Origin of the sequence: Pseudomonas sp. ATCC 13867, from assembly GCF_000349845.1 — a bacterium.
GTDB lineage: Bacteria > Pseudomonadota > Gammaproteobacteria > Pseudomonadales > Pseudomonadaceae > Pseudomonas.
This window is the reverse complement of sequence record NC_020829.1, coordinates 4,282,506-4,739,197: the sequence shown is the minus strand read 5'-3', so window position 1 is coordinate 4,739,197 and position 456,692 is coordinate 4,282,506. Positions and strand designations below refer to the sequence as shown.

Here is a 456,692-nt window from a genome sequence, read left to right as displayed (position 1 = left end):
GCGTAGGCGGCCAGTTCGTCGCCCAGGCGCTCCACGGCTTCGTCGTCGGCGTTCAGCGCTTCCAGTTCGTCCAGCAGGCGTTGCTGCAGATCCTGCAGTTCGTGGGGCTGCACGCGGTGCTTGCGCGCAAGGCTGTAGATGGCATCCATGCGTTCTTCCAACTGCTGCAGACGTATGGGGTCGGCGTCGAAGTGATCGACGAAGCGGTTCAGTTCGCCGATGGCTTCCTCTACCTGGATTTGCGCGCTGGAGAGCAGATTCACGGCTTCGGAGAGCGCTGCCGGCTGGCTCTGGAAGGCCGTCAGGCGGTTCAGGCTGGAGGTCAGCGCCGAGAGCACGTTGCCGGCATCGCTTTCGCTGCACAGCTCGACGACCTGGCGGCAGGCGGCGATCAGGCTGCCGGCGTTGCTCAGGGTTCTGTGTTCGGCCTCCAGCGACTCCAGTTCGTTATCACTCAGGCCGAGGTTTTCCAACTCCTCCAACTGATAGCTGAGCAACTGGTGGCGGGCGCGCTGCTCGTCGCCGTTGCGCGATAGGCGGTCCAGCTCCTGGCGGGTCTGCTTCCAGCGCTGCGCGGCGAGGTGTACCTGACGCGCCAGCTCCTGGCTGCCGGCGAATTCGTCGAGCAGGCGGCGATGGGTGTCGGCCTTGAGCAGCGATTGGTGTTCGTGCTGGCTGTGGATATCGATGAGCAGCTCGCCCAGGTGCTTGAGGTCGCCCAGCGGGCAGGGAGTGCCGTTGATGTAGGCGCGGGAGCGGCCTTCGGCGGTGATCACCCGGCGCAGGATGCACGGACCGTCCTGTTCCAGGTCGCGCTCGGCCAGCCAGTCGCGGGCTTCGGCAATCGCGCTGACATCGAAGCTGGCGAGAATGTCGGCCTTGTCCGAGCCGGGGCGCACCACGCCACTGTCGGCACGGTCGCCCAGGGCCAGGCCGAGGGCGTCGAGCATGATCGATTTGCCGGCGCCGGTTTCGCCGGTGATCACGGTCATGCCGGCGGCGAGCTCGAGATCGAGGTGCTCGACGATGGCGTAGTTGTGCACGGACAGGTGAACCAGCATGGGCGGCGGCTCCATAAATAGGTCTGGTTATTTATACAGTATTTTGAGCTGCTGGCAATTCTCCTCTCGGCCCTTGAAGTGGCCGAATCCCACCCCATATAGACGGCAGAGCCGCGGACCAATGGGTTCGCTTTGTTTTCAAAGGCTTATTTTCTTTTTTAGGAGAGTGGCATGTCTGACGAACAACAGACTCAGGATTCCCAGTTCAACGAGCAGCCGGACACCGGTGCTGCCGAGGACCTGAACGCCCGCGTGCTGGAACTGGAAGAGCAGGTCGCCGCGGCCAAGGATCAGAGCCTGCGCGCCGTCGCCGAACTGCAGAACGTCCGCCGCCGTGCCGAGCAGGACGTGGAGAAGGCGCACAAGTTCGCCCTGGAGAAGTTCTCCGGCGACCTGCTGCCGATCGTCGATACCCTCGAGCGCGCGCTGGAGATGTCCAGTTCGACCGATGAGGCGATCAGGCCGATGCGCGAAGGCATCGAGCTGACCCTGAAGATGTTCCACGACACCCTCAAGCGCTACAACCTGGAGCCGGTCGATCCGCACGGCGAGCCGTTCAATCCCGAACATCACCAGGCGATGGCGATGGAGGAGAGCGTGCACCTGGAGCCGGGCAGCGTGGTCAAGGTGTTCCAGAAGGGTTACCTGCTCAACGGTCGCCTGCTGCGTCCGGCGATGGTCGTGGTCAGCAAGGCGCCCGAACAAACCCCGCCTTCGATCGACGAGAAGGCTTGAAATCCACCACCCGGTCCCCATCTGGGTAATCAACCGAGCCAAATACCCGCAACAGGGTCAGCGCGGAATCTAATTTCTGGAGAGTGAATATGGGCAAAATCATTGGTATCGACCTGGGGACCACCAACTCCTGTGTGTCCATCCTGGAGAACGGTAACGTCAAGGTCATCGAGAACGCCGAAGGCGCTCGTACCACCCCATCGATCATCGGCTACGCCAACGATGGCGAAATCCTGGTAGGTCAGCCGGCCAAGCGCCAGGCCGTGACCAACCCGACCAACACCCTGTACGCGGTGAAGCGCCTGATCGGTCGTCGCTTCGAAGAAGACGTCGTACAGAAAGACATCAAGATGGTGCCTTACAAGATCGTCAAGGCTGACAACGGCGACGCATGGGTCGAGGCCAAGGGCCAGAAGATGGCTCCGCCGCAGGTCTCCGCCGAAGTCCTGAAGAAGATGAAGAAGACCGCCGAAGACTATCTCGGCGAACCTGTCACCGAAGCGGTCATCACCGTTCCGGCCTACTTCAACGACAGCCAGCGCCAGGCCACCAAGGACGCCGGCCGCATCGCCGGTCTGGACGTCAAGCGCATCATCAACGAACCGACCGCGGCTGCGCTGGCCTATGGCCTGGACAAGGCCAAGGGCGACCACACCATCATCGTCTATGACCTGGGCGGCGGTACCTTCGACGTTTCCGTGATCGAAATCGCCGAAGTCGATGGCGAGCACCAGTTCGAAGTACTGGCCACCAACGGCGACACCTTCCTCGGAGGTGAAGACTTCGACCTGCGCCTGATCGACTACCTCGTCGAAGAATTCAAGAAAGAATCCGGCATGGACCTCAAGGGCGACCCGCTGGCCATGCAGCGCCTGAAGGAAGCTGCCGAGAAGGCCAAGATCGAGCTGTCCTCCACCCAGCAGACCGACGTCAACCTGCCGTACGTGACTGCCGACGCCAGCGGTCCGAAGCACCTGAACGTCAAGGTTTCCCGCGCCAAGCTGGAATCCCTGGTGGAAGACCTGGTCACCCGCACCATCGAGCCGTGCCGCGTTGCGCTGAAAGACGCAGGCCTGGACGTCTCGAAGATCGACGAAGTGATCCTGGTCGGCGGTCAGACCCGCATGCCGCTGGTGCAGAAGACCGTTGCCGAGTTCTTCGGCAAGGAAGCGCGCAAGGACGTCAACCCGGACGAAGCCGTCGCGATGGGTGCCGCCATCCAGGGCGCAGTGCTGGCCGGCGACGTGAAGGACGTGCTGCTGCTCGACGTCACCCCGCTGACCCTGGGTATCGAAACCCTGGGTGGCGTGATGACCGCGCTGATCGACAAGAACACCACCATCCCGACCAAGAAGTCGCAGGTGTTCTCCACCGCCGATGACAACCAGGGCGCCGTGACCATCCACGTACTGCAGGGCGAGCGCAAGCAAGCCACGCAGAACAAGTCGCTGGGCAAGTTCGACCTGGCCGACATTCCGCCGGCTCCGCGCGGCGTGCCGCAGATCGAAGTGACCTTCGACATCGACGCCAACGGTATCCTGCACGTCGGCGCCAAGGACAAGGCCACCGGCAAGCAGCAGTCCATCGTGATCAAGGCCTCTTCCGGCCTGTCCGAGGACGAGATCGCGCAGATGGTGCGTGATGCCGAGGCGAATGCCGAGGAAGACCGCAAGTTCGAGGAACTGGCCGCTGCCCGCAACCAGGGTGACGCACTGGTCCACGCCACTCGCAAGATGGTCACCGAGGCTGGCGACAAGGCCACCGCCGAGGAGAAAGCCGCCATCGAGAAAGCGCTCGGCGAGCTGGAAGTTGCCGTGAAGGGCGACGACAAGGCCGAGATCGAAGCGAAGATGAACGCGCTGTCCCAGGCGTCCACCCCGCTGGCGCAGAAGATGTACGCCGAACAGCCGCAGCCGGGCGCTGCCGCTCAGGGCGAGGCCGCTGACGACAAGGCGGGTGACGATGTCGTCGACGCCGAATTCGAAGAGGTCAAGGAGAACAAGTAAGCCGCGTGCAAGCTTGCGCTCCAGCGCACCGGCCCGCGTGTCGGTGCGCATGAAACGTCACGCGGGGGCTTGCTCCCGCGTCGGCGTGTCTGGGGGAGAGGTTTTCGAGGTGCAGGAAAGTTATGGCCAAACGTGATTTTTACGAGGTACTGGGTGTCGAGCGTGGCGCCAGCGAGTCGGACCTGAAGAAGGCCTACCGCCGGCTGGCCATGAAATTCCACCCGGACCGCAATCCCGGCGACAAGGAGGCCGAGGACAAATTCAAGGAGGCCAACGAGGCGTACGAGGTTCTGTCCGACGCCAGCAAGCGCGCGGCCTACGACCAGTACGGCCATGCCGGCGTCGATCCGCAGATGGGCGGTGCCGGTGCGGGCTTCGGTGGTGCGAGCTTCTCGGACATCTTCGGCGATGTCTTCAGTGACTTCTTCGGTGGTGGTGGCGGACGCGGCGGTTCCCGTGGCGGCCCGGCGCGCGGCGCCGACCTGCGCTACACCCTCGACCTGGACCTGGAAGACGCGGTTCGCGGCACCACCGTGACCATTCGCGTCCCGACCCTGGTCGGTTGCAAGACCTGCAGCGGCAGCGGCGCCAAGCCCGGCACCACGCCGGTCACCTGTACCACCTGCGGTGGTATCGGCCAGGTGCGCATGCAGCAGGGCTTCTTCTCGGTGCAGCAGACCTGCCCGCGCTGCCACGGCAGCGGCAAGATGATCACCGACCCCTGTGGTTCCTGCCACGGTCAGGGTCGCGTGGAAGAACACAAGACCTTGTCGGTGAAAGTGCCGGCGGGCGTCGATACCGGTGACCGCATCCGCCTGACCGGCGAAGGCGAGGCTGGCGCCCACGGTGGCCCGGCGGGCGACCTCTACGTGGTGGTGAACGTGCGCGAGCACGACATCTTCCAGCGCGACGGCAAGCACCTGTACTGCGAAGTGCCGATCAGCTTCGCCGATGCTGCGCTGGGCGGCGAACTGGAAGTGCCGACTCTGGATGGCCGCGTGAAGCTGAAGATTCCCGAGGGCACTCAGACCGGCAAGCTGTTCCGCCTGCGCGGCAAGGGTGTCGCCCCGGTGCGCGGTGGCGGTGCCGGCGACCTGATGTGCCGCGTCGTCGTGGAGACTCCGGTGCAACTGGACAAGCGCCAGCGCGAGCTGCTCGAAGAGTTCCGCAATACCCTGCAGGGCAACTCTTCCAATTCGCCCAAGGCCAGTGGCTGGTTCGAAGGCATGAAGCGCTTCTTCGACGATCTATGACTTTCTCGAGCCGCAAGCTGCAAGCGACAAGCTCCAAGGGGCGGCGCTTGCAGCTTGCAGCTTGTTGCTTGGAGCTGATGTTATGCGACGTATTGCCGTAATGGGCGCCGCCGGGCGCATGGGCAAGACCCTGATCGAGGCGGTGCAGCAGACGGGCGGCAGCGCCGGCCTGACCGCGGCGGTCGACCGCCCGGACAGTACTCTGGTCGGTGCCGATGCCGGTGAGCTGGCCGGCCTGGGCCGCATCGGCGTGCCGCTGTCGGGCGACCTGGCCAAGGTGGTCGACGAGTTCGACGTGCTGATCGACTTCACCCACCCGACCGTGACCCTGAAGAATCTGGAAGTCTGCCGCAAGGCGGGCAAGGCGATGGTTATCGGCACCACTGGCTTCACCGTCGAGGAGAAGGCGCTGCTGAGCGATGCGGCCAGGGACATCCCGATCGTCTTCGCCGCCAACTACAGCGTGGGCGTGAACCTCTGCCTGAAGCTGCTCGATACCGCTGCCCGTGTGCTGGGCGACGAAGTGGACATCGAGATCATCGAAGCGCACCACCGCCACAAGGTCGACGCGCCGTCCGGTACCGCGCTGCGCATGGGCGAAGTGGTCGCCAATGCGTTGGGTCGCGATCTGGAGAAAGTGGCCGTGTACGGTCGCGAAGGCCAGACCGGTGCTCGTCCGCGCGAAACCATCGGTTTCGCCACCGTGCGTGCCGGCGATGTGGTGGGCGATCACACCGTGCTGTTCGCTGCCGATGGCGAGCGCGTGGAGATCACCCACAAGGCCTCAAGCCGCATGACCTTCGCCCGTGGCGCCGTGCGCGCCGCGCAGTGGTTGGAAGGGCAGGGCAGTGGCCTGTACGACATGCAGGATGTGCTCGGCCTTCGCTGAGCGGCATGGCCGTACGTCGTGCAAAAGGTGGACCATGATGTCGCTTTTCTGTAAACTACAGCTTTAGTGTGTCCACTAAAAGCAGCGCAGCATGATCACATAAAAAGCGGGATGACTTCTTCTGATGTCATCCCGCTTTTTTACAATCTGCGCACGCCCAGCCAGGCTTGAACTACGGGAGGTCTTCTTGACTAAGCCAGCCATACTTGCACTTGCCGACGGCAGCGTTTTTCGCGGTGAAGCCATCGGCGCCGACGGCCAGACCGTCGGAGAGGTGGTGTTCAACACCGCCATGACCGGCTACCAGGAAATCCTCACCGATCCTTCCTACGCCCAACAGATCGTCACCCTGACTTACCCGCACATCGGCAACACCGGCACCACGCCGGAAGACGCCGAGTCGAACAAGGTCTGGGCCGCCGGCCTGATCATTCGTGACCTGCCGCTGCTCTCCAGCAGTTGGCGCGACAAGCAGTCCCTGCCGGACTACCTGAAAGAGAACGGTACCGTTGCCATCGCCGGTATCGACACCCGCCGCCTGACCCGCATCCTGCGCGAGAAGGGTTCGCAGAACGGCTGCATCCTGGCAGGCCCCGACGCCACCGAGGAAAAAGCCCTCGAACTGGCGCGCGGCTTCCCGGGCCTGAAGGGCATGGACCTGGCCAAGGTCGTGTCCTCCACCGAGAAGTACGAGTGGCGTTCCAGCGTGTGGAGCCTGGAAACCGACAGCCACCCGGAAATCGCCGCCGCCGACCTGCCGTACCACGTGGTCGCCTACGATTTCGGCGTCAAGCTGAACATCCTGCGCATGCTGGTCGCCCGCGGCTGCCGCCTGACCGTGGTACCGGCGCAGACCCCGGCCAGCGAAGTGCTCGCCCTGAACCCGGACGGCATCTTCCTCTCCAACGGCCCTGGCGACCCCGAACCGTGCGACTACGCCATCCAGGCCATCCGCGAGTTCCTCGACACCGAGATCCCTGTGTTCGGCATCTGTCTCGGTCACCAGCTGCTGGCCCTGGCCTCCGGCGGCAAGACCATGAAGATGGGCCACGGCCACCACGGTGCCAACCACCCGGTACAGGACCTGGATTCGGGCGTGGTGATGATTACCAGCCAGAACCACGGTTTCGCCGTGGACGAGACGAGCCTGCCGGGCAATCTGCGCGCTACCCACAAGTCGCTGTTCGACGGCACCCTGCAGGGTATCGAGCGCACCGACAAGGTGGCCTTCAGCTTCCAGGGCCACCCGGAAGCCAGTCCCGGTCCGCACGACGTGGCCCCGCTGTTCGACCGCTTCATCGCGGCGATGGCCGAGCGTCGCTGATCACGAACTCGAAGAGATAGAAGAAGATGATGCCGACCCTGGGAATCACCGACCTCTGGACCTACGTCCTGGGTACGCTGTTCATCGTCCTGCTGCCGGGGCCGAACTCGCTGTTCGTCCTCGCCACCGCCGCCCAGCGCGGCGTGGCCTCGGGCTACCGGGCGGCGAGCGCGGTGTTCCTCGGTGATGCGATCCTGATGTTCCTCTCGGCGCTGGGTATCGCCTCGGTGCTCAAGGCCGAGCCGATGCTGTTCCTGGGCCTTAAGTACGTCGGCGCCGCGTACCTGTTCTATCTGGGTATCGGCATGCTCCGCGGTGGCTGGCAGAAACTGCGCCACCCGCTGGAAGCGGCCGCTGCGCCGGCCAGGGAAGTGGACGTCAACCAGCCGTTCCGCAAGGCGCTGCTGCTGAGCCTGTCCAACCCCAAGGCGATCCTCTTCTTCATTTCCTTCTTCATCCAGTTCGTCGACCCGGGTTACGCCTACCCCGGCCTGTCGTTCCTGGTGCTGGGCACGATCCTCGAGATCATCAGCGCCCTGTACCTGAGTTTCCTGATTTTCTCCGGTGTGCGTCTGGCGGCCTGGTTCCGTCGGCGGCAACGGCTGGCTGCCGGCGCCTCGAGCGGCGTCGGCGCCCTGTTCGTCGGCTTTGGCGTGAAGCTGGCCAGCGCAACCCTTTCCTGAATATTGCAACGAGAGTCCCATGCCCAAGCGTACAGACATCAAGAGCATCCTGATCCTCGGCGCCGGCCCGATCGTCATCGGCCAGGCCTGCGAGTTCGACTACTCCGGCGCACAGGCCTGCAAGGCCCTGAAGGAAGAAGGCTTCCGTGTCATCCTGGTGAACTCCAACCCGGCCACCATCATGACCGACCCGGCGATGGCCGATGCCACCTACATCGAGCCGATCAAGTGGCAGACCGTTGCCAAGATCATCGAGAAGGAGCGCCCTGACGCGCTGCTGCCGACCATGGGCGGCCAGACCGCGCTGAACTGCGCCCTGGACCTGGAGCGCCACGGCGTGCTCGAGCAGTTCGGCGTAGAAATGATCGGCGCCAACGCCGACACCATCGACAAGGCCGAAGACCGTTCGCGCTTCGACAAGGCCATGCGCGACATCGGCCTGGCCTGCCCGCGCTCGGGCATCGCCCACAGCATGGAAGAAGCCTACGGCGTGCTGGAGAAGGTCGGCTTCCCCTGCATCATCCGTCCGTCCTTCACCATGGGCGGCACCGGCGGCGGCATTGCCTACAACCGCGAAGAGTTCGAAGAGATCTGCGCCCGTGGTCTGGACCTGTCGCCGACCAACGAGCTGCTGATCGACGAATCGCTGATCGGTTGGAAGGAATACGAGATGGAGGTTGTCCGCGACAAGAAGGACAACTGCATCATTGTCTGCGCCATCGAGAACTTCGACCCGATGGGCGTGCACACCGGTGACTCCATTACCGTGGCTCCGGCGCAGACCCTGACCGACAAGGAATACCAGATCATGCGCAACGCCTCCCTGGCGGTGCTGCGTGAGATCGGCGTGGAAACCGGCGGCTCGAACGTGCAGTTCGGTATCTGCCCGAACACCGGCCGCATGGTCGTGATCGAGATGAACCCGCGCGTATCGCGTTCCTCGGCGCTGGCATCCAAGGCGACCGGCTTCCCGATCGCCAAGATCGCCGCCAAGCTGGCCGTCGGCTACACCCTCGACGAACTGCAGAACGACATCACCGGCGGTCGCACCCCGGCCTCCTTCGAGCCGGCGATCGACTACGTCGTCACCAAGATCCCGCGTTTCGCCTTCGAGAAGTTCCCGAAAGCCGACGCGCGCCTGACCACCCAGATGAAATCCGTGGGTGAAGTCATGGCCATCGGCCGCACCTTCCAGGAGTCCGTGCAGAAAGCCCTGCGCGGCCTGGAAGTCGGCGCCACCGGTTTCGATCCGAAGCTGGACCTGAACGATCCGGAAGCCGAGAGCATCCTCAAGCGCGAACTGACCGTGCCCAATGCCGACCGCATCTGGTACGTCGCCGACGCCTTCCGCGCCGGCAAGAGCATCGCCGAAGTCTTCGACCTGACCCGCATCGACGAGTGGTTCCTGGTGCAGATCGAGGACTTGGTCAAGGATGAGGAGCGCGTGAAGACCCTGGGTCTGTCCGCCATCGACCGCGACCTGATGTACAAGCTCAAGCGCAAGGGCTTCTCCGACGCCCGCCTGGCCAAGCTGCTCGGCGTGACCGAGAAGAACCTGCGCAGCCATCGCCAGAAGCTCAAGGTGCTGCCGGTGTACAAGCGCGTGGACACCTGCGCCGCCGAATTCGCCACCGACACCGCCTACATGTACTCGACCTACGAGGAAGAGTGCGAAGCCAATCCGTCGACTCGCGACAAGATCATGATCCTGGGCGGTGGTCCGAACCGCATCGGCCAGGGCATCGAGTTCGACTACTGCTGCGTACACGCGGCGCTGGCGATGCGTGAAGACGGCTACGAGACCATCATGGTCAACTGCAACCCGGAAACCGTCTCCACCGACTACGACACGTCCGACCGTCTGTACTTCGAGCCGGTGACCCTGGAAGACGTGCTGGAAATCGTCCGCGTCGAGCAGCCCAAGGGCGTCATCGTGCAGTACGGCGGCCAGACCCCGCTGAAACTCTGCCGCGCCCTGGAAGAAGCCGGCGTGCCGATCATCGGTACCAGCCCGGATGCCATCGACCGTGCCGAAGACCGCGAGCGCTTCCAGCAGATGGTCCAGCGCCTGAACCTGCGCCAGCCGGCCAACGCCACCGCGCGCAGCGAAGACCAGGCCCTGGAGCTGTCGAAGAACATCGGTTACCCGATGGTGGTGCGCCCGTCCTACGTACTGGGCGGTCGCGCGATGGAAATCGTCTACCAGGAAGAAGAGCTCAAGCGCTACATGCGCGAAGCGGTGAAGGTCTCCAACGACAGCCCCGTGCTGCTGGACCGCTTCCTCAACTGCGCCATCGAGGTCGACATCGACGCGGTGTGCGACGGCGAGACCGTGGTGATCGGCGCGATCATGCAGCACATCGAACAGGCCGGCGTACACTCCGGTGACTCCGCCTGCTCGCTGCCGCCGTACTCGCTGCCGCAGCACATCCAGGACGAGATCCGCGAGCAGGTCAAGAAAATGGCCCTGGAGCTCGGCGTGGTCGGCCTGATGAACGTGCAGATGGCCGTGCAGGGCGAAGATATCTACGTGATCGAGGTGAACCCGCGCGCGTCCCGTACCGTGCCGTTCGTCTCCAAGTGCATCGGCGAATCGCTGGCCAAGGTTGCGGCCCGCGTCATGGCCGGCAAGTCCCTGGCCGAAGTCGGCTTCACCCAGGAGGTGATCCCGCCGTACTATAGCGTCAAGGAAGCGGTGTTCCCGTTCGCCAAGTTCCCGGGCGTCGACCCGATCCTCGGCCCGGAGATGAAGTCCACGGGCGAGGTGATGGGTGTCGGCGACAGCTTCGGTGAGGCATTCGCCAAGGCCCAGCTGGGCGCCAGCGAAATCCTGCCGAACGCCGGTTGCGCCTTCATCAGCGTCCGCGAGGATGACAAGCCGCAAGCCGTTCAGGTTGCTCGCGATCTGGTCGCGCTGGGCTTCGAAGTCGTTGCCACCGCCGGTACCGCCCGCGTCATCGAGGCCGCCGGTCTGCCGGTGCGTCGCGTGAACAAGGTGACCGAGGGCCGTCCGCACGTGGTCGACATGATCAAGAATGACGAAGTCACCCTGATCATCAACACCACCGAGGGCCGTCAGTCCATCGCTGACTCTTACTCCATCCGTCGCAACGCCCTGCAGCACAAGATCTACTGCACCACCACCATCGCGGCGGGTCAGGCGATCTGTGAGGCGCTCAAGTTCGGTCCCGAGAAGACCGTTCGCCGACTGCAGGATCTCCATGCAGGAATCAACGCATGAGCAAATTTCCAATGACCGTCCAGGGCGCTCGCGCCCTGGAAGAAGAACTGAAACACCTGAAGACCGTTCTGCGTCCGCAGATCACCCAGGCCATCGCCGAAGCGCGTGAACTGGGCGACCTCAAGGAAAACGCCGAGTACCACGCGGCCCGTGAACAGCAGGGCATGTCCGAGGCTCGCATCCGCGACATCGAGGCCAAGCTGTCCAACGCGCAGATCATCGACGTGACCACCATTCCGCACAGCGGCAAGGTGATCTTCGGTACCACCGTCGATATCGCCAACGTCGAGACCGACGAGACGGTGACCTACCAGATCGTCGGCGACGACGAGGCGGACATCAAGAACAGCAAGATCTCGGTCAACTCGCCGATCGCCCGTGCGCTGATCGGCAAGACCGAAGGCGACGCCGTTCTGGTCAAGACTCCGGGCGGCGACGTCGAGTACGAGATCGTTGAAGTTCGCCACGCCTGATCGACCGTCCCTTAGCGCAGGCACCATCAGTTGGCTGCTGGCCCAGACATTCTGGGTCGGCGGCCTCTGGCTGCTGCAGTTCGTGGTGTTGCCGGCGCTGGACAAGATCGGCCTGGCGCCACTGCTGGTGGAAGCTGTCGCCGACGCGCTGAAGCCATTGCTGCTGGGCTTCGCCGGTTTCTGCGTGCTGCTCCAGGCCCTGGTGCTCTGGCAGGCGCGCGGGTTCGCTGCCTTCACCCGTGAAACTCGGGGGCAGTTGCTGCTGACCGTACTGGTGATGGCGGCGGTTTATTTCGTGGTGCGCCAGGTAGCGCCGGATGCTCAGCGCTGGCTGCTGTTCAACTACCTGGTGGTGGCGCTGTGCGGCTTGCTGCTGGTGCTGCAGCCGGCGCCCGGGCGGGACGAGCGGAACTGACGCGGCGGAGCCTTGCCGGCTCCGCGTTGCCGGGCTTGACTGTCAGAGGCCGCTGAAGCGGCTGATGTTCGACAGGTTCTTGTTCGGCTTGGGATTGCGACGATAGATCAGCGCCATCTTGCCGATGGACTGAACCAGTTCGCAGCTGCCGTTCTGGCAGAGTTCGTCGATCAGCGCACGACGATCGTCGCGTTCGGTGATGCGGAACTGCACCTTGATCAGTTCATGATCGTTGAGCGCACGCTCAAGCTCGGCCATCACACCTTCCGAGAGACCGTTTTCAGCAACGGTCAATACGGGTTTCAGGTGATGCCCGATAGATTTGAACTGCTTTTTCTGCTCCTGAGAGAGCGCCATAATCTGACCCCTGGGAAAAAAGGCGGATATTCTACCCGAGTTTCGGTTATGCCGGGATGCCGCTCAGACGAGGTAATACGTGGCCCGTTCCAAGACTAGCCATCGCTGGCTGAAAGAACATTTCGACGATCCTTACGTGAAGATGGCACAGCGCGACGGCTATCGCTCGCGTGCCAGCTACAAACTGCTGGAAATCCAGGAGAAGGATCGCATCCTGCGCCCCGGCATGACCGTGGTCGACCTCGGCGCGGCGCCGGGCGGCTGGTCGCAGGTCACCAGCCGGGTGATCGGTGACAAGGGCACTCTGATCGCGTCGGACATCCTGCCGATGGACAGTATCCCGGACGTCACCTTCATCCAGGGCGACTTCACCGAGGACGAGGTCTTCGCCCAGTTGCTCGCGGCCATCGGAGAAAATCCGGTAGACCTTGTGATTTCCGATATGGCCCCCAATATGAGTGGATTGCCCGCCGTGGACATGCCTCGTGCGATGTTCCTCTGTGAGCTGGCCCTGGACCTGTGCACCCGTGTGCTGCGTCCGGGCGGCGATTTCCTGATCAAGATTTTCCAGGGCGAGGGTTTCGACGCTTATCACAAGCTGGTACGCGAGAACTTCGAAAAGGTGCAGATGCGCAAACCGCTGTCGTCCCGCGACCGTTCGCGGGAGCAGTATCTGCTCGCACGGGGCTTTCGCGGCGCCTAGACTGGAATGATTGGGCCGGCTATTGGTCTATGTCTTGCGGGTTTTGCTTGTACCGGTGAAAGCCGGGGTTCATAAAGGGTTACAGACGACGCCTGCCGCGCTGCAGGGGTTGTGTAGTAATTTTGGCCGGAAGGAGTCTGGCCGTCGTGAGAAGCGGTTTCCAGGGCGGAGCCGGCTTCAGAGGGTAGTCAATTGAACGACATGGCAAAGAACCTGATTCTGTGGCTGATCATCGCGGCGGTACTCGTCACCGTGATGAACAACTTCTCCAGCCCGAGCGAGCCGCAGACGCTCAACTATTCCGACTTCATCCAACAGGTGAAGGACGGCAAGGTCGAGCGCGTAACCGTCGACGGCTATGTCATCACCGGCAAGCGCCAGGATGGTGACACCTTCAAGACCATCCGCCCGGCGATCCAGGACAATGGCCTGATCGGCGACCTGGTCAACAACAACGTGGTTGTCGAAGGCAAGCAGCCCGAGCAGCAGAGCATCTGGACCCAGTTGCTGGTCGCCAGCTTCCCAATCCTGGTGATCATCGCGGTCTTCATGTTCTTCATGCGCCAGATGCAGGGCGGTGGCGGTGGCCGCGGCGGCCCGATGAGCTTCGGCAAGAGCAAGGCGCGCCTGTTGTCTGAAGACCAGGTGAAGACCACCTTCGCCGACGTCGCCGGTTGCGACGAGGCCAAGGAAGAAGTCAGCGAACTGGTGGAGTTCCTCCGCGATCCGGGCAAGTTCCAGCGCCTGGGCGGCCGTATCCCGCGCGGCGTGCTGATGGTCGGCCCGCCCGGTACCGGTAAGACCCTGCTCGCCAAGGCGATCGCCGGCGAAGCCAAGGTGCCGTTCTTCACCATTTCCGGTTCGGACTTCGTGGAAATGTTCGTCGGCGTGGGCGCCTCGCGCGTTCGCGACATGTTCGACCAGGCCAAGAAGCACGCACCCTGCATCATCTTCATCGACGAGATCGACGCCGTCGGCCGCCATCGTGGCGCCGGTCTGGGCGGCGGTCACGACGAGCGCGAACAGACCCTCAACCAGTTGCTGGTGGAGATGGATGGCTTCGAGATGAATGACGGCATCATCGTCATCGCTGCGACCAACCGTCCGGACGTGCTCGACCCCGCGCTGCTGCGTCCGGGCCGCTTCGACCGCCAGGTGGTGGTCGGCCTGCCGGACATCCGTGGCCGCGAGCAGATCCTGAAAGTGCACATGCGCAAGGTCCCGCTGGGCGACAACGTCGATCCGGCCGTGATCGCGCGCGGTACCCCGGGCTTCTCCGGTGCCGACCTGGCCAACCTGGTCAACGAGGCCTCGCTGTTCGCCGCCCGTTCCAACAAGCGCATCGTCGACATGCGTGAGTTCGAGCTGGCCAAGGACAAGATCATGATGGGCGCCGAGCGCAAGACCATGGTCATGTCCGAGAAGGAGAAGAAGAACACCGCGTTCCACGAAGCCGGCCACGCCATCGTCGGCCGACTGGTTCCGGAGCACGACCCGGTCTACAAGGTTTCCATCATTCCGCGCGGTCGTGCCCTGGGCGTGACCATGTTCCTGCCGGAAGAGGATCGCTACAGCCTGTCCAAGCGCGCCCTGGAAAGCCAGATCTGCTCGCTGTTCGGTGGCCGTATCGCCGAAGAGATGACCCTGGGCTTCGAAGGTGTGACCACTGGCGCCTCCAACGACATCATGCGCGCCACCCAACTGGCGCGGAACATGGTGACCAAGTGGGGCCTGTCGGAGAAACTCGGCCCGCTGATGTACGCGGAAGAAGAAGGCGAAGTCTTCCTCGGCCGCAGTGCCGGCGGCCAGCACTCGAATATCTCGGGCGAGACTGCCAAGCTGATCGACCAGGAGGTGCGCCGCATCATCGACGACTGCTACGGCACCGCCAAGCGCCTGCTGGAAGAGAATCGCGACAAGCTCGACATGATGGCCGACGCGCTGATGAAGTACGAAACCATCGACGCCGACCAGATCGACGACATCATGGCCGGTCGTACGCCGCGCGAACCGCGTGACTGGCAGGGCGGCAACTCCGGTTCCTCCGGCAATGCTGCCGCGCCGCGCGATGAAGGTCGCCAGGAGAACCCGATTGGCGGGCCCGCTGGCGAACACTGAGAGCACTGAATGAGTTCGTTGTACCACCCGACCCGGTTGCCTTGCGGCAACCGGGTTCTTGATTTAAGCCGCCCGCACGTCATGGGCATCCTCAATGTCACTCCCGATTCCTTCTCCGATGGTGGGCGCTTCAATCAGCACGATGCTGCATTGCGCCATGCGGCGGAGATGGTCGCGGCCGGCGCCACGCTGATCGATATCGGCGGCGAGTCGACCCGGCCGGGCGCTCGCGTGGTTTCGCCTACCGAGGAGCTGGAGCGCGTCGCTCCGGTGGTCGAAGCCATCGCGCGCGAGCTGGATGTGGTGATCTCCGTAGATACCTCCACACCGGCGGTGATGCGCGAAACGGCGCGGCTTGGCGCCGGTTTGATCAATGACGTGCGTTCGCTGCAGCGTGATGGTGCACTGGATGCGGCGGTCGATACCGGTTTGCCTGTCTGCCTGATGCACATGCGTGGCGAGCCGGGAAACATGCAGGATGACCCACGCTATCCGGACATCCTTCAGGAAGTCCGTGGCTTCCTCGAGGCGCGTATCGCGGTGTGCGAATCCGCGGGCATTGTCCGGGAGCGGATCGTCATCGATCCTGGCTTCGGTTTTGCCAAGACCCAGAGCCACAACCTGAATCTGTTCCGGCAGATGGACGGGTTGATGGATATGGGATGTGCGCTATTGGTTGGTGTCTCGCGCAAGAGCATGATCGGTCGCGCGCTCGGCCGTGAGGTGGGTGAGCGTCTCTATGGCAGCCTGGCGCTGGCGGCGTTGGCGGTGGCCAAGGGCGCCAGTATTATTCGCGTCCATGACGTCGCTGAGACAGTGGACGTGGTTCGAATGATTCACGCAGTGGAAAGTGCAAAGGAAGAGGGGCGACTCGCATGAGCAGGAAGTATTTCGGCACCGATGGTATTCGCGGTCGTGTCGGCACGCCGCCGATCACGCCGGATTTCGTGCTCAAGTTGGGCTGGGCTGTCGGCATGGCGTTCCGTCAGCAGGGCAAGTGCCGTGTGCTGGTGGGCAAGGACACCCGGATTTCCGGCTACATGTTCGAATCCGCGCTAGAGGCGGGGTTGTCTGCGGCCGGTGCGGACGTGCTGCTGCTTGGCCCGATGCCGACCCCGGGTATTGCCTACCTGACTCGCACCTTCCACGCCGAGGCCGGCATCGTCATCAGTGCGTCGCACAATCCGCACGACGATAACGGTATCAAGTTCTTCTCTGGCCAGGGCACCAAGCTGCCTGATGAGGTCGAGCTGATCATCGAGGAGTTGCTCGATGCGCCCATGACGGTGGTCGAGTCGGCCCGCCTGGGCAAGGTGTCGCGTATCAACGATGCAGCGGGTCGCTACATCGAGTTCTGCAAGAGCAGTGTGCCCACCAATACCGACTTCGCCGGGCTGCGGATCGTGCTCGATTGCGCCCACGGTGCGACCTACAAGATCGCTCCTAGCGTGTTCCGCGAGCTGGGTGCCGAGGTGTCGGTGATCGGAGCGCAGCCCAATGGCCTGAACATCAATGACAAGTGCGGTTCGACCCATCTCGAGGCGTTGCGGGAGGTCGTGTTGGCCGAGCAGGCCGACATGGGCATCGCCTTCGATGGCGATGGCGACCGCGTGATGATGGTGGATCACACCGGGGCAGTGGTTGACGGTGATGAGATCCTCTTCCTGATCGCCCGCGACATGCTCGATCGCGGCAAGCTGCACGGTGGTGTGGTTGGCACGTTGATGAGCAACCTGGGCCTGGAACTGGCATTGCAGGACCTGAACATTCCATTCGTGCGCGCCAAGGTCGGCGACCGCTATGTGATGTCCGAGCTGCAGTCCCGCAATTGGCAGCTGGGCGGCGAAAATTCCGGCCATGTCGTATGCTGCCAGCATACGACCACCGGCGATGCCATCATCGCGGCGTTGCAGGTGCTGATGGCGTTGAAGGCGCGTGGCCAGACCCTGGCCGAGGCGCGCATGGGCATCCGCAAGTGTCCGCAGGTGCTGATCAATGTACGCTTTGCCGGCGGCGATGTGGACCCGTTGGAGCACCCGGCCGTCAAGGAGGCCTGCGCCAAGGTCACTGACGAGATGGCGGGTCGTGGGCGTGTGCTGTTGCGCAAGTCCGGTACCGAGCCGCTGGTGCGGGTGATGGTCGAGGGTGATGACGAGGGCCGGGTACGGGCTTACGCCGAACAGCTGGCGAAAGTCGTGACTGAGGTATGTGCTTGATTTCTCTTGTCAGTTCAAAGTCTGTCGAGTAATATCTGCGCCCACTTTGCTCAGCGAGGTACAGCATGCGTCGACCCCTGGTGGCCGGTAATTGGAAAATGCACGGTACCCGCTCCAGCGTAACGGAGCTGATCAAAGGCCTGCGGCAACTGGCTCTTCCTACGGGTGTCGACGTGGCGGTGTTTCCGCCTTGTCTGTACATCAACCAGGTCAAGCATGGACTGGAAGGCAAGGCGATTGCCGTCGGTGCGCAGAATTGCGCGGTTGAACCGATGCAGGGTGCCCTCACGGGCGAGATCGCGGCCAGTCAGCTGGCCGATGCGAACTGCTCCCTGGTGCTGGTAGGTCATTCCGAGCGTCGCCTGATTCTGGGTGAAAGCGATGGAATGGTCAGTCGCAAGTTTGCAGCGGCTCAATCGTGTGGCCTGGTTCCGGTGCTGTGCGTAGGGGAAACCCGCGAGCAGCGCGAGGCGGGCAAGACTTTGGAAGTCGTCGGGCGCCAGTTGGGCTCGGTGATCGAAGATTTGGGCGTTGGGGCGTTTTCCCGCGCTGTAGTGGCTTATGAGCCGGTGTGGGCGATCGGGACGGGGCTGACGGCTTCTCCCGAGCAGGCCCAGGAAGTGCACGCGGCGATTCGCGCGCAGCTCTCGGCGGAAAACGCTGAAGTGGCTCGCGGCCTTCGTCTCCTGTACGGCGGCAGCGTCAAGGCAGCCAATGCTGTCGAGCTGTTCGGCATGCCGGATATCGATGGGGGGCTCATTGGTGGGGCTTCCCTGAATGCGGATGAGTTCGGTGCGATCTGTCGCGCCGCAGGAAACTGAAGATGCTGGAAACAGTTGTAATCGTGATTCACCTGCTGATGGCGCTGGGTCTGGTTGTGCTGGTCCTGCTTCAGCATGGCAAGGGTGCCGACGCTGGTGCGTCGTTTGGTGCAGGTGCTTCGGCCACCGTTTTCGGTAGCCAGGGTTCTGCTACCTTCCTGAGTCGTTTTACTGCTATACTTGCTGCGGTTTTTTTCATTACTAGCTTGGGTTTAGCGTATTTTGCTAAAGAAAAAGCTGATATGATACGCAACGCCGGGCTTCCTGACCCGGTGGTAATGGAGCAGAAGCAGGAGCAAGCTCCGGCAGCTAGCGATGTGCCGGGCGCGCAAGGGCAACCTCAAGCCCCTGCGGGCGGTAACGGCGACGTTCCGGCGGCTCCTGAGCAGAAGTAAGCAGGCAAGAGTTTTTGCCGAGGTGGTGGAATTGGTAGACACGCTACCTTGAGGTGGTAGTGGCCATAGGCTGTAGGGGTTCGAGTCCCCTCCTCGGTACCATATGCGAAAGGCCCGCTGTGCGGGCCTTTTCGTTCCGGAGTTTCGGTTGACCTTCAAGGGGGGCGACCGTATAATTTCGCACCAGCTTTGACGCGGGATGGAGCAGTCTGGTAGCTCGTCGGGCTCATAACCCGAAGGTCGTAGGTTCAAATCCTGCTCCCGCAACCAGTTTGGCAGAGCCCCTTTTGAGGGGCTTTTTGCTAGCTGGACAGTCCGCACCGCCAGGGTAGGGCGGTCCTTAAGGGATGGGCGTTTCGCCCATTTTTTGTTTCTACAGCATACGCGAGGCGATCAGGTGTCGAGCAAGCTAGAACAGTTGCAGGCCTTGTTGGCCCCTGTAGTAGAAGCGCTCGGCTATGAGTGCTGGGGCCTGGAGTACATTTCCCAAGGTCGCCATTCCCTGCTCCGGGTTTATATCGACCGTCCGGAAGGCATCCTGATCGATGACTGTGAAATCGTCAGTCGCCAGGTCAGCGGCATCCTGGACGTGGAAGACCCGATCAGCGGCGAATACACCCTGGAGGTGTCGTCGCCCGGCATGGATCGGCCTCTCTTTACGCTTGACCAGTTCGCCCGTTACGTCGGCGAACAGGTAAAGATCAAGCTGCGCACGCCCTTCGAACGGCGGCGCAATTTCCAGGGCATTCTCCGTGGTGTGGAGGAGCAGGATGTGGTGGTCCTGGTGGACGATCATGAATACCTGCTGCCGGTCGACTCGATCGACAAGGCCAACATCATTCCCCGATTTGAGTGAGCCGCCAGAGCGCGGATTCCAATGGATTGAAAGGCGAGGCGTACGATGAGCAAAGAAGTACTGCTGGTTGTTGAGTCGGTATCCAACGAGAAGGGTGTACCGCCTGGCGTGATTTTCGAAGCGCTGGAGCTGGCCCTGGCGACCGCGACCAAAAAGCGTTTCGAGGACGAGGTTGACCTGCGCGTGGAAATCAATCGCGCCAACGGCAACTACGAAACTTTCCGTCGCTGGACCATCGTCGAGGACGAGGACTACTCCAATCCGGCATCGGAACTGACCGTCGAAGACGTGCAGGAAGAGCACCCCGGCATGAAGGCCGGTGAGGTCATCGAAGAGAAGATCGAGTCCATCGAGTTCGGTCGCATCGCTGCCCAGACCGCCAAGCAGGTCATCGTGCAGAAGGTCCGCGAGGCCGAGCGTGCCCAGGTGGTCGACGCCTACCGCGAGAAGGTCAACGAAATCATCTCCGGCACCGTCAAGAAGGTCACCCGTGACAACGTGATCGTTGACCTGGGCAACAACGCCGAAGCGTTGCTGGCCCGCGACCAGATCATCCCGCGCGAAACCTTCCGTGTCGGTACCCGCGTGCGTGCCCTGCTCAAGGAAATCCGCAGCGAGAACCGTGGCCCGCAACTGGTCCTGTCGCGCACCGCGCCGGAAATGCTGATCGAGCTGTTCCGCATCGAAGTGCCGGAAATCGCCGAGCAGTTGATCGACGTGATGGCTGCCGCCCGTGATCCGGGTTCGCGCGCCAAGATTGCCGTCCGCTCCAAGGACAAGCGTATCGACCCGCAGGGCGCCTGCATCGGTATGCGTGGTTCCCGCGTCCAGGCCGTCTCCGGCGAACTGGGCGGCGAGCGGGTGGACATCGTCCTGTGGGACGACAACCCCGCTCAGTTCGTGATCAACGCCATGGCCCCGGCCGAAGTGGCGGCGATCATCGTCGACGAAGATACCCACACCATGGATATCGCCGTCGCTGAAGACAACCTGGCCCAGGCTATCGGGCGCAGCGGTCAGAACGTACGTCTGGCCAGCCAACTCACCGGCTGGACTTTGAACGTGATGACCGAGGCCGATATCCAGGCCAAACAGCAGGCTGAGACTGGCGACATCCTGCAGCGTTTCGTCGACGAGCTGGATGTCGACGAGGAACTGGCCCAGGTACTGGTGGAAGAAGGTTTCACCACCCTGGAAGAAATCGCCTACGTACCGATGGAAGAGATGCTCAGCATCGACGGCTTCGACGAGGACATCGTCAATGAGCTGCGCTCGCGCGCCAAGGATCGCCTGCTGACCAAAGCCATCGCCACCGAAGAGAAACTTGCCGACGCACAACCGGCCGAAGACCTGCTCAGCCTCGATGGTATGACCAAAGAGCTGGCGGTGGATCTGGCGCTGCGTGGCGTAACCACCCGTGAAGATCTGGCCGAGCAATCGATTGACGATCTGCTCGACATCGACGGCATGGACGAAGAGCGTGCCGGCAAGTTGATCATGGCCGCCCGGGCCCATTGGTTCGAGTAAGCATTCGCGGCCTGAGGAGAGAAGTGCATGACGCAAGTCACGGTGAAAGAACTGGCCAAGACGGTCGATACGCCGGTAGAGCGCCTGCTGCAGCAGATGCGCGAAGCGGGTCTGCCGCATAACAACGCCGAGCAGGTGGTGACCGACAGCGAGAAGCAAGCGCTGCTGGCCCACTTGAAAGGCAGCCACGGTGAGCGCGCGGACGAACCGCGCAAGATTACCCTGCAACGCAAGACCACCTCGACCATCAGGGTCGCTGGCAGCAAGACCGTCAGCGTCGAGGTCCGCAAGAAGAAGACCTACGTCAAGCGTGATCCTGAAGAGCTCGAGGCCGAACGCCAGCGCGAGCTGGAGGAGCAGCGTGCCGCTGAGGAAGCTGCGCGTCTGAAGGCCGAGGAAGAAGCTCGCCAGCGCGCTGCCGAGGAAGAGGCCCGCCGTCAGGCGGACGCCGCTCGCCAGGCCGCAGCAACTGCGCCTGCTGTCGCGCCGGCGGCTGCCGAAGCGCCACGCGCTGCTGCGGCTCCCGCGCCAACTGCTCCGACCGCTGCCGCTCCTGCTGCGGACGACCGCAAGAAGGAAGAGCCGCGCCGCGCGCCCAAGCGGGATGACGAGGACGAGCGCCGTGATCGCAAGCATGCCCAGCATCGCCCATCGATCAAGGAAAAGGAAAAGACTACCGCACCGCGCGTCGTGCGCAGTGGTGGTGGCGACGATGACGACAGCTTCGGCCGTCGTGGCGGCGGCCGTGGCAAGGCCAAGCTGAAGAAGCGTAACCAGCACGGGTTCCAGAGCCCGACAGGACCGATTGTGCGTGAAGTGAGTATCGGCGAGACCATCACCGTGGGCGACCTGGCTGCCCAGATGTCGGTGAAGGGTGCCGAGGTCGTCAAGTTCATGTTCAAGATGGGCACCCCGGTGACCATCAACCAGGTACTCGACCAGGAGACCGCCCAGCTGATCGCCGAAGAGCTCGGCCACAAGGTCAAGCTGGTCAGCGAGAACGCCCTGGAAGAGCAACTGGCCGAATCCCTGAAGTTCGAAGGTGAGGCGGTTTCCCGCGCGCCGGTCGTGACCGTCATGGGCCACGTCGACCACGGCAAGACCTCGCTGCTCGACTACATCCGTCGTGCCAAGGTGGCAGCTGGCGAAGCCGGCGGGATCACCCAGCACATCGGCGCCTACCACGTGGAAACCGACCGTGGCATGGTCACCTTCCTCGACACCCCCGGCCACGCCGCGTTTACCGCGATGCGTGCCCGTGGCGCCCAGGCGACCGACATCGTCATCCTCGTGGTGGCAGCGGACGACGGTGTGATGCCGCAGACCCAGGAAGCCGTGCAGCACGCGAAAGCGGCTGGCGTGCCGATCGTGGTCGCGGTGAACAAGATCGACAAGCCCGATGCCAACCCGGACAACATCAAGAACGGCCTGGCCGCTCTGGACGTGATCCCGGAAGAGTGGGGCGGCGATGCTCCCTTCGTCCACGTATCCGCCAAGGTGGGTACCGGCGTCGACGAGCTGCTCGAAGCCGTGCTGCTGCAGGCTGAAGTACTCGAACTCAAAGCCACTCCGTCGGCCCCGGGCCGTGGCGTGGTGGTCGAGTCGCGTCTGGACAAGGGCCGTGGCCCGGTAGCCACCGTGCTGGTCCAGGACGGTACCCTGCGTCAGGGCGACATGGTTCTGGTCGGCGTCAACTACGGCCGCGTCCGTGCGATGCTCGACGAGAACGGCAAGCCGATCAAGGAAGCCGGTCCGTCCATTCCGGTCGAGATCCTTGGCCTGGATGGTACCCCGGATGCCGGTGACGAGATGACCGTGGTCGCCGACGAGAAGAAGGCCCGCGAAGTCGCTCTGTTCCGTCAGGGCAAGTTCCGCGAAGTGAAACTGGCTCGTGCCCATGCCGGCAAGCTGGAAAACATCTTCGAGAACATGGGCCAGGAAGAGAAGAAGACCCTCAACATCGTGCTCAAGTCCGATGTCCGTGGTTCGCTGGAAGCCCTGCAGGGCTCGCTCAGCGGCCTGGGCAACGACGAAGTGCAGGTTCGCGTGGTCGGTGGCGGCGTCGGCGGTATCACCGAGTCCGATGCCAACCTGGCGCTGGCCTCCAACGCGGTGCTGTTCGGCTTCAACGTCCGTGCCGACGCCGGTGCGCGCAAGATCGTCGAGTCCGAAGGCCTCGACATGCGTTACTACAACGTGATCTACGACATCATCGAAGACGTCAAGAAAGCCCTGACCGGCATGCTCGGTAGCGATGTTCGCGAGAACATCCTGGGTATCGCCGAAGTACGTGACGTGTTCCGTTCGCCGAAGTTCGGCGCGGTCGCCGGCTGCATGGTCACCGAGGGTCTGGTGCACCGCAACCGTCCGATCCGTGTACTGCGCGACGACGTGGTGATCTTCGAAGGCGAACTGGAATCCCTGCGTCGCTTCAAGGACGACGTCGCCGAAGTCCGTGCCGGCATGGAGTGCGGCATCGGCGTGAAGAGCTACAACGACGTTCGCGTCGGCGACAAGATCGAAGTGTTCGAGAAGGTCGAAGTCGCTCGTACTCTGTAAGGGTATTCGAGCGTGAACGCAGCGCCCGGGCCAGCTAGACAGCTGCCCCGGGCGTTTGCCGCTTATACGGATTTGCCTTCAACCGTATGACGTCGTTGGGAAGCCTTGCCGTGCTGGAGCACTGTCTTCGGCTTCCCGCTTAGTCATCCGGTCGAATTCAAACCCGTAATTGATGCCGGAGCCTCGTGGCTCGGGTAAGCAGGTTAGGAAAATGGCCAAAGAATATAGCCGTACCCAGCGTATCGGCGATCAGATGCAGCGCGAACTGGCGCTGCTGATCCAGCGCGAGATCAAGGATCCGCGCCTGGGCCTGGTAACCATCACTGGCGTCGACGTCGCGCGCGATCTGTCCCATGCCAAGGTGTACGTCACCGTGATGGGCCAGGATGACAACGCCGAAGTGGTGAAGCAGAACACCAGCATCCTCAATGATGCCGCAGGTTTCCTGCGCATGCAGTTGGGCAAGGCGATGAAGCTGCGTACCGTTCCGCAGTTGCACTTCAGCTATGACGCCAGCATTCGTCGCGGCGCGGAGCTGTCGGCGTTGATCGAGCGGGCGGTGGCGGAAGATCGCCGCCACGGCGGCGACTCCGAGGAGTAAGGCGTGGCCCAGGTGAAACGAATCCGCCGTGCGGTCAACGGCGTGTTGGTGCTCGACAAGCCGCGCGGCATGAGCTCCAACCAGGCCCTGCAGAAGGTGCGCTGGCTGCTCAACGCCGAGAAGGCCGGTCATACCGGGAGCCTCGATCCACTGGCCACCGGCGTGCTGCCGCTGTGCTTCGGCGAGGCGACCAAGTTCTCCCAGTATCTGCTGGATGCCGACAAGGCCTATGAGACTGTTGCCCAGCTGGGCGTCACCACCACCACCGGCGATGCCGAGGGTGAGGTGGTCGAGCAGCGTGAAATAACCGTCGGTCGGGAAGCCATCGAAGCCGTGCTGCCGCGCTTCCGCGGCGACATAGAGCAGGTGCCGCCGATGTATTCGGCACTGAAGAAGGATGGCCAGCCGCTGTACAAGCTGGCGCGTGCAGGAGAGGTAGTGGAGCGCGAGGCGCGTTCTGTTACTATTGCGCGCTTGGATTTGCTCGCCTTCGAGTCGCCTTGTGCGACTCTGGCCGTTTCCTGCAGCAAGGGCACCTACGTTCGCACCCTGGTCGAAGACATCGGCCGCGAGCTTGGGTGTGGCGCTCACGTCGCCGCCCTGCGCCGGACCCAGGCCGGGCCGTTCCAGCTGAACCAGTCGGTGACGCTGGAGGAACTCGAGAAAGTCCATGCCGAGGGTGGCAACGAAGCCCTCGACCGCTTCCTGCTGCCGGTGGACGCCGGCCTGGAGCACTGGCCGCTGCTGCAGCTTTCCGAGCACAGCGCCTACTACTGGCTGCACGGGCAGCCGGTGCGCGCTCCCGAGATGCCGAAGTTCGGCATGCTGCGGGTGCAGGATCACGAAGGTCGTTTCATCGGTATCGGTGAAGTGACCGAAGACGGGCGCCTGGCGCCGCGTCGACTGATTCGGTCGTAAGGCCGAAACCCGAGGGTGGCTGTCAGCAGGCACGGTCACTCCTCTTATATGAACACAGGGAGATGTCCCTGGCCTGTTACCTCAGAGGAAGCCCCATCATGGCACTGAGCGTCCAAGAAAAAGCCCAGATCGTTAACGAGTACAAGCAAGCTGAAGGCGACACCGGTTCCCCGGAAGTGCAGGTTGCACTGCTGTCCGCCAACATCAACAAGCTGCAGGAGCACTTCAAGGCCAACGGCAAGGACCACCACTCCCGTCGTGGCCTGATCCGTATGGTTAACCAGCGTCGTAAGCTGCTGGACTACCTGAAGAGCAAGGACACCTCTCGTTACAGCGCCCTGATCGGTCGCCTGGGCCTGCGTCGCTAAGACGGCAAGCCTGAAGTGGGAAGCTGGGAGTCCGGGGTCGATGGGCGGTGTATACCGCTCATCGGCTCTGGCTCCCGGCTTTCTCGCTTTTACAGGGAATGAATTCGGGTCCGACTCCCGGCATTTCCACGATTTCCCCCAAGGCAACTAAAGAGAAGGTAGAAAAACCGTGAACCCGGTAACCAAGAAATTCCAGTTCGGTCAGTCGACCGTAACCCTCGAGACTGGCCGCATCGCCCGCCAGGCCACCGGTGCCGTCCTGGTCACCATGGACGACGTCACCGTGCTCTGCACCGTCGTCGGCGCCAAGCAGGCCGACCCGAGCAAGAGCTTCTTCCCGCTCTCCGTGCACTACCAGGAGAAGACCTACGCAGCCGGCCGCATCCCCGGTGGTTTCTTCAAGCGTGAAGGCCGTCCTTCCGAGAAGGAAACCCTGACCTCGCGCCTGATCGACCGTCCGATCCGCCCGCTGTTCCCGGAAGGCTTCATGAACGAAGTGCAGGTTGTCTGCACCGTCGTTTCCACCAACAAGAAGTCCGATCCGGACATCGCTGCCATGATCGGCACCTCCGCCGCCCTGGCGATCTCCGGCATTCCGTTCGCCGGCCCGATCGGCGCTGCCCGCGTTGGCTTCCACCCGGAAATTGGCTACATCCTCAACCCGACCTACGAGCAGCAGCAGAGCTCCAGCCTCGACATGGTCGTGGCCGGTACTTCCGATGCCGTGTTGATGGTTGAATCCGAAGCCGACGAGCTGACCGAAGACCAGATGCTGGGCGCCGTTCTGTTCGCCCACGAAGAATTCCAGGCGGTCATCCGCGCCGTTGCCGAACTGGCAACCGAAGCCGGTAAGCCGAGTTGGAACTGGACCGCGCCGGTCGAGAACACCGCCCTGGTCAACACCATCAAGGCCGAGTTCGGTGCTGCCATCTCCGAGGCCTACACCGTTACCGTCAAGCAGGACCGTTACGCGGCCCTGGACGCCCTGCGCGAGCAGATCGTCGCCAAGTTCGCCGGCGAAGGCGAAGGCCAGTTCTCCGCGGGTGAAGTCAAAGACGTCTTCGGCCTGCTGGAATACCGCACCGTTCGCGAGAACATCGTCAACGGCAAACCGCGTATCGACGGCCGCGACACCCGCACCGTTCGTCCGCTGCGTATCGAAGTCGGCGTACTGGGCAAGACCCACGGTTCGGCGCTGTTCACCCGTGGCGAAACCCAGGCCCTGGTCGTTGCCACCCTCGGCACCGCCCGTGACGCCCAACTGCTCGACACCCTCGAAGGCGAGCGCAAAGACCCCTTCATGCTGCACTACAACTTCCCGCCGTTCTCGGTGGGCGAGTGTGGCCGCATGGGCAGCGCTGGCCGTCGTGAAATCGGCCACGGCCGTCTGGCCCGTCGCAGCGTCGCTGCCATGCTGCCGACCCAGGACGAGTTCCCCTACACCATCCGTGTGGTTTCCGAGATCACCGAATCCAATGGCTCCAGTTCCATGGCGTCGGTCTGTGGTGCTTCCCTGGCGCTGATGGATGCCGGTGTTCCGGTCAAGGCGCCGGTTGCCGGTATCGCCATGGGTCTGGTGAAGGAAGGTGACAAGTTCGCCATCCTGACCGACATCCTGGGTGATGAAGACCACCTGGGCGACATGGACTTCAAGGTTGCCGGTACCGACAAGGGTGTTACCGCCCTGCAGATGGACATCAAGATCAACGGCATCACCGAAGAGATCATGGAGATCGCCCTGGGCCAGGCCCTGGAAGCTCGCCTGAACATCCTCGGCCAGATGAACCAGATCATCGCCGCTCCGCGCGCCGAGCTGTCGGAAAACGCTCCGACCATGATCCAGATGAAGATCGACACCGACAAGATCCGCGACGTCATCGGCAAGGGCGGCGCCACCATTCGCAGCATCTGCGAAGAGACCAAGGCCTCGATCGACATCGAGGACGATGGCAGCGTGAAGATCTACGGCGAAACCAAGGAAGCTGCCGAGGCCGCCAAGCAGCGCGTCCTGGGTATCACCGCGGAAGCCGAGATCGGCAAGATCTACGTCGGCAAGGTCGAGCGCATCGTCGACTTCGGCGCCTTCGTCAACATCCTGCCGGGCAAGGACGGTCTGGTGCACATCTCGCAGATCAGCGACAAGCGCATCGACAAGGTCACCGACGTTCTGCAGGAAGGCCAGGAAGTCAAAGTCCTGGTCCTCGACGTGGACAACCGTGGCCGCATCAAGCTGTCCATCAAGGACGTAGCCGCTGCTGAAGCCTCCGGCGTGTAAGCGAACGGCAAAATGAAAGAGGGCCCCTTGCGGGCCCTCTTTTTTTGCCTGGAGAATGCGCCATTCGCCGATCTCGCTCCAAGGATGCCTCGAGATGGACAAGCGTTACTGCCACTACCACAGCGCCCAGCCCGCGACCTGGCACTGCCAGCCGTGCGAGCGTCATTACGGGGACTGCTGCGTGCCGCTGAACGCCGATGCGCCGGAGTATGCGCCGGTCTGTCCGCTCTGCCGGGGGGGCCTGCGGTTCCTTGGCGCCGCCAATACCGCCCAGCCATTCTGGGAGCGTCTGCCCCGCTTCTTCGCCTATGGCCTGCAGAGTGGTCCTCTGGCGTTTTCCGCGTTGCTGGCGTTGGCGTGCGTCTTCATGCCCAGCGTTCTGCTGCTCTGGCTGTTGCTGTTCGCCGTGGCGACCAAGTACCTGCACAGCGTGATCGAGGCCGCCAGTTTCGGCAGCCAGGACGCGCCGAGCCTGGCCGAGGCGTTCCGCCTGGACAGCCTGCGAGCGTTCTTCCAGCAACTGGCGGTGTTCGTCATCGTGCTGCTATTGCTCTGGCTGGCGGCGGACTTCCACAGCGAGGCGATCTACTGGGGCGTGAATGTCGCGCTCATGCTGGCCTTGCCGGCGAGCATCATTCGCCTGTCCCTGGACAAGAGCCTGGGCTCCGCGCTGAGCCCGGCGGAGATCGGCCAGGTCATCAGTGCTATGGGCTGGCGCTACCTGATCCTGTGCGTGTTCCTGTTCATTCTCTGGCAGTCGCCCAGCTATGTCGGCTGGTTCCTGTCGCAGGGTTTGCCACGGGTGGTGATGGTGCCGGTGGTGGCCTTGCTCAGCGGTTATTTCGGCGTGGTGATGTGCGCCATGATGGGGTATGCGGTGTTCCAGTATCAGGGCGAGCTGGGCTACGTGATGGCCGGTGACGAAACCCCGGCAGGTTTTGCCGCGCCGGAGTGGCGTCGGCGCAAGGCGCTGGCCGAGGCGGAGGTTCGGGTCAAGGAAGGGCAGAGCGGCGCCGCGCTGGAGATACTGCTGGAGGCGCTGCGCGAAGGCGCCCAGGACCTCAAGCTCAATGAGCGTTATCACCAGTTGTTGTTTTCGGTGAATGCTCGCAGCGAATGCCTCAAGCACCTGCCCCATTACCTGCCGTTGGCGGTTCGTCTCAACACGCCCCTGGCGGCGACAGCGTTCCTCAATGCTCGCCAGTTGCAGGAGGACTACCTGCCGGACGATCCGCTGGTCTGCGAGCGCGTCGCCGAGGTGCTGCTGGAGCGGCACAAGGCGCGGGAAGCGCTGAGCCTGCTGCGCAATCTGCACAAGCGCTTCCCGGATTATCCGGGAGTGCCCCGCGCCTATTTGCTGGCGGCCCGGGGCTTTTCCGAGGAACTTGGACAGGTCGAACCGGCCAGGCAGTTGCTGGCGTTCATTCGCCAGCGCTACCCGGCATTCGAGCAGATGAATGAGGTCGTGCAACTGGAGGCGGTGTTGGCGAACCTCGGCAAAAGCGTCTGATGACGGCCATGCAAGTTGCATGGCAACCCGGGAACGACTGTGCAATCTGCACAGCGCTTGTTTTTGTAACTAGCTGATTTTTCTGCTATTTCCATGCGGTCTTGGGCTGGCACAGGGCTTGCGAGACTCCTGATGCAACTGCTGCCAGGAGGAGGCAGCAGTCTTCACTCATCAGGAGAGACCGCCATGAAACAACGCTTCAGCAAACTGACCCTTGCCGCCGCCATCGCAACCGCCTTGAGCTTCTCGTTCGCCCACTCGGTGTTCGCCCAGCCGACGACGCTGGCCGCGAACGATACGGTCCAGAAGACCGAAGAGGCGGTTTCCGACACCTGGATCACCAGCAAAGTGAAATCCATGCTGATCGCCAGCAAGGACATCAGCGGCACCAACATCAAGGTCGAAACCAACCAGGGCGTGGTTTCCCTTTCCGGTAACGTCAAGACCGATGCCGAGCGAGAGCTGGCCATCAAGACCGCCCAGGACATCAAGGGCGTCAAGGCTGTTTCCGCCGATGGACTGAAGTCGGGCGAATAGGGGCTCGCCAGAGCGGGATACTGGCCAAACCCCTGATCGAGGCCCCGCCGGGTTCGCCCTGGCGGGGCTTTTTCGTTCAGGGTGTGCGGGGACTCAGGTGCTGCTGGTAGAGGACGATCTGCCGGGTCGGATCGACGTCCGGGAAATGCTGGCGCAGGAAGCGTGTCATCTCGGCGATGGTGCGGGCGTCCTGCTGCGGGTTCAGGCGCTTGGCCAACTGCAGGGTCAGTGACGGCAGCGGTTCGGGGCGCTGCCCGGACGCAGCCAGCCTGCGCCAGCAGGCGAGTGCGCGTACCGGTTCGTCGAGCAGCAGTAGTCTGCGCAGCAGGTGCAACTGGATGGCTGGATGGCTGAGCAGGTGCTGGTCGGCCGCGCCACTCTCGTCGGCCAATCGGCGAACCAGCCTGTCGGCTTCCGGGCCGCAGGGCAGGGCGAAGAGCTGCTTGAGCACTGTGCCCATCAGTGCGCGGTCCTGGCGCGCCTTGGCGACCCCGTAAAGGCGCTCGATCAGCAATATCCGGCCGGGGTAGAGCACGAGCAGTTCGGCTCCGCGTGCGGCTGCCTGATCGAGCGCGAAACGACCGATCTGCTGGTCCAGGCTGTTCAGGGCACGCTTGAACGGGGCGTCGGGATCTTCCTTGTCGAGGTAGGCGTGATCGACCTTCAGGCCGCCCAGTTGACGGGGCAGCCAGACGGCGATGAATCCCGACGCCAGGCCGCCGATGTGCGCGTAGTAGTTGACGTGATCCGCCGCGCGCAGCAGGCCGAAGAGCTCCTTGCCCAGCCACAGCGGCAGTATCCACAGCGCAGGGGCAGTGAAATAGCCGAGCAAGGGGCCCAGCCAGTAGAAGAAACGGATACGCCGCAGGCCGTAGACGCCGATGTACATGCCCATCAGCCCGGAGATCGCGCCGGAGGCGCCGACACCGGGTATCCAGGCCGGGTCCAACGCCCACCAGAGCAGGCCCGAACACAGCCCGGAGAACAGGTACAGGCCCAGGTACATCCAGCGGCCCAGGGCGATTTCCAGGGCGAAACCGAAGATGAACAGGAACACCATGTTGCCGGCCAGGTGCCAGAAGTCGCCGTGGAGGAACATTGAACCGAACAAGCCTTCGACGGTGAAGCGCGCCGGCACGAAGCCGAAGCGCAGACTGCTCAGGCGGTCCCGTGCGCCTTCCGCCTGGGCGCGTGAGGCTTGCCAGGCCGCGTCCTGGCGATAGGCCGGCAGGCTGCGCAGTTCGTGGCCAAATTCCAGGTCGCTGAGGATGAGCCAGGCCAGTTGTTGGCGGGGCAGGGCCTCCACCGCCTGGCGTTGGTCCGCCGCGATACGCTCGCGGCGTTCCAGGGTGGCGCTGAACAGTGGCCGCTCGCGGCTCAGCAGGTCTTGTTCGAGGTAGACCCGGATGGCCTGCTCGCGCCGGGTGCTGTCGCCACCCTGGTAGCCGAAGAAGATGAGGACGTTGAGCAGGATCAGCAGCAGCGTGATGACCGGAGGCTTCTTCCAGTCCAGCGGGTGTTCGGCGGGTACGATGACCATGAGCGACCGGTCCTTGGCGCGGGGATGGCGCAGGCTAGCACTGCTGGGGCCTGGGTGTCAGTTGCCGCGCTTGCTCTGGATGGTGGTCAGGCGGTTGCCTTCGAAACGCACGAAATACAGCATGCCGTTCCAGGGGCCGTAGATCCATTCTTCCACCGCAACTTCGTTGCGCTGCCCCCAGTCGCCGACGACTTCCTTGTAACCGAGGAACGAGCGGTCGGCGGGCTCGCCGCAGCGGTCGAGCACTTCGCTGGTGAGGTTGCCGGTGCTGATCAGCTTGCTGTTGCAGCGCAGGCTGGCGGCTTCGGACTGCCCGGTGAGCAGCAGGAGTGCCAGCAGCGCCGGGCGTAGGCTATGGCGTAGGATCAATTGCGCTTGAACTCGATGCTCTTGAGTCGGTTGGCTTCGAAGGTGAGGATGTAGCTCGTGCCGTTGCGCGGGCCATAGACCCATTCTTCCACACGGTACTCGCGGTGATCGTAACCGGTCAGGGTATAGCCGACCTCATCGCGGTGATCGGGCGTGCCGCACTTCTGTTCGACTTCCCAGGCACGGTCGCCCACGTTGATCAGCGCGCTGCCGCAACGCATGCTCTCGGCCTGCGCGGTGGCCGCGCAGAGCAGCAGCGTACAGGCGACGAGGGCTTTCATGGTGCAACTTCTCATTCACTGTCCAGGTGGAGCTGAGTGGCCACGTTGCCACCATTCTCCGCCTCGCCGAGGCTGACGTCGATCAGATAGACGCGGTCGTCGCTGAGGCCGCCCTTGGACACCAGATAATCCTTGATCTGCGTGGCGCGCTCCTGGCCGAGCTTGCGCAGCAGCAGTTGGCTGTCGCTCCAGGAGGCCAGTACCGCCTGTTCCAGTTTTGCGGTGCGTTCGTCCTTGCCCAGCTCTTTCCACTCGTCCGGCGGCTGCTTCTTCAGGCGGGTGCGGTAGATCCCTTCCAGCAAGGCCGGCTGCAGGTCTTCAGGTACTTCCAGCTTGCTGGCGTCGCTGGGGACCTTGTCGCCCCGGCGTTGCAGCATGCTGTAGTAGTTCTTGCGGAACTCCTCCTGCAGACGCTTCTTGGCCAGCAGCGGACCGTCGCTGCTGGCCGCGCTGACGCCTTCGACCTCCAGCTTCAACGCCGGGCGCTGCTTGAGCGCGTCGGCCAGCTTGTCCAGATTGGCCTGTGCGGTGGAGTTCAGCTCGCTCGAGCCGGGGGTGAATACCACGTTGCTCAGGTCGGGGCCTTCGCCGCCAGCCAGGCCGGCGATGAACTTGAAGGGTGCCTGGACCGCGCGTACCACCAGGTTGCGCAGGGTCTGCCAGACGATGGGCATGACGCTGAACTGCGGATTGTTCAGGTCGCCTTCCACCGGTAGCTGGATATCGATGTTGCCGTTGGCGTCCTTGAGCAGGGCCACCGCCAGCTTCACCGGCAGGTCCACGGCGTCGGGGCTGTCGACTTTCTCGCCCAGTTGCAGGTGCTCCACCAGCACCTTGTTCTCGGCTTTGAGTTTGCCCTGGGTAATCTGGTAATGCAGGTCCAGGTTCAGCCGGCCCTTGCGGATCCGGTAGCCGGCGAACTTGCCGGAGTAGGGCGTCAGGGTCGTCAGCTCGACGCGTTTGAAGCTGGTGGCGATGTCCAGCTTCTCCAGCGGCGAGAAGGGATTCAGGCTGCCCTTGATGGTGACCGGCGCGTACTTGTCGACCTTGCCCTTGATGTCCACCGTGGCCGGCTGCGGCTTGCGGTTGTCGAGAGTGCCGATTTCCCCGCTCAACTGCTGGATGGCGGTGGCGAAGTCCGGACGCAGCGTCAGGTCGGCGAAATTGGCCGAGCCGTTGTTCACTTTCACGCCGCCGATGCGAATGCCCATCGGTTTTCCGCCTCCCGCGCTTTCGCCGCTGGATTTGCCGGCCGAGGGCGAGGCGGGCTGCGGGATGATCAGCTCGCTGACGTTGGTGGTGCGGTCTTCGTTGATGATGAAGCGGGCGTAGGGCTCTTCGAGCGAAACGCTCTGGATTGCCAGGCTGTCACCGTGGCGGTAGGCCAGGCCGTCCAGCGTGAGCTTGGTCCATTTGACGAAGTCGCGGTCCTTGAGGGTGTCCAGGGTGTGCAACTGGGTGACCTGGGCGCTGCCGTCGATGCCGAAGGCCAGCGGTTCGGTACTCTTCAGGTCGACGTTCAGGTCGCTGGCGAGGAAGCCGCTGCGCAGTTCCAGGCGAATGAACGGATCGATGTAGGACTGGGCGACGCGCAGGTCGATGTCGCGGGTGACGACTTTCAGCTTGGCATTGACCGGGCTGAGGTTGACCTGGCCGCTGGCCTCGATCTGCCCGCGTTGGCCGAGGCCGGTCTTGAGCTTGAGCTGCAGGGGCGAGGTGAGCTGGCTGTCGAGGTTCTGCAGGTCCAGGTCCATCGGGCCGATTTCCAGCGCGACCGGTTTGGCCGGGGCGCGATCGGCCAGGTGGGCCTTGTAGCCGCGCAATTGGGTATCGCGCAGGACCACGTGCCAGGCTTTTTCCGGTTCGCCGGCAGGAGCCGGCTCAGTGGGCGTGGTGGGGGTAGCCGTCGGAGCCGGGGTGTTTGGCGTGGCTGCCGGGGAGGCCTGTCCGGGCGCCTGGGCGGTGTTTTCTTGCGGTTTCTCCGGGGTGGCGGTAACCGCCGGTTCGCTTGCGGACGATTCGGCGCTCCCGGCTGGCGGCGTTTCGGCCTGGGACGCAGGCTCCTGCGGGCGCTTGTAGGGGCGGAAGTTGGCGAACAGTTTCTGCCAGTCCAGTTGCCCGTCCTTTTCCCGCGCCGCCCAGGCTTCCAGGCCCTGGCTGCGAATCTGGCCGACCATGACTTCGCGCTTGGCCAGGTCCAGCTGGGTGTCGGTGACGTCCAGGCTGGCCAGGTTGGCCAGCGGCTTGCCGTCTGGCGACTTCAGGCTGAGTTCGCGCAGGTTCACGGCAGCCTTGTCGAGCAGCAGTTGAGTACCCTGGGAGAGGTCCAGGCGGTAGTCGGAGGACACGCCGAGGGTACCGCTTTCCAGGTTCAGCGGTGCGTTGTCCCGCACGTAGGGCCACCACGCCTTGAGGGGGACGCCCTGGAGCGAGAGGCTGCCCTTGGAGGTCAGCGGCACCAGGCTCAGGTCGCCTTGCCAGTCGAGCTTGCCACCGTTCGGGCCAGTGGCGACGAGCGTCATCCTGGCGCCGTCTTCAGGCAGCGTACTGAGGTTGTTCAGCTCGAAGCCCATCGGGTCGAACAGAAATTCCACCGGTTCGCTCGGCCGGCGGTCCAGGAAGTGCAGGCTGCCGTCGGCCAGGCGGATGTTGTCGATCCGCAGCGGGAAGGGCTGGCTGGGCTCTTCCTGCGGCGGCGCAGGCTGGCTCGGCGGCAGTTTGAACAGCTGGGTCAGGTTCAAGGTGCCGTTCTCGGCGAACAGCAACTCGGTGTGCGGCGCATCCAGCTCGACGTTGGCGAGATGCAGATGACGCTTCCACAGGCTGTCGATCTCGAGGTTGGCGTACAGGCGCTGGAAGCGAACCTGCTCTTCGCCGTCTTGGCCCAGGTGCAGTCCCCACAGGGTCAACTCGAGGCTGAACGGGTTGAGCTCGATGCGCTCCAGGCGAGCCGGAACGTTCGCGTAGAGGGCCAACTGCTGGTTGACCACGCGCAGGGCGACCCCGGGAAGGATCAGGAAGCCCAGCAGGCAGTAGAAGAGGAACAGCAGCAACAGCGCGCCGATTGCGCGTTTCAGTCCTTTGGGCATGGCGAGTGTCGTTTTCCGTCGTGACGTGCCGTTGGAGTATGGCACGGCTGAGCGTTTGCGATCATACGAATGCCCTGTCGGGCGTTGTTCTCGCGTGAATCAGTCATTGAGTCGATGGGTGCGGGAGAACTCGACCAGGTCCACGACGCTTTCCAGGTTGAGCTTTTCCAGGATGCGAGCCTTGTAGGTGCTGACGGTCTTCTGGCTGAGGAACAGCTCCTCGGCGATCTCCTTGTTGCTCATGCCGCGCACCAGGCTGCGCAACACGACCAGCTCACGCGGCGTGAGGCTGGCGACAGGGTCGGTATGGCTGGAGATGTTGAGCGATTTCTCCGGGAAGCAGCGGTACCCGGACACCAACATGCGTGCCGCGTTGAGGATGGCGCTGGTGTCGTTGTTCTTGCTGACGAAGCCGTGTGCCCCGGCGGCTTCCACCTTGCTCGAATACAGCCGCTCATCCTGGGAACTGAGCACCAGAAGACGGATCTTCTCATCGAAGATATGGATACGAGCCAGCAGGTCCAGGCCGTCCATGCCTGGCAGGTTGAGGTCCAGGATCACCAGGTCCGGGTGTTCCTTGCGTACTGCATCGAGGCCGCCATGACCGTCGGCGGCCTCACGAACGACTTCGAACTGCGAGTCCTGCCCCAGCAGTGAGCGGATCGCCAAACGCATCGCTGGGTGATCTTCGATCAGCACGACACGCGTCTTCATAGGTCACTCCCTGAGTGTGGTCATTTCAGCGAATTGAGCTTGAAAATAGCCTAGATGTTCAGGGGCATACGGAAAAATCCTAGAACCGCTACGAGAATCTTGCTCGGATTCAACTATCGATTTCTTGACGTGGGGCGCGGGAGCAGAGACTTGCCGCACCGGGGGAACTCTGCCTTGAGTAGGCGGACTTCAGCGTAGCGGAGGCAGTCCCATGCGCCGGCGGGCCCGGTGCAGCGAGCCGTTGCGCACGGCCCAGCGCAGCAGCGGCACACTGCGTTTCACACTGGAGCGGATCAGCTGGCGCTGCAGGCTGCCCAGGCCCAAACCTAGCTGGTCGGCAGCCCATTCCGGCAACAGGTCGATGCCCGCGCGCATCATCAAGGCGCCGAAGGGTTTGGCCAGGAAACTGGGGGCGGGAGCGCTGAACAGGACCCGCACGACTTCCCGGGTACGTTCATCGTAGTGCAGCTGTGGACGGACACTCTGCAGATAGTCGGCCACCTGCTGGCGCGAGCGGGGGACGTTGCGTGCACCCAGGCGCTCGGCCACCAGCGCGATTTCGTCGTAGTAGCGGTCCTGCTCCGCTGCGGACAGATCTGGATTCAGGTAGCGCAGGTGGGAGGCGAGGAAGCTGCTGACCTCCGCGACGTGGACCCAGGTGAGCAGGTCCGGGTCGTTGGCCGAATAACGGGTGCCGTCGGGCAGGATGCCGTGGACGTTGGCGTGGATACGCCGCACGCGCTCGATGAGCTTGTCTGCATCCACCCGTGAGCCGTAGGTGGTGGCGGAGATGAACTGTCCGGTGCGGCGCAGGCGGCCGAGCATGTCGGCACGGAAGTTGGAGTGGTCCCAGACGCCACCGAGCGCTGCCGGGTGGAGCATCTGCAGGAGCAGGGCGGTGATGCCGCCGATCAGCATCGAACTGAAGTCGCCGTGGACTTTCCAGCAGGTCGAGTCCGGGCCGAACAGGCCCGGATCACCCTTGGGCGACTCGAAGTCGACCCCGCCCAGGGCGAGGCCGGTCAGGCTGAGCACCTGGCTTTCGATATGACGGCGAACGGTTTCCATTGCGGCGAACAGGCCTCGGGGTAAGGACGGCAGGTCTGTGGGGTAAACCTAGCATCTTTGCGCCCGTGGCCTGAAGCGCGATCAACGGTTCAGGCGATTGTCGATGAGCCCTTGCACCACACTGGGGTCGGCCAGCGTGGAGGTGTCACCGAGGTTCTCCAGTTCGTTGCAGGCGATCTTGCGCAGGATGCGCCGCATGATCTTGCCCGAGCGGGTCTTCGGCAGGCCCGGCGCCCATTGCAGCATTTCCGGTTTGGCGAAACTGCCGATCTCCTTGCTCACCAGTGCCAGCAGGTCCTGCTTGAGCGCGTCGCTGGGCTGGACGCCATTCATCAATGTGACGAAGGCGTAGATGCCCTGGCCCTTGAGGTCATGGGGATAGCCGACTACCGCGGCCTCCGCCACCGAATCGTGCAGCACCAGTGCGCTTTCCACTTCGGCGGTGCCGATACGGTGGCCGGAGACGTTGATCACGTCGTCCACGCGGCCGGTGATCCAGTAGTAGCCGTCCTCGTCGCGGCGCGCGCCGTCGCCGGTGAAATAGTAGCCGGGGTAGGGCTTGAAGTAGGTGTCGATCATCCGCTGGTGGTCGCCATAGACGCTGCGGATCTGGCTCGGCCAACTGGCCTTGATGGCAAGCACGCCGGAGCCGGGGCCGTCGATTTCCTTGCCCTGCTCATCGAGCAGCACCGGCTGCACGCCGAAGAACGGGCGGGTCGCCGAGCCGGGCTTGAGGGCGGTGGCGCCGGGCAGCGGGGTGATCAGGATGCAGCCGGTCTCGGTCTGCCACCAGGTGTCGACGATGGGGCAGCGCGTTTCGCCGACCACGTGGTAGTACCACTCCCAGGCTTCCGGGTTGATCGGCTCGCCGACCGAACCGAGCAGGCGCAGGCTGCTGCGCGAGGTCTTGCTGACCGGATCCTCGCCTTCGCGCATCAGGGCGCGGATGGCGGTGGGGGCGGTGTAGAAGATGTTCACCTGGTGCTTGTCGATCACCTGCCAGAAGCGCGAGGCGTCCGGGTAGTTCGGCACGCCCTCGAACATCAGGGTGGTGGCGCCGTTGGCCAGCGGGCCATAGACGATGTAGCTGTGGCCGGTGACCCAGCCGACGTCCGCGGTGCACCAGTAGATGTCGCCGTCGTGGTAGTCGAACACGTACTTGTGGGTCATCGCCGCGCCCAGCAGGTAGCCGCCGGTGGTGTGCAGCACGCCCTTGGGTTTGCCAGTGGAGCCGGAGGTGTAGAGGATGAACAGCGGATCCTCCGCATCCATCGGTTCCGGCGCGCAGTCCTCGCTGGCATCGCGCAGGGCCTCGTGGTACCAGATGTCGCGGCCCTCGACCCAGGGAATCTCGCCCTGGGTGCGCTCGACCACCACCACGCTGGAGACGTTCGGGCAGTCCTTCAGGGCCTTTTCCACGTTCTGCTTGAGCGGGATGTACTTGCCGCCACGCACGCCTTCGTCGGCGGTGATCACGACGCGGCAGTCGGCGTCGAGGATGCGGTCGCGCAGGGCATCGGGGGAGAAGCCGCCGAACACCACCGAATGAATCGCGCCGATCCGCGCGCAGGCCAGCATCGCGTAGGCGGCCTCGGGGATCATCGGCATGTAGATGCACACCCGGTCGCCTTTCCCCACGCCACGGCTCTTGAGCACGTTGGCGAGGCGGCAGACATGGCTGTGCAGCTTGCGGTAGGTGATCTGCGCGGATTCGGCCGGGTTGTCACCTTCCCAGATGATCGCCACCTGTTCGCCACGGGTTTCCAGATGGCGGTCGATGCAGTTGTAGGTGACGTTGAGCTGGCCACCCTTGAACCAGCTGGCCTGGCCGTGGGCCAGGTCGCCGTGGTGGACCGAGGTCCAGGGCTTGAACCAGTCGAGGAAGGCCTTGGCCTGTTCGCCCCAGAAGGCGTCCGGGTGGTCCACCGATTGCCGGTACAGGCGCTGGTAGGCGTCGTTGTCGAGGTAGGCACGCTGGCGTACGGCCTCCGGGACGGGATGAAGGCTGATCTCGTACATGTCGAATCCTTGTTGTTGTGAGCCGAGATGCCCACAAGGGTGCATCCAAGCCCAGGCGGGTTCAAGGGTTGGCCATGAGGATTTGACGTTGCGCCAGCGCGGTTCGTTCAGCCGGACACTACTTCGACAGGCCAGCGAGAGGCGCGTGCGGAGAGTGTTTCAGGTACCGGTCGTTTGCGGTGTGGGCGGGCTTGGGGGATCAGAGGGTTCGACAGGGCTGGCGCGCGTGCGAGAGAACCCGGCGGGAGAGGGGCACCGGCGCAGCTTTGCGCCGCTACCGACGAACGGTCGCGCTCAATGCGCGGCCGTTCGTACGGGGAATCAACCGCGGTGACGGCCGCGGAAGAAGTCGATCAGGCCCTGGGTGGAGGCATCTTCTGCGCAGCTTTCCTCGCTGCCCACCAGGCGGCCATACACCGCCTTGCCCAGGTCCTTGCCAAGCTCCACACCCCACTGGTCGAAGGCGTTGATGCCCCAGAGGATGCTCTGCACGTAGACCTTGTGCTCGTACATGGCGATCAGCGCGCCCAGGCGACGGGCGCTGATGCGTTCCATGACCAGGGTGTTGCTCGGGCGGTTGCCCGGAATCACCTTGTGCGGCGCCAGGCGCTGCACTTCGGCCTCATCGACGCCCTTGGCGCGCAGCTCGGCCTCGGCCTCGGCGCGGCTCTTGCCGACCATCAGCGCCTGGCTCTGCGACAGGCAGTTGGCGTACAGCCACTGATGGTGGTCGGCCACCGGGTTGTAACTGGATACCGGAACGATGAAATCGGCCGGGATCAGGTGGGTGCCCTGGTGCAGCAACTGGTGGTACGCATGCTGGCCGTTGCAGCCCACGCCGCCCCAGATCACCGGACCGGTGCCGGCGGAAACCGAGGTGCCGTCCTGGCGCACGCTCTTGCCGTTGGACTCCATGTCCAGCTGCTGCAGGTGGTCGGTGATGTTCCGCAGGTAGTAGTCGTACGGCAGGATCGCGTGGCTGCGCGCGCCCCAGAAGTCGCCGTACCAGACGCCGAGCAGGCCCAGCAGCACCGGGATGTTCTTCTCGAACGGCGAGGTCAGGAAGTGCTGGTCCATGCTGTAGGCGCCGGACAGCAGTTCCTTGAAGTTGTTGATGCCCACCGACATGGCGATCGGCAGGCCGATGGCCGACCACAGCGAGTAGCGACCGCCGACCCAGTCCCACATGGGGAAGACATTCTCGGGGCGGATGCCGAAGGCCGCCGCGGCCTCCTTGTTGCTGGATACTGCGATGAAATGACGGTACAGCTCTGCCTCGCTGCCGCCCTGGGCCAGGTACCAGGCGCGAGCGGCCTGGGCGTTCTTCAGGGTTTCCAGGGTGCCGAAGGACTTCGAGGAGACGATGAACAGCGTGGTCTCGGCGTTGAGCTTTGCGGTCAGCTCACGGAACTCGCTGCCGTCGATGTTCGCCAGGTAGTGGCAACGCACGCCTTTCTGGGCGAAGGGCAGCAGGGCTTCGGAGACCAGTTGCGGGCCGAGGAAAGAGCCACCGATGCCGATGTTCACCACGTCGGTGATCGGTTTCTCGGTGTAACCGCGCCACAGGCCGTTGTGCACGGCGGCGACCAGCTCGGTCATCTGGTGCAGTACGCGGTGCACTTCCGGCATCACGTCCTTACCGTCCACCAGCACCTTGTCGCCGATGGGGCGGCGCAGTGCGGTGTGCAGCACCGGTCGGCGCTCGGAGGCATTGATCACGTCGCCACGGAACATCGACTGGATGGCTTCGCCCAGCTTGGCCTCTTCCGCGAGCTTCACCAGCAGGTCAAGGGTGTCCTGGCGGATCAGGTTCTTCGAGAAGTCCAGGAACAGGCCACAGGCGCTGAGGGAGAAACGCTTGAAGCGCTCCGGATCCTGGGCGAACGCCTCGCGCATCGAGAAGCTCTGCAACTCCTGGCGGTGGGCGGCCAGAGCCTGCCAGCTCTTCAGTTGCGTGGCATCCAGCGGGGTGAGGTGGTGTTCCATGACGTACCTTCGGGTGTGGCGTGCATTTTTTGAACAACGGAAAGCCCGGTGGTTCCGGGCTTTCTCGTGGGCTCAGGCGAGCTGAACCGGAATGGCGTTGCTGGTGTGGCTGAGCTGATTGCCGGGCGCCATGTACAGCATGCGCGGCTTGAATCCTTCCAGCTCGGCGTCGCTGAACTGAGCGTACGCGCAGATGATGACCCGGTCACCCACCTTGGCCCTGTGGGCGGCGGCGCCGTTGACGGAAATCATCCGTGAGCCTTCCTCGCCACGGATGGCGTAGGTGGTGAAGCGCTCGCCGTTATCGACGTTGTAGATCTGGATCTGTTCGTACTCGCGGATGCCAGCGAGATCGAGCCATTCGCCATCGATGGCGCAGGAGCCTTCATAGTCGAGCACGGCGTGGGTGACTTCGGCGCGGTGCAGTTTGGCTTTGAGCATGATGCTCTGCATGGGCGTGGCTCCTCTTTTTCTGGTCTGGGGAGGGAGTGCGGTGCGAGTATGCCCGAGCACCGAAAACCGCTCAAGGTCGCGGCTGGCGCGGCCTTGAGGTGGATATCGGCAGTCGTGCGGGGGTTAGTCGATCTGGAAGGCGAGGTTGTCGATCAGGCGGGTGCTGCCCAGGAATGCCGCCACCAGGATCACCAACTGGTTGTCCTCCGCCGCGGCGGGACGCAGCCCGGCGGATTCGCGGATTTCCAGGTAATCGATGCGCAGGCCGGCCTGCTCGATCTGCTGGCGCCCATCGGCGAGCAGCGCCGCATAATCACGCGCACCACCGCGAACCTGTTCGGCAAGCTGCTTCAGGGTGCGGTAGAGCACCGGCGCGCTGGCGCGTTGCTCGTCGTTCAGGTAGCCGTTGCGCGAGGACAGCGCCAGACCGTCGTCGGCGCGCACGGTGGGCTCGCCAAAGACCTGGATCGGCAGGTTGAGATCGCGCACCAGCTTGCGGATCACCGCCAGTTGCTGGAAGTCCTTCTCGCCGAACAGGGCCATGTCCGGCTGGACCATGTTGAACAGCTTGCACACCACCGTGGCGACGCCATCGAAGTGGCCGGGACGGCTGCCGCCACACAGGCCTTCCGAAACGCCGCTGACGTTCAGGCGGGTCTGGCCTTCCATGCCGTCGGGGTACATCTCCTCGACGGTCGGTGCGAACAGCAGGTGGCAGCCGGCCTCCAGCAGCTTGCCCTGGTCCGCGACTAGGGTGCGCGGGTATTTGTCCAGGTCCTCGGTAGGGCCGAACTGCAGCGGATTGACGAAGATGCTGGCAACCACGAAGTCGGCGCGCTGGCCGGCCTTGGTCACCAGGGCTGCGTGGCCGGAGTGCAGGTTGCCCATCGTCGGGACCAGTGCGATGCGTTTGCCCTCAGCGCGCGCGCGGGCCACCGCGGCGCGCAGCTCGCGGACTGTTTTTACCGTGTTCATGAAGAGAATCCGTGTTCCGGGCCGGGGAAGGAGCCATCTTTCACGGCCTTGACGAAAGCGGTCATGGCCGAGGCGATATCCGGCTGGCCTTCCATGAAGTTCTTCACGAACTTCGGCGAACGACCGGTCAGCGACAGCCCGAGCATGTCGTGCATCACCAGAACCTGGCCATCGGTGCCGGCACCGGCGCCAATGCCGATTACCGGAATCTTCACCGCTTCGCTGATCTCCTGGGCCAGGGCCGAGGGGACGCATTCCAGCAGCAGCATGGCGGCACCGGCCTGCTCCAGGGCGATGGCGTCGGCGCGCAGCTGGCGGGCCTGGCTTTCCTGGCGACCCTGCACCTTGAAGCCGCCGAACAGGTTGACCGACTGCGGGGTCAGACCGAGGTGGGCGCACACCGGAATGCCGAGCTGAGCCAGGCGCACGATCGGCTCGGCGAGCCAGGCGCCACCTTCCAGCTTGACCATTTGGGCGCCGGCCTGCATGACTGTTACCGAGTCGCGCAGCAGGCGGTCCAGGGACGTACCCGATTCGAACGGCAGGTCGGTGAGGATCAGCGCACCCTTGTTGCCGCGCTTCACGGCGGCGGTGTGGTAGGCCATGTCCTGGATGGTGACCGGGAGCGTGCTGTCGTGTCCTTGCAGCACCATGCCCAGGGAGTCACCGATCAGCAGCACTTCGGCGCCGGCCTGGCTGGCAACGTGCGCGAACATGGCATCGTAGGCGGTCAGCATCGCGATCTTTTCGCCGCTTTGCTTGAGACCTTGCAGGGTGGTCAGGGTGACATCAGGCATGAAAGTGTCCTCAGTTCTGCGCCGGGCAGGGGCAAACGGGCACCTATAGTCCAGATGGGGCGGACCGAAGTCAATTGCAGGTGTTACCGGACTGTTACGGCGTTACTGCCAGCGCGCCCCACACGCCTGGGGCGCGGGATGTTTCAGGGCAGTCGCTCGAGGCCGGAGAACGGACAGGCGGCCAACAGATCCGCCAGCATCTGGCCGTTGGGCAGTTGCAGTTGCGGGGCGAGATCGGCCAGCGGATAGAGCACGAAGGCGCGGGCGTGCATGTGGTAGTGCGGCACGCGCAGGCGCGGTTCGTCGATCAGGCGCTCGCCGAACAGCAGGATGTCGAGGTCCAGTGTGCGCGGTCCCCAGCGTTCGTCCTTGCGTACGCGGCCTTGCTCCAGCTCGATGGTCTGCAGGGCGTCCAGCAGGGCGAGCGGTTCCAGGTCGGTATCCAGTGCAGCCACGGCGTTGACGTAGCGCGGCTGGTCCGGCGGGCCCAGCGGGTCGCTGACGTAGAGTGGGGAGACCACCGCCACCTTGGTGGCGGGAATCTGCGACAGCGCCTTCAGTGCGGCTTCCAGTTGCTGGCGCGGTTCGGCGAGGTTGCTGCCGAGCCCGATGTAGACGCGTTCGCTCATTCGTTACCGGTGCCTTCGCCACTGTTACGCGGACCGCGCCGGCGACGGTTGGCACCGCCACGACGGCGTTTGCGCGGTACGCCACCGCTGCTTTCTTCCTGGCTGGAGAGGTTGCGGATCATGCCGCGGCGTTCGCCATCGCTGGCTTCCTGGTAGTCGGTCCACCAATCGCCCAGGCCACCGGTTTCCTCGCCGGCGCTTTCGCGCAGCAGGAGGAAGTCGTAGCCGGCACGGAAGCGCGGGTTTTCCAGCAGCAGGTCGGCCTTCTTGCCCTGGCGGCGCGGCAGGCGTTCCTGCATGTCCCAGATCTCGCGGATCGGGATGGTGAAGCGCTTGGGCACCGCAGTGCGCTTGCACTGTTCGATGATCAGTTCGTGGGCGGCGTCCTGCATGGCCGGGATCGGCGGCACGCCGCGCTCCTGCAGTTTCAGTACGCGCGCGGGCAGGGCGGGCCAGAGCAGCGCGGCGAACAGGAAGGCCGGAGTGACCGGCTTGCCCTGGCGAATGCGCTCGTCGGTGTTGGCCAGCGCCTGGCGCATCAGCTTGCCGGCGTATTCGGGATTCTCTTTCAGCGCCTTGGCGCTGGCCGGGAACAACGGCGCGAACAGGTCGTATTCGTTGAGCAGCTCGAAGGTGCGCTCGGCCTTGCCGCTCAGTAGCAGCTTGAGCACTTCGTCGAACAGGCGCGCCGAGGGGATTTCGTTGAGCAGGTGCGCCAGGCGGCGGATCGGCGCGGCGCTGTGTTTCTCGATCTCGAAGCCCAGCTTGGCGGCGAAGCGTACGGCGCGCAGCATGCGCACCGGGTCTTCGAGGTAGCGCTGCTCAGGGTCGCCGATCAGGCGCACCAGGCGGTTGCGGATGTCATGCACGCCGTGGGCGTAGTCGAGGATGCGCTCGCCGGTGACATCGAAATACAGGGCGTTGATGGTGAAGTCGCGGCGCTGCGCGTCGTCTTCCAGCGTGCCATAGACGTTGTCGCGCAGGATGCGGCCGGCCTCGTTGCGAGAGGCATGGGCGCTGTCGGTGTCGTCGTCGGTCTGCGGATGGTTGGCGCGGAAGGTGGCGACTTCGATGATCTCGCGGCCGAAGTGGACATGGACCAGCTTGAAGCGACGGCCGATCACCCGCGCGTTGCGGAACTCGGCGCGAACCTGCTCGGGGGTGGCGCTGGTGGCCACGTCGAAGTCCTTGGGGGTAATACCCAGCAGCGGATCACGTACGCCGCCACCGACGATGTACGCCTGGTAGCCGGCCTTGGTCAGGCGCTCCACGACGTTCACCGCGTTCCTGCTGAACTGTTCCCGCCGCAGCGAGTGCTGATGATTGCCAACGACTTCCGGAGTAGTGCGGACAGCGCGCGGACGGCGCAGTGGGGATCGGATGGACTGGATCAGCTTTTTCAGCATGTGTGCACTATCGGGAATGGGTGTATGGATGGCATACGCAGGTCTCGGCAAGCCGCTTGATTTCGGCGTTTCCTGGAGGATAGCGGGTGTCTGCCGCTGCCTTGAAACAAATGGCAGCAAATCGAATGCCGTCTGCGCCGCGGCGATTCTAGCATCGTGGGGTGGGATGATGAAGGAAAGTAGGAAAAAGGACTTGCGGGGAGAAGGGGAGAGGGTGTAGCGAAAGCTACTGGGGGAGCCGAGGCTCCCCCCCAAATAGGTGCGTGCTTTGTTTTTATTATGATTACCGGGCTTGTTGTTTTTGTTTGTAGACCCGACCCTCGAAGCTACCTGCTTCGGGGAACCTTCCACACTTGGAAGGTGTTCAATAGCAAACGGATTGCTTTGGTCGCTGAGTAAGCGATGATCTTGCGATCCAACCAGTCCTCGTGCTGCCTTCAAGCAGTTTTATTCTTCTCTGACTGGTTGCGGGACTGCTCCCGACGGCTACTCTTCTCCAAAAGAATCAGTTAGCTGCGCCTCCGCGATTTTGTTTTTGTTGTGCTGGAGTCGTTTCGTCTTGTTCTTATTTTGAGTTGTCGTGCTTGTTATTGTTGTTGTGCCAATAACAAAGCAGATGCCGTGCCAACTTTTGCAAATCCTTATTTTTCAATGGCTTGCGTGGATTCGCCTTTGGGTGGCAGGCATAAAAAAGCCGGGTTCCCGTTACCGATGAACCCGGCTTTTGTTACGGAGCATGTCTCCGGTAACAGTGTGGGGCGTCCTACGAGTCAGCCGAAGCACCGGATTTGCGGCGCGGGATGCCCAGGCGCTGACGGCGCTCCCACAGACATTTACGGCTGATGCCCAGCTTGCGGGCCAGTTCGGTTTCGGTCATGTGGTCCTGGTGTTCGAGGACGAAGTGCTGGAAGTAGTCCTCCAGCGACAGATCCTCGGTAGGCTCGTGATTGCTGGTGTTGCCGTTGCTCGGACGGGGTTCGGCCTCGTCCATGAAGTCGTCTTCCAGATCATCCAGCTCGATGTCGATGCCCAGCAGGTCGGCGGGAATCTCCAGCCCTTCGCTGAGGATCACCGCGCGCTCGATGGCGTTCTCCAGTTCGCGCACGTTACCCGGCCACGGATAGTGACGGATGGCCTGTTCGGCCTCGTGGGAGAAGCTCAGCGCCGGGCGCCCCATCTGCGAGCACTGCCGCGTCAGGAAGGCGCGCGCGATCTCCATCACGTCGGGGCCGCGCTCGCGCAGGGGCGGCAGTTTCAGCGAGATGACGTGCAGGCGGTAGTAGAGGTCTTCGCGGAACTGGCCGGTCTTGGCCAGCATCTTCAGGTCGCGGTGGGTCGCCGCGATCAGGCGTACGTCCACTTTCTGCGACTGTACCGAGCCGACCCGGCGGATCTCGCCTTCCTGCAGTACGCGCAGCAGGCGCGCCTGGGCTTCGAGCGGCAGTTCGCCGATCTCGTCGAGGAACAGGGTGCCGCCGTCGGCGGCTTCCACCAGGCCCGCGCGGCCCGCGCTGGCGCCGGTGAACGCGCCTTTCTCGTGGCCGAACAGTTCGGATTCGATCAGGGTTTCCGGGATCGCCGCGCAGTTCACCGAGATCAGCGGCGCCTTGGTGCGCTTGGACAGGTTGTGCAGCGCGCGGGCCACCAGTTCCTTGCCGGTACCGGACTCGCCCTGGATCAGTACATTGGAGTCGGTCGGCGCGACCTTGCGGATCTTGGTGTACAGCTCCTGCATGGGGGGGCAGGAGCCGATGATGCCGATCTCGCCGTCCGCCGGAGCGGTGTTACCCACGCTGCTACGTTCCGCCGCCTTGGCGTTACCACGGGCTTCGGTCGGGGCGTTCCGGGCTTCCTGGCGATCCTTGAGGATGCGCGCCACGGCCTGGAGCATCTCGTCGTGGTCGAACGGCTTGGCGATGTAGTCCACCGCGCCCATCTTCATCGAGTCCACCGCCGAGCGCAGGCTGGCGTAGCTGGTCATGATCAGCACCGGGGTGCCCTGGGCCAGCTTGATCAGTTCGGTACCCGGTGCGCCCGGCAGGCGCAGGTCGCTGACGATCATGTCGAACGACGGGATGCTGTAGCGCTCCTGGGCCTCCTGCACCGAGCCAGCCTCGCTGACCTGGTATTGGTTCCGCTCGAGCAACCGTCGCAGGGCGGAGCGGATGATGGTTTCGTCTTCGACGATGAGGATATGTGCCATGTATTCAGCTCTCTCGACGTGCTCGTTTACTGCTCGGCCGTCGGGCCAGGATGCCGCGGCAAAGTGACGCTGATGCGGGTGCCGCATTCGCGTTCGGGGTCAGCCGGGCTGTCTATGGTGATTTGCCCATAATGCTCTTCCACGATCGAATAGACCAGTGCGAGGCCTAGACCGGTCCCCTTGCCGGGGTCCTTGGTCGTGAAGAAGGGTTCGAACAGGCGGTCGATGATCGACTTGGGTATTCCGCTGCCTTCGTCTTCGACGATCAGGTCGACGGTCTGCTCCGAGGCCTCGGTCCGCACGCGGATTGCGCCATTGGCTGGCGAGGCGTCGCGGGCGTTGGAGAGCAGGTTGATCAGTACCTGGGCCAGGCGCTGCGAGTCGCCCTCGACCCAATGCGCCGGGTCGCACAGGTTGAAGAACTGCACGTCGACGCTGCGTCTGTTCAGCGACAGCAGGCCGATGGCTTCCTGGGCGGCGTCGGCCAGGCACACCGGCTCGGCGGCCACCTGCTTGCCGCCGGCATGGGCGAAGCTCATCAGCGACTGCACGATGCGCGAGACGCGCTTGGTCTGTTCGAGGATCTGCCCGCTGATCTCGGTCAGCTCGCCATCGCCCTCGCGCTCTTCGCGCAGGTTCTGCGCAAGGCAGGCGATGCCGGTGATAGGGTTGCCGATCTCGTGGGCCACGCCGGCGGCGAGGCGGCCGATCGAGGCCAGGCGCTCGGAATGGATCAGCTTGTCTTCCAGGGACTGGGTTTCGGTGAGGTCTTCGACCAGCAGCACCAGGCCGCTGTTACCGGGCGCGAGGGGTTCCTCGATCGCCGCCTTGTGCAGGTTCAGCCAGCGGGTCTGGCCGTCGATGGACAGGCGCTGCTTGTGCAGGTGCTCGTCCGGCGCGTCGATGAAGCCTTCCAGCAGGCCGCGCCACGGCTCGGGCAGGGCGGCCAGGCGCGAGCCGACCACGCGTTGCGCGCTGACCCCGGTGAGTTCCTCGATGGCACGGTTCCACATGAGGATTTCCTGGTCCTTGGCCAGCGAGCACACGCCCATTGGCAGGTCCTGCAGGGTCTGGCGGTGGTAGCGGCGCAGGGTATCGAGTTCGGCGGCCAGGCCGGTGAGCCGGGAGTGGTAGTCCTCCAGGCGGCTCTCGATGAAGTGGATGTCCTCGGTGACGTAGCTTTCACTGCTGGCCTTGTAGGGCAGGAAGGTTTCCACCATGTCCTGCGCCACGCTGGGGCCCATCAGGCCGGAGAGGTTCGCCTCGATGCGGTCGCGCAGGCGGCGCAGGGCGTAGGGGCGGCGTTCGTCGAAGGGCAGGTGCAGGTCGCGCAGAGCCTGCTCCACCTCGCGCTGCGCGGTCTTCGCGCCCAGCGGCTTGGACAGCTGGCTGGCGAACTCCTGCGGGGAAACGGCGATCAGCTCGCGGCGCTGCGGGCGGCGCACGTTGTCCACGGCGCAGGCTTCGGCGGCACCTTTTTCTTCGTCGCTGGCTTCGGTGAACAGCGAGACCAGGGTGAACACCAGCACGTTGGCCGCCAGCGAAGCGAGCGCGGCGAGGTGCCAGGTGGTGTCGTCGAGCACATAGAGCGAGTTGAACAGCGGCAGGTAGACGCTCTGCATGTTCGCCACCAGCGGGGTGAGCATGGTCGCGCCCCAGACCAGCATGCCCGCCACGAGACCTGCGATGAAGCCGCGGCGGTTGGCGGTCGGCCAGTAGAGCACGGCCAGCGCGCCGGGGAGGAACTGCAGGGTGGCGACGAAGGAGACTATCCCCAGGTTGGACAGGTCCTGCTCGGCGCCCAGCACCAGGTAGAAGGCATAGCCGGCCATGATGATCGCGGCGATCAGTGCGCGGCGGGTCCACTTCAGCCAGCGGTAGATGTTGCCTTCGGCCGGCGGCTGGTAGAGCGGCAGCACCAGGTGGTTGAGCACCATGCCCGAGAGCGCCAGGGTCATCACGATGATCAGGCCGCTGGCGGCGGAGATGCCGCCGACGAAGGCGGTCAGCGCCAGGGCCGGGCTGTCCACCGAGATGCCCAGGCCGAGGGTGAAGTACTCCGGGTTGGTCGAGGCGCCCAGGTGCAGGCCGGCCCAGAGGATCGGCGGCACCGCCAGGCTCATCGGCAGCAGGAACAGCGGCAGGCCCCAGCTGGCGCTGAGCAGCGAGCGCGGGTTGAGGTTCTCGGTGAAGGTCATGTGGAACATGTGTGGCATCACGATGGCCGCGGCGAAGAACACCAGCAGCAGCGTGCGCCACGGCCCTTCGGCCAGCGGCGTGTGCAGCGTGCTCAGGGCTTCCTGGTTCTGCAGCAGCCAGACTTCCAGACCGTCCGGCCCGCCGAACACGCCGTAGAGGGCGAACAGGCCGATGGAACAGAGCGCCACCAGCTTCACCAGCGACTCGAAGGCGATCGCCATCACCAGCCCCTCGTGGCGCTCGCGGGTGGCGATGTGGCGCGCGCCGAAGAGAATGGCGAACAGCGTGATCAGCGCGCAGAACGCCAGCGCCGCGCGGTTGGGCTCCGATTCGCGGGTGAGGATGCTGATCGAGTCGGTCACCGCCTGGATCTGCAGCGCCAGCATCGGTAGTACGCCGATCAGCATGAACAGCGTGGTCAGCGCGCCGGCCCAGGTGCTGCGGAAGCGGAAGGCAAACAGGTCGGCCAGCGATGACAACTGGTAGGCCCGCGTGATGCGCAGGATCGGGTAGAGCAGCACCGGCGCCAGCAGGAAGGCGCCGGAGACGCCCAGGTAGATCGCCAGGAAGCCGTAGCCGTACTGGTAGGCCAGCCCGACCGTGCCATAGAAGGCCCAGGCGCTGGCGTACACGCCCAGCGACAGGGTATAGATCAGCGGATGGCGCACCAGCCGGCGCGGAACGAAGCCGCGCTCGGTGATCCAGGCGACACCGAAGAGGACCATCAGGTAGGAGGCGCTGATCAGGATCAGCTGGGTGAGGCTAAAGCTCGTCAGCATCGCGCTGGCTCTGCAGGATGAAGGTGACGACGATCAGGATCAGCCACAGCAGATACGGGCGGTACCAGGCGCCGTGGGGATCGATCCACCAGTCCATGATGGCCGGTGAGAACAGGTAGATGCCCACGACCAGGAGCAACACCAGTCGGTAGATGTACATGTCGTCTCTCTCTTGGTTCGGCGGGCAGGCTACCTGTGCGCACAGTCGCCGGCAAGCTGCCCGCCTGCCCCGCCTTGCGCCGAACGCTCGGCAGGACTTGTAGGGCGAGCTTGCTCGCGAACAAACCCCGCAACGGGATTCAGGTTCGCGAGCACGCTCGCTCCTACAAAAACACGTCAGCGCGGCGCGTGGGCCTTGATTCGTTATACCAGTCTAGAGCTGCGCGTCTTCCAGCGTCAGGCGATGGGGGAGGGCGTTGGCCTCCCAGTGCGCGATGCCCCAGGCGAGCACCTCGCGCGGTGCGGCCTGCAGCAGCTCGGTGGGCGGATTCTGGCCCAGTGCCTTGAGTGCGCGTACCAGCAGTGGGGCGGCCTGGTCGGCTTCCAGCGGCGGCGAGCGATAGGACTTGCCGAGCTTGTGGCCGTCGGGCTGGATGATCAGCGGCACGTGCAGGTAACGCGGTGCGGCGATGCCCAGCAGTTCCTGCAGGTAGAGCTGGCGTGGGGTGTTGTCGAGCAGGTCGGCGCCGCGAACGATGTCGGTAACACCCTGCCAGGCGTCGTCCAGCACCACTGCCAACTGATAGGCGAACAGCCCGTCGCGACGGCGAATGATGAAGTCGCCCACTTCGCGCCCCAGGTGCTGGTGGAATGCACCCTGCAGGCGATCGACGAAGCGATAGTCCAGCTCCGGCACGCGGATGCGGATGGCGACGTCACCGTGCCAGTCATGCTGGGCGTCGCGGCAGGTGCCGGGATAGATGCCGTGGCTGCCTTCGAGCTGCTTGCGCGAGCAGGTGCAGGCGTAGGCCAGGCCGCTGCGCAGCCATTGTTCGACCTGGGCCGCGTAGGCGTCGCCGCGCTCGCTCTGGCGCTCCACCGGGCCGTCCCATTCGAAGCCGTAACGCTCCAGGGTCTCCAGGATCGCCGCCTGGGCACCGGGCATCTCGCGCGGCGGGTCGAGGTCTTCCATGCGCACCAGCCACTTTCCACCCACGGCGCGCGCATCCAGATAGGAAGCAACGGCCGCCACCAGCGAACCGAAATGCAGGTAGCCGCTGGGCGTGGGGGCGAAGCGTCCGACGTAGCGGGAAGCGGGCATGGCGTCTCTTTGACTTTTTATTAAGGGCGGGGCGCAGAAACGAAACGGGGCGCCGCAGCGCCCCGTTCGGGTTCAACCAGGCTCAGGAGCCCAGCTGCTTTTCCTTGATTTCCGCCAGGGTCTTGCAGTCGATGCACAGGGTGGCGGTGGGGCGGGCTTCCAGACGGCGGATGCCGATCTCGACGCCACAGGAATCGCACCAGCCGTAATCGTTGTCTTCGATCAGTTGCAGGGTCTCGTCGATCTTCTTGATCAGCTTGCGCTCGCGGTCGCGGGCGCGCAGCTCGAGGCTGAACTCTTCTTCCTGGCTGGCACGGTCGGCCGGGTCCGGGAAGTTCGCCGCTTCGTCCTGCATGTGGTGCACGGTGCGGTCCACTTCTTCCATCAGCTCAACTTTCCACTTGTTGAGGATGGAGGTGAAGTGCGCGCGCATGCGATCGCTCATGTACTCCTCGCCCTTGGTTTCCTGGTAGGGCTCGAAGCCACGAATCAGTTGGCTGCTCTGTTGTTTTGCTTTGGTGGGCATGGATGACCGCCTCTCACTCTCGCTAATCCTCTCGCGGATGGTCCCTCTCCGGCACTGCCGGCCCCGCGCTCGCAAGCGGGCGAACTTACCAGAACGATAACCGTGATGCTACTCCCGGTTGTCGAGCCTGTTGTCGCACGCACATGACCCGGCGACCCGGTCGCCGACCCGATAGAGGCCGCTATCGAGTTTCTTGCAAACCACTGCACGATCATCGGCTTTTCGCGAACGAAACGTACATTTTCGAGGTAGAACCACCGGTCTTCGGTGGTCCTCCTGTGTCGCTCGGTGGCCTGTTAGAATCGCCACCTTGTCGTAAAGTTCGGAAAAACTCATGGCTACTTCCTTCAGCGCACGCAGTCGCGCCATCGAACCTTTCCACGTCATGGCGCTGCTGGCGCGCGCCAATGAATTGCAGGCCGCGGGCCACGACGTCATTCACCTGGAAATCGGCGAGCCGGACTTCACCACCGCCGCGCCGATCATCGCCGCCGGCCAGGCTGCACTGGCCAACGGACATACCCGCTACACCGCCGCCCGTGGCGTGCCGGCGCTGCGCGAGGCCATCGCCGGCTTCTACGCCGAGCGCTATGGCCTGTCGATCGACCCGCAGCGCATCCTCATCACGCCCGGCGGCTCCGGTGCGTTGCTGCTGGCCAGCAGCCTGCTGGTGGACCCGGGCAAGCACTGGCTGCTGGCCGACCCGGGCTACCCGTGCAATCGCCACTTCCTGCGCCTGGTCGAAGGCGCCGCGCAGTTGGTGCCGGTGGGGCCGGAGAGCCGCTACCAGCTCACGCCCGACCTCATCGAGCGGCACTGGGATCATGACAGTGTAGGCGCTCTGGTCGCATCGCCGGCGAATCCTACGGGTACCTTGTTGCACCGGGATGAACTGGCCGCCCTGTCCGCCGCGCTGAAAGCACGCGGAGGCCGCCTGGTGGTCGACGAGATCTACCACGGCCTCACCTATGGTACCGACGCCACCAGCGTGCTGGAGGTGGATGACGACGCCTTCGTCCTCAACAGTTTCTCCAAATATTTCGGCATGACCGGCTGGCGCCTGGGCTGGCTGGTGGCGCCGCTCGATGCGGTCGGTGAACTGGAGAAGCTGGCGCAGAACCTCTACATCAGTGCGCCGAGCATGGCCCAGCATGCCGCGTTGGCCTGCTTCGAGCCGGAAACCCTGGCGATCTTCGAAGAGCGGCGCGCCGAGTTCGCCCGGCGTCGCGATTACCTGTTGCCGGCACTGCGGGAGCTGGGCTTCGGCATCGCGGTGGAACCGGAGGGCGCCTTCTATCTGTATGCGGACATCAGCGCTTTTGGCGGCGATGCCTACGCGTTCTGCCAGCACTTCATCGAAACCGAACACGTCGCCTTCACCCCCGGCGTGGACTTCGGCCGTTACCAGGCCTCGCACCATGTGCGCTTTGCCTATACCCAGAGTGTCGAGCGCCTGCAGCAGGCGGTGGAGCGCATCGCTCGCGGCCTGAAGAGCTGGCGTCCCTGATGCGCTTCGAGCCGGCGCTGGAAGAAGCGCGCCTGGTCAAGCGTTACAAGCGCTTCCTGGCGGACATCGAGACCGCCAGTGGCGAACGGCTGACCATCCACTGTCCGAATACCGGCTCGATGCTCAACTGCATGAGCGAGGGTTGCAGGCTGTGGTTCAGCCGTTCCAGCGACCCCAGGCGCAAGCTGCCGGGCACCTGGGAACTGGTGGAAACGCCCCAGGGGCGCCTGGCCTGCGTGAACACCGGGCGCGCCAACCGGCTGGTGGAGGAGGCGTTGCTGGCCGGCGCCGTGACTGAACTTGCGGACTTCGATGAGCTGCGCCGCGAAGTGGTCTACGGGCAGGAAAACAGCCGTGCCGATTTCCGCCTGATGGTTGCCGGCAAGCCGGTGTACGTCGAGGTGAAAAGCGTGACCCTGGGCTTCGACGAGACCCCGGTCGCCGCCTTCCCGGACGCCGTTACCCAGCGTGGCGCCAAGCATCTGCGCGAGCTGGCGGCGCTGGCTCGGGAGGGCGTGCGCGCGGTGCTGCTGTATGCGGTGAACCTGTCGGCGATCGACGCGGTGCGTCCGGCGGAAGAAATCGACCCGGCCTATGCCGCGGCTCTAGTCGAAGCGCATCGCGCCGGCGTGGAAGTACTGGCCTATGGGGCGCGGATCGATACGCAGGAGATTTGCCTGGACCGGCCGTTGAAGGTGCTGCTGTAACGACTGCCAGCCTAGGCGTGGTCCATCGCATCCAGCCAGATCCCTTGCTCATCCTCCCTGCACGGCAGCGATTCCAGCACATCCCCCAGGCATGGCCCCTGGATGCATTCGCCGGTCTCGATCAGGAACAGCGCGCCGTGGTGTCCGCATTGCAGCAGCCGGCCGCTGGCGTCGAGATACTGCTCCGCGTCGTAACCCAGCGGAATTTCCCGGTGCGGACAGCGGTTGCGGTAGGCATAGAGACGGCCCTGGCGGCGCACTACGAAAAGATTCAGGCCGGCGGCCTTGAAGCCCCGGCTCTGGCCTTCAGCCAGTTCATGCGGGGAGCAGAGCAGGATCATCCGGGTTCTCCATTCAGGGCGGGCATTATCCGCGCCCACAGGACGGGACCGGAAGAGGGTGCACATCCGTGTGCTGAAGAAAGGCGGACATCGGCTTGGCCGCGGCAGACGTGCGATCCTGGCGGAGGACTGTTCTCGGTGATGAAGGTCGTCGCTGATCTTCGCCCAGTCGCTCGGCACCAGCGGGCCTTGGCGACCGGGCGTGTACGGGGTGGGCGTCTCGGTTTCGTCGATGTCGTGCGGGCGCCAGGGTGGGGCATCATACCGCAGCCGAACACACTCCTGAGGTGGATTGAGGTCCCCGGGTGCGTTTTTCAGGCGTTGGCAGGGAAATGGTCGCGTGATGCCCGTCGGATGGATATTCGGCGCAGACCATAGCGCCAGGTAAATCTAAATGCAAATTATTATCATGATTCGGGTTCGTTACGGCACGCTGCGTCCTCGTCGCGCGATGCAGCGGCTCTCCGACGAATGAGGATTTCCGCGATGACGATCCCGAGCCCGATGCCCCGGTCGTCCCCTGAACTGTACCGCGCCTGGCAGGCGCTGCGCGCCGCACTGCTCCGGCAGAACCCCGGCCTGGCGGCGACTCGCGCGGTACGCGGCGGCCGCGTGGCGAGCCTCGATGCGACGCTTCTGGTCGATGCTCCGGGGCCGCGTATTCCAGAGGGGTTGGCCAGTCTTTCCCGCGCCTCTTATCCTTCCGCCCAGGCCCTGAACTCGGAAAGTCGTCCTTGACTCGGATCGTTGCTGCTCGACCGCTGTTCCCGCTCCTTGGTTTTCTTCTGCTGCTGGTTGTCTGGCTATCACTGGCCCTCGGGCCGGTGAGCCTGCCCCTGGGCGACACGCTGCGGGCGCTGGCGCGCCTGTTCGGCCTGCCGGTGTCCGCCGATGGACTGGGACAGGCCGAGTTGATCGTTGGCCAGATCCGCCTGCCGCGCACCTTGCTGGGCGTCGCCACCGGCGGGGTGCTGGCGCTGGCCGGCGTGGCCATGCAGGGGCTGTTCCGCAACCCGCTGGCCGATCCCGGCCTGATCGGCGTTTCCAGTGGCGCGGCCCTGGGGGCGGCGGTGGCCATCGTCTTCGGCGCGTCCATCGGCGGGCTGCCGGAAGCCTTCGCGCCCTACCTGCTCTCCGCCTGTGCATTCGCCGGCGGCCTGCTGGTCACGGCGCTGGTCTATCGCCTGGGGCGGCACAACGGGCAGACCAGCGTGGCCACCATGCTGCTGGCGGGTATCGCGCTCACCGCGTTGGCGGGGGCGCTGATCGGCCTGTTCACTTACCTGGCCGACGACGCCACGCTGCGCACCCTGACCTTCTGGAACCTCGGCAGCCTGAACGGCGCCAGTTATCCCCGGTTGTGGCCCTTGCTGCTGGTCACCCTGCTGGTGGCCTGCTGGCTGCCGCACCGGGTGGATGCGCTGAATGCGCTGCTGCTGGGCGAGTCGGAGGCGCGCCATCTGGGTTTCGATGTCGAACGCCTCAAGGTCGAACTGATTCTCTGCACGGCGCTGGGCGTCGGGGCGGCGGTGGCGGCGGCCGGCATGATCGGCTTCATCGGCCTGGTGGTGCCGCACCTGTTGCGCCTGATCGTCGGCCCGGATCACCGGGTGCTGCTGCCGGCGTCCATGTTCGGCGGCGCCATTCTGCTGTTGCTTGCCGATCTCGTGGCGCGGCTGGCGCTGGCGCCTGCGGAGTTGCCGATCGGCATCGTCACGGCGCTGATCGGCGCGCCATTCTTCCTTTACCTGCTGCTGCGGGGGCGCTCCTGATGCTGACGGCGGAAAACCTGCGGGTGAAGCGCGGCGCGCAGACGGTCTTGCAGGATGTCACGCTGGCCCTGCAGCCGGGCCAGGTGCTCGGTGTACTGGGACCGAACGGAGCGGGCAAGAGCACCCTGCTGGGGGCGCTCAATGGCGAGCTGCCGCTGTCCGGTGGCGCCGTGAGGCTGGATGATCGGCCGCTGTCGGACTGGCAGGGCGCTGACCGGGCGCGCCGCCTGGCGGTACTGCCGCAGTCATCGACGCTGAACTTCGCGTTCACCGTCGAGGCGGTGGTGGGGTTCGGACGCCTGCCGCACGACAGCGGTCGTCAGCGTGACGGCGAGATCATCGCGGCGGCCCTGGAGGCGGCGGATGCGCTGCACCTGATGGGGCGCAGCTACCTGGCGCTCTCCGGTGGCGAGCGCCAGCGTGTGCACCTGGCGCGGGTGCTGGCGCAGCTCTGGCCGGGCGGCGCGGAGCAGGTGCTGCTGCTGGACGAGCCAACCTCGGCGCTCGATCCGTTGCACCAGCACACCACGCTGCAGGCTGTGCGCGAATTTGCCAATCGCGGCGCAGCGGTACTGGTGATCCTGCATGACCTGAACCTGGCGGCGCGCTACTGTGATCGCCTGTTGTTGCTGCACCAGGGGCGGCCGCATCTGTTGGGCACGCCGGAAGACGTACTGCGTGCCGAGCCGCTGCGTACGGTGTTCGGACTGGAGGTGTTGGTCCAGCAGCACCCCGAGCGCGGCCACCCGCTGATCATCGCCCGCTGAAAGGAGTTCACGTGAGGTATCTTCTGCTTCCCCTGCTGGCGCTGTTGGCCGCCTGCCAGAGCCAGACCTCTGCGCCGCCGCTGCCGGCCTGGCAGAGTCCCGAGGGGCGTGACAGTGCCGACCTGGGTGTCATCCGCGACCTGCACAGCGGCGAGCGGCTGACGCCGCAGCAACTGCTCGACCGGCTGGCCAAGGCGCCGCGGGTGCTGGTGGGTGAGCAGCATGACAACCCGGACCATCACGCCCTGGAACTCTGGCTGGCGCGCGCGCTGGCGGAGCGCCGCCCGAGCGGCAGCGTGTCGATGGAGATGATCAACCCGAACCAGCAGGCGCGTGTTGCCGCCACGCAGGCCGCGGCGGACAAGGGTGAGCTTCCACAGGATCTGATCGGCGCCCTGGCCTGGCAGCCGGGTTGGGACTGGTCGCTCTACGGTCCGCTGGTGACCTGGCTGGTGAAGCAGCCCACGCCGCTGCTGTCGGCGAACCTGGATCGCAGCGAGATCATGCGCATCTATGCCGAGCCGCCAGTTCTGGAGGGCGCCCACTCTACGGCGAGCGGCGTGCGTGAGCGTCTGCTCGACGATATCCGCGAATCCCACTGCGGTCTGCTGCCGGAAAGTCAGTTGCCGGCGATGCTGGCGGTGCAGCAGCAACGCGACCGGCGCATCGCGGAGCGCCTGAAGGACGCGCCCGAGCCGGCGCTGCTGATTGCCGGCGGCTTCCATGCGCGGCGTGATCTGGGGGTGCCCCTGCATCTGGAGGATCTGGGGGCGGGGCAGGGCATGCGGGTGCTGATGCTGGCCGAAGTGGGCAGGGCCGTCGCGCCGGAGCAGGCGGACTACGTCTGGTACACACCGGCGCTGCCGCCGACGGATCATTGCGCGGCACTGCGGCAGTAGGATGGCGATCGGTGACGAACGGAGCCTGCGGGCCCGTTTTCTTGGTGCTGCTTTTCCGCGGACAAAAAAAAGACCCGGCAAAGTGCCGGGTCGAAACCGTGATTAGCCTGATGAGGAGATAATCTGAAGAGTCCGACTGCATGGTCCCTTGAGCTTATCCAACTGGCCTCGCGGCCAGTGAGTTAATAATAACCATTATCATTCGAGAGTCAATGCTTTTTCTGCGATGGCGATCGTTGGGAGTGGATTCGCGGCGATCACCGCCCTCGATGCAGAAATCCAGGCAAAAAAAGACCCGGCAAGGTGCCGGGTCTAAAACCGTGATTAGCCTGATGAGGAGATAATCTGAAGAGTCCGACTGCGTGGTCTCTTGAGCTTATCGTCTGGCCTCGCGACCAGATGAATCAATAATAATCATTATCATTTGAGAGTCAACCTCCTTTCGAAAAGTTTTTCGCGCCCGCGAAAAATCTTCCCCGTGGAAAACGAAAAGCCCGGCGCTGGGCCGGGCTTCTGGCGGAAGCTGGGCCTCAGCCCGCCTGGCGCTGCACGCGCAGTTGGGTGACTTCCTTGTTCAGCAAGTCGATGCGCCGGGCCATGCCCTCGATCAGGCTGTGGGCGATGCGCGGGTTGCTTTGCATCAGGCCGAGGAACTGGTCCTTGGGGATGACCATCACCGTGCAGGGTTCGCTGGCGATCACCGAGGCGCTGCGCTTCTCGCGGGTGAACACGGCCATCGCGCCGAAAATCTCGTCCTTCTGTACATCGCCGACCTTCTGCCCGTCGACGAAGGCCTCGGCGTGCCCCTCGATGATGATGAACACGTGCTCGGCGTCGTCCCCCTGCTGGATCAGCTGGGCGCCGGCGGCGAAATGCTGGAAGCCGGTGGCCGGCCGGATCTCCGGCTGCTTCAGGTGCGCCAGGGCGTCGGAGAGCAGGGCGGTGTGGCCGATCAGGTAGTGCAGGAACTGCTCCTGGCGGTGCTCGTCGTCATGGATATGGCGGAGCACGTCGCTGCGCGAAAAAGGGATCAGGCACAACGGCTCTTCGCTGACGTAACGGCAGGGCGGCAGGTCGATGCCCTGCCGCAGGCCGATCAGGTCGCCTTCCTGCTGGTAGAACAGCGGGCGTTCATCCACCAGGGCGTGGATCAGGCCATTCTCGACAAGGAACAGATGCTTGCCGGGCAACTCGGCCTCGAGGTCGTCGGAGCGCTCGAGACGGATCGGTTCGCCGCAGGGCGCCAGGCCGTCGAGCAGTTGCGCCGGAATCCCCTGCAGGCGGTTGATCAGTTGATCGGCATAGGCAGGTTGTTCACCGAGTAAGTACATGGCCGTAATTCCTTGAATGGCGGCAGTCGAGGGCGCACGAAGGGCCCTGAAACCATAAGTGGACAGGTACTTTAGCGTAAAGATTTTCCCACAGAGCTTGTGAGCTAGCTCTTGTTCCTTATGGGGAATGTCTCAAGTTCGCCTAGGAGGGCGGCTTTGTGTGCCGGTGGGAGGTCGTTCCAGTGCACGTCGAGCAAGGCGCCCTCGATGGCGTACAGGAGCACCTTCGAGGCTCGGAAACCACGGGCCCGGACCGCCCGGTAAGCGCCTACGGCACCCAGGCGGCGGAGGTCGGACGCACTGTGGATGCCGACGGCGTGCAGCCACTGGGCGGAGGTCTTGCCAAGGTTCTTCAGGTGCAGCAGTTCGTCGTTCATCGTCGGTCCTTGCGATGCGGCACGATGGCATGGGTCTAAAGGGCCGTGAACTGCTCATGACGGCCAGGTATGCCAGGGGAAGTGTAGCGTGGCTTTCTGATATCGCCCTGCGCGAACGGCAGGGCGACGGGGCGCGAGGGCCTGCGCCGCCTTCCTGGCAGCGCAGGCGGGGGAGGGGATCAGAGCCCCGGCAGGCGCTGGCGGATGCTGGCGACCAGGGCGTCCAGGCTGGCGGCGTCCGGGGTATCGACGCGCTTGCTGTGCTGTTGTTCTTCGTTGCTGAGCGACTCGCGTCCGGCCTGCTGGGCCTGGATGGTCTGCAGGGTGGCGTCCGATGGGTCGTTGCCTTCGTTCTGGCGCTGGGTGAGCCAGCCGGCGATGACGCTTTCCGGCGCGTGACAGTCGAGGATGAGGAAGGGCACGCCGGTTTCCTCGGCCATCTTCCAGGCGGCCGCGCGCTGTTCGCGCTTGAGGAACGTGGCGTCGAGCACCACCGGATAGCCGGCGCGCAGGATGTCCGCCGCCAGGGCGTTGAGGCGCTGGTAGGTGCCCATCGTGGCGTCGGCATTGTAGATGCCGGCCTGGTGTTGGCCGCGCTGTTCGGCGCTCTGCTCGCCGAACAGGCGCTTGCGCTCGACATCGGAGCGCAGGCGGATGGCGCCCAGGGCTTCCACCAGGCGCAGCGCCACCTGGCTCTTGCCGACGGCGGATACGCCGACCGTCACGGCGAGGAAGCGCGAGGGAATGGCACTGTAGCTTTCCGCCAGGTTGGCGTAGTTGCGGTACTGGCGCAGGGTCGCGGCTTTCTGCACGGCGTCGGTCTGGTGCGCCAGGCTGAACAGGGCGATCTTGGCGCGCACCAGGGCGCGGTAGGCCTTGTAGAAGTTCAGCAGTTCCAGCGACTGGTAGTCGCCGGTGTATTCCAGGTACTGGCTGACGAAGCGCCGCGACAGGCATTTCAGGCCGCGGTCTTCCAGATCCATCGCGAGGAAGGCGTAGTCGGCGGTGACGTCGGTGAAGCGGAACGGTTCGTTGAACTCGATGCAGTCGAACAGCACCACCTTGCCGTCGATGATGGCGGCGTTGCCCAGGTGGATGTCGCCGTGGCACTCACGGATGAAGCCGTTGGCCTTGCGCGACTCGAACACACTGTGCAGGCGATCGAAGCTGGATTCGGCCCAGGCTTCCAGGGCGTCGAGCTGCAGCAGGTCGGCCTTGTCGGAGAGCATCGGACGGATCTGTTCGAAGTTCTGTCGCACCGGCGCCATGCAGGCGTCCGGGGTGCCCAGCGGGTGTTCGGCCGGAACCTGCGGGGTGCGCTGGTGGAACTCGGCGATCTGCCGCGCCAGGCCATCGATGTGCAGGGCGCCGAGTTCGCCACGGGCCTGCACTTCGCTGAGCAGTTGGGTCTGCGGGAACTCGCGGCACTGGATCATGTATTCGATGGCCGGACCTTCGCCGCCCAGGCGCGGAGCGCTCTCGCTGCCGGTGATCGGCAGGACGTCGAGGTACAGGCCTTCGGTGAGGCGCTGGTTGAGGCGCAGTTCCTCCTCGCAGAAGTGCTTGCGCGCGGCGAGGTCGGTGAAGTCGAGGAAGCCGAAGTTGACGGGCTTCTTGATCTTGTAGACGTAGGAGCCGGTGAGCAGGACCCAGGAAATATGGGTTTCGATGACCCGGACGCTTTCGACCGGATGAGGGTAGAGCGCCGGGTTCTGCAGCGCTGCGATCAGAGTCTGGCTCACGTTATGTCCTTGTCTGTCTATTTTCGAGAGGCAGGCATTATGGCCGCTGGGTCCGATGGTGCAAACACCGCCCGGCAACCAATCCGTCGCGCCGAGGTCGAAGCACGGCAGTCGCGGCGCTACCCAGCCTCGGCGCCTGACAAGAACCCGGATACCGTCTGGAACGGTGTCTGTCCCCTGTGGATAAAGTACGTATAATGCGCCGCCATGACGCGTCCCCGATCTTCCAAATCCCGTAAAAAAAGCGGCAAATCGTCGCCCGCCATGCGCAAGTGGCTGGGCTGGGCTCTCAAGCTCGGCCTGGTTGGGCTGGTGGTGCTGGCCGGTTTTGCCGTGTACCTCGATGCGGTTGTCCAGGAGAAATTCTCCGGCAAGCGCTGGACCATTCCCGCCAAGGTGTATGCGCGCCCGCTGGAGCTGTTCGTCGGCCTGAAACTGGGCAAGGACGACTTCCTGCGCGAGCTGGACGCCCTGGGTTATCGTCGCGAGAGCGCGGTGAACGGGCCCGGCGCCGCCTCGGTGTCCGGTAATTCGGTCGAGCTCAACACCCGCGGCTTCCAGTTCTATGAAGGTGCCGAGCCCGCCCAACGGATTCGCGTGCGCTTCTCCGGCAACTCGGTCACCGGACTGACCCGTGCCAATGGCTCCGAGCTCGCGGTGGCGCGCATGGAGCCGTTGCTGATCGGCGGCCTGTACCCTGCGCACAACGAAGACCGCATCCTGATCAAGCTGGACCAGGTGCCGCCGTACCTGATCGATACCCTGGTGGCAGTGGAAGACCGCGATTTCTGGAGCCACCACGGCGTCTCGATCAAGTCCATCGCCCGTGCCGTCTGGGTCAATGCCAGCGCCGGGCAACTGCGCCAGGGCGGCAGTACCCTGACCCAGCAGTTGGTGAAGAACTTCTTCCTGACCAACGAACGCAGCCTGTCGCGCAAGCTCACCGAAGCCATGATGGCGGTGCTGCTGGAACTGCATTACGACAAGCGCGAAATCCTCGAGAGCTACCTGAACGAGGTGTTCCTCGGCCAGGACGGCCAGCGTTCGGTGAATGGCTTCGGCCTCGCCAGCCAGTACTTCTTCAGCCAGCCGCTGGCGGAGCTGAAGCTGCCGCAGGTCGCGCTGCTGGTCGGCATGGTGAAAGGGCCGTCCTATTACAACCCGCGCCGCAATCCGGAGCGTGCGATGGAGCGTCGCAACGTGGTGCTCGACGTGCTCGCCGAACAGGGCGTGATTACCCCCGAGGAGGCCGCCGTCGCCAAGAAGGCGCCGCTGGGCGTGACCCGTCAGGGCAGCATGGCCAACAGTTCCTACCCGGCCTTCCTCGATCTGGTGAAGCGCCAGTTGCGCGAAGACTATCGGGATGAAGACCTGACCGAGGAAGGCCTGCGCATCTTCACCAGCTTCGATCCGATCCTGCAGATGAAGGCCGAGTCCGCCGTCAGCGAGACCTTCAAGCGCCTCGAGGGCCGCAAGGGTGTGGCCGAAACCGAGACGGCGATGGTGGTGACCAACCCGGAAACCGGCGAGGTCCAGGCGCTGATCGGTAGCCGCGACCCGCGCTTCGCCGGTTTCAACCGTGCCATCGATGCCGTGCGCCCGATCGGTTCGCTGGTCAAGCCGGCGGTCTACCTGACTGCGCTGGAGCGGCCGAGCCAGTACACCCTGACCAGCTACATCCAGGACGAGCCGTTCCAGGTGAAGGGCAAGGACGGACAAGTGTGGAAGCCGCAGAACTACGATCACCAGTCGCGCGGCACCATCTTCCTCTACCAGGGGCTGGCCAATTCGCTGAACCTCTCCACGGCCAAGCTCGGCCTGGACCTGGGCGTGCCGAATGTGCTGAAAACCCTGGAGCGCCTGGGCGTTTCGCCGAACTGGCCGGCCTATCCGTCGATGCTACTGGGCGCCGGCGCGCTGAGCCCGATGCAGGTGGCGACCATGTACCAGACCATCGCCAGCGGCGGCTTCAACACGCCGTTGCGCAGCATTCGCAGCGTACTGGCGTCCGATGGGCAGCCGCTCAAGCGTTATCCGTTCCAGGTCCAGCAGCGCTTCGATCCGGGTGCCATCTACCTGGTACAGAACGCCATGCAGCGTGTGATGCGCGAAGGCACGGCGCGCTCGGTCTACAACCGCTTGCCGTTGTCGCTGACCCTGGCCGGCAAGACCGGTACCACCAACGACTCCCGCGACAGCTGGTTCTCCGGTTTCGGCCAGGACCTGTTGGCGGTGGTCTGGATCGGCCGTGACGACAACGGCAAGACACCGCTCACCGGCGCCACTGGCGCCCTGCAGATCTGGACCAGCTTCATGCGCAAGGCCGATCCGCTGCCGCTGGACATGCCGATGCCGGATAATGTGGTGCAGGCCTGGGTCGATCCGCACACCGGGCAGGGCACCGATGCCAACTGCCCCGGTGCGGTGCAGATGCCTTATATTCGAGGAAGCGAACCGGCCGCTGGCGCCGGTTGCGGAAACCAGACGCCGGCCAATGAGGTCATGGACTGGGTGCGTGGCTGGTTGAACTGATGCGAGAGGATTGGAAGTGAGAAAAGCATGCTTTGCGGCGTCGGCGACTCTGGCGCTTCTGTCCGGTTGTGCATCCCCGCAGCACGGTGCGATCCCGGTGCAGGATTCCGGCACCGCCGTTTCCAACTCGGAACGCGTGGGCCGCAGCGGCGGCAACTATCAGGCGCCGGCTTCCGCCAATGCCGGGCAGAGTATTCCCCAGGGCGATTCCGGCGTCACCGTGATGGTGCCGAAGGATGCCGGTGCCGCACCGATCCAGACCTTCCCGGCGCAGACCGGTGCGGCGCCGATCAGCACCTCGCCGATGACGACCGCGCCGGGCGGTGCCGGCTCGACCTATTCGCAGCAGCCGATTTCCACCAGCGGTGGCATTACCTCGAGCGGTGGTTTCCAGTCGCAGACCTACCAGCAGCCGGTGTACCAGACCCAGCCTTCGGCGCCGTCCACCCAGGGCAGCACCTACAACCAGGGTGGCTACAAGGCGCCGTCGGGCATTCCGTCGAGCAACACCGGCCTGGCCGCTGACGAGCAGCTCGATGGTCCGGTGCTGGCTCTGCTGACCACCGCCTCGCAACAGCAGGGCGGTGGCGATCTCAACGGTGCCGCGGCCAGCCTGGAGCGCGCCCAGCGCATCGCTCCACGCGAGCCGCAGGTGCTCTACAAACTGGCCCAGGTGCGTCTGGCCCAGGGCGATGCCGCTCAGGCCGAGCAGGTGGCGCGCCGCGGGCTGTCGTTGGCCGGTGGTCGCCCGACCCTGCAGGCCAGCCTGTGGGATCTGATTGCCAAGTGCCGTGAGCAGCAAGGCGATGCCGCCGGCGCTGCCGAGGCCCGGCAGAAAGCCAAGGTGACCCTGTGATGGACGATCGACTGCCGGCGATTGCGGATCAGTTGCTGCTGATCGAGCGTGAGATGCGTGCCATCGGGCTGTGGGGGGAGGAGCGTCCGTCGCAGGAGGCGCTTTCCAGCCAGGAGCCGTTCTGTGTGGATACGCTGGCGCTGGAGGAGTGGCTTCAGTGGATATTCCTGCCGCGCATGAAGCTGATCATCGAAACGGGCGCCGACCTGCCTTCCGCGTCAGGCATCCGCGAGATCGCCGACGAAGCCTATGCCAATGAAGGCGCGCGCACACGGGCGCTACTGGAGGCGCTCAGCGCATTCGACCGGTTGATCACCGGGAAGCACTGAGCGCGTTTGCTGCGTCAGTTGCAGCTTTCCCGGATGGCTTTTTCGCTGTCGCTGATGCGTTGCTGCCGCTCTTCCTCGGTGATGCGGCGGTACTCACCGTTTTCCTGCACGCGAACGCGCGGATTGTTCTTGAGCTGAGCCAGGTTTTCCCGCGCCTGCGAGCAACGCTGCGCCTGTGCGGCGTCCTGGTTGGCAACTTCCTGGCGTACCTTGTCATCCAGCGCCTTCTGCTTGTCGTCCGTGCCGGATGCCGGCGGGGCCGGTTTGGGCGGGGGAGGCGGCGGGAAGTTCGATTTGGGCTGGGTGGTGTTGGTGTTGACGGTGGCGGCGCTGGTGCCTTCCGGCGGCTGCGCGCCGAAGTGTGTGACACCCTGAGCGTCCACCCACTTGTAGACCTGCGCGGCCATCACGGTCGGGGCCAGTGCGAGCAGCAGGCTGCCCATGAAAATCGTCCGTCGCATGCGTTGTCGATCCTTGGGGTGCGGAGTCTGTCGATAACTATAACCAAATCGCCAGCTTATTCACTCGGAGAAAGTTCACATCCCCGCTTCATCCAAAAGCTATATATGGCTTGACTTGCTCCTCCTGAATCAGAAGAATCCAAGATTCGCTGCAGTGGGCCGGCCGCAAGCTGGTTTTACTCGGCAGACAAGAGGTGCTACCCGCGCCGCAAAGTTTCACCCTGTTTCGCGTTACCTCGCGCTGGGTGGAGGCTCTCCGTAACACACACAGGATTGTCTCCAGGTTCTGCTCAATCGGCAGTCGACGTAGCCGGCGATCACATTCGCCCATGTCTGCCGGGCAGCCATCCAAGTCGGTCCCCCACGTCGGGGGTTTCCGTATATAGCGTTCTAGAGGTGACAACGTGGAGCTTTTATCCGGCGCTGAAATGGTCGTCCGCTCGTTGCGTGACGAAGGCGTTAAGTACATCTACGGGTACCCGGGCGGTGCCCTCCTGCATATCTACGACGCTCTCTTCAAAGAGAACGAAGTAACCCATATCCTGGTTCGCCACGAGCAGGCCGCCACTCACATGGCCGACGGCTATGCGCGCGCCACCGGCAAGCCCGGCGTCGTGCTGGTGACCTCCGGCCCAGGTGCGACCAATGCCGTGACCGGCATCGCCACCGCCTACATGGACTCCATCCCGATGGTGGTGATCTCCGGCCAGGTGGCGAGCAACATGGTCGGTACCGACGCGTTCCAGGAAACCGACATGGTCGGTATCTCCCGCCCGATCGTGAAGCACAGCTTCATCATCAAGCATCCGTCGGAAATCCCCGAGGTCATCAAGAAGGCCTTCTATATCGCCCAGTCCGGCCGTCCCGGCCCGGTGGTGATCGATATTCCGAAGGACATGGGCGATCCGACCCAGAAGTTCGAATACAGCTACCCGAAGAAGGTCAAGCTGCGCTCCTACAGCCCGGCGGTCCGTGGCCATTCCGGCCAGATCCGCAAGGCCGCCGAGATGCTGCTGTCCGCCAAGCGCCCGATCATCTACGCCGGTGGCGGCGTGATCATGGGCAATGCCGCCGAGCCGTTGACCGAAGTGGCGCGCATGCTCAACGTGCCGGTCACCAACACCCTGATGGGGCTGGGTGGCTATCCGGGCACCGATCGCCAGTTCGTCGGCATGCTCGGCATGCACGGCAGCTACACCGCGAACCTCGCGATGCACCACGCTGACGTGATCTTCGCTGTCGGCGCGCGTTTCGACGATCGCGTGATCAACGGCGAGACCGCGGCCAAGTTCTGTCCGAACGCCAAGATCATCCATGTCGACATCGACCCGGCCTCGATCTCCAAGACCGTCAAGGCCGACATCCCGATCGTCGGTCCGGTGGACAGCGTCCTGACCGAAATGGTCGCGATCCTCAAGGAAATCGGCGAGACCCCGAACAAGGAAGCCCAGGCTGCCTGGTGGAAGCAGATCGAGGAATGGCGCGGCAACCGCGGCCTGTTCCCGTACAGCATGGGTGACGGCAGCATCATCAAGCCGCAGACCGTGATCGAGACCCTCTGCGAAGTCACCCACGGCGATGCCTACGTGGCCTCCGACGTGGGCCAGCACCAGATGTTCGCGGCGCAGTACTACCGCTTCAACAAGCCCAATCGCTGGATCAACTCCGGCGGCCTGGGCACTATGGGCTTCGGCTTCCCGGCGGCGATGGGCGTGAAGCTGAACTTCCCCGACGCCGACGTCGCCTGCGTGACCGGTGAAGGCAGCATCCAGATGAACATTCAGGAGCTGTCCACCTGCCTGCAGTACGACCTGCCGGTGAAGATCATCAACCTGAACAACGGTGCGCTGGGCATGGTCCGCCAATGGCAGGACATGCAGTACAACAGCCGCTACTCGCACTCCTACATGGAATCGCTGCCGGACTTCGTCAAGCTGGCTGAAGCCTATGGCCACGTTGGCATGCGCATCACCGACCTGAAAGACCTGAAGCCGAAGATGGAAGAAGCCTTCGCGATGAAGAACCGCCTGGTCTTCCTCGACATCCAGGTCGATACCAGCGAGCACGTCTACCCGATGCAGATCCGCGGCGGTGCGATGCGCGACATGTGGCTGAGCAAGACGGAGCGTACCTGATCATGCGACACATCATTTCCCTGCTGCTGGAAAACGAACCCGGTGCGCTCTCCCGCATTGTCGGCCTGTTCTCTCAGCGCAACTACAACATCGAAAGCCTGACGGTCGCCCCGACCGAGGATCCGACGCTGTCGCGCCTGACCCTGACCACCGCTGGTCAGGATGAGGTCATCGAGCAGATCACCAAGAACCTCAACAAGCTCATCGAGGTGGTAAAACTGGTGAATCTCTCGGAAAGCGCACACATCGAGCGCGAGCTGATGCTGGTGAAAGTGAAGGCCACCGGCGCCCAGCGCGCCGAGGTCAAGCGCACCACCGACATCTTCCGCGGGCAGATCGTCGACGTCACCAGCAGCGTCTATACCGTGCAGCTGGCCGGTACCAGCGACAAGCTGGACAGCTTCATCCAGGCCATCGGCACCGCGTCGATCCTCGAGGTTGTCCGCAGTGGCGTCACCGGTATCGCCCGTGGCGACAAGACTCTCAGCATCTGATTTGAAATACGGCCCACGAGGCCAACTGACAGGGGATTACCCAAATGCGCGTTTTCTACGATAAAGACTGTGACCTCTCCATCGTTCAGGGCAAGAAAGTTGCCATCATCGGTTACGGTTCCCAGGGCCACGCCCACGCCTGCAACCTGAAAGACTCCGGCGTCGACGTCACCGTCGGCCTGCGTGCGGGTTCTTCCTCCGTTGCCAAGGCCCAGAACCACGGCCTGAAAGTGGCCGAAGTAGCCGAAGCCGTTGCTTCCGCCGACCTGGTGATGATTCTGACCCCGGACGAGTTCCAGGGCCGCCTGTACAAGGACGAGGTCGAGCCGAACCTGAAGAAGGGCGCTACCCTGGCCTTCGCTCACGGCTTCTCCATCCACTACAACCAGGTCGTTCCGCGTGCCGACCTCGACGTGATCATGATCGCGCCGAAGGCCCCGGGCCACACCGTACGTTCCGAGTTCGTCAAGGGCGGCGGCATCCCTGACCTGATCGCCATCTACCAGGACGCTTCGGGCAATGCCAAGAACGTCGCCCTGTCCTACGCCTGTGGCGTTGGCGGCGGCCGTACCGGCATCATCGAAACCACCTTCAAGGACGAGACCGAAACCGACCTGTTCGGCGAGCAGGCCGTCCTCTGTGGCGGTTGCGTCGAGCTGGTGAAAGCCGGTTTCGAGACCCTGGTCGAAGCCGGTTACGCGCCGGAAATGGCCTACTTCGAGTGCCTGCACGAGCTGAAGCTGATCGTTGACCTCATGTTCGAGGGCGGCATCGCCAACATGAACTACTCGATCTCCAACAACGCCGAATACGGCGAGTACGTGACCGGTCCGGAAGTGATCAACGCCGAATCCCGTGCTGCCATGCGCAACGCTCTGAAGCGCATCCAGAACGGCGAATACGCCAAGATGTTCATCTCCGAAGGCGCCACCAACTACCCGTCGATGACCGCTTACCGCCGCAACAACGCTGCCCATGGCATCGAAGTGGTTGGTGAGAAGCTGCGCGCGATGATGCCGTGGATCGCTGCCAACAAGATCGTCGACAAGTCCAAGAACTAAGGTCTTTTCGACAAACGAAGAAACGCGGCGCTGGCCGCGTTTTTTCGTTCTAGGGCGGTGATCTGGTATAAAGCGGGGGCGCCAGGGCCGTCAGCGCAGTAGCGTGCCCCGGCGAATCTCAGCCTCAACGAGTTCTCAAGGAATCGTCCATGAGTGAAGGTCACGAGGAGCCGAACAAGGCTTCCGACACCGAAGAAAGTCTGCTGCCCATCGATGAGCACATCGAAGAGGGCCACGACGCCGAAGGCCGCAAGGTCCGCCATCGCGGCATCTACCTGCTGCCCAACCTGTTTACCACGGCGGCGCTGTTCACCGGCTTGTACGCCATCATCAATGCCATGAGCGGCGACTTCTCCAATGCCGCCATTGCCATCTTCGTCGCGATGGTGCTCGATGGCCTCGACGGCCGCGTCGCTCGCCTGACCAACACCCAGAGTGCATTCGGCGCCGAGTACGACTCGTTGTCCGACATGGTCGCCTTCGGTGTTGCGCCGGCGCTGGTTGCCTTCGAGTGGGCGCTGAGCAGCCTGGGCAAGGTCGGCTGGATGGTTGCCTTCATCTATGTCGCCGGCGCCGCGCTGCGTCTGGCGCGCTTCAACACCCAGGTGGGCAAGGCCGACAAGCGCTACTTCATCGGCCTGGCCAGTCCGGCCGCCGCAGCGCTGGTAGCCGGTACCGTATGGGCGTTTGCCGACTTCGACGTCCAGGGCGCCAAGGTGTCCCTGCTGGTCGCGCTGATGGTTGCCGCCGCTGGCATGCTGATGGTCAGCAACATCAAGTACTACAGCTTCAAGGACCTGGACCTGCGCGGCCGCGTGCCGTTCGTGGCGATCCTGGTGGTAGTGCTGGCGTTCGCCGTGGTCTTCACCGACCCGCCGCGCATCCTGCTGCTGCTGTTCCTTGCATACGCCGCCTCCGGCCCGGTGCAATACTTGCTGCAGTTGCGCCGTCGCAAGCAGCCGCCTGCCGTGTAATTTCCAGCGGGCTCCGCAGTCTACTGGCGCATACAGCCAGTCGTTGCGGAGCCCGTCATGCTGATCAAGTCGTCCCGCCTTTCCGATTGCCACGAATCGGAAGTCACACCCGAATCCCTCTATTTCTCCCGTCGCCAGTTCATGTCTGGTGCGATAGCGGCTGCCGCGCTGTCCGGACTGCCTCGCTTGAGCTTTGCCGAGGGTGGACGCTACGCCGATGTCGAGGCGGCGCAGCCTCCTGCCTGGTTGGGCGAGAAGCTTGCGGCTACCCGCTGGGATGCCGTCACAGTGAAGGATGAGGCGATTACGCCTTTCAAGGATGCGACGAACTACAACAACTTCTATGAATTCGGCCCGGATAAAGGTGATCCCGCCGCCAATGCCGGAGCGCTGAAAACCGAACCCTGGTCGGTGGTAGTCGATGGCGAGGTGAACAAGCCCGGCAAATACGCGCTGGAAGATTTCATCAAGCCGTATCAGTTGGAGGAGCGCATCTATAGGCTGCGCTGTGTCGAGGCCTGGTCGATGGTCATTCCCTGGATCGGTTTTCCGCTCTCGGAACTGATCAAGCGGGCCGAGCCGACCAGCAACGCCAGGTTCGTGCGCTTCGAGACTCTGGTGGATCGTCAGGACATGCCGGGTGTGCAGTCCAACTTCGCCCTGATCGACTGGCCCTATGTCGAGGGGCTGCGCATGGATGAGGCCATGCACCCTCTGGCCATTCTCGCGGTCGGTATGTACGGCCGGGTACTGGCCAACCAGAACGGTGCGCCACTGCGGTTGATCGTGCCGTGGAAATACGGTTTCAAGGGCGCCAAGTCCATCGTACGCATCAGCTTCGTCGCGGCGCAGCCGAAGACCACCTGGCAAAGCCTGGCCCCGGACGAGTACGGCTTCTATGCCAACGTGAATCCGACGGTCGATCACCCGCGCTGGACTCAGGCGCGGGAGCGCCGTCTGCCCAGTGGACTATTCAGCCCCAATGTTCGTCCCACCCTCATGTTCAACGGCTATGCCGATGAGGTGGCTTCGCTCTATGCGGGCATGGACTTGAGGAAGGATTACTGATGCGCAATCCATTGTGGCGCGGCGCTGTGTTCGTTTCCGCCTTGTTGCCGCCACTCTATTGGTTGTACCAGGCGTGGATCTTCGCCCTCGGGCCTGACCCGGGGAAGGCGCTGGTCGACCGATTGGGGCAGGGTGGGTTGATCCTGCTGCTGATTACCCTGTCGATGACGCCGCTGCAGAAGCTTACCCGCTGGAATGGCTGGATACAGGTGCGCCGGCAACTGGGCCTGTGGTGCTTCACCTATATCGCGCTGCACCTGAGTGCCTATGCCATCTTCATTCTAGGGCTGGACTGGGCGCAACTGGGTGTCGAACTGCGCAAGCGTCCTTATATCTTCGTGGGTGTCACCGCGTTCCTCGGGCTACTGGCGATGGCAGTCACCTCCAACCGCTACAGCATGCGCAAGCTGGGTAGCGGATGGAAGAAACTGCATCGCCTGATATATGTCATCCTCGCCCTGGGCCTATTGCATATGCTGTGGGTAGTCCGCTCCGATCTGGAGCGCTGGGCCATCTATGCGGCAATCGGGTGCTTCCTGATGCTCCTGCGGCTACCGCCAGTGGCGCGCCAACTGCCCTTGCTCCGTAGCCGATTCATAACCGACTGAAATTTCTTGCAGAAATGTGTTGACGGGTCGTTTCAAGTCCCTATAATGCGCACCACTCCCAGCGACGAAGCGCTGAAATAGCTTGAAAATCAAGCACTTACAGTGGTTCTAATTGAGGGTGGTGGTCAGGCGGGTGAGTCACTTGCCGCTTTCAGCTTGCCGCTCCGGCAGCGGTTGAAAGAAGATCATCGAGGTGCTTGACAGCGAGTTTGATCGCTGTAGAATGCGCCTCCCGCTGATGCGAAGGTTTCCTTCGCTGAAGCACAAGCGATTGAGTAGAAAAGAAATTTTCGAAAAATAAAGCTTGACGGAAAGAGAGGTTAGCGTAGAATGCGCGCCTCGGTTGAGACGAAAGCCTTAACCAACTGCTCTTTAACAAGTCGAATCAAGCAATTCGTGTGGGTGCTTGTGATGTAAGACTGATGATCGACTGATTATCAGCAACGCAAGTAACACTCGTGAATTCGAGAGTTTTAGCTCATTAAATTGAGCATGCGATTGCTGAGCCAAGTTTAGGGTTTTCTCAAAACCCAAGCAGTATTGAACTGAAGAGTTTGATCATGGCTCAGATTGAACGCTGGCGGCAGGCCTAACACATGCAAGTCGAGCGGATGAAGGGAGCTTGCTCCCGGATTCAGCGGCGGACGGGTGAGTAATGCCTAGGAATCTGCCTGGTAGTGGGGGACAACGTTTCGAAAGGAACGCTAATACCGCATACGTCCTACGGGAGAAAGCAGGGGACCTTCGGGCCTTGCGCTATCAGATGAGCCTAGGTCGGATTAGCTAGTTGGTGGGGTAAAGGCCTACCAAGGCGACGATCCGTAACTGGTCTGAGAGGATGATCAGTCACACTGGAACTGAGACACGGTCCAGACTCCTACGGGAGGCAGCAGTGGGGAATATTGGACAATGGGCGAAAGCCTGATCCAGCCATGCCGCGTGTGTGAAGAAGGTCTTCGGATTGTAAAGCACTTTAAGTTGGGAGGAAGGGCAGTAAGTTAATACCTTGCTGTTTTGACGTTACCAACAGAATAAGCACCGGCTAACTTCGTGCCAGCAGCCGCGGTAATACGAAGGGTGCAAGCGTTAATCGGAATTACTGGGCGTAAAGCGCGCGTAGGTGGTTTGGTAAGATGGATGTGAAATCCCCGGGCTCAACCTGGGAACTGCATCCATAACTGCCTGACTAGAGTACGGTAGAGGGTGGTGGAATTTCCTGTGTAGCGGTGAAATGCGTAGATATAGGAAGGAACACCAGTGGCGAAGGCGACCACCTGGACTGATACTGACACTGAGGTGCGAAAGCGTGGGGAGCAAACAGGATTAGATACCCTGGTAGTCCACGCCGTAAACGATGTCGACTAGCCGTTGGGATCCTTGAGATCTTAGTGGCGCAGCTAACGCGATAAGTCGACCGCCTGGGGAGTACGGCCGCAAGGTTAAAACTCAAATGAATTGACGGGGGCCCGCACAAGCGGTGGAGCATGTGGTTTAATTCGAAGCAACGCGAAGAACCTTACCTGGCCTTGACATGTCCGGAATCCTGCAGAGATGCGGGAGTGCCTTCGGGAATCGGAACACAGGTGCTGCATGGCTGTCGTCAGCTCGTGTCGTGAGATGTTGGGTTAAGTCCCGTAACGAGCGCAACCCTTGTCCTTAGTTACCAGCACGTTATGGTGGGCACTCTAAGGAGACTGCCGGTGACAAACCGGAGGAAGGTGGGGATGACGTCAAGTCATCATGGCCCTTACGGCCAGGGCTACACACGTGCTACAATGGTCGGTACAGAGGGTTGCCAAGCCGCGAGGTGGAGCTAATCCCATAAAACCGATCGTAGTCCGGATCGCAGTCTGCAACTCGACTGCGTGAAGTCGGAATCGCTAGTAATCGTGAATCAGAATGTCACGGTGAATACGTTCCCGGGCCTTGTACACACCGCCCGTCACACCATGGGAGTGGGTTGCTCCAGAAGTAGCTAGTCTAACCGCAAGGGGGACGGTTACCACGGAGTGATTCATGACTGGGGTGAAGTCGTAACAAGGTAGCCGTAGGGGAACCTGCGGCTGGATCACCTCCTTAATCGAAGATCTCAGCTTCTTCATAAGCTCCCACACGAATTGCTTGATTCACTGGTTAGACGATAGGTTTGCTGCTCGGTTGGTTTGAGCGCGCCCCCCGGCTCTTGGATAGAGAGCGGGTGAGGTCGACAAGCTGCCAAAGCCCGAACGATTGGGTCTGTAGCTCAGTTGGTTAGAGCGCACCCCTGATAAGGGTGAGGTCGGCAGTTCGAATCTGCCCAGACCCACCAATTGTTGTGGTGTGCTGCTGATCCGATGGGGCCATAGCTCAGCTGGGAGAGCGCCTGCTTTGCACGCAGGAGGTCAGGAGTTCGATCCTCCTTGGCTCCACCATTAATCGTCGAAAGCTCAGACAGGAATGTTCGGTGAACGAACCTTGCTGTCTGGTCTTTGTGCCAGAACCGTTCTTTAAAATTTGGGTATGTGATAGAAGTAGACTGAATAATCTCTTTCACTGGTGATTATTCAAGTCAAGGTAAAATTTGCGAGTTCAAGCGCGAATTTTCGGCGAATGTCGTCTTCACGTTCGAGACAATAACCAGATTGCTTGGGGTTATATGGTCAAGTGAAGAAGCGCATACGGTGGATGCCTTGGCAGTCAGAGGCGATGAAAGACGTGGTAGCCTGCGATAAGCTTCGGGGAGTCGGCAAACAGACTTTGATCCGGAGATCTCTGAATGGGGAAACCCACCTAGGATAACCTAGGTATCTTGTACTGAATCCATAGGTGCAAGAGGCGAACCAGGGGAACTGAAACATCTAAGTACCCTGAGGAAAAGAAATCAACCGAGATTCCCTTAGTAGTGGCGAGCGAACGGGGACTAGCCCTTAAGCTTCTTTGAATCTAACAGAACGCTCTGGAAAGTGCGGCCATAGTGGGTGATAGCCCCGTATGTGAAAGGTTCTTTGAAGTGAAATCGAGTAGGACGGAGCACGAGAAACTTTGTCTGAATATGGGGGGACCATCCTCCAAGGCTAAATACTACTGACTGACCGATAGTGAACCAGTACCGTGAGGGAAAGGCGAAAAGAACCCCGGAGAGGGGAGTGAAATAGAACCTGAAACCGTATGCGTACAAGCAGTGGGAGCCTACTTGTTAGGTGACTGCGTACCTTTTGTATAATGGGTCAGCGACTTATATTCAGTGGCGAGCTTAACCGAATAGGGAAGGCGTAGCGAAAGCGAGTCTTAATAGGGCGAATTAGTCGCTGGGTATAGACCCGAAACCGGGCGATCTATCCATGAGCAGGTTGAAGGTTAGGTAACACTGACTGGAGGACCGAACCCACTTCCGTTGAAAAGGCAGGGGATGACTTGTGGATCGGAGTGAAAGGCTAATCAAGCTCGGAGATAGCTGGTTCTCCTCGAAAGCTATTTAGGTAGCGCCTCACGTATCACTCCAGGGGGTAGAGCACTGTTTCGGCTAGGGGGTCATCCCGACTTACCAAACCGATGCAAACTCCGAATACCTGGAAGTGTCAGCGTGGGAGACACACGGCGGGTGCTAACGTCCGTCGTGAAAAGGGAAACAACCCAGACCGTCAGCTAAGGTCCCAAAGTTATGGTTAAGTGGTAAACGATGTGGGAAGGCTTAGACAGCTAGGAGGTTGGCTTAGAAGCAGCCACCCTTTAAAGAAAGCGTAATAGCTCACTAGTCGAGTCGGCCTGCGCGGAAGATGTAACGGGGCTCAAACCATACACCGAAGCTACGGGTGCATCGCAAGATGCGCGGTAGAGGAGCGTTCTGTAAGCCTGTGAAGGTGAGTTGAGAAGCTTGCTGGAGGTATCAGAAGTGCGAATGCTGACATGAGTAACGACAATGGGAGTGAAAAACTCCCACGCCGAAAGACCAAGGGTTCCTGCGCAACGTTAATCGACGCAGGGTTAGTCGGTCCCTAAGGCGAGGCTGAAGAGCGTAGTCGATGGGAAACAGGTTAATATTCCTGTACTTCTAGTTACTGCGATGGAGGGACGGAGAAGGCTAGGCCAGCTTGGCGTTGGTTGTCCAAGTTTAAGGTGGTAGGCCGAACACTTAGGCAAATCCGGGTGTTCAAGGCCGAGAGCTGATGACGAGCTTTCTTTTAGAGAGCGAAGTGGTTGATGCCATGCTTCCAGGAAAAGCTTCTAAGCTTCAGGTAACTAGGAACCGTACCCCAAACCGACACAGGTGGTTGGGTAGAGAATACCAAGGCGCTTGAGAGAACTCGGGTGAAGGAACTAGGCAAAATGGCACCGTAACTTCGGGAGAAGGTGCGCCGATGAGGGTGAAGCATTTACTGCGTAAGCCCATGTCGGTCGAAGATACCAGGCCGCTGCGACTGTTTATTAAAAACACAGCACTCTGCAAACACGAAAGTGGACGTATAGGGTGTGACGCCTGCCCGGTGCCGGAAGGTTAATTGATGGGGTTAGCGAAAGCGAAGCTCTTGATCGAAGCCCCGGTAAACGGCGGCCGTAACTATAACGGTCCTAAGGTAGCGAAATTCCTTGTCGGGTAAGTTCCGACCTGCACGAATGGCGTAACGATGGCGGCGCTGTCTCCACCCGAGACTCAGTGAAATTGAAATCGCTGTGAAGATGCAGTGTATCCGCGGCTAGACGGAAAGACCCCGTGAACCTTTACTGTAGCTTTGCACTGGACTTTGAGCCTGCTTGTGTAGGATAGGTGGGAGGCTTTGAAGCGTGGACGCCAGTTCGCGTGGAGCCATCCTTGAAATACCACCCTGGCATGCTTGAGGTTCTAACTCTGGTCCGTCATCCGGATCGAGGACAGTGTATGGTGGGCAGTTTGACTGGGGCGGTCTCCTCCTAAAGAGTAACGGAGGAGTACGAAGGTGCGCTCAGACCGGTCGGAAATCGGTCGCAGAGTATAAAGGCAAAAGCGCGCTTGACTGCGAGACAGACACGTCGAGCAGGTACGAAAGTAGGTCTTAGTGATCCGGTGGTTCTGTATGGAAGGGCCATCGCTCAACGGATAAAAGGTACTCCGGGGATAACAGGCTGATACCGCCCAAGAGTTCATATCGACGGCGGTGTTTGGCACCTCGATGTCGGCTCATCACATCCTGGGGCTGAAGCCGGTCCCAAGGGTATGGCTGTTCGCCATTTAAAGTGGTACGCGAGCTGGGTTTAGAACGTCGTGAGACAGTTCGGTCCCTATCTGCCGTGGACGTTTGAGATTTGAGAGGGGCTGCTCCTAGTACGAGAGGACCGGAGTGGACGAACCTCTGGTGTTCCGGTTGTCACGCCAGTGGCATTGCCGGGTAGCTATGTTCGGAATAGATAACCGCTGAAAGCATCTAAGCGGGAAACTAGCCTCAAGATGAGATCTCACTGGGACCTTGAGTCCCCTGAAGGGCCGTCGAAGACTACGACGTTGATAGGTCGGGTGTGTAAGCGCTGTGAGGCGTTGAGCTAACCGATACTAATTGCCCGTGAGGCTTGACCATATAACACCCAAACAATTTGCGTGTTGTACGGTGAAGACGTAACGAACCGAAAGTTCGTGTGAACCGCAAGTTACCTGTCACATACCCGAATCGGGATGAGCGTGTGCGCAAGCCACGAGCGTCCGAAAGAATTGCTTGACGACCATAGAGCGTTGGAACCACCTGATCCCATCCCGAACTCAGTAGTGAAACGATGCATCGCCGATGGTAGTGTGGGGTTTCCCCATGTGAGAGTAGGTCATCGTCAAGCTCCTATCCCAAAGCCCCTGATCAGCTCTGCTGGTCGGGGGCTTTGCTTTTGCGCGCGGGAAAGTTGGGTTGCGCTGCCGGCCTGTCAAAGCCCACTTGGAGTGGCGGGGCGGACTGAACAATGGCGATCGCGGACGGAGTCCGTTCCGACGGGGTGCAAGGCCCGGGTTGGGGGCGCGAATAACCGCGTTCGGGTATGCGCTTCGCGGGTGTCATTTCATCGAATATGACGGTGTGCTCTCGCCGGGTTCGCGAGCAAGCTCGCTCCTACGGAGGAGCCGGTGTGTTACTGGGCTCGGAATGTTCGAAGTGACTCGATGCCTATGCATCGCAGCTTTGAGCGTGCAGCCTCGTCTACAATAGCGTCAAATTTTCCCTGAGTTTTTTCATGTCCGAAATCCAAGGTGATGCGCTACAGCACCTGCCGCTGGATCAGTTGACCGCGTGCCATGAGTGCGATCTTTTGATGCGACGCGAGCTCGTGCCGCTGGGGCAGAAGTCTGTCTGTCCACGGTGCGGCTATGAGCTGGAGATCCACCGTCCTTACATGGTGCGACGCGCGCTGGCGTTGGTGCTGACGGCGTTGCTGCTCTATATACCCGCCAACTTTCTGCCGATCATGCATATCACCATCCTTGGGCAGGTCAGTACCGATACGGTCTGGAGTGGGGTATTGGGCCTTTATGATTCGAGCATGAAAGGCGTTGCCGTCCTGGTGTTCCTGTGCAGCATGATCATTCCGCTGGCCAAACTGCTCTGCCAGTTCTTCGTGCTGCTGACTTTGCGTTTCCGGGTGCTACGGGACCAGGGGATGCTGATGTTCCGTGGGTATCAGCACCTGCGCGAATGGGGGATGCTCGAGGTCTACCTGATGGGCATCCTGGTGTCGATCGTGAAGCTGATCGGTATGGCCGAGCTGCACGTCGGGCTGGGGCTGGCCTGCTTCGTGGCCCTGTTGTTTACCCAGGTCTGGTTGGAGGTGACCATGTCACACCATCAGGTCTGGGGTGAATTGTCCGGGGAGTTCGACGATGCGGGCCATTGATGCAGGGATTCTGATCTGTGGCGAGTGCCACCAGCTCAACCGTCGCGCCGAGGATGACGAGACCACCTGCAGCCGCTGCGGTGCGGTTGTGCATGATCGCCGGCCGAACAGCCTGGCACGGACCTGGGCGCTGCTGGTCACGGCCGCCATTCTCTATATACCCGCCAACCTGCTGCCGATCATGACGGTCAACTTCCTGGGTAACGGGATGCCGGCGACCATCATGGAAGGGGTCGTCGAGCTGATCAATGCGGATATGGTGCCGATCGCCGCGGTGGTCTTCGTCGCCAGTATCCTGGTCCCCACCTTCAAGCTGGTGGGTATCACTCTGCTGCTGTATTCGGTACAGCGCTGCCAGCCACTGTCGGCTCGGCAGAGGATCGTGATGTACCGGTTCATCGAGTGGATCGGACGCTGGTCGATGCTTGATATCTTCGTCATCGCGATCCTGGTAGCCCTGGTGAATTTCGGCAATCTGGCCACTATCGAGGCAAACCTCGGTGCGGCAGCCTTCGCCAGCGTGGTGGTACTGACCATGCTGGCAGCAGTGACTTTCGATCCCCGGTTGATCTGGGATAACACGGACGCGGAAAACGACAATGAGTGATCTTCCCACCCCGAAGATGCGCAAGACCTCCAACTGGTCGGCAATCTGGATCCTGCCGCTGATCGCCTTGGCCATCGGTGCCTGGTTGGCCTGGCGGGCCTACGATCAGGCGGGGATCATGATCAATATCCGCTTCGAAAGCGGTGACGGTATCCAGATCAACAAGACCGAGGTGATGTTCAAGGGAATCGCCGTCGGCAAAGTGACCGACCTGCATGTGAACAAGCCTGACCTGGGGGTTACGGCGGTCGTCGAGATGCGCAAGGAGGCGGCCGAATACCTGAGCGAGAACACCCGCTTCTGGCTGGTGAAGCCGCGCGTATCGCTGGCTGGGGTGACCGGCCTGGAGACCCTGGTATCGGGCAACTACATTGCCATCGACCCGGTGAAGGGGGAGCAGCAGAGGGAGTTCACCGCGCTGAAGGAGCCGCCGCCGCTGTCCGACAGCCTGCCCGGCCTGCACCTGACGCTGAAGGCCGATCGACTGGGCTCGCTGGAGCAGGGGAGCCCGATCTATTACCGGCAGATTCAGGTCGGTCAGGTGAAGAGCTACCACCTGGCCGAGGACCAGAAGACCATCGAGGTGAAGATTCACATCGAGCCGGCCTACGCCAATCTGGTGCGTAAACACACGCGCTTCTGGAATGCCAGCGGCATCACCCTGTCCGGCGACCTGAGCGGTCTCAAGTTGCGTACCGAGTCACTGGCATCCATTGCGGCGGGCGGTATCGCCTTCGCGACGCCGGAGAACTATCCGGATAGCCCGCCAACGGATTCGACCAAGCCGTTCCGCCTCTATGAGGACTACGATGCCGCCCAGGCCGGTCTGAGCGTCAGGCTCAAGGTCACCGATGTCAGCGGGCTCAACGCCGGCAGCACGCCGGTGATGTACAACGGCGTGCAGGTCGGCACCGTGAAGAGCATCGATATGGACCAGGATTTCAACGGCGCCACCGCGTCGCTGTCGATGGATCCGCGTACCGAAGACTTCCTCAATGGCGATACCGAGTTCTGGCTGGTCAAGCCGAGCATTTCCCTGGCGGGGATCACCGGCCTGGAAGCGCTGGTGAAGGGCAACTACATCAGTGTGCGTTTCGCCAAGACCGGCCAGCCGACCCGCGACTTCGTCATCCGCCCCAAGGCGCCGCCGCTGAACCTGGACTCTCCTGGACTGCACCTGGTGCTGACGACCGACAAGCTGGGCTCGCTGGAAGTGGGGACGCCGCTCCTCTACCGGCAAATGAAGGTGGGTAGCGTACAGAGCTACCAGTTGTCTCGCCGTGATCCGTCGCGGCTGATCATTGGTGTGCACGTCGAGCCGGAGTACGCCAATCTGGTGAACACCTCGACGCGCTTCTGGAACGTCAGCGGGGTGACCGTCAGCGGTGGGCTCGATGGCATCAAGCTCAAGAGCGAATCACTGCAAACCCTGATCGCCGGCGGGATCGCCTTCGATACGCCGAACCCCAAGGCGCCTCCAGTGACCAAGGTGCGTCGCTTCGCGCTGTTCGACAGCGAGGACGCGGCCCATGCCAAGGGCCAGGTGATCGAGCTGCGCGCCAGCACCGCCGACGGCCTGAAGGAAGGCACCGTGCTGCGTTACAAGGGCCTGGAAGTAGGGCGTGTCGAGCAGGTCGACCTGAGCAAGGACATGAGCGGCGTACAGATGAAGGCGCGCCTGACCCGTGCGGAGGATCGCATCGCACGCCAGGGTACGCGCTTCTGGGTGGTTGGGCCGGAGGTCGGGCTTTCCGGTGTGTCCAACCTGGGTACCCTCGTCAGTGGGCAGTACATCGAGGTGCTGCCTGCCGAGAAGCCGGGGCAGGCACAGGGCTCCTTCAACCTGCTGGCCAGTCAGCCGAACCGCCTGCTGGACGCCGAAGGCCTGCGCCTGACCCTCAGTGCATCCCGGCGCGGCTCGCTCAAGGCGGGCGTGCCGGTGACCTACCGCGAGGTGCAGGTCGGCAAGGTGACCTCCTTCGAGCTGGGTGAGACGGGCGACCGGGTGCTGATCCACATTCTGATCGAACCGCGGTACGCGCCGCTGGTGCGCACTGGCAGCCGGTTCTGGAACACCAGTGGTGTCGGGGTGGATGCCGGTCTGTTCAAGGGCGTGAAGGTGCGTACCGAGTCGTTCGAAACCATCCTCTCCGGTGGCGTTGCCTTCGCTACGCCGAACAATGCCGAGATGGGTGCGCCGGCCAAGCCGGGGCAGACCTTCGCGCTGTTCGACGAGTCCAGCGAGGAGTGGCTGGACTGGGCGCCGAAGATTCCGCTGGGCAAGGCGAATTGAGTTAACGTCGAACAGAAAAAGGGAACGGCCCTTTTTTATTCTGATGTCCCGTTGCGGGCTGAGGAGCTTTTCGTAGGAGCGAGCTTGCTCGCGAATGGAGTCTTGCTGGGCTTCGGTGTTTTATGTGGTTCGCGAGCAAGCTCGCTCCTACAAGAGCAGGTCCGCGGGACGTCGGAAAAGCAAAAGCCCCGCATTGCGGGGCTTTTGCTTCAACGCCGGGAAGGTCACGCCGGCTCGGCGCTGGCCTCCACGTCGTGGTGCGCGGACTTTTCGCCCTCATTATCGAGAGCGCGGCGGCGGATGAACTTCCAGTCCGCTTCGTCGATGTAGATGCCGCTGGGGCCGCTGCCGCCTTCCAGGTCGATGGCCACCTGGGCCGAGACCTGCGGCTTCACGCTCGCCAGGATCGGCACGAAGCCCAGCTGCAGGCTGGTCTCCAGCAGCGCCGACTGGTTGCGTTCGTCGATGTCCGCTGCCTCGTCGAGGTAGTAGGGCAGGCGTACACGGCCAGCCTGTTCGCGGTCCATCAGGTGCAGCAACAGGTACATGTTGGTCAGCGCCTTGATGGTCATGGTGGTGCCGTTGGAGGCCGCGCCGTCGATATCGGTGTGCATGATCGGCTGGCCGCCCATCTTGGTGATCTCGAACGCCAATTCGAACAGGTCCTTCAGGCCCAACTGGTTGTTGTTCGCCGCCACCAGGCGCGACAGGTAGTCCTTGGCTTCCTCGTTCTTCGCATCCTGCTCGGCGCTCTGGGTCAAGTCGAAGACCGAGAGATTCTCGCCTTCTTCGTACTGGCCGGCGCTGTGGATGATCTGGTCGATGTGCTTGAGCGCGTCCTTGTTCGGCGCCAGCACGATGCGGAAGCTCTGCAGGTTGGACACCTGGCGCTTGTTGATCTCGCGGTTGAACAGCGCCAGCTGGTGTTCCAGGTTGTCGTAGTCGCTGCGGATGTTGCGCAGGGTCCGGGCGATGTCGGTGACTGCGGCGCGGCGCGCCTTGGCCAGGGTCAGCGCTTCGTCGGTACGGTGCGCGTAGGCGTTGATCAGCAATTGCAGGCGACGCTCCGGATCATCCTCGCTGTCGAACTTGGCGACGCCCTTCAGGCGCACCTGGGCGTACAGCGCCTCGATCTGGCCGTCCACGCGCTGCAGTGCCTGCCAGGTGTCCTGGTAGTCGTTGAGCAGCGGCAGCAGGTTCTCCAGCGAGTCGTCCACCGGGTCCATGAACGGCGTGCCGAACGGCAGGTCGGCGGGCAGCAGTTGGCGGCGGCGCAGGGCGTCGTCGAGGGTGCGCTGCTTGGCTTCCAGGTCGGCGAGCTGGCGGCCCACCAGTTGCAGCTTGGCGGACAGTTGCTGGACGCGCTCGGTGAAGGCGTCGGCGGAGCGCTTGAACTCGTCCTGGGTCGCTTCCAGTTGTGCCAGCTGTTCCAGCTTGGCCGGCTCCTCGGCGCTCAGGGTCTGGGCCCGGCGGAAGTCTTCCAGCGCCTTCTGCGCGTCGAGCACGTCCTGGTACAGCTTGTCCGCCTGCGCCTTGCTGGCATTGCGGTCGGCGGCCACGGCCTGCTGGGTCTTGAGCTGCTTGAGCTCCTTCTCCAGGCGCTCCTTCTGGTCGCGCAGGGCGGCGCGGTCGGCCAGGGCTTGCAGGGCCGGTGGCTCGATGTGCGACAGGTCGATGGTCAGGCCGGGCACTTCGAAGCGCTCGCCCTTGAAGGCATCGAGGATCTTCTCGACGCTGCCTACCCATTGGCCGGCCTCGTCCAGGTCCACGCCTTTCTCGCCCAGTGGCAGGCTGAACAGCGCGCCGTTGAACAGGCGCATCAGGCGCTCCACGTCCTGCTGGGAGAACTCCTCGCGCAGGCGGGCATAGCTGTTGTTGTCGGCGTGTTCGAGCTGCTGGCGGACGCCCTTCAGGCGTTTCTCCAGATCACGCATGCGCTCTTCCAGGTCTTCGCTGGAGAACTGCCGGGAATGCGCCAGGGCGCCGGCCAGTTCGTCGTGGGCGTCCTTGGCGGCGAGCAGTTGCTGCTCCAGCACCTTGACGTCATCGACCAGCGCGAAGCGGTTCTTCAGCACGGCCAGTTCGCCCATCCAGCGCTGGATCTCGCTGATCTCGCGCTCCAGGCGCATCAGTTCGGCAGTGCTGCCGCGCTGTTCGTTCTGCAGGCCGTCCTGCTCGCGGCGGTAGTGCTCGGCCTGGATGACCAGTTCTTCCTTGCGCGCCCCGGAATAGTCTTCCCAGGTCCCCAGCAGGTTATCCAGCAGCGGCGAGAGGCGGTGCATCTTGCCGCGTAGCAGTTCGCGTTGCTGCACGCCGTTGGCCAGTGCCTCGACCAGGGGGCCGGCGGCGACCAGGGCCTGGTAGTCGCCTTCCATGCGGCGCACGTCGCGGAAGGCTTCTTCGCAGGCGGCGATGTAGTCGACGCTGCCCGAGCGCAGGCTGTGCTCGAAGGCATCGAGGAACAGTTGCTTGAGCTTGGCGGCGGTGATCTCGCGCATGTGCAGCAGGTTGATGAACAGCGAGCGGAAGGTCTTCAGGCTCTGTTCGCTGGTGGAGCGTAGCGGGATCAGGGTCAGGTCCAGCGGGATCGAGGTGTGGCCGCCAACCAGCAGGCGACGCAGCTCGTCGGGCTTGAGCTCGTAGGACTTGATGCCCTCGCGCTCGAGGTTTGCGTACAGCTCGCGCAGGCGCAGGCAGGTGCCGTTCTTCTGGTAGTGCTCAAGATTCAGCTCGCCCTGGTAGGCGAAGAACTGGTGGCCGAAGCCGCCGCCCGGACCACGCCCGCCGACGCCGATCACATGGCGACCGTGGGGCAGGTCCAGTTCGATGAGAATGTAGCTGGTGTCGGTGGCGAAGTAGAACTTGCGCGAGGCTTCCAGGCTGTACTTGCCGAAGCTCATGTCGGACATGCGCGCGAGGATTGGGAACTGCAGTGCGTTGATCGACGCCGACTTGCCGAGGTTGTTCGCGCCGTACACCGACAGCGGCTGTTCCAGCGGGAAGATGCCGAGGCTGTAGCCGGCGGTGTTGAGCAGGGCGAAGCGGCGGATGCCGTAGCGTTCCTGGGTCATGCCTGGGCCTCCTGTTCTTCGGCGATGGCGCGGGCGAGGGCGTCTTCTTCGCTCTCTTCTTCGGCAACTGCAGCAGTGGCAACTTCAGCGGGCGCCGCCGGTTCGTCGATCACCACGATGGCGTCTTCGTTTCCGGCAGTCTGCACGTCCACATAGGACTCGAGGATCACCACCGGCTCGTCGTCTTCGTCCATCAGCACCGGTGCGCTGAACTGCATTTCGCTGGCGTGCAGGTTGCTGGCCAGGTCGCGGTCCTGCTGGACCGACAGGCAGACGTCGAGGAAGCGGTGGATCGGTGGCAGGAAGCGATATACGCCGTTGTCCTCGGCGGCGAAGCCGAGCTGGGTGAGGCGGCGCATGACCTTCTCTTCCAGTTCTTCCTGGGTGGTCACCTCGGCCTGCAGGAACAGGTCGCGGTACTTCTCCAGCAGCGGCGGCAGCTCGTCGCGGCCGATGCTGCCGCCATCGAGGACGGCCAGCGGGTCGCGGCCCTGGTCGGCCAGGTGCTCGACGAGGATGAAGGTGAACAGCGCCAGGCGCTGGGCGGTCTTGTTCACCTGGGCGCCGATCTGCTCGGGCACGAAGTAGTAGAAGCCGCGGGTATCGCAGACCAGCTCGTAGCCCAGGCTGCGGAACAGCGCGCGGTAGGCGTCCTGCTGGTTGGACAGCTGGCTGTACAGCTCCGGGTCGCGGCGGCTGATGTGGAAGCCCTTGAACAGCTCGCGGAAGATCGGCGCGAGCTGGGTCATTTCGGTGAGATTAATCTGCATGCGATTCGCTCTTGCTGTCCTTGCCAGCGCTCGGGCCGGCGATCAGGGCGAAGGAGCACAGGCTGACGCTGTGCTGGAGAGTGTCGTATTGGCGGCGATCGAGGCGGTCGCGCTGGAAGCGGGCATCGCGCGACAGACGCGAGAACCAGTAGAGCAGTTCGTCGGTCGCGCCTTCGGGCTCCTGCTCCAGCAGCCACTGCATGAGGTCCGGCAGTGGCAGCGCGGCCTGGCAGCGGTCGAGCATTTCCCGGGCGGTGCGCGGCGAGCGCTGCGGGCCGTCGCTCTTGCGATTGCCGCTGGCCTTGGGGAAATGCGCCGGCTTGGGCTGGAAGTTGGCGAGGGCGAAGACGTAGCTCTCGACCTGCGAGGCGGTGCCCAGGAAGTTGCTCTGCGGCCGGGTGAACATCGGCAGGGCGGCCTGCGGCACGGCATCGATGCCCTTGCGGCGGATGACCGACAGCGCCAGGGCGGCGCCGCGGGTGATCGCGTTGTGCCGGCGCGCTTCCTCGCGCAGCGGCAGCAGTAGTTCGCGGGCGCGGCGCAGGGTGAGCTGGGCGGTGGTCTGCATTTCCAGGATGCGCGCGTGGGTACGCAGCAACTGGTCGTCGTCCACCAGTTGGCCGAGGCGCGCCTGTTCGCCGAGCAGGCGCAGCAGCACCTGTTCCACGCGGTGCACGCCCTGTTCGAAGGCGCCATCGGCGGAGACCAGCTGGATCATCGGCTCGACGTATTCGTCCCAGGTCGCCAGGACTTCCGCATAGCGCTGGCGCAGCGGAATCTGCCGGTCCTGGGTTTTCGCCCGCTCGGCTACGGCGACCAGTGCCTGCTCGTCGTTGGCGAGCTTCTTCAGCACGTCGCGCACGCGCATGTCGAGCAGGCGCAGTTGGCGGGACAGGTCGTTGCCGTCGCGCACTTCGAAGGCGTCGCGAATGTAGCCGGCGAGGCGTTCCAGGTGGCGCAGGTAGGCCTCGATCTCCAGGCACAGGCCCAGGCGGTGTTCCTGACGCAGGTAGGCGAGGAAGTCGTGGATCTGCGCGTTCAGCTCGAAGCGGTTGGGGCTCTTGGCCACCGGGACGAGGATGTCCAGGCGCACCCACTGGTCGAGCAGGGCGGTGATGTCCACCGGGGTGCTGTCGGGCAGTTGGCTGGTGAGCTGGTTGCGCAGTTCCACCAGGCTCAGGGTGCCGGCGTCGAAACGCTCGCACAGCGGTTCGAGCAGCACCCAGTGTTCGGCGAGGGCGCGGAGTACGCGTCGTGGGTCGATCATCGGCTTGGTTGGGCCCGGAATGAACAAAGGGAGCGATTGTACTGCAAAGGGTCTGCGCTGGCCGACAGAGTGACGAAACGCGTCAGATAGCGACGGTACGAGCGATCCCGGCGTGAAATGGATCACGGAAACTCGTCGCTAAATGGCTGAATTTTCTGGCATGTTTTCTGCCAGAGTCAGTCGGACGACAACTGATTTACCACCATGACCTACGACGCCGCACTTGCCAAAGCCCGGTGGGCCGAACTGGAGCGCCAGAGCGACCTCGACTGGGACCTGGACGCCATCACCGACCGCAACGAAGCCATCGCCTTCCTGCAGCGTTTCGAAAACCGTTTGTGCATCTATTCGTCGTATGTCGAGAAGCTCTACAGCAACTACAGCTTCGTGATCCCGGAAACCCAGGAAGGCGGGATCACCATTCTCCCGGACGAGCAGGCCTGGTTCGACACTTTCCATGACATCCCCGCCGACGCGGTGGAGCCCACCGGCATCCACATCCTGCCGGGCGAGACGATGGGCTACAGCGGCCTGTACCTGAAAGTCCCTGGCGAGCACCGTCTGGTGGCGTCCCGCGAGCTGCCGTTCCAGGACGGGCTGAAGCTGCTGATCAATCGCTACCGGATGCGTGAGGACACCTTCCTGCCGGTGCTGGTCAAGGGCGATCTGCGCGAGTACGAGGCGCGCATGCCCTCGCTGCATCTGCATCGCCTGAACATCGCCAAGCTGCAGGCACACTCGCGACTGAACCTGAACTCCATCAAGGGCGCCATCGCCGAGCACCTGATCGGACTGTTCCGCCAGCGCTGAACCGATATCTGTAACGCGGGTGTGACGATGGGTAACAATCGAGCCCGCGATTTCCTCCAGCACAGGGCCGTACCTGGATGGCCGGTGCGATTTACTCGACTATGGGTCGGCCCCTCCCGACCCGCTAATTCCTATAGTGGCATCACGGCGCCGAGTCTCGACCCAGGTCGCGATCCGCTCGACCGGACGAATAACAACAGGCCCCCAGGAACAGGGAGCCGGGAAAGGAGAGTGCCATGCGTCAGTCTTCCGGCCCGCTCGTGCGTGCCGCTGCCCTGCTCTGCGGCCTGCTGCTGGCTTGCGGTGCCCAGGCCCGCATGGAATCGCTGGATGACAGCGAGCTGTCCAACATCACCGGACAGGCGATGCTCACCGTGGACGCCCTGACCTACGGGGCTTACCAGTACACCCGGCTGAACTTCGGCGCCGATATTGGCATTCTCACCAATATCGATGAACTGCGGCTGGGCGACTACGCCCGCAGCGGCGCGGCCTCCGGTCAGCCAGCGGACATCCAGATCAACAACTTCGCCCTGGGGCGGGTGACCAACGCAAACTCCCCGGACGCAGCGGTGGATCCGTTCCAGATGCGCGATCCCTTCGTCGAGTTCGCCTTCAAGACCAACGCCAGCGGCATCCGCGAACTGGCGGGTGTGCGCGTCGGCTTCGGCAAGGCCCTGGGCTATCTCTCCGGTGACATCCAGTCCCTCTCCGGCAACCTGCAAGGCAAGATCTACGGTCCCGCGTCCATCGCCTACGACTACTACACCCGCAATGGTTGCCCCAACCTGGTGAACTGCCTGCTGCTGGCAGTGGCCGGCGATACCGAGATCGAGGCCGAGGTCGGCCTGGTCAAGTCCGGCACGGGGGAGGCGACTACCATCCGCGCGGAGCAGATCGGTATCCCCAAGGGCACCTCGATGAACACCACCGACCCGAACAGCCTGCTGGCCGGCCTGATTCCACTCCTGACCACCGCCAACGGTTGCAAGACCCTCGGTCTGGATGCCTGCTTCAACCTGACCAACTACAAGAGCATCTACATTGGTCAACCCGGCGCTACCGATATCAACGCCGGCGCCCAAGGCATCTTCTTCTCCCTGCAGAACCAGAATGTGCCCTGGCAGGACATGGCCAACGTCGGCAAATTCGTGGATACCCAGTCCGGTGCCTACGCCAACTTCCCCAAGGTGGGTAGCGGCGCCAATGCGGTTTACCCGATCCTGATCAACCTCTATGACGCCCTGCGCGGTCTGCCCCGCCAGCCGACCTGCATGGGCGCCCAGGCGTCGGGGTGCTGATCATGGGAGTGCGCCGCACCTTCATCGCCGGCCTGCTCGGTTGGCTCCTCTGCCTGCCCGTCCAGGCCATGCAGGCCCTGGACGACGATCAACTGGGCGAGGTCAGCGGCGCGGGCCTGGGCTTCTTCATCGATGGCTTCAGCTACGACCAGGCCAGCGCCACGGCGAAGATCTCCGGGGTGAAGAACAGCGCCAACCAGGACGTACAGGTCGACATCACCAGTGCCTACATCAAGGGCGCCGGCAGCCAGCGCGGAACCCTGGACACCAAGGCTTACCTGGGCACGCCGATGCATCCCTTCACCTTCGGCCCGGTGGCGTACAAGAGCGGCGACAACATCCCCGTCGGCCAGCAGGCGCTGCAACTGCGGACGCCGACCTGGACCGACCCGATCAACGATACCCACAAGTTCGGCCTGTGGTCCTACTACCAGGGCTGTCTCTATGGCGACGCCGGCTGCACCGACCCGGCACAGGCGACGACAAAGATCAGTGCCGAACTGAGCGCCCTGAAGAGCCAGCGCGACACGCTGCTGACCACCTATTCGAACAACATGGTGAGCCTCAAGAGCGGCATCGACGCCGACATGGTGGTAGTCAACCAGCGAGAAGCCCAGGTTGAAGCGGCTCAGGCCGTGCAAACGGCCAATTACGGCACCATGAGCACCCGCTACAACGCGGCTCCGGCGCAGGTGTGCGGGCTGATCTTCTGTGCGGACCGGCCCACCACCATCGGCGCAAAGTACGATTGCGGAGCGATCCTCGCGTGCAGCACCAATAACGCGGTAAAGGACTACAACGCCTCGGTTGACACCTATAACAGCAGCACCGAAAGCCTCACCGCCGCTCAACAGAACCTCAGCGCCGCCTGGAGCGTCAGCCGCAACGGCGTCACCCTCAGCCAGCGCGCCAGCGATTACGACAAGTTCATCCAGCTCTGTGGCGCGCAAGGCGGTAGCGCCACCACCTGTGTCAGCGGCACCGTCACCCGCACCGAGAAGAACGTCTCCACGGTGCAACTGGTGGCCGGAGCCATGCAGAACTCCGCCGGCACCCGTATCCAGGGGCTGGATATCGGCATCAAGACCCGCTTCACCCTGCCCAGCGTTGCCTACGGCAGTGGCGGCGCCGGCGCCACGACTACCCGCCAGGACTACTTCGGCATCGCCCTGGAGAACTTCACCCTCAATGGCTCCTACCTCAACCTGTGGGGTGACAAGGCCGGCATGAAACTGTCCATGAGCCTGCAGATGTACGCCGACAAGCTGATCCTCAGCGGCTGCGAAACCTGCTCCGACAGTAACCGCGCCGTGGCCAAGAATGTCTACTTCGACCTCAACCTGGGCGATGCCAACTACCAGCCGGCGACCCTTACCGTCGCCAGCAACGGCGACCTCATACTCAACGCCCCGGGCGTCACCTGGGCCAACCACGAGGCCTTCTACCAGAACGTACAGAAGAGCAATATCAGCATCGGCAACCTGAACATCAGCGGTACCGACATCGGTTCCCAGGCCATCCGGGGCATGCGGATCGACTACCTGAACGTGCGTACCGTCAACCTGCCGCGCTAATGAGGAGCATCGCCGTGAACAGCCTGTCTCGCCGGTTCCTGAGTGTCCTGCTGCTGCTCGCCGCCGCGGGCGCCCAGGCCGAAATGCGCGGCCTGGACGACAGCGAGATGTCCGATGTCAGCGGCCAGGCCGGCGTCAGCCTGAGCGTCAACTTCAACCTCGCCCCGGTGGCCGGCGACAACCGCTGCCCCGGCGGCTGCGGCGCGCGCGTGGCGATCCAGCCGCTGAACAGCACCGGCTTCGTCGTGCTGGACAACATCAAAGGCACCTTCAGCTTCGACGGCATGAGCCTGGACATGGTGACCATCGCCAGCGGCTTCAACGGCGACGGCGCCCTGTTCAACCGCCAGGCCATGAAGATCGGCCTGACCAACGCCAGCGCCACCAACCTGCAGTTCACCCTGGGCGGCGCCAACCAGGGCAAGGTCGCCGCCAGCGGCCTGCAGCAGACCAACCTGCTCACCTACCAGGCCACCGGCGCTGTCAAGCTCACCGGCAACGTCTACATCTTCGGTACCCCGTAACCGCCGACCGGCCTTTCCCCCCGACGCGTTTCACGCGACAATCCCGCCTCGATGTGCCGGCCTGCCCGTGCAGGCTCCACTTACAGGTAACCGTCCCTTGATCGAAGAAGCCCGCCGCCGCGCCTACCTCGGCGCCATGCAGGTCGCCACCTGGCTGCCGCGCGTGGCGTTGCCGTTCGCCGCCCCGTCGCGCCCCGAACTGCTGGAAACGCCCGAGCCCATCGTCGTTGAGAAAGCGCCGCTGGCGCCCGTCGCCGACGTCGGGCGCGACGCCGCTCCGGTTGCGGCTCCGGCTGTCGTGCCGATGGGCGAACCCGGATCGATCGCCGCCCGCCTGTTGCCCAAGGCGGGCGCGCCGGCCAAGCCAGCGGTCCCTGTGAAGTCCGAAGAACAGGCCGAGCCGGAAGCCGAGCCCGTGGCCCGCGTCCCGGTCGCGCCACCGCCGCGTTTCGCCCTGCAACTGCTGCGTGCCGGCGAGTGCGTCCTGCTGGTGGAGTTGCCCACCGGCGAGCCCCTGGCCAGTCGTGACCCGGCCTATCTGCTGCTCAAGGATCTGCTGCGTGCCGCCGGCCTACCGGAAAGCCCGCAACTGCTGGGCGAACCGGTGCGCTGGCCGCTGCTCGCCGGCGGCAACATGGACCAGGGCCCGCAGGCCGCCCGTGAGTTCGTCCAGGGCTTCGTCGCCGCCCGCCTGGAAGACGGCGCACCCTGTCGCTGCCTGTGGCTGGTCGGCATGCCCGCCGTGCGCTACGCCGGCGAGGCGGACGAGGAGTCCCTGCTGCGCGAGCTGCAAGTCGAAGGCCTGGGCGTCGCCTGGGCCTTGCCGGGCCTTGAGCGCCTGGCCGAAGAACCCTCTTTGAAAGCCGACCTCTGGCGCGCCATGCGCCGTGTTCGGCAACGCTGGATGAGTCAGATCACCGCATGAGCGATGCCGTTTCCTTCCGCCCGATGACCGAGGCGGACCTCGATGCCGTTCTCAAGATCGAATACGCCGCCTTCAGCCACCCCTGGACGCGCGGCATCTTCGCCGATGGCCTGAAGAGCTACGAATGCTGGGTAATGTTCGAAGGCACCCAGCAGGTCGGTCACGGCGTGATCCAGCTGATCCTCGACGAGGCGCACCTGCTCAACATCACCGTCAAGCCGGAAAGCCAGGGGCGCGGTCTGGGCCTGCGCCTGCTGGAGCATCTGATGAAGCGGGCCCATGAGCTCAATGCGGTGGAATGCTTCCTCGAAGTGCGCGAGTCCAACCAGCCGGCCTACCGACTCTACGAACGCTACGGCTTCAACGAGATCGGCCGCCGCCGTGGTTACTACCCGGCGGTCGGCGGTCGCGAAGATGCACTGGTGATGGCCTGCACCCTGGTCGATTGATTCGGCCGAGGGGTTCGGTGGCAGGCTCCCGCTTCCGCAGGATCGGGCCTTGTCCGCGAAATCCTGAATCTGCGTACCGATGTTCGGAAAACATCTCGGATAAGATCCGCTCCTGCGAGAGCCCCTCATCCGGAGGGAGAGGGGGTGAGAGGCTGCCTTGGCACGCCACCCAGAAACGCCGTGAAGGCGCGGACTCCGTCCGCGAATCTCCCCGCGCCCTGAACCACGGATGAGCCTCCCGCAAGCACCATCCCACCCGCCGCCACGACTCCCCCACAAAAACCAGGAAATTTCCCGCTGACCGGGTTTTTCTGAAACCAACTCCTGGCTTACCCTTAAGCCCAATAACAACAAGAACATAAGGTCGCAAACATGAATCGCAGCGATGTGATCGTGGTGGGCGCCGGGATTTCGGGGCTGACCGCCGCCTGGCGTCTGGCATCGGCCGGACGGCGGGTAAAGGTGCTGGAGGCCAACAAGCGCGTCGGAGGACGAACCCTCAACCATCGCTTCGCCAGCGGCGAAGTGGTCGAGGTGGGCGGCCAATGGGTCGGTCCCACCCAGGAGCGCATCCTTTCCCTGCTCGCCGAGCTGAACCTGTCGACCTTTCCGCAATGGAACCAGGGCGACAATCTCACCCTGTTCGGTGGCCGGCTGAAGCCCTATCACGGCACCATTCCCCGCTTCGCTCCCCATGCACTGCTGGACGTGCTGCAGGCCCACGTACGCCTGGACCGCATGGCGCGGGAAATCTCCCTGAACGACCCCAGCCTGCACCCCAAGGCTGAGCATTGGGACCGCCTGACCTTCGCCGAATGGCTGCGGCGCAACGTGCGCACCTCCACCGGGCGCAAGGTGTTCGAACTGATGAGCGGCGCGGTGTTCGCCGCCAGCCCCCATGACCTGTCGTTCCTCCACGTCCTCTTCTACATCCGCAGTGGCACCAACCTCGACACCCTGCTCGGCGTCGAAGGCGGCGCGCAGCAGGATCGCATCCAGGGTGGCTCCCAGCGCATCTGCCAGACCTTGGCCGAGCGCCTGGGCGACGCGGTGCACACCGGCGAGCCGATCCGCGCCGTGCGACAGAGCGACAGCGGCGTCGAACTGGTCAGCGACCGTGGCGTGCACCATGCCTCGCGGGTGATCTTCGCCATCCCACCGACCCAATTGCTGCGCATCACCCAGGAACCACTGCTGCCCAGCTGGCGCGACCAGCTCCTGCAGCGCCTGCCGCAAGGCGCGGTAATCAAGTGCATGGCGCTGTACGACATGCCGTTCTGGCGCGACCGGGGTTTCTCCGGCCAGGCCACCAGCGAAGTCGGCCCGGTACGGCTGACCTTCGACAACAGCATCCCCGACTCCCCGCGCGGCGTACTGCTCGGCTTCATCGAAGGTGACGAAGCACGGCAGTGGAACGCGCGGCCGGCGGGCGACCGGCGTGGCCAGGTGCTCGACTGCTTCGCCCGCTACTTCGGCGAGGAGGCGCTCAAGCCAATCGATTACGTGGACAAGTCCTGGGCCGAGGAACCCTTCGCCCGCGGCTGCTATGCCGCGCTGTTCCCGCCGGGGCTCTGGACCAGCGGCGCCGCGCGGCTGCGCGAGCCCTATGGCCGTCTGCATTTCGCCGGCACCGAAACGGCTACGCGCTGGATGGGTTACTTCGACGGGGCCGTCGAGGCCGGGGAACGGGCGGCGAGCGAAGTGCTTGGCGCCGCAGACGAGGGAGAGGCGTATGTGCGACACCTTGGTATTGCGTAGCGGCGGGGCCACCTGGTTCGCCAAGAACAGCGACCGCGAGCCCGCCGAACCGCAATGCCTGATTCGCCTGCCGGCCGTGCACGGCGACCGGGCGGCGACGGTGCGCACCACCTACCTGGAAATCCCTCAGACCGCCCAGCGCCATGCCGTCATCCTCAGCCAGCCGACCTGGCTGTGGGGCGCCGAGATGGGCGTCAACGAGTGCGGCGTGGCCATCGGCAACGAAGCCGTGTTCACCCGCCTGACCCGGCGCGATGGCGAGGCGCTGCTGGGCATGGACCTGTTGCGCCTGGCTCTCGAGCGCGCGGCGACGGCGCGCGAGGCGCTGGCCGTCATCACTGAACTGCTGGAGCGCCACGGCCAGGGCGGTCCGGCCGGCTACCGCAACAAGCGTATGCGCTACGACAACAGCTACCTCATCGCCGACCGCGACGAAGCCTGGGTACTGGAGACCGCCGGCCGGCTGTGGGCGGCGAAGCAGGTCGAGCGTTGGGCGATCTCCAATGCCCTGACTCTCGGCCACGACTACGACCTCGCCAGCCCCAACCTGGAAGACCACGCGCGCCGGCTGGGCTGCTGGAATGGCCGTGGCGACTTCCACTTCGGCCGCGCCTTCGATGGCCGCGTGCTGCCCTGGGTTGCCGGGGCGCGGCAACGGCGGCAGCTCAACCAGGAATTTCTCGCCCATTGCCCGGCGAAGATCGATTGGCTGGCGCTGGTGGTCGCTCTGCGCAGCCACGGCCACCGGGGACATCGTTTCTCCCGTCACGACAATCGCCAGGTCTGCCTGCACGCTGGCAGTTTCTGGCGTCCCTCGCAGACCACTGCCAGCCTGATCGCCCGGCTCGACGGCGGTTCGCCGCGGATGGCCGCCACCGGCACTTCGGCGCCGTGCCTGTCGATGTTCCAACCCCTGGGCTTCGAGGCGGACGCCGGCGAAGGCCTGCTCAGCCGCGAGGGCGCGGCCGTGGAAGAATCCCTCTGGTGGCGCTTCGAGGCCGTGCACCAGCGCGCCCTGGCCGACCCCGGCTTCGCCGATGCCTTGCGCGCCAGCCACGGCTGGCTGGAAACCGAGTTGCTGGCCGCACTGGACAGGCGCACGCTGGACTGGCCACGCCTGGCCGCCGAGGCCCAAGCCTGGCACGACGCCTGGCACCAACTGGCGCGGCAGGAAACTCTCCGCCCGCCGCGCTGGTGGCGTCTGAATGCGGCGCGCTGAAAGCAGCTTGTCAGGCGCGCGTGCGCTGCGTAAGGTGCGGCAGCCAACGATGAGGAAGCGAACATGAATGATCTGCAGGAGCTGTTCGACAACAACGAACGCTGGGCGGAAGCGATCACGCGGGAAGACCCGGAGTTCTTCGCCAAACTGGCGCGGCAACAGGCCCCGGAATACCTGTGGATCGGTTGCTCCGATGCCCGCGTCCCCGCCAACGAGATCGTCGGCATGTTGCCAGGCGACCTGTTCGTCCACCGCAACGTCGCCAACGTCGTGCTGCACACCGACCTCAACTGCCTGTCGGTCATCCAGTACGCCGTCGACGTACTCAAGGTGAAGCACATCCTGGTCACCGGTCACTACGGCTGCGGCGGTGTACGCGCGGCCCTGCAGCACGGCCAGCTTGGCCTGATCGATGGCTGGCTGCGGACCATCCGCGACCTCGCCTACGAATACCGCGACCACCTCGCCCAGTTCGAAAAGGAAGAGGAAAAGGTCGACCGCCTCTGCGAGCTCAACGTCATTCAGCAGGTCGCCAACGTCAGCCACACCAGCATCGTGCAGAACGCCTGGCATCGTGGCCAGCCGCTCTCCGTGCACGGCTGCATCTACGGCATCAAGGACGGCCGCTGGAAGGACCTCAACGTCACCGTCAGCGGCCTTGGCCAACTGCCACCGCAATACCGCCTGCGCCCGCTCGGACAAGTGTGAGCCGACTGTCCGCCGGCGTCCTTCCGTGAGGGGCGTGGGCGGATCATGGAGGGGACCGGCGGCGAGCGGAGGTCAGCGATGCATCGGTTGTGCGTGATTCCCGGCGACGGCATCGGCCGTGAAGTGGTGCCGGTAGCGGTCCAGGTACTGGAACGGCTGATACCCGATCTGCGGGTGGAAGAGGCCGAAGCCGGCTGGGAATGCTTCGAACGGCGCGGCGTCTCGGTGCCCGACATCACCCTGGCTCGCCTGCGCGCCTGTGGTGCCGGCCTGTTCGGTGCGGTTTCCTCGCCCAGCCATCGTGTCGAAGGCTACCGCAGCGCCATCCTCGCCCTGCGCCAGGAGCTGGCGCTCAGCCTCAATCTGCGTCCGGTGCGCTCTCGCCCGCACGTATCTCCCCATCCCGGCGTTGACCTGCTGATCCTGCGGGAGAACAGCGAAGGTCTCTACAGCGGCCGCGAACACTGGGAATCCGAGGGCGTGGCCATCGCCGAACGAGTCATTACCCGCGCCGCCTGCGACCGCCTGGCCGCCGACACCTCGCGCATCGCCCGCCTGCGCGGCGCCCGTCGCATCACCCTGGTACACAAGGCCAATGTCCTTCCGCTCAGCTGCGGCCTGTTCCGCGATACCTGCCGCGACCGGCTGGTAGAAGACGGCTGGAGCGACGTACTCGACGAGCGCCTGGTCGACGTCGCCGCCCTGCAACTGGTGGAGCGTCCTGAAGCCTTTGACCTCATCGTCACCAGCAACCTCTTCGGCGACATCCTCTCCGACCTCGCCAGCCACTGGGGCGGCGGCCTGGGCATGGCCCCGTCACTCAACCTCGGTCACGGTATCGCCCTCGCCGAGCCCGTCCACGGCAGCGCCCCTGACATCGCTGGAACCGGCCGCGCCAATCCGCTGGCCGCTATCCTCAGCGTTGGCATGCTCCTGCGCCACCACTGGCAGCGCCCCGAGCTGGCCGACCGACTCGATGCGGCGGTGGATGGCTTCCTTCGGGAGGAGGGGAGTGTGGACTTCGGTGGGGAGACGACGCGGGTGATCGGACAAGGTGTGTTGCAGCTGTTGGGCTGAACGCCTGGAGTGTTCCGGCGTTTATCTCATCGGAATGACAATGCTCGATTGCTTCTCTTTCCCTGGGGCAAGGGCGGAGAACAGCTCAAATATAGGGCGGCGAAGGCATTCGTTCAGATCGCGAGCCATCAGTATCTGGTGAGAAGATTGTTTAAGGGTGCTGTATCTCTTGCGCTTGGACATGAACACTCCTTCAGCTCAGCGTGAGCTTACTCGAAAATGTCCGTGGTAACGGGGTAGAACCCTCGCCACTGTTGGCTACCAGTGGTGGGCAGGGAGCCATTCGGCCTACGTTTCATTTATGGAGGACAAGACCAAGTGGTTCCTCTACACATTTGAGATGTTCAATAAAGCGCCATGTGCTCTAGAGCAGGGGCAAGGGGTTGCGTTTCTAGATGGCGATCGCGTGCTCCTTGCTACCAGGAAGAGAGAGGAGATCACGTTTACCTTGGGGGAGTGCAAGGGCAGATAGCGAGGCTAAGGCGATGTTGTGTATCGCCCAGCCATCGGAGCCTGTCATGTATCTCTGACCGCTCACACGACCCGGAAATCTCCCGTATGATGTCAGTGATTTCATTGATTGCACTGGAGAATGTCATGGCCAGCATCACGATTAGAAACCTAGACGAAGACCTCAAGGCCAAGCTCCGAGTGGTCGCTGCGAACCATGGCCGCTCGATGGAAGAGGAGGTCCGTGTGATCCTTGCTCAGGCGCTCTCTCGGGACGAGAAAAGGAGGGGCTTGGGAAGTCGGATTCATGCTCGCTTCGCATCTGTCGGTGGAGCTGATATCGAGCTGCCGGCTCGCAAGACTAAGGCTCGGGCTGCGGACTTCGACGAATGATCCTGCTCGACACTAATGTCCTGTCGGAGCTGATGCGGGCCAAGCCAGATCCGGCTGTGGTTGCTTGGATTGATGCTCAACCCGCTCAGGATTTACTTATCAGCTCGATCACCGTGGCTGAGATCCTTTATGGCATTGCCAGGATGCCGAAGGGGAAACGCAGGCAAGCTCTGCAGGATCTGGCCATTGCCATGTTCGAAGAGGACTTCGCCGGCAGGATCCTGCCCTTCGATGCGGATGCAGCGGTGCATTACGCTGAGCTGGCAGCAGAGAGTGAGGCCAAGGGAAGGATTGCCGATATGGCGGATGGGCAGATTGCTGCAATCGCCAAACTGCATGGGGCGCAGGTTGCTACGCGAAACGTCCGACACTTCGAGAGTTACGGAGTGGTGCTAATTGATCCTTGGAGTAGCTGAGCGTCTTTGAACGAAGGGCGGCTACCAGAGAACTTGGCGAAGAAGTAATAGCCCTGGAGCTATTACGACAAGGGAAATGAGATGCATTCGGGATGGTTTATCCAGCCAGAAGAAGGCGAGCCGCCCAGGACGATCGCTGGGACCAATACCCAAGACGTCACAAATGCAATCGGCACCATGCAGAGAAGAAAAGCGGGGGCAGAACCACTGTAAGCGGCTGGAGGCGAGGGCGGAGAGAAATAGCATTCCAACCCGCCAGCAAGCATGAACAGCCATGCTATGCCCGCAATCAGGAGGCTTGGCCAGAAGAGAAATTTGGCTAGTTTTCGCATGGCTTCCTGCCATTGCTTGAAGGTTTTGGCTTGGTAGGCAAGCCGTAGTCACTTCGTAGTCACTACCCAGAAAGCACAAAGGGTTAGCTTTCGCTAACCCTTTGTTTTGTATGGTGGCTACACCGGGACTTGAACCTGGGACATCAGCATTATGAATCGCATGAGAGCTACCCCGCGCTACCCCGAAGCCTTGTAAACCGGGCCTTTCAAAGGCGACAAAACCTCACTTCAACAGGCTGTTTCTGACAATTGGCCTTATGTAGTCACCCTAGAGTCTTTACTGGTACTAGCGTCTCGCGCTAGCTTCCCTGTATGGCCTCTGGCCATGAATGGATGCGTATTTGGGAGACAGGGATGGCTCGTCGCCGCAGAACCTCGCTCATCGAGGACCTCATAGAGATTGCCAGCCGCTTGCCCTGGTGGGTAAGCCTGCTCATTGCCCTGGGCAGTTGGCTCGTTCTTCACCCTATCGCCAACAGCCAACCCGAAGTTCCCAAGGATCTGCATCAGATGGGGCAGTCTGTTGTTGGTCAGCTTATCCGCACCTTTGCCTTTTTCGGCCAGTTTGTGCTGCCTGCGGTATTCGTAATCGGCGCCATCGGCGCTGTGCTTGCCAGGGCTGAACGTAAGCGGTTGCGCGCAAACGTGGCGAATGCGAGAGAGTCTGGGCAAACCATTGATGGCATCAGCTGGCGCGAGTTTGAGCAGCTGGTGGGCGAGACCTTCCGCCGCAAGGGCTTCACCGTTATCGAAAAGGGCGGCAACGGGCCGGATGGCGGCGTTGACCTCGTATTGCACCTGGGAACAGACAAGTATCTGGTTCAGTGCAAACAGTGGAAAGCCATTAATGTTGGCGTCACGGTGATCCGCGAGTTTTTTGGTGTTATGGCTGCGGAAGGGGCTGCGGGAGGTTTTGTTGTCAGTTCGGGCAGATACACCGCAGAAGCTAAGGCGTTTGCGGAAGGGCGCAATATCCAGTTGGTTGATGGGGCGCTGCTTAAACGTTGGATTTCTAACCGATCGACAGCCACACCTGCTGCTCCAGAGAGCAGGAATACCGACAAAGCAACTGATCTGTCCTCAGCACCCCGTTGCCCTGTGTGTAATGAGCACATGGTTATTAGGAAAGCTAAACGCGGCTCAAATATAGGTTCTGAGTTTTGGGGGTGTACTAATTTTCCTGTTTGTCGGGGTGTTAGAAATATAGCGTGATTGGGGATGGTGTCGTTTTTTGTCAGCGCACGATAGGAGAATATTTAATATGCCTGTTCTATCCTTGACAGATTTGGTTGATTTGGTTTCTAAGGCGGGAACACCCAAAGCGACTAAGGTGCGGGAGATTAAAAATAGAGACGCCTATCAGCCGGCTACAGACTATTATAAAAGATTTAGGGATGGGATCGTCGAGATTCATTCGGAGGGGGAAGGTAAGGATTCACTTCAGGATATATTGGCTGCATTGCCTCCTCATAAAGTTGAAAACTATTCCGAGGTGGTCGAGGGCTATAGGAAATGGTGGGGAAGAAAAGAGTTAGAGTGGTTTGATCCGCCGCGCAATTTTTATAATTATAACGATTTTTCTGTCTCTGTTAACCCTGAGCTGGGGCTTCTTATTAACGGTGAACCTCATGTGATAAAACTATATCTTAAGGCGGATCCGCTAAGTAAGTTGAGGGTTGATATTGTTGGATCCTTGATGGGGATTACGCTGGCCGAATATCCTGATATAAAATTTGGGGTCTTGGATGTCAGGAACTCTAAGCTTTTTGTGTCAGCGGCATCAATTGGTGCGCCTTTGATCGATGCGGAGTTGGCGTATGTTGAGTCGCTTTGGCCTCACGTTTGAAGATATTGGTTTCTTTAACTTTTTTTATGGGGATGTTCTATGCCTAGAGTTCGCACCTCCGCTATTCATATCAGTGCATTAAATGTTGTTCTCCAGCCACATACTCCGTTGAAGTATGTTGAGATGCTGCGACTTATGGCTAATGGGAAATTTGATGCAAAGATTCGAGGAGATGAGGCTCTGCTTTTGGGTTCTTGTCGATATCTCAATAAAGATAACCCGATGGATGGTGTTCGAGGGGAGTTGTATAAATTTTTGAAATTAGATGCGGCAGAGGCTTGGTTTAATCTTAGGGATATGGATGAGGCTACTAATGAAGATGTGGCTGAGTTAGTGATACCCGAGCACTTGAAGCCGCACTTCAAACGATTTCAGTATATTTTTTATCCGAAAGGGCATCGTTTCTATTTCATTAGTGGAAAGCCGAAGCACAGTCTTTCGCCCAATCTGGTAAAGAACTTCTTCTTGAAGATCTTTTCACGGCCTGAGTTTGCTGAGTTTGGTCAGCTGAGCATAACTGTACAGCCTGACCCCAATAGCCTTGAAGTAATGCTTTCTTTGAAAAGAATTTCAAAGCTTAAGCTTGAGATTGATCGGCCAAATCCAGATGATCATGAGGACCTCGAGGAAGATATCCTGGAGCGGCTAAATAAGATGAATGCGAAAACTCAACGAATGGAGTTTTTGGAGGCAAACAACGTTGGTTTGATAATCGATGAAGATGTTAGGGCCCTGGCGGGGGTGGCAGAAGAGAATGGGTATGTTATGGTTGAGGGCAAGGATGAGGATAATGTTAAACAGTTTCTTTCAACCAAGGACACTCCGTTGCATGTGACTGCGAAATACAACCCAAACTTAATGTCTGAGTTTGATGCGTTTTATGAGAAGGTTGATGAGGTGAATAGAGAGATATTGAGGTAAATATGATTTTCTTTTCGGTAAGAAAAGACTACGAAGGCGTTAGAAAGGTCTGGGGTAAGTACTGGGAAGGATATGGCGGATTCCGCGCGCTATTTTCTTCCTTCTACTTTTGGCTAGCTTTTGCCTTGACGGTATTGAACTACGGGGCTTGGTCCGGCTTGGGGTGGTGGGATACTGTTATATCTTCAATTCCTACCATCTTGGGATTTACTTTGGCCGGGTTTGCAGTGTTTCTAGGGATGGACTCTGGGTTTAGTCGATTTATAGCTAAGAAAAGCTCGGCAAAAGTTTCTCCATTTATGTCGCTGGTTTCGGCCTTCGTGCATTTTATAGTTATGCAAGCACTTGCCTTGCTTGTGGCTCTGACCTTCAAGTCATTGCAATTTACTATTCCAGGTCTTCCAAGTTTGTACTATCAGATAGTGCATTGCGGGAACAGGGTTTTTTGGTTTTTTGGGTACCTGATTTTTATGTACTCTATTGTTCTTGTGTTTAGCGCAACGTTCGCGATATTTCGTGCAAGTAGGTGGTATGAGGCATTTGTCCAGTCTTCCGAAGATGAATAAGCCTGCGCTGCCATGTTTTCTCGCGTAAACCTTCAGTGCATTCTTTAACATCATCATCGATGACATTCCCTGGTTTGATACATTCCTTCATAGACCTGCGCACACCTCGGTTAGCTTCCTTCTTCCGTTGAGCCTGCATTTCTAGGTTTTTCCTGGAGCCTTCTGCCATCGGGCCTTTCCCGTTGGCAAGGCTTTGCATGATGCTTTTCTGAACGTAGTTCGCGGGGACTTCGATAATGGGTTTCATCGCCTCGGCGGCTTCGGTGAGGGCGGTTTTCTCTTCGGCGGATGCGAGGGTGGCACAGCTCAGGATGGCAGGCTGGTCAGTATGGTTTTCATCTGATTCATGTCCTTGTAGCGGAGAGTTGATTGAGTCCGGCAAATAGGGGCTTAGCCAGACCATATGCTCGCGGCATCCAGCGTCAATCGGAAAAAACTGAAATGCGGAGAGCGGTACCTATTCCCTGGTCATGCGCTTCACCGACTTACTAGCTGTAGCAGGCTTGCCTGTGCTTTTGCTTCATTCCTTCCTGGCGGATTTCTCTCGGGCGAACCAGCGCCTAGCTACCGTCTGAGTAATCTCTATCCCGCGTCGTGTCCGGCCAAGTTTCGATCAGCTTCGTCATATTCAGGGCTGCGATGGCCATGCTCTGGCTCAGTCCGTCCCGAGATTAGCCAAAGCGCGTAATGAGGATATGCGTCGGCCAAGATGCCGACCTCCTCAGTACTAATCCGGATCTTCCCACTGCTGATATTTCTCCAGCGGTCGTAGTTCTTTCCGCCGAGCTCACTGAGATGCTTAGGACCAAGCGTTCGGATCAGTTGGAGCGCTCTATTTCGTACCGAGTCCATCTCATGGTATGTCCTATCGGCTAAACCAGCGCAGTGCTGCCTTCCTTGTCAGCTCTATCCCGCGCTGGGTTCGTGCAAGCTTGCATTGGCTAAATCGTAGGCTGGGCTGGTTTGGTGCATATCCAGGCGTACCTCGCCGGTCATCAACCACCAACGATAATGTGGATAGACCCTGCCCAATATCTCAATTTCGTCGGCACCTAACCTGGACCTTCCGCGCTTTATATTCTGCCAACGAACATAGTCCGTCTCTCCGGCGTCAGCTAATGCCTTAATACTGGCCATTTCCAGTAACTGAAGGCCCCTCTCTGTAATTCCCTCACTCATACAGATCTACCGGAAATTTCCCTAGTGCACTGATTGGTTTTCAGATGTACCCATTGCACATGTAACCGGTACATTTAAATCGTCGTTTACTCAAGCGCGATTATAGGAGCATTTCATGGAAGAGTCTGGAATTGTGGGGTTCACGGTCACGGGAGCTGTCGAAAAGGTTACGGATTTCCGCTCCGCGCCGTTTTGCTCACAGGCGGTATTCGCTCAGATGCTGGGCCTGGAAGAGATCACCGAAGACGTGGTGCGCGGTTGGGTCGAAACCAAGACCGTGCCGACCGCCAAGATCGGCCGCCGCCGCGTCATCAACCTTCACAAAATCCGCCGCGACCTCGACCGGGGGAAGTCGATCTTCTGCCAGGGGGATTACGACGATGAATGACGCCCGGTCCTTCTCTCAGTTCAAGCTGCGCATGCCTCCGGCTCTGCGCTCTCAGGTTGAGCAAGCTGCCGAAGCTTCTCTTCGCTCCCTGAACGCCGAACTGGTCTTCCGCCTTCAACAGAGCTTCGAAGGGGAGGTGCCCGCCGATGCTGCCGAGCAAGTACCTGCACCGACCGCATCCGTTGGACTGCGACTGCTCTGTCTGCTGGTCCCGTCGCGAACTGGCGAAATCCAGTCCCTGCCGATCCACACGATGCACCGAATGCCGCCCTACGCGCGTCTTCACCGTAGTTATCGTGATGGCGAAGGTCGCTGGAGTGTGGCGCTCGATCCACTCGACCTACCGGGTGGAACGGGGTTTTACCTGCGACAAACACATGCCCGCGCGCCGTCCGCCGAAGTACTGGCACGTTGTCTACGACAGCGGCAGACCCACGCCCTTCGTACCTATCCACGAATCGTTCGAGTGGGAGGGCTGAGCCATGATCACTAACCCGATCCCGCACCTGATCTTCTGGTCCGTTCTCATCGTCTTCGCCCTGCTGGTGGGCCGCTATCACGCTCGCCACACCATCCCCACCTGGGCCAATCAGGTCCAGGGCCGCCGCACCGGCTTGTCCGAACACGCTCTATCGTTCGGACAAACGGAGCGCCGGGCGAAGCGCACCCTTGACCGTCCCCCGCCCTGAATAGCCTCCGCTCGGGAGTGAGGGGCAGCTCCACCGCCCCGCGCTCCTGAGCCCTCGGCGGCGAGAGCGGGATGACAAGGGCAGAGCCCTTGGTGTGATTAACAACTCCTATCAGTCAGGGGGCACTTAAACCTTGAAAAACCTTGCTGTTTCAGAGCGATAGGTTCCATTTTGATAAATATCTATCGACGGTTTTTGTGCTTGTTTTTGTGTTGAAGTAGATCCCGTCAGTTACTTGAAACCCTCTATTTAGAGCGGTTCTGACTGGCAGCAAATGACCACTTATCCATCCCCGCTGAATTAACGGCAAACAAGCCGAATTGCAGCAGCGGGCCAACTCATGCCCGAAAAAGGCAAAAGGAGCTTCAGATGAACATGTTTGCAACCACTGGCGGCGTAGTCGAACTCTGGGTCACCAAGACCGATACCTACACCTCCACGAAGTCCGGCGAGATCTTCGCCAGCGTCCAGGCCATCTCCCCGATCCCGGAAACCGCTCGCGGCAACGCCAAGGGCTTCGAGATCAGCGAATACAACGTCGAACCGACCCTGTTGGATTCCATCGTCTTCGAAGGCGCTCCGGTGCTCTGCAAGTTCGCCAGCGTTGTTCGCCCCACCCAGGATCGCTTTGGTCGCACCACCAATACCCAAGTGCTGACCGAACTACTGGCCGTGGGCAAAGAAGCTAGCGCACCGACTCCGACCGCTCGTCCCGCCGCTCAGCCGCAGGCCCAGCGCCCGACTCAACAGCCGACCACCGATAAACCCACCGCCGCCGACAAACCCGGCGACTCGGCCAAGAGCTAATCCGGGAGCACAGCCATGACTAAGTACCTCTCCCTCTTCGTCGTGGGCCTCGCCACCGGCTACCTGTGGGGCTGGGTCGATGGCGTGGCGCGCTTCCTATGAATTTTCTCGCCTGCGACGGCAACTGGGCGCTCGGTGCCGATGGTTCCGCCATTTGCACCGGCACCCTGACGGTCTTCACCCGCGAGGAAATGCAGAGCGAGTTCGGCTCTGCACTCACCTGGGATCAGGTGGCGGAACTGCGCGGCGATGTACTCGCGCTGTTCTGCATCGCCTTCGGCTTCCTGGTCCTGAAACGACTGCTCAAGTAAGCGAGGTAACACCCATGAAGCAACTCAAAACCCAGCTGCAAAACCGCGCCGCAGGCTACGGCCGTCGCGCTCGCCAAACGGTGGTGGGTATCGCCGCTGTCGGCTCCACCCTGGCCGCCACCGCCTACGGCGCTGTCCCGACCGAAGCGACCGCCGCGCTGACCACCGCCGGTGAAGACACCAACACCATCGGCTGGGCCGTGTTCGCCGTGCTGGTCGCCGCTGCGGCGTTCAAGTACATGCGCCGCGCCCTGTAACCCCACCCGGCCTGAAAGCCGAAGCACCGAACCCCGCTCCGGCGGGGTTCTTCTTCTGGAGAGCCCGCCATGTCCGTGCAGTGGTTTGTCCTCATCGTCACCACCCTGGCATTCGCCGTGGTGTTCTTCGGGCGGGTCTGAGCATGCGTGCCCTGGTCCTGTTTCTGCTGGCACTGACGATGAGCACCGCTCAGGCCGAGGACTATTACTGGCAGTACTACGGCTACAACATCACCAAGTCCCCGTCTCCCGCCGGGGCGTGTCAGCTGATGCTGGACTACTGGAACCGCTCCGACAGTTTGTACGTAGATACGATGCTGTCGGTTTCAGTGTCTGGCTCTTCGGGTACTTGCTACTACCAGACCCTTACCAAGTCCACCGGCAAGACTGCTGATCATTCAGGACAATTGGTTCGCTACGGTAACGGCTGTACCGCGCCCCAGCTGTATGACGCGACCGCAGGCGAATGCAAAGCTCCCGAGCCGGACAAGTGCGAACCCACCATCGGCCAGATGGTGGAGCATCAACACAAGATCGGCACCCTGAGCGAAGGCGGCGTTGTTCTGCAGAACACCCGCACCGAACCGCCGGGAAGTCTTTGCCAAGGCTCCTGCCAATATGCCTCGACCGGCGAAGCCCCCAGCCGCTGTTATCGCTTCATGGAAGGTGACGATCAGAACTCCGGCTTCTGCGTGTTTCGCTACAGGGGCAACGGCGTCGCGTGTCCGAATACCGACCCCACGCCCAACGTTCCACCCGCCACGCTACCCACCCGCGAAAAGTCCAACGAGTGCACCAACAAGGTCACTGACGCCGAAGGTCGTACCCACTACAGCTGCCTTGCCACTGATGCCTTCAAGGAGCCGGGCAACATGCAGTGCGGCGAGGTCAACGGTCAGTTCGGCTGCACAGAGGGCAAGCCCAGCCCGTCCAAGAAGGAAACCGAAACCAAGACCGAGGTCAGCGAACAGACGGCCAGCGACGGTTCCTCCACCACCAGCACGACGACCACCACCACAACGACGAATTGCAGCGGCGTCAACGCCTGCTCCTCGACCACCAGCGTCACCAACGGCACCAGCAAGACCAATGCCGATGGCACCTCCGGCGGCGAGTCCTCTACCTGTACCGGCACCGGTTGCAAGGCCAGCGACAAGCCCGGCGAGGAAGACAAGGAAGAAGAGGAAGAGCCCGAGCGAAAAGCCTCCGGCACCGACGACTGCGACGCGCCGCTCCAGTGCGCAGGCGACGCCATCGACTGCGCGATGGTCCAGCAGCAGAAGAAGCTGCGTTGCGAGGTGGAGAAACAAGGCGACTTCGAGAAGCACAAGGGCGAAATCGAGGCCGCCGTCCAGGGTGACAAGTTCCAGCTAGCCGAAGACCTCGAAGTCGAGGCCCCGTCCTTCCTCAACAGCGGCACGCGCTTCCTGCCCGCCAGTTGCCCGCCCAACAAGACCTTCTCTCTGCGAACCAACGGCGGTCGGACCTTCGCGTTCACCTATGAGCCGTTGTGTGCCGCTGCGTCCGATCTCGGTGTGCTGATCCTCATCGGCACCAGTGTCTTCTGCGCGCTCTACGTGGGCCGCGCCTTTGGAGGTGAATGATGCAATTCCTGTTCTTGGTACAGCTGCTGATCATGATCGTCGGCCCGCTGGTGAAGATGGTTCTGCGAGCGCTCGGAGTCGGCTTTGTCACTTATGTCGGCTCCAACCTGCTGCTGGATATGGTGCGCAGTTACGTCCAGTCGAAGATGGGCTCCGTGGGCCTTGCCATTCAGCAGATACTCGGTCTCGCTAACTTCGATGTGTGCATCAACATGTTCCTCGCCGCTGTGGTCACCCGCATGGTGCTCTCCGGCATGGATAAGGCCTCCGGCAGACAACGCAAGCGGGTCTGGAATCCTCCGGGCCGCGACTACATCGACGCCTAAGGGGGATGCGCCATGCTCTACATTCGCACCGGCAAACCCGGCCACGGCAAGACCCTCAACACCATCCGCGAAGTCGATCAGAAGGCCCACAGGGAAGGCCGGGTCGTCTACTACCACAACGTGGCCGACCTCAAGACCGACCAGTTGCAGGCGGCGTGGTTCGGGTTCGACGACCCGTACAAATGGTACGAACTACCACCCGATGCGATCATCGTCGTGGATGAGGCCCAGGGCTGGTTCGGCGTCCGCGACCCCCGGCAGAAACCGCCGGAGCATATCAGCCGCTTCGAGATCATGCGCCATCAGGGCCACGAAGTGCATCTGGTCACCCAGGACCCGCGCTACATCGACGTGCATCTGCGCCGCCTGTGCAACGGTCATATCCACTACTGGCGGGTGTTCAAGAGTCAGCAACTGCTGCGCTTCGAATCCGAAGCCGTGATCGAAGCGGTGGAGAAGAAGACCAGCTTCAAGGACGCCGACAAGACCACGCTCAAGCTCGATAAGAAGTACTTCGGCGTTTACACCAGCACCAAGGCCAATCACCACTTCGCCTTCAAGCCGCCGAAGAAAATGATCCTGGCGCTGGCCGTGATCATCGGCGCGGCCTTCATGGTGTACCGCGCCTATGAGCGCTACGCGGAAGGCAGCAAGTCGGCCACCCCGGCCAGCGCGGCGACCGGCGCCACGACACCGAACGGCGCAGACAAGGGCGTGGTCGATCAGGTGTCCTCGGCGGTCGGCGCGCTGATCAAACCCACGGGCGATGGCGAGACCAAGGTTGTCACCCCCGCGCAGTACCTGGAACGCCGCAAGCCTCGCGTCCCGGACTTGCCGTCCTCGGCGCCGGTGTACGACGAACTGACCAAGCCCGTTGCCCACCCGCGGCTGTACTGCCTGTCCACCGGCGACCCGCGCCTCGTTGCCCGGCGACCACAACACACCGTGAAGGACGGTAAATCCTGTCAGTGCTACACGCAGCAGGGCACCAAGGTGGCGACGGCCTTCGACTTCTGCCTGACCGTCGCCAGGGACGGCTACTTCGATCCTACGCTGCCCGACCGTAACGGCCTCGATCCGCGCTCGGGGCAGCAATCAGCCGTTGCCGCATCGCCGCTGCCACCCCCCACCAGCGAACGACTACAGGCCGATGCGCAGCCCGCAGCGACGCAACTGACCATCGTCCCCGACAGCGAGTACCCAGCGCGCCCCTGGCGCAGCAACTAGCGCGGCGGCGGCGCCGTTTTGCGGATTGAGCCGAGGTACGAGGCCAACCGCAAACGGCGCTCGGCGCGGCGCGGCCGACGACCCTGTAACACGTCGGATAACTAGCGATCACCCACCTCAATAAACCTCATTGAAGGGTAATAAACATGAAAAAGCCGATTCACCCCCTCCGCCTGATCCTCAAGGAGAACGGGGACTTTTATGAGTCGTCCGAAGGACGGATTTTCATGGACCCGAGCAACGGCAGATTTGTCGACCTGTCGGGTGTGCGCCTGCTGCGCTGTGGCGTCGATACCGTGCGGCAGTTGTACAACGGCATGATCCGCCCGGAAGTGATGGCGCTGTTCGATGAGCCCGAAGATATCGTCAACTTCGCCGGCTACAAATGGGCCAAAGGCCGTATTGGCCGGGATTCGGGCTACCAGTACCGCCTGCAGAACGCCGACATGGGTCTGATCCTGCTGATCAAGAACCATAACGTGAAGCTGGAGAACATCGGCCCGCACCTCAAGATCGAAGTCTCCCCGCACGCCCTGGACGGTGCCGATCCGAAGATCCTGCAGGGCGTACTCGATGACCTGGCCGCTGGCGTTCTCTCGGCCTGTGAAGTGAACCAATGCGCCGTCCATATCGCCCTCGACGTGCAGGGCTGGACCCCGCCTGCAGACTTCGTGGATCGCATGCACTGCCGGTCCCGGCGTGTACGCCAGATCAGCGGTATCGACCGCATCGAGTTCGACGGCAACGCCTCGGTGTATGGGCGTGGTGAGACCTTCATGTTCGGCTCGGCCAACGGCCTGCAGATGTGCCTGTACAACAAGACGCTGCAGGCGAGAGCGACCGACAAACTCGACTATTGGGAATCCGTCTGGGCCTCCCTCAACGGTGATCCCTTCGGTGATGGCGAACCCGCCTTCAACCCACTGGAAACCGTGTGGCGTATCGAGTTCCGCTTCCACCACTCCATCGTCCAGCAGTTCTCCGAAGGCTCCACGATGACCTCTGGCGAGGTGATCGGCTGCCGCACCTATGAGGGCCTTTGCCCGCACCTTCAGGGCCTCTGGCAGTACGCCTGCGACAACTACAAGCTGATTTCCCGGGAAGGGATCTTCGACGCCTTCTGGTCGCTGATCAGCCTCGATACCAAAGTGCAGGTGGAGGCTGACCCGCTCATCGAGCGCACCGAGTACCGCCGCTACTACAAGACCGCCCAGGGCTTCTCCGGCAAGAACTGCGAAATGTTCCTGGGCCAATTCGCCAGCCTGATCGCACGGGAGCGCATCCCGCCAAAAAAAGCGCTTGAGGTCGGGAGAACGCTTCCCTTCTGGCACGTGATCGAAGACCACTATACGGCCAAGGGCTACAGCACTCGCGACCTCGAAAAGCACGTCATTGGATTGATCAATGATCGCTACATCAGGCGGGGCTACGCGATATGACGGCGCGCAAAGAGGGAAAGACCTGGACGGCTGACTTCTACGAGAATGGTCGCTCCGGTCGTCGAGTCAGGAAGTACGGATTTCCTACCAAGTCCGCCGCGATTCGTTACGAGCAGGATTTCTTTGCCGTAAAAGGCGAGACAGGCCGCCCGCTGGATGATCGTCTCACCGATCTGGTAAAGGTCTGGTATGACCTCCACGGCTGCACCCTGAAAGACGGCAAGCAGCGCTTGGCTCGTTGCGAAGCATTGGCCCAACGCCTCGGAGATCCGCTGGCCTTCGAGTTCGATTCGCTCGCGTGGGCGCGCTACCGGCAACGTCGTCTGACCGAAGTGAAGCCGGAAACGGTCAACCACGAACAGCGTTACCTGTCGGCCATCTTCTCCGAGCTGATCCGCCTCGGCTCATGGCACAAGGCGAACCCACTGGCCAACGTTCGGCAGATCAAGACTGATCAGGTCGAACTGACCTTCCTCACCCTGGATCAGGTCGCCCAGTTGCTTGAGGAGTGCAAGGCCAGCACGAACAACCACACCTACCCGGTTGCACTGCTGTGCCTCGCTACAGGTGCTCGCTGGGATGAGGCCGAGAGTATCGCCCGTGGCGCAGTGCATGGAGGAAAGGTCCACTACCACCGGACCAAGAACCGTCAGAGCCGATCTGTGCCGATCCCGGCAGAGCTGGAGCAACTGATGTTCAAGGTGGGTATGCCTGGAACGGGCCGCCTGTTTATGTCCTGCAGGGCCGCCTTTCGCTGTGCTTATGAGCGCTGTGGATTCCAAACACCGGGCCAGCTAACCCACATCCTCCGTCACACCTTCGCCAGTCACTACATGATGGGAGGAGGGGACATACTGACTTTGCAGCGAATTCTGGGGCACTCGTCGATCACAATGACCATGCGCTATGCGCACCTGTCGCCAGAGCACCTGGAGTCCGCAATGCGTTTTTCTCCGCTCACTCAGTCGGGCTACCAGTTGACCCCGGCTCGTCCTCTGGTATCCTCAGATCACGTTAACGCTTAACGTTAAGGATTAAAATTGATCCTGAGCTTTAGATGCGAAGAGACCCGCTCGTTGTTCGAGACGGGAACCTCCAAGCGGTGGAGTGCGATTCTCAACGTCGCAACCCGCAAATTGCTGATGCTGCATGCTGCCACTGAGCTTCGAGACATGCGCTCTCCACCGGGCAATCGCCTGGAGCCATTACAGGGCAATCGAGCTGGCCAGCACAGCATCAGGATCAACGACCAGTGGCGCATCTGCTTCGTCTGGACGGATGCAGGCCCCACGCAGGTCGAGATAGTGGATTACCACTGAGGGAGGTGGACCATGACAACCAACGGTATGCGCCCCATCCATCCAGGGGAAATTCTGCGCGAAGAGTTCCTGCAGGAGCTGGACATCACTCCGGCTGCGCTGGCTCGTGCCCTCAATGTCTCGGCACCGACCGTCAACGATATCGTCCGTGAGCGTCGCGGGATCACGGCAGACATGGCTATCCGCCTGGGACGCTACTTCGATACGTCCGCCCAGTTCTGGATGAACCTGCAAAGTGAATACGCCCTGGCAACTGCCTACGCTGCCAGCGGGGAACAGATTGAGCACGACATCAAGCCGCTGGTAGTTCTCGCGACGATCGAGGCCCAGGACGATGCTTTTCTCGTTCAGCGTGTGAAGGAGCGAGCCAACGAGCCATCCCGTGAGATTCCATTGGGTGACCTTTGAGGCTGGATTGAGGAACAGGGGAGGCAGGAAAGAGACACGGCCGACCGCTCTGAGAACCCCCCTGCGGAATGACATTCATGGGGTTTGTTTGCGGCGCGTAGACAGGATGTAGTCGGTTTGTAGTCTGCCGGCCAAAACAAAAAAGGGCTAGCTTTCGCTAACCCTTTGTTTTGTATGGTGGCTACACCGGGACTTGAACCTGGGACATCAGCATTATGAATGCTGCGCTCTAACCGACTGAGCTATGTAGCCGAGTGGCGCGCATTTTCCGCAGATCGAAGGGGGGTGTCAACCCCTTTTCTTGAATATTGTTCTGATCTATCAATCGTTTAGCCGGTCGCAAGGGATTTGCACGATGAGCGGCGGGGCAGGGCGGCCATAAGAAAAAGCCCCGGCGAGTGGCCGGGGCTTTGTCGGGTCTGGCGGGGGCTTAGACGTTAAAGCGGAAGTGCATTACGTCACCGTCCTTGACGATGTAGTCCTTGCCTTCCAGGCGCCATTTGCCGGCTTCTTTCGCGCCCTGTTCGCCCTTGAACTGGATGAAGTCGTCGTAGGCGACGACTTCAGCGCGGATGAAACCTTTTTCGAAGTCGGTGTGGATCACGGCGGCGGCCTGCGGGGCGGTGGCGCCGACGCGGACGGTCCAGGCGCGGACTTCCTTCACCCCGGCGGTGAAGTAGGTCTGCAGGTGCAGCAGTTCGTAGCCGGCGCGAATCACGCGGTTCAGGCCGGGCTCTTCGAGGCCGAGGGCTTCGAGGAACATGTCCTTCTCTTCGCCGTCGTCCAGTTCGGCGATCTCGGCTTCGATCTTGTTGCAGACCGGTACGACCATGGCGCCTTCTTCTTCGGCGATGGCGCGCACGACGTCCAGGTGCGGGTTGTTTTCGAAGCCGTCTTCGGCGACGTTGGCGATGTACATGACCGGCTTGCTGGTCAGCAGGTGGAAGCCACGCACGGCGCGCTTCTCGTCATCGCTCATGTGCTTCATCAGCGAGCGGGCGGGCTTGCCTTCGCTGAAGTGGGGGATGAGCTTTTCCAGCAGGGTTTTCTGTGCGAGAGCGTCCTTGTCGCCGCCTTTGGCGTTGCGCGCGACTTTCTGCAGTTGCTTCTCGCAGCTGTCGAGGTCGGCGAAGATCAGTTCGAGGTCGATGATCTCGATATCGCGCTTGGGGTCGACGCTGTTGGAAACGTGGATGACGTTCTCGTCTTCGAAGCAGCGCACGACGTGGGCAATAGCGTCGGTTTCGCGGATGTTGGCGAGGAACTTGTTGCCCAGGCCTTCACCCTTGGAGGCGCCCGCTACCAGGCCGGCGATATCGACGAATTCCATCGTGGTCGGCAGCACGCGCTCCGGCTTGACGATCTCGGCCAGCGCATCGAGGCGGGCGTCGGGCATCGGCACGATGCCGCTGTTCGGCTCGATGGTGCAGAAGGGGAAGTTTTCCGCCGCGATGCCGGATTTGGTCAGGGCGTTGAACAGGGTGGACTTGCCGACGTTGGGCAGGCCGACGATGCCGCAGTTGAATCCCATGCTAGGTCCCTCGCGCCAGGTGGCGGAAAAGAGGTGTGATCAGGCCTTCTGGCTGTGCAGCTTCTGCATCGCGCGGGTCCAGTCCCCGTCGAGCATTTCCGGCAGCACGCCGAGGGCGGAGTCGATGCTGGTGTCGAGCAGTTCCTGCTCGGAGCGCGGGGCGCGGCCGAGGACGAAGCCGGAGACCAGGCTGCTGTGCCCCGGATGGCCGATGCCAAGCCGCAGGCGATGGAAACCGTTCTGGTTGCCGAGCTGGGCGATGATGTCGCGCAGTCCGTTGTGCCCGCCGTGTCCGCCGCCCTTCTTGAGCTTGGCGACGCCGGGGGGCATGTCGAGTTCGTCGTGGGCCACCAGGATGGCTTCGACCGGAATGCGGAAGAATCCGGCGAGCGCCGCCACGGCCTGGCCGCTGCGGTTCATGTAGGTGGTGGGGATGAGCAGACGAACGTCGCGGCCCTTGTGGCTGAATTTACCGACCAGGCCGAAGTACTTCTTGTCGAGAGACAGGTTCGCGCGTTGCACGTCCGCCAGTCGCTCAACGAAAAGGGCCCCTGCGTTATGCCGGGTCTGGTCGTATTCCGGGCCTGGATTTCCCAGGCCAACGATCAGTTGTACGGCAGTCACGACGGGGCCCCTTCCTTAAAGGCAATGGTGCGCGCGATTACTCGGCAGCAGCTTCGCCTTCACCTTCTTCTTTCACTACGCGGGAAGCGTGGATGTTGGCGACGGCCAGGTCGTTACCGTGGGCCAGTTGCACCAGCTCTACGCCTTTCGGCAGTTTCAGGTCGGACAGGTGAACGATCTGGCCCAGTTCTACCTTGGCCAGGTCGACTTCGATGAATTCCGGCAGGTCTTTCGGCAGGCAGGAAACTTCGACTTCGGCGATCACGTGGGAGATCTCGCCGCCACCGGTCTTGACGCCAACAGCGGTCGCTTCGTTCAGGAAGTGCAGCGGAACGTGAGCGGTCAGCTTGTGGTCGGCAACGACGCGCTGGAAGTCAGCGTGCATGACGAAGCCTTTGGACGGGTGACGCTGCAGGGCCTTGATCAGTACGGTTTCCTTGGCGGAACCGACGTTCAGGGTGATCACGTGGCTGAAGGCAGCCTCGTTTTCCAGCAGCTTGGACACTTCGCGCAGTTCCAGGGTCAGGGATTGCGGGGCTTTCTCGCCACCGTAAACCACAGCCGGGATCAGGCCTTCGTTACGACGCAGGCGGCGGCTCGCACCTTTCCCCAGGTCGGAACGCTCTTGTGCATTCAGTACAAAATCAACCATTTCACACTCTCCAAAATGACAAGATCGCCCGGACGCTTGCGACCAGCGTTCGGGCGATTTTGCTAATGCCCCATCGGCGTGACGGGGCGCTTTACGTCAGCGCTGTCCCGCCTTAGCGGAACATGGCGCTGATCGATTCTTCATTGCTGATGCGGCGCATGGCTTCAGCGACAACCGGAGCGATGTCCAGCTGGCGGATGCGGCCACAGGCTTGCGCAGCAGCGGACAGCGGGATGGTGTTGGTCACCACCAGCTCGTCCAGTACGGAATTCTCGATGTTCTCGATGGCACGGCCGGACAGCACCGGGTGGGTGCAGTAGGCGATGACCTTGGCGGCGCCGTGCTCTTTCAGAGCCTTGGCGGCGTGGCCGAGGGTGCCGGCGGTATCGACCATGTCGTCGACCAGTACGCAGGTACGGCCTTCGACATCACCGATGATGTGCATGACTTCGGACTGGTTGGCCTTCGGACGACGTTTGTCGATGATGGCGAGGTCCACACCCAGGGACTTGGCGACGGCGCGAGCACGCACCACGCCACCGATGTCCGGGGAGACGATCATCAGGTTCTCGAAGCGCTGGTCTTCGATGTCGTCGACCAGTACGGGCGAGCCGTAGATGTTGTCGACGGGGATGTCGAAGAAGCCCTGGATCTGGTCGGCGTGCAGGTCAACGGTGAGAACGCGGTTGACGCCTACGACGGTCAGCATGTCGGCAACGACCTTGGCGCTGATGGCCACGCGGGCGGAGCGCGGACGGCGATCCTGGCGGGCATAACCGAAGTAGGGGATGACTGCCGTGATACGAGTCGCCGAGGAGCGGCGGAAGGCATCGGCCATTACCACCAGTTCCATCAGGTTGTCGTTGGTCGGTGCGCAGGTCGGCTGGATCAGGAAAACGTCCTTACCACGAACATTTTCATTGATTTCGACACTGATTTCGCCGTCGGAGAATTTACCGACAGAAACGTCACCGAGGGGAATATGCAGCTGCCGTACGACACGGCGTGCCAGATCGGGGTTGGCGTTCCCCGTGAAAACCATCATTTTGGACACGCTGCGGTACCTGTGTCGGCTTGAGGGTAGGCCCGGTTGAGCCAGAAGAAAATGGCAGGGGCGGCTGGATTCGAACCAACGCATGGCAGGATCAAAACCTGCTGCCTTACCGCTTGGCGACGCCCCTGTAGCTTACAACTTGCGGAGCAATGTGTTCGTTGACGCTGTACGTTGAACCCTGTGGGTTAATGGCAGGGGCGGCTGGATTCGAACCAACGCATGGCAGGATCAAAACCTGCTGCCTTACCGCTTGGCGACGCCCCTGTATCGTACAACCGATTACATTGCTTCTTCTCAGACCAGGCTTTGCAGCTTGCGGTGCAACATCGAGATGTTACGCCCCTGGGCGACAAAACTCGGCAGAGTGGCCGGAAGTTGGCGGCGAACTTTATCAGCATCGCCTTGATTTGGGAAGCTCCCAAATACACAAGCTCCGGTGCCGGTCAATCTCGCTTCGGTAAATTTACCTAGCTGGATCAGTGCGTTACGTACATCCGGGTAACGCTTCTCGACGACCGGCTGGCAGTCGTTATGACCGTCCACCCCGAGAAGGCTGCGAACTTTAATGGGCGGAGTATCCCGTGTCAACTCGGGATCGGAGAAAACTTCTGCTGTGGAGACAAAGACTTGCGGTACGGCGACGAGGAACCAGGGCTCCTCCAGCGTGACCGGCGTGAGCTTCTCGCCGACCCCTTCGGCGAACGCGGCGCGGCCTCGCACGAACACCGGCACGTCGGCGCCGAGCGTCAGGCCCAGGGCAGCGAGGCGCTCTTCGTCCCAGTCGAGATTCCACAGGTGCTTCAGGCCGAGCAGGGTGGTGGCGGCGTCGGAGCTGCCGCCGCCGATGCCGCCGCCCATTGGCAGGCGCTTGTCCAGCCAGATATCGGCGCCCAGTCGGCACCCCGATTGCTCCTGCAGCCGGCGGGCGGCCTTGACGATCAGGTTGCTGTCGTGGGGAACGCCTTCGATCTCGGTGTTCAGGCGGATTTCGCCATCCTCGCGCAGGGCGAAGTGCAGTTCGTCACCGTGGTCGAGGAACTGGAAGAGGGTCTGCAGCTCGTGGTAGCCGTCGGGGCGGCGGCCGTTGATGTGCAGGAACAGGTTGAGCTTGGCCGGCGCCGGCAGGGTCAGGCGGTCCCGCATGTCACTGCTGGCCCGCCTGGCTGGCGCCCAGTTGGCGCGGCTGCCAGGTCTTGACCACCAGGGTGACGTCCAGATCCTGGCCATGCAGCTTCAGGCGTTCGGGCAGCCAGTAGCCGTTCTGCTCGCTGTAGCGGGTGTATTCCACGTCCCAGCCGTCCTGTTCGAGCCTGGCCAGGTGGCTGTCGCTGTCCAGGGTCAGGCGGCTCTTGCTGTCCGGCGCGGGCAGGCCGCGAATCCACCAGAGCAGATGGGAAACCGGCAGGCGCCAGCCCATCTGTTGCTCCAGTAGCTCTTCGGGGGAGGCGGCCTCATAGCGGCCCTGGCCGGCGACTTCCAGGGTCACCGCGCCCTCGCGCCCGGTCAGGCGCGCCGCGCCACGGCCCAGCGGACCGGACAGGCGGATGTCGTAGTAGTCCTGGCGCTGCAGCCAGAACAGGGTGCCGCTGCCGGAGTCCTTGGGCGCGCGAATGCCCACCTTGCCGTCGATCTGCCAGCCGTCGAGGGTGGCGATGCGCGCCTTGTGGGCGCTCCAGGCGGTGGCATTGCCCTGGCCTTCCAGGGACTCGTGGGTGCCGAGGCCGGAGCAGCCGGCGAGCAGGGCGAGGGTGGCGGCCCCGAGCAGATGACGTAAACGCATGGATCAGAGGGTTCCAGAGCCGGTCAGGCGCTTCATGGTGTCGCGCAGGACGGTGCTGTCGGGCTGGGCTTGCAGGGCGGCGGCCCACACCTTGCGGGCTTCGCTCTGCTTGCCCTGGGCCCAGAGCACTTCGCCCAGGTGGGCGGCGACTTCGTGGTCGGGGAAGCGTTCCAGCGCCTTGCGCAGGTAGGTTTCCGCTTCGCTGAGGTTGCCCAGGCGGTAGTTGACCCAGCCCAGGCTGTCGAGAATGGCCGGGTCATCCGGGTTCAGCGAGTGGGCCTTCTGGATCAGGTCGTGGGCCTCGCTGTAGCGGGTGGTGCGGTCGGCCAGGGTGTAGCCCAGCGCGTTGAGCGCCATTGCGTTGTCCGGCTCGCGCTGGATGATCAGGCGCAGGTCCTGCTCCATCTGTGACAGGTCATTGCGCTTCTCGGCGAGCATGGAGCGGGTGTAGAGCAGATTGAGGTCGTCCGGGAACTGCTTGAGGCCTTGCTGGATGGCGTTCCAGGCACGGTCGACCTGGTCGCGGTTGGACAGGCCCTCGGCCTCGATCAGGTACAGCTGGATGGCGTAGTCCGGCTGGCGATCGCGGGCTTCGGCGAGGCGGCGGGAGGCTTCGTCGATGCGCTTCTGGTCGAGCAGGATTTCGCTCTGGCGCAGTTGCGCCGGAAGGAAGTCGTTGCCGGGGCCGACCTGGGCGTATTCCTTGAGGGCGGTTTCCGGGTTCTTCTGCTCCTCGGCCAGGCGGCCCAGGTTGAAGTGGGCGGCGTCGACATGGCTGTCGCGCTCGACCAGTTCCTGCAGGTAGACCTTGGCCTCGTCCCAGGCCTGGGCTTCCAGGCAGACCAGCGCCAGGGAGAAGCGCAGGTCGTCGTCATCGGGGAACTGCTCGACCAGCGCGGAGAACTCGGCCTTGGCTTCGTCCAGGCGGTTCTGTTCCACCAGCAGGCGGGCGTAGGCGAGGTGTACGCGCTTGTCGTCCGGGTGTTCCTTGATGCCGTTCTTGAGCAGCGGTAGCGCTTCGTCGCTGCGCTTCATGCTTTGCAGCAGGCGCGCGCGCAGCAGCAGCGGGGCGACGTCGTGCTTGCTGGCGGCGTTGTCTTCCAGCAGGTGCAGGGCCTCCTGCGGACGGCCGTCCTGTTGCAGCAGCAGGGCCTTGCCGAACAGCAACTGGCCGTTGTCCGGGTACTTTTTCAACAGGCGATCGAAGCTCTGCAGCAGACCCGCGCGGGTGTCCGGGTCGGTCTCGGCGGCGGACAGCGCGAGGAAGTCGAAATGGGTGTCGCCCTGGCCGTTGAGGACTTTCTCCATGTACACCATCGATTCGTCGTACTGCCCGGTGCGCGCCAGCTGGATGGCGGCGGCGCGCTGGGCGTCGAGGTTGTCCGGTGCGGCCTTGGCCCAGATCAGCGAGGTATCCAGGGCTTCCTGGTCGGCGCCCAGGTATTCGGCGATGCGGAAGGCGCGCTCGGCGACCCCTGGGTCCTGGGTGGCGCGGGCCTGCTCGACGTAGTTGGAGAGGGCGATGTCAAAGCGGTTGCGCTGGCCGGCGAGCTCCGCCACCAGCAGCGAGTACAGGGTCTCTTCGCTGAAGGAGCCGTACTTCCGGTCCTTCTGGGCGGCGACGGCCTTGTCCTTCTCGGCGGAAGAACCATCCGGCGTTTTATGGGAAAGGGACTGGCAGCCGCCGAGCAGCAGCAGAGCAGTCAGCAGCGCAAGAGACTTGTTCATAGAGGAAGGACGGTGACCTAACCTGCGAAATGGGACCCATCATGACATAAGGAATGTGGCAATCCCAATGGGCAAGCGTGGCTTCGGGCCTTGTATACGATTTGCAGTGTGCGTTACGTCGCGGGTGGTTGTCCTTCACTGGGCGACGTAGGACAATTGCGGGCTTTCCGATCAGCTCAGCGACTCTGCATGGCCTTCATTGCCCTCGGTATCAACCACAAGACCGCGTCCGTGGCCGTGCGCGAGCGCGTGGCTTTTACTCCCGAGCAGATGGTCGAGGCCTTGCAACTGCTCTGCCGTCTGACGTCCAGCCGCGAAGCCGCCATCCTCTCCACCTGCAACCGCAGCGAGCTCTACCTGGAGATCGAGCATCCGGATGCCGGCGACGTGCTGGCCTGGCTGGCCGATTACCACAACCTGAGCATCGACGACCTGCGCGCTTGCGCCTACGTCCACCAGGACGACGAAGCGGTGCGCCACATGATGCGCGTCGCCGCCGGCCTGGACTCGATGGTGCTCGGCGAGCCGCAGATCCTCGGCCAGATGAAATCCGCCTACGCCGTGGCCCGTGAAGCCGGCACCATCGGCCCGATGCTCGGCCGCCTGTTCCAGGCCACCTTCAGCACCGCCAAGACCGTGCGTACCGACACTGCCATTGGCGAGAACCCGGTGTCCGTGGCCTTCGCCGCGGTGAGCCTGGCCCGGCAGATCTTCAGCGACCTGAGCCGCAGCCAGGCACTGCTGATCGGCGCCGGCGAGACCATCACCCTGGTCGCGCGCCACCTGCATGAGCAGGGCGTGAAGCGCATCGTGGTCGCCAACCGTACCCTGGAGCGCGCCAGCCAGCTGGCCGAGCAGTTCGGCGCTCGCGCCATCCTGCTGGCGGACATGCCCGACGAACTGGTCAACAGCGACATCGTCATCAGCTCCACCGCCAGCCAGTTGCCGATCCTCGGCAAGGGTGCGGTGGAGCGCGCGCTGAAGCAGCGCCGGCACAAGCCGATGTTCATGGTCGACATCGCCGTACCGCGCGACATCGAGCCGGAAGTCGGCGAGCTGGAAGACGTCTACCTCTATAGCGTCGACGATCTCCACGAGGTGGTCGCCGAGAACCTCAAGAGCCGCCAGGGCGCCGCCCAGGCCGCTGAGGAGTTGGTGGGCGATGGCGTCGTCGATTTCATGGCGCGCCTGCGCGAACTGGCCGCCGTCGACGTGCTGCGCGCCTACCGCCAGCAGGCCGAGCGCCTGCGCGACGAGGAAACCCAGAAGGCCCAGCGCCTGCTGGCCAACGGCGCCGACCCGATGGAAGTGATCGCCCAGCTCAGCCGTGGCCTGACCAACAAGTTGCTGCATGCGCCCAGCGTGCAGATGAAGAAACTCTCCGCCGAGGGCCGCATCGATGCGCTGGCCGTCGCGCAGGAACTGTTCGCCCTCGAGGAGGGCACTGACAAGCGATGAAAGCGTCCCTCCTGAAAAAGCTGGACATCCTCAGCGACCGCTACGAAGAGCTCACCGCGCTTCTGGGGGACGCCGAGGTGATCAGCGACCAGACCAAGTTCCGCGCCTACTCCCGCGAATACGCGGAAGTGGAGCCGGTCTTCCTTGCCTTCCGCGAGTTCCGCAAGGTGCAGTCGGACCTGGAGGGCGCCCAGGCGCTGCTCAAGGACAGCGACCCGGACCTGCGCGAGATGGCCGAGGAGGAAGTCGCGGAAGCGAAGACCGCACTGGTCGACCTGGAGGACCGCCTGCAGCGCATGCTGCTGCCCAAGGACCCCAACGACGGCCGTAACGTCTTCCTGGAAATCCGCGCCGGCACCGGCGGCGACGAGGCGGCGATCTTCTCCGGCGACCTGTTCCGCATGTACTCGCGTTATGCCGAGAGGCAGGGCTGGCGCGTGGAAATCATGTCCGAGAACGAGGGTGAGCACGGCGGTTATAAAGAGGTGATCGCCCGGGTCGAGGGCGACAATGTCTACGCCAAGCTCAAGTTCGAGTCCGGTGCCCACCGCGTGCAGCGCGTGCCGGAAACCGAATCCCAGGGGCGCATCCACACCTCGGCCTGCACCGTGGCGGTGCTGCCCGAGCCGGACGAGCAGGCGGCCATCGAGATCAACCCGGCCGACCTGCGCGTGGATACCTATCGCTCCTCCGGCGCTGGCGGTCAGCACGTGAACAAGACCGACTCGGCGGTGCGCATCACGCACATTCCCTCGGGCATCGTGGTCGAATGCCAGGAAGAGCGCTCGCAGCACAAGAACCGCGCGAAGGCGATGGCCTGGCTTGCGGCCAAGCTCAACGACCAGCAGCAGGCCGCCGCCCAGCAGGCCATCGCCAGCACGCGCAAGCTGCTGGTCGGTTCGGGCGACCGCTCCGAGCGCATTCGCACCTACAATTTCCCCCAGGGCCGGGTGACCGACCACCGCATCAACCTCACCCTCTACTCCCTGGGGGAAGTGATGGAAGGCGCGGTGGATCAGGTGATCGAGCCCCTGCTGCAAGAGTTCCAGGCCGACCAGTTGGCCGCGCTTGGTGATTGAGAGAGCGGGCGACTGAGAGAGCGACGATGGCAACCATCATGACCCTGCTCAACGAGGCGCAACTGCCGGACTCGCCCAGCGCGCGTCTGGACGCCGAGCTACTGCTCGCCGCCGCGCTGGGCAAGTCGCGCAGTTTCCTGCGTACCTGGCCTGAGCGTGTGGTCAGCCGCGAGGCTCGCGACCTGTTCGACAGCTTCCTCGCCCGTCGTCAGGCCGGCGAGCCGGTGGCCTACATCCTCGGCCGCCAGGGTTTCTGGAGCCTGGACCTGGAAGTTGCGCCGCACACCCTGATCCCGCGCCCGGACACTGAACTGCTGGTGGAAACCGCCCTCGACCTGCTGCCGGCCACGCCGGCCCGCGTGCTCGACCTGGGCACCGGTACCGGCGCCATCGCCCTGGCCCTGGCCTGCGAACGTCCGGGCTGGCAAGTGCTGGGGGTGGACCGCGTGGCCGAGGCCGTGGCCCTGGCCGAGCGCAACCGCGAGCGCCTGGATCTGGCAAACGCCGCCTTCCGCGCCAGTCAGTGGTTTTCCGAGCTGGCCGGCGAGCGCTTCTCGCTGATCGTCAGCAACCCGCCCTACATTCCCAGCGCCGACCCGCACCTCGCGCAGGGCGACGTGCGTTTCGAACCGTCGAGCGCGCTGGTCTCCGGGGCTGACGGCCTGGACGACATCCGCCTGATCGTCGAGCAGGCGCCCGCGCACCTGGAGAACGGCGGCTGGCTGATGCTCGAACATGGCTTCGACCAGGCCGACGCCGTGCGCGACCTGCTGCTGACTCGTGGCTTTGCACACGTGGAAAGCCGCCGCGATCTCGGCGGCCACCAACGTATCAGTCTCGGGAGCTGGACATGCTGAGCGATAACGAACTGCTGCGTTACAGCCGGCAGATCCTGCTGTCGCAGATTGACGTCGACGGCCAACTGCGCCTGAAGGACAGCCGCGTGCTGATCGTCGGTCTCGGCGGCCTGGGCGCCCCGGTGGCGCTGTATCTGGCCGCCGCCGGCGTCGGCGAGTTGCACCTGGCGGACTTCGACAGCGTCGACCTGACCAATCTGCAGCGGCAGATCATCCACGACACCGACAGCGTCGGCGTGAGTAAGGTGGATTCAGCCATTGCTCGCCTGACCGCGTTGAACCCGGACGTGAAACTGCTCGCCCATCGCCAGGCGCTGGACGCCGATTCCCTTGACGCCGCCGTGGCGGCGGTGGACCTGGTGCTGGACTGCTGCGACAACTTCGGCACTCGCGAGGCGGTGAACGCCGCCTGTGTCGCCGCGAAGAAGCCGCTGGTGAGCGGCGCGGCGATCCGCCTGGAAGGGCAGCTCTCGGTGTTCGATCCGCGCCGCGAGGAAAGCCCCTGCTACCATTGCCTCTACGGCCACGGTAGCGAAGCCGAACTGACCTGCAGCGAGGCCGGCGTGGTCGGCCCGCTGGTGGGCCTGGTGGGCAGCCTGCAGGCGCTTGAAGCGCTGAAGCTGCTGGCCGGCTTTGGCGAGCCGCTGGTGGGACGCTTGCTGCTGATCGACGCCTTGGGTACGCGCTTCCGCGAACTGCGCGTCAAGCGTGATCCGCAGTGCGCCGTGTGCGGAGTGGCGCATGGTTGACGTCGCGCCCATCGGTGTCTTCGACTCCGGCGTCGGCGGGCTCAGCGTCCTTCACGAAATCCGTGCCCGGCTGCCCAACGAGTCGCTGATCTACCTCGCCGACTGCGGACACGTCCCCTACGGCGAGAAGACCCCCGACTACATCCGCGAACGTTGCCGCGCCATTGCCGAGTTCCTACTGGCCCGTGGCGCCAAGGCGCTGGTGCTGGCCTGCAACACCGCCACCGCCGCCGCTGCCGCCGACCTGCGCGAGCTGTACCCGCAGGTGCCGATCGTGGCGATGGAGCCGGCGGTGAAGCCGGCCGCCGAGGCGACCCGCAGCGGCGTGGTCGGCGTCCTGGCGACCACCGGCACGCTCAAGAGCGCACGTTTCGCCGCGTTGCTCGATCGCTTCGCGGGCGATGTGCGGGTGATCACCCAGCCCTGTCCGGGGCTGGTGGAGCGGATCGAGGCTGGCGACTTGAGCGGGCCGCAGACGCGCGAGCTGCTGAGGCACTACGTCGAGCCGTTGCTTGCCGAAGGCTGCGACACGCTGATCCTGGGTTGCACCCATTACCCGTTCCTTCGTCCGTTACTGCGTGAGCTGGTTGCGGACGACATCTCGCTGATCGATACCGGCGCCGCCGTGGCGCGTCAGTTGGAGCGCCTGTTGCGGGTGCGCGAGCTGTTGGCGGAGGGGCCGGCGATGCGCTCCGAGTTCTGGACGAGCGGTCCAGTGGAGTCCCTGGAGCAGGTCATGCCGGTATTGTGGGGAAGCGACGAGCCGGTCAGCGCATTCACCGGCTGAAGGAAAATTTACCTGGAATCGACTTTGGTCTGTCGGCCAAGTTCGAGAAGTGGCCTTATAATAACTGGTTATTCGCGGGGATTTTTCATTCAGCTTTCTCATTAAGGATGTTTCGATGAAGAAACTACTCTCGCTGGCCGCTTTGGCCGCTCTCTCCCTGGGGCAAATCGTGAGTGCGCAGGCTGCCAGCCTGACCGGCGCCGTCGGTGCGACCGGCCAGGGCGACATGACCTATCGGCTGGGCCTGGGCTTCGACTGGGACAAGAGCTGGTGGGAGAGTTCCACAGGGCATCTGAGCGGTTATTGGGATGCCGGCTACACCTACTGGTCGGCTGGCGAGCGTGCCGGTGGCCGCCATTCGCTGTCGTTCTCCCCGGTATTCGTGTACGAGTTCTCCGGTGAGTCGGTCAAACCTTTCCTTGAGGCCGGCATCGGCATCGCCGCCTTCACCGGCTCGGAAGTGGGCGACCAGGACCTGGGTGGCGCGCTGACCTTCGAGGATCGCCTCGGCGCGGGCCTGAAGTTCAACGGCGGCCAGGCCGTTGGCGTACGCGCGATGCACTACTCCAACGCAGGTCTTGGCCAGCCCAACGACGGTATCGAGTCCTACAGCCTGTATTTCACGCAGCCTCTGTAACGGACCGTTGATGAAGAAGCCGGACCCTGGGTCCGGCTTTTTTGTGTCCGCTGTCTGTAGGCGCGGCCCTTATTCGCGAAGAGCGAGGTGCCTGGCTTCGGGCTGCTGGTGAGTCCGCTCCTGCAGGGGGACGGCGGTAAATCAGAACGGCTTGGTCGGCAGGTATTTGCCATCCAGGGTGATCACCGCGTAATTGCACTGACTTGACCACCCGATTGCACTCCTCCTGACCAAGAATTTGCATTCGTGCTGACCACCGCTTGCATGCGGCTTTACCAGTCACACCGTAGTCACGACCGACTGCAATCGACCGATTCTGTTGAAAAAGGCAGTTCTGCGGCAGCCACTCAGCCAAGTGCACCTGCTTTCGAAGTGGCTGCAAGCCACTTCAAGTTGTCTTTCGGCGTTTTACTGAGCGTCCCGGCTCAGGTTTGAAGGTTAATTCGAGGGTTTCTGCTCGCAGCAGGCGGACCTATCCCGTGAGCGGTGGCCCGTGAGGCATGAGCTTGGCCATGCGTCGCAGGTTCTGCACGGTCGCCGCCAAGGTGAATTCATCAGTGGCACCGGTCAGGCCACGCAGTCGTAGACGGTCGAGTCTCATGATCCGTTTGAGGTGAGCGAAGAGCATCTCCACCTTCTTTCGTTCGCAGCGAGAGACGAGATATTCCGGTGTCTTGGCGATGCGTCGCGCCACGTCGCGAGCCGCTTCATGGATGCTGCGGACGATCTTGCGGATCGGCGTATTGGGACAGCACTTCGCTTTCAGTGGGCAGGTGGTGCAGTCGGCTTGGCTGGAGCGGTAGATGATGGTGTTGGCCTTGGTCACCCGCGATCTTTGCTGAGTGAAGGCCCGCCATTCACTGCGTAGCGGTTTGCCGGCTGGGCAGCGGTATTCATTGGCCTCCTGATGCCAGTGAAAGTCATTGCTGGAAAGGCTGTCGTCCTTGCGCTCGGTCTTGTCCCACACCGGCACGTGCGGCTCGATGTTCTTCTCTTCGACCATCCAGGCCAGCATCGGAGCCGTGCCATACGCGGTATCGCCGATGAGGCGCTCCGGCGTGAGGTCGAACTGCGCTTCGACACGATCCACCATCGTCCTGGTCGACTCGACTTCGGCAGGCCGATGCGCCGGGGTGGCTTCCACATCCAGGATCACGCCGTGCGCGGTGTCGATCAGGTAGTTGGTGGAGTAGGCAAAGAAGGCCGGGCCACCGGGCGCTGCGGTCCAACGGGCCTGCGGATCGGTGAGCGAAATCTTCTTGGGAAGGGCTTCTGCCAGCGCCTCCTCATTGAGGGCTTCGAGGTATTCGCGCACGGCGCGAGTGCTGAGCGCCGGATCGCGCCAGTCGACCTCATCTCCCGCCACCCCACGTTGCCGGCTGGCATCCGCCTTGATGATGCTGGCGTCGACGGCGAACCCTTCACCCTTGACCAGGCCGGCCGCCATGCAGCGCCGCAGCACCTCATTGAACAACCAGCGGAACAGATCGCTGTCACGGAAACGGCCGTGGCGATTCTTCGAGAAGGTCGAGTGATTGGGAACCTCATCCTCCAGGCCCAGCCGGCAGAACCAGCGATAGCCCAGGTTTAGGTGCACCTCTTCGCACAATCGCCGCTCGGAACGGATGCCATAGCAGTAGCCGACGACCAGCATGCGCACCATCAATTCGGGATCGATCGAGGGGCGCCCGATGGGGCTGTAGAAATCCGCCAGGTGGGCGCGCAGGTCACTGAGATCCAGGCACTGGTCGATGCTGCGCAGGAGGTGTTGGGGCGGGACGTGCTCTTCCAGATTGAACGAATAGAACAGGCGCGCCTGCCCTCCCGGTAACTGTCCCATCATGCTGCCTGCCCCCACGCTAGCTGAGTGTGCGATTCTGCCGGCGGCATCGGGTGGCAGCTACTTTTTCAACAGAATCGGCCGATCTCAGCCGGTGGCGCTGTAGTGCACACGGCCATTTGAGTTGAGGCCATCCAGCCTAGAAATGGGTGTAAATGGGTGTGAAATCGGGTGATGGCTGCTTCTGGCCGTTCTCTGCCGGTCGCCTCTTCGGCGTGTACAGGTCAGGTCGGATGCAAACGGTGGTCAGTACGAATGCAATTGACTGGTCAGCGGCAATGCAATTGGGTGGTCAAGTGCGATGCAATTACGCAGATCACCGCGCGGGAGCCGCCTTCCGGATCCTCGACCTTCTTGACGTCCAGCTTGAAGTTGATGGCGCTGATGATGCAGTCGTCGAATTTCTCGTGGACCATCGTCAAGGGGTACCCGGAGCTTACCGCCATCGAGCTGGACCCGATGCGGCTGCGGCGCGCGGCGGTGCGGTGCCGATGCAACGCAAGGGGGCCTACCAGACCTTCGCCGCGCGCGCCTTCATCGAGGTGGCGGTGGCGGCCCGACAGGAAAAGGCCTGAGCGCGCCGGCTTCCCTGGAGCGTCAGCGCTGCGCGCAGAGGCTTTTGAAGGCGTCCAGCGCTCGCGCCCGCGTGGCGGAAAGATCGACCATCGGCTGTGGATAACCTGCCGCGCCGAACAGCCCCAGCCGTGACGGATCGTGCACCGCGCGGCCTTCCACCCCGGCCAGTTCCGGCAGCCAGCGGCGGATGAAGCGACCGTCCGGGTCGAAGCGCTCGGATTGAGCGATTGGATTGAAAATGCGGAAGTAGGGCACCGCGTCGGTGCCGGTGGACGCGCTCCACTGCCAGCCGCCGTTGTTCGCCGCCAGGTCGCCGTCGATCAGGTGGCGCATGAACCAGCGTTCGCCTTCGCGCCAGTCGATCAGCAGGTTCTTGGTGAGGAACATCGCCACCACCATGCGCAGGCGGTTGTGCATCCAGCCGGTGGCGAGCAGTTGGCGCATCGCCGCATCGATCAGCGGGAAGCCGGTGCGGCCCTGCTGCCAGGCTTCCAGGTCGTTGCGGTCGTGGCGCCAGTTCAGCCTTTCGGTGTCCTCGCGGAAAGGGCAGTGACGGCTTACACGCGGGAAACCGACCAGGATGTGCTTGTAGAACTCGCGCCAGAGCAGTTCGTTGATCCAGCTGAGCGCGCCGCTGCTGCTCTTGCCGTGGTTGCTGGCCAGTGCCGCGTGCAGGCACTGGCGCGGGGAGAGCACTCCGGCGGCGAGGTAGGGCGAGAGTTGGCTGGTGCCTGCGCTGGCGGGGAAGTCGCGGCGTTGGTGATAGACCCCCAGGTGTGCGTCGGCGAAGGCGTCCAGGCGGTCGTGGGCCTCGGTTTCGCCCGCCGGCCAGTGCTCGCGCAACTGGGGTGGCGGTGTTTCGAAGCCCTCGAGGCATTTGGGCAGCGGATCGCTGGCCAGACCAAGCGGCGCTTGCGCGCCCGGCACCGCCTGCAAGGCAGGGATACCCAGCTTGAGCCGCTGGTAGCAGAGCGTGCGGAACTGGCTGTAGACCCGGAAGTAGCTGCCACCCTTGGTGAGCAGGGTGCCGGGGGCGAACAGCAGTTGGTCGAGGTAGCTGCGCAGGTCGACGCCCTGGCTGGCCAGCTCGCGCTTCACGGCGGCGTCCCGGCGGGCTTCGTGCAGGCCGTATTCCTCGTTGACGTGCACCGTCTCGATGCCATGCCTGCGGCAGAGTTCGGCCAGCACGCGGGGGACATCGCTCCAGCGATCCGCCGTGCGCACCAGCAGCGGGATATTGAGTTCGGCAAGCCCGGCGCGTAGCTCACGCAGGTTGCGCAGCCAGAAGTCCACCTTGCAGGCGGCATCGTCGTGCATGCGCCATTGCCCGGGGCTGAGCAGGAATACAGCGATGACCGGCCCGCGTTCGGCTGCGGTGGCGAGTGCGCTGTTGTCGCGCAGGCGCAGGTCGGTGCGCAGCCAGACGAGCTGTCGCCTCATGCCAGCTCCCCGTTGAGCAGGCCGAGTTCGCGCAGGCATTGCAGGGCGCCGACCGGGTCCTGCGCCAGGTGCAGCGGCGCCGCGACCTCGGCCAGTTGTTCCTGGTGGATGCGCGCGGCGGCTCCGGCCAGCAACCGGGGGCACTCGACACCGGCCAGCAGGCGCGGCAACTGGGCGAGATTGAGCGTCTGGCTGGAGTACAGCAGTACCGCGCGTGGCTTCAGGCGTTCCACCGCCAGGGCCAGTTCACCGGGTGGCAGCGGCCAGTCGAAGACTTCCAGCGGGCAGCCGGCGCTGCTGGCCAGCCAGGCGCTGAGCCAGAGCCCCGGTTCCAGCGGGAGTTCGGAGTGGTTCATCAACAGTAGCGGCGCGCCGCGCTGCTGGCGGTTGTGATGGTAGAGGCGGGTACCGAACTTGCTGCGCAGCCAACCGTGGAAGAATACCCGCTCCAGTTGCGCGCCGAACTGGCCCTGCCAGCGTCGTTCCAGTTGCTCCAGCAAGGGCAGCATCAGGTGTTCGCAGAGGGTATGCGCGGGGTAGATCGCCAGTGCGCCGTTGAACAGTTCGTCGAGCTGGCGCTCGCTGATCCGGCCGATGGCGTCGATGCAGTGTTGCAGCAGATCGTCCCAGGGGGAGGCGTCCGGCGCGACGGAGGCCGGGGCGGGGTTGTCCAGCAGGGCGCGGACCTTGCTCACCGCCACGCCCCGGCCCAGCCAGGTGAGGATGGCCTGGATACGCGTGATCTGCGCCTCCGAGTAGAGGCGATGCCCCTTGGGCGTACGCTGCGGCGCCACCAGCCCGTAGCGCCGTTCCCAGGCGCGCAGGGTGACGGGGTTGACCCCGGTGCGCCGCGCCACCTCTCGGATGGGCAGCCAGCCGTCGGCCAGGGCCTGGCGGTAATCGTCGTCCGTTTCGCGGTGCGGGTGATCGGGATGCATGGGCTCGGATGTCGTGTCAGGGAGTGGCGCGTGGGCCCGGGCCTTCCGGCTGCCGTTGCAGGTAGGCCTGGTCCTGGAGGTAGGGATGGGGATATCGACGAAAGTGCTGTTTCAGCAGGCTGAGCGGTGCCGCCAACGGGACTACGCCACAGCGGTACTGGTCGATCAGGTGCTGCAGCTCCGACTTCTCCAGGGCGGGCAGGTCGCGCTTGAGGTAGCCGGCCAGGTGCTGCAGCACGTTGCTGTGGCTACCACGGCTGGCGCAGCTCGCCAGCGCCTGCATGAAGTCCCGGATGTAGCGGGCGGCAAAGCTGTCCAGCGGCTGGCTGCCGAGGGTCGCCAGGCGCTGGCCGAGCAGACGGTACTGGCGCGGGTTGTGCGCCATCAACTGGTACTTGTAGCGCGAGTGGAAGGCGATCAGGCCGGCACGAGTGAGGCCTTGCGCACACAGGGCCTGCCAGGCGGCGCAGGCGAAGACGCGGGTGAGGAAGTTCTCGCGCAATACCGGGTCGTCGAGCCGGCTTTCCTCTTCCACCGGCCGCTCCGGGTGCGTCGCGTGCAAGGCTTCGTTGTGCGGCGCGCCTGACGGCTGGCGCGTGACGATATAGCCGCAGACGTTCTGCAACGGTGCGGCCTGTGGCGGATCGCCGGCGTCTACGATTTCCGGGGGCAGCGGAACGAAGTCGAAATGTCGGCCAAGCACTTCCAGGCACAGGCGCGGGGCCTGGTGTTCGCTGAGTGCGTTCAGCAGGTCGAGGCTGATGGCGAGCTGGGGTCTGGGCGTGGGAACAGGCATCTGGGCTGACCGATTTCTTGTACAAGACAAATTGTGTTGTACAACTCTTGATAAGCATAGGTGCGTGTCAGCTCCCACGCAAAGGCAGGGCGAGCGGGCGATGGGGCAGGCGCTGTTCTGCCCCCTCTCCCAAGGGGAGAGGGGGCGAGGATCAGAGGTGTTCCAGCAGGCGGCGAGCGGCTTCCAGGCCGCTCAGCCAGGCGCCTTCGACACGGCCGGACAGGCACCAGTCGCCGCAGGCGTAGATGCCCAGGTCCGCATCGGCCAGGGCGCCGAACTGGTGGGCTTCCATTGGCCGCGCATAGAGCCAGCGGTGGGCGAGGGCGAAGTCGGGGGCGTGCACGGCGCAGCCGATCAGCTCGGCGAAGGCGCCGCGCAGGTGCTCGATCACGCTTTCCTTGGGCAGGTCGATGTGCTGCTTGCTCCAGCCGCTGGCGGCGTGCAGCACCCAGGTATCCAGCTGTTCGTCACGGCCCGGCTTGGAATGGTTGCTGGCCAGCCAGGACAGCGGGCCTTCATGGACGAAGCAGCCTTGCACCGGCGTGTCCAGCGGTTCGCGGAAGGCCAGGGCGACCGCCCAGGTCGGCTCCATTGGAATGCTCGCGGCGGCGGCGGCCAGCTTCGGCGCACTGGCCAGCAGCGCGGCGGCCTGGGGCGCCGGGGTGGCGACCAGTACACGGCTGTAGGGACCGTGGGTCTGGCCTTCGGAGTCCTGCAGGTGCCAGTGCTCTTCGCCGCGGTAGACCTCGGTGATGCGACAGGTGAAGGTCACCACCTGGTCCTGCAGCAGCGCGCGGGTGATCGCGCTCATTCGCGGCGTGCCGACCCAGCGCGGCTGTTCGTCCGGCGAGGGGCTCAGTTCGCCGTCGCGGTATTGGTACAGGGCCGGGTCCCATTCGGCGACCCAGCCGTGTTCGCGCCATTTCTGGATGGCGTCGAGGAAGCGTCGATCGCGGGCGGTGAAGTATTGCGCGCCGAGATCGAGGGCGCCGGCTTCGCTGCGCTTGCTGGCCATGCGGCCGCCGCTGCCGTGACCCTTGTCGAACAGCTGGACGTCCTGTCCGGCGTCCCGCAGGGCGTGGGCGGCCGAGAGTCCGGCGATACCGGTGCCAATGATGGCAATGGGGGCGCTCATGACGTGCCTCGTTGGTTGTGTTTTTCAGAGTAACGAGCGCGCATGGCTTGTACAAATGATTTGATCTGTACAATCGTCTGACTGCCATTGCACCCGTGATCGGCAGGGGGCCGATCATCGGAACCTTCTCCGCCTCATCGGTTCCTTCATGAATGGGCGCGGCCGGTCCCGGCAAATACAGCGTAGACGCTCAGCGTTGTCCGGGCAGGTGCGAGCGCCGCTGTTTCGTCCAGACTGATGGTAGGTGGAACACGCTGACGAGGAGTTCGCCATGCATATTCTGTTGACCGGTGGTACCGGGCTGATAGGTCGCCGCCTGTGCCGCCAGTGGAGTGCCGCCGGGCACCGCCTGACCGTGCTCAGTCGCCAGCCGCAGCGGGTCGCGGCGTTATGCGGTGAGACGGTGCGCGGGATCGCCGATTTCCAGGACTACGGCGATGGGCCGTTGGACGCGGTGGTCAACCTGGCCGGCGAGCCGATCGCCGACAAACCCTGGAGCGCGAAGCGCAAGGCGCTGCTGTGGGGCAGCCGGGTCGGGCTGACCGAGCGTCTGGTGGCCTGGCTGGAAACCCGGAGCCAGCGTCCCAGCGTGCTGATCAATGGCTCGGCGGTGGGCTGGTACGGCGATGCCGGTGAACGTCCGCTGGAGGAAAACAGCGCGGCGGCCGGCGAGGATTTCGCCAGCGAACTGTGCCTGGCCTGGGAGCAGATCGCCCGGGAAGCCGAGGCGCTAGGCGTTCGCGTGGTGCTGGTGCGCACCGGGCTGGTGCTGGCGCCCGAGGGCGGCTTTCTCAAGCGCCTGCTGCCACCGTTCCGCATGGGGCTGGGCGGCCAGTTGGGGGACGGCCGGCAGTGGATGTCCTGGATCCATATCGAAGACCAGATCGCCCTCATCGATTTTCTTTTGCAGCGGGCCGATACCGAGGGTCCTTATAATGCCTGCGCGCCGCAGCCGGTCCGTAACCGGGACTTTACCCGCGAGCTGGGGCGCGCGTTGCACCGGCCGGCCGTACTGGGCGTGCCCGGTTTCGCCCTGCGCCTGATGCTCGGCGAGCTGTCGGTATTGCTCCTGGGCGGGCAGCGCGTGGTGCCGCGCCGTTTGCTCGACGCGGGCTTCACGTTCCGCTTCACCGAGTTGCCGGACGCCCTGGCGGACGTGTTGCGCGAGCGTTGAGCCGCCGCCCTGCGGCAACGGCGACAGGCCGTGCGGCAAACCGCTGCGTGTAAACTGCGCAGCCCCACCGGGCCCGCCCGGCGAGATCGTGAACCGATTCCAAGGACATTGCATGACCCAAAACGCCCTCCTGCTGGTCAACCTGGGCTCTCCGGCTTCCACCCAGGTCGAGGACGTGCGCCGCTACCTCGATCAGTTCCTCATGGACCCCTATGTGATCGACCTGCCGTGGCCGATCCGCCGCCTGCTGGTGTCGCTGGTCCTGCGCAAGCGTCCCGAGGAGTCGGCCCATGCCTACGCATCGATCTGGTGGGACGAGGGTTCGCCGCTGATCGTGCTCAGCCGTCGCCTGCAGGAGGCGATCCGTCCCCACTGGCCGCACGGTCCGGTGGAGCTGGGGATGCGTTATGGCGAGCCGTCCATCGAGTCGGCCCTGCTGCGCCTGAGCCAGCAGGGCGTCACCCAGGTGACCTTCGCGCCGCTCTACCCGCAGTTCGCCGACAGCACCACCACCACCGCCATCGAGGAAGCGCGCCGGGTCATGCGCGAGCGCGGCCTGAAATTCGAATTGAAGGTGCTGCCGCCGTTCTACGCCGAGGCGGAGTACCGCCGGGCGCTGGTGGACAGCGTGAAGCCCTACCTTGCGCAACCCTACGACCACCTGCTGCTGAGCTTCCACGGCCTGCCCGAGTCGCACATCCGCAAGCTGGTGAAGGACAAGGGCCACGACCTCACCGCCAGCTCCAGCCGCGGTGTGCACGAGGACGTTATGGCGGTCTGTTACCGCAGCCAGTGCCTGCGCACGGCGGAGGATTTCGCCGTGGGCGCGGGGCTCGAGGACGGGCGCTGGTCGGTGTCCTTCCAGTCGCGCCTGGGCCGCAACAAGTGGATCGAACCTTATACCGAGGCGCAACTGGACAGGCTCGGCAAGCAGGGAGTGAGGCGCCTGCTGGTGATGTGCCCGGCCTTCGTCGCCGACTGCATCGAGACCCTGGAGGAAATCGGCCAGCGTGGCAGCGAACAGTTCCGCGCGGCGGGTGGGGAAGAACTGGTGCTGGTGCCCTGCCTGAACGATCAGGCGCTGTGGGCCAAGGCGCTGGCGAAACTGTGCGAGCGGATGCCGACGGTGATCTGAGCGCAGGCTCAGCTCTTTGTAGGACCGAGGGGGCGCCCAGTCCTTGCTCGCGAACCCGCTTGGCACCGGAGCCGTCGGATAGTCTGTTCGCGAGCAAGCTCGCTCCTGCAAGTGTTTCCAGCAAAACCCCTCGGCCAATCCTTGACCGCCCATCCATCAGCCAACGGCCAACGCCCGCATTCAGAGACCTGATAGTGCGCGCGCCGCTCGTCCTCAGTGCCTACCCTGCGCTTCTCCCCATCGCCATCGCCGCGTTGGCGGCATTCAGGAGCCCGGCATGCACAACAACAATAACGGCTACCCCTCCAGTGCCGTGGCCTGGTCCACGGTTGCGATCCTCATGGTCGCCTATGTCCTGTCCTTCATCGACCGGCAGATCCTCAACCTGCTGGTCGGCCCCATCCGTCGCGACCTGGACATCAGCGACACGCAGATGAGCCTGCTGATGGGCCTGTCCTTCGCGCTGTTCTACACCTTGTGCGGCATCCCGCTCGGGCGCATGGCCGACAGCCGCAGCCGGCGCGGGCTGATCACCGTCGGCGTACTGGTCTGGAGCGCCATGACCGCCGCCTGTGGCCTGGCCCGGCAGTACTGGCACTTCCTGCTGTTCCGCGTCGGCGTCGGCGTGGGCGAGGCGGCGCTGTCGCCGGCGGCCTATTCGCTGATCGCCGACAGCTTCCCGGCCCAGCGCCGCGCCACCGCCATCAGCGTGTATTCGATGGGCATCTACCTCGGCTCGGGCCTGGCCTTCCTGCTCGGCGGACTGGTGATCAAGTTCGCCTCGGCCCAGGGCGACGTGCACCTGCCGATCCTCGGCGAAGTGCGGCCGTGGCAGCTGATCTTCCTGCTCCTGGGCGCCGCCGGTGTGCTCTTCACCCTGCTGATGCTGGCGGTGAAGGAGCCGACCCGGCGCGGCGCGGGGGCCGGCGTGGTGGTGCCGATGAGCGAGGTGGGCGCCTACCTGCGCGCCAACCGCAAGACGGTGATCTGCCACAACTTCGGCTTCGCCTGCATTTCCTTCGCCAGCTACGGCAGCGGCGCCTGGATACCGACCTTCTTCGTTCGCACCTACGGCTGGGATGCCGGCCATGTGGGCGTGGTGTACGGCAGCATCGTCGCGGTGTTCGGTTGCCTGGGCATCGTCAGTGGCGGTCGCCTGGCGGACTACTGGGCCAAGCGCGGACGTACCGACGCCAACATGCGCGTAGGCCTGCTGGCGGCGATCCTGGCGATCCCCTTCACCCTGGTCTACCCGCTGCTGGACAGCGGCAATGCCGCGGCGGCGCTGATGGCGCCCATCGTGTTCTGCCTCGGCATGCCGTTCGGCGTCGCACCGGCGGCGATCCAGGAAATCATGCCCAATTCCATGCGCGGCCAGGCTTCGGCCATCTACCTGTTCGTGGTCACCCTGCTGGGCCTGGGCGTCGGCCCGACCGCCATTGCCCTGGTGACCGACTATGTGTTCGCCGACGATATGGCGCTGCGCTACTCGTTGCTCATCGTGAGCCTGGTGGCGCTGCTGGCCGGTTCCTTCCTGCTGGCGCGGGGGCTCAAGCCCTATCGCGACAGCGTGGAACATCTCAAGAGCTGGAGCCTGAAAGGGGAGAGTCCCAGCGGCGCGATGCAGCGCCAGCCGGCGTGACCGGGGCATTGCTGCCCCGGATGATCCTTAGGAGCTGGGGGCGGGCCATATCCGCCTCCAGAAAGGAGCCCCGCATCAGCGGGGCTTTTTCGTTCAGTGCGCCGAGGCCGGGGCGTTGTCTCCGACGGGCTTCGGGTCCGGCTTGGCCAGCAGCGTGTACACGCACGGCAGCACGAACAGGGTGAACAGCGTGCCCACGCTCATGCCGGTGGCGATCACGATTCCGATGTCGAAGCGGCTCACCGCGCCGGCGCCGGTGGCGAGCAGCAGCGGGATTACCCCCAGCACCATCGCGGCGGTGGTCATCAGCACCGGGCGCAGGCGGATCGCCGCGGCTTCCTCCACCGCCTCGCGCACCGACAACCCGCGCTCGTGGCGCAGCTGGTTGGCGAACTCGACGATGAGGATGCCGTGCTTGCTGATCAGGCCGATCAGCGTCACCAGGCCCACCTGGGTATAGATGTTCAGGCTCGACAGGCCGAGGAACAGCGGGATCAGCGCGCCGCAGATCGACAGCGGCACGGTGACCATGATCACCAGCGGATCGCGGAAGCTCTCGAACTGCGCCGCCAGCACCAGGAAGATCACCGCCAGCGCGAGGGCGAAGGTGATCATCAGCGCGCTGCCTTCCTGCACGAATTGCCGCGAGGCGCCGGCGTAGTCGAAGGAGAAGCCGCGCGGCGATTCCTGCTCGGCGATGCCGCGCACCGTGTCGATGGCCTCGCCCATGCTGACCATCGGCACGCCGGAGATGATCGCCGAGTTGAGCTGCTGGAACTGGTTGAGCTGGCGCGGCCGCGCGCGCTCGTGGAAGGTCACCAGGGTGGACAGCGAGATCAGCTGGCCGCCCCGGCTCTTCACGTAGTAGTTGCTCAGCCAGCCCGGATTGTCGCGGTAGGCGCGCTCGACCTGGGCGATCACCTTGTAGCTGCGCCCGTCGATGGTGAAGCGGTTGATCTCGCCCTCGCCCAGCAGCGCGCCCAGGGAGACGCCCAGGTCCTGCATGGTGACGTCCATCTGCGCGGCCTTGGCACGGTCGATGTCGACCACCAGTTCCGGCTTGTCGAACGCCAGGTCGAGGTCGAGGAAGGCGAACTTGCCCGATTCCTCGGCGCGTTTCTTCACCCGCTCGACCACCTGCAGCAGCGACTGGTAGTCGCTGGCGGTGTTGATCACGAACTGGAACGGCAGGCCCTCGCCGGTGCCCGGCAGCGACGGAAGGTTGAAGCCGAAGATCTGCAGGCCGGGGATCTTGTCCAGTTCTGCCTGTACCGCCGAGAGCAGCTCCATCTGGCTGCGCTCGCGCTCGTCCCAGGGCTTGAGCAGCATGCCGCCGATACCGGTCTGCACGCCGTTGTAGCCGTTGATCTGGAACGCCGAATAGTACTCGGGGAACTTGCGGAAAATGTCCTCGAACTCGGCGGTGTACTTGGATAGGTAGTCCAGGTTCGCGGTCTGCGGCGCGTTGGCCATGATGAAGACGATGCCCTGGTCTTCCTCCGGGGCCAGTTCCTTGTGGGTGAACATCATCAGCAGCGGGATGATCGCCAGCACCAGCGCGGCGAAGACAATCACCACCGGACGGCTGTTCAGGGTGCCGTGCAGGGCGCGCTGGTAGCGCACCTTCAGGCCCTCGAAGATCAGGTCCAGGCGATGGGCCAGGCCGCTGGGGTTCTCGTCGTGGCGCAGCAGGCGCGAGCACATCATCGGCGACAGCGTCAGGGCTACGATGCCGGAGATGATCACCGCACCGGCCAGGGTGAAGGCGAACTCCTTGAACAGCGCGCCGGTGAGGCCGCTGAGGAAGCCGATGGGCGCGTACACGGCGGCCAGGGTGATGGTCATGGTCACCACCGGCACGGCGATTTCCCGCGCGCCCTCGATGGCGCCCTGGAACGGCGTCTTGCCCTCCTCGATGTGGCGGTGGATGTTCTCCACCACCACGATGGCGTCGTCCACCACCAGGCCGATGGCGAGCACCATCGCCAGCAGGGTCAGCAGGTTGATCGAGTAGCCCATCATCTGCATGAAGAACAGCACGCCGATCATCGACAGCGGGATGGTCACCACCGGGATGATCACCGAGCGCAGCGCGCCGAGGAACAGGAAGACCACCACGATGACGATCAGGATCGCCTCGCCCAGGGTCTTCACTACCTCGTCGATGGACGCCTGGATGAAGCGCGTGGCGTCGTAGGCGATGGATACCTGCAGGCCCGGCGGCAGTTGCTCTTCCAGCTCGGGCATCTTGGCGCGGACTTCCTTGATCACGTCCAGCGGGTTGGAGCTGGGCGTGCCCTTGATGCCGATGTACACCGAGGGGATTCCGTTGAACGAGCTGACCGCGTCGTAGCTCGCCGCGCCCAGTTCGATGCGCGCCACGTCGCTCATCAGCACGCGGCGGTCGCCCTCGGTCTTGAGCGGGATGGCGGCGAAGGCTTCCGGGGATTTCAGGTCGGTGGAGGCGTTCACCGAGGTGACCACCAGCTCGCCCTTCACCTCGCCGGCGGCGGAGAGGAAGTTGTACTGGCGCACCGCGTTGTCGATGTCCCCTGCGGTGATGCCATAGGCGGCCATCTTCACCGGGTTCAGCCACAGGCGCATGGCGAAGACCTGGTTGCCGAGGATCTCGGCCTCGGCGATGCCCGGCAGGGTGGCCAGCTTGGGCTGTACCACGCGCGACAGGTAGTCGGTGATCTGCGGGTTGTTCATCTGCTCGCTGAAGAAGCTGATGTACATCAGCGCCGAGGCGTCGGCGGCTTCCTTGTCCAGCACCGGGTCTTCGGCGTCGGGCGGCAACTGGGTCTTCACCTCGCCGATCTTCGACAGCAGCTCGGTCACCAGGCGGTCGGTGTTGGCGCCGATGTGCGCGTAGATCGAGATCACCGAGTAGTTCTGCCGGCTCACCGAGGTCATGTAGTCGATGCCTTCGGCGCTGGCCAGGCTCTGCTGCAGCGGCTGGGTGATGTAGCCCTGGATGGTCTCGGCGTTGGCCCCGGCGTAGAAGGTGGTGACGGTGATCAGCGCGTTTTCCATCTGCGGGTATTCGCGGATCACCAGCTTGCTGAAGGCCTGCATGCCGAGCAGGACGATCAGCAGGCTGACCACGGTCGCCAACACCGGGCGACGGATAAAGGGATCGGTGAACATGCTCTCAATCCTTCCTGGTCGGATTGGCTGCGCGTCGGCCATGCCGTGTGGCTCTGGCTCGCGAAATCCGTTGACTCTCGTTGCCCTCGCCGGAGGCGAGGGCACTGCTGTCTCTTACTGTGCGTCCGGAACGATCGCCACCGGCGTGCCGCTGTCGAGCTTGAGCTGGCCGGAGGTGACGACCCGCTCGCCGGCCTTCAGGCCCTCGACGATCACCACGCTGCCTTCGCGGCGCTCGCCGGTCTTGACGAAGCGGCGCTCCACGGCCAGGGCCGGTTCGCCCTTGTCGTTGGTCTGCACCATGCCGTCCTTGTCCTTCTGCGGGCCGACCACGTACACCGAGTTGCCGTAGAGGGTGAAGGCCACGGCGGTTTCCGGGACCACGATGCGCGGCGCGCTGTCGGGCAGCTGCACTTCCAGGTTGGCGAACATGCCCGGCAGCAGCTTGCCGTCGGGGTTGCCCATGCTGGCGCGGACCAGCAGGTTGCGGGTCTCGTTGTCCACCCGTGGGCTGATCGCCTCGATGCGCGCCTCGAAACGCTGTCCGGGGTAGGCCGCGACCCTCACGCTGACGGCCTGGCCGGTCTTGAGCAGGGGGAAGTCCTGTTCCGGCAGGAAGAAGTCGACCAGCAAGGTGGAAAGGTCCTGCAGGGTGACGATCTCGGTGCCCGGCGAGACGTAGTCGCCCACGTCCACCCGGCGGATGCCGGCGGTGCCGTCGAAGGGCGCGAGGATGCGCTTCTTCGCCAGCGCCGCGCGCAGCTGTGCCACGGTGGCGGTGGAGCGGTTCAGCTGGGCCGCGAGACGGTCGTAGTCGCTCCTGGAAATGGCCTGGCGGTCGATCAGGTTGCGGCCACGGTTGTACTCCACCTGGGCCAGGCCGAGGTCCGCCTCGGCGCTGCGCAGGGTGGCCTGCTCGACGTCGTCATCCATCTGCAGGATGGGCTGGTCCTGCTTCACCTTGTCGCCGGAGATGAACTGGATGCTGCGCACGATGCCCGAGACTTCGGCGGTGACCGTCACACCCTGGATGGCGCGCAGGGTGCCGATGGCCGGCAGGCGGCTTTGCCAGTCACGCTGCACGGCGTCGGTCGCGGTGACGCTGACCGGTGGCCGCGGAGCCGAGAACAGGGCGATCTGTTTCTGGATGGAGAGGTACTTCGAGCCGGCGAGCACCGCAATGATGACGGCAACCACGCCCAGCATGATCAGCATGCGGCGCAACATCTTCCTGTTCCTTGGTACGTGCCTGGCAGCAATCCGCCGCGATGCGCTCGTCCAGGGGCAGCCGGACGGCCTTCCGTTTCGCGGGGTGTCGATCAGGCTCTGAAGCCGATACGGGGGACGCCCCGTTGCGGGGCGCAATCCGGCACCTTATTCCTAGTTTCCCGGGGAGTCAAAGGTCCGTCATTACAAGACGCTTCCCGTCGATGTCGATTTACCGGCGAAGTACTGCGCCGAAACGGTGCGTCGCGAAGAAGGGGGCCACATCCGTGTGGCTGAAACGTCAGGCGCTGAGCGTGTGGAGAATGTCGGCGAACTCGCCGGACGGGCCTTCCTCGGCGCGGGCCGATGCGTGGCGATCGTTCGGAGCGGGCGTTCAGGTCAGGTGCAGGTGGTTGTCCCAGAATGCCGGCGGCAGTTCCAGCGGAGTGCCGGCGATGCGTTCGCTGCGGCAGTCGTAGACGCGGCAGCGGCCTTGCCCGGAGGTGACGACGAAACCGTCCTTCACTGCGCCGACCCCGGCGCAATCGGGCAGTGGCGCGTCCAGGCGCACGGCGCCCGTGTCCAGGTCCCAGATGAAGAAACGGTTGCCGCGCGGCGCGGTCAGTGCCACCAGGCGCAGGTCGCTGTGGATGGCGACGCTGGCGGTGTACTGGGTCATCGCCAGACGCTGCCCGTCGGCCAGCGGGAAGGGCTGGAAGGCTTCGCCGGGACGCTTGATGGCGAGCAGGTCGGCGTGGTCGTGGGCATCGCCCATGTACTGCTGGCCGGCGACGATGGTGCCGTCCGCGGCGATGGCCAGGTGGCGCACGCTGTTCATCTGCTGGGGCAGGGTTTCCTTGGAGATCAGGCTGCCGTCGCGACGCATCAGCACCAGGCTCGGTTCCATCGCGTCGAGGTTCATCTCCACGCGGCTTTCGGCTTCGGTGCGGATGCCGCCGTTGGCGACCACCAGGGTCTCGCCGTCGGGCATCCACGACACCTGGTGCGGGCCGAGGCCGTGGGTCGAGACTTCGCCGGCATGCGCGAGGCGTTCGCCGTCGAAACGGTACACGCCGAGCATGCCGCGCCCCGGATCGGCGGTGTCGTTCTCGGTGGCGTAGAGCCACTCGCCGTCCTTGTGCCAGACGCCGTGGCCGTAGAAGTGGCGGTCGGCCTGCGAGTCGAGGGTCTGCAGCAGGCGGCCATCGTCCAGGTCGATCAGGTAACTCTGCCGGCCCGGCCGGCGGGCGACGAACAGCGCCAGCGGCAGGCTGGGGTGCTGGACGATGTCGTGGCAGCGCAGGCCCACTTGCGTGGCGAACACGCGGCTGCCATCCAGGCGGTAGCCCACCGCGTAGTGCTTGCCATCCGCGTCGTCGCGGGCGGACAGCAGCAGGGGCTCCCTGCCCTTGCGCGACAGCGTCCAGCCGCCGAAGGTCAGGGCGCCGAGCAGCAGGCCGCCCAGGCCGATCACGTGACGTCGCAACATGGCGTTCACCTCGTTGGTTCTCGATCAGTCGCCGTCGTTGGCGTTGAAGCCCAGCTGCACACCGAGAGCTTTCGCCAGATCGCCTTCATGCAGGCGGTGGACGACGTTGAGGCTGTCGTACAACTCGTTCAGTTGCTTGAGGCCGGCGTTGTCCTTGAGCAGTTCGCTCAGCGGCCGGTCGATGGCCTTCAGCTTGCCGTGGGTATCGGCGTAGGCCGCGTCGATCTTGCCCGCCAGGTCTTTCTGCTCGGCCGGCAGCAGGACGCGCAGGCCCTTGTTGTCGGTGCCGTTCCACAGCGCCTGGGCGCCGGTCAGGCTGGCGTCGAGGCTCGCCAGGGAGGCATCGCTGCGCCAGCCCTCGGCCTGGAACGGCTGCGGGATGCCCTTGCTCTGGCGGCCCAGCGGGGTGCCGAGTTTCTTTTTCAGCATGTCCAGCGCGGTGACCTGCACACGCAGCAGTTCGGCGATGGCTTCGTGGGCGTCGGCGTAGCGCTCGTTGGGGAACTTGGAGAGCTGGGCGAGCATGCCGCCGTCCTGCTTCCACTGCGCCAGGATGTTCTCCGCCAGGGCCTGCTGGTGGTTGCCGATGGCTTCCAGCAGCGGGCAGTAGCGCGCCTTGGTCTCGGCGTTGGCCAGGTCGATCCTGGCGTCGTAGAGGATGTATTCGTAGGCGGTCAGACCCTGGACCACGACGCTGGACTTATCCAGGGTCGCCGGAGAAATCGCGTTGCCGCTGTTGAGCAGTTGCTCGACCTGGCGCGCCACGAGGTTCTTCTTGTCCGGCCAGAACTGCACCTGCCAGGCGCGGTTGCCCTCGGCCAGCGGGCCGACCAGCAGCGGCTGCAGCTCGGCCCAGGCCTTCTGCGCGGCCATGAAGTCGGCGCGGGCCTTGGCCAGGTCCTCGTTGCCCTGGCAGTAGGCCAGGGCGCTGGCGGCCAGGGCGCGGTCGGCGTCCACCCAGCGGCTGTAGGTCGGCAGGATCACCTGCTGGGCCAGCGTGGCGCTGGTGGTGGCCTGCGGGTCGGTGGGCGCGCAGGCGCCCAGGGCGATGGCGAGGCTGGTGATCAGTAGACGGGGGCGGAACATGTTCGGCTCGGCTCCTTAGAGTGAGTTCAGGAACGCCAGCAGGGCATCGCGCTGCCCGGCGTCGAAAGTCAGTACGCGCTGCTTGGCCGCTTCGGCTTCGCCGCCGTGCCAGAGCACGGCTTCGAGCAGGTTGCGGGCGCGGCCGTCGTGGAGGAACTGGGTGTGGCCGTTGACCGTTTCGGTCAGGCCGATGCCCCACAGCGGCGGCGTGCGCCAGTCGCGCCCGCTGGCAAGAAATTCCGGGCGATTGTCCGCGAGACCGTCGCCCATGTCATGCAGCAGCAAATCGCTGTAGGGACGGATGACCTGGTTGGCCAGCTCCGGCTCGGCGGCGTTGGGCCCGGTGGTGAATTTCGGGGTGTGGCAACTGCTGCAGCCGCTGTCGAAGAACAGCCCCTTGCCGGTCAGCACCTGCGGGTCGTCGACCTTGCGCCGTGCCGGCACCGCGAGGTTGCGGGCGTAGAAGGCGACCTGGTCGAAGATGCGCTGGCTGACTTCCGGCTTGCCGCCATCGAGGGCGTTGCGGCAGTCGACCTGGGCCTCGGTGCAGTCATCGGTGGGGATCAGGTCGCTGGTCAGACCCATGTCACCGGAGAAGGCGTGGGCATTCTGCTGGGCGACGTTGGGCTGCCCGGCCTTCCAGCCGAAGCGGCCGAGCGCGGTTTGATTGCGCGCATCGTCCCAGACCTGGTTGGCGTGGCCACGGATTCCGTCTCCGTTGCCGTCGTCCGGGTCGGCGTTGGCGAGGATGTCCTCCTCGCGAATGGATTCCAGCAGGCCCAGGCCGATCATCGGCGGGGCGATGCGTGCGGAGAACAGGGTGTTGGTCTGCATCGGGCCGTAGCCGAGGTTGCTGATGCGCAGGGTCGGCTTGCGCAGCTCGACCACGGTGCCGTCCTTGAAGGTCACCGGCACCGGCTGGTAGTCCACCCGCACCTTGCCTTCGGGCGCCACGCCGGGGATCGCCGAATCCTGCAACTGGCCTCCGTACACCGGCTCGGGCACCACGCCGAGGCGCTTGAGGGTGCGCGCATCTTCCGGTCCGGCCGGGATCGACAGGCGCACCAGCATGGAGACGGCGTTGACGTCATTGGGCTCCGGCGGGTGGCCGCGACCGTCCTTGATGTGGCAGTTCTGGCAGGCGTTGGTGTTGAACAGCGGGCCCAGGCCGTCACGCGCGGTGGTGGTGGACGGGGCGATCACCCAGGGGTTGCGGAAGAAGCTGTTGCCCACGCTGAAGTCCAGGCGGCGACTCGGCGTGAGGTTGGCCGAGGGCATGGAGTAGGCATTGCGATCACTCTGGCCGACCGTGGCGGCGCCGCCGGAAAGCGCTTCGCCCGGCTCGGCCACGGCATGCCGGGAGGTCTCCGGCTTGCATGCGGCAAGGGCGAGGACGGAAAGCAGCGGTACGAGCAGGGCGGCGCGACGGTGGAGCATCGACTTCAGTTCCAGAACGTGAAATGGCAGCGCGCCATCTTATCAGGGGCGTCAAATGCAAATATGAAAAATTTGTATTTGAGAATCGACCCCTTTCACCCGCGAAAACGACAAAGCCCCGCATGGCGGGGCTCTGTCGGGGCCGGACCGGCGCTGCGGCGTGGAGCCGCAGCGCCGACCTGTGCGGATCAGAACTGGTGATCGGCGGTGTCCGGCTTCAGGTCCTGCACGCCAACGGCGGCCGCGGCCTTCTCGATGGCGCCGGTCTGCTTGACCAGCGAGGCGATGGCGTCGCGGATCTTCTGCTGATCGTCCTTGGCGTCCGGGGCGATCATCTGGTCGAAGTGCACGCCGTCCTTCTCGGCACGGTCGACGATGGCCTGCATCTTGGCCTCGGTGGCTTCCAGGTCGGCCTTCACGTCGCTGTCGGCCTGGGCGTTGGCCTTGGCCACCAGGTCGGACAGGCTTGGGCCCTTCACGACGCTGCCGTCCACACGCTTGTACTCGCCGGTGTAGATGTTGCGGATGCCCTTGGCATCGAAGAACAGGGTGTGGTGGGTGTCGTCGCTGAAGCAGTCGTGCTCGTCTTCGGTGGAGTTGGCTTCCAGGGCGACTTTCATGCGCTCGCCGGCCAGTTCGCCCAGGGACAGGCTGCCCAGGCCGAAGAACATCTTGCGCAGGTTGTTGTCGGCGCTGTCGGCTTCCAGCTTGGCGCGGTAGTTGTCGGCCACGCCGGCTTTCCAGTTGCCGACCATCTCTTCCATCTGCGCGACCAGCAGGTCGGTGACGGCCTTCAGGTAGGCGGCGCGACGGTCGCAGTGACCATTGCTGCAGTCCTTGCCCTGGACGTAGTCGGTGTACTTGCGGTCGCCCGGGCCCGGCTGGGTGCCGTTCAGGTCCTGGCCCCAGAGCAGGAACTCGATGGCGTGGTAACCGGTGGCGACGTTGGCCTCGGAGCCGCCCAGCTCGTTCAGGCTCAGCAGCTTCTCGCCGGTGATTTCCTTCACGTCGATCTTGTCTTCGCCGACCTGGATCTCGGTGTTGGCGACGATGTTGGCGGTGGCGCCGGCGTTGCCTTCGGCGTGCTGGTAGTCCTTGGCGACGTAGTCGATCAGGCCTTCGTCCAGCGGCCAGGCGTTGACCGCGCCTTCCCAGTCGTCGACCACGGCGTTGCCGAAGCGGAAGCCTTCACTCTGCGAGTAGGGCTTGCGCGCGGCGAGCCAGGCTTCGCGGGCGGCCTTCAGGGTTTCTTCGCTGGGCTTGGCGATCAGCGCGTCGACGGCGGCCTGCAGGGTCTTGGCGGTGGTCAGGGCATCGCCGAAGGTGGCTTCGGCGATGTCGGCATAGTTCTTCACTACGGCCTTGACTGCGGCTTCGTCGACCTTGGCGGCCGCGGGGGCGTTGCTCTGGGCACTGGCTGCCGGGGTGGCGGCCTGGTTCGCGGGGGCTTCGGCTTTCTTGTCATCGCCACAGCCGGCGAGGGAGATGGCGATGGCCAGCAGGCTGGCAGTGGCCCAGGGCATACGTGTCATGACGGATTCCTTTGGTGTGTAGGAGGCGCGCGAAATAGGCGTGCGAAAGTAAAACCGCAACATAATGCGAAAGATTTTCATTTTTGAAAAGAGCTGGTTCGAGGGAGCTTTTCGTCATGGGGCCAGCACGTCGCCAGCAGGGCGGTGAGCGTCGCCTTGGCCGCGGGGTGTTTGCTTTTCGTAGGAGCGAGCTTGCTCGCGAACCGTGTTTCCCGGTGGTTCCGGCGTCTGGGCGGTTCGCGAGCAAGCTCGCTCCTGCAGGGCATGGCGCCGACGCTGGGGCGTCGATCGACTGGGGATAAGCGAACGGGGTGGCGTCAGTGGCGCTCGACCGAGCCGCCGGAGCCGCCGCCGGCGGCTTCGGCCAGGCGCCGGGCCTGCTTGAGGTAGAGGGTCAGCTCGCGCGCCGGCAGCGGCTTGCTGTAGAGATAGCCCTGACCCTCGTGGCAACCCTGGGCGATGATGTAGGCCTCCTGTTCGACCGTCTCCACGCCCTCGGCGATCACTTGCATGCCCAGGCTCTTGCCGAGCTGGATGATGGCGCGAACGATGGTGGCGTCGTCGTCGTCCAGCAGCAGGTCCTGGACGAAGCTCTTGTCGATCTTGATCTTGTCCAGCGGCAGGCTCTTGAGATAGCTCAGCGACGAGTAGCCGGTGCCGAAGTCGTCGATGGCGATCAGGGCGCCGGCGCGGCGCAGGCTGAGCAGGTGCTGGGCGGCGGTGGAGATGTCCTCCATCAGACCGGTCTCGGTGATTTCCAGCTCCAGCGAGCGCGGCGGCAGGCGGTGCATCTGCAACAGGTTGCTGACCACCCGTGGCAGGGCATTGTGGCGCAGCTGCACGGTGGACAGGTTGACCGCCAGGCGCAGGTCGTCGAAACCCTGGTCGTGCCAGTCGCGCAGTTGCCGGCAGGACTGGTCGAGCACCCACTCGCCGATGCTGAAGATGCTGCCGTTCTGCTCCGCCAACGGAATGAACAGGTCCGGCGCGACCCAGCCCTGGGTCGGGTGCTGCCAGCGCAGCAGTGCCTCGACGCCGATCACGCGGTGATCGCGGTAATCCACCTGCGGCTGATAGACCAGATGCAGTTCGCTGCGCGCCAGGGCTTCGCGCAGGTCCTTTTCCAGCTCGCGGCGGCGGCGCATCTCGCTGTCGACGCTGGCGATGTAGAACTGGTAGCGGTTGCGCGAGCGGCTCTTGGCCAGGGTCATGGTCTGCTCGGCTTTCTGCAGCAGCTTCTCGGTGGTTTCGCCGTCCTCGGGGAACAGCGTGATGCCGATGGTGGCGCGCAGGTGCACCAGGTGCTGGTCCAGCTCGAAGGGCGCTTCCAGGTCGTCGAGGATCTGCTGCGCCAGTTCGGCGGCTTCGTAGGGCTGCTCGATGTCGGCCTGGACCAGGGCGAACTGGTCGCCCCCCAGCCGCGCCAGGGCGCCCAGGTGCGCGCTGCGGGTGCGCAGGCGGTCGGCGAGGGCGATCAGCAACTGGTCGCCGAACTGGTAGCTGTACTGTTCGTTGATGCCCTTGAAGTCATCCAGGCCCAAGCACAGTACGGCGACGCGGCGTTGCAGGCGCGAGGCGTCTTCGAGGATCTGGTCCAGGCGCTGCTGCAGCAGCTTGCGATTGGGCAGGCCGGTGAGAAAGTCGTATTGGGAGATGCGCAGCAGGCTGTCTTCGGCCTCGCGGCGCAGGTGGCCGTTGCGCTCGATGGAGGCGAGCAACTGGTTGGCGGTGTTGACCCACAGGCCCAGCTCGTCCTTCTCGTGGCCCTGGAGCATCGGCAGCTTGTGCTGGCTGGGGCGGTCCGGGTTGATCGAGGCCAGGTGCTCGATGATCTTCGACAGCGGTTTGGTCAGCAGCCAGTGGTAGACCATGAACAGCACCAGGCTCATGGCCAGGGCGCGGAGGATGCCGGAAAGGAAGATGATCCCCGAGGTGGTGACGAAATCCTCGCCGTAGGGCGCGGTGTCCAGGGTGATCTTCAGGTCGCCGTAGTATTCGTTGGAACCGCCGCGGCTGGCCAGGCGGATGGCGTAGTTCTGCTCGGCGCCCAGGATCGGGTCGGTCAGCCAGCGGGTGGAGGAGTCCAGCAGCGGGCGGGACTTCTCCGCCAGCATGGGCTCGTCGGGATGGCCGATGGCGGCGTAGCGCACGGCTTCATGCTGGAACAGGCCTTCGAGGACCTGCATCGCCATGTCGCGGTCCAGGCTGTAGACCGCCTGGGTGGAGGGGTCGCGGACCATCGCCAGGATGCGCTGGGCGTCGTTGTGCACCGCCTGCCGGGCCTTGTACGCATCGAAGACGATCTGGGCACAGCTCAGTACCACCCCGACCACGAGGGCCGCGAGCAACACCATTCGCAGCAGCTTGAGGGAAAGGCTGTGCCGGGGGTCCAGTTTCAAGGGGCTTTCCTTGTTCATCGCCTGGGGCGAAAGACTGGTCTGAGTATTGGCAATTGGAGCTATGGCGTCAAAGGGCCATCGTTGCATTTTTGACAGCCCCGACTTTCTAGGTTAGCCGACCCCCGTGTCTTGCGCGTGCAGAACGAAGAAACCCGGCACAGGGCCGGGTTTCCAGGGTCACGCTGGGGGCGATCAGGCAGAGAAGTTCTTCGCTACGAAGTCCCAGTTCACCAGGTTCCAGAACGCTTCTACATACTTCGGACGCAGGTTGCGGTAGTCGATGTAGTAGGCGTGTTCCCACACGTCGCAGGTCAGCAGCGGGGTGTCGCCGCTGGTCAGCGGGCAGCCGGCGCCGATGGTGCTGGCCAGGGCCAGGGAGCCGTCGGCCTTCTTCACCAGCCAACCCCAGCCGGAGCCGAAGGTGCCGATGGAGGTCTTGCTGAACTCTTCCTTGAACTTGTCGAAGGAACCGAAGGCAGCGTTGATGGCATCGGCCAGGGCGCCGGTGGGCTGGCCACCGCCGTTGGGGCTCAGGCAGTTCCAGTAGAAGGTGTGGTTCCACACCTGGGCTGCGTTGTTGAAGATGCCGCCCGAAGAGGTCTTGACGATGTCTTCCAGGCTCTTGCCTTCGAACTCGGTGCCCGGGACCAGGTTGTTCAGGTTCACGACGTAGGTGTTGTGGTGCTTGTCGTGGTGGTATTCCAGGGTTTCCGCGGAAATGTGCGGCTCAAGGGCATTCTTCGCGTAAGGCAGCGGCGGCAATTCGAAAGCCATGTTCTCTCTCCTATCTCACTCAGTCTGGGCTAGCGCGGCGAACGCGCGACCGGTACACGGGGCCGGTTCGGTGTTTGTCGCGGCATACGGGCGTTGCGGCAATGCGTCCGCGAAGGAACAGGACCGCGCACCCGTTGCGTCCGGCAGGCTTGAGCCCGCCGGCGCCGCGAAGATCGGATCATAGCACCCGACCTGTGGCATATCCACGCAGCATCTGTAGGGGCAAAGGCCGTGCAACCGGTGCTGCTCTGGCGTTCGCCCCTCACTATGCACTGACCGGGATGACGGATCGTCGTTCGGAGTTTTTCCCGTTGCGCGCGCTCAGCCGGCGAATACCAGTTGCGCCGCCATGCCCAGCATCATCACCGCCACCATCAGGTCCACCAGGCGCCAGGTGGTGGGCCGCGCCAGCCAGGGGGCGAGCCAGGCGGCGCCCAGGGCCAGGGTGAAGAACCATAGCAGCGAGGCGCTGGCCGCGCCCATCGCGTAGGCGCCGGGCGCCGCCTGCTGGGCGCCGAGGGAGCCGATCAGCAGCACGGTGTCGAGGTAGACGTGCGGGTTGAGCAAGGTCACCGCCAGCGCCGCCATCAGCACGGTACGGCGCGAGCGCGGGCCCGTATCCCCGGCATCGGCCATCGCTTCCGGGGCGATCGCCCGGCGCAGCGCCTTGAGCCCGTACCAGAGCAGGAAGGTCACCCCGCCCCAGCGGGCGATGGCCAGCAGCGTGGGGTTCTCGGCGAGGATCTTGGCCAGGCCGAACACTCCGGCGCTGACCAGGATGGCGTCGCACAGCACGCACAGTGCCGCCACCGACAGGTGGTGTTCGCGGCGCAGGCTCTGGGCGAGGACGAAGGCGTTCTGCGCGCCGATGGCGATGATCAGGCCGGCGGCGACCAGCAGGCCGTTCAGGTAGCTCTGCCACATGGCTCAGACCTCTTCCTTATCGACAGCGGAGGGATTGGCGGCGCGGGCGCGCAGCACGTCCAGCGCGCGCGGGCCGTCGGCGTGGGCGACGAACAGGTGGTCGTGGTACCAGGCGGCGACCACGTTGCAACTGATCCCGGCTTTCGCCAGGGCGGTCGCCACGGCGGCGGTAAGGCCGACCGCCTGCAGCGCCGAATGTACTTCCAGGGTCAGCCAGGCGGCGACGTAGTCGAAGACCAGTCCGGCCTCTTCGGCCTCGGCGCGCGGCAGGATCAGCGTCAGCCCTTCGCGCTCGCGGAAGCTGCCCAGTGGCTGCACGCCGGCGGGCCATTGGCCGTCGGGCAGGGTGCAGAACACGTACTCGCCATCGTTGAGTACCGGGGTCATGCCGCGCAGCAACGCGGCCAGGGAGGTTTCGCCAGCCATTGGGGAGGTCCATCGAAGAGGGGATTTGCTGGCGATTGTGGGGAGTGTGGCGGTATAAGAAAAACCAATGTTGCTGATATCTCATTAGGAAAACTGATCATGTTCGACTACAAGCTGCTCGCCGCCCTGGCCGCCGTGGTGGAGCAGGGCGGTTTCGAGCGCGGCGCCCAGGTGCTGGGGCTGTCGCAGTCGGCGATTTCCCAGCGCATCAAACTGCTCGAAGCGCGCGTCGGCCAGCCGGTGCTGGTGCGCTCGGCGCGGCCGCAGCCGACCGAACTGGGCCGGCGCCTGCTCAACCATGTGCAGCAGGTGCGCCTGCTGGAGGGCGACCTGCAGCAATGGGTGCCGGCGCTGGACGACGGCGCGGCGCCCGAGCGCCTGCGCCTGGCGCTGAACGCCGACAGCCTGGCGACCTGGTGGGCGAAGGTGGTGGGGGACTTCTGCGGCGAGCGCCATGTGCTGCTGGACCTGGTGGTCGAAGACCAGGAAGTCGGCCTCAAGCGCATGCGCGCCGGCGAGGTGGCCGGTTGCGTCTGCGCCAGCCCGCGTCCGGTGGCCGGGGGGCGTTGCGAGCCGCTGGGCGCCATGCGCTATCGCGGGTTGGCCAGCCCGGAATTCATCGCGCGGCACTTTCCACGGGGTGTCACGCCGCAAGGGTTGATGCGTGCGCCGGCCATCGTCTACGGCCCGGACGATCAGTTGCAGCACCGTTACCTGAAGAGCCTCGGCCTCGACGGCCACTTCAGCTACCACCTGTGCCCGTCGTCCGAAGGCTTCGTGCGCATGACCAGCGGCGGCCTCGGCTGGGGCCTGGTCCCCGAGCAGCAGGTGGCGGCCGAACTGGAGCGCGGCGAACTGGTGGAAATGCTGCCGGGGCAGGTGATCGACGTGCCGCTCTACTGGCACCACTGGCGCAACGGCGGCGAACTGCTCACCGCCCTGACCGGGCACCTGCGCCGGCGCGCGCCGGGGCTGCTGGTGCCGATCAGCCCCGAATGACGACCTTGCCGCTGCCCGGCAGTTGCTCGATGCAGCGCGGGCCGAACAGCTTCGATGGCGTGAAGTAGCCGGCGGACTCGGGCTGGGCGAGCAGGTGGCGCACGGCGAACAGCACGCCGTGAAGGGTCACGTCGTAGCCGTTGGCGGTTTCCAGCCGCGCGGTGCGGCGCTCGCCACGGGCGTTGCGAACTTCGCCCCAGACCCAGGTACGCAGCTTGCTGCGGGCCAGTTCGTCGGGGCCGTGGACACGCCTGTCCACCTGTTCCTTGAGCCATTCCTGCACCCGCTCGCGGCCCAGCAGAGGGCGCAGCCTGTCGATCAGACGCATGCCGACGGCGGCGGCGGGCGGTACCGGCAGGTAGACCTCGATGTCGCTGATGCCGGTGGAGTAATAGGCGGTCGCCACGTCGCCCCAGGGGATGGTCACGGCATGCTTGAGGCCACGGCCGAAGTCGATGTCGCGGCGCTTGTAGCCCAGCGGCACGTCGCGCAGGCGTCCGGCCTCGCGCACCTTGCCGCCGAGCTTGAGGGCTTCCACGGTGGTCTTGGCGGTGCCCGGCGACAGCCCGCTGCCGCTGTCGAAGCCCAGGGCCAGGTGCGTCGCTTCCGGCATGGCTTCCTTCAAGCAGGCGGCGACGCAATCGGTGGGGATCACGTCGAAGCCCACGCCGGGACACAGCGCGATGCCGGCCGTGCGGGCGACCTCATCGAGGCCGTGGGCGTATTCGAAGACAGAGATCTCGCCGGTGATGTCCACGTAGTGCGTGCCGCTGGCGATGCACGCCTCGATCATCGGCGCGGCGGTGGCGGAGAAGGGGCCGGCGCAGTTGGCGACCACCGCGACATCCGCCAGCGCGGCCTGGGCGGCGGCGCTGTCGTTCAGGTCGAAGACGCGGCATTCGAGGCCCAGCGCGCTGCCCAGGGCATGCAGGCTGGCCGGATTGCGCCCGCCCAGGAGCGGCGTCAGGCCCTCGCGTTGCGCCTGTTCGGCCACCAGCCGGCCGGTGTAGCCGTTGGCGCCGTAGATCATCCAGTGGGACGTGCTCATGCTGTGCTCTCGTTGAAATCCAATCCCTAGAGCGTAGTTCCTTCGCTCACCGGCCTGTCACCGATCATACGTTGTGCAACCCTGGCGCCGCCGTGCGGTCTGCAAGGACTCGTTTCTGGCGTGCAAGGCCAGAGTGGCGCGGTGCGACGGCTGCTAGAGTCGCCGCACTGGAAGAACAGGAGTGGCGTGCATGAAGATTCTGATCACCGGAGCCAGCGGGTTCGTTGGCGGGCGCTTTGCCCGTTTCGCCCTGGAGCAGGGGCTGGCGGTGCGGGTGAACGGACGGCGCGCCGAAGCGTTGCAACCGCTGGCGGCGCGCGGCGCCGAGTTCATGGCGGGCGACCTCGCCGATCCGGCGCTGGTGCGCGCGTTGTGCAGCAATGTCGATGCCGTGGTGCATTGCGCCGGCGCGGTGGGCGTGTGGGGCAGCCACGAGTACTTTCACCAGGCCAACGTGAGCATGACCGAGTCGGTGGTCGAGGCCTGCCTCAAACAGAAGGTGCGCCGGCTGGTGCATCTGTCGTCGCCGTCGATCTATTTCGATGGCCGGCCCCATGTCGGCATCACCGAGCAGCAGGTGCCCAAGCGCTTCGCCAACCACTACGGTTCGACCAAATACCAGTCCGAGCGGGTCGCCCTCGGCGCCCAGGAGTTCGGCCTGGAGGTGCTGGCGCTGCGTCCGCGCTTCGTTACCGGCGCTGGCGACACCAGCATCTTCCCGCGGATGATCGCCGCGCACCGCAAGGGGCGCCTGCGGATCATCGGCCAGGGGCTGAACAAGGTGGACTTCACCAGCATCCAGAACCTCAACGACGCGCTGCTCGCCAGCCTGACGGCGGACGATGCGGCGCTCGGCCAGGCCTACAACATCAGCAACGGCCAGCCGCTGCCGCTGTGGGATGTGGTGAACTACGTGCTGCGCCGGCTGGACCTGCCGCCGGTGACGCAACACACGCCTTATCCCCTGGCTTACACCCTGGCGCTGCTCAACGAGGGCGTGTGCACGGTGCTGCCGGGACGCCCGGAGCCGACCCTGCACCGCCTGGGGATGGCGGTGATGGCCAAGGATTTCTCCCTGGACATCTCCCGCGCCCGCCGGTACCTCGACTACGACCCGCAGGCGAGCCTGTGGGATGCGCTGGATGAGTTCTGCGACTGGTGGCGGTTGCGCGGGGCGTAGCGCTCCTGCGCCATCTGTTATCCCGCTGCGAGAGCAGTTCTTGGCGCAGGACTTTCCGTGTAGGAGCGAGCTTGCTCGCGAACCGCACGGCACCGAAGTTCGGGTTGTTCGCGAGCAAGCTCGCTCCTACAAGAGAGGCGTCAGCGCGAGGGGCGGGCACCGCCACGCAGCGGTCCGGAGTAGTGCCGGTCGCCACTGCCCTGCATTGGCAGGAAGCTCGGCTCCTGCCCCACGCGGGGCAGCTTTACGCCGCTCAGCTCGCTCAGGCGTTCGCCCAGCTGGCGCGTTTCTTCGCACGCTGAGTCGGCGCAGGCACGCAGCATGCGCTCGATGGCGTCGCTCTGCTGGTACTGGATATCCAGTGCCTGTTCTTCACGCAGACGGCGGCGCAGTTCGCGCATGCAATCCAGGATGGCCTTGTTGAACTCGATCACCCGAGGTCCTCCCCGCGATGGGCGCCAACAGGGCGCCACGTGCCTGTGGCGGAGCAAGCGCCGTGCCACGATGTCGCAAGGCTGGCCGGCGCGGGGCGCGGGGGAACTGCACCGCTCGTGGCGGGGTCTTCTGTGCGCCGACGAGGTGCGTCGCGCTCCGTGATGGCACGCTGCTCACGCCTTCGCTTGAACGGATATACTGCGCCTTGCGCAGGCAACACGCCGCTTTATCCCCACAGGTTCACTCCATGCGTAACGACACGTTCGACGAATTTGATGATGTGCCCAGCCTTTCTACCGATGCTTCCGACCGCGACGAGTTCGGTCATCACCCGCGTCGCGTGGTCGAGCCCAGCGGCCGTCCGCTGCCCCAGCCGGTGAAGCGCGGCGGCAGCACCGGGCCGCTGTGGGCGCTGGTCGCGGCAATGGCCATCGCCCTGGGCGGCGTGGCCTGGTGGAGCCACCAGCAACTGTTGCTGATGGAGCAGCAACTGATCGCCACCCAGGAGAGCTTCGCCAAGATCAGCGAGGAAGCCGCCGGTCGCCTCGACGATATCCGTGGCAAGTTCGTCGCCAACGAATCCAGCGGTACCAGCGACCGCGAGGCGCTGAAGCTGCAGGTCAAGCAATTGCAGGGCCGCCTGGCCGAGCAGGCCAAGGCGCAGCAGACGTCCCTGTCGGAGTTCGATGGCGCGCAGGGCAAGCGCCTGGCGCAGGTCAGCGCCGACCTCAAGTCCCAGCAGGACAGCGCCGCGCTGCTGATGGCGCAACTTGACGGCAAGCTCAAGGCGATTGCCGACGAGCAGGCCAGGTTCAAGAACGTGCAGGCTGACCTCGCCGCCGCCAACCAGCAGATCCAGGGGCTGAACACCGAGATCGCCAACCTGAAGAAGCAGGGTAACCAGAGCCAGGCGATCAAGAGCATTCAGGACGACCTGCTGGTGCTGCGCTCCGAGGTGGACGGCCGCCAGGGCGACACCAAGGAGTTCGATGTCTTCCGCATCCAGGTGATGCGCAACATCAATACCCTGCAGCAGCAGGTGCAGAACCTCCAGCAGCAGCTCAGCGCCCGCTGATCCGCCGCAGGGAAAGCCCCCGCTCCGAAAGGACCGGGGGCTTTTTCTTGGCCATCCCTCTTTGGGGGTACTGACGGCAATTCTTGTCTTGAATCAGTTTCAGGGTCGGTTTCGAGGCGAATAATCGCTAACAAATGAGAGTCATTCCGATTCTCTTCTGTTTGGATCATTCGCCCGGAGGCTTCCCATGCACGATCTTCAAGCGCAACGCCGGTACCGCATCGCCGGTTACCGGCCCGGGATCGGTGCCGCCTTCCGCCAGCGGCTCTTTTCGATGGGGCTGCTGCCGGGAGCCGAATTGCAGGTGCGCCGCGTGGCGCCGCTGGGCGATCCGGTGCAGGTGGATACCCGCCAGTGCAGCCTGGTGCTGCGTCGCCGCGACCTGGCCTTCCTCCAACTGACCCCGCAGGACTGAACCGTCATGGACGAACTGCGCATCGGCCTGATCGGCAATCCCAACGCGGGCAAGACCACCCTGTTCAACCAGCTTACCGGCGCCCGCCAGCGGGTCGGTAACTGGGCTGGCGTCACCGTGGAGCGCAAGGAGGGCAGCTTCCGCACCGCGAGCCACAACGTGCGCCTGGTGGACCTGCCCGGCACCTACTCGCTGACCACGCTGTCGACCCAGGCCTCGCTGGACGAGCAGATCGCCCGGCGTTGCATCGTCGATGGCGAGGTGGACGTGCTGGTCAACGTGGTGGACGCCACCAACCTGGAACGCAACCTCTACCTCACCGTGCAGTTGCGCGAAATGGGGCTGCCCTGCGTGGTCGCGCTGAACATGCTCGACATCGCCCGCACCCAGGGTCTGAACATCGACCGCGAGGCGTTGGCGCGGGAGCTGGGTTGCCCGGTGGTGCCACTGGTCTCGACCCGTGGCGAAGGCATCGACGCGCTGAAGGAGGCCATCGATGGCCTGGGCACCCAGCAACCGCTGCAGGTGCCGTATCCCGCCTCGCTGCGCGACGCCGTCACCCAACTGCTGCCCGCCGACGCGCCGCCGGCCCAGGCCTGGATGGCGCTGCTGGCGCTGGAGGGCGACCTGCACAGCGCTCGTCAGCTCAAGCTCGACCCGCAGCGCCTGCTGGCCGCCCGCGATGCGATCCGCTGCGCCTGCGGCGAAGACCCGGAGCTGCTGCTGGTGGACGCGCGCTACCGGCTGATCGGCGAACTCTGCGAGCGTGCCAGCAACCACCGCGAGGCCACGCCGCACCGCCTGACCCAGGTGCTCGACCGCATTGCGCTGAACCGCTGGCTGGGCATCCCGGTGTTCCTCCTGGTGATGTACCTGATGTTCTTCTTCGCGATCACTCTGGGCGGCGCGTTGCAGCCGATCTTCGACCAGGGCTCCTCGGCACTCTTCATCGACGGCATCCAGTGGCTGGGCGCCCGCAGCGGTGCGCCGGACTGGCTGACCGCGCTGCTGGCCCAGGGCCTGGGCGGCGGGATCAACGCGGTGCTGCCGCTGATCCCGCAGATCGGCCTGATGTACCTGTTCCTCGCGCTGCTCGAAGACTCCGGCTACATGGCCCGCGCCGCCTTCGTCATGGACCGCCTGATGCAGGCCCTCGGCCTGCCGGGCAAGTCCTTCGTGCCGCTGATCGTCGGCTTCGGCTGCAACGTGCCGTCGATCATGGGCACCCGCACCCTGGACAACCCGCGCGAGCGCCTGATGACCTCGATGATGGCGCCGTTCATGTCCTGCGGTGCGCGGCTGGCGATCTTCGCCGTGTTCGCCGCGGCCTTCTTCGGCCAGAACGGCGCGCTGGCGATCTTCTCGCTGTACCTGCTGGGCATAGTCGTGGCGGTGCTCACCGGCCTGCTGCTGAAGCACACGCTGATGCGCGGCGAGGCCTCGCCCTTCGTCATGGAACTGCCGCTGTACCACGTGCCGCACCTGCGCAGCCTGCTGCTGCAGACCTGGATGCGCCTGCGCGCCTTCGTGGTTCGCGCGGGGACCGTGATCATCCTGGTCAGCCTGGTGATCGGCGGCCTCAACAGCGTCACGCTCGACGGTCGTCCGGTGCAGGGCGACATCGCCGACTCGGCGCTGTCCAGCCTCAGCCACAAGGTCACGCCGCTGCTGGCGCCGATGGGCGTGCACCCGGACAACTGGCAGGCCACCGTCGGCCTGGTCACCGGCGCGCTGGCCAAGGAAGTGGTGGTGGGCACCCTGAACACCCTGTACACCGCCGAGCACATCCAGGGCGAAGCCTTCGATGCCGACGGCTACGACCTCTGGGGCCAACTGAAACAGGCCGGGCAGGACACCCTCGACGGCCTGCGCGATTCCTTCAGCCTCAGCGTGCTGGCCAACCCGGTCGCCGCGAGCATGGCCGATGGCGAGATGGAGGAAGGCTCGATGGGTACCTTCGCCGCCAAGTTTGGCAGTCCGCTGGCCGCCTACAGCTACCTGGTGTTCGTGCTGCTCTACGTGCCCTGCGTGGCGACCCTCGGTGCGCTGACCCGCGAGAGCGGTCGAGGCTGGATGACCTTCGCGGTGTTCTGGGGCCTGAACGTGGCGTATTCGCTGGCGACCCTCTGCTACCAGGTCTTCAGCTTCGCCGAGCATCCGCGGTACAGCGCGGTGGCCATCGGCGTGGTGCTGGCGTTCAACCTGGTGCTGTTCCTGCTCCTGCGCTGGGTCGGTCGTCGCGGGCTGGACCTGGATGGCGAGCGCGAGCTGCGCGCGGCGCCGGCGGGGAGCTGCCACTGATGGCTACGGCAATCGCGGTGCGCAACCTGCTCGGCGAGATGGGCGAGGCGGATGTGCCGACCCTGGCACAACGCCTCGGGGCGTCGAAGGCGCTGCTCGAAGCGCTGCTGGAGCGGCTGCTGGCGATGGGCGTGGTGGAGAAGGTCGCGCCCGAACCGGCGGCCTGCGGGAGTTGCAAGGGGTGCGCGGAAGCGACGCGGTGTGCGACGCCGGGATATCGGTTGGCTGGTCGCAACGGCACCACGCCCTTGCGCTGGATCACCAGCTGAGCCCGGATCGCAGGATGGGTGGAGCCTGGGCGATACCCACGCTGTCGATGTCACGGATTGATGGGTATCGCTGCATGCGCCCTGGAGCTGCTCCGGTATCGAGCCCAGCGGCTTTTCGTAGGAGCGAGCTTGCTCGCGAACAGGCCTTGCTCCGACTCCGAGAGGTTCGCGAGCAAGCTCGCTCCTACAGATGGGACGTGTGCCTCTGGAAAACGAAAGGACGCCTTCGATTGACGGCGTCCTTTCGTTGGCGCTCGGCCCCAGCCCTTACAGGCGCGGGTAGTCCAGGTAGCCGACCGGGCCCCTGGCGTAGAAGGTCTCCGGGTGCGGCTCGTTCCAGGCGACGCCTTTTTCCAGGCGGGTCACCAGGTCCGGATTGGCGATGAAGGGAACGCCGAAGGCGACTGCATCCGCCTTGCCGCGCTCCAGCCACTGGGTGGCGGTTTCCTGGGTGAAGCTCTCGTTGGCGATGTACACGCCGCCGAAGATTTCCTTCAGTTTCGGGCCGATGCTGTCGTCGGCGGCCTTCTCGCGGGTGCAGATGAACGCCACGCCACGCTTGCCCAGTTCGCGGGCCACGTAGCCGAAGGTGGCCAGCGGGTCGGCGTCGCCCATGTCGTGGATGTCCATGCGCGGCGACAGGTGCACGCCGACGCGTCCGGCACCCCATACTTCGATGGCGGCGTCGGTGACTTCCAGCAACAGGCGCGCGCGGTTCTCGATGGAGCCGCCGTACTGGTCGGTGCGCTGGTTGGTGCTGCTCTGCAGGAACTGGTCGAGCAGGTAGCCGTTGGCGCCGTGGATTTCCACGCCGTCGAAACCGGCGGCCTTGGCGTTCTCGGCACCCTGATGATAGGCCTCGACGATGTCGGCGATCTCTTCGGTTTCCAGGGCGCGCGGGGTGACGAATTCCTTGAGCGGGCGCACCAGGCTGACATGGCCGGCCGGTTTGAGCGCACTCGGCGCCACCGGGGTTTCACCGTTCAGGTACAGCGGGTCGGAGATGCGGCCCACGTGCCACAGTTGCAGGAAGATACGACCGCCATTGGCATGTACGGCCTTGGTGATGTTGCTCCAGCCACGCACCTGGTCGTCCGACCAGATGCCGGGGGTGTCCGGATAGCCCACGCCCATCGGGGTCACCGAGGTGGCCTCGCTGATGATCAGGCCGGCGTCGGCGCGCTGGGTGTAATACTCGGCCATCAGCGCGTTGGGCACGCGGCCCTCGTCGGCACGGCAGCGGGTCAGCGGGGCCATGATGATGCGGTTGGGCAGTTCCAGGTCACCGATGACGATGGGATCGAAAAGCGTGGTCATTGCATTACTCCGGGGCGTGAGGGTGGAGGTTCAATCGAGGACGGGTTGCGTCTGGTTGGGCTTGCCGCTGAAGGCGATCATCACCGCGATCAGCGCCAGCACGGAGAGCACGGCGCCGGCCAGCGGCACGCGGGTCAGGCCCAGGCCGTGGTCGATGACGCTGCCGCCGACCCAGGCGCCGATGGCGTTGCCGACGTTGAAGGCGCCGATGTTCAGGGTGGCGACGAGGTTCGGCGCGGCGCCGCCGACGCGCACCACGTTGACCTGCAGGGCGGGCACCGCGGCGAAGGCGGCGGCGGCCCAGATGAACAGGGTGATCTCGGCCGGGATCAGCGAGGCGCTGGTCCAGCTGAGCAGGGTGGAGACGACGGCCATGACGGCGAACACGCCGGCCAGGGTGGTGCCCAGGCGCCAGTCGGCGAGGCGGCCGCCGAGGATGTTGCCCAGGGTCAGGCCGAGGCCGATCAGCACCAGGCTCCAGGTGATGCCGCGCGGCGAGACCTGGGTGACTTCGCCCAGCAGCGGTGCGACGTAGGTGAACAGGGCGAAGACCGCAGCGGAGAACAGCACGGTGGTGCCCAGCGCCAGCCACAGCGGGCCGTTGCGCAGCGCGGCGACTTCCTTGCGCATGTCCACCGCTTCTTCATCGTGCTTCTTCGGCAGCACGCTCCACAGGCCGATCAGCGCGAACACGCCGATCAAGGTCACCGCCCAGAACGGCGAACGCCAGCCGGCGATCTGCCCCAGCGCGGTGCCGGCGGGTACGCCGAGCACGTTGGCCAGGGTCAGACCGGTGAACATCAGCGCCACGGCGGACGCCTTGCGGTTGGCCGGCACCAGGCTGGCGGCGACCACCGAACCGATGCCGAAGAAGGCGCCGTGACACAGGGCGGTGATGATCCGCGCCAGCATCAGCAGGCCGTAGTTGGCGGCCACCGCACAGAGCAGGTTGCCGAGGATGAAGATGCCCATGAGCATCAGCAGCGCGGTCTTGCGCGGCAGGCGGGCGGTGAGCAGGGCCATGATCGGCGCGCCGATGGCAACGCTGAAGGCATAGCCGCTGACCAGCCAGCCAGCGGCGGGAATGCTCACGGAGAGGTCGCCCGCGACCTCGGGCAAGAGGCCCATGATCACGAATTCCGTGGTACCGATGGCAAACGCGGACAAAGCGAGGACGAGAAGCGAAGTGGGCATGCGCCTGCTCCTGGAAAAGTGGGATGTGTCTTGGCTGGCAGTAGCCGGTTACAGCGCTTCGCTCAGGTGGCGAACAAAGGCCTGGATGGTTTCTTCGTTGCGTTTGAAGAAGTTCCACTGGCCGACTTTTCGACTGGTCACCAGGCCCGCACGCTGGAGGGTGGCCAGATGCGCGGAGACGGTGGATTGCGACAGACCGGTGCGCTGGTCGAACTTGCCGGCGCAGACGCCGATCTCGAAGGATTGGTGCTCCTGCTCGACGAAGAATTTCTCCGGGTCCTTGAGCCAGTGCAGCATGTCGCGCCGCACCGGGTGGGCCAGGGCCTTGAAGATTTCGTCGAGATCGAGAGGGTTTTGTTCAGTCATGGGCACATCGGTATATCGCGTTGAGACGAACTATATATCGGTTAAAAACGATATGAGTTTATTTTAGGCGATAGTAATGATCGACAAGGGTGATATTAGCTGGGCACGTTGCTCCCGTAGGAGGACTCCGTCCGCAATGATTTCCCACCGCGCCGGGGCATGCTCTTGTAGGAGCGAGCTTGCTCGCGAACCTCTCGGCAGCGGAGCGGCGCACGTTCGCGAGCGAGGACTGGGCGTCCCCCTCGGTCCTACAGGTTGGTCATGGTTCCGCGCTAAGCTCACCGTCATGAACTATCTCGCGCATCTCCATTTGGGTGGCGACCGGCCCGCCCAGCTGCTCGGCAGCCTCTACGGCGACTTCGTCAAGGGACCGCTCGCCGGCCGGTGGCCTTCCGACATCGAGGCGGCCATCCGCGTGCATCGGCGCATCGATGCCTTCACCGATAGTCACCCTTTGATACACATTGCCAAGACACGCTTCCCGCAGGAGCGCCGACGCATGGCGGGCGTCCTTCTGGACGTGTTTTTCGACCACTGCCTGGCCCGCGATTGGACGCGCTTCTCTGACGAGCCGCTGGAGTGCTTCACCCAACGCGTATACGGTGTACTGGGCCGCACGCCCGGCTTGCCGGAGCGTCTGGCCTACATTGCACCGCGCATGGCCGCGCAGGATTGGCTCGGCAGTTATCGGCAGTTCGAGGTGCTGCAGGATGTGGTGTTCGGGATGTCCCGGCGGCTTTCGCGTCCGGCCCTGCTGGACGGCGCCTGGGAGGAACTGGAGCGGCTGTACCTGCCGCTGAACGCCGATTTCCGCGAGTTCTACCCGCAACTGCAGTCGTTTGTCCGAACGTTGCCGGAGTCGCTGGACGTCCCGAGCTGACTTGATATGTGTCAACCGTCTGGCGCACCGGAGCGTGTGCAATAGATGCATCTGAAGGACGACGAGAGGAGCAGCAAGATGAAGTCGTTAATGGTCGCAACGGATCTGTCTGGCCGTTCGGAAAAGGCCTTACACCGCGCGGCGGCGCTCGCCAAGCGCTACGCCTGCCCCTGGACCGTGCTTTACGTGGTCGACGAGGACCAGCCGACCGCGCTGGTCGAACAGGAGGCGACCCAGGTCAAGATGATGCTGGAGGCGCGCCTGGTGGAGCTCACCGAACTGGGTGGCAGCAGCCCGACACTGATGGTCGAGCGTGGCGATCCGAATCAGCGGATTCTCTCCGCGGCCAAGAGCCAGAACGCCGAACTGCTGGTGATGGGCGCCCATCGCAAGAGCGTGCTGCGTGACATCTTCGTCGGCACCACGGTCGAGCGCGTGTTGCGCGCCGGCCAGTTGCCGGTCCTGGTGGTCAACCAGCCGGCGAACGGTGAATACCGCGACCTGCTGCTGGCACTGGACATTTCCCATGCCTCGGCCAACGCGGTGAATGTCGCGGCGGCGCTGGGCCTGCTCGACGGCGCGGTGTGCCGTGGGGTCTACGCCTTCAGCCCGCTGGCCAAGGGCATGATGCAGTACTCCGGGGTCAGCGAGGAGCGGGTCGACGAGTTCGTCAGCACCGAGACGCGCCAGGCCGTGGACGAGTTGAAGAAATTCCTGCGCGACGAGCAGTTGGACAATCGTATCGATGAACAACTGGTGGCCGTCGGGCTGCCGGGCAACGTGCTGCAGCGGATGGTCGACAAGCATCGGCCCGATCTGCTGGTCATGGGCACTCGGGGTATGGGTGGGGTCAAGCGTGCCCTGATCGGCAGTGTTGCCGACTACGCTCTGCGCGAGCTGGATTGTGACATCCTGGTCGTGCCGCCGGAGGCCGGCGCCTAGAGGCTGTTTTCAGGCTTCGCCGGGCGGCTCGAGGGTGCCGCCCGGCGCAGTTCGAAAGCCGTTTCGTCAGAGGAGGAACCCGCCGGCCGTCGGTTACGGCGGGCTCCAATCCCTTCCTCGTTTTCTCTCTGCTTCTCTCAGGCCGCGATGGCCGTCTCTGCTTGAACGTCACACACCACGGCGTGGATTGCGGCGTGCGCCTGTCTGGCCAGCAGGTTGCGGTCCTGATGGGCGCTGGACAGCGCCGGCAGCAGGTGGACTTCCACCACACCCCGATCATTGTCGAACAGGCGCTTCAGGTGGCTGACCAGATCATCGTCGCCAATGAACGGCGCCAGCTCGCACGCCTGGCCGTTGCGGCGGTAGCGCAGCGCCACCGGCTGCACCGGCACGCCGGCTTCGATGGCGCTGGCCATCAGGCGACCGTGGAAGGTGCGCAGGCCCTGGCCGTCGGTGGTGGTGCCTTCGGGGAAGACCAGCAGCGAACGACCGTGCGCGAGCTGGGTGGCCAGTTGCGCATTGACCATCCGCGCGTCGCCCGAGCCACGGCGGATGAACAGCGTACCGGCTTTCTCCGCCAGCCAGCCGGCCACCGGCCACCGGCGTACTTCCGCCTTGGACAGGAAGGTCAGCGGCAGCAGCCCGCCCAGCAGTGGAATATCGACCCAGGAGACATGGTTGGAGACCCACAGCATCGGCTGCGCGGGCAACTCGCCGTGCACCTGCAACTCGAAGGGCAGGGCGCCGGACAGGCGCGCCAGGAACCAGCGCGTCAGGCGCTGGCGCAGCGGCATGCGGTCGCCGGGCAGGCGCTCCAGCAGGCTGACGAAGCCGGCCAGCGCGAGGCCCACCAGCAATAAGGACAGCAGGCGGGCGACGCGCAGCCAGGCGCGCAGGCTGCGCATCAGACCGCGGCCTTGAAGTGGCGGGCGTAGCGCGGGCAGAGTTCGTCACGCTTGAGCAGGATGAACACGTCGGCAACGCCGAAGTCCGGGTCCCAGCAGGGCTCGCCGCAGATCTTCGCGCCCAGGCGCATGTAAGCCTTGAGCAGCGGCGGCAGTTCGGCGGTGAGGTTGTCCGGCAGCTCCAGCGGCGGTAGCGGCGTCTTGGGCTCGGCGCGCAGGTTCTGCCGGCACAGGTAGCGGTCGCGCAAGCGCTGCATCACCGCGCGGGCCTGGATGCCGCCGTCGCGCATGGGGATGCTGGCGCAGCCCATCAGGTAGCGGTAGCCGCCTTCGTTGAGCACTTCGGCCAGTTCGCTCCAGAGCACGGCGATGGTGCCGCCATTGCGGTAGTCCGGGTCGACGCAGGTGCGGCCGATTTCCAGCACCGGGCCCTGCAGGTTGTCCAGGCCGTCGAGGGCGAATTCCTCTTCGCTGTAGAAGCGACCCAGGCGCTGCGCGGCGCGGTGGTCGAGCAGGCGGGTGGTGGCCACCAGCGCGCCGGTGTTGAGATCGCGCACGCCGATGTGGGCGCAGTGGCGGTCGTAGTCGTCCATGTCCAGCCCCAGGTCCGCGCCCTTGAGCCGGGCATCGAACTCGCTGCTGAACACACGGTAACGCAGGGCCTGGGCTTCGCGCAGGGCGCGGGCGCCGCGCAGACGCACGGCCTTGAGACGGCGTTCTGCCGGGGTGTCACAGGAGAGGGCGATCTGACTCATGCGAGGCCTCCGTGAGCCGGCCATGCGGGTTGCGGCCGGTCGGCTTTGTTGTGCAAGCTCAGGCTAGGAATGAGCAGTGTCACCCCCATGACGGTGCGGTGATGCTTGTATGACAACGACGAAAGCCCTGAAGAAGGAGCGCCGCGATGCCCTGGAAATGCCTGCTCGGCCCGCAGGATCGACTGCCCGCCGGAGTCCCGCTGGACGACTGGTACGCCGAGCTGCTCGAACGCGCCGGCCACGCCGGCAGCTTCGAACTGGCGGTGCTCGGCGGACGCCTGGCGGCCACGCCGGGGTTGGCCTTCCTCGCCGGCTACCAGGCCGCCCTGCGCGCGCTCTGGCCGGCGGCGCCGCTGAGCCTGGGGGCGCTGTGCGTGACCGAGAAGAAGAGCGTGCGTCCGGCCGACCTGCAGACCCGCCTGGACGGCCTGGTATTGCACGGCCGCAAGGACTTCGCCACCGCCGCGGACCGCGCGGCCTGGTGGCTGGTGGCGGCGCGCGACGAAGACGACGGCGAGCCGCCGCGCCTGGCGATGACCGTGGTGCTTGCCGGCACGCCCGGCGCCTCGCTGGAGCCACTGCCGGCCTTGCCGCTGCTGCCGGACATTCCCCACGCCCGCCTGCTGCTCGACGGCGCCCATTGCGAACGCCTGCCCGGCGATGGCTGGGAAACCTACAGCAAACCCTTCCGCACCCTGGAAGACGCCCATGTACTGGCCGCGATCTGCGCCTGGCTCTACGGCCTGGCCAATGCGTTGCGCTGGCCGGCGGAACTGACGCTACGTCTGGTCGGCGTGCTGGCCGGTTGCGCGGAAGTGAGCCGGCAACCGGCCAGCCAGGTGGAAACCCACTTGCTGCTCGCCGGCGTGTTCAGCCAGTTCGAGGGACTGTCGGCGGCGCTGGAGACCGCGTTCGCCACGGCCGACCCGGCCCTGGCGGCGGCCTGGAGGCGCGACCGTGGCGTCCTGGCGATCGCCAGCGCGGCGCGGGCCAAGCGCCTGGAGAAGGCGCGTACGGCGTTGGGACTTGATCCAGGTCAGTGAGCACGGGGGGAGGGGTGGTTAGCCTTTGCGCCTTTTCTGCGGTTGTACCTAGAAATTTCCGCGCGACTACCCACTGTTTTCCAATCTCGACAGGAAACTCCCCATGCGACGCGAACCCATCGTGCTGTTCGACGACGGCAAACACCAGTGCCTGTGTTTCGATGATCTGGTGAGCGGCGATGGGGTTCAGTCCAACCAGTTCCTGATCGTCGACCACGACAAGCGCCTGCTGCTCGATCCGGGCGGCGACCTGACCTATACGCCGCTGTCGCTGGAACTCTCCAAGCTGTTCCCGCTGCAGGACCTGGACTACATCTTCGCCTCGCACCAGGACCCGGACATCATCGCCGCGCTGGACAAGTGGCTGCTGCACACCCGCGCCAGGGTCATCTGCTCCAAGCTCTGGGCGCGCTTCCTGCCGCACCTGACGGCCAGCTACCTGGCGGTCAGCCACGGCATCTCCACCTATGACCGGGTCATCCCGCTGCCCGACCGCGGCGAGTCGGTGCAACTGGGCCGCTGCCAGCTGAAGATGATCCCCGCGCACTTCCTGCACTCGGTGGGCAACTTCCAGATCTACGACCCGATCAGCAGGATCCTCTTCTCCGGCGACATGGGCGCCTCCCTGGTGGATGACGCCAGCCCCGTGCAGGACTTCGCCGCCCACCTGCCGTATATGGAAGGCTTCCACCGCCGCTACATGGCCTCCAACAAGGTCACCCGGCTGTGGGCTTCGATGGTGCGCGGCATGGACGTCGAGATGATCGTGCCGCAGCACGGCCGGCCCCTGGTCGGCAAAGAGACCATCAGTGCCTTCCTCTACTGGATCGAGAACCTGCAATGCGGCATGGATCTGCTGGGGCCGGAGGACTATCAGGTACCGCGCTAAGACCCTGTCCACGAGCGGCTGCGCGCCGGTATAGCGATGCTGGAAGCGGGCCGGCCGCTTGCGGCCAACGCACTTCAGTGCGGCCCCGGAGACGCGAGCGAAGCGGGTAGTGCTCATTTACAGCCCATAGACTCCGCTTCCTGGCCGGTTCGATTCGCCAGCGCTCACCCTCCTGCCGTTGCTCCCGCCGGTCGTTGCGCCTTGTTCTGCCCAGGCTCGCGAGAGCCTGGACAAGGCCTGACCGATTGCGCCAATCGTCCTTGAACTCGGCACGATCGGCGCTTATTTCGTCATCTTCGCCGTGCTAGGGTGCGGACCGACCCGATAACAAGAGGCCCCTCGATGCCCATCTTCTCCTACAGGCCGATACTGCGCGCCCTGGCGCTCGCCAGTTGCCTGCTCGGCGGCCATGCCTTCGGCGCCGACACCTGGCCCGAAGCCGACTGGCCCCACGGCGCCATGCCCAGCGGCGCGGCTGTCCAGGCATTCGAAAACTACGCGTTCCCCACCCGCGACGACGCGACCCGCAAGGGCGTGCGCACCGACGCCGTGGTGGTGATCCGCGACGGCCAACTGATCTACGAACGCTACGCCGGCCCGACCCAGGCGCAGACGCCGCACCTGGCCTGGTCGATGAGCAAGAGCGTAATGGCCAGCGTGCTCGGCGTGGCCTTCGGTGAAGGCCGCTTCCAGCTCGACGATCCGGTGGCCCGTCATTACGCGCCCTTCGCCGCGCACCGCGACATCAACATGCGCCACCTGCTCAACTGGGCCTCGGGCCTGGCCTGGCAGGAAGACTACGAGTACGCCCCGGTGCGCTCCTCGGTGGTGGCGATGCTCTACACCCGTGGCCGCGAGGACATGGCCAAGTTCACCGCCGATTTCCCGCTCGATGCGATTCCGGGGCAGCGCTTCCGCTACTCCAGCGGCGACAGCAACGTGCTCTCGGCGACGCTCAGGCAGATGGTCGGTCCCCGGGATTACGCGGACTACCCCTGGACCGCGCTGTTCCAGCCGCTGGGTATCCAGTCGGCGGTGTGGGAGCGCGATGCCAGCGGCACCTTCGTCGGCTCTTCCTACGCCTACATGACCGCCCGCGACATGGCCCGCATCGGCCTGCTGATGCAGCGCGGCGGCCGCTGGAAGGAGCGTCAGCTGCTGCCGCAGGCGTGGATGCAGTTCGTCCTCGCGCCGTTCCCCAACTACAAGCCGCAGGCGGAAAAGCCCGGCGAAGCGGTGCCCGGCGGCCAGTGGTGGCTGAACCGCGCGGTGGCCGGCGCGCCGTCGCCCTGGCCGAGCGCGCCGGAAGACACCTTCGCCGCCCTCGGCCACTGGGGCCAGGCGCTCTACGTGATCCCCGGGCAGAAGCTGGTGATCGTGCGCTATGCCGACGACCGCGACGGCAGCTACCAGCACGACGCCTTCCTCAAGCTCGCCCAGGCGGCCTTCGCCCAGTCGGAGGTGCAGCCATGATCCGCCGTCATCCGATCCTCACCGCACTGGTCCTGCTGCTGCTCATGCTCGCCGCCACGGCCTGGCAGAACCGCATCCACCTGGCCGCCTTCCCCGGCATCATCGGCGCCTACACCGCCAAGGAGTACTGCTCCTGCCGTTACGTTATGGGGAACTCAGCGGACTATTGCCGGGCCTATACCCAGCAGTACGTGCCGATCAGCGCCTTGCTCGACGACGAAGCGCGCAAGCGGGTGACCGCCCGCGGCCTCGGCAGTACCCAGACAGCCGCCTGGCTCGGTGCGCGCGAGGGATGCCAACTGATGCCCCAGGCGGATGAATTGCCCTGATCGGGCAACCACTGAGAACGCGATTGCGATCTGCTATGCGTCGGCAGAACTGCGTTAAAAACCGGCTCGCAAGCCGCTTGCGGCTAACGCACTTCAGTGCGGCCCCGGAGGGGCGAGCGAAGCGAGTAATGCTCATTTACGGCTTGTAAATTGCGCTTCCTCGCCTGTTTGATTCGCTGGCGCTCACCCTTCGGGCAGCCTTCGGCTGTTACTCCCGTTGGTCGTTGCGCCTGGTTCTGCTCTGGCTAGCGAGATCGTAATCTCGTTTTGACGGGCGCGTCCCACGGAGCGGGGCGACCCGCTTCGGAGGACCAATGCATTCTTTTGTAACAGGAGCTGTGTGCGCATTGCTGGTATTGGCCAGCCCCCTGGCCCTGGCCGAATGGCAACTGGACGGCGACACCTCGCGGATCAGCTTCGTCTCGGTCAAGCGCGGCAAGATGGCGGAGGTGCAGCGTTTCGACCAACTCTCCGGGCAGATCGACGACAAGGGCGCAGTGCGCCTCGTGGTGCCGCTGGCCTCCATCGACAGCGGCCTGGCGCTGCGCGACGAGCGCATGCGCAATTCGTTCTTCGAGGTCGAGCGTTACCCGGAGGCGACCATCACCAGCCAGCTCGACCTGAGCCTGTACGACGACCTGCAGGTGGGCCAGTCGCGGCCGGAAACCATTGACTTCAACCTCGACCTGCACGGCCAGCAGCGCCGGTTGAAGTCCGAAGTACTGGTCAGCCGGCCGAGCGAGGGGCGCATCGAAGTGACGACGCTGGAGCCGCTGGTGCTCAAGCTGATCGACTTCGACCTAGAAGAGAAACTGGAGCCGCTCAAGTCCATCGCCAACGTTCCCTCGATCACTCCCGAGGTTCCGGTGTTCGCGGTGTTGGGTTTCCGGCAGGTGATCAAGCAGGCGCCGTGAGGCGGTGCTCTCGTGGGAGCGGACTTTGTCCGCGATTGGCCGCGAACCCACCCAACGCAGGTCCTGCCGGCTGATCGCGGACAAAGTTCGCTCCTCCAAAAGCCAGACGCGCCGCTACGGCTGAAATCCAACGGCAAACGCCGCGACCGTGGGCGCCTGGTGCTGTACCTGGAAGCCGAAGCCACAGCTGGCGGCGGTGAGGATGAGTGCGAACAGCAGGGCGGTCTTCATGGCGATGCTCCTGTGTTTCAGGGCCGGGCGACTTCCAGTCTACGCCCCGTGGCTCGGCGCGCGCCGAAGACCAGGAAACTGCCCGCCGCGAACAGCCAGGCGCTGATGCCGCCGTAGCCGAGTACCCAGCCGAAGCCCTGTATCAGTGCCGCGCGCGCAGCGGCGGGATCGACGCCGCCGAGCCGCCCGCTGGCGACGGTGGCGGCCTGTTGCAGGCGCTCGCCGTCTTGCCCATCCGGCAGTCCGGCGGCGATGCCCCAGAGCAAGATCAACCCCATCACCGCGATGTTGATCGCCAGGGAAATCATCCGCGCACTCATGTCGATGCCCGAGGCCATGCCGGCGCGGGTGGCGGGTACGGCGGCTGTGGAGGTGTTGGTCACCGTGGTGTTGGTCAGCCCCAGGCCGATGCCGGCCAGCACGCAGCCCGGCAGCAGGGTCAGCCAACTGGCGTGGTCCATGCTGCTGCCCCAGAGCATCAGGAAGAAGCCGGCGCCGATCACGAACATCCCGCCGGGGATCACCCAGCCGGGCTGGAAGCGATGCGCCAGGCGCTCGGCGAGCGGCGGCACCACCAGCGTCGGCAGGGTGTAGGCGAGCAGCGACCAGCCGGCCTTCACGTCGTCGTAGCCGAGCACGCCGTGGTAGTAGACCGGCAGGTAGATCATCAGCGGCCAGAAGCTCACGTTCATCCCAGCCGAGGCGAACATCGCGCCGGAGAATGAGCGGATGCGCAGCACCGAGAAGTCGAACATCGGGTGGGCGACGCGGCGCTCGATCAGGACGAAGGCCGCCAGGCTCGCAAGGCTGAGCAGCAGGATTGCCAGCGCCGCCGGGCTGGCGTAGCCCATGCCGGCGCCCTGGGTGATGTAGAACACCGTGCCGAGCACGGCCAGCGACAGCGTGAGCATGCCGCCGACATCCAGCCGCTCGGCATCCGGATCGCGCGACTCCACCGCGCCGTATTGCGCCAGCGCGAGGGTGAGCAGGGCGAGCGGCCCGTGGACCAGGAACACCCACTGCCAGCTGGCCAGGGCGACGATGGCGCTGCCGACGATCGGCCCGAAGCCCAGGCCGATGCCGAACACCACACCCCAGGCGGCGAAGGCGCGCACGCGCTCGGCCGGCTCGCTGAACTGGCTGGTCAGCACGGCCACCTGGCAGATCAGCATGACCCCGCCGGCGGCGCCCTGCAGGAAGCGCCCGGCGATCATGGTCGGCATGTTGCCCGCCAGCCCGCAGAGCAGCGAGGTCAGGCCGAACAGCGCCAGGCTGATGACGAACAGGCGCTTGCGGCCGAAGCGGTCGGCCAGGGTGCCGGCGGCCATCAGCACGCTGGTGACGGCGATGGTGTAGGCGTTCATCACCCATTGCAGGTCCTGGAAGTCGCCGTGCAGCACGCGCTCCAGGGCCGGCAGGCTGGCCGGCACGCTGGAGATTTCCAGGCCGAACATCATCGAGGATAGGCACACCGCCGCCAGGGCGATGAGGTTTCTGGGATTGCGGTGGGCAGTCATGGGAGTGGGCTCCGTAGGGCGAGCCACCATTGTCGAAAAGAACAAGGTTCCCCATTGGCTCCATTTCGTCCCATCATTGAGGCTCATAAGGATTCAAATGGGCAGGCAAATGGATGACCGACTCGATGGCATCGCCACCTTCGTCCAGGTGGTGGATGCCGGCAGCTTCGCCCTGGCGGCGGAGCGCCTGAACCTCACGCGCTCGGCAGTCGGCAAGGCCATCGCCCGGCTGGAGACGCGCCTGGGCGTACGCTTGCTGCAACGCACCACGCGCAGCCAGAACCTCACCGACGACGGCCAGGTGTTCTACGACAGCTGCGTGCGTGCGCTGGCCGAGCTGGACGCCGCGCACACCGCGCTGGAAGGCGGACGCATGGAGCCGCGTGGGCGCCTGCGGGTCAGCGTACCGATCTCCTTTGGCCACCTCTGCGTGGTGCCGCTGATGCTGGCGCTGGCGCGACAGTACCCGTCGCTGAAGATCGACCTGTCGTTCACCGACCGCCGTGTCGACCTGGTGGAGGAGGGTTTCGACCTCGCCGTACGCATCGGCCCGCTGGGCGACAGCGCCACGCTCGCCGCACGCAGGCTGGGCGTGCAGTACACCAGCATCGGCGCGGCGCCGTCGTACATCGCCGAGCACGGCATGCCGGAAGGCCTGGACGATCTCGCCGGCCACGCGGCCATCAGTTATTCCGTCGCCGGCGTCACCTCGCCCTGGGACCTGCGCGAGGATGACGGCCGGATGCAGCGCATCGACATCGACCCGCAGCTGAGCATGGACGACCTGCAGGCCATCACCGCCGCCGCCGTGGCCGGCTTCGGCCTGGCGCGCCTGCCGTCCTGGCTGCTGGCGCGGCATGTGAAGCTGGGCGAACTGGTGGTGGTGAAGGGCCGCTGCAACCTGCCGCCGCTGGAGATCCATGCGGTGTGGCCGAAGACCCGCTACATGCCGTCGAAGATCCGCTGCGCCATCGATGCGCTGGTGGCCGGGATTCCCGACCTGCTGGCCGACTGAACCATTGCCGCCGGCGCCTGCCCAACGACTCGCCAGTCGGCCGGTTTGCAAGCCGACGGCGGGCCGCTATCGTTGGCCGATGATCCATCCGTTTTCCATGTAAGGGATTTCATGCGCTCGCTGTTCGCCTTCCTCTTCGCGGCCTGCTTCGCCGCTTCCGCCCAAGCTGCCTGGTACCTCGACTACGAGTCCTCGCGGCTGACCTTCGTCACTACCAAGAACGCCGACATCGCCGAGGTGAACCGCTTCCTGGTGGTGCACGGCAAGGTGGAGGAACAGGGGCAGGTAGAGCTGCGTATCGAGATGGACTCGGTCAGCTCCGGCATTCCGCTGCGCGATGAACGCCTGCGCGACAAGCTGTTCGACACCGGGAAATTCCCCGAGGCGCGCATCACCTCGCGCATCGACCTGCGCCCGATCACCGAGCTGGCCAGCGGTGTGCAGCTGGAGACGCGCCTGCCGCTGCGCCTGGAGCTGAACGGCAGGGCCAAGGACTACCGCACCGACGTGCTGATCACCCGCCTGGACGAACATCGCTTCCAGGTCGTGACCCTCTCGCCGCTGGTGGTCAACGCCGCTGACTTCGGCCTCGCACCGGGCGTGGCGCAACTGCGCAAACTGGCCGGGCTGAAGAGCATCGGCCTGTCGGTGCCGGTGGGCGCCGTGCTGATCTTCGCGTCGCGGTGAGCGGACCGATCTTTCCCTGGCGAAGCGGCAACCGCTTCGCCCTGCTCTGCGATGGCGAGCGCTTCTTCCCGCGCATGCTCGCCGCCATCGACAGCGCCGAGCGCCAGGTCGAACTGGAGCTCTATCTGGTCGAAAGCGGCAGTTGCGCCGAGGCGTTGCTGGATCGCCTGCTGGCCGCCCTGGCGCGCGGGGTGCGGGTGCGCTGCCTGTTCGATGCCTTCGGCAGCCTGAAGCTCTCCAGCGCCTGGACGCGCCAGTTGCTGGAGGCGGGCGGCGAGCTGCGCCAGTACAACCCGTTGAGCTGGAAGGCCGGGCTGCGCAACCTGTACCGCGATCACCGCAAGCTGCTGCTGGTGGACGAGCGCATCGCCTATGTCGGCGGCACTGGCGCCACCGATGAGTTCTGGTCGGCGCGGGACAACCGCAGCGACTGGCATGAGGTGATGGTGGAAATGGCCGGCAGCATCGTCGCCGACTGGCAGCGCTTGTTCGAGCGCCAGTGGCAGGCGACCTTCGGTGTCCGCGCCTGGAAGCCCCGCGAGGAGGTACTGCTCACCCGCCTGCCGCCGCTGCCCAGCGCCGGCCAGGGCATGGCGCGAGTGGCCTACGCCGACGCCAGCCAGCACCGCGACATCCTGCAGTCGCTGGTCCGTTCGCTGCGTGGCGCGCACCAGCGTATCTGGCTGGCCACGCCGTATTTCCTGCCGACCTGGAAGGTCCGCCGCGCGCTGCGCAAGGCCGCCCTGCGTGGGGTCGACGTGCGCCTGCTGCTCACCGGCCGGCTCACCGACCACGCGCCGGTGCGCTACGCCGGCCAGCGCTACTACCCGCGCCTGTTGCGCGCGGGGGTGCGGATCTTCGAATACCAGCCACGATTCCTTCATCTGAAAATGGTACTGGTCGACGATTGGACCAGTGTCGGCTCCTGCAACTTCGATCATTGGAACCTTCGCTTCAATCTGGAGGCCAATGTAGAAGCGTTCGATCCGCAGTTCACTGCGGCGGTCGCCGAGTGCCTGGGCGCGGACTTCGAGCAAAGCCGCGAGATAGACCTCGGTTGCTGGCATGCCCGACCCTGGTGGAAGCGCCTGCGCGAACGGTTATGGGGTTCCCTGGATCGGCTGGCGGTGAATTTTCTCGACCGCCGGCGCTGAACCGCTGGAACGCCCGAACCGATGTTTCGAAGAGGAGAGCGGTGTTGAGTACGAGTCAGAAGGAACGTTTCATCGGCCTGGAGTGGCTGCGCTTCCTGCTGGGACTTTACGTAGTGGTCTACCACACCCTGCACAGCTATCCGGCGGAGCAGAAGTTCGCAGGTCTCGACGATCTGACCAGCCTGGGCTTCTTCGCCACCAGCACCTTTTTCGTGCTGTCGGGGTTCCTGCTCTGCCACGTCTACGTCAGCGACGGGCAACTGCGCGAGAGCCCGCGCAGCTTCTTCACCAAGCGGCTGTCCAACCTCTACCCGCTGCATATCTTCTCGATCCTGCTGACCATCGTCGTGCTGCTGGCGGTCAGTGGGCTGGGGATAGGCCCGGACCTGAACCAGGTCACGCCGCGCTTCGTCATCTATGACACCAACGAGGTGATCGGGCGGCTTCAGCCGCAACTCTTCCACCACTGGATGAGCGACCGCGAGCTGCTGTTCAACAGCATCCTGCAACTCACCATGATGCAGGCGTGGAACCCGTATTACCTGACCTTCAACGCGCCGCTCTGGTCGCTGTCGACGCTGTTCTTCTTCTACCTCTGCTTCCCCTATGTCGCTCCGCGCCTGGCGCGGGTGCAGAACAAGTGGCGCTGGTTGCTGGCGCTGTGGATTCTTTACCTGATCCCGCCGCTGCTGGTGGTCGCCAGTGAGCAGTACGGCATGCCCTGGACCGGATTGCTGCACCGCAACCCGCTACTGCGCCTGCCGGAATTCCTCGGCGGTATCCTCGCCTATGGGCTGTTCCGCGAATACAAGGACGCCGGCCGCCTGCCGGGGCGTGGGATGCTGGTGGCGATGGGCGGCTTCGTACTGACGAGCTTCCTCGTCGCCGATTACCTCTACACCCACGGCGCGAAGTACTGGTACTTCCTGCTGCACAACGGCCTGCTGCTGCCGGCGCAACTGATGCTGGTCGCGATGTGTGCGTTGCCGAAGGACCCACAGAGCAGCCTGATTCGCCACTGGTCGCCGCGCCTGGGGGCGGCGTCGCTGTCGTTGTTCGCCCTGCACGTGCCGCTGTTCACCCTGTTCTCGCGGACCGAGAAGCTGATCCGCGCGCCGGGAGATTGCCTGGCCGACTGGGCCTTCTGCGTCGACGAGGCGACCCGCCAGCCGCTGTCGCTGTGGCTGTACCCGCTGTTCCTGCTGTTCATGGTGATCAGCTGTGTGCTGGTGCAGGAGCGCTGCGTGGTGCCGGTGCGCAAGTGGCTGGTGCGGCACCTGTTGCCCGCACCGCCGAGCACGCGGCGGCGGGTGGTTACCGAGTCGTAATCCCCGGTCCGGGCTGTTCGCGAGCAAGGACTGGGCGTCTCCCTCGGCCCTGCAGGTTCAGGTCGCGCTGTTCGCAGGTGCGAGCGTGCTCGCGAACCGGATGGCATGCCGGGCTTCGCCAACTCTGCCAACTTGCGTTGCCCGTGCTAGGTTTTCCGCAGCGCCGCCGCTGCGGCCCTTCGCGGACGAAGATCACCATGCCCATCGAGTTCCGCCTGCTCCGTGGCGAGGCCATCCGCCCCTTCATCGATGATCTGGCGCGCCTGCGGATCATCGTGTTCCGCGAGTTCCCCTATCTCTACGACAGCAGTCCCGAGAGCGAGACCCATTACCTCGATGCCTGCGTACGCTCGGCCTGGAGCCTGTGCGTGCTGGCGCTCGACGAGGGGCGGGTGGTCGGCGCCGCCACCGGCCTGCCGTTACAGGACGAGGCCGAAGACGTTCAGCGACTCTTCCTCGAACAGGGCTGGAACCCCGAACGCATTTTCTGTTTCGGCGAGTCGGTCCTGTTACCGGCCTACCGCAGCGGCGAGCTGGACCTGCGCTTCTTCGACGAACGCGAGCGTTATGCGCGTGGGCTGCAACGCTTCGACTGGTGCGCCTTTTGCGCACTGCGGCGCTCGCTGGCGCATCCGGCGCGCCCCGCCGGCTACCGGACACCGGACGAGTTCTGGTTGCAGCGCGGTTTCACTCCCCACCCGGCCTTGCGCACCGAGTACCACTGGCGGGACATCGGCGAGGCGTTCGAAAGCGCCAAACCCATGTCCTTCTGGCTCAAGGAACTGAGCTGATGCTCCGCATTGCCGCCGGCCGGTGACATGGAGCATGGCGACTCCGAGTGCTCGACCCGGACTTTCGACGGGTGGCAAGGCGGGGCGCGGTAGTTATGCTCCGGGCATAACTCTAAGAGGGACATTCCATGCTCCGACTGGCTCTGTGCGCCTTCCTCCTGCTGCTGGCCGGCTGCAGTACGCCCGGCGCGTTCTTCGGCGCGCTCGACGGCCCGATGTTCAGCGCGCAGCCGGGCGATCCGCAGCAGGCGACGGTGTACATCTATCGACCGCAGAACCAGTGGTCCGACGAGGAGCTGGAAGCGCCGGGGCTGTTCCTCAACAACGTGCTGATCGGCAGCCTGCCGAGCAACGGCTATTTCGCCATGACCTTCGCGCCGGGCAGCTACCAGTTGCAGATGCGCCGTCCGCTCCTGGGCAGCTTCTGGACCTTCTTCGCCGGCGGCACCCTGGACTTCACCCTGATCTCCGGCTTCGGCCTGGAGGCCAAGGCGGGCGAGGTCTACTACCTGCGCTACGACGAAACCCACACGCCGCCCAAATTCCAGCACAACGCGGGGGAGGGGGCCGGCCCGCTGAACCTGGTGGGCAGCGAACTCGGCTCGCGGGAAATTCCCGCCACGCGTCAGGTACAGGAGCCGGTGAGCATCGCCGCCAGCGGCCGGGAAGTTCGCAAGCCGGGCTTCTTCGAACGCATCGGCCTATGAGCGGAAACCCTGTCCGGAGTTATGAGTTCACCTCATAACTCCTTGAGTTTTTATGGTTACCGGGCCGTTCGTGCCCGGTGCTAAAAACGTCGCAAAGCAAGCCCGGTTGCGGTGTAGTAGCGGCGTATTACCCGCTGCCCGCGCGACTGGCTAAGCTCTCCCGCATGCCCGGCCACCACGGCCGGGCCCTGCCGGGAGACGCCCACGATGGCCGCGAAGAAGATCCTGATGCTGGTCGGCGACTACGCCGAAGACTACGAAACGATGGTGCCATTCCAGGCACTGCTGATGGTCGGGCACACCGTCCACGCCGTCTGCCCGGACAAGAAGGCCGGCCAGAGCATCCGCACCGCCGTCCACGATTTCGAAGGCGACCAGACCTACAGTGAGAAGCCCGGCCACAACTTCGCCCTCAATGCCGACTTCGCCGATGTGCGCGCCGAAGACTACGACGCGCTGCTGATCCCCGGCGGCCGCGCCCCGGAATACCTGCGCCTGAACGCCAGGGTGATCGAGCTGGTGAAGGCCTTCGACGCCGCGAAGAAACCCATCGCCGCCGTCTGCCACGGCGCCCAGCTGCTGGCTGCTGCCGGCGTGCTCAAGGGCCGCGCCTGCAGCGCCTACCCGGCCTGCGGTCCGGAAGTGACGCTGGCCGGCGGCGAGTACGTGGACATTCCCGTGGATGCCGCCCATGTCGACGGCAACCTGGTCACCGCCCCGGCCTGGCCGGCGCACCCGGCGTGGTTGGCGAAGTTCCTCGACGTGCTGGGTACCAGGATCAGCCTGTAGACTGGCCGACATCGAAGCTGGAGCAGCCGTTCATGTGCGAACTCTATGTCAAGGCCGACCCGATTCTCTACGAGTCGCGCTCGCGCTCGCTGCGCATCCGTGGCGTGGTCACCACGTTGCGCCTGGAGAACCAGTTCTGGGACATCCTGCGCGAGATCGCCGAGGTGGACGGCATGACCACCAACCAGCTGATCGCCAAGCTCTACGACGAGGTGATGGACTTCCGCGGGGAGGTGGTGAACTTCGCGTCCTTCCTGCGGGTGAGCTGCACACGCTTCCTCGCTCAGCGACGGGACAACGTGGTGGAGCTGAATCGGGTACCGCGTAGCGCGTGATGCACGCGGTCTGCTTTTCGTAGGACCGAGGGGGACGCCCAGTCCTTGCTCGCGAACAGGTTTCCCGGCGGCACCAGCGCCGTGCGGTTCGCGAGCAAGCTCGCTCCTACAGGGAAACACCGTTGCTGCCGGCTGTTGTAGGAGTGGATTTATCCGCGATCGGCAGCCACAGGTCGATGCCACAAAAATTCCACGCATGAAAAAGCCCGGCACTTGGCCAGGCTTTTTCAGGGAGCGGTCATGCAGTGATCACTGCACTTCCACCGCCAGGTTCTCGGCGATCTTCTTCTGCCAGATGGCCGGGCCGGTGATGTGCACCGACTCGCCATTGGTGTCGACCGCAACGGTCACCGGCATGTCTTTGACTTCGAACTCGTAGATCGCTTCCATGCCCAGTTCGGCGAAGGCCAGGACCTTGGACTTCTTGATCGCCTGGGCGACCAGGTAGGCGGCGCCGCCCACGGCCATCAGGTAGACGGCCTTGTTGTCCTTGATCGCCTCGATGGCGATCGGGCCGCGCTCGGACTTGCCGATCATGCCCAGCAGGCCGGTCTGCTCGAGGATCTGGCGGGTGAACTTGTCCATGCGGGTCGCGGTGGTCGGGCCAGCCGGGCCAACCACTTCGTCGCCCACCGGATCGACCGGGCCGACGTAGTAGATGAAGCGGCCTTTCAGGTCCACCGGCAGCTCTTCGCCCTTGTTCAGCATGTCGACCATGCGCTTGTGCGCGGCGTCGCGGCCGGTGAGCATCTTGCCGTTGAGCAGGATGGTCTCGCCCGGCTTCCAGCTCTGCACTTCTTCCGGGGTGATGCTGTCCAGGTTGACGCGGCGCGCGGACGGGCCGGCTTCCCAGACGATTTCCGGGTAGGCGTCCAGGGACGGCGCTTCCAGTTCGGCCGGGCCCGAGCCGTCGAGCACGAAGTGCGCGTGACGGGTGGCGGCGCAGTTGGGGATCATGCACACCGGCAGCGAGGCGGCGTGGGTCGGGTAGTCCATGATCTTCACGTCGAGCACGGTGGTCAGGCCGCCCAGGCCCTGGGCACCGATGCCCAGCTGGTTGACCTTCTCGAACAGCTCGAGGCGCATTTCCTCGATGCGGTTCTGCGGGCCGCGGGCCTTCAGCTCGTGAATGTCGATCTCGTCCATCAGGACTTCCTTCGCCATCACCGCGGCCTTCTCGGCGGTACCGCCGATGCCGATGCCGAGCATGCCCGGCGGGCACCAGCCGGCGCCCATGGTCGGAACGGTCTTCAGCACCCAGTCGACGATCGAGTCGGACGGGTTGAGCATGGCCATCTTCGACTTGTTCTCGGAGCCGCCGCCCTTGGCTGCGACGTCCACTTCCACGGTGTTGCCCGGGACGATGGAGTAGTGGATCACCGCCGGGGTGTTGTCCTTGGTGTTCTTACGCGCGCCGGCCGGGTCGGCCAGGATGGAGGCGCGCAGGACGTTCTCCGGCAGGTTGTAGGCGCGACGCACGCCTTCGTTGATCATGTCGTCGACGCTCATGGTGGCGCCGGCCCAGCTCACGTCCATGCCGACGCGGACGAACACGGTGACGATACCGGTGTCCTGGCAGATCGGGCGGTGGCCGGTGGCGCACATGCGCGAGTTGATCAGGATCTGCGCCATCGAGTCCCGGGCAGCCGGCGATTCTTCGCGCAGGTAGGCCTCATGCATGGCCTGGATGAAGTCAACCGGGTGGTAGTAGGAGATGAACTGCAGGGCATCGGCGACGCTCTGGATCAGGTCGTCTTGCTTGATCACGGCCATGGAGCACGGTCCTCTTCAGGCGGGAAAGTCAGGCGCAAGGCCTGTTACTTCGGGAGTACGCCGGCACGGTTCCGGCGAAAAAAGGCGCCGTAGTATACCGCTGCGGCCGCTTGCCGCGCACGCGCCAGTGATCCGACCTTGGTCCCAGATGGCCTGTCATCGCCCACATTCCGGTCGGCTAGGCATTCAGGCGCTTTGCTAGTAAATTGTAGGCCATGTGCCATTACGGGACGGAGCCCCATGAGCACACTGCTGAAACAGCGCGCCTTACAAAAACTACTCATCAGGCGATTCGGCATGGCCGTCGGGACTTATGCGCTGGCGCTGCTATTGCTGTGGATGGCTGTGTTCGGCGAGTTCTTCCGGGGCACCGTCGCCTTCGCGCTGGGTGCCACGCTGTGGGTGGCGGGGAGCCAGCTGGTGCTTTTCTGGCTATTCCTCAGCGGACGCAACCGGCGCTTCTCCGACCCCAGCCTGACCGAACCTCAGGTGCTGGTGGCGATTTTCTGGCACACCCTGTTCCTCGCCAATGTCGATACCGCGCGGGGCACCCTGATGGTGTTCTACGTGCTGATCCTGCTGTTCGGCGTATTCCAGTTGCAGCCCAGGGTGTTCGCACGTTGCGCGGCGCTGGCGTTCATTGCCTTCGCCGGCCTGAACCTGTGGGAAGCCTTCGGGCAGCGCCTCGCACTGCCCGCCCAGGCGGTCCTGCAACTGCTGGTGCTGTTCATCGTGCTGGCCTGGCTCAGCCTGTTCGCCGGCTATGTCCAGGCGCTGCGTCAACGCATGCGCCAGCGCCGCTACGCGTTGCAGGCGCACCAGGACACCCTGCGCGGGATGATGCGCCAACTGGAAGACCTGGTGGCCACCGACGAGCTGACCGGCCTGTACAATCGCCGCCACTTCCTGCGCCTGGCCGGCCGCGCGCTGGACGGCATGCGCGCCAGCCAGCGCCACGGCCTGGCGCTGATCGACCTGGACCACTTCAAGCGCATCAACGACATCCACGGCCATGCCGCCGGTGACCGCGTGCTGCAGACCTTCGCCGCGGTGGCGCGGGCCTGCCTGCGCGAGGGCGACATCCTGGCGCGCTACGGCGGCGAGGAGTTCGTCCTGCTGCTGCCCAACGCCGATGCCGACCGCCTGACCTCCTGTTGCGAGCGGCTGCGCACGGCCTATGCCGCCGCCGAACCGGTGGGGGTGAACATCGAAGTGCTGAGCCTGTCGGTGGGGATGACCCTGCTGGAGCCCAGCGACGATCTCGACGAGGCCTTGCAACGGGCCGACCAGGCGCTCTACCGTGCGAAACGCAGCGGACGTAACCGCTGCGATGCCGCATGGGAGTGGATGCGTGCCTGAACTCCAGGCCGGAGCGCAACGCTGGACGGTGCAACCCGGTGTCAATCTGCTGGATGCCTTGCGTGAAGCGGGCGTCGCCGTGCCGTACAGCTGCCGTGCGGGGAGCTGCCATGCCTGCCTGGTGCGCTGCAGCCGGGGCGAGGTGCTCGACGCGCAGCCCGAGGCGCTGGATGCCGCGCGGCGCGATGAAGGCTGGCGGCTGTCGTGCCAGTGCCGGGTCATCGAAGACCTGGCCGTGGAGGTCTTCGATCCGCAGCGCGACGGCTTGCCCGCCAGCGTCGCCGAGCTGGACTGGCCGGCGCCGGACGTGCTGCGTCTTCGCCTCACTCCACAACGTCCGCTGCGCTACCGCGCCGGGCAACACCTGGTCCTCTGGAGCGCCGAAGGCGTGGCGCGGCCGTATTCGCTGGCCAGCCTGCCGGGCGTCGATCCCTGGCTGGAGTTTCACATCGATTGCCGCCTGCCCGGCGCATTCAGCGACTTCGCCCGCCGGCTGAAGGCGGGCGACAGCGTGCGCCTGGGCGAACTGCGCGGCGGCGCCTTGCACTATGACCCGGAATGGCACGAGCAGCCGCTGTTGCTGATGGCCTCCGGTACCGGCCTCGCGCCGCTCTGGGGTGTGCTGCGCGAGGCGCTGCGCCAGCATCATGCCGGGCCCATCCGGATCATTCACCAGGCCCATGACAGCGCCGGCCACTACCTCGCCGAACCGCTGCGCGCGCTTGCCACGGCGCGCCCGGCGCTGGAGGTCACGCTGATGACTGCGGCCGAGTCGGCCGAAGTTTTGGCGCAACTCCAGCTTGTTTCGCGGCGAACCCTCGCCTTACTCTGCGGCCATCCCGATAGCGTCGATGCCTTCGCGCGCCGCCTCTACCTTTGCGGCGTACCGCGTGGCCAGACGCTGGCCGACCTGTTCCTGCCCCACGCCTGAAGCGGGCGCGCGGCCCCAATAGAAAAAGTCCAATAACAAGGAATTGCCATGAGCGAACAGATTCTCGTCGAGCGCGAGCAAGGCTTGCTGACCTTGCGCCTGAACCGTCCGGACAAGATGAATGCGCTGACCCGCACCATGTATTCCGCCCTGGCCGAAGCCCTGGAGGCGGCGCAGGCGGACCGTTCCGTGCGCGTGGTACTGATCACCGGCGGCGCCGAGTGCTTCACCAGTGGCAACGATATCGTCGATTTCCTCCAGCAGCCGCCCAGCGGCCCGGACAGTCCGGTGTTCCGCTTCATGCGCGCGCTGATGGACTTCACCAAGCCGGTGGTCGCGGCGGTGGCCGGCCCCGCCGTGGGCATCGGCACCACCCTGCTGCTGCACTGCGACCAGGTCTTCGTCGCCCAGGGCAGCAAGTTCAAGATGCCCTTCGTCAATCTTGGCCTGTGCCCGGAGTTCGGCTCCAGCTTCCTGGTGCCGCGTCTGGTCGGCCCGGTGAAGGCCGCCAGCCTGCTGATGCGCGGCGAAGGTTTCAGCGGTGAGCAGGCGGTGGCATTCGGCATCGCCAACGAAGCGCTGGCCGACGGCGCCGCCGCCATCGAGCGTGCCCGCGAGGTTTGCCAGGCGTTGCAGCAACTGCCGCCGGCGGCGGTGGTGCTGAGCAAGCGTCTGCTCAAGGCGCCGTACATCGAGGAATTGCGCCGGGTGGTGGTGGAGGAGGGGCAACTCTTCGTCGAGCGCCTGCACTCGCCGGAAGCCCAGGAGGCGCTGAGCGCCTTCACCCAGCGCCGCCAGCCGGATTTTTCGAAGTTCCTGTAAGGGCCCCGCCCTGATGAGGCCCTTGTAGGACCGAGGGGGACCCCCAGTCCTTGCTCGCGAACTGTCCGGCGCTTGTGTCGCCGGGAAGTCCGTTCGCGAGCAAGCTCGCTCCTACGGTGCTGTGGCGCGCATAGCATCTACGTCGGACATGTTGCCCACACAATCTGTGGAATGCACTGTGGATAAGCTCTGGGGCAACCCGGCGAACCCACGTCAGCCGTGACCTGCAGGGGATTGAGCGGTATTTGAGCGACGTCCGGCAGGTTGCCCACATAAGGTGTGGAAGGCGTTGTGGATAAGCTCTGGTGCAACCGCTGCAGCCCCGACTCCACGCGGCTTGAAGCAGATTGAGCAAGAATTGAGCTGCCAGTGGGCATCTGGCGAGCGGCTCTTTGTAGGAGCGAGCTTGCTCGCGAACAGCCCAGCCATAGAATCTCCGGCGAGCCCGGTTCGCGAGCAAGCTCGCTCCTACAGTCCCGTGGATCTGCGCTATGGACATGAAAAAGCCGCCCCGAGGGGCGGCTTCTTGTATTGGCCGAGATCAGACCAGCAGGTCACCCACGTGCAACACCTTCATGGTGTTGGTGCCGCCCTGGGCGGTGTAGCTGTCGCCCTTGGTCAGGATCACCCAGTCACCCTTGGTCACCACGCCACGCTGCAGCAGCGCGTCGACGGCTTCCTGGCTGACACGTTCCGGCGGCAGGGCGGCCGGGTCGAAGGGGATGGTTTCCACGCCACGGAACAGCGCCACGCGGGCCTGGGTCTCGCGGTGCGGGGAGTAGGCGAAGATCGGTACCGAGGAGCGGATGCGCGACATGATCAGCGGGGTGTAACCGCTTTCGGTCAGGCAGATGATCGCCTTGATGCCCGGGAAGTGGTTGGCGGTGTACATGGCCGCCAGGGCGATGCTTTCGTCGCAGCGCTCGAAGGTCTGGCCGATACGGTGGCTGGACTTCTTGGTGGTCGGGTGCTTCTCGGCGCCGGCGCAGATGCGCGCCATCGCCTTGACCGCTTCCACCGGGTATTCGCCGGCGGCGGATTCGGCCGAGAGCATCACTGCGTCGGTGTAGTCGAGCACGGCGTTGGCTACGTCGGAGACTTCCGCGCGGGTCGGCATCGGGTTGTGGATCATCGACTCCATCATCTGGGTCGCGGTGATCACCGCCTTGTTGTAGCGGCGCGCGTGCAGAATGATCTTCTTCTGGATGCCCACCAGTTCGGCATCGCCGATTTCCACGCCGAGGTCGCCACGGGCCACCATCACCGCGTCGCTGGCGCGGATCAGGCCGTCCAGGGCTTCGTCGTCGGCCACGGCTTCGGCGCGCTCGATCTTGGCCACCAGCCAGGCGCTGCCGCCGGCTTCGGTGAGCAGGCGACGGGCGTATTCCATGTCCTTGGCGTCACGCGGGAAGGACACGGCGACATAATCCAGGTCCATGCTCGCGGCCAGCTTGATGTCGGCCTTGTCCTTCTCGGTCAGGGCCGGAGCGGTGAGGCCGCCGCCACGGCGGTTGATGCCCTTGTGGTCGGACAGCGGGCCGCCGATCAGTACTTCGCAGACCAGTTCGTCGGCTTTCACTTCCTTCACGACCATGACCACACGGCCGTCGTCCAGCAGCAGCTCGTCGCCGATGCCGCAATCCTTGACCAGGTCCGGGTAGTCGATGCCGACGACTTGCTGGTTGCCGTCGGTGCGCGGGTGGCTGGTGGAGAAGCGGAAGGTGTCGCCGACCGCCAGTTCGATGCGCTTGTTGGCGAACTTGGCGATGCGGATCTTCGGACCCTGCAGGTCGCCCAGCAGCGCTACGAAGCGGCCGTGCTTGGCGGCGATGTCGCGCACCAGTTGGGCGCGGGCGCGGTGTTCGTCGGGAGTACCGTGGGAGAAGTTCAGGCGGGCGACGTCGATCCCGGCGAGGATCAGCTGTTCCAGCACTTCGGGAGAGTTGCTGGCTGGGCCGAGGGTGGCGACGATCTTGGTGCGGCGAAGGGACATGCGGGACTCCTAGGGGAAAGCAAGCAGCGGTCAGGCTGCCCCTGGATCCTGAGCCGGCTCTGGGGCAGCCAGGGCGCCATCTTACTCTGTTTCAGGTGACAGGTCTGATCACCAGCAGATCGCATTCCACTTCTTCGAGCACCCGTTCGGCGGTCTGGCCGATCAGCGCGTTGTCGAACTGTCCACGGGCGACCGCGCCCATCAGCAGCAGGTCGATGCCGTTGTCGCGCACATAGGCGGGAATCACTTCCTCGGCGAAGCCCTGGCCGAGCCGAGTGCGGGTCCGGTCGATGGCCGGGTACTGTGCCAGCAGGGCATCGAAGGCTTCACGGTGGTGGGTTTCGGTGCGCCGTACATAGTTGTCATAGTCGGCCAGCAGCTCGGCGTTGAACGCCAGGGTGTGCGGCAGCGCGACGTAGGCGTGCAGGTAGTGCGCCTGGAGTTTCAGGCGTTGTTCGAACTCGCGGGCCACGCCGATCAGGCGGTGGTCCAGCGCCGCCGGCTTGTCGCTGGCGTGCAGCGGGTCGAGTGCCGCGCACAGGCGTTCGCCGCGCCATTGGCCGTGCTGCACCAGCCATAGCGGCTGCGGGCAATGGCGGATCAGTTGCCAGTCATGATTGGTCAGCACCAGGCGTCTGAGCAGGCTGTGGTGGTGGGCCGACTTGAGTACCAGGTCGGGCTGGCTCTGTTCGCAGTGCAGGACGATCTGCCGATGCAGTGGTTTGCCCCAGCGTACCTGGCATTTCACTTCGAGGCCGGCCTGGCGCAGCGGGGCGGCGAGTTTTTCCAGCCAGGCGAGGCGTTCGTCGAGCAGGCTCTGCCGGCCCCGCTCGAGATCGCTCTGCTCCAGCAGCAGGGTATTGTCCAGGGCGGGATTGAACTCGCAGGCCAGCAGCTCCAGGCGGGCGCCGCTGCGTTCGGCGATCCACTGGGCGCGGGCGAGCGCGGGCTGGTCCTCGCGGGTGGGGTCGATGATGACGAGCAGGTGCTTCAGGTTCATGGCGGCGTCCTCGCGCGGTCTGCGCTCATTGCAGTGCAAGCGTAGACACTGCCGCTTGACCTGTGTCAGCGGCGTGGTCGGGTTCCGTCGTCAGTTGCGCGGTGAGGTCTGGTTCAGCGCACGGTCCAGGTGGCGTGCGCCTTTCTCGGCCAGCTCGCCGTCGGGGAACTCGGCGAGTTGCCGGCGCAGGTAGGCGATGGCCTGGTTGCGGTCGGCGTGCGGGTTGTCCGGCGCCATGTACATCAGGCCGAGCTGGTACAGCGCCTTTTCGCGGATGTCCGGCGGGATGGCCGGGTCGTTGGCGCCCAGCAGGTAGAGCTGCGCGGCCTCGGCGACGCGGTCCTTGAGCACCGCGCGGCGCGACAACAGGGTCATGTCCGGATCGAGGCTGGGTTTGTTCAGGTCCAGGTTGTACTGCGGTTGCCAGTCCGCCAGCAGTTCGCGGGCGTTCTTCTGCACCGGGTCCCTGGCGCGCTGGCGGATCATCAGGATGCGCGCGTCGGCGTGCGCGGCGGCCTGGGTGCCGGGGAACTCGCGGTCGATGCGCTCGAAGTACTGCTGCGCCTTCGCATCGTCGCGCTGGTCGTTGAAGCGGCTCATGTAGATCAGGCCGATCTGGTACAGCGCGATGGCGCGTACTTCCGAGCTGTAGCGGGTGTTGTCGTAGCCGCTCAGGTAAAGCTTCTCGGCCTCGGCGCTCTTGTTGTCGCGGATGGCCTGGGCGCTGTAGGTCAGCAGGTCGCCTTCCTCTTCCACCGCGGCGGTCATGCGCTTGTTCTTCAACTGCTTGTATTCGGCGACTTCGCCGGTGGTGATCTGCGCGACGAACAGCGGGGTGGTCGGGGCGCAGGCGGCGAGCCAGGGCAGCATCACGGCGAACGGCAGGGCAATCGAGAGGGCATGGGCTAAACGCATGGCAGCTCCTTTGCGCCAGGGCGAAGTCCACGTGAGTCTAGTGGCGGGCTTCAGTACGGCCAAGACGGGCCGATACACTTCCCAACGGAGGATATGCCCATGCGAACCCTGGCCACCCTGCTGCTGCTCCTGAGTGTTACCGGATGCACCAGCTGGTCGATGAATTACCACCTGAACAACGCCTACCGTTCGTACAAGAGCGGCGATTGCGAGCGGGTCATGCTGGAGCTCTCGGAAACCGAGCGCAAGAGCCGCGCGCGGCCCTGGTTGCAGCCGGAGATATCCATGTTGCGCGGGCAATGCCTGGAGCGGCAGAAGTTTTTCGTCGATGCCGCACAGACCTACCAGTTCATCATCGCCCGTTACCCGACCAGCGAGTATGCTTACCGCGCCAAGGCCCGGCTGGAGACGCTGCGTCTGAATGGCCGTCTGCCCGGCGATACCGCGCGCAGTTATCCAGTCACGCCCTGACCGCCGGTCGGTGCTGAGCTTGAGCGGTACCGATCGCTGGCTAATCTCATGGAGTGACTTCACGGAGGAGGTTGGAATGCGCGCCCTGTGGCTCTGCGTCTGGTGTTTTCCCCTGTTGGTCTACGCCGACATCTATCGCTGGACCGACGCGCAGGGCAAGGTGCATTTCAGCGAAACCCCACCGCCGGGGGCGCAGCGCATCGAAGTGAAGCCCCAGGTCGTCGAGCGTGACGCGGCGACCCGCGAGCGGGAGGAGCGCACCCGCCGGTTCTACGATGCCCGCCGTGACGAGCAGGCCGCCGCGCAGACCAAGGCGGTCCGGCAGCAGGCCGAGCTGAGCGCCCAGTGCGCGCGCTGGCAGCATGACCTGAATACGCTCAGCCTGGGCGGTCGCTACTTCACGAAGGGCAGCGACGGTGAACGAACCTACTACAGCGATGCACAGATTGACGCCGCTCGTCGCGAGCTCGAAGCGCGCCTGGCGGAAGGTTGTCGTTAGGACTGGCCCTGAGCGGGCGGCATCGTCATACTGGACGATCTCTCATAGCGAAACGCCATTATGCGCCATTCACGACACATAGAGCGCCATCAGCTGCCCTATTACCTGAAGGTGTTCAACAGCATCACCGACAAACCGATGGGCTACCTGGGCAATGTCTCGCTGGACGGGATGTTGCTGATCAGCCAGCTGCCGATGCTGGTGGGCGGCCGTTTCGACATGCGCCTGAAGATTCCCGGCCATGACGGCAAGCTGCAACTGATCGAGTTCTCCGCGACCTGCCAGTGGTGCCGCGAGGACGTCAACCCAGGCAACTTCGACTCCGGTTTCAGCCTGGTGGCGCCGCCGATCGAGTACGTCGAGCTGGTCGATGCGCTACGCCGTTATTTCAGTTTTCGCCGTCAGGTGGAGTCGGTCTGAAGCGCAGGACGCGCTAAGCCGACCTGGCGGTAGCGAAAGGCAGGATGCCGGAAGTTCCGGTCGCCAGAGCAGGGCGTAACCTTGTTCCCAGTGCACTCCGAGCTCGGCCCTGTTGCCGCCGGTTGAGCACGGTGTATCGGCGTACAACCGCGAAGGGTTGTACGCCTGCGTTCCTTTCTTATCCGTTTGCAGGACCGCGGCCCTGTAGGAACGAGGGGGACGCCTAGTTCTTGCTCGCGAACAGTGCTTCCAGGCCGCATCGATGCTGGGCGGTTCGCGAGCAAGCTCGCTCCTACGAAAAGCGCTTCCGGAGCGGGATGCTCGCGCCGAGAGGGCGAAACAAAATCTCTCGCCCTATAACGCCCCCGCCTTCTTCCAGCCCAGATAGCGGCTGACCAGCTCCGGCCCGAGTTGGCTGGGCCGCGCATCCAGCACCGGCACGCCGTGGGCGAGCAGTTTCTCGTGCAGCCCGGCGCGGGCGTTCAGGTAGTCCACCGTGCCACAGTAGGCCAGCGCGTCTTCGTACCCTTCCACGGGGGACTGCCGCAGCCGGTCGAGCACTTCTTCGCGCAGGCTGGCCACCAGCACCCGGTGTTGCCGGCCCAGGCGTTTCACCGCGGCGACCAGGTCCTCGTCGTCCTCGTCGCGCAGGTTGGTGATGATCACCACCAGGGCGCGGCGGCGCTGGCGGGTAAGCACGGCCTGGACCGCTGCCGCGTAGTCCGCCGCCCGCTGGCTGCTGTCCAGGTCGTAGACAGCATTGAGCAGCACGCTCAACTGCGCGCTGCCCTTGCCTGGCGGCAGGTGGCGCGGCTGGTCGCCGGCGAAGGTCATCAGGCCCACGGCATCGCCCTGGCGCAGCGCGACATAGGCCAGCAGCAGGCTGGAGTTGAGGGCGTGGTCGAAGTGCGACAGGTCGCCGTCGTGGCTGCGCATGCGCCGCCCGCAGTCGAGCAGGAAGAGAATCTGCTGGTCGCGCTCGTCCTGGTATTCGCGGGCGATCGGCATGCGCTTGCGGGCGGTGGCTTTCCAGTCGATCTGCCGCAGGGTGTCGCCATCACGAAACTCGCGCAGCTGGTGGAACTCCAGGCCCAGGCCGCGGCGTTGCCCGGCGCGCACGCCGATGCGGTTCAGCCAGTGGTCCACGGCCATCAGCTCGGCGCCGTAGATGCGTGCGAAGTCGGGGTAGACACGGGTTTCGCTGCGCTCTTCCAGATAGCGTCGGCCCTTCCACAGGCGTAGCGGGCTGGACAGTTCCACTTCGCAGCGCGGGAAGACGAAATGCCCGCGAGACAGCGGACGCACGCGGTAGCCCAGCTCGGTCTGCTCGCCCGGCCGCAGCTCGATCACCTGCGGCAGGTGCTCGAAGTCCATCGCACCGGGCAGGTGATCGAACACGGTCACGCGCTGCACCTGGGCGTAGCGATGGTGCAGTTGCAGGCGCACTTCGCTCCAGCGGCCCAGCGGCAGGTTGCCGCTCATCTGCCGCTCCAGGCGCGGCGAGGGCAGGCGGCGCAGCCATAGGGCGTCGACCAGTGCGAGCAGCGCCAGGGCGCACAGGACGCCCCACCAGAGGCGCTCGAGCAGCGCCGGCGCCGGGATATCCAGGGCCGCCGCCGTGCCCAGCGCGATGGCCACGGCCAACAGCACGCCGAGCAGCGCGAGAAGGACGCGCGATGGCTTCATAGGCGCGGCGCCGGTACCTGGTCGAGCAGTTGTTGCAGTACCTGGTCCACCGACAGGCCCTCGATGTCCAGTTCCGGCGACAGCCGCACTCGATGGCGCAGCACCGCCAGGGCGCTGCCCTTGACGTCGTCCGGCAGTACGAAGTCGCCACTGCGCAGCAGCGCCCGCGCCCGTGCGCAACGCACCAGCGCGATGGACGCACGCGGTCCGGCGCCCAGGGCCAGGCCCGGCCAGTTACGGGTGGTGCGGGCGATACGTACGGCGTAGTCCAGCACCTGGTCGTCGATCGGCAGGTCGGAGGCGATCTTCTGCAGCGCCATGACGTCCTTCTCCTTGAGCAGGGGACGGAGCGGCGCCACGTCGAGCATGTCGCTGCGCGCGGAGCGGGTGACCTGGCGCACCAGGGTCTGCTCCTCGGCTTCCAGCGGGTAGTCGATGCGCAGCTTGAGCATGAAGCGGTCCAGCTCCGCCTCGGGCAGCGGGTAGGTGCCTTCCTGCTCGATGGGGTTCTGGGTCGCCAGCACCATGAACGGCTGCGGCACCGGCAGGGCGCGGCCTTCGAGTGTGACCTGGCGTTCCTGCATGACTTCCAGCAGCGCCGCCTGGGTCTTGGCCGGCGCGCGGTTGATCTCGTCGGCCAGCAGCAGGTGGGTGAACACCGGCCCCTTGCGCAGCTTGAACTGCTCGGTGGCAAGGTCGTAGACCGCATGGCCGGTGACGTCGCTGGGCATCAGGTCGGGGGTGAACTGGATGCGCGCGAAGCCGCCGTCGAAGCAGCGGGCGAGGGCGCGCACCAGCAGGGTCTTGCCCAGGCCGGGAACGCCTTCGATGAGGACGTGGCCGCCGGCGAGCAGCGCGGTGAGCACGTCGTCGATCACACCCTGCTGGCCGATCAGCGCCTTCTGCAGTTCATGACGCAGCGCCTGGGCCAACTGGCTGGCGCGCTGGCGCTGGGCGGCCGGATTGGAGGAGGGGCTGGCGGGTTCAGGTGTTTGTTCGCTCATAGGGCATTCCTGAGGCTTTGCAGGTGGGCGACCTGGCGGGTGAATTCGGCGATGGCCATGCGTTGCTGCGGATAGGGTCGCATGGCCTGGCTGATGGCGCTGACCGACAGCCGCGTCATGCGGCCCAGGGTCTGCCATTGTTCGGCGACGGGCAGGCGTTCGAAGCCCGGCTGGCGCTGTCGCGCGCGGCGCAGGATGTCACGCTGAAGCCCCTGCAGCAGGGCGATCTGGCCGCGCTGGCGGAGGACGAAGTCGGCGCCGGCGCGCAGGTGTTCTTCCAGTTGCCGGCGACCGCGCGCCGGGCTCGGTTGCAGCGGTCCCTGGCGCAATCCCTGGCGCCACAGGGCGAGCGCCAGCAGCAGGGCGCAGGCGACCAGCGCTTGCGGGAAGTAGCGCGCCAGCAGGGTGAAGAGGCTGTCGCCGTCGGCGCGATAGACCAGGGTCACGTTGCTGTCCTGGGTCAGGTACCAGAGCAGCCAGGCGTTGTCGTAGTCGCCCAGTTGGTCGTTCTGCCAGATCCAGTTGTCGGTCAGTACGGTGATCAGGCCCTTGTCCTGCTGCAGTTGCAGCAGGTGGGTGGCCTTTGCGCTGTTGGCCCAGGCGTAGGCGAGGTTCTTCGAGTCGAAGAGGTGGTACTCGGTATCGAAATCGATGTAGGCCGGCGCCTTTTCGTTTTCCAGGTAGAGCTTGGTCAGCGTGGGGTAGGCGTCTTCTTCCTGGTCAGGGTCGGCGTTCTCGGGGACTTCCGGGGCGACTGGCTGTTCGGTCGAGGGCTCCACGGCGGACTTGTCCTCCGTTGGGGCGGTGCCTTTGTCCTTGTCGAGGTCCTCGGTGAGGAACTGTTGCACTCCCAGGCGATCGAGCAGCAGGTCGCCGCTCTTGCCTTCCTCCTCGTCCCACAGGCGTTCGGCGGTGACCACCAGGTGGCCGCCGCGCGAGGCCCAGTCGAGCAGGCGTGCGCTCTGCTTCGGCGTGAGGTTTTCTCGGCTGCCGAGCAGGATCAGTGTGTGGCCCTTGCTCGGCAACCGGTCGAGCGCTTCCAGCCCCTTGGCCGTGTTCACCGCCAGGCCGCGTCCGCGCAGGTAGGACTCGGCGGCCAGGTAGGGATTGGCGCGGGCTTCCGGCGCGGCGCCGTGCTCGATGGTTTCGGGATAGGGCTTGAGATGCGTGTAGAGGTAGTACCCGGTGCCGCCGAGCAGCAGCAGGACGGCGAGGGTGGCGAGCAGGACGACGGGCCGCCTCATGCGCGTACCTCGTTGCCGAACAGGCTGCGCCATTGCTCGCACAGTCGCTGCTTGAGGTCGTCCTGGGGCGCGCGATGACCGTAGGCGAGTGCTTGCCAGTGCTGGGTCAGGCTGCGGGCGAAGCTGTCCAGAGGCGGGTTGTCGAGGGTTTCCACGCGCGCCAGCACCTCGCCTTCGGTGGTGGAGTCGCGCAGCGGCAGGCGGAAGTCGTGCAGCAGGCGGCTGAGCAGGGCGCGGTACAGCAGGCCCAGCGCGGCGCGCGGCTGCTCGTCCCAGAGGCGCTCGGCCTCGCTGGCGACGTCCTCGGGAAGGCTTTCCGGGGCCAGCTCCAGGCCGAACAGCACGCTCGGCACTTCACGGCGCGGGCGCTGCGGCAGGCCGATGCGGCCGGCGAACAGGCGCAGCCATTCGCGGTAACGCCAGATCAGCAGGACGACCACGCTGAGCAGCGCGCCCCACAGCAATACCTCGATGATCTGCGCGATGGACTTGAACGCCTGCCAATGCTCCAGTGCCTTGAAGAAGTTCTCCAGGTTCCGATCCTGGTCGCCGCTGGACGCCTTCTTCTCCTTGTCGGGGTCGCTCAGCCGCCAGCGGGTCACGGTTTCTCTGTTGCGGAACGGCGGCGCCGCCAGGATGGCTTCGGCCGCGTGCCGCGACTGCTCGCTGTTCAGCACCTGGTTCTGCAGGCGCGAGGCTTGTGGGCCGCTGGGGTCCTGGTCGGGCAGGGGGCAGCTGTAACCGGGTTGCTCGGCGGCCCGGACGCTGGCACCGGGCAGTGGCGCCAGGCAGGCGGCGACCACCAGCAGCAGGGCGTAGGCGCTGCCGATCAGGCGCTGGCGCAGGCGGCGCAGCACCAACTCGATGTCCCAGGCTTCCAGTTCGCTGCGCCGGTTCAGGTAGAGGGTGAAGCCGCAGGCCACGTACACCGGTTCCCAGACCACCAGCAGCAGTGCGTAGAGAAGATTGCTCAGGTGCTCCATCCAGGCCCAGTCGCCGTCGGCGAGGCTGATCAGCGATTGCCATTTCCAGTCTGAAACCCACTGCTGCGGCAGCAGCAGGTAGAGCAAAGCGGACAGCCCGAGCCACAAGGCCAGCTCGAAGTGCATGCCGATCACCGTGAGCCAGGTGGCGCCGCCGGCATTGCGCTGGCCGAGGACCACCAGGCGCTGGCTGCGGGCCTGGCCTTTGAGCCCTTCGAGCTGTAGCACCGGCAGGTCGAAACTGCGGGTGGGGCTTGCGCGGCGCCACAGCAGGCTGGGCAGCAGTTGGCTCTTGAGCAGGCCGGGGAACGCCCGCAGCGCCTGCCTGAGGCTGGGCGTGTCACCGAACAGGGCGCGCGACAGGATGTACAGCGGCAGGCGTTCGAAGGCCGGCTTGAGCCACCAGAACAGCAGGATCGCCCAGCCCGAATGGTTCCACAGCAGCAGGCTGAGCACGGCGAACACCGGCAGGGTGACCAGTGCCCAGCTGGCCATCAGCAGGCCGGCATGCCGGCGCGCCAGGAGAATGCCCAGGTCCAGGGCTTCCCACGGGCTGCGCGGACGAATGGCGACGCTGGCGTCAGTCAGGCGCATGACGGCTCCGTCCGGCAAAGACGAAATAGCCACCGACCAGCAGCCAGAGGCAGGCACCGACGATGTACTTCACGGTCGCCGGGAACTGCGTGACCGAGGACCAGTAGCCTTCGATGAAGGCGGCGATCAGCAACAGCAGGATCACCCCGCCCACCAGCCGTACGGACCGGGCCGCCGCCTGGCGCAGCGCGTCGAGACGGCTCAGGCGGCCGGGCGCCAGCAGCGCCCAGCCGAGCTTGAGGCCGGCGGCGCCGGCGAAGGTGATGGCGGTGAGCTCGAAGGCGCCGTGGCCGATGACGAAGGACCAGAAGGTCTCGATGTAGCCCACCTGGGTCAGGTGCCCGGCCACCGCGCCGATCATCAGGCCGTTGAACAGCAGGAAGAACAGGCTGCCCAGGCAGAACAGCAGGCCGCTGGCGAAGGTCTGAAAGGCGATGCCGATGTTGTTCATGATGTAGAAGGCGAACATCTTCCAGTCGTCGCCGGTGTCCCGTTCGCCCATCGGTCCCAGGCGCCCGGTTTCCGGCGAGTACATGGACTCCATGTCGGCCACCCGCTCGGGGGACATCACGCTGTAGACCAGGTCGGGGAAGTGGTAGACCAGCAGCCCCATCAGCAGCAGGCTGCCGTAGAGCAGCAGGCTGGCCACCGCGATGCAGCGCCACTCCTCGCGCACCAGGCGCGGGAAACCGGCGGTGATGAAACCGAGGATGCGCGCGCCCAGATGGCTGCGGTGCCGGTAGAACTGCTGGTGCCCGCGCATGGCCAGTTGTTGCAGGTGATCGATCAGGTGGCTGCTGTAGCCGCGTTCCTGCGCCAGCGCCAGTTGCTGGCAGATGCGTCGGTAATCCGCGGCAAATTCCTCGGGACGTTCAGAGGTTTCCTGGCGCTTGCCGCTTTCCAGTTGTTCCAGGCGCTTGCTGAAGCGCTTCCACGCACCCTGGTGGCGCTGTTCGAAGAGGGCCTGCTTCATGGCGTCCCCCGGCCGCTGCCCAGCAGCCCGCTGGCGATGGCGTTGAGTCGTGCCTCCGCGTGCTCGGGCGCGACACCCAGCGGCTCGGCGAGGATGCCGGCCAGTTCTTCGCGCCGCGCCGCGGACAGGTGCTCGGCGCGTTCGGCGAAGCTCATCAGTGCGCGCTGCTCCTCCAGGTTCAGCGGCCAGGGCGCGCGCTGCGGCGGGACCTCCGGCAGATGCGGACGGCTCGGCGGAGGATCGCGGTAGATCACCAGCGTGCCGGCGGCCAGATCGCCCAGGCGCTTGAACGCCGGGTTGGACAGGCAACTGAGCAGACCCAGGGTGTAGCCGAAGGGCAGGATGTCGGCGAAACGCAGCAGGTTGCGCAGCAGCGAGGCGGACCAGCCGATGGGCGTGCCGTCATCGTGGACCACGCGCAGGCCCATCATCTGCTTGCCGGGCGAGCGGCCCTGGTTGAGCACTTCGAAGAGCACCATGTACCACCAGGTCATGACGAAGGTGAGCAGCAGGCCGAGGCCGGTGCCGAGCTGGCCGAGGAAGGCCAGTGCCATGAACAGGGCGAACATCAGCAGGGCGCGGATGCCCAGGTCGACCAGGTAGGCGATCGCTCGCGGAATGACCCCGGCGGGACGCAGCAGCAGGTCGATCCCTTCCGGCGTTTCCACGTGGTAGCGGGTATCCAGCGCGGGGCTGGGTGGACGGATGTCCGGGCGTGGAGCGGCGGCTGCGGTCAATGGGAGTCGCTATCGATGGCTGAAAGGCTGATGCTAGCCAGCGCGGTGCGGCGAGGCAACCGCGCTGGCGGAGAATTGCAGACTCGCATCGGTTCGGTTGCGGCGGCATGCCGGGAAGCGCCCGTCGAGGCAGAGGATCGCCCGGAGCGAAAGGCCGTCGTCGGCCATTCGCGGCAGGGCCGGATCGCAGGGCTCCGCGACGGTCGAGAGGGCCTTTGGCCACGGGCTGGCGCCGTGGTTTGGAAGTGCGGCAATGCGCACTGTTAGACTGCGGCGCATCTGCACGCAGGCAAGGACACGCGCCATGACCGCCAGCCTCTTCTGGTACGACTACGAAACCACCGGCATCGATCCGCGCCGCGACCGGCCCTTGCAGGTCGCCGGCATCCGCACGGACGAGGCCCTCAACGAGATCGGCCAGCCGCTGAATCTCTATTGCCGTCCCAGCGACGACATCCTCCCGCACCCGGCGGCCTGCCTGGTCACCGGGATCGTCCCGCAGCGGCTGGAGGAACAGGGTCTCGGCGAGGCGGAGTTCATGACCCGCCTGCACGCCGAACTGGCGCAGCCGGGTACCTGCGTCGCGGGCTACAACACCCTGCGCTTCGACGACGAGGTGACGCGCTACAGCCTCTATCGGAATTTCTTCGACCCGTACGCCCGCGAATGGCAGGGCGGCAACAGCCGCTGGGACCTGATCGACATGGTGCGCACCTGCTATGCGCTGCGCCCGGAAGGCATCGTCTGGCCCGAACAGGAGGGTGTGGTCAGCCTGAAGCTGGAGCGCCTCACCGCCGCCAACGGCATCGACCACGGCCAGGCCCACGACGCGCTGTCGGACGTGCGTGCGACCATCGCCCTGGCCCGCCTGATCCGTGACCGCCAACCCAGGCTTTACGACTATCTCTACCGCCTGCGCAGCAAGCAGGGCGTCCTGGACCAGGTCCGCCTGCACGAGCCGCTGGTGCATGTCTCCGGGCGCTTCTCCGGGGCGCGTCATTACCTGTCGGTGGTGTTGCCGCTGGGCTGGCATCCGCGTAACCGTAACGCGTTGATCGTCTGCGACCTGGCGGCGGACCCGTCGCCGCTGCTGGAACTGGATGCCGAGGCGTTGCGCCAGCGCCTGTATACGCGCCGGGATGAACTGGCCGAAGGCGAACTGCCGGTGCCGCTGAAATTGCTGCATATCAACCGCTGCCCGGTAGTGGCGCCGCTGAACGTACTCCGTCCGCAGGATCGCGAACGTATTGGCCTGGACCTGGACGGATGCCTGAAGCGTGCGCAGGAGCTGGTCCAGGCCAAGGCGCTTTGGCAGGAGAAACTTGCGCCGATCTATTCCGAGGAAAGTTTCGCGGCGTCCGAGGATCCTGAGCAGCAGTTGTATGACGGATTTATCGGGGACCGGGACCGCCGATTGTGCGAACAGGTGCGTCAGGCAGATCCTGCCCGACTGGCCAAAGAGCAATGGCCGTTCGATGACCCGCGACTTCCTGAACTTCTGTTCCGATACCGTGCGCGTAATTTTCCGGAAACTTTGTCTGCCACCGAACAGCAACAATGGCTGGACTTCTGCCGTCAGCGCCTGAGTGCGCCGGAATGGGGGGCTCCGAATACTCTGGAGAACTTCGACAGCGCAATGGCCGAGCAGATGAGTAATGCCGGCGCAGCAAACCGCGCGGTGCTCGAAGCCTGGGCGAAATATGCACTCGCATTGCGCGAGCGTTATGGCCTCTAGCGTTTGCCGGGCAATAAAAAACGCCAGCACAAGGCTGGCGTTTTTTATTGCCCGAAGGGCTTAGCCCAGCAGGGTAGCCCAGCTCTCGACGGCCTCGGCGCCCCACTTGGCCTTCCATTCCTTGAGGGTCTTGTGGTTGCCGCCCTTGGTCTCGATGACTTCACCGGTGTGCGGGTTCTTGTATTGCTTGACCTTGCGGGCACGTTTGGTCACGGTGCTCTTCGCGGTACGCGGAGATTTGCTCAGCTTCGCGTCCGGATCGAGCAGGGCGATGATATCGCGCAGGGATTTGCCGTAGCTGCCCATCAGTGCGCGGAGTTTCTCTTCGAACTCAAGCTCTTTCTTCAGCTTGTCGTCCTGCTCGAGGGATTTCAGTCGCTCCTGAAGTTCCTTGATGGCTTCTTCGGTGGCGCGGTACTCGTTGATCAGCGACATGTTGGGTACCTTAATCTTGAGGTCCAGCGGTGGCGGATAGTTTGTAGCACCCATAATAGTCAGCGGAGTTGTTCAAGTAAACGCTAAGAACAACTTTTGTGGGTAATTAGTCAAATATTGAAGTTATTAGCACGTCGAATTTAACCAGAGCATTCGCGCCAGCCCTAATTGGCTCTCGTCGGCCACTCCCGCCCAGTGCTGAACTTTTCCCCTCCAGCCGCTAGAATGGCGGCCTTCGCGATGTATCTGGAGTACACCCATGCGCACTTTTCGACTGGTGATCGCCTGCCCTGACGGGGTCGGCATCGTCGCCAAGGTGAGTAATTTCCTGGCCACTTACAACGGCTGGATCACCGAGGCCAGTCACCATTCCGATAATGACAACGGCTGGTTCTTCATGCGGCATGAGATTCGTGCCGACTCCCTGCCATTCGACATCGACGGCTTCCGCCAGGCGTTCGCCCCCATCGCCCGCGAGTTTTCCATGGAGTGGCGGATCACCGACTCTTCGGTGAAGAAGCGCGTCGTGCTGATGGCCAGTCGCGAGTCGCACTGCCTGGCCGACCTGCTGCACCGCTGGCACAGCGGCGAGCTGGACTGCGAGATTCCCTGCGTGATCGCCAACCACGACGACCTGCGCAGCATGGTGGAGTGGCATGGCATTCCGTACTTCCACGTCCCGGTGGACCCGAAGAACAAGCAGCCGGCCTTCGAGGAAGTATCGCGCCTGATCGACGAGCACCAGGCCGACAACGTGGTGCTGGCGCGCTACATGCAGATCATCCCGCCGGACCTGTGCCAGAAGTACCGCCACCAGGTGATCAACATCCACCACAGCTTCCTGCCGTCCTTCGTCGGCGCCAAGCCGTACCACCAGGCCTCGCTGCGCGGCGTGAAGCTGATCGGCGCGACCTGCCACTATGTGACCGAGGAGCTGGACGCCGGCCCGATCATCGAGCAGGACGTGGTGCGCATCAGCCACCGCGACAACATCGAGGACCTGGTGCGCCTGGGCAAGGACGTGGAGAAGCTGGTGCTGGCCCGCGGCCTGCGCTACCACCTGGAAGACCGCGTGCTGGTGCACGACAACAAGACCGTGGTGTTCGACTGATCCACGTGGTTTCGTTCCAGACTGGGTACTCCGCATGCTCCCGCTGTCTTCCGATGGCGGGCGCTGCGCTCAACGGAGATGGTCAGCATGAGCGACCCGAAGAACCCCGGCACTGCCACCCCGCCGCCCACCCTGGGCGAAGGCTGCACCAGCCGCTACGATCCCGAAGCCTTGAGCGAAGAGGACGGCACCGAGTTTCCCGGCGCCGCCGAGCTCTGGGATTCGCTTACGCCGAAGACGCCGCCCGAGGGCGACAAGCCTGCCGAAGACTGAGTCTCAGGTCTTTTCCCGCAGCCCGATCAGCTTGCGCAGTAACGGTCGCCCCGCCAGCAGGGCGAACACCGGCGCGCCCATCACCAGATAGAAGTAGTAGGTCACCACGCGCCAGATCAGGATGGCCGCGGCCGCCGTGGATTTGCCCACCAGCGGGGCGAGCAGCGCGGCGGAGGTCAACTCGGTGCCACCGGCACCGCCCGGCAGCAGCGTGGCCAGCCCGGCCGCCAGCGACAGCAACTGGATCAGGAAGGTCCAGGCCCAGTGCAGGTCCACGTTCATCGCGCGCAGGGTGAGGTAGAGCACCGAGAAGCGCAGCGTCCAGTGGCAGCAGGTGAGGAAGAAGATCAGTGCCAGGCGGCGTTTGGGCTGGCGCAGGCTGCTGACCAGGGTGTCGCGGAAGTGCAGGCATTTGCGCGCCCAGCGCAGGCGTGTGCGCGGTTTCATGCCCAGGCGCGCGAGCAGGCGTCCGTTGGCCTTGATCGCCCGGCGCTGGAAGCGTGCCAGCAGCACCACGCCGAAGAAGATGCCGCCCAGCAGTACGCCACTGGTGATCAGCGAGGTCTCCAGGTCCGGGCTGATGCTGTGGGACAGGGCCCAGATCAGCACGGCCGCCAGCGCGCAGAGGAAGAACATCAGGTCGCTGAGCTGGTCCACGGCGAAGATCGCGCTGCTGTGCGCCGGCCGCATGCCGTGGCGCGACAGCAGGGCCATTAGCGTCAACGGGCCGCCGGTGCCGCCCGGTGTAGCGTAGAAGGCAAATTCCGAGGCCATGATGATCCCCACCGACTGCACCCGGCCGATGTCGCCGGCGCGGCCGTTGAGCAGCACCCGCAACTTCTGGGCGTTGATCAGCCAGCACAGCAGGATCATGCCGAACATGACCAGCAGGCTGTCGAGGGGGAAGGCCAGGACGTGGGCGAGCATTTCCCGGCCGCCGAGGACCAGCGGGACCAGCGAGGCGCCGATCAGGCCGAGCAGGAGCCAGCAGGCACGCGTCACGGACGCGCCTCCGGCAGGGGCGGAGAGGAGGGCTGGGCAGGTTGGAGCGGGGCAGTGTTCTGGCCGAGTCGCGCTTTCATGCAGAGTGGACCGTCAGCGGGGACCTGCGTTCGCCGAACTTTCCGTGGGCGGAGGGCGCCGCCGGCTGACGGCGCCCTGGGCTCACTCGGCGGATTTCTCGGTTGAAGAAACGCCGGCGCCTTCTTCCAGTGCCTTGTTCTCCCAGCCTTCCTCGCCGGGCAGGATCAGGTTGAGGAGGATGGCGACGATGGCACACAGGGCGATGCCCTTCAGGCCGAAGTCGTCCGGGCCGGTGCCGGTGCCGATCAGTACGCCGCCGATGCCGAACACCAGGGTGACCGAGACGATGCACAGGTTGCGCGCCTGGGACAGGTCGACCTTGTGGCGGATCAGGGTGTTCATGCCCACCGAGGCGATGGTGCCGAACAGCAGGCAGAGGATGCCGCCCATCACCGGTACCGGGATGCTCTGCAGGATGGCGCCGAACTTGCCGACGAAGGCCAGGCCGACGGCGAACAGCGCCGCCCAGGTCATGATCTTCGGGTTGTAGTTCTTGGTCAGCATCACTGCGCCGGTCACTTCCGCGTAGGTGGTGTTCGGCGGGCCGCCGAACAGGCCGGCGGTGGAGGTGGCGATGCCGTCGCCCAGCAGGGTGCGGTGCAGGCCCGGGGTCTTCAGGTAGTTCTTGCCGGTCACGCCGCCTATCGCGATGACGCCGCCGATGTGCTCGATGGCTGGTGCCAGCGCCACCGGGACGATGAACAGGATGGCCTGCCAGTTGAACTCCGGGGCGGTGAACTTCGGCAGCTCCAGCCAGGGCGCGGCGACGATCTTGGCGACGTCGACCACGCCGAAGGCGAAGGACAGGCCGTAGCCCACCAGCACGCCGGCGATGATCGGCACCAGGCGCAGCATGCCCTTGGCGAATACCGCGACGATCAGGGTGGTGACCAGCGCCGGCATGGAAATCAGCATGGCGGTCTTGTACGGAATCAGCTCGCTGCCGTCGCCGGCCTTGCCCATTGCCATGTTGGCGGCGATCGGCGCCATCGCCAGGCCAATGGAGATGATCACCGGGCCGATGACCACCGGCGGCAGCAGGCGGTCGATGAAGCCGGTGCCCTTGATCTTCACCGCCAGGCCCAGGAAGGTGTAGACGAAGCCCGCCGCCACCACGCCGCCCATGGTCGCGGCCAGGCCGAACTGGCCCTTGGCGAGGATGATCGGGGTAATGAAGGCGAAGCTAGAGGCCAGGAACACCGGCACCTGGCGGCCCGTGACGATCTGGAACATCAGGGTGCCGAAGCCGGCGGTGAACAGCGCGACGTTCGGGTCCAGGCCGGTGATCAGCGGCATCAGCACCAGCGCGCCGAAGGCCACGAACAGCATCTGCGCGCCCGAGATGACCTGGCGCCACAGCGGGTCGTTGTATTCGTCGGCCATCTATCAGGTGTCCTTCTGCTTGGTGCCGAAGATCTTGTCACCGGCATCGCCCAGGCCCGGAATGATGTAGCCGTTCTCGTTCAGGCGCTGGTCGATGGAGGCGGTATAGATGAGCACGTCCGGATGCGCATCGTTGACCGCCTTGATCCCTTCCGGTGCCGCCACCAGCACCATCGCGCGAATCTCCTTGCAGCCGGCCTTCTTCAGCAGGTCGATGGTGGCGACCATCGAGCCGCCGGTGGCCAGCATCGGGTCGATGATCAGCGAGCGACGCTCGGCGATGTCCGGCGCCAGCTTTTCCAGGTAGGTGTGTGCTTCAAGGGTTTCCTCGTTGCGCGCGACACCCACGGCGCTGACCTTGGCGCCCGGAATCAGGCTGAGCACGCCGTCGAGCATGCCGATGCCGGCGCGCAGGATCGGCACCACGGTGATCTTCTTGCCGGCGATCTTCTCCACCTGCACCGAACCGGCCCAACCCTCGATCTCGTAGTTCTCCAGCGGCAGATCCTTGGTCGCCTCATAGGTCAGCAGGGCGCCGACTTCCTGGGCCAGCTCACGGAAATTCTTGGTGCTGATGTCATGGCGGCGCATCAGACCGATCTTGTGTCGGATCAGGGGGTGACGGATCTCGAGTACGGGCATGGACGGGGTCTCCGGACGGGCTGGCAAAAAAATTGCGGTAGCGTAATGCATCGTAGCTATCTTGGGCCACGATTGTTGGCGACTTTCGTCCGCTGACCCTTGCTCCACGGCACGCCGATAGGTACCTTTGCGCACTTTTTCACCGGAGAGCCCTCATGTCCGTCGATCTCGCGCACATCCGCCAAGTCATGGCCGAAGCCGACTGCCTGTACACCAACGCCGAGGTAGAGGCCGCCATCGCCCGTGTGGCCGAGGCCATCAACGGCTCGCTGGCCGACACCAACCCGGTGGTGTTCTGCGTGATGAACGGTGGCCTGATCTTCTCCGGCAAGCTGCTTCCGCTGCTGAATTTCCCGCTGGAAGCCTCCTACCTGCATGCGACCCGTTACCGCAACGAGACCACCGGCGGCGAGCTGTTCTGGAAGGCCAAGCCGGAAATCTCCTTCATCGACCGCGACGTGCTGATCGTCGACGACATCCTCGACGAAGGGCACACCCTCTCGGCGATCATCGACTTCTGCAAGCATGCCGGCGCCAAGCGCGTACACACCGCCGTGCTGATCGACAAGGACCACGACCGCAAGGCCCGTCCGGACCTGAAGGCCGACTACGTGGGCCTGTCCTGCATCGACCGCTACATCTTCGGCTACGGCATGGACTACAAGGGCTACTGGCGCAACGCCGCGGGCATCTTCGCGGTCAAGGGGCTCTGAGATGGGCGGGCCGCGTTTCCTCGACAGCGTGCTGTTCGACGAGATCGCGGCCCGTGCCGCCGCCAGCCCCCGGCGCCGGCAGAACCACAACTTCCATGAGCAGAGCGAACCCTGCCATCGCCTGCTCAATGCGCTGCAGCCCGACAGCTACATCCCGCCGCATTGCCACCGTCACCCGGACAAGGCCGAGAGCCTGCTGGTGGTGAAGGGCGCGCTGGGCCTGCTGATCTTCTCGGACAGCGGCGAGCTGTTGACCACCCGTGTGCTGCGTGCCGGCGGCGAGTGCGTCGGTGCGGACCTGCCGCCGGGTACCTTCCATGCCATCGTGGCGCTGGAGCCGGACAGCGTGATGTTCGAGGCCAAGTCCGGTCCGTTCGTCCCGCTGGGCGAGGACGAGCGTGGACAGTGGGCGCCGTGTGAGGGTGAAGCGGGCGCTGCCGAATACCTGGCGTGGATGCGCGCCCAGTTCGCCTGAGGCGCCTGCTTTTCGTAGGAGCGAGGGGGACGCCCTCGTTATTGCTCGCGAACGGACTCGCCGGGCGCAGCAGTGCTGGGCGGTTCGCGAGCAAGCTCGCTCCTACAGTCCAGTCTGATACATCTGACGATATCGATGCATGCATGGGCTGACTCGCATTTTTGCCGATGCATGCCCCGCCTATCCTGCGACCCTCACAAGACAACCGTCCGAGGTTCGCATGTCCCGTCTCCTCTATATCGATGGCCAATGGCAGCCCGCCGACAGTGGCGCGGTCCTGCGTCCGACCGCTCCCGCCACCCGTGAAGCGCTGCCGGAGGTCGCCTGCGCCGGTGTGTCCGACGTGGAGCGCGCCGTCGCTGCCGCCAAGCGCGCCTTCGCTGACTGGAAGCTGACCGGCGCCGCCCAGCGCGCGGGTTACCTGCGCGCCTTCGCCGAACAGCTCGAAGCCCGCAGCGAAGCGCTGATCGCCCTGCAGATGCAGGCCAGCGGCAAGCCGCGCCTGGAAGCGGAAATCGACATCGGCGACGCCATCGCCACCTTCGCCTACTACGCCGAATTGGCCGACCAACTGGACGCCCGGCAGAACGCCGAAGTGGCCCTGCCGGATGCCGGCTACCGCTCGCAGACGCGCTTCGAGCCCATCGGCGTGGTCGGCCTGATCGTGCCGTGGAACTTCCCGCTGGTGACCAGCGCCTGGAAAGTCGCGCCAGCCCTGGCGGCGGGCTGCACCGTGGTGCTCAAGCCCTCGGAGATCACTCCGCTGATCGAGCTGGTGCTGGGCGAGATCGCCGACGCTATCGGCCTGCCTGCCGGCGTGCTGAACCTGGTGCCTGGCCTCGCCGATGCCGGCGCTGCTCTGTGCAGCCATCCGGGCATCGCCAAGCTGTCCTTCACCGGTAGCAACGTCGTTGGCCGCAAGGTCATGGAAGCTGCCGCCGCGCGCACCCTGCCGGTCGGCCTGGAGCTGGGCGGCAAGTCGCCGATCCTGGTGTTCGAGGACTGCGACCTGGACGAGGCCGTGCAGTGGATCATCGCCGGTGTCTACTGGAACGCCGGGCAGATGTGCTCCGCCACTTCGCGCCTGCTGGTGCAGAAATCCATCGCCGCGCCGCTGCTGGCGAAGCTGAAGATTGCGGTGGAAGGCCTGCGCGTCGGCGATTCGCTGCAGGGCGAAACCGACATGGGCCCGATGACCAGCGAAGCGCAGTACCGCAAGGTGCTCGATTATTTCGCGGTGGCCCGCGACGAAGGCCTGGCCTGCCTGACCGGCGGCGAAGCGGCCGAGGGCTGGTTCATCCAGCCGACCGTGTACACCGATGTAGCGGCGGACAGCCGCCTGTGGCGCGAGGAAATCTTCGGCCCGGTGCTGTGCGTGCGGACCTTCAGTGACGAAGCCGATGCCCTGCGTCAGGCCAACGACAGCGACTTCGCCCTGGCCGCCACCGTGTGCAGCGCCGATCTCGAGCGTGCTCAGCGCGTCGCCGAGAATCTGGAAGCCGGCAACGTCTGGCTGAACTCGCCGCAGGTGGTATTCCCGCAGACCTCCTGGGGCGGCGGCAAGCGCAGTGGCATCGGCCGCGAGCTGGGGCCGTGGGGCCTGTCGGCGTTCTTCGACATCAAGCACATCACCGCGCCGCGCTAATCGGCGTTACCCCGTGCTCCAGGCGCAGGTCCTCGACCAGCGCCTGGAGCGCTTCGTTGTGCCCCGGCTCGTCGCGCACCACCAGGCTGTGGGTGATGCCGTAGCTGAGGCTGTCCGGCAGCAGAGCGCGCATCTGGCCCTGTTCCACCCAGCGCTCGGCGTAGTGCGTAGGCAGGTAGCCCAGGTGCGTGCCGGCGCGCACGGCGTGGAGCACCGCCTCCATGTGCTGGGCGAAGGCCGTGCTGCGCCGTGGGTCGGCCGGCAACTGCACGTCGGCCACCGCATAGCCGTGCTGAATCCAGTCGCAGGTTTCCAGCTCTCCGGCATCTGTCACTGGCTTGTTGAACAACGGATGTTCGCGTCCGCAGAACACCGCGACTCGCTCGTGGTACAGCGGCTCGTAGCGCAGGTTCGGCAGGCGCCGGCTGAAGCAGGCGATGGCCAGGTGCAGGCGGCCGCTGAGTACCAGGCGCTCCAACTGGCTGGAGGATTCGATGAGGAAATGCAGGCGCACGTCCTGATCGCGGCGGTTGAAGCGCGCCAGCGTCTGGTGGATGCGTGCCTCGGGCAGGGTGGCGATGTTGTCGGCCAGGCCCAGGTGCAGCTCGCCGACCAGGCGTCCGGCGAGGGACTGCACCTGATCGCGGAAGTCGCCCAGCGCGGCGAACAGGTTCTGCGCATAGTCCAGCACCCGCTCGCCTTTCTCGGTCAGTCGAAAGCCGCTCTTGCCGCGCTCGCACAGGCGGTAGCCCAGACGCGTCTCCAGACTGGCGATGTGCGTGCTGATGGTCGACTGGCCCATGCCCAGTTCGCCCTGCGCGGCGGAGAAGCCACCGCAGCGCACCACGCAGGCGAAGATGCGCAGCAGGCGCAGGTCGAGGTCGGAGACGTTATGTAGCATGAAGTCGTTCGATGTTTGAGGGGTGTTGCTTCGAAGGCTATCAATGTATCGCCGGGCTTGCCATGAGCTCCTGTCGTGGCGCTTCGGGCGCGTGCTAGAGTGCCCGGCCCTGTCCCGCGGAGGTGATGATGTCCGTTCGCATGCCGGGCGCCGTGCTGGCGCTGCTGTTCTGCCTTCCTCTTGGCCTTGCCGGGGTTGCTGTCGCCGCGCCGATGCACAGCCAGTTCCTGCCACCGGACGACGCCGGCCTGCGCCAGGGCGAGCCGGAGCAGCAGCAACTGCTGCAGGTCACCGAGTACAGTGTGGTGCTGGGCAACCAGCGCCAGTCCAACCAGCAGCCGATTCCGATTACCACGCCGTCGCTGCTGCGCCTCAAGGGCAAGCCCCTGAACAAGGGCGCGCGGATCAGCCAGGTCGTCATCAGCTTCGACGCCGAGGGCAAGAGCCTGAAGAAGCCGGCCTTTGATGAGAAGACCCGCGTGCTCAGCCTGTACTACCCGCAGGCGGCTTATCCACGGCTGCTCGACCTGCTGCGTAACGGCACCGTTTACGTGCAGTTCCTCACCTACGGCAACGGTCATATCTGGGCCGACCTGCATACCGGCGCGGTGCGCGCGCGTTGAGCCATCCCCTGGCGCGGGGTTAAACTCCCGCCTAGCGTGGTGCCCGGCCTGAGCCGATGCGGGCCGCGATCCCCGAGACAGCCGTAGAGAGAAGCGAGCGATGCGTAAAGACAAGAAGCAGGTGATTGGCGAAGAAATCGGCGACGGCGCCATCAAGCTGTTCCTCGACGTGGAACCGGCCGACAACACCCCTGCGTCCCTGCACAAGCTGGTCAAGGCCTACCGCGGCCTGCGCGTCGACGACTTCGAGCGTTTCGTCGGCTTCTTCGTCGAGGCCGGTTACGACCTGTCCGCCAAGGATGCCAAGGGCCAGGACTTCGTCGCCCTGGTCCAGGACCAGCAGCAGGCCGAGCCCTACATCGAAGTGATCAAGGCTGCTCGCGGCTGATTGCGTCGACTCGCTGAAAAGCCCGCCTTGTGCGGGCTTTCTGTTTGGGTGTGCCCCGGGGCATGCTTTCATAGGAGCAACTGTCTACTTCTGGACGATCTGTGCCAGCGCTTCCCCCTCACCCCAACCCTCTCCCTCAGGGAGAGGGGGCAGACCGTGCCGGCTGAGACCGAGATTTTCTCCTGCACCGAACGGTTTCCTCTCCCCCTGGGAGACGACTGCATCCATGCCGCTCAACCCCTGAAACTCCGATTCCACTCGGCCTCCTGAAGGGGCGCTCCGGCGTGCGCGGATGTTTCTCTGGAATCCGCTTTTCGTAGGAGCGAGCTTGCTCGCGAACCCATCTCCGATTCCCCGCCTAGACTTCCCCTTACAACGATAACGACAGGCGAGGACGAAGCCATGCAAGTACAGCCCTATCTGTTTTTTCATGGTCACGCCGATGAGGCCATTGCCTTCTACCAACATGCGGTGGGCGCCCAGCTCAACGCTCTGATGCGCTACGCGGAAGCGCCCGGCCCGTCTCCGGTGCCGGACGGTTGGCTGGACAAGGTGATGCACGCCAGCCTGCGGGTCGGCGAAACCGACATTCTCCTGTCAGATGGCCGTGGCGAGCACAACGCCACCTTCAATGGGTTCTCCCTGCACCTGGCGTTGCGCAGCGTGGTGGCGGCGGAGCAGGCGTTCGCCGCCCTGGCGGAGGAGGGGCGGGTGGAGATGCCGCTGGAGAAGACCTTCTGGGCGCAGCGCTTCGGCATGCTCACCGACCGCTTCGGCGTCGGCTGGATGGTCAGTTGCCACTGACCCCCGTATTTAGAACGACAGCGAGAACGAAAAAGCCCGCCGGGAGGCGGGCTTCTTCATGGGGGCAGCACTCAGGACGCGGCGACGATCTGCAGACGGTCGGCGGTCATCTGGTTGACTTCGCGATACACCGCGGCGTCGGTTTCCAGCTGCTTCTCGCGGGCCGGGAAGATCTCCTTGAGCTTCGCGGTCCACTCGGCCGACTGGTAGCGCTCGGGGAAGCAGCGCTCCAGCAGGCCCAGCATGATCGAGACGGTCACCGAGGCGCCCGGCGAGGCACCGAGCAGAGCGGCGATGGTACCGTCCTGGGACGCTACCAGTTCGGTGCCGAACTGCAGGATGCCGCCTTTCTTGGCGTCCTTTTTGATGATCTGCACGCGCTGGCCGGCGGTTTCCAGGCGCCAGTCGGCCGGGTTCAGTTCCGGGTAGAACTTGCGCAGGGCGTCGATACGCTGGTCCATCGACTGCATGACTTCCTTCACCAGGTAGCGGGTGAGGTCCATGTTGTCGCGGGCCACGGCGAGCATCGGCAGCAGGTTACTGGTGCGTACCGAGAGCGGCAGGTCGAGGAACGAGCCGTGGCGCAGGAACTTGGTGGAGAAGCCGGCATAGGGACCGAACAGCAGGGAGGTCTTGCCGTCGACCACGCGGGTGTCCAGGTGCGGCACGGACATTGGCGGGGCGCCCACTTCGGCCTGGCTGTAGACCTTGGCCTGGTGCTGCTTGACCACTTCCGGGTTATCGCAACGCAGCCACTGGCCGCTCACCGGGAAGCCACCGAAGCCCTTGCTTTCCGGGATGCCGGACATCTGCAGCAGCGGCAGCGCGCCGCCGCCGGCGCCGAGGAAGACGAACTTCGCCTTGACCTTGCGCGCTTCGCCGGTCTGGGTGTTCTTGATGTCCACCAGCCAGCCGTCAGCGATGCGCTCAAGGCCCACGACTTTCTGGAAATAACGGACTTCGCTGCCTTCGCGGCTGGCCAGGTAGCTCAGCAACTGGTTGGTCAGTGCGCCGAAGTTGACGTCGGTGCCGCTTTCCACTCGGGTCATGGCGACCTGCTCGTCGGCCGGACGGCCGGGCATGGTCAGCGGGGCCCAGTCGGCGATCTTCGCGCGGTCCTCGGTGTATTCCATCGAGGAGAAGGCGTGGTGCTGGCTGAGCATCTCATGGCGCTTCTTCAGGAAAGGAATGTCCTTGCCACGCACGAAGCTCATGTGCGGAACGGGGTTGATGAAGTTACGCGGCGAACCGAAGGCATCCATCCCGGTCAGGTAGGCCCAGAACTGCTTGGACACCTCGAACTGGGCGTTGATGTTCACCGCCTTCTTGATGTCGATCGAGCCGTCGGCCGCCTGCGGGGTGTAGTTCAGCTCGCAGAGGCCGGCGTGACCGGTACCGGCGTTGTTCCACGGGTTGGAACTCTCGATGGCTCCGGATTCCTGCAGTTCGACGATCTCGAGCTTCACGCTCGGATCGACTTCCTTGAGCAGGACAGCCAGGGTTGCGCTCATGATGCCGGCGCCGACCAGCAGCACGTCCATCGATTCGATTTCGTTCTGCGCCATTAACGCGTCTCCAGAAAACTATCAGCAGCCAGTTGTAACAGGGGCTTCGCGCTCATCGCGGTAAAGCCGCCTGTCCGAATTCTTCTCAGGTCGCATGCGACCATCCGCGAATGCCACGGGCCGGGATCGGAGGAGGGGAAATGCGCACCTTCTCGGCAGTCCACGGCGGAAATCAGGCATCCGCAAGTGCATCCGGGTGGGCGCTTATGCGCGGCTTCCGGTGCCGAAAAAGCGATTCAGTGCTGCGGGGTCAGACGTCAATGGTGCTACCAACGCAAAACTCTTCATTGCTCGCCACACTCTCGTGAAGTAGTGAAAAACCTTCGATCACGCTCTTTTGGAGGCGTGAAGCTCAAAGGGGATCGTCGTCGCGGGCCGATCCGGTCTCCGTACGGAGGGGGCGGCTGCATCCTTGCCAAGTTCTGCGCAACGAACGTAAAACGCGACGGCCAGTGACCGAGGCGAGTGGCGACTCTCTTTGAGGGGAGGCAGAGGCGAGACACGGTGTGTCGGCATCGTGCGGGGCCCGACCAGGAGGCGTCCTTATAATCGGGGGGCGATTATAACGGTGAAACAAAAAAAAAGCCCTGCGCCTTAGACTTTTTTCCTAGGGCATACCTCTTGATTTACATTTTTCGCACCGCCTTGGAGCGCCTTGCCCCAAGGCGGGTCAATACGACATGTAGCCGCGCCGTTCAGGGAACCCAGGGAACGGGTTCTGCGTCCAATGGCCAGGCGCTATCTGCCCGCGCCGACGGCCGGTATACTGCCGGCCATCGCCCACCCCATTGGAGAAATGAGCATGCTGCAACGCTTGTTGCTCAGCGTTATCGCTGCTGCCAGCCTGACCCTGACCGGCTGTGCGCTCAGCCCGCAACAACTCAACCCGGACCCGGTGTTCAAGGGCCCCATCGCCGCCGTTGGCCAGGGCCAGCCGGTGGTGGTCAAGGTCGTCGACGGTCGTCCCAGCACGTCGCTGGGTACCCGCGGTGGCCTGTATTCGGAAACCAGCCAGTTGACCGTGCGCAGCGAGGACGTGATCCCCAAGCTGCAGCTGCAGGCTGAGACCGCCGTGCGCCTGCTGGGCTTCACCCCGTCGGCCAACGCCTACAACGCGCCGCAGCTGACCCTGACCCTGGCCGAGCTGAAGTACCAGTCGCCCAAGGAAGGCGTGTATGTCACCGAGGCCGACATCGGCGCCACCTTCCGCGTCGACGTGCAGAGCAGCGCGCGTCGTTACAGCGGCCGCTACGGCGCGTCGATGAACCAGCGCTTCGGCATGGCGCCCAACCAGGCGACCAACACCAAGCTGGTGAGCGACGTGCTCAGCGATGCGCTGAACCGTGTGTTCAAGGACCCGACCATTGGCCAGACGCTGAACCAGCGCTGATCGCCGCACGGACATGAAAAAGCCCGGCCGATGCCGTAATGCTGTTCACTTAAGCATTTGAGCTGTTGTCGCGGCTCCCTGAAAATCCGATGCCAGACTTCTGGCATCGGATTTTTTATGTCTTTCCAACAGCAACTGCTCGACCTAGGCGAGTTGTTCAACTTCTCCGATTTGAGCACCTTCACCCAGAACATTCCGGTCGAGTGGGTGGCGTCCGCGCTGGACCTTTCCGCCCAGGCGACCATCCGGCGGCGCCGCCTGCCCAGCGACCAGGTGCTCTGGCTGGTGCTGGGGATGGCGTTGTTCCGCGACGAACCGGTCCATGAAGTGGCAAGGCGTCTGAACATCTGCGCCCAGGGGCTGGCCTCCTACGACCTTCTGGCCAGAAGTGGCGTCACCGAGGCGCGCAAACGGTTGGGTGCCGATCCGGTTGAGTGGCTGTTTCGCCAGACGGGTCACCAATGGGGCCGCGAGCGCTACGACGGCGATACCTGGCAGGGCTTGCAGGTGTTGGCCGTGGATGGCGCACTGCTGCGCACCCCAGACACCCCCGAACTCCGGGAGCATTTCGGCTCTGGCAATACCTCCACCGACCGCCAGACACCATTCCCCATGCTGCGGCTTGCAGCCCTGATGAATGTGCGCTCGCACCTGATCCTGGATGCCCAGCTGAGTCCCTACCGCCGTAGCGAAATGCGCTTGGCCGATACATTCCTGCAGCAGGTTCCCGATCACTCGGTGACGCTGTTCGACAAGGGATTTTGGAGTGCTGACTTGCTACTGGGGCTGGCCAAGGGCGGTGACAACCGTCATTGGTTGATTCCGGCACGCAAGGCCCTGGTCAGCGAGGAGGTGACGCGTTACGGCAAAGGGGATCGCCTGCTGCGCATGAAGGTGTCGACCCCGGCACGCAAGCGCAATCCGGACCTGCCAACGCACTGGGAGGTGCGTGAGGTCAGCTACGAAGTAGGGGGCAAGGTAAAAACCCTTTTGACCTCACTGCCGGCGGATATCCATAACGCCAAAGCCGTGGTGAAGCTGTACCAGGAACGCTGGGAGATCGAGCTGGGCTTCCGGGATATCAAAAGCTCCTTACAGCAGAATGCAATGACCCTGCGCAGCAAGGTCAAGGAACTGGTCTATCAAGAGGTCTGGGGAGTGTTGCTGGCCTACAACATCATCCGCCGTGAGGCCAGTCAGGCTGCGGTGGCCTTTGGCCGTTCCCCAAGCGACATACGTTTCAAGCCGGTGGCCCACTATATCGCCGTGCAATTGATCGTGATGGCGGCGGCCAACCCGATTTCGGCAACAGGCAGGCGCCTCTCGGAGCTGAGATCGGGACTCGGAGGACTGTTTCTGGATCACCGTCCAAGGCCCTCAAGACCAAGGACGGTGAAGATCTCCAAGTCCCGCTACCCAGTGGATTGCAAGGCTGCTCCGCTTAAGTGAACAGCATTACGGCCGATGCCGGGCTTTTTCATGGGCGGCTGAATACTGCGGTCAGGCGGCCTGGTGGTACGGGTCGACCTCGAACGAGCGCATGCGCTCGTCGGTTTCCGGCAGGTCCAGGTGCTCGTGGCCGCAGGCCTGGGTATAGACCAGCCAATGGTGGTCCTGGACGTTGAAGGACAGTTCGGTGACGACTGCTTCGATTTCTTCCAGGTGTTCGAGCAGATAGGCGCTTTCGTGGGGGACGATCTCGAGCATGACGAATCTCCTAGCGAAGGACCGGGTCGGCAAAACCGTTGAAGCCAGTGGCGTGCCAGGCGTGGGAGAGGTCTTAGACCGATTCTCGATAACTCTTACGCTCGTCGTAATTAAGCGTTGCGCGCTGGCTGCGGCGACCGGCCTGCGGATAAAATGCGCGACGATTGTTTCTCATCCATGACGGGCGATGCCCGTTCATCCAGCAGACTCACCCCCGGCTTTCCTTCGCGATAACTGGCGTGCAGTCCTGAAGCGGAGGTTGTGATGTCGCTGCAGGCGCTCTGGAATCTGTTCCAGGCCCATCCCGACCGGATCCTCAACGATCTGGCGATGTTCTTTGCCCTGGCAGGCGCCTGGCTGCTGCTGGCCACCCGCCGCCGCGAGCGCCTGGCCGTGGCGCGTCTGGTCGCCGAGAGCGAGGTGCAGCCGCAACCGCTGGACAGCTTCGAACCAACGGCCCGGATGAACCGCTTCTTCTACCGCTTCGGCTTCGCCTGCATGGCGCTGGCACTGGCGGTGAGCTGGTACAGCACGCGGATCTGACGAGCTGGAATCGAAAAAGGCGCCCGAGGGCGCCTTTTTCATGCCTGCTTGAGGCGGTACTGGTTCAGCACCGGGTTGGCGTATTGCAGGATCAGGTGCGCGCGCTGCTCGGCGGGGCATTCGCCCAGGCGCCGCTCCCATTCGGTGCGGGCGCGGCGCAGTTCCTCGCCCTTGAACAGGCTGGCGGCAGTGGGCACCTGCAGCGCCGGGTCGCGCAGTGCGGAGGCCTCGTAGGCCAGGTAGTGCACCGGGAACAGCCGGTAGTTGCCGAGGATCTGCCGGTCCAGTTCGGCCGCCAGTTGCTTGGTGTCGCTGAACTCCCCGGTGATTTCCTCGCCGAAGTTGATGTGCACCCGGCCCTTGTAGCCGGTGATGCCCTGCACGATGCTGCGGTCGTCCTCGCCCGGCGCCTTCCTGTACTCGCCGGTGGTGGCGCGAGTGAACAGTTCGTGGGCCTTGGCGGCGTCGCAGGGGTCGTATTCGTAGCTGATGGACACCGGGATCAGGTGCAACTGACGGATCACTTCGGCGAACGGCTCGTCCTTGCGGCTCATGTGGAACATCTTGAGGATCGCCGAATCGGTGCGGTCGTCCCCGTCCTTGGCACGGCCTTCGGCCTGGGCGATCCAGATCGACTGGCCGTCGTCGCGGATCGAGTGATTGATGTAGGCCGAGAGCTTCTGGTAGGTCGCCAGCTTCTCGCGCCGGCCGCTGATCGAGCGGTGCACGATGAAGCTCTTGTTCAGGCGCATCAGGTCGCTGACGAAGGGCTTCTGCAGCAGGTTGTCGCCGATGGCGATGCGCGGGGTCGGCAGCTTGGCGTGGTAGATGGCGTAGTTGCAGAAGGCCGGGTCCATCACGATGTCGCGGTGGTTAGCGATGAACAGGTAGGCGCAGCCGGGCTTCAGGCGCTCGACGCCGGAGTAGGTGACGCCGTCGGTGGCGTGCTCGATGGTCCGGTCGACGTAGGGCTCGACCTTGTCCTGCAGCTCACCGACGCTGCGAATACCCGTGACTTCGCGGGCCAGGCGATGGGCTATAAGAGGTCTGAGCAGCCAGCCGAACGGACCGGACAGACGGGGGAAGCGGTAACGCGCCAGCGCGCCGAGAAAGGCGTCATCGCTCAGCAGGCGTTGCAGGACGGCCGGGACTTCGGCGTCATTGTACGGTCGGATGGCTTCGAACTCGCCCATCATGCTCTCTATGAATTTTTTAGGGGTATCACGGGCCGGGCCGCGAAGTAGACGGCCCGGAGGGTTCCCAGGGGACCGATGGGTCGGACTGGGCTCCCTGAAAGACCGCGCGATTATAAACGGAAGTCACAGGGGAACCAGCGATGCTCGAACGTCAGGACTATTCCTGTCCCTATTGCGGCGAACCGGCGGAGGCCGTACTCGACCTGTCCGGGGGCGACCAGCGCTACTATGAAGATTGTCCGGTGTGTTGCCGGCCGATCCTGTTCCAACTGCGCACCGACGGTGTGGAGTGGTCCCTGGAAGTCCAGCGCGAGGACGACTGATGCAGCGAATCTACGAACCTGCCGACCTGATCGAAGCCGAGTTGTTGGCCGGCATGCTGGCCAACGAGGGCATTTCGTCGCACCTGGGCGGACGCCACCTGGTCGGTGGCATCGGCGAACTGCCGGGCATGGGGCTGTTGCACCTGTGGGTGGAGGACGACGTGGCCGAACGGGCGCGGGAACTGATCGCCGCGTACAATGCCGCGCAACCCCTGCCGGGGCCCGCCGACGACAACGAAGCTGGCCCCGGCGTCCTGCTTTGCTGAGGGTCCGGTCTTTCTCCCCATGAACGCTTTTCGCCCATGACCAGCCGCTACGCCCTGTTTCGCTGGAACCGCGAGCTGGCCGAGAGCGCCGGCTTCCCGGCCGACCTGCAGCCACAGTGGAATCTTGCCCCCGGCGCCCGCGTGCTGATGCTGCGCGAGGAAGGCGGTGCGCGTCGCGCCGACCTGGCGCGCTGGGGCCTGACGCCGGCCTGGCTGAAGGACCTGTCGCGGACTCCGGCCCATGCCCGCGCCGAAACCATCGCCGAGCAGCCGATGTTCCGCGATGCTTTCGCCCAGCGCCGCTGCCTGCTGCCGGCCAACGGCTTCTACGAGTGGCGCGGCGTGCGCAAGCGGCCGCACTGGATCTCCGGTGGCGGGTTGATCTGCTTCGCGGGAGTGTGGGAGGCGTACCCGGTGGAAGGCCACACCTACTACAGCGTGGCGATGCTGACCCAGGCGGCCGGGGACATGCGCCGGCCGCTGATCCTCGATGCGGCGGAGCAGGCCCAGTGGCTGTCGAACGAGACCGACGCTGCGCGGCTGCGGGAGTTGCTGCAATTACCCCAGGCGCGGCTGCGCGAGCAGGCGCTGGCGCACTTCGTCAACGACCCGGCCTGCAACGGGCCGGAGTGCCTGACGCCCGCTTGATGCGCGGTGTCTGAGGTTTTCCGCACCCAGAGGAGCAGGTGCAGGATGAGACCTTGGCGTCCGCCGGCACGGACGGCCCCTCTCCCTGAGTGAGAGGGTTGGGGTGAGCGGAGGTTCCGCAGCGGGGCGGTTCGCGAGCAAGCTCGCTCCTACAGGGCTCCTGTGCCGTTCGTTTTATACCTTGAACTGATTCACCAACCGGCGCTGCTGCTCGGCCAGCTTGGTCAGTTCGGCGCTGGCCTGGGAGGCCTCGTCGGCGCCGCCGGCCACCTGGTTGGCGACCATGCCGATGTTGCTGACGTTGCGGTTGATGTCCTCGGCCACCGCGCTCTGTTCCTCGGCGGCGCTGGCGATCTGGGTGTTCATGTCGTTGATCACCGACACCGCCTGGGTGATCGACTCCAGCGCCTGGGCCGCCTCGCTGGCGTGGCGCACGCTGTCGTCGGTCTTCTCCTGGCTCTGCTGCATCACCTGCACCACTTCACGGGTGCCATGCTGCAACTGCTGGATCATCGACTGGATTTCCTCGGTGGCCTGCTGGGTCTTCTGCGCCAGGTTGCGCACCTCGTCGGCGACCACCGCGAAGCCGCGTCCCTGTTCGCCGGCGCGGGCCGCTTCGATGGCGGCGTTGAGCGCCAGCAGGTTGGTCTGCTCGGCGATGCCGCGGATGGCTACCAGGATCGCATTGATGTTCTCGCTGTCGCGGGCCAGGGTCTGGACCACGCCCACCGCGCGGCCGATCTCGCTGGCCAGCGCCTGGATCGCCGTCGAGCTGCTCTCGACGATGCGTTTGCCGTGATGCGCGGCCTGGTCGGCGTGGTGGGCCGCTTCCGCCGCATGGGTGGCGTTGCGCGCCACGTCCTGGGCGGTGGCGGTCATTTCGTGGACGGCGGTGGCCACCAGTTCGATTTCCGCCAGTTGTTGCTGCACACCCTGGTTGGTGCGGATGGCGATGTCGGCGGTGTGCTCGGAGGAATCGCTGACGCGCTGCACCGAGGACACCACCTGGCCGATCATGCCCTGCAGCTTGCCGAGGAAAGTGTTGAAGCCCTGGGCGATGGAGCCCAGCTCGTCGGCGCGGTCGCTGGACAGGCGGCAGGTCAGGTCGCCTTCGCCCTGGGCGATGTCGTCGAGCATGCCGACCAGTTGGCGCAGCGGGCGGGCAATGCCGTGGCCGACCAGCCAGATCACCGCCAGGCCGATGGCGGCGATCAGCAGACCCACCAGGGTCATGCCGAGGGTGTCGCCGTCGCGCTGGGACTTCAGGTCCGCCTGCAGCGTGTTCAGATCGCCCAGCACGGCCTCCTGCGGCAGTTGCATGACCAGCGTCCAGCGCGCGCCGGTATCGGCGATGGTGAACGGCAGGAAGAGTTCAATCTGGCCGTGTTGCGCATCGAGCCGCGACAGCGGTTGGTCCAGGGGGAGCCTGGACAACTGGGCGAGGACATCGGCGTCCAGCACGCTGCTGGCCGGTTCGCCGAGCTTGCCGGCGTCCCGGGTGTAGGCGACCAGGCGTCCGTTGCTGGAAATCAGTGCCATCTCCCCGGCGCCGTCGTAGAGGTGGCTGTCGGCGTTCTTGAGCAGGGTCTGGATGAAGTCCAGCGACAGGTCGACGCCCACCGCCCCCTTGAACTGGCCATCGACCAGGATCGGTGCGTTGAAGGATGACATCAGCACCATCCTGCCGCCCATTTCGTAGGGGGCCGGATCGATGATGCAGGGCTGGCGCTTCTCCTTCGGGCACAGGTAGTACTCGCCCTCGCGGACGCCGGTGGGCTGCATCTTCTGGCTTTCCAGGGTGTCGCCCATCGCCTCGACGGTCAGGCTGCCGTCGCTCTTGCGGTACCACCAGGGCATGAAGCGGCCGCTGGCGTCGTAGCCCGGCTGGCCGGCATGCTCGCTGTCGTTGCCGGCGAAGGCATCGGGCTCCCAGCCGGCGAAGGCGTCGAGCAGCTTGGGATTCTGCTCCACGGTCTGGCGCAGCAGGCCGGACATCTCCGCGCGGCCGATGCCCAGCGCCGGGGCGCCGCTGGCGTCGACCTTGCCCATCAGGGCGTTGGTGTTGGCCAGGCCCTTGGCGACGGTCAGCGGGTACTCCAGTTCGCGCTGGATCTGGCTGACCTGGCCGCGCGCCAGGGCCTCCAGGCGTTCGTTGATCACCTGTTCGAGCAGCGCCTGGGTGCGCTCCTGCACCAGGGTCTGGGTCCGGGCCCCGGCGAACAGCGCGTACAGCACCAGGGCCGCGACCACCGCCAGGACACTGGCTCCGGCCAGCGCCACCACGGAAAACTGGATCGACTTGAATTTCATACGGGTACCCGAGTGCTCCAGAGCCTGCGTGTCCCTTCTTATCGGCAGGACCGGGCGGATTCCTTAGCCGGGCGTTGTAATGGGTTGTAACGCGGGTATGCACCGCCTGTTGCAGGGTGGTTGCCGGCCACCGGGGGCCGGCCTACCATGCGCGCTGTCCTTGGGAGATTGCACGGTTTCAGGAGAACAGCATGCCCAGTCTTTTCCGTGTCGCCGGCCTGGCCGCGGCCCTGCTGCTGAGCGCTTGCCAGCAGGTGAACACCACCAGCGGCGGCGTCGTCGGCGTCGATCGCAAGCAGAATATGTTCAGCATGCTGTCCAGCGCGCAGGTTGACCAGATGTACGCCCAGTCCTACCAGCAGACCCTCGGCGAAGCGTCGAAGGCCGGCAAGCTGGACGCCAGCAGCAGCGATGCCAAGCGCGTGAAGGCCATCGCCAGCCGACTGATTCCGCAGACCGGGGCCTTCCGGCCGGATGCGCCGTCCTGGCAGTGGGAAGTCAACGTGATCAAGAGTGACGAGCTCAACGCCAACTGCGGCCCCGGTGGCAAGATCATCGTCTACACCGGGCTGATCGATAAGCTGAAGCTGACCGATGACGAGCTCGCCGCGGTGATGGGCCACGAGATCGCCCACGCCCTGCGCGAGCATGGCCGCGAGGCCATGTCCCGCGCCTATGCCGAGCAGATGGGCCTGGGTATCGGCGGTGCCTTGCTGGGCCTGGGCCAGGGCAGCGTCGACCTGGCCCACCAGGTCGTCGAATACAGCCTGACCCTGCCCAACAGCCGGCAGAACGAGAACGAAGCCGACCTGATCGGCCTGGAACTGGCCGCTCGCGCCGGCTATAACCCCAACGCCGCAATGACGCTGTGGCAGAAGATGGGGCAGGCGGCCGGTGGCGACGCGCCGCCGGAAATCCTCAGTACCCACCCGGCCGACAGCACCCGGATGGCCAACCTGCAGGCAGCCATTCCGAAGGTGATGCCACTGTACGAGCAAGCCAAAGGCCGCTGAGTGGCCCGCCAGGCGCGGCGCGTGGTAGCGCCGCTGTGCAACGTGAACAGGGAGCGCCCGTGAAAATTGCTGTACTCGGAGCCACAGGGCTCCTGGGCCATCATGCCGCCCGGGCCATCAAGGCCGCGGGACACCAGCTGGTGCTGATCCACCGGCCGTCGTCACAGATCCAGCGCCTGGCTTATCTCGAGCCGGAGTACCGGGTGGCCGAACTCTTCGATCACCAGGGCATGGCCCGCGCGCTGAGTGGCCTGGACGCAGTGATCTTCAGCGCCGGCTACTACCCGGTGCGGCCGCGTCGCTGGCAGGAGGAAGTGGCCAGCGCCCTGGACCAGACCAATCATTTCTACGCGGCCTGCCTGCAGGCGAAGGTGCCGCGCATCCTCTACGTCGGTTCGGCCTTCGCCATGCCGCCTCACCCGCAGGGGCTGCCGGGGCACGAGGGGCTGTTCTACGAAGGACTGCCCACCGGCAAGAGCGCCTACGTGATGTGCAAGTGGGCGCTCGACGAGCAGGCCCGCGAGCAGGCGCGTGGCGGCTTGCCCGTGGTGATCGGGATTCCCGGCATGGTGTTGGGCGAACTCGACATCGGCCCCACCACCGGGCGCCTGATCACCGCCATCGGACATGACGAGATGCTTCACTACGTGCCGGGCCGGCGCAACGTCATCGACGCCGCCGAGGCCGGTCGTGGCCTGCTGCTGGCGCTGGAGCACGGCCGGGTTGGCGAGCGTTACCTGCTCACCGGGCACAACATCGAGATGGGCGAGCTGACTGCCACCGTCGCCCGCCTGCTCGGCAAGCCGGCACCCACGCCGATGCCGTTGCACCGGGCACGGGCCCTGGCGACCCTCGGGCGCTGGCGTTACCGACTGACCGGCAAGATGCCGCTGCTGGATGATACGGCGATCGAGGTAATGGCCGGCGGGCAGTTCCTCGATGGGCGCAAGGCGCGCGAAGAACTGCGCTTCGAGGCCCAGGTACCGCTGGAGGACACGCTGGAACGGGCGATCGCCTGGTTCCATGCCAACGACTATCTGTAACGCCCCGTAGGAGCGAGCTTGCTCGCGAACCGCACGGCACCGAGCGGCCTCTGTTCGCGAGCAAGCTCGCTCCCTACGACAGCGCAAATGCAAAAGCCCGGCAAATGCCGGGCGTTTTCATGTCAGGGCAGTGCCTTCTCGGCAAAGGGACGGTTCTGCAGCCCCATCTGCGCGCGGAAGCTCTCCATGTCGAACATGGTGCACAGCTCGAGGATTTCCCCGGTACTGCTGAATACCCAGAAGCCCATCGCCGACAGGCTGAGGATCTTCTCGCTGGCCGGATAACCGAAGGCGGGGCGGGAGATGCTGCCCAGCAAAGTGCTCCAGGTGAATACCTTGCTGCCTTCGCGGATGCATTCCTCCACCACCACTTCCAGGTCCGGCATGGCCGAGCGGATCTCCTCCACCAGCCGGCGGTAGCCGGCGTTGTTCAGCGGCTGCGCGGTGAAGGCGCTCTTGTAGATGAAGTCCGGACTGTGCAACTGCTCGGCCAGCGCCAGGTGACCCTTGTTCCACGTGAGGTCGATGTGCTGGCGGGCGAGCTTCTTGAGATCCTTCTCCGACATGGCGCTTCCTGGGTGCTGGGACGATGGCGCACCACTGTGTCCCGGATGCCGTGCACGGGCATTGGCCGGCGCGCCAGATCCCAGCGGGGGCTCGGGTTAGAACACTCCGCCAAGCTTCAGCGCATGCCACACGGCGGCCAGGCCGAGGACGGCGAAGGCGGCGGCGGCCAGGCGGCGGATCAGGTTCAGCGGCAGGCGTTCGGCGGCGAAGTTGCCGGCCAGTACCACCGGCACGTTGGCGATCAGCATGCCCAGCGTGGTGCCGATGACCACCAGCCAGAAGTGCGGGTACTGCGCGGCCAGCATCACGGTGGCGACCTGGGTCTTGTCGCCCATCTCGGCAAGGAAGAAGGCGATCAGGGTGGTGAGGAACGGACCGAATTTCTTCAGCGCGCCCTCTTCGTCGTCATCCAGTTTGTCCGGGATCAGGGTCCAGGCGGCGACCGCCAGGAAGGACACGGCCAGCACCCAGCTCAGCGTGGTTTCCGAGAAGAAGCTGGCAACCCAGCTGCCGATGGCGCCGGCGGCGAAGTGGTTGGCCAGGGTGGCGGCGATGATCCCGGCGATGATCGGCCAGGGCTTGCGGAAACGCGCGGCGAGGACGAGCGCGAGCAGTTGCGTCTTGTCGCCGATTTCCGCGAGGGCAACGATCAGGGTTGGGACGAAGAGGGATTCCATCAGGCTTCCTAAGGGGGCGGGTCGACTCAGCACCATGACACGCGCCACCTGCCCGCCCCGGGTCAGGTTGCTCGTGTCATAGGTCTTGTCAAACCCGGGCCTGAACGATGCAGGCTTGGGTCGCACGCGCCATGATCTGCGGACCAAGTGTGTTGACGCGTACCGGGCGAGCTGGGCGCTCGCGGGAGACTACTCCCCTAGGACGGGGCGCATTCTGCCCAAGTCCTGGGACTTGGGCAAGCCGGCATGTCGGATCATTCGCGGCTGGAGCGGATATCCATGTCTTCGTAGCGGATGAAACGCGTGCCGTTCTTGAAGCGGTAGCCCAGCCAGATCGTGAGGAACAGCGGGATGGTGATGTAGGTGGCGACCAGCCCGGCCCAGTCCACGTGCTCGCCGACGAACGCCTGGTAGTTCTGTCCCAGGGTGATGATCAGGCAGAGGGTGAAGGCGAACAGCGGACCGAAGGGGAACCATTTGGCGCGGTAGGGCAGGCTGTTCAAGTCGCCGCCCTGCAGGACGAAGGCCTTGCGGAAGCGGTAGTGCGACACGGCGATGCCCAGCCAGACGATGAAGCCGCACATGCCCGAGGCGTTGAGCAGCCAGGTGTAGACGGTCTTGTCGCCGATGAAGCTGGTGAGGAAGCACAGCGCGCCGACGAAGGTGGTGGCCAGCAACGCGTAGCGCGGCACCCCGCTGACGGACACCTGGTTGAATACCCGTGGCGCCTTGCCGTGCAGGGCCATGGTGTAGAGCATCCGGGTCGAGGCGTACATGCCCGAGTTGCCGGCCGAGAGGATCGCCGAGAGGATTACCGCGTTCATCACGCCCGCCGCGGCGGCCAGGCCCGCGCGCTCGAACAGCAGGGTGAAGGGCGAGGTGCTGATGTCGCTGCTGTCGGTCTTGAGCAGGTTCGGATCGGTGTAGGGGATCAGCATGCCGATCACGAAGATCGACAGGATGTAGAACATCAGGATTCGCCAGAACACCTGGCGGATGGCGATGGGAATGGATTTCTGCGGGTTCTCCGACTCGCCCGCGGCGACGCCGATCAGCTCGGTGCCCTGGAAGGAGAAGCCGGCGATCATCGCCACCCCGATCATTGCCTGCAGGCCGCCGGCGAAGGGCGCGTCACCGGTGGTGAAGTTGCTGAATCCGGGGCTGTCGATGCCGTGCATGATGCCGATGATGCTTGCCAGGCCAATGCCGATGAAGATCACCACGGCCACCACCTTGATCAGCGCGAACCAGAACTCGCTCTCGCCGAAGCCTTTCACCGAGAAGAAATTCAGCATGAACATGACGCCCAGGAACACCACGCTCCAGTAGATACCGGGCACGTCGGGGAACCAGAATTTCATCACCAGCTGCGCGGCCACCAGTTCCGCGGCGATGGTCACCGCCCAGTTGTACCAGTAGTTCCAGCCCATCGCGAAGCCGAAGCCATCGTCGATGAAGCGGCTGCCATAGGTGCAGAACGAGCCGGAATCGGGAATGTACGCCGCCAGCTCGCCCAGGCTGGTCATGAGGAAGAACACCATCAGGCCGATCAGCGCGTAGGCCATCAGGGCGCCGCCGGGGCCCGCGGTGGCAATGGTGCTGCCGGAAGCAACGAACAGGCCGGTACCGATGGAGCCGCCGATGGCGATCATATTCAGGTGTCGGGGCTTGAGGGAGCGCTTGAGGTGATGCGGCTTCTCTTTCGGCCCCATGGCGAACGTCAGTTCGACATCGTCTTTGATTCTTCGATTCACAGGTGTCCTCGATAGTCTGGGCGTGCGGCGGCGCACCGTTCCATTGGCTCGGTGCAGTGTAGTGCGAGCCTTCGATCAGCGCCGCCGGGCGCTGTAAATGCGGAAGCCGTCGGCCTCAGCCAGGATCTGACAGGGACCGAGGTGCTGCTCGATCAGCGGTGGGTATTTCAGGAAGCTGTTGGCCACCAGACGTAATTCGCCGCCGAGCGCCAGATGGCGTTCGGACTGGCGCAGCAGGTGTTCGGTGGCGGCGTAGCTGGTATGCACGCCCTGGTGGAAGGGCGGGTTGCTGACGATCGCGGCAAGCCCGGCAGGGGCCGCGTCGATACCGTCGCCGGCGATCACCTCGCCGTCCAGGCCATTGGCGGCCAGGGTCAGGCGGCTGCTTTCGAGGGCGAAGGCGTCGACGTCCAGCAGGGCCAGTTGGCTGGCCGGGTAGCGCCGCTTGAGGATGGCGCCGATGACGCCGGCGCCGCAGCCGAAGTCCAGCACCTGGCCGGTGGGCAGGCCGTCCAGTTGTTCCAGCAGCAGGGCGCTGCCGCGATCCAGGCGGCCGTGGCTGAACACGCCGGGCAGGGTGACCACCTGCAGCGGGCCGTCGGCCAGCGGCAGTTCGTAGCGTTGCGCCAGGGTGTGCAGGTCGGGCGCGCCGGGGGCGCCGTCGATGTGGGCATGCCACAGCTGGCTGTGGCGGGCGCTGTCGAGCTTGCTGGCGCGGCCGAAGACGGCGAGCTGCTTGCTGGCGCGCTCGACGCCGGCGCGTTTCTCGCCGACCAGGTACAGCTCGCCGTCCGGCACGCAGTGGGCCAGGGCGGCGAACAGGTAATCGGTGAGTTCGCGGGATTTGGGCAGGAACAGCACGGCGGCCTCGAACGCGCCTTCCGGCGGCGTCACGCCGAAATGGCAGCGGCCCGGATAGCGGGCTTCGAGCTGCCGGGCGTCGCCTGCGTGCCAGCTCCAGCCCTGGGCCTGTGGCAGGTCGCCGAGCAGGGCGTCGGCGGGCAGGCCGGCGAGCAGGACGCGGCCCTGGAAGCGCTCGATCTGGCGCAGCAGCACTTCGCTGGTGGGGGCGTTGGACATGCGGCCTCCTCGAAAAAAGGGCGCGAGTTTAGCAGGGCTCCAGTGGCCGAGCCTAGGCGAGCCGCACCTCGGCGTTGTTCCAGAGGTCGTCGCCACGCAGTTCCAGGGCGCCCGCCGCGACCTGTTCGCGCAGGCGCCAGGCGGCCAGCAGGTCGGTGACGAACAGGCCGTCGACATAGGCCATCGTCGGGCCGATCAGCGATTGCGCCGGGCGCCAGGATTCGCTGGCGCTGTCCAGCAGGACATGGTCGATGTGCGTGTAGCCGGCGCCGCTCAACTGGCCGTCCAGCCACAGGCGCAGTTCGGCGTTCTCGGCCAGGGCGCGCCGCCAGTCTTCGCCCAGGCGCTGGCGCTCGGCGGCGTCCAGTTCGTGGCTGGCGGCCAGGGCGTTGGCCAGTTCCTCGGGTTTGAGCATGGCGATGGCGTGGCGGTCCTCGCAGCGGCACTGGCCGCTGCCGGCGCCAACGCTGCGCAGGGAGACGCGTTCCGGCAGTAGCGCGCAGACGCGGCGCAGCAGCAGTTGTTCGCTGGCGCTGTCGCCGTGCCAGAGGGTGACGGAGCTGGCGTCGGGGCTGCGCAGCCAGTTGACGTCGCTGGCCAGCTCGATGGCGATTTCCCGTTCGCGCAGGACCTCGCCACCCAACTCGTGCCAGAACGCCGCGCGTTGCTGGCAGGGTGGCGTGTCCACGTCGCCCAGCGGGCCGACGGCCAGGTCGTCCGGCATCACGCGGATTTTCTTCTCCACCAGCACGCCGGCTTCCACCGCGCGGCGCAGTGCTTCGGCGGCGCCGTCGCCGCAGACCAGATGCAGGCTCATGGCGCCACCACCCGGCGCGGCTGGCCGGCGAAGAAGCCGGCGGCGTTCTCGCTCAACTGGCCGACGATGCGCTGCCGTGCCTCGCGGCTGCCCCAGGCGCTGTGCGGGGTGAGGATGAAACGCGGGAGGTCGCCGGCCAGCAGCGGGTTGCCGTCCTTCGGTGGCTCGACGCTGAGCACATCGAAGGCGGCGCCGCCCAGGTGGCCGCGGCGCAGGGTGTCGGCCAGCGCCTGCTCGTTCACCAGCCCGCCACGGGCGGTGTTGATCAGGAAGGCCGTGGGTTTCATCAGGTCCAGCTCGCGCTGGCCGATCAGGTGGCGCGTGGCCTCGGTCAGCGGGCAGTGCAAGGTCAGGGCGTCGACCTGCGGCAGCAGCTCGTCCAGCGCCAGGCGGTCGGCTCGCGGCGGTCGGCCGGGCAGCGCGCCGAGCAGCACGCGCATGCCGAAGGCTTCGGCCAGCTTCGCCACCGCGCCGCCCAGTTCGCCGTGGCCGAGCAGGCCGAGGGTCTTGCCTTCCAGCTCGACGATGGGGAAGTCCAGCAGGCAGAACTGTGGCGCCTTCTGCCAGCGACCCTCGCGGATCGCCGCCTGGTAGTCCGGCAGGCGGGTGGCCAGGGCGAGCAGCAGCATCAGGGTGTGCTGGGCCACCGACGGGGTGCCGTAACCCTGGCAGTTGCTCACCGTCACGCCGTGGCGCCGCGCGGCTTCGAGGTCGACGTTGTTGGTGCCGGTGGCGGCCACCAGGATCAGCTCGAGGTCCGGGCACTGCTCGAATACCTCGGTGCCGATGCGTACCTTGTTGCTGATCGCCACCTGCGCGCCCTGCAGGCGCTCGGCCACCTGCTGCGTGTCGCTGCGCCCGTGCAGGACCAGTTCGCCGAACCGGGCGCGCAGCGGCGCGAGGTCGAGGTCGCCGAGGTCGAGGGAGGCGTGATCGAGGAAGACGGCGCGAGCGCTGTTCATGGGGGTTGTACCTTTGCGGAATGTCGGGCTGTTGCGGGAAATCGGTCTGGCGTAAGGTGATCAGCCTAACTGTTTTTCGAAAAGGCTGCGGAGGCGCGATGTACTGGACGGAATTTCTCACCGTGGCATTGATCCACCTGCTGGCGGTGGCCAGCCCCGGCCCGGATTTCGCCGTGGTGGTGCGCGAGAGCGTGACCCACGGCCGGCGCGCCGGTACCTGGACGGCGCTGGGGGTGGGCAGCGCGATCTTCCTGCACGTCACCTATTCGCTGCTGGGCATCGGCCTGATCGTGTCGCAGTCCATCGTGTTGTTCAACGCGCTGAAATGGCTGGCGGCGGCCTACCTGCTGTACATCGGCATCAAGGCGCTGCGGGCGCGTCCGGCCGGTCCGGCGGCGGCTGAAACCCTCGTCGCGCCGGTCGCCCGTACTGCGCGCGGTGCCTATGTCGCCGGCTTCGTCACCAATGGTCTGAACCCCAAGGCCACGCTGTTCTTCCTCTCGCTGTTCACCGTGGTGATCAACCCACACACGCCGCTGCTGGTGCAGGCGGGCTACGGCGTCTACCTGGCCTGCGCGACGGCGGCCTGGTTCTGCCTGGTGGCGCTGCTGTTCAGCCAGCAGCGGGTGCGCGCCGGCTTCGCCCGGATGGGCCACTGGTTCGACCGGATGATGGGTGTGGTGCTGGTGGGGCTGGGGATCAAGCTGGCGTTTACCGAGCTGCGCTGAGGCGTGGGATGACGCTTTCGCAGGAGCGGGCTCTTTCCGCGATTCGCCGGTAGGTTGGGTGTCAAGCGGGTTCGCGAGCAAGCTCGCTCCTACGGGACGACCGGGATGGCATGGAGCGAAGCGCTACCCGTCATGGCGGATGACGTTGCGCATTATTCGCCCTACGACGAGCAAGGGCATCGCGGACGGAGGGAGCCGTGCAGCATTCCCCATAGGAGCAAGGACATGCCCTTGTAGGAGCGAGCTTGCTCGCGAACCTTCTCCGCTGCGGGGCCGTTCGCGAGCAAGCTCGCTCCTGCGGGGTCAGACCTTGATCTCGGCCAGTTGCGCCAATGCCTGCAGGTATTCCCGAGGGTTCTCCCCCAACAACCTTCGGAACATCGCACTGAACGCCCGCCCGCTGGTGTAGCCGAGCGCGGCGGCGACGCTCTGTACGCTCTCGCCGGCCAGCAGGCGCGGCAGTGCTTCGGTCAGGCGCAGTTGCTGGCGCCATTCCTGGTAGCTCATGCCCAGTTCCTGGCGGAACAATCTCGCCAGGGTGCGCGAGCTGGCGCCTACCTGCTGGCCCCAATCCTCCAGGGTGTGCGGGTGTTCGGGATGTTTCAGCAACGCCTTGCAGATCGCCTGCAGGCGTCGGTCGACGGGCAGCGGCAGGGCCAGGGGCAGACGCTCCAGGGTGGCGATCTCCAGCAGGATCAACTGCTCCAGCAGCGGCAACGCCGGCTCGCCGGGCTGTGCCTGCCAGCGGATACAGCGCAGGATCATCTCCCGCAGCAGTGGCGTGACCGCCAGCACGCAGCAATCGGCCAGGTGCTGCGGGCAGGCCTCGGCGCGGATGAACAGGGTGCGCATGTGCACCTCGCCGGACATCTGGATCTCATGCCGGATACCCGGCGGAATCCACACCGCGCGGGTCGGCGGAATGACCCAGGCGCCCTGGTGTGTCACCAGCCGCATCATGCCGCTGGCGGCGTAGAGCAGTTGTGCCTGCGGATGATCGTGGGGCAGCACGTGGTGTCCGTCGGCATAGTCGAAGCCAATGGCGGCGAGACGTGAGTCCTGGGGGATCTGCAGGTGCATGTCGGATCTGATGACTTTTCTGTCAGGTCTGCGTTTTCCAGACAACCTAGCATGGAGGCTCCTTCCCACCAACCCGAGAGCCCGACGCCATGTCCCGACCTCGAACGATCATCCGTTACATCAACGCCGCCCACATCATCGATCACATGTTCATGCTGATCTTCCCGGCCGCCGTGCTGGGCATGACGCAACACTTCGGCCTGACCTACGCCGAAATGATCGGCCTGTCCCTGGGCGGCTTCATCGCCTTCGGCGCCTGTTCGATCCCGGCTGGCTGGCTAGGCGACAAGTGGGACCGCCGGCACATGATGCAGCTGTTCTTCTTCGGCATCGGCGCATCCTCCATCCTCACCGGCCTGGCCGGCTCGGTGCCGCTGCTGGTTGCCGGCCTGACCCTGATCGGCGTGTTCGCCGCGATCTACCACCCGGTGGGTACCGCGATGCTGGTGGCCCATGCGCAGAACCGTGGCCACGAGATCGGCATCAACGGCATGTGGGGCAACCTGGGCGTGGCGTTCGCCGCCTTGCTGACCGGTTTCCTCACCGCGCACTTCGGCTGGCGCGCGGCGTTCATCCTGCCGGGGGCGGTGGCGGTGCTGATCGGCATCGGCTTCGCCTGGCAGGTGCGCGCCGAGGCGCCGGTGGCGGTGCCGCATCCGGCGCCGCGCGGCGTGGGCGGGCAGAAGCTGTCGATGCCGCGGGTGTTCGGCGTGCTGGCGCTGGTGACGGCCACCGGCGGTGTGGTGTTCAACGCCAGCACCGTGACCTATCCGCGGCTGTTCCAGGTGCGTCTTGAGGAACTGCTGGCCTCGCCGGAAAGCCTTGGCGTGGTGGTCAGCCTGGCCTATGCCTTCGGCGCCGTGGCGCAACTGATCATGGGCCGCCTGCTGGACCGCTTCAGCCTCAAGGGGCCGTTCCTGCTCATGACGCTCTGCCAGGGCCCGTTGCTGGTGGCGCTGGCCTATGTCTCCGGCTGGCCGCTGGCGGTGGTCGGCGCGCTGTTCATGTTCGCGGTGTTCGGCCAGGTGACGGTGAACGACGCGATGGTCGCCAATTTCGTCGCGCCGCAATGGCAGGCGCGGGTGTTCGCCTTGCGCTATTTCGTGTCCTTCGGCGCCAGCGCGGCGGCGATTCCGCTGATCAGCTACATCGAGCCGCGCCAGGGGCTGAGCGGGCTGTACCTGATCCTCGCGGTGCTGGGGGCGGTCACCTTCCTGGCTGCGGTGGTGTTCCCGCGCACGGCGCCGCATGCGCCGAAGGTGGCGGCGGCTTAGGGCAGACGCGTCCGTCGTGGACGGTTCGCGAGCAAGCTCGCTGCTGCAAGGAGTCATGAAAAAGGGGCGCCGAGGCGCCCCTTTTTCAGGTCGGATCGAAGATCAGACCAGCTCGACCGCCACCGCGGTGGCTTCGCCGCCGCCGATGCACAGCGAGGCGATGCCGCGCTTGCCGCCCGTCCTCTGCAGGGCGTTGATCAGGGTGACGATGATCCGCGAGCCGGTGGAGCCGACCGGGTGGCCCTGGGCGCAGGCGCCGCCGTAGACGTTGACCTTGGCGTGGTCCAGGCCGTGTTCGCGCATGGCGAGCATGGTGACCATGGCGAAGGCTTCGTTGATCTCGAACAGATCCACGTCGTCCTTGTTCCAGCCGGTCTTCTTGAACAGATTGGTCATGGCGCCGATCGGGGCCAGGGTGAACTCGGCCGGGGCCTGGCTCTGGGTGGCGTGGCCGACGATCTTCGCCAGCGGCTTCAGGCCACGGCGCGCGGCTTCTTCGGCGGTCATCAGGACCAGTGCGGAGGCGCCGTCGGAGATGGAGCTGGCGTTGGCGGCGGTGATGGTGCCGTCCTTCTTGAACGCAGGCTTCAGGCCCGGAATCTTGTCCAGGTTGGCGGTCAGCGGCTGCTCGTCGTCCTTCACCACGGTCTCGCCCTTGCGGGTGGTCACGGTGACCGGAACGATTTCCGAAGCTAGCGAGCCGTCCTTGATGGCGGCCTGGGCGCGCTTGAGGGATTCGATGGCGTAGGTGTCCATCTCCTCGCGGGTCACGCCGTACTGGTCGGCGGTTTCCTGGGCGAAGGAGCCCATCAGGCGGCCGCTGCGGGCGTCTTCCAGGCCGTCGAGGAACATGTGGTCCTTGATCTCGCCGTGGCCCATGCGCAGGCCGGTACGGGCCTTCTCCAGCACGTAGGGGGCGTTGGACATGCTTTCCATGCCGCCGGCGACCATGACGGTGTTGGTGCCTGCCTTGAGCAGGTCGTGGGCCAGCATCACGGCTTTCATGCCGGAGCCGCAGAGCTTGTTGATGGTGGTGCAGCCGGTGGCGGCGGGCAGGCCGGCGTTCAGGGCCGCCTGGCGGGCCGGGCCCTGCTTCAGGCCGGCGGGCAACACGTTGCCCATGATCACTTCCTGCACGTCCTCGGGCTGGATGCCAGCACGGGAAATGGCTTCGCGGATGGCGGCGGCGCCCAGTTCCACGGCGGGAACACTGGACAGGCTGCCCTGGAAGCCGCCCATCGGAGTACGGGCGCCGCTGACGATGACGATCTCGGACATGAAACTAACCTCTTCGCTCTTGTTGTGGTGCGCTATCGGGTACCGATCGTGAACGACCGGGCGGGGGGGATTCTACCGCGTGACCGGAAGTCGCCAAAGAGTCATTGGCAAATCACTCTTTTGACTGATGAACGGACACAGGTGGGCCTCTAGAGTCGGACCCATTCTGATGAGTCTCATCTTGCAATCCAGCCTTGAGAGTGCGCACGCCATGCTGAAAACCCGCGTCATCCCTGCTGCACAGAATGCCCACCAGTACCCGTTGCTGATCAAGAGCCTGCTGCTGTCGGGCAGCCGTTATGAAAAGGGCAGGGAGATCGTCTATCGCGACACCGTGCGCTACAGCTACGCCACCTTCAACGAGCGCGTGGCGCGCCTGGCCAACCTGCTGACCGAGGCCGGCGTGAAGGCCGGCGACACCGTGGCGGTGATGGATTGGGACAGCCACCGCTACCTGGAATGCATGTTCGCCATCCCGATGATCGGCGCGGTGCTGCACACCATCAACATCCGCCTCTCGCCGGACCAGATCCTCTACACCATGAACCACGCCGAGGACCGCTTCGTGCTGGTCAACAGCGAGTTCGTGCCGCTCTACCAGGGCATTGCCGGGCAGTTGACCACGGTGGAGAAGACCCTGCTGATCACCGACGGCGCCGACAAGACCTGTACGCTGCCCAACTGCATCGGCGAGTACGAGACCCTGCTGGCCCAGGCCAGCCCGCGCTACGCCTTCCCCGATTTCGACGAAAACTCGGTGGCCACCACCTTCTATACCACCGGCACCACCGGCAACCCCAAGGGCGTGTACTTCACCCACCGGCAACTGGTGCTGCACACCCTGGCGATGGCCTCGACCATCGGCAGCCTGGACAGCATCCGCCTGATGGGCACCAATGATGTGTACATGCCGATCACCCCGATGTTCCACGTCCACGCCTGGGGCGTGCCGTACGTGGCGACCATGCTGGGGGTGAAGCAGGTATACCCCGGCCGCTACGAGCCGGAGCTGCTGTGCAGGCTGATCCGCGAGGAGAAGGTGACCTTCTCCCACTGCGTGCCGACCATCCTGCAGATGATGCTCAACGCCGCCGGCGCCCAGGACCACGACTTCGGCGGGCTGAAGATCATCATCGGCGGCAGCGCCCTGAACCGCGCGCTGTACGACGCGGCCAAGGCCAGGGGCATTCAGCTCACCGCCGCCTACGGCATGTCCGAGACCTGCCCGCTGATTTCCTGTGGCTACCTCAACCAGGAGCTGTGCGCCGGCAGCGAGGATGAGCGCACCACCTATCGCATCAAGGCCGGCGTGCCGGTACCGCTGGTGGAAGCGGCGATCATGGACGAGCACGGCCAGTTCCTCCCGGCGGACGGCGAGTCCCAGGGCGAGCTGGTGCTGCGCGCGCCCTGGCTGACCCAGGGCTATTTCCAGGAACCGGAGAAGGGCGAGGAGCTCTGGGCCGGCGGCTGGATGCACACCGGCGATGTGGCGACCCTCGACGGCATGGGTTTCATCGACATCCGCGACCGCATCAAGGATGTGATCAAGACCGGCGGCGAATGGTTGTCGTCGCTGGAGCTGGAAGACCTGATCAGCCGCCATTCTGCGGTGCGCGAAGTCGCCGTGGTGGGCGTGCCAGACCCGCAGTGGGGCGAGCGTCCGTTCGCGCTGCTGGTGCTGCGCGAGGGGCAGTCGCTGGACGCCAAGGGACTGAAGGAGCACCTCAAGCCTTTCGTCGAGCAGGGGAACATCAACAAGTGGGCGATTCCTTCCCAGATCGCCGTTGTTACTGAAGTTCCCAAGACCAGCGTCGGCAAGCTCGACAAGAAGCGCATCCGGGTAGACATCGCCCAATGGCAGGAGGCCGGCAGCGCCTTCCTTTCCACGGTTTGAGCGACGACCGGCCGGTCAGGTCGTGAAGCGTGCGTGCCAAGCAAGCGCTTGGCCGCGCGCAGCCCAGTCGTGGTGCCGCTCCGGGCCTGCGCAGGTGTCTAGGAAGGGGCTTTGTAAGACAAATCACACTTTAGAGCGATCAAGCTGCGGGGGACGCTGGATATAGTCGCCACTACTCATAACAAAAAACACATGGAGTAGCGTCGATGAAAACCATGCAACATATCTGGCGACTGGCGCGGCTGCCGCTGGCCGTCAGCCTGGCGTCCTCGCTGGCGACCCCCGCTTCGGCCGTCACCTTCAACATCGGGGAAATCGAAGGTTCGTTCGACTCGTCGCTGTCCGTGGGGGCCAGCTGGTCGACGCAGAATCCGAACAAGAACCTCATCGGCGTCAACAACGGTGGCAAGGGCCTGTCCCAGACCTCCGACGACGGCCACCTGAACTACAAGGCCGGCAAGACCTTCTCGAAGATCTTCAAGGGCATCCACGACCTCGAGCTGAAGTATCAGGACACCGGCGTGTTCCTGCGTGGCAAGTACTGGTACGACTTCGAGCAGAAGGACGAGAACACCGAGTTCAAGCCGCTCTCCGACCACAACCGCAAGGAAGCCGCCCAGGCCTCCGGCGCCGAACTGCTCGACGCCTTCATCTACCACAACTACAACATCGCTGAGATGCCGGGCACCGTGCGCCTGGGCAAGCAGGTGGTGAACTGGGGCGAGAGTACCTTCATCCAGAACGGCATCAGCGTGATCAACCCGTTCGACGTGACCGCCTTCCGCCGTCCGGGCTCCGAGATCAAGGAAGCCCTGGTGCCGGTGAACATGTTCTACCTGTCGCAGAACCTCACCGACAACCTCTCCGCCGAAGGCTTCTACCAGCTGGAGTGGGACCAGACGGTGGTCGACAACTGCGGCACCTTCTTCTCCCAGCCGGACGTTGTCGCCGACGGTTGTACCCAGAACCTGGCGGTGCTGACCAATAACCAGGCGTCGATCAACCTGCTCAATGGCCTGCTGGGTCCGGACCTGGCGCTGACCCCGTCGCCGTGGAACGAAGGGGTCGTGGTCAAGCGCGGACCGGACCGCGACGCTCGCGACAGCGGCCAGTACGGCTTCTCCCTGAAGTACTTCGCCGACAGCCTGAATACCGAGTTCGGCGGCTACTACATGAACTACCACAGCCGTCTGCCGATCTTCAGCGGCAAGGGCGCCGATGCTTCCAAGGTGACGCAGATCAACCAACTGATCACCAACATCGCCGCCATCAGCCCGTCCCTGGCGGCCCAGGCCGGCGCCGCGGCGATGGCCGGCAACTCCAGCTACTTCATCGAGTACCCGGAAGACATTCGCCTGTACGGCCTGAGCTTCTCCACCACGCTGCCCACCGGCACCGCCTGGCAGGGCGAGATCAGCTACCGCCCGAACGCTCCGGTGCAACTGAACACCACCGACATCCTCTATTCCGGCCTGGACCCGGTGGCCATCGGCGGCAACCATGTGTACGACAATGCATCGGTGCTCAACGGCGCGGCCGGCGAGGACCTGCACGGCTATCGCCGCAAGGAAATCACCCAACTGCAGACCACCTTCACCCACTTCTTCGACCAGGTCATGGGCGCCGAGCGCGTGACCCTGGTGGGCGAGGTCGGCTGGACCCACGTCGGCGGCCTGGAAAGCCAGAACAAGGCGCGCTACGGCCGTGATCCGGTCTTCGGCCCCGGCCCGCTGGACGGCACCCTCAACGGCCTGGCCACCTGCGAGGCGCTGAACGCTTCCACCCTGGGCACCACCAACGCCAACAACGTCAGCCGCAACTGCGAGAGCGAAGGCTTCACCACCGCCGACTCCTGGGGTTATCGCATGCGCGCGATCTGGGACTACAACGACGTCTTCGCCGGGGTGAACCTCAAGCCGAACGTGGCCTGGCAGCACGACGTGAACGGTTACTCGCCCGGCCCGGGCGGCAACTTCGAGGAAGGCCGCAAGGCGGTCAGCCTGGGTGTGGATGCCGACTACCTGAACACCTACACCGCCAGCCTGGCCTACACCAACTTCTTCGACGGCAAGTACTCCACCGTCGATGACCGCGACTTCGTCAGCCTCAGCTTCGGGGTGAACTTCTAAGCCGGCTGTTCAACCGGTACCCGGCCCGCAGCCGCTGCGGGCCATCCGCCGGTCGGTCGAAGCGGCCGGCGGCGCAGCAGATACAGGCCGCGACCCGCCCCCGCCAGGGGCGGCCCCCGCGGAGGGCACAGACTCAACGAGGACGACATACGAATGAGAACAACAAAGATCCTGCTGCACACTGGCGCCCTGGCGCTCAGCCTGCTCGCTACCCAGGTGATGGCGGCCGTCTCCGCCGATGAAGCCGCCAAGCTGGGCGCCACCCTGACGCCGATGGGCGCGGAAAAGGCCGGCAACGCCGACGGCAGCATTCCTGCCTGGACCGGCGGCCTGCCGAAGAACGCCGGCACCGCCGACAGCAAGGGCTTCCTCTCCGATCCGTTCGCCAGCGAGAAGCCGCTGTTCACCATCTCCGCGCAGAACATGGACCAGTACAAGGACAAGCTGACCCCCGGCCAGCAGGCCATGTTCAAGCGCTACCCCGACACCTACAAGATGCCGGTGTACCCGTCGCACCGTACCGCCACCGTGCCGGAGAGCGTGCTGGAGGCGACCAAGAAGAACGCCACCACCACCAAGCTGCTGCAGGGCGGCAACGGCCTGGAGAACTTCCAGGTGGCCAACCCCTTCCCGATTCCGAAGGATGGCCTGGAAGTCATCTGGAACCACATCACCCGCTACCGTGGCGGCCACGTGCGCCGTCTGGTGACCCAGGCCACGCCGCAGGTCAACGGTTCCTACTCGCTGGTGTACTTCCAGGACGAGTTCGTCTTCCGCTCCGACCTGAAGGACTACAACGCCAGCAAGCCGAGCAACGTGCTGTTCTACTTCAAGCAACGCGTCACCGCCCCGGCGCGCCTGGCCGGTAACGTGCTGCTGGTGCACGAGACCCTCGACCAGGTGAAGGAACCGCGCCTGGCCTGGCTCTACAACGCCGGCCAGCGCCGCGTGCGCCGCGCCCCGCAGGTGTCCTACGACGGCCCGGGTACTGCCGCCGACGGCCTGCGTACCTCCGACAACCTGGACATGTACAACGGCGCGCCGGACCGCTACGACTGGAAACTGGTGGGCAAGCAGGAGCTGTACATTCCGTACAACAACTACAAGATGGACGATCCGAAGCTGAAGTATTCGGACATCATCAAGCCCGGCCACCTGAACCAGGACCTGTCCCGCTACGAGCTGCACCGCGTGTGGCACGTGACCGCCACCCTGAAGCCGGGCGAGCGCCACATCTACGCCAAGCGTGATTTCTACATCGACGAGGACACCTGGCAGGCCGTGGAAATCGACCACTACGACGGTCGCGGCACCCTGTGGCGCGTGGCCGAGGCCTTCAGCCAGTACTACTACAACTACCAGGTACCGTGGTACACCGCCGAAACTCTGTATGACCTGCTCTCCGGCCGCTACCTGGTGCTGGGTCTGAAGAACGAGGAGAAATCCGCCTACGACTTCAACTACAGCGCTTCGGAAAGCGACTTCACCCCGGCAGCGCTGCGCCAGGAGGGCGTACGCTGATCCCCCGATCCCCACGGGTGGTTCCACGGTGACAAAAGACCGGCCTTCGGGCCGGTTTTTTTATGGACGATCATCTGCCAGGTGAATGGGAGGGCCGAAGGTAGGAAGATGTCTGGTCATCTTGTGGGCAACGGTAACAAAATCGGCTTCAAATACCGCTCATGAGCGGCTAGGCTCCGTCCACATAGAGACAAGAGCTAGAGCAAGAGCCAGGTGATGACCGACTTCTCGACTCTGCCACGACTGACCGAGGTTCCCACCAGCACGGGGGGCAGCCGCTTCTTCCGGCCGCCGCTGCCGCATGGCTACGTCTCGCGTTCGCGATTGTGCGAACGCATGGCGGCGGGGCTCGAGGGACGGCTGATCCTGGTGTCCGCGCCGGCGGGGTTCGGCAAGAGCTCACTGGCCATCGAGTTCTGCCAGACGCTGGAAAGCCAATGGCGCAGTCTGTGGCTGGGGCTCAGTGCCAGGGACAGTGATCCGGGGCGTTTCCTCGAGCGCCTGCTCGAAGGCTTGCGCCTGCACTTTCCCATGCTGGGCGAAGAGGCCCTGGGCATCCTGAAGATGCGTCAGCGGCACCAGCCGTTCGCCTTCGAAGCCTGGCTCGATGACCTGCTCGATGAACTGCTGGACAGCCTGTCCGCCGAGCGGCCGCTGCTGCTGGTGCTCGACGACTACCACCTGGCCCAGGGCGCGGTACTCGACCGTTGCCTGCAATTCCTCCTCAATCACCAGCCGCCCGGCCTGGTACTGCTGGTTACCAGCCGCCAGCGTCCCGACTGGCACCTGGCGCGCTTGCGCCTGTCGCGGCATCTGCTGGAGCTCACCGAACAGGACCTGCGCCTGACCGCCGAGGAAACCGCGCGGCTGGTCTCCGCCAACGGCGCGCAACTGGACGACAACGCCCTGGACAACCTGGTCGAGCGCAGCGAAGGCTGGATCGCCGGGCTGCGCCTGTGGCTGCTGGCCCACGGCGACGAACTGGCGGCGAAAGTGCCGGACCTGTCGGTGCATGGCGCCGAGGAATTGATCCGCGATTACCTGCTGGAAGAAGTGATCGACAAGCAGCCGCCGGAGGTACAGGTCTTCCTGTACCAGACCGCGCGCTTCGAGCGCTTCTGCGCCGAACTCTGCGATGCCGTGCGCGAGGCCTACGACAGCGCGGCGATCCTGCGGCACTTGCAGCAGCACCAGGTGTTCCTGGTGCCGCTGGACGAGCAGGGCCGGTGGTTCCGCTACCACCACCTGTTCTCCGACCTGCTCTTGGCGCGGTCGCTGCCCGGCTCCGGCCCTTCGGCGGCGGCGCTGCACCTGCGCGCGTGCCGTTGGTTCAGCAGCCAGGGGCTGTTCGACGACGCTGTGGAGCAGGCCCTGCGCGCCGGCCACCCGGAAGTGGCGGCGAACCTGGTGCAGAGCCTGTCCGAGGAACAACTGCTGGCCGAGCAGAACGTCGCCACGCTGCTGCGCTGGAAGATGGACCTGCCCGACAGCCTGCTGGCCAGCACGCCGCGCCTGATCGTGCTGTACAGCTGGGCGCTGGCGCTGGCCTGCCAGCTGGATGCGGCCGAGGAACTGGCGCTGCAGTTGTCGCGCTTCCTGCCGGCGGCCGATGCGGCGACCCAGCATGATCTGGTGGCCCAGTGGCAGGCGCTGACCGGGGTGGTCGCCCGTGGCCGTGGCGACATCGAAACCGCCGAGCGACACTGCGTGGAAGCCTTGCAGGGGCTCGGTTCGGAGCGCTTCGGCCCGCGCCTGCTGTGCCTGTCCACGCTGAGCAACCTGGCCGTCGTCCGCGACGACCTGTGGCGCGCCCGTGGCCTGAACCGCGAGGCGCTGGAGCTGGCGCAGCGTTTCGGCAATCCGCTGTTCGAGGCGATGGTGCATTACGACCGCGCCCGGGTCTTGCAGGCGCGCGGCGAAGTGCTGCGCGCCGAAGAGGAAGTGCGCCAGGGACTGGCGCGGTTGTCCGGCTTGTCGGCGCAGCGTCGCTACGCGGCGCGCGGGCGGCTGATGCTCTACCAGGGCTATCTGTGCAGCCTGGCCTTGCGCCCGGACGAGGCGCGCAAGTGCCTCAAGGCCGGGATCGAAGAGGCGCGCGCCTGCCGGGACATCAGCCTGGTCATCGGCTTCTGCGTGCTGGCCAGCCTGGAAGGGCGGCTGGGCAACTACACCCGTGCGTTCGGCCACCTGGGCGAAGTCGAGCGGATGATGCACGTGTGGGACGTGCCGCCGGTCTACTACCTGTCGGCCATCACCCTGGTCAAGTGCGAGCTCTGGCTCGGCCAGGGACAGACTGAATTGGCGGCCGCCTGGCTGGAGCGCCTGCGCGACACCTATACCGGTTCGGAGTCGGCCATGCCGCCGGAGTGTGCGCCGCAGTTGCCGCGCAACGTGGAGATGCTCCAGGCCCAACTGGAGTGCCGTGAAGGCCGGAGCGAGGCCGCCGAGTCGCGGCTGCGCGCAGTGGCTGGCGGAGCGCTGGCGGTCGGCGCCCAGTTGCAGGCGCGGCTGGCGCAAGGACAACTGATCGTGCTGCTGCTGCAGGAAGGGCGCGAGCGCGAGGCGGAGACGCTGCTGCAGGAGTGCCTGGACGGCTTGGTGACCGGGCTGGTGATTCCGCTGCACGAGACGCTGCAGCAGCATCCGGACTGGTTGCGCGAGCAACTGGCCGCCCGCCCCTCGACCGCCGAGGGGGAGGCACTGCGCGAGCGGCTGCCGGTACCGCCGGAGCGCGGTGGGCAGGTGGCCGATTGCCTGAGCGGACGCGAACTGGCGGTGCTGGAACTGATTGCCCAGGGGTGCTCCAACCAGGAGATCAGCGAGCGACTGTTCATCTCCCTGCACACGGTCAAGAGCCACGCCCGCCACATCAACGACAAGCTCGGCGTGGAGCGCCGCACCCAGGCGGTGGCGCGGGCGAAGGAGATGGGGTTGTTGCGCTAGGGGCGACTCCTCTGCCTGGGCTTCCCCTCACTCCAGCCCTCGGCTTTGGCATCCTGCGTCGCTCTACCTCCTGCATCCATGCGGTCGTCTCCCGGGAGGAGAGGGTGCCGTATGTGCCGGTTGAAGCTATGGTTTCTCCTGTGCCGATCAGTCCCCTCTCCCTCTGGGAGAGGGCTAGGGGGAGGGCCGCCGATGCCAGGGTGCGGAGTGGAGCTCATCCCCGCTTACATCCCCTTCTTCTTCTCTGCCTCCGGTGGCGCGCTCAGGTCCAGCCCCTTGGGCACAGGCTGCCCTTTGGCCGGGGCGGCCAGCTGACGCTGTACGTCATCCTGGATCGCCTGCAGCACCGGCAGCAGGTCGCGCATGTTCTCGCGTACTTCCGCATAGGCGTGCTTCTGCGCCAGTTCGTCCACGCGCATCAGCAACTGCGCGCGTACTTCTGCCGGCAGGTGGACGAACAGCTCCGGCATCTGCTTGGCCAGTTCGGCGCTGTAGAGCACCAGGTCCTGACGGTCGAACTGGGCGGTGAGGCCCAGGTAGTCCAGCGCGCTGCTGGTGAGCATCGACGCGGCGGCCTTGGCCTCTTGCATGCCTTGCAGGCGCACCGGGTTGCGCTGTTCGTTCTGTGCCAGGGTCATCCAGAACTCCACCGTCAGGTTGAACAGGATCGCCTGTTCACGCAGCGAGTAGCTCATCAGGCCCAGCGCCTCGGCGCCATACGGTTGCTTGGCGGCGCGGAAGTTGAAGTACAGGCGCATCAGCTCCTTGAGCTTGAACAGCACCTCGCGCGCCTCGTTCTGCCGCAGCTCCAGCGGCGCGTAGATGTTCAGTTGCGGGCGGAAATTCTCCTCGCTGACCATGCGCTGGTAGATCGGCCCGGTGAACTCGCCGCTGCGCCGAGGCAGGCCGTTGGCCTGGGTTTCGTCGATCTTTTTCAGCGCCTCGATCAGCACCTGGTAGTCGGCGCTGGTCCAGGGGCGCTGGATGTCCGGGATCTTTTGCCCGAGGTAGTACAGATCGGCGCTGGAGGCGGGGCGGCAGAGAACCAGCAAAAGGATGGTCAGCGGCCAGAGCAGACGGCGTGGTAGGTTCGGCACGAACGGGCTTTCCTTGCGCGGGAGCGGTCGGCCTAGGTTAGCGAGGCCGGGGGGCGGCGTCATCCCGCGCCTTGGTTGGGTGCAGTGGGGAGGGGCGATGGAATCGGCAGCGGTCAGTGCGGTCTTCGAGGACCTGGGCGGCTTCGGCGCGGTGGCGCGGCAGAGCGAGGGGCCGCTGGTGGGGCATCTGCAACGGGCCAATATCCAGTTGGCGAGCATTCCGGTGTTCGTCGCCAAGGGGCTGGCCGACACCACGGTGAACGACCTGCTGGATGCCGCCAAGGTGTCGCGGCGCACCTTCTACAAGTACTTCCAGAGCAAGCTCGACGTGCTCGAAGGCATCTATCGCACGGCGGTGCAGCTGCTGCTGATGCGCTTTCGTGAGATGCGCACCGACGCCGGCAGCACCGACGCCTGGCTGCGCGCGATGGTCGAGCGTTTCTTCGACTATCACCTGGCGGTGGGGCCGATCATCCGCCTGATGCACGAGGAAGCGTTACGCACCGACTCGCCGCTTGCGGCCCATCGCGCCGAAGCGCACCGGGAACTGCGGGCGTTGCTGGAGGAGCGTTTCCAGGGCGAAGGCGTGCGGCACGCGGCGCTGACCTACCAGGCGCTGATCTGGGCGCTGGAGGCGACGTCGCTGGAGCTGCTGGGCAAGGGCGGCGACATGCCGCTGGGCGAGGTCAAGCAAGTCATCGGCGACCTGCTGGTGACGACACTCTGTTCGCGCACTACCTAGGTTGGGCGCGGCGACGGCCGGGCTGTGGTGTGATCGGGGCTCGAGAACAACAAGCACGGGAGTCACTCGTCCATGTCCGCCACCCTGTCTCTGCAACCGCCACTGGCCGAGGGCCTGGCCCGCTACGGTTTCGGCGCCCTGCCGCTGGAGGCGCTGAAGGAACGCTACGCCGCGCCGGAAAGCGGTTCGCGCTTCATCAACGTCGACGGCTTCGACATCCATTACCGTGATGAAGGCTGCCGCGACAAGCCGGTGCTGGTGATGATCCACGGCGTGATGGCGTCGCTGCACACCTGGGACGGCTGGGTCGCCGAGCTCTCCGAGCACTTCCGCATCATCCGCCTCGACGTGCCGGGTTTCGGCCTCACAGGCGGCGGCCGCGATCGCGAATACAGCGGCGAGCGCCTGGTGAAGGTATTCGGCATGTTCCTCGACCGCCTGGACCTCAAGCACGTCTCCATCGCCGGTAATTCCCTGGGCGGCTACATCGCCTGGAACTACGCGCTGGCGCAGTCGCACCGGGTGGAGCGGCTGATCCTGATCGACCCCGCCGGCTACTACATGCAGAAGGTGCCGCTGATGATCGCCAGCGCCGTGCTGCCCGGTGCCGGCCTTCTGATGCCGATGTGGATGCCGCGCGCGCTGGTGGCCCAGGGCATCAAGGAAGTCTATGGCGATCCGCGCAAGATCAAGCCCGGCGTGATCGATCTCTACTACGACATCAGCCGCCGTCCGGGCAACCGCCGGGCGATGATCGATATCTTCCGCGTGCTGGTGAAGGCCAACCGCGAGGAACTGACCGGAACCGCGAACCGGGTGGCGGCAATCAAGGTGCCGACGATGCTGATGTGGGGCGAGCGCGACCGCTGGATTTCGCCGCGCCACGTACCGATGTGGCAGCGCGACGTACCGGGGATCGAAGTGAAGGTCTATCCGGGCGTGGGGCATATCCCGATGGAGGAGATTCCCCAGGAGTCGGCGGCGGATGCATTGCGCTTTTTGCATGCCTGAATGCTGAGCGACCGATGAAAAAGCTCGGCCACGCGCCGGGCTTTTTCGTGCCGCCCAACTGCCTTTCGCAGGAGCGGGCTTGCTCGCGAACCGCTCCGCCCCTGACAGTGCCGGCTGGGTATCGGTGAGGCAAAAGAGCTTCGCGAGCAAGCTCGCTCCTACAGGGTAACTCCGTCGCAAGACGTAGAAACGTTGGCGCGCCACAGCCGCGTGTCGATACACCCTACGTCGTCATTGCCGCCAGAGCTGGGCCTGGAGCGCCCAGGGATCAAGGCCAAATGGCGGATATCGTCGAACGTTCTCCGCCCCACGCCCAGCACCGTGCCGCTCTCGTGGGAGCGGACCTTGTCTGCGAATCGCGGACATGGCCCGCGCCCGCTGTGAGCACCCGGAACGACGCCGCCCCGACAAGGCGGGGCGGCGCGTACAGCAGCCAAAGGATCAGCCGGCATGCGCCAGCGGCTGTGGGTCGTACTCCCGGCGTACCTCGTGCAGCAGGTCGAGGTTGTTGTGCTGCCAGGGGTGGAAGTCGCTCTTGAAAAAGTCCAGGTACTCGCGCACCAGCGGGCGGAATACGCCGTGCTTGCCCCAGCTCCACTTCAGTCCGTCGCGCCAGACCCGCCAGTTCCACAGCAGGCCATCCTGGCGCAGCATGTGGGTGAGGCCTCGGAAGGTGTCGAGAACGAAGAAGAAGCTCGCCATCAGCATCGCCCGGCGCAGCAGCTTGCGGCTGCCGCAGACCTGGTTGTAGACGTCGAAGGCCACCGCCTTGTGCTCGGTCTCTTCCAGCGCGTGCCAACGCCACAGGCGCTGCATCACCGGGTCGGCGCCCTGCATGGTGCGCGGGTCGGTGAGCAGCCCGTTGGCCATGATCGCGGTGATGTGCTCCAGCGCGGCCGTGGCGGCCAACTGGCGCTTGGCGGGGAATTTCTTCTGGGTGTAGCGGATGCGCGCCTGGGCGCGCTTCTCGATGCGCGTGATGTCGTAGCCGAGGTCGCGCAGGCGCTGGCTGTACACCAGGTGCTCGCGGCTGTGGTGACCTTCCTGGCCGATGAAGCCACGGATCTGCTCCTTGAGCACCGGGTCGGTGATGTTCTCACGGAAGTGCCTCACCGAGTCGATGAAGAAGCGTTCGCCGTCGGGGAACAGCACCGACATCGCGTCGAACAGATGGGACTTGAAGGCGTCGCCGCCATGCCAATGGCGCGGCAGCGGATCGGGCAGATCAAAGTCCATGTGTCGGGGCTTGATTTCCAATCCCGCGGGGGTGGTGCTGGCCATGACGACTCCGTTGTTGTGGTTGTCCATGAGTCAGTACTGTGGCCTTGTGGGAAAAGCCTCACAAGGTTATTGTCTGCCAACTTTCCGGTCATATCCGGCCAGCGGTCAACACAAGAAAAACGATGAAACAACCGCTCAATTTCACCGCCGAACTGGTGCCCGTCGCCTATGCGCAGGCGCTGCTCGACCTTGCCGAGGAACTGGGCGTGCCCCGTGCGCGCCTGTTCGAACTGGCTCGAGTGCGCCCCGAGGTGTTGCAAAGCCCCAACGGCCGCCTGTCCTTCATCGACTTCAACCTGCTCGCCGGCACCGCGCTGACGCACTGCGGCGAACCGGCCTTCGGCCTGCTCCTGGGGCAGCGGCTGAATGTCTCCACCCACGGCATCCTCGGCTACGCGGTGCTCTCCAGCGCCAACCTCGAACGCGCCATCGGCTTCGCCCTGAAGTACTACCGCGTGCTCGGCCTGGCGTACGACCTGGAAATGGTGGAAGACGAGGGCGTCTCCGTCCTGCGGGCCAGCGAGTCGATCCCGCTCGGGCCGATGGGCCGCTTCGCCGCCGAAGGCCTGATGACCAGCCTGTACACCATCGCCCGCTTCCTCGTCGGCGAACCGCTGCAGGGCGTCAGCGTCGGCTTCGGCCATGCCGCGCCGGCCTATGCCGGGCGCTACGCCGAGGTGTTCGGCTGCGAGGTGTCGTTCGACCAGCCGTTCCACTTCATCGGCCTGCCCAGCGAATACCTGGCGCGCCCGATGGCGCTGGCCAACCCGGCCACAGTGCAGATGTGCGAACAGCAATGCGAGGCGCTGCTGGCCACGCTGGACGTGCAGGAAGGTCTGTTGACCCGCATCCGCCGCTTGTTGCTGGCGCGCCCCGGCGAGTTTCCCGACCTGGAAACCGTGGCCGGCGAGTTGCACACCAGCGGGCGCAGCCTGCGTCGACATCTTTCGAACCTGGGGACGACCTATCAGGAAGTGCTCGATGACGTACGCAAGCGCCTGGCCTTGCAGTACCTCACCACCACCCACCTGCCACTCTACGAAATCGCGCTGTTGCTGGGTTTCAACGACCCGTCGAACTTCCGCCGCGCCTTCCGCAAGTGGACCGGCAAGCTGCCCACCGACTACCGCCGCGACGGGTGATGCCCGGCTCGCCAGGTCGGGTGGAATCGGCGAAAATGCCGGTCCGCCCAAGCCATCGAGTGACCCCGTGATGAGTGAGCAACCCGCGCTGATCCGCGAAACCTTCCCCGTTGGGCCTTTGCAGTGCAACTGCACCATCATCGGCGACCCGCTGACGAAGAAGGCCATCGTCGTCGATCCGGGCGGCGACCACGAACTGATCCTGCAGCGCCTCGACGCGCTGGGGCTGAAGGTGGTCAGCATCATCCACACCCATGCGCACCTGGATCACTTCCTCGCCTCCGGGCAGATGAAGGAGAAGACCGGCGCGACCCTGCACCTGCACAAGGACGACCAGTTCCTCTGGGACAACCTGGAGATGCAGTGCCGCATGTTCGGCGTGCCCTACACGCCGGTGCCTTCGCCGGACCAGTGGCTGGCCGACGACGAGGCGCTGGCCTGCGGTTGCGGCGTGGCATTGCACACGCCGGGGCATACGCCGGGCTCCATGAGCTTCTGGTTCCCGCAGGACAAGCTGCTGATCGCCGGCGATACCCTGTTCCGCCGCAGCATCGGCCGCACCGACCTGTGGGGCGGCGACTACGCCACGATCGAGCGCTCGATCCGCGATCGCCTGTACTCGCTGGACGAAGAGGCGACCGTAGTCACCGGCCACGGTCCGGACACCAACCTGGGCGACGAGATGCGGGAAAACCCCTTCATCCGCGCTTAAGGTTGCTGCGGAATTATTTGCACGATCTACGCTCTAACCAGCCGCCCGCTAATGGGTGTTTCGCTATTTCAAGGAGTCATCCGACATGTTCACCGCACGTAGTCTGTCCATGGTTGCGGCTGCCACCGCCTTCGCCCTCATGGCCGGTTGCGCCTCCCAGAATCCCTATGACCCCAACACCCAGGCCCCGCCGGCCGAGGGCGGCATGAGCAAGACCGCCAAGTACGGTGCGTTGGGTGCGCTGGCCGGCGCCGTCGCCGGTGCCGCGATCAACCACGACAACCGTGGCAAGGGCGCGATGATCGGCGCCGCCGCCATCGGAGCCGCCGCCGCCGGCTACGGCTACTACGCCGACAAGCAGGAAGCCAAGCTGCGCCAGCAGATGCAGGGCACCGGCGTGCAGGTCGAGCGCCAAGGCGATGACATCAAGCTGATCATGCCGGGCAACATCACCTTCGCCACCGACTCGGCGAACATCGCGCCGTCCTTCTACAGCCCGCTGAACAACCTGGCCAACTCCTTCAAGGAGTTCAACCAGAACAGCATCGAGATCGTCGGCTACACCGACAGCACCGGCAGCCGCCAGCACAACATGGACCTGTCCCAGCGCCGTGCGCAGTCGGTCGCGAGCTACCTGACCTCCCAGGGCGTCGACGCTTCCCGCGTGAGCACCCGTGGCATGGGCCCGGACCAGCCGATCGCATCCAACGCCGACGCCAATGGCCGTGCGCAGAACCGCCGTGTGGAAGTGAACCTGAAGGCCCTGCCGGGCGCGCAGACCCAGCAGTACCAGCAGTAAGCGCCGCCCATGAAAAAACCCGCCGATTGGCGGGTTTTTTTGTTTCCGGGACCTCGCTGGGCGTGGGACCGAATCTGTAGGAGCGAGCTTGCTCGCGAACCGCATGGCAAAGCGGCTCAGGTTCGCGAGCAAGCTCGCTCCTACAAGGGAAGGTCAGGCCTTGGCGGCGGGGAACTCGTGGTGCAGCTGGGCCAGCAACTGGTCCTTGCGCTCCCACAGCTGGTTCACCCACAGCTGGAACTCGGCGCGGTAGCCCTCGTCCTGGTCGTAGCTCTTGCCGACGAACTGACGGGGGATTTCCATCTCTTCGAAACGCACCACCACCGAGCGCAGCTTGCCCGACAGCAGGCACCAGAAGGTCGGGCGGCCGTCGGGGTAGTGGATGGTGACGTTCACCAAGGTGCGCAGCTGCTCGCCCATGGCGTCGAGGACGAAGGCGATGCCGCCGGCCTTGGGCTTGAGCAGGTGCCGGAACTGGGAATTCTGCTCGTCATGCTTGGCCTGGGTGAAGCGGGTGCCTTCGAGGAAGTTGAAGATCGCCACCGGGATGCGGCTGAACTTGGCGCACGCCTTGCGGGTGGTTTCCAGGTCCTTGCCTTTCTTTTCCGGGTGTTTGGCGAGGTAGGCCTTGGTGTAGCGCTTCATGAAGGGGAAGTCGAGCGCCCACCAGCACAGACCGATCACCGGGACCCAGATCAGTTCCTGCTTGAGGAAGAAGCGCAGCAGCGGCACGCGACGGTTGAGTTGGTACTGCAGGACGAGGATGTCCACCCAACTCTGGTGGTTGCTGGTCACCAGGTACGAGTGGTCGTACTCCAGGCCCTGCAGGCCCTGCACGTTCCAGCCGGTGTCGCGGACCAGGTTCATCCAGCCCTTGTTGCAGGCGATCCAGCCTTCGGCGATCAGGCTCATGACTTTGCCGAGCAGCATCTGGGCCGCGTTGAAGGGCAGCAGTAGCTTGATGATCGACATGGAGAGCAGCGGAATGCACCAGCACAGCGTGCTCACCACCAGGATCAGGGTGGCGAGGATGCCGCGCAGGGTGTGCGGGAGGAAACTCAACATCGAGGAATGGTCCTTGTACGTAGGCGCCCGGTCGGCCGGGCGCGTGATGCGTTCGTGGGCACATCCCTCGTGCCGGGTTTATCAGCCGTCCTTGCCGTTGTCCGCCTGGATCGCCGTCAGGGCGATGGTGTAGACGATGTCGTCCACCAGCGCGCCGCGCGACAGGTCGTTCACCGGTTTGCGCAAACCCTGCAGCATCGGTCCGATGCTGACGCAGTCGGCACTGCGCTGGACGGCCTTGTAGGTGGTGTTCCCGGTGTTCAGGTCGGGGAACACGAACACGTTGGCGCGCCCGGCCACCGGGCTGTCGGGCGCCTTCTGGCGACCGACGCTGGCGATGGCGGCGGCATCATACTGCAAGGGGCCATCAATCAACAGATCGGGGCGTTTTTCCCGCGCGATGCGTGTTGCTTCGCGGACTTTCTCGACATCTGCGCCGGTTCCGGAGTCGCCGGTGGAGTAGCTGATCATCGCCACCCGCGGGGTGATGCCGAAGGCTTGCGCGGAATCGGCACTTTGCAGGGCGATCTCCGCCAGGTCACTGGCCGAAGGGTCGGGATTCACCGCGCAGTCGCCATAGACCACCACCTGGTCGGGCAGCAGCATGAAGAAGATCGAGGACACCAGATTGTAGCCGGGCGCGGTCTTGATCAGTTGCAGGGCCGGGCGGATGGTGTTGGCGGTGGTGTGGATGGCGCCGGAAACCAGGCCGTCCACTTCGTTCAGGGCGAGCATGACGGTGCCCAGCACCACGTTGTCTTCCAACTGCTGCTCGGCCATCGGCGCGTTCAGGCTCTTGCCCTTGCGCAGTTCGACCATCGGCTCGACGTAGCGGCTGCGCACCAGGTCCGGGTCGACGATCTCCAGGTCCTCGGGCAGCACGATGCCGAGCATCTGCGCCACGGCCTGCACGTCGTCGGGCTTGGCCAGCAGCACGCAGCGGGCGATTCCGCGCGCATGGCAGATCGAGGCCGCCTGCACGGTGCGCGGCTCGCTGCCCTCGGGCAGGACGATGCGCTTGCCCGCGCGGTTGGCGCGCTGGGTCAACTGGTAGCGGAACACCGGCGGCGACAGGCGCAGCTCGTGGGGCGCACCGCAGCGGTCCTTGAGCCATTCGAAGTCGATGTGCTCGGCGACGAACTCGGTGACGCGCTCGGCGCGCTCGCGGTCGTCCACCGGGATTTCCTTGTTCATCCGGGTGAGGTCGCCGGCGGTGTCGAAGGAGCCGGTCCTCACCGTCAGCACCGGCAGGCCGCTGTGCAGGGCGCTGCGGCACAGCTCCATGATCCGCGCATCCGGTGTCAGGCCGGAACAGAGCAGCAGGCCGGCCAGCGGCACGCCGTTCATGGCGGCGAGGCAGGCGGCGAGGATGATGTCGTCGCGGTCGCCCGGCACCACCACCAGCACGCCGGGCTTGAGCAGGTGCACGGTGTTCGGCGCCGAGGGCGCGCAGAGGATGATCTTCTGTACGCGACGTTGTTCGTAGTCGCCGGCGTTGAGCACGCTGGCGTCCAGCAGGTCGGCCACGTCGCGGGTGCGCGGGGCGTTCATTTCGTCCTGCCACGGGATGCAGCCGAGCAGGCGCACGTCGCCATCGCGCAGCAGCGGGGAGTGTTCCTTCAGGCGCTCGCCGAACAGCCGCGCGGCTTCCTCGGCGGCACGCGGCATGTCGTCGCTCTCGCCGCCGCGCACCTTGTTCACGATCAGGCCGGCCAGGTGCGGGTCGCGCGGGCCGCCGAACAGTTGGGCGAGGATCTCGATGCGGTCGGACAGCTCGCTCACCGTCTCGTTGTCCGGCGCAGAGACCAGGATCACCTCGGCATCCACGCTGCGCGCCATATGGCTGTTGATGCGCGCGGCATAGCTGGCGTGCTTGGTCGGCACCATGCCCTCGACGATCATCACGTCCTTGTCTAGCGCCGCTTTGTTGTACATCCCGACGATCTCTTCCAGCAGTTCGTCGAGCAGGCCGTCGCCGAGCATGCGCTCGACCTTGGCCAGGGACAGCGGGGTAGGGGCATTGAGGCCGTGGGTGCGCGCGACCAGTTCGCTGGAGCGCTCCGGGCCGTCGTCGCCGGCATGGGGCTGGGCAATGGGCTTGAAGAAGCCGACTTTCAGGCCGGCGCGTTGCAGGGCGCGGATCAGGCCCAGGCTGGTGGACGTCAGGCCGACGCCGAAACCGGTCGGCGCGAGGAAGAAGGTGTGCATCCGGGCTCCTTAAGCCGTGCGGGAGTGGGAGTTGCCCTTGTGGGGCACAACCGGTGAATCTTCAGTCGAGTACGGCCAGGGTGTCGAGTGCGATCTGCTTTTCCTCGTTGGTGGGGATCACCAGCACGCGGGGATGGCCCGGCAGGTGGATCGGCCCGCCGACGCCGCGCACGCAGCGGGCGTTGGCTTCGCCGTCGAGCTCCAGGTTGAGCACATGCAGGTGCTTGACCGTCAGGTTGCGCACCAGCGCCGAGTTCTCGCCGATGCCGCCGGTGAAGATGATGCCGTCCAGCCGCGGCAGCGCACAGGTCAGCGAGGCCAGGGACTTGGCCAATCGGTAACAGAATACTTCGATGGCCAGCGCCGCATTGGCGTGGCCCTGCTCGCGGGCATGCTCCAGGGTGCGCATGTCGTTGGACAGTCCCGACAGGCCGAGCAGGCCGCTGTCATGGTTGAGCATGTGGTCGATCTTCTCCAGGCTCCAGCCCAGGGTGCGCGCCAGGTGGCTGTGCAGGTTCGGGTCGACGTCGCCGGAGCGGGTGCCCATCATCAGCCCTTCCAGCGGGGTCAGGCCCATGCTGGTGTCGCGGCTCTGGCCGTTGGCGATGGCGCAGGTGGAGCTGCCGTTGCCCAGGTGCGCGGACAGCCAGTAGCTGTCGCCCACTGCCAGCCCGCTCATCTCGGCCGCCTTGTGGCTGACATAGCGATGGCTGGTGCCGTGGAAACCGTAGCGGCGCACATGCTGCTCGCGGTACAGCGGCTCGGGGATGGCGTAGCGGTAGGCGCGCTCGGGCAGGCTCTGGTGGAAGGCGGTGTCGAACACGGCGATGTGCGGCAGGTCCGGGTAGAGCGCCAGGGCGGCGTCGATGCCCACCAGGTTCGCCGGATTATGCAGCGGGGCCAGGGGCGAGGTCTCGCGGATCGCGCTGAGCACTTCGTCGGTCAGGCGCGAGGCCTGGGTGAAGCGTTCGCCGCCGTGCACCACGCGGTGGCCGATGGCGTGCAGCTCGCCCTGGGCGGCTTCGTTCACCAGCGGCAGCAGGCGGGCGAGGGCGGCCTTGTGGTCGGCGCCGGGCAGCTCCAGGGTCTGCGGCTGCTCGTCCGTCTCGCCCTGCCAGCGCAGGCTGGCGCCGTTGGCGCCGAGGCGCTCCGCCAGGCCGTGGAGAATGAAATCGTCGCGCCCCTCTCGAACCAGGGCGAACTTGATCGACGAACTGCCGCAGTTGATCACCAGGATATTGCGTGCCGGCATGCCTACTCCTTGTTGCTGTCGGATTCCTTGGCGCACCAGCCACAGGGGAACCAGCGGCCGATCTGCGCCTTGCGCTGTTGCGCGTCCAGCACCCAGGGCCTGGATTGCCACGGTGGCTGGTGGCGCAGGTGCTGGGTGTGGCCGCAGGACAAGACTGCCACCCAGTGGCCGTCTCCGTCCTGATGAAAGTCAAGCAGGCGCGGCGGGGCCGCGTCATCCCGTCCGTCCGTCTTCGGGTCGCATTCGGGGACGTCGCCGCGTAAACTTACGCGCTCAACTTCTATATCAGATAGGTTTCGAACCATGCAGATCGCGGCCAACAAGGCGGTTTCCATCGACTATACCCTGACCAACGACGCAGGTGAGGTCATCGACAGCTCCGCTGGCGGCGCTCCGCTGGTCTACCTGCACGGTGCCCACAACATCATCGGCGGCCTGGAAAAGGCCCTGGAAGGCAAGCAGGTCGGTGACGAGCTGGACGTGACCGTCGAGCCGGCCGACGCCTACGGCGAGTACAGCGCCGAGCTGGTCGCCACCCTGACCCGTGAAATGTTCGAAGGCGTGGACGAGCTGGAAGTCGGCATGCAGTTCCACGCTTCCGCTCCGGACGGCGGCATGCAGATCGTCACCATCCGCGATATCGAGGGCGATGACGTGATCGTCGACGGCAACCACCCGCTGGCCGGCCAGCGCCTGAACTTCAAGGTGAAGGTGGTCAACGTGCGCGACGCTTCCGCCGAAGAAGTCGCCCACGGCCACATCCACGGCGAAGGTGGTCACCACCACTGATCGCATTCGCCGGTCGGGTACGACCGGTGGAGCCATCATTGAGCTGCTACGCTCAATCGTGAAAGGCGCCTTAGGGCGCCTTTCTCATGCAGTCCGCTTCAACAGCAAAGAATGCCAGGGCATTTTTCCCGTATCGACTGGGATTGTGCAGAGCGACGGACGCGCTGTCCGCCCCTGCGCGGGCACGTTGTGCCTACTTCTTCAAGGAGCAAGCAATGAGCGCTTTTCACGATCTGACGCTGGAAGGTCTCGACGGCCAGGATCTGCCGCTGTCCCCGCTCAAGGGCAAGGTCGTGCTAGTGGTCAACGTCGCCTCGAAGTGCGGCCTGACCCCGCAGTACGCCGGTCTGGAGAAGCTCTACCAGCAATACAAGGACCAGGGTTTCGTGGTCCTCGGCCTGCCGTGCAACCAGTTCGCCGGGCAGGAGCCGGGTAGCGAAGCCGAGATCCAGTCGTTCTGTTCGCTGAACTACGGGGTCAGTTTCCCGATGTCCTCCAAGCTGGACGTCAACGGTTCGGAACGCCATCCGCTGTACCGGCTGCTGGCCGGCGAGGGCGCCGAGTTCCCCGGCGACATCACCTGGAATTTCGAAAAATTCCTGCTCGGCCCGGACGGCCGCGTGCTGGTGCGCTTCAGTCCGCGCACCGCGCCGGATGATCCTGCACTGGTTCAGGCCATCGAGAAGGCGCTGGGCGCCTGACTCGCTGCGGCGGGAGAGGGCGCTTGCGCCAATCCCGCCGGCATTTCTCCCTCTCGACTTGTTCCGTGCCGTGCGTGACGGCTTAATTGGGGCGACCTGCCCGAGGAGCCAGTCATGAGCCGTTTTGCCGCCGAGTCGTCCTGCCTGCCTGCCACGCCCGATGCGCTGCGCGTGTTGATCGAACAGCGCCGCGCGGTGCGACGCTTCCTTGACGAACCCGTGCCGGATGCCGTGCTGCGCGACTGCCTGGAACAGGCGGTGCTCGCGCCCAATGCCTGCAACCTGCAGCCGTGGAGCTTCCAGGTGATCCGCGATCCGGCGCTGCGCCGGAAACTGGTGCCGGTCTGCCTGGGGCAGAATGCGGCGCGCACGGCGCCGGTGCTGATCGCCGTGCTGGCGCGGCCGGATACCTGGCGTGAGTCCTGCGCCGCGATCCTCGAGCAATGGCCGGAGCCGCAGGTGCCGGAGAAAGTGCGGGAGTTCTATCGACGTACCGCACCCTTCCAGTACAACCAGGGTGTGCTTGGCTGGCGCGGGCTGTTCAAGCGCGTGCTGTTCTCGGTGCTCGGCCTGCGCCGTGCGCTGATGCGCCAGCCCAACAGCCACGCCGAGATGCGCCTGTGGGCGGTGAAATCCACCGCGCTGGCGGCGCAGAACCTGATGCTCGCCCTGCAGAGCCACGGCTATGCGACCTGCCCGATGGAGGGCTTCGACGACGTGCGGCTGCGCAAGGTGCTGTCGATGCCCCGCCGCGCGGTGCCGATCATGCTGCTGGCGGTGGGCCGCGCTGCCGACAACGGTGTCTACAACTCGCGCCTGCGCTTCCCGTTGGAGCAGCGCGTCAGCTGGCACTGATCGCGACGAGGCGGAACCTCCGCTAACGCAGCGGTGGTTTGGGAGGATGATCACCACGATCAATGATGCTGGGAAAAACGAGACGACCGGTCATATTCTCGTGCCCCATGAACAGCATCCGACTCGACAAGCGTGACCTGATCCTCGCCAAGGGCTCCCTGGCGATGACCCGTTGCGGCTACCACGGCACCGGCGTGCAGGACATCGTCCAGGCCGCCGGCATCCCCAAGGGCTCCTTCTACCACTACTTCGAGAGCAAGGAGGACTTCGCCCTGCAGGCCCTGGAGCATCTGTACGCACCGCGCCTGGCCCGCTACGCCGAGGCGCTGGGCAACCCGGCACTGGGCCCGCGTGCGCGCATCCTCACCTATTACCGCGAACTGCTGGCGCACTTCGCCCGCCAGGAGAAGCTCGAATACCACTGCTTCATCGGCAGCCTGAGCTTCGAGATGGCCGAGCTGTCGCCGGCCATCGCCGAACGGGTCGACGGCATCCTCCAGCAGTCCATCGACACCCTGCGCGGTTGCCTCGACGAGGCCCGGCACGCCGGGGAGCTGCCGGCAGCGGAGAACGTCGAGCACCTGGCCGAGTTCATCGGCAACGCCTGGCAGGGCGTGCTGGCGCGGATGAAAGTCAGTGCCTCGCTCAAACCGGTGGAGCGCTTTATCGAACGCCTGGAGCACCTGCTTCAGGCCTGATCTGCCTGAGTCATCATTTTCTTTTCCAAAAAAGCGAGACGACCGGTCGCCTGGTCGTCATGGAGACCTCAATGACCGCATCCGTAGACACCCTGTTCTCGCCCTTCCGCCTGGGCGGCCTGGAACTGCCCACGCGCATCGTGATGGCGCCGATGACCCGCAACTTCAGCCCGGGCGGCGTGCCTCACGCGCAGGTGGTCGAGTACTACCGACGCCGTGCCGCCGCCGGCGTCGGCCTGATCGTCACCGAGGGCACCACGGTCAACCACAAGGCCGCCAACGGTTACCCGAACGTGCCGCGGTTCTACGGTGAAGACGCCCTGGCCGGCTGGAAGCAGGTGGTCGATGCGGTGCACGCCGAAGGCGGCAAGATCGTCCCGCAACTCTGGCACGTCGGCGCCGTGCGCCGCCTGGGCACCGAGCCGGACGCCAGCGTCCCCGGCTATGGCCCCAGCGGCAAGGTCAAGGACGGCACCGTGCTGGTCCATGAAATGACCAGGGAAGATATCCAGGAAGTCATCGCCGCCTTCGCCCAGGCCGCCCGCGACGCCAAGGCCATCGGCATGGACGGCGTGGAAATCCACGGCGCCCACGGCTACCTGATCGACCAGTTCTTCTGGGACGGCAGCAACAAGCGTACCGACGAATACGGTGGCAGCCTGGCCAACCGTTCGCGCTTCGCCATCGAGCTGATCCAGGCCGTGCGCGCGGCTGTCGGCCCCGACTACCCGATCATCTTCCGCTTCTCCCAGTGGAAGCAGCAGGACTACAGCGCCCGCCTGGTGCAGACTGCCGAGGAACTGGAAGCCTTCCTCAAGCCGCTGTCGGATGCCGGGGTGGACATCTTCCACTGCTCCACCCGCCGCTTCTGGATTCCCGAGTTCGAAGGCTCCGACCTCAACCTGGCCGGCTGGACCCGCCAGCTCACCGGCAAGCCGACCATCACCGTCGGTAACGTCGGCCTGGATGGCAGCGAGTTCCTCGCCTTCTTCGGCAACACCGAGGAAGTCGCGCAGCCGTCGGGTATCGACGGGCTGCTGGAGCGCCTGAACAAGGAAGAGTTCGACCTGGTGGCCGTCGGTCGCGCCCTGCTGGTCGACCCGGACTGGGCAGTGAAAGTGCGTGACGGCCGCCTGGAGGACATCAAGCCCTTCAGCCGCGATGCGCTGATGTCGCTGGCCTGATTCGCGAATGTGAAAAGCCCCTGGCGCCGACGGTGCCAGGGGTTTTTGGCTTTTCGTAGGAGCGAGCTTGCTCGCGAACCAACCTCCGCTGCGGGGCATGTTCGCGAGCAAGCTCGCTCCTACAAGGTGCGCGCCGTTTATGGCGCGGTATTGATGATCTGAATGATCTGAAAACCCCGTCCTAGGCGTTTACAAAACTTTTCCGAGACCCACCTTTCCGCATGCTGACTTCATGGTCCGAAACGGGCATTGTATGACCGCGTTCACACAACAATAGGCCGGGATACGGCCATAGGAGTAAGACATGCGGATCGGCTTGGTGGTCGATGCAACCTGTGACCTGCCCCCCGAGTTTCTCGCCGCCCACAACATTCGTGTCCTGCCCATCGGTATTCGCCTGGGGGAGCGGCGCATCGTCGATGATCGCGATCCCGACACCACCTTGCGGTTCTATTCGCAGGACCTGCCCAAGGTCGGCCCCGAGGACGGCAGCGAACCGCTGACGCCGGCGCAGACCCACGACTGGTTCCTGGAGCAACTGGTCACCGATTTCGATTATGTCATCTGCCTGACCGTCACCCGCCAGCGCAGCCCGATCTTCGAGCACGCCACCCAGGCCTCCTTCAGCCTGCTGCAGAGCTACAAGGAGCGCCGCGCTGCCGCCGGCATCGCCGGGCCCTTTGCGCTGCGGGTGATCGACAGCCATACGGTGTTCGCCGGCCTTGCCGTGCTGGCCGCCGAGGGCGCGCGCCTGCTCGGCGAGGACCAGCACCCCAATGCCGTGCGCACGCGCCTGGAGCAGCTCAGCCAGCAGATGAACACCTTCCTGGTTGCCAGCGACCTGGGACATATCCACCGCCGCGGCTTCCAGAAGGGTGACCGCAGCAGCATCGGCGACCGCCTGCGTGGCGCTTTCCTCGGTATCGGCTCGATGCTCGATATGAAGCCAGTGCTGAGCCTGGTGCAGGGCGAGGACAAGCCGGTGTCGGTGTCGCCCAACTACGAGAAGTCCGCCGAGCGCCTGCTCAACTTCGCCCGTGCGCGGGTCGAGGCGGGTGAGCTGCTGGCGCCGCAGATGTGCCTCAGCTATGCCGGCGACCCTTCCGCGCTGCGCGACCTGCCCGGTTTCGCTGCGCTGGAAGCGGCCTGCCAGGCCAAGGGCGTGCAGGTGCACCTGGCGATGCTCAGCCCCACCGGTGGCATCAACCTGGGCGCCGGCGCCATGAGCCTGTCGTTCGCGGCGGAGCCCAAGCCCTTCGCCTGAGCCTCACTTGTGCACGGAGGAGCCTCCCACCGGCCCCAGGCCGGTGGCGGTCTTCCCGTGCAGCGCCAGGCGGCAGGCTTCCTGCAGGTAGCTTTCGAAGCGCTCCACCACCGTATCCCAGGCCTGATGGCTGGCGTGATGACGGGCGTTCAGCCGCACTCGGCGCAGACGCTCCGGGTCTTCCAGCAGCCAACTGGCCGCCTCGAAGAAGCCTTCGGTGTCGCCCGGCGTCGCCAGGGTGCCGTTGTGCCCGTGACGGATGTGCTGGCCCGCCGCCGCCTGGTCGAACGCCACCACGGCCAACCCTGAGGCCAGGGCTTCCAGTACCACGTTGCCGAAGGTTTCCGACAGGCTGGGGAACAGGAACAGGTCGCCGCTGGCGTAGTGCCGGGCCAGTTCCTCGCCGCGCTGCAGGCCGCAGAACACGGCTTCGGGCAGTTCCTTCTGCAGGTGCGTGCGCTGCGGGCCGTCGCCGACTATCACCAGGCGCAGCTTGAGCTGCGGGTGCGCCGCGCACAGGGCGCGGAAGCTGCTGCCCAGCAGCGACAGGTTCTTCTCCGCCGCCAGCCGACCAACGTGCAGCACGGCGATGTCGCGTTCGCCCAGGCCCCATTCACGGCGCAGCGTCTCGTCGCGCCGGGCGGGGTTGAACAGTTGGCTGTCGACGCCGCGCGAAAGCTGCGCCAGGCGTTCGAAACCGCGTCGCTGCAACTCCAAGGACTGGCTGACGCTGGGCACCAGGGTCTGCTGGGTACGGTTGTGGAACCAGCGCAGGTACAGCGTCACCAGGCGCATCAGCGGGCCGAAACCATAGTGCGCGCTGTACTGCTGGAAATTGGTGTGGAAGCCGCTGATCACCGGGATCCGCAGGCGCCGCGCGGCGCGCAGCGCGGCGAGGCCCAGCGGGCCTTCGGTGGCGATGTAGAGCACGTCGGGACGCACGCCCTTCCAGTGGCGCAGCAGCTTGTGCAGGCAGGACTGGCCCCATTGCAGGCCGGGGTAACCGGGCAGCGGCCAGCCACGTGTGAGCACCAGCTCGGCGTCGCTGTGGCGGCCGCCGTCGCCCTGCTGCCGCGGCCGTACCACCTGGATCTGGTGTCCGAGGCGCAACAGCCCCGAAGCCAGCCGGCCCAGGGTGTTGGCGACGCCGTTGATTTCCGGCGGAAAGGTTTCGCTGATCAGCGCGATGCGCAGGGGAGTCGTGGTCATGCTCGCAGTGTCCCGGCGCCCGGTGGCGCGCCGATGACAGAGCGATGATCGATAGGTGACAGCGGCTCGGGCGGCGTCGGTGATTACTTCACCAGCGCCTGGTCGCCGCCTTCACGTACCCAGAACAGCACCGCGCCGGCCACGGCGGCGGGCATGGCGACCAGGTTGACCAGCGGGATCAGCAGCACCAGGTAAGTGATGCCGCCGAAGCCCATACAGGCCCAGCGCTTGCTGCGCAGCCAGGCGAGCATTTCGTTCCAGCCCAGCTTGTGGTTGTCCGCCGGGTAGTCGATGTACTGCACGGCCATCATCCACACGCCGAACAGCAGCCAGAGCGGCGCGGCGATCAGGTTCAGGCCGGGGATCAGGCTGAGGATGAACAGCGCGATGGCGCGCGGCAGGAAGTAGCCGAGCTTGCGCAGTTCGCGGCCGATGGTGCGCGGCACCATCGCCATCAGTTCGGCCCAGCTGAAGGCCGGGAAATCGTCGGTGCCGCGCACCACCACTTCGACCTTTTCCGCGAGGAAGCCGTTGAAGGGTGCGGCGATCAGGTTGGCGATCAGGGTGAAGGTGAAGAATACGATCAGCAGCACCAGCGTGACGAACAGCGGCCAGAGGATGAACTGCAGGAAGCTCAGCCACTCCGGCAGGCTCGGCATCAGCCAGTCGACCCAGTGGCTGAACTGGTTGATGGCAAAACCGATCAGGCCGATGAACAGGATGAGGTTGATGCTCAGCGGCAGCAGGACGAACAGCCGCAGACCGGGGCGCATCATCAGTTTCAGGCCTTCGCCGAGGTATTGCGGGCCGCTCAGGGTAGACATGGGACTCTCCAGGAAACTCTCCAAGGGTAAAGCGCTTGCGACCTTAGCAGACCCGGCGAAGGGCCGGCGAGCCGTCTGTTTTGCCGGGTGTGTGGCAGTTCAGGCGCGGCTGTAGCGTTGGCAGCGGTTGCGCTCCTGCTTGGCCTGGTACATGGCGCTGTCGGCGGCGCGGGTGAGGCTTTCGGGATCGCTCGCGTCCTGTGGATAAAACGCGATACCGATGCTCGGCGTGACGAAGTCGATGGTCTGGCCGCCTAGCTCGTAGGGACTGCCCAGCACCCGCAGCAGGCGCATGCCCAGGCTTTCGGCCTGCGGCGGTTCGGCGTTTTCCAGCAGCACGGCGAACTCATCGCCACCCAGGCGGAAAGCCTGGTCCGGTTGCCGCAGGCTATTGTGCAGGCGCTCCCCGACGGCGGCCAGCAGGGCATCGCCGGCGGCGTGGCCGAAGTTGTCGTTGACCTGTTTGAACCGATCCAGGTCGATGTACAGCAGCGCAACGCGCTCGCAGCGGGTGATCGAGGCGGGCAACTGCTCGTCGAAGGCCTTGCGGTTGCCCAGGCCGGTCACGGCGTCGCGGAAGGCCAGGTCGATCAGTTGGTTCTGGTAGGCAACGTGCTGGCTGATGTCGCGCAGGATGCCGCGGAAGCCGCGGAACAGGCCTTGGTGGTCGAGGATCGCCGAGCAGCGCGTCTCGCAGTTGAGCAGCCGGCCGTCGCGGCAGCGGAAGGGGGCGGAGAAGGTGGTTTCGCGCTGTTCGTCGCGTACCTGGACGTAGAGTTCCTGGGCGCGGCGGGCGTCCTCGTCAAGCAGCAGCACGCTGTAGTGGCGGCCGGCGACCTCCTGTGTCGAATAGCCCAGCATCCGGCACAGCGCGGCGTTGACGGTGAGCAGGATGCCGTTGTCGTCCATCTCGAAGTAGCCGTCGCGGATCGCGTCGAGGATCGCCCGGTCCCGCGCCTCGCTCTGTTCCAGGCGGTCGAGCATGTGGTTCATCTCGCCGGCGAGATGGCCGAGTTCGTCGTTGCCCAGGTTGCCGAGACGTTGCTGGTGGTCCTCCGGGCCGATGTTCGAGACCTCGCGGTTGAGCGTACGCACGCGACGGATGATCCAGAACTCCAGCGCCAGGTAGGCCAGCAGCATGGCGGTGGCCAGCAGGGCCAGGGCCTGGTAGAGGAACAGGCGGATGGACTGTCGGCCCTGCTGGTAGAGCGGGCGCGGGCTGACCACGTCGAGCCGCATCTGCGGCTGGCCCTGGGAGCTCAGGTACAGCAGCGACATCTGCTGGGCGTTCTTGCCGAGCAACTGGCGGGGGCTGAGCAGGGTGGTACCGCGATTGCTGGGAATGTTCAGCGGTCGCCAACTGCTGTCGGGGCTGGAGTCGTTGGCCAGGTGCAGGCGCGCGCCCATCTGGTTCTCCAGGGCGGCCATCCGTTCCTTGTCGAACAGCACGCCGGCGATCAGCGCGCCGGCGGGTTCGGCGTGGCCGGCGGTATCGCTGATCGGGTAGCTCAGCAGCAGTTGCGGCACACCGTCGATCTGCACCAGTTGGTCGATGCTGTGCCGCGTATTGCCCTGGATGTCGAGGGCGCCGAGCGCGAGGGCGGTTTTCAGGATGTCGCGCCGCAGGGTTTCCGGGCTGGGCATGGAGGCGCCGGGGAAGCGGCCGGGCAGGTCGTCGAGCTTCCATTGCTGGCCGACGACCCGGCCCTGGCGGTCGACGTACAGCACGTAGTCGAAGCTGAGGAAGCCGAGCATGTCGACTTCGAGGTTCTCCTCGACGAACTTCGGATCGGGTTTCTGCATGAAGGCATAGCTGCTGTCCCACTGGGCGTAGCTGCGCACGATGTCGAGGAAGCGTTTCTTCTCGAAGCCGATGCGCTTGTGGACGATGCGCACCTCGTCGGCCAGGCGCTGGCGGTCGCCGCGGTCGAAACGGTCGAGCAGGATCATGTCGGACAGCATCCAGACCCCGGCCAGGCTGGCGGCGAACAGGGGCAGGAACAGCAGGAGCAGGCGGGCGCGAAGATTCATGCGGGGACTGAAGGGACCTTGAGCGTTGGCTTGAGTCTAGTCAGCCCGAAGGGAGATGCGTGGTGCATAGACAAGGGCTATTGGGTGAATTGGGAAAGGGCATTTCTGTAGGCATGAGTCTGAGCTGTAAGCTCCGCCCCAAGTCGAATTGCGCAGGATCAATGGAAAATCAGGATACGCCTGACTTATCTCAACGGCACTGGGAAACTCCGCGGGACAATGGATTCCGTGGTTCAGACCACGCCGCATCGTCCACGGTCTCCAGGCCATGCGGTCCTGCGCAAGAAACCTTTCAGAGGAGCTGCCGTTCCTCCCAACCTTCCCCCTGGTACTTTGGCAGCTCCCTTTTCTTTTGCCTGACTTTCCTTGTCTGACTCTCTTTAGCTGAAAAAGGAGGCTGCGATGTCCGAGAATCGCCACGCGCGGGTCATCATCCTGGGTTCCGGTCCGGCCGGATACAGCGCCGCGGTCTACGCCGCTCGCGCCAACCTCAAGCCGCTGCTGATCACCGGCCTGCAGGCCGGCGGCCAGTTGACCACCACCACCGAAGTCGACAACTGGCCCGGCGATCCCCACGGGCTCACCGGACCCGCGCTGATGCAGCGCATGCAGGAACACGCCGAGCGCTTCGAGACGGAGATCGTCTTCGATCACATTCACGGCGTCGACCTGGCGGGCAAGCCCTTCGTGCTCAAGGGCGACAGCGGCACCTACACGGCGGATGCGCTGATCATCGCCACCGGCGCCAGCGCGCGATACCTGGGGCTGCCCTCGGAAGAGTCGTTCATGGGCAAGGGCGTGTCCGCCTGCGCGACCTGCGACGGCTTCTTCTACCGCAACCGCGAGGTGGCGGTGGTCGGGGGCGGCAATACCGCCGTGGAAGAGGCGCTGTACCTGGCCAACATCGCCAGCAAGGTGACCCTGGTGCACCGCCGCGACAGTTTCCGCGCCGAGAAGATCCTGCAGGACAAGCTGCGTGCCCGAGTGGCCGAGGGCAAGATCGAGCTGCGCGTGAATGCGCAGGTCGACGAGGTGCTGGGCGACGACATGGGGGTTACCGGCGTGCGCCTGCGCCACAACGATGGCGGGACGTCGGAGCTACCGGTGGATGGCCTGTTCGTCGCCATCGGCCATACGCCCAACACCTCGCTGTTCGAAGGCCAGTTGGCATTGAAGGACGGCTACCTGGTGGTCAACGGCGGCCGCGAAGGTAACGCCACCGCCACCAACATTCCCGGTGTGTTCGCTGCCGGCGACGTGGCCGACCACGTCTACCGCCAGGCGATCACCTCCGCCGGCGCCGGCTGCATGGCCGCGCTGGACGTCGAGCGTTACCTGGATTCCCTGTAACGGCCCGAAGAGCCGGCGTGCAGGAAGAGGCCCCGCTTGCGGGGCCTTTTTCTTTTCTGCTCGGCGAGGCGGGATGTTCTTGGCAGGCCGTATAACGCATCAGCGTTATCCACCGCTGTGATCGGCGTACGGGCAACCTGTAGGAGCGAGCTTGCTCGCGAACGATCTGGCACCGTGCCTTGCAGGTTCGCGAGCAAGCTCGCTCCTACAGGTGCAGACCGTGGCGCGCGAAATGAAAAAGCCCCGCATCAGCGGGGCTTATTCATCGAGCCAGACAACTCAGCCGCGACGCGACAGCGGCTGGCGCTCGAAGTTGACGCCGGCCAGGCCGGTGCTCTGCAGGGCGCGGATGTTGGCGTGGTCGGTGCCTTCGGGGTTCTCACGCACGGCGCGGTAGTGCTCGCCGAACGCCAGCAGCGACTCTTCCTGGCTCAGGCCTTCGAGAATCGCAAAACCCAGGGTCTTGCAGGAACCTTCGTTCTGCCCGGCGGGGTTTTCCACGCTGCCGTTGCTGAAGGCGCTGGGGGTGTAGCTGTAGTGCTCGGCGATGTACGCGAGGGTGTCGGTGAACAGGTGCTGCTCGCTGCGCAGGCGCGCGCGAAAATCGTTGAGGGTCATCAAGGCAAACTCGTCAGTGCTTTTTCGCGTTATCGAAGGCCGCCTGCTGTTCGGGCGTCGCTTCCTTCTGGTACTTGGCCTTCCATTCGGCGTAAGGCATGCCGTAGATCTCTTCGCGGGCCTGGTCAGGGCTGACGTCCAGTCCCATGTCGTCCGCCGCAGCCTTGTACCACTTGGACAGGCAGTTGCGGCAGAAGCCGGCAAGATTCATCAGATCGATGTTCTGCACGTCCTTGCGGGTACGCAGGTGCTGCACCAGGGTGCGGAAGGCGGCGGCCTCGAGTTCCGTGCGTTGTTCTTCGGTCAGATGGGTGGGCTCGGTCATGGCGTGTCTCTCAGTGGGCGCAACAGAGGCGCATGGCGGGGCTGTCGAGATTCTAGGAGGCCAGCGATCTGCCAGCAACGCCCGTTGGCCGGCTGGCACGGGCGTGCAGAATGCTCGACTGCCCGGTCAGCGTTGGGCGGCCAGCGCGATGGACACCGACTCGGCGAAACGCAGGGCGTGGGGCTTGTCGACCTCCACTTCGGCGTAGCGCACGGCCGGGTTGCTCATCACCAGGTCGAGCAGTTCCTGGGTCAGGCGCTCGAGCAGGGCGAAGCGGTTTTCCTCCACGTGGGCGATGATCGCCTTGGTGATGGTGCGGTAGTTCAGGGCGTGGTCGATGTCGTTGACCTGCACCGCATCGCCGGCCGGGTAGAGGATTGTGAGGTTGATCAGCACATCCTGCTTGTTGAGGATTTCGTCCTCCTTGATGCCGATGTAGGTGCGCACGCGCAGATCCTTGACCCGGATTCGCGCCATGCCTGGCTCCAGTCGCGTCATTTCACTTGCTCCGTCCGATCAGTTGCAGAAATTCCTGGCGGGTGGTGTTGGACTCGCGGAAGGCGCCGAGCATCACCGAAGTGTTCATCACCGAGTTCTGTTTCTCCACGCCGCGCATCATCATGCACATGTGCTGCGCTTCGATCACCACCGCCACGCCGGCGGCGCTGGTGACCTGCTCGATGGCCTCGGCGATCTGCCGGGTCAGGCTTTCCTGGATCTGCAGGCGGCGCGCGAACATGTCGACGATGCGCGCCACTTTCGACAGGCCCAGCACCTTGCCGGTGGGAATGTACGCCACATGGGCCTTGCCGATGAAGGGCAGCAGGTGGTGTTCGCACAGCGAGTAGAGCTCGATGTCCTTGACGATCACCACCTCGTCGTTGTCCGAGGCGAACAGCGCGCCGTTGACGATCTCTCCCAGCGTCTGCTCGTAACCGTGGCAAAGGTACTGCATGGCCTTGGCGGCGCGCTTGGGTGTGTCGAGCAGGCCCTCGCGGCCGGGGTCTTCGCCGAGCCCTTTGAGAATCTCACGGTAGTGGCGAGACATGTCTTCGATCATGGTGGGATTCCTCGCGCCCGCGCCGGGCGGGTCATTTGAGGTGCCGGCCGCCGTTGACGGTCAGGGTGGTGCCGGTCACGTAGGGGCTGTCGAGCAGGTAGCGCACGCTCTGGTAGATCACCTCCGCGCCCGGTTCGATGCCCAGGGCGGATTTCGCCAGGGTGCGCACTCGGTAGTCCGCGTCGTCGCCTTCGTTGAACAGGATCAGGGCCGGCGCGATGCCGTTGACCTTGATGCGCGGCGCGAAGCGCGCGGCGAAGGACAGGGTGAGGTTGTCCAGGCCGGCCTTGCTGGCGCAGTAGGCGATGCGATTGGCGCTGCCCTTGCGGGCGACGTCGTCGGAGAGGTGGATGATGTCCGCCGGGGCGCCACGTTCGACGGCGTCGCGTTCGAGCAGTTCGGCGCAACGCAGGTTGATCAGGTAGGGCGCGAGCATGTGCAGGCGGAACAGTTCGCCGAAGGCGTCCGCCTCAAGGCCGGGCTCTTCGCTGATCCAGGCCGAGGCGTTGTGGACGATCGCGCGCAGGTGGTCGGTGCGGGATTTCAGCGTGTCGATGAAGGCGAGGATGCCGGCTTCGTCGGCCAGCTCCGCGTGCAGGCAGGTGGCGCCCAACTGGCGCAGCTCATCGACGCCGGGCTTGTCCTGGCGATAGGTCACGATCACCGGCTGGCCGTCCTGCAGCAGGCGTTTCGCGCAGTGCAGGCCGATGCGCTGGCTGGCGCCGGTGATCAGGATGGGAGCCGGGGTGTTGCCCATGCGCGCCTCGTGAAGTCGGGGAAAACGGCGCGCAGGGGAATATCCGAGCGGCCGGGTAGGGCAAAACTATACCAGCCCCGGCGCGGCCGGGCACGGATGGGGCATAATGGGAGGCCTTGTCTTGCCTTGTGGGAGTGATCATGAAAGTCGCCATTCTGTCCGGCTCGGTCTACGGCACCGCCGAAGAGGTCGCGCGCCACGCCAAGCGCCTGCTCGACGCGGCCGGTTTCGAAGCCTGGCACGATCCGCGCGTGACCCTCGACGGCCTGCTGGCCTTCGCCCCCGAGGCGCTTCTGGTGGTGACCTCGACCACCGGCATGGGCGACCTGCCGGACACCTTCCAGCCGCTGTACTACGCGCTGCGCGATCGCCTGCCGGACTGGCGCGACCGTCCGGGCGGCGTGATCGCCCTGGGCGATTCCAGCTACGGCGACACCTATTGCGGCGGCGGCGAGCAGGTACGCGAACTGCTGGTGGAGCTGGGCATGCGCGAAGTGGTGCCGATGCTGCGCCTGGACGGCAGCGAGACGGTCGACCAGGAGACCGACTCCGAGCCGTGGATTGCCGAGTTCATCGCCGCGCTGAAAGCCTGATGCATCCCCGCGCCCGTTATCTGATCGACACGCTGGGGCTCGCCCCGCACCCCGAGGGCGGTTTCTACCGCCGCGTGTTCGATTCGACCCTGACGGGCGCCGATGGCCGCCAGCAATCCTCGGCCATCTTCTTCCTGCTGCCCGGCGGCACAGTCAGCCGCTGGCACCGTATCGACGCCGATGAGTTGTGGCATTACCACGAAGGCGGGCCGCTGGACCTGCTGGTGGCCGAGCGGCCGGACACTCCTGTACGCATCGAACGCCTCGGCCCGGTGGGCGAGGGCAGCCTGCCGCAACGCGCGGTGCCCGCCCATGCCTGGCAGGCGGCGCGTTGCCGGGGGGATTACGTGTTGGTGGGCTGCACGGTATCGCCGGCGTTCGAGTTCGGCGGGTTCAGGCTGCTGGCCGATGACAGCGAGGCGCAGCGAGCGTGGCCGCGATTGGTCGGGGAGTTCGCGGAGCTGCTGTAAAGCGGTTCGCGAGCAAGCTCGCTCCTACAAGGGCGGGCTCGGCACAGAGGCTAACCTGTAGGAGCGAGCTTGCCCGCGAACCCGCATCACGCCGACCCCAGCGGATGCAACGGCATCTCCCGCATCAGATCCAGCCAGGCCTTGGCCGCATTCGACAGGTACGCATCGCGCCGCCAGATGAAGCTGATGTCCCAGCGCAGCTCCGGCTCGCGGAGCAGCACGCGCACCACCCCCGGACGCTCCAGTTCCTCGGCCACCACCCGTGGCAGCAGCACCACGCCTTGCCCGGCGGCGACCAGCGCGCCGAGGAAGTCCGCCTGCCCGCTGCGGCCACCCTCGCGCGGCTCGAAACCGGCTTCGCGGCAGGCGCGCAGCAGGCGGTCGTTGAGGGTGAAACTCTGCTGGTAGAGCAGGAACGGCGTATCGGCCAGCTCCACCAGGCTCAGGCTTTCCCGCGTCGCCAGCGGGTGATCGGCGGGGAGCAGGGCGTCCAGCGGTTCGTTGCAGAACGGCTGGTGGTCGAAGGCCGGGTCTTCCGGGGTGAGACCGCCGCCCAGTTCCAGTTCGCCGCGGTGGACCAGCTCCTCCATCGTCTTGCTGCCGCCCTCGATCAGGTGCACGGCGATATTCGGATAGCGCCGCCGGTACTCGGCGAAGCGTCCGGCGAACAGGGCGTCGGCGCCCAGCAGCGGTAATCCCAGGCGCAGTTCGCCACGGTGCAGGCGGCTGAGGTCATCCAGTTCGGTGAGCAGTTCGCGGCGCAGGCGCAGCATGTCCTCGGCGCGGCGCAGCACCAGCTCGCCGGCGGCGGTGAGGCTCACGTGCGGGCCGCTGCGTTCCAGCAGTTGCACGCGCAGGCTCTGCTCCAGCTGGGCGATCTGCTTGCTGACCGCCGACTGGCTGGCATTCAGGTGTACCGCCGCCTGGGTGAAGCTGCCCTGGCGCACCACTTCGGCGAAGGCGCGCAGTTGCTTGAATTCCATTCTGGAATGGCTCCGATTCGATCTATTCGCTTTAGGGATGATAGGCGCGGGAGTAGGCTTTGCGCCATTCCCAACCGATTTTCCACCCACTCAACGTATCGAGACCGCTGCCATGTTTCGCCGCGCCGCCCGCCTGTTTCTCGAACTTGCCGTTCTGGTCGCCTTCTGGTGGCTCGGCGGCTGGATCGCCACCCTCACCGGCCTGCCGTTGCCGGGCGGGGTGATCGGCCTGGCGCTGCTGCTGATGCTGTTCGCCTGTGGGGCGATTCGCCCGGCCCTGCTGCAGGGCGGCGCCGGCCTGCTGCTGGCGGAGATGCTGCTGTTCTTCATCCCCGCGCTGATGAGCCTGCTGGACTACGGCCCGCTGCTGCGCAGCGAGGGTTGGAAGATTCTGCTGGTGATCACCGCCAGTACCGTGATGGTGATGCTGTCCACCGCCCTGGCGGTGGAGTGGATGTGCCGCTGGAGATCGCGCCATGAGCCTCGATAAGCAAGCCCTGTTCTGGTTGGCCGTCACCCTCGGCGGTTACCTGCTCAGCCGTACCCTCTACCGCCGTTTCCAGCAGTACTGGCTGTCACCCATCGTCTTCGTGCCGGCGCTGCTGTTCGCCCTGGCGATCCCGCTGCACGCGCATTATGCCGACTATGCCCGCGACACCCGCTGGCTGGTCGCACTGCTCGGCCCGGCCACGGTGGCCTTCGCCATTCCGATCTGGCAGCAGCGCGCCTTGCTCGCCCGCCATTGGCCGGCGCTGCTGACCGGCATGCTCGCCGGCTCGACCGTGGCCATCGGCAGCTCCTGGGCGCTGGCCCATGCCCTGGCGCTGGATGGTCAGGTGACCCTGTCCCTGCTGCCGCGCTCGATCACCACGCCGTTCGCGATGGAAATGTCCCATGACCTGGGGGGCGTGCCGGATCTGACGGCTGCCTTCGTGATGATCACCGGGGTGTTCGGCGCCCTGGTGGGCGGCGTGCTGATGCGCCTGCTGCGACTGCGCTCGACCCTGGCGCGCGGCGCGCTGCTGGGGGTCGGCGCCCACGGCGCGGGTACCAGCCGGGCTTACGAGTTCGGGGGAGAAGAAGGTTCGGCGGCGGGGCTGCTGATGGTCCTGACCGGGCTGTTCAACCTGCTGCTGGCGCCGGTCCTGGTGTGGTGCCTGTGATCAACTGAGCTCGTAGGCATCGAGCATGCGGGAGGTATCGGCGGGGGAGTTGAACATCATCACGTCGATGATCGACAAGCCCGCCTCGAAGGTCGGGCGCTTCTGGTCGTAGGGGACGAGCCTGGGTTCCTGGAAGCGCAGTGTCAGCCCGGCCGCCTGGTACTTGCCGCGGTCGAAGAAGCTCTGCCCGCCCGGCGGGTTCCAGTATTCCTCCACGCCCTCCAGCGCCTTGCAGATATTCAGCGCCCACTCGTCCGGCGCCTGCGGGCGCTGCAGGGACAGGTCCATGCGCGAGAGCACCGGCATCTGCCGGGGGAAGCCCAGGTAGGCGCAGGTTGCCTCCAGGGTGGTCTTGTTCAGCGAGACGATGTCGTCGAACGGGTGGTCCAGCGCCGTTGCGATCATTTCCCGCACGTCGTGGTAGTGCGGTGCGACCTTGCGGTACACCTCCAATTGCGAAAAGAAACTGCGCCGCCAGTCCTGGCGGTTGTCCAGGCGCACGTCCTTGATCAGCGTCTCGCGGTGATGCTTGACGCGCGGCACGCGAATGTACAGCCAGCCGTCCTGCGGCTTGAGGATGCGGTTGCGCTCGATCCAGCCGTGGTGGATGTACTGCACCGTGTCGAACAGGACGAACAGGTCGGTGTGCTTGATCAGGCTGAAATAGCCCAGGTACGGAAAGAAATAGGGCTGCATGATGGCGGTCTTCTTCACGGGACATCCTCGTTGACCGGCATGGAGTCTCCTCCCGACTCCCGGGTACTACTCTCGAAGGGCACTGCAAAAGGTATTGCGAAATGTTTCCAGGCGGATTGGGGCCGTGGACGGCACTCGGGCAGGGGGTGGAGAGGGGCACGCTTCCGCCGGCCCTGAGGGGCGAGTTGCCTGCGGCACCATCTGGACGCCGCTTCTGGAGGGAGTCGCCGTTGCGCCGAACTCCGCCGGTGCAGTAGGGGTGACTCTATCCACTATAGGCGGGGACATCCGTCGCGCAAGATCGCGCAAGGCGGTGTCTTCGCCTGCGCTTATGGGCAGGCATTCGCCAGACGTCGGCACGTGCAACTGTCAGTTCCGTGACAGTCCATTCTGCGTCACGCTGACTAGACTGCGCCATCGAACAACAACAACGAAGAGGCTACCGACCATGCACGCCGCACACCCGCTGCCCACCGTGAACGTCAAGGAGCAGGTCTCCGCCGCCGAATGGCAGACCCGTGTCGATCTGGCCGCCTGCTACCGACTGATCGCGATGCACGGCTGGGATGACCTGATCTTCACCCATATCTCCGCCAAGGTACCCGGCACCGAAGACTTCCTGATCAACCCCTTCGGCATGATGTTCCACGAGATCACCGCGTCCAGCCTGGTGAAGGTCGATGTCTCCGGCAAGAAGCTGATGGACAGCCCCTACGAGATCAACCCGGCCGGCTACACCATCCACAGCGCCGTCCACGAAGTCCGCCACGACGTCTCCTGCGTGCTGCACACCCACACCGCCGCCGGCATCGCCGTCTCCGCGCAGAAGCAGGGCCTGCTGCCGATTTCCCAGCAGTCGCTGTTCGTGCTCGCAAGCCTTGCCTACCACGGCTACGAGGGTGTGGCGCTGAACCACGATGAGAAGGCGCGCCTGCAGGCGGACCTGGGCGAGGCCGGCTTCATGATCCTGCCCAACCACGGCCTGCTGAGCTGCGGGCCGACCATCGCCGACACCTTCCTGATGATGTTCGTCCTGCAGCGCGCCTGCGAAATCCAGGTGCTGGCCCAGGGCGGCGGCGCCGAGTTGATCATGATCCCGCAGCAGATTCTCGACGGCGCAATGGCGATGGCGGCCGGCGTCACCCGCAGCAAGCAGGGCCTGGGCGGCGCGCTGGCGTGGCCGGCGTTGCTGCGCAAGCTGGACCAGCAGAACCCCGGCTACCGTGACTGATGGGCCTGCCCGGCATCGCCCTGTGCGACTGGCGCGCACAGGGCCGCTCCTTCACCTTTCGGGGCCACGACATCCGCTACTGGAGCGCCGGCAGCGGCGAGCCGCTGCTGCTGATCCACGGCTTCCCCACTGCCTCCTGGGACTGGCATTACCTGTGGCGCCCGCTGGCCGAGCGCTACCGGGTGATCGCCTGCGACATGCTCGGCTTCGGCGACTCCGCCAAACCGCGCGGGCACGACTACCGCATCCACGAACAGGCCGAGTTGCAGCAGGCGTTGCTGGAGCACCTGAAGGTGCGCGAGCCGATTCACCTGCTGGTGCACGACTATGGCAACAGCGTCGGTCAGGAACTGTTGGCCAGGCACGAGGATGGGCGTTTGCGTGTGGCGTCGTGCGTGTTCCTCAATGGTGGACTGTTCCCGGAAACCCACCGTGCGGTGCTGTCGCAGAAGCTGCTGCTCAGCCCGCTGGGCGGCGTATTCGGCCGACTGTTCGACCGCCGGCGACTGGCGCAGAACTTCGCCAAGGTCTTCGGCCCGCGAACGCAGCCCTCGGCGGAGGAACTGGACAGCTTCTGGAGCCTGATCCGGCATAACGACGGGCAGCGCGTGATGCACCGGCTGATCCACTACATCCTCGACCGCCGCGAACACCGTGAGCGCTGGGTCGGCGCCATGCAGCGCACGCGGGTGCCGCTGCGGGTGATCGATGGGCCGCTCGACCCGATTTCCGGTGCGCACATGGTGGCGCGCTACCGGGAACTGATCCCGCAGCCGGATACCGTGCTGCTCGACGGCATCGGCCACTACCCGCAGGTCGAGGCACCGGAGCGGGTGCTGGAGCATTATCTGGCGTTTCGTCAGGAGCGGACGCCGTAGATTCGGATTGATCCTCGCCCATATCGGAATGGGCTGATGGCTCGGCGTTGTCCTGCGCACGTAGCGTTGTGGGTCTTTCCAGCCAGAGATCGCCGCCATGCCGCTCAGAGTCATCATTCCCGTTCGCCAGCCGCAGGGTTCGTTGCTGTACCGGGTACTGCTGCACCTGCGCCGGGACTTCGCCTGGGTCGCCGTACCCCTGCTGCTCCTGTTGCTGGCCGGCGGTGCGGCCGGTTGCTATTTCGCCTGGCTGATCCGGCACTGGCTGCCCGCCGCCGGTGCCGTTGCGGCACTGTTGCTGGCGGTGGGTCTGTTGCTGTTCTGGGGCGAATACGACTGGTGGCTGTTCAAGCTCGGCCCGCGCGAGGACGTGAACCTGCCGCTGCGCTGATCATCCCCCTGCCTTATTGGACACCATTCGCCCTGGTCGTCTTGCTTGTGACCGAATCGTGACTGCTGGACACTTCGAAAAAACAGACCTGCCTGGAGTTCCAGCCATGAGTGATGCCCTGCGTTTCGACGGAAAAGTCGTGATCGTTACCGGAGCCGGTGGTGGTATCGGCCGTGCCCACGCCCTGCTGTTCGCCAGGCATGGCGCCAAGGTGGTGGTGAACGACCTGGGTGGCAGCACTCACGGCGAAGGCGCCAGCGCCTCGGCTGCCGACCGCGTGGTGGCGGAAATCCGCGAAGCCGGCGGCACCGCCATCGCCAACCACGACTCGGTGACCGACGGCGAGAAGATCGTCCGCCAGGCTGTCGAGGAGTTCGGCCGCATCGACGTGGTGGTGAACAATGCCGGCATCCTGCGCGACAAGACCTTCCACAAGATGGAAGACGCCGACTGGGACCTGGTCTACAAGGTCCACGTCGAAGGCGCCTACAAGGTGACCCGCGCCGCCTGGCCGTTCATGCGCGAGCAGGGCTATGGCCGGGTGATCTTCACCTCGTCCACCTCCGGCATCTACGGCAACTTCGGCCAGAGCAACTACGGCATGGCCAAGCTGGGCCTCTACGGCCTGACCCGCAACCTGGCCATCGAAGGCCGCAAGAACAACATCTTCGTCAACGCCATCGCCCCCACCGGCGGCACCCGCATGACCGAAGGCCTGATTCCGCCGCAGGTGTTCGAGGCGCTCAAGCCCGAACTGGTCAGCCCGCTGGTGGTGTACCTGGGCAGCGAGGCCTGCCAGGAAACCTCCGGCCTGTTCGAGGTCGGTGGCGGCTGGATCGGCAAGGTCCGCTGGGAGCGCAGCCTGGGCGTGGGCTTCGACCCGCGCAAGGGCTTCAGTGTCGAGGACGTAGCGGCCAACTTTGCGCAGATCTGTGACTTCGACAACGCCGCGCACCCGGCGGACAACGTCGAGGCGCTGCGCGAGATGATGGCGAACCTGCAGAAATACGCCGGTTGATCCGGCCAGCCTGACCGGCGGAATGGCCAGTGGGGCTGTTCCGCGGCGGTGGACGCAGTAAGGTGCAAAGGGTCGGCATGAAGTCGGCCCTTTGCATTGGTGCCTACGGTGCTTGCCTGCTAGACCGTAAACAGGCCCTGAGGAGTTCGCCATGAGTGTGATTATCGAGAGGAACGGCCCGGTCACCACCCTGGTCATCGCCCGGCCGGCGGTACGCAATGCGGTCGACCGGCCCACCGCCCAGGCGCTGGCCGATGCCTTGCGCGATTTCGAGCAGGATCGGGAGGCGCGGGTCGCGGTACTCACCGGCGCCGGCGGTACCTTCTGTGCGGGCGCCGACCTGGCGGCGGTGGCCGAGGACGGCGAGCGGCGCAATCGCCTGGAGACCGAGGGCGACGGGCCGATGGGGCCGAGCCGCATGCAACTGTCCAAACCGCTGATCGCCGCCATCGAAGGCTACGCCGTGGCGGGCGGGCTGGAACTGGCGCTGCTGGCCGATCTGCGGGTGATGGCCGAGGACGCGGTGTGCGGGGTGTTCTGCCGGCGCTTCGGGGTGCCGCTGATCGACGGCGGCACCGTGCGGCTGCCGCGCATCATCGGCCAGGGGCGGGCGCTGGACATGATCCTCACCGGCCGTCCGGTCGGGGCGCACGAAGCACTGACGATGGGCCTGGCCAACCGCGTGGTGCCGCGCGGGCAGGCGCTGGAAACGGCGGAGGAGCTGGCGCGGGAGATCGCCGAGTTTCCCCAGCGCTGCATGCTGGCCGACCGGGACAGCGTTTTCACGCAGTGGAACCTGTCCTTCGACGTGGCGCTGGCCAATGAATTTCAGGGCGGGATGACGGTGGTCCAGAGCGGCGAGACGGTGGAGGGGGCGAAGCGTTTTGCCGACGGGAAAGGGCGGCACGGGGAGTTCTGAGGGGATCTGGCGCGCTGGATCGCAGCTACGCGCCGGTTCCGGTGCGGACGCCTATTCCTGTAGGCGCGCGCTTGCTCGCGAACCCGTCCAGCTCCGTTGCTGCCGGTAAGTCCTATTCGCGAGCACGCTCGCTCCTACGAAAAGCAGGTCAATCGCGCTCGATGATCACGTAGGTCTTGCGCACGGTTTCCTGGATATCCCACACGCCCAGGCTGTTCTGCGGCAGCAGGAAGGCGTCGCCGGCCTGGAAGGCGATGATCTCGCCGCCGTCGTCCGGGGTGAAGGTGCCGCGGCCGGAGATGAAGTGGCAGAACTCCTGCTCGACGATCTGCCGGCGCCAGCGGCCGGGGGTGCATTCCCAGATGCCGGTTTCCACGCGGTCGCTGCGCTCGATGGATTCCACGCGGGTTTCCGATACCGGCTCGCCCAGCGGCACGGCGACCGGAGTGGCGGCGCCGAGTTCGGCATGGGCGGTGTTCTTCAGGTGGGTGAGTTTCATTGGGGGCTCCAGTGGGTTTCTTCTAAGAGCCTGTCCACGATCTGCTGCGCGTCGGCATAACTGCGTTAAAAACAGGCTCGGAATGCTCATTTACAGCTCGTAAACTCCGCTTCCTCGCATGTTTGACTCGCTGGCGCTCGCCCTTCGGGCCAGCCTTCGGCTGTTACTCCCGTTGGTCGTTGCGCCTTGTTCTGCTCTAGCTCGCGAGATCGTGAACAGACTCTGACGGCTGATCAGCCGACCTTCCAGGTCATCAGGCCTTCCATCGTCGCGGCGAGCTTTTCCGCCAGGCGGCGGCGCCACGGGGCGCTGTGCGGGTTGGCCAACACTTCGTCTTCGTGCACGAAACTGCGGATGATCGCGTTGTAACCCAGCCAGCGGCAGGGCTCGGGCTCCCAGCCGCGCAGGCCGTCCTGCACGCGGCGGTCGTCGATCACCCAGGGCTGCCGGGTCAGTTCGCTCTGCTGGCCGAGGATCAGGTCGGCCAGGGTGCGGCCACCCAGGTTGGTGGCGCCGACGCCTTCGCCGCCGTAGCCGCCGGAGAGGGCGATGCCGTTGCGGCGGTCGATCAGCATGTGCGGGTGGAAACGTCGCGACATGCCGAGATTGCCGCCCCAGGTATGGGTGATGCGGACGTCTTTCAGGCGTGGGAAGAGTTCGCCGAACAGGTAACGGCGCAGCCCCACTTCATCGTCGGTCAGGCTGAAATCGGTGCGCAGCCGGCCGCCGAAGCGATAGCCGCCACGGGCGCCGAAGGCCAGGCGGTTGTCGGCGGTGCGCTGGCCATAGGTGACCTGGCGACTGAACTCGCTGAAGGCCTGGCCGTTCTCCAGGCCGATCTCGGCCCAGGCCGCTTCGGGCAGCGGCTCGGTGGCCACCAGCAGGCTCTGCACCGGCAACTGGTAGTTGCCCAGCGGCGGCAGGTCGGCGGCGTAGCCTTCGATGGCCGGCACCACCCAGTGCGCCTTCAGCTCGCCCTGGTCGGTGCGCAGCAGGCCGGGCGCCCAGTGGGTGACGCGGCTCTTCTCGAAGATCTGCACGCCCTGGCGTTCCACGGCGCGGGCCAGGCCACGGACCAGCTTGGCCGGGTCGATGGTGGCGCAGTGCGGGGTGTGGATGGCGCCCAGCGCGCTGGGAATGCGCAGTTGCTCGGCGAGCTGACTGGCGTTGAGCCAGCGGTAATCGTCCTCGGTCAGGCCCTCGGCGTAGAGGTGCGCGAGGTACTCGCGCAGGCGGGTTTCCTGCTCCGGGTAGCGCGCGGCGGTGTAGAGCACGCCGCCCTTGCGGTAGTCGCAGGCGATGCCTTCGCGTTGCAGTACGCGGGCGACTTCGTCGGGGATGTCGTGCAGCAGGTCGTAGGAAGCGCGGCGCTGTTCCGGCGCAAGCCCGGCGAGCAGGCGGTCCTCGCCCAGGAGATTGCCCATCAGCCAGCCGCCGTTGCGGCCCGAGGCGCCGAAGCCGGCGGTTTCCGCTTCGACGATGGCGACCTTCAGCTGCGGCGCGCGCTGCTTCAGGTAGTAGGCGGTCCACAGTCCGGTGTAGCCGGCGCCGGCGATGGCCACGTCGACGTCCAGGGCGCCGTGCAGGGCCGGGCGCGGGACGAGGTCGTCGTCCAGTTGGTTCATCCACAGACTGATATGACGCCATGCCGACATAGACGACTCCGGGAGGGAAGGGAGGGGAATGTCGGCAAGCCTAGAAGTGGCGCGGGGGCCTGTCGTCTGCGCGGGTACGCGGGGAGTGCCCGCGCGCCCGCCGGCAAATGCCGGTCAGGCGTCGTTCTGTTCGTCGCGCAGGCGCTTGAGGTACTCGCGCGGAGACTGCCCGGTGTGCTGGCGGAAGCAACGGTAGAACGCCGAGAGCGAGTTGAAGCCGGCGGAGAAGGCCAGTTCGTCGATGCGCGCCGGCAGCGGCGGGCGCAGTTGGCCGAGCAGGTGGGTGAGGCGCGTCTGATTGACGTACTGGTAGAAGCTCAGCCCCATCACCTGGTTGAGCAGGTAGGAAATCTGGTTGCGGGTGTAGCCGGTGGCGGTGGCCACCTGGGTCAGGTCCAGGTCCGGGGCCAGGTATGGCTGGCTCTTGCTGAAGTAGTGCTCCAGGTCGTTGGCCAACTGGCTCAGCTGACGCGGCGAGAGGCCCAGGCGGCTGGTGGCCGGGCGCGGGTCGCTGGCCTGCGAGCGGTTCTCGGCGCCTTCGCGCGCCACCGAGGCGTATTCGTTGATCCGCCAGATCATGCCGTCGCGCACGGTGATCGCTTCGCTGGAGTGAAAGGTCGCCAGGCGCCCGCTGAGGGTGACGGCGATGCGGTACTGGATGAACGCGGTATCGCCGTCCACGCGGATGCGGTCGATGTGGTCGAGGAACTCCTCCGGACGGCTGGGCATGGTGCCGAGCACGTACTCGCGCAGCTCGGAGAGGCCCAGGCAGCGGTTCTGGAAGAAGTCGTTGTACTCCACCTGCGGATGGTAGAGCGCGAGCACCGCTTCGAGGTCGCGATGCTTCCAGCACTGGTGATAGCGCAGGACCACCTCGCGAGTCTGCTCGCTGAGGTGGCTGTCGGTGGGGCGTTGGTCGATGGCTTGCATAGGGTGCCAAGGATGCCCCAGAACCGCGTCATTCGGGTAGTGGCAATGTCCATGCACTATCCAGTTGCTCGATGACCTGTCATTGCCTGCGCCAATGTCGCCCGGAAATGCCCGTTCCAGAGGGGGGATTCACTCTTTCGGGCGACATCGCGAATACCACCTTGGAGCGCTTACTCCCCACGGGGGGCCTTTGTAGGGTGTAGCCACCTCGACACCGTCAGGAGAGCCGCATGACAACAAAAACAAGGCGCGGATTCTTCCAACCGCAACTGCTCGCCACCGCCGTCGCCCTGGGATGCGCCACCCAGGCTCAGGCCGTTTCATTCAACATTGGGGAAATCGAAGGACAGTTCGATTCCAGCCTGTCCGTGGGGGCCAGCTGGAGTACCCAGAGTCCCAAGCAGGATCTGATCGGCTCCGCCAACGGCGGCCACGGGATGACCCAGACCAACGACGACGGGCGCCTGAACTTCCGCAAGGGCCACACCTTCTCGAAGATCTTCAAGGGCATCCACGACCTGGAGCTGAAATACGGAGACTTCGGCGTCTTCACCCGTGGCAAGTACTGGTACGACTTCCGCCTCAAGGATGAAAGCGTGGCCTGGAAGGACATCTCCGACGATGGCCGCAAGGAGGGCGCCAAGTCGTCCGGGGCGCAACTGCTCGACGCCTTCGGCTACTACAACTATTCCATCGCCGAGATGCCCGGCACCGTGCGCCTGGGCAAGCAAGTGGTGAGCTGGGGCGAGAGCACCTTCATCGGCAACAGCATCAACGCCATCAACCCCATCGACGTCTCCGCCTTCCGCCGGCCCGGCTCGGAAATCAAGGAAGGCCTGATCCCGGTGAACATGCTCTACCTGTCGCAGAGCCTCACCGACAGCCTCTCGGTGGAAGGCTTCTACCAGCTGGAGTGGGACCAGACGGTGCTCGACAACTGCGGCACCTTCTTCTCCACCACCGACGTGGCCGCCGATGGCTGCAACAGCAACTACAACATCCTCGACAAGAACACCGTCAGCGCGCTGAACGCCCCGGCGACCAAGGCGCTGCTCAATTCCCTGGGCGTGACCGTGACCCCCGAGGGCCTGATGGTGCCGCGCGGCGCCGACCGCGATGCCCGCGACTCCGGGCAGTGGGGCCTGACCCTGCGCTGGCTGGGCGATGACGTCGAATACGGCGCGTACGCCATGAACTACCACAGCCGCACGCCCATCGTGAGCATGAAGAACGCCAGCGCCGCCGATATCGGCAACGCGCTGACCGCCATCTCGGCAGGCGCCTCGGCGCTGGCCCAGCCGATCCTGCTGGGGCGCGGCAACTACTTCCTCGAATACCCTGAAGACATCCGCCTGTACGGCCTGAGCTTCTCCACCACCCTGCCCACCGGCACCGCGTGGAACGGCGAGATCAGCTACCGGCCGAACATGCCGCTGCAGCTCAACACCACCGACCTGACGCCGCTTTTGGCCACCACAGTGGCCGACGGACTCGCCAGCGGCGGCGTGCCCGGCGCCCTGGCCCAGGCCGGCCAGGTCAACCACGGCTATGTGCGCAAGGAAGTGACCCAGGCACAGACCACCTTCACCCACTTCTTCGACCAGACCCTGGGCGCCGACCGCGTCACGGTGGTCGGCGAGGTCGGCGTGACCTACGTCGGTGGCATGACCAACGACGTCGGTGAGCGCTACGGCCGCGATTCGGTGTATGGCGTGCCGGAGAACGCGGCGGCCGACGCCGAGTACGGCAGCGGCGGCTTCTACACCTCGTCGTCCTGGGGGTACCGCGCCCGCGCCATCTGGGACTACAACAACGTCTTCGCCGGGGTGAACCTCAAGCCCAACGTGGCCTGGTCCCATGACGTGCATGGCTACGGCCCGGTCTTCAACGAAGGCAGCAAGGCCGCCAGCGTCGGCCTCGACGCCGAGTACCAGAACACCTACACCGCGAGCCTGAACTACACGAACTTCTTCGGCGGCGATTACAACACCATCGTCGACCGCGACTTCGTGTCGCTCAGCTTCGGCGTGAACTTCTGACCTGCCTGACCAAGGAACCGACGTATGAGAACGACAAGAATCCTTCAATGCGGCGCGCTGGCCTTGAGCCTGCTGTCCTGCGGGGTGATGGCCGCGGTCTCCGCCGACGAGGTGGCCAAGCTGGGCAGCAGCCTCACGCCAATGGGCTCGCAGAAGGAAGGCAACGCCGACGGCAGCATCCCGGCCTGGACCGGCGGCATCGCCCGCGACGCCGCCAAGGTGGACGCCAAGGGCTTCCTCGCCGACCCGTTCGCCGGCGAGCAGCCGCTGTTCACCATCACCGCGCAGAACGCCGGGCAGTACAAGGACAAGCTCTCCGCCGGCCAACTGGCGCTGTTCAAGCGCTACCCGGATACCTACAAGATCCCGGTGTACAAGAGCCACCGCACCTTCGCGCTGCCCGACGACATCTACGGTGCCATCAAGCGCAGCGCCGAGTTCGTCCAGCCGATCAACGACGGCAACGGCCTGGAGAACTTCGAGAAGAGCCGCTACTACGCCTTCCCGATTCCGAAAAACGGCGTGCAGGCGCTGTGGAACCACCTGACCCGCTACCACGGCGGCAACATTTCCCGCGTGGTGGTGCAGGTGGTGCCGCAGACCAATGGCAGCTACACGCCGATCCGCTTCGAGGAGTCGATCGCGGTGCCGCAGAGCATGTCCGACCAGGACGAGGGCAAGACCGGCAACATCCTCACCTACTTCAAGCAGCAGGTCACCGCCCCGGCGCGCCTGGCCGGCAACGTGCTGCTGGTCCACGAAACCCTGGACCAGGTCAAGGAGCCGCGCCTGGCCTGGATCTACAACGCCGGCCAGCGCCGAGTGCGCCGCGCCCCGCAGGTGGCCTATGACGGTCCCGGCACCGCCTCCGACGGCATGCGCACCTCGGACAACTACGACATGTTCTCCGGCGCCCCGGACCGTTACGACTGGAAACTGGTGGGCAAGCGCGAGATGTACATCCCGTACAACAGCTACCGGCTGAACTCGCCGCAGCTCACGTACGACGACATCGTCAAACCCGGCCACATCAACCAGGACCTGACCCGTTACGAACTGCACCGCGTGTGGGAAGTGGTGGGCACCCTGAAGTCCGGCGAACGCAACATCTACGCCACCCGCCGCTTCTACCTCGACGAGGACAGCTGGCAGATCGCCGAGTCGGAGCTGTACGACGGCCGTGGCCAACTGTGGCGCGTGGGTGAGGGCCACTCGATGACCTTCTACCCGGAACTCGCCACCGGCTATTCCGCCGAATCGCTCTACGACGTGCTCGCCGGCCGCTACGTGACCTTCGGCCTGAACAACGAGGAGAAGCGTGGCTATCAGTTCGGCGTCAAGGCCAGCATGGCCGACTTCACCCCGGCGGCGCTGCGCAACACCGGCGTGCGCTGACCGGCTCTCTCGCTCCTTGCCCGGCGTCTCGCACGAGCCGCCGGGCTTCTTTTTTTCGAGCGGCGCAGCGTCTGCGCCGGGCCTGGAGCAGCCCGCGCTATGACAGGCCATGAGTGCGGCTGATGGTCCTTTGCCCGGTCCGCGCCTGGGCATAGTCTGGCTCGCAGCAAATGGCCGGAAGAAGCCCATGTCGACAATCGCCCTGCACAGCGCGGCGCTGCCGCGACTGCCTCGCCAGTACCTGTCCCGCGATCGCCTGCGGAGCAGCCTGGATTCCGCCGAATGCCGCCTGCGCCTGCTGGTGGCGCCGCCCGGCTGTGGCAAGACGGTGCTGCTGAGCGAGTGCGCGCGCCAGGCGCCGGCCGGCACCCGCGTGGTCTGGCTGGGGCTCGGTGGCCGGGCGCTGGAGCCCGCGCAGTTCTGCGAGCGGCTGGCGGAAGCGCTCGGTGTGCTCCGAGACGGCGAAGAAGCGCTGAGCGCCTGGCTGGAGACGGCGAGCGAGCCGGTCTGGCTGATGCTCGACGACTATCCCCGGACGCCGGATGCCGCGCTCGACGAGTGTTTCGACCGCCTGCTCGCCGTGGCCTCCCCGCAGATCGGCTGGTGGCTGGCCAGCCGACGGCGACCGATGTGCAACCTCACACGCCTGCTGCTCGAAGGCGAGCTGCTGGAGCTGGACGCTTCGGCCCTCGCGCTGACCCAGGGCGAGCTCGATCGCTACCTGCAGGCATCCGGCCTGGAATGGCCGCAGGCCCAGCGCGAAGCGCTGCACGAAGCGACCCGAGGCTGGTTCGCTGGCGTCCGCCTGCGATTGCTGAGCCTGGCCGGCGATGGCCTGGCGCCCTGCGCCACGCTGATGGCGGAGAGCGGCAGTGCGCTGCTGCAGGACTACCTGCAGCGGGAAGTACTGGCCACGCTGCCCGAGCCGCTGGCGGACATTCTCTGCGCGCTGGCCATCGTCCCGCGCTTCGGCCGCGAGCTCAGCGACTACCTGTTCGACGCGCCCGGCCAGGGGCTGGATGGCCTGCTCGCCTGGGGCGCGCTGATCGAACCGGTGGACAACACCCAGCGCTGGTTCCAGGTCGCGCCGATGCTGGCGCCGGCCCTGGCGAGCCTGTCCCGCTGGCCGGCGACGATGTTGCACCGCCGGGCCTGCCAGTGGTTCAGCCAGTGCGACGACCTCCACGCGGCGCTCGAGCACGCGCTGCTCGCCGAGCAACCCGACGTGGCCGCCAGCCTGCTGCAACACTTCACCGAGGAGCACCTGCTGTACGGGCGCACCATCGAGCGGGTGCTCAAGCTGCGCGAAACGCTGCCGGACGAGCTGCTGTGCAGTACGCCGCGCCTGCTGGTGCTCAACGCCTGGACGCTGTTGTTCGTCGGCCGGCTGGACGACGTCAAGGCGCTGCTCTCGGGCTTCACCCGCTTCCTACCGCTGCCCGGCGAGCGCCGGCAGCGCGCGTTGGTCGCACAGTGGCAGGGTCTGGCCGGAATCCTCACCCACGCCCGGGGGCACGCCGGCGCACACGAGCAACTGCGCGAAGCGCTGGAATGCCTGCCGGAGGATGCCTGGGCGCAGAAGCTGATCTGCCTGTCGGCGCTGACCCAGCAGGCCCAGGCCGACGGGCGCCTGGCCGAAGCCCGCCTGATCAACCGGGATGCGCTCAAGGTCGCGCGGCTGCACGGCAGCCTGACCTTCGAAGCGCTGCTGGAACTGGACCGCGCACAGTGGCTGGAGCAGCGCGGCGAGCTGCAGCGGGCCGACGCGCTGCTGGCGCGGGTGCAGGACTACCTGGACGAAATGCGCGTGACCGGCAATGCGATGGCCGGACGCGTGGCCCTGCGGCGCGGCTGGCTGAGCCTGCGCCAGGGACGCAACGACGAGGCGCGCGAGCTGTTCATCGTCGGCCTCACCGAGACCCGCCGCAGCCATGACCCGAACCTGATCTACGGCCTCACCGGCATGGCCTGGCTGGACGCGCTGGACGACGACATCGATGGCGCCTTCAACCGTCTGCTGGAAGTGGAACGGCTGATGCAGCTGCAACATGTGCCGGAGGCCATGTACCGTGGCTCGCTGTTGCTGCTCAGCGGCGCCCTGAGCCTGCGCCAGGGGCGTGCAGCACAGGCGCGCGAGGTGTTGCTGCGGGTCGCCTCGCGCTGCCGCACGGACCGCCTGAACCCGCCGGCGGCCACGCCCGACCTGATCCTGCGGGTGGAGCACTACCTGGCGCTCGCCGAACTCTACGACGGCGACGTCGAGGGGGCGCGGCAGCGGTTGTCCGCAATGTTGCCCGACTTGCTGCGGCAGGGACGCAACACCTTGGCCTGCGATGTCTGGCTGGCGCTGGCCGAAGTCCATTACATCGCCGGCGACCTGGACGAAGCCCGCGTCGCGCTCGACGAGGGAGTGGCGCTGGTACAGCGCTTCGGCCTGCTCGCCACGCTGCGGGAAACCCAGCGTCGCCAGCCGGCGCTGTTCGGCCTGCGCCCCTGTTCCGGCGAGATGCCGCCGCACAGCCTGCTCAGCCTGCGCGAGCTGTCCGTGCTGGAACTGATTGCACGCGGCTGTTCGAACCTGGAGATCGGCGAACGTCTCTACATTTCGCTGCACACGGTGAAGACCCACGCCCGGCGGATCAACGGCAAGCTCGGCGTCGAACGGCGTACCCAGGCGGTGGCGCGGGCGAAGGAACTGGGCTTGCTGAAGGTCTGAGCGCCCGCCGCGCCTTGTCCTGCCCCGGCTCGCGAGACCCTGGTCAGGCCCCGAGGCTCAGTGCAGGGCCTTGGGCGGCACGCTGATTTCCGCCAGGCGCTGGGCCAGGCGCATGTGCTCGGCGGGATCGTCGCTGAGCAGCATGGCTCGCTCCAGGTCGTAGCGTTCGGCCTGCGGGCACTCCAGGGCGTGGTAGAGGTCGGCGCGGGCCAGGTGGTCGCCGGCGCTCGGCGGGCCCAGCTCCAGCACGCGCTGGGCGTCCTTCAGCGCGGCCAGCGGTTCGCCGATGCCCTGGTGCAGTTGCCGCAGATTGCGCGACAGGCGCTGCAGCATCTCGGCGGCACTGGCGGTTTGCAGGTGCGCGGCGGACAGTTCCACCTGCGGTCCCAACTGGCGCACCAGCAGGTCCCGGCAGTCGCGGGTGTAGAGGCGCCGGCCGGTGGCCGGATCGAGCAGGTGATCGGCGCCGGGAACGCGCAGCAGGAAGCGTCCGGGGAAGTTCACGCCGACCAGGGCGATGCCCTGCTGGCGCGCCAGCTCCAGAGCGATCAGCGCCAGCGACAGGGGCTGGCCGTGGCGGCGTTGCAGCACCTGAGGGAGCAGGGCGGCGCGGGGTTGCAGGGGGAACTCGTCGTCCTCGGCGAAGCCCAGTTCGCTCAGCCGGCGCAGCAGCGCCTGGGCCCGCTCGGCATCCGTGGTGCTTGCCGGAAGCGCCACCGCGACCTGGTGCGCCAGGCTGTCGAACAGGCGGCGTATCTGTTCCGGGCTGTGCTGCGGCAGGTGCTCGGCGGCGATCCACAACGCAGCCTCGAACAGGGCCGGTGGCTCCTGGGCAAGACAGGCGAGGCAGGCTTGACGCGGGTTCATGGCGTTCTCCGGCTGACCCTGCGGTTGTAACCGCTGGGGGCTGCGCTCGTCCAGTCTCCGGTGGCGCTACGCTCCCCGCGGACTGCCTATACTGTTAGGGCCCTGATGCAAGGGCGCCCGGTCAACAGCAAGGGAGCGCCGCCATGTTCGACATGATGGAAGCCACCCGGCTCGAGTCGCTGCATCTCACCCAGGACCCGGCCACGGGACTCAAGGCCATCATCGCCATCCACAATTCCCGGCTCGGGCCGGCGCTGGGTGGTTGCCGCTATCTACCCTATCCCAGCCAGGACGCCGCCCTGCGCGATGCCGCGCGGCTGGCCCAGGGCATGAGCTACAAGGCCGCGCTGGCCGGCCTTCGCCAGGGCGGCGGCAAGGCGGTGATCATTCGCCCGCCGCACGTGGCCAATCGAGGCGAACTGTTCGAAGCCTTCGGGCGTTTCATCGATTCCCTGGGCGGCGCCTACATCACCGCAGTGGACAGCGGCACCTCCAGCGCGGACATGGACTGCATTGCCCAGTACACCCGCCATGTGACCAGCACCACCAGCGGCGGCGATCCCTCGCCGCACACGGCGCTGGGGGTGTTCTCCGGCATCCGCGCCAGCGCCCAGGCACGCCTGGGCAGCGACGACCTGGAAGGCCTGCGGGTCGCCATCCAGGGCCTGGGACATGTGGGCTATGCGCTGGCCGAGCACCTGGCCGCCGCCGGCGCGGAGCTGCTGGTGAGCGATATCGATTCGGGAAAGGTGCAACTGGCGGTGGAGCAACTGGGCGCACGCCCGGTGCCCAACGAAGCGCTGCTCACCACGCCTTGCGACATTCTCGCGCCGTGCGGGCTGGGCGGGGTGCTGACATCGCAGGTGGTGGGCCACCTGCGCTGTGCGGCGGTGGCGGGCGCGGCGAACAATCAGTTGGCGCAGCCGGTGGTGGCCGACGAGCTGGAGGGGCGGGGGATCCTCTACGCGCCGGATTACGTGATCAACTCCGGCGGGCTGATCTACGTCGCATTGCAGCACCAGGACGAGTCGTTGCCGACCATCACCGCGCACTTGTCGCGGATCGCCGAGCGGTTGACCGAGGTGTACGCCCATGCCCAGGCCGATCACCTGTCGCCGGCGCGAATCGCCGACAAGCTGGCCGAGCGGATTCTCTACGGGGAATATTCAGGGCACTGAAGGAGCCATGCATTCCCTTAGGAGCGGACCTTGTCCACGAAATCCATCGCGGAGGAATGAGGTGTTCAAGGTGACTGCCGCGGTTCGCGTGGAGACATTCCCGGCACCGGCCCTGCCGGTACATCGCGGACGAAGTCCTACGAAAGCTGCACCTCGACGTCGGACTTCGTCCGCGATGGGTCGGCTTACTCTTCGGCCGCGGCCTCGCTGAAAATCTCGTTCAACGCATCGGGCTGGTTCTTGAAGGCGCGGGCGAAGGCGTCGCGGTTCTTGGCCATGAAAATGCCGATTTCCTCGACCTGCTCCTCCTTGAGCGAAGGCACCGCCTTCTGCAGAACCTCGGCAAGCGTTTCCGCCAGCTCCAGCATCTTGTCGTGCCGGTCGGCTTCTGCCTTATCCATGATTTTCTATACCGGAAGGTGCCTAGTTGTTAATTCTTAAATTGAATATTCGTGAGATTGCTAATTTCTAAATTCAATTATGATCGGCTTTAAATATTCAAGTGCTGCGATTAAAGTTTGAGCGTGCATCAGCGTAATGCTCATGGTCCACGGTTAACCTGCTTCTCGATCAGTCCATATCTAGATGACGAGACGGTAGCTGTGCCCGACAATCCGTCGAGGTATAGCTATGTCTATCGAGTCCTTACGAAAGTTAATTGCTGGTCTTCCGCTCATTCAATCTTTTGAACTGCGACCAATTCATATGCTCGTGGTTTTAAAACTATCTGCTATTCGTAGTTCTAAAATCCTATTCTTCTTGTTTAAGAGGGATGGGCAATGAGTCGCCTAGATTTCGTAGTGGAGAAGTTTTCTCTCAATGGGTGTGTCAGATACGTGCTGAGTGGAAATATGCATAGTCCACCTTTCAGTGCGTCTTTGTATGAAGCGTATCTATTTGCTAGAGGCGGCGGCCAGCGAGGTAGTGGAAGGACAATTATGCAGCAACTTGCCTACCTGTTTACGTGGGGGAATCGAGAAGGTGTCGACATCGATAAACTGATGTTGTGTGGGTTTGGTCTCAATCGAGTTGGTGTAGTTTCATTTGGTCGCTGGTTGAAAGGGTTGAAGGATTTACGGAGTGGTGAGCCTCTTTCTAGTGATTATATTTATCAGATTTTTTGTAGTGCCCGAAAATTCGCTTTTTGGCACGTTCTGCGAAATATGTCAGGCCGCAAGGGAAATGCTGCAGTCCTGGATACGAAAGATGCATTGGAGGTGTTAAAAATTTTTTGGGATGTCCCGTTTAGAGTTAACGGGCACGATCTGGAATTTTCTGATTTTGATATGAGGTGTTATTCAGGGATTGAGAGGCATCTTTATGTAGATAGAAACTCATCAAGGGAGAATATTTCTCCTCAATGTTTCAGAGACTATCTGATTTGGAGGATAGCCTGGGAATTTGGTTTGCGAATAGGTGAGATATTAGCTTTAAGGCTCCAGGATCTGTATCTCTTTGGTAGTGATCCATATCTGCGAGTTGTACGACTGGATGAGCGAGACCTTAGCGAATATGACCCGAGGGGAGTTTATTCGCCAAAAGTGAAAACCCTGTCAAGAGATCTTGGGTTTATTGATAAAGACAGTAATCTTCCTGATGCTTTGGAAGATTATGTGTCAAGGTTTAGATGTTGGTCTGAGATTGGAGGGAGTAGGAATTTAGAGTCTGTCTCGCATAATTATTTATTCGTTTCCCATGGTGTGGGATGTCTCCCGCTTTCGTATTCCGCTGTCCGAAAATTGGCTCTAAAAGTTTCCGATGCTCTGGGGATGGATTTTAGATGGCACATGGTTCGTCACACGTTTTTTAACAAGTGGTACTCCGAGATACCAGAAGGTGACAAAGCAGCCTATGAGTCTTTGAGGTATTGGGGGGGGTGGAAGTCTGAAAAATCATTGAATATATATACTCGAAGAGCCATTCGGGACGCTGCGGTAAAAGGGCTTATAGGTTTTAATAGGAGAGCGTCGATGTGATTGACTCTTCAGGATTTCCACTGATAAACATGCGGTTAGGTATTTCCATTGACGCTTGTGGTGATAGGTGGGTTACAAGGTGGCGAGGTATCACATATTGCATCGATTTTTCCAAATTTAAGGTGCCAGAAGTCGTACTTGTCTCGGTATCTAAGTATTTGCGTAGGAAGTTACTTGAGGTTACTCCTGGAATAATGGTTCAAGTAAGTTTAGCTTTGGGGCTTCTCTCTGATGAATGGAATCCAAGCTGGAGCGACTTTTCCTCCATTTCGGAATGTGACTGGAGGTCGTTATGGCTGCATGCAAAAGGAACAAGATCCGAAACAAAGGTCATGACCATAAGGAGGATATATAAATTCTGTGCTGCTAAAAAGTTGGCAGGAGCAAACTCTCTTGGTGAATATCTATTAGATAGGCTCTCTGCATCTTATGAGCGAACAAAGTACCAGGAGGTTCTTGATTGGGATTCTGAAATCGGAGCGTTAGTCACCGCAGAATCTGAGCTATTACGGATTAACGTAATGAGGGAGCCTGAGGATGAAACTTGGGATAACTGTTCTCTGCGCCTTGTAATCTGGTCACTAATAGAAACAGTGAAAAGATTCGGTCAGATTGTAGCTATACCAAATGATGGGCTGTGGAATGCCGCGGAAGATACAAATGGCAGTGATTACTTTCTTTTGGTTCCAAAGTGGAAATATCAGTCAGGAAGAAAGCCTGAGCTTTGGCCAATCAGCGACGCCCTTGCTGAAGCAATTAAGAAATTTGGAAGAATACCAGGGGTTGCGGAGAAGCAGGCACTGGAAGGTAGGCTGTTTGTTACCAGCAAAGCTAGCCGATTTGATGACCCTAGAGGATGGGCGAGCTCTTCTATTGGAAGATGGATAGAAAGACGGTGCCTGATCAGTCCGCGAACTAAACAAAACATGATTTTGACAGCGACAAGGATTAGGCATAGTGGGGCAACTTCCTTGGCATTGAGAGGGGCATCAGCTAAAGAGATACAGTATATTCTTGAGCATGACTCTGAAAATGCCTCGTATGTTTACATCGATGCTATTGGGAGTGAGCTTAGACCTCTGACAGAGAAGGTCGATAATCGTCTAGGAGGCATGTTCTCTAGTCTAAATGAGACCTTCTTCAAAGGAGTAATATCGGAGAGTATTAGTGGCAATGAGATTTTTGTTCCTTTGGGCGAAAGGCCTGCAGTAGTTGGGGAGTGCTCATGCTCCACGGTATGCACCAAACACCCCTTCTTTAGTTGTTATAATGGTTGCAAATTCTTCATTGCTTGGAAAGATGGCGACCATAGGCGGGCTAGAGACTTTGTGCAGTCCGAATACACTAGATGGAATTCGGTACCAGGAGTGCACGAGCGAAGTAAAGTAGTAAGTGACTTCGAGAGGGTGTATCAGGCGATAGAGGATGTCATAAAAATTATTGAGTGCGAAGAGGACGAGAATCATGTCAGTCGCTAGCCTCGGTTGTTTTTTAGATGTCTATTCTGGATTTCTTCCGGAACATCAAAATGTACAGTCGGATAGATGGAATCTTGTTGGTTGGTTGTCTCGGCCAGGGAACTTCAGTTCTCTAAGTGTGAGCTTTGAGGGTTATCGTAATTATGAGCTTAAAGTGGCCGTTAAGCTGTTTGTATTGGATAAGCGAGCGTTAGATGGAGTCTCAGTTGCGTATATTGATAACTTAGTTAGGAGTTTGGCTGCTCTGGACAATGTTGTTCGCCAAAAGAAATTGGAGGAAATATCGGATGGTGATTTCTATCGCGCGGCTGAGTTGGGAGAGAAGCAGTTCAAGCGCGGAGTAAGAAGTCCACTTCAGCTGTTCTCTAAGTGGCTACTAGCTAGGTTTGGCATGAGAGTTAGCTATGAAGGATCTGATCGACGGGTGGTGGATTACGGGAGGTGGGGAACCGAGAGTGGTAAAAAGGATAAGTTAATCCCTGATGAGGTGATTTTTAAAGTATTTAGTATTGCAAGTTTATCTCGGCTGACTAAGGTGGACCGTTTTTATACATACTCTCTAATTCTGTGTTCAATTCTGGGGTTAAGGATTGGCGAATTGGCAGGGCTTCCAAAAAATTGCCTAATTTTTTTGGAAGGGGTTTATGTCGTGAAAATTTACGTTGAGAAATCTGGAAGATTGGGTGTAAGACACTTCCCGCAAGTTTTGGTTCCTACTGTAAAGCGGATAATAAAGTTTATTGAAAAGTGTACGGATGCTGGGCGCTCAATTGCGGAATCTCTAGAAAATAATCCGAAGTTAAATTGGCCAAAGATTGTATCCGATCGTGATGCTTTGAGGTTTTTCGTCATGCAGTTTTGCCACGAGTGGACTGCAGGAAATGTTCTGGTCAATCCCAAAGCGGTTTGGTCGCATAGCCTCAAGAGAGAGTTGGATGTCATGGCCGTTCTTGAGGCGGCTGGCTCTTATTCCAAGGCATCGAATTCACTTGGTATGACTGATCGTGCATTTCGCGACCTAGTCGTGAGGCAGCAAGCGGCAGTTGATGGGAAGTATCTCCTCTTCAACGCAAAGCGAGAAGCTGTCGTAGTAAATGAGTTTAGCGATAAATGGCAGGGCCGAGTCAGGATGAATCCGCTTGCGATAGGTATTGAAGTTTTGAATCGTAATTTGGAATTTAGCGTGGGTGATTATGTTTGTGAGATTAAGGATATTTTGGATGATGCGCTTGTTTGTCAGTTGAATTGTCGGGTTTATTCTCCAGATATATATCCAGACGTAAACCGGGAGGACTTCGTTAAGAAGGTAAATCCAGTAATTATGAGCGAAACAGGTGCAAGTGTTTTGCATCCCAAAGACGCACTCTATGTGGTTTCTGAAAATTTGCTAAATAGTTATAAGGTTAAACGTGGGAGTTTTACGGTCGTGAGTGTTGGTATGTTCACCGAGTGGTTGAGTGGAAGTAAAAAGAGAGAGGGGTTCTTGGTTAGGCATAAAGTGGTCGATTCTAGAACAGGTGAGATGGCAAGGTTCAGTTGGCACGATGTGAGGCATTGGCTTAATACTGTTTATAAGAGGGGTGGGCTGACAGATACACAGGTTGCATTGTTGCTTGGGCGGAAAAGTTCGGAGCAAACCGCTGTTTATGATCATGTTGGTATTCGAGATAGAGTAGCATCGATACGGAAAACTAGAGATTCAATTCGATCAGGTGAAGCGGCCGGTTACATTACTGATACATATAAGAGGCTAAGGGTTGTGGATGAAGGCAGGGCAGAGCAATACCTTGAGGCATCGACTTCTCTATTGAACTACATGCCTCATGGTGTATGTACGATGAATCTTGCATTAAATCCTTGCCCGCATCATCTCTCTTGCTTCTCTCATGGAAAGGAAGATGAAGCTTGTGAGCATCTTGTTATAGATGTCCAGAACCTTAGTCAAATTGCGCAGATTAGAAAGATTCATGACAGCTCCGAGAGGTTCATTAGAAGGTTGAAAGAGATTGGCAAAAGTGATAGTCCCCAGTTCATTCATTTTTCTAAGGTGTCAAGTTCCACGGGGAGGTATTTGGCATTATCTTCCAAAGAAAATAGCAAGAAGTGACTCGGAGGGTTTATGCAATTGCGTGGGCTGAGGCTAGAACAATATTTAGAGGTTAGACTCATGTCGTTGATTGAGGGCGAAGCGGCTAGCGGTCGAATTTATACCTATACGCAGTCGGGTTTTGCTCGCGATGCCAATGTGTCACGTGAGACTATTCGCAAGAAACAATGTTTTTTGGACTCGGTCTTAAAAAGATATGAAACCGAGCGGCGCCAGTCTGATGGGGGAAGGGAAGTTGATCTGTTAAGAGAGAAAGTGCAAAAGCTACAAGCTGAATTGGAGGTTTCTCGCGTAAAATATAACAGCTTGCGTGCGCAGCACGTAAAAATTTTCGAGGCTATATATTATTCATCTGCTGATCTAGGGAATCTAATTTTTGAGCTTGAAAACATTGGGTTTACTAAGTTGAATTTCTCTTTAATGGTTAAGTAAGCGCCTTCTTAAAGTTGAAGATCGCTTTGAGATAAGAGATCTTTAAAGTGCTCTAAGGATTTTAATTCCTCACTGATGATTTGAGTCAGCTCCTCCACGGAAGCATTCTGAGTTGGACCACCGAGCAGATAGGTGAATGCAACCATTGTCGCGGGGTGAACCTCGAGAACGGAGCAGAGATCGTCGAGTTTCTGTAGTGTCACGCTTGATTTACCTCGCTCAAGGAAACTGACCGTCTGGCGACTGCTGACGGTTTCGAAATTCTCTTGCAACAGCCCTTTCTTCAGCCTGGCCAACCTCAAGGCCTGTCCAAACGGTTTTTTCGTCTCCATCTCGCCCCCCCGCAAAAGAGAGCGATAAAGCGCTGTTGAACGCGATATGACTACCAGATATCTTAGTCATGGAAGTGATCTATTCTCATTTGCCTGGTTTCTTGTGCTGCCTTTGCCAATCTCAGAGCTCGGAGGATATGTAGTGCGACGACCACAATGGCTTGAAGATGCTGATCAAAGGAGGACGGCAGGTCTTGGTAGTGATTGCGCATTCGGATCGAGTGCGCCGGTGCTTCTTCTCGATATATCAGTTCGTCGCAAGAGCACACCTAGAAAGTTATTCCTCACGATTAGCAATCTTGCAGATCTAAAAGGATTGATTTATAGGCAGGATGCTGAATTTGAAATAGAAAGAATTTATATAAAATCATCTCGATTGTTTCATGATAAGTTGGTTTGGTGTGTTGATGTGGTTGATGAGATATTTCATGTTTCTGATTTGATGGCCGGCCGTTTGGGGGTGGTTTATTTGACAGAAAGCCAACAATGCATTTTCTCTGAACCAGGCGACTGGGGAGCGGTTGTTAATATTGAAAAAACAGTCTACTCATCGAATATAAGACGCTTATCTAATCCTCTTGGTCGCCGTAGGTGAATTTCTCCGCTTTGGGTCTGGTTGAGATTGTCTATCGCTGTGTGTTTGATATTGGGATGTGTATGATTCACCGCAGTGGCAGCGTGGAGTACTTACTGGTCGTAGAGAGATACTAACTCTCACGGGGGGGATATGTCTGTTGTCGATAAAGTTTTAGTTCGAATCAAGAGAGTAAAGATAGGAGAGCCATTCTTATGCGGGAAATTCGAAGGGCTCGGGTCTCGGGGCTCTGTAAATGGTGCTCTCCGCCGCCTAGCTAAAACTGGTGTGATTGAAAGGATCTCACGAGGGGTATACGTGCGGCCGTTAGTCCATAAGGATATTGGAAAAATATGCCCTGGGTGTATTAAGGTTTTGCGCCTTATTTCCAGTTCAAGTGGAGAGATCTTTCAGGTTCATGGATTGGAAGCATTAAGACGATTTGGCGTCGGTACAAGGATCTTAGTGTTTCCTACTTTTTATACTAGCGGTCGCACCAGGACGTTAGTCATTGGAGGGCTGGCTGTTGAACTTTTCCATGCTCGCAAAGACTGGTTGCAGAATCCTGAGTCACTAGCGGGATTAGCACTCGTGGCTATGTTTCAACTTGGTAAGCTGTCGCTCGATGGCACGATATGCTCTATGATTCTTCGGCGTCTGCCTTGTGAGGAGCTGGAAAAGTTAATGGAATCCAAAATGCCAAGCTGGATGCGGCGGCAGTGTGAGATAGCAATAAAGGAACTGTCGTCTAAATGCTAAGCTAGATAGTTTGTGGGAAGCCGCAAATGCATAACTCAAATGCCTATTTTGCTATGCCAGAAGTTGTTGTTTTTGATGTGTTTGGCACCTTGCTTCGCATAGGTGATCGCAAACATCCTTTCCTCAAACTGATGAAGCTTGCCAGGAATATGGGGCGTCGGCCAACCCCTGATGATGCGCGAATTCTTATGTGTGAGGACTTGGGACTTGCTGCGGCGGCTCAGCGCTTCGAGGTTGAAGTCACACTCTCTCAGCTAGCGGAATTGGAGCATGATCTGCTCTGCGAGTTGGGTAGTATCAAGCTCTATCCCGACTCTCTACCAGCTATCCGAATTCTGCAGGACGCTGGAATAAGTGTTGCTGTTTGTTCGAATCTCGCAGCACCATATGCTCTCCCTGTAATGCTCCTCCTCCCTCACCTTGATGCGTATTCCTGGAGCTTTAGGGTAGGCGCCGTTAAGCCGGAGCGCGCGATCTACGAGCAGGTGTCTCTGCAACTGAACTGCCCATTATCAAGCATGGTCATGATTGGCGATACGCTCGAGGCTGATTGTCTTGGCCCCCGACGATTCGGCATGCGAGGCTTTCACCTAAATCGATCCGGTAGAGCAGATGTCGACACCTTCGCGGACCTCACTTCGTTTTCTCAGTTCTTATTGAAATTACACCGGCGAACTTGAGAAAGGGTGTCAGGCTTGCTCGGCCAAATAGGTCGGCACGAGACGTCGCCAATTTCGCTTACTGAGTTGCTGGCAGGCCGCAGGCTCGCCCCCAAAACATCCCAGCACTTGGCCGGTAAACAGCGCGTATCTGTTGTACTGGATGGCGAATCCTTGATGATCAAGCAGGTCGCCTCCGGCCGCACGTAACAGAGCATGTCCAGCTACAACATCGTGAGGGGCGACCGGATACAGCGAGATTGCAGCAATGCCGTCACCTGCGGCTACTCGAGCCAATCGGTAGGCAACACTGGTCATCGGATGGCAGAGGGCTGGAGCGCAAAGCTCATTGTTCAGGTTTAGATGGGCCTCTGCCGCCGCGCTTACGAAAACTGTGGTGCCGGACACTAGCGGCTGCAGAGGTTTCGGAGTGAGGATCGTACCGTTGCGCCAGATTCCTACGCTGCCTTGTTGCCAGGCTATGCAGTCCGACCCTTGCTGCGTGAATGGGGCGTGTACGACGCCCAAAACTGGTTGCTGCTCATGAAGCAGTCCAACAGAGATGGCAGAGCCCATCCCTGTCCGGAGAAAATCGGATGTGCCGTCGTTGGGATCGACCACCCAGCAAGATGGATCGCCGCTGAGGTGCACGCCAGTCTCTTCACCAACGAAATCGCAGGGCAAAATCTCCATCAGCCCTTTTCGCAGAAGCTCTTCTATCTCGACATCAACGTCCGCTTTATCAATCGCCCCGCGTGGGCCGCCGGGTCGCGAGGCCTCTTGAACAATTAGCTTACCCAGTTGCATTACCAGTTCGACTACAGCGGGCAGAATCAAAGCTGGCATCGATGCTCTCCGTTACTGGGGGGCCGCTCTCAGTTTGCGCTATTGCGGTCCCGATATGCGCTTCTACGCAACGTGACGCTGAAGATTTGACCTGCATATCAGGACAGCTACTACCGTGGGATCTAGAGTGCGAAGGGAGCGCTGCCAGCGCCCCCTTGTGCAGATCAATTACAGTCTGGCTGATCACCAGTGCCACGTGAAGGTTCGTGAGAGTGACTTACTGATAGATTCCCATTCGATGCACGCCAGATAAGCCTCTATGACTTGAACCCAAGGCGTTGTCGATGATGTCTATAGGGACATACCGGTCTAGATACTTTGGTCTTGGTCTGTCCCGGAACTGGTGTAAGCACTTCGACGTTTTCACACAGCCTGAACCCATAGCTGCCCCTCATAGGAGACAGCTAGCGGCCGGAAAGGTATGGCTCAATCGCGTGCAACAACTTTCTGAAGCGCGAATTGACCCTCAGAGCTGCGAGGCGTCCAGCAGGTACAGCGACTCGCTGCCCGCCTTCACCGAAGCGCTCAGGGAGTGGATGCGCGGCAGCAGGCGGGCGAAGTAGAAGCGCGCGGTGCCCAGCTTGCTGGCGTAGAACTCGTCCTGGCCTTCCTTGCCCAGCGCAGCGCGAGCCATCAGGGCCCACATGTACGCGTAGGCGGTGTAGCCGAATGCGTGCAGATACTCGACCGACGCGGCGCCGATCTCGTTCGGGTTGCCCTTGGCGCGGTCCAGCACCCAGGCGGTCAGTTCGTCCAGGTTCTGCACGGCGGCGTTCAGCGGGCCGGTGAACTCGGAAAGCTCGGCCGAGGCCGAGGCGGTGAATGCACGGATCTCGTCGGTGAACAGCTTGGCGTAGGCGCCGCCGCTGCCGACGATCTTGCGGCCCATCAGGTCCAGCGCCTGGATGCCGTTGGTGCCTTCGTAGATCTGGGTGATGCGGCAGTCGCGCACCAACTGCTCCTGGCCCCACTCGCGGATGAAGCCGTGGCCGCCGAAGATCTGCTGGCCATGAATGGTGGTTTCCAGGCCCATGTCGGTGAGGAAGGCCTTGGCCACCGGGGTCAGCAGGGCGACCAGTTCCTCGGCGCGCTTGCGGGTGGTCGGCTCTTCGCTGTACTTGGCGGTGTCCAGCTGCATCGCAACGTAGCTGGAGAAGGCGCGGCCGCCCTCGTTCAGCGCCTTCATGGTCAGCAGCATGCGACGCACGTCCGGATGCACGATGATCGGGTCGGCGGCCTTGTCCTTGGCGACCGGGCCGGTCGGTGCGCGGCTCTGGATACGCTCGCGGGCGTATTCCACGGCGCTCTGGTAGGAACGCTCGCCGGTGGCCAGGCCCTGGATGCCCACGCCCAGGCGCTCGTAGTTCATCATGGTGAACATGGCGGCCAGGCCCTTGTTCGGCTCGTCGACGATCCAGCCGGTGGCGCCGTCGAAGTTCATCACGCAGGTGGCGGAGCCCTTGATGCCCATCTTGTGCTCGATGGAGCCACAGGACACGGCATTGCGCTCGGCCAGGGAGCCGTCTGCGTTGACCATCACCTTCGGCACCAGGAACAGCGAGATGCCCTTGGAACCGGCCGGCGCGTCGGGCAGTTTGGCCAGCACCAGGTGGATGATGTTCTCGGTGAGGTCGTGCTCGCCGCCGGTGATGAAGATCTTGGTGCCGGAAATCTTGAAGCTGCCATCGGCCTGCGGTTCGGCCTTGGTGCGGATCATGCCCAGGTCGGTGCCGGCGTGCGGCTCGGTCAGGCACATGGAGCCCGCCCAGGTGCCGGCGTACATGTTCGGCAGGAACTTGGCCTTGAGTTCTTCGCTGGCGTGGTTGAGCAGCGACAGGCAGGCGCCGGCGGTCAGCATCGGGTACAGGCCGAAGGACAGGTTGGCCGCGTTGACCATTTCCTCGACCTGGGCGCCAATCACCTTGGGCATGCCCATGCCGCCGAATTCCGGCGCGCCGCCCACGCCCACCCAGCCGCCTTCGGCGTAGGTGCGGTAGGCCTCGGGGAAGCCGGCCGGGGTCTTCACGCCCTCGGCGCTCCAGCTGCAGCCTTCTTCGTCGCCGCTGCGGTTCAGCGGGGCGATCACGCCTGCGGTGACCTTGCCGGCCTCTTCGAGAATCGCGCTGGCGGTCTCGGCGTCGACGGTCTCGGCCAGCGCCGGCAGTTCTGCCCAGAGCTTGGCAACCTCGAAGACCTCATTGAGGACGAATTGCATGTCACGCAGGGGAGCTTTGTAGTCAGACATTGTTATCCACTCGTACAGAGGGACGCGAAAAAGCGCCCCGCGTTATTCACTGAATCTCGTACCTACAAACCATATGCACGCGAAGATCGCTGCGAAGCCTGCACACCACCAACCACGTGATTGTCAGCACATAGCGTCCCTCCCCTGATCCGAATTTGGATGCTCGTGAGCGAACTGCCGAACGGCCTGATTGCAGCTGGAGCTGCGCTGACGACATGTTTGTCATGGCTGCCTTATCGGTCATCTGTCGACTGACTGAGCAGCGGAACGGCACGCGCCTGGGCGATATCAAGTCTAGGGAGATGGCAGCTGGATGCCGATGTCGGAAAATGCCTCGATCGAATGTCACTTTTTGCAACCCAGGACCGGAAGCTCAGCTGCATGCTGCGAAAGAGACTCGGCATCAGTGGGGCTTGTCGGGACAGCCCTGCGCCGCCTGTGCGATGAAAGAATTTCATAGCGGCGAATCAGAAATAGAGCTCGCCGCAACATCGACATTGGGCATTCGGGCTGCTTAGTCATCACCCGCTCCTTACGCATAGATGTTCTGCAGTCCACCAGTCTGTTCGCCGCCAGCGATTTGCAACCCTAGCTCAGCCAGCCCGTCGAACTTGTCGCCCAGTGAGGGAGTTCCAGCGGACCAGACCGCTGGTCGTGCCTTAATGATCTTTTGTGAGACATTATTGACTCATATGAGTCTTAATGGAATCATTTGTTTGCCGGCTCCGGACATCCGAAGTGCCGGTGAGATCCTGATCGACACGCCTGAGTCGCAAACGATACGAGTGCCGTTCGGATAGCTCTGCCCTGGTTCCGCCAGCATGAGGCTGGCTCTAGGAGTCCGCGTAAAGGATGTGTTTCAACAGTGTCGGGGCTCTTTGAGGCCGCACGTTCGAGGCTGAGATCATGTTGCAGAAGAAAGTGGTCGGTACCCTGGAAGTCCTTATTTCATCGATTAAGGATCTATCTCTGGAAAGCAGCATCCTTGCGTGCCTAAGTCGACTGCGCGCCGCAAGAGGGTGCCTTGAGTATCGCTTTACTCGAAGCCATGAGCAGCCCGATCTCTGGATACTGCAGAGCCAGTGGGCCAGTGAGGAGGACATGGAGAACCATATGGGCTGTCGCGATTTGACCGATCTGATTCAGCTGCTCGCCAAGTTCAGCAGAGCCCTGCAGTTTTCCACCCGCAATGGAGGTGGGGCTAATGCGCTTTGATGAGCAGGTCTTACGTGAGGTCGATCTGAATTCGCTGGTGACCTTTATGGTGGTGTACCGGGAGAAGAGCGTTTCTCGCGCAGCCCAAATGCTGAGCGTCACTCAGCCTGCGATCAGCAATTCGCTTCGAAAGCTGCGGTGCAAATTTTCTGACCCGCTATTTTTGCCACGCTGTCGGTACCTGGAGGCAACGCCTTTGGCGATGCGGATGGCAGAACTGCTGGAGCCTGCGATGCATAGCCTGCAGGGCGTACTGACGCCTGACTATCTGCGCTCAAGCAGCCCCGATTCAGGCAGGGCATGAATCAGTTATCTGTGCCAGATTTCGCGGGCTCCAATCGACTGGTTTCAAGGAGCCTTGCACACAAGATTCCGCTAACTCTTTCTGCGCTTTTGCAATAGAAGCGGCTGACGTTTTGTGCAGTGCTGTCGCTGCCATTCAAGCGGTGTCGTCCCGAACCAGCGGTGGAAGGCCCGGGAAAAGACGCTTGAGTCTGCATACCCGAGTAGCTCTGCGATCTGCGCCACGCTCAGGATAGGGTTCTCCAGGTAGCTCCGTGCCATTGTCTGACGTGTATCGTCGAGTATCCGCTGGAACGTGATTCCTTCCTGGGCCAGGCGACGTTGTAGCGTTCGTGGAGTGAGGATCATGCAGTCGGCAACCTTCTCGACAGTGGCCTGCCCACCAGGTAGTAAGTCTCGCAATAGCTGCCGGATGTAATTGGGTAGTTCACCGGTAGCCAGACGTTCCATTCGGCGGATGTGTTCTTCGAGCAGGTGATGGAGATGCTCGTTGGCTGCATTGAGTGCTACGGAAAGCACTGAAGTATCAAACTGAATGCCAGTGACGTTGCTATCGAAGATTGGCGCGATATCAAGCTGCCGCAGATAGCTGGAAATGTCGCTGAGGGGGGCGTGCCGGAGCAGCACCGCTCGCGGTTGCCAGTCCTTGCCCACCAACGCGCGCATGAGCTCAAGCGCGACCCCGCAGGCCAACTCTTCAGCCTGATCTAGGCCAGGCATGTAGCGTTCCTTCACGTGATGGTCGAGGGTTACGAGGTTGCCATCCACTCTCAGCACAATTTCCGCTGCTCCGTTGTACAGCGCGAAGTAATTGCCCAGTTCGTAAAGCGCATTGCCTACCGTCTCGCAGTTGCGGATCAGGAAGAGCAGTTCACCAAATACGTCGACGCCCTGATGCAGCCCCAATTGCAGGCCGAACAGAGGGTTCCCCGAACGTTGTCGGCATAGTTCGAGAAGTGCACAGTAGCGGCGGTAGGACAGGATTCCTTCCGGGCGACTCAGGAGGCTTTCCGGGAGCGATACGTCGCGCAGCAATCCCTTCGCGTTGAGGCCCTGGGCGTTAGCAAACTCGTCGAAGCCAGTAAGGCCGATAGCGCGAATGAATGGGTTGGGGTTCATGACTGGATGCCCGGCGTTTTAGGCTGGCGAAAGGTGGCAGGGGAGTAGTCCGTGCCTAGATCCATTGGTTGCCGGCCCTGTCGATACAGTTGTCGCCATTGCTGCGGGCCGACGCCATACCAACGGTCAAATGCTCGGGAAAATGCACTCAGGTCTGCGTAGCCAAGCAGCTCTGCAAGCCGAGTCAGGTTGACGGATGAGTCGCAGAGATAGCGCGTTGCCATGGATTTGCGGGTCTTATCGAGTAGCTCCTGAAAGCCTGTACCTTCAGCCCGCAGATAGCGTTGTAGCGTACGTGGGCTGATTAGCATGTGCTCGGCGATTCGCTCCAGGGTCAGTTGGCCTGTAGGCAGCTGGTTTCGCAGAAGCTTCTGCACATAGGCTGGAACTTCCGCCAAGGTGATCCGCGACAGTTCATCGATGTGCTGTTGCATCAATTGATGGAAGCGCTCGTCCGTGGCATCCAGTTTGACCTCCAGCAGCGAAGCATCGAAGAGCCAGGCGTTCATCGGGCAATCAAATCGAGGAGTGACCCCAAGCAGGCTCCGATACGCGCCTGAATGTCCTCCTGCCGAATGACGTAGCAGCAGCCCGGCCGGTTTCCAGCTGTTGCCAAGCAGGCTCTGCATGATCCGCGCGCCCATGCCAATGGCCAACTCGACGGTTTGTCTTGCCGAAGTAATGTCATCGTCCGTTACGTCGTAGAGGAAGTGAGCGACACCCGCACGATTTTCAAGCCGGATTTCGGCGCCATCGCTATGGGTATGCAGGCATCGCACCAAAGCATTGAGAGCCTCCCCGACCGAGCCGGTGCTGCGTATCACGTAGGCAAGGTCCCCCAGTCCCTGGGCGCCCTGGCTAAGGCCATATTGCAGCCCGAACAGCGGGTTGCCGGAGCGCTCGGCGCAGACCTCAAGCAAGGCATTGAAGCGGGTGCCCGGTATCAGGCCATCCTGGGCGTCGATTGGGAGGCCAGCGAGCTCCAGCATTAGGCGAGGATCGAGCCCCTGAGCGGTGAGGAAGGGGGCGAGCCCGAGAAGGGCGATACCGCGCACGAAGGAAGTCATCGCCATTACCTGAATTAGGCGGCAGCTGTGTTTTTCTGCCGGTGAAATCCGATGAGTGATGTTGTCATGCATTGTCTTTTTTGTGGCGTCATCTGCAAAGCTTTTCCACTGCTCGCTCAGCAGAATCGATCTTGCCAATAACAAGAAACCTGCATCCGCACCTCGCGAATGCTGGAGGTTGTCAATGCGTCGAGTTCTTTTCGCCTGCCTGGCTGTTGCCTTGGCCGCTGGCGCTATTCACTCCATCAAATCGCCGATCCTGCTCGTCGTTGCCCAACAGCCGACGGCACATCCGATTGTGAGCATTGGCCAGATATTCGGCCGCTTCTGAAAGCGTCAAATCCGATCGTCATCAGCTGCATTCCGGGCCGGCTTCCATTCCTCTGAGCGAGAGCGTCCATGATCTGCATGGGCGCTACGAATGGTCGAGCCTGCCCGCGCAATAAGTAGGACCTCTATCCATGAGCGAATTGATCCAGTACCGCCTCGAAGACGGCGTGGCCTTCGTTGGCCTCTGCCGAGCCCCCGTCAACGCCCTCAGCCAACGTCTGCGCGCGGCCATTCTCTCGGCTTGTGAGCGTGCGGCTGCCGATGCCGAAGTGAAGGCGATCATCCTCCATGGCGCAGATGGCTTGTTCTGCGCAGGGGCGGATATCGCGGAGTTCGGTACCGATGCAGCCTTCGCCGAACCTAGCCTGCCCGACACCCTGATGCGCATCAGTGAGATCGACAAGCCGGTGATCGCCGCCATCGGCAAGCTGGCCCTGGGCGGCGGGCTCGAGCTCGCGCTCGCCTGCGGTTATCGGGTCGGTGAGCCGGGGACGCGCGTCGGGCTGCCGGAAATCAATCTTGGATTGCTGCCGGGGGCCGGAGGCACCCAGCGCCTTCCGCGGCTGATTGGCGCCGAATCAGCTTTGAATCTGATTCTTTCGGGCGAGCAGATCGACGCGGAGCGCGCACGTCTGCTTGGGATCCTGGATCGCCTGGCAAGCGAAGCGAAACACTTGCTCGACGAGGCGGAAACCTATGCCCGGGAGCTGATCGCGATGTCTGCTCCAGCACTACCGCCAGAGCATTGTCCGAGGCCCGCCGAGGATTTGCCTGACGGCTTCTTTGCTTCCTTCCGAGAGCGTCAGGAATCGCTCTGGAAGAATCGCCTGGCTCCGCGCCTTGTGCTGGCGGCGGTGGAGGCAGCTTGCCTGCTTCCGCTCAGGGAAGGGCTTGCTCGCGAGCTGAGCCTGTTCAAGCAGGCCGAAGCATCTTCGCAGTCGCAGGCTCTGCGCCATGTGTTCTTTGCTGAGCGCGAGGCCGGCCGCATTCCGAACATAGCTCCTGACCTTCCGCTACGCAGCATCCGTAAAGTCGCCGTCATTGGTGCCGGCACCATGGGCGGCGGTATCGCAATGAATTTCGTCAATGCCGGTATCCCGGTGATGCTGTTGGAGCAGCAGGGCGCCGCGCTTGATCGCGGCCTGACGATGATTCGCAAGAACTACGAGATCAGCGTCAAGCGCGGGAAGCTGAGCGCCGACCAGGTCGAAGCACGGATGGAGCTGCTGCACGGCACGCTAGATTACGCCGAGCTGGCCGATGCCGATCTGGTGATCGAGGCAGTGTTCGAGAAGATGGAGATCAAGCAGCAGGTATTCCGTACCTTGGACCGGGTGTGCAAGCCGGGCGCCATCCTGGCTACGAACACTTCTTCGTTGGATGTCGATGCGATTGCCATGTCGGTTTCCCGCCCGCAGGACGTGATCGGTCTGCACTTCTTCAGTCCGGCGAACGTCATGCGCCTGCTGGAGGTGGTGCGTGGCAAGGCGACTGCGCCTGATGTGCTCGCCACGACCATGGCGATCGCCAAGCGTATCGGCAAGCTGGCGGTGGTTTCCGGGGTCTGCTTCGGCTTCATCGGCAACCGCATGTTGGAGCCATATTCCCGTGAGGCACAACGTCTGCTTCTCGAGGGCGCCACGCCCGCGCAGGTTGACAAGGTGTTGACCGAGCTGGGGCTGAACATGGGGATTTTCAGCATGCAGGACCTCGCTGGCGTCGACGTGCTTTACCTGATCCGCCAGGCCAATCAGGCCGCCACCGCTCATGACGAGAGCTACTGCCGGATCGGTGACGAGCTTACGGTGTTGAAGCGCCATGGCCAGAAAAGCGGTCGCGGGTTCTATCGCTACGAGGGGCGGGAGCGGCAGGAGGACCCCGAAGTGGTTGCACTGGCCGAACGCCTGTCCCAGGAGCTGAATATCTCGCGTCGTGCTGTCTGCGATGAGGAAATTCATGATCGCTGTCTCTTCATGCTGATCAACGAAGGCATCCAGTTGCTGGACGAGGGTATCGCCCTGCGGGCCAGTGACATAGATCTGGTATGGATCAATGGCTACGGCTTCCCTGCTCATCTTGGCGGGCCGATGCACTACGCCGAGCAGCTTGGGTTGGAGCGAGTGCTGGCGAGCATCCAGCGCTATCGCAGCGAGCTGGGAGCCTACGGCGAAATGTGGTTCCAACCCGCGCCGCTGCTGAAGCGCCTGGTTGCCGCCGGTAAAACCCGGATCGAGAGATTCTGAGTATTCCCTTGCGCTTCGGGGGAGCCGGTCGGTGGCGGGGACCACGCATCCCTCGTCTTGGTTTTCTCCCGAAGCGAAAGGGAACCCTATTTGTAGAGCCAGGACCCAGGCTTCATGGGCGTACCCATATCGCCGGTGATAGCGGTCCTTTCTAGCCTTTGAGAGACATCAATGGAAGAGAGTACGAACCAGAGTTTTTCCCTCGCCGGGCGCACGGTGCTGATCACTGGCGCCTCCAGCGGAATCGGTGCGCACTTGGCAAGAGTTGTCGTTCGTGCCGGCGCTCGGGTAGTCCTGGCAGCGCGCCGGGTCGATCGACTTGAACAACTGTCCATGGATATCGAGTGGGAAGGGGGGCAGTCCCTGCCCGTGGCCATGGACGTCACCAGCCGCGACAGCGTTGAAGCGGTCTTCGATGCCGCGGAGGCGCATTTCGGAGTCATCGATGTCGTGCTCAACAACGCTGGGATCGGCAACGGCAAGCGGCCGTTGGAGATTAGCGAGGAAGACTGGCGTGCAATGCTGTCCACCAATCTCGACGGCGTCTGGCGTGTCGCTCAGGTTGCCGCGCAGCGCCTGGTGAAGGCAGGGAAGGGTGGCAGTATCGTCAACGTCGCGTCGATTCTGGGATTGCGCGTCGGGACGGGGTACAGCCATTACTGCGCCGCCAAGGCCGGCGTTGTGCAATTAACTAAGTCGCTGGCGTTGGAGCTTGCGCGCTTCCAGATTCGCGTGAATGCCATCGCTCCCGGCTATTTCAGAACCGAAATGAACGAAGCCTTCTTCGACAGCGAGAAGGGCGTGGACTACATCCGCCAGTTGGTTCCCATGCGTCGGTTAGGCGAGCTGAGAGAGCTGGAAGGGCCGTTCCTGCTGCTGGCCAGCGATGCAGGCTCCTTCATGACCGGCAGCGTCCTGGCGGCGGATGGCGGCCATCTGCTCAGCAGCCTGTGATTCGGCGAGAACCCATGAACACAAAGGGAAAAGAATGACGCTGACAGATCAAACCGTAGGGACCCGCCTGGGCGAGGAACTGGACATCGCCCGCATCGACCCTTACCTCAAGGCGGGCATTTCGGGGCTTTCCGGTACTCCACGTATCAGCCAGTTTTCCGGAGGCGCCTCGAACCTGACCTATCTGCTGGAGTATCCCAGTCACGAGTTGGTGCTGCGCCGCCCGCCGTTCGGTCGCAAGGTCAAATCGGCACACGATATGGGGCGCGAATTCCGTATCCTCGACCGGCTCAATGCGGGGTTTCCCTACTGCCCCGAGGCCTATCTGCACTGTACTGATGAATCGGTGATCGGCGCCGAGTTCTATGTGATGGAGCGGGTAAAAGGCCTCATCCTGCGCGCCGAATTGCCCCCTGAGCTAAGCCTCGATGAGCAGCAGACCAACAGGCTGTGCAGGAACTTCATTGACCGTCTGGTCGAGCTTCACAACGTCGATTACCAGGCCTGCGGTCTGGGCAACCTGGGGAAGCCTGAAGGCTATGTGCAACGTCAGATCAGCGGTTGGATCGATCGCTACGAAAAGGCCCTGACACCTGACGCGCCAGCCTGGGAGCAGGTCAAAGTTTGGCTTCGCGAGAAGATGCCGATTGACCATCACAAGCCGGCCATCGTGCACAATGACTACCGCTTCGACAATGTCATCCTCGATCCGCGCGACCCGATGAGAATCGTCGGTGTGCTTGATTGGGAGCTGACCACTCTGGGCGATCCGCTAATGGACCTCGGCAATACGCTGTCCTATTGGATCGAGGCGGGTGATCCCGAATCCATGCAGCTGATACGCCGCCAGCCCAGCCACCTGCCGGGTATGCTGAGCCGCCAGGCCTTCGCCGACTACTACGCCGAGCGCGCTGGCATGCCGCCGATCAGGAACCTGGACTTCTACTACACCTACGGCCTGTTCCGCCTCGCAGGCATCGTTCAGCAGATCTACTACCGCTTCTTCCACGGCCAGACGCAGGACCCGCGTTTCGCTCAATTCATCCAGATGAACCGGCTGCTGGAACAGGTGAGCCTGAGTGTTATCGACCGATCCCCTCTGTAGTTTCGAGGGTAATGAAAACGCGAAGGGGGCCTGCAGGCCCCCTCGTAATTATCAGCTCTAATCCTGGCAAGGAAACTGCGTTAGCTTGCTGTACGGCGAGCGGCCTTCTTACGTGGAAGTCTGCTGCTCACTAGCATGCCCAGAGCTTCACAGGCAGTTTCGGTTTCATCTCTTAGACGATCGTCGTCGCGATGTGCGCTCCAAGCGATGATCAGGCCGTCAAGCAGTTGCACCATCAGCCGGCTGACTACGCCAAGAAGTTCCTGGTCTACCGAATAGCCGACCGAGCGTTCAATAGCTTGCTGGGTAGACACAAGGGCTTCCGCATAGATCGATGCCGCCATCTCGGGTGCATTGCGATTCGCCCAGATGAACAGATCGTATTGCGCTGCTGCCGAATCGGGATGGGCGATAAACCAGTGCACCAAATTGCGCAGCAAGCCCGCCGCTGCTTCCGCCTCGGTGGTGCCGATAGGGCCGTGCTCCAGGGCTTGCTGAGGCAGGTTGAAGAGCGTCTCGAAAACTGCGTAGAACAGATCTTCTTTGGTGTGGAACAGGTAGTGCAGCGAGGCCAAAGGACAGCCCGCGGCAGCGGCGATTCGGCGCGTTGTAGCATTCGCGACACCATGCTCCGCAATTACCTTCACAGTCGCTTCGACGAAATCCTGTCTGCGCAGATCCGCGCCCATTCTGGCCATAACTAAGCAGTCTCCTTGGTGTCGGTCGTTCCGTCCATTACGGCTCAGGGGTCCGACGCGGCGGATGCTACATCAAGCTCGTCGCGGTCGTCATGGGCCAAAAGAGGGCGGCCTAATGGATTTTTCCTCTCGACAGCTCGGGCCTTGGCTATCACGGCAAACTGTTAGCAGTTATTTCGGTAACATGTGTTCCGTTAATTCCCATGTTGGTGCGCAGAGCTGTCGCATAGTGGTGCGGGCCTGGGTCTAACGGTAGCGAGAGTAAGATTTTGTTTTTATCTAAGACTTTGAAATAAAAGGAGATATATAGGATTCAAGGGGTTGGCACATGGCTTGCTTTGGTCATATGACTTGGTCAATTGATCAGGTCGTTTGATTAGGTGCGTGCCGCTATCCGATGTATCCCCTCGGGAAGTGCTCGCCACCGGTTGAGGCTCATGAGGACTTTCCAATGAAAAGCGTGTTTCAGCGTGCAACTGCGGGTAAATCGAGCGGTATTGAAGTCAGAAGTCTGATCGCGGCGGTGGTGGCCTCGGCCGCCATCTGTTCGGTTCATGCTGCGGACAAGGACGCCGCATTGCTGGGTACCAAGCTGACTCCGTTGGGTGGAGAAGTTGCGGCCAACGCCGATGGCAGCATCCCCGCCTGGACGCAGCCGGGGCCGCAGGGTGGTGACTGGAGCTATGGCCAGGTGCGTGGCCAGCATTGGAAGTTCAAGAGCGACAAGCCGCTGTACAGCATCACGGCGAGCAACGTTTCCCAGTATGAAAGCAAGCTTTCCCCTGGGCAGTTGGAATTGTTCAAGAAGATTCCCGGCTATCGCATGGATGTGTACCCGACTCGTCGAAGCTGCGGTGCGCCGGACTTCGTCGAGCAAAACACGCGCAAGAACGTTGGGTCCGCCACGCTGGATAGTTCCGGCCTGGTGCTCCAGGAAGCGAGCCTGCCGGGCGTGCCGTTCCCCATGCCGACCACCGGCGCCGAAGTCATGTGGAACATGAAGATGCGCTACCGGGGCGTGGGGTTGTCCATGCCCAAGGATACGGCTGGTATCTCACCTCGTCGCGGCAGCGAGGATTGGCTGCACACCTCGATCGACATGTTCATGTTCATGCCTTGGGGTGGCAAGGGGAGTGCTTCCTTCGCATCGACCGGCCAAGTCGAAGTGGGCACCTTCTTCGCCTACAACGAACCCGCCTCCTTCGCCGGCCAAGCGGCGGTGTCCATCAGCAAGGCAGGCGAGGAAGCGACCACTTACTACTACTTCCCTGGTCAGCGCCGCGTGCGCCGCATGCCGGCGTACTCTTACGACGCCCCGCAGATCGGCCTGGACAACCAATACACCGTGGACGAAACGAACATCTTCTACGGTCCGCTCGATCGCTTCGACTGGAAGCTGCTGGGCAAGAAGGAAATGCTGGTTCCCTACAACGCCTTCGGTGCCTATGACACCTCGGCCAAGCTCGAGGATGTCGCCAAGCGTGATTCCATCGCCCCCGAATACCGCCGTTACGAGCTGCATCGCGTGTGGGTGGTTGAAGCAACTGTCCGCGACGGCATGCGCCATCAGGAGCCCAAGCGCCTGTTCTACGTCGACGAGGACAGCTGGAACGGTCTGATGGCGGTTGACTACGACAAGCAGGGCCAGATCTGGAAAGTCCGCGAAGGCTTCACGATTCCGGTCTACGAGACCGGTAGCTGCGACATGGCGGCCTCTGTGCAGTTCAACATGATCGATGGCCGTTATGCCTACGACATGACCTCCATCGGGGCGGGCAAGGATGACCATCGCTGGCTGACCGAGAGCGCCGGCAATCCGCGCCTGAAGCCTGACTTCTACACCTCCGACAACCTGCGCTCGATCAGCGAGCGTTAACCCGTAGTCGATGTCGATCGAGAGCCAACATGAAAAGAATAATTACGAAATCCGCAGGGCTTGCCCTCGCGTGCAGCGCTCCGCTGGCCATGGCGTTCACCTTCGAGACGGAGAATGTTCGTGGGTCCTTCGACTCCACCATCGCGGCCGGCATGGCTGTCCGTACTGAATCACAGGACTGCGATCTGATCACCGCTGGCGCCACCGGGCACCATCCGCCCAGCGGCTGCCAGTCCCCGGTTGCCGGTTTCGGCGACCAGGGCGACCTCAACTACGACAAGGGTGATCTGTTCACCAACTACATCAAGGGCACCCACGAGCTCCTGCTGAAGTTTCCCGACGACTACACCTTCATGGCACGTGGCAGCTGGATCCGCGACTTTGCCGCGACCGACACGACGGGCGCCCTGAGCTACGGTTCGCCGCCGGACGTCCACAAGAACGGCCTCACCGACAATGCTCATGACGACCTTCGTTTCAAGGCACGCCTGCTCGATCTCTGGGTGAGCAAGAGCTTCGATGTCGGCGAGCAGCGCGTACGGGCCCGACTGGGTAACCAGGTCATCAACTGGGGCGAAAGCATCTTCACCCTGGGCGGGATCAACAACACCAACGCCTATGACATCGCGGCACTGATGCGCCCCGGCACCCAGTTGAAGGAAGCGGTGCTGCCCGCTCCGATGCTCAGTCTCGCCTCTGGCGTGGGGGGCGGGGTCAACGTCGAGACCTATTACCAGTTCGACTGGAACAAAAGCGAAGTCCCTCCAGTGGGAAGCTACTGGTCGACCACCAACGGGCTGGGTGACGGCATGCAGGCCTATGGGCTGCACAGCAAGAACGCACGCAACAGCGGCCAGTGGGGGATCGCCGTGCACTGGCAGCCGCGTGACAGCGACCTGAACCTGGGCGCCTATGTGATGCGTTATCACGACAAGTTGCCAGCCCTCGATATTCAGTTCGACCCGAACACCGGTGCTGCGCTGCAGGAGTGGCAATACCCGGAAGACCGCATGCTCTATGGCATCAGCGCCAACATGCCGGTAGGTGACTGGGCCGTGGGCACGGAGCTGTCCTATCGCCCGAAAGACGCAGTTACCCTCAACCCCTACATCGATTATTGCCAGGGCAGCCGCGGTAAATGCTGGAAGGACGAGAAGAAGCTCCAGTGGCACCTGACCGGGCTGTACAGCCAGACTCCGCAGAACTCTTCACGTTGGCTTGAGCTTACCGGCGCCAGCACCGGGACCCTGGTGAGCGAACTGGTGGTGGTTCACTACCCTGGCCTGAACGACGAGTACGACGGCGAGCCGACCGCGCCGGGTACCTACAGCTGGATCAAGGACCCGAATGTCGCCCCGACCTCCAAGGGTGACAAGACGTCCTCCGGCATCAGCCTGGATTACAGCCTGACCTACGAGAACACCTTGCTGCCGGGCTGGCAGGTCACCCCGGGCGTCTTCTATTCGCGCGGATTGGGCGGGCGCACGCCGAACCTCTCGCAGACCTGGACCGACGGTGCAAGCTCGATGAACCTGTACCTGAACTTCGTGCGCAATCCTGCGAGCTGGCAGGTGTCGTTCAACTACGCGAAGTTCATGGGCGGCGCGACGCCTTACGACCAACTGCTGGGCGATCGTGACTACGTCGGCTTCGTCGTATCGCGCACCCTGTGAGGTCTGATGTGAACGCATCCGTAAATCTGTCCGGTCAGCGGGAGCGCCGTATGCTCCCGCGTATCGAGAACGGGCTGTTCGGGCATCGCCGGCTGGTGCTGGCGTGCCTGGCAGTGTTCACCTTGATCATGGGCTGGTTCGCCGTGCAGTTGCGCATGGACGCCGGCTTCGAGAAGCAGCTGCCCATCGGCCACGAATACATCGAGACCTTCAAAACCTATCGCGGCGACCTTTTGGGCGCCAACCGCCTGACTGTGGTGGTCAAGGCCCGCAAGGGCGAGATATGGAACAAGGCTGGACTGCAGCGGCTGTATGACGTGACCCAAGCGGTGAATTTCCTGCCGAACGTTTCGCGAAGCAGTGTACGTTCGCTGTGGACGCCCAATGCCTTTGTCAACGAGATCACCGAGGAAGGCTTCCGTGCCGATCCGTTAATTCCAGGGACGGTGACGCCCGAGCGACTCGACGATAAGACCATCGGCAAGATCGCCAACTCGACAACCCAGGGTGGCTTCATCGGCACCCTGGTATCGCGTGATCAGAGCAGCGCGATGATCACAGCCGATCTCGAGGAGTATGACGCCAAGGGCCAGCGCCTGGACTATGTGTCCTACAACGACGTGCTGGAGAAGCAACTGAGGGAAAAGTTCGAGGACGGTGATTTCGAAATCCAGATCATCGGCTTCGCCAAGCAGATCGGCGACATCGCCAAAGGTGCCTCCTCGGTACTGGAGTTCTGCCTGCTGGCGCTTTTGCTGACGGCCGCTGCCGTTTACTGGTACTGCCATTCAGTGCGCTTCACCCTGCTGGCCCTGGGCTGCTCGCTCACCTCGCTAATCTGGCAGTTCGGCAGCCTCCGTCTGTTGGGCTATGGCCTGGACCCACTGGCTGTGCTGGTGCCATTCCTGGTATTCGCGATCGGGGTTTCCCACGGTGTGCAGCAGATCAACTTCATCGTGCGTGAGATCGCCTGCGGCAAGTCTGTCGACCAGGCCGCGCGCTCCAGCTTCAGTGGTCTGCTGATTCCAGGAACCCTGGCGCTGGTGACGGCGTTCGTGTCCTTCGTCACCTTGTTGCTGATCCCCATCCCGATGGTGCGGGAGCTGGCGATCACCGCCTCGCTCGGCGTGGGTTTCAAGATCGTCACCAATCTGGTGATGCTGCCGCTGGTGGCGTCGATGCTGCGTGTCGAGGGTACCTACGCCGCTGCCGAGGAACTCTCGCGTGAGCGTCGTGCGCGCTGGCTACATGGCCTGGCCCGACTGGCCGAGTGGCGCAATGCAAAGCTGGTGCTTTGCCTTGCCGTCGTGGTCTTCGCTGCCGCCGTCTGGCAGAGCCGCGACCGCGTGGTGGGAACCTTGCAGGCCGGTGCACCTGAGCTTCGCGCGGATGCCCGCTTCAATCGCGATGCGGTCGCCATCGCGTCCAACTACGACATTGGGCTCGACTGGTTCTCGGTGGTGTTCGAGGACAAGCCGAAGGAGGGCGCCGGTGGCACGGCCTGCGAAGATGTGGCGCTGGGGCAGTACCAGGATCGATTCGTCTGGGCGATGCAGGGCGTTCCCGGGGTCCTGTCGGTGGCTTCGTTCTCCAACAGCATGCGCCAGTTCAACGAGGGCTATAACGAGGGCAATCCGAAGATGAACGCGGTGCCCATCGATCCGGCCAACTACTCGTCGATGGCGACCGAGATCGCAAGGGTCGCGGGCCTGATGCGCTCCGACTGCAGCATGACGGCCGTTCACCTGTTCCTGGCCGACCACAAGGCCACCACCATCAACCGTGTCGTCGAGGCGGCCAAGGCGTTCCGCACCCAGTATCCGATGCCGGGCATCACCATTCGCCTGGCATCCGGCAACGCCGGCCTGCTCGCAGCAATCAACGAAGAGGTGGAGAAGAGTGAAACGCCGATGCTGCTGTACGTTTACGCCGCCATCGCGCTGCTGGTCTTCGCCGTTTATCGCGACCTGAGGGCCGTCCTGGTCTGCTGCCTGCCTCTGACCATTGGCACCTTCATTGGTTATTGGTTCATGGAGGAGTTGCAGATCGGGCTCACCATCGCGACCTTGCCGGTGATGGTGCTCGCAGTAGGCATCGGGGTGGATTACGCCTTCTACATCTACAACCGTTTGCAGATGCACCAGGCCAATGGTCAGCCGATCGTCAAGGCGGTGGAGCATGCACTGCTGGAAGTCGGGGTGGCGACTATCTTCACCGCGATCACCCTGGCCGTCGGCGTCGCCACCTGGTCGTTCTCGCAACTCAAGTTCCAGGCCGACATGGGCAAGCTCCTGGCCTTCATGTTCATCGTCAACATGGTGATGGCCATGACCGTCCTGCCGGCATTCGCCGTCTGGCTTGAGCGGGTGTTCCCGCGCAAGCGCCCCGTGCGCATGGTTGGCGCGTTGGCGCACTGAGGAGAGGTCAATGCGTTACGAAATTGCATTCATCGGCGTGCTGTTTGGGGCACTCCTACCGATATCTGCCACGCAGGCTGAAGACCTGCAGCCGGTGCCTGCGGTAGCCGCGAGCTATGCCACCGCTGCTGCCATGCTGGACGCGACCTGGGCGAAAAATCGCCTGGTGGCTGTGGGAGATCACGGCGAAGTGCTGTTGTCCGACGACCAGGGCAAGAACTTTCGCCAGGCGCGTTCAGTCCCCCTCTCCACGCCTCTGACGGGGGTGTCCTTCGTCGATGCCGATCATGGCTGGGCGGTCGGCCATTGGGGGGCGATTCTCGTCACTTCTGATGGCGGGGAGTCATGGCAGATCCAGCGCATGGCCAGCGACGTGGATCGGCCGCTGTTTGCCGTGCATTTCTTCAATGCCCAGCAGGGGGTGGCCGTGGGGCTGTGGTCGCTGGTGCTGACCACGGATGATGGCGGCAAGACATGGAGCGAGCAGAAGCTCGCTCCGCCGCCCGGCTCCAAGCGTGCGGACCTGAACCTGATGGGGCTCTTCAGCGACGGCAAGGGCACCCTCTATGCGACGGCCGAGCACGGACAGCTGCTGGCTTCGGAGGATCGCGGCAGGACCTGGCGATACATCGATACCGGCTATAGCGGCACGCTCTGGTCGGGAGCGGTGCTGGCCGATGGCAGCCTGCTGGTTGGCGGACAGCGCGGAACCCTGATGCAGGGCTCCGCCCTTGGACAGGACTGGCAGCGCATTCCGGTGCAGAGCAAGGGCTCGGTCACCAGGGTTGTAGTGTCTGGCCAGCAGGTGCTGGCCGTAGGGCTGGATGGTCTTCTGGTGCGTAGCAGCGATGGCGGACATAGCTTCCAGGAGCAGAAGGCCGCCGAGGGCGCGCCGCTGACCACGGCGGTGCTGGAGCCTGACGGCAGCGTTGCGCTGTTTTCCCAGCGCGGCGTAGTGCCTGTGCCCTGACGGTAACGCGAGGTCCTCAGTGGCCTCCAAGGATTGCTCCCTTTTAGGGGCTTCGGCCCCTTTTTTATTTTCGATGAAGTCGAGACATCACCCGGCGGGCCCGGCAAGCACGCGTGCCAGCGGGCAAGACTCGTGGAGTGGAGGCGTAGATTGTTCGGACAAAAGCTGGACGCACTGGCCGATGACGTTGGCACCCTGATTCAGTCGCTGCTCGCCGGCCAGCCGGCAGAGAAAGATCGGACGCGCCTGGCTGACCGCCATCCCGCCCTTGGCGGAATATTGGAAGCCCTGGAAAGCCGGCTCGCTCTGCCGTTGAAGGCAGCCTTCGAGCAAAGCGAACTGGATGCTGAGCGAGCGTCTCGCCGAGAGCTGGAGCAACGGTTGCAGCAGAGCCAATCCGAACTGCTGGCGCTATGCAGAGAGGCTGACAAGAGCGCCTCGCAGCTGGCTGACCTGCAAGGTGAGCTCGCCGATCACCATGCCAGGGAAAAGGTCTGGGACCTCACCCAGCAGGTTCTCACCGAGGGCTGCTGGGAACTCAGCGTGATTGACGGAGATCCGGAGAACCCTGCCAACCAGCTAAGTTGGTCAAGGCAATTTCGCGATCTTATCGGCTATTCGCAGCAGGACCTTCCCGATTCCTGGGACAGCTACTTTTCCATCGTCAATCCGGAGGACCTGCAGCAGATCGTCAAGGTGGTCACGGATTACGTCCTGCGGGACGACTTCAGCGCGCCCTATGTCGTCGAGTACCGGATGAAACACAAGTCCAGGGGCGAGGTGTGGTTCCGAGAGCGCGGGCAGGGCATGAAGGATGCGAGCGGAAAGCTCTGCTGCCTGCTGGGTGCCGTCCGCGACATTTCGGACGAGAAACTCGCCGCGGCCCTGCATGCAAGGGAGCTCGCCAGCATTCAGTCAACGTACGAACAGATCGCCCAGGTGGTGGGCGTGATCAAGGCCATTGCCGATCAGACGAACATGCTGGCATTGAACGCGGCAATCGAAGCCGCGCGGGCGGGCGAGGTCGGCAGAGGATTTTCCGTCGTGGCGGATGAGGTCAAGAAGCTGGCAGGCAGAACACGCGACGCCACCCAGCGGATCCAGGAAATGCTGTCCTCCAGGACCGGCTGATCGATGCGGCTGAAGACGCGGGGATCAGCGGCTGATCCCCGGCTTGCGCGCGAGGGGGGCGGTCAGTACTTGCATGAGTCGCGCGGCCTGTTGCTCACGATCCAGCGGATAACGGGACAGCCAGATGGGCAGGTGCTCGAAGAGCTCCAGCACCGGGATGCCGTTGGACGAAGTGTTCAGGTATCCCGCTGCGACTAGGGCGGCCGCCAGTTTTTGCTCCAACTGATGACGAAGCAGTTCGATGTACTGCCGTTGCTCGGACTCCAGGTAGCCGATATCGCGCGTTGCCAGTTGGAAGTATTGGGGGTAGGCGGCGTGCCGCGAGACCAGTCCCAGAACGGTGACTTCCAGGGTGGCCTTGGGACACTCCCTGCGGTGGCGCCGGTCGAACAAAGACAGGAGGGCCAGGTAGTGCTCCTCGATGAACTCCAACAGCAGCTCTTCCTTGCTGGCGCAATGGGTGTAAAGCGAGCCGGCGGTCAGCTCAAGGTGTCGTGCCAGCTCACGCAGGCTGACCTGGGCGAAGCCGCGCTCAGCGAAGAGATCGAGCGCCTTGGGACGATTGCGTTCGAAGCGGGAGCTGGAGGAGGGCAGCAAGCACTTGGCTGTATTCATGGTTCGTACCTGTGCGTTTGGGACACCCTGCAGCGGCATTCGCCACTGCAGGGGAGAACGGCTTCAAGAGCGCCAGACCGGTCAGACGCGCTCGAAGATGACAGCAATACCTTGCCCGCCACCGATACACATGGTCGCCAACGCGTAGCGCCCCTTGATGCGGTGGAGTTCGTGGATCGCCTTGGTGGCGATGATGGCGCCGGAAGCACCGATCGGATGCCCCAGGGAAATGCCCGACCCGTTCGGATTGACCTTCTCCGGATCGAAGCCCAGCTCGCGCGACACGGCACAGGCCTGTGCTGCGAAGGCCTCGTTGGATTCGATGACGTCGAGATCACTCACGCTCAGGCCCGCGCGTTGCAACGCCAGGCGGGTGGCGGGGATCGGGCCGAGGCCCATGACGGTCGGTTCAACGCCCGCGTGAGCGTAAGCGACAATACGTGCCATGGGTTGCAGGTTGTCGCTCTTCACTGCATCGCCGCTGGCGAGGAGCAGGGCCGCTGCGCCGTCGTTCAGGCCGGAGGCGTTGCCCGCGGTGACGGAGCCACCTTCAGTGAAGGCGGGCTTCATCTTGGCCAGTTGCTCAAGGCTCGCATCGGCACGGACATGCTCATCGACTTCGAATGCCGAGACACCCTTGCGGGTCTTGATCTGCACGGGAACGATCTGGCCGGCGAAGCGCCCTTCGGCGATGGCGCGGGCTGCGCGCTGCTGGCTCAGCAGGGCGAGGGCGTCCTGGTCTTCGCGGCTGATGTCGTGCAGCTTGGCGATGTTCTCTGCTGTAATGCCCATGTGGATGCCATGCAGCGGGTCTTGCAGCGCACCGAGCATGTAGTCGAGCATCTTCACATCACCCATGCGTGCGCCCCAGCGAGCGCTGGGTACCAGATAGCCGGCCTGGCTCATGCATTCGGCACCGCCGGCGATGGCAACACGGGAGTCGTCCAGAAGCAGGCCTTGGGCTGCGCTGACAATGGCTTGCAGGCCGGAGCCGCACAGACGGTTGACGGTGAAGGCCGGGGCCTCCTTGGGAATGCCTGCCTGAAGCGCCGCCACCCGGCTGATGTAGGCATCCTTGGGAGTGGTGGGAATGACATGGCCGAATACCACATGGTTCACGCTTTGCGGATCGCAGTTGGCGCGCGACAGGGCCTCCTGTGTGACCAGCGTGGCCAGTTGGGCGGGGGGCGTGTCCTTCAGCGTGCCGCCGAAGGTTCCGATGGCGGTGCGGACCGCGCTGACGACGAAGACTTCAGGTTTGTTCATGGTTGTGGCTCCTGGCTGTATGGCCGGGAGTCTAGGACGCGGGTAAGCAACCTCCTATGCCTGAATCGCGCAGCCGCCGTTGACGAAAATGGATACTGCAGATGATCGAAAAGAGTGACACCGAGTCCGGAGTACTTCGCCAGAGCGACTCGGTCGCCGCGTATTTCGTGACGACTGCCCTGCATCGTCTGGCCTCTCGCCCACAGCGGGTAAGGGAACTGCTGGATGCAGCGGGGATCGATCCGTCCTGGCTGCTCGACCCTCTGCATGGTGTGCCCGCCGATGCGGTAACACGCTTGTGGCTGTCGCTCACCGAAGAGCTCGGCGACGAGTTTTTCGCCTTCGATTCACGCGGCATGCCGCGCGGCAGTTTCGCCATGATCTGCCGAAGCGCGCTGCATGAGCCCGACCTTGGGCGCGCGCTGAATCAGTGCCTGTCGGGCCTCGGCCTGTTCCTCGCGGATATCCGGGCGCGGCTGGAGATACGCGGTGATCGCGCGGTGATCGTGCTCGACAACCGGATCGATGAGAGCTCCATCCGGGGCGTCGCCGAGGAGGTATACCTCAGCATGGTCATGGGCGTTGCCTGCTGGCTTGTGGGAAGGCGGATCAACCTGGAGCGAACCCAGTTCGGGCATTCCCGCCCGCCCCACAGAACGGACCCGCTGCTGTGGGGGCACTGGATTCAGTTTGACGCCACGCACACCGAAGTGGAGTTCGACGCCTCGCAACTCGGCCTGCCGGTGGTGCGCAACTTTGCCGGGCTCAAGCAGTTCCTGCGTCATGCACCGGAAGGCGTGGTGGTTCGCTTCCGCAATCGCAGCGGTCTGTCCGCCAAGGTCTATCGACGCCTGAAGGCCGGAAGTGAGCAGGATTGGCTTTCGCTGACAGACATGGCGCGCAGCCTGTCGATGACGGATTCTGCTTTCCGTCGACAGCTTGAGCGTGAAGGTTTTTCTTACCAGTTGCTCAAGCACGAGGTGCGCAAGGCCCTTGCCTTCGAGCTTCTTGATGATACCGAGCTGAGTATCACGGAAATCGCCATTCGTTGCGGCTTTCAGGAGCCCAGTGCTTTCCATCGTGTCTTCCGCCAGTGGACTGGCATGAGTCCTGGGCGCTACCGGTCCGCCCGCACTGGCCACGGGGACTGAGTTTCCAATTTTCATCCGCTCCGTGAATCGGGGCCGGTCGGTGATGGCAACGTGAGTCGGCGGACCCCAGCGTCCTGAATACATTGAAATAACGGTCGTTGTTAAAAATATTCCGCATTGCTAGATTTCCTGCCGGGGCGCTGAAGCAGCAGCGTGCACGGGTATTGCGTATTCGTGCCAGGCGATGCTTTTCCTCCTGTCGATACCAGGCAGCCTCCGCATTCAGAGCACCCGCGAGCGAGGAGCAAGCAATGGATTACCCTGAGGGAAACACCGTCGTGCGGGGGCTGCAGACGGTGCCTGGCGACACGTCGGTCGACGATGTGATCGACATTGTCCAGAAGGACGGGGCAGTGATTCTCGAAGGAGTGCTCAGTGCCCGGCAGGTCGCCGCCATCAATGTGGAAATCGATGCAGCCATTGCGGCTGATCTTGCGCAAGGCCTGGGTGGTCACGAGTCCGGCCGATGCTCGGCTCACGTGGCGAACCTGGTGACGCTGAGCAAGACCTTCCGAGATGCCTTCCTGGATCAGGACAACATCAATGCACTGGTCCTGGCTCTTCTGGGCGGGAGCAGCGGTGCCATGTGGCTGAGCTGCTCCGAGGTATTGGAGAGCCGTCCCGGCGATGAGGCATTGCCGCTGGGACGCAGCCTGTATCACTACCCGATTTTCCTTCCATACGGCCCGGGCGCGGAGGAAGTGACGTGCAGTATGTACGTCGCGCTGGGCGACTCGACTCAAGCCTCCGGCGCTGTTCGGCTGATTCCGGGCAGTCACGAGTGGGATTTCTGCGAGCCCTATCAGCCGGAGTCGACGATACCCGTGCCGCTGAAGGCCGGGGCGGTTCTTTTCTGCAGCGGCAAGCTTGTGCATGGCATTGGCGCTAACGTCTCGCAGGCTGACAGGCAGAGGCTAGCCGTAGCGTTGTTCAACATTGCCTCGCTGGTGCCCCTGGATGCCCACCCGCTCCAGATACCCGCCGAAATTGTCCGTGACATGTCCCCTCGCCTGAGACAGATGACAGGGTTCCAACCCTTCCGCCATCGAGGCCTGCGGAGCGGCTCGCTGTGGCGACGCAGCAGTGCGCCAGGTGACACTCCGAACGGCTGAAAAGGGATTTTCAGTCGGGAGCTGGGCAGGCTCCGAGTGCGCCGCTGACAAGCCTCTAAAGGGGCTTGAACCTCTCTGATCTATCAACGTGCCGAGTGCTTCCGGTTGGCATTTGGCGCGCCTGACTGACGCCTTCGACTCTCGTTGCGACTGGCGGTCAAATATTTACATAACACTTGTTGCGTAAAAATAGACGGCTTGTTAGATTGACCTCAAACAACAACAGGCTGACCAGGAGGACGAGCGCCGAGAGCTCGCAGCTGGATCGATGTGCAGTGGGAATCTCACTGCCGCCCCAATGCCTTGCAGCAGCTCGCCGACGTTCGCGTTCTCCGGTCGCCTCTACTGCCTGTCCGGTCTCCAACGGATGACCTGTCAGGTGCCTTCCCAGGAGGTGTCGCCATGATTTCTCTGAAGCCCAACCTGACCTTGCCTGCCGTCGGTCTGAGCGGATTCGAAACCCCACTGTCTGAAGAAGAGGCCGCGATCCAGGCCTCGGTGCATCGCTTCGCAAAAGACGTACTGCGGCCGATCGGGCGCGAGCTGGATCGCATGAGCGCGGAAGAAGTCATCGCTCCCGGCTCGCCCTTCTATTCGGTATTTGGCGAGTTCGCGAAGCTGGGGCTCGATCCCGCGCTGCTGGCCGAGCTGCCGCCGGAAATGGCGGTACGCATCGAGTCCATGATTGGCGAGGAGCTGGGTTGGGGCGATGCAGGCCTGGGCGTATCGCTCGGCTGCGCCGGCTTCCCGCTGCAGATGGCTGCCGCCGCCGGCAGCGCCGAGCTGGTCGAGCTGTGCCAGGGGCGTATCGGGTGCTGGATGGCCACCCAGCCGGATCGCGGCAGCGACAACCAACTGCTGGATATCAAGCGCGACTGGCCTGCCGGCACGCCTGCCAACATTGGCAACCTGACCGCCAAGGTCGTCGGCGACGAGATCATCATCAATGGCCAGAGCTCGGCCTGGGTGTCCAACGGCGCGGTGGCTCAGGTCGCCTTCGGCCTGATGTGCGCCGACTACGGTGACGGTTTCTACGCTGACGATGGCCTGCCCAATGGCATCGCTGTGATCGTGCCGCTTGATATCAAGGGCGTTTCCAAGGGCAAGCCGCTGGCGAAGATCGGCCAGCGCTCGCTGCCCCAGGGCGAAATCTACTTCGATGACGTGCGTATCCCGCGGCGCTTCGCCATTGCCGAGAAAGATGGCTACTACGGCGCTGTGAGCTCTTCCTGGTCCTACGCCGGCACCCACATGAGCCAGGTCTTCACCGGCGTTGCCCGGGCTGCATTCGAGCTGGCGCTGCAGTACTGCCATGAGCGTCGCCAGGGCGGCCGCATGCTGATCGACCACCAAATGACGCGACTGCGCCTGGGCGAAATGCTCCGTCGAGTGGAAACCGCCCGTGCGGTCGCTCGTCGCTCACTGAGCTTTGCTCGTCTCTCGCCGCTAACCCATCCCTATGCCACTGCCTCTGCCAAGGTCACCGTGACCGAAGAGACGCTGGCGGTGGTGGAGGAAGCGTTCCGCCTCTTCGGCGGCAACGGCACCACCCTCGAGTACCCGATCGAGAAGCTGCTGCGCGACACCCAGTCCGCGCTCATCGAAGACGGTGAGAACCGCATCCTGACCATGCGTCTGGGGCTGCTTGCGCAGCAGCTCTATGCCGAAGGCTGGTCCCAGGCCTGATCGGGTCCGGCCGTTTCACCACCAACAAAAACCATTCAATAAGAAAGCGAGGAACTCGCAATGGCTAAATATCCTGTCGTTGTCTATGGCGCCAGCGGTTACACCGGCATGCTGATCATGGATTGGCTGATCGACCAAGGCATTCCGTTCACCGCGGTTGCCCGCAATGCCGCCCGCGCCAAGGAAATGATGGCCGAGCGTGTGGTCGGCCTCGAGTCCGCCACCTATGAGCTGGTCGAGTGCCCCCACGAGGTCGAGGCGCTGGTCAAGGTGTTCAAGGGGGCCCGCGTGGTCTGCAGCACCGTCGGTCCGTTCGCAAACTTCGGTCAGGTTACCGTCGAGGCTGCCCTCAAGGCGGGCTGCCACTACCTGGACCCGGCCGGTGAGCAGCAGCACATCCGCGCCCTGCGCGATAACTACGGTGAGCTGTTCCGCCAGGCTGGCCTGCTGCTGTCGCCCTCGGTCGCCTACATGTACACCTACGCCGAGATCGCGGCCGAGCTGGCACTGGAAACCCAGGGCATCGATGCGCTGGAAACCGCGACCCTGACCCGTGGCCCGCGCGGTGCCGCCGGTGTGTCCGTGGGTTCGGCTGCCACCATCTTCGAAACCTATCGCCAGGAAGCCCACTATCTGTGGGAGAACAAACTGGTCCCGCACTCGCCGCGTTCCAGCTTCAATGTGGTTTCGCCGGACCTGATGGAGTCCGTGTTCTGCTTGCCGTGGGGCGGTACTTCGCTGCCGGTGTACTTCGAGAACGATCCGCGTGTGCGTAGCTGCATCTCTTGCGTCGGCTTCTACGACAACCCGGTCATGCAGAGCGTGCATGCGCTGGGCGAGAAGTGGGAGGCCGAATACAAGCACCTGCCCAAGGAACAGCAGGACGCGGTGATCAAGAGTCTCGTCGACTCCACGACCCCGGTCATGCCGCCGCGTGAGCGCGGCCCGCTGCAGCGCACCGTCGACTTCGCCATCGGTCGTGGCCACCTGTCGGCCGTACGCGCCACCGTTCATGGCGTGAAGCCCTACATCGCCACCGGCGCGCTTCATGCCGCAGCCGTGGTTCGCCTGCTGGATAACGACACCGCCAAGGTGGGCTTCGCATCGACCTCGAAAGCCTTCGGCCATCGCTACATGCTCGGCTTCCTCGAGCAGCGTGGTCTGGCTCGCGCATCCATTACCCAGCTGTGAAGTGACGAAGATGGCGATTATCGATTTCTTCGACCGCGGCTGGCGGAGCAATCCGAACGGCGCGGCCTACATCCAGGACGGTGAGGTCACGACCTTCACCGAAGCGGGTGAAATGTCCTGCCGCATTGCTAATGCCCTTCTGGCCAGGGGCTTCGCGTCCGGAACCAAGGGCGCCGTCTGGGCGGCCAACGATGTGACGGCCTGGCTCTGCGCGCTGGGACTGTGGCGTGCCAATCAATGCTGGATTCCGGTGGGCGCGCGCAACGCGCCCGAGGAAAACCGCTATGTGCTGGACGCGTTCGACTGCGAAATCCTGTTCTTCCAGCGTGAATTCGCCGAAGCCATTACCTCCTTGCGCCCGCAGCTGCCCAAGGTCCGCCTATGGATTTGCGTCGATGGGGATGTAGATGGTGCGGAGTCGCTCCAGAGCTTCGTCCAGGACCAACCGAGCACCGATCCGCGGGTCGCCGTTGACCCCGACGATGTGATTTGGGTCGGTCCCACCGGTGGCACTACAGGCTTGCCCAAGGGGGTCATGAACACGCATCGGAGCGTACAGACCAGCTTCGCGCATTTCATGATCAATACCCCTTATCCGGCGGACATCCGGCCGGTGAACCTGGCGGCGGCGCCGATGACCCATACCGCCGGCATGCTGTCCTTCCCCTGCACGGCAAGGGGCGGCACCGTGGTGGTGATCACCAAGCCCGATCCGCAGCTGCTGCTGGCTGCGATTCCGCAATACAAGGTCACGGAGTTCTTCCTGCCGCCGACCGTGATCTATCGACTGCTGGACATTCCCGACCTGAACAAGAAGGTCGACTTCTCGTCGCTGCGCTATTTCCTCTACGGCGCGGCACCGATGTCGGTGGAGAAGCTGCGCCAGGCCATCGAGGTCTTCGGGCCGGTCATGATGGAAGGCTATGGCCAGACCGAAGCACCAGGCGCCATCGCACACCTGACGCCAGGCGAGCACTTCGTCGATGGCGCTGTCGCAGGCAACGAGCGGCTGTCCTCGGTCGGCAGGCCCAACCCGCTGATCCGGGTCGAGATCATGAACGACGACAACCAGATCCTGCCGCAGGGCGAGACGGGTGAGATCTGCGTGCGTGGCGACCTGATCATGAAGGGCTACTACAAGGACCCGCAGAAGACCGCGGAAACCATCATCGACGGCTGGCTGCATACCGGCGATATCGGTCACCTTGATGCCGATGGCTACCTCCACATCACCGACCGCAAGAAGGACATGATCATTTCCGGTGGTTTCAACGTGTACCCGAGCGAGGTTGAGCAAGTGCTCTGGGGTCACCCGGCGGTGCAGGACTGCGCGGTGATCGGCGTGCCGGACGAGAAGTGGGGCGAGAGCGTCAAGGCGGTGGTGGAACTGGCCACCGGGCAGAGCGTCAGCGCCGAAGAGCTGATTGCGCTGTGCAAGGAGCGCCTGGGGTCGGTGAAGGCGCCCAAGACCGTCGACTTCGTTGATGCCCTGCCACGAAGCCCGGTTGGCAAGGTCCTGAAGAAGGACCTGCGCGCACGCTACTGGCAAGCCGCCAACCGGCAGATCTGAGGTCGAGGAGAGCTCTGATGGAACCAATCTATATCGCCGGCATTGCCATGACCGAATTCGGTCGCCATCCGGACCGCAAGCTTGAAGAGCTGGCCCTGGAAGCGCTCAACGGTGCGTTGGCTGATTCCGGCGCACAACGCTCCGATATCGGGGCCGTCTTCTACGCCGGCATCACCAACGGAGCCTTGCAGGGCCAGCTGTCCATTCCCGGGCAGGTGGTCATGAGCAAGATCGGCATCGAAGGTGTGCCGGCCTACAACGTGGAGAACGCCTGCGCATCTGGCAGCACTGCTGTCCACCTGGCGGTGCAGAGCCTGCGTGCTGGCGCGACCGATGTTGCGCTGGCCCTGGGCTGCGAGAAGATGGTGGTGGCCGACAAGGCGAAGTCCTTCGCCCTGTTCGAAGCGGGATGGGACGTAGCCCGTGCGGAGGAAAACTTCGCCATCCTGTCGAAGATGGGGGACGGAATAGTGCCGCCGCCCGGCTCGGAGTCCGACCGTCCGTACAGCCGCTTCATGTCCATCTACGCCGGCTTCTGCCGTTGGCACATGAAAACCTACGGCACCACCCAGCGGCAGATCGCGGCGGTGTGCGCGAAGAACCATAACCATTCGGTGCACAACCCGTACTCCCAGTTCCGCAAGCCCTTCACCATCGAGGAAGTGCTGGCGGCGCCGCCGATCACCTATCCGATCACCCTGCCGATGTGCGCACCCATGACCGACGGCGCCGCCGCCGCGATCATCTGCACCGAGGCCGGCCTGAAACGGATCGGTGCCGACCCGCGGCGCTGCGTGAAGATCGCCGCCAGCGTGATCCGCAGCTTCACGCTGCGGGGCATCGACGAGTCGGAGAAGCATGTCAGCCACCTGGCTGCGCTGCAGGCCTACGAGATCGCCGGTCTGGGCCCCCAGGACATGCATGTGGCCGAAGTCCACGACGCATCCGCCATGGGCGAGATCATCCAGGCGGAAAACCTTGGTTTGGCTCCCATGGGGCAGGGCGGGCCCTGTGCCGAACGCGGTGACTTCACCGTGGGCGGCCGGATTCCGATCAACCCGTCTGGTGGCCTGGAATCCAAGGGGCATCCTCTCGGCGCGACTGGCATCGGCCAGCTCTACGAGCTCACCACCCAGTTGCGTGGGGAGGCGGGAGCACGTCAGGTCGAGGGCGCGCGCCATGCGATTCAGGAGAACGGCGGCGGACTCGTGGGTGTGGAAGAGGGCGCTGTCGCAATTCATATCCTGAGCCGATAGGAGGCCTGGCCATGCGTGGGAATTATCCAGATGAAAGTGCCGGCCGTGGCGCCGGAGCCCAAACGTTTCGCAGTCTTGGCGGCTGGGTCGAGAAACCGGACGACTTGCAGCCGGAGCTCGAAGGTCACGTCACTGCCGATGTGATAGTGGTGGGGGCCGGTTTCGCCGGCCTCTCCACTGCCCTGGAGCTCACCGCACTGGGCGCGAAGGTGATAGTGCTGGAGAAGGATTTCGCCGGCTTTGGTGCCAGCGGCCGCAACGCGGGGTACCTTGCCGGCGGCCAGGGGCTTGAATACGAGTTGTTCCTCAAGCGCGTTGGCCGCAAGCAGGCGAAGGAAATCGTTCGCTTCTACGATCAGGGCGTTTCCTATGTCGAAAAGAGGCTCGGCGAACTCGGGATCGACTGCGACTACAACGCCTCGGGCATCATCCGCGCCGGGGTCCATCCCTCCCAGGAGAGGAAGCTTCGCGAGAGTATGCGTACAGGCCTGGAACTGGGCTCCCCCGGTGAGTTTCTCGATTACGCCGCCATGCGCGCTCGTGGAATACCGCCCGCGTTCCTGTTCGGTTGCTATGTCCCCGGCGGTGGCACGCTCAATCCGGGCAAATATGTGATGGGGTTGCGGCGTGCGGCCATTCAGGCAGGGGTGAAGCTGTATGAAAACACGGCTCTTCTGTCGTACCAGGAAGGCCCGACCATTCAGTGCCGGACAGCCCGAGGCACGGCGAGTGCTCCTTTCCTGGTGTTGGCAACCAACGCCTATACGCCTCAGCTGGGCTTGCTGCAGAACAAAGTGATGCCGCTGAAGGTTTCTGCAATCGAGACCGAACCGCTCTCCTCCGCACAGTTGGACTCGCTGGGTTGGCCCAATCGTGAAGGGATCGTGACCTCGCACTTCACCATGGAGAGCCATCGTCTTACCGCCCGCAATACGCTTGTACTGACGACCAAGCGGCTGCGTTACGTATATGGCGCCCAAACGCCGAACGAACCGGATCATGCCGCCTATCGCGAACTGGCGTTGGCGCTGAACGATCGTTTTCCAACCTTGCGTGGTCTTGGTATCCAGGCCTGCTGGAGTGGCTACATCAGCTTTGCCTACGACGCGTTGCCGGTGGTCGGTGAGACCGGTGCGCAGCAGAACATCCTATACACGGCCGGATGTTCCGGACACGGGGTGGGGACTCAATCGCTCATGGGGCATCTGCTCGCCGAGCGAATCGGTGGTATCGAACATCCACTTCTGGCCGCCTTGCGGCACAAGACCCCGGCGATGCTTCCTGACCCGTTGCAATGGTGTGTGATGAATCTGGCGCTGGGTGCGGCGAACCGGCTCGATGACTACACCAACCGCAAGGCTCGCAGCAGAGGTGATCACCACGTGTAAGCCGCTACAGGCGTGGGGCTTGTGCGCTGTGCTGGATGAGTAACGTTTCAGAGACGGGTTTGCATATCGGCATCGCTTGTCGAGTGCGCATTCAAGCGTCACTTCGGCATCCGAAGTCAAAAACAAGAACCGATTATTTGACTTGGGCTTTCCGGGCCGCACCCGGAGTTCACTGGTTCGGCAACGCATTGGTTTTAAAAGATTTATTTAGATGTGATGCCGATTTTTCATTGCCGTAAAGACGCTGTTTTGTGGGTAATAAAAATCAAGAATTCGTGAGGTATAAAGCATGACTAAGAAGTCCTCCTCGAATAGTTCTTTCGACTTACGGCGAAGGCAATTACTCAAGTTTGCAGGGGCTACCGCTGCCGTCGGAGGGCTGGGGCTGAAGATGGGCCTGGCAGCTGCTGCGGAGCCTTCTGCCGGAACCTCCGCGACATCCGCAGGCGAGAAGGATGTTCTGGATGTCGCCATCATTGGTGCCGGCTTGGCCGGGCTGACGGCTGCAAGGGACCTGCATCTGTCAGGGTGTCGCTCCTTCGTTGTCCTGGAGGCTCGCGATCGCGTTGGTGGACGCACCCTTAACCATGATCTGGGGTCGGGGTTCATTTCCGAGGCCGGCGGCCAATGGATCGGGCCGGGACAGACCGCAGTCGCCGATCTCGCGCGCGAGCTGGAGATTGGAACCTTTCCGACCTACTACGATGGCCGGACCGTCATTCTCGGCGGAGAGGGGCACCTTGAGATCGATCTCAAGGGCACTTTCGGCACCGATCCTGCGCTCGCTGCCAAGCTCAGCGAAATGTCACGGGACGTGCCTTCGGGAGCACCGTGGAAATCTCCGAAGGTCGCCGAGCTGGACAAGATGTCGGCTGGCGACTGGCTGGCCGGACAGAACATCAAGCCCGAGGATAGAGGCGGGTGGAATGCCAGTTTCCTGCTCAGTGGTGGCGTGGCGCCGGCCAAGATGGGGCTGTTGCATTTCCTCTCGATGATCAACTCCGCCAGTTGTGAATACGACAAGCTCGACTCGATCAAGGACAGTGCCCAGGGCACACGTCTGGTCGGTGGCTCGCAGATACTTTGTCTGAAGATGGCCGAGCAGTTGGGCGACCTTGTGCGCCTGTCGTGTCCGGTCCGCGAGATATCCGGTTGGGATAGCCCAGTCGTCACGCTGCACACCGGCCAGGGGGAAATCCGCGCGCGCCGGGTCATCGTGGCCATCCATCCCGCGCTGTGCCATCAGGTCACGTTTGACCCGCCCTTGCCCGAAGGTCGCGCCGCGTTGCAGCAGGCCTGGCCGTCGCATTCCCCCGCACGCAAGAGTGCCATGGTCTATTCCCGGCCGTTCTGGCGGGAGAAGGGTTTGAACGGTCATGTGTTGACCGTCGATGGCCCGGTCATCTGGGCCTGGGACAACTCACCACCCGGCGGTGAGATCGGTGTCATCAACGCCTTCATCTCCAATGCGCGGGTTCCTTCCGATCGGCAGGCAGCGCAGCGCATGCAGGCGGAAATCTACGCTCAGGCGCTGGGCGAGCAGGCGCTGCATCCGGTGTCGTATCACGAGCATGACTGGGGGCAGGCCGATCCCTGGACTATCACCTGTGTCTCGGCAATTCCACCGGGTTTCTGGAGCACCCATGGCGAGGCACTGCGGCCTTCCTGCGGCAACCTGATCTGGTCGGGCACGGAAACGGCGGACATCTGGGCCGGGTATATGGACGGCGCGGTCCGTTCCGGCCATCAGAGCGCTCTGCATGCCCTCAATGCATTGCGTCAGGCGTAGGAGCGGACGATGAAGAAATTCATATTGCTTGGCGTTGCTGCAGTGCTGGCCATTCTGATGGCCTTCTATGGTCGCGATGTTCTCGGTCTCTACCGTCTGCAGAGCTACATCAGCGATTCGTCCAATGCCTACGAGGCCGATGGCGGTCCATGGCCGCATCTGACGGACACCTGCGTCAACTGCCATGGTGTCAAGGGTAGTTCGCTTAACCAGCGTTACCCCAGTCTTGCGGGACAGCCAGTGACCTATTTGGCGACTCAGCTTCAGCATTTTGCGAACGGACAGAGGGCCTATCCGAACATGGGGCCACTGGCGATGACGCTGAGTGCGCAGGAGATTGACCTGCTGGCGAATTACTACGCCAGGCAGCAAGCCCGGGAGAACAGCAGCTTCCAGGCGGATCCGGCATTGCGCAATAAGGGAAAGCAGCTGGTAGCGGCCGGAGGATGCATTGCTTGCCACGGCGAGCACCTGATGGGGCATGAGCAGTTCCCACGGCTTGCCGGTCAGGGCGTGGACTATCTGATCGCCCAGTTCGATGCGTTCGCCAGCGGCAAACGAAGCGAACCCAGCGGAGTGATGAAAGCAATCACCTCCACACTTTCCCCAGACGATCGGCGGGCAGTTGCCCACTACCTTGCGGCACTAGCACCGCAAGCCAATTGATCAGCCATTCAATTTCGAGGTTGCCGTTATGGACGCCAGAACTTTGGTGTTGTGTTTTGCTTGTTTCCTGTTGGTTCTCTCCGGATTCGTATTCGGATATAAATTTCTGAAGAAGCGAAACTATCTTCTGGGCGTCGAATGCCTGGTGATCGCCTTTTCAGCATCCAATGCCTTGATCTTCTTCCTGACCAACTCTGGCATCGCTTACGAGATTTCGCACTTTCTCGATGCCTTTTCCAGAGGGTTCGGCGTTCCCATCATCAGCATCATTGGCCTGATGGCCGTCACACATGGGTACAAGCCATCGAAGTCCAAGGACTTCCTGATGTTCCTGGTTACCTTCGCCGCCACCTTTGTGCTCATCCTGGCGGACTTCATGGTCAAGCCTCTTCCTTACTTCTATGTCGCGATGTGGTCGCTCTTCTCGATCTACCTGGTCTATTTCGCGTCTCGTCTGGTTGGCGTCGGAGCCTATCTCCAGGCACTTGGCGTAATCATCGCGATGCTCGCTGGCCAGGCGATTGCGAGCATCTATGACTTCTACAAGATTCCAGGCGACGAGACGAACGTGGTTCTCAATTTCTATGTTCTCGCCTTAAGCACCTGGGCCTTCATGCTGAGTCAGTTCTACTACGGCTATGGGGCGCTGGAGCGATTGAAAGGCTCGTCGGAAATGCTACCGGCCCGCTGACTGCAATCTGTGGCGCAGGCAAACACTACCTGCACCCCAATTGCCTCCTGAGCAAAAGCCGCCTGACCAGGCGGCTTTTGCTTTTCGGATGACTGATTGTTCGCTTGTGCAGGGTGATGCGCAGTATCGTTCTGACGGGGGAAGAATGGGTTGTTCAGGCCGCTGGCTTGGCAGCGATAGCAGAAGGGATGAGGCCTGATCACAGGGCCGGAAAAAGTGGTGGGCGTCCATGCCCACCGAGAAGGGCAATGGTTACTGTTTGGCGGGAGTAAGCGTGGACAGATAATGCGCTGCCGCGAGGATTTCTCCCTCGGAAAGAGAGCTGGCCAATGCATTCATGGCCTGCGTCGGATCCTTGCGATCACCACGTTTGAAGGCTGAGAGCTGATCAATCAGGTAGAGCTTTCCCTGGCCTGCGATACGCGGAGCAATAGGGCCGCCGGCAAGCCCTTCGCCATGGCAGGCAGTGCAGCCCTTGGCGGTGACCGTGGCCTGGCCTCGCTGCTCGAGCTCTTTGTCGCTTGCGGGACTTTCCGTCCGACCAGCCTTCTGCCGCGAGAAGTAATGGGCCAACTGCTTGATCTGCTCGTCGTTCAGGTTCGCCGCCAATGGGCTCATTTGAGGGCTGTGGCGGCGCCCTTCGGCGAAGGCCCTTAGCTGCTCCTCGATGTAGGCTTCGCTCTGGCCGGCCAACGATGCGAATTGGGCGTTCTGCGGTTGGCCATGGTCCCCGTGGCAAAGCGCGCAGCTGTCCTGCAATTGCGGCCAGGCGCCGCCATTTGCCTGATACTCGGCATCATGCTCGTCGAGGGCATTCATGAAGCGGTATCCCGCATAAATCTCAGGGCCGTAGACGGCGCCAGCGCCTACCAGCGCAACGGCTGCCGTGAGGGCGCCAATGACGAATACTCGTTTCATCATGCGGTCCTCCGGCTCTGAGTCAGCGCTTGCAGCGCTTCCAGCGCAGCGCGGTGTCCGGAGCGGACGGCGCCATCCATTGAGCCGGCCCAGATGTCGGCGGTTTCGGTACCTGACCAGATCAACCTGCCTACTGACGGGGTCAGATATTCGCCCAGTTTGGTCCAGAAGCCGGGTGGCATCGGCGAGATGCAGGTCAGGGACCAGGGGTCGATCTTGCCCCAGTCGTGATCGTGATACTGCATGGGGTGAAGCGCCTCGTCACCCATGGCCTGCGCGAAAATAGCGGACAAGGTTTCCTGTGCGGCCTTGGGATCGACAGGCAATTGCCCCGGTTTAACGAAGGCGCTCAGGACCCCGAGGCTGCCGTCAGGCGGCGAGTTGTCGTAGGAAAGGATCAGCGGACCCTCGACCTGTACAATCTGGCCGTTGAGGCCTTTGTCCCGCCAGAACGGGCGCTTGTAGACATGCACCGTCTTACGCATGGGTGCATGCGCTGGCCAGCGTCGTTGCAACTCGGCGCGGCCGCCCGGTAGCGGCGGATCGAAAGTGATCTGCTCGCACAGGGCCGGGTTAAGGGCCAGGATAACCGTCCGCGCGCGGACGATGCCCTTGTCGGTATGCAGTTCGACGATGTCGCGATCCCAGCCAACTATCCTGCGCACCGGGCTGGAAAGACTGACCTTGTTGCCGAGCGTCTGGGCCATTCGGATGCTGAGGATCTGCGAGCCGCCCACGAAGCGAGTTTCCTGGGCGCCGCCCTTGAAGCCCTCGAGCTTCTCCAGGCTGCAGTCGGAGGAGTTGATCATCGACAGGTAGTGCAGAAGTCCCATGCCGGCGGGCGGGCTACCGAAGGTCAGGCTCACGGACATGTTGAAGCCGAACTTGTCGACATTGCTGACGCCCTGCTGCTTCAGCCATTCACCGACCGAAAGCTTGTCCAGCGCCGCCGCATCGGCGGCTTTCCAGGGCGCCTTACTGGGCACCTTGCGGGCCAGCGCGTTGAGCTTCTCGACGATTACTGGATTGGTCTTGGCGCCATCGGTCGTGTCTTCCTCGTACTTGGCGTCACCCATGAGGTAGGCCGACTTGCCCTGGTAATAAGTGGGGAAGGTGTCGACCTCGAGCTCACGCGCCAGGTCCACAATGGCGGTCTGACCGGGGCCGATCCATTGACCGCCTGCTTCGGATATCACGCCGTTACCCAGGTTGTGGTTATAGGTGCGTCCACCGACCCGATCGCGTGCTTCAAGCACGATGAAGGACTGGTTGCCGGCCCGGAGCAAGTCGCGCCCTGCCGTTAGCCCCGCGAGGCCGCCGCCGATGATGGCGACGTCGAGCACATCGCCCTGGGTATCCTGCGCCGCTTGTGCATTGGCACGCGTGCTGAGCGCGAGCCCGCTGAGCAGTGCTGCGCTTCCCAGTGCTTGCATCAATTGCCGCCGCTGCCGAGCTTGTAGCGACAGCTCGTTGTTATCGTTTTCTGTGACCATCGTTCACACCTGTGGGTACGTTTTATTTGTTATCACAACTGTTATGTAAAAGTACCGCACAATGCTGCCCTAGCAAAGGGGGAGAAGGGACGAACTATTCGATGATGGTCGGCGGGGATGAAGCGGGGAGGCGATCGAGCGGCAAACGGCGTGCGGCCACTCGCCGGAGAGGAGCTACAAGGCCGGTGTGTCCGGCCTTGCAGGGAAACTCAGGAAATTTCGATGAGGTCAGCGCGAGGTGGCGCGCTTACCCTTGGACGCAGGCTTGGCGCTTTTAGGTTGGGGAGGGGAGATCAGGGTAATGACCGCGTCCAGGAGTGCCTGCTTGCGCTTGGGATTGAAGCGCTCGGGCTCGATGGGCTGCGACATCATCCAGCCGTCGCCCATTGCGCTGATCTGGTCGGCGAGCAGGTCGGCGTCGATGTCGTCGCGGATGGTGCCTTCGGCCTGGCCCTTGGCCAGGATCGACGCAAAGACTTCGCGGAACCTGAAATAGCGCTGCTCCAGGACGTCAGCAAAGGCCCGTTCGTGCCTGGCATGAGCCAGTAGCTGGAACAGGGCGAGCCACGAATCCGGCTCGTCAGCCTTGGTCCAGTTGAGCCACTGGTCGATGATGGTCCTGACGTCGATCCCTACCTTGCTGAAGTCCAGCAGTGTGTCGAACTCATCGAACAGAGACTGGGCCGCGGCCGTGACCATCTCCTCCTTGTTTGCGAAGTAGTAGGTCACTGCTCCTGTCGTGCAACCGGCATGCTGAGCAACCCTGCGCATCGAGGTGCCTGCGTAACCTTCCTTGGCGATCACCTCGATCACCGCTTTCACGAGTTCGGTACGCTTTTCTTCGTGATTCCCCACAGGGCGCCCGCGACGTGCAGGTCGCTCGGACTTGCCGTGGGCTTCGGTGGTGGCGGGAGAGCGTTGGGTGTCAGGCATGGGAATGGCGCTTTTATGGCTGGCTGGGCGAAGTTCGTTCACTGGGAAGAGCCGGAGCCTTCCGAGTTGCTCAGCATAGGGAATTTGCTGGATGAAAGCATCAAAGGCCGCCAAGGGCGGCCGCGCCTCGATGGAAACTCTACCCCCAAGCTCAGTCGTCTGCGCGAAAGATCTGAGGCGTGAGGTTGGTGAAGTTCGGGACGTCACCCACCACCTCAGCGGTTTTCGGGGAGGCGAGTGCGGCATCGATGTCCGACTGATTCGCGAAGCGCATGATCACCATGCCGGCGAGGGGTTGCGGTCCTGCCGCCGGGAAAAGGATCTCCGCGGATTGCAGGCCGAACTCGCCCCAGGCCGATTGGGCCAGAGGGATATGCCGGGATACGTAGTAGTCACGATCGAAGGTTGCGCCTTCGCTGACCGGGTAGCTCACGATGAGAGTTGCCATCTGTCTAATTCGCTCCTGCAGGTGATTGGCGCCTCGATGAGGCGCCGGTTGATTTCAATGCCGGCGAATCAGGCCTTGCCGCTGCCGATGACTGCCACCGCGCGGACTTCCACTCGCAACTGAGGCAGCGACAGCTGAGTGATGCCGACAGCGCTCCAGGCCGGATAGCGGTCAGGGAAGTACTCGTCCTTGACCTGGCCGAAGGCATGGACTTCGCCTTGCAGATCGGTGTGGAAGGTAATCAGCTCGACCACATCGGCCAGGCTGCCGCCCGCTTCCTCGAGAATCCCGCGCAGGGCCTGGAAGGCCAGGTGCGCTTGCTCAGTGATATCGGCGCCGGGAACGAAGTTGGCGTCGATTCCCACCTGGCCGGAGACCCAGACGATATTGCCAACACGGTTGGCCTGGGAGAAATGATAGGTGTCGTACAGCACTTGGGTATGCGGCGGGTTGATCAGTTGCCGCTTCAGATCCTGGTTACTCATGACAGGCGTCCTCTTTTTTATACGAGTTGGCGGAAGGTCGGATGGCGGAAGGCATCGCCTGGTTTCAGGGACTTCAGTTCCTCTGTGAAGAGGACGCCCTGCTCGGGATAGCCCGAAGCACTCTGGCTCGGCAGCGGACGGAAGGTCGCGTCGTCGCCGAAGAAGCGGAATACGAAGGTATGACGATTCGGGAATGTTTCGTCGACCGGAGCACCGCCATGTAGCGATCCGGGATGAAGCACGACTATGTCGCCGGGCTCGGTGGCAAAGGACAGAACGTCATAGGCGTCCGGATCCTGTCGGCGCTGCGCCTCGATATCGGGGAGTCGTGGCAGGGTGTCGCCGCCATGCAGGGGCTGGGTCGGATCACTGGGGTCGAGGAATGTGGTGCCGTCGTAGCGTGGGCCGCGGTGTGAGCCGCGAATGATCTCCAGGGCATTCGTCTTGGGTACCGACTCGAAGCTGATCCAGGCATTACCCCAGTGATTTCCCGCCCATGGCAGGTAAGAGGTGTCCTGGTGCCAGAGCGTACGTGAGCCACGACCGCCCGCCTTGAGGAATACCTCCTCGGCGAAGTACCAGACGTTTTTGGAGCCCCAGAGCTCGGCAAACAATTGACCGAAGGGCAGGGAGGAAACCAATTCCTCCAGCTTTGACTTGGCCACCGGATTGGCATTGTCGACGTGCGACTGTTGCTCGGTGCCGTCGAACATGCGGAACGCGTTGGGACCATGATTCTCCACGGACCAGTCGTACGCCTCGCGGCATCGGGCCAACTGTTCCTTGTTTAGGAAGCCTTTGATCAGAACGGCCCCGTCTTCCAAAAACGCCTTACTCAGGGAAGCGTGCATGGTGCTTGTCTCCTGCAGAACGCTAGTTGTTGTGTCTTGGAGACTAACAAGCACTTCGTATTTACGCAACGATCGTTATGTTAATGTTACAAAGATCATTTTGTTCGGAAGAAGCAGGGTGAACTGCCTGTTTCGAAGCAGCTCGTGAGGTTTGGAAATGCCCAATAGGAGCTGCGCATCGGCTGGCCGGCTCAAGGTTGCCCACGGGCTCTTCTCGGAGGTGAAGGAAGCTTGTGGTTACCGGGTAACGGCAATCGGAGGAGGCGTAGAGTCTTGGGTCGGAGCTATGGCAGAGCTTTCGTTTTCCGACCGGTTAATGACAGCTGATGCGGCATCTGCCGCTGTCATTCCGTCTCGGAAGGCCTGGAACGCAAAGTGCGCTCCAGGCGTGTAGCGCCAGGTCCCTCGGTCTATTCGTGAGCGGCGCTGCTGAGCGGGGGCCAGACCTTGCCGATGGCTTGTCTTTGCTCGGTGGAAAAGCGCTCCGGGAGGAACAAGCGTCTCTTCTCGTCGGAGCTCAGCGGTGTCCGTTCAGAGAGCAGCTTCTGGTTGGATGGCTGCTCAAGGTCAAGGCTGGGTGTGAAGTGCGTGGCCTTGGCATTTCGCGCCGCATTGGCTGGCCTGAGCATGTAGTCGATGAAGCGGTAGGCGGCGGCCTGGTTCGGGGCGTTTCGAGGAATGGCGAAGCTGTCGATGAAAACCAGCCCTCCTTCCTGCGGGATGCTGTAACGCAGATTGCCCTTGGTGTTGGCTGTGGCAGCGATACCGTTCCAGGTGATCGCCGCGCAGATTCTCCCTTCAGCGAGATCTGCAATGAACGACGAAAATGAGCCCGTCCAGAGTGGTAGATCCAGGGCATCGAGCTCATGAGCGGCTTTCTGGACGACCCGGGCATTCTGGTTCTGCAGGCTTCTTCCCTTGTAATTCAGGAAGAGGGAGAGCGCTTGTTCGGGCACGCTGCCAAGCGTTGCACCACATGACTTCAGCTTGTTCGCACTGGCCGGGTCGAAGAGAACGCTCCAGCTATTGGCGACTGGTTTTTGCAGAAGCCTTGATGCCAGTTCTTCATTGACGACCAGGCCAACCGTTCCCCACATGTAGGGCGCCACGAATCGATCTGCACGACTGCGGGCCGTGATCCTCGCAAGCAGTTCACTGCTCACCTGTGACCGGTTTGGAAGCCTGTTCAGATCGAGCTCGACGAGCCGTTGCTGGTCTATCAATTGGTCGAGCTGAAAATCCGATGGGACGATAACGTCGAATCGCTGGCCAGCCGCCAACGCCGTATCCAGTTCCGCTGCGGAATGAAACTCGCTGTAGTCGACCTTGATCCCGGTGTCTCGTTCGAAATCCTGCAGAACGCCTGGGTCAACGTAGTTTGCCCAGTTGAGCACCCGCACGACCTCTCCTGCCGTCGCGTGGGCCATCGTCAAGATCAGGTATACCCCAGCTAGCCACGATCCTTTGCGGTACCGCCCAAGCCGTTTGGGAGACACGCGTCGATGCTCGTTTAGAAGCTCTGATCTCCTGGTTCCTGGGAGCATATTGGTCCTCGCTTTGCCGTGGTTTTTATTTTTGTATCGGTTGTTTTGTAAAATACACGGGCAATGCGAGACGTGCAAAAAGTGCGTGGGGACTGCTCTGCTCGAGGGATAGGTCAGGTGATACTGCAGATGACGCAGCAGCGCAGGCCCGACCCTTTCACCCCAGGCGAGCAATGCGGCGGGTTCACTCTCGGCGTAATACTGGTGGTTGGGCGGCCTGTGCTCCGGTTGCATGCTGATTCCAGAGACATATTGCCGGGTATGACTGCTGACCCCCAGATGGTTGTGGAAGACTTCCACAACCTCGCCCGTAGCGCGCACATCCACTTGCTGCTGTACCAATCGGCTCGGTACGGAATAGTGGTGGTTGGCCGTCGTTGCCAATGGATGCATTGAGACCGAGGCATACAAGCACTGGCTCCGTACACAGCGGCCACTACGCTCGGCATTATCTGCCATGATCTAGGGGGCCTATCAAAGCCGTTAAAAATATGGATAAGCGATGCCACAGTATTTAAGGACAAGCACTGTTCGCTTGCTTGAAGCAAGTCAGGAAGCTTTGACTCTTGCGCTCCTTGGCCTGGGAATGCCCAGCCGTGGAACCCTTCGCGTTGATTGTGCGCGATTCGCCGCTCCAGTGGGGCTTGTTGGCGCGGCCGCAGAACAAGCGCTATCAGCCATACTGGTACAAGTTCGTGGCGACGAAGCCCTCATGCTGTCCCCAACTCAATTCAAAAGTGCGCGGGATGTACTTCGGGATGTCCGAGACATATTGAGAGCTCCTGTCCCAAGGGCTTCGTTCCTGACTGTAGGGGTCGGAGATCCAGTTCGGCATCGAGATCAGCTTATCCAAGCGACCGAAGGTCTATCACTGCTTTTCGGTCAAAGAGCTGCCGGATTCCATGCAGGGAGAGGACCCTCAAGGGCCGTCGCCCTCGTGCAGGCGCATAAGGTACTGAATTTTCTCAGCCTCCTCGCAGAGTCGACGCGTGTCCGGCCCTACCTTGAGTGTGTTCCACGTCCACCAGACGAAGTGTTAAACCGGAACGTGCTAGTCGATGATCTGGCAAGAAGGTTTCGAGAGGCTGAAACAGCCGGGGAGCGAGGCGACTCATTGCGATCGCTGTTTCTGGTTTTGCCAGAAGTACCTGCAGAGGCACCAGAGTGGCTGGATGCTTTTGACAGGTCAGCAGTGGCACCAACAGTTGAAGATATCAATCTACTGCTGGGGACTTTGGAGCGTGCCGCTCCTGTGCGTTTTCAGCGCCTTAACGCTGCAGGGCAGGGGCTGCATGTGGTCGTGCGCCCACAAGATGCCAACGCCTTACCAATAGCTCCGCACCATATGCGGCGCGCGTTTGCCGACATTGCAGATCAGTTCGCTGCGGACGTCGGTAACGCCAATGGCAGACTCGATGCAGGAATCCTCGACCTGCCCCCGGAAAGTTTCTTGCTTGACTTAAGCGTCCTTGGCCCCGAACAGATTCGGCAAGTCCTAGGGCGGCAAACACTGACAGCACATGAGGTGTGGCCGTTCGTTGCTACAGCACTTTCTCAGCAAGGCACAGAGAGACCATTTTGGTTCATCACGTCTCTGGTAGATGACTTGGGGCAGCTTATTGGCCAAGTGCGACGGGCATTCGATGCAGCTCAGCGCAACCCATTCCGTCAGCGCCGAGCTGCAGCATTGGAGGCTTTTGAGGCATTGCGCCAACGTCAGCTGCTCGCCCCTCCTACAGAACTGGCGGTGTTCGTTAGAACCGCATATGCCAAATCAGAACGAGCAAGAGAGGCTCTTATTGCAGCAGTAGAGCGAAACAGAGGAACTGAACGGGGGGCGACTGCCGAGGCCGAGGCTGTCCTGCGCAGGGTGGCAGCCGGAGACGTTAATGCGGGTCAAGCGCTTACCGCTATTGTCGCTTCTAACAGTCTGGAGGCTCGCCGATATTGGTCGCGACTATTGGCGGAGGCCGCCACTGATCCTGAAGACCGCAACATGCTGGTGGAGATACTCCGGCATGCGGACCTCGCTCCTGCAAGGACTGCAGCAAGGAAAGCCTTGAAGCTCGTTGACGCGATTGCCTATGGACCGCAAATTGAGCTGGAATAATCAAAACGGCCCAGCTCAATTATATTTGCAATTATCCAGGTCGGCACAACGAAAAGTATTTTGAACGGAGAGTTATTGGCATGGCTGAGCTGAAAGAGCAAAGTAACCCATTTTCCACTGGAGGTGGTGGCGTCAATTTTGAAAGCCGGGTGCAGGCTTCATTTCTAGTCGCGCTTTTAGCTGGAACACCTATCCCATGTATGCCTACCAATGCTCGCGTAAAGGAAATTAGCTTCCAGAATAGATATGCCGGAGTGCACACAGATGATTTGCTTGTCATCTCTGAAGATTCAACCAATAACAAGCGAAATCTGCGAATTCAAATTAAACATGAAATAACGATAAGCGACTCTGAAGAATCTGTATTTGCCGAAGTGATTTTAGCCGCATGGGAAGACTTCAATAGCCAAGGCTTCAATAAAAATCTTGACTCCATCGCGCTTGTTACTGGCCCATTGACCAAGGTCGATCTTTCCAGCACTATTCCTATACTTGAGTGGGCTCGTCATTCATCAAGCTCCGATGAGTTTATCAAAAAAGCAACAACTAAAGGCTTCACAAGCGCTAAGAAAAAGGAACGACTAAGTGCTTTTCGAGCGCAATTAATTCGGGCAAGCGGCGACGCATTGTCAGACAATGAGTTCTGGGAATTCCTGAAGGCATTTCATCTTATTTCATATGATTTTGACCAAGTGGCATCAGTTACGGCTGCAATGCTTGGCTCGCTCATTCGTCAACACTCTGACCTACCGCCCTCAGCAGTTTTGGCACAGATTGTAACGACCGCTCAAGAATTCAACCAGAATGCAGGTACACTAACAGTCGATAACATTCCTGCCGATTTGAGTTCTTTATTCAGAGCCAGAGTAACTCAGTCGCTTGAAGCGGATATAGATAAGCTGCGGGAGAGAAGTCGCCATATATATCTAGGCATTTCTAATTCGATATGCGGGAGCCATGTATCCCGAGAGGACATTGTTGAAGAGATACGCGACTCTTACGAAGAAGGTGGATTCGTATTCGTTACCGGCGAACGGGGCGCCGGTAAATCTGGCGTTGTAAAAGACTATGTACAGTCCAGAGACTCTAGCGCGGCCACCTTCTACGTCAGGGCCGAGGATTTCGACAAGCCCCATCTTAATGATGTGTTTGTATCTATGGGGATCAGCTCAGACCTACACCAATTGGCGAGCCATTTCTCTCTCCTTAAAGAAAAAATCCTGATCATTGAGTCAATTGAAAAAGTATTAGAGCTTAATAACTCAGCAGCCTTTATAGATTTATTGAATTTCATAAGGTTGCAAGGGGGATGGTGCGTGATTGCGACAGGACGCGATTATGCATACCAGCAACTGGCATTTAATTACCTTCAACCCTGCGGCTTGAAATTTAAGAGCGTAAAGGTTTCAGGTTTCACCGATGGACAAGTTGAAGAGATCTGTAATAATGTTCCTGAGCTGCGGCAGTTAACGGGAAATCCAGCCATCTCGGAGCTTTTGCACAATCCGTTCTTTATTGATCTTGCTGTTCGCGCGCTTGCAAATGGTGCCAAATTTGAGTCCGGCAATACCGAGGGCGACTTCCGAACAATTGTCTGGAATTCGGTCATTGAAAGACAATCCGATCGCAGAAATGGAATGCCCGCTCGGCGCAGAGCCACTTTTATTGAGGTGGCAAAGCTGCGAGCAAAACGAATGGTATTTGGTGTTCCTGATACAGGTTTTGATCCTGCGGTTGTGGCCAAACTGGAAGAAGATAATCTTATTCGCCGCGATGCCCGTAGCTCTTTGATAAGCCCTTCTCATGATGTATTGGAGGACTGGGCTCTCGGCGAATTCATTGAAAACGAATACTTAGAAAATTTGGGGGCGCCGAATAATTTTCTAGCCGCAATCGGAAGTGAGCCCGCAATTGGTCGCGGCCTCCGCTTATGGATGGGCTTCAAGCTTGCAGCTGAAGCTGAATTGACAGACCTGATCGAAAGCATACTTACAGCGGATGATATTTCTAGCCACTGGAAAGATGAGGTTGTCGCCACCGTACTGTTAAGCCCTGACCCATCTAGATTTTTTAATCTACTGCAAGACAAATTATTAGCTAATCAATGCATTCTGCTAATTAGATTCAGCTTCATACTACGTATTGCTTGCCAGCGTCCTGTAGAAGGTGCAGGCGGCTATCCGGATAAAAATTCTGACTCTGGATTCTTGCTGTTATTGAAACCATATGGTCGCGGGTGGGAGGCGCTGATAAATTTCATATTTTCGAATAGAGCGTCTTTGTCTGAGTCAGTTCTCCCTCATGTTGTAGAGGTGGCTCACTCATGGTCGGATATTATAAGTATCTGGAGTAAACTGCCCGCGGAGGCACCTGCGGTTGGTGGCATCTGCTTATTTTTACTTGAATGGGTAGATTCGTATAAAAGAGAGAAGCTACGAACTAAGGTCCTGAAAGTTCTGCTGAAAGTAGTTCCGGCTATACCCGAAGAGTTCAATGCACTGGCAGAGCGCAATGTATTTGCATCAAGGCTGAGGCGCGACCGCCCCAACTATGTGGAGGAGCTTGTCAGGTTGGCTCTTGCTAGCGATTTGGCCCCCATGCTCTGCCGGCATCGCCCTGATTTCATTATGCGGCTTGCCAGGCATGAATGGTTACAACCTGAAACAGATGACGATAACCAGGGTGGCTATCGCCCTTTATCCGCAATGGGTCTGGATGAAGCTTACGGCCTGCAAAATGAAAGAGACTATTTTCCTGCAAGTGGCTTGAGAGGTCCATTTAAGTACCTGCTGCAACATCATCCCCGCAAAGGTCTAGATTTCATTCTAGACCTTTGCCGCGTTTGCTCCGCGAAGTTTGCAGCATCTGAGTATGGCCAGAATCGTGAAGATCTGCTTCAGGAAATGCCTGATGAGATGGAGGTTCGATCGGTTCTGATTCGCGCTAACGATGGAACCCAGATATCCCATTTTGCATCACCTCATTTGTGGAAAGGATATCGCGGCCACTCCACTGTGCCTTATTTGCTCCAATGTGCCTTGATGGCCCTGGAGAACTGGTTAGTTGAGTATGTAGAGAATCCGCCACCCAAGAATGAACTTTCTTGGATATATGAATACATATTGAAAAGCAGTAATTCAGTGTTAACTACAGCTGTGCTTGCCTCTATAGCCGTGGGGTTTCCTAAGCAGGTCGGCAGTGCAGCGTACCCGTTGCTTAAATGCACCAATCTCTACACATTAGATCTAATTCGTCAACTCGAGGAAAGAGGCAGTCAGGAACTAAATTGGTTTGCGATGCGCTTCGATCCCTGGTCTGAGTTCTTTGCTGAAGAGAGAAAAAATTCAGCTCTTAAGCCTTGGAGAGGGGAATCTCTAGAGGCATTACTGGTTAAATTCCAGTTCATTGAAGAGGATAGATCTGCGGCGTATGAGATTATTGACGAACTGAGCACACTTGCGGAGGCAGGTGAAAGCACCAGCCTGAAGTTCTTGGTTCATAGAGTTGATACGCGAAGCTGGGAGGCTGTTCCGGACGAGGAAAACAATAGGATCATTTTTCAATCCACTCAGGCCCTTAGCGAAGATCTTCAGCAGGCTCAGCGTGAACACCAGGAAATTCATGCTCATGACTTTTCCGTCCAGCGACTCTATCTGTGGTCTAGGAAAAAATTTGAAAACAATGAAACTAGCAGCTCTGAGCTGATTGGAGTCGACGAAGCTATCGCAGATGCAAGAAAAATCCTGGACCTTCTAATTAAGGGGGAAGTTGGGCGCTTTGAAATAATGGCGCTAGGTGCGGTTGCCACTACGGCTGCAGTTGCAGTAAGAGATTATTTTGACACCCTGTCAGTTGAGGATGTTAACTGGTGCTTGGAGGTGATAACTCAAGTAATCCACTTGAACTCGGATGACATTAGCGGTCATATGGCGGTCGATGCTACCGATTCTAATGGAGCTGCCGCTTGTGCGTACGTTCTTGCGAAGCTCTTGGAACTTGAGCTTGATCCAGAACCGCGCGAAGAGATTTATTATGCAATCGCTACGGCGATAACGCATGTCAACATACATGTATGTGCGTCTGCTGCTAAAGGAGTGCGTGATTACCTCTGGAACATGGATGAGAGCTTTGCTAGCAGCTGCATTAGTGGAGCTTTGGAGTTTGCACGCTTCGAGCTTGCATCGCGCTACACGTCCGTGCGAGCGGTTCCAAATAGCGACCCTGACACACCGCCTAGCGAATGGAGCACGCTTGTTTCAGAGTTTCGAGAAAAGATTCTCGGGGCAGAATTTGAGTTTTCCCCATCTGAAATCACACCGGAATCTCACTCCTTGTGGCGCATCCATATTCCGATGCTGATGCTCCCTCTCGGCAACTATGATGATAACAGTCTTAGTCTTTTATATAAGACCGTTTCAATAGTATATGAGGAGGAAAATGAACATAAAAATCGCTCGTCAAATCGATCATTTCGATTGAATCATGATGTGGCTGTAGTTATACAGAACTGCTTGGCCGAGCATGTCATTGCCAGCAAAAGTGATAATTTTAGGCCCGTTCGTGATCTTCTGCTGGCGGGATGCCAACAAGCGCCTAGCTTTATATATCTTGTTAAGCTTCGATTCGACACCGCTATGGAGCAACGGTCTGACTATAAAGGTATGTGGGAACTCTGGTGCTTATTGGAGTCTCAGTTGCATGAAATTGCACTAAATGCTGTATATACACCTTACTCAGGTCATCAGCATGATCTAAATACATTTTTACGCGGTATGCTGTACAGCGATGGCGTGTATCAGAAACATCCAAATCGGGTCAAAGCGATAACGACAGGGTCGCAATACTTGCTTGAATTTTGTAGGCGTTCAGCATGTAACAGCTTGGTTTTTGAGTCGCTATGCTCGCTCATGTATCAATTCCACGACTTGTTTTTTGACGATGGCATTCATGTTTTGGCAGCTGAGTACAGGAAGAATTCGAGCATTCTGACATCTCAAGGAAATTCTGCATATTGCCTAGAAATGGCAATCGCTAAGTTTTTTAAGCTCACTGACAAGCTAAGTCTTAAAATGTACGAAGCTTGTTTGGATCTTCTTACGGGAATAGTAGAGACAGGGTCTGCTAGAGCATACTATCTCCGTGAATCACTGATCCGAACACGCAGAATTTATAGCTAATTTCCGCTGATTGATGATTGGTGCATAGATCTAGGTCTCCCTAGCCGCTCACTTTTAGCCTTACTCTGTCGATTACGATTAGTTGGAGATAGCCAGGGCGAGTAAAAGTACTGGCCAAGGCCAGTACATGCGCGAGACCAAACCAGATGTAACTCCGCGGCTACATATTGGCAGGTAGCAATTACTCGCTTCACTTCTGCGGCGACCAGTTGCCTAGGGAAACTCTGAAAAAGCCTGCCTTTTTCGAGTTTGCAGGCCTGTAAGTCGCGTGGCTACTGGGGCGCATTTTTCGAGTTGGGGCTTTTTCAGACCATCCCTAGCTATTTCAAGGGTGGGTCAGGATCGTTGGCGTCGTGGACCACAACTACTGGAATGGCTGGACACAACCTCCAGCGCGGGTGGGTCACAATAACTGGAATCGAAGGGCAGCATCACTGGAATACACACCTGTCGAGAAGCCTCTACCGACCTATAGAGGGCCCCAGCCTCGAAGACAGCCTGCGCGCTAGATTTGTGCAAAGAAGCGCAAGGCATCACTATTCAACAGCAGGGTCTGCGCCAATCGGCAGGCCAACGTTAGAGACAGAGCTTTTGCCTGATCAGGTTTGGCTGGGCGACGGGGCTGGGCTTCAGTAGGATTGCTTAGGAGTGAATGATGACCGGTACCAACGTTGAGAAGAAAGAAGTCCTGCAATTCATCGAATTGATTTCGGCGGATGGCGTCAAGTCTTACACCCGTGCTGATCCGAAGGTCACCTATCTGCTCGTCGTGTTGGGTCGCACCGTCAAGGAGTTTGAGTGCCCTGAAGAGGCCAATGCAGCTGAGAAAGAAATTCTCGACATACAATTGGAGAAATTTCTCGAAATAGTGGGGATGGAGCTACGGGAGCATTTGTCTGAGCGGGATGATGAGTTAGCAGCGCATCTCGATAAGAAAGTGCGGGATTATGTCGAGTACTGGAACGAGAAGTTCAATGCTGTCTCGGCGGCGAAGGGTGCCATCAGGCGGGCCCTTGAGGGAAATCAATGGAAAGTCCAGAGCGCCAACGGAAAAAAGGCTTGGGCTAATCATCCAAAGTTCAAGGCGGGTAGTTTCTTACCACGGCCTAAGCGATCGAGATCCGGCAGCGACCTCGAAGTATAGCGAGTAAAAGCCCAGCTATTGCTGGGTTTTTTCGTATGGGGCGACAACGGCGTTGTCGAGGTTCTGCGGGTTTCGCTCTTTCAGAGCCATGGATACTACCTTGGCACTGATGAAAATGTAGAACAGGCTGTTGATCATGTGTAGGCCAACGATGATCACTTCCCCTCGCCTGATAGGCTCTTCACTGGAATAGAACAGCCAGATCCCGTAGAACGATGTGAGCACTACGAGAAATGGCAGTAACAATGCCAGGAAACCTAGGCAGCCGCTGACGGTTGTCTTTGCAGCTCCAAATGCGCGCTGCAAGAACGCAAGCATATCCTCACGATTTTCCCGTGGCATGGCGAAGTAGGCGATTAGCAAACCAATTGCCGACAGAAACAACGCTCCTGTTGCCACAAAATCCATATCACAACCTCCCTGTCGAAAATCGAATGGTAATACACCTATTGCCTGGGGGGCAGGGTGTCTTGCTGCCTGGAGTAAACATGAATGATGAGCAGCAAGCCTAGGCGGAAATGCTGCTTTGGATGGTGCTGCTGATCTCTATGGTCCCTGGTGTGGCTCGAGAGATGTGGAGGGCTGATGGATGTAGCATGCTCTTGGAGTTGCGCTCAGAGCCCGTGCAGCATGATCGATACGTATGCTGACCATCGCATAACTGGCTCGCCGGAGCATAGCGAGCCGAAGAGAGCATTCCTGGGTTGACTTAGAGTGGGCTATTTGAGGCTATGGATTCAGCTGCTGAACCAGTCGATCTGGTAGGTAGTCGGCTAATCATTAGCGAAGGAGGGAGGGGAACGCCCCAAGTGGCCATAGCAAGGGGTCGCCACTTGGGGGGAGGACCAATCATCTTCAAGAGTAGGACCAGCGGGTGGCCCTTGTTGAATTTGACTCGCAGGAGCGTGTCAAAGATTGCTACGACGATCCGGCTTATACAGAAGCTAAGAGATTTACAGCCGCTGCATCTAGGCGGCAATTAATGATCATAGAGGGAGGCCTAAGGTAGCCGACGGCTGAACCTTGATGCGTTCTACACATTTAAAGTGCGCTCGTTACTATTCGCTCAACCGGGCCTCCCTGAAGGCGCTTGCGACGGTGCGGGCAGGGGGATTCAAATTGACTAGGTAGTGCGCCTCCTGCGCGATATCTCTCAAGTAGTTAATGTCGTCGGTATCGGTATCGGTATCGGTATCGGTATTGCTGAGCGCTTGCCGTGTAACGCTATAGCCATTCGAGATCTGCTGGTCCGTTTGCCTTTGGTCGGAGGCCGTTGATCAGCATCTGCGCGGGATTACTGCTGCTTTTAAATGCAATGAGGCACAACTGAGCGCGGTAGTGAGGCCTGTGGTCGGGTAGTTATCTGTATAGGCAATTTTTGGAGGCGTCATAGAACAGATGGTGGTAATTTATCTAGTAAGGTATATTTTGCAAAATATCTAACTCGTCTCAAGGGAGTAGTCATGTCGAAGCTTGCTGAATTTCGTGCCGCTGAAAAGCAATTGGCGGAGCAACTGGCGCTCCTCGAGTCGCTTAAGAACGATTCTGGGCTGAAGAAAGAGATTGAGTTTGAGGAGAGGCTCAAGCAGCTCCTTTCTCAGTACGGAAAGTCTCTGCGTGATATTGTTGCCCTCTTGGATCCTGTCGGCGGGCAGAATCGTGCTACTCGCACTGCTCAGCCGAAACGCCGTGAGCGCGCAGTCAAAGTATACAGGAATCCGCAAACTGGTGAGGTTGTAGAGACCAAGGGCGGCAACCACAAGGTTCTCAAAGCGTGGAAGGCTCAGTACGGTGCCGAGGCAGTGGAGTCTTGGCTCCAGTCGTAAGAGTTTGCTGTGCTACGTCGAAGCCCGCCCTAACAGGCGGGCTTTTTTTGAATAGTAGTGTGCGTGGTCTTCATTTATAAAAATTGACGGCGTTGGGAGCATGACGGCTGAAGAAGGTGTTGAACAGATGGTTGACGCGTTTTCCTCTGCTCCGTGGGGCGAGACGTTAGGTGTATTGAATACGCTAAGCTATTGGTCAAACTAATCATTCTGAAACATTAGGAATTTCGGCTAGCGCGGACGGGTTATTTTTGAATGCTGCTGCAAAAGACGCCCTATTTTTTGCCATAAATATTCCAGCATCTTCTGCCGTCTTTTCGTCCAGATTAGGCACGTTTTTCAGAAGTACATCTGTAAGTGCTTCAGCCAACTCAAGCATCTGGTCGTGAGCATCGGCAAGTTTGCGGTCCACAAAAATAGTCTCCATATCGCGAGTGCTACGGTACAAAGTCTCGATGGCCATAATGGGTCTCTTTATCGGAGTGGGTTATTTAGTCCGTATACGCGCGTGAGCCTTGCAGGTCGCCCTAGGCTCGGGCCGGGACCGTGAGAAAGCGGTGCAACTAGGCATCAGGGGATTTTCCACATCTAGGCATCAGATTCTCCATGAGCTGCCTTTCAGAATAGAGGGGCTGTATCTATAGGATTTCTAAAGTTTTTTCGGCGCCTAGATAGGACGAAAACTTGTTGGCAGTAATACGGTATAGAAAATTGCCAACAGGCGCTCTGGATCGCGGCTGCTGCGGTACACCACTTCGACGGCCATTCATCACCTCGTAAGCCTTCTCTTGTTGGGGGAGTGGAAATTACTGTTTGTTTATACAGTAAAATAGTTGCGCAATGCTACTACCGTTGCGCGAACCATTCGTCAGAAGCCTGGACGCAGGGACATGGCATGCCGGTATTCGGTCGGATTCAGTTGTGGCCCAAAGCAGTGCGCGCGCTCTGTTGGCGCGCGCAGCTGTTCCGACGTGACCGGCGCGAGGCGCCGTCAGTCAGAAATTTCAGAAGGTGGGAATTGGGCTTAGGAAGCGATAGGCAGGCCGTCGCCGCCCCGCGTCATCGAGGCCAGCAGCTGTGGCGCCAGGCGACCCTGTTCTATGGCGATGCCAAAACGGATGCTCTGGATGAAGCGTTGCAACTGTTCCGGGTCCTGCAACTGGCTGCTGCGGATCAGGCGGCGCGCGGCGACACCTTTCTCGGTGGAAAGGGTGAGGGCGATGCTGCCGTCGGGACGTTCGACGCTGAAGTTGACGCGGTACTGCTGCTGGAAGGCGTCGGTCAGTACCTGAAAGGGACTTTCCATGAATCGGTCCTGCCTGTTGTGGGGCGTGCCTCTGGATTGACCGGAGGGCCACCGGAAAAGTTCGCCGTCATGTTGCCGCAGCGAGGCTGTGCCATGACTGCGCAAGATCAATGGCGTAGTGCTTGCAGGCTTTACGCCAGGAATCCTTTGAGACGCGGAGAACCGACGAATGAAACTGGACTGGGCCGAGCGCCTGCGTGAACGGATGCACGGCTGTGCCGAATCCCTGGGCAATCTTCTGGTGGAGGGCTTCCACTACCTGGCGCTGTTCGCCATCGGCGGCACGGTGTTCTGGTCGGCGGCGGTGGCCTTCGGCGAGATGATGGGCAAGGGCCACGCGAGCATCGACGACATCCTGCTGCTGTTCATCTACCTCGAGCTGGGCGCGATGGTCGGCATCTACTTCAAGACCAACCACATGCCGGTGCGCTTCCTGATCTACGTGGCGATGACCGCGCTGACCCGTCTGATGATCGCCGACATCCAGCACAACCACGTGCCGGACGACGGCATCATCCTGGTCTCGGTGGCCCTGCTGTTGCTGGCGCTGGCGATCCTGGTGGTGCGTTATGCTTCCTCGCGCTTCCCATCTCCCGCCTCGCCGCAGCGTGGCGGCGAGCGCGACCTGATCAGCGACGACGAGCGCTGATCGCCCGGCGGGTTTGATCCAGGGCCGTCGAAGTGGCGGCGGATGCACTACCATCGGTGCATCCGGCCGCCGAGGAAGACCGAGCCCATGAAGGGATGGAAGCTGTTCGCACCCCTGCTGATCCTGGTGATCATCGCCATCACCCTCTATCTCCGCCTGCACAGCCAGCCCCTGCTGCTGCAGGGGGAAGCGGACGCCACCACTGTCATCGTCGCTTCCAAGGCCAAGGGCCGGGTCGAAGTGCTGCACGTGCGGCGCGGCGACGATGTGAAGCAGGGTGATCTGCTGATTTCCCTCAGCAGCCCGGAACTGCAAGCCCAGCTGGACTCCCTGCGCGCCGCGCGCAACCAGGTGCAGGCCAACCTCGACGAATCCCTCCACGGCACCCGCGAGGAAACCCTGCGTGCCCTGCAGGCCAGCCTGTCCCAGGCCCAGGCCGAGTTGCGCAACGCGGAGCTGGAGTACCAGCGCAACGAGGAACTGGCCGGGCGCGGTTTCGTGTCCCGGGCGCAACTGGACCTGTCCCGCCGTGGCCGCGACGTGGCGCGCAATCGCGTCGCGGAGGCCCAGGCCAATCTCGACGAAGGCACCCGGGGCGACCGCGAGGAGCGCCGCCGCGCGCTGGAGGCGGCGGTGCGCCGGGCCGATGCGCAGATTCTCGAACTGCAGGCGCAGACCGACGACCTCAACGTGGTGGCCCCGGTGGACGGCGAAGTGGGGCCGATCCCGGCGGAGCAGGGGGAGCTGATCAACGCCTACAGCCCGTTGCTGACGCTGGTGCGGCTGTCCGACAGCTACTTCGTGTTCAACCTGCGGGAAGACCTCCTCGCCGAGGTGAAGAAGGGCGAGGAGGTGGCCCTCCAGGTACCGGCATTGAAGAACGCCCAGGTCATGGCCAGGGTCAGCTACATCGCGCCGCTCGGCGATTTCGCCACCAAGCGTGCCACCCGTGCCACTGGCGATTTCGACCTGAAGACCTTCGAGGTGCGGCTCTACCCCGAGAAGCCGGTGGACGGTCTGCGTCCCGGGATGAGCGCGCTGTGGCACTGGCAGCAGTAAGGCGCAACCTGCAGCGTTTCGCCCAGGCCTTCGGCAGCGAAACGCGAGTCGCCCTGCGCAGCTGGACCATCCACTGGCTCGGCTGGCTCTGGCCGCTGCTGCTGTTCGTGGTGATCAGCGGCGTGTACCAGGCCGGCACCCTGCTGGACATGCCGGTGGCCGTGGTCGACGCCGACCACGGCAGTCTGTCGCGGCGCATCGTGCGCGAGCTGGATGCCGGCTCCCACGCCAAGGTGGAAGTGCTCGGCGGCGGTTTGCAGGAGGGCCTGCGCCGCCTGCGCATGGCCGACGACTACGCGCTGCTCTACATTCCCCGCGACTTCGAGGCGGACGCGCTGGCCGGCCGCCAACCCACCGCCGAGCTGTACTACAACTCGCTGTTCTACTCCGCCGGCTTCTACTCGACCCAGGACTTCAGCGGCCTGATGAGTTCGCTCAACGCCGAACTGCGGCCACGCCTGGCCACCGGCATGGACCGCCCGATGCCGGCGCTGGCGAACGTCGCGGTGTCCTACGAGAGCCTGTTCAACGCCAGCGGCAACTACATCTACTTCCAGCAGTTCGCCGCCATCGTCCACCTGCTGCAACTCTTCGTGATCGTCGCCACGGTACACGTGCTGGCCCGCGAGGCGCCGGAGCTGCGCGCGTCGTCGCCGCACATCCTGCGCGCCCAGGCCCTCGGCGTACGCCTGCTGGGCAAGCTGGCGCCCTATACCCTGCTGTTCAGCACACTGCTGATGGTGGAGCTGTTCCTGCTGGTGGAACTCAATGGCGCGCGGATCAACGGCAATCCCTGGTGGATGCTGGCGATCACCGTCTGCTACGTGGCGGCGGCGCAGAGCGTCGGGCTGGTGCTGTTCATCTTCACCGCCAACCGTTTCAGCGCCTATTCGCTGATCGGCCTGCTGATTGGCCTGGCACAGACCTATTCCGGTGTGCTGCTGCCGGAGCTGGCGATGCCGCAGATCGCCCGGGTGATCGCCGAGGCCGAGCCGCTGACCCACACCCTGCACGGCCTGTTCGACCAGTTCCTGCGCCGTGCGCCGGCCGAGTCGGGGCTGTACACCTGCTGCAAGCTGCTGCTGTACCCGCTGCTGGCCTACATGATCGCCAAGATGCGCCTGCGCCGGCGCCTCGACCTGAGCCCGGCGTAAGGAGCGAGCATGGAGAACTTCTGGAGCGTCTTCCGCGAATCCCTGGGCAACATGCTGGGCAAGCCGCTATGGCTGCTGATGGTGCTGTCGGTGGCGCTGACCACCTTGCCCTATGCCCACCGCACCATGAACGACCTGCCGGTGGCGGTGATCGACATGGACCACAGCGCCGTATCCCGCGAACTGGTGCGCCTGCTCGACGCCGCGCCGAAGATCGCCACCCTCGGCTACGACCAGTTGCCCGACGCCCAGCACGACCTGGCCTGGCGCAAGCTGTTCGCCATCGTGGTGATCCCGCTGGACTTCGAGAAACGCGTGCTGCGCGGCGAGACGGTGACCGTGCCGATCTTCGGCGACGCCACCAACCGCATGGCCAACGGGCAGATCCAGCAGGACATCAGCGCCACCTACAACGAGCTGTCGCTGCGTTACAACCGCGAGCGGCTGATGCGCGGCGGTTTCTCCGAGCCCCAGGCGAACGTCCTGCTGCAACCGGTCATCGGCCAGCTCACCGACCTGTTCAACCCCGGCACCAGCTTCGCCGCCATCGTCCTGCCGGGGCTGGTGACGCTGATCCTGCAGCACAGCCTGCTGCTCTCCTGCACGCGGGTGAACCTCAACCTGCGCGGCGGCACCCCGCGCTCGCTGCGCCAGCCGACCTCCACGCGCTTCGGTCGCTACGCCGCGCAGTTGCTGATCTGGACGGTGCTGGCGATGCTCTTCTACGTGATCTGGCCGTGGATGATGGGTTACCGGCAGACGGCCTCGTTCTTCATGCTGATGGGGCTGGTGCTGCCGTTCCTGCTGGCGGTGATCGCCATGAGCGAGTTCATCGCCGAGCTGCTGCCCTCGGAGGAAGCGGTCTACCTGACCATGACCTTCATCACCCTGCCGCTGTTCTACATGGCCGGCTTCACCTGGCCGCCGCAGGCCATGCCGCACTGGGTGCAACTGCTGGCCGACGCCATTCCCTCCACCTGGGCGATCCGCGCCGTGGTAGAAATGAACCAGATGAACCTGCCACTCTCCGCCGTGGCCGACAGGATCCTGATCCTCTTCGGCATGGCGGCGGCTTATGGGCTGCTGGGGACGCTGATCTACCAGTACCGCAACTGGCGCTGGGACCAGCTCAAGGGCTGGTGACGGAACGATGCCCGCACGACAAGGAAAGGAAACCATGATGCACATTCGATTGTCCGTTCTACTGATGCTCGCGGCCGGCCTGGCCGGCTGCGGATCGATGCATACGCTGCGCAGCGACGAGGTGGTCAGCACCCGCGACATCAAGCTCGAAGGCACCTATTGCGAGGCGATTCCCCGGGTATACAGCGGGGTGACCTACGATCTCTGCTGGATGCACGGCGAGCCCTTCGTGCCGCGCGGCGGCGTCAGCGGTGCAACGGTCGTCTGGCCACTGGCGGACATGCTGCTGTCCGGCCTGACCGACACGGTGTCCCTGCCTTACACGCTCTATCGCCAGCATCGCGACGGCAGTATCCAGCTGCGCCGTGACTGAGCGGGACATCCGCCGCGCCGCTACCCTGGCGCCGCCTTGCACCCTGTACCGTCAGGGTCGCCCAGTTGCTGCGCGACCGACGTCGAACGCTGAACCCGGAGGATGAAATGACGCAATTGAACGGCAAGGTTGCAGTGGTCACCGGCGCGGCCAGTGGCATCGGCAAGCAGATCGCCCTGACCCTGGCCCGGTCCGGCGCGGCGGTAGCCATCGCCGATTTGCAGCAGGACGCCGCGCAACGCGTGGTGGACGAGATCGAGCGTGAGGGCGGCAAGGCCCTGGCGCTGGCGATGGACGTGACCGACGAGCAGGTGGTGGACGCGGGCATCGAGCGTGTGGTGGCGACCTTTGGCAGCCTCGACATCCTCGTCTCCAACGCCGGCATCCAGATCGTCAATCCGCTGGAAAGCTACTCCTTCGCCGACTGGAAGAAGATGCTCGCGATCCACCTCGACGGCGCCTTCCTCACCACCCGCGCCGCGTTGCGCCACATGTACCCGGCGAAGCGCGGCGGCGTGGTGATCTACATGGGCTCGGTGCATTCCCACGAGGCTTCGCCACTGAAGTCCGCCTACGTCACCGCCAAGCACGGGCTGCTAGGCCTGGCCCGCACACTGGCGAAGGAGGGCGGGCCGCACGGCGTGCGCTCCCACGTGGTGTGCCCCGGCTTCGTGCGCACGCCGCTGGTGGAAAAGCAGATTCCCGAGCAGGCCAGGGAACTGGGCATCAGCGAGGATGAGGTGGTGAAGAAGGTCATGCTCGGCGGCACCGTGGACGGCGAGTTCACCACCGTCGACGACGTCGCGCAGACCGTGCTGTTCCTCGCCAGCTTCCCCTCGGCGGCGCTCACCGGGCAATCGGTGCTGGTCAGTCATGGCTGGGGGATGCGCTGAGTTTCCCGTCGAAGCGATGCCACGCTTTTCGTAGGAGTGGACTCCGTCCGCGATAACCCGCTGCAATGCGATCGCGGACGGAGTCCGCTTGTACGAGAGCCCCGCGGGAAATGCATTGCGTGGCATCGGGCCGAGTTCCCGACGAGTCACTCAAACCGCCTTGGGCAGCGGCGCGAACAGCGCGTCGATGTCCGCGTCGTCCAGTTGCCAGTCCGAGCCCGTGCCTTCGAGGATGCCGGCGGCCAGCGCCGCCTTGTCGCGTTGCAGCAACTGGATCTTCTCTTCCACCGTGCCACGGGCGATCAGCTTGTAGACGAACACCGGCTTGTCCTGGCCGATGCGGTAGGCGCGGTCGCTGGCCTGGTTCTCGGCGGCCGGGTTCCACCAGGGGTCGTAGTGGATCACGGTGTCGGCGGCGGTCAGGTTCAGGCCCACGCCGCCGGCCTTCAGGCTGATCAGGAACAGCGGCACGCGGCCTTCCTGGAAGTTCTTCACCGGCGCACGGCGGTCGCGGGTGTCGCCAGTGAGCAGGGCGTAGTCCAGGTTGCGCTCGGCCAGCGCCTCGCCGATCAGTGCGAGCATCGAGGTGAACTGCGAGAACACCAGCACGCGGCGGCCCTCGGCGAGCAGTTCTTCGAGCATGTCCAGCAGGTAGACCAGCTTGCCCGAGGTCACCGCGCGCGCCGACTTGCCGGTTGGCGGCGGGACTTCCCTGTTCACCAGGCGGATGTCGCAGCACACCTGGCGCAGCTTGAGCAGTGCCTCGAGGATGATGATGCGGCTGCGCGCCAGGCCCCGCCGGGCGATCTCGTCGCGCACCTTGCGGTCCAGCGCCAGGCGCACGGTTTCGTAGAGGTCGCGCTGCGCCTCGCTGAGTTCGATGTGCTGGACGAACTCGCTTTTGGGCGGCAGTTCCGAGGCCACCTGTTCCTTGGTGCGGCGCAGCAGGAAGGGCCGGATGCGCGCGGCCAGGTGCATCAGCCGCGCCTGGTCGCCGTGGCGTTCGATGGGGGTGCGGTAGTCGATGGCGAACTGGCGCGCGTCGCCCAGCCAGCCGGGCAGCAGGAAGTGGAACAGCGACCACAGCTCGCCCAGGTGATTCTCCAGCGGCGTGCCGGTCAGGCACAGGCGGTTGCGCGCGTGCAGGCGGCGCGCGGCCTGGGCCGCCTTGGTGCCGGCGTTCTTGATGTTCTGCGCCTCGTCGAGGATCAGCAGGTGGTACTCGTGCTGCGCGAGCTTCTCCGCATCGCGCGGCAGCAGGGCGTAGGTGGTGAGGATCAGGTCGTGCTCGGCGATCCTGGCGAACGCCTTGCGCCGCCCGGCGCCGTGCAGGGCGAGCACGCGCAGGTCGGGGGTGAAGCGCTCGGCTTCGTCCAGCCAGTTGGGGATCAGGCTGGTGGGCATGATCACCAGCGCCGGCGTGGTCAGGCGCCCGGCCTGCTTTTCCAGCAGGATGTGGGCGAGGGACTGCAGCGTCTTGCCCAGGCCCATGTCGTCGGCGAGGATGCCGCTGGCGCCGACTTCGCGCAGGGTCTGCATCCAACTCAGGCCTTCGTGCTGGTAGGCGCGCAGCTCGGCGTTGAGGTCTTCGGGAATGGCCGCCGGGCGCGCCCGGTAGTCGCGCAGGCGGTGGGCGATCTCGCGCAGTTGCTCGCCGCCTTCCCAGGCCAGCGGCAGTTCTTCCAGTTCGGAGAGGCGCGAGGCGTCGGGCGCGCCCATGCGCAGGCGACGCACCGGCGGCAGGTCGCCGATATAGAACTCCGACAGCGTGCCCAGCATCGGCTTGAGCTTGCCGAACGGCAGCGAGACGCGCAGCGGGCGTTCCGAGGCCGTCTGCCAGGTGTGGATCGGGCTGCGCCCGGCATCCAGGCGCAGCACCAGCTGTTCGTCGTCGGCGTGGCGGGCGAGGGCGGCCGGGTCGAGCAGTGCCGGCATGCGCCGGATCAGTTCGATCAGCGACGGCAGCAGGCTGATGCGGCGGCCGTCGACCTGGATGCCCAGCTCCAGGTCGAACCACTGGCGGTCCTCGGTCTCCTCGATCTCGGCATACCAGTCTTCCACCGGCGAGATGTCGAAGACGAATTCCGGACGCACGTCGATTTCCCAGCCCTGCTCGCGCAACTGCGGCAGGCCCTCGCGCATGAAGCTCTGCCAGGCGCTGTCGTCGGGCAGCTCGAACATTTCTCCGGCGCTGTCCTCCAGCGCATCGCTGCGCCGCATCGCCGGCTTGAAGCCCAGCTCGCGCAGGTCCAGGCGCCAGGCCTGTTCGAGTTCCAGCTGGCGGCTGACGCGGACGATGCGGTCATCGCGGAACACCCGGATCTCGCGGCCCGAACGTGGGGTTATGCTGCCCGAGACCGGCATGTTGTCGTACAGGAAAGCCAGCGCGGCGCGGTGCCGGGAGATGTTCTGCATGCGTCCGCTGCGCAGGTCGAAGCCGCTGTGCACATGGCTGCCCAGGGTCAGCCGTGGCCGTGGCGCGAACTCGTCGCGCTCCACGGCGGGCAGTGGAGATTCGGCGGGTGGCTTCATCCGAGCTTCCTTCCGGCGATCCAGCCGAGTACGCAAACGTCCGATGATACCGCGAATCTTCTCGGGCGGGACGCGCAGCTGGTCGTGAACGGGCTCTGAGGAAACCAGCGGTCAGCGGGCGAAGCGTTTGGCTCCGGCGACGCACAGCACCACGGCGACGGTGGCTCCGGCCATCAGCGGGCTGACCTGCTCGTGCAGCAGCAGGCCGGCCAGCGCCAGACCGAAGAACGGCTGCAGCAATTGCAACTGGCCGACCGCGGCGATGCCGCCGGTGGCCAGGCCGTGGTACCAGAAGAAGAAGCCGATCAGCATGCTGAACAGCGACACGTAGCCCAGGCTCAGCCAGGCCGGCCAGCTGGCGCCGCTGAACGTCTCGGGCTGGGTGTACCAGGCCAGCGGCAGCATCAGCGGCAGGGACAGCACCAGCACCCAGCAGATCACCTGCCAACTGCCCAGGTGGCGGGCGATGCGTCCACCTTCGGCATAGCCCAGGCCGCAGACCAGGATGGCCGCGAGCATCAGCAGGTCGCCGGTGAAATTGCCCGCGCCGCTCTGCGACAGGGCGAAGCCCGCGACCACGGCACTGCCCAGCAGCGAACAGATCCAGAACGCCGGGCGCGGTTGTTCCCCGGCGCGCATCACGCCGAACAGCGCGGTGGCCAGCGGCAGCAGGCCGACGAAGACAATGGCGTGGGCCGAATTGACGTGCTTGAGCGCCAGCGCGGTGAGCAGCGGGAAGCCCACCACCACGCCGCCGGCGACCACCAGCAGCGGAACCAGGTCCCGGCGCGCGGGCAACTTCTGCCGCAGCACGATCAGGATCGCCGCCGCCAGCAGGCCGGCGATGCTGGCGCGGGCGAGGGTGAGGAAGGTCGGGTCGAAGTCGGCCACCGCCACCCGTGTCGCCGGCAGCGAGCCGCTGAAGATGAGGACGCCGAGGAAGCCGCTGAGCCAGCCACCGAGATTGCGGTTCATGGCGAGAGTGTCGTTCATGGTGGGTCATCCAGCAGGAAAGCGAGCTTCGAGGATGCGCCCGGGCCCGCCGGGCGGCCAGTGACAGATGGGTACAATTTGCGCAAACTGTCTGTGAATTATCCCGGTACAAATTATCCCGGTACAAATTATCCAGGGGCAGGTGAGGGGCGGCATGGGCAGGCCAAAGGGCACGCGGGTCGATTCGGTGATGCGGCATGTGCGTGAGCGCCTGGCCGCGCGGGCGCTGGTGCCGGGCGAGCGGCTGCCGTCGATCCGCCAGCTGGCCGCGCAACTGGACGTGTCCAAGACCACCGTGGTGGAAGCCTACGACCGCCTCGCCGCCGATGGCGTGATCGCCGCCCGGCGCGGTTCCGGCTTCTATGTCAGCGGTCACGCGCCGCCGCTGTCGCTGGCGGAAATCGGCCCGGCGCTGGACCGCAGCATCGATCCGCTGTGGATATCCCGGCAGTCCCTGGAGGCCGCCGACACCTCGCTCAAGCCCGGCTGCGGCTGGCTGCCGCCGTCCTGGCTGCCGGAGGACGAGCTGCGCCGCGCGCTGCGGCAGATCGCCCGGGCGCCGCAGTCGAGCCTGCTGGAGTACGGCCGCCCCTACGGCCACGCCGGCCTGCGCGAACAACTGGCGCGGCGGTTGGCCGACTATGGGGTGCCGGTCGGTCCGCAGCAGGTGGTGCTCACCGACAACGGCACCCAGGCCATCGACCTGATCTGCCGTTTCCTGCTGGAGCCGGGCGACTGCGTGTTGGTGGACGACCCCGGCTACTTCAACTTCCAGGCCCTGCTGCGCGCGCACCGCGTGCAGGTGGTGGCCGTACCCTACACGCCGACCGGGCCGGACATCGCCGTCATGGCGAGCCTGCTGGAACAGCATCGGCCGCGCCTGTACATCACCAACTCGGCCTTCCACAACCCGACCGGCGCGGTGCTCTCGCCGCTGATCGCCCATCGCTTGCTGAAGCTGGCCGAGGCCCATGACCTGCTGATCGTCGAGGACGACATCTTCGGTGACTTCGAGCATGAGAGCGCGCCGCGCCTGTCGGCCTTCGACGGGCTGGAACGGGTGATCCAGGTCGGCAGCTTCTCCAAGACGCTGTCCGCCTCGGTGCGCTGCGGCTACATCGCCACCCAGCCGCAATGGTGCGAGCGCCTGGTGGACCTGAAGCTGGCCACCAGTTTCGGCAACAGCCCGTTCAGCGCGGAAATGCTCTATGAGCTGCTGCGCAAGGGCAGCTACCGTCGCCACCTGGACAGCCTGCGCGCGCGCCTGGCCGACGCGATGGGCGAGACGCTGCAACGCCTGCGCGCGCTGGACATCCAGCCCTGGCTGGAGCCGCGCGGCGGTATCTTCATCTGGGCCTGCCTGCCGGACGGGCTGGACGCCGCCGAGGTGTCCCGCGCGGCGCTGGCGGACAACCTGGTGCTGGCGCCGGGCAACGTCTTCAGCCTCAGCCAGAGCGCGACCGGCTTCCTGCGTTTCAACGTCGCCCAGTGCCTGTCGCCACGGGTTTTCGAGGGGCTGGAGAGGGCGATGGACGTGGCGCGCGGGCACTGACGGAAATAACGTTCAGGTCGGCCCGCAGGTTTTTCTTCGTCGTACGGCTTCTGTGCAGTCCCGCTGATCCGCGGCCTGCTCCGCGCGCTGGACGTCAGCGACACCTGTGCCGTGTTGCGGTTGGCGGACACGACTGCTGACAATGACGACGACGGATTTCTTTTAATTGAGAAGCAATATCATATAATTCCGCTTTTCAATCATCCTCCGGGGACTTCCCGGAGGGCTTCGCAGGATCCACCCGCATGTCTGCTTCCCCGCGCGCCCGACGCATGACCGGCGCCCAGGCCGGCGCCGTCACCGCACGTATCCTGAGCGCCGCGGTCGGTGGCTACGCCCTGGCCTATACCGCCACCGCCTTCCTCAGCGTCTACCTGCCGATGGAGCGTCCCGACCGCGTATCCTTTGCCAGCCTGGCCAGCTTCTTCGTCTGGGTCGTCACGATCCTCTACGTCTTCGCCGCTCGCAGCGCCTGGCGCGCAACCTGGGTGCCGCTGGCGCTGAGCCTGCTGCTGGGGCTGGCGGCCTTCCTCCCCGGCGGTTACGGGGTGCGCCCATGAGCCTGCGCCAATCCATGTCCGGCCTGCACACCTGGAGCGGACTGCTGATCAGCTGGATTCTGTTCGTGGTGCTGTTCTCCGGCACCCTGTCGGTGTTCGACAAGGAACTCACCCGCTGGATGACGCCGCAGTTGCTCCCGCTGGAGCGGGTGAGCGTCGGCGCCGACCAGGTGCGCGACCTGCTCGTCGAGCGCGCGCCCGACGCCCACGGCTACTGGATGCTCCCGCCCACCGAGCGTATGCCGTACTGGACCGCGGGTTGGGAGCCGGCGGATTTCAGCGCGTTCCAGTCCTTCCGGGTGGACGCCCGGCAAGGCGAGGTGCTGCCGGAAACCGTGGGCGGCAACTTCTTCCTCGAACTGCATTACGAGCTGCATGGCGGGATGCTCGGCCTCTATGTGGTCGGCGTCGCGGGCCTGTTCATGCTGGTGGCGCTGGTCAGTGGGGTGATCGTGCACCGGCGCATCTTCAAGGACTTCTTCACCCTGCGGCCCAGCGTGGCCAGGCAGCGCGCCTGGCTCGACGCGCATAACGTACTGGGCGTGCTCGGCCTGCCGTTCCACCTGATGATGGCCTACACGGGGCTGGCGATTTTCATCACCTTCTACATGACCGCGGGAATCAAGGCCGCCTACCAGGACGATGCGGAACACTTCTTCCATGACGTCCAGGGCGCCTTCGACCGCGAGGCGCTGGGCAAGCCGGCCAAGCCTCCGAAGTCCATCGACCGCATGCTCGTGAAGGCGCGCGAGGCCTGGGGCGACGACAGTCAGGTGGGCTGGATCAGCATCGAGAACCCCAACGATGCAGCGGCGATGGTACAGGTACGCCGGGCCATCGACCGTGGCATGGTGAACGACCAGCGCACCGTGTCGTTCGACGCCGGCAGCGGGGCGCTGCTGCATGTGCAGAAGCCCTACAAGCCGGGCTACCAGACCTATGCGTGGCTGACCGGCCTGCACATGGCGCAGTTCGGCAACGATCTGCTGCGGGTGATGTATTTCGCCCTCGGCCTGTTGGGCTGCGCGATGGTCTTCGGTGGCCTGCAGGTCTGGGTGAGCAAGCGCGAGACGCGGGGGCATCGGGGCGTGGCGTGGGTGCGGGTGCTCAATGGCGCGGTGTGCGGCGGGCTGCCGCTGGCCTCGCTGGGGCTGCTGGCGGCGTCACGCCTGCTGCCCGCCGGGATGGTCGGACGCGGGCGCTGGGAGGCGACGGCATTCGTGGTGGCCTGGCTGCTGGCGCTGGCCCATGCCCTGTGGCGTCGCGGTGGTCGTGGCATGGCCCGTGAGCAGCTCGGCGCGCTGGCCGCCTTGGCGCTGCTGCTATCGCTGCTCGGCCTGTCCGGTCCCGAGCCCGGTCGGCTGACGGCACGGATCGCCGAAGGCGACTGGCTGATGGCCGGCGTCGACCTCGGCCTGCTGGTGATCGGCGTGGGCTGTGGGTTCCTGGCCTGGCGAGTGGGGCGCGAAGGCGCCGAGCCGGCGCGCGTGCGTCGCGCCCGTACCGAGGAGTACGCCTGATGCTGCTGGTGTTCGGTCTCAACCTGCTGGCGCTGGCCGCCGCCTGCCTTTCGCTGGCGCGCCATCATCGCGAGCTGTTCGGCAGCGCGCCGTCGGCTTTCCGCGTGCGCCTGTCACGGGGCGTCGCGCTACTGGATGGGACGTTGGCGCTGGCTTATGCGATTCGCCGGATGGGGGCGGAATTGGGCATCGTCTACTGGGCGTGCCTGCTGATGATCGCGGGCGCCGCGCTCGTCCTGCTGCTGGCCTGGCGGCCGCGCTGGGCATTGCCGACGGCTGCTGCCATGCCGCTGATCGGGGGCGTGGTGGCGGTGCTGGGCTGACGCCCGGGATTGTAGGGGCGAGCATGCTCGCGAGCCTTGATTGACGCCGGCCTTGCCGGCGGATCGCGTTCCAGCCCTTAGCGCTCGAACGCCAACCGAAATTCCCCCGGCGTCCCGCCCACCACCGAGCGGAACCGGTTGGCAAAATGGCTGGCGCTGGAGAACCCGCACGCCAGGGCCACCTGGGCGAGCGGCTGGCGGGTATCGCGCAGCAGGCGTTGCGCCAGGGCCACGCGGCGGGCCAGCACGTACTGGTGCGGCGGCATGCCGAAACTCTCGCGGAACATCCGCGCGAAATGGTATTCCGACAGTGCCGTCTGCATCGCCAGCTCGCCCAGCGACAGCGGCTGGTCCAGGCGCTGCTCGATATAGTCGGCCACCCGCCGGCGCATCGCCGGCGCCAGCCCGCCCTTCAAACGCAGCCCTTCACGCAGGCCAACCTGATTCAGCAGCAGATGATCGATCAGGTCATGGGCCAGCGTGCTGGTGCGGATGCGTTCGCCCGGCTCGTGCCAGTCCAGCTTCACCAACTGGCGGAAGCGCGCGGCCTGCTGCGGGTCGTCGAGGAAGGTGCGTTCATGCAGTTGCAGCTCGCGCGGCTCGCGGTCGAGCAGGCGAATACAGCCCAGGGCGAACTGCTCCTGGCCGATGTACAGGTGCGCCAGGCGGATGTCGCCGTTGACGATCCACGCCGACTCGGCGCCCGCGGGCATCACGCACAGCTTGTCCGGCGCGCCCTTGGTGCCGGGGGCACCGCGGCGGAAGGTGCCGGTGCCGTCGTTCAGGTAGCAGGACAGGGTGTGATGGCTGGGCGCGTGGTAGTCGCGAGCGTCGTGACTGTTGCTCCAGATGGCCGCCGACAGCCCGTCGCCCAGCTCCGCGCAGCGCTCCAGGCGGGCGTTTGGCGATGCGTTCATCGACTGGAAGACTTCGAGCTGTTGAATGGCGGGCATGGGCGTTCCTCTGTTGCGCCTCACTCTACTCGCGCGAGCGCGCGTTGCCAGCCCGGTTGTCGCAATAAGCGCAAGAATCTGCAAGCCGGCGCCGGAGGAGGGCGGGAGACTGTTCATCTATCATCCGGAGGCCGCCATGAACCTGTCGCTCTACCTGCTCACCGTGCTCATCTGGGGCACCACCTGGATCGCCATCAAGCTGCAGGTCGGCGTGGTCGCCATTCCGCTGTCCATCGCCTACCGCTTCAGCCTGGCGGCGCTGGTGCTGTTCGTCCTGCTGCTGGCGTCACGCCGCTTGCAGCCGCTGGGACGGCGCGGCCAGGCGATCTGCCTGGCCCAGGGGGGGTGTCTGTTCTGCGTGAACTTCCTGTGCTTCTACACCGCCAGCCAGTGGATCCCCAGCGGGCTGATCGCCGTGGTGTTCTCCACCGCGACCCTGTGGAACGCGCTCAATGCGCGGCTCTTCTTCAACCAGCGCATCGCCCCCAACGTGCTGGGTGGGGGTGCCCTGGGGCTGGCCGGGCTGGTGCTGCTGTTCTGGCCGGAGCTGTCCAGCCACGGCGCCGGGCGTGAGACATACTACGGATTGGGCCTGGCCCTGGCCGGCACCCTGTGTTTCTCCGCCGGCAACCTGCTTTCCAGCCTGCAGCAGAAGGCCGGCCTGCGTCCGCTCAGCACCAACGCCTGGGGCATGCTCTACGGTTCGCTGATCCTGCTGGGGATCTGCGTGGTGCAAGGCGTGCCGCTGACTTTCGATGGCAGCCCGCAGTACGTTGGTTCGCTGCTGTACCTGGCAATCCCCGGTTCGGTGATCGGCTTCACCGCCTACCTGACCCTGGTCGGGCGCATGGGACCGGAGCGCGCCGCCTATTGCACCGTGCTGTTCCCGGTGGTGGCGCTGAATGTCTCGGCGTTCGTCGAGGGCTACCAGTGGACGCTGCCGGCGCTGGCCGGACTGGGGCTGGTGATGGCGGGCAACGTGCTGGTGTTCCGCAAGCCCAAACCCGTTCTGCAGCCGGTGCGGGTGTGATGGCGGTGTAGGACCGGAGGGCACCCGGCTCCGGCTCGCGAACCGCCGACGGCTCCGGGCGCCTCGAACCTGTTCGCAGTTGTGGAGCAGACGCCGGTACGCAAACCATCGGCCGCCTTTCACCGAGGCGACGCCTCGGCAGGCCAGTGCCACCCTGCCTGGGGCTGCCCGCCAGTGATGAGGCGAGGGCGAGTTTCCCCGTCCTCTCCGCTATCAATCGAATGCCCTGATTACGTTCTGTCGATCCGACCGTCCGGATAGGTCGCGCCCGGCTGTACCTGGCTTCTTGCAGATATCGCTCTCTCGATTTTGCCTGCGACAAGATGTGATATTGCTCTTGAGTGTCATATCGCTATCATGTCGCCCGGCGACCTTTTGCCTCTGGAAAAGTTCCGTTGGCTCGGTTGGTCGTATTGACGCAACTGATTCTGCAAGGACGCTTACGCAATGAATGCCCCTCTTCCCCCAACCCGCAGAAGTGACGAAATCGATCTTATCGCCCTGTGTGGTTCCCTTTGGGCATACAAGTTCCTGATCCTGGGGGTCACGCTTTTCATCGTCGCTTGTTCCGCGCTGTACGCCACGCTGGCGACGCCTGTATATCAGGTGGAAAGCGTGCTTCGACCCATAGCGCTCAAGGACCTCGATGGACTCAATGAAACCAAGCTCATGGAGCTGAGCCCCGCCAAGGCATTGAGTCAGGTGGGTGTGGCGCTGGAGTCCTACAGCGTTCGTTTGCAGTTCTTCCGTGATAATCCGGAGTTGGCGGCTGCACTGCGGGTTGGTGACGAGCCGCTTGAGCAGATGCTCGAGCGACTGAACAGGGACGGATTTACCGTGCTGCGCCCGGACCTGAAGAAGGTGCCGGCCAGTTCACCCTTTGTGGGGTTGCGCTTTCTCTTCCCGGCTGGAGTCGACGGCGTTGCGATCGTCAACGGGTTGATAGAGGCTGCGGTGCAGCGGGAGCGTCAACGAATCCAGGATGATTTCAACGTTCTCCTGGCCAATCGCCTGACACGCGTCGAGAGGCAGATAGCGGTCCAGCGAGCAGCCTATGACACCAGTAAGGAAGCCAAGATAGCGGCCCTTCTGGAAGCCGATAGCCTCCGGACAATTCAGCTTACGGACGAACTCAAAGCGCTTCGCCAGCAGTTGCAGGTTCGGCGGCAAAATCGCATCAAGCAGCTCAATGAGGCGATTCAGATTGCCGAGCGACTGCATATTTCCAAGCCGACCACGCCTTCTGCCCTGGGCGACAACAATCGGGAAATACAGGGAAGCATCTTCCGGACCGAGGTCACCAATCAGCAGATACCGCTCTATTTCATGGGGGTGGAAGCCTTGGAGGCTGAGCGATCTGCCCTGATTGCCCGGCAATCGGATGACTTTTCCGAACCCCGGGTTTCCGAGATCCAGAAACAGCTGGCGCTGCTCTCCCATAACCGGGAGGTCGAGGTGCTGCGGGGGCGCGCGAACGACGAGCTGTTTCTTGCGAATCTTGCCGCGCTCACCGAGCAGAGGGCTAGATTGGAGCACCTGAGTGTCGATTTCTCGCAATTGCAGTTGGTTCAGCTCGATCAGTCCGCTACCGAGCCTTCGGCGCCGGTGCGGCCTCGCAAGATGCTGATCATGGCTCTCGGCCTGTTCCTTGGCTTGGCGCTCGGTGTGGGTGCCGCGCTTGTGGCCGTAGTCAGAAGGGGACAGCCGATAGTTCGCGAGGAACGAGCGCTGGTTCTGAACTACTCCAGCTGATGCCTGCTCGATCGCGGCCTCTTTTTGCTGCATAGGGGTAGCCATCGTCCGGGCTTCAGACGGCGCCGGGCTGAAGAGCCTGTGCTCTGAAAGGGCTGCAAGTGAAGTACGCTGCGGCTCGGCGATCTGCCTGGCGCGCAGCCAGGGGGAGCCCAGGTACGCATTTTCCCGGAGAGGCGGCTATTGATCAGCCTTTCCAGGCCTGCGGGTTGACCAGGTTCTTCGGCCGCTCGCCGCGCAGCGCGGTCTCGAAGTTGTCCAGCGCACACTCGGCCATCGCGCGGCGGGTGTCGAAGGTGGCGGAGCCGATGTGCGGCAGGGTCACGGCGTTGGGCAGGGCGAACAGCGGCGATTCGGCCAGCGGCTCCTTCTCGTAGACGTCCAGGCCGGCGGCGAGGATGCGTTTTTCCTGCAGCGCTTCCACCAGCGCGGCTTCGTCGATCACCTGGCCACGGGCAATGTTCACCAGGATGGCGCTGGGCTTCATCAGCTCCAGCTCGCGCTTGCCGATCAGCTTGCGGGTCTGCTCCGACAGCGGCACCACCACGCAGATGAAATCCGCTTCGCCCAGCAGTTCGTCGAACCCGCAGAAGCGCGCGCCCAGTGCCTGCTCCAGTTCCGGCTTGCGGCTGTTGCCGTGGTAGAGCACGTCCATGTCGAAGCCGAAGCGGCCGCGTCGGGCGATGGCGGCGCCGATGCGGCCAAGGCCGAGGATGCCGAGCTTCTTGCCGTACACGTCGACGCCGAACTGCGGGGTATCCACGGTGCGTTTCCATTGCCCGGCCTTGGTCCAGGCGTCCAGCTCGGCGGTGCGTCGGGCGGTGGCCATGATCAGCGCAAAGCCCAGGTCCGCGGTGGTTTCGGTGAGCACGTCGGGAGTGTTGGTCAGCGGGATGCCGCGCTGGTTCAGGTAGGCAAGGTCGTAGTTGTCGTAGCCCACCGAGACGCTGGAGATCACCTCCAACTGGCCGGCCTGGGCCAGTTGCTTCTCGCCCAGCGGGCGGCCCACGCCGATCATGCCGTGGGTGGTCGGCAGGGCGGCGGCCAGTTGCGCGTCGACGTCGCCCAGCCTGGGGTCGAGCACGCTGACATTGAACTGGCTGCGCAGGCGGTCGAGGTGTTCCGGGGCAAGGCGGCTGAAGACGAAGACGTTCTTTTTCATGGCGCTCGGACGGCTGGGGATCAATGAAGGGGCTAACCCTATCACCGCGGGGACGGGGCGGGGCAAGGCCGACTTGCACGTCGGGCGGTTATCGAACGGCTGGGTTGCTCTTGTAGGAGCGAGCTTGCTCGCGAAAGGATTTCCCGGCGACCTCGGTGCAATGCGGTTCGCGAGCAAGCTCGCTCCTACACGGGGCGGAAAATTAAGGCGCGGGAGATTGGGAGTTGCGGGCAAGTTCACTCACACCGGGGTCAGGAGTTACATCGAGCGAACTTGCCCGCAAACGCGGGGAAACGGCGCTCAGGAGGCGACGTTGGCGAGGCCGGCGCCATCGGCCAGGAGTACGCCGGGCAGGTTTTCGCGCAGGTAGGCGACCCAGGTCTTGATCTTCGCGTCCAGGTACTGCCGCGACGGGTACAGCGCGTAGACGTTCAATTGTTGCAGCTTGTAGTGCGGCAATACGCGCACCAGCGAACCGTCGCGCAGGCCGTCGATGGCCGAGTAGACGGGCAGGGCGCCGATGCCCATGCCGTAGGTGATGGCTTCGGTCATGGCATCGCCGACGTTCACCTGGAAGGGGGAATGGCCGAGGGTGACCATTTCCTGGCCGTTCGGGCCGTCGAACAGCCACTTGTCCAGCGGCAACACGGGGCTGAGCAGGCGCAGGCAGTCGTGGTCGATCAGGTCCGAGGGCGTCTTCGGCGCGCCGCGCCGGGTCAGGTACTCGGGCGAGGCGCAGAGAATGCTGTGGGTCTCGCCGATACGCTGGGACACCAGGCCCGAGTCCGGCAGTTCGGAGGCGACCACGATGGCCACGTCGAAGCCTTCGTCGAGCAGGTCGGGCACGCGGTTGGCCATCGTCAGCTCGAAGGTCACTTCCGGGTGCAACTGGCGGTAGTGGGCGATGGCGCGGATCACGTAGTGCTGGCCGATCCCGGTCATCGAATGCACACGCAGGCGGCCGGCGGGACGGGCGTGGGCGTCGCTGGCCTCGGCCTCGGCCTCCTCGACATAGGCGAGGATCTGCTCGCAGCGCAGCAGGTAGCGCTGGCCGGCCTCGGTCAGGGCGATGCGCCGGGTGGTGCGGTTGAGCAGGCGGGTCTGGAGGTGCGATTCGAGATTGGCCACGGCGCGCGAAACGTAGGCGGTGGTGGTGTTCAACTGCTGCGCGGCGGCGGTGAAGCTGCCGGTTTCCGCGACGCAGGCAAACGCACGCATGGTCTGCAGTGTGTCCATTGGGGCCTCGTCAGTAGTAGCGGTGTATTGTCACACGGATGAAGACACATATTGTTTCATTATCGGTAACAAACAATCGCATTTCAGCCGGCTTATCCGTTCCCTTCCGCATCCCTAAAATTCAATCGCTGCCATTGGCTTTGGCAGCTACCCTTCGCTGATTGCCCGATCATTTTCCAGGATCCTCACCGTGTCGCGTCACCTCGTGAAAGGACTGACGTTCGTCGGCTCCTTTGTCATTTTTTCAACAATCGCCGGATGTATCAGTACCCAAGGCATCGCCCCGCAGGAACAACGCCTGGGTGACGCCGAGCTGGCTACCGACGCCGCCATCGCACACGCCAACCGGGAAGCCGGCTGGCCGGCGGAGCAATGGTGGCGGGCCTATGGCGATCCGCAGTTGAATGCCTGGGTGAAGACCGCGCAGGAGGGCAGCCCGACCCTGGCGCAGGCCGAGGCACGGGTGCGCATGGCCCTGTCGATGGCCGGCATCGCCGAGTCCGCCGAGTCGCCGCAGGTCAGCGCCGATGCCTCGCTGACCCGCCACCGCTGGCCGACCGACTACTTCTACGGTCCGGGCGACCTGGCCGACACCACCACCTTCAACAACAATGCCGCCCTGGGTTTCAGCTACTCGCTGGACCTCTGGGGCCGCGAGCGCAGCAACACCGAGCGCTACCTGGACATCGCGAAGATGACCGCCGCCGAAGCGCGCATGGCCCAGCTGGAGCTGGAGAGCAACATCGTCCGCGCCTATATCCAGCTGTCGCTGCAGTACGCCGAACTGGACATCGGCAAGGCCATGCTCAAGCAGCAGGAAGGCATCCTGGCCCTGGCCCAGCGCCGCCTGGCCGGCGGCATCGGCACCCATTTCGAAGTCAGCCAGGCGGAAACCCCTCTGCCGGAAACCGAGCGCAAGATCGAGTCGGTGGATGAGGCCATCCAGCTGACCCGCAACCAGATCGCCGCCCTGGCCGGCAAGGGGCCCGGAGCGGGCGCTTCGATCCAGCGTCCGAGCCTGACGCTCGCCGAAGGGCCGGGCCTGCCCAGCAAGCTGCCGATGGAACTGCTGGGCCACCGCCCGGACGTGGTCGCCAGCCGCTGGAAGGTCGCCGCGCAAGCCAAGGGCGTGGACGTCGCCCGCGCCGAGTTCTACCCCAACGTCGACCTGGTCGCCAGTATCGGCTACAGCGCGGTGGGCGGCGGTGTGCTGGAGTTCCTCAACGCCGAGAAATTCACCTACGGCGTCGGCCCGGCCATCTCCCTGCCGATCTTCGACGGCGGCCGCCGGCGCTCGCAGCTCGGCCAGGAGTCGGCCGGTTACGACGCCGCCGTGGCGCAGTACAACCAGACCCTGGTCAACGCCCTCAAGGGCATCTCCGACCAGTTGATCCGCATGCACTCGATGGAGCTGCAGCAGGGCTTCGCCGAGAAGTCCGTGGCCTCTGCCCAGCGCACCTACGACATTGCCACCAGGGCCTACCGTGGCGGCCTGACCGATTACCTCAACGTGCTCAACGCGCAGAGCCGCCTGTTCCAGCAACAACTGGTGGAGCAGCGGGTGCGCGCCGCGCGCCTGGCTATCCATGCCGGCCTGGTGGTCGCCCTGGGCGGCGGCCTGATGGACGTTCAGGAAGGGCCGAAGGATTCGAAGATGGTCCCGGAAACCGTCGACGTCCGCGCGGTCAGCGAGCGCTGAGATGGCGGGCGACAACTACACCTCGTCCGCCCGCCCGGCAGCGCCGCTCGACGCCCTGCGTCGCGCGCTGCTGGAGTGGGGGCGCAGCGACGGCGTCAGCTGGATCTACATCGCCAAGGTGCTGCTCGCCGCGTTGCTGACCCTGTGGCTGGCGATGCGCCTGGAACTGCCGCAGCCGAGCACGGCGACCATCACTGTGTTCATCGTCATGCAGCCGCAGAGCGGCCAGGTGTTCGCCAAGAGTTTCTACCGGATCATCGGCAGCCTGATCGGCCTCTCCGTGATGGTCGCGCTGATCGCCATCTTCGCCCAGGAGCGGGTGCTGTTCCTGCTCGTCTCGGCGCTGTGGATCGGCCTGTGCACCGTCGGCGCCGCGCGCTACCGCGACTTCCGCTCCTACGCCTGCGTGCTCGCCGGCTACACCGCCACGCTGATCGGCCTGCCCGCCACCCTGCATCCGGAAGCGGCCTTCATGTCGGCCATCTGGCGGGTGCTGGAAATCAGCCTCGGCATTCTCTGTTCCACGGTGGTCAGCGCCACGCTGTTCCCGCAGACCTCCAGCACCGCCATGCGCAGCGCGCTGTACCAGCGTTTCGGTGCCTTCGCCGGCTTCGTCCTGGACAATCTCGGCGGCGGCGAACGGCCCAGGTTCGAAGCCGCCAACGTGGCCTTCGCCGCCGAGGCCGTGGGCCTGGAAGCGCTGCGCAGCGCCACCCGTTTCGAAGACCCGCACATGCGCCTGCGTTCCGGTCGGCTGTCGCGCCTGAACAACGAGTTCATGGTCCTCACCACCCGCTACAACGCGCTGCACCAACTGCTCTCGCGCCTGCGCGTGCAGGAAGCCGAGGCGGTGCTGCGCGCCCTGCAGCCGTGCCTGGACGAACTGGCCCAGGTGCTCGCGCCGTGGCGCGGCCAGTCGGTGACCGACCGTGACGCCGAGCACCTCGCCGCGCAACTGGAAAGCCACCGCTCGCGGATGATGCAGCGCATCCGCTCCGGCCGTGCGCAACTGCTGGCCGAACAGGACGAAGCGTCCGCGCTGCTGGACTACAACACCGCCGGCGAGCTGCTCTACCGCCTGGCCGACGACCTCTACAACTACGCCCTGACCCACGCCTCCCTGGCCGCCCACAAGCACGAGCGGGAGAACTGGAAGCACGGCTTCTCGCCCAAGGCCAACCTGGTCGCCTCGCTGGTGGCCGGCGGGCGCACCGCGCTGATGGTGCTGGTGTTCGGCCTGTTCTGGATCGAGACCGCCTGGCCCAGCGGCAGCACCTTCGTGCTCAACGCCGCCGCCGTCGCCGCGCTGGTCTCGGCAGCGCCGGACCCGGCGAAGATGGCCATGCAGATGGCCGTGGGTACTTTCTTCGCGGCGATCCTGGGTTTTTCCGAAACCTTCTTCGTGTTCCCGCACCTGGACGGCTTCGCCCTGCTGGCCTTCGCCCTGGCGCCGGTGTTCGCGGCGGGCGCGTTCCTCTCGACCAAGCCCAAGTACGCCGGCTACGGCCTGGGCCTGCTGGTGTTCTTCAGCTTCGGCGCGATCCCGGCGAACCTCACGGTCTACGATCCGGGCCGCATGCTCAACGAGTACATTGCCCTGGTGCTCTCGCAGAGCCTGGCCGCGCTGGTCGTCGCGGTGATCATGCCGCCCACCAGCGCCTGGCTGTGGCGCCGCCTGGAGAAGGACCTGCGCCTGCGCGTGGTGGAAGCCATCAGCGGCAAGCTCGACGGCCTCGTCTCGTCCTTCGAGAGCGGCACCCGCGACCTGCTCAACCAGGCCTATGGCTTGGCCGCGCGCAGCCCGCGGATGCAGCGTCGCCTGTTGCGCTGGACCTTCGTGGTGCTGGAGATCGGCCACGCGATCATCGAGTTGCGCGTGGAGCAGGAGGCGTTGCCCGATGAGCCCTGCTACGCCGAATCGATGCCCTGGCGCCAGGCCATCCGCGCCCTGGGCCGTGCGCTGATCCGCCTGTTCGTGCAGCCTGGCGAGGCCAATCGTGAGCGCGCCCTGGCCGCCGTGGAGCAGGCCATCGACTGCGTGAAGAACACCGACGAGCCGCGCGCCCCGGACTTCGAGAGCTCGCCGCTGCGCCGTGTGCTCAGCTACCTGCACTTCATCCGCAGCAGCCTGCTCGACCCGCAGTCGCCGCTGCGCGATGCCCCAATGCCTTCAGGAAAAGCCATCCATGTTGCCTGACCTGCCCCGCGAGATCGCGTTCCACGGGGTCTACATGCCGACCCTGACCCTGATGTTCATCGTCGCCGCGGTGATCTGCTGGGGTATCGACCGGATTTTCGCCTCCATCGGCCTGTACCGCTACACCTGGCACCCGGCGCTGTTCCGCGTGTGCCTGTTCGCCTGCCTGTTCGGCGGGCTGTCCTTGACCATCTACAGATAACGAGCGTGCATCGATGACTCTCAAATCCATCATCAGCCTGCTGGCGACCCTGATCATCCTGGCGGTCGCCGCGTTGATCGGCCGCGCCCTCTGGGTGAACTACATGGATACGCCCTGGACCCGCGACGGCCGGGTGCGCGCCGACATCATCAACGTCGCCGCCGACGTTTCCGGCGTGGTGGTGGATGTGCCGGTGCGCGACAACCAGCAGGTGAAGAAAGGCGACCTGCTGATGCAGATCGACCCGGACCATTACCGCATCGCCGTGAAGCAGGCCGAAGCCCTGGTCGCCTCGCGCAAGGCCACCCTGCAGATGCGCCAGCTCAACGCCAAGCGCCGCCGCGCGATGGACGAGGAAGTGGTCTCCCGCGAGAGCCTGGATGACGCCAGCAACACCGCCGCCGCTTCCGAGGCCGACTACCAGCAGGCCCTGGCCACGCTGGATGCCGCCAGGCTGAACCTGGAGCGCACTCAGGTGCGCGCCTCGGTGGACGGCTACGTGACCAACCTCAACGTGCACCGTGGCGACTACGCCCGCGTCGGCGAGGCGAAAATGGCCGTGGTCGACGAGAACTCCTACTGGATCTACGGCTACTTCGAAGAGACCAAGCTGCCGCACATCCGCGTCGGCGACCCGGCCGAGCTGCAACTGATGAGCGGCGAGCGCCTGAAGGGCCACGTCGAAAGCATCGCCCGCGCCATCTACGACCGCGACAACCCGGAAAGCCGCGAGCTGGTGGCCGACGTCAACCCGACCTTCAACTGGGTGCGCCTGGCCCAGCGTGTGCCGGTGCGCATCCATATCGACGAAGTGCCGGATGGCGTGCTGCTGGCGGCGGGGATTACCGCGACCGTGATCGTCAATCCGCAGAGCCGTAACGCGGAGCGCTCCGACGGGGCGGCTGCGACGGCGCAGTGATCCGATCGGGTGAGTGAAAACGGGAGCTTCGGCTCCCGTTTTCGTTTGCGGCAATGCAGCGGGAATCTCCGCCACTTGCCCTCATCCCAACCCCGGCTGCGCGTCCCGCTCTGCGGGAGAGGCTTTGGCTCTTCGTAGGAGCGAGCTTGCTCGCGAACAGGCACCGCAGCGGAATCGGTTCGCGAGCAAGCTCGCTCCTACAAAAAAGCCGGTTATCCCCGGGAGGCTTTACTCCGGCGGTTCTTGTAACTGCCGCGAATGTTCATCGCCGCCAGACACAACTGCAGCAACACCAGCGCATAGGCCTGGGCTGGAATACCCCAGGCGATCCACAGCGCGTTGCTGGCGAGGAATACCCAGAAGCCGATCTCGCGGCGCTTGCGCTCGCGGGAGCCGACCAGCCAGGCGGCGAGGACGGTGACCAGCATGGCGGGCCATTGCAGCAGGTCGATCAGCTCGTTCATCGGTGGTCGGGCTCGGGCGGTTGTCCTGAACTCAGACCAGCCCCGGCGCGGCAAAGTGCGGGCGAACCGGATAGCCATCGAGCAGCGCATGGGTCTTCTCCGGGGACAGCCCGGCATGGTCGATGCAGCGGGTGTGGGTGACGTCGCGCAAGCGGGGGGAGGTCATGGCGAGCCTGTCGAGCGGGTGGGAGATTTTCCTAACCTACCGCACTCGCAGGCATCTGGCGTGATCGGTGGGGATCAGTGGCCGGGGTGTGGCGCACGCGTTTCGCTGAAGGTGCTCACCAGCCATTCCCTGAGGTGGCAGCTGGAGAACGCGGTGGTGCTGCAGTCGCCGCTGGCCAGGGCCTGGCGCAGCCTGCCCACGTCGGCCTTCTGCACGTAGGCGATGGCGTCCTGCATGTCATCTTCGGCGCCGAAGCCGCCCTGGACCATTTCCTTCAGCGCGTCTTCCTTGCTCCAGCCTTCGACCACGGTGCGGTACATGGCCGCGAACAGGCCGGTGCGATCGCGCCCGTGCTTGCAGTGCATCAGCACCGGCCCCTGCAATTCGGCCTGCTGGAGGATGCGCAGGACTTTCAGCACGTCGGCGTCGTCGACGCGATCGGCGTGGCTCGGGATGCTCACGGCTGTGATCGGCTGGTTGCCGATCCAGGCCTTGTCGTCGTCCTTGATGAAGCTGACCACGGTCTTCACCTTCAGTTGTGCCAGCACCGGCAGGTCCTGGCCGTCGGGCAGGGCGCTGCGGTAGAGGGTCGGCGACATCTGGTAGAGGTTGAACGACTTGTCCACCGGCTTGGCCCAGTCGGCCTGCGTCTCGCCGGCGGCGAGGGCGGAGAGGCTGGACAGGCTGGCGATCAGGGCGACGACGCCAGCGGTGGCGCGCAGGATGCTGGGGAAGGGCATGGGCACTCCTCGAAAGGTCGCGCCACCATAGGCCGCGTCGAGTGGTGCCTGAATGAAATGAGCGTGAAGAAAATGTGAAGCGGCTCAGCGGGCGTCGTGCGGCAGGAAGCGCGCCAGCACGCCCGGTCGGAAGAACCACCAGACGCTGAGCGGGTAGCACAGGTAGTTGAGGCCATAGAGCAGCAACGCGGCGGGGCTCGGTGTGTTCTTCCAGGCCGCCAGCCCGACCAGGACCAGGTAGAGCACGGCCAGGCCGCCGCCATAGAGCGCGGTGAGCCGCCAGCGCTCGCCGGTTTCGGCCAGGCGCTTGTGCCGCCGGGCGAACCAGAAGGCCATGAGCGCGGCGATCAGCGCCGCCACCAGCAGGGTCGCCGGCACTCCCCCGACCCGCAGCAAGCCGCGCGCCACCACGTTGAGGATGAAGGCGGCGAGGATGCCGGCCAGGGCGAGGTAGCGGACCTGGTATGTCATCAGAGTTGTCCATCGAGGCCGAAGCGCTTCTTCAGCACCTTGTCCAGCATCCCGGTGGGCAGCCAGCGGGCAAGCAGGGGCAGGGCGCGGCTGCCGTGGCCGATGCGCACCAGGCGCGGGCGCGGCGAGCGCTGTACGGCGGCCAGCAGCTCGCGGGCGAAGTCGCTGGCCGGGGTGGGTTTGTCCTGGGAGGCAGCGGCACGCGCCTGGATGAAGCGGCGCAGCGGCCACCAGGCGGAATCTTCGCTGACCACCGCCGCCATCTCGCGGCTGGCGTTGGCGGCAAAACGGGAGGCGATGGCGCCGGGCTGCACTTCCAGCACTCCGATGCCGAAGGGCGCCAGCTCCAGGCGCAGCGCGTCGTTCAGCGCATGTACCGCCGCCTTCGACGCGCAGTAGGCGCCGGCGAAGGGGGTGACCAGCACGCCGGACACGCTGCCGACGTTCACCACCAGCCCGCGCCGTGCGCGCAACGCCGGGAACAACGCGCGGGTCACGCCGACCACGGCGAATACGTTGGTCTCGAACTGTTTGCGGATCGCCTGGCTGCCGCCGTCCAGCAGTGGTCCCATAGCGCCGTAGCCGGCGTTGTTGATCAGCACGTCCAGGCCGCCGGCTTCGCGCTGCAGTTGCTCGGCGAGGCGCTCGATGGCGGGTTCGTCGTTGACGTCCAGCAGCACGCCCCGGAAGCCGGCCTGGTCCAGGGCGGCGACGTCCTCGTCGCGGCGGGCGCTGGCCCAGACCTGGTAACCGGCATTCTGGAAGGCATCGGCGAGGGCGCGGCCGATGCCGCTGGAACATCCGGTGATGAGCGCGACGGGCTGGGGCATGGTCTGGCAGTCCTTGGGCTGTGGGCGGGACTACCGTACCGGATTGTGCCGGGCAGGTGAATCAGTTGCCGAAGCGGCCGTTCACCCGTTCGGCGCGAAATTCCAGGGTGCTGGCGCGGTAGCCGGGGCGTAGCGGAGGTAGGGGCAGGCAGTCGCTCCAGGCGTCGCCGGCGAGCAGGGCGCCGGGGCCACGGTAGCGCGGGGCTTCGTAGAGGTTTTCGGCCAGGTCGGTGGTGTCGCCGGGGCGGTAGGCGGCGACCTTCCAGCGCAGCTCCAGCAGCGGGTGCGAGGCGCCGTTCTTCAGGCTGACGGCGAGAGGGCGGTCGGGCGGGCAATGCTCGGGCTGGTAGGCGATGCGCAGTTCCAGGTGCTGCAGTTGGCGGCTGTCGTTGCTGTCCTGCCAGATGGCGAGGGTGATCACCGCCGCCAGCCCGGCCAGGCCGGCGCCGGAAATGGGGAGGGCGCGGGAGGGATAGCGGATCAGGAGGATGACCCAGGTGACGATCAGCAGGATGCCGTACAGCATGGAGCGCTCCGCGGGGGATTCGATGATTACCTTAGCAGGGGGCGGGGCGGGGTGGGTTGATGCAGATGCGGGTCTTGTCCCTCCATCCCCGACAGGTTCCTACCCTGACGCCATACAGGCGGACCTTGTCCGCGAAGGCCAACCGCCGTACTCACGTCGCAGGACGAACACCTGTAGGAGCGAGCTTGCTCGCGAACCGCCCAACACCGATGTGGCCGGGTTCTGTTCGCGAGCAAGGACTGGGCGTCCCCCCGGTCCTATCAAAAACAGTTGGTGTACAGCCCTTGGCGCATAACGCTGCGCGTTAAGGGCATCGCGGATGAGTCCGCTACGAGCGAGGCTGGCACCGGCGTGAGGGGGCCCTCATAAAAAAGCCCCCGCACCACAGGGGGCGGGGGCGTTGGCGCCGATGAGGGAAGCGCCAGACTCAGCGAACGGCGGCGCGCAGCGGCTCCACGTTGTCCGAGGTACGTCCGTAGACGTCTTCCAGACGCTCGATGTCGTCCTCTCCCAGGTAGCTGCCCGACTGCACTTCGATGATCTCCAGCGGGATCTTGCCCGGGTTGGCCAGGCGGTGGACCGAGGCGATCGGGATGTAGGTGGACTGGTTCTCGGTGAGCAGGAAGGTGTTGTCGTCACAGGTCACCTGGGCGGTGCCGGATACCACGATCCAGTGCTCCGCGCGGTGGTGGTGCATCTGCAGCGACAGGCGCGCGCCCGGCTTGACGGTGATGTGCTTGACCTGGAAACGGCCGCCCATGTCCACCGAGTCGTAGGAGCCCCACGGACGGTAGACCTGGCAGTGGTTCTGGGTCTCGCTGCGGCCGGCGGCGTCGAGCTGGTTGACCACCTTCTTGACGTCCTGCACGCGGTCCTTGTGGGCGATCATCATGGCGTCCTTGGTCTCGACCACCACGATGTCCTCGAGGCCGACCACCGACACCAGCTTGCCGTTGCCGTGCACCAGGCAGTTGTGGCTGTCGTGCACCACCACGTCGCCCATCGTGACGTTGCCGTCGGCGTCCTTGTCGTGCACTTCCCAGATCGACGACCAACTGCCGACGTCGTTCCAGCCGGCGGCCAGCGGGACTACGCAGGCGCGGCGGGTCTTTTCCATCACGGCGTAGTCGATGGAGTTGTCCGGGCAGCACTCGAAGGTGGCGGCGTCAATGTTCACGACGTCGCCGTCGTGCTGGCTGCGCTCCAGGGCCAGCAGGCAGGTGTCGTAGATGTCGGTGTCGTGCTTCTTCAGCTCTTCCAGGAAGCGGCTGGCGCGGAACAGGAACATGCCGCTGTTCCAGTAGTAGCCGCCTTCCTCGACGAACTGCTGGGCACGGGCTTCATCGGGCTTCTCGACGAAGCGCTCGACGCGGATCACGCCGTCCGGCAGGCCACGCTCGTCGCCGGACTTGATGTAGCCGTAGCCGGTTTCCGGACGGTTGGCGGGGACGCCGAAGAGCACCATCTCGCCTTTCTCGGCGGCGTTGGTGGCCAGGGCGAGCGCACGCTGGAAGGCGCGCTGGTCTTCGATCACATGGTCGGCGGGGAGGACCAGCAGCAGCTCGTCACGGCCTTCGGCGAGCAGTTTCATGGCGGCGATGGCGACCGCCGGCGCGGTGTTGCGGCCGAAGGGTTCGAGCAGGATCGCCTGGGTGTTCAGGTGCAGCGCCTCGAGCTGCTCCTGGACGATGAAGCGGTGCTCCTGGTTGCTGACCACCACCGGCGGTTCCATGCCTTCGAAGACCAGGCGCTCCAGGGTCTGCTGGAACAGGGTGTGTTCCCCGGTGAGGGCGAGGAACTGCTTGGGATACTGTTTGCGGGAAAGAGGCCAGAGTCGCGAGCCGCTGCCACCGGAAAGGATTACTGGGATCATGTGGTTTCTCCTAAAGCGTTCATGCGTTCTGTCAGCCGTGCCACATCGGGCGGCATGGCGTGCCTTGTGGGTGACCTCTCCTGTGCGTGCCGTCGTTGCGGCGCACTGTTCTTTCTGCCGGTGCGGTGCCGGTCTTGTTGTTCTGGGCGGGATGGGGCGCCGCGGCGCCGTCATCCCGAGGCTTTCCCCGAAGGGAGAGCAGGCAGTTGGTGCCGGCGGGAGACGCGCTGTCTCGTCCGCACTCCGGGTGGGAGTGGCTGGGGAACGGCCGCCGGCTCATGGGATCAGTCCACCTTTACCGGGCGTTTGACCCAGACCGGGTTGAGCTTGCCGCCCTCGCCGGTGATGTAGAGGCAGACCACTTCGCCGCGCTCGAGGGTGACGGGCTTGAGGTCGCTGACTTTCTTCGCGCCGTCGAACAGCGCGAGGTTCACTTTCACCGGATTGATCTCGCGGTCGCCGTGGCTTTGCGGGGCGACGTTGCTGACCACTTCGGTCTTGCCGTCGGCGGTTTTCAGGGTCAGGGCCTTGCCGCTGAGGTTCTGTACGCGGACCAGGGCTTTCTGCTTGTTCTTGAACGGCGGTTCGGGCACCAGGCGCGGCTGTCCGCCGGGTTGGCTGACGAGGGTGTAGTAGGCGTCCGGATCGAGTTTCACCGGCAGGCTCTGGGTACCGACCTTGGCGGTGTAGTTGCCCGCCGGGAGGAATTTGAAGTCGCTGGAGCCCAGTGGCGAGACGTCGTTCAGGGTGGCGTTGCCGACGGCGACGTTCAGTTCGGAGCTGCCGGCGTTGTAGGCCCGCACGAAGGCTGAACCCTTGGGTGCTTGCGGCCCATAGAGCGCGCCTTCACCGCCGGCGAAGGCGCCGAAGGATGCTGCGCCCAGGCAGAGGGCCAGTGCGGACGACTTCAGGGTGCGAATGGTCAGTCGGTTCATGGGGTGTACCTCCGTCTTCTCACTTTTGTGGGGCATGGGTGATGCCCTGTCGCGGCGCTCAGTGCGCCGTTGGGTGGCTTGCCTGGTTGGCGGCCAGGCGTTCGTCGCGGTTGCCCGCCGCGCGCAGCTGGGCGACCCAGTCCGGGTTGAACTGGCTCAGGTCGCTGTGCATCGGCAGGTAGCGTTCGGGAAATTCCCAGACCAGCAGGCGCGCCGGCTTCTGCTTGAAGCCTTCGTCCTGCAGGAGTTCGAGCATCGGTTCCAGGGGGCCCTTGCCCTCCTTGGCGTAGTTGATGACATCCGCCGAGAGCGCCTGCTTGAGGGCGCCGGCGAAGTTCCAGCGCGCATTGGCGCTGTAGCTGGTGCCGACCAGGGCGACCTGCGGCTGGGCGCTGTCGCCGAAGAGATCGGCGTCGCCGCCGTTGTCAGCGGCGGCGGAGGCGGCGTCCTCGGTCGGGTGGGTCTGGCGCTGCTCGAGCTGGTCTTCCGGCGGCAGGAGGCTGGTGAACAGCGGGTCCAGCGGCAGGAAGGTGAGCAGGTCGCCCTTGTGCGGAGTGCTCTTGCCGGCTTCGGTGACGAAGGTCTGGGTCGGCAGATCGGCACCCTGGCCTGCGCGGATGCTTTCGCCCAGGCGCTGGGCCACGGCTTCGGCACCCAGCGGCGTCCAGTGGGTGTCGGTACGCAGGAAGACCTGGCCGTTGTCCTTGGCGTGCTCCAGGGTTTCCAGCAGCTCCGGCGCGGCCATGCCGGCCTGGCGGGCGCGTTGCAGGAAGTCCTCGTAGAGCGAGGCATGCAGCGCCGCCGGTTGCGCCTTGCCCAGGTACTCGGGGTAGAGGCGGGTCTTGGCGGGGATGATCGCCAGCACCAGCTTCACGCCGCGGTGCTCCAGCTCCTGCTGTACGCCGCGCACCAGGGCCCAGTTGTCGTCCAGCTGCTGCCGGGTGGGAGCGGGCTTGAACTCTTCATCGGTGAACAGCCAGCCGTCCTTGCCGAGGACCACGCCCGGACGGCCTTCCTCGAACACGGTGTAGTCCAGCGCGGCCCAGAGATTGGTGCCCAGGCGCTTGATCGGGAATTCGTCGTCGTAGTGGCCTTCGAAGGCGTGGGACAGCTTGCCGTTGAGCACAGTGGTGCCCTCGGCGGCGGAGAAGCTGGGGAAGGCTTTCAGCGACCAGCCGGCCAGGCCCAGCAGCATTCCGCCGAACACGGCGATATAGGTGTACTGCAGGGGCTTGCTGATTTTGGGGTGTGTAGTCGGTTGCATGATCCGGCCTCGCTCAGAACTGGAAGTAGAGGAACGGCGAGTAGCTCTGCGCCGAGAGCTTGAGCACCGAGGCGGCGAACAGCAGGAGCAGGGCGGCGCGCATGGCCAGCACCGGCATCACGGCGAGGGCGCCGCCATTGCCGGCGAGCACCGCCGTCGGTTCGACGGCCTTGGCCTTGCTGGCCTTTTCCGCCAGCGGTGCGTTGTAGAACTGGCGCAGGCCGAACACGGCGAGCACCACGTAGGCGACCACCAGGGTGCCGACCTGCAGGCCGGTGAGGCTGGCGCGGTTGAGTTCGGAGAGGCTCCAGTCGCCGAAGCTGAACATCGCCGCGTACATGCGCCAGGCCACGTGCAGGTTCTCGGCGCGGAAGATGACCCAGCCGATGATCACCATCAGGAAGGTCAGCGCCCACTTCAGCGGGTTGAACACCCGCGGCGCGGCCTTCACGCCGAGCAGGCGTTCGATGGCGAGGATGGTGCCATGCCAGGCGCCCCAGATGATGTAGGTGAAGTTGGCGCCGTGCCACAGGCCGCCGAGCAGCATGGTGAGGAACAGGTTGCGGTAGGTCTGCAGCTCGCCGCCGCGGTTGCCGCCGAGGCTGATGTACAGGTAGTCGCGCAGCCAGTTGGACAGGCTGATGTGCCAGCGCCGCCAGAACTCGGTGATCGACTGGCTGATGTAGGGCTGGTTGAAGTTCTCCAGGAAGCGGAAGCCCATCATCAGGCCGAGGCCGATAGCCATGTCGCTGTAGCCGGAGAAATCGAAGTACAGCTGCGCGGTGTAGGCCAGCGCGCCGAGCCAGGCGTCGCCGGTGGTGGGGTTCTGCAAGGCGAAGCAGTGGTCGGCCACCGCCGCCAGGGTGTCGGCGATGAAGACTTTCTTGACGAAGCCCTGCATGAAGCGGGTGCAGCCTTCGGCGAACTTGTCGACGGTGTGGGTGCGGTGGTTGAACTGGTCCACCAGGTCGCGGAAGCGCAGCACCGGGCCGGCGATCAGGTGCGGGAAGATCGCCACGAACGCCGCGAAGTCGATCAGGTTGTGCGTGGCCGGGGTGTCGCCGCGGTACACGTCGATGATGTAGCTGATCGATTCGAAGGTGTAGAAGCTGATGCCGATGGGCAGCAGGATGTGGGTCAGCACGAAGGGCTGCATGCCGAACGAGGTGATGATCTCGTTGAGGCTGTCCACGCCGAAGTTGGCGTACTTGAAGTAGCCCAGCACGCACAGGTCGACCACCACGCCGATGATCAGCCAGCGCTGCGCAGCCTTGGTGCGCACGCCGGCCGCGCCGATGCGCAGGCCGATCCAGTAGTTGAACAGCGTCACGCCGGCGAACAGGGCCAGGAAGTCGACACGCCACCATGCGTAGAAGACGTAGCTGGCTACCAGCAACAGGAGGTTGCGGTAGCGGTTCCCGCTCAGGTAGTACAGGCCGAGGAATATCGGCAGGAACAGGAACAGGAACACGTTGGAAGAAAAGACCATTCCGCGTCTCTCTCTGGAGCTTCATATTTGGACCGCTCCAGCCCTTCCGGCATCTTTCGATGCCTTGAGGAAAGGCCGGGGCAACCCGCCATTTCCTCCCCTGGTGTTGCTCAATCTGGTGCGCCCGCCCGCGTCTTTGTCGCGTGGGTCGGGTGGTGTTGCCGTGCCCCGCGTGTGCGGGATGGGTAGCTCTTCGTAGGAGCGAGCTTGCTCGCGAACCGCCCGACGCCGGAGCTCCCGGAAATACTGTTCGCGAGCAAGCTCGCTCCTACAGGTCCCGGCCGGATGACGCGAAGCGTTATCCGCCCTACGTGAAGTGCCTACGGAGACGGGCGCTGCTTCAGCTCCCCGCCCCCTGTCGGTTGAAAACCTTGGTCACTTCACCCCCCAGGCGGAAGCTGTTGAACGGCTCCATCTTCTTCTTCCAGTCCTGGGTCTTCGGCGCGCAGCTGTAGAGCGCGCAGTAGGGTTCCAGCCAGGCGAACTTGCTGCTTTTCTTCAGGTCGTCCATGTCCTGGTCGTTGCCGGTCTTCTCGTCGAAGGCGTCCGGGTCGTCCACGCCCTGCATCACGCGGTTGGCCAGGCGCTGCAGGGCGCCGTTGTTTTCCTGGCGCAGATCGACGCCGTTGACCTGTGCGAAGGCGGCGATCATGGTCAGCGGCGGCAGCGAGTAGTTGTGGTACGACAGCGCACGCTGGCGGCGCTTGAGTTCGTTGGGCAGGTAGCCGTCCGGGTCCACCTGGTTGGCGGCGACCTTGAACTCCTGCACCGACCAGTCGAACAGGTCGCGGCGGTTGGTCACCACGGCGGCGGACATTACCGACCAGGCGGCCCAGTAGGAGTGGTTGTTGATCTTCTTCAGCGGCAGGTCGCTCCAGTCGCGCACCACCTGGCTGCCCAGGGTGCTGAACCAGTTCTCGATGGTCTTCGACTGTTCGGCGTAGGCGGCCAGCGGCCGGCTGCTGGAGAACTTCAGGCGCATGTAGGAGGACGACAGGCTGCCGAGGGCCCATTTGCGCATGGACTTGCCGGTGTGGTTGAAGTCGGTGCTCTCCAGGGCGCCGGCCTGGGCCCAGGCGTCCAGCCAGTTCATCGCGCAATCCAGATCACCTTTGTTGCCGCTGCGCATGTACTGGGTGATCAGCTTGGCGGTGCCGCGCTCCATCTCGGAGATGTCCTTGATCTGGTTGCGGAACTCCTTTTCCGCATCGGCATTGAGTGTCGAGCGCGCCGAGTCCGAGCCCTTGTACTTGCTGGTGAACTGCAGGCTGCCGGTGTAGGGCGTCGGGATGGCGGGGCAGCGGTCCGAATCCTTCTTGCTGCCCTTGTCGCCGACGGCGGAGAAGTAGCCCGGTGGTGGCACCAGGTCCGCGGCGTGACCGATCCTGGGAAACAGGGGGCCGCCGAACAGCGCTGAGACCACGGCGACCGTCAGGCCGACTCGGGTAACGATGGGAGTCTTGATCTTGCGTAGGCTGGGCATGGCTTTCGTCCCCGCTCTCTAGTTGGCGGCCACATTGGCCGACTTGGCTTTGGGCGTTTGACAGAGCTTGGCCTCGACCTCCAGGCCCGCCGGCATGTCTTCCGGCGCCTCGATTTCCAGGGAGAGGAACTGCTGGTTCGACCAGTCCTCGTCGTTGCGCAGCTCGAAGACGTAGCGTCCGCCGGTATCCACGGCCTTGGACTGCTCGATCTTCAGCTGCTCGCGACGACCGTTCATGTACCAGATGGTGTTCTTGAGTTCGTGCACGCCGGGGTCGGAGTAGGTGACGTCGGCGGTGTAGCTGCCCGAGCGGATCGGCAGGGCGCCGCTGTTGACCAGCACCTCGTTGCGGCCCGGATGCAGCTTGATCTTGCGGCTCAGCGCCGGCTTGCCGTCGGCGCAGCCGTTGTCCACCAGCGGCATGGCCTGGCGGTAGAAACTCTTCTGCGCCATGTCGTAGTGGGTGGCAAATTCCCAGATGAGGATCTTCGGCGGCTTGTCGTGGAACTCCTTGCTGGTCATGTAGGCCAGCAGCGAGCTGTCGAAACCGCCGCCGGAGACGGCGTTGTTGAGGATGTCGACCTTGGCGTACTCCTCCAGAAAACCGGCGAAGTTGTAGGCCGGGCCGCTGTTGGAGGTACCGACCAGGGCGACCTGGGCATCGCCGCCATCGCCGAACAGGTCGCCGTCGCCGGAGCCGCCCACCGGCTCGGTCTCGAAGCGGTCGACGTACTGCGGTGCGTAGCCGCTGCCGCAGAGCTGAGCGGCGGCCTTGTGGAAGGTGCCCAGCTTGGACAGCAGGCCCACGCGCTTGCTTTCGAAGTCTTTCTTCGGCACGTCGTCGTACGCCGGAATTTCCTTCAGGGTCTCGGCCACGATCTTCGCGCTGCGCATGGCGCCGTACGGCGTCCAGTGGTGGTCACCCTTGAAGTAGAAGGAGTGTTCTTCCTTCTCGTCGAACAGCGGGGAGAAGTCCGGGGTGTAGATGCCGGCCTTGCGGAACTGGGCGATGGTCGCCTGGTAGTTCTGCTTGGCCAGCTCGTAGTTGAAGCTGGCCTTCTCCTGCGGGTTGAGCTTCTCGCGGTTCACCAGGCCACGGGTGGGCTGGTAGACGACGACGAGATCGATGCCCTTGCGCTTGAGTTCGTCGCGCAGCTGCTTGAGCTCGCGCCAGCCCTCGGCGCTGGTGCCGAAGTCGGTGCGCAGGTCGTAGGTGGTACGGAACAGCCAGTCTTCCTGGGCCGGCACCAGGTGGGTGAAGAAGCCCAGGTACTTGGTGTTGTAGGCCGCGTCGTTGGCCGCGTTCGGGCACAGGGCCGCGGTAGGCTGGGCGGTGTAGGTCGGCGCCGAGGCGTCGGCGGCCAGGGCCTGGTGGGCGAGCAACAGGCTGGCGGTGAGGCTCGACAGGCGCAGCAAGTTGAAGGTCATACGTTTCATCGGTCGGTCCTCAGTTCTGCAATTCGGCCTGGCTTTCCACGGGGTCGATCAGCACGGCGCGTTGCTGGCGCACCAGCAGGTCGAAGATCTGGTCCTGCTTCTCGCCCAGCACGCCGTTGAAGGAAATGCCGGAGGATTTGGTCGGGCCGAGCATGTTCACCTTGTAGAGCTCCAGCGACAGCGGCGAGTCCACCGACAGCGGGCCTGAGCCATTGCCGGCCAGCTTGCCGCCGACCACGATCAGCGAAACCTTGGTATCGAAGGGGTCGAGGTCGATGTTGCGGTCGGTATCGGTCAGGTCCTTGATGTGGCCGTACACGCCCATCAGTTGGTTGCCGGCGGCGAGGTTCTCGTACAGGCGGATGTTCACGCTGTTACGCACGCGGATGCCGTGGCGCCGGTTGGCCAGCACCTGGTTGCCGTAGATGAGGTTGTCGCCCGACTCGTAGAGGGTGATGCCGTCGGAGTGGTTGCGGTACACCTCGTTGTAGGCCACCAGGTTGCGCTCGGAGTTACGGTCCAGGACGATCCCGGAAAGGTGGTTGTCGTAGGTCTTGTTGTTGAAGATCCAACTGTCGTTCACCTCTCGGGAAACGATGATGCCGTGCTTCTTCTTGGTCCCGTGGACCTCGTTCTCGGCGATGATCAGGCGATGCGAACGGTCGTGCGGGTCGATGCCGTAGATGATGTTGTCGCGGTAGGTATTGCCGCGCACCACGAGGTCGTCGGCCTCGTAGCAGTAGAAGCCGTACCAGGCGTCGACGAAGGTCGAGCCGATCACCCAGCCCTTGGGGCGCGGGCGCTTCATGGTCTTGTCCATGCCCGGGCTGTACTGCGAGATGGAGATGCCGTAGGCCTTGGAGGCGTTGTAGCCGAAGCTCTGGAAGGTGCTGTTGACCAGGTAGGCCTCGGCGCCGCCCCAGGAGACCAGGAACGGACGGAATTCATTGGGGGACTTGAACCAGGCCTGCTCCTTCTTCGCTTCGTTCCAGGCGGTGACCTTGGTGTCCCGCACGAACAGCTTGCCGTCGTTGACCAGGAACGCGCCGCGGTCCTGGGACAGGCGCAGTTCCTTGACCTTGCCGTCGATCTCCAGGGTCGCGCCCTGGTTGACGACGATGGGCAGGCGGGCGATGAACACCCCCGGTTCGACCTGCTCCAGCGCAGTCCTGGGCAGCTTGCCGGCCAGGTCCGCGAGGCTGACGTAGCCGCCGTCGATGAAGATCGCCTGGGGCATCTGGCGCTGGCGCTTCACCCATTCGGCGAGGCGGTTCTTGCCGCCGGTGAACTCTTTCAACGGCTGCTGCTGGACCATGCGCTGCACCAGCGCCTTGCCACGCTTGCTGCGGTCGATCTTCTTCTGCACGGCTTCGGCGGTGTAGCCGGAGAGGTCGGGCAGCTTCGGCGGGTCCAGGTGCAGCGGCTCGCTGGGCGCGGCGGTCACGGTGTAGTTGCCGGACTCCTTCAGCGTCTGGGTATGGCCCGGCTCTTCGGCGGGGGCCGAGCCGGACGCGGGCTGCCGTCCGGCGCTGGCGGGGGCCTTCTCCGCGGGCGGCGCGGCCCACACCGGTGCGGCGGCGCTGAACAGGCCGCCGAGCAACAGCGCGGTCAGCGGCAGGGCGTGTAACGGATGGCGGTTCATGGCCGTTGTCTCCTTGCGGGCTCTGGCGTGGTTTGCCGGACTCCCGGATTCGCGGGAGGAACGGGCGGGCGGGACGAGGCGCAGGTCCTCGCCCGTGACTGCTTTTCCGTCGTTCCCGCGAGCGCGGGGCCCAAGAACAAACCAGCCATCGCAGCAGTCCTCAGAAGCGCCAGATGACGTCGATGAAGGCGTGGTGCATGGTCGAGTCCACGTGGCTGCCGTAGGCGTCGCCCGGCTTGAACACGCCGCCACGCAGGCGCACGAGTGCCGACGGTTCGTCGATGCTCTGGCTCATCGAGGCCGGCAGCAGACCCTGTTTGAAGTACTTGGTGACGACCAGGTCGGCCTCCTGGCCGAGGTCCGTGGAGTCGTTGACCAGCGGGGCGTTGATGCCGCTGTTGCCGATGTCCGAGTCACCGTCGACGCGGCGGAACTTGTGGTACACGATGCTCGCGTCGTAGTCCTCGCGCATTTGCCAGGAGCCGAACAGGGTGGCGGCCTCGACGTTGGAGAGCTCGCCGCGGAAGGCTTCACCGAAGCGGGCCACGCGGGCGCGGGTACCGGTGAAGTTGGAGCGGTTGCTTTGCAGGCCGGTCTGCTCGAACTGGTCCTCGCCGTCCTTGCCGCCGCCGCTGCCGCGGGCATAGGCACCACCGACGCGCCACTGCTCGTCGATGTTCCAGCGCAGGCCCAGGTCGACGCCGTAGGCGTCCACGTCGCCGCTCTGCTTGCCGGTGGCGACGCGATCGCCGTTCACCGGGACGGTGGTCAGGCGGTCGCGGTTACCGGTCAGCCAGGTGGCGCCGGCCCAGTAGTTGATGGGCATCTGCGAGCGCCAGTTGTAGCCGTCGCCGTTGGCTTCCAGGCCCACCCAGGTGAGGTCGCCGGTGGAGCGCTTGTCCAGCGAGTCGACGGTTTCGCCCGGGTCCGGCAGGCTGCCGCTGTCGTCGGAGTGGTGCAGGCGCAGGCCGACCCAGTGGTTGGGCATCCACTGCGTGGAAATGTCGCCGAAGACGTGGGTGCGGTCCTTGTCGTCCGGCGCCAGGTCGGTGATGTCGGTGCGGTAGTCGGAGAAGCGCTGGGCGGCGCCGAGGTGGGCACGCAGCAGGGTGGTGTCGAAGGTCCAGTTCAGGGCTTCGATGTTGGTGTCCTGCCAGGTGCCGCTTTCTTCACGCAGGCGCTGGCGGCCGAAGCGCAGGTGCTCACCGGGGTACTGGGTGAGGCCGGCGTAGTCGACCCAGAACTCGCGCAGGGCCAGGTAGGCGTCGTCCGGCTCGCGCTTGTCGTTGTTGCCGCTGCTGTCGTTGTTGATGTCATCGGACTGGATGGTGTCGGTCTGGATGGTGTCGGTCGCGGCAACGGCCTGACCCATCACGTAGGCGCTCCAGTCACCCCATTGGCCGAAGGCCCAGGGGCGCAGGTCGATACCGATACCGTTGAGGTCGCCGCCGGGAGCGGTGCCCAGGTCGCGGTCGTCCTCGGATTCGGCAGTGATCTTGACGTCCAGGCCGTAGTTCTTTGGCGGCTCCTCGGCCGCGTAGGCGAGACTGCCGAACAGGCTGCCGGCGAGGCTGAGGCCGGCGCCAAGCATGGCTGGGAACAGGCGTGCGCGGCGAACGGCGGAGGCCAGAGCACGCGGCTGAATCCCTTCGATAAGAGCAAACGGCGGAGTGATCATCGGGTCAAGGCGCTTCATAGGTTTTCTTGTTCCTGGTTGTTCTGCAGAAGGCTGACGGTGGCTTGCCAGTTGGCGCCGCGCGTTTGCTCCTCGCGCTTGAGCAACTGCTGGGCCGCAGTGCGGTCGGCCGGTTGTATCTGCGGCTCGATCTGCGCCATCAGGTCAGTGGCGGTAGGGACCTGCTGGCGTTTTGCAAGCTCGCCGAAGACGTAAGCGTTGACCAGGTTCGGCCGAATGCCACGCCCCTGCGAATACAGCTGTGCCAGAGCCATGTCAGCGCTGGCCTGCCCTGCGCGGGCGGCGATCAGCAGGTGGTCCACGGCTTTCTGCGGGTAGACCTTGCCGAGGAAGCCGCGGCGGTAGATCTGGCCCAGGTAGTAGTGCGCCTGGGGCTCGGTGGCGGCGGCCTTGAGCAGGTGCTGCTCGGCTTTCTGCGGCTCCTGCGGCGTCCACTTGCCGTCGTAGTAGAGGCGGCCGAGCAGCAGCTCGGCGCGCGGTTGGGCGGCGTCCTGGGCCTTCTTCAGGTAGTCGAGCATCTGGTCCAGGTCGCCCAGGTCGGGGTGGTCGTACTGAAGCTTGGCCAGGCTCACCCAGGCCGCCGGGTAGGCCGGGGCGATTTCGCTGAGCAGCGCCTGCGCGGCTTGCGGGTCGGGGGCGCCGAGGTTCTCGTCGGCCAGCACGCCGGCGACCGAGTCGACGCGTTCGGAGGGCACGCGACCGGCTTTCCAGGCGGTCTTGAGCGCTTCGATGTGAGCCTTCTGCTTATCCGCGTTGCCTTGGATCTGGTACACGGTGGCCAGCTCCATCCAGCACACGTCCATGCGGCTCAGCCAGCGCTGGCAGACCTGCTCGACCTCGCCCAGGTGCTGGTTGTAGGTGCCCTGGGTGCGGTAGAGGATGATCTGCGCCAGGTCTGCCTGCGGCAGGCCCTGGGCGCGCCACTGGTCGATGCGCTGCTGCGGGTTTACGTTCGGCCAGGCTTGCGGGTATTGCAGGTAGAGGACGATCAGCGGCACCAGCGCGCTGTCCTCGCCTTCGTTGAAGGCGCGGTTCAGCAACTGCTCGGCTTCGCGGTGTTCGGCGTCGGTGCCGCCGGGCTTGGCCGCCAGCCACTTGCCCAGGCGGGCGCGGGCGCGCGGCGAGGTCTCGGCGGCGCCCCGGTAGAGCTTCTCGGCGCGGGCCTGCTCGGCGGGATCGCCGGTGGCGGCCTGCATGTCGGCCAGACCGACCTGTGCGTCGGCGTAGCCCAGGGTGGCCAGGCTCTGGAAGTTGGCCTGGGCGGTGGCGATGTCGCCGCGCTCCAGTGCCTCCTGGGCCAGACGCTGGTCGGGCAGGCCGGCGCAGCCAGCGGCCACGGCGATGGCCAGAGCCAGGGCGAGCTTCGGGGCCTGCTTGGGGATCATGGCTTCGACGGGACGGTTCATGGCGGGCTTCCTCTTAGCGTGCGGTGGCCAGGGCCATCGCCTTGTTCAGCAGGGTGCGGCCCGGCAGGCCACCGATGCTGACTTCGGTCGGACGGCCGGCGAGCTGGCTGTCCAGCGGCTGGTCGGGCTGGATCTGCACGCGGATTTCCGAGGCCAGGTCGCCGTCCACCGGCGCGGTGCGGACGATGCGGCCGCTGCGGACTTCGCTGTCACCGGCGATCTGGAAGTGCACGGCGGTGCCCGGCGAGAGTTCGGCGGCGTTGCGGTAGGGGAAGCGCGCCTCGACGGTGGCGATGCTGTCGCGCGGGGTCAGGGTGAAGATCACGTCACCCTTGTTGGCGAACTGGCCGTTGGCCACGCGCTGCTCGACCACACGGCAGTCGCACGGGCTGGTCAGGGTGCCTTTCATCTGGTGGCCGAAGAGCTTCTCGATGTTGCTCGGGCTGAGCTGTTCTTCGGTCAGGTTGCCCTTGAGCAGGTCCAGCAGATTGGCGGAGAAGGTGGCGATCGGCGCGCCCTTGGCGACTTCGGCGCCAGCGTCCACCAGGCTTTCCACGGTGCCTTCGCGGGGCATGGTGATCTGCTGGTTGGCGACGTTGACCACGCCCGAATCGGCATGGGTGACGAAGTACAGGTTGTAGATATTGTTGAGGATCACCGCGAAGGCGCCGATGCCGACCACGAAGATGGCGGTGCTCAGGGTCACTGCGCGGATGCGGCTGAAGAAGCCCATGCCGCCGCTGCCGATGCCGTGCTTGCGGGCCTTGGTGAAGTTCTCGCGCTGCAGGGTGTTGAGCATGTCGCCGACGCTGATCACTTCACCGGCGAGGAAGGAGGTGATCAGGTAGCGCAGCGCGGCGATCTCGCGCGGCTTCAGGTGCTGGAACTCGCAGCCGACACGACGGCTGTCCGGGGCGAAGGAGCGCACCTGGAAGTCCACTTCCAGGGAGAAACTGATGCTGTCGATCTGGAACAGCAGCTTGCCCTTGTGCAGGTCGCCCACCTGGATCGGCGCAGCGCTGGCGGTGAAGGCGAAGCCACCGGCGGAGATGTCCAGCAGGCGGGCATCGACGCCTTCGCGGTTGGCGCCGATATAGCGGATGCGCGCGGGCAGTTTGACCCGGGCGTGCTGGCGCTGGGCTTCGGATTCGTGCACGACATTGACGTTGACGGCGGTATTCATGGGGTCGAGTCCTGTTCGTAGCTAATAAGGGCTTGGCTAAAGGGAGCCTTCAGACGATGGTCAGCAAAACGGCGACGAAAACGCTGGCCGCGGAGAACGTCATCGCGCGCGAGGACCAGGTGTTGAACCATTGCTGGAAGCTGGCCAGGCCGCGGTCGAGCTTGGTGTTCTGGCGGGTCCACGACTGCTGGTCGAGGCGGAAGAACACGTAGATCTTCACCAGGGCGCCAACGATCTGGTTGTAATAGAGGATCAGGGGATAGGCCGGCCCGATGTGGTGCCCCGACAGCGACAGCAACAGGGTCAGCACGAAGCGGGTGATGCCGATCCACAGCAGGTACACCAGCAGGAAGACGATGCTGTACTTGATGCTGGCGATGAGCGCGGCGACCAGGCCGAGCAGACAGGTCCACATCGACAGGCGCTGGTCGAACAGCACCACGCTGGTGAACCAGCCCAGGCGTTGCGGGCCCAGGGCCAGGGCGCGGGAGTTCTGCCGCAGATTGTTGCCGTACCAGCGGAACATCAGCTTGCGGCTGGCCTTGATGAAGCTTTTCTCCGGCGGGTGCTCGACCGTGTTGATCGCCGCGTCCGGCACGTAGAAGGTGTCGTAGCCCAGGCGCATCAGGCTGTACCAGCTGGACTTGTCGTCGCCGGTGAGGAACTGGAAGCGACCCAGGCGCCAGTGGTCCAAGTGATCGCTTTCCACGTCGGTGATGAAATCCGGGTCGGTGACGACCTGGGCGCGGAACACCGACATGCGCCCGGTCATGGTCAGCACGCGCTTGGACAGGGCCATCGAGCACATGTTGATGTGGCGCTGGGCGAAGCGCAGCTTGTGCCACTCGCTCATGATGTAGCCGCCCTGCACTTCGCAGAACTCGTTGGTGGTCAGGCCGCCGACGTTGGGGAAGAGCTTGAACCAGGGCACGGTCTTGCGCACCACGCCGGGCTCCAGCACGGTGTCGCCGTCGATCACCGCGACCACCGCGTGCTCGTCCGGCAGGTCGCGGGAGATGGCGCGGAAACCGTGGGCCAGGCCGTCGCGCTTGCCGGTGCCGGGGATGCGCACGAAGTCCAGCGACACGTGCTCAGGCGGATTGAGCTTCTGCCACTGCTGCTTGATCAGTACCTCGTCGGACATCTCGACGATGGAGCACACCACGGTGGTGGGATAGCCGCAGGCGATGGCCTCCTGGATCACCGAGCGGTAGACCATCGAGGTGGTCAGCGCGTCGATGCGGAAACTGGTGACCATCAGGAATACGTGGGATGGATCGGCCGCATCGCCCATCTTGCGCAGCTTGCGGCGGTAGTAGGGGTAGACCCCGTAGAGGAACAGCATGCCGCGCAGGAAGTGCAGGCCGCCCATCGAATAGCGCCAGATGCCGACCGCGCCGATCAGCAGCAGGAAGTCCTTGGAGTCGGCGTCGAACACGGTCTTGGGCACCAGCAGCGCCAGCACCATCAGCAGGCTGAGGAAGGCCAGCCAGCCCGTGGCTTCACCGATGACTCGTTTGTAGGTGTCCATGATGAGATCCGTCAGTCGCTTCTTGGGGCGGTGGCTCCTGTAGGAGCGAGCTTGCTCGCGAACCCGCTCGGGGAGAGCTTTCGCGAGCAAGCTCGCTCCTACGAAGAGCCGATTGCGCTTACCAGCAGATGCCTTCGGCGCGCTCGTTGGTGCCGTGCGACATGAAGCCGATCAGGTCGACCACCTTCTTGCCTTCGGGCGCCTTGTTCACCACATCGACGAACAGTTCATCGCCGTTGCCCAGCACCAGCACGTCGGAGGTCTTCACCACCGCATCGAGGTCGGAAACCAGCAGCGAGGACACGTGCGGGATCTTCGACTCGATGTACTCCTTGTTCGCGCCGTGGACGCGGGCGTACTCGACGTTGCGGTCGAAGATCTGCAGCTCGTAGCCCTTGCCGATCAGCATCTCGGCCAGTTCCACCAGCGGGCTTTCGCGCAGGTCGTCGGTGCCGGACTTGAACGACAGGCCGAGCAGGCCGACCTTGCGGGTACCGTGCGCGGTGATCAGGTCGAAGGCCTTCTGCACCTGGTGCTGGTTGCTGCGCATGATCGAGCCGAGCATCGGGTGCTCGACGTCCAGCTGGCTGGCGCGGTAGGTGAGGGCGCGCACGTCCTTGGGCAGGCAGGAGCCGCCGAAGGCGAAGCCGGGCTTCATGTAGTAGCGCGACAGGTTGAGCTTGTTGTCCTGGCAGATGACGTCCATCACCTCGCGGCCGTCGACGCCCACCGCCTTGGCGATGTTGCCGATCTCGTTGGCGAAGGTGACCTTGGCGGCGTGCCAGACGTTGCAGGTGTACTTGATCATCTCGGCGACCTCGATGGTCTTGCGGATGATCGGCGCGTCGAGTTCGCGGTAGATCTCTTCCAGCAGATCGCCGGTCTGGCTGTCCAGCTCGCCGATGACGGTCATGGGCGGGAAGTCGTAGTCCTTGATCGCGGTGGATTCGCGCAGGAATTCCGGGTTGGTGCCCACGCCGAAGTCGACGCCGGCCTTCTTGCCGGAGCAGTCTTCGATGATCGGGATCACCACGTTGTTCACGGTGCCCGGCAGCACGGTGCTGCGCACGACCACGGTGTGGCGCTCTTTCTTCTCGCGGATGGCATAGCCGATCTCGCGGCAGACGGATTCGATGTAGCCCAGGTCCAGGTCACCGTTCTTCTTGCTCGGGGTGCCGACGCAGATGAACGACACATCGGTGTCCAGCACGGCCTTCTTGAAGTCGGTGGTGCCTGACAGGCGAGCGGAACGGATACCCTGCTCCAGCAGCGATTCCAGACCGGGTTCGACGATGGGCGACTTCCCTTTGTTGATCAGATCGATCTTGGTGGTGGAAACATCCACCCCGACGACTTCGTGGCCTCGTGCGGACAGGCAGCCGGCACATACTGCGCCAACATACCCAAGACCAAAGATGCTGATTCGCATCGCATTCACCTCGTTCAATTGTCGAACTTTCAAATTTGCCCAGAAGGGCGGTTTATTTAGGTCGAAAGAACCCGCGGAGGGCACTTTCAGGTGTCCTCCGTACTTCCTCCGTCAGGCAGGGAAAGTAGTGCTAAACTTCAGAGCACTGTCTTTGGGCAAATTTCATATGCTTGCCCTGTATTGTTTCAGGCGGATTTCAACAGGGGCCGTTTATCCGCTCCGATGTGCTCCGGTTTGGGGCGATGATTGCCTTTTCATCTAAAAACTTAAGTTATTTCATGCGCTTGTGAATGCTCTATATCGATAAGCACTTATCGTTAGAACAAAAGCGCTCATGCCATCGATGCACTTCGCTGATCTGTATCAATGGTCGTTGCGGAAATAGGATTTTTTCTTGGCGGAGTTAGTTCCTTCCACTTGTCCCGTGCGGGAAATCTTTTGAAATATCCAAATGACATCACTTGATGCCGGGATGGTGGCAAAAGAGAAGTTATTTCCGGGTATGCTGTTGTAGTGCAATCTGCAAGGTGCTGAAAAGTTCAATGGAATTTTTCATTAAAAACGACCGCGCATCGCCTTTGATACATTCGTTCAGCTGCCGTTCAGCTTTCTTCATTGCAAGTTGCAATCGTGAAATGCACGTCATGGCAATGGGCTGTTAGTGGCCAATGGGTTGCTGGCAGAGGACGATATCGGAAGGTTTTCCTGCCAGGGAACGCGGATGGGTGGTCGAAAAAAAATCTCACGATTCCGCGCGAAGCAGACGAGCGGTCACTAAGACCATCCGTAGGGTAGGGGCATTAGGGTGTTTTTTGCGCAGGAAACAGACAATCCGTAGCCCTTTGACTGACTCATTTCATGGTCAATGGCTTACAGGCGACTTGGCATCAGGCGGGGGAAAGGGCAGGCACGGCGGGGGAGGGAGCCCGGTGGGCTCCCGGCGTGGAGGGTCAGTCTTCGGGGTGGTCGCGCAGGAACACCAACTGGTCCGCCTTTGACTGCTCGGCGCTGTAGGCGTAGCCGGCGTAGTTGAAGTCCTTCAGGCCTTCCGGGCTCCGCAGGCGCTCCTTGATCACGTAGCGCGCCATCATCCCGCGGGCCTTCTTGGCGTAGAAGCTGATGATCTTGTACTGGCCGTTCTTCAGGTCCTTGAACTCGGTGTCGATCACCCGTGCGTTCAGCGCCTTGCGCTTCACCGCGCCGAAGTACTCGTTGGAGGCCAGGTTCAGCAGCACCTCGTCGCCCTGTTCGGCCAGGGCCTGGTTCAGCCAGGCGCTGATGCGCTCGCCCCAGAAGGCGTAGAGGTCCTTGCCGCGGGCGTTGGCCAGCCGGGTGCCCATTTCCAGGCGATACGGCTGCATCAGGTCCAGCGGCCGCAGTACGCCATACAGGCCGGAAAGCATGCGCAGGTGGCGCTGGGCGAAGTCGAAATCGTCCTCGCTGAAGTCCTCGGCCTGCATGCCGGTGTAGACGTCCCCCTTGAAAGCCAGCAGCGCCTGCTTGGCGTTGGCGGGGGTGAAGTCCGGGTGCCAGTTGCCGAAGCGCGCGGCGTTGAGTCCGGCCAGCTTGTCCGACAGGTGCATCAGCTCGGCGATCTGCGCCGGAGCCAGTTCGCGCAGGATGCCGATCAGTTCCTGCGCATCGTCCAGGTGCTCGGGCAGGGTGAAGCGCTCCGTCGCCGGGGCGGTGTCGTAGTCCAGGGTCTTGGCGGGGGATATCACCATCAGCATCGTGCGGTCTCCTTCAAGCGAGGCGCGATTGTAAGGAGTCGCGGGCGTTGGCTCCACCTATGGAGACGATAGGAGGCGCTGCTCCACCGGCACCTGCTCCATGCGCTTGAGCAATTCCCCGAGGAAGCAGCGCTCGGCCTGGGTGTGCTTCTGCTCGCGATTCCACAGCAGGTGGATGTCGACATCGGCCACGCCGTCTTCCGGCGGCAGCGCCCAGAGCCTGCCGTGGGCAAGGTCGTCGGCGACGATGTGTTGCGGCAGGCAGCCGATGCCGAAGCCGCAACTCACCAGTCGGCGGATTTCTTCGAGGCTGGGGGAGGACGCCACCAACTTGCCGGTGAAACCCTGCTGGTCGCGGAAGATGGTCAACGGCGAGAGCACCTCGCCGATCTGGTCGCTGGTGAAGGTGACGTAATCCTCGCCCTGCAGGTCGGCCAGGCGCAGGTCGCGACGGCCGTAGAGCGCATGGTGGCGACCGCAGAGGAACACGTAGCGCTGGCGCAGGAAGGTGCGCTGCTCCAGGCGCGGCGAAGGTTGGCGGCACAGCGCCAGGCCCAGGGTGGCGGTCTTCTGTTGCAGCGAGCTGAGTACATCGGCGCTGCGCATCACTTCTATATCCAGCTCCACGCCGGGGTGGGCGCGGTGGAAGCCGGTGAGGAAGTCGTCATAGAAGTCGGACTGGATGCGGCTGATGCTCAGCAGGCGGACCTTGCCCACCACCTGGTCGGCCGGTTGTTCCAGGGCCGCGGCCAGGCGCGAGACATTGCCATTGATGTCGCCAGCGATGCGCAGGATCTCCTCGCCCAGCGCGGTGATCTCGAAGCGTGGCCCACGCCGCTGCACCAGGGCGGCGCCCAGTTGCTCCTCCAGCCGGCGCAGGGCCTGGCTGACCGCCGGCTGGGTCAGGTGCAGGCGTGCGGCGGCGCGGCTGATGCTGCGCTCCTGGCCGATCACCAGCCAGGTGCGCAGCAGGTTCCAGTCAAGGCGGTCATTGAGGAAGCGGCCAAGCTCCATAACGGGACTCCGTTGGGGAATCCTTCGATTATAAGCAGTAATTATTCTTTGAATAACGATTAGAAAATTGACTGATTATTCGGCTGGGGGCGATAACGTCCGCAGGCGCCGGAGAGCGCCGAGCCTTTTCGCAAGCTGCCTAAAACAATCGACAAGATCCGGGAGCCTGAGATGTCCCAGCCCGCACCGCAACCGGTCCGCGCCGCCACGGCCGCATTCATCGGTACCATGATCGAGTGGTACGACTTCTATATCTACGCCACCGCTGCCGCCCTGGTGTTCGGCACGCTGTTTTTCCCCTCCGACAGTCAGTTCCTCAGCACTATGGCCGCCTTCGGCACCTTTGCCGTGGGCTTCTTCGCGCGGCCGCTGGGCGGGCTGATCTTCGGTCACCTGGGCGACCGCATCGGCCGCAAGAAGGCGCTGCTGGTCACCCTGGTGATGATGGGCGTGGCCACGGTGTGCATCGGCCTGTTGCCCACCTATGGACAGATAGGCCTGCTCGCCCCGGTGTTGTTGGTATTGCTGCGCATCGTCCAGGGCATCGCCGTCGGCGGCGAGTGGGGCGGCGCGGTGCTGATGGCCGGCGAGCACGCGCCCAGCGGCCGCCGCACCTTCTTCGCCTCCTTCGCGCAACTGGGTAGCCCGGCCGGGTTGATCCTCTCGCTGCTGGCGTTCAAGGCGGTGACCAGCATGGACAGCCAGACCTTCCTCGACTGGGGTTGGCGCCTGCCGTTCCTCGCCAGCGCGGCATTATTGATCGTCGGCCTGGCGATTCGCCTCGGGGTGAACGAGTCCCCCGAATTCGCTCGCGTGAAGCAGCAGGCCCGCCAGCACAAGCTGCCGGCGCTGGAGGTCGTACGCACGGCCTGGCGCCCGCTGCTGCTGTGCATCGGAGCCAACACCATCGGCATCGCCGGGGTCTATTTCACCAATACCTTCATGATCTCCTACACCACGCAGAACCTGGCCATCGACCGCAAGCTGATCCTCGATTGCCTGTTCTACGTGGCGCTCATCCAGTTCTGCGTGCAGCCGCTGGCCGCGCGGCTGGCCGAAGTGATCGGTTCGGCGCGCTTCCTCAAGCTGGCGGCTCTGCTGGCGCTGGCCTCGCCCTACCCGATGTTCCTGCTGGTCAGCCAGGGCCACGCGCTGGCCATCGTTCTGGGAATCGCCACCGCCGTGGTGTGCATGTCCAGCTTCTATTCGGTGATCGCCGGCTACGTCAGCGAAGTGTTCGACACCCGCGTGCGCTACTCGGCGATCTCCATCGCCTACCAGGTCTGCGGCGCCATCGCCGGCGGCCTGACCCCGCTGATCGGCACCTGGCTGGCACACCGCTTCGACGGTCAATGGCTGCCGCTGGCGCTGTTCTATTCCCTGCTGGCCGGCCTCTCGCTGCTGTGCATCGTCGGCCTCGACCGCCGCCTGCGCGTGCGCGTAGCGCCGGCCGCCGCGTGATTTCCAGGAGACTGCAATGCTGAAGATCGACGGTGCTCGCCTGTGGGCGAGTCTGATGGACATGGCCGAGGTTGGCGCCACCGCCCGCGGCGGATCGCGCCGGCTGGCGCTGTCGGAAGAGGACCGTGCCGGCCGCGAGCTGTTCGAGCGCTGGTGCCGCGACGCCGGTCTGAGCCTGCACCGCGACCCCGTGGGCAACCTGTTCGCCCGCCGCGCCGGCGTAAACGACGGCCTCGAGCCGGTGGTGATGGGCAGTCATCTCGACACTCAGCCCGAGGGTGGTCGCTTCGACGGCGTGTACGGCGTGCTGGCCGGGCTGGAAGTGCTGCGCAGCCTGAACGACCACGGCATCCGTACCCGCCGCCCGTTGGAAGTGGCGGTCTGGACCAACGAGGAGGGCGCGCGCTTCACCCCTGCCATGCTCGGCTCGGCGGCGTTTACCGGCGCCATGCCGCTGGACGCCGCGCTGGCCTCGCGGGATGCCGAGGGTGTGAGCGTCGGCGAAGCGCTGCAGGCGCTCGGCTGGCAAGGCGACCTGCCACTGGGCCGACGCCTGGACTCCTACTTCGAGGCGCACATCGAACAGGGCCCGATCCTGGAGGACAACGCCATAGATGTCGGGGTGGTCACCGGTGGCCAGTCGATCCGCTGGCTGGACGTGCGCGTCAGCGGCCAGGCCGCCCACGCCGGCACCACGCCGATGCCGCTGCGCCACGATGCGCTGTTCGGCGCCGCCGAGATGATCGGTGCCCTCGAGGCGCTGGCCCAGCGCTCCCCGCCCCACGGACTGGTGACCGTCGGCCAGTTGGAGATCGCCAGATCCTCGCGCAACACCATTGCCGGGCTGCTGGACTTCACCATCGACCTGCGCCACCACCGCGACGACGTGATTGCCGTCATGGAGCAGGAAGCCCGCGCATTGCTCCAAACCATCGCCGCGCGCCGCGAACTGACGCTGGAAATCGGTGTGCACTGGATCAGTCCGGCGACCCCCTTCGATGCCGATTGCGTCGGCCATGTGCGCGAGGCCGTGCGGGGCCTGGGCTATTCGCACCAGGACATCGTCAGCGGCGCCGGCCACGATGCCATCCACCTGGCGCGGGTATGCCCGACCGCCATGATATTCATCCCCTGCGTCGGCGGCCTGAGCCACAACGAGGCCGAAGACGTGATCCCCGAACAGGCGACCCAGGGCGCCGACGTGCTGCTCAATGCCGTGCTGGCCCGCGCCGGCCGACTCGACTGAAGGAGATATCGATGCAGACCTTCTTCCACCCCGACCAGTTGCTGCACATTCCGCGCAGCTACTTCTCCCGTGGCCGGATGCGCACCCCGCAGGAAGTGCCACAGCGCGCCGAGCAGCTCCTGGCAGCGGTCCATGCGTTGGGCTTTCCGCTCGCCCAACCGCAGGACTTCGGTCGCGAGCCGCTGCTCGGTGTGCACAGCAAGGCGTACCTGGACTTCCTGGAACACGCCTACGAGCGCTGGCATGAAGCAGCGGAGGATTGGGGCGACGAGGTGATGTCCAACGTCTTTATCCGCGAGGGCAACCCGCTGCGCGGCATCCTCGCCCAGGCGGCGCGCTACCTCGCCGACGGCAGCTGCCCGGTGGGCGAGCACACCTGGCGCGCGGCCTACTGGTCGGCGCAAAGTGCGGTGGCGGCGGCGCGGGTGGTGCGCGATGGAGCTCCAGCGGCCTACGCGCTGTGCCGCCCGCCGGGCCACCACGCGCGGGAAGAAGGCGCTGGCGGTTTCTGCTACCTGAACAACGCCGCCATCGCCGCCGCCGAACTGCGCGCGCGTTTCGACAAGGTTGCCATCCTCGATACCGACATGCACCACGGCCAGGGCATCCAGGAAATCTTCTACGGCCGCGACGACGTGCTGTATGTCTCGGTGCACGGCGACCCGACCAACTTCTACCCGGTGGTCGCCGGTTTCGAGGACGAGCACGGGACGGGGCAGGGCGAAGGCTTCAACCTCAACCTGCCGATGGCACATGGCGCCAGCGAAGAGGACTTCTTCGTGCAGGTGACGGCGGCGCTGCAGGCGGTCCGTGAGTTCGGTGCGCAGGCGCTGGTGCTGTCCCTGGGCTTCGACATCTACAAGGATGACCCGCAGTCGAAAGTGGCAGTGACCACCGAGGGCTTCGGCCGGCTCGGGCGCGAGGTGGCGTCGTTGGGGCTGCCAAAGGTCATTGTGCAGGAGGGCGGCTATCACCTGCCGACGCTGCCGGCCAATGCACAGGCGTTCTTCGGAGGCCTAAGGGACTGATCTAGCGAAAAAGGGAGGGCGTTACGAGAGGTAGGACTTTTAAAGCTAGCGCTGCCCGCAGCCCCCGCCAAGGTATTTCGTCGTACGACGAAAAAAAGCTGCCTGAGAAGGAAAAAGACTTTTTATCGTCATGTTTTTTCCTGTATTTCTGGAGACGTAGACCGCCGAACCCTGCAGACAGGTGGCGGCCCCGGCCCGTCCCCTTATATGCAGTGCTCTCGTGCCCCGGTAGCGAGAGCAGGCGGCTCACCGCGCGGCGGAGCGCTGTAGTGGCATTCCGTCGTAACGCTCTCAGAAGAGGTGAACCGCGTATGGATGACCACGGACGCTCCAGCCCGACCCAGCCCACCCTGTACGTCCTCGATACCAACGTTCTGATCCACGATCCCAACGCCTTGCTGAATTTCCAGGAGCACCACGTCGCCATCCCGATGACGGTGCTGGAGGAACTGGACAAGCTCAAGACCGGCAAGCACACCGTGGCCGCGGAGTGCCGCCAGGCGATCCGTCTCATCGATTCGGTGCTGGGCGAGGCGACGCCCGAACAGGTGGAGGATGGCGTTCCCATCCAGCGTGGCAAGAGCGGGCCTTGCGGTAGTCTGTCGATCCTCATGAGCAAGCGGGCCGAGCCGATTACCTGGCTGCCCGAGCATCTGAACGACAACAAGATCATCAACCAGTTGGTGGAGCTGAAGAGTCGCCATAGCAGCAAGCGCGTGGTGCTGGTCACCAAGGACATCAACATGCGCCTGAAGGCGCGCGCCTGCGGGGTGTTCGCCGAGGACTACCACACTGACCAACTGGTCGACGACATCAACCTGCTGTCGCGCGGCTACCACTCCCTGAACGGTTCCTTCTGGGACCGCGTGAGCAAGGTGGAAACCCGCCAGGACCACGGCCGCACCTGGCATCGCGTGCAGCTCACCGACAACCTGCCGGCGGTGCACATCAACGAGTTCATCGTCGACGAACAGGGTTTCGTCGGCTGGATCAAGGGTATCCAGCAGGACGAACTGCTGATCCTCGACCTGCACCAGGAACCGCTGCTGCACCAGGAGGCGTGGGGGCTGCGGCCGCGCGATATCTACCAGGCGCTGGCGCTCTATGCGCTGCTCGACCCGGATATCCACCTGGTCAACCTGTCCGGCGCCGCGGGCTCGGGCAAAACCATCCTGGCCCTGGCCGCCGCCATCGAGCAGACGATGGTCAGCAAGCGTTACAGAAGGATCATCGCCACTCGCAGCGTGCAGGGGCTGGACGAGGACATCGGCTTCCTGCCGGGCACCGAGGCGGAGAAGATGGAGCCCTGGCTCGGCGCCATCACCGACAACCTGGAGGCGCTGCATTCGGACGACGAGTGCACCCACGGCAGCGTCGACTACATCCTCAGCAAGGTTCCGCTGCAGTTCAAATCGCTGAACTACATCCGCGGCCGCAGCTTCCAGCAGAGCCTGATCCTGATCGACGAGTGCCAGAACCTCACCCCGCACCAGATGAAGACCATCATCACCCGCGCCGGCAACGGCTCGAAGGTGGTCTGTCTGGGCAACCTGGCGCAGATCGACACGCCCTACCTGTCGGCCACCAGCTCTGGTCTCACCTACCTGACCGAACGCTTCAAGGACTTCCCCCACGGCGTGCACGTGACCCTGCAAGGGGTGCCGCGCTCGGTGCTGGCGGAGTTTGCCGAGACGCATCTGTAACCTACGAAGGCCCGCCATCCGGCGGGCCTTTTCTTTCTATCAGAGGCTGTTTGCGAGCAAGCCCTACACAGGTTCTGCCGTCTAGGTGGCCACCTGGGCGCCTGGCCCGCTTTTCGTAGGAGCGAGCTTGCTCGCGAACCCACCCAGCTCCAGTCCCCGTTCATACCTCTTCTTGTATACAATCCCCTCCCCAACGCGCCGTCCGCCATACTGCCGATCGCGCTCCTCGGGGTTACACTGTCCTCTTGATCGTCCGCATTCTCCGGAGAGTTCCCGCCCGTGCTGACCCATCTCGATTCCCAAGGCCGCGCCAACATGGTCGACGTCACCGAAAAAGCCGTGACGTCCCGTGAGGCGGTGGCCGAAGCCCGGGTGCGCATGCGCCCGGATACCCTCAAGCTGATCCAGGACGGCGGCCATCCCAAGGGCGACGTGTTCGCCGTGGCACGCATCGCCGGCATCCAGGCGGCGAAGAAGACCCATGAACTGATCCCGCTGTGCCATCCGCTGCTGCTCACCAGCGTCAAGGTCGAGCTGGAGCCCGAGGGCAACGATACCGTGCACATCGTCGCCCGCTGCAAGCTGGCCGGGCAGACCGGCGTGGAGATGGAGGCCCTGACCGCCGCCAGCGTCGCCGCCCTGACCATCTATGACATGTGCAAGGCCGTGGACCGCGGCATGACCATCGAAAGCGTGCGCCTGCTGGAGAAGCTCGGCGGCAAGAGTGGCCATTACTTGGCAGAAAATGGCGTAGCAGGAGGCACCCCATGATCCGCGTGCAGTACTTCGCCCGTTACCGCGAAGCCCTCGGCGTGGACGGCGAGCAACTGAACTGGAGTCCATCCCTGACCAGTCTCGACGACCTGCGCGGGCTGCTGCTGGAACGTGGCGGCGCCTGGGCTGTGCTCGCTGAGCAGAACCTGATGTGCGCGCGCAACCAGGAGCTGTGCTCCCTGGACGAGCCCCTCGCCGATGGCGACGAGGTAGCGTTCTTCCCCACCGTGACCGGAGGATGAGGCCATGACGATCCGCGTCCAGGCGGCGGCGTTCGATCCGGGCGTCGAGCTCAATGCGCTGCATGACGCCAACGTTGGCGTCGGCGCGGTGGTCGGCTTCGTCGGCTACGTGCGCGATTTCAACGATGGCCGCGAAGTCGGTGGCATGTTCCTCGAACACTATCCCGGCATGACCGAGAAGGCCCTGGAGAAGATCGCCGTCGAGGCCCGCGAGCGCTGGCCGCTGCTGCGCCTGGATATCCTCCACCGCATCGGCCGCCTGGAGCCGGGCGAACCGATCGTCTTCGTCGGCACCGCCAGCGCCCACCGCCAGGCGGCGTTCGACGCTTGCAACTTCGTGATGGATTACCTCAAGACCCGCGCGCCGTTCTGGAAGAAGGAAGACACCCTCGACGGCCCGCGCTGGGTCGAAGGGCGCTGCAGCGACCAGGCCGCCGCCGACCGCTGGGAGCGCTGAGCCCATTCATCGCACCGGAGTACCGGCGCGGCGCAATCTCGAAGCTTGTCTATGCTCAGAAGCGATGCCAGGGAGGTGGCGTTGCTCCATGCCAAGGAAGCGTTCCGTTCCCCGTTGTACATCTCCTGGTTCCAGCGCTGTGCCGGCGAATGCCGCCACAGCGGATCGCAAGCCGAGGAGACTCTCATGTACAAGCCCAACTTCGCGCTCAAGGCGCTCGCCGCTGCGCTGCTGGTCGGCGGTTTCTGCCAGAGCGCGCTGGCCTGCACCACCATCATCGCCGGGCGCAAGGCCACCGCCGATGGTTCCATCCTGGTCGCGCGCCTGGAGGACTACACCTATAACAACCACGCCAAACGCTTCGTCGTCGTGCCGCACCAGGCCTACAAGGACGGCGACACGCTCAGCTTCGACAACGGCGTCAGCGTTCCCGCGCCCAAGGTCGGGCTGCGCTACACCGCCATGCGCGACTGGAACGGCGACCAGCGCGGCGCCTTGGGGCCCTGGAGCGAGTTCGGCGCCAACGAGGCGGGAGTGATCCTCTCCGCCACCAACAGCACCGAACCCAATGACAAGGCCGCCAAGGCCGACCCGCTGGTGGCCGACGAGGGCGGGGTGATCGAGGCGATCCTGCCGGACCTGATCCTGTCCCAGGCCAGGAGCGCCCGCGAAGGCGTGGAACTGCTGGGCAAGTACGTGGAGAGCCTGGGCGCCGGGGAAACCAACGGCATCCAGATCGCCGACGACCAGGAGGCCTGGCTGTTCGAGATCGGCTCCGGCCACCACTGGATCGCCGTGCGCGTGCCGGACGATGGCTACGTGGTGATGGCCAACGGCATGCGCGTGCAGGATGCCGACCTCACCGACAAGGCCAACGTCCTGAGCAGCGCCGACATCGCCGAGTTCGTCGAGAAGCACCAGTTGCTGGACAAGGTCGACCCGGCGAAATTCAACTTCGCCAAGGCCTTCGGCATCGTCGGCGACGCCTACAACGTCGACCGCGAATGGCTGGTGCAGAGCAAGCTGGAGCCGGCGCGCAAGCAGGGCATCCGCCAGCAGCAGTACCCCTTCTACACCAAGCCGGAGAAGCCGATCACGGTCGAGCAGGTGGCTTCCATCCTGCGCATCGACAGCTACGCCGGCACCCCGCTGGACGGTAAGAAGCCGGCCGGCGAACAGAAGCAGCGACCCATCGCGATGGAGCGCAACGTCGAGGCGCATATCCTGCAGGTCCGCCCGCAGATGCCCAAGGGCTTGCAGGTACTGTCCTGGCAATCGCTGGGCAATGTGCGCGACGGCCTGCTGCTGCCGTATTACCTGGAAAGCCTGCGCAGTACGCCACGGGTATTCCAGCAGGGCAGCGACGATTTCGACGAGCGCTCGGCCTGGTGGACCTTCCGCAGCCTGACTTCCCTGGCCCACGCCAACGCCAAGCAGTACATGCCGCTGCTGCACGGCTGGCGCGACCGCCTGGAGGACAGCCTGCACGCGGCGCAGCCGGCCCAGGACGAGATGCTCAAGAGCCTCGCGCAGAAGGACGGCGAAGTCGCCCGTGCTGCCGCCGAGCGCTTCAGCAACGGCACCGCCCTATGGGCGCTGGACCAGGCCGGCGTCCTGCGCGCCAGCATCCTCACCGACCTGACCAAATCCACCGAGCAGAACTACAGCCCCGAGGAGCTGGACAAGATCAAGCATCTCTGATGCCTCAAGCAGTTATGAGGCCAGACGGACGGTAGTGCCCCGCACGCGCTGGGGTGCTACCTCTTCCGGGGAATGGGCGGCACCTTCGAACGGGCGCAGGCTGGCGCCAGCCCTTTTTTGCTCCTTATCGGAAAGCCCCGTCATGAGTCATCTGAGCACCCAGGAATTTCAGCCGCTGGAGATTGCGGTCCTCACAGTCAGCGATACCCGGAGCCTGCACAACGACACCTCCGGCCAGGCCTTGGTGACCTCCCTGCAACGCGCCGGCCATGCCCTCTCCGAACGCCAGCTGGTCATCGACGACATCTACCAGATCCGCGCCGTGGTATCGGCCTGGATCGCCGACCCCAAGGTTCAGGTCGGCCTGATCACCGGCGGTACCGGCTTCACCGACCGCGACAACACCCCGCAGGCCGTGGCGCCGCTGCTGGAGCGCACGGTGGACGGCTTCGGCGAGCTGTTCCGGCAGATTTCCCGCGAGGAGATCGGCACTTCCACCATCCAGTCCCGCGCCATCGCCGGCATCACCAACGGCACGCTGATCTGCTGCCTGCCGGGCTCCACCGGCGCCTGCCTGACCGCCTGGGAAAAGATCCTCGTGCACCAGTTGGACAGTCGCACCCGACCGTGCAATTTCGTCCCCCATCTCAAGCGTTTGCCTGAGCGCCCGGTGCTGGTCTGCGGTACCCGGTCATGAGCGGCTGCGGTTGTTCCGGCGCCGGCCTGCGGCCGGTGGACGAGGCCATCGCCGCGCTGATGGATTTCGTTCCTCTGGCGCCGCCGACCGTGCGCATCGACCTGGAGAACGCCCTGGGCCGCATCCTGGCCGAGGACATTCGCTCACCCATCGACCTGCCGCTGTGGGACAACAGCGCGATGGACGGCTACGCCCTGCGCAGCGCCGATACCGGCGCTGCCGGCGCACGGCTGAAAGTCGCCGGCTACATCGCGGCGGGCGACGCGGCGCAGGTCGAACTGCAACCGGGCGAGGCCATGCGCATCTTCACCGGCGCGCCGCTGCCGCCGGGCGCCGACAGTGTGATCGCCCAGGAGGATTGCTGCGTCGACGGCGATTGGCTGCAGGTGCCGCAGGTTGTCCGTGGCAACCATGTGCGCCTGCGTGGCGAGGAGCTCTGCGACGGCGACATGCTGCTTGGCGCCGGGAGAAAACTGCGGGCCCAGGACCTCGGCCTGCTGGCCAGTGTCGGCATCGACCGCGTGCCGGTGTATCGGCCTTTGCGCGTCTGCCTGCTGAGTAGCGGCGACGAACTGCGCGAGCCGGGCGAGCGACTGGCGCCGGGGCAGATCTACAACGCCAACCGCTTCAGCATCGGCGCGCTGCTGCGCGGCTGGGGCATGGAAGTACACGACTACGGCGTGCTCGCCGATACCCTGGCGGCCAGCCGCGATGCGCTGAACCTCGCCGCATCCGAGTGGGACGTGCTGATCACCAGCGGCGGCGTGTCGGTGGGTGACCGCGACTACCTCAAGCAGGCGATCCGCGAACTGGGCGAGCTGCACCTGTGGAAACTGAAGATGCAGCCGGGCAAGCCGCTGGCGTTCGGCAGCATCTCCGGCAAGCCGTGGATCGGCTTGCCGGGCAACCCGGCTGCCGCGCTGGTTACGGCGCTGGTGGTGGCGCGGCCATTCCTCTGGCGCGCCCAGGGGCGCACGGAGGTCGAGACGTTACCGGCCTCGCTGCCGGCGGGCTTCGAATGGCCGGTTGCCAACTCGCGCCGTCAGTACCTGCGCGCGCGCCTGGAACTCGACGTCCAGGGAGTGGCGCGCGTCCACATGCACCCGCAACAGGGTTCGGCCATGTTGCGCGCGGCGAGCTGGGCCGACGGTCTGGCGGTGGTGGAAGCCGGGCGCACGCTGCGCCTGGGTGATCCGGTGCCATTTCTGTCGTTCAGCGAACTCGGCGCCTGATGGCGTTCCCGGCCGCCGGTGGGGACCGGCGGCCTTCCATTGATCAGGGGGAAGTATGCAACTGGTCTGTCCGGCGGGGAGTTTGCCCGCCTTGAAGTCGGCCTTGCGCGAAGGGGCCGACGCCATCTATGTCGGTTTTCGCGATGACACCAATGCCCGGCACTTCGCCGGCCTCAACCTCGATGACCGCCAGCTGCGCCAGGGCGTGGACCTCATCCACGGCGCCGGCAAGCAGATGTACGTGGCGGTCAACACCTACCCCGGCGCGGCCGGCTGGGCGCGCTGGCAACGCGCCGTGGACCACGCCGCCGACCTGGGCGTGGATGCGCTGATCGCCGCCGACTGCGCGGTGCTCGGCTACGCCGCCAAGCGCCATCCCGACCTCGCGCTGCACCTCTCGGTGCAGGGCTCGGCCACCAACGTCGCGGCGCTGGCGTTCTACCACGAGCGCTACGGCATCCGCCGCGCCGTACTGCCGCGCGTGCTGTCGCTGGCGCAGGTGCGCCAGGTGGCGGCGAACAGCCCGGTGCCCATCGAAGTCTTCGCCTTCGGCAGCCTGTGCATCATGGCCGAGGGACGCTGCCACCTGTCGTCCTATGTCACCGGCGAGTCGCCCAACCTCTGCGGCGTCTGCTCGCCGGCCAAGGCGGTGCGCTGGAGCGAGGAGCCCGAGGGCCTGACCTCGCGCCTCAACGACGTGCTGATCGACCGCTACGCGCCGGACGAACCGGCCGGCTACCCGACCCTGTGCAAGGGCCGTTTCGTGGTCAACGGCGAGCGCTTCCATGCCCTGGAGGAGCCCACCAGCCTGAATACCATCGACCTGATCCCGCAACTGGCGGAAATCGGTGTGGCGGCGGTGAAGATCGAGGGCCGGCAACGCAGCCCGGCCTATGTCGAGCAGGTCACCCGCGTCTGGCGCCAGGCGCTGGATGCGTGGAAGCGCGCGCCCGAGAACTACCGCGCGCTGACGCAGTGGCAGGACGCCCTGGACAAGCTTTCCGAAGGCCACCAGACAACCCTGGGCGCCTACCATCGCTCCTGGCAGTGAGAGTCTGTTCAAGGTCTCGCCGGGCGCAGCTCAGGCAAGGCGGAAACAGGCGAGAAAGCGCGGTTTACGCGCTGTAAATGAGCATTTTGAGTCTGTTTTCAACGCGGCATGAGCAAGCGTAGGCAGGCGTTGGACAGACTCTGAGGACGTTGTGATGAAACTCAGCTTAGGACCGGTGCTGTTCTACTGGGACCGCCGGACACTCCTGGATTTTTATGCGCAGATGGCCGAACAGCCGCTGGACGCCATCTATATCGGCGAGACCGTCTGCTCCAAACGCCGCGCCATGTCGCTCGACAACTGGCTGGGCCTGGGACGCGAACTGCAGCAGCAGAGCGGGGCGCAGATCCTCATCTCGGGCCTGGCGCTGATCGAGGCGGCCTCCGAGCTGTCGTCGCTTCGCCGCCTGTGCGCCAACGGCGAGCTGCAGGTCGAGGCGAGCGACATGGGCGCGGTGCAGATACTCAGTACGCTCGGCGTCGAGTTCGTCGGTGGGCCGGCGCTGAACGTCTACAACGGCCACACGTTGTCTGAACTGCGCGAAGCAGGATTGCGCCGCTGGGTGCCGCCGGTGGAGTGCTCCGGGGAGCAGATCCACGCGGTGATCGAACAGGCTCGCGAACTGGGCATCAACGATGTGGAGACCGAGGTGTTCGCCTACGGTCATCTGCCGCTGGCCTACTCGGCGCGTTGCTTCACCGCGCGGGCGGAGAACCGGCCCAAGGACGACTGCCAGTTCTGCTGCATGAACTACCCGGAGGGCATGTCGATGCTCAGCCAGGAGGGCATGCCGCTGTTCACCCTGAACGGCATCCAGACCATGTCCGGCGAGGTCAGCAACCTGCTGGCGGACTACGCCTCGCTGCGCGACTGTGGCGCCGATCTGCTGCGCTTGAGCCCCCGCGCCGAGGGGATGGTGGACGTGGTGCAGGCCTTCGACCGTGTGCGCAAGGGCGTCACGCCGCCGCTGGCGGTGACGGGTTGCAACGGATACTGGCATGGCCGTCCGGGCATGCTGCGCAGCGATGAGGTGAACCTGTGCTGACTCTCGAAACCGGCGCCTTGCGCGTCGCCGATCGCCTCCTGCCACTGGCCGCCCGTGTCCCTCTGGGGTTGCAGCGGGCGGTGCTGCAGCGCGCCGCCAACCGGCTGTTCGCCGAACCCCTGGCGGACGGCGCCTTCGACATCCTCGATGGGCACTGGCTACGCCTGGAGGTGAGTGATCTCGGCCTGGGCTGGAGCTTTACGCGTGGCCGTGACGGCCTGCGTTTCGCCGATGCCTGTGTACCAAGCGTCACCATTCGTGGCAGCTGGCGTGATTTTCTGTTGCTGGCGGGACGGCAGGAGGATCCGGACACGTTGTTCTTCCGCCGTCGTCTGGTGATCGAGGGCGATACGGAGCTGGGGCTGGCAGTGAAAAACCTGATCGACAGCCTCGACCCGGACAGTCTGCCGGCCTGGCTGTGGAGCGCCATGCGCCGCGCCAGCCGGGTAGTGCAGGAAAACGCCTGATCCGTTCCCCGTAGGATGGCGTGGAGCGAAGCGATACCCATCGATTGGCGTGCCAGGACAGCATGGGTATCGCAAGCTCGCGGCACGCCGCCCGCCCCATCCTGCGCCAGTGTCCGTTTGTGGTCTTGTGCCTCGCCTGAGCGGCGAAGGCTCAGGCCGGGACGCGTACGAGGAACTGCAATTCCTCGTAGAGCATCTCGAAGTCCTGTACCGGCGCATCCTGGCCGTAGCGTTTCTTCAGGCCGTACTCGGTCAGGGTGATCTCGTGCTCGGCCTTCACCCCGTGACGTGCCAGGCAGTTCTGCACGCAGTGCAGGTGGCAGCCGTCCACGGCGATGATCGGCCGACCGGAGCAGGCCTTCTTCACCAGCGCCGGTACGTCGCCACCTACGCCCGCGATGCAGGACATTTCCGCCAGACCGTCACGGTCCAGGCGCAGGGCGAGGTCATTGGCCAGCTGCGCGAGGTTGGAGCAGCCGGAGCAGGAGTAGACGAGGGGCAGGTGCGGCGAGGGCGGCATGGGAACCTCCTGGGTGAGTCCCACAGTGTCCCGCCGCGACGCCTTGTCGCGACATGATCTGAATCAAGTCGGGTGGAGGACTACTCCGAGCGAGGTAGGCGGGGAAGGGCTCTTCGTGAGGCGAGCTTGCTCGCGAACAAACTCTGCTGCGGGGCCGTTCGCGAGCAAGCTCGCTCCTACGGGTAAGGGCTCGCTCGGCTCGTAGATCGGACCAGACGGTTCTCTACTGCTGCCACGTGCGAGCGCAGGCCCGGCTCGTGTCTTGGTATGGGGTTACTGAGGTATCCGCCCTGAGAGGCTGAATCAAGCCGGATTGGAGCGCCGAGGTGGTTTGGAAAAGAGCTCTTCGTAGGAGCGAGCTTGCTCGCGAACAAACTCTGCTGCGGGGCCGTTCGCGAGCAAGCTCGCTCCTACAGGTAGGGGCTCGCTCGGCTCGTAGATCAGACCAGATGGTTCTCTACTGCCCAGACTGCCGCCTCGACGCGCGAGCGCATGCCCAGCTTGTGCAGCACGCGCTTGACGTGGACTTTCACCGTGCCTTCGGTGATGTCGAGCTTTCGCGCGATCATCTTGTTGCTGTAGCCGTGGGCGAGCTGGCGGAGGATCTGCCGTTCGCGGTCGGTGAGTTCCTCGATGCCCTTGGGACGGTCGTCGCCACGCAGGGCCTGGGCCAGCACCTGGGTCAGTTGCGGGCTGATGGTGAGCTGGCCGGTGGCAGCCTGGCGGATGTGTTCCAGCAGGCGCTCGGGCTCCATGTCCTTGAGCAGGTAGCCGTCGGCACCGGCGCGCAATACGTTGATCACGTCGTTGCGATCGTCCGAGACGGTGAACACCACGATGCGCGCATCCACGCCGTTCTCGCGCATCGCCCGCAGGGTATCCAGGCCGTTCATGCCTTTCATGTTCAGGTCGAGCAGGATCATGTCCGGCTCCAGTTCCGCGGCCATGTGCAGGGCTTCTTCGCCGCTGCTGGCTTCGCCCACCACACGCAGGTCCTCTTCGAACTCCAGCAACTGGATCACTCCCTTGCGCATCATCGGGTGGTCGTCGACGAGCAGGATGCGGGCGCGGTCATCGGTGGGGGTGGCCGTCATGAGGGGTTCTCCGGGTGTTGCGACAGGGGTTTGTGGGTGAAGCGTACGCTGACACGGGTGCCCAGCGGTTCGCGCGGGACGATGGTGAAGGTGGCTTCCAGAGTCTGGCTGCGCTCACGCATGATGCTAAGCCCATAGTGGCCGTTACGGCTCTGCGCTGGGTCAAAGCCCACTCCGTCATCATCGATGGTGATGCACACCTGGTCGTCGGCGTCTTCGGCGAGGCTCACCTTGGCGTGGCTCGCTTGGGCGTGACGCACCACATTGGAGAGCGCCTCGCGGACGATCTGCAGGATGTGGATTTCCTCGTTGGGGTTGAGAGGGATGTGCGCCAGGCGGTTGTCCAGTTCGATGGACAGGTCGCCGCGCTCGCCGAACTCTTCCACGGTCTTCACCAGCGCCGCTTCCAGGCTGGATTGCTCCAGGCTCAGGCGGAAGGTGGTGAGCAGTTCGCGCAGCTGGCGGTAGGCGCTGTTGAGGCCTTCGCGCAGCTCGTCGAGGGTTTCCTCGATCTTCTGCGGCGGCACGTCACGCTTGAGCAGGGTGGCCAGGCGGCTGACCTGGATCTTCAGGTAGGACAGCGACTGTGCCAGCGAGTCGTGCAGCTCGCGGGCGATGGTGCTGCGCTCGGCGAACAGCGCCAGCCGGTTTTCCTGTTCCTGCTGCAGGGACAGGGCGAAGGTGCGCGCGATGTTGTCGCAGAAACCTTCGACGAACTGCCGCTGCCAGTCTTCCAGGCGGCCGCTGGTGGTCTCGATGAACAGCTCGCCGAAGCGGTGTTCGCCGATGGTCAGCGGTTGCATCAGTAACGGGTTGATGCCCCGGCTCGGTTCGCCGCAGTGGGCGGCCTGGGCGCGGCAGTCGCCGCAGTTGCCCTGCAGGCAGAAGCTGCCGGTGATGCCGTCGGTAGTGAGCGAGGTGTAGGCGCGTTCAACGCCGTCCTTGTTCAGGCACAGGGTCACCTTGCCGCCCTGCAGTACGCGCTCCAGCTGGTTCAGCAGCGGTTGCAGAGTGCGTTCGTCATAGGGGTCCTGGCCCAGGCGGCGGGCGCTGGCGTAGAGCAGCTCCAGGCGCTGGTGGCTGTTGGAGAGGTCGCGGGTCTTGTCTTCCACCCGCGCCTCCAGTTCGCGGTAGATGGCCTGCAGCTCCGTTGCCATCTGGTTGAAGCGTTCGCCCAGTTGGCTCAGTTCGTCCTCGCCGCTGCTGCTGACCCGCGCGCTGAGGTCGCCCTCTCCGAGCCGGCGGGCGGTGCTGGTGAGGTCGCGCAGCGGACCGACCACGTGGTAGCTCAGGTCATAGAGGCTGATGAAGACCACCAGCAGGCTGAGGAACAGGCACAGGCCCTGCACTGTGCTGAGCATCTGCGAGCGCTGCTCGGCGTTGTTCTGGAGCGTGCCGACGAAGGCATCGATGTGGCTGACGAAGGTGTCCAGGGTGCTCAGTGTCGGTTCCTGGGAGAGGTCGAGCTTGTTCAGCTCCTGGCGCAACTGATCATGCTGCTGGCGGATCGGCGCGTCGACGTCGGAGCGGCGCAGCAGGCGGGTGATTTCGTCGTTGTCCAGACGCGCGGCGAGGGTCGACTGCAGCGCCTGGCGGTTGATCGGCGACGGATCCAGCGCCAGGCGGTAAGTGAGCATGCGCAGCGAGCCGGCCTGGTTGATCACTGCGGCGTCCTGGTGCGAGTAGTCGGCGAACAGCAGGGCGCTGAACATGCCGGCGAGCGCCAGGGAAACCAGCAGGGTGAGGTAGCAGCCGAAGCGGACGACGATGGATTTGCGCAGGGCCGTGCGGCTGGCGGGCGGACTACCCACAAAGATTCGGTCGTTCGCGGAAGGCTCGGTCGAAGGTGCGGTGTTCATTAAAAATGCCTTTAAAAACAATAAATTAAGCATTCATTTCGTAGATACCTACTTGGAGGTAGCGGCGCGCATCTGCTCATGAATCGCCCGTTGGCTCATTGATGGCGATCAAGAGACGAGGCTTAAGCCTTACCTAACGTGCGGGCAAAGGCTGTCAGGAAGTGAGCTTAGCCATGTTGTCTCATCGTCAGAAACAGTACTCCGTGCTCGGCATGAGCACACTGGCGTTCGCCGTGAACTTCGCGGTCTGGACGATGTTTTCGATCATCGGTATCCGCATCAAGGAGGAACTGGGCCTGTCCGAGGCGCAGTTCGGCCTGATGGTGGCGCTACCGATCTTGACCGGTTCGCTGGTGCGTCTGCCGCTAGGGCTGATCACCGACCGCTTCGGCGGGCGCATCGTGTTCTTCATCCACATGCTGCTGGTGGCCATCCCGATCTACGGTCTGGCCTTCGCCACCCTCTACTGGCACTACCTGGTGCTGGGCCTATTCGTCGGCCTGGCCGGCGGCTCCTTCGCCGTGGGCATCGCCTACACCTCCTCGTGGTTCGAGAAGGAGCGCCAGGGCACCGCGATGGGCATCTTCGGCGCTGGCAACGCGGGCGCCGCGATCACCAACCTGGTGGCGCCGATGATCGTGGTTGCCTTCGGCTGGCGCATGGTGCCGCAGATCTACTCGGTGGCCATGCTGGTGACCGCGCTGCTGTTCTGGTTCTGCACCTGGACGGACCCGGCCCACACCAAGGGCGGCGACGCCGACCCGGGCCGCCCGCGCCCGACCCTGGCCAAGCAACTGGCGCCGCTGGGCGAACTGCGCGTGTGGCGCTTCGGCCTGTACTACTTCTTCGTCTTCGGCGGCTTCGTCGCCCTGGCCCTGTGGCTGCCCAAGTACTACATCGCCGAGTACGGCCTGGACCTGCGCACCGCATCCTTCATCACCATGCTGTTCACCCTGCCATCGGGCCTGATCCGCGCCCTGGGCGGCTGGTTCAGCGACCACTATGGCGCTCGCGCGGTGAACTGGGGCGTGTTCTGGATCTGCCTGGTCTGCCTGTTCTTCCTGTCCTATCCGCCGACCACCATGACCATCCACGGCATCAAGGGTGACGTGAGTCTCGGCATCGGCCTGAACGTCTGGCTGTTCACCTTCCTGGTGTTCGTCGTCGGCATCGCCCAGGGCTTCGGCAAGGCCAGCGTGTACCGGATCATCCACGACTACTACCCGCAGAACATGGGCACCGTCGGCGGCATGGTCGGGGTCATCGGCGGCCTCGGCGGCTTCTGCCTGCCCATCCTGTTCGGCTACGCCGCCGACCACATCGGCGTGCGCTCCTCCTGCTTCATGTTGCTGTTCGGCCTGACCGTGATCTGCATGGTCTGGATGCACTACGCGATCAAACAGCAGCAACGTCTCGACGGTCAGGCCCAGGCGGCTGACGTCGACGCTACCCCCATTCCTTTCAGTCAATCCTGAGGTAGTGCCGTCATGGGCATGATGAACACCCAACTCAAAGCCGCCAGCGGTCCGCTGCTGATCGACTGGCGCCCCGAGGACTCCGAGTTCTGGGCGCGCAGCGGCAAGCGTATCGCCGCGCGCAACCTGTGGATCTCGATCCCCGCGCTGCTCCTGGCCTTCGCCGTATGGATGATCTGGAGCACCGTCACCGTGCGCCTGAACGCCGCCGGTTTCAGCTTCAGCAACGACCAGCTGTTCCTGCTCGCCGCGCTGCCGTCGATCTCCGGCGCCACCCTGCGGGTGTTCTACTCCTTCATGGTGCCGATGGTCGGCGGCCGCCGCTGGACCGCGCTGTCCACCGCCTCGCTGTTGATCCCCTGCATCTGGCTGGGCTTCGCCGTGCAGGACCCGACCACCCCGTACTGGGTGTTCGCGACCATCGCGCTGCTGTGCGGCTTCGGCGGCGGCAACTTCGCCTCCAGCATGTCCAACATCAGCTTCTTCTACCCCAAGAACCAGCAGGGCACCGCCCTGGGCCTGAACGCCGGCCTGGGCAACCTGGGCGTCTCGGTGATGCAGTTCGCCGTCCCGCTGGCCGTTGCCGGTGGCCTGTTCGGCGCCTTTGGCGGCGAGCCGCAGCAGCTGAGTGATGGCGGTCGCCTGTTCCTGCAGAACGCCGGCTGGATCTGGGTGCCCTTCATCGCCGTGGTCTCCATCGCCGCCTGGTTCGGCATGAACGACATCGCCGATGCGAAGGCTTCGTTCCGCGAGCAGTCGGTGATCTTCAAGCGCAAGCACAACTGGCTGATGTGCTGGCTGTACGTGGCCACCTTCGGCTCGTTCATCGGCTTCTCCGCCGGCTTCGCCATGCTCAGCAAGACCCAGTTCCCGGACATCAACCCGCTGCAGTACGCCTTCCTCGGCCCGCTGGTAGGCGCCCTGAGCCGGCCGCTGGGTGGCTGGCTGGCGGACAAGTTCGGCGGCGCGCGCATCACCCTGTGGAACTACGCGGCGATGATCGCCGGGGTGTTCGCGGTGATCAGCTTCCTGCCCAGCGCTGGCAACGCCGGCAGCTTCTTCGGCTTCCTCGGCTCCTTCATCGGGCTGTTCTTCTTCGCCGGCATCGGCAACGGCAGCACCTTCCGCATGATCCCGGTGATCTTCCGCAACGAGTGGGCCGCACGCCTGAAGCGGGGCGGCTTCACCGAAGCCCAGGCAACCAAGAACGCCAGCATGGAGTCGGCTGCGGTGATCGGCTTCTCCGCCGCCATCGGCGCCTTCGGCGGCTTCTTCATTCCCAAGGCCTTCGGCACTTCGCTGGACATGACCGGCAGCGCCGAGGGTGCCCTCTACGTGTTCGTCGCGTACTACCTGAGCTGCATCGTCGCCACCTGGTGGTGGTACGCCCGCAAAGGGGCCGAGAGCCCCTGCTGATTGCTGTGGCGGGCGCGCCGTGCGTCCGCCATCCCACCGTTCCGCGAGCTTGATTAGCGTTTGAACGCCCGGCGTAGACCGGGTGAGGAGATATAGATGAGTTACCTGCTCGACCGCCTGCAATTCTTCAAGAAGAAGCAGGGTGAATTCGCTGATGGTCATGGCGAAGTCAGCAACGAGAGCCGTGCCTGGGAAAACAGTTATCGGCAGCGCTGGCAGCACGACAAGATCGTGCGCTCCACCCACGGGGTGAACTGCACAGGATCGTGCTCCTGGAAAATCTACGTGAAGAACGGCCTGATCACCTGGGAAACCCAGCAGACCGACTACCCGCGCACCCGCCCGGACCTGCCCAACCACGAGCCGCGCGGCTGCCCCCGTGGCGCCAGCTACTCCTGGTACATCTACAGCGCCAACCGCCTGAAGTACCCCAAGGTGCGCAAGCCGCTGCTCAAGCTCTGGCGTGAAGCACGCACCACCCACAACGATCCGGTGGACGCCTGGGCCAGCATCGTCGAGGACTCGGCCAAGGCCAAGAGCTACAAGAGCGAGCGCGGCCTGGGTGGTTTCGTCCGCTCCAGCTGGAACGAAGTCACCGAGATCATCGCCGCCGCCAACGTCTACACCGCCAAGGTCTACGGCCCGGACCGCGTCGTCGGCTTCTCGCCGATCCCGGCCATGTCGATGGTCAGCTATGCCGCTGGCGCCCGTTACCTGTCGCTGATCGGCGGCGTGTGCCTGTCCTTCTACGACTGGTATTGCGACCTGCCGCCTGCCAGCCCGCAGATCTGGGGCGAGCAGACCGACGTGCCGGAGTCCGCCGACTGGTACAACTCCAGCTACATCATCGCCTGGGGCTCCAACGTCCCGCAGACCCGTACCCCCGACGCACACTTCTTCACCGAAGTCCGCTACAAGGGCACCAAGACCGTGTCCGTCACCCCGGACTACTCCGAGGTGGCCAAGCTCACCGACCTCTGGCTCAACCCCAAGCAGGGCACCGACGCCGCACTGGGCATGGCTTTTGGTCACGTCATCCTCAAGGAATTCCACCTCGAGAAGCCCAGCGCCTACTTCGTCGATTACTGCCGCCAGTACACCGACATGCCGATGCTGGTGCTGCTGGAGCCGCACACCGACGGTGTACTCAAGCCGACCCGCTACCTGCGCGCGGCAGACCTGGCGAACAACCTCGGCCAGGATAACAACCCCGAGTGGAAGACCATCGGCCTGGACGAAATCTCCGGCGAACTGGTCTCGCCCACCGGCACCATCGGCTACCGCTGGGGCGAGTCGGGCAAGTGGAACATCGAGGAGAAGGAAGGCGGCGAGAAGCGTGATACCCGCCTGGCCCTGACCCTGATCGACGGCCCGGAAAAGGCCTGCGACGTGGCCTTCCCGTACTTCGCCGGGCAGGAGCACCCGCACTTCAAGGGCGTGGACAACGACGAGGTGCTGGTGCGCCGCGTGCCGTTCCGCGAAGTGACCGGCGCCGACGGCAAGACCCTGCGCGTCGCCACCGTGTATGACCTGCAGATGGCCAACTACAGCGTCGACCGTGGCCTGGGCGGCGCCAACGTGGCGGCTTCCTACACCGACGCCGACGTGCCCTACACCCCGGCCTGGCAGGCCCGCATCACCGGCGTACCGGCGGCCCGCGCGATCCAGGTGGCCCGCGAGTTCGCCGACAGTGCCGACAAGACCCGCGGCAAGGCGATGGTGATCATCGGCGCGGCGATGAACCACTGGTACCACATGGACATGAACTACCGCGCGGTCATCAACATGCTGATGATGTGCGGTTGCATCGGCCAGAGCGGCGGCGGCTGGGCGCACTACGTCGGCCAGGAAAAACTCCGTCCGCAGACCGGCTGGGTCCCGCTGGCCTTCGGCACCGACTGGAGCCGCCCGCCACGGCAGATGAACGGCACCAGCTTCTTCTACCTGCACAGCTCGCAATGGCGCCACGAGAAGATCTCGATGCACGAAGTCCTCTCGCCGCTGGCCGACACCAAGCAGTTCCCCGAGCACGCGCTGGACTACAACATCCGCGCCGAACGCATGGGCTGGCTGCCGTCCGCCCCGCAGCTCAACCGCAACCCGCTGCACATCGCCGCCGACGCCGAGCGTGCCGGTATCCCGGTGCAGGACTACGTGGTCCGCGAGCTCAAGGCTGGCAACCTGCGCGTGGCCAGCGAGGCGCCGGACGATCCGCAGAACTTCCCGCGCAACATGTTCATCTGGCGCTCCAACCTGCTCGGCTCCTCGGGCAAGGGCCACGAGTACATGCTCAAGTACCTGCTGGGTACGAAGAACGGCGTGATGAACGACGACCTCGGCAAGGCCGGCGGCCCGTGCCCGGGCGAAGTCGACTGGGTCGACCAGGGGGCCGAAGGCAAGCTGGACCTGGTCACCACCCTGGACTTCCGCATGTCCTCCACCTGCATGTACTCGGACATCGTCCTGCCGACCGCGACCTGGTACGAGAAGGACGACCTCAACACCTCCGACATGCACCCCTTCATCCACCCGCTGTCGGCCGCCACCGACCCGGCCTGGGAAGCCAAGAGCGACTGGGAGATCTACAAGGCGATCGCCAAGAAGTTCTCCGAAGTCTCCGTCGGCCACCTGGGCGTGGAGAAGGACCTGGTCACCGTGCCGCTGCTGCACGACACCGCCAACGAACTCGCGCAGCCGTTCGGCGGCAGCGACTGGAAGAAGGGCGAGTGCGAACCCATGCCGGGCAAGACCATGCCGACCCTGCACGTGGTCGAGCGTGACTACCCCAACACCTACAAGAAGTTCACCTCCCTCGGCCCGCTGCTCGACAAGCTCGGCAATGGCGGCAAGGGCATCGGCTGGAACACCGACAAGGAAATCAAGCTGCTTGGCGAGCTGAACCACAAGGTCACCGAGACCGGCATCAGCGAAGGCCGCCCGCGCATCGAGAGCGCCATCGACGCCGCCGAGGTGATTCTCGCCCTGGCGCCGGAAACCAATGGCCAGGTCGCCGTGAAGGCCTGGGACGCGCTGTCGGTCTTCACCGGCCGTGAGCACGCCCACCTGGCGCTGCCCAAGGAAGAAGAGAAAATCCGCTTCCGCGACATCCAGGCGCAGCCGCGCAAGATCATCTCCAGCCCCACCTGGTCGGGCCTGGAAGACGAGCACGTGAGCTACAACGCCGGCTACACCAACGTCCACGAGATGATCCCGTGGCGCACCATCACCGGCCGCCAGCAGTTCTACCAGGATCACCCCTGGATGCAGGCCTTCGGCGAGGGCTTCGTCAGCTACCGGCCGCCGGTCAACACCCGCAGCACCGACAAGCTGTTCAACAAGAAGCCCAACGGCAACACCGAGATCACCCTGAACTGGATCACCCCGCACCAGAAGTGGGGCATCCACTCCACCTACACCGACAACCTGCTGATGCTCACCCTGTCGCGCGGTGGCCCGATCATCTGGATGAGCGAGAACGACGCCAAGCGCGCCGGCATCGAGGACAACGACTGGGTCGAAGTCTTCAACGCCAACGGCGCCGCGACCTGCCGCGCGGTGGTCAGCCAGCGCGTGAAGGACGGCATGGTGATGATGTACCACGCCCAGGAACGCATCGTGAACCTGCCGGGCAGCGAGACTACCGGCACCCGCGGCGGTCACCACAACTCGGTGACCCGTGTGGTGCTCAAGCCCACCCACATGATCGGCGGCTATGCCCAGCAGGCATGGGGCTTCAACTACTACGGCACCGTCGGCTGCAACCGCGACGAGTTCGTCGTGGTGCGCAAGATGAACAAGGTTGACTGGCTCGACGAGCCGGAGCACGGCGGGCTGGGCGGTGACGCTCTGCCGCAACCGCTGCCCCAGGACATTTGAGGATTACTGCCATGAAAATTCGTTCGCAAGTCGGCATGGTGCTGAACCTCGACAAGTGCATCGGTTGCCACACCTGCTCCATCACCTGCAAGAACGTCTGGACCAGCCGCGAAGGCGTCGAGTACGCCTGGTTCAACAACGTCGAAACCAAGCCCGGCATCGGTTACCCCAAAGAGTGGGAGAACCAGGAGAAGTGGAAGGGTGGCTGGAAGCGTAACGCCGACGGCTCCATCGCCCCGCGCATCGGCGGCAAGTTCCGCGTGCTGGCGAACATCTTCGCCAACCCGGACCTGCCGGAAATCGATGACTACTACGAGCCCTTCGACTTCGACTACCAGCACCTGCACACCGCGCCCAAGGCCCAGCACCAGCCGGTTGCCCGCCCGCGCTCGCTGATCTCCGGCCAGCGCATGCAGAAGATCGAGTGGGGCCCGAACTGGGAAGAGATCCTCGGCACCGAGTTCGCCAAGCGTCGCAAGGACAAGAACTTCGACAAGGTCCAGGCGGACATCTACGGCGAGTACGAAAACACCTTCATGATGTACCTGCCGCGCCTGTGCGAGCACTGCCTGAACCCGGCATGCGTGGCGTCGTGCCCCAGCGGCGCGATCTACAAGCGCGAGGAAGACGGCATCGTCCTGATCGACCAGGACAAGTGCCGCGGCTGGCGCATGTGCATCAGCGGTTGCCCGTACAAGAAGATCTACTTCAACTGGAAGAGCGGCAAATCCGAGAAGTGCATCTTCTGCTACCCGCGCATCGAGGCTGGTCAGCCGACCGTCTGCTCGGAAACCTGCGTGGGCCGCATCCGCTACCTCGGCGTGCTGCTGTATGACGCCGACCGCATCCACGAAGTGGCCACCTGCGAGAACGAGCGCGACCTGTACCAGAAGCAGCTGGAAATCTTCCTCGATCCGTTCGACCCGAAAGTGATCGAGCAGGCCCGCAAGGACGGCGTACCGGACAGCGTCATCGAGTCCGCGCAGAAGTCCCCGGTATACAAGCTGGCGATGGACTGGAAACTGGCCCTGCCGCTGCACCCGGAATACCGCACCCTGCCGATGGTCTGGTACGTGCCGCCGCTGTCGCCGATCCAGAATGCTGCTGCCGAAGGTCACATCGGCAGCGACGGGGTGATCCCGGACGTCGAGTCCCTGCGCATCCCCGTGCAGTACCTGGCCAACCTGCTGACCGCTGGCGATACCGCCCCGGTGCTGCTGGCCCTCAAGCGCCTGCTGGCCATGCGCGCCTACAAGCGTGCCGAGCACGTGGAAGGCAAGCAGGACCTGGAAGTGCTGAAGAAGGTCGGCCTCTCTGTGAACCAGGTGGAAGAGATGTACCGCTACCTGGCGATCGCCAACTACGAAGACCGCTTCGTCATTCCGACCGCCCACCGCGAGGAAGCGCTGTCGGATGCCTTCGCCGAGCGTTCGGGTTGCGGCTTCAGCTTCGGCAATGGTTGCTCCAGCAACTCCGGCGTGAACCTGTTCGGCGGCAAGGCCGTGGACAAGCGCAACGTCATCCAGACCGTGCAGATACAGGAGTGACCGCCATGACGATCTCAATGGACGGCCATAGCCAATTGCTCAAGCTCAGCGCGTTGCTGCTGGACTACCCTTGCGCCGAGCTGCGTGAGGAGAGTCTGGCGCTGCACTCTCTGATCCGTACCTGCGACCTGCCCGAAGCGCAGCGTGACGGCCTCGCCACGCTGCTCAACGAGCTGTGCCGGGGCGACCTGTTGGACGTGCAGGCGCGCTATGACGGCCTGTTCGAGCGCGGCCGCTCGGTGTCGCTGCTGCTGTTCGAACATGTGCACGGCGAATCCCGTGACCGTGGCCAGGCGATGGTCGACCTGATGGACCGCTACACCCGGGCGGGCCTGGCCATCGACGTCAACGAGCTGCCGGACTACCTGCCGCTGTACCTGGAGTTCCTCGCCCTGCAGGACGCCGAGTCGGCCCGCGTGGGCCTCGCGGAAGTGGCGCATATCCTCGCGCTGCTGGCGCTGCGCCTGGACGAGCGTGACAGCCCTTACGCGGCGGTCTTCCACGGTTTGCTGGAGCTGTCCGGCGAGCGGCCTGACCTGAGCGCGCTCAAGCGCGACCGTGATCAGGAAGTACGCGACGACAGCCTGGAAGCCATCGACAAGGCCTGGGAGGAAACCCCGGTGAGCTTCGCCGAGCCCGCCGCCGGTTGCCCGTCCTCCAGCGCGCGGCGGATTTCCTCCGCCGCAGAACAACCCATGCAGTGGGTCGCCCAGCCGGTTCCGCAGATGCAGTACCGGGCGGCCAAAGTAGGAGCCTGAACATGTCCCTCAATCTTCTCGTCTTCGGGGTTTACCCGTACGTTGCGCTGCTCATCTGCCTGGTTGGCAGCTGGGCGCGCTTCGACCTCTCGCAATACACCTGGAAAGCCGGCTCCAGCCAGATGCTGAGCAAGAAAGGCATGCGGGTCTACAGCAACCTGTTCCACGTCGGGGTGCTGTTCATCCTCGCCGGCCACTTCGTCGGCCTGCTGACCCCGCACGCGGTCTATGAGCACCTGATCAGCACCGAGCAGAAACAACTGCTGGCGATGGTCTCCGGTGGCTTCTTCGGCGTCCTCTGCTTCATCGGCCTGACCGGCCTGATCCTGCGCCGCCTGACCAACGACCGTGTCCGCGCCACCGGCAATGCCTCGGACCTGATGATCCTGCTGGTGCTCTACGTCCAACTGATCCTCGGCCTGTCCACCATCGTCGCCTCGACCCATCACCTGGACGGTTCGGTGATGGTGATGCTCGCCAACTGGGCACAATCCATCGTCACCCTGCAGCCGATGGCCGCCGCCGACGCCATCGCGCCGGTATCGCTGGTCTACAAGCTGCACGTGACCCTCGGCCTGACCCTGTTCGTGCTGTTCCCCTTCACCCGTCTGGTGCACATCGTCAGCGCCCCGGTCTGGTACTTCGGCCGCCGCTACCAGGTGGTCCGTACCAAGCGTCGCGCAGTGTGATGAAGCGGCGGATAGCGCTGGTGCGTTATCCGCCCAACCCGAATCTCGAACCCGAAGGGTAGATAACGCCAAAGACGTTACCCGCCATCCGGAGGTGATCGAAATGAGTTGCTCCCACTACGAAGCCAAGGTCGAACACGTCGACCTTCCGAAAATTGAAGTCAACGGTGTCGCCATCGATGAGGGCGAACTGGCCCGCGAGCTGCAATACCATCCCGCTTCCAGCCACGCCGAGGCGCTGTATTCCGCCTGCCGCGCGCTGGTGGTGCGCCAACTGCTGGTGCAACGCGCCGACGCGCTGGGCCTGACTGCCGACGCGGAGGAGGGCGAGGCCCCGGAAGAGGCGCGCATCCGCGCGCTGATCGACCGTGAGGTTGGGGTGCCCGAGGCTGACGAATCCAGCTGCCGCCAGTGGTACGACGCCAACCCGACTCGCCTGACCTCGCCCTGGCGCATGCGCCTGCGCCACGTGCTGCTGGGCTGCGCGCCGGACGACCTGGAAGGTCGCGCCAAGGCCCGCGAACAGGCCGAGGAGCTGCTGGCCGAACTGCGCGAGCACCCTGAACGTTTCGCGGAGAAGGCCATGCGCTTCTCCGACTGCCCGTCGAAAGACGATGGCGGTGATCTGGGCTGGATCGAGCCGGGGCAGACCGTTCCCGAGTTCGAGAAACGCCTGCTGCAACAGCAACCCGGCCTGCTCGGCCATCCGCTGGAAAGCCGCTACGGCCTGCACGTCGTCGAGCTGATCGAGCGCGATGGCGGCGAGCCGCTGGACTTCGCCGAAGCGCGCCCGCGCATCGCCGCTTACCTGCGCGCCCAGGTGCTGCAGCGTGCGGTCAGCCAGTACATCAGCGTACTGGCGGGCGAGGCCCGGATCGACGGTTTCGTCTTCGACGGCGCGGAGAGTCCGCTGGTGCAGTGAACCGGTTCCGGGCCCCTCTCTCCCGACCTTCCCTCCCCAAGGAGGGAGGGGCTTCGGAAACGGATACGAATATCGGTCCTCGTGCCCTGGGGCATGGGGATCGGCTGGAGTGGAACACCATGTCCGAATGGATCGACGGCCAAGGCCGCAAGATCGACTACCTGCGCCTGTCGGTGACTGACCGCTGCGATTTTCGCTGCGTCTACTGCATGGCCGAGAACATGCGCTTCCTGCCACGCCAGCAGGTGCTGACCCTGGAAGAGATCGAACGGGTGGCGCGAATTTTCGTCGAGCGCGGCGTGAAGAAGCTGCGCCTCACCGGCGGCGAACCGTTGGTGCGCCCCGGCATCGTCCACCTGTGCGAGCGGCTGGCCGCGCTGCCCGGCCTGCGCGAACTGTGCATGACCAGCAACGGCTCGCAGCTCAGCCGGCTTGCGGGCGATCTGTACAGCGCCGGCCTGTCGCGTCTCAACATCAGCCTCGACACCCTGGACCCGCAACGCTTCGCCGCCATCACCCGCACCGGCCGCCTGGAGCAGGTCCTGCGGGGTATCGACGCCGCGCAGGACGCCGGTTTCGAGCATATCAAGCTGAACTGCGTGGTGATGAAGGGCCGCAATGCCGACGAAGTGCCGGCCCTGGTGGACTACGCCATCGCCCACGGGCTGGACATCAGCTTCATCGAGGAAATGCCCCTGGGCCAGGTTGGCCGTGCGCGCGAGGAAAGTTTCTGCTCCAGCGACGAAGTCCGCGCGCTGATCGCCGAGCGCCATGAGCTGCTGGACAGTGCCGAACACAGTGGCGGCCCGGCGCGCTATGTACGCCTGGCGCAGCATCCGGGCACGCGCATCGGCTTCATCTCGCCGCATTCGCACAACTTCTGCGCCACCTGCAACCGCCTGCGCCTGACCGCCGAAGGCCGCCTGCTGCTGTGCCTGGGCCACGAGAATTCCCTGGACCTGCGCGGCCTGCTGCGCCGCCATCCGCTGCACGACGAACCGATTCTCGACGCCCTGCAAGGCGCCCTGCAGCGCAAGCCGGCACGCCATGAGTTCAGTGTCGGCGACGTGCAGGTGCTGCGCTTCATGAACCTCAGCGGCGGCTGATCGATCCTCCCGTGGCGGGTCTTGCGCCCGCCTTTTGCCTTGCGTCCTTTCCCTCTTGGCCCCGCCCAGACCCACGCCTGGAGCGGGGCTTCGTCTATAGGGCGGGGAGGGCCCTGCGACGACGAAGACGGATGCCATGCCGACCGGACAAAAGAAAAGGCCCCGGCGACATGAGCGTATCGCGGGGCCTTGGGCTAACTGCCAAGTTGAACCGTGGAATCTACGGAAATCATGGGAATGAACTGTTCGACTCCTCCTAGGATTGGCTTGGGACACGTCCAGCCTAAGGCCATCGACCGGCTGCCGACATTCCCCGGAAGGAGTAGCGGCGGGGCAGAAAAAGAGAGTGTGCCGGACAGTCGCAGGGCGATTGACGTTATGTACTTTTTAGTCCAGATTGGATTTTAAGTTTATGCGCCTTGCGCGCACGGACGAACAACAAGACGGTCGCCTGGGTGAGAGCAAGGCAATGCTGCTGCGGCGTGCCGCACCGCAACCCCGGACGAGCCAGGCTCTTCCACTACGCACTGCCCATGACGTACCGGTGGCACGGCTGCCGGCTCACCCGACCACGCCACGGAGTTCATCGATGAATCGCAAAGCCCTGCTGGGCGGCCTGCTGCTGGCCACCTTCGCCACCTTCTCCCATGCTGACGACAAGCCGCTGCGCATCGGTATCGAGGCGGCCTATCCCCCCTTCGCCTACAAGACTCCCGAAGGCGGCATCGCCGGCTTCGACTACGACATCGGCAATGCCCTGTGCGAGCAGATGAAGCGCAAGTGCCAGTGGATCGAGCAGGAGTACGACGGCCTGATCCCCTCGCTGAAGGTGCGCAAGATCGACGCCGCGCTGTCGTCCATCACCATCACCGACGAGCGCAAGCGCTCGGTGGACTTCACCCACAAGTACTACTTCACCCCGGGCCGCCTGGTGATGAAGGAAGGCTCGCAACTGGACGAGCAGTTCAGCCAGCTCAAGGGCAAGAACATCGGCGTGCAGCGCGGCTCCACCGCCGACCGCTTCGCCACCGAAGTGTTGGGCAAGGCCGGCGCCAACGTGGTGCGCTACACCAGCCAGGACGAGATCTATCTGGACCTGGTCGCAGGCCGCCTGGAGGGCACTTTCGCCGACTCCATCCCGCTGGAGATCGGCTTCCTGCAGACCGAACGCGGCAAGGGCTACGCCTTCATCGGCCCGGAGTTCAAGGACCCGAAATACTTCGGCGAGGGCGCCGGTATCGCGGTGCGCAAGGGCAACACCGAGCTGGTCGGCCAGCTCAACGCTGCCATCGATGCGCTGCGAGCCAATGGCAAGTACAAGGAAATCGAGGGCAAGTACTTCAAGAGCGATATCTACGGGGATTGATCTATTCGCCGTATTGCAGGAAAGGCCGCCTTCGGGCGGCCTTTTGTTTTTCTTTCGTAGCGAGCTTGCTCGCGAACCCTGATTGGCAATGTGCCGTGCGCTTCGCGAGCAAGCTCGCTCCTACAGGTCAGCTCCGGTGTTTCCGCCTGCGTAGGAGCGGACTCCGTCCGCGATCGGTAATGTGCCGTGCTTCGCGAGTAAGCTCGCTCCTACAGGTGAGGGGCTGCGTAGCTCTTGTAGGAGCGAGCTTGCTCGCGAACCCGTACGAAAGGCGAGGGCGTTCAGACCTCCTCCTTCAGCTCCTTCAAATGCTTGTAAACCGTCGCCCGCCCCATGTTCAGCACGTTGGCCACATAGTTCGCCGCGCTCTTGCCCTTGAACGCCCCCTCGGCGTGCAGCGCCAGGACCAGTTCGCGCTTGTGGTCGCGGCTGAGGGTGGACAGGCTCAACTGGCGCTGCTGCAGCCAGCCATGCAGGAAGGTGTTGATGCGCTCCTGCCAGTCGTCGCGGAACAGTGCGTCCGGCTGGGGGATCAGCTTGTTCGAGGAGAGGAACAGGTCCAGCGCCGCCTTGGCGGTTTCGAACAGGGTGATGTTGAGGTTGATGCACAGCACTGCCAGCGGCTCGCCCTTGCCGTCGCGCAGCACGGTGCTGATGGAGCGGATCTTCTGCCCGTCCCAGTTGAGCTTCTCGTAGGGGCCGATGTTGCGCTCGTCGCTGCTGCCTTCGAGCATGTCTTCCAGCGCCGAGTCGTCGCCGATCTCGCGCTTGGAGATGTTGTTCGCCAGGTAGGCCACGCGCTGGTTGCGCAGGTCGTGGATGACCACCTCCGCGTGGGGGAAGAACAGGGTGGCGATGGCGTCGGCGATTGCCTTGTAGTTGTCCAGCGGGTCTGCGGCGGTCATGGGCAAGGCTCTTTGGCGGTGGGGCCGGGCGGGCGCTGGCGAGTGTGCCGCAAGCGCCCGCGGGCTGTCACGGTCAGTTCTGCAACAGACGCGCCGGCGACAGCATCTCGGCGCTCAGGCCGTGGCGCGCCAGGTGCTCGGGTAGCGTCTCGCCACGGACCAGAGCGGCGCTGGCCTCGCCCATCGCCGCCGAGGTCTGGATACCGTAGCCGCCCTGGCCGGCCACCCAGTAGAAGCCGGGCGTGGCTGGATCGAAGCCGGACACCAGATCGCCGTCGGCGAAGAATGAACGCAGGCCGGCCCAGGTGTGGCTCGGTCGGCGGATGCTGAGGGTGGTGTGTTCCTCGATCTGGTAGATGCCCAGGGCGATGTCCAGCTCTTCGGGCTGTACGTCGTGGGGATCCACTGGATCGGCGTTGGCCGGCGAGCCGAGCAGCATGCCGGCGTCGGGCTTGAAGTAGAAGGATTCGTCCAGGCTCACCAGCACCGGCCAGGCGTGGCTGTCGACGCCCTCCGGCGGGCTGAACAGGAAGGCGGCACGGCGCTTGGGCGTCAGGCCCAGCGGGGTGACGCCGGCCATCTCGGCGATCTTGTCGCACCAACTGCCGGCGGCGTTGATCAGCACCGGCGCGCGGTAGCTCTGGTGGGTGCAGCGGACTTCCCAGGCACCATCGACGCGGCCGATGGCCAGGACTTCGCTGTCCAGGTGGAGGCTGCCGCCGTTGCGGCGGATGCCTCGCAGGTAGCCTTGCAGCAGGCCGTCGGTGTCGATGTCGGCGGCGCTGGGGTCGATCATCGCGCCGTGGACCTTCTCGCGGCGCAGCACCGGGACGATGGCGCAGGCCTCGTCGGCACCCAGCAGGCGCATATCCGGCACGCTGGCGCGGGCGCTTTCGTACTGGCGCTGGAGCTCTTCCGGGTTGCCTTCGAAGTCCACGGTCATCTCGCCACGCGGGGTGAGGATCGGATGTTCGGCGAAGCCCTCGGGCGGGTTGTCGAAGAACTCACGGCTGGCGGCGGTCAGCGCGCGGACTTGCGGCGTGCCGTAGGCCACGGTGTAGAGCGCTGCCGAACGGCCGGTGGAGTGGTAGCCGGCATGGGCTTCGCGCTCCAGCACGGCGACCTTGCCGTGACGGGAGAGGAAGTAGCCGGTGGAGGCGCCGGCGATGCCGCCACCGATGATGAGGAAGTCGACTTCGATCATGTTTCTCTCCGGCTCAAGCGTTCTGACGTTGGAGTTGGTAGAGCGCATTGGCCAGGGCGACATCTTCCAGGCCCAGGCCGATGGAGCGGAAGAAGGCATGGCGCTGGTAGTCCGGCTTGGCGACCTGGCCGCTGACCAGTTCCGGCAGGTCGCCACGGAGGGCGCCGTCCCAATTGTGCTCGTCGCGGGCCAGGCGCATCTCGCCGGCGGAAGCCGGGGTGGTGGCGCGGTAGTCGCAGTAGACGTCCATCTGCGCCAGCGATTGCGGCGGCACTTCGTGGGCGCGGGCGACGTTGGTGCTGATAGAGGTGATCAGCGCCGATTTGGTGAGGATCGCCGGGTCCAGCACCGGGGTGCCGGAGGAGGTGCAGAGCAGCACCACGTCGGCATCGGCCACGGCGGCCTCGACGCTGGCGGCGGCTTCGGCGCGGGTGTCGATGGCGTCGAACTGGGCCAGCACGCCGGCGTTCAGGTTCGGCGAGTAGACGCGGATGCTCTGCCAGTCGCGCAGGCCGGCGGCATAGCGCAGGTGCGCACGGGCCACCGGGCCGCTGCCGATGATGGCCAGGCGTTTGGCAGCGGGGCGCGCCAGTTCCTGCACGGCCAGGGCGGTGGTGGCGGCGGTGCGTGCGATGGTCAGGCTGCCGGCGTCGCACAGCAACAGTGGCTGGCCGGTCTCCATCGACATCAGCAGGCTCCACGCGGTGACCAGCGACTTGGGCTGGCGCACGATGTAGGGCGAGGTCTTCACGCCGTAGACCTTCTGCGAGGCCAGCACGCCCAGGTAGTTGATGAAGTCGCCGCCGCCGTTGGGAAACTCCACCAGTTGCTGCGCCGGCTGCACGGCACCGCCGGCGGCCAGCTCGGCGAACATGTCGCGCATCGCCTGGAGCACATCGACCCGTTCGAGCAAGCGTTCGGCTTCGGCCTGGTTGAGCGTGAGGGGCGTGGCGGCGGGCATGGCGGGACTCCAGATTTGGATTAATTTTTCCATTCTGGACTCTGTTGTATCGATCGACAAGGGCGGATGGTCGGAGACGCTGCTTTTTGTCCTCCGGCGGCCCTAGGTTATGTCGTGAGGCGCTTCGCAGGGTTGAAGCGGTGGAGGTGCTGGTTCGCGAGCAAGCTCGCTCCTGCAAGGGGTAGCGCCCAACGAAAAAGGCGAAGCCGGGTGGCTTCGCCTTTCTCTGTCATCAACAGAAGGTAGTGCAACAAGCGATCAGTGCTTGCGCGGTACCGGCTTGAGCAGCTCGGTGGGCGGCATTTCGCAGTTGATCTTGCGGCCCAGCAGTTCCTCGATCGGCGGCAGGGCGAAGGCATCGTCTTCGCCGGCGAAGCTGATGGAGGTACCGGTGGTGCCGGCGCGGCCGGTACGGCCGATGCGGTGCACGTAGTCGTCCGGGTCTTCGGGCAGGGTGAAGTTGATCACGTGGCTGATGCCGTCGACGTGGATGCCGCGACCGGCGACGTCGGTGGCGACCAGGACGCGGATCTTGCCTTCACGGAAGCCTTCCAGAACCTTGATGCGCTTGTGCTGCGGCACATCGCCGGACATCTGGGCGGCGCTGATGCCGTCCTTGGTCAGGCGTTCCTCGATGCGGCGCACCTCGTCCTTGCGGTTGGCGAAGACCATCACGCGGGTCCAGTCGTTCTGCGCGATCAGGTTGTACAGCAGCTTGTACTTGTCACTGCCGGCCACGGCGTAGACGTGCTGCTCGACGGTGTCGCTGGCGACGTTCTCCGGCTCGATCTCGACGATGGCCGGGTCGACGGTCCACTGCTTGGCCAGGTTCATCACGTCGTCGGTGAAGGTGGCGGAGAACAGCAGGGTCTGGCGCTCGCCCTTGTACGGGGTCTGGCGGATGATCTGGCGGACCTGGGGGATGAAGCCCATGTCGAGCATGCGGTCGGCTTCGTCCAGCACCATCACCTCGACCATGTCCAGGTGCACCTCGCCGCGCTGGTTGAAGTCCAGCAGGCGGCCAGGGGTGGCGACCAGGATGTCGCAGAAGCGCGATTCCAGGGTGCGCAGCTGCTTGTCGAAGTCCATGCCGCCGACGAAGCTCATGACGTTCAGGCCGGTGTACTTGGCCAGGCCGATGGCGTCGTTGGCGATCTGCACCACCAGCTCACGGGTGGGGGCGATGATCAGCGCGCGCGGCTCGCCCATGTAGCGCTCTTTCGGCGGCGGGGTCTGCAGCAGCTGGGTGATGATCGAGATGAGGAACGCGGCGGTCTTGCCGGTGCCGGTCTGGGCGCGGCCGATGGCGTCCTGGCCACGCAGGGTGAAGCCCAACACCTGTGCCTGGATCGGCGTGCAGTAGGGGAAGCCCAGGTCATGGATGGCGTGCATCAGGCGCGGGTCGAGGTTGAAGTCGTGGAAACGCGTCTTGCCTTCGGCCGGCTCCACCACGAAGTCTTCCAGCTTCCAGTTGTCCACCACCGGCGGGCGCGGCTTGCGCTCGCGGCGCGGTTTGTCGGCCCTGGGCTCGCGCGGCTTGTCGGTGCGTTCGGTCTTTTCGCCGCGTTCGGCTTTCTCGGAGCGCTCGGCGCGGGGCTTGCCGCCCTTCGGGCCACGGGCCGGCTTCTCGGCGGACTCGCTCTGGGGGCGTGGATTGCGCGGTTTGCGCGGACGCTTCTCACCGCTCTGGGCGGGCTCGGAGGCAGCGGGGGCGGGGGCTGCCGGCGTGGCGACGGGCTGCTCGCCCTCGCCTTTGCTGAAGATTTTCTTGAGTGCTTTGAGCACGGTGGTCTCGTACTGGTTAAGGAATGAACGGCCGCCAGTGTAATGCAAGATGCCCGCAGGGCGAAGTGCCACAGGATTTCCCGGGCTTGACGGCCAGGATGAATGCCGTTTCGGCGCCATTGCGCCGAAGTGGCGGTGGGCCTCAGGGCAACGTGTCCAGCAGCAACCGGCGCACATTGCCGCCCATGATGGCGGCGATGTCCGGCTGGCTGAAGCCGGCTTCCGCCAGCCCCTGGGTCAACTGGGCCAGGCCGCTGGTGTCGAAGGGCGCATGTACTGCGCCGTCGAAGTCCGAGCCCAGCGCGATGTGTTCGACGCCAACCTTGTCGGCGGCGTAGCGGATGGCCTTGACGATGGCCTGGACCGAGGTATCGCACACGGCGCCGTCCCAGTAGCCGATGCCGATTACCCCGCCGGTGGCGGCGATGCGCTGCAGATGGGCGTCGGTCAGGTTGCGGATGCCGGGGCAGGTGCCCTCGACGCCGGTGTGGGACACCAGCACCGGCCGCGTGGCGATGGCCAGTACGTCGTCGATCAGGGCGCGGGAGGCGTGCGCCAGGTCCACCAGCATCTTCTTGTCTTCCAGGCGGGCGATCACCTTGCGGCCGAAGGGCGTCAGGCCGCCCTTTTGCAGGCCGTGGGCGGAGCCGCCGACTTCGTTGTCGAAGAAGTGGGTCAGGCCCATGATGCGGAAGCCCGCGTCGTACATGCGATCGAGGTTGTCCAGCTTGCCCTCCAGCGGATGCAGCCCCTCGGTGGCGAGCACGGCGGCGAGCTGGTTCGGGTCCTTGTTCCAGGCGGCGAGATAGCGGGCGAGGTCGGCCCGGCTGCGCACCAGGGTTAGCTTGCCCTGGCTGCCGGCGGCGGCGTCTTCGAGCATCCTGCCCTGGTAGAGGGCGCGCTCGAGCAGGCTGCTCCAGGTCGCGCGCGGCCAGCGCTGGGCGATGATCAGCGGAGTGATGTTGTCGCTGTCGGCGCCGTTGCGCTTGTAGTTCAGGCCACGCGGGGTCTTGGTAACGGTGGAGAACACCTGCAGGCCGACATGGCCTTCCAGCAGGCGCGGCAGGTCGCTGTGGCCGTAGTCGTGGCGCTCCAGCAGGTTGCGGTTCCAGAGCAGGGCGTCGTCGTGCAGGTCGGCAACGAACAGGGTCTTGTGCAGGGCGGTTGCGGCGTCGGAGGCGGGGTAGGGCGGCGGTGCGGCCACCGTGTTCATCTTGCGGTCGAAGTACCCCGGCAGGTTGAAGAATATCCCCAGGCCAACGGCCACCAGCAATAGCAACGCGATCAGGATTTTGCGCATCTCAGCTTCCAGGCTGTCTTGTTCCAGTGCGGCGACTCTAGCAAAGACGGGGACTGGCAGGCGCGGGAAATCCGCGCGAGGTTGGCGCCGGCGGCGTCATCCCACCAGGCGGTTGCGGCCTTCCTGCTTGGCCTGGTAGAGCGCGCTGTCGGCGCGCAGGATCAGGCTCTGCAGGTTCTCCAGGTAATCCATCTGGGCCAGGCCCAGCGATACGGTGACACCCGGCAGTGCACCGACTGGCGAGTAGAAGGAGCCGATCTGCTCCAGGCTCTGGCGCAGCCGGTTACCGATACGCCGGGCTTCTTCCACGGCGATTTCCGGGAGCAGGATGACGAACTCTTCGCCGCCATAGCGAGCCATGCTGTCCTTGGGCCGCAATTGGCTGCGCAGGGTGTGGGCGACCAGGCAGAGGGCGTAGTCGCCGGCCAGGTGGCCGTGCTCGTCGTTGTAGTCCTTGAAGTGGTCGACATCCAGCATGAGCAGGCACAGCGGTTGTTCGTTGAAGGCGCAGCGGGTGCTTTCGCGGTCGTAGATGTGTTCCAGCCAGCGCCGGTTGAACAGTCCGGTCAGGGTGTCGATGTTGGCGTTCTGTTCGGTGTCGAGAATGATCCGGTTGCCCTGGCGGACCCGCTCGCAAAGGACGCCGAGGAGGTTCTGCATCACCTGCGGGGCTTGCTGGAAGAGACTGATCAGGGCTTCGCGGTGCAGGCGCAGGACGGTGGTCGGCTCGGTGGCGACCACGTAGGCGGAAGGATGATCGTTGTCGATGAAGCTGATCTCGCCGGCGCAGTCGCCAGGGTTGAGGGCGGTTACCGGTTGGTTGTCGAGCGAGCCGAGGTACACCTTCAACTGCCCGTGCAGGACCATATAAAGGAAGTGGTTGCGGTTGAAGGGCGAGAGGAGGATTTCACCGGCTTCCAGCTCGCAGGCGCGGAAATCCTTCAGCAGCTGTTGCAGGCTGGCCACGGCCACGTTCTGGAACAGGCGAAGGTGCTGCAGTTGCTGGATATCCTCCTTCCACTGCGCGGCTTTCATGGTGCGGCGGAAGCGGGGACGGGGATGATGATGTGCACGACTGACTCTCCCTGTAGTCCATTACGCACATTGAGCCATCAGTATTAATCAGATTTGGATACTGGCAATCTGGCGCCATGCCGGGCCGACCGGCGGTCGGCCCGGCGCTTCATCAGCTTTCCAGCCACTCGATATGGATCGCGTAGCCGCCCAGCCGGTCGGCCAGCGCCGCCCGTGAGTCCGGGGTGAGGCGGCCGATGCCCAGGCGCGCCTTCTGCCCGTGGCGGTCGTCGGCGACGACCTCGACGGCCGGTCGCGGCTCCAGATGGCGGACTTCGTCCTCCAGGACGCGGCGGATGGCATCCAGGCGCAGCGCGGGCTTGAAGGTCTTGCCCACGGCGGTGACCGGGATGGCGTCCAGCAGCCAGACGTCCTTGGGCACCGCCGCGCGCTCGGGCACGTGTTGCGCGGCGTGTTCCAGCAGTTCCGCCTCGCTCGCCCGCATGCCTGGCTTGAGCTGGATGTACACCACCGGCAGTTCGCCGGCCTTCAGGCACGGCTTGCCCACGGCGGCGGCCATTGCCACGGCGGGGTGGCGGTGCAGGGCTTCCTCGATCATCTGCGGGTCGATGTTGTGGCCGCCGCGGATGATCAGGTCCTTGCTGCGCCCGGTGAGCCAGATGTAGCCGTCGGCGTCGATGCGCCCCAGGTCGCCGGTGTTGAACCAGTCGCCGTCGACCCAGATGTCCTTGTTCTTGCTGGCCTGCAGGTAGCCCTTGAACACGGTCGGGCCGCGCAGGCAGAGTGTACCGATCTCGTCCACGGCGGCGTCGCGCAGGTACTGGCCAGCGGCATCGAGGATCACCGACTTGAGCTGGCAATAAGGCAGGCGCAGGCCGATGGAGCCGGGGCGCCGCTCGCCACCGCGCGGGTTGCAGCTGGTGCCACAGGTGCCTTCGGTCATGCCGTAGCCTTCGATGATTTTCAGCCCCGTCTTGGCTTCGAACTGGCGGATCAGCTCCACCGGCATCGGCGCCGCGCCGCACAGGGCGAAGCGCAGGCTGGTCAGGTCGTGACCCTCGCTGGGGACCTGGAGCAGGGCGGCGAAGATGGTCGGCACGCCGCTGAAACTGGTGACCCGGTAGCGCTCCACCAGCTTCCAGAAGTCCTGGATCAGCGTCGGGTTGCGGTAGCCCTGCGGGCCGGCCAGCAACACCTGGGCGCCGCGCATGAAGGGCGCAAGGCCGGTGACCATCACGCCGTTGACGTGGAACAGCGGCAGGCCACAGAGCAACACATCATGACCGTCGTAGTCGGCGTTCAGCCCCATGATCTCGGCCATTGCCACCTCGTTGAAGTGGCTGTGCGGCGCCAGCTTCGGCGTGCCGGTGGTGCCGCCGGTATGGAAGTAGGAGGCGACTTCGTCCGGGTCGATCACCCGGCCGCTTTCCAGGTGATCGTCCGGGCACTGGGCGAGCAGCTCGTCGAAGTCCAGCACGCCGTCCGGCAGCGCGCCGCGTTGGGCCTTGAGCGCCGAGCGCTGCGGTTCGGGCAGCAGGTTGGCGAGGTCGACGGTGACGATGGCGTTGAGTTCCGGCAGCTCGTCGCGCAGGGCGGCGACCTTGTCCCACAATTCTCCGCCAGAAGAAAGCCCCGTGCCGGGGAGGAAGGGCGCCAGGGTCACCAGCACGCGGGAGTCGGCGGCGCGCACCAGTTCGGCGATGTGCTCGGGGTCGAGCAGCGGGTTGATCGCGTTGACGATCCCCGCCGCTTCGCCGCCCCAGATCACGTAGTGGGTCTGCGGCAGGTTCGGCAGCAGGAAGGACACCGAATTGCCTGGCCGCACGCCGAGGCGGTGGAAGGCATTCGCCGCCTGGGTGACGCGGGCGAACAGCTCGGCGTAGCTGATGCGCAGCGGCTCCTCGGCGGCCGAGCCCTGCAGCAGGAAGCTCAGGGCGGTGTCCGGGCCGAAGCGCTCAGCCGAGCGGCTCAGCAGTTCATAGGTGCTGGAAGGCAGGTTGCGTTCTTCCAGAGGTATGGATTCCAGTGCCTGTACATCGCACAGGCTGGCAATGGGAGCATTCATGTTTCTTATTGTTCTCCGTGACGGGATGAGGGCCGCGGGTGCGCCATGCCCGCGAGGAGACGCGGCGCAGCTCCGGCGAACGGGACCACTGCGGTGAAAGTGCCACGGGAGGCACGGGCGAACAGTTGTCTTTTTGTAGTCCGCGGCGGGTGGCGTTTTGACGCAGTGGCGTCTGCAGTCAGCCTGATGCTGGTCATCCCGGACGATGCGGCGATTTTTCCAGCATGGGGCTCGACTCCCGGAGGATTCCTCATGCGTGCCTTCCAACAGATTCCGCTGTTGCTCGAACGCGGCGGCAAACGTTCCCTGCAGCAGCAGGTAGCGGACCAGCTGCGCGGCAAAGTGCTCGGGGGCGTGCTGAGGCCGGGCCAGCAGCTGCCGTCGATCCGTGAACTCGCGCAGTCCCTCGGCGTAGCGCGCAATACCGTGTTGCTGGCCTACGAGCGGCTGTGCAGCGAGGGCTATATCGTCACTCGTGGTACCCGCGGCACGTTCGTTGCCGATCCCCTGCCGGATCGCAGCCTGTCGGTCTGTCGCCTGTTGCCGCGTACCCCGGTGGGGCAGCGCCCGGACCTGCCGGGGTTCCTGCCGGGGATGCGCCAGCCGCTGCCGGTTTCCCCCGGGGTGACGCCGGAGGAGATACGCGCCGCGGTCGAGCTGGACTTCAGCCTGGGGCGCCCCTCGGCGGAACTGTTCCCCCGCGACGCCTGGTTCAAGTCGTCGATCCAGCTGGCCCGCAGCCAGCCACGCTACCTGACCGACTATGCGCCGTCGGCGGGCGACCCCGACCTGCGCGCGGCTCTGGTCGCGCACCTGGGCCGTGCGCGCGGCATCAGTTGCAGCGTCGAGGACGTGCTGATCGTCTCGGGCATCCAGGAGGCGCTGAGCCTGGTGGTGTCGCTGTTTCCGCACCATCATCGACGCCCGGTGGTGATCGAGAATCCCGCCTATGCCGGCGCCTGCAACCTGTTCGCCTACCATCGCTGGGAGATGCTGCCGGTGCCGGTGGACGAGCAGGGGTTGTGTGTCGGGGAATTGCCCGAGCGCCCCTGTTCCCTGGTCTATGTCACCCCCTCGCGGCACTACCCGCTGGGCATGACGCTGTCCCTGGAGCGTCGCCGCGCGCTGCTCGAATGGGCCGGCCGCCAGGGCGCCTATGTGTTGGAGGACGATTACGACGGCGACTTCCGCTACCAGCGCGTGCCGTTGCCGGCCCTCAAGGCCTTCGACAGCGAGCGGGTGATCCACCTGGGGACCTTTTCCAAGAGCCTGGGCGCCAGCCTGCGCCTGGGCTACATGGTTTGCCCGCCGTCGCTGCGCGAGCCGCTGGTGCGAGCCAAGGCGCTGCTCAATCATGCCTGCCCCTGGCTGCCCCAGGCGGTGCTGGCCGACTTCCTCACCGGTGGCGTCTATGCCGAGCATCTCCGGCGGGTGCGTGGGGAGTACCGGCGCCGTCGCGACTGCCTGATGGCCGCGCTGGAGCGCCTGTTTCCGGGGAGCCGGTTCAGCGGCGTGGATTGCGGCATGCACCTGTGCTGGCGGTTGCCGCCGCAGGCGCCGCCGGCGCGGGAGCTGGCGCGGGCCTGCCGTGAGGCGGACATCTGGCTCTATACCCTGGACCAGGCCGCGGTGGTCGGTCCGGGGCTGGAAGCGCTCAGCGAGCGCATGCTGCTGCTCGGCTATGCGGCGCTGTCGCTGGACAGCATCGCCGACGGGGCGCGCCGCATCGGCCAGATCGCCGCGCGCCTGTAGCGGCGGAGGGGCCTTGTACCCCTGTGCGGCACGCCGCTTGTACCCATTCGAGGGGTGGGCAGGTCGATACCCTGAGTGCAGTTCATTAGCCCAGGTGACTGCACCATGCACAGCTTCCGATCCGTTTCGGTCAGCGGCCTGTTACCGCTGGTCCTCTGTCTCGCCCCCGGCCTGGCTGGCGCCGACGAACCCATAGACGCCGCCCGGCTGTTCCAGGAGAACTGCACGACCTGCCACAGCGCCGACCGTGGCGGCTACATCGCGCCGGCGCTCAACAGCACAGCGCTGAATTCCAGCGAAACCGCCCTGCGCTCGATGATCATGCTCGGCATCCCCGACACCCTGATGCCGCCGTGGCACGGCGTGCTCAGCGACGAGCAGATCCGCGCGCTGGCGCACTACATCAAGACCACCCCGCGGGACAATCCGCAATGGACGCTGCAGGACATTCGCGATTCGCTGGAGGTCCTGGTCGACGAATCGAAGCCGCCGGACAAGCCGGTCTACGACGGCGACGTGCGCGACCTGATGGCGATCATGCAGCGCGGCCGCTACGGCAAGGCCCCGGCCGCGCGGGTGGTGTTCTTCGATGGCAAGACCAACAAGCAGGTGGGCGAGGTACCCACCGACTATGCGCCGCACATCCTCGACTATGACCCGGTCAATCCGCGTTGGGGCTACCTGAAGACCGACACCTCGGAAATCTACAAGATCGACCTGTACTCGCTGAAGGCGGTGCGCAAGGTCAAGGCCGGGTTGAGCGGGCCATCCATCGCGGTGTCCGCGGATGGCCGCTATCTGCTGTCCGGTTCCTTCTCGCCGGGCATCGTCACCCTGTTCGACGCTCGCACGCTGGAGCCGCTGAGCCGCGTCGAACTGCGCGGCAAGGACTACGACGGCAAGCAGGTGGAGTCGGCCTCGAGCATGGTCATCGCCAGCCCGTTGGACAATACCTTCGCCATCGCCGTGCGGCAGACCGGGCAGGTCTGGATTCTCGACCCGAGCAGGCCGCAGGAGCCGATCGTCACCCGGATCGAGAAGGTCGGCCGCTTCGTCCACGACGCCTTCCTCTCCGCGGACCGCCGCTACATGTTCCTGGCCGACTACGTGGGCAACGCCTTCGCGGTGGTCGACCTGAAGGAGCGCAAGCTGGTCAAGACCATCGCCGGCGGTTGCCAGCCGCACGTCGGCTCCGGTGCGATCACCGAGATCAAGGGCCGCCAGGTGGCCTTCGGCACCAACATCGGCACCTGCGACAAGGGCGATGTGGTGACCGTGTGGGACGCCCGGACCTTCGAGACGATCAAGCAGATCCCGGTATCCGGCGCCACCGAGTCGCCTGCCGCCCACCCCGATGCGCCCTATGTCGCGGTCGATGTGGTGAGCAAGGACAGCCGCGCCCGGCGTGTCGAGCTGATCGACAAGAACACCCTGAGCGTCGCCAAGACCATCGAGGCCGATGGCCACCTGTACTTCCCCGAATACACCCGTGACGGCAAGTACCTCTACATCAGTGGCGGCTACAGCGGCGACCGCCTGCACATCTACGACAGCCACAGCCTCGAGGAGGTCGCCAGCTATCCCCTGGAAACCCCGGCCGGGATCTTCTCCCGCGCCCGCACCGAGTGGGGCACCGTCGGGCTGCAGGCGCAGGCCAAGAGCGGCAAACCCTGATTCCCTGAAGGAGAACTTCCATGCGTGGACTATCTGTGGGCGCTGTCATGGCCGCCCTCCTGCTGAGCGGCGCGGCCAGCGCCGCCGATGAAATGCAGGCCCTGCTGCCGTTGTGTTCCAGCTGCCACGGTGCGGCGGGCGTCAGCGTGGCGCCGAACTTCCCCAACCTGGCCGGGCAGCGCGACGTCTATCTGCGCAAGCAACTGCAGGATTTCCGCAGCGGCGCGCGCAAGGACCCGGTGATGTCGCCCGTCGCCGCCGGCCTCACGGATGCGCAGATCGAGGCGGCGGTACGTTACTACACCGGGCAGAAGCCGTGAGGCCACGCGGCGCGCCGTTCCTGCTGCTGGCCGTGGCGGCCGCAGGGGCGCTCGCCGCTCCCCCCTGTTGCGGGCCGCAGCGCGCCGCCGCCCTGGAGCAACTGCTGCGCCAGGACTGCGGCGCCTGCCACGGCATGACCCTGCGCGGCGGGCTGGGGCCGGCGCTGCTTCCCGAAGCGCTGGCGGGCAAGCCGGACGCGCTGCTGCGCGGCACCGTGCTGGACGGCCGCCCCGGCACGCCGATGCCGGCCTGGCGCGGCCTGTTGAACGAAGCGGAGGCGGACTGGCTGGTTCGCCGACTCAGACTAGGAACACCCCCATGAAATCACGCCTGATACTCCTCGGCCTCTGCCTGCTGCTGGGCGCCGTCCAGCACGGTGCCGCGCAGGAACGCGGCACCGGCGACCTGGCGCTGGTGGTCGAGCGGGCCAGCGGCAGCCTGCAACTGCTGGACACCAGCGCCCGTACCAGCCTGGGGCGCATCGAAGGGCTGGGCGATCTGTCGCATGCCAGCCTGGTCTACTCGCGGGACCAGCGGCATGCCTTCGTATTCGGCCGCGACGGCGGGCTGAGCAAGGTCGACCTGCTGAGCAGACGCGTCGTGGCGCGCGTCCAGCAGGCCGGCAACAGCATCGGCGGCGCGATCTCCCAGGATGGCCGCTGGGTGGCGGTGGCCAATTACCAGCCCGGTGGCGTCCGGGTATTCTCCTCGCGGGACCTGAGCCTGCGGGCCGACATTCCGGCCACCTATGCCGAGGGGCAGCGGGCCAAGGTGGTCGGCATCGCCGATGTCCCGGGCGTGGGGTTCGCCTACAGCCTGTTCGAAGCCGGGGAAATCTGGCTGACCGACCTGAGCGATCCGCAGGCCCCGCGGACCCGCCGGTTCAAGGCCGGCGACCGGCCCTACGACGGCCTGGTCAGCCCCGATGGTCGCTGGTACGTCGCCGGCCTGTTCGGCGAACCGGGTGTCGCCGTGCTCGACCTCTGGCATCCCGAGCGGGGCGTGCGCAAGGTGCTGCAGCGCCATGTCCCGGACGATCCGCAGCGGCCGGTCTACAAGATGCCGCATCTGCGCGGCTGGGCGATGGCCGGCGACTACGCCTTCCTGCCCGCCATCGGCCGGCATGAGCTGGTGGTCCTGCGGGTGTCCGACTGGAGCGAGGTGTCGCGCATCCCGCTGGCCGGCCAGCCGGTGTTCGCCGTGGTCCGTCCGGACCAGCGCCAGGTCTGGGTCAACTTCGCCCTGCCGGACAACGACCGGGTCCAGGTCATCGATGTCGACAGCCTCAAGGTGATCGACAGCCTGCGGCCCGGCAAGGCGGTGCTGCACCTGGAGTTCTCGCCGCGCGGTGAGCAGCTCTGGCTGTCCGCGCGCGACGACAACCGGGTACTGGTCTACGACAGCTATCGGCGCACCCTGCTGGGCAGCATCGAGGCGCGGGCACCCTCGGGCATCTTCATGACCGGCCGGGCGGGGCGGATCGGCCTATGAACCTCGATGACCTGATGCTGCTGGAAGCTGGCCAGCATGATTTCCCACTGTGCCCGCGGCCGTTCGCCGTGCTCGGCGAGCGCCTGGGTCGCAGCGAGGCCTGGGTGCTCTGGCGGCTGCGCGAGTTGCGTCGCAGCGGATGCCTGAGCCGGGTCGGCCCGGTGTTCGCGCCCAATCGCGCGGGGCGCAGCCTGTTGGCGGCGCTGCGGGTACCGGAGGCCCGCCTGGGTGACGTGGCGCAGCGGGTCAGCGACCTACCCGAGTGCAACCACAACTACCAGCGCGAGCACGAATGGAATCTCTGGTTCGTCCTCAGCGGGCCCGATCGTGGGCATCTGAATGCCTGCCTGGACCGGCTGGAGGCCGCTACCGGACTGCACACGCTACGTCTGCCGCTGGTGCGCGAGTACCGCATCGACCTGGCCTTTCCCCTCATCGGGAACCGGGTTGCCGTCCCGCGCCCCTTTCCCCGGACGTCGCCGCCAGTGGCCCTTGAACCGTCGCAGCGCAGCCTGGTGCACGCGCTGCAGGACGGCCTGGAGCTGCTGGCGCATCCCTGGCTGCCGGTGGCCCGGCGACTGGGCTGGAGCGAGTCCCAGGTAGTCGATGCGGTGACGCGCTTGTACGTCGGCGGCGTGATCCGCCGCTTTGGCGTCGTGGTGCGGCACCACGAGCTGGGTTTCCGGAGCAACGCGATGCTGGTGTGGGATGTCGACGATTCCGAGGTGGACGCCGTGGGCCGCGGCCTGGCCGAGGAGCCCGGGGTGAACCTGTGCTATCGCCGCGCGCGACAGGCGCCGGAGTGGCGCTACAACCTGTTCGCCATGCTGCATGGGCGGCGCCGCCTCGACGTGGAGTTGCGGATCCGCGAACTGCGCGATCTGCCGGCGCTGCGGGAGCGCCCCGGCGAGGTGCTGTTCAGCCTGACCCGCTTCAAGCAGCGCGGCGCCCGCTTCGAAGGTCTGCGGGAGGGCATTGCATGCGCCTGAGCCTGTTCGAACGCGTGGTGATCCGCCGTCTGCAGCGTGGCTTTCCGCTGAGCGAGCAGCCTTACGCGGAGGTGGCCGCCGAGCTGCATTGCAGCGAAGACCGGTTGCTGGATTGTCTCCGCCGACTGCTGCTGCGTGGCGTGCTGACGCGCTTCGGTCCGATGTTCGCCGCCGATGTACTGGGCGGCGGCCTGACGCTGGCGGCGATGTGCGTTCCCGAGGCGGACTGCGGACGCGTCGCCGGGCTGCTCGATGGTCTGCCCGAGGTGGCGCACAACTACCTGCGCGACCACCGCTACAACCTCTGGTTCGTGCTGGCCACCGAGCATCAGGCGCAGATCGCCCCCTTGCTGCGCCACATCGAGCGGATCAGCGGCTACGAAGTGCTCGACCTGCCCAAGGTGCGCACTTTCCACCTCGACCTTTACCTGGAGGTATGAGCCGTGCTCGACGCTACCGACCGCCAACTGATCCTCGTCACCCAGTCCGGGCTGCCATTGCAGAGCCGGCCCTACCAAGCCCTGGCCGATGCCTTGCAACTGCGCGAAGACGAGGTGCGCGGGCGCCTCGCGCGCTTGCTTGCCTGCGGCGCCATCCGCCGGATTGCCGCGGTTCCCAACCACTACGCGCTGGGGTACCGGGCCAATGGCATGAGTGTGTGGGACATCGCCGACGACCAGCTTGAACGCTGCGGCCGCCTGCTCGGTGCGCTGCCCTACGTCAGTCACTGCTACCAGCGGCCACGGCGCATGCCCGGCTGGCCCTACAACCTGTTCGCCATGCTGCACGCCCGCCGCCGCGCCACCGTGGAGTGCTACCTCGCGGAAATGGCCGGCCTGCTCGGCGATGCCTGCCGTGGGCACGAGGTGCTGTACAGCCTGCGAATCCTGAAGAAGACCGGCCTGCGTCTGGCCGGTGCGCCCTGAGGAGGCTCCCATGTTACGCATCAGTCGCCATTTGCAACGCCTGCGCCAGGGCCTGGCGCTACCGCCGGCACGGACGATCGAGGTGGCCCCGGTGGTGATCTGGAACCTGTTGCGGCGCTGCAACCTGACCTGTCGCCACTGCTATTCCATTTCCGCCGATATCGATTTCCCCGGCGAGCTGGACACCGCGCAGGCGATGACCGTGCTCGACGACCTTGCCGGCATGCGTATTCCGGCGCTGATCCTTTCCGGCGGCGAACCGCTGCTGCGGCCGGATCTGTTCCAGCTCAGCGCGCGCGCCAAGGAACTGGGGCTGTACGTCGGGCTGTCGAGCAACGGTACGCTGATCGATGCGCCGCTGGCCCGGCGCATCGCCGACAGCGGCTACGATTACGTCGGCGTATCCATCGACGGCCTGCGCGCCAGCCACGACCGCTTCCGCCGTGCCGACGGCGCCTTCGACCGGACGCTGGCGGCGGTCGGCCACCTGCGCCGCGCCGGGGTCAAGGTGGGCTGGCGCTTCACCCTGACGGCGGCGAATGCCGCCGAACTGCCGGAACTGCTGCGCCTGATGCGCGAGGAGGGGGTGGACAAGTTCTACCTGTCGCACCTCAACTACTCCGGGCGCGGCGCGCGCAACCAGCGCGACGACGCGGCTTTCGCGATGACCCGCGAGGCCATGACGCTGCTGTTCGAGCAGGCCTGGGCCGATCTCGACCAGGGGCGCGAATACGTCACCGGCAACAACGATGCCGATGCGCCGTTCCTGCTGCGCTGGGCGCAGGCGCGCGGGATGGATGCGCAGACGCTGCGTGCCGATCTGCTGCGCTGGGGCGGCAACTCCAGCGGGGTGGGCGTGGCGAATATCGACAATCGCGGCGATGTGCATCCGGACACCTACTGGTGGGGCTACAGCCTGGGCAACGTGCGGCAGCGGCCGTTCTCGGCGATCTGGCGAGACACCGGCGACCCGCTGCTGGACGGGTTGCGCCAGCAGCCGCGGCCGGTGCATGGGCGCTGCGCGCAGTGCCAGTACCTGGGCATGTGCAACGGCAACACGCGCATCCGTGCCTGGCAGTCCACCGACGATCCCTGGGCCTCGGACCCGGGCTGCTACCTGAGCGACGAGGAGATCGGCCTGCGCCACGACCAGCCGGTGCCGCAGCGCGCACCCGCTCCACTGGTGGCGCGGCAGCCGATCCGCTTCATCGCCGAACCGGGGCAGGTCTGGCTGGTGGGGGCCGGTCCCGGCGACCCCGGACTGCTGACCCTGAAGGCCGCCGAGTGCCTGGCGCGGGCCGAGGTGGTGGTGCACGACCGCCTGGTGTCGCCCGCCGTGCTGGCCAAGGCGCCGCCCGGCGCCGAACGCATCGACGTGGGCAAGGCCTGTGGCCGGCATACGCTGTCCCAGGAGAACATCAACCGCCTGCTGGTGCGGCTGGCGCGCCAGGGACGCAACGTGGTGCGCCTGAAGGGCGGCGATCCGCTGATCTTCGGGCGCGGTGGCGAGGAACTGGAGGTACTGCGCAAGGCCGGCATCGCCTGCCACGTGGTGCCGGGAGTGACGGCAGCGGCGGCCTGCGCGGCGGCTGCCGGCATCCCGCTGACCCACCGCGAACATGCCCAGGCGCTGGTGCTGGTCACCGGTACCCGCAGCGACGGCAGTCTCGAGTGCGATTGGCCGGCGCTGGCCGGCAGCGGCCTGACCCGGGTGTTCTACATGGGCCTGCAACATGCCGCGCAGATCAGCCGGGAGCTGTGCGAGCACGGCTGCGCGGCCGATACGCCGGTGGCGCTGGTGCAGCAGGGCTCGTTGCCCGGCCAGACCATCCGCGTCGGGCGCCTGGACCGGCTGGCGGAACTGGCCGAGGGCCTGCGTCCGCCGACTCTGCTGGTGATCGGCGAGGTGGCCGCCCTGGCCGAGGTGCCGGTCAGCCCCGTGGCCGCCGAGGCCGAGGGGTTCTAAGTGCTGTACGAAAAGTGTTTGCGCTCGGTGATGCGTCGTTAAAAACCGGTTCGGAAGCCGCTTGCGGCTAAGGCACGTCAGTGCGGCCTCGAAGAGACGAGCGTAGCGACTCATGCTCATTGACAGCTCGTAAACTGCGTTTCCTCACCGATTTTGCCTAGCCTGAGCTTCGCTCGACGACTTTTCGTACAGAGCCTGGCGAGCCTTACAGGCGCTCGTCCAGCCACTGGGCGATGTCGGCGATTTCCTGGTTGCTCACCTCGTGGCTCATCGGGTAGGTGCGCCACAGGGCGGGAACGCCTTGCGCCACCAGGAAATCGTAGGCCGCCCGGCCCAGGGGCGGCGACACCACGTCATCGGCCGTGCCGTGCAGGCAGAGCGCCGGGAGTTGGCGCTTGGCGGGGCTGAAGTCGAGGTTCGCGGCGAAGGTCGGCGCATAGGTGGACAGGGCCATGACCCCGCCCAGTTCGCCGTTCCAGCGCAGGTAGCCGGTGTGCAGCACCACGGCGCCGCCCTGGGAAAAACCGGCGAGGATGATGCGGCGGGCGTCGATGCCCTGGTCGATCTGTCCCTGGATCAGTGCGATCACGCTGTCGGCCGAAGCTTCCAGCTGTGCGTCGTCGATGGCGCGGGCGGGCGACATGGCGAGGATGTCGTACCAGCTGGGCGCGGGCATGCCGTTGAACACCGTGACCGGGCGGGTCGGCGCCTGCGGGAGGATGAAGCGGGTGCTGGTGAAGCTGCGTTGCAGCATCTGTGCTACCGGTTCGAAGTCGTAACGGTCGGCGCCCAGGCCGTGCAACCAAATGACGCAGGCGTCGGCCGGGTGGGTGGGTTCGAGGATCAGGGACTGGGTCATGGAGGCTCCAGGATGGGGCGGGCGCTCTAGGAGGGGGCGCCGCGCGCGAAAAGGGGCGGAAGCGCCCTGCAAGAAGATGTCGCATTGCCATAACTTGCAGGGCTTGACGCTGCCGGATTGTGGGGGGCGCCGTGGAGCTGGTACGGCCCTTGCTATCTCAGGTTCCAGGCTGTGTCACCCCGCTTGCGGTAACACTTTACCGACCCCATCCGGAAAGCTGTACCGCAAGCGGGGTGGCAATGGCCTTGGGCCGCTTCAGGGCCCGTCGACGTCCGGCCGCGGTCAACGGCTGGCGCGACGGGCCTTCGCCTTCACGCAATGATCTGCCTAGACCCCCGTTCCAGCCCGCATCACCTGCGGGCTCCGGGCGGGTCTGCGACGCCTCGGTGCGGTTTCCGAGGGCGGACTAGACTCACCCTTAGGTCTCCATCCCGTCAGTGGTCTTGCTTGTGCCTCACGAGGGTACGGCGGTGGAACCGGGACTCCAGAACACTAAAAAAGCAACGGAGAAGATCGATGAAGATGGTGAAATCCACCCTGGCAGTGCTGACCACCGCCGCCGTGTTCGGTATCAGCGGCCTCGCTCACGCGGGCGCCACCCTGGATGCAGTGAAGAAGAAAGGCTACGTGCAGTGCGGTATCAGTGATGGTCTTCCGGGCTTCTCCTACGCCGACGCCAAGGGGCAGTACAAGGGCATCGACGTCGATGTCTGCCGCGCCCTGGCCGCCGCCGTGTTCGGCGACGCGAGCAAGGTCAAGTTCAGTCCGCTGACCGCCAAGGAGCGCTTCACCGCGCTGCAGTCCGGCGAGATCGACATCCTCTCGCGCAACACCACCTGGACCAGTTCCCGCGACAGCGCGATGGGCCTGAACTTCGTCGGCGTGACCTACTACGACGGCCAGGGCTTCCTGGTGAACAAGAAGCTCGGCGTCTCCAGCGCCAAGGAACTCGACGGCGCCACCGTGTGCATCCAGGCCGGCACCACCACCGAGCTCAACCTGTCCGACTACTTCCGCTCCAACAACCTCAAGTACACCCCCATCACCTACGACACCTCCGACGAGAGCGCCAAGTCGCTGGAGTCCGGGCGTTGCGATGTGCTGACCTCCGACCAGTCGCAGCTCTACGCCCAGCGCATCAAGCTGGCCAAGCCCGACGACTACGTGGTGCTGCCGGAAGTCATCTCCAAGGAGCCGCTGGGCCCGGCGGTACGCCAGGGTGACGAGGAGTGGTTCGACATCGCGCGCTGGACGCTCTTCGCCATGCTCAACGCCGAGGAGCTGGGCGTGAACTCGAAGAACGTCGAGGAGATGGCCAAGAACACCAAGAACCCGGACGTCGCCCGCCTGCTCGGCGCCGAAGGCGATTACGGCAAGGACCTGAAACTGTCCAAGGACTGGGCGGTACAGATCGTCAAGCAAGTGGGTAACTACGGCGAGATCTTCGATCGCAACGTCGGCGACGGCAGCGAGCTGAAGATCAAGCGTGGCCTCAACGCCCTGTGGAACAAGGGTGGTCTGCAGTACGCACCGCCGGTGCGCTGACCATTCCCGTGCCCGGCGCCCTGATGGTGGGCGCCGGACCTGTTTCTGATGACATGAAGCCTCCGGGGCGGCGCGGGTGTAGATCCGTGCCCGCCTCGGAGCCTTCGTAAGAGGGCTTACATGCAAAATTCCATCAAAGCCCAGCGTCCGCGAGGGATCTCGCTCACCGATCCCACGGTGCGGGCCTGGGCCTTCCAGATCATCGCCGTGATCGTCGTCGTCGCGGTCGGCTGGTTTCTCTTCGATAACACCCAGACCAATCTCGAACACCGTGGCATCCAGTCCGGCTTCGGGTTCCTGCAGAACAGCGCCGGCTTCGGCATCTCCCAGCACCTGATCGACTACAGCGAAAGCGATACCTACGCGCGGGTGTTCCTGGTCGGCCTGCTCAATACATTGCTGGTCACGGTGGTGGGCATCTTCTTCGCCACCGTCATCGGTTTCATCCTCGGCGTGGCGCGGCTGTCGCCCAACTGGCTGATCCGCAAGCTGGCGACCCTGTACATCGAGACCTTCCGCAACATCCCGCCGCTGCTGCAGATCTTCTTCTGGTACTTCGCCGTGCTCGGCCCGTTGCCCGGCCCACGGCAGAGCATCAGCTTCGGCGGGCTGTTCTTCGTCAACAACCGTGGCCTGCAGATGCCCGCGCCGACCGCCGCCGACGGGCTCGGCCCGCTCATCGTCGCGTTCGTCCTGGCGCTCGTCGGCTGGGCGGTGATCTGGAAATGGGCCAAGGCCCGCCGCCACGCCACCGGCAAGGCCTTCCCGGTATTCCTCAGCGGCCTGGCGCTACTGATCCTGTTGCCTGGGTTGACCGCACTGGCGGCCGGCGCGCCGTTCCACTGGGACGTACCGGTGTTGCAAGGCTTCAACTTCCGTGGCGGCTGGGTGGTGATCCCGGAACTGGTGTCCATCGTGCTTGCGCTGTCGGTGTACACCGCGGCCTTCATCGGCGAGACGGTGCGCGCCGGCATCCAGGCGGTCAGCCACGGCCAGACCGAGGCGGCAGGCTCCCTCGGCCTGCGTCCGGGCCAGACCCTGCGCCTGGTGGTCATCCCGCAGGCGCTGCGGGTGATCATCCCGCCGCTGACCAGCCAGTACCTGAACCTGGCGAAGAACTCCTCGCTGGCCGCCGCCATCGGCTACCCGGACATGGTCTCGCTGTTCGCCGGCACGGTGCTCAACCAGACCGGCCAGGCCATCGAGACCATGGCCATCACCATGAGCGTGTACCTGGCCATCAGCATCAGCATTTCGCTGCTGATGAACTGGTACAACAAGCGCATCGCACTGGTCGAGCGCTGATCCGGATAGAGAGCAGAGGCTTAGTTAGATGGCAACGCATACCTTCAAACCCGACCTGCCGCCACCGGCGATGAGCGTGGGTGTCCTCGGCTGGCTGCGCGCCAACCTGTTCTCCGGCTGGCTCAACACCCTGCTGACACTGCTCGGGCTGTACCTGGTGTACCTGATCCTGCCGCCGCTGCTGGAGTGGGCGTTCATCAAGGCCGACTGGGCCGGCGCGACCCGCGCCGACTGCTCCCGCGAGGGCGCCTGCTGGGTGTTCATCGGTTCGCGCTTCGGCCAGTTCATGTACGGCTTCTACCCCGAGGAACTGCGCTGGCGCGTGGACCTCAGCGTGCTCTTCGTGATCTTCGGGGCGGCGCCGCTGTTCCTCAAGCGTTTCCCGTACAAGCTGAAGTATGGCGCCTGCTTCCTCGTGGCCTTGCCGCTGGTGGCCTACTGGCTGTTGCACGGTGGCTTCCTCGGTCTTGATAACGTGCCGACCAGCCAATGGGGCGGCCTGATGCTCACCGTGGTGATCGCCGCGGTCGGCATCTGCGGGGCGATGCCGCTGGGCATCCTGCTGGCGCTCGGGCGGCGCTCGAAGATGCCGGCGATCAAGGTCATCTGCGTCACCACCATCGAGTTCTGGCGCGGCGTGCCGCTGATCACCGTGCTGTTCATGTCCTCGGTGATGCTGCCGCTGTTCCTGCCCGAGGGGATGAACCTGGACAAGCTGCTGCGGGCGATGGTGATGGTGGTGCTGTTCGAGGCCGCCTACATCGCCGAGGTGGTGCGCGGCGGTATGCAGGCGATCCCCAAGGGGCAGTACGAGGCCGCCGCCGCGATGGGCCTGGGCTACTGGCGGATCATGGGCCTGGTGATCCTGCCGCAGGCGCTCAAGCTGGTGATTCCCGGCATCGTCAACACCTTCATCGCGCTGTTCAAGGACACCAGCCTGGTGATCATCATCGGCCTGTTCGACTTCCTCAACAGCATCAAGCGCGCCACCGCGGACCCGGCCTGGCTGGGCATGGCCACCGAAGGCTATGTGTTCGCCGCGGCGGTCTACTGGATCTTCTGTTTCGGCATGTCCCGCTACTCCATGCACCTGGAGCACAAGCTGGACACCGGCCACAAGCGTTAGGAGTGAATCGTCATGTCTGAAGCCACCCAAAAGACCGCACAGCCGGCCATCGGCGATCACACGATGATCACCATGAAGGGCGTGAACAAGTGGTACGGCCAGTTCCACGTGCTCAAGGACATCAACCTGGAGGTCAAGCAGGGCGAGCGCATCGTGCTCTGCGGGCCGTCCGGCTCGGGCAAGTCCACCACCATCCGCTGCATCAACCGCCTGGAGGAACACCAGCAGGGCAGCATCGTGGTCGACGGCACCGAGCTGACCAACGACCTCAAGCAGATCGAGGCGATCCGCAGCGAAGTCGGCATGGTGTTCCAGCACTTCAACCTGTTCCCGCACCTGACCGTGCTGCAGAACTGCATCCTGGCGCCCATGTGGGTGCGCAAGCTGCCCAAGCGCCAGGCCGAGGAAGTCGCCATGCATTACCTGGAGCGCGTGCGCATCCCGGAGCAGGCCAACAAGTTCCCCGGCCAGCTCTCCGGCGGCCAGCAGCAGCGCGTGGCGATCGCCCGCGCGCTGTGCATGAAGCCGAAGATCATGCTGTTCGACGAACCCACCTCGGCGCTCGATCCGGAGATGGTCAAGGAGGTGCTCGACACCATGATCGGCCTGGCGCAGAGCGGCATGACCATGCTCTGCGTAACCCACGAGATGGGCTTCGCGCGCACCGTGGCGAACCGGGTGATCTTCATGGACAAGGGCGAGATCGTCGAACAGGCGGCGCCGGACCAGTTCTTCGACAACCCGCAGTCGGACCGGACCAAGCTGTTCCTCAGCCAGATCCTCCACTGACCAAGGCGTTTTTTGCAGGAGCGAGCTTGCTCGCGAATCGCCCGGCACCCGAGTAGCCGGGAATTCCTTTCGCGAGCAAGCTCGCTCCTACAAGGTTGAGACCTCACCCGGCCAACCTTGCAACGCTCGTCTCCCCCGATGGCAAGCCCCCGCCGCAACGGCGTATGCTGCCGATTCCACCGCAACAAGACGCATCGGGAAGAACCGGCTGAACTCGGCCGGCGGATCGGTGTTCCCATGTGCAGTGGTTTGTCAGGGATGGGCTAACGTTTGAAGTAGCTCGCCTGCATCGCCGTCCGAAGGAAGAGAGCCGACGTGAACCTGATCCTATCGCCCCTGAACCTGAGCAAGGCCAAAGCCTGGAGCGCCCATGCGGTGACCTCCAGCGGTGTCATTCTCGCGCTGCTGGCGCTGCTGGCACTGGTCGACAACCGACCCCAGGCTTGCCTGCTGTGGCTGGGCGTCGCTCTGCTGGTGGACGGCCTGGACGGCACGCTGGCGCGCAAGTTCGACGTCAAGGCGGTGTTGCCGCACTTCGATGGCTCGACCCTGGACCTGGTGATCGATTACCTCACCTACGTGTTCATCCCGGCTATCTTCATCTACCGCTACGTGCCGCTGCCGGTGCATACCGAACTGCTGGCGGTGGGGGTGATCCTGGTGTCCTCGCTGTTCTGCTTCTGCAACGTCAACATGAAGAGCAAGGACAACTACTTCGTCGGCTTCCCGGCCGCCTGGAACGTGGTGGCGGTGTACTTCTACGTGCTCGACCTGCATCCCTGGGTGAGCTTCGTCACCGTGCTGGCGCTGGCCGCGCTGACCCTGACCAGGATGAAGTTCCTGCACCCCTTCCGCGTGCGCCAGTTCATGCCGCTGAACATCGCCGTGACCTTCGTCTGGATGCTCAGCAGCGCGCTGCTGATCCTCCAGCAGCCGATCGACCAGCACTGGCTGCTCGGCCTGTGGTTCATCGCGTCGGCGTACTTCGTCGGCGTCTGCGTGTGGCGCACGGCGATGGAGTGGTTCCACTGATGCTCTTCCTGTAGGAGCGAGCCTGGTCGCGAACGGGTTCTCCGGCGATGCCTGTGTCAAGCGGGTTCGCGAGCACGCTCGCTCCTACATTGCTACGCCGACCGTCCCAGCAACCTCTGCCGAAAGGCCCCCGGCGTCTCCCCGCACAACTGCTTGAACAGCCGCGCGAAGCTCGCCCGGTCGGCATAGCCGATATCGCTGGCGATGCGCTCCAGCGAACGTGCCGGGTCGCCCAGCGCCTCCTGTGCCGAGGCGATGCGCAGGCGCTGCACGTAATCGTTCGGGGTCATTCCCAACTGCTCGCGGAAGCGCCGCAGCAAGGTGCGCGTCGAGCAGTGCACGCGCTGCGCCAGTGTGCTCAGGTCGAACGGTTCGGCATAGTTGTCCGCCAGCCATGCCAGCAATGGCGCCAGCACCGAGCCTTCGGGCAGTGGCTCGGGCAGCAGCGGGGTGAAGCGCCGCTGCCGGCCACGGCCGTGTTCGAACACCAGCGTGGCCGCCGCGCGCCGGGCGAGCGCCGCGCCGGCGTGGCGCTCGATCAGGTACAGGCACAGGTCCAGCCCGGCCTGCGCGCCGCCGGAACAGAGGCGCCCGCCGTCCTCGGTGCACAGCGCGTCGATGTCCAGGTTCACCTGTGGATAACGCTCCCGGAAGGCCGCCTCCAGCGCCCAGTGCGTAGTGGCGCGGCGGCCGTCCAGCACGCCCGCTTCGGCGAGCAGGAAGGCACTGCTGCACAGGCTGGCCAACTGCACTCCGGGCGGGCTGTGGCGCAGCCAGGCGAGCAGCGGCTGGTTGGCGGCGCAGGTGGCGGCCACGTCCGGCCCGGTGGCGGGAATCAGCAGCAGGTCGCAGTCCCCGGCGAGATCGAGGGCGCCTTCCACTTCGATGCGGCCGAAGGGGAGGGCGACCGGCGCGCCGTCGGCGCTGACCCGCAGCACCTCGAACAGGCGCTGGCCGGCGAGCCGGTTGGCCAGGTGGAAGGCATCCATTGCCAGGCCGAGGCTGGAGCACAGCGTTTGCGGGCAGACGAACAGGGCTATCCTGAACATGGCGTCTCACAATGAATTTGGCGTTATCGATCATAATTTTGTCGATATTGCCAATCGTGTCCAGTCGGAACCTCGTCGATACTGCGCCCACCTTCTTCATGCGAGCGCCGTCATGGCCCATCCCAACGCCCAGTTGATCGAACGCTTCTACCAGGCCTTCCAGCGCCGCGATGGCGATGCAATGGCCGCCTGCTACAGCGCCGACGTGCAGTTCAGCGACCCGGTCTTCACCGACCTGCGTGGCGCCGAGGCCGGGGATATGTGGCGCATGCTCACCGCGCGGGCCGCGGATTTCTCCTTGAGCTACGAGGGCATCGAAGCCGATGAGCGATGCGGGACGGCGCACTGGGTGGCGTCCTACACCTTTACCCGGACCGGCCGGCGGGTGGTCAATCACATCCGCGCACGGTTCGAGTTTCGCGACGGCCTGATCTGCCGTCATGTCGATACGTTCGACCTGTGGAAATGGTCGCGCCAGGCCCTCGGAGCCAAGGGCGCCCTGCTGGGCTGGGCGCCGCCGGTGCGGGCGGCGATCCGTGCCCAGGCGGCCGGAGGACTTGCGGTATACCGCGCGCAGCGGGCCTCGAAGGCCTGATGTCAAGGTGCCGGGCTCGCTCGCGGAAGGCGGATAGGCTTAAATGACAGGCGACTCCGAGCAGGATGCCGCCATGATCACTCTTTTCCAGTTCCCGCCCGCCTTCAATGTGCCCAACGTCAGCCCCTTTTGCCTGAAGCTGGAAACCTTCCTGCGCCTGGCCGGGCTGGAGTACCAGATCAAGCACGTCGTCGACCCGCGCAAGGGCCCCAAGGGCAAGCTGCCGTTCATCACCCTGGACGGCAAGGCCATCGCGGATACCGCGATCATCATGCGTACCCTGCAGCAGTACTACGAATTCGACCTCGACGCCGGGCTCGACGCCCGTGGCCGTGGCTGGGCGGTGTCGATCACCCGGTTGTGCGACGAGCACCTGGTGCCGCTGCTGGTGTACTTCCGCTGGCTCGACGAGTCGGGCTTCCGCCAGGTGAGGGACGTGATGCTGCGCAGCATCCCGGCTCCGTTGCGTCCGGCGGTGGGCCTGTTCATGCAGCGCAAGATCCGTGGCGATCTCGCCGGCCGCGGGTTGATCCGGCACAGTCGCGAAGAGCTGCTGAGCTTCGCCCGCGACGACCTCGAAGCGCTGGACGGCATGCTCGGCGACCTGCCGTTCTACGGTGGTGCCCAACCCTGCAGCGCCGACGCGGCCGCCTATGGCGTGCTCGCCAATCTGGTGCTGAGCACCCTGGAAACGCCGCTCAACGACATGGCGCGCAGCTATGAACGGCTGGTCGCCTACTGCGAGCGCATGCAGGCCCGGGTCTGGGCATCGTGACGGCTGTCGAACCCAAGCCCTGGTTCGTTTACCTGGTGCGCGCCGAGAACGGCGCGCTCTACTGCGGCATCAGCGATGACCCGGCGCGGCGTTTCGAGACGCACCGCAGCGGCAAGGGCGCGCGTTTCTTTCATTCCAGCCCGGCCCAGGCGCTGGTCTATGTCGAGACCTGCCCCGGCAAGGGCGATGCCTTGCGCCGGGAGCGGGCGATCAAGGCGCTGACCAAGAAGGCCAAGGAACGCCTGGTGCAGGCCAATCCGGCCATCCACGCCGTGGATGTTGCCCTATCCGGGACATGAGGTAGGCCGGAGCCTTCTCGCGGGTTAAGCTGCCTGTCCATCCTTCCGGCCGCTGGAGCCCGTGATGTCCGAGCTGATCCTGCACCACTATCCGACTTCGCCCTTCGCCGAAAAGGCGCGTCTGCTACTGGGTTTCAAGCAGTTGTCCTGGCGCTCGGTGAGCATCCCGCCGCTGATGCCCAAGCCCGATCTGATGGCCCTGACCGGTGGCTATCGCCGGACTCCGGTGCTGCAGGTCGGCGCCGACATCTACTGCGACACCGCCCTGATCGCCCTCCGCCTGGAGCAGGAGAAGGCCGTGCCTTCGCTGTTCCCCGAAGGCCAGGAGTTCACCGCCGCCAGCTTCGCCCAGTGGGCGGATACGGTGATCTTCCAGCATGCCGTCAGCCTGGTGTTCCAGCCCGAATCCATCGCGGCGCGCTTCGGCAAGTTGCCGCCGGAGTTCCTCAAGGCCTTCATCGCCGACCGTAGCCAATTGTTCAGCGGCGGCAGCTCGAGCCGCCTGCCGGCCGAGCAGGCCAAACACCAGTGGCCGGTGTTCATGGCCCGTGTCGAACAACAGCTGGCGCGGGAGGAGGGTGACTTCCTGTTCGGCGAGCCGTCGATTGCCGACTTCGCCCTGGCCCACTGCCTGTGGTTCCTCAAGGGCACGCCGGTGACCGCGCCGCTGGTGGACGATTACCCGGCGGCCAGCGCCTGGCTGGGTCGCGTACTGGGCTTCGGCCACGGCGCGCCGAGTGAGATGAGTGCGGAGGAGGCGATTGCGCTGGCCCGCGGCAGCCGGCCCGCCGCATTGCCGGAGGAAGATTTCGTCGATCCCAATGGCTTCGGCGCCGGCCAGCGGGTGGTGATCGCCGCCACCGACTACGGCGTCGATCCGGTGGAAGGCGAGCTGCTGCATGCCGGGCGCGAAAGCCTGGTCCTGCGCCGCGAGGATGCGCGCGCGGGGACCGTCCACGTGCACTTCCCGCGCCTGGGCTTCAGCATCCGCCCGGCCTGAGTCCCAGAGGGCCGGGGCAGCGCCGCGTCACCGGGGTGCGCAGGCGCGGCAGGTTCTCGGCCATCTGCCGGAAATACAGCAGGCGCTCGTAGCAGAGCGCCATTTCCCCGCTGTTGCGGTTGTACCAGGCGTCCGGCGCGCCGCAGCTGAGCAGCTGGAGGGTCAGCGGACGTGGCGGCCGGAGCAGGCTGAAGACCTCGTCCAGCAACCGCTGCAAGTGGTCGCCGTGGCGCAGCAGGGCGACCAGCGGGCCCACGTCGTCGCGGCCCGCTCCCGGCATCTCGAATGTCAGCCGCAGGGCGGCCCGGTGCTGGATCGAGGCAAGGGGGCGCGCATGGCGAATCCAGTTCAGCGCCTTGCTCGCCTGCTGGAACTCCTGGTCGCAATACAGGGCCCGTTCATAGGGCAGGCCGGTGAGCGGCGGCAGCCAGTCCAGTCGCTTCATGTCGCTGCCGTACAGCAGGCAGGCGATGTTGTAGTAGCGCTGCTCATCCAGCGGATGACTGTCCCAGGCCTGTACCTGTTCCGGCGGCGGCTTGGGCGTCTGCCATTCCAGGCGCCAGTAGTCGGCGATGTCCAGCAGGCGTGCGTCGATCTCGTCCCGGGGCAGCTTCGCATAGAGGCGGAACAGCAGGATGAAGCCGAGCTGGTCGGCGGCGTCCTCCTCGCGGCCGAGCAGCGGCAGGTCGTATTCGGCGATCAGCATGTGCCCCATTTCGTGCATCACGCTGAACTCCGCGTTGGCCAGCACGAAGCGCGCGACGTTGGGCGTGAGCGTGGGGGACGTTGGGTCGGCCAGGGCAAGGTGAGTGCAGATCAATAACAGCAGCGCGAGAGTCGAGCGGTACACCCGGGGACGCCCGGAGAGCGGGACTGCAGCAGCGGTGAGAGGGTGCAAGGCGGACATGGCGGCACCGCGAGCGAGAGGCGCCTGATTTGACTTTAGCAGCGCGTGGCCGCCCGCTCTGGGGTGTTTTGTCGGAAGTTGGCAGGTTCGCGAGCAAGCTCGCTTACGACGAGCGCGCCGTGCTGACCGGTTGCCTGTAGGAGCGAGCTTGCTCGCGAACCGCCTTACATGCACGAAGAAGCCCATCTCGCGATGGGCCTCTTCGTGGCTGGCGATCAGCTCTTGCGCCGCTTGAGCTGGTCATGCAACTGGGTCGGCAGGCCGCGGATGATCAGCATGTCGCGCTCCTCGTCGTACTCCACCTTGCTGCCCAGCAGATGTGCCTCGAAGCTGATCGACAGCCCCTCGGCGCGGCCGGTGAAGCGACGGAACTGGTTGAGGGTGCGCTTGTCCGCCGGGATCTCCGGCGACAGGCCGTAGTCCTTGTTGCGGATGTAGTCGTAGAAGGCGCGCGGCGCCTGGTCGTCCATCAGCTCGGAGAGCGCGTCCAGGGCCATCGGTTCGCCGATCTTGGCCTGGCTGGTGGCGTAGTCCACCAGCACGTCGGTCTTCTCGCGGGCCTGTTCTTCGGGCAGGTCTTCGCTTTCCACGAAGTCGCTGAAGGCCTTGAGCAGGGTGCGGGTCTCGCTCGGCCCGTCGACGCCCTCGGTGCAGCCGATGAAGTCGCGGAAGTAGTCCGAGACCTTCTTGCCGCCCTTGCCCTTGATGAAGGAGATGTACTGCTTGGAGGTCTTGTTGTTGCGCCACTCGGAGATATTGATCCGCGCTGCCATGTGCAGCTGGCCCAGGTCCAGGTGGCGCGACGGGGTGACTTCCAGCGACTCGGTCACCGCCACGCCTTCGCTGTGGTGCAGCAGGGCGATGGCCAGGTAGTCGGTCATGCCTTGCTGGTAGTGGCAGAACAGCACATGGCCGCCGGTGGAGAGGTTGGACTCTTCCATCAGCGACTTCAGGTGTTCCACGGCCTGAACGGAGAACGCAACGAAGTCCTTGCCGTTGTCCAGGTACTCGCTCAGCCAGCCGCTGAACGGGTAGGCGCCGGACTCGCCCTGGAACAGGCCCCAGGCCTTGTTCGGCTTGGCGTTGTAGCTCTCGTTGAGGTCGGCCATCAGGTTCTCGATGGCCTGGGAGTCGCCCAGCTCGGCTTCGCGCGCGTGCAGCGTCGCGGGGTTGCCGTCGGGCTTCTTGTCGATCAGGTGGACGATGGCGTGGCGAATCGGCATGGCGGACCCGGTTGTTCAGTGCCGGCCGCGCCGCGTGCATCGAAGCGGCGGCGGGGCGGGCGGATTGGAAAACGCCAGAGTTTACCCGACCCGGCGTTCCCGTGCTCGGCACCGCTCAGTCCGAGGCGGCAACCTGCCCGTCCCGCTCACGCCGGTTGCGCCGCAACTGGCGCAGGCGGCGGATCACGTAGTTCAGGTGCAGGTGCAGCTCGTACAACTCGTTGTAGTACGACAGCGGCACCTCGACCTTGGCCAGTTCGGCCTCGAGCTGCTCCAGGCGTTCGATTTCCGTGCTCAGCTCGGCGCTGCCGGCGCGTTCGTCCAGGCGCCGGTCGATCTCGCGCAGGTAGCGGTACCAGCGGTAGATGCGCGCGCGGATGCGCCAGCGGTACAGCGGGCCGATGGATTTCATCAGCGGGATCAGGATGGCGATGAAGGGGATCAGCAGGATGATGTAGCGGTCCGCCAGCGAGGCGATGCGGAACGGCAGGAAGCGCTGCAGCAGTGGCGGGCCGCTCTTGTAGTAGCGCTCGGCGTCGCCTTGCAGGGCCAGGGTGCGCGGCTCGGCGCTGGGGAAGGCGCCGGCCGGGTCGAGCAGGGTGCCTTTGCTCATCACCCGGCGCGCGGCCTCCAGGATCAGCGGGGTGAGTGCCGGGTGGAAGTTGTCGTTGATCACCAGGGTGGCCACCGGCGACAGCGTGGCCAGGTCCTGCTCCGGGACGTTCTGCGCCAGGTTCAGCAGGCCTTCGCTGACTTCCACACGCGTGAGGAAGGGAATCCGCGCCTCGTAGGCATGGGCGCGGCGGAAGCCGGCCAGCTTCAGTTCGGGGCTGGCCGCCAGACGCTGGATCAAGGGGTTTTCCGCCGGGCCGACGAAGAAGGCCGCGTCCAGCGTGCCGGCCAGCAGTTCATGGGCCACCGCGTTGCCGCCGCGCGCCTGCCAGTTCGCCGGCAGGGGATCGCTGGGGATGTCGTTGGCCTTGAGGATGGCTTCGGTCACCGCCTCGGTGCCGCTGCCCGGCGTGCCGATGGCCAGCCGCAGCGGCAGCAGGTCGGCGACGCGGTCGATCTTCACGTCGCGGCGCTGGAACAGCCACAAGGGCTCCTGGAACATCGCCCCGAGGGTCTGCAGGCCGGTGCGCTGGGCGGGCTCCAGTTGTTGCTCCTGGCCGCTCTGCACCAGCCCGATGTTCACCTCGCTGCCGGTGTCCAGCAGCTTCTCCAGGTTCTGTCTCGACCCCGCGGTCTTGACCAGCTTCAGCTCGAAGCCCTGCGTGGCCAGTTCCTCCTTCAGGCGCTCGCCGAAAGCCGCATAACCGCCCCCCGGCGCGCCGGTGGCGAGGGTGGCGCTCATCGGCGGTGGCGGCGCGACGAAGTAGAAGACCGCAGCGACCAGCGCGGCCAGCACCGGCACCAGCCAGAGGTTGGCGCGGACGAGGATGGCGAGGTCCTTGAGCATGTTGACGAGGCGTTGCATGGGGAGTCCTTTTCGCGGCGTGCATTCCTGAAAGATAGCCAGCCTGGGCGGCGGTGGCCGGCGAATCCGCCATCGCGGCGGCGCAACCCGCTATCATCCCAGCCTTTGGATCACGGCTGCGGACGTCACGGTATGCGCATTCTCCACACCTCCGACTGGCACCTGGGCCAGCACTTCATGGGCAAGAGCCGCGAGGCCGAGCACCAGGCGTTCTGCGCCTGGCTGGTCGGGCAGGTGCGCGAGCAGGGCGTGGATGCGGTGATCATCGCCGGCGATGTGTTCGACACCGGCGCGCCGCCCAGTTACGCCCGCGAGCTGTACAACCGCTTCATCGTCGAACTGCGCGATACCGGCGCACGGCTGGTGGTGCTGGGCGGCAACCATGATTCGGTGGCCATGCTGGAGGAGTCCCGCGAGCTGCTGGCGTGCCTGGACACCCAGGTGATCGCCGCCGTCGGCACCGATCTCGACGCGCAGGTGCTGGTGCTGCCGCAGCGCAACGGCGAGCCCGGCGCGATCCTCTGTGCGATTCCCTTCATCCGCCCGCGTGATGTGCTCACCAGCCAGGCCGGACAGAGCGCGCAGGACAAGCAACTGGCGCTGCAACAGGCGATCCAGGCGCATTACCGGCAGTTGTTCGAGCGCGCCGAGGCGCAGCGCGAAGCCCTCGGCCGCCACCTGCCGATCCTCGCCACCGGTCACCTCACCACGGTGGGCGCGAGCGCCAGCGAGTCGGTGCGGGAGATCTACGTCGGCACGCTGGAGGCCTTCCCCACCAGCGCCTTCCCGCCGGCGGACTACATCGCCCTGGGGCACATCCACCGGCCGCAGAAGGTCGGCGGACTGGAGCACATCCGCTATTGCGGCTCGCCCATCGCGCTGAGTTTCGACGAGGCCGCGCAAGGCAAGCAGGTACTGCTGGTGGACCTGGACGACAGCGGCCTGCGCGGCGTCAGCGCCTTGCCGGTGCCGTGCTTCCAGCCGCTGAAGTCGGTGTCCGGCAGCCTCGCCAGCCTGCCCGTCGAGCTGGCCCGCGTGGCCGCGGAAGGCAGCGCCGAGCAGCCGGTGTGGCTGGAGGTGCTGGTGCACACCGACGACTACCTCAGCGATATCCAGGTGCGCGTCGAGAAGCTTTGCGAAGACCTGCCGGTGGTCGTCCTGCGAACCCGCCGTGAGCGCGGCAACGCACAGGCGGCGCTGTTCAGCGAGGCGAAGGAAACCCTCGACGAACTCAGCCCCGAGGATGTGTTCCGGCAACGCCTGGACGGCGAGGACCTGGAAGCGCCCTTGCGTGAACGCCTGACCGGGTTGTACCGGCAGGTGCTCGGTGAACTGCAAGAGCAGGAGCAGCAGCCATGAGAATCCTCAGCCTGCGCCTGAAGAACCTCAACTCGCTCAAGGGCGAGTGGAAAATCGACTTCACCGCCGAACCCTTCGCCGGCAACGGCCTGTTCGCCATCACCGGCCCCACCGGCGCCGGCAAGACCACGCTGCTCGACGCCATCTGCCTCGCGCTCTACCACCGCACGCCGCGCATGAGCGTGCTGTCGCAGAGCGGCAACGAGCTGATGACCCGGCACACCGCCGACTGCCTGGCCGAAGTGGAGTTCGAGGTGAAGGGGCAGCCCTACCGCGCCTTCTGGAGCCAGCGCCGCGCCCGCGACAAGGCCGAGGGCGCGTTGCAGGCGCCGAAGGTGGAGCTGGCGCGCGTCGACCGCGCCAGTGGCGAGGGGGAAATCCTTACCGACAAGATCAGCGACAAGCTCAAGCAGACCGAAATCCTGACGGGGCTGGACTTCGAACGCTTCACCAAATCCATGCTGCTGGCCCAGGGCGGTTTTGCCGCCTTCCTCGAAGCCAACGCCAACCAGCGCGCGGAATTGCTGGAGGAGCTGACCGGCACGGAAATCTACGGGCTGATCTCGCAGCGCGTCTTCGAGCGCACTCGCGACGTACGCGGCGCGCTCGACCAGTTGCGCGCCCGTGCCGAAGGCGTCGAACTGCTCAGCGGCGAGCAGCGCGAAGCCCTCGAACAGCAGAACCATCAGGCGCTGTTGCAGGAGGCCTCGCTGCAGGGCCGCCAGGTGGCGCTGCAGGCCCAGCGCCGTTGGTGCGAGGAGCTCGGCCGCGCCGAGCAGCAGATGCGGCAGGCCAGCGAGAACGAAACGGGTGCCCGGCAGTCGCTCGATGCGGCGCAACCGGACCTGCAACGCCTGGCCGCCAGCGAGCCCGCCGCGCGCTTGCAGCCGCTGCACCAGGCCTGGCGCGCCAATCATGACAGTCTGGCGCAGGACCGCGCCGCGCTGGAGGACAATCGCAGCGAGCAGGCCGCCAGCCGTGAACGGATCGCCGAGGCGCTGTGGAGCGCCAGCCAGTTCGCCCGGCAGGTGAGCGATGCCCGTGGTGCGGCGCTGGATGCGCTGGTCGAGCAGCGTCAGGCGCTGGAGGCACGTTTCGCGCAGCAGCCGCAGCGTGCGCGACTGGGCGAGCTGCTCGGAGGTTGGCGCGCCCAGTTCGCCCAGCGCGCCCGCCTGATGGCGGCCGGCGTGGAAATCCAGCGTCAGTTCGACCAGGCGCAGCAGGCGTTCAGCGATGCCGGTGCCCGTCGCGAAGGGCTGCAAGGCGATGCCAGGCTCAGCGAGCAGGCGCTGGGCGAGGCTCGCCAGATCGAGTCCGCCGCCCGGCAGCAACTGGAGTCATTGCTGGCCGGCGCGACCGAAGCGCAACTGCGCGACCGCGCGCAGCAGTTGCAGGCGCTGGGTCGTGGCTTCGACCGCCTGGAACAGATCGCCCAGGCACGGGCCCAGGCCGCCGCGCAACTGGCCCGCTGGCAACCGGAACTGCTTGCGCTGCGCCAGCGCAAGGGCGAGCGCGATGGCGCCATCGTCGTCCTGCGCGAGCGCTACAAGGCGACGCAGCAGCAGGTCGCCGACCGGGAAAAGCTCCTGCAGCAGGAGCAGCGCATCCACCAGCTCGAACACTGGCGCGCGCAGTTGCAGCCCGGCGAAGCCTGTCCGCTCTGCGGCTCCTTGCAGCACCCGGCGGTGGAGGCCTACCAGGCGCTGGACGTGTCGGCCACCCAGACCGCGCTCGACGAGAGCCGGCGCGCGCTGGCGGAGCTGGAGAGCCAGGGCGTTGCCCTGCGTGGCGAACTGGCCGAACTCGAAGCGCAGCTACAGCAGGGACAACGCCAGCTCGATGAAGCCGAAGCGGCGCTCCGGCAGCAGCAGGACGCCTGGCAGCAACACTGTGCGGCGCAGGGGCTGCAACTGGTCGATGAACAGGCACTGGCCACCGAGCGCCAGCGTCACGAAACGGCGCTGGCCGATCTGCAACGACAACTGACGGCGTTGGAAGAACACAAGGTCCGCCAGCAGGACGCTGTACAGGCGCGGGTTGACGCCGAACGGAAGCACAGCGAGGCGGCGCAGCAGCTGGCGCTCTTCGAGGGCGAGCAGCAGTTCGCCCGGCAGCGCCAGGACGAGCGTACGCAGCAGATCGCCAGCCAGCGTGCCGAGCTGCGACAGCAGGAGGAAACCCTGGCCGCCGCCCTGACGGAACTGGGCTATGACCTGCCGGAAGACGGCGAGCAATGGCTGGCCGAGCGCACCGGGGAGTGGCAGCGCTGGCAGCGGGACCAGCAACTCGGCCAGCAACTGGCTGCCGCCGAGCGCGAGGCGGCGCAGGCCGCAGGCGTGGCGCGGGAGACCGCGCAGCAGTGGCAGCAGCGTTGGCAGGCGGCGGCGTTCGAGGCGCGGAGCGTGGTGCCGCGCGCGGAGGACCCGCAGCAGGCGTTGGCCGAATCCGAGGCGCGCCTGGGCGCCAGCCAACGCCAGGCCGATGCGCTACAGGGCCGCGAACAGTCGCTGCTGGAGCGTCTGCAAC

The 456,692-nt window shown here is 64.1% G+C and carries 408 protein-coding genes, 7 tRNA genes, 3 rRNA genes, 8 pseudogenes and 1 riboswitch (2 of these 427 cut by a window edge); of the genes and pseudogenes, 256 read left to right on the top strand and 170 right to left on the bottom strand.

What is annotated here, in order from left to right:
- Positions 1-1,061, bottom strand: partial view of a DNA repair protein RecN gene (gene recN, locus H681_RS21240; protein WP_015478948.1) — the 5' portion only. The gene continues 616 nt to the left of window position 1, outside the view; only the first 1,061 of its 1,677 coding nucleotides appear in the window; its start codon is at positions 1,059-1,061; its stop codon lies beyond the left edge, outside the window.
- 171 nt (positions 1,062-1,232) lie between these two features.
- On the opposite strand from recN, the gene grpE reads away from it, so the two are divergent.
- From grpE to H681_RS21195, 9 genes are all read left to right on the top strand, one after another.
- The gene (gene grpE, locus H681_RS21235) at positions 1,233-1,796 is read left to right on the top strand and encodes a nucleotide exchange factor GrpE (protein ID WP_015478947.1); all 564 of its coding nucleotides are present in this window, start codon (positions 1,233-1,235) and stop codon (positions 1,794-1,796) included.
- A gap of 89 nt (positions 1,797-1,885) precedes the next feature.
- Positions 1,886-3,802, top strand: coding sequence for a molecular chaperone DnaK (gene dnaK / locus H681_RS21230; RefSeq protein WP_015478946.1), 1,917 nt, complete (start codon positions 1,886-1,888; stop codon positions 3,800-3,802).
- Positions 3,803-3,924: 122 nt separating this feature from the next.
- Positions 3,925-5,055 carry a molecular chaperone DnaJ gene (dnaJ, locus tag H681_RS21225; RefSeq protein WP_015478945.1) on the top strand — a complete coding sequence of 377 codons (1,131 nt, stop codon included), beginning with the start codon at positions 3,925-3,927 and terminating at the stop codon, positions 5,053-5,055.
- Positions 5,056-5,137: 82 nt separating this feature from the next.
- The gene (gene dapB, locus H681_RS21220) at positions 5,138-5,944 is read left to right on the top strand and encodes a 4-hydroxy-tetrahydrodipicolinate reductase (RefSeq protein ID WP_015478944.1); all 807 of its coding nucleotides are present in this window, start codon (positions 5,138-5,140) and stop codon (positions 5,942-5,944) included.
- Positions 5,945-6,131: 187 nt separating this feature from the next.
- Positions 6,132-7,268: a glutamine-hydrolyzing carbamoyl-phosphate synthase small subunit gene (gene carA / locus H681_RS21215; protein ID WP_015478943.1), complete on the top strand. Its 1,137-nt coding sequence runs from the start codon at positions 6,132-6,134 to the stop codon at positions 7,266-7,268.
- 29 nt (positions 7,269-7,297) lie between these two features.
- Positions 7,298-7,951 (top strand): leucine efflux protein LeuE, encoded by a 654-nt coding sequence (gene leuE / locus H681_RS21210; protein ID WP_086009625.1) that lies wholly within the window; start codon positions 7,298-7,300, stop codon positions 7,949-7,951.
- A gap of 19 nt (positions 7,952-7,970) precedes the next feature.
- Positions 7,971-11,192: a carbamoyl-phosphate synthase large subunit gene (carB, locus tag H681_RS21205; RefSeq protein WP_015478941.1), complete on the top strand. Its 3,222-nt coding sequence runs from the start codon at positions 7,971-7,973 to the stop codon at positions 11,190-11,192.
- Positions 11,189-11,665 carry a transcription elongation factor GreA gene (greA, locus tag H681_RS21200; protein ID WP_015478940.1) on the top strand — a complete coding sequence of 159 codons (477 nt, stop codon included), beginning with the start codon at positions 11,189-11,191 and terminating at the stop codon, positions 11,663-11,665. The genes carB and greA overlap by 4 nt, the downstream gene beginning before the upstream one ends.
- On the top strand, positions 11,646-12,080 hold the full coding sequence (locus H681_RS21195) for a hypothetical protein (RefSeq protein WP_015478939.1): 435 nt from the start codon (positions 11,646-11,648) through the stop codon (positions 12,078-12,080). Before greA ends, H681_RS21195 begins: the two co-directional genes overlap by 20 nt.
- Before the next feature lie 42 nt (positions 12,081-12,122).
- Here H681_RS21195 and H681_RS21190 read toward each other — a convergent pair whose 3' ends face one another.
- Complete coding sequence (locus H681_RS21190; protein WP_015478938.1) at positions 12,123-12,437, bottom strand: YhbY family RNA-binding protein; 315 nt, start codon at positions 12,435-12,437, stop codon at positions 12,123-12,125.
- 79 nt (positions 12,438-12,516) lie between these two features.
- On the opposite strand from H681_RS21190, the gene rlmE reads away from it, so the two are divergent.
- The 17 genes from rlmE (at position 12,517) to H681_RS21105 (ending at position 29,841) form a co-directional block, all read left to right on the top strand.
- On the top strand, positions 12,517-13,140 hold the full coding sequence (gene rlmE / locus H681_RS21185; RefSeq protein WP_015478937.1) for a 23S rRNA (uridine(2552)-2'-O)-methyltransferase RlmE: 624 nt from the start codon (positions 12,517-12,519) through the stop codon (positions 13,138-13,140).
- Between the two features lie 201 nt (positions 13,141-13,341).
- Positions 13,342-15,258 (top strand): ATP-dependent zinc metalloprotease FtsH, encoded by a 1,917-nt coding sequence (ftsH, locus tag H681_RS21180; RefSeq protein ID WP_041712192.1) that lies wholly within the window; start codon positions 13,342-13,344, stop codon positions 15,256-15,258.
- A 9-nt stretch (positions 15,259-15,267) separates the two neighbouring features.
- Complete coding sequence (gene folP / locus H681_RS21175) at positions 15,268-16,137, top strand: dihydropteroate synthase (protein WP_015478935.1); 870 nt, start codon at positions 15,268-15,270, stop codon at positions 16,135-16,137.
- Positions 16,134-17,474: a phosphoglucosamine mutase gene (glmM, locus tag H681_RS21170; protein WP_015478934.1), complete on the top strand. Its 1,341-nt coding sequence runs from the start codon at positions 16,134-16,136 to the stop codon at positions 17,472-17,474. Before folP ends, glmM begins: the two co-directional genes overlap by 4 nt.
- Before the next feature lie 65 nt (positions 17,475-17,539).
- The gene (gene tpiA, locus H681_RS21165) at positions 17,540-18,295 is read left to right on the top strand and encodes a triose-phosphate isomerase (protein ID WP_015478933.1); all 756 of its coding nucleotides are present in this window, start codon (positions 17,540-17,542) and stop codon (positions 18,293-18,295) included.
- Between the two features lie 2 nt (positions 18,296-18,297).
- Positions 18,298-18,690, top strand: a complete 393-nt coding sequence (gene secG / locus H681_RS21160; RefSeq protein ID WP_015478932.1) for a preprotein translocase subunit SecG — start codon at positions 18,298-18,300, stop codon at positions 18,688-18,690.
- A gap of 16 nt (positions 18,691-18,706) precedes the next feature.
- Positions 18,707-18,792, top strand: a tRNA-Leu gene (locus H681_RS21155).
- Between the two features lie 91 nt (positions 18,793-18,883).
- Positions 18,884-18,960 (top strand) — tRNA-Met (locus H681_RS21150).
- A gap of 127 nt (positions 18,961-19,087) precedes the next feature.
- The gene (gene rimP, locus H681_RS21145; RefSeq protein ID WP_015478931.1) at positions 19,088-19,546 is read left to right on the top strand and encodes a ribosome maturation factor RimP; all 459 of its coding nucleotides are present in this window, start codon (positions 19,088-19,090) and stop codon (positions 19,544-19,546) included.
- Positions 19,547-19,591: 45 nt separating this feature from the next.
- Entirely contained in the window at positions 19,592-21,073 is a 1,482-nt protein-coding gene (nusA, locus tag H681_RS21140; protein ID WP_015478930.1) for a transcription termination factor NusA, read from the top strand.
- Between the two features lie 27 nt (positions 21,074-21,100).
- Positions 21,101-23,632, top strand: coding sequence for a translation initiation factor IF-2 (gene infB / locus H681_RS21135; RefSeq protein ID WP_015478929.1), 2,532 nt, complete (start codon positions 21,101-21,103; stop codon positions 23,630-23,632).
- Positions 23,633-23,843: 211 nt separating this feature from the next.
- Positions 23,844-24,233 (top strand): 30S ribosome-binding factor RbfA, encoded by a 390-nt coding sequence (gene rbfA, locus H681_RS21130; RefSeq protein ID WP_015478928.1) that lies wholly within the window; start codon positions 23,844-23,846, stop codon positions 24,231-24,233.
- 3 nt (positions 24,234-24,236) lie between these two features.
- Entirely contained in the window at positions 24,237-25,151 is a 915-nt protein-coding gene (gene truB, locus H681_RS21125) for a tRNA pseudouridine(55) synthase TruB (protein WP_015478927.1), read from the top strand.
- A 98-nt stretch (positions 25,152-25,249) separates the two neighbouring features.
- Positions 25,250-25,519 (top strand): 30S ribosomal protein S15, encoded by a 270-nt coding sequence (gene rpsO / locus H681_RS21120; protein ID WP_015478926.1) that lies wholly within the window; start codon positions 25,250-25,252, stop codon positions 25,517-25,519.
- Between the two features lie 169 nt (positions 25,520-25,688).
- Positions 25,689-27,794 carry a polyribonucleotide nucleotidyltransferase gene (gene pnp / locus H681_RS21115; RefSeq protein ID WP_015478925.1) on the top strand — a complete coding sequence of 702 codons (2,106 nt, stop codon included), beginning with the start codon at positions 25,689-25,691 and terminating at the stop codon, positions 27,792-27,794.
- A 94-nt stretch (positions 27,795-27,888) separates the two neighbouring features.
- Positions 27,889-29,304, top strand: a complete 1,416-nt coding sequence (locus tag H681_RS21110; RefSeq protein WP_015478924.1) for a DUF4013 domain-containing protein — start codon at positions 27,889-27,891, stop codon at positions 29,302-29,304.
- 186 nt (positions 29,305-29,490) lie between these two features.
- Positions 29,491-29,841 carry a BON domain-containing protein gene (locus tag H681_RS21105; protein ID WP_015478923.1) on the top strand — a complete coding sequence of 117 codons (351 nt, stop codon included), beginning with the start codon at positions 29,491-29,493 and terminating at the stop codon, positions 29,839-29,841.
- A 76-nt stretch (positions 29,842-29,917) separates the two neighbouring features.
- On the opposite strand, the gene H681_RS21100 is transcribed toward H681_RS21105, so the two are convergent.
- The 18 genes from H681_RS21100 to dksA all read right to left on the bottom strand — a co-directional run bounded on the left by H681_RS21100 (position 29,918) and on the right by dksA (position 52,135).
- Positions 29,918-31,381 (bottom strand): rhomboid family intramembrane serine protease, encoded by a 1,464-nt coding sequence (locus H681_RS21100; protein ID WP_015478922.1) that lies wholly within the window; start codon positions 31,379-31,381, stop codon positions 29,918-29,920.
- 57 nt (positions 31,382-31,438) lie between these two features.
- Entirely contained in the window at positions 31,439-31,750 is a 312-nt protein-coding gene (locus H681_RS21095; protein ID WP_015478921.1) for a DUF2845 domain-containing protein, read from the bottom strand.
- A complete protein-coding gene (locus H681_RS21090; protein WP_015478920.1) occupies positions 31,747-32,031 on the bottom strand; it encodes a DUF2845 domain-containing protein in 285 nt (94 codons plus the stop codon). The genes H681_RS21095 and H681_RS21090 overlap by 4 nt, the downstream gene beginning before the upstream one ends.
- A gap of 11 nt (positions 32,032-32,042) precedes the next feature.
- Entirely contained in the window at positions 32,043-35,120 is a 3,078-nt protein-coding gene (locus tag H681_RS21085; RefSeq protein WP_015478919.1) for a DUF748 domain-containing protein, read from the bottom strand.
- Between the two features lie 99 nt (positions 35,121-35,219).
- Complete coding sequence (locus H681_RS21080; RefSeq protein ID WP_015478918.1) at positions 35,220-35,834, bottom strand: response regulator transcription factor; 615 nt, start codon at positions 35,832-35,834, stop codon at positions 35,220-35,222.
- 189 nt (positions 35,835-36,023) lie between these two features.
- Positions 36,024-36,902: an oxygenase MpaB family protein gene (locus H681_RS21075; RefSeq protein WP_015478917.1), complete on the bottom strand. Its 879-nt coding sequence runs from the start codon at positions 36,900-36,902 to the stop codon at positions 36,024-36,026.
- Positions 36,903-36,983: 81 nt separating this feature from the next.
- Positions 36,984-38,921 (bottom strand): acetate--CoA ligase, encoded by a 1,938-nt coding sequence (acs, locus tag H681_RS21070; protein WP_015478916.1) that lies wholly within the window; start codon positions 38,919-38,921, stop codon positions 36,984-36,986.
- Positions 38,922-39,242: 321 nt separating this feature from the next.
- Complete coding sequence (gene pgi / locus H681_RS21065) at positions 39,243-40,907, bottom strand: glucose-6-phosphate isomerase (protein ID WP_015478915.1); 1,665 nt, start codon at positions 40,905-40,907, stop codon at positions 39,243-39,245.
- A gap of 72 nt (positions 40,908-40,979) precedes the next feature.
- Positions 40,980-41,360 carry an aspartate 1-decarboxylase gene (gene panD, locus H681_RS21060; RefSeq protein WP_015478914.1) on the bottom strand — a complete coding sequence of 127 codons (381 nt, stop codon included), beginning with the start codon at positions 41,358-41,360 and terminating at the stop codon, positions 40,980-40,982.
- Positions 41,361-41,483: 123 nt separating this feature from the next.
- Positions 41,484-42,335, bottom strand: coding sequence for a pantoate--beta-alanine ligase (gene panC, locus H681_RS21055; protein WP_015478913.1), 852 nt, complete (start codon positions 42,333-42,335; stop codon positions 41,484-41,486).
- Entirely contained in the window at positions 42,332-43,132 is an 801-nt protein-coding gene (panB, locus tag H681_RS21050) for a 3-methyl-2-oxobutanoate hydroxymethyltransferase (RefSeq protein WP_015478912.1), read from the bottom strand. The genes panC and panB overlap by 4 nt, the downstream gene beginning before the upstream one ends.
- Before the next feature lie 143 nt (positions 43,133-43,275).
- Positions 43,276-43,761 (bottom strand): 2-amino-4-hydroxy-6-hydroxymethyldihydropteridine diphosphokinase, encoded by a 486-nt coding sequence (gene folK, locus H681_RS21045; protein WP_015478911.1) that lies wholly within the window; start codon positions 43,759-43,761, stop codon positions 43,276-43,278.
- Entirely contained in the window at positions 43,758-45,167 is a 1,410-nt protein-coding gene (locus tag H681_RS21040; RefSeq protein WP_015478910.1) for a polynucleotide adenylyltransferase PcnB, read from the bottom strand. Before H681_RS21040 ends, folK begins: the two co-directional genes overlap by 4 nt.
- Positions 45,168-45,930: 763 nt before the next feature.
- Positions 45,931-47,370, bottom strand: a complete 1,440-nt coding sequence (locus tag H681_RS21035) for a sigma-54-dependent transcriptional regulator (protein WP_015478909.1) — start codon at positions 47,368-47,370, stop codon at positions 45,931-45,933.
- A gap of 26 nt (positions 47,371-47,396) precedes the next feature.
- A complete protein-coding gene (locus H681_RS21030; protein WP_041712190.1) occupies positions 47,397-50,348 on the bottom strand; it encodes a sensor histidine kinase in 2,952 nt (983 codons plus the stop codon).
- Complete coding sequence (locus tag H681_RS26275; protein ID WP_015478907.1) at positions 50,332-50,508, bottom strand: hypothetical protein; 177 nt, start codon at positions 50,506-50,508, stop codon at positions 50,332-50,334. Before H681_RS26275 ends, H681_RS21030 begins: the two co-directional genes overlap by 17 nt.
- A gap of 213 nt (positions 50,509-50,721) precedes the next feature.
- The gene (gene gluQRS / locus H681_RS21020) at positions 50,722-51,609 is read right to left on the bottom strand and encodes a tRNA glutamyl-Q(34) synthetase GluQRS (RefSeq protein WP_015478906.1); all 888 of its coding nucleotides are present in this window, start codon (positions 51,607-51,609) and stop codon (positions 50,722-50,724) included.
- Between the two features lie 82 nt (positions 51,610-51,691).
- Positions 51,692-52,135: an RNA polymerase-binding protein DksA gene (gene dksA / locus H681_RS21015; RefSeq protein ID WP_015478905.1), complete on the bottom strand. Its 444-nt coding sequence runs from the start codon at positions 52,133-52,135 to the stop codon at positions 51,692-51,694.
- Positions 52,136-52,469: 334 nt separating this feature from the next.
- Between dksA and H681_RS21010 the strand changes: the two genes are divergently transcribed.
- Positions 52,470-53,642, top strand: a complete 1,173-nt coding sequence (locus H681_RS21010) for a pyridoxal phosphate-dependent aminotransferase (RefSeq protein ID WP_015478904.1) — start codon at positions 52,470-52,472, stop codon at positions 53,640-53,642.
- Positions 53,642-54,349 carry a DNA/RNA nuclease SfsA gene (gene sfsA, locus H681_RS21005; protein ID WP_015478903.1) on the top strand — a complete coding sequence of 236 codons (708 nt, stop codon included), beginning with the start codon at positions 53,642-53,644 and terminating at the stop codon, positions 54,347-54,349. Before H681_RS21010 ends, sfsA begins: the two co-directional genes overlap by 1 nt.
- Before the next feature lie 11 nt (positions 54,350-54,360).
- Here sfsA and H681_RS21000 read toward each other — a convergent pair whose 3' ends face one another.
- On the bottom strand, positions 54,361-54,690 hold the full coding sequence (locus H681_RS21000; RefSeq protein ID WP_015478902.1) for a Rieske (2Fe-2S) protein: 330 nt from the start codon (positions 54,688-54,690) through the stop codon (positions 54,361-54,363).
- Positions 54,691-55,176: 486 nt separating this feature from the next.
- On the opposite strand from H681_RS21000, the gene H681_RS26095 reads away from it, so the two are divergent.
- The 4 genes from H681_RS26095 to H681_RS20985 are packed head-to-tail and all read left to right on the top strand — an operon-like array spanning position 55,177 to position 58,128.
- A complete protein-coding gene (locus tag H681_RS26095) occupies positions 55,177-55,428 on the top strand; it encodes a hypothetical protein (protein WP_236620496.1) in 252 nt (83 codons plus the stop codon).
- A gap of 50 nt (positions 55,429-55,478) precedes the next feature.
- On the top strand, positions 55,479-56,462 hold the full coding sequence (locus H681_RS20995) for a FecCD family ABC transporter permease (protein WP_086009624.1): 984 nt from the start codon (positions 55,479-55,481) through the stop codon (positions 56,460-56,462).
- A complete protein-coding gene (locus H681_RS20990; protein WP_015478900.1) occupies positions 56,462-57,229 on the top strand; it encodes a heme ABC transporter ATP-binding protein in 768 nt (255 codons plus the stop codon). The genes H681_RS20995 and H681_RS20990 overlap by 1 nt, the downstream gene beginning before the upstream one ends.
- A gap of 11 nt (positions 57,230-57,240) precedes the next feature.
- Complete coding sequence (locus H681_RS20985; protein ID WP_015478899.1) at positions 57,241-58,128, top strand: ChaN family lipoprotein; 888 nt, start codon at positions 57,241-57,243, stop codon at positions 58,126-58,128.
- Positions 58,129-58,658: 530 nt separating this feature from the next.
- On the opposite strand, the gene H681_RS20980 is transcribed toward H681_RS20985, so the two are convergent.
- The 3 genes from H681_RS20980 to H681_RS20970 form a co-directional block, all read right to left on the bottom strand.
- Positions 58,659-59,459, bottom strand: coding sequence for a Crp/Fnr family transcriptional regulator (locus H681_RS20980; RefSeq protein WP_015478898.1), 801 nt, complete (start codon positions 59,457-59,459; stop codon positions 58,659-58,661).
- Positions 59,460-59,563: 104 nt separating this feature from the next.
- Positions 59,564-59,836, bottom strand: coding sequence for a TfoX/Sxy family protein (locus H681_RS20975; RefSeq protein ID WP_015478897.1), 273 nt, complete (start codon positions 59,834-59,836; stop codon positions 59,564-59,566).
- A gap of 179 nt (positions 59,837-60,015) precedes the next feature.
- Positions 60,016-61,578, bottom strand: a complete 1,563-nt coding sequence (locus tag H681_RS20970; protein WP_015478896.1) for a bifunctional aminoglycoside phosphotransferase/ATP-binding protein — start codon at positions 61,576-61,578, stop codon at positions 60,016-60,018.
- 207 nt (positions 61,579-61,785) lie between these two features.
- Between H681_RS20970 and mrcB the strand changes: the two genes are divergently transcribed.
- Genes mrcB through H681_RS20955 form a run of 3 tightly spaced genes read left to right on the top strand, consistent with a single transcriptional unit; the run spans position 61,786 to position 65,295 of the window.
- Positions 61,786-64,110 (top strand): penicillin-binding protein 1B, encoded by a 2,325-nt coding sequence (gene mrcB / locus H681_RS20965; protein WP_080636251.1) that lies wholly within the window; start codon positions 61,786-61,788, stop codon positions 64,108-64,110.
- 16 nt (positions 64,111-64,126) lie between these two features.
- Positions 64,127-64,966: a tetratricopeptide repeat protein gene (locus tag H681_RS20960; RefSeq protein WP_041712188.1), complete on the top strand. Its 840-nt coding sequence runs from the start codon at positions 64,127-64,129 to the stop codon at positions 64,964-64,966.
- A complete protein-coding gene (locus tag H681_RS20955) occupies positions 64,966-65,295 on the top strand; it encodes a YqcC family protein (protein WP_015478893.1) in 330 nt (109 codons plus the stop codon). The genes H681_RS20960 and H681_RS20955 overlap by 1 nt, the downstream gene beginning before the upstream one ends.
- Positions 65,296-65,309: 14 nt before the next feature.
- Here the strand turns inward: H681_RS20955 and H681_RS20950 are convergent, their stop codons facing one another.
- A complete protein-coding gene (locus H681_RS20950) occupies positions 65,310-65,756 on the bottom strand; it encodes a DUF4124 domain-containing protein (protein ID WP_041712186.1) in 447 nt (148 codons plus the stop codon).
- Between the two features lie 404 nt (positions 65,757-66,160).
- On the opposite strand from H681_RS20950, the gene H681_RS20945 reads away from it, so the two are divergent.
- From H681_RS20945 to H681_RS20880, 14 genes are all read left to right on the top strand, one after another.
- Positions 66,161-67,891, top strand: a complete 1,731-nt coding sequence (locus H681_RS20945; RefSeq protein ID WP_015478891.1) for an acetolactate synthase 3 large subunit — start codon at positions 66,161-66,163, stop codon at positions 67,889-67,891.
- Positions 67,892-67,893: 2 nt separating this feature from the next.
- Positions 67,894-68,385: an acetolactate synthase small subunit gene (gene ilvN, locus H681_RS20940; protein ID WP_015478890.1), complete on the top strand. Its 492-nt coding sequence runs from the start codon at positions 67,894-67,896 to the stop codon at positions 68,383-68,385.
- A gap of 44 nt (positions 68,386-68,429) precedes the next feature.
- The gene (gene ilvC, locus H681_RS20935) at positions 68,430-69,446 is read left to right on the top strand and encodes a ketol-acid reductoisomerase (RefSeq protein WP_015478889.1); all 1,017 of its coding nucleotides are present in this window, start codon (positions 68,430-68,432) and stop codon (positions 69,444-69,446) included.
- A gap of 149 nt (positions 69,447-69,595) precedes the next feature.
- Positions 69,596-70,420: a CDP-diacylglycerol--serine O-phosphatidyltransferase gene (pssA, locus tag H681_RS20930; RefSeq protein ID WP_015478888.1), complete on the top strand. Its 825-nt coding sequence runs from the start codon at positions 69,596-69,598 to the stop codon at positions 70,418-70,420.
- Between the two features lie 57 nt (positions 70,421-70,477).
- Complete coding sequence (msrP, locus tag H681_RS20925) at positions 70,478-71,488, top strand: protein-methionine-sulfoxide reductase catalytic subunit MsrP (protein WP_015478887.1); 1,011 nt, start codon at positions 70,478-70,480, stop codon at positions 71,486-71,488.
- Positions 71,488-72,096, top strand: a complete 609-nt coding sequence (gene msrQ / locus H681_RS20920) for a protein-methionine-sulfoxide reductase heme-binding subunit MsrQ (RefSeq protein WP_015478886.1) — start codon at positions 71,488-71,490, stop codon at positions 72,094-72,096. Before msrP ends, msrQ begins: the two co-directional genes overlap by 1 nt.
- Positions 72,097-72,638: 542 nt before the next feature.
- Positions 72,639-74,175, top strand: a 16S ribosomal RNA gene (locus H681_RS20915).
- Positions 74,176-74,327: 152 nt separating this feature from the next.
- A tRNA-Ile gene (locus H681_RS20910) sits at positions 74,328-74,404 on the top strand.
- A gap of 27 nt (positions 74,405-74,431) precedes the next feature.
- Positions 74,432-74,507: transfer RNA gene (locus tag H681_RS20905), tRNA-Ala, on the top strand.
- A gap of 226 nt (positions 74,508-74,733) precedes the next feature.
- Positions 74,734-77,624: ribosomal RNA gene (locus H681_RS20900) — 23S ribosomal RNA — on the top strand.
- Between the two features lie 134 nt (positions 77,625-77,758).
- Positions 77,759-77,874 (top strand): 5S ribosomal RNA (rrf, locus tag H681_RS20895).
- Together the 16S, 23S and 5S rRNA genes with 2 tRNA genes alongside form the textbook arrangement of a ribosomal RNA operon.
- A 387-nt stretch (positions 77,875-78,261) precedes the next feature.
- Positions 78,262-78,918: a paraquat-inducible protein A gene (locus H681_RS20890; RefSeq protein ID WP_015478885.1), complete on the top strand. Its 657-nt coding sequence runs from the start codon at positions 78,262-78,264 to the stop codon at positions 78,916-78,918.
- Positions 78,905-79,525, top strand: a complete 621-nt coding sequence (locus H681_RS20885) for a paraquat-inducible protein A (RefSeq protein WP_015478884.1) — start codon at positions 78,905-78,907, stop codon at positions 79,523-79,525. The genes H681_RS20890 and H681_RS20885 overlap by 14 nt, the downstream gene beginning before the upstream one ends.
- Positions 79,518-81,818, top strand: coding sequence for a PqiB family protein (locus H681_RS20880; protein WP_015478883.1), 2,301 nt, complete (start codon positions 79,518-79,520; stop codon positions 81,816-81,818). The genes H681_RS20885 and H681_RS20880 overlap by 8 nt, the downstream gene beginning before the upstream one ends.
- A 224-nt stretch (positions 81,819-82,042) precedes the next feature.
- Here the strand turns inward: H681_RS20880 and mksF are convergent, their stop codons facing one another.
- Genes mksF through mksB form a run of 3 tightly spaced genes read right to left on the bottom strand, consistent with a single transcriptional unit; the run spans position 82,043 to position 86,926 of the window.
- Positions 82,043-84,889, bottom strand: coding sequence for an Mks condensin complex protein MksF (gene mksF / locus H681_RS20875; protein WP_015478882.1), 2,847 nt, complete (start codon positions 84,887-84,889; stop codon positions 82,043-82,045).
- Positions 84,886-85,659 carry an Mks condensin complex protein MksE gene (gene mksE / locus H681_RS20870; RefSeq protein WP_015478881.1) on the bottom strand — a complete coding sequence of 258 codons (774 nt, stop codon included), beginning with the start codon at positions 85,657-85,659 and terminating at the stop codon, positions 84,886-84,888. Before mksE ends, mksF begins: the two co-directional genes overlap by 4 nt.
- Positions 85,649-86,926 (bottom strand): Mks condensin complex protein MksB, encoded by a 1,278-nt coding sequence (gene mksB, locus H681_RS20865; RefSeq protein WP_015478880.1) that lies wholly within the window; start codon positions 86,924-86,926, stop codon positions 85,649-85,651. Before mksB ends, mksE begins: the two co-directional genes overlap by 11 nt.
- Positions 86,927-87,130: 204 nt before the next feature.
- Between mksB and H681_RS20860 the strand changes: the two genes are divergently transcribed.
- The 10 genes from H681_RS20860 to H681_RS20815 all read left to right on the top strand — a co-directional run bounded on the left by H681_RS20860 (position 87,131) and on the right by H681_RS20815 (position 97,271).
- Positions 87,131-87,736 (top strand): hypothetical protein, encoded by a 606-nt coding sequence (locus H681_RS20860; protein WP_015478879.1) that lies wholly within the window; start codon positions 87,131-87,133, stop codon positions 87,734-87,736.
- A gap of 236 nt (positions 87,737-87,972) precedes the next feature.
- Positions 87,973-89,037, top strand: coding sequence for a DUF6160 family protein (locus H681_RS20855; protein WP_015478878.1), 1,065 nt, complete (start codon positions 87,973-87,975; stop codon positions 89,035-89,037).
- Positions 89,038-89,039: 2 nt separating this feature from the next.
- Complete coding sequence (locus H681_RS20850; protein ID WP_041712730.1) at positions 89,040-90,611, top strand: hypothetical protein; 1,572 nt, start codon at positions 89,040-89,042, stop codon at positions 90,609-90,611.
- 14 nt (positions 90,612-90,625) lie between these two features.
- A complete protein-coding gene (locus H681_RS20845) occupies positions 90,626-91,135 on the top strand; it encodes a DUF6160 family protein (RefSeq protein WP_015478876.1) in 510 nt (169 codons plus the stop codon).
- Positions 91,136-91,232: 97 nt separating this feature from the next.
- Positions 91,233-92,060, top strand: a complete 828-nt coding sequence (locus H681_RS20840; RefSeq protein ID WP_015478875.1) for a hypothetical protein — start codon at positions 91,233-91,235, stop codon at positions 92,058-92,060.
- Complete coding sequence (gene rimI, locus H681_RS20835; protein WP_015478874.1) at positions 92,057-92,509, top strand: ribosomal protein S18-alanine N-acetyltransferase; 453 nt, start codon at positions 92,057-92,059, stop codon at positions 92,507-92,509. Before H681_RS20840 ends, rimI begins: the two co-directional genes overlap by 4 nt.
- A gap of 372 nt (positions 92,510-92,881) precedes the next feature.
- Positions 92,882-94,267 carry a flavin monoamine oxidase family protein gene (locus tag H681_RS20830; RefSeq protein WP_015478873.1) on the top strand — a complete coding sequence of 462 codons (1,386 nt, stop codon included), beginning with the start codon at positions 92,882-92,884 and terminating at the stop codon, positions 94,265-94,267.
- Positions 94,242-95,486, top strand: coding sequence for a C69 family dipeptidase (locus tag H681_RS20825; RefSeq protein ID WP_015478872.1), 1,245 nt, complete (start codon positions 94,242-94,244; stop codon positions 95,484-95,486). The genes H681_RS20830 and H681_RS20825 overlap by 26 nt, the downstream gene beginning before the upstream one ends.
- A gap of 63 nt (positions 95,487-95,549) precedes the next feature.
- Positions 95,550-96,194 carry a carbonate dehydratase gene (gene can / locus H681_RS20820; protein WP_015478871.1) on the top strand — a complete coding sequence of 215 codons (645 nt, stop codon included), beginning with the start codon at positions 95,550-95,552 and terminating at the stop codon, positions 96,192-96,194.
- A 78-nt stretch (positions 96,195-96,272) separates the two neighbouring features.
- Positions 96,273-97,271, top strand: coding sequence for an isocitrate/isopropylmalate dehydrogenase family protein (locus H681_RS20815; protein ID WP_015478870.1), 999 nt, complete (start codon positions 96,273-96,275; stop codon positions 97,269-97,271).
- 21 nt (positions 97,272-97,292) lie between these two features.
- On the opposite strand, the gene H681_RS26485 is transcribed toward H681_RS20815, so the two are convergent.
- Positions 97,293-97,454, bottom strand: coding sequence for a hypothetical protein (locus H681_RS26485; protein WP_157883348.1), 162 nt, complete (start codon positions 97,452-97,454; stop codon positions 97,293-97,295).
- Positions 97,455-97,868: 414 nt separating this feature from the next.
- On the opposite strand from H681_RS26485, the gene H681_RS20810 reads away from it, so the two are divergent.
- From H681_RS20810 to H681_RS20795, 5 genes are all read left to right on the top strand, one after another.
- Complete coding sequence (locus H681_RS20810) at positions 97,869-98,114, top strand: FitA-like ribbon-helix-helix domain-containing protein (RefSeq protein WP_041712729.1); 246 nt, start codon at positions 97,869-97,871, stop codon at positions 98,112-98,114.
- The gene (locus H681_RS20805; RefSeq protein WP_015478868.1) at positions 98,111-98,530 is read left to right on the top strand and encodes a type II toxin-antitoxin system VapC family toxin; all 420 of its coding nucleotides are present in this window, start codon (positions 98,111-98,113) and stop codon (positions 98,528-98,530) included. The genes H681_RS20810 and H681_RS20805 overlap by 4 nt, the downstream gene beginning before the upstream one ends.
- Before the next feature lie 686 nt (positions 98,531-99,216).
- Complete coding sequence (locus tag H681_RS20800) at positions 99,217-100,074, top strand: restriction endonuclease (RefSeq protein ID WP_015478867.1); 858 nt, start codon at positions 99,217-99,219, stop codon at positions 100,072-100,074.
- Positions 100,075-100,123: 49 nt separating this feature from the next.
- Positions 100,124-100,708 (top strand): hypothetical protein, encoded by a 585-nt coding sequence (locus tag H681_RS26090; protein ID WP_080636250.1) that lies wholly within the window; start codon positions 100,124-100,126, stop codon positions 100,706-100,708.
- 39 nt (positions 100,709-100,747) lie between these two features.
- Positions 100,748-101,629, top strand: coding sequence for a DUF4747 family protein (locus tag H681_RS20795; RefSeq protein WP_080636249.1), 882 nt, complete (start codon positions 100,748-100,750; stop codon positions 101,627-101,629).
- Between the two features lie 492 nt (positions 101,630-102,121).
- Here the strand turns inward: H681_RS20795 and H681_RS26765 are convergent, their stop codons facing one another.
- On the bottom strand, positions 102,122-102,598 hold the full coding sequence (locus H681_RS26765) for a hypothetical protein (RefSeq protein WP_177324589.1): 477 nt from the start codon (positions 102,596-102,598) through the stop codon (positions 102,122-102,124).
- 891 nt (positions 102,599-103,489) lie between these two features.
- On the opposite strand from H681_RS26765, the gene H681_RS20785 reads away from it, so the two are divergent.
- The 14 genes and pseudogenes from H681_RS20785 to H681_RS20725 form a co-directional block, all read left to right on the top strand.
- Positions 103,490-103,762: a hypothetical protein gene (locus tag H681_RS20785; protein WP_041712183.1), complete on the top strand. Its 273-nt coding sequence runs from the start codon at positions 103,490-103,492 to the stop codon at positions 103,760-103,762.
- Positions 103,755-103,838 (top strand): annotated as a pseudogene (locus tag H681_RS27150) (hypothetical protein); the annotation flags it as partial. The gene H681_RS20785 and the pseudogene H681_RS27150, both read left to right, overlap by 8 nt.
- A 70-nt stretch (positions 103,839-103,908) precedes the next feature.
- Positions 103,909-104,241 (top strand): lysogeny maintenance protein PflM, encoded by a 333-nt coding sequence (gene pflM, locus H681_RS26070; protein ID WP_236620555.1) that lies wholly within the window; start codon positions 103,909-103,911, stop codon positions 104,239-104,241.
- Between the two features lie 3 nt (positions 104,242-104,244).
- Positions 104,245-104,451, top strand: a complete 207-nt coding sequence (locus H681_RS20775; RefSeq protein ID WP_015478863.1) for a hypothetical protein — start codon at positions 104,245-104,247, stop codon at positions 104,449-104,451.
- Positions 104,452-104,820: 369 nt separating this feature from the next.
- Positions 104,821-105,258 (top strand): hypothetical protein, encoded by a 438-nt coding sequence (locus H681_RS20770; protein WP_015478862.1) that lies wholly within the window; start codon positions 104,821-104,823, stop codon positions 105,256-105,258.
- A gap of 98 nt (positions 105,259-105,356) precedes the next feature.
- Entirely contained in the window at positions 105,357-105,569 is a 213-nt protein-coding gene (locus H681_RS20765) for a hypothetical protein (protein WP_015478861.1), read from the top strand.
- 14 nt (positions 105,570-105,583) lie between these two features.
- The gene (locus H681_RS20760) at positions 105,584-105,826 is read left to right on the top strand and encodes a major capsid protein (RefSeq protein WP_015478860.1); all 243 of its coding nucleotides are present in this window, start codon (positions 105,584-105,586) and stop codon (positions 105,824-105,826) included.
- A gap of 143 nt (positions 105,827-105,969) precedes the next feature.
- Complete coding sequence (locus H681_RS26985) at positions 105,970-107,430, top strand: virulence factor TspB C-terminal domain-related protein (RefSeq protein ID WP_015478859.1); 1,461 nt, start codon at positions 105,970-105,972, stop codon at positions 107,428-107,430.
- Complete coding sequence (locus H681_RS20750) at positions 107,430-107,756, top strand: DUF2523 domain-containing protein (protein ID WP_015478858.1); 327 nt, start codon at positions 107,430-107,432, stop codon at positions 107,754-107,756. The genes H681_RS26985 and H681_RS20750 overlap by 1 nt, the downstream gene beginning before the upstream one ends.
- 12 nt (positions 107,757-107,768) lie before the next feature.
- The gene (locus H681_RS20745; RefSeq protein ID WP_015478857.1) at positions 107,769-108,983 is read left to right on the top strand and encodes a zonular occludens toxin domain-containing protein; all 1,215 of its coding nucleotides are present in this window, start codon (positions 107,769-107,771) and stop codon (positions 108,981-108,983) included.
- Between the two features lie 146 nt (positions 108,984-109,129).
- Complete coding sequence (locus tag H681_RS20740; protein WP_015478856.1) at positions 109,130-110,422, top strand: hypothetical protein; 1,293 nt, start codon at positions 109,130-109,132, stop codon at positions 110,420-110,422.
- On the top strand, positions 110,419-111,447 hold the full coding sequence (locus H681_RS20735; RefSeq protein ID WP_015478855.1) for a phage integrase: 1,029 nt from the start codon (positions 110,419-110,421) through the stop codon (positions 111,445-111,447). The genes H681_RS20740 and H681_RS20735 overlap by 4 nt, the downstream gene beginning before the upstream one ends.
- Before the next feature lie 15 nt (positions 111,448-111,462).
- Complete coding sequence (locus H681_RS20730) at positions 111,463-111,741, top strand: type II toxin-antitoxin system RelE/ParE family toxin (protein WP_015478854.1); 279 nt, start codon at positions 111,463-111,465, stop codon at positions 111,739-111,741.
- 12 nt (positions 111,742-111,753) lie between these two features.
- Positions 111,754-112,044, top strand: a pseudogene (locus H681_RS20725) (HigA family addiction module antitoxin); the annotation flags it as partial.
- Between the two features lie 280 nt (positions 112,045-112,324).
- Here H681_RS20725 and H681_RS20720 read toward each other — a convergent pair.
- The 10 genes and pseudogenes from H681_RS20720 to H681_RS20675 form a co-directional block, all read right to left on the bottom strand.
- Positions 112,325-112,401, bottom strand: a tRNA-Met gene (locus tag H681_RS20720).
- Between the two features lie 178 nt (positions 112,402-112,579).
- Positions 112,580-113,680, bottom strand: a complete 1,101-nt coding sequence (gene ychF / locus H681_RS20715) for a redox-regulated ATPase YchF (RefSeq protein ID WP_015478852.1) — start codon at positions 113,678-113,680, stop codon at positions 112,580-112,582.
- Between the two features lie 39 nt (positions 113,681-113,719).
- The gene (gene pth, locus H681_RS20710; RefSeq protein ID WP_041712180.1) at positions 113,720-114,304 is read right to left on the bottom strand and encodes an aminoacyl-tRNA hydrolase; all 585 of its coding nucleotides are present in this window, start codon (positions 114,302-114,304) and stop codon (positions 113,720-113,722) included.
- 37 nt (positions 114,305-114,341) lie between these two features.
- Positions 114,342-114,956 carry a 50S ribosomal protein L25/general stress protein Ctc gene (locus H681_RS20705; protein ID WP_015478850.1) on the bottom strand — a complete coding sequence of 205 codons (615 nt, stop codon included), beginning with the start codon at positions 114,954-114,956 and terminating at the stop codon, positions 114,342-114,344.
- Positions 114,957-115,068: 112 nt separating this feature from the next.
- A complete protein-coding gene (locus H681_RS20700) occupies positions 115,069-116,010 on the bottom strand; it encodes a ribose-phosphate pyrophosphokinase (RefSeq protein WP_015478849.1) in 942 nt (313 codons plus the stop codon).
- 52 nt (positions 116,011-116,062) lie between these two features.
- Positions 116,063-116,137, bottom strand: a tRNA-Gln gene (locus H681_RS20695).
- Between the two features lie 62 nt (positions 116,138-116,199).
- Positions 116,200-116,274, bottom strand: a tRNA-Gln gene (locus tag H681_RS20690).
- Positions 116,275-116,304: 30 nt separating this feature from the next.
- Entirely contained in the window at positions 116,305-117,153 is an 849-nt protein-coding gene (gene ispE / locus H681_RS20685; protein WP_015478848.1) for a 4-(cytidine 5'-diphospho)-2-C-methyl-D-erythritol kinase, read from the bottom strand.
- A gap of 1 nt (position 117,154) precedes the next feature.
- Complete coding sequence (gene lolB, locus H681_RS20680) at positions 117,155-117,790, bottom strand: lipoprotein insertase outer membrane protein LolB (RefSeq protein ID WP_015478847.1); 636 nt, start codon at positions 117,788-117,790, stop codon at positions 117,155-117,157.
- Positions 117,791-117,793: 3 nt separating this feature from the next.
- A pseudogene (locus H681_RS20675) lies at positions 117,794-119,561 on the bottom strand (tetratricopeptide repeat protein).
- A 146-nt stretch (positions 119,562-119,707) separates the two neighbouring features.
- On the opposite strand from H681_RS20675, the gene hemA reads away from it, so the two are divergent.
- The 6 genes from hemA (at position 119,708) to H681_RS20645 (ending at position 125,085) form a co-directional block, all read left to right on the top strand.
- Positions 119,708-120,976, top strand: coding sequence for a glutamyl-tRNA reductase (gene hemA, locus H681_RS20670; protein WP_015478845.1), 1,269 nt, complete (start codon positions 119,708-119,710; stop codon positions 120,974-120,976).
- Entirely contained in the window at positions 120,973-122,055 is a 1,083-nt protein-coding gene (gene prfA / locus H681_RS20665; RefSeq protein ID WP_015478844.1) for a peptide chain release factor 1, read from the top strand. The genes hemA and prfA overlap by 4 nt, the downstream gene beginning before the upstream one ends.
- Positions 122,056-122,081: 26 nt before the next feature.
- Positions 122,082-122,912, top strand: a complete 831-nt coding sequence (gene prmC, locus H681_RS20660; protein WP_015478843.1) for a peptide chain release factor N(5)-glutamine methyltransferase — start codon at positions 122,082-122,084, stop codon at positions 122,910-122,912.
- Positions 122,906-123,661, top strand: a complete 756-nt coding sequence (locus H681_RS20655) for a molybdopterin-synthase adenylyltransferase MoeB (RefSeq protein WP_015478842.1) — start codon at positions 122,906-122,908, stop codon at positions 123,659-123,661. The genes prmC and H681_RS20655 overlap by 7 nt, the downstream gene beginning before the upstream one ends.
- A complete protein-coding gene (gene murI / locus H681_RS20650; protein WP_015478841.1) occupies positions 123,654-124,448 on the top strand; it encodes a glutamate racemase in 795 nt (264 codons plus the stop codon). The genes H681_RS20655 and murI overlap by 8 nt, the downstream gene beginning before the upstream one ends.
- A gap of 115 nt (positions 124,449-124,563) precedes the next feature.
- Positions 124,564-125,085, top strand: coding sequence for an acyloxyacyl hydrolase (locus H681_RS20645; protein WP_015478840.1), 522 nt, complete (start codon positions 124,564-124,566; stop codon positions 125,083-125,085).
- 472 nt (positions 125,086-125,557) lie between these two features.
- Here the strand turns inward: H681_RS20645 and H681_RS20640 are convergent, their stop codons facing one another.
- The 6 genes and pseudogenes from H681_RS20640 to H681_RS20620 all read right to left on the bottom strand — a co-directional run bounded on the left by H681_RS20640 (position 125,558) and on the right by H681_RS20620 (position 131,810).
- Positions 125,558-126,928 carry an IS1182 family transposase gene (locus H681_RS20640; RefSeq protein WP_015477689.1) on the bottom strand — a complete coding sequence of 457 codons (1,371 nt, stop codon included), beginning with the start codon at positions 126,926-126,928 and terminating at the stop codon, positions 125,558-125,560.
- A gap of 266 nt (positions 126,929-127,194) precedes the next feature.
- Positions 127,195-127,341 (bottom strand): annotated as a pseudogene (locus tag H681_RS26065) (cyanase); the annotation flags it as partial.
- A 181-nt stretch (positions 127,342-127,522) separates the two neighbouring features.
- On the bottom strand, positions 127,523-128,941 hold the full coding sequence (gene phrB, locus H681_RS20635; RefSeq protein WP_015478837.1) for a deoxyribodipyrimidine photo-lyase: 1,419 nt from the start codon (positions 128,939-128,941) through the stop codon (positions 127,523-127,525).
- Positions 128,938-129,879, bottom strand: a complete 942-nt coding sequence (locus H681_RS20630) for a MerR family transcriptional regulator (RefSeq protein WP_015478836.1) — start codon at positions 129,877-129,879, stop codon at positions 128,938-128,940. The genes phrB and H681_RS20630 overlap by 4 nt, the downstream gene beginning before the upstream one ends.
- 16 nt (positions 129,880-129,895) lie before the next feature.
- Positions 129,896-130,675, bottom strand: coding sequence for a YbgA family protein (locus H681_RS20625; protein ID WP_015478835.1), 780 nt, complete (start codon positions 130,673-130,675; stop codon positions 129,896-129,898).
- Positions 130,676-130,826: 151 nt separating this feature from the next.
- Positions 130,827-131,810 carry an NAD(P)/FAD-dependent oxidoreductase gene (locus tag H681_RS20620; protein ID WP_015478834.1) on the bottom strand — a complete coding sequence of 328 codons (984 nt, stop codon included), beginning with the start codon at positions 131,808-131,810 and terminating at the stop codon, positions 130,827-130,829.
- Positions 131,811-132,081: 271 nt separating this feature from the next.
- Here H681_RS20620 and H681_RS20615 point away from each other — a divergent pair, with 271 nt between their 5' ends.
- The 3 genes from H681_RS20615 to H681_RS20605 all read left to right on the top strand — a co-directional run bounded on the left by H681_RS20615 (position 132,082) and on the right by H681_RS20605 (position 135,761).
- Positions 132,082-132,984: a TIGR01777 family oxidoreductase gene (locus H681_RS20615; protein ID WP_015478833.1), complete on the top strand. Its 903-nt coding sequence runs from the start codon at positions 132,082-132,084 to the stop codon at positions 132,982-132,984.
- A gap of 112 nt (positions 132,985-133,096) precedes the next feature.
- Complete coding sequence (hemH, locus tag H681_RS20610; RefSeq protein ID WP_015478832.1) at positions 133,097-134,119, top strand: ferrochelatase; 1,023 nt, start codon at positions 133,097-133,099, stop codon at positions 134,117-134,119.
- 277 nt (positions 134,120-134,396) lie between these two features.
- The gene (locus H681_RS20605) at positions 134,397-135,761 is read left to right on the top strand and encodes a spinster family MFS transporter (RefSeq protein WP_015478831.1); all 1,365 of its coding nucleotides are present in this window, start codon (positions 134,397-134,399) and stop codon (positions 135,759-135,761) included.
- Positions 135,762-135,854: 93 nt separating this feature from the next.
- On the opposite strand, the gene H681_RS20600 is transcribed toward H681_RS20605, so the two are convergent.
- From H681_RS20600 to H681_RS20555, 10 genes are all read right to left on the bottom strand, one after another.
- Positions 135,855-138,911, bottom strand: coding sequence for a multidrug efflux RND transporter permease subunit (locus H681_RS20600; protein ID WP_015478830.1), 3,057 nt, complete (start codon positions 138,909-138,911; stop codon positions 135,855-135,857).
- 114 nt (positions 138,912-139,025) lie between these two features.
- Positions 139,026-140,138: an efflux RND transporter periplasmic adaptor subunit gene (locus H681_RS20595; RefSeq protein ID WP_015478829.1), complete on the bottom strand. Its 1,113-nt coding sequence runs from the start codon at positions 140,136-140,138 to the stop codon at positions 139,026-139,028.
- A 373-nt stretch (positions 140,139-140,511) separates the two neighbouring features.
- Complete coding sequence (locus tag H681_RS20590) at positions 140,512-141,606, bottom strand: DUF1513 domain-containing protein (protein ID WP_015478828.1); 1,095 nt, start codon at positions 141,604-141,606, stop codon at positions 140,512-140,514.
- 24 nt (positions 141,607-141,630) lie between these two features.
- Complete coding sequence (locus H681_RS20585) at positions 141,631-142,692, bottom strand: imelysin family protein (protein ID WP_015478827.1); 1,062 nt, start codon at positions 142,690-142,692, stop codon at positions 141,631-141,633.
- 15 nt (positions 142,693-142,707) lie between these two features.
- Positions 142,708-144,129, bottom strand: coding sequence for a di-heme oxidoreductase family protein (locus H681_RS20580; RefSeq protein ID WP_015478826.1), 1,422 nt, complete (start codon positions 144,127-144,129; stop codon positions 142,708-142,710).
- A 188-nt stretch (positions 144,130-144,317) separates the two neighbouring features.
- Complete coding sequence (locus H681_RS20575) at positions 144,318-145,661, bottom strand: imelysin family protein (protein WP_015478825.1); 1,344 nt, start codon at positions 145,659-145,661, stop codon at positions 144,318-144,320.
- Between the two features lie 317 nt (positions 145,662-145,978).
- A complete protein-coding gene (locus H681_RS20570) occupies positions 145,979-148,060 on the bottom strand; it encodes a putative bifunctional diguanylate cyclase/phosphodiesterase (protein WP_015478824.1) in 2,082 nt (693 codons plus the stop codon).
- A gap of 192 nt (positions 148,061-148,252) precedes the next feature.
- On the bottom strand, positions 148,253-148,834 hold the full coding sequence (sodB, locus tag H681_RS20565; protein WP_015478823.1) for a superoxide dismutase [Fe]: 582 nt from the start codon (positions 148,832-148,834) through the stop codon (positions 148,253-148,255).
- Positions 148,835-149,155: 321 nt separating this feature from the next.
- Positions 149,156-149,758, bottom strand: a complete 603-nt coding sequence (locus H681_RS20560; protein ID WP_015478822.1) for a LysE/ArgO family amino acid transporter — start codon at positions 149,756-149,758, stop codon at positions 149,156-149,158.
- Positions 149,759-149,761: 3 nt separating this feature from the next.
- The gene (locus tag H681_RS20555) at positions 149,762-150,184 is read right to left on the bottom strand and encodes an ACT domain-containing protein (protein ID WP_015478821.1); all 423 of its coding nucleotides are present in this window, start codon (positions 150,182-150,184) and stop codon (positions 149,762-149,764) included.
- Between the two features lie 93 nt (positions 150,185-150,277).
- On the opposite strand from H681_RS20555, the gene H681_RS20550 reads away from it, so the two are divergent.
- Positions 150,278-151,183 (top strand): LysR family transcriptional regulator ArgP, encoded by a 906-nt coding sequence (locus H681_RS20550; protein ID WP_086009622.1) that lies wholly within the window; start codon positions 150,278-150,280, stop codon positions 151,181-151,183.
- Here H681_RS20550 and H681_RS20545 read toward each other — a convergent pair.
- A complete protein-coding gene (locus H681_RS20545; RefSeq protein ID WP_015478819.1) occupies positions 151,170-152,231 on the bottom strand; it encodes a saccharopine dehydrogenase family protein in 1,062 nt (353 codons plus the stop codon). The two genes, H681_RS20550 and H681_RS20545, sit on opposite strands and share 14 nt — an antisense overlap.
- Positions 152,232-152,421: 190 nt before the next feature.
- On the opposite strand from H681_RS20545, the gene H681_RS20540 reads away from it, so the two are divergent.
- On the top strand, positions 152,422-153,411 hold the full coding sequence (locus H681_RS20540) for an NAD-dependent epimerase/dehydratase family protein (RefSeq protein WP_015478818.1): 990 nt from the start codon (positions 152,422-152,424) through the stop codon (positions 153,409-153,411).
- A gap of 140 nt (positions 153,412-153,551) precedes the next feature.
- On the opposite strand, the gene H681_RS20535 is transcribed toward H681_RS20540, so the two are convergent.
- The gene (locus H681_RS20535) at positions 153,552-153,842 is read right to left on the bottom strand and encodes a hypothetical protein (protein WP_041712725.1); all 291 of its coding nucleotides are present in this window, start codon (positions 153,840-153,842) and stop codon (positions 153,552-153,554) included.
- A gap of 251 nt (positions 153,843-154,093) precedes the next feature.
- Between H681_RS20535 and H681_RS20530 the strand changes: the two genes are divergently transcribed.
- From H681_RS20530 to H681_RS20515, 4 genes are all read left to right on the top strand, one after another.
- Entirely contained in the window at positions 154,094-154,921 is an 828-nt protein-coding gene (locus H681_RS20530) for a hypothetical protein (protein WP_015478816.1), read from the top strand.
- Between the two features lie 187 nt (positions 154,922-155,108).
- Complete coding sequence (gene feoA, locus H681_RS20525) at positions 155,109-155,336, top strand: ferrous iron transporter A (RefSeq protein ID WP_015478815.1); 228 nt, start codon at positions 155,109-155,111, stop codon at positions 155,334-155,336.
- Between the two features lie 6 nt (positions 155,337-155,342).
- Positions 155,343-157,637, top strand: a complete 2,295-nt coding sequence (gene feoB, locus H681_RS20520) for a Fe(2+) transporter permease subunit FeoB (protein ID WP_015478814.1) — start codon at positions 155,343-155,345, stop codon at positions 157,635-157,637.
- A complete protein-coding gene (locus tag H681_RS20515; RefSeq protein WP_015478813.1) occupies positions 157,637-157,906 on the top strand; it encodes a FeoC-like transcriptional regulator in 270 nt (89 codons plus the stop codon). The genes feoB and H681_RS20515 overlap by 1 nt, the downstream gene beginning before the upstream one ends.
- Before the next feature lie 267 nt (positions 157,907-158,173).
- Here the strand turns inward: H681_RS20515 and H681_RS20510 are convergent, their stop codons facing one another.
- From H681_RS20510 to H681_RS20500, 3 genes are read right to left on the bottom strand one after another with little or no spacing between them, the layout of a single operon-like run.
- Complete coding sequence (locus H681_RS20510) at positions 158,174-159,223, bottom strand: alkene reductase (RefSeq protein ID WP_015478812.1); 1,050 nt, start codon at positions 159,221-159,223, stop codon at positions 158,174-158,176.
- Between the two features lie 30 nt (positions 159,224-159,253).
- A complete protein-coding gene (locus tag H681_RS20505) occupies positions 159,254-160,417 on the bottom strand; it encodes an MFS transporter (protein ID WP_015478811.1) in 1,164 nt (387 codons plus the stop codon).
- 48 nt (positions 160,418-160,465) lie between these two features.
- Complete coding sequence (locus tag H681_RS20500; protein ID WP_015478810.1) at positions 160,466-160,783, bottom strand: ArsR/SmtB family transcription factor; 318 nt, start codon at positions 160,781-160,783, stop codon at positions 160,466-160,468.
- Between the two features lie 286 nt (positions 160,784-161,069).
- Here H681_RS20500 and H681_RS20495 point away from each other — a divergent pair, with 286 nt between their 5' ends.
- Both H681_RS20495 and H681_RS20490 read left to right on the top strand, forming a co-directional pair.
- Positions 161,070-161,663, top strand: coding sequence for an acyl carrier protein phosphodiesterase (locus H681_RS20495; RefSeq protein ID WP_015478809.1), 594 nt, complete (start codon positions 161,070-161,072; stop codon positions 161,661-161,663).
- 78 nt (positions 161,664-161,741) lie between these two features.
- Positions 161,742-162,605, top strand: coding sequence for a universal stress protein (locus H681_RS20490; protein ID WP_236620495.1), 864 nt, complete (start codon positions 161,742-161,744; stop codon positions 162,603-162,605).
- Positions 162,606-162,742: 137 nt separating this feature from the next.
- Here H681_RS20490 and H681_RS20485 read toward each other — a convergent pair whose 3' ends face one another.
- Positions 162,743-163,510: a lysophospholipid acyltransferase family protein gene (locus tag H681_RS20485; RefSeq protein WP_015478807.1), complete on the bottom strand. Its 768-nt coding sequence runs from the start codon at positions 163,508-163,510 to the stop codon at positions 162,743-162,745.
- The gene (gene olsB, locus H681_RS20480) at positions 163,510-164,265 is read right to left on the bottom strand and encodes an L-ornithine N(alpha)-acyltransferase (protein ID WP_015478806.1); all 756 of its coding nucleotides are present in this window, start codon (positions 164,263-164,265) and stop codon (positions 163,510-163,512) included. Before olsB ends, H681_RS20485 begins: the two co-directional genes overlap by 1 nt.
- Before the next feature lie 146 nt (positions 164,266-164,411).
- Between olsB and H681_RS20475 the strand changes: the two genes are divergently transcribed.
- The 5 genes from H681_RS20475 (at position 164,412) to H681_RS20455 (ending at position 168,913) form a co-directional block, all read left to right on the top strand.
- Entirely contained in the window at positions 164,412-165,308 is an 897-nt protein-coding gene (locus H681_RS20475; protein ID WP_015478805.1) for an acyl-CoA/acyl-ACP dehydrogenase, read from the top strand.
- Positions 165,309-165,411: 103 nt separating this feature from the next.
- Positions 165,412-166,197, top strand: a complete 786-nt coding sequence (locus H681_RS20470) for an MBL fold metallo-hydrolase (RefSeq protein WP_015478804.1) — start codon at positions 165,412-165,414, stop codon at positions 166,195-166,197.
- A 342-nt stretch (positions 166,198-166,539) separates the two neighbouring features.
- Positions 166,540-167,670 carry a serine hydrolase domain-containing protein gene (locus H681_RS20465; protein WP_015478803.1) on the top strand — a complete coding sequence of 377 codons (1,131 nt, stop codon included), beginning with the start codon at positions 166,540-166,542 and terminating at the stop codon, positions 167,668-167,670.
- The gene (locus H681_RS20460) at positions 167,667-167,999 is read left to right on the top strand and encodes a hypothetical protein (protein WP_015478802.1); all 333 of its coding nucleotides are present in this window, start codon (positions 167,667-167,669) and stop codon (positions 167,997-167,999) included. The genes H681_RS20465 and H681_RS20460 overlap by 4 nt, the downstream gene beginning before the upstream one ends.
- 314 nt (positions 168,000-168,313) lie before the next feature.
- On the top strand, positions 168,314-168,913 hold the full coding sequence (locus tag H681_RS20455; RefSeq protein WP_041712177.1) for a YceI family protein: 600 nt from the start codon (positions 168,314-168,316) through the stop codon (positions 168,911-168,913).
- A gap of 248 nt (positions 168,914-169,161) precedes the next feature.
- On the opposite strand, the gene H681_RS20450 is transcribed toward H681_RS20455, so the two are convergent.
- Positions 169,162-170,661 carry an MFS transporter gene (locus tag H681_RS20450; RefSeq protein ID WP_015478800.1) on the bottom strand — a complete coding sequence of 500 codons (1,500 nt, stop codon included), beginning with the start codon at positions 170,659-170,661 and terminating at the stop codon, positions 169,162-169,164.
- 109 nt (positions 170,662-170,770) lie between these two features.
- Between H681_RS20450 and H681_RS20445 the strand changes: the two genes are divergently transcribed.
- The 8 genes from H681_RS20445 to H681_RS20410 all read left to right on the top strand — a co-directional run bounded on the left by H681_RS20445 (position 170,771) and on the right by H681_RS20410 (position 177,467).
- Complete coding sequence (locus H681_RS20445) at positions 170,771-171,676, top strand: LysR family transcriptional regulator (protein WP_015478799.1); 906 nt, start codon at positions 170,771-170,773, stop codon at positions 171,674-171,676.
- A gap of 111 nt (positions 171,677-171,787) precedes the next feature.
- Entirely contained in the window at positions 171,788-172,363 is a 576-nt protein-coding gene (locus H681_RS20440; RefSeq protein ID WP_015478798.1) for a YceI family protein, read from the top strand.
- Complete coding sequence (locus H681_RS20435) at positions 172,360-173,517, top strand: phospholipase D-like domain-containing protein (RefSeq protein ID WP_015478797.1); 1,158 nt, start codon at positions 172,360-172,362, stop codon at positions 173,515-173,517. The genes H681_RS20440 and H681_RS20435 overlap by 4 nt, the downstream gene beginning before the upstream one ends.
- Before the next feature lie 44 nt (positions 173,518-173,561).
- Complete coding sequence (locus H681_RS20430) at positions 173,562-174,845, top strand: acyltransferase family protein (RefSeq protein ID WP_015478796.1); 1,284 nt, start codon at positions 173,562-173,564, stop codon at positions 174,843-174,845.
- 203 nt (positions 174,846-175,048) lie between these two features.
- Positions 175,049-175,636 (top strand): hypothetical protein, encoded by a 588-nt coding sequence (locus tag H681_RS20425; RefSeq protein WP_041712723.1) that lies wholly within the window; start codon positions 175,049-175,051, stop codon positions 175,634-175,636.
- Between the two features lie 128 nt (positions 175,637-175,764).
- A complete protein-coding gene (locus H681_RS20420; protein WP_015478794.1) occupies positions 175,765-176,343 on the top strand; it encodes a DUF2846 domain-containing protein in 579 nt (192 codons plus the stop codon).
- Positions 176,344-176,550: 207 nt separating this feature from the next.
- Positions 176,551-177,132 carry a DJ-1/PfpI family protein gene (locus H681_RS20415; RefSeq protein WP_015478793.1) on the top strand — a complete coding sequence of 194 codons (582 nt, stop codon included), beginning with the start codon at positions 176,551-176,553 and terminating at the stop codon, positions 177,130-177,132.
- Positions 177,133-177,164: 32 nt separating this feature from the next.
- Positions 177,165-177,467 carry a ribbon-helix-helix domain-containing protein gene (locus H681_RS20410; RefSeq protein WP_015478792.1) on the top strand — a complete coding sequence of 101 codons (303 nt, stop codon included), beginning with the start codon at positions 177,165-177,167 and terminating at the stop codon, positions 177,465-177,467.
- A 249-nt stretch (positions 177,468-177,716) separates the two neighbouring features.
- On the opposite strand, the gene H681_RS20405 is transcribed toward H681_RS20410, so the two are convergent.
- A complete protein-coding gene (locus tag H681_RS20405) occupies positions 177,717-179,240 on the bottom strand; it encodes a fumarate hydratase (protein ID WP_015478791.1) in 1,524 nt (507 codons plus the stop codon).
- A 297-nt stretch (positions 179,241-179,537) separates the two neighbouring features.
- Here H681_RS20405 and H681_RS20400 point away from each other — a divergent pair, with 297 nt between their 5' ends.
- The 3 genes from H681_RS20400 to H681_RS20390 are packed head-to-tail and all read left to right on the top strand — an operon-like array spanning position 179,538 to position 182,352.
- Complete coding sequence (locus H681_RS20400) at positions 179,538-180,599, top strand: GGDEF domain-containing protein (RefSeq protein WP_015478790.1); 1,062 nt, start codon at positions 179,538-179,540, stop codon at positions 180,597-180,599.
- Positions 180,592-181,530 (top strand): iron-sulfur-binding ferredoxin reductase, encoded by a 939-nt coding sequence (locus H681_RS20395; protein WP_015478789.1) that lies wholly within the window; start codon positions 180,592-180,594, stop codon positions 181,528-181,530. Before H681_RS20400 ends, H681_RS20395 begins: the two co-directional genes overlap by 8 nt.
- A gap of 48 nt (positions 181,531-181,578) precedes the next feature.
- Complete coding sequence (locus H681_RS20390) at positions 181,579-182,352, top strand: enoyl-CoA hydratase-related protein (RefSeq protein ID WP_015478788.1); 774 nt, start codon at positions 181,579-181,581, stop codon at positions 182,350-182,352.
- A gap of 541 nt (positions 182,353-182,893) precedes the next feature.
- Here H681_RS20390 and pyk read toward each other — a convergent pair.
- From pyk to H681_RS20375, 3 genes are all read right to left on the bottom strand, one after another.
- A complete protein-coding gene (gene pyk / locus H681_RS20385; RefSeq protein ID WP_015478787.1) occupies positions 182,894-184,345 on the bottom strand; it encodes a pyruvate kinase in 1,452 nt (483 codons plus the stop codon).
- A gap of 91 nt (positions 184,346-184,436) precedes the next feature.
- Positions 184,437-185,345 carry a universal stress protein gene (locus tag H681_RS20380; protein WP_015478786.1) on the bottom strand — a complete coding sequence of 303 codons (909 nt, stop codon included), beginning with the start codon at positions 185,343-185,345 and terminating at the stop codon, positions 184,437-184,439.
- Positions 185,346-185,435: 90 nt separating this feature from the next.
- The gene (locus H681_RS20375; protein WP_015478785.1) at positions 185,436-186,260 is read right to left on the bottom strand and encodes a tetratricopeptide repeat protein; all 825 of its coding nucleotides are present in this window, start codon (positions 186,258-186,260) and stop codon (positions 185,436-185,438) included.
- Between the two features lie 99 nt (positions 186,261-186,359).
- Between H681_RS20375 and H681_RS20370 the strand changes: the two genes are divergently transcribed.
- The 3 genes from H681_RS20370 (at position 186,360) to H681_RS20360 (ending at position 187,650) form a co-directional block, all read left to right on the top strand.
- The gene (locus H681_RS20370; protein WP_015478784.1) at positions 186,360-186,731 is read left to right on the top strand and encodes a tetratricopeptide repeat protein; all 372 of its coding nucleotides are present in this window, start codon (positions 186,360-186,362) and stop codon (positions 186,729-186,731) included.
- Between the two features lie 76 nt (positions 186,732-186,807).
- Positions 186,808-187,230, top strand: a complete 423-nt coding sequence (locus H681_RS20365; protein WP_015478783.1) for a DUF4124 domain-containing protein — start codon at positions 186,808-186,810, stop codon at positions 187,228-187,230.
- 60 nt (positions 187,231-187,290) lie between these two features.
- Positions 187,291-187,650 carry a PilZ domain-containing protein gene (locus H681_RS20360; protein ID WP_015478782.1) on the top strand — a complete coding sequence of 120 codons (360 nt, stop codon included), beginning with the start codon at positions 187,291-187,293 and terminating at the stop codon, positions 187,648-187,650.
- A 354-nt stretch (positions 187,651-188,004) separates the two neighbouring features.
- On the opposite strand, the gene H681_RS20355 is transcribed toward H681_RS20360, so the two are convergent.
- From H681_RS20355 to H681_RS20330, 6 genes are read right to left on the bottom strand one after another with little or no spacing between them, the layout of a single operon-like run.
- The gene (locus tag H681_RS20355) at positions 188,005-189,336 is read right to left on the bottom strand and encodes a DUF58 domain-containing protein (RefSeq protein WP_015478781.1); all 1,332 of its coding nucleotides are present in this window, start codon (positions 189,334-189,336) and stop codon (positions 188,005-188,007) included.
- A complete protein-coding gene (locus H681_RS20350; protein ID WP_015478780.1) occupies positions 189,333-190,340 on the bottom strand; it encodes an AAA family ATPase in 1,008 nt (335 codons plus the stop codon). The genes H681_RS20355 and H681_RS20350 overlap by 4 nt, the downstream gene beginning before the upstream one ends.
- Entirely contained in the window at positions 190,337-191,584 is a 1,248-nt protein-coding gene (locus tag H681_RS20345; protein ID WP_015478779.1) for a DUF4350 domain-containing protein, read from the bottom strand. Before H681_RS20345 ends, H681_RS20350 begins: the two co-directional genes overlap by 4 nt.
- On the bottom strand, positions 191,581-193,161 hold the full coding sequence (locus H681_RS20340) for a DUF4129 domain-containing protein (protein WP_041712174.1): 1,581 nt from the start codon (positions 193,159-193,161) through the stop codon (positions 191,581-191,583). The genes H681_RS20345 and H681_RS20340 overlap by 4 nt, the downstream gene beginning before the upstream one ends.
- Entirely contained in the window at positions 193,148-194,134 is a 987-nt protein-coding gene (locus tag H681_RS20335) for a stage II sporulation protein M (protein ID WP_015478777.1), read from the bottom strand. The genes H681_RS20340 and H681_RS20335 overlap by 14 nt, the downstream gene beginning before the upstream one ends.
- Complete coding sequence (locus tag H681_RS20330; protein WP_051070449.1) at positions 194,131-194,871, bottom strand: RDD family protein; 741 nt, start codon at positions 194,869-194,871, stop codon at positions 194,131-194,133. The genes H681_RS20335 and H681_RS20330 overlap by 4 nt, the downstream gene beginning before the upstream one ends.
- Before the next feature lie 304 nt (positions 194,872-195,175).
- Here H681_RS20330 and sbcB point away from each other — a divergent pair, with 304 nt between their 5' ends.
- Positions 195,176-196,606, top strand: a complete 1,431-nt coding sequence (sbcB, locus tag H681_RS20325; protein WP_015478774.1) for an exodeoxyribonuclease I — start codon at positions 195,176-195,178, stop codon at positions 196,604-196,606.
- 60 nt (positions 196,607-196,666) lie between these two features.
- Here sbcB and mvaT read toward each other — a convergent pair whose 3' ends face one another.
- Entirely contained in the window at positions 196,667-197,041 is a 375-nt protein-coding gene (gene mvaT / locus H681_RS20320; RefSeq protein ID WP_015478773.1) for a histone-like nucleoid-structuring protein MvaT, read from the bottom strand.
- 259 nt (positions 197,042-197,300) lie between these two features.
- Between mvaT and purU the strand changes: the two genes are divergently transcribed.
- Together purU and H681_RS20310 are read left to right on the top strand one after the other, a co-directional pair.
- A complete protein-coding gene (purU, locus tag H681_RS20315; RefSeq protein WP_015478772.1) occupies positions 197,301-198,152 on the top strand; it encodes a formyltetrahydrofolate deformylase in 852 nt (283 codons plus the stop codon).
- A gap of 87 nt (positions 198,153-198,239) precedes the next feature.
- Positions 198,240-198,425, top strand: coding sequence for a hypothetical protein (locus tag H681_RS20310; RefSeq protein ID WP_015478771.1), 186 nt, complete (start codon positions 198,240-198,242; stop codon positions 198,423-198,425).
- 3 nt (positions 198,426-198,428) lie between these two features.
- Here the strand turns inward: H681_RS20310 and H681_RS20305 are convergent, their stop codons facing one another.
- From H681_RS20305 to upp, 3 genes are all read right to left on the bottom strand, one after another.
- Positions 198,429-199,427 (bottom strand): lysylphosphatidylglycerol synthase transmembrane domain-containing protein, encoded by a 999-nt coding sequence (locus tag H681_RS20305; RefSeq protein WP_015478770.1) that lies wholly within the window; start codon positions 199,425-199,427, stop codon positions 198,429-198,431.
- Between the two features lie 162 nt (positions 199,428-199,589).
- The gene (locus tag H681_RS20300; RefSeq protein ID WP_015478769.1) at positions 199,590-200,891 is read right to left on the bottom strand and encodes a uracil-xanthine permease family protein; all 1,302 of its coding nucleotides are present in this window, start codon (positions 200,889-200,891) and stop codon (positions 199,590-199,592) included.
- Between the two features lie 3 nt (positions 200,892-200,894).
- On the bottom strand, positions 200,895-201,533 hold the full coding sequence (gene upp / locus H681_RS20295) for a uracil phosphoribosyltransferase (protein WP_015478768.1): 639 nt from the start codon (positions 201,531-201,533) through the stop codon (positions 200,895-200,897).
- 155 nt (positions 201,534-201,688) lie between these two features.
- Between upp and H681_RS20290 the strand changes: the two genes are divergently transcribed.
- The 3 genes from H681_RS20290 to H681_RS20280 all read left to right on the top strand — a co-directional run bounded on the left by H681_RS20290 (position 201,689) and on the right by H681_RS20280 (position 204,366).
- Entirely contained in the window at positions 201,689-202,246 is a 558-nt protein-coding gene (locus tag H681_RS20290; protein ID WP_015478767.1) for a hypoxanthine-guanine phosphoribosyltransferase, read from the top strand.
- A gap of 1 nt (position 202,247) precedes the next feature.
- Positions 202,248-202,721: a WbuC family cupin fold metalloprotein gene (locus H681_RS20285; protein WP_015478766.1), complete on the top strand. Its 474-nt coding sequence runs from the start codon at positions 202,248-202,250 to the stop codon at positions 202,719-202,721.
- Positions 202,722-202,941: 220 nt separating this feature from the next.
- The gene (locus H681_RS20280; protein WP_015478765.1) at positions 202,942-204,366 is read left to right on the top strand and encodes an aldehyde dehydrogenase family protein; all 1,425 of its coding nucleotides are present in this window, start codon (positions 202,942-202,944) and stop codon (positions 204,364-204,366) included.
- Here the strand turns inward: H681_RS20280 and H681_RS20275 are convergent.
- Positions 204,350-205,267, bottom strand: a complete 918-nt coding sequence (locus tag H681_RS20275) for a LysR family transcriptional regulator (protein ID WP_015478764.1) — start codon at positions 205,265-205,267, stop codon at positions 204,350-204,352. The genes H681_RS20280 and H681_RS20275 overlap by 17 nt on opposite strands.
- A gap of 128 nt (positions 205,268-205,395) precedes the next feature.
- On the opposite strand from H681_RS20275, the gene H681_RS20270 reads away from it, so the two are divergent.
- The 3 genes from H681_RS20270 to H681_RS20260 all read left to right on the top strand — a co-directional run bounded on the left by H681_RS20270 (position 205,396) and on the right by H681_RS20260 (position 207,082).
- Positions 205,396-205,890 (top strand): hypothetical protein, encoded by a 495-nt coding sequence (locus H681_RS20270; RefSeq protein ID WP_015478763.1) that lies wholly within the window; start codon positions 205,396-205,398, stop codon positions 205,888-205,890.
- 100 nt (positions 205,891-205,990) lie between these two features.
- Positions 205,991-206,278, top strand: a complete 288-nt coding sequence (locus H681_RS20265; RefSeq protein WP_015478762.1) for a PA4642 family protein — start codon at positions 205,991-205,993, stop codon at positions 206,276-206,278.
- A 402-nt stretch (positions 206,279-206,680) separates the two neighbouring features.
- Complete coding sequence (locus H681_RS20260) at positions 206,681-207,082, top strand: VOC family protein (RefSeq protein ID WP_015478761.1); 402 nt, start codon at positions 206,681-206,683, stop codon at positions 207,080-207,082.
- A 71-nt stretch (positions 207,083-207,153) separates the two neighbouring features.
- Here H681_RS20260 and mqo read toward each other — a convergent pair whose 3' ends face one another.
- The gene (gene mqo, locus H681_RS20255) at positions 207,154-208,647 is read right to left on the bottom strand and encodes a malate dehydrogenase (quinone) (RefSeq protein ID WP_015478760.1); all 1,494 of its coding nucleotides are present in this window, start codon (positions 208,645-208,647) and stop codon (positions 207,154-207,156) included.
- A gap of 802 nt (positions 208,648-209,449) precedes the next feature.
- Between mqo and H681_RS20250 the strand changes: the two genes are divergently transcribed.
- Both H681_RS20250 and H681_RS20245 read left to right on the top strand, forming a co-directional pair.
- Positions 209,450-210,037: a YajG family lipoprotein gene (locus H681_RS20250; RefSeq protein ID WP_015478759.1), complete on the top strand. Its 588-nt coding sequence runs from the start codon at positions 209,450-209,452 to the stop codon at positions 210,035-210,037.
- Positions 210,038-210,154: 117 nt separating this feature from the next.
- Positions 210,155-211,486, top strand: a complete 1,332-nt coding sequence (locus tag H681_RS20245) for an IS4 family transposase (protein WP_015475035.1) — start codon at positions 210,155-210,157, stop codon at positions 211,484-211,486.
- Between the two features lie 51 nt (positions 211,487-211,537).
- Here H681_RS20245 and H681_RS20240 read toward each other — a convergent pair whose 3' ends face one another.
- A complete protein-coding gene (locus H681_RS20240) occupies positions 211,538-211,744 on the bottom strand; it encodes a hypothetical protein (RefSeq protein ID WP_015478758.1) in 207 nt (68 codons plus the stop codon).
- Between the two features lie 264 nt (positions 211,745-212,008).
- Here H681_RS20240 and H681_RS20235 point away from each other — a divergent pair, with 264 nt between their 5' ends.
- A complete protein-coding gene (locus tag H681_RS20235) occupies positions 212,009-212,287 on the top strand; it encodes a hypothetical protein (protein WP_015478757.1) in 279 nt (92 codons plus the stop codon).
- A gap of 38 nt (positions 212,288-212,325) precedes the next feature.
- On the opposite strand, the gene H681_RS20230 is transcribed toward H681_RS20235, so the two are convergent.
- Positions 212,326-213,483 (bottom strand): 1-acyl-sn-glycerol-3-phosphate acyltransferase, encoded by a 1,158-nt coding sequence (locus H681_RS20230; protein WP_041712173.1) that lies wholly within the window; start codon positions 213,481-213,483, stop codon positions 212,326-212,328.
- 140 nt (positions 213,484-213,623) lie between these two features.
- Between H681_RS20230 and H681_RS20225 the strand changes: the two genes are divergently transcribed.
- From H681_RS20225 to H681_RS20215, 3 genes are read left to right on the top strand one after another with little or no spacing between them, the layout of a single operon-like run.
- Positions 213,624-213,806, top strand: a complete 183-nt coding sequence (locus H681_RS20225; RefSeq protein ID WP_015478755.1) for a CPXCG motif-containing cysteine-rich protein — start codon at positions 213,624-213,626, stop codon at positions 213,804-213,806.
- Entirely contained in the window at positions 213,806-214,072 is a 267-nt protein-coding gene (locus H681_RS20220; protein ID WP_015478754.1) for a putative signal transducing protein, read from the top strand. The genes H681_RS20225 and H681_RS20220 overlap by 1 nt, the downstream gene beginning before the upstream one ends.
- Before the next feature lie 36 nt (positions 214,073-214,108).
- A complete protein-coding gene (locus tag H681_RS20215; protein WP_015478753.1) occupies positions 214,109-214,720 on the top strand; it encodes an SOS response-associated peptidase in 612 nt (203 codons plus the stop codon).
- Positions 214,721-214,894: 174 nt separating this feature from the next.
- On the opposite strand, the gene H681_RS20210 is transcribed toward H681_RS20215, so the two are convergent.
- Positions 214,895-217,030, bottom strand: a complete 2,136-nt coding sequence (locus H681_RS20210) for a methyl-accepting chemotaxis protein (RefSeq protein ID WP_015478752.1) — start codon at positions 217,028-217,030, stop codon at positions 214,895-214,897.
- A 191-nt stretch (positions 217,031-217,221) separates the two neighbouring features.
- Between H681_RS20210 and H681_RS20205 the strand changes: the two genes are divergently transcribed.
- On the top strand, positions 217,222-218,043 hold the full coding sequence (locus H681_RS20205; RefSeq protein ID WP_015478751.1) for a M48 family metallopeptidase: 822 nt from the start codon (positions 217,222-217,224) through the stop codon (positions 218,041-218,043).
- 35 nt (positions 218,044-218,078) lie between these two features.
- Positions 218,079-219,086 carry an NAD-dependent epimerase/dehydratase family protein gene (locus H681_RS20200; RefSeq protein ID WP_086009573.1) on the top strand — a complete coding sequence of 336 codons (1,008 nt, stop codon included), beginning with the start codon at positions 218,079-218,081 and terminating at the stop codon, positions 219,084-219,086.
- Between the two features lie 122 nt (positions 219,087-219,208).
- On the opposite strand, the gene H681_RS20195 is transcribed toward H681_RS20200, so the two are convergent.
- The 6 genes from H681_RS20195 to H681_RS20170 form a co-directional block, all read right to left on the bottom strand.
- Positions 219,209-219,652: a ketosteroid isomerase-related protein gene (locus H681_RS20195; protein ID WP_015478749.1), complete on the bottom strand. Its 444-nt coding sequence runs from the start codon at positions 219,650-219,652 to the stop codon at positions 219,209-219,211.
- Positions 219,653-219,748: 96 nt separating this feature from the next.
- Complete coding sequence (locus H681_RS20190; protein ID WP_015478748.1) at positions 219,749-220,330, bottom strand: TMEM165/GDT1 family protein; 582 nt, start codon at positions 220,328-220,330, stop codon at positions 219,749-219,751.
- A 78-nt stretch (positions 220,331-220,408) separates the two neighbouring features.
- Positions 220,409-220,540, bottom strand: a riboswitch (yybP-ykoY riboswitch).
- 44 nt (positions 220,541-220,584) lie between these two features.
- Positions 220,585-222,042, bottom strand: coding sequence for an amino acid permease (locus H681_RS20185; RefSeq protein ID WP_015478747.1), 1,458 nt, complete (start codon positions 222,040-222,042; stop codon positions 220,585-220,587).
- 117 nt (positions 222,043-222,159) lie between these two features.
- Positions 222,160-223,164 carry a class I SAM-dependent methyltransferase gene (locus H681_RS20180; protein WP_015478746.1) on the bottom strand — a complete coding sequence of 335 codons (1,005 nt, stop codon included), beginning with the start codon at positions 223,162-223,164 and terminating at the stop codon, positions 222,160-222,162.
- Positions 223,165-223,216: 52 nt separating this feature from the next.
- A complete protein-coding gene (locus H681_RS20175) occupies positions 223,217-223,981 on the bottom strand; it encodes a DUF1835 domain-containing protein (protein ID WP_015478745.1) in 765 nt (254 codons plus the stop codon).
- Positions 223,978-224,943, bottom strand: a complete 966-nt coding sequence (locus H681_RS20170) for a 2-hydroxyacid dehydrogenase (protein WP_015478744.1) — start codon at positions 224,941-224,943, stop codon at positions 223,978-223,980. Before H681_RS20170 ends, H681_RS20175 begins: the two co-directional genes overlap by 4 nt.
- Positions 224,944-225,041: 98 nt before the next feature.
- Between H681_RS20170 and H681_RS20165 the strand changes: the two genes are divergently transcribed.
- A complete protein-coding gene (locus tag H681_RS20165; protein ID WP_015478743.1) occupies positions 225,042-225,671 on the top strand; it encodes a LysE family translocator in 630 nt (209 codons plus the stop codon).
- A gap of 303 nt (positions 225,672-225,974) precedes the next feature.
- Here the strand turns inward: H681_RS20165 and H681_RS20160 are convergent, their stop codons facing one another.
- Complete coding sequence (locus tag H681_RS20160; RefSeq protein WP_015478742.1) at positions 225,975-226,751, bottom strand: AraC family transcriptional regulator; 777 nt, start codon at positions 226,749-226,751, stop codon at positions 225,975-225,977.
- 89 nt (positions 226,752-226,840) lie between these two features.
- Between H681_RS20160 and H681_RS20155 the strand changes: the two genes are divergently transcribed.
- Positions 226,841-228,025 (top strand): MFS transporter, encoded by a 1,185-nt coding sequence (locus H681_RS20155; RefSeq protein ID WP_015478741.1) that lies wholly within the window; start codon positions 226,841-226,843, stop codon positions 228,023-228,025.
- A 102-nt stretch (positions 228,026-228,127) separates the two neighbouring features.
- On the opposite strand, the gene H681_RS20150 is transcribed toward H681_RS20155, so the two are convergent.
- Complete coding sequence (locus H681_RS20150; protein ID WP_015478740.1) at positions 228,128-229,303, bottom strand: acetyl-CoA C-acyltransferase; 1,176 nt, start codon at positions 229,301-229,303, stop codon at positions 228,128-228,130.
- Between the two features lie 211 nt (positions 229,304-229,514).
- On the opposite strand from H681_RS20150, the gene H681_RS20145 reads away from it, so the two are divergent.
- The 4 genes from H681_RS20145 (at position 229,515) to H681_RS20130 (ending at position 237,790) form a co-directional block, all read left to right on the top strand.
- Positions 229,515-231,197 carry a fatty acid--CoA ligase gene (locus H681_RS20145; protein ID WP_015478739.1) on the top strand — a complete coding sequence of 561 codons (1,683 nt, stop codon included), beginning with the start codon at positions 229,515-229,517 and terminating at the stop codon, positions 231,195-231,197.
- A gap of 206 nt (positions 231,198-231,403) precedes the next feature.
- Complete coding sequence (locus tag H681_RS20140) at positions 231,404-233,326, top strand: DUF1302 domain-containing protein (protein ID WP_015478738.1); 1,923 nt, start codon at positions 231,404-231,406, stop codon at positions 233,324-233,326.
- A gap of 153 nt (positions 233,327-233,479) precedes the next feature.
- The gene (locus H681_RS20135; protein ID WP_015478737.1) at positions 233,480-234,847 is read left to right on the top strand and encodes a DUF1329 domain-containing protein; all 1,368 of its coding nucleotides are present in this window, start codon (positions 233,480-233,482) and stop codon (positions 234,845-234,847) included.
- A gap of 216 nt (positions 234,848-235,063) precedes the next feature.
- Positions 235,064-237,790, top strand: coding sequence for a LuxR C-terminal-related transcriptional regulator (locus H681_RS20130; RefSeq protein WP_015478736.1), 2,727 nt, complete (start codon positions 235,064-235,066; stop codon positions 237,788-237,790).
- A gap of 224 nt (positions 237,791-238,014) precedes the next feature.
- Here H681_RS20130 and H681_RS20125 read toward each other — a convergent pair whose 3' ends face one another.
- On the bottom strand, positions 238,015-238,887 hold the full coding sequence (locus H681_RS20125) for a hypothetical protein (protein WP_015478735.1): 873 nt from the start codon (positions 238,885-238,887) through the stop codon (positions 238,015-238,017).
- Between the two features lie 97 nt (positions 238,888-238,984).
- On the opposite strand from H681_RS20125, the gene H681_RS20120 reads away from it, so the two are divergent.
- Together H681_RS20120 and H681_RS20115 are read left to right on the top strand one after the other, a co-directional pair.
- Positions 238,985-239,629, top strand: a complete 645-nt coding sequence (locus H681_RS20120) for a TetR/AcrR family transcriptional regulator (protein WP_015478734.1) — start codon at positions 238,985-238,987, stop codon at positions 239,627-239,629.
- A 72-nt stretch (positions 239,630-239,701) separates the two neighbouring features.
- A complete protein-coding gene (locus H681_RS20115; protein WP_015478733.1) occupies positions 239,702-240,640 on the top strand; it encodes an alpha/beta fold hydrolase in 939 nt (312 codons plus the stop codon).
- Between the two features lie 441 nt (positions 240,641-241,081).
- Here the strand turns inward: H681_RS20115 and H681_RS20110 are convergent, their stop codons facing one another.
- Positions 241,082-241,921, bottom strand: coding sequence for a metal-dependent hydrolase (locus tag H681_RS20110; protein WP_015478732.1), 840 nt, complete (start codon positions 241,919-241,921; stop codon positions 241,082-241,084).
- A gap of 122 nt (positions 241,922-242,043) precedes the next feature.
- Here H681_RS20110 and H681_RS20105 point away from each other — a divergent pair, with 122 nt between their 5' ends.
- The 3 genes from H681_RS20105 (at position 242,044) to H681_RS20095 (ending at position 244,574) form a co-directional block, all read left to right on the top strand.
- A complete protein-coding gene (locus tag H681_RS20105; RefSeq protein WP_015478731.1) occupies positions 242,044-243,063 on the top strand; it encodes an AraC family transcriptional regulator in 1,020 nt (339 codons plus the stop codon).
- Between the two features lie 70 nt (positions 243,064-243,133).
- Positions 243,134-243,775 carry an MBL fold metallo-hydrolase gene (locus H681_RS20100; protein ID WP_015478730.1) on the top strand — a complete coding sequence of 214 codons (642 nt, stop codon included), beginning with the start codon at positions 243,134-243,136 and terminating at the stop codon, positions 243,773-243,775.
- An 85-nt stretch (positions 243,776-243,860) separates the two neighbouring features.
- Positions 243,861-244,574 carry an OmpA family protein gene (locus H681_RS20095; RefSeq protein WP_015478729.1) on the top strand — a complete coding sequence of 238 codons (714 nt, stop codon included), beginning with the start codon at positions 243,861-243,863 and terminating at the stop codon, positions 244,572-244,574.
- Positions 244,575-244,727: 153 nt separating this feature from the next.
- Here the strand turns inward: H681_RS20095 and H681_RS20090 are convergent, their stop codons facing one another.
- The 4 genes from H681_RS20090 to H681_RS20075 all read right to left on the bottom strand — a co-directional run bounded on the left by H681_RS20090 (position 244,728) and on the right by H681_RS20075 (position 249,434).
- Positions 244,728-245,639 (bottom strand): acyltransferase, encoded by a 912-nt coding sequence (locus H681_RS20090; protein WP_015478728.1) that lies wholly within the window; start codon positions 245,637-245,639, stop codon positions 244,728-244,730.
- Positions 245,640-245,720: 81 nt separating this feature from the next.
- Positions 245,721-247,847 carry a phosphate acetyltransferase gene (gene pta / locus H681_RS20085; protein WP_015478727.1) on the bottom strand — a complete coding sequence of 709 codons (2,127 nt, stop codon included), beginning with the start codon at positions 247,845-247,847 and terminating at the stop codon, positions 245,721-245,723.
- A 61-nt stretch (positions 247,848-247,908) separates the two neighbouring features.
- Positions 247,909-249,099, bottom strand: coding sequence for an acetate kinase (locus H681_RS20080; protein WP_015478726.1), 1,191 nt, complete (start codon positions 249,097-249,099; stop codon positions 247,909-247,911).
- Between the two features lie 2 nt (positions 249,100-249,101).
- Positions 249,102-249,434: a DUF3565 domain-containing protein gene (locus tag H681_RS20075; protein ID WP_167650137.1), complete on the bottom strand. Its 333-nt coding sequence runs from the start codon at positions 249,432-249,434 to the stop codon at positions 249,102-249,104.
- Here H681_RS20075 and H681_RS20070 point away from each other — a divergent pair.
- The 6 genes from H681_RS20070 (at position 249,403) to H681_RS20045 (ending at position 254,590) form a co-directional block, all read left to right on the top strand.
- A complete protein-coding gene (locus tag H681_RS20070; protein WP_015478724.1) occupies positions 249,403-249,888 on the top strand; it encodes an FKBP-type peptidyl-prolyl cis-trans isomerase in 486 nt (161 codons plus the stop codon). The genes H681_RS20075 and H681_RS20070 overlap by 32 nt on opposite strands.
- A 215-nt stretch (positions 249,889-250,103) precedes the next feature.
- The gene (locus H681_RS20065) at positions 250,104-250,589 is read left to right on the top strand and encodes a glutathione peroxidase (protein ID WP_015478723.1); all 486 of its coding nucleotides are present in this window, start codon (positions 250,104-250,106) and stop codon (positions 250,587-250,589) included.
- A 114-nt stretch (positions 250,590-250,703) separates the two neighbouring features.
- Complete coding sequence (locus H681_RS20060; protein ID WP_015478722.1) at positions 250,704-251,444, top strand: nitroreductase family protein; 741 nt, start codon at positions 250,704-250,706, stop codon at positions 251,442-251,444.
- A gap of 107 nt (positions 251,445-251,551) precedes the next feature.
- The gene (locus H681_RS20055; RefSeq protein WP_015478721.1) at positions 251,552-252,142 is read left to right on the top strand and encodes a TetR/AcrR family transcriptional regulator; all 591 of its coding nucleotides are present in this window, start codon (positions 251,552-251,554) and stop codon (positions 252,140-252,142) included.
- A gap of 71 nt (positions 252,143-252,213) precedes the next feature.
- On the top strand, positions 252,214-253,326 hold the full coding sequence (locus H681_RS20050) for an NADH:flavin oxidoreductase (RefSeq protein WP_015478720.1): 1,113 nt from the start codon (positions 252,214-252,216) through the stop codon (positions 253,324-253,326).
- A gap of 304 nt (positions 253,327-253,630) precedes the next feature.
- The gene (locus tag H681_RS20045) at positions 253,631-254,590 is read left to right on the top strand and encodes a DegV family protein (RefSeq protein ID WP_015478719.1); all 960 of its coding nucleotides are present in this window, start codon (positions 253,631-253,633) and stop codon (positions 254,588-254,590) included.
- 3 nt (positions 254,591-254,593) lie between these two features.
- Here the strand turns inward: H681_RS20045 and H681_RS20040 are convergent, their stop codons facing one another.
- The 3 genes from H681_RS20040 to H681_RS20030 all read right to left on the bottom strand — a co-directional run bounded on the left by H681_RS20040 (position 254,594) and on the right by H681_RS20030 (position 258,654).
- The gene (locus tag H681_RS20040; RefSeq protein WP_015478718.1) at positions 254,594-255,799 is read right to left on the bottom strand and encodes a glycosyltransferase family 4 protein; all 1,206 of its coding nucleotides are present in this window, start codon (positions 255,797-255,799) and stop codon (positions 254,594-254,596) included.
- Positions 255,800-255,882: 83 nt separating this feature from the next.
- Complete coding sequence (gene cysZ, locus H681_RS20035) at positions 255,883-256,623, bottom strand: sulfate transporter CysZ (RefSeq protein WP_015478717.1); 741 nt, start codon at positions 256,621-256,623, stop codon at positions 255,883-255,885.
- A gap of 99 nt (positions 256,624-256,722) precedes the next feature.
- A complete protein-coding gene (locus H681_RS20030; RefSeq protein ID WP_015478716.1) occupies positions 256,723-258,654 on the bottom strand; it encodes a sensor domain-containing diguanylate cyclase in 1,932 nt (643 codons plus the stop codon).
- A gap of 402 nt (positions 258,655-259,056) precedes the next feature.
- On the opposite strand from H681_RS20030, the gene trxB reads away from it, so the two are divergent.
- A complete protein-coding gene (gene trxB / locus H681_RS20025) occupies positions 259,057-260,004 on the top strand; it encodes a thioredoxin-disulfide reductase (RefSeq protein WP_015478715.1) in 948 nt (315 codons plus the stop codon).
- A gap of 279 nt (positions 260,005-260,283) precedes the next feature.
- On the opposite strand, the gene H681_RS20020 is transcribed toward trxB, so the two are convergent.
- From H681_RS20020 to folM, 5 genes are all read right to left on the bottom strand, one after another.
- Complete coding sequence (locus tag H681_RS20020) at positions 260,284-260,622, bottom strand: HopJ type III effector protein (protein ID WP_015478714.1); 339 nt, start codon at positions 260,620-260,622, stop codon at positions 260,284-260,286.
- Positions 260,623-260,635: 13 nt separating this feature from the next.
- Positions 260,636-260,947 (bottom strand): DUF1244 domain-containing protein, encoded by a 312-nt coding sequence (locus H681_RS20015; RefSeq protein ID WP_015478713.1) that lies wholly within the window; start codon positions 260,945-260,947, stop codon positions 260,636-260,638.
- Between the two features lie 126 nt (positions 260,948-261,073).
- Entirely contained in the window at positions 261,074-261,445 is a 372-nt protein-coding gene (folX, locus tag H681_RS20010) for a dihydroneopterin triphosphate 2'-epimerase (RefSeq protein ID WP_015478712.1), read from the bottom strand.
- Position 261,446: 1 nt separating this feature from the next.
- Complete coding sequence (folE, locus tag H681_RS20005; protein ID WP_041712168.1) at positions 261,447-262,007, bottom strand: GTP cyclohydrolase I FolE; 561 nt, start codon at positions 262,005-262,007, stop codon at positions 261,447-261,449.
- Positions 262,008-262,038: 31 nt separating this feature from the next.
- On the bottom strand, positions 262,039-262,764 hold the full coding sequence (folM, locus tag H681_RS20000; RefSeq protein ID WP_015478710.1) for a dihydromonapterin reductase: 726 nt from the start codon (positions 262,762-262,764) through the stop codon (positions 262,039-262,041).
- A gap of 140 nt (positions 262,765-262,904) precedes the next feature.
- On the opposite strand from folM, the gene H681_RS19995 reads away from it, so the two are divergent.
- Together H681_RS19995 and H681_RS19990 are read left to right on the top strand one after the other, a co-directional pair.
- Positions 262,905-263,357 (top strand): flavodoxin, encoded by a 453-nt coding sequence (locus H681_RS19995; RefSeq protein WP_015478709.1) that lies wholly within the window; start codon positions 262,905-262,907, stop codon positions 263,355-263,357.
- Complete coding sequence (locus H681_RS19990; protein WP_236620493.1) at positions 263,321-263,827, top strand: cupin domain-containing protein; 507 nt, start codon at positions 263,321-263,323, stop codon at positions 263,825-263,827. The genes H681_RS19995 and H681_RS19990 overlap by 37 nt, the downstream gene beginning before the upstream one ends.
- Positions 263,828-263,913: 86 nt before the next feature.
- On the opposite strand, the gene H681_RS19985 is transcribed toward H681_RS19990, so the two are convergent.
- A complete protein-coding gene (locus tag H681_RS19985; RefSeq protein ID WP_015478707.1) occupies positions 263,914-264,810 on the bottom strand; it encodes a LysR family transcriptional regulator in 897 nt (298 codons plus the stop codon).
- Positions 264,811-264,922: 112 nt separating this feature from the next.
- On the opposite strand from H681_RS19985, the gene H681_RS19980 reads away from it, so the two are divergent.
- A complete protein-coding gene (locus tag H681_RS19980) occupies positions 264,923-265,300 on the top strand; it encodes a CidA/LrgA family protein (protein WP_015478706.1) in 378 nt (125 codons plus the stop codon).
- Positions 265,287-265,973, top strand: a complete 687-nt coding sequence (locus H681_RS19975; protein ID WP_015478705.1) for an LrgB family protein — start codon at positions 265,287-265,289, stop codon at positions 265,971-265,973. The genes H681_RS19980 and H681_RS19975 overlap by 14 nt, the downstream gene beginning before the upstream one ends.
- On the opposite strand, the gene H681_RS19970 is transcribed toward H681_RS19975, so the two are convergent.
- Entirely contained in the window at positions 265,974-266,687 is a 714-nt protein-coding gene (locus H681_RS19970; protein ID WP_015478704.1) for a WbqC family protein, read from the bottom strand.
- Positions 266,688-267,117: 430 nt separating this feature from the next.
- Between H681_RS19970 and H681_RS19965 the strand changes: the two genes are divergently transcribed.
- The 5 genes from H681_RS19965 (at position 267,118) to H681_RS19945 (ending at position 271,106) form a co-directional block, all read left to right on the top strand.
- Positions 267,118-267,900, top strand: coding sequence for a class II aldolase/adducin family protein (locus tag H681_RS19965; protein WP_015478703.1), 783 nt, complete (start codon positions 267,118-267,120; stop codon positions 267,898-267,900).
- Complete coding sequence (locus tag H681_RS19960; protein ID WP_015478702.1) at positions 267,900-268,778, top strand: alpha/beta fold hydrolase; 879 nt, start codon at positions 267,900-267,902, stop codon at positions 268,776-268,778. The genes H681_RS19965 and H681_RS19960 overlap by 1 nt, the downstream gene beginning before the upstream one ends.
- A 97-nt stretch (positions 268,779-268,875) precedes the next feature.
- Positions 268,876-269,169: a hypothetical protein gene (locus H681_RS19955; RefSeq protein ID WP_015478701.1), complete on the top strand. Its 294-nt coding sequence runs from the start codon at positions 268,876-268,878 to the stop codon at positions 269,167-269,169.
- Between the two features lie 106 nt (positions 269,170-269,275).
- Positions 269,276-270,187 carry an SDR family oxidoreductase gene (locus H681_RS19950; RefSeq protein ID WP_015478700.1) on the top strand — a complete coding sequence of 304 codons (912 nt, stop codon included), beginning with the start codon at positions 269,276-269,278 and terminating at the stop codon, positions 270,185-270,187.
- Between the two features lie 151 nt (positions 270,188-270,338).
- Positions 270,339-271,106, top strand: a complete 768-nt coding sequence (locus tag H681_RS19945; RefSeq protein ID WP_015478699.1) for a crotonase/enoyl-CoA hydratase family protein — start codon at positions 270,339-270,341, stop codon at positions 271,104-271,106.
- A gap of 148 nt (positions 271,107-271,254) precedes the next feature.
- Here the strand turns inward: H681_RS19945 and H681_RS19940 are convergent, their stop codons facing one another.
- The 3 genes from H681_RS19940 to H681_RS19930 form a co-directional block, all read right to left on the bottom strand.
- Positions 271,255-271,605, bottom strand: a complete 351-nt coding sequence (locus tag H681_RS19940; RefSeq protein ID WP_015478698.1) for a cupin domain-containing protein — start codon at positions 271,603-271,605, stop codon at positions 271,255-271,257.
- Between the two features lie 233 nt (positions 271,606-271,838).
- Positions 271,839-273,260, bottom strand: coding sequence for an NAD(P)/FAD-dependent oxidoreductase (locus tag H681_RS19935; RefSeq protein ID WP_015478697.1), 1,422 nt, complete (start codon positions 273,258-273,260; stop codon positions 271,839-271,841).
- A 114-nt stretch (positions 273,261-273,374) separates the two neighbouring features.
- Complete coding sequence (locus tag H681_RS19930) at positions 273,375-274,127, bottom strand: nuclear transport factor 2 family protein (RefSeq protein WP_167650147.1); 753 nt, start codon at positions 274,125-274,127, stop codon at positions 273,375-273,377.
- A 293-nt stretch (positions 274,128-274,420) separates the two neighbouring features.
- On the opposite strand from H681_RS19930, the gene H681_RS19925 reads away from it, so the two are divergent.
- The 3 genes from H681_RS19925 to H681_RS19915 all read left to right on the top strand — a co-directional run bounded on the left by H681_RS19925 (position 274,421) and on the right by H681_RS19915 (position 280,340).
- A complete protein-coding gene (locus tag H681_RS19925; protein WP_015478695.1) occupies positions 274,421-276,229 on the top strand; it encodes a DUF1302 domain-containing protein in 1,809 nt (602 codons plus the stop codon).
- 24 nt (positions 276,230-276,253) lie between these two features.
- Positions 276,254-277,624 (top strand): DUF1329 domain-containing protein, encoded by a 1,371-nt coding sequence (locus tag H681_RS19920; RefSeq protein ID WP_041712165.1) that lies wholly within the window; start codon positions 276,254-276,256, stop codon positions 277,622-277,624.
- 187 nt (positions 277,625-277,811) lie between these two features.
- The gene (locus H681_RS19915; RefSeq protein ID WP_015478693.1) at positions 277,812-280,340 is read left to right on the top strand and encodes a helix-turn-helix transcriptional regulator; all 2,529 of its coding nucleotides are present in this window, start codon (positions 277,812-277,814) and stop codon (positions 280,338-280,340) included.
- 57 nt (positions 280,341-280,397) lie between these two features.
- On the opposite strand, the gene H681_RS19910 is transcribed toward H681_RS19915, so the two are convergent.
- Entirely contained in the window at positions 280,398-281,207 is an 810-nt protein-coding gene (locus H681_RS19910) for a SirB1 family protein (protein WP_015478692.1), read from the bottom strand.
- A 143-nt stretch (positions 281,208-281,350) separates the two neighbouring features.
- Between H681_RS19910 and H681_RS19905 the strand changes: the two genes are divergently transcribed.
- Entirely contained in the window at positions 281,351-282,385 is a 1,035-nt protein-coding gene (locus tag H681_RS19905; protein WP_015478691.1) for a Glu/Leu/Phe/Val dehydrogenase family protein, read from the top strand.
- Between the two features lie 185 nt (positions 282,386-282,570).
- On the opposite strand, the gene H681_RS19900 is transcribed toward H681_RS19905, so the two are convergent.
- Positions 282,571-282,786 carry a YebG family protein gene (locus H681_RS19900; protein ID WP_015478690.1) on the bottom strand — a complete coding sequence of 72 codons (216 nt, stop codon included), beginning with the start codon at positions 282,784-282,786 and terminating at the stop codon, positions 282,571-282,573.
- Between the two features lie 762 nt (positions 282,787-283,548).
- Between H681_RS19900 and H681_RS26060 the strand changes: the two genes are divergently transcribed.
- The 4 genes from H681_RS26060 to H681_RS26470 are packed head-to-tail and all read left to right on the top strand — an operon-like array spanning position 283,549 to position 288,378.
- A complete protein-coding gene (locus tag H681_RS26060) occupies positions 283,549-284,361 on the top strand; it encodes a site-specific integrase (protein WP_157883347.1) in 813 nt (270 codons plus the stop codon).
- Positions 284,358-285,839, top strand: coding sequence for a hypothetical protein (locus H681_RS26480; protein ID WP_157883346.1), 1,482 nt, complete (start codon positions 284,358-284,360; stop codon positions 285,837-285,839). Before H681_RS26060 ends, H681_RS26480 begins: the two co-directional genes overlap by 4 nt.
- Positions 285,826-287,946 (top strand): hypothetical protein, encoded by a 2,121-nt coding sequence (locus tag H681_RS26475; RefSeq protein WP_157883345.1) that lies wholly within the window; start codon positions 285,826-285,828, stop codon positions 287,944-287,946. The genes H681_RS26480 and H681_RS26475 overlap by 14 nt, the downstream gene beginning before the upstream one ends.
- 60 nt (positions 287,947-288,006) lie before the next feature.
- Complete coding sequence (locus H681_RS26470; RefSeq protein ID WP_157883344.1) at positions 288,007-288,378, top strand: hypothetical protein; 372 nt, start codon at positions 288,007-288,009, stop codon at positions 288,376-288,378.
- Between the two features lie 8 nt (positions 288,379-288,386).
- Here the strand turns inward: H681_RS26470 and H681_RS19890 are convergent, their stop codons facing one another.
- On the bottom strand, positions 288,387-288,710 hold the full coding sequence (locus H681_RS19890; protein ID WP_015478688.1) for a helix-turn-helix domain-containing protein: 324 nt from the start codon (positions 288,708-288,710) through the stop codon (positions 288,387-288,389).
- Positions 288,711-288,756: 46 nt separating this feature from the next.
- Here H681_RS19890 and H681_RS26465 point away from each other — a divergent pair, with 46 nt between their 5' ends.
- The 3 genes from H681_RS26465 (at position 288,757) to H681_RS26055 (ending at position 290,723) form a co-directional block, all read left to right on the top strand.
- The gene (locus tag H681_RS26465) at positions 288,757-289,305 is read left to right on the top strand and encodes a hypothetical protein (protein WP_162140834.1); all 549 of its coding nucleotides are present in this window, start codon (positions 288,757-288,759) and stop codon (positions 289,303-289,305) included.
- A 132-nt stretch (positions 289,306-289,437) separates the two neighbouring features.
- A complete protein-coding gene (locus H681_RS27295) occupies positions 289,438-290,043 on the top strand; it encodes a DUF6088 family protein (RefSeq protein WP_015478687.1) in 606 nt (201 codons plus the stop codon).
- Positions 290,044-290,069: 26 nt separating this feature from the next.
- Positions 290,070-290,723 (top strand): HAD family hydrolase, encoded by a 654-nt coding sequence (locus H681_RS26055; protein WP_236620492.1) that lies wholly within the window; start codon positions 290,070-290,072, stop codon positions 290,721-290,723.
- 9 nt (positions 290,724-290,732) lie between these two features.
- Here H681_RS26055 and H681_RS26050 read toward each other — a convergent pair whose 3' ends face one another.
- Both H681_RS26050 and H681_RS19880 read right to left on the bottom strand, forming a co-directional pair.
- Positions 290,733-291,548 carry an inositol monophosphatase family protein gene (locus H681_RS26050; RefSeq protein ID WP_157883342.1) on the bottom strand — a complete coding sequence of 272 codons (816 nt, stop codon included), beginning with the start codon at positions 291,546-291,548 and terminating at the stop codon, positions 290,733-290,735.
- Positions 291,549-292,014: 466 nt separating this feature from the next.
- Complete coding sequence (locus H681_RS19880; protein WP_015478684.1) at positions 292,015-293,793, bottom strand: acyl-CoA dehydrogenase C-terminal domain-containing protein; 1,779 nt, start codon at positions 293,791-293,793, stop codon at positions 292,015-292,017.
- 906 nt (positions 293,794-294,699) lie between these two features.
- Between H681_RS19880 and H681_RS19875 the strand changes: the two genes are divergently transcribed.
- The gene (locus tag H681_RS19875) at positions 294,700-295,008 is read left to right on the top strand and encodes a putative quinol monooxygenase (RefSeq protein ID WP_015478683.1); all 309 of its coding nucleotides are present in this window, start codon (positions 294,700-294,702) and stop codon (positions 295,006-295,008) included.
- Entirely contained in the window at positions 294,998-295,312 is a 315-nt protein-coding gene (locus tag H681_RS19870) for a LysR family transcriptional regulator (RefSeq protein ID WP_015478682.1), read from the top strand. Before H681_RS19875 ends, H681_RS19870 begins: the two co-directional genes overlap by 11 nt.
- A gap of 71 nt (positions 295,313-295,383) precedes the next feature.
- On the opposite strand, the gene H681_RS19865 is transcribed toward H681_RS19870, so the two are convergent.
- A complete protein-coding gene (locus tag H681_RS19865) occupies positions 295,384-296,430 on the bottom strand; it encodes an AraC family transcriptional regulator (protein ID WP_015478681.1) in 1,047 nt (348 codons plus the stop codon).
- The gene (gene qhpR, locus H681_RS19860; RefSeq protein ID WP_236620491.1) at positions 296,427-297,635 is read right to left on the bottom strand and encodes an AraC-like transcriptional regulator QhpR; all 1,209 of its coding nucleotides are present in this window, start codon (positions 297,633-297,635) and stop codon (positions 296,427-296,429) included. The genes H681_RS19865 and qhpR overlap by 4 nt, the downstream gene beginning before the upstream one ends.
- A gap of 46 nt (positions 297,636-297,681) precedes the next feature.
- On the opposite strand from qhpR, the gene H681_RS26460 reads away from it, so the two are divergent.
- The 4 genes from H681_RS26460 (at position 297,682) to H681_RS19845 (ending at position 302,129) form a co-directional block, all read left to right on the top strand.
- A complete protein-coding gene (locus tag H681_RS26460) occupies positions 297,682-297,828 on the top strand; it encodes a hypothetical protein (protein WP_157883341.1) in 147 nt (48 codons plus the stop codon).
- Between the two features lie 130 nt (positions 297,829-297,958).
- Entirely contained in the window at positions 297,959-300,070 is a 2,112-nt protein-coding gene (locus H681_RS19855; RefSeq protein WP_015478679.1) for a 3-hydroxyacyl-CoA dehydrogenase NAD-binding domain-containing protein, read from the top strand.
- A gap of 171 nt (positions 300,071-300,241) precedes the next feature.
- Positions 300,242-301,024: an SDR family NAD(P)-dependent oxidoreductase gene (locus tag H681_RS19850; RefSeq protein WP_015478678.1), complete on the top strand. Its 783-nt coding sequence runs from the start codon at positions 300,242-300,244 to the stop codon at positions 301,022-301,024.
- 34 nt (positions 301,025-301,058) lie between these two features.
- Entirely contained in the window at positions 301,059-302,129 is a 1,071-nt protein-coding gene (locus H681_RS19845; RefSeq protein WP_015478677.1) for a phosphotransferase family protein, read from the top strand.
- 80 nt (positions 302,130-302,209) lie between these two features.
- Here the strand turns inward: H681_RS19845 and H681_RS19840 are convergent, their stop codons facing one another.
- Positions 302,210-302,827: a TetR/AcrR family transcriptional regulator gene (locus H681_RS19840; RefSeq protein WP_015478676.1), complete on the bottom strand. Its 618-nt coding sequence runs from the start codon at positions 302,825-302,827 to the stop codon at positions 302,210-302,212.
- 451 nt (positions 302,828-303,278) lie between these two features.
- On the opposite strand from H681_RS19840, the gene H681_RS19835 reads away from it, so the two are divergent.
- The 6 genes and pseudogenes from H681_RS19835 to H681_RS27290 form a co-directional block, all read left to right on the top strand.
- Positions 303,279-304,703 (top strand): DUF1329 domain-containing protein, encoded by a 1,425-nt coding sequence (locus H681_RS19835; protein WP_041712163.1) that lies wholly within the window; start codon positions 303,279-303,281, stop codon positions 304,701-304,703.
- Positions 304,704-304,792: 89 nt separating this feature from the next.
- Positions 304,793-306,376 (top strand): DUF1302 domain-containing protein, encoded by a 1,584-nt coding sequence (locus H681_RS19830; protein ID WP_015478674.1) that lies wholly within the window; start codon positions 304,793-304,795, stop codon positions 306,374-306,376.
- A gap of 50 nt (positions 306,377-306,426) precedes the next feature.
- Positions 306,427-308,793 (top strand): efflux RND transporter permease subunit, encoded by a 2,367-nt coding sequence (locus H681_RS19825; RefSeq protein ID WP_015478673.1) that lies wholly within the window; start codon positions 306,427-306,429, stop codon positions 308,791-308,793.
- 10 nt (positions 308,794-308,803) lie between these two features.
- Positions 308,804-309,763: a WD40/YVTN/BNR-like repeat-containing protein gene (locus H681_RS19820; protein ID WP_015478672.1), complete on the top strand. Its 960-nt coding sequence runs from the start codon at positions 308,804-308,806 to the stop codon at positions 309,761-309,763.
- Between the two features lie 132 nt (positions 309,764-309,895).
- Positions 309,896-310,582, top strand: a pseudogene (locus H681_RS27145) (PAS domain-containing protein); the annotation flags it as partial.
- Positions 310,583-310,699: 117 nt separating this feature from the next.
- Positions 310,700-310,876 (top strand): annotated as a pseudogene (locus H681_RS27290) (methyl-accepting chemotaxis protein); the annotation flags it as partial.
- Between the two features lie 42 nt (positions 310,877-310,918).
- On the opposite strand, the gene H681_RS19810 reads toward H681_RS27290, so the two are convergent.
- A complete protein-coding gene (locus H681_RS19810; RefSeq protein WP_041712158.1) occupies positions 310,919-311,509 on the bottom strand; it encodes a TetR/AcrR family transcriptional regulator in 591 nt (196 codons plus the stop codon).
- 81 nt (positions 311,510-311,590) lie between these two features.
- Positions 311,591-312,775, bottom strand: coding sequence for an acetyl-CoA C-acyltransferase family protein (locus H681_RS19805; protein ID WP_015478669.1), 1,185 nt, complete (start codon positions 312,773-312,775; stop codon positions 311,591-311,593).
- A 101-nt stretch (positions 312,776-312,876) separates the two neighbouring features.
- Between H681_RS19805 and H681_RS19800 the strand changes: the two genes are divergently transcribed.
- The 10 genes from H681_RS19800 to H681_RS19755 all read left to right on the top strand — a co-directional run bounded on the left by H681_RS19800 (position 312,877) and on the right by H681_RS19755 (position 325,275).
- Entirely contained in the window at positions 312,877-313,926 is a 1,050-nt protein-coding gene (locus H681_RS19800; protein ID WP_015478668.1) for an AraC family transcriptional regulator, read from the top strand.
- 251 nt (positions 313,927-314,177) lie between these two features.
- Positions 314,178-315,038, top strand: a complete 861-nt coding sequence (locus tag H681_RS19795) for a phytanoyl-CoA dioxygenase family protein (protein WP_015478667.1) — start codon at positions 314,178-314,180, stop codon at positions 315,036-315,038.
- Positions 315,039-315,440: 402 nt separating this feature from the next.
- The gene (locus tag H681_RS19790) at positions 315,441-316,724 is read left to right on the top strand and encodes an acyl-CoA dehydrogenase family protein (protein ID WP_015478666.1); all 1,284 of its coding nucleotides are present in this window, start codon (positions 315,441-315,443) and stop codon (positions 316,722-316,724) included.
- 60 nt (positions 316,725-316,784) lie between these two features.
- Positions 316,785-317,915 carry a saccharopine dehydrogenase family protein gene (locus tag H681_RS19785; RefSeq protein WP_015478665.1) on the top strand — a complete coding sequence of 377 codons (1,131 nt, stop codon included), beginning with the start codon at positions 316,785-316,787 and terminating at the stop codon, positions 317,913-317,915.
- Positions 317,916-317,925: 10 nt separating this feature from the next.
- Positions 317,926-319,485 (top strand): AMP-binding protein, encoded by a 1,560-nt coding sequence (locus tag H681_RS19780; RefSeq protein ID WP_015478664.1) that lies wholly within the window; start codon positions 317,926-317,928, stop codon positions 319,483-319,485.
- A 17-nt stretch (positions 319,486-319,502) separates the two neighbouring features.
- Positions 319,503-320,741, top strand: a complete 1,239-nt coding sequence (locus H681_RS19775) for a thiolase family protein (protein ID WP_015478663.1) — start codon at positions 319,503-319,505, stop codon at positions 320,739-320,741.
- A gap of 11 nt (positions 320,742-320,752) precedes the next feature.
- Entirely contained in the window at positions 320,753-322,129 is a 1,377-nt protein-coding gene (locus tag H681_RS19770; RefSeq protein ID WP_015478662.1) for an NAD(P)/FAD-dependent oxidoreductase, read from the top strand.
- A 289-nt stretch (positions 322,130-322,418) separates the two neighbouring features.
- Positions 322,419-323,918, top strand: coding sequence for a flavin monoamine oxidase family protein (locus H681_RS19765; protein ID WP_015478661.1), 1,500 nt, complete (start codon positions 322,419-322,421; stop codon positions 323,916-323,918).
- 9 nt (positions 323,919-323,927) lie between these two features.
- Positions 323,928-324,584 carry a c-type cytochrome gene (locus tag H681_RS19760; RefSeq protein WP_015478660.1) on the top strand — a complete coding sequence of 219 codons (657 nt, stop codon included), beginning with the start codon at positions 323,928-323,930 and terminating at the stop codon, positions 324,582-324,584.
- A 28-nt stretch (positions 324,585-324,612) separates the two neighbouring features.
- On the top strand, positions 324,613-325,275 hold the full coding sequence (locus tag H681_RS19755) for a hypothetical protein (protein ID WP_015478659.1): 663 nt from the start codon (positions 324,613-324,615) through the stop codon (positions 325,273-325,275).
- A gap of 252 nt (positions 325,276-325,527) precedes the next feature.
- On the opposite strand, the gene H681_RS19750 is transcribed toward H681_RS19755, so the two are convergent.
- From H681_RS19750 to H681_RS26045, 7 genes are all read right to left on the bottom strand, one after another.
- Complete coding sequence (locus tag H681_RS19750) at positions 325,528-326,193, bottom strand: c-type cytochrome (RefSeq protein WP_041712715.1); 666 nt, start codon at positions 326,191-326,193, stop codon at positions 325,528-325,530.
- Positions 326,193-327,686, bottom strand: coding sequence for a flavin monoamine oxidase family protein (locus tag H681_RS19745; RefSeq protein WP_041712157.1), 1,494 nt, complete (start codon positions 327,684-327,686; stop codon positions 326,193-326,195). Before H681_RS19745 ends, H681_RS19750 begins: the two co-directional genes overlap by 1 nt.
- Positions 327,687-327,914: 228 nt before the next feature.
- Positions 327,915-328,619, bottom strand: coding sequence for a TetR/AcrR family transcriptional regulator (locus tag H681_RS19740; RefSeq protein ID WP_041712714.1), 705 nt, complete (start codon positions 328,617-328,619; stop codon positions 327,915-327,917).
- Positions 328,620-328,770: 151 nt separating this feature from the next.
- Positions 328,771-329,067, bottom strand: a complete 297-nt coding sequence (locus H681_RS19735; protein WP_015478655.1) for an EthD family reductase — start codon at positions 329,065-329,067, stop codon at positions 328,771-328,773.
- 68 nt (positions 329,068-329,135) lie between these two features.
- A complete protein-coding gene (locus tag H681_RS19730) occupies positions 329,136-329,552 on the bottom strand; it encodes a RidA family protein (protein WP_015478654.1) in 417 nt (138 codons plus the stop codon).
- A gap of 17 nt (positions 329,553-329,569) precedes the next feature.
- Entirely contained in the window at positions 329,570-330,403 is an 834-nt protein-coding gene (locus H681_RS19725) for a phytanoyl-CoA dioxygenase family protein (protein WP_015478653.1), read from the bottom strand.
- Positions 330,404-330,813: 410 nt separating this feature from the next.
- A complete protein-coding gene (locus tag H681_RS26045) occupies positions 330,814-332,358 on the bottom strand; it encodes an extracellular solute-binding protein (RefSeq protein WP_157883340.1) in 1,545 nt (514 codons plus the stop codon).
- Positions 332,359-333,061: 703 nt separating this feature from the next.
- Here H681_RS26045 and H681_RS26970 point away from each other — a divergent pair.
- The 3 genes from H681_RS26970 (at position 333,062) to H681_RS19695 (ending at position 340,378) form a co-directional block, all read left to right on the top strand.
- Positions 333,062-334,057, top strand: a complete 996-nt coding sequence (locus H681_RS26970) for a hypothetical protein (protein WP_236620489.1) — start codon at positions 333,062-333,064, stop codon at positions 334,055-334,057.
- Positions 334,058-334,137: 80 nt separating this feature from the next.
- Entirely contained in the window at positions 334,138-339,234 is a 5,097-nt protein-coding gene (locus H681_RS26035) for a hypothetical protein (protein ID WP_080636242.1), read from the top strand.
- A 655-nt stretch (positions 339,235-339,889) separates the two neighbouring features.
- Positions 339,890-340,378: a hypothetical protein gene (locus tag H681_RS19695; protein ID WP_015478646.1), complete on the top strand. Its 489-nt coding sequence runs from the start codon at positions 339,890-339,892 to the stop codon at positions 340,376-340,378.
- A 15-nt stretch (positions 340,379-340,393) separates the two neighbouring features.
- Here the strand turns inward: H681_RS19695 and H681_RS19690 are convergent, their stop codons facing one another.
- Positions 340,394-340,786, bottom strand: a complete 393-nt coding sequence (locus H681_RS19690) for a hypothetical protein (protein WP_015478645.1) — start codon at positions 340,784-340,786, stop codon at positions 340,394-340,396.
- Between the two features lie 466 nt (positions 340,787-341,252).
- Between H681_RS19690 and H681_RS27285 the strand changes: the two genes are divergently transcribed.
- The gene (locus H681_RS27285) at positions 341,253-341,387 is read left to right on the top strand and encodes a DUF1330 domain-containing protein (RefSeq protein WP_080636241.1); all 135 of its coding nucleotides are present in this window, start codon (positions 341,253-341,255) and stop codon (positions 341,385-341,387) included.
- A gap of 454 nt (positions 341,388-341,841) precedes the next feature.
- Entirely contained in the window at positions 341,842-342,204 is a 363-nt protein-coding gene (locus H681_RS19685) for a histone-like nucleoid-structuring protein, MvaT/MvaU family (RefSeq protein ID WP_015478644.1), read from the top strand.
- Between the two features lie 205 nt (positions 342,205-342,409).
- Here H681_RS19685 and H681_RS26025 read toward each other — a convergent pair whose 3' ends face one another.
- Entirely contained in the window at positions 342,410-342,667 is a 258-nt protein-coding gene (locus H681_RS26025; RefSeq protein ID WP_015478643.1) for a YebG family protein, read from the bottom strand.
- Positions 342,668-343,228: 561 nt separating this feature from the next.
- Positions 343,229-343,510, bottom strand: coding sequence for a DUF3509 domain-containing protein (locus H681_RS19680; RefSeq protein WP_015478642.1), 282 nt, complete (start codon positions 343,508-343,510; stop codon positions 343,229-343,231).
- 169 nt (positions 343,511-343,679) lie between these two features.
- Here H681_RS19680 and H681_RS19675 point away from each other — a divergent pair, with 169 nt between their 5' ends.
- From H681_RS19675 to H681_RS19650, 6 genes are all read left to right on the top strand, one after another.
- Positions 343,680-344,159, top strand: a complete 480-nt coding sequence (locus H681_RS19675; protein ID WP_015478641.1) for a phosphate-starvation-inducible protein PsiE — start codon at positions 343,680-343,682, stop codon at positions 344,157-344,159.
- A gap of 87 nt (positions 344,160-344,246) precedes the next feature.
- Positions 344,247-345,218: an HlyD family secretion protein gene (locus H681_RS19670; protein WP_015478640.1), complete on the top strand. Its 972-nt coding sequence runs from the start codon at positions 344,247-344,249 to the stop codon at positions 345,216-345,218.
- Positions 345,200-346,372 (top strand): ABC transporter permease, encoded by a 1,173-nt coding sequence (locus H681_RS19665; protein WP_015478639.1) that lies wholly within the window; start codon positions 345,200-345,202, stop codon positions 346,370-346,372. The genes H681_RS19670 and H681_RS19665 overlap by 19 nt, the downstream gene beginning before the upstream one ends.
- Positions 346,373-346,381: 9 nt before the next feature.
- Complete coding sequence (locus H681_RS19660) at positions 346,382-347,515, top strand: ABC transporter permease (protein WP_015478638.1); 1,134 nt, start codon at positions 346,382-346,384, stop codon at positions 347,513-347,515.
- A gap of 34 nt (positions 347,516-347,549) precedes the next feature.
- Positions 347,550-347,888 (top strand): YceK/YidQ family lipoprotein, encoded by a 339-nt coding sequence (locus tag H681_RS19655; RefSeq protein ID WP_015478637.1) that lies wholly within the window; start codon positions 347,550-347,552, stop codon positions 347,886-347,888.
- A gap of 107 nt (positions 347,889-347,995) precedes the next feature.
- Positions 347,996-348,781 (top strand): 3-hydroxybutyrate dehydrogenase, encoded by a 786-nt coding sequence (locus H681_RS19650; protein WP_015478636.1) that lies wholly within the window; start codon positions 347,996-347,998, stop codon positions 348,779-348,781.
- 150 nt (positions 348,782-348,931) lie between these two features.
- On the opposite strand, the gene H681_RS19645 is transcribed toward H681_RS19650, so the two are convergent.
- Together H681_RS19645 and H681_RS19640 are read right to left on the bottom strand one after the other, a co-directional pair.
- On the bottom strand, positions 348,932-350,962 hold the full coding sequence (locus tag H681_RS19645; protein WP_086009620.1) for a DEAD/DEAH box helicase: 2,031 nt from the start codon (positions 350,960-350,962) through the stop codon (positions 348,932-348,934).
- Between the two features lie 462 nt (positions 350,963-351,424).
- Positions 351,425-352,288 carry a DMT family transporter gene (locus H681_RS19640; RefSeq protein WP_015478634.1) on the bottom strand — a complete coding sequence of 288 codons (864 nt, stop codon included), beginning with the start codon at positions 352,286-352,288 and terminating at the stop codon, positions 351,425-351,427.
- Between the two features lie 172 nt (positions 352,289-352,460).
- On the opposite strand from H681_RS19640, the gene H681_RS19635 reads away from it, so the two are divergent.
- The 4 genes from H681_RS19635 to H681_RS19620 all read left to right on the top strand — a co-directional run bounded on the left by H681_RS19635 (position 352,461) and on the right by H681_RS19620 (position 356,261).
- Positions 352,461-353,858 (top strand): aminotransferase-like domain-containing protein, encoded by a 1,398-nt coding sequence (locus H681_RS19635; protein ID WP_015478633.1) that lies wholly within the window; start codon positions 352,461-352,463, stop codon positions 353,856-353,858.
- Positions 353,859-354,103: 245 nt separating this feature from the next.
- Entirely contained in the window at positions 354,104-354,418 is a 315-nt protein-coding gene (locus H681_RS19630; protein WP_015478632.1) for a hypothetical protein, read from the top strand.
- Entirely contained in the window at positions 354,415-355,938 is a 1,524-nt protein-coding gene (locus H681_RS19625) for a PepSY-associated TM helix domain-containing protein (RefSeq protein WP_015478631.1), read from the top strand. Before H681_RS19630 ends, H681_RS19625 begins: the two co-directional genes overlap by 4 nt.
- Positions 355,938-356,261, top strand: coding sequence for a DUF3325 domain-containing protein (locus H681_RS19620; RefSeq protein ID WP_015478630.1), 324 nt, complete (start codon positions 355,938-355,940; stop codon positions 356,259-356,261). The genes H681_RS19625 and H681_RS19620 overlap by 1 nt, the downstream gene beginning before the upstream one ends.
- Positions 356,262-356,338: 77 nt before the next feature.
- Here H681_RS19620 and H681_RS19615 read toward each other — a convergent pair whose 3' ends face one another.
- Positions 356,339-357,214 (bottom strand): AraC family transcriptional regulator, encoded by an 876-nt coding sequence (locus H681_RS19615; protein ID WP_015478629.1) that lies wholly within the window; start codon positions 357,212-357,214, stop codon positions 356,339-356,341.
- A gap of 136 nt (positions 357,215-357,350) precedes the next feature.
- Between H681_RS19615 and H681_RS19610 the strand changes: the two genes are divergently transcribed.
- Both H681_RS19610 and H681_RS19605 read left to right on the top strand, forming a co-directional pair.
- Positions 357,351-358,244 (top strand): DMT family transporter, encoded by an 894-nt coding sequence (locus tag H681_RS19610; protein ID WP_015478628.1) that lies wholly within the window; start codon positions 357,351-357,353, stop codon positions 358,242-358,244.
- A gap of 447 nt (positions 358,245-358,691) precedes the next feature.
- Positions 358,692-359,996 (top strand): Wzz/FepE/Etk N-terminal domain-containing protein, encoded by a 1,305-nt coding sequence (locus tag H681_RS19605; RefSeq protein WP_015478627.1) that lies wholly within the window; start codon positions 358,692-358,694, stop codon positions 359,994-359,996.
- A gap of 187 nt (positions 359,997-360,183) precedes the next feature.
- On the opposite strand, the gene H681_RS19600 is transcribed toward H681_RS19605, so the two are convergent.
- Both H681_RS19600 and H681_RS19595 read right to left on the bottom strand, forming a co-directional pair.
- On the bottom strand, positions 360,184-361,158 hold the full coding sequence (locus H681_RS19600) for a 2-hydroxyacid dehydrogenase (RefSeq protein ID WP_015478626.1): 975 nt from the start codon (positions 361,156-361,158) through the stop codon (positions 360,184-360,186).
- Positions 361,159-361,458: 300 nt separating this feature from the next.
- Positions 361,459-362,394, bottom strand: coding sequence for a LysR family transcriptional regulator (locus H681_RS19595; RefSeq protein WP_015478625.1), 936 nt, complete (start codon positions 362,392-362,394; stop codon positions 361,459-361,461).
- Positions 362,395-362,584: 190 nt separating this feature from the next.
- Between H681_RS19595 and H681_RS19590 the strand changes: the two genes are divergently transcribed.
- The 4 genes from H681_RS19590 to H681_RS19575 are packed head-to-tail and all read left to right on the top strand — an operon-like array spanning position 362,585 to position 367,411.
- Positions 362,585-364,093, top strand: coding sequence for an efflux transporter outer membrane subunit (locus H681_RS19590; protein ID WP_015478624.1), 1,509 nt, complete (start codon positions 362,585-362,587; stop codon positions 364,091-364,093).
- A gap of 1 nt (position 364,094) precedes the next feature.
- A complete protein-coding gene (locus H681_RS19585) occupies positions 364,095-366,290 on the top strand; it encodes an FUSC family protein (RefSeq protein ID WP_015478623.1) in 2,196 nt (731 codons plus the stop codon).
- A gap of 1 nt (position 366,291) precedes the next feature.
- Positions 366,292-366,492 (top strand): DUF1656 domain-containing protein, encoded by a 201-nt coding sequence (locus tag H681_RS19580; RefSeq protein WP_041712708.1) that lies wholly within the window; start codon positions 366,292-366,294, stop codon positions 366,490-366,492.
- 13 nt (positions 366,493-366,505) lie between these two features.
- Positions 366,506-367,411 carry an efflux RND transporter periplasmic adaptor subunit gene (locus tag H681_RS19575; RefSeq protein WP_015478621.1) on the top strand — a complete coding sequence of 302 codons (906 nt, stop codon included), beginning with the start codon at positions 366,506-366,508 and terminating at the stop codon, positions 367,409-367,411.
- Positions 367,412-367,623: 212 nt separating this feature from the next.
- Here H681_RS19575 and H681_RS19570 read toward each other — a convergent pair whose 3' ends face one another.
- The 20 genes from H681_RS19570 to H681_RS19480 form a co-directional block, all read right to left on the bottom strand.
- Entirely contained in the window at positions 367,624-367,875 is a 252-nt protein-coding gene (locus H681_RS19570; RefSeq protein ID WP_015478620.1) for a hypothetical protein, read from the bottom strand.
- Positions 367,876-367,906: 31 nt separating this feature from the next.
- The gene (locus H681_RS27070; protein WP_269078250.1) at positions 367,907-368,041 is read right to left on the bottom strand and encodes a hypothetical protein; all 135 of its coding nucleotides are present in this window, start codon (positions 368,039-368,041) and stop codon (positions 367,907-367,909) included.
- Between the two features lie 74 nt (positions 368,042-368,115).
- Complete coding sequence (locus H681_RS19565) at positions 368,116-368,781, bottom strand: tyrosine-protein phosphatase (RefSeq protein ID WP_015478619.1); 666 nt, start codon at positions 368,779-368,781, stop codon at positions 368,116-368,118.
- An 84-nt stretch (positions 368,782-368,865) separates the two neighbouring features.
- Positions 368,866-369,252, bottom strand: a complete 387-nt coding sequence (locus tag H681_RS19560; RefSeq protein ID WP_015478618.1) for a hypothetical protein — start codon at positions 369,250-369,252, stop codon at positions 368,866-368,868.
- Positions 369,252-370,082, bottom strand: coding sequence for an SDR family oxidoreductase (locus tag H681_RS19555; RefSeq protein WP_015478617.1), 831 nt, complete (start codon positions 370,080-370,082; stop codon positions 369,252-369,254). Before H681_RS19555 ends, H681_RS19560 begins: the two co-directional genes overlap by 1 nt.
- 61 nt (positions 370,083-370,143) lie before the next feature.
- Positions 370,144-370,608 carry a hypothetical protein gene (locus H681_RS19550; protein WP_015478616.1) on the bottom strand — a complete coding sequence of 155 codons (465 nt, stop codon included), beginning with the start codon at positions 370,606-370,608 and terminating at the stop codon, positions 370,144-370,146.
- 427 nt (positions 370,609-371,035) lie between these two features.
- Positions 371,036-372,481: a mannose-1-phosphate guanylyltransferase/mannose-6-phosphate isomerase gene (locus tag H681_RS19545; protein ID WP_015478615.1), complete on the bottom strand. Its 1,446-nt coding sequence runs from the start codon at positions 372,479-372,481 to the stop codon at positions 371,036-371,038.
- Positions 372,482-372,765: 284 nt separating this feature from the next.
- A complete protein-coding gene (gene algF / locus H681_RS19540; RefSeq protein ID WP_015478614.1) occupies positions 372,766-373,416 on the bottom strand; it encodes an alginate O-acetyltransferase AlgF in 651 nt (216 codons plus the stop codon).
- Positions 373,417-373,474: 58 nt separating this feature from the next.
- Positions 373,475-374,680: an alginate O-acetyltransferase gene (locus tag H681_RS19535; RefSeq protein ID WP_015478613.1), complete on the bottom strand. Its 1,206-nt coding sequence runs from the start codon at positions 374,678-374,680 to the stop codon at positions 373,475-373,477.
- A gap of 13 nt (positions 374,681-374,693) precedes the next feature.
- Positions 374,694-376,169, bottom strand: coding sequence for an MBOAT family O-acyltransferase (locus tag H681_RS19530; RefSeq protein ID WP_015478612.1), 1,476 nt, complete (start codon positions 376,167-376,169; stop codon positions 374,694-374,696).
- 340 nt (positions 376,170-376,509) lie between these two features.
- Entirely contained in the window at positions 376,510-377,634 is a 1,125-nt protein-coding gene (locus H681_RS19525; RefSeq protein WP_041712705.1) for a mannuronate-specific alginate lyase, read from the bottom strand.
- Positions 377,635-377,670: 36 nt separating this feature from the next.
- Positions 377,671-379,089 carry an alginate O-acetyltransferase gene (locus H681_RS19520; protein ID WP_041712155.1) on the bottom strand — a complete coding sequence of 473 codons (1,419 nt, stop codon included), beginning with the start codon at positions 379,087-379,089 and terminating at the stop codon, positions 377,671-377,673.
- Between the two features lie 10 nt (positions 379,090-379,099).
- A complete protein-coding gene (gene algG / locus H681_RS19515; RefSeq protein WP_015478609.1) occupies positions 379,100-380,731 on the bottom strand; it encodes a mannuronan 5-epimerase AlgG in 1,632 nt (543 codons plus the stop codon).
- Between the two features lie 160 nt (positions 380,732-380,891).
- Positions 380,892-382,322: an alginate export family protein gene (locus tag H681_RS19510; RefSeq protein ID WP_041712704.1), complete on the bottom strand. Its 1,431-nt coding sequence runs from the start codon at positions 382,320-382,322 to the stop codon at positions 380,892-380,894.
- A gap of 101 nt (positions 382,323-382,423) precedes the next feature.
- Entirely contained in the window at positions 382,424-383,833 is a 1,410-nt protein-coding gene (gene algK, locus H681_RS19505; protein ID WP_015478607.1) for an alginate biosynthesis TPR repeat lipoprotein AlgK, read from the bottom strand.
- A 13-nt stretch (positions 383,834-383,846) separates the two neighbouring features.
- Entirely contained in the window at positions 383,847-385,016 is a 1,170-nt protein-coding gene (locus tag H681_RS19500; protein ID WP_015478606.1) for a PilZ domain-containing protein, read from the bottom strand.
- Between the two features lie 49 nt (positions 385,017-385,065).
- Complete coding sequence (gene alg8, locus H681_RS19495; RefSeq protein WP_086009619.1) at positions 385,066-386,550, bottom strand: mannuronan synthase; 1,485 nt, start codon at positions 386,548-386,550, stop codon at positions 385,066-385,068.
- Between the two features lie 115 nt (positions 386,551-386,665).
- The gene (algD, locus tag H681_RS19490) at positions 386,666-387,976 is read right to left on the bottom strand and encodes a GDP-mannose 6-dehydrogenase (RefSeq protein ID WP_015478604.1); all 1,311 of its coding nucleotides are present in this window, start codon (positions 387,974-387,976) and stop codon (positions 386,666-386,668) included.
- Between the two features lie 950 nt (positions 387,977-388,926).
- Entirely contained in the window at positions 388,927-389,706 is a 780-nt protein-coding gene (gene yaaA, locus H681_RS19485) for a peroxide stress protein YaaA (protein WP_015478603.1), read from the bottom strand.
- Between the two features lie 57 nt (positions 389,707-389,763).
- On the bottom strand, positions 389,764-390,720 hold the full coding sequence (locus H681_RS19480; protein WP_015478602.1) for a LysR family transcriptional regulator: 957 nt from the start codon (positions 390,718-390,720) through the stop codon (positions 389,764-389,766).
- 171 nt (positions 390,721-390,891) lie between these two features.
- Here H681_RS19480 and H681_RS19475 point away from each other — a divergent pair, with 171 nt between their 5' ends.
- The 13 genes from H681_RS19475 (at position 390,892) to ubiT (ending at position 403,824) form a co-directional block, all read left to right on the top strand.
- A complete protein-coding gene (locus tag H681_RS19475) occupies positions 390,892-392,181 on the top strand; it encodes an MFS transporter (RefSeq protein WP_015478601.1) in 1,290 nt (429 codons plus the stop codon).
- Positions 392,182-392,197: 16 nt separating this feature from the next.
- Entirely contained in the window at positions 392,198-393,427 is a 1,230-nt protein-coding gene (locus tag H681_RS19470) for a Zn-dependent hydrolase (protein ID WP_015478600.1), read from the top strand.
- 11 nt (positions 393,428-393,438) lie between these two features.
- A complete protein-coding gene (locus tag H681_RS19465) occupies positions 393,439-394,455 on the top strand; it encodes a histone deacetylase family protein (RefSeq protein WP_015478599.1) in 1,017 nt (338 codons plus the stop codon).
- A gap of 311 nt (positions 394,456-394,766) precedes the next feature.
- Positions 394,767-396,158, top strand: coding sequence for a PhoH family protein (locus tag H681_RS19460; protein WP_015478598.1), 1,392 nt, complete (start codon positions 394,767-394,769; stop codon positions 396,156-396,158).
- A gap of 279 nt (positions 396,159-396,437) precedes the next feature.
- A complete protein-coding gene (gene moaC / locus H681_RS19455; RefSeq protein ID WP_015478597.1) occupies positions 396,438-396,929 on the top strand; it encodes a cyclic pyranopterin monophosphate synthase MoaC in 492 nt (163 codons plus the stop codon).
- On the top strand, positions 396,926-397,174 hold the full coding sequence (locus H681_RS19450) for a MoaD/ThiS family protein (RefSeq protein ID WP_015478596.1): 249 nt from the start codon (positions 396,926-396,928) through the stop codon (positions 397,172-397,174). Before moaC ends, H681_RS19450 begins: the two co-directional genes overlap by 4 nt.
- Positions 397,175-397,178: 4 nt before the next feature.
- On the top strand, positions 397,179-397,631 hold the full coding sequence (gene moaE, locus H681_RS19445; RefSeq protein ID WP_015478595.1) for a molybdopterin synthase catalytic subunit MoaE: 453 nt from the start codon (positions 397,179-397,181) through the stop codon (positions 397,629-397,631).
- Between the two features lie 186 nt (positions 397,632-397,817).
- Positions 397,818-399,332, top strand: coding sequence for a C69 family dipeptidase (locus tag H681_RS19440; protein ID WP_015478594.1), 1,515 nt, complete (start codon positions 397,818-397,820; stop codon positions 399,330-399,332).
- Positions 399,333-399,474: 142 nt separating this feature from the next.
- Positions 399,475-400,029, top strand: coding sequence for a molybdenum cofactor biosynthesis protein B (gene moaB, locus H681_RS19435; RefSeq protein ID WP_015478593.1), 555 nt, complete (start codon positions 399,475-399,477; stop codon positions 400,027-400,029).
- On the top strand, positions 400,026-401,261 hold the full coding sequence (locus H681_RS19430) for a molybdopterin molybdotransferase MoeA (protein ID WP_015478592.1): 1,236 nt from the start codon (positions 400,026-400,028) through the stop codon (positions 401,259-401,261). The genes moaB and H681_RS19430 overlap by 4 nt, the downstream gene beginning before the upstream one ends.
- 55 nt (positions 401,262-401,316) lie before the next feature.
- Positions 401,317-402,312, top strand: coding sequence for a ubiquinone anaerobic biosynthesis protein UbiU (gene ubiU / locus H681_RS19425; protein WP_015478591.1), 996 nt, complete (start codon positions 401,317-401,319; stop codon positions 402,310-402,312).
- 154 nt (positions 402,313-402,466) lie between these two features.
- Positions 402,467-403,357: a U32 family peptidase gene (locus H681_RS19420; RefSeq protein ID WP_015478590.1), complete on the top strand. Its 891-nt coding sequence runs from the start codon at positions 402,467-402,469 to the stop codon at positions 403,355-403,357.
- Positions 403,351-403,824, top strand: coding sequence for a ubiquinone anaerobic biosynthesis accessory factor UbiT (gene ubiT / locus H681_RS19415; RefSeq protein ID WP_015478589.1), 474 nt, complete (start codon positions 403,351-403,353; stop codon positions 403,822-403,824). Before H681_RS19420 ends, ubiT begins: the two co-directional genes overlap by 7 nt.
- A gap of 151 nt (positions 403,825-403,975) precedes the next feature.
- On the opposite strand, the gene H681_RS19410 is transcribed toward ubiT, so the two are convergent.
- The 3 genes from H681_RS19410 to H681_RS19400 all read right to left on the bottom strand — a co-directional run bounded on the left by H681_RS19410 (position 403,976) and on the right by H681_RS19400 (position 407,297).
- Positions 403,976-404,344 (bottom strand): putative zinc-binding protein, encoded by a 369-nt coding sequence (locus H681_RS19410; protein WP_015478588.1) that lies wholly within the window; start codon positions 404,342-404,344, stop codon positions 403,976-403,978.
- 440 nt (positions 404,345-404,784) lie between these two features.
- Complete coding sequence (gene narL / locus H681_RS19405) at positions 404,785-405,438, bottom strand: two-component system response regulator NarL (protein WP_015478587.1); 654 nt, start codon at positions 405,436-405,438, stop codon at positions 404,785-404,787.
- Positions 405,435-407,297: a histidine kinase gene (locus H681_RS19400; protein ID WP_015478586.1), complete on the bottom strand. Its 1,863-nt coding sequence runs from the start codon at positions 407,295-407,297 to the stop codon at positions 405,435-405,437. The genes narL and H681_RS19400 overlap by 4 nt, the downstream gene beginning before the upstream one ends.
- A gap of 173 nt (positions 407,298-407,470) precedes the next feature.
- Here H681_RS19400 and H681_RS19395 point away from each other — a divergent pair, with 173 nt between their 5' ends.
- The 9 genes from H681_RS19395 to H681_RS19355 all read left to right on the top strand — a co-directional run bounded on the left by H681_RS19395 (position 407,471) and on the right by H681_RS19355 (position 420,452).
- Positions 407,471-408,772, top strand: a complete 1,302-nt coding sequence (locus tag H681_RS19395) for a nitrate/nitrite transporter (protein ID WP_041712154.1) — start codon at positions 407,471-407,473, stop codon at positions 408,770-408,772.
- Between the two features lie 12 nt (positions 408,773-408,784).
- Positions 408,785-410,188 carry a NarK family nitrate/nitrite MFS transporter gene (locus H681_RS19390; protein ID WP_015478584.1) on the top strand — a complete coding sequence of 468 codons (1,404 nt, stop codon included), beginning with the start codon at positions 408,785-408,787 and terminating at the stop codon, positions 410,186-410,188.
- A 96-nt stretch (positions 410,189-410,284) separates the two neighbouring features.
- Positions 410,285-414,064, top strand: coding sequence for a nitrate reductase subunit alpha (locus tag H681_RS19385; RefSeq protein WP_015478583.1), 3,780 nt, complete (start codon positions 410,285-410,287; stop codon positions 414,062-414,064).
- An 11-nt stretch (positions 414,065-414,075) separates the two neighbouring features.
- On the top strand, positions 414,076-415,611 hold the full coding sequence (narH, locus tag H681_RS19380) for a nitrate reductase subunit beta (protein ID WP_015478582.1): 1,536 nt from the start codon (positions 414,076-414,078) through the stop codon (positions 415,609-415,611).
- 17 nt (positions 415,612-415,628) lie between these two features.
- A complete protein-coding gene (gene narJ / locus H681_RS19375; RefSeq protein WP_015478581.1) occupies positions 415,629-416,369 on the top strand; it encodes a nitrate reductase molybdenum cofactor assembly chaperone in 741 nt (246 codons plus the stop codon).
- Between the two features lie 2 nt (positions 416,370-416,371).
- Positions 416,372-417,058, top strand: coding sequence for a respiratory nitrate reductase subunit gamma (gene narI / locus H681_RS19370; RefSeq protein ID WP_015478580.1), 687 nt, complete (start codon positions 416,372-416,374; stop codon positions 417,056-417,058).
- Positions 417,059-417,161: 103 nt separating this feature from the next.
- Positions 417,162-417,980 (top strand): peptidylprolyl isomerase, encoded by an 819-nt coding sequence (locus H681_RS19365; RefSeq protein ID WP_015478579.1) that lies wholly within the window; start codon positions 417,162-417,164, stop codon positions 417,978-417,980.
- A 119-nt stretch (positions 417,981-418,099) separates the two neighbouring features.
- Complete coding sequence (moaA, locus tag H681_RS19360) at positions 418,100-419,086, top strand: GTP 3',8-cyclase MoaA (RefSeq protein WP_015478578.1); 987 nt, start codon at positions 418,100-418,102, stop codon at positions 419,084-419,086.
- Positions 419,087-419,675: 589 nt separating this feature from the next.
- Complete coding sequence (locus H681_RS19355) at positions 419,676-420,452, top strand: ABC transporter substrate-binding protein (protein ID WP_015478577.1); 777 nt, start codon at positions 419,676-419,678, stop codon at positions 420,450-420,452.
- Between the two features lie 281 nt (positions 420,453-420,733).
- Here H681_RS19355 and H681_RS19350 read toward each other — a convergent pair whose 3' ends face one another.
- The 7 genes from H681_RS19350 to H681_RS19320 all read right to left on the bottom strand — a co-directional run bounded on the left by H681_RS19350 (position 420,734) and on the right by H681_RS19320 (position 429,707).
- A complete protein-coding gene (locus H681_RS19350; protein ID WP_015478576.1) occupies positions 420,734-421,357 on the bottom strand; it encodes a helix-turn-helix transcriptional regulator in 624 nt (207 codons plus the stop codon).
- 73 nt (positions 421,358-421,430) lie between these two features.
- Positions 421,431-422,561, bottom strand: a complete 1,131-nt coding sequence (locus H681_RS19345) for an NAD(P)/FAD-dependent oxidoreductase (RefSeq protein ID WP_015478575.1) — start codon at positions 422,559-422,561, stop codon at positions 421,431-421,433.
- Positions 422,562-422,574: 13 nt separating this feature from the next.
- Positions 422,575-423,522 (bottom strand): ornithine cyclodeaminase family protein, encoded by a 948-nt coding sequence (locus H681_RS19340; protein WP_015478574.1) that lies wholly within the window; start codon positions 423,520-423,522, stop codon positions 422,575-422,577.
- Positions 423,523-423,780: 258 nt separating this feature from the next.
- Complete coding sequence (gene rhlB, locus H681_RS19335) at positions 423,781-425,307, bottom strand: ATP-dependent RNA helicase RhlB (RefSeq protein WP_015478573.1); 1,527 nt, start codon at positions 425,305-425,307, stop codon at positions 423,781-423,783.
- A gap of 142 nt (positions 425,308-425,449) precedes the next feature.
- A complete protein-coding gene (locus H681_RS19330; protein ID WP_015478572.1) occupies positions 425,450-426,607 on the bottom strand; it encodes a dipeptidase in 1,158 nt (385 codons plus the stop codon).
- A 96-nt stretch (positions 426,608-426,703) separates the two neighbouring features.
- On the bottom strand, positions 426,704-427,642 hold the full coding sequence (locus H681_RS19325; protein ID WP_015478571.1) for a GGDEF domain-containing protein: 939 nt from the start codon (positions 427,640-427,642) through the stop codon (positions 426,704-426,706).
- Between the two features lie 151 nt (positions 427,643-427,793).
- A complete protein-coding gene (locus H681_RS19320; protein WP_015478570.1) occupies positions 427,794-429,707 on the bottom strand; it encodes an acyl-CoA synthetase in 1,914 nt (637 codons plus the stop codon).
- 252 nt (positions 429,708-429,959) lie between these two features.
- Between H681_RS19320 and pdxR the strand changes: the two genes are divergently transcribed.
- The 11 genes and pseudogenes from pdxR to cobA all read left to right on the top strand — a co-directional run bounded on the left by pdxR (position 429,960) and on the right by cobA (position 438,826).
- On the top strand, positions 429,960-431,459 hold the full coding sequence (gene pdxR / locus H681_RS19315) for a MocR-like pyridoxine biosynthesis transcription factor PdxR (RefSeq protein WP_015478569.1): 1,500 nt from the start codon (positions 429,960-429,962) through the stop codon (positions 431,457-431,459).
- A 105-nt stretch (positions 431,460-431,564) separates the two neighbouring features.
- Positions 431,565-433,133: a nitrite reductase gene (locus H681_RS19310; protein WP_015478568.1), complete on the top strand. Its 1,569-nt coding sequence runs from the start codon at positions 431,565-431,567 to the stop codon at positions 433,131-433,133.
- Between the two features lie 20 nt (positions 433,134-433,153).
- Positions 433,154-433,453: a c-type cytochrome gene (locus H681_RS19305; protein WP_041712152.1), complete on the top strand. Its 300-nt coding sequence runs from the start codon at positions 433,154-433,156 to the stop codon at positions 433,451-433,453.
- On the top strand, positions 433,450-433,776 hold the full coding sequence (locus H681_RS19300; RefSeq protein ID WP_015478566.1) for a c-type cytochrome: 327 nt from the start codon (positions 433,450-433,452) through the stop codon (positions 433,774-433,776). Before H681_RS19305 ends, H681_RS19300 begins: the two co-directional genes overlap by 4 nt.
- Positions 433,773-434,945 carry a cytochrome D1 domain-containing protein gene (locus H681_RS19295; protein WP_015478565.1) on the top strand — a complete coding sequence of 391 codons (1,173 nt, stop codon included), beginning with the start codon at positions 433,773-433,775 and terminating at the stop codon, positions 434,943-434,945. Before H681_RS19300 ends, H681_RS19295 begins: the two co-directional genes overlap by 4 nt.
- Positions 434,942-435,379: pseudogene (locus H681_RS26960) on the top strand (Lrp/AsnC family transcriptional regulator); the annotation flags it as partial. The gene H681_RS19295 and the pseudogene H681_RS26960, both read left to right, overlap by 4 nt.
- Positions 435,380-435,430: 51 nt before the next feature.
- A complete protein-coding gene (gene ahbB, locus H681_RS27280; RefSeq protein ID WP_442961266.1) occupies positions 435,431-435,934 on the top strand; it encodes a siroheme decarboxylase subunit beta in 504 nt (167 codons plus the stop codon).
- A complete protein-coding gene (locus H681_RS19285) occupies positions 435,925-436,374 on the top strand; it encodes a hypothetical protein (protein WP_015478563.1) in 450 nt (149 codons plus the stop codon). Before ahbB (H681_RS27280) ends, H681_RS19285 begins: the two co-directional genes overlap by 10 nt.
- A gap of 3 nt (positions 436,375-436,377) precedes the next feature.
- Positions 436,378-436,860 carry a siroheme decarboxylase subunit beta gene (gene ahbB / locus H681_RS19280; protein WP_015478562.1) on the top strand — a complete coding sequence of 161 codons (483 nt, stop codon included), beginning with the start codon at positions 436,378-436,380 and terminating at the stop codon, positions 436,858-436,860.
- Positions 436,861-436,870: 10 nt separating this feature from the next.
- A pseudogene (gene nirJ, locus H681_RS26790) lies at positions 436,871-438,022 on the top strand (heme d1 biosynthesis radical SAM protein NirJ); the annotation flags it as partial.
- 18 nt (positions 438,023-438,040) lie between these two features.
- Positions 438,041-438,826 (top strand): uroporphyrinogen-III C-methyltransferase, encoded by a 786-nt coding sequence (cobA, locus tag H681_RS26785; RefSeq protein ID WP_201765479.1) that lies wholly within the window; start codon positions 438,041-438,043, stop codon positions 438,824-438,826.
- 205 nt (positions 438,827-439,031) lie between these two features.
- On the opposite strand, the gene H681_RS19270 is transcribed toward cobA, so the two are convergent.
- The gene (locus tag H681_RS19270; protein ID WP_015478560.1) at positions 439,032-439,685 is read right to left on the bottom strand and encodes an alpha/beta hydrolase; all 654 of its coding nucleotides are present in this window, start codon (positions 439,683-439,685) and stop codon (positions 439,032-439,034) included.
- Positions 439,686-440,201: 516 nt separating this feature from the next.
- Between H681_RS19270 and H681_RS19265 the strand changes: the two genes are divergently transcribed.
- From H681_RS19265 to pcsA, 5 genes are all read left to right on the top strand, one after another.
- On the top strand, positions 440,202-441,230 hold the full coding sequence (locus tag H681_RS19265) for an amino acid ABC transporter substrate-binding protein (protein ID WP_015478559.1): 1,029 nt from the start codon (positions 440,202-440,204) through the stop codon (positions 441,228-441,230).
- 120 nt (positions 441,231-441,350) lie between these two features.
- Complete coding sequence (locus tag H681_RS19260; protein ID WP_015478558.1) at positions 441,351-442,535, top strand: amino acid ABC transporter permease; 1,185 nt, start codon at positions 441,351-441,353, stop codon at positions 442,533-442,535.
- Positions 442,536-442,563: 28 nt separating this feature from the next.
- Positions 442,564-443,661, top strand: coding sequence for an amino acid ABC transporter permease (locus H681_RS19255; protein WP_015478557.1), 1,098 nt, complete (start codon positions 442,564-442,566; stop codon positions 443,659-443,661).
- A gap of 12 nt (positions 443,662-443,673) precedes the next feature.
- On the top strand, positions 443,674-444,450 hold the full coding sequence (locus tag H681_RS19250) for an amino acid ABC transporter ATP-binding protein (RefSeq protein WP_015478556.1): 777 nt from the start codon (positions 443,674-443,676) through the stop codon (positions 444,448-444,450).
- Positions 444,451-444,765: 315 nt separating this feature from the next.
- The gene (gene pcsA, locus H681_RS19245; RefSeq protein WP_015478555.1) at positions 444,766-445,482 is read left to right on the top strand and encodes a phosphatidylcholine synthase; all 717 of its coding nucleotides are present in this window, start codon (positions 444,766-444,768) and stop codon (positions 445,480-445,482) included.
- A gap of 92 nt (positions 445,483-445,574) precedes the next feature.
- Here pcsA and H681_RS19240 read toward each other — a convergent pair whose 3' ends face one another.
- Positions 445,575-446,531 (bottom strand): GlxA family transcriptional regulator, encoded by a 957-nt coding sequence (locus tag H681_RS19240; protein WP_015478554.1) that lies wholly within the window; start codon positions 446,529-446,531, stop codon positions 445,575-445,577.
- A 112-nt stretch (positions 446,532-446,643) separates the two neighbouring features.
- Between H681_RS19240 and H681_RS19235 the strand changes: the two genes are divergently transcribed.
- The 4 genes from H681_RS19235 (at position 446,644) to H681_RS19220 (ending at position 449,200) form a co-directional block, all read left to right on the top strand.
- Entirely contained in the window at positions 446,644-447,126 is a 483-nt protein-coding gene (locus H681_RS19235) for a nuclear transport factor 2 family protein (protein ID WP_015478553.1), read from the top strand.
- Positions 447,127-447,199: 73 nt separating this feature from the next.
- The gene (locus H681_RS19230) at positions 447,200-447,901 is read left to right on the top strand and encodes a glutathione S-transferase C-terminal domain-containing protein (RefSeq protein ID WP_041712697.1); all 702 of its coding nucleotides are present in this window, start codon (positions 447,200-447,202) and stop codon (positions 447,899-447,901) included.
- On the top strand, positions 447,898-448,200 hold the full coding sequence (locus H681_RS19225) for a GIY-YIG nuclease family protein (RefSeq protein ID WP_015478551.1): 303 nt from the start codon (positions 447,898-447,900) through the stop codon (positions 448,198-448,200). Before H681_RS19230 ends, H681_RS19225 begins: the two co-directional genes overlap by 4 nt.
- A 64-nt stretch (positions 448,201-448,264) precedes the next feature.
- On the top strand, positions 448,265-449,200 hold the full coding sequence (locus H681_RS19220; protein WP_015478550.1) for a glutathione S-transferase family protein: 936 nt from the start codon (positions 448,265-448,267) through the stop codon (positions 449,198-449,200).
- Here H681_RS19220 and H681_RS19215 read toward each other — a convergent pair.
- The 3 genes from H681_RS19215 to H681_RS19205 all read right to left on the bottom strand — a co-directional run bounded on the left by H681_RS19215 (position 449,181) and on the right by H681_RS19205 (position 452,807).
- A complete protein-coding gene (locus H681_RS19215) occupies positions 449,181-450,107 on the bottom strand; it encodes a DUF4344 domain-containing metallopeptidase (protein WP_236620488.1) in 927 nt (308 codons plus the stop codon). The two genes, H681_RS19220 and H681_RS19215, sit on opposite strands and share 20 nt — an antisense overlap.
- A 215-nt stretch (positions 450,108-450,322) precedes the next feature.
- Positions 450,323-451,330: a nucleoid-associated protein YejK gene (yejK, locus tag H681_RS19210; protein ID WP_015478548.1), complete on the bottom strand. Its 1,008-nt coding sequence runs from the start codon at positions 451,328-451,330 to the stop codon at positions 450,323-450,325.
- 115 nt (positions 451,331-451,445) lie between these two features.
- Positions 451,446-452,807 carry a TAXI family TRAP transporter solute-binding subunit gene (locus H681_RS19205; protein ID WP_015478547.1) on the bottom strand — a complete coding sequence of 454 codons (1,362 nt, stop codon included), beginning with the start codon at positions 452,805-452,807 and terminating at the stop codon, positions 451,446-451,448.
- A 132-nt stretch (positions 452,808-452,939) separates the two neighbouring features.
- Here H681_RS19205 and sbcD point away from each other — a divergent pair, with 132 nt between their 5' ends.
- Positions 452,940-454,166: an exonuclease subunit SbcD gene (sbcD, locus tag H681_RS19200; RefSeq protein ID WP_015478546.1), complete on the top strand. Its 1,227-nt coding sequence runs from the start codon at positions 452,940-452,942 to the stop codon at positions 454,164-454,166.
- Positions 454,163-456,692, top strand: the 5' portion of a protein-coding gene (locus H681_RS19195; RefSeq protein ID WP_015478545.1) for an AAA family ATPase. The gene runs 920 nt beyond the window's last position; 2,530 of the gene's 3,450 nt are visible here — the first part of the coding sequence; it begins with the start codon at positions 454,163-454,165; the stop codon falls past the right edge of the window. The genes sbcD and H681_RS19195 overlap by 4 nt, the downstream gene beginning before the upstream one ends.

What these genes read in the sequence shown, in the direction of transcription:
- H681_RS20135 (WP_015478737.1), top strand. Translation starts at nt 233,480, where the DNA reads ATGAGAACAACAAAGATCCTGCTGCACACTGGCGCCCTGGCGCTCAGC.
- H681_RS20365 (WP_015478783.1), top strand. Translation starts at nt 186,808, where the DNA reads ATGCGCGCCCTGTGGCTCTGCGTCTGGTGTTTTCCCCTGTTGGTCTAC.
- H681_RS20130 (WP_015478736.1), top strand. Translation starts at nt 235,064, where the DNA reads ATGACCGACTTCTCGACTCTGCCACGACTGACCGAGGTTCCCACCAGC.
- H681_RS20600 (WP_015478830.1), bottom strand. Translation starts at nt 138,911, where the DNA reads ATGTTCACCGATCCCTTTATCCGTCGCCCGGTGTTGGCGACCGTGGTC.
- H681_RS19630 (WP_015478632.1), top strand. Translation starts at nt 354,104, where the DNA reads ATGTCTGCTTCCCCGCGCGCCCGACGCATGACCGGCGCCCAGGCCGGC.
- H681_RS19760 (WP_015478660.1), top strand. Translation starts at nt 323,928, where the DNA reads ATGAAGAAATTCATATTGCTTGGCGTTGCTGCAGTGCTGGCCATTCTG.
- folX (WP_015478712.1), bottom strand. Translation starts at nt 261,445, where the DNA reads ATGACGCGACTGGAGCCAGGCATGGCGCGAATCCGGGTCAAGGATCTG.
- H681_RS20860 (WP_015478879.1), top strand. Translation starts at nt 87,131, where the DNA reads ATGACCTACGACGCCGCACTTGCCAAAGCCCGGTGGGCCGAACTGGAG.
- H681_RS20050 (WP_015478720.1), top strand. Translation starts at nt 252,214, where the DNA reads ATGACCGCATCCGTAGACACCCTGTTCTCGCCCTTCCGCCTGGGCGGC.
- folE (WP_041712168.1), bottom strand. Translation starts at nt 262,007, where the DNA reads ATGATCGAAGACATGTCTCGCCACTACCGTGAGATTCTCAAAGGGCTC.
- narI (WP_015478580.1), top strand. Translation starts at nt 416,372, where the DNA reads ATGTCCCTCAATCTTCTCGTCTTCGGGGTTTACCCGTACGTTGCGCTG.
- H681_RS19725 (WP_015478653.1), bottom strand. Translation starts at nt 330,403, where the DNA reads ATGCACGCTTCCCTGAGTAAGGCGTTTTTGGAAGACGGGGCCGTTCTG.
- H681_RS19600 (WP_015478626.1), bottom strand. Translation starts at nt 361,158, where the DNA reads ATGAAAAAGAACGTCTTCGTCTTCAGCCGCCTTGCCCCGGAACACCTC.
- dnaK (WP_015478946.1), top strand. Translation starts at nt 1,886, where the DNA reads ATGGGCAAAATCATTGGTATCGACCTGGGGACCACCAACTCCTGTGTG.
- H681_RS26050 (WP_157883342.1), bottom strand. Translation starts at nt 291,548, where the DNA reads ATGCCAGCTTTGATTCTGCCCGCTGTAGTCGAACTGGTAATGCAACTG.
- H681_RS26985 (WP_015478859.1), top strand. Translation starts at nt 105,970, where the DNA reads ATGCGTGCCCTGGTCCTGTTTCTGCTGGCACTGACGATGAGCACCGCT.
- H681_RS19820 (WP_015478672.1), top strand. Translation starts at nt 308,804, where the DNA reads ATGCGTTACGAAATTGCATTCATCGGCGTGCTGTTTGGGGCACTCCTA.
- H681_RS19265 (WP_015478559.1), top strand. Translation starts at nt 440,202, where the DNA reads ATGAAGATGGTGAAATCCACCCTGGCAGTGCTGACCACCGCCGCCGTG.
- H681_RS20505 (WP_015478811.1), bottom strand. Translation starts at nt 160,417, where the DNA reads ATGCCCACTTCGCTTCTCGTCCTCGCTTTGTCCGCGTTTGCCATCGGT.
- H681_RS20745 (WP_015478857.1), top strand. Translation starts at nt 107,769, where the DNA reads ATGCTCTACATTCGCACCGGCAAACCCGGCCACGGCAAGACCCTCAAC.
- H681_RS19310 (WP_015478568.1), top strand. Translation starts at nt 431,565, where the DNA reads ATGCACAGCTTCCGATCCGTTTCGGTCAGCGGCCTGTTACCGCTGGTC.
- H681_RS19605 (WP_015478627.1), top strand. Translation starts at nt 358,692, where the DNA reads ATGAATGCCCCTCTTCCCCCAACCCGCAGAAGTGACGAAATCGATCTT.
- H681_RS20260 (WP_015478761.1), top strand. Translation starts at nt 206,681, where the DNA reads ATGCAAGTACAGCCCTATCTGTTTTTTCATGGTCACGCCGATGAGGCC.
- H681_RS19615 (WP_015478629.1), bottom strand. Translation starts at nt 357,214, where the DNA reads ATGCCCGCCATTCAACAGCTCGAAGTCTTCCAGTCGATGAACGCATCG.
- H681_RS20810 (WP_041712729.1), top strand. Translation starts at nt 97,869, where the DNA reads ATGGCCAGCATCACGATTAGAAACCTAGACGAAGACCTCAAGGCCAAG.
- grpE (WP_015478947.1), top strand. Translation starts at nt 1,233, where the DNA reads ATGTCTGACGAACAACAGACTCAGGATTCCCAGTTCAACGAGCAGCCG.
- mrcB (WP_080636251.1), top strand. Translation starts at nt 61,786, where the DNA reads ATGACGCGTCCCCGATCTTCCAAATCCCGTAAAAAAAGCGGCAAATCG.
- H681_RS19255 (WP_015478557.1), top strand. Translation starts at nt 442,564, where the DNA reads ATGGCAACGCATACCTTCAAACCCGACCTGCCGCCACCGGCGATGAGC.
- H681_RS20215 (WP_015478753.1), top strand. Translation starts at nt 214,109, where the DNA reads ATGACCAGCCGCTACGCCCTGTTTCGCTGGAACCGCGAGCTGGCCGAG.
- H681_RS19735 (WP_015478655.1), bottom strand. Translation starts at nt 329,067, where the DNA reads ATGGCAACTCTCATCGTGAGCTACCCGGTCAGCGAAGGCGCAACCTTC.
- H681_RS19995 (WP_015478709.1), top strand. Translation starts at nt 262,905, where the DNA reads ATGAAAGTCGCCATTCTGTCCGGCTCGGTCTACGGCACCGCCGAAGAG.
- H681_RS19355 (WP_015478577.1), top strand. Translation starts at nt 419,676, where the DNA reads ATGAATCGCAAAGCCCTGCTGGGCGGCCTGCTGCTGGCCACCTTCGCC.
- H681_RS20230 (WP_041712173.1), bottom strand. Translation starts at nt 213,483, where the DNA reads ATGATGGGCGAGTTCGAAGCCATCCGACCGTACAATGACGCCGAAGTC.
- H681_RS19440 (WP_015478594.1), top strand. Translation starts at nt 397,818, where the DNA reads ATGTACAAGCCCAACTTCGCGCTCAAGGCGCTCGCCGCTGCGCTGCTG.
- H681_RS19610 (WP_015478628.1), top strand. Translation starts at nt 357,351, where the DNA reads ATGAACCTGTCGCTCTACCTGCTCACCGTGCTCATCTGGGGCACCACC.
- H681_RS20150 (WP_015478740.1), bottom strand. Translation starts at nt 229,303, where the DNA reads ATGTCCGAGATCGTCATCGTCAGCGGCGCCCGTACTCCGATGGGCGGC.
- H681_RS26765 (WP_177324589.1), bottom strand. Translation starts at nt 102,598, where the DNA reads ATGGTCTGGCTAAGCCCCTATTTGCCGGACTCAATCAACTCTCCGCTA.
- H681_RS19780 (WP_015478664.1), top strand. Translation starts at nt 317,926, where the DNA reads ATGGCGATTATCGATTTCTTCGACCGCGGCTGGCGGAGCAATCCGAAC.
- H681_RS20015 (WP_015478713.1), bottom strand. Translation starts at nt 260,947, where the DNA reads ATGACCGAGCCCACCCATCTGACCGAAGAACAACGCACGGAACTCGAG.
- H681_RS19205 (WP_015478547.1), bottom strand. Translation starts at nt 452,807, where the DNA reads ATGCAACGCCTCGTCAACATGCTCAAGGACCTCGCCATCCTCGTCCGC.
- H681_RS19825 (WP_015478673.1), top strand. Translation starts at nt 306,427, where the DNA reads ATGCTCCCGCGTATCGAGAACGGGCTGTTCGGGCATCGCCGGCTGGTG.
- H681_RS19745 (WP_041712157.1), bottom strand. Translation starts at nt 327,686, where the DNA reads ATGGTCACAGAAAACGATAACAACGAGCTGTCGCTACAAGCTCGGCAG.
- H681_RS19270 (WP_015478560.1), bottom strand. Translation starts at nt 439,685, where the DNA reads ATGACCCAGTCCCTGATCCTCGAACCCACCCACCCGGCCGACGCCTGC.
- H681_RS19585 (WP_015478623.1), top strand. Translation starts at nt 364,095, where the DNA reads ATGGCGGGCGACAACTACACCTCGTCCGCCCGCCCGGCAGCGCCGCTC.
- H681_RS20065 (WP_015478723.1), top strand. Translation starts at nt 250,104, where the DNA reads ATGAGCGCTTTTCACGATCTGACGCTGGAAGGTCTCGACGGCCAGGAT.
- H681_RS19660 (WP_015478638.1), top strand. Translation starts at nt 346,382, where the DNA reads ATGGAGAACTTCTGGAGCGTCTTCCGCGAATCCCTGGGCAACATGCTG.
- pdxR (WP_015478569.1), top strand. Translation starts at nt 429,960, where the DNA reads ATGCGTGCCTTCCAACAGATTCCGCTGTTGCTCGAACGCGGCGGCAAA.
- H681_RS19845 (WP_015478677.1), top strand. Translation starts at nt 301,059, where the DNA reads ATGACGCTGACAGATCAAACCGTAGGGACCCGCCTGGGCGAGGAACTG.
- ilvC (WP_015478889.1), top strand. Translation starts at nt 68,430, where the DNA reads ATGCGCGTTTTCTACGATAAAGACTGTGACCTCTCCATCGTTCAGGGC.
- mksB (WP_015478880.1), bottom strand. Translation starts at nt 86,926, where the DNA reads ATGATCGACCCACGACGCGTACTCCGCGCCCTCGCCGAACACTGGGTG.
- H681_RS21105 (WP_015478923.1), top strand. Translation starts at nt 29,491, where the DNA reads ATGAAACAACGCTTCAGCAAACTGACCCTTGCCGCCGCCATCGCAACC.
- purU (WP_015478772.1), top strand. Translation starts at nt 197,301, where the DNA reads ATGCGCACTTTTCGACTGGTGATCGCCTGCCCTGACGGGGTCGGCATC.
- H681_RS20485 (WP_015478807.1), bottom strand. Translation starts at nt 163,510, where the DNA reads ATGCGCAGCCTGCGCGCCTGGCTGCGCGTCGCCCGCCTGCTGTCCTTA.
- yaaA (WP_015478603.1), bottom strand. Translation starts at nt 389,706, where the DNA reads ATGCTGATGGTGATATCCCCCGCCAAGACCCTGGACTACGACACCGCC.
- mksE (WP_015478881.1), bottom strand. Translation starts at nt 85,659, where the DNA reads ATGCAGATTAATCTCACCGAAATGACCCAGCTCGCGCCGATCTTCCGC.
- H681_RS20855 (WP_015478878.1), top strand. Translation starts at nt 87,973, where the DNA reads ATGCGTCAGTCTTCCGGCCCGCTCGTGCGTGCCGCTGCCCTGCTCTGC.
- H681_RS19915 (WP_015478693.1), top strand. Translation starts at nt 277,812, where the DNA reads ATGTCGACAATCGCCCTGCACAGCGCGGCGCTGCCGCGACTGCCTCGC.
- H681_RS20705 (WP_015478850.1), bottom strand. Translation starts at nt 114,956, where the DNA reads ATGGTTGATTTTGTACTGAATGCACAAGAGCGTTCCGACCTGGGGAAA.
- H681_RS19875 (WP_015478683.1), top strand. Translation starts at nt 294,700, where the DNA reads ATGTTGCAGAAGAAAGTGGTCGGTACCCTGGAAGTCCTTATTTCATCG.
- H681_RS19480 (WP_015478602.1), bottom strand. Translation starts at nt 390,720, where the DNA reads ATGGAGCTTGGCCGCTTCCTCAATGACCGCCTTGACTGGAACCTGCTG.
- H681_RS19950 (WP_015478700.1), top strand. Translation starts at nt 269,276, where the DNA reads ATGAGTGATGCCCTGCGTTTCGACGGAAAAGTCGTGATCGTTACCGGA.
- H681_RS20180 (WP_015478746.1), bottom strand. Translation starts at nt 223,164, where the DNA reads ATGTCCAACGCCCCCACCAGCGAAGTGCTGCTGCGCCAGATCGAGCGC.
- H681_RS27070 (WP_269078250.1), bottom strand. Translation starts at nt 368,041, where the DNA reads ATGACCTCCCCCCGCTTGCGCGACGTCACCCACACCCGCTGCATCGAC.
- moaB (WP_015478593.1), top strand. Translation starts at nt 399,475, where the DNA reads ATGAGTCATCTGAGCACCCAGGAATTTCAGCCGCTGGAGATTGCGGTC.
- H681_RS20825 (WP_015478872.1), top strand. Translation starts at nt 94,242, where the DNA reads ATGTGCGACACCTTGGTATTGCGTAGCGGCGGGGCCACCTGGTTCGCC.
- H681_RS20390 (WP_015478788.1), top strand. Translation starts at nt 181,579, where the DNA reads ATGAGCGAACAGATTCTCGTCGAGCGCGAGCAAGGCTTGCTGACCTTG.
- hemA (WP_015478845.1), top strand. Translation starts at nt 119,708, where the DNA reads ATGGCCTTCATTGCCCTCGGTATCAACCACAAGACCGCGTCCGTGGCC.
- H681_RS19765 (WP_015478661.1), top strand. Translation starts at nt 322,419, where the DNA reads ATGACTAAGAAGTCCTCCTCGAATAGTTCTTTCGACTTACGGCGAAGG.
- H681_RS19770 (WP_015478662.1), top strand. Translation starts at nt 320,753, where the DNA reads ATGCGTGGGAATTATCCAGATGAAAGTGCCGGCCGTGGCGCCGGAGCC.
- H681_RS19805 (WP_015478669.1), bottom strand. Translation starts at nt 312,775, where the DNA reads ATGAACAAACCTGAAGTCTTCGTCGTCAGCGCGGTCCGCACCGCCATC.
- H681_RS19410 (WP_015478588.1), bottom strand. Translation starts at nt 404,344, where the DNA reads ATGCCGCCCTCGCCGCACCTGCCCCTCGTCTACTCCTGCTCCGGCTGC.
- H681_RS19680 (WP_015478642.1), bottom strand. Translation starts at nt 343,510, where the DNA reads ATGGAAAGTCCCTTTCAGGTACTGACCGACGCCTTCCAGCAGCAGTAC.
- H681_RS20040 (WP_015478718.1), bottom strand. Translation starts at nt 255,799, where the DNA reads ATGACCACGACTCCCCTGCGCATCGCGCTGATCAGCGAAACCTTTCCG.
- H681_RS20640 (WP_015477689.1), bottom strand. Translation starts at nt 126,928, where the DNA reads ATGATGGGACAGTTACCGGGAGGGCAGGCGCGCCTGTTCTATTCGTTC.
- H681_RS20105 (WP_015478731.1), top strand. Translation starts at nt 242,044, where the DNA reads ATGAAACAACCGCTCAATTTCACCGCCGAACTGGTGCCCGTCGCCTAT.
- pssA (WP_015478888.1), top strand. Translation starts at nt 69,596, where the DNA reads ATGAGTGAAGGTCACGAGGAGCCGAACAAGGCTTCCGACACCGAAGAA.
- H681_RS20090 (WP_015478728.1), bottom strand. Translation starts at nt 245,639, where the DNA reads ATGTTGAGTTTCCTCCCGCACACCCTGCGCGGCATCCTCGCCACCCTG.
- panB (WP_015478912.1), bottom strand. Translation starts at nt 43,132, where the DNA reads ATGCCTGATGTCACCCTGACCACCCTGCAAGGTCTCAAGCAAAGCGGC.
- H681_RS19345 (WP_015478575.1), bottom strand. Translation starts at nt 422,561, where the DNA reads ATGATCGAAGTCGACTTCCTCATCATCGGTGGCGGCATCGCCGGCGCC.
- H681_RS20515 (WP_015478813.1), top strand. Translation starts at nt 157,637, where the DNA reads ATGGCTACGGCAATCGCGGTGCGCAACCTGCTCGGCGAGATGGGCGAG.
- H681_RS20370 (WP_015478784.1), top strand. Translation starts at nt 186,360, where the DNA reads ATGCGAACCCTGGCCACCCTGCTGCTGCTCCTGAGTGTTACCGGATGC.
- H681_RS21010 (WP_015478904.1), top strand. Translation starts at nt 52,470, where the DNA reads ATGGCTACTTCCTTCAGCGCACGCAGTCGCGCCATCGAACCTTTCCAC.
- H681_RS19880 (WP_015478684.1), bottom strand. Translation starts at nt 293,793, where the DNA reads ATGTCTGACTACAAAGCTCCCCTGCGTGACATGCAATTCGTCCTCAAT.
- H681_RS19385 (WP_015478583.1), top strand. Translation starts at nt 410,285, where the DNA reads ATGAGTTACCTGCTCGACCGCCTGCAATTCTTCAAGAAGAAGCAGGGT.
- H681_RS19570 (WP_015478620.1), bottom strand. Translation starts at nt 367,875, where the DNA reads ATGAACGAGCTGATCGACCTGCTGCAATGGCCCGCCATGCTGGTCACC.
- H681_RS20290 (WP_015478767.1), top strand. Translation starts at nt 201,689, where the DNA reads ATGTCCGTCGATCTCGCGCACATCCGCCAAGTCATGGCCGAAGCCGAC.
- H681_RS20470 (WP_015478804.1), top strand. Translation starts at nt 165,412, where the DNA reads ATGCGACGCGAACCCATCGTGCTGTTCGACGACGGCAAACACCAGTGC.
- H681_RS20170 (WP_015478744.1), bottom strand. Translation starts at nt 224,943, where the DNA reads ATGAACAGCGCTCGCGCCGTCTTCCTCGATCACGCCTCCCTCGACCTC.
- H681_RS19965 (WP_015478703.1), top strand. Translation starts at nt 267,118, where the DNA reads ATGCACGCCGCACACCCGCTGCCCACCGTGAACGTCAAGGAGCAGGTC.
- H681_RS20440 (WP_015478798.1), top strand. Translation starts at nt 171,788, where the DNA reads ATGCGCTCGCTGTTCGCCTTCCTCTTCGCGGCCTGCTTCGCCGCTTCC.
- H681_RS20495 (WP_015478809.1), top strand. Translation starts at nt 161,070, where the DNA reads ATGAACTATCTCGCGCATCTCCATTTGGGTGGCGACCGGCCCGCCCAG.
- H681_RS20830 (WP_015478873.1), top strand. Translation starts at nt 92,882, where the DNA reads ATGAATCGCAGCGATGTGATCGTGGTGGGCGCCGGGATTTCGGGGCTG.
- ftsH (WP_041712192.1), top strand. Translation starts at nt 13,342, where the DNA reads ATGGCAAAGAACCTGATTCTGTGGCTGATCATCGCGGCGGTACTCGTC.
- H681_RS20465 (WP_015478803.1), top strand. Translation starts at nt 166,540, where the DNA reads ATGCCCATCTTCTCCTACAGGCCGATACTGCGCGCCCTGGCGCTCGCC.
- algF (WP_015478614.1), bottom strand. Translation starts at nt 373,416, where the DNA reads ATGAACCGACTGACCATTCGCACCCTGAAGTCGTCCGCACTGGCCCTC.
- folP (WP_015478935.1), top strand. Translation starts at nt 15,268, where the DNA reads ATGAGTTCGTTGTACCACCCGACCCGGTTGCCTTGCGGCAACCGGGTT.
- tpiA (WP_015478933.1), top strand. Translation starts at nt 17,540, where the DNA reads ATGCGTCGACCCCTGGTGGCCGGTAATTGGAAAATGCACGGTACCCGC.
- H681_RS20890 (WP_015478885.1), top strand. Translation starts at nt 78,262, where the DNA reads ATGTCCGAAATCCAAGGTGATGCGCTACAGCACCTGCCGCTGGATCAG.
- H681_RS20195 (WP_015478749.1), bottom strand. Translation starts at nt 219,652, where the DNA reads ATGTCGGAGAAGGATCTCAAGAAGCTCGCCCGCCAGCACATCGACCTC.
- H681_RS20530 (WP_015478816.1), top strand. Translation starts at nt 154,094, where the DNA reads ATGCGTAACGACACGTTCGACGAATTTGATGATGTGCCCAGCCTTTCT.
- H681_RS20030 (WP_015478716.1), bottom strand. Translation starts at nt 258,654, where the DNA reads ATGAATCTTCGCGCCCGCCTGCTCCTGCTGTTCCTGCCCCTGTTCGCC.
- H681_RS19285 (WP_015478563.1), top strand. Translation starts at nt 435,925, where the DNA reads ATGCGCCTGAGCCTGTTCGAACGCGTGGTGATCCGCCGTCTGCAGCGT.
- H681_RS19920 (WP_041712165.1), top strand. Translation starts at nt 276,254, where the DNA reads ATGAGAACGACAAGAATCCTTCAATGCGGCGCGCTGGCCTTGAGCCTG.
- H681_RS19645 (WP_086009620.1), bottom strand. Translation starts at nt 350,962, where the DNA reads ATGTTCGAGCTGCCCGACGACAGCGCCTGGCAGAGCTTCATGCGCGAG.
- H681_RS20540 (WP_015478818.1), top strand. Translation starts at nt 152,422, where the DNA reads ATGAAGATTCTGATCACCGGAGCCAGCGGGTTCGTTGGCGGGCGCTTT.
- H681_RS20800 (WP_015478867.1), top strand. Translation starts at nt 99,217, where the DNA reads ATGGCTCGTCGCCGCAGAACCTCGCTCATCGAGGACCTCATAGAGATT.
- H681_RS20175 (WP_015478745.1), bottom strand. Translation starts at nt 223,981, where the DNA reads ATGAGCCTGCATCTGGTCTGCGGCGACGGCGCCGCCGAAGCACTGCGC.
- H681_RS19890 (WP_015478688.1), bottom strand. Translation starts at nt 288,710, where the DNA reads ATGGAGACGAAAAAACCGTTTGGACAGGCCTTGAGGTTGGCCAGGCTG.
- H681_RS19510 (WP_041712704.1), bottom strand. Translation starts at nt 382,322, where the DNA reads ATGCTTGGCGCCGGCCTCAGCCTCGCCGGCAGCCTGTTCGGCAGTCTC.
- dnaJ (WP_015478945.1), top strand. Translation starts at nt 3,925, where the DNA reads ATGGCCAAACGTGATTTTTACGAGGTACTGGGTGTCGAGCGTGGCGCC.
- H681_RS19365 (WP_015478579.1), top strand. Translation starts at nt 417,162, where the DNA reads ATGAGTTGCTCCCACTACGAAGCCAAGGTCGAACACGTCGACCTTCCG.
- H681_RS19730 (WP_015478654.1), bottom strand. Translation starts at nt 329,552, where the DNA reads ATGAGTAACCAGGATCTGAAGCGGCAACTGATCAACCCGCCGCATACC.
- H681_RS19985 (WP_015478707.1), bottom strand. Translation starts at nt 264,810, where the DNA reads ATGGAATTCAAGCAACTGCGCGCCTTCGCCGAAGTGGTGCGCCAGGGC.
- msrP (WP_015478887.1), top strand. Translation starts at nt 70,478, where the DNA reads ATGCTGATCAAGTCGTCCCGCCTTTCCGATTGCCACGAATCGGAAGTC.
- leuE (WP_086009625.1), top strand. Translation starts at nt 7,298, where the DNA reads ATGCCGACCCTGGGAATCACCGACCTCTGGACCTACGTCCTGGGTACG.
- narL (WP_015478587.1), bottom strand. Translation starts at nt 405,438, where the DNA reads ATGACGGCCACCCCCACCGATGACCGCGCCCGCATCCTGCTCGTCGAC.
- H681_RS21035 (WP_015478909.1), bottom strand. Translation starts at nt 47,370, where the DNA reads ATGGCACATATCCTCATCGTCGAAGACGAAACCATCATCCGCTCCGCC.
- H681_RS20560 (WP_015478822.1), bottom strand. Translation starts at nt 149,758, where the DNA reads ATGTGGCAGAGCTACCTGAACGGCCTGCTGGTCGCCGCCGGCCTGATC.
- H681_RS21040 (WP_015478910.1), bottom strand. Translation starts at nt 45,167, where the DNA reads ATGCTGAAAAAGCTGATCCAGTCCATCCGATCCCCACTGCGCCGTCCG.
- upp (WP_015478768.1), bottom strand. Translation starts at nt 201,533, where the DNA reads ATGCCCGTACTCGAGATCCGTCACCCCCTGATCCGACACAAGATCGGT.
- H681_RS20615 (WP_015478833.1), top strand. Translation starts at nt 132,082, where the DNA reads ATGCATATTCTGTTGACCGGTGGTACCGGGCTGATAGGTCGCCGCCTG.
- H681_RS19900 (WP_015478690.1), bottom strand. Translation starts at nt 282,786, where the DNA reads ATGGATAAGGCAGAAGCCGACCGGCACGACAAGATGCTGGAGCTGGCG.
- murI (WP_015478841.1), top strand. Translation starts at nt 123,654, where the DNA reads ATGGTTGACGTCGCGCCCATCGGTGTCTTCGACTCCGGCGTCGGCGGG.
- H681_RS20555 (WP_015478821.1), bottom strand. Translation starts at nt 150,184, where the DNA reads ATGGCTGGCGAAACCTCCCTGGCCGCGTTGCTGCGCGGCATGACCCCG.
- H681_RS19635 (WP_015478633.1), top strand. Translation starts at nt 352,461, where the DNA reads ATGGGCAGGCCAAAGGGCACGCGGGTCGATTCGGTGATGCGGCATGTG.
- infB (WP_015478929.1), top strand. Translation starts at nt 21,101, where the DNA reads ATGACGCAAGTCACGGTGAAAGAACTGGCCAAGACGGTCGATACGCCG.
- H681_RS20235 (WP_015478757.1), top strand. Translation starts at nt 212,009, where the DNA reads ATGTCGCTGCAGGCGCTCTGGAATCTGTTCCAGGCCCATCCCGACCGG.
- H681_RS19850 (WP_015478678.1), top strand. Translation starts at nt 300,242, where the DNA reads ATGGAAGAGAGTACGAACCAGAGTTTTTCCCTCGCCGGGCGCACGGTG.
- H681_RS20045 (WP_015478719.1), top strand. Translation starts at nt 253,631, where the DNA reads ATGCGGATCGGCTTGGTGGTCGATGCAACCTGTGACCTGCCCCCCGAG.
- H681_RS20110 (WP_015478732.1), bottom strand. Translation starts at nt 241,921, where the DNA reads ATGGCCAGCACCACCCCCGCGGGATTGGAAATCAAGCCCCGACACATG.
- H681_RS20275 (WP_015478764.1), bottom strand. Translation starts at nt 205,267, where the DNA reads ATGCTACATAACGTCTCCGACCTCGACCTGCGCCTGCTGCGCATCTTC.
- H681_RS21080 (WP_015478918.1), bottom strand. Translation starts at nt 35,834, where the DNA reads ATGAAGACGCGTGTCGTGCTGATCGAAGATCACCCAGCGATGCGTTTG.
- H681_RS20140 (WP_015478738.1), top strand. Translation starts at nt 231,404, where the DNA reads ATGAAAACCATGCAACATATCTGGCGACTGGCGCGGCTGCCGCTGGCC.
- H681_RS20300 (WP_015478769.1), bottom strand. Translation starts at nt 200,891, where the DNA reads ATGGCCGACGAATACAACGACCCGCTGTGGCGCCAGGTCATCTCGGGC.
- H681_RS20350 (WP_015478780.1), bottom strand. Translation starts at nt 190,340, where the DNA reads ATGAGCGAACAAACACCTGAACCCGCCAGCCCCTCCTCCAATCCGGCC.
- H681_RS20190 (WP_015478748.1), bottom strand. Translation starts at nt 220,330, where the DNA reads ATGGAATCCCTCTTCGTCCCAACCCTGATCGTTGCCCTCGCGGAAATC.
- glmM (WP_015478934.1), top strand. Translation starts at nt 16,134, where the DNA reads ATGAGCAGGAAGTATTTCGGCACCGATGGTATTCGCGGTCGTGTCGGC.
- narJ (WP_015478581.1), top strand. Translation starts at nt 415,629, where the DNA reads ATGGACGGCCATAGCCAATTGCTCAAGCTCAGCGCGTTGCTGCTGGAC.
- H681_RS20735 (WP_015478855.1), top strand. Translation starts at nt 110,419, where the DNA reads ATGACGGCGCGCAAAGAGGGAAAGACCTGGACGGCTGACTTCTACGAG.
- sbcD (WP_015478546.1), top strand. Translation starts at nt 452,940, where the DNA reads ATGCGCATTCTCCACACCTCCGACTGGCACCTGGGCCAGCACTTCATG.
- rpsO (WP_015478926.1), top strand. Translation starts at nt 25,250, where the DNA reads ATGGCACTGAGCGTCCAAGAAAAAGCCCAGATCGTTAACGAGTACAAG.
- pflM (WP_236620555.1), top strand. Translation starts at nt 103,909, where the DNA reads ATGCTGCCGAGCAAGTACCTGCACCGACCGCATCCGTTGGACTGCGAC.
- H681_RS20375 (WP_015478785.1), bottom strand. Translation starts at nt 186,260, where the DNA reads ATGCGTTTAGCCCATGCCCTCTCGATTGCCCTGCCGTTCGCCGTGATG.
- can (WP_015478871.1), top strand. Translation starts at nt 95,550, where the DNA reads ATGAATGATCTGCAGGAGCTGTTCGACAACAACGAACGCTGGGCGGAA.
- H681_RS20500 (WP_015478810.1), bottom strand. Translation starts at nt 160,783, where the DNA reads ATGACTGAACAAAACCCTCTCGATCTCGACGAAATCTTCAAGGCCCTG.
- trxB (WP_015478715.1), top strand. Translation starts at nt 259,057, where the DNA reads ATGTCCGAGAATCGCCACGCGCGGGTCATCATCCTGGGTTCCGGTCCG.
- panC (WP_015478913.1), bottom strand. Translation starts at nt 42,335, where the DNA reads ATGAACACGGTAAAAACAGTCCGCGAGCTGCGCGCCGCGGTGGCCCGC.
- H681_RS19830 (WP_015478674.1), top strand. Translation starts at nt 304,793, where the DNA reads ATGGCGTTCACCTTCGAGACGGAGAATGTTCGTGGGTCCTTCGACTCC.
- H681_RS21110 (WP_015478924.1), top strand. Translation starts at nt 27,889, where the DNA reads ATGGACAAGCGTTACTGCCACTACCACAGCGCCCAGCCCGCGACCTGG.
- prmC (WP_015478843.1), top strand. Translation starts at nt 122,082, where the DNA reads ATGGCAACCATCATGACCCTGCTCAACGAGGCGCAACTGCCGGACTCG.
- H681_RS19670 (WP_015478640.1), top strand. Translation starts at nt 344,247, where the DNA reads ATGAAGGGATGGAAGCTGTTCGCACCCCTGCTGATCCTGGTGATCATC.
- H681_RS19810 (WP_041712158.1), bottom strand. Translation starts at nt 311,509, where the DNA reads ATGAATACAGCCAAGTGCTTGCTGCCCTCCTCCAGCTCCCGCTTCGAA.
- H681_RS19750 (WP_041712715.1), bottom strand. Translation starts at nt 326,193, where the DNA reads ATGAAACGAGTATTCGTCATTGGCGCCCTCACGGCAGCCGTTGCGCTG.
- H681_RS19215 (WP_236620488.1), bottom strand. Translation starts at nt 450,107, where the DNA reads ATGTCCGCCTTGCACCCTCTCACCGCTGCTGCAGTCCCGCTCTCCGGG.
- H681_RS20590 (WP_015478828.1), bottom strand. Translation starts at nt 141,606, where the DNA reads ATGTTGCGACGTCACGTGATCGGCCTGGGCGGCCTGCTGCTCGGCGCC.
- H681_RS19240 (WP_015478554.1), bottom strand. Translation starts at nt 446,531, where the DNA reads ATGTTCAGGATAGCCCTGTTCGTCTGCCCGCAAACGCTGTGCTCCAGC.
- H681_RS21075 (WP_015478917.1), bottom strand. Translation starts at nt 36,902, where the DNA reads ATGGAAACCGTTCGCCGTCATATCGAAAGCCAGGTGCTCAGCCTGACC.
- H681_RS20545 (WP_015478819.1), bottom strand. Translation starts at nt 152,231, where the DNA reads ATGAGCACGTCCCACTGGATGATCTACGGCGCCAACGGCTACACCGGC.
- folK (WP_015478911.1), bottom strand. Translation starts at nt 43,761, where the DNA reads ATGAGCGAACGCGTCTACATCGGGCTCGGCAGCAACCTCGCCGAACCG.
- H681_RS19620 (WP_015478630.1), top strand. Translation starts at nt 355,938, where the DNA reads ATGCTGCTGGTGTTCGGTCTCAACCTGCTGGCGCTGGCCGCCGCCTGC.
- H681_RS20100 (WP_015478730.1), top strand. Translation starts at nt 243,134, where the DNA reads ATGAGTGAGCAACCCGCGCTGATCCGCGAAACCTTCCCCGTTGGGCCT.
- H681_RS20630 (WP_015478836.1), bottom strand. Translation starts at nt 129,879, where the DNA reads ATGCATCCCGATCACCCGCACCGCGAAACGGACGACGATTACCGCCAG.
- moaE (WP_015478595.1), top strand. Translation starts at nt 397,179, where the DNA reads ATGACGATCCGCGTCCAGGCGGCGGCGTTCGATCCGGGCGTCGAGCTC.
- H681_RS19690 (WP_015478645.1), bottom strand. Translation starts at nt 340,786, where the DNA reads ATGGATTTTGTGGCAACAGGAGCGTTGTTTCTGTCGGCAATTGGTTTG.
- H681_RS20980 (WP_015478898.1), bottom strand. Translation starts at nt 59,459, where the DNA reads ATGTACTTACTCGGTGAACAACCTGCCTATGCCGATCAACTGATCAAC.
- H681_RS20205 (WP_015478751.1), top strand. Translation starts at nt 217,222, where the DNA reads ATGCCCAGTCTTTTCCGTGTCGCCGGCCTGGCCGCGGCCCTGCTGCTG.
- msrQ (WP_015478886.1), top strand. Translation starts at nt 71,488, where the DNA reads ATGCGCAATCCATTGTGGCGCGGCGCTGTGTTCGTTTCCGCCTTGTTG.
- H681_RS19855 (WP_015478679.1), top strand. Translation starts at nt 297,959, where the DNA reads ATGAGCGAATTGATCCAGTACCGCCTCGAAGACGGCGTGGCCTTCGTT.
- lolB (WP_015478847.1), bottom strand. Translation starts at nt 117,790, where the DNA reads ATGCGTTTACGTCATCTGCTCGGGGCCGCCACCCTCGCCCTGCTCGCC.
- H681_RS19230 (WP_041712697.1), top strand. Translation starts at nt 447,200, where the DNA reads ATGATCACTCTTTTCCAGTTCCCGCCCGCCTTCAATGTGCCCAACGTC.
- H681_RS19755 (WP_015478659.1), top strand. Translation starts at nt 324,613, where the DNA reads ATGGACGCCAGAACTTTGGTGTTGTGTTTTGCTTGTTTCCTGTTGGTT.
- H681_RS20380 (WP_015478786.1), bottom strand. Translation starts at nt 185,345, where the DNA reads ATGAACCTGAAGCACCTGCTCGTCATCATCGACCCCACCCGCGAGGAC.
- rbfA (WP_015478928.1), top strand. Translation starts at nt 23,844, where the DNA reads ATGGCCAAAGAATATAGCCGTACCCAGCGTATCGGCGATCAGATGCAG.
- H681_RS19740 (WP_041712714.1), bottom strand. Translation starts at nt 328,619, where the DNA reads ATGCCTGACACCCAACGCTCTCCCGCCACCACCGAAGCCCACGGCAAG.
- dksA (WP_015478905.1), bottom strand. Translation starts at nt 52,135, where the DNA reads ATGCCCACCAAAGCAAAACAACAGAGCAGCCAACTGATTCGTGGCTTC.
- H681_RS19450 (WP_015478596.1), top strand. Translation starts at nt 396,926, where the DNA reads ATGATCCGCGTGCAGTACTTCGCCCGTTACCGCGAAGCCCTCGGCGTG.
- acs (WP_015478916.1), bottom strand. Translation starts at nt 38,921, where the DNA reads ATGTACGAGATCAGCCTTCATCCCGTCCCGGAGGCCGTACGCCAGCGT.
- H681_RS20335 (WP_015478777.1), bottom strand. Translation starts at nt 194,134, where the DNA reads ATGAAGCAGGCCCTCTTCGAACAGCGCCACCAGGGTGCGTGGAAGCGC.
- H681_RS19555 (WP_015478617.1), bottom strand. Translation starts at nt 370,082, where the DNA reads ATGCCCCAGCCCGTCGCGCTCATCACCGGATGTTCCAGCGGCATCGGC.
- H681_RS19340 (WP_015478574.1), bottom strand. Translation starts at nt 423,522, where the DNA reads ATGCCCGCCGCCACGCCCCTCACGCTCAACCAGGCCGAAGCCGAACGC.
- H681_RS19550 (WP_015478616.1), bottom strand. Translation starts at nt 370,608, where the DNA reads ATGCTGTACGGCATCCTGCTGATCGTCACCTGGGTCATCCTCCTGATC.
- H681_RS19260 (WP_015478558.1), top strand. Translation starts at nt 441,351, where the DNA reads ATGCAAAATTCCATCAAAGCCCAGCGTCCGCGAGGGATCTCGCTCACC.
- algG (WP_015478609.1), bottom strand. Translation starts at nt 380,731, where the DNA reads ATGAACCGCCATCCGTTACACGCCCTGCCGCTGACCGCGCTGTTGCTC.
- H681_RS20580 (WP_015478826.1), bottom strand. Translation starts at nt 144,129, where the DNA reads ATGCTCCACCGTCGCGCCGCCCTGCTCGTACCGCTGCTTTCCGTCCTC.
- H681_RS19905 (WP_015478691.1), top strand. Translation starts at nt 281,351, where the DNA reads ATGTTCGACATGATGGAAGCCACCCGGCTCGAGTCGCTGCATCTCACC.
- H681_RS20220 (WP_015478754.1), top strand. Translation starts at nt 213,806, where the DNA reads ATGCAGCGAATCTACGAACCTGCCGACCTGATCGAAGCCGAGTTGTTG.
- H681_RS19980 (WP_015478706.1), top strand. Translation starts at nt 264,923, where the DNA reads ATGTTTCGCCGCGCCGCCCGCCTGTTTCTCGAACTTGCCGTTCTGGTC.
- H681_RS20410 (WP_015478792.1), top strand. Translation starts at nt 177,165, where the DNA reads ATGTGCGAACTCTATGTCAAGGCCGACCCGATTCTCTACGAGTCGCGC.
- hemH (WP_015478832.1), top strand. Translation starts at nt 133,097, where the DNA reads ATGACCCAAAACGCCCTCCTGCTGGTCAACCTGGGCTCTCCGGCTTCC.
- H681_RS20450 (WP_015478800.1), bottom strand. Translation starts at nt 170,661, where the DNA reads ATGACTGCCCACCGCAATCCCAGAAACCTCATCGCCCTGGCGGCGGTG.
- H681_RS19395 (WP_041712154.1), top strand. Translation starts at nt 407,471, where the DNA reads ATGTTGTCTCATCGTCAGAAACAGTACTCCGTGCTCGGCATGAGCACA.
- sbcB (WP_015478774.1), top strand. Translation starts at nt 195,176, where the DNA reads ATGACCGCCAGCCTCTTCTGGTACGACTACGAAACCACCGGCATCGAT.
- H681_RS19650 (WP_015478636.1), top strand. Translation starts at nt 347,996, where the DNA reads ATGACGCAATTGAACGGCAAGGTTGCAGTGGTCACCGGCGCGGCCAGT.
- H681_RS26470 (WP_157883344.1), top strand. Translation starts at nt 288,007, where the DNA reads ATGTCGTTGATTGAGGGCGAAGCGGCTAGCGGTCGAATTTATACCTAT.
- H681_RS26275 (WP_015478907.1), bottom strand. Translation starts at nt 50,508, where the DNA reads ATGTACATCTACCGACTGGTGTTGCTCCTGGTCGTGGGCATCTACCTG.
- H681_RS19535 (WP_015478613.1), bottom strand. Translation starts at nt 374,680, where the DNA reads ATGCAACCGACTACACACCCCAAAATCAGCAAGCCCCTGCAGTACACC.
- H681_RS20815 (WP_015478870.1), top strand. Translation starts at nt 96,273, where the DNA reads ATGCATCGGTTGTGCGTGATTCCCGGCGACGGCATCGGCCGTGAAGTG.
- H681_RS20770 (WP_015478862.1), top strand. Translation starts at nt 104,821, where the DNA reads ATGAACATGTTTGCAACCACTGGCGGCGTAGTCGAACTCTGGGTCACC.
- H681_RS20445 (WP_015478799.1), top strand. Translation starts at nt 170,771, where the DNA reads ATGGATGACCGACTCGATGGCATCGCCACCTTCGTCCAGGTGGTGGAT.
- H681_RS26090 (WP_080636250.1), top strand. Translation starts at nt 100,124, where the DNA reads ATGCCTGTTCTATCCTTGACAGATTTGGTTGATTTGGTTTCTAAGGCG.
- mvaT (WP_015478773.1), bottom strand. Translation starts at nt 197,041, where the DNA reads ATGTCGCTGATCAACGAGTACCGCGCCACCGAAGAAGCCATCAAGGAA.
- H681_RS20655 (WP_015478842.1), top strand. Translation starts at nt 122,906, where the DNA reads ATGCTGAGCGATAACGAACTGCTGCGTTACAGCCGGCAGATCCTGCTG.
- H681_RS20250 (WP_015478759.1), top strand. Translation starts at nt 209,450, where the DNA reads ATGCTGCAACGCTTGTTGCTCAGCGTTATCGCTGCTGCCAGCCTGACC.
- H681_RS20760 (WP_015478860.1), top strand. Translation starts at nt 105,584, where the DNA reads ATGAAGCAACTCAAAACCCAGCTGCAAAACCGCGCCGCAGGCTACGGC.
- H681_RS20060 (WP_015478722.1), top strand. Translation starts at nt 250,704, where the DNA reads ATGAGCCGTTTTGCCGCCGAGTCGTCCTGCCTGCCTGCCACGCCCGAT.
- H681_RS19910 (WP_015478692.1), bottom strand. Translation starts at nt 281,207, where the DNA reads ATGAACCCGCGTCAAGCCTGCCTCGCCTGTCTTGCCCAGGAGCCACCG.
- H681_RS20850 (WP_041712730.1), top strand. Translation starts at nt 89,040, where the DNA reads ATGGGAGTGCGCCGCACCTTCATCGCCGGCCTGCTCGGTTGGCTCCTC.
- feoB (WP_015478814.1), top strand. Translation starts at nt 155,343, where the DNA reads ATGGACGAACTGCGCATCGGCCTGATCGGCAATCCCAACGCGGGCAAG.
- H681_RS19790 (WP_015478666.1), top strand. Translation starts at nt 315,441, where the DNA reads ATGATTTCTCTGAAGCCCAACCTGACCTTGCCTGCCGTCGGTCTGAGC.
- H681_RS27295 (WP_015478687.1), top strand. Translation starts at nt 289,438, where the DNA reads ATGTCTGTTGTCGATAAAGTTTTAGTTCGAATCAAGAGAGTAAAGATA.
- rimI (WP_015478874.1), top strand. Translation starts at nt 92,057, where the DNA reads ATGAGCGATGCCGTTTCCTTCCGCCCGATGACCGAGGCGGACCTCGAT.
- H681_RS19420 (WP_015478590.1), top strand. Translation starts at nt 402,467, where the DNA reads ATGAAACTCAGCTTAGGACCGGTGCTGTTCTACTGGGACCGCCGGACA.
- H681_RS26485 (WP_157883348.1), bottom strand. Translation starts at nt 97,454, where the DNA reads ATGTCCAAGCGCAAGAGATACAGCACCCTTAAACAATCTTCTCACCAG.
- H681_RS19695 (WP_015478646.1), top strand. Translation starts at nt 339,890, where the DNA reads ATGACCGGTACCAACGTTGAGAAGAAAGAAGTCCTGCAATTCATCGAA.
- H681_RS19320 (WP_015478570.1), bottom strand. Translation starts at nt 429,707, where the DNA reads ATGAATGCTCCCATTGCCAGCCTGTGCGATGTACAGGCACTGGAATCC.
- H681_RS20950 (WP_041712186.1), bottom strand. Translation starts at nt 65,756, where the DNA reads ATGCGACGGACGATTTTCATGGGCAGCCTGCTGCTCGCACTGGCCCCG.
- H681_RS19565 (WP_015478619.1), bottom strand. Translation starts at nt 368,781, where the DNA reads ATGCCCTTCCCCAGCATCCTGCGCGCCACCGCTGGCGTCGTCGCCCTG.
- H681_RS19295 (WP_015478565.1), top strand. Translation starts at nt 433,773, where the DNA reads ATGAAATCACGCCTGATACTCCTCGGCCTCTGCCTGCTGCTGGGCGCC.
- H681_RS19575 (WP_015478621.1), top strand. Translation starts at nt 366,506, where the DNA reads ATGACTCTCAAATCCATCATCAGCCTGCTGGCGACCCTGATCATCCTG.
- nusA (WP_015478930.1), top strand. Translation starts at nt 19,592, where the DNA reads ATGAGCAAAGAAGTACTGCTGGTTGTTGAGTCGGTATCCAACGAGAAG.
- H681_RS20605 (WP_015478831.1), top strand. Translation starts at nt 134,397, where the DNA reads ATGCACAACAACAATAACGGCTACCCCTCCAGTGCCGTGGCCTGGTCC.
- H681_RS20245 (WP_015475035.1), top strand. Translation starts at nt 210,155, where the DNA reads ATGTCTTTCCAACAGCAACTGCTCGACCTAGGCGAGTTGTTCAACTTC.
- H681_RS19675 (WP_015478641.1), top strand. Translation starts at nt 343,680, where the DNA reads ATGAAACTGGACTGGGCCGAGCGCCTGCGTGAACGGATGCACGGCTGT.
- H681_RS20355 (WP_015478781.1), bottom strand. Translation starts at nt 189,336, where the DNA reads ATGAAGCCATCGCGCGTCCTTCTCGCGCTGCTCGGCGTGCTGTTGGCC.
- H681_RS20020 (WP_015478714.1), bottom strand. Translation starts at nt 260,622, where the DNA reads ATGACCCTCAACGATTTTCGCGCGCGCCTGCGCAGCGAGCAGCACCTG.
- H681_RS19430 (WP_015478592.1), top strand. Translation starts at nt 400,026, where the DNA reads ATGAGCGGCTGCGGTTGTTCCGGCGCCGGCCTGCGGCCGGTGGACGAG.
- H681_RS20740 (WP_015478856.1), top strand. Translation starts at nt 109,130, where the DNA reads ATGAAAAAGCCGATTCACCCCCTCCGCCTGATCCTCAAGGAGAACGGG.
- H681_RS19350 (WP_015478576.1), bottom strand. Translation starts at nt 421,357, where the DNA reads ATGACCGCCGCAGACCCGCTGGACAACTACAAGGCAATCGCCGACGCC.
- H681_RS20775 (WP_015478863.1), top strand. Translation starts at nt 104,245, where the DNA reads ATGATCACTAACCCGATCCCGCACCTGATCTTCTGGTCCGTTCTCATC.
- H681_RS19595 (WP_015478625.1), bottom strand. Translation starts at nt 362,394, where the DNA reads ATGGACACACTGCAGACCATGCGTGCGTTTGCCTGCGTCGCGGAAACC.
- H681_RS21090 (WP_015478920.1), bottom strand. Translation starts at nt 32,031, where the DNA reads ATGAAAGCCCTCGTCGCCTGTACGCTGCTGCTCTGCGCGGCCACCGCG.
- H681_RS26465 (WP_162140834.1), top strand. Translation starts at nt 288,757, where the DNA reads ATGACTACCAGATATCTTAGTCATGGAAGTGATCTATTCTCATTTGCC.
- H681_RS20880 (WP_015478883.1), top strand. Translation starts at nt 79,518, where the DNA reads ATGAGTGATCTTCCCACCCCGAAGATGCGCAAGACCTCCAACTGGTCG.
- narH (WP_015478582.1), top strand. Translation starts at nt 414,076, where the DNA reads ATGAAAATTCGTTCGCAAGTCGGCATGGTGCTGAACCTCGACAAGTGC.
- H681_RS20990 (WP_015478900.1), top strand. Translation starts at nt 56,462, where the DNA reads ATGCTGACGGCGGAAAACCTGCGGGTGAAGCGCGGCGCGCAGACGGTC.
- H681_RS19500 (WP_015478606.1), bottom strand. Translation starts at nt 385,016, where the DNA reads ATGAATACCGCCGTCAACGTCAATGTCGTGCACGAATCCGAAGCCCAG.
- H681_RS26460 (WP_157883341.1), top strand. Translation starts at nt 297,682, where the DNA reads ATGCGTCGAGTTCTTTTCGCCTGCCTGGCTGTTGCCTTGGCCGCTGGC.
- H681_RS21100 (WP_015478922.1), bottom strand. Translation starts at nt 31,381, where the DNA reads ATGGTCATCGTACCCGCCGAACACCCGCTGGACTGGAAGAAGCCTCCG.
- H681_RS20415 (WP_015478793.1), top strand. Translation starts at nt 176,551, where the DNA reads ATGGCCGCGAAGAAGATCCTGATGCTGGTCGGCGACTACGCCGAAGAC.
- H681_RS20805 (WP_015478868.1), top strand. Translation starts at nt 98,111, where the DNA reads ATGATCCTGCTCGACACTAATGTCCTGTCGGAGCTGATGCGGGCCAAG.
- H681_RS19325 (WP_015478571.1), bottom strand. Translation starts at nt 427,642, where the DNA reads ATGAAAGCCGCGCAGTGGAAGGAGGATATCCAGCAACTGCAGCACCTT.
- H681_RS19470 (WP_015478600.1), top strand. Translation starts at nt 392,198, where the DNA reads ATGCTGAAGATCGACGGTGCTCGCCTGTGGGCGAGTCTGATGGACATG.
- H681_RS20240 (WP_015478758.1), bottom strand. Translation starts at nt 211,744, where the DNA reads ATGCTCGAGATCGTCCCCCACGAAAGCGCCTATCTGCTCGAACACCTG.
- H681_RS19250 (WP_015478556.1), top strand. Translation starts at nt 443,674, where the DNA reads ATGTCTGAAGCCACCCAAAAGACCGCACAGCCGGCCATCGGCGATCAC.
- H681_RS20975 (WP_015478897.1), bottom strand. Translation starts at nt 59,836, where the DNA reads ATGAACGACGAACTGCTGCACCTGAAGAACCTTGGCAAGACCTCCGCC.
- H681_RS20645 (WP_015478840.1), top strand. Translation starts at nt 124,564, where the DNA reads ATGAAGAAACTACTCTCGCTGGCCGCTTTGGCCGCTCTCTCCCTGGGG.
- ubiU (WP_015478591.1), top strand. Translation starts at nt 401,317, where the DNA reads ATGCAACTGGTCTGTCCGGCGGGGAGTTTGCCCGCCTTGAAGTCGGCC.
- mqo (WP_015478760.1), bottom strand. Translation starts at nt 208,647, where the DNA reads ATGGCGCAGAACGAAATCGAATCGATGGACGTGCTGCTGGTCGGCGCC.
- H681_RS20490 (WP_236620495.1), top strand. Translation starts at nt 161,742, where the DNA reads ATGAAGTCGTTAATGGTCGCAACGGATCTGTCTGGCCGTTCGGAAAAG.
- H681_RS20460 (WP_015478802.1), top strand. Translation starts at nt 167,667, where the DNA reads ATGATCCGCCGTCATCCGATCCTCACCGCACTGGTCCTGCTGCTGCTC.
- H681_RS20285 (WP_015478766.1), top strand. Translation starts at nt 202,248, where the DNA reads ATGGGCGGGCCGCGTTTCCTCGACAGCGTGCTGTTCGACGAGATCGCG.
- H681_RS20360 (WP_015478782.1), top strand. Translation starts at nt 187,291, where the DNA reads ATGCGCCATTCACGACACATAGAGCGCCATCAGCTGCCCTATTACCTG.
- H681_RS19870 (WP_015478682.1), top strand. Translation starts at nt 294,998, where the DNA reads ATGCGCTTTGATGAGCAGGTCTTACGTGAGGTCGATCTGAATTCGCTG.
- H681_RS19465 (WP_015478599.1), top strand. Translation starts at nt 393,439, where the DNA reads ATGCAGACCTTCTTCCACCCCGACCAGTTGCTGCACATTCCGCGCAGC.
- H681_RS19560 (WP_015478618.1), bottom strand. Translation starts at nt 369,252, where the DNA reads ATGACATACCAGGTCCGCTACCTCGCCCTGGCCGGCATCCTCGCCGCC.
- H681_RS20280 (WP_015478765.1), top strand. Translation starts at nt 202,942, where the DNA reads ATGTCCCGTCTCCTCTATATCGATGGCCAATGGCAGCCCGCCGACAGT.
- H681_RS20160 (WP_015478742.1), bottom strand. Translation starts at nt 226,751, where the DNA reads ATGCACCTGCAGATCCCCCAGGACTCACGTCTCGCCGCCATTGGCTTC.
- algK (WP_015478607.1), bottom strand. Translation starts at nt 383,833, where the DNA reads ATGAACCGTCCCGTCGAAGCCATGATCCCCAAGCAGGCCCCGAAGCTC.
- phrB (WP_015478837.1), bottom strand. Translation starts at nt 128,941, where the DNA reads ATGAGGCGACAGCTCGTCTGGCTGCGCACCGACCTGCGCCTGCGCGAC.
- H681_RS26025 (WP_015478643.1), bottom strand. Translation starts at nt 342,667, where the DNA reads ATGGCCATCGAGACTTTGTACCGTAGCACTCGCGATATGGAGACTATT.
- H681_RS20510 (WP_015478812.1), bottom strand. Translation starts at nt 159,223, where the DNA reads ATGACCACGCTTTTCGATCCCATCGTCATCGGTGACCTGGAACTGCCC.
- H681_RS20080 (WP_015478726.1), bottom strand. Translation starts at nt 249,099, where the DNA reads ATGCCGGCACGCAATATCCTGGTGATCAACTGCGGCAGTTCGTCGATC.
- sodB (WP_015478823.1), bottom strand. Translation starts at nt 148,834, where the DNA reads ATGGCTTTCGAATTGCCGCCGCTGCCTTACGCGAAGAATGCCCTTGAG.
- H681_RS19800 (WP_015478668.1), top strand. Translation starts at nt 312,877, where the DNA reads ATGATCGAAAAGAGTGACACCGAGTCCGGAGTACTTCGCCAGAGCGAC.
- H681_RS19625 (WP_015478631.1), top strand. Translation starts at nt 354,415, where the DNA reads ATGAGCCTGCGCCAATCCATGTCCGGCCTGCACACCTGGAGCGGACTG.
- H681_RS19220 (WP_015478550.1), top strand. Translation starts at nt 448,265, where the DNA reads ATGTCCGAGCTGATCCTGCACCACTATCCGACTTCGCCCTTCGCCGAA.
- H681_RS19840 (WP_015478676.1), bottom strand. Translation starts at nt 302,827, where the DNA reads ATGGCCAGAATGGGCGCGGATCTGCGCAGACAGGATTTCGTCGAAGCG.
- H681_RS20575 (WP_015478825.1), bottom strand. Translation starts at nt 145,661, where the DNA reads ATGACACGTATGCCCTGGGCCACTGCCAGCCTGCTGGCCATCGCCATC.
- H681_RS20455 (WP_041712177.1), top strand. Translation starts at nt 168,314, where the DNA reads ATGCATTCTTTTGTAACAGGAGCTGTGTGCGCATTGCTGGTATTGGCC.
- H681_RS20620 (WP_015478834.1), bottom strand. Translation starts at nt 131,810, where the DNA reads ATGAGCGCCCCCATTGCCATCATTGGCACCGGTATCGCCGGACTCTCG.
- H681_RS20400 (WP_015478790.1), top strand. Translation starts at nt 179,538, where the DNA reads ATGGCCGTCGGGACTTATGCGCTGGCGCTGCTATTGCTGTGGATGGCT.
- folM (WP_015478710.1), bottom strand. Translation starts at nt 262,764, where the DNA reads ATGGGCAACACCCCGGCTCCCATCCTGATCACCGGCGCCAGCCAGCGC.
- H681_RS20055 (WP_015478721.1), top strand. Translation starts at nt 251,552, where the DNA reads ATGAACAGCATCCGACTCGACAAGCGTGACCTGATCCTCGCCAAGGGC.
- H681_RS20075 (WP_167650137.1), bottom strand. Translation starts at nt 249,434, where the DNA reads ATGGAAACCGCCTTGTTGGCCGCGATCTGCATGGTTCGAAACCTATCT.
- H681_RS19945 (WP_015478699.1), top strand. Translation starts at nt 270,339, where the DNA reads ATGAGTGTGATTATCGAGAGGAACGGCCCGGTCACCACCCTGGTCATC.
- ilvN (WP_015478890.1), top strand. Translation starts at nt 67,894, where the DNA reads ATGCGACACATCATTTCCCTGCTGCTGGAAAACGAACCCGGTGCGCTC.
- gluQRS (WP_015478906.1), bottom strand. Translation starts at nt 51,609, where the DNA reads ATGCCCGCTTCCCGCTACGTCGGACGCTTCGCCCCCACGCCCAGCGGC.
- H681_RS19835 (WP_041712163.1), top strand. Translation starts at nt 303,279, where the DNA reads ATGAAAAGCGTGTTTCAGCGTGCAACTGCGGGTAAATCGAGCGGTATT.
- H681_RS19475 (WP_015478601.1), top strand. Translation starts at nt 390,892, where the DNA reads ATGTCCCAGCCCGCACCGCAACCGGTCCGCGCCGCCACGGCCGCATTC.
- H681_RS19460 (WP_015478598.1), top strand. Translation starts at nt 394,767, where the DNA reads ATGGATGACCACGGACGCTCCAGCCCGACCCAGCCCACCCTGTACGTC.
- H681_RS20070 (WP_015478724.1), top strand. Translation starts at nt 249,403, where the DNA reads ATGCAGATCGCGGCCAACAAGGCGGTTTCCATCGACTATACCCTGACC.
- H681_RS20345 (WP_015478779.1), bottom strand. Translation starts at nt 191,584, where the DNA reads ATGAGGCGGCCCGTCGTCCTGCTCGCCACCCTCGCCGTCCTGCTGCTG.
- H681_RS26095 (WP_236620496.1), top strand. Translation starts at nt 55,177, where the DNA reads ATGACGATCCCGAGCCCGATGCCCCGGTCGTCCCCTGAACTGTACCGC.
- feoA (WP_015478815.1), top strand. Translation starts at nt 155,109, where the DNA reads ATGCACGATCTTCAAGCGCAACGCCGGTACCGCATCGCCGGTTACCGG.
- greA (WP_015478940.1), top strand. Translation starts at nt 11,189, where the DNA reads ATGAGCAAATTTCCAATGACCGTCCAGGGCGCTCGCGCCCTGGAAGAA.
- H681_RS19655 (WP_015478637.1), top strand. Translation starts at nt 347,550, where the DNA reads ATGATGCACATTCGATTGTCCGTTCTACTGATGCTCGCGGCCGGCCTG.
- H681_RS19925 (WP_015478695.1), top strand. Translation starts at nt 274,421, where the DNA reads ATGACAACAAAAACAAGGCGCGGATTCTTCCAACCGCAACTGCTCGCC.
- H681_RS19330 (WP_015478572.1), bottom strand. Translation starts at nt 426,607, where the DNA reads ATGCGCAAAATCCTGATCGCGTTGCTATTGCTGGTGGCCGTTGGCCTG.
- sfsA (WP_015478903.1), top strand. Translation starts at nt 53,642, where the DNA reads ATGCGCTTCGAGCCGGCGCTGGAAGAAGCGCGCCTGGTCAAGCGTTAC.
- H681_RS19960 (WP_015478702.1), top strand. Translation starts at nt 267,900, where the DNA reads ATGGGCCTGCCCGGCATCGCCCTGTGCGACTGGCGCGCACAGGGCCGC.
- H681_RS19520 (WP_041712155.1), bottom strand. Translation starts at nt 379,089, where the DNA reads ATGAAACGTATGACCTTCAACTTGCTGCGCCTGTCGAGCCTCACCGCC.
- panD (WP_015478914.1), bottom strand. Translation starts at nt 41,360, where the DNA reads ATGCAGAGCATCATGCTCAAAGCCAAACTGCACCGCGCCGAAGTCACC.
- H681_RS20270 (WP_015478763.1), top strand. Translation starts at nt 205,396, where the DNA reads ATGTCCGTTCGCATGCCGGGCGCCGTGCTGGCGCTGCTGTTCTGCCTT.
- H681_RS20795 (WP_080636249.1), top strand. Translation starts at nt 100,748, where the DNA reads ATGCCTAGAGTTCGCACCTCCGCTATTCATATCAGTGCATTAAATGTT.
- H681_RS20340 (WP_041712174.1), bottom strand. Translation starts at nt 193,161, where the DNA reads ATGCGCCTGACTGACGCCAGCGTCGCCATTCGTCCGCGCAGCCCGTGG.
- H681_RS19935 (WP_015478697.1), bottom strand. Translation starts at nt 273,260, where the DNA reads ATGTCGGCATGGCGTCATATCAGTCTGTGGATGAACCAACTGGACGAC.
- H681_RS19400 (WP_015478586.1), bottom strand. Translation starts at nt 407,297, where the DNA reads ATGAACACCGCACCTTCGACCGAGCCTTCCGCGAACGACCGAATCTTT.
- H681_RS26060 (WP_157883347.1), top strand. Translation starts at nt 283,549, where the DNA reads ATGTCAGGCCGCAAGGGAAATGCTGCAGTCCTGGATACGAAAGATGCA.
- H681_RS19305 (WP_041712152.1), top strand. Translation starts at nt 433,154, where the DNA reads ATGCGTGGACTATCTGTGGGCGCTGTCATGGCCGCCCTCCTGCTGAGC.
- H681_RS26475 (WP_157883345.1), top strand. Translation starts at nt 285,826, where the DNA reads ATGTCAGTCGCTAGCCTCGGTTGTTTTTTAGATGTCTATTCTGGATTT.
- yejK (WP_015478548.1), bottom strand. Translation starts at nt 451,330, where the DNA reads ATGCCGATTCGCCACGCCATCGTCCACCTGATCGACAAGAAGCCCGAC.
- H681_RS20120 (WP_015478734.1), top strand. Translation starts at nt 238,985, where the DNA reads ATGGAATCGGCAGCGGTCAGTGCGGTCTTCGAGGACCTGGGCGGCTTC.
- H681_RS19975 (WP_015478705.1), top strand. Translation starts at nt 265,287, where the DNA reads ATGAGCCTCGATAAGCAAGCCCTGTTCTGGTTGGCCGTCACCCTCGGC.
- H681_RS21030 (WP_041712190.1), bottom strand. Translation starts at nt 50,348, where the DNA reads ATGCTGACGAGCTTTAGCCTCACCCAGCTGATCCTGATCAGCGCCTCC.
- H681_RS19940 (WP_015478698.1), bottom strand. Translation starts at nt 271,605, where the DNA reads ATGAAACTCACCCACCTGAAGAACACCGCCCATGCCGAACTCGGCGCC.
- H681_RS20625 (WP_015478835.1), bottom strand. Translation starts at nt 130,675, where the DNA reads ATGCCTGTTCCCACGCCCAGACCCCAGCTCGCCATCAGCCTCGACCTG.
- secG (WP_015478932.1), top strand. Translation starts at nt 18,298, where the DNA reads ATGCTGGAAACAGTTGTAATCGTGATTCACCTGCTGATGGCGCTGGGT.
- H681_RS19390 (WP_015478584.1), top strand. Translation starts at nt 408,785, where the DNA reads ATGGGCATGATGAACACCCAACTCAAAGCCGCCAGCGGTCCGCTGCTG.
- H681_RS19545 (WP_015478615.1), bottom strand. Translation starts at nt 372,481, where the DNA reads ATGATCCCAGTAATCCTTTCCGGTGGCAGCGGCTCGCGACTCTGGCCT.
- H681_RS21000 (WP_015478902.1), bottom strand. Translation starts at nt 54,690, where the DNA reads ATGATCCTGCTCTGCTCCCCGCATGAACTGGCTGAAGGCCAGAGCCGG.
- H681_RS20225 (WP_015478755.1), top strand. Translation starts at nt 213,624, where the DNA reads ATGCTCGAACGTCAGGACTATTCCTGTCCCTATTGCGGCGAACCGGCG.
- H681_RS20145 (WP_015478739.1), top strand. Translation starts at nt 229,515, where the DNA reads ATGCTGAAAACCCGCGTCATCCCTGCTGCACAGAATGCCCACCAGTAC.
- H681_RS19775 (WP_015478663.1), top strand. Translation starts at nt 319,503, where the DNA reads ATGGAACCAATCTATATCGCCGGCATTGCCATGACCGAATTCGGTCGC.
- H681_RS19685 (WP_015478644.1), top strand. Translation starts at nt 341,842, where the DNA reads ATGTCGAAGCTTGCTGAATTTCGTGCCGCTGAAAAGCAATTGGCGGAG.
- H681_RS20185 (WP_015478747.1), bottom strand. Translation starts at nt 222,042, where the DNA reads ATGGGGCCGAAAGAGAAGCCGCATCACCTCAAGCGCTCCCTCAAGCCC.
- H681_RS19795 (WP_015478667.1), top strand. Translation starts at nt 314,178, where the DNA reads ATGGATTACCCTGAGGGAAACACCGTCGTGCGGGGGCTGCAGACGGTG.
- H681_RS19955 (WP_015478701.1), top strand. Translation starts at nt 268,876, where the DNA reads ATGCCGCTCAGAGTCATCATTCCCGTTCGCCAGCCGCAGGGTTCGTTG.
- carB (WP_015478941.1), top strand. Translation starts at nt 7,971, where the DNA reads ATGCCCAAGCGTACAGACATCAAGAGCATCCTGATCCTCGGCGCCGGC.
- H681_RS20585 (WP_015478827.1), bottom strand. Translation starts at nt 142,692, where the DNA reads ATGTTCCGCCCCCGTCTACTGATCACCAGCCTCGCCATCGCCCTGGGC.
- H681_RS19530 (WP_015478612.1), bottom strand. Translation starts at nt 376,169, where the DNA reads ATGGTCTTTTCTTCCAACGTGTTCCTGTTCCTGTTCCTGCCGATATTC.
- H681_RS21085 (WP_015478919.1), bottom strand. Translation starts at nt 35,120, where the DNA reads ATGCCCAAAGGACTGAAACGCGCAATCGGCGCGCTGTTGCTGCTGTTC.
- mksF (WP_015478882.1), bottom strand. Translation starts at nt 84,889, where the DNA reads ATGACCCAGGAACGCTACGGCATCCGCCGCTTCGCCCTGCTCAACACC.
- H681_RS26055 (WP_236620492.1), top strand. Translation starts at nt 290,070, where the DNA reads ATGCATAACTCAAATGCCTATTTTGCTATGCCAGAAGTTGTTGTTTTT.
- H681_RS19865 (WP_015478681.1), bottom strand. Translation starts at nt 296,430, where the DNA reads ATGAACCCCAACCCATTCATTCGCGCTATCGGCCTTACTGGCTTCGAC.
- pta (WP_015478727.1), bottom strand. Translation starts at nt 247,847, where the DNA reads ATGCACACCTTCTTCCTCGCGCCGACCGGTTTCGGCGTCGGCCTGACG.
- H681_RS21190 (WP_015478938.1), bottom strand. Translation starts at nt 12,437, where the DNA reads ATGGCGCTCTCTCAGGAGCAGAAAAAGCAGTTCAAATCTATCGGGCAT.
- H681_RS19640 (WP_015478634.1), bottom strand. Translation starts at nt 352,288, where the DNA reads ATGAACCGCAATCTCGGTGGCTGGCTCAGCGGCTTCCTCGGCGTCCTC.
- H681_RS20210 (WP_015478752.1), bottom strand. Translation starts at nt 217,030, where the DNA reads ATGAAATTCAAGTCGATCCAGTTTTCCGTGGTGGCGCTGGCCGGAGCC.
- pgi (WP_015478915.1), bottom strand. Translation starts at nt 40,907, where the DNA reads ATGGAACACCACCTCACCCCGCTGGATGCCACGCAACTGAAGAGCTGG.
- H681_RS20765 (WP_015478861.1), top strand. Translation starts at nt 105,357, where the DNA reads ATGAATTTTCTCGCCTGCGACGGCAACTGGGCGCTCGGTGCCGATGGT.
- H681_RS20115 (WP_015478733.1), top strand. Translation starts at nt 239,702, where the DNA reads ATGTCCGCCACCCTGTCTCTGCAACCGCCACTGGCCGAGGGCCTGGCC.
- H681_RS20165 (WP_015478743.1), top strand. Translation starts at nt 225,042, where the DNA reads ATGTACTGGACGGAATTTCTCACCGTGGCATTGATCCACCTGCTGGCG.
- H681_RS20595 (WP_015478829.1), bottom strand. Translation starts at nt 140,138, where the DNA reads ATGTTGCGCCGCATGCTGATCATGCTGGGCGTGGTTGCCGTCATCATT.
- cysZ (WP_015478717.1), bottom strand. Translation starts at nt 256,623, where the DNA reads ATGTCTACCCTGAGCGGCCCGCAATACCTCGGCGAAGGCCTGAAACTG.
- olsB (WP_015478806.1), bottom strand. Translation starts at nt 164,265, where the DNA reads ATGAGTCAGATCGCCCTCTCCTGTGACACCCCGGCAGAACGCCGTCTC.
- H681_RS20405 (WP_015478791.1), bottom strand. Translation starts at nt 179,240, where the DNA reads ATGGCCGTGATCAAGCAAGACGACCTGATCCAGAGCGTCGCCGATGCC.
- H681_RS20955 (WP_015478893.1), top strand. Translation starts at nt 64,966, where the DNA reads ATGGACGATCGACTGCCGGCGATTGCGGATCAGTTGCTGCTGATCGAG.
- ychF (WP_015478852.1), bottom strand. Translation starts at nt 113,680, where the DNA reads ATGGGATTCAACTGCGGCATCGTCGGCCTGCCCAACGTCGGCAAGTCC.
- H681_RS19235 (WP_015478553.1), top strand. Translation starts at nt 446,644, where the DNA reads ATGGCCCATCCCAACGCCCAGTTGATCGAACGCTTCTACCAGGCCTTC.
- H681_RS26035 (WP_080636242.1), top strand. Translation starts at nt 334,138, where the DNA reads ATGGCTGAGCTGAAAGAGCAAAGTAACCCATTTTCCACTGGAGGTGGT.
- H681_RS20750 (WP_015478858.1), top strand. Translation starts at nt 107,430, where the DNA reads ATGCAATTCCTGTTCTTGGTACAGCTGCTGATCATGATCGTCGGCCCG.
- moaA (WP_015478578.1), top strand. Translation starts at nt 418,100, where the DNA reads ATGTCCGAATGGATCGACGGCCAAGGCCGCAAGATCGACTACCTGCGC.
- H681_RS20475 (WP_015478805.1), top strand. Translation starts at nt 164,412, where the DNA reads ATGCCCTGGAAATGCCTGCTCGGCCCGCAGGATCGACTGCCCGCCGGA.
- dapB (WP_015478944.1), top strand. Translation starts at nt 5,138, where the DNA reads ATGCGACGTATTGCCGTAATGGGCGCCGCCGGGCGCATGGGCAAGACC.
- pyk (WP_015478787.1), bottom strand. Translation starts at nt 184,345, where the DNA reads ATGTCCCTTCGCCGCACCAAGATCGTCGCCACCCTCGGCCCAGCCAGC.
- H681_RS20155 (WP_015478741.1), top strand. Translation starts at nt 226,841, where the DNA reads ATGTCCCGACCTCGAACGATCATCCGTTACATCAACGCCGCCCACATC.
- H681_RS20420 (WP_015478794.1), top strand. Translation starts at nt 175,765, where the DNA reads ATGCTCCGACTGGCTCTGTGCGCCTTCCTCCTGCTGCTGGCCGGCTGC.
- algD (WP_015478604.1), bottom strand. Translation starts at nt 387,976, where the DNA reads ATGCGAATCAGCATCTTTGGTCTTGGGTATGTTGGCGCAGTATGTGCC.
- ispE (WP_015478848.1), bottom strand. Translation starts at nt 117,153, where the DNA reads ATGCGGGACCGCCTGACCCTGCCGGCGCCGGCCAAGCTCAACCTGTTC.
- H681_RS20095 (WP_015478729.1), top strand. Translation starts at nt 243,861, where the DNA reads ATGTTCACCGCACGTAGTCTGTCCATGGTTGCGGCTGCCACCGCCTTC.
- H681_RS20785 (WP_041712183.1), top strand. Translation starts at nt 103,490, where the DNA reads ATGGAAGAGTCTGGAATTGTGGGGTTCACGGTCACGGGAGCTGTCGAA.
- H681_RS20265 (WP_015478762.1), top strand. Translation starts at nt 205,991, where the DNA reads ATGCGTAAAGACAAGAAGCAGGTGATTGGCGAAGAAATCGGCGACGGC.
- H681_RS19785 (WP_015478665.1), top strand. Translation starts at nt 316,785, where the DNA reads ATGGCTAAATATCCTGTCGTTGTCTATGGCGCCAGCGGTTACACCGGC.
- H681_RS20885 (WP_015478884.1), top strand. Translation starts at nt 78,905, where the DNA reads ATGCGGGCCATTGATGCAGGGATTCTGATCTGTGGCGAGTGCCACCAG.
- H681_RS20310 (WP_015478771.1), top strand. Translation starts at nt 198,240, where the DNA reads ATGAGCGACCCGAAGAACCCCGGCACTGCCACCCCGCCGCCCACCCTG.
- prfA (WP_015478844.1), top strand. Translation starts at nt 120,973, where the DNA reads ATGAAAGCGTCCCTCCTGAAAAAGCTGGACATCCTCAGCGACCGCTAC.